The 461,373-nt window shown below is 43.0% G+C and carries 429 protein-coding genes, 7 tRNA genes, 9 pseudogenes and 2 riboswitches (2 of these 447 only partly in view); of the genes and pseudogenes, 195 read left to right on the top strand and 250 right to left on the bottom strand.

Annotated features, from left to right (window positions below; all coding sequences use genetic code 11):
• On the bottom strand, positions 1 to 1,317 hold the 5' portion of the coding sequence (locus DIU38_RS26680) for a transglycosylase domain-containing protein (protein WP_112653123.1). 936 nt of this gene lie to the left of the window's left edge; the window shows 1,317 of its 2,253 coding nt (coding positions 1-1,317); the start codon lies at positions 1,315 to 1,317; the stop codon falls past the left edge of the window.
• A gap of 115 nt (positions 1,318 to 1,432) precedes the next feature.
• Here DIU38_RS26680 and DIU38_RS26675 point away from each other — a divergent pair, with 115 nt between their 5' ends.
• The 3 genes from DIU38_RS26675 to DIU38_RS26665 all read left to right on the top strand — a co-directional run bounded on the left by DIU38_RS26675 (position 1,433) and on the right by DIU38_RS26665 (position 3,581).
• Positions 1,433 to 2,521 (top strand): Mrp/NBP35 family ATP-binding protein, encoded by a 1,089-nt coding sequence (locus tag DIU38_RS26675; RefSeq protein WP_090532765.1) that lies wholly within the window; start codon positions 1,433 to 1,435, stop codon positions 2,519 to 2,521.
• 31 nt (positions 2,522 to 2,552) lie between these two features.
• Positions 2,553 to 2,831, top strand: coding sequence for a NifU family protein (locus DIU38_RS26670; protein WP_090532767.1), 279 nt, complete (start codon positions 2,553 to 2,555; stop codon positions 2,829 to 2,831).
• Positions 2,832 to 2,951: 120 nt separating this feature from the next.
• A complete protein-coding gene (locus tag DIU38_RS26665; protein ID WP_091174856.1) occupies positions 2,952 to 3,581 on the top strand; it encodes a hypothetical protein in 630 nt (209 codons plus the stop codon).
• 320 nt (positions 3,582 to 3,901) lie between these two features.
• On the opposite strand, the pseudogene DIU38_RS26660 reads toward DIU38_RS26665, so the two are convergent.
• From DIU38_RS26660 to modA, 3 genes and pseudogenes are all read right to left on the bottom strand, one after another.
• A pseudogene (locus DIU38_RS26660) lies at positions 3,902 to 4,391 on the bottom strand (ATP-binding cassette domain-containing protein); the annotation flags it as partial.
• Positions 4,388 to 5,059 carry a molybdate ABC transporter permease subunit gene (gene modB, locus DIU38_RS26655; protein ID WP_112653121.1) on the bottom strand — a complete coding sequence of 224 codons (672 nt, stop codon included), beginning with the start codon at positions 5,057 to 5,059 and terminating at the stop codon, positions 4,388 to 4,390. The gene modB and the pseudogene DIU38_RS26660, both read right to left, overlap by 4 nt.
• A 15-nt stretch (positions 5,060 to 5,074) precedes the next feature.
• The gene (gene modA / locus DIU38_RS26650; RefSeq protein ID WP_112653178.1) at positions 5,075 to 5,851 is read right to left on the bottom strand and encodes a molybdate ABC transporter substrate-binding protein; all 777 of its coding nucleotides are present in this window, start codon (positions 5,849 to 5,851) and stop codon (positions 5,075 to 5,077) included.
• A 522-nt stretch (positions 5,852 to 6,373) separates the two neighbouring features.
• Between modA and DIU38_RS26645 the strand changes: the two genes are divergently transcribed.
• On the top strand, positions 6,374 to 8,275 hold the full coding sequence (locus DIU38_RS26645) for a 7TM diverse intracellular signaling domain-containing protein (RefSeq protein WP_112653120.1): 1,902 nt from the start codon (positions 6,374 to 6,376) through the stop codon (positions 8,273 to 8,275).
• A gap of 10 nt (positions 8,276 to 8,285) precedes the next feature.
• Here DIU38_RS26645 and DIU38_RS26640 read toward each other — a convergent pair whose 3' ends face one another.
• Positions 8,286 to 9,296 carry a LacI family DNA-binding transcriptional regulator gene (locus DIU38_RS26640; RefSeq protein WP_112653119.1) on the bottom strand — a complete coding sequence of 337 codons (1,011 nt, stop codon included), beginning with the start codon at positions 9,294 to 9,296 and terminating at the stop codon, positions 8,286 to 8,288.
• A 208-nt stretch (positions 9,297 to 9,504) separates the two neighbouring features.
• Here DIU38_RS26640 and DIU38_RS26635 point away from each other — a divergent pair, with 208 nt between their 5' ends.
• Positions 9,505 to 9,870, top strand: coding sequence for a response regulator (locus tag DIU38_RS26635; protein ID WP_112653118.1), 366 nt, complete (start codon positions 9,505 to 9,507; stop codon positions 9,868 to 9,870).
• 120 nt (positions 9,871 to 9,990) lie between these two features.
• Positions 9,991 to 10,221 (top strand): hypothetical protein, encoded by a 231-nt coding sequence (locus DIU38_RS26630; RefSeq protein ID WP_112653177.1) that lies wholly within the window; start codon positions 9,991 to 9,993, stop codon positions 10,219 to 10,221.
• Positions 10,222 to 10,413: 192 nt separating this feature from the next.
• On the opposite strand, the gene DIU38_RS26625 is transcribed toward DIU38_RS26630, so the two are convergent.
• The 9 genes from DIU38_RS26625 to DIU38_RS26585 form a co-directional block, all read right to left on the bottom strand.
• Positions 10,414 to 11,148 carry a heavy metal translocating P-type ATPase gene (locus DIU38_RS26625; protein WP_112653117.1) on the bottom strand — a complete coding sequence of 245 codons (735 nt, stop codon included), beginning with the start codon at positions 11,146 to 11,148 and terminating at the stop codon, positions 10,414 to 10,416.
• Between the two features lie 163 nt (positions 11,149 to 11,311).
• On the bottom strand, positions 11,312 to 11,872 hold the full coding sequence (locus DIU38_RS26620; protein WP_112653116.1) for a helix-turn-helix domain-containing protein: 561 nt from the start codon (positions 11,870 to 11,872) through the stop codon (positions 11,312 to 11,314).
• A 13-nt stretch (positions 11,873 to 11,885) separates the two neighbouring features.
• Positions 11,886 to 12,956 carry a serine hydrolase domain-containing protein gene (locus DIU38_RS26615; RefSeq protein WP_112653115.1) on the bottom strand — a complete coding sequence of 357 codons (1,071 nt, stop codon included), beginning with the start codon at positions 12,954 to 12,956 and terminating at the stop codon, positions 11,886 to 11,888.
• Positions 12,957 to 13,011: 55 nt separating this feature from the next.
• Positions 13,012 to 13,398, bottom strand: coding sequence for a hypothetical protein (locus DIU38_RS26610; RefSeq protein ID WP_146750312.1), 387 nt, complete (start codon positions 13,396 to 13,398; stop codon positions 13,012 to 13,014).
• Positions 13,399 to 13,403: 5 nt separating this feature from the next.
• Complete coding sequence (locus DIU38_RS26605) at positions 13,404 to 14,138, bottom strand: hypothetical protein (protein WP_112653113.1); 735 nt, start codon at positions 14,136 to 14,138, stop codon at positions 13,404 to 13,406.
• Positions 14,139 to 14,182: 44 nt separating this feature from the next.
• Positions 14,183 to 14,380, bottom strand: coding sequence for a hypothetical protein (locus DIU38_RS26600; protein ID WP_112653112.1), 198 nt, complete (start codon positions 14,378 to 14,380; stop codon positions 14,183 to 14,185).
• Between the two features lie 59 nt (positions 14,381 to 14,439).
• Positions 14,440 to 15,255: a sterol desaturase family protein gene (locus DIU38_RS26595; protein ID WP_112653111.1), complete on the bottom strand. Its 816-nt coding sequence runs from the start codon at positions 15,253 to 15,255 to the stop codon at positions 14,440 to 14,442.
• A 163-nt stretch (positions 15,256 to 15,418) separates the two neighbouring features.
• Entirely contained in the window at positions 15,419 to 16,198 is a 780-nt protein-coding gene (locus tag DIU38_RS26590; protein ID WP_112653110.1) for a LytR/AlgR family response regulator transcription factor, read from the bottom strand.
• Positions 16,195 to 17,217, bottom strand: coding sequence for a sensor histidine kinase (locus DIU38_RS26585; protein ID WP_112653109.1), 1,023 nt, complete (start codon positions 17,215 to 17,217; stop codon positions 16,195 to 16,197). The genes DIU38_RS26590 and DIU38_RS26585 overlap by 4 nt, the downstream gene beginning before the upstream one ends.
• 204 nt (positions 17,218 to 17,421) lie before the next feature.
• On the opposite strand from DIU38_RS26585, the gene DIU38_RS26580 reads away from it, so the two are divergent.
• Positions 17,422 to 18,384: a heme-binding domain-containing protein gene (locus DIU38_RS26580; RefSeq protein ID WP_112653108.1), complete on the top strand. Its 963-nt coding sequence runs from the start codon at positions 17,422 to 17,424 to the stop codon at positions 18,382 to 18,384.
• 4 nt (positions 18,385 to 18,388) lie between these two features.
• Positions 18,389 to 18,865: a hypothetical protein gene (locus tag DIU38_RS26575; RefSeq protein ID WP_112653107.1), complete on the top strand. Its 477-nt coding sequence runs from the start codon at positions 18,389 to 18,391 to the stop codon at positions 18,863 to 18,865.
• Positions 18,866 to 19,046: 181 nt separating this feature from the next.
• On the opposite strand, the gene DIU38_RS26570 is transcribed toward DIU38_RS26575, so the two are convergent.
• A complete protein-coding gene (locus DIU38_RS26570; protein WP_091174899.1) occupies positions 19,047 to 20,540 on the bottom strand; it encodes a nicotinate-nucleotide adenylyltransferase in 1,494 nt (497 codons plus the stop codon).
• A gap of 274 nt (positions 20,541 to 20,814) precedes the next feature.
• On the opposite strand from DIU38_RS26570, the gene DIU38_RS26565 reads away from it, so the two are divergent.
• The 5 genes from DIU38_RS26565 to DIU38_RS26545 all read left to right on the top strand — a co-directional run bounded on the left by DIU38_RS26565 (position 20,815) and on the right by DIU38_RS26545 (position 23,339).
• The gene (locus DIU38_RS26565; RefSeq protein WP_110584255.1) at positions 20,815 to 21,135 is read left to right on the top strand and encodes an ArsR/SmtB family transcription factor; all 321 of its coding nucleotides are present in this window, start codon (positions 20,815 to 20,817) and stop codon (positions 21,133 to 21,135) included.
• 1 nt (position 21,136) lies between these two features.
• A complete protein-coding gene (locus DIU38_RS26560) occupies positions 21,137 to 21,604 on the top strand; it encodes an SRPBCC family protein (protein ID WP_112653106.1) in 468 nt (155 codons plus the stop codon).
• 8 nt (positions 21,605 to 21,612) lie between these two features.
• Positions 21,613 to 22,002, top strand: a complete 390-nt coding sequence (locus DIU38_RS26555) for a DoxX family protein (RefSeq protein ID WP_243770652.1) — start codon at positions 21,613 to 21,615, stop codon at positions 22,000 to 22,002.
• Positions 22,003 to 22,011: 9 nt separating this feature from the next.
• Entirely contained in the window at positions 22,012 to 22,593 is a 582-nt protein-coding gene (locus DIU38_RS26550; RefSeq protein WP_208057699.1) for a YdeI/OmpD-associated family protein, read from the top strand.
• A 194-nt stretch (positions 22,594 to 22,787) separates the two neighbouring features.
• Positions 22,788 to 23,339, top strand: coding sequence for a DUF4256 domain-containing protein (locus tag DIU38_RS26545; RefSeq protein WP_112653103.1), 552 nt, complete (start codon positions 22,788 to 22,790; stop codon positions 23,337 to 23,339).
• Positions 23,340 to 23,395: 56 nt separating this feature from the next.
• On the opposite strand, the gene DIU38_RS26540 is transcribed toward DIU38_RS26545, so the two are convergent.
• Together DIU38_RS26540 and DIU38_RS26535 are read right to left on the bottom strand one after the other, a co-directional pair.
• On the bottom strand, positions 23,396 to 23,905 hold the full coding sequence (locus DIU38_RS26540; protein WP_112653102.1) for a DUF695 domain-containing protein: 510 nt from the start codon (positions 23,903 to 23,905) through the stop codon (positions 23,396 to 23,398).
• A 288-nt stretch (positions 23,906 to 24,193) separates the two neighbouring features.
• Entirely contained in the window at positions 24,194 to 24,637 is a 444-nt protein-coding gene (locus DIU38_RS26535; RefSeq protein WP_112653101.1) for a hypothetical protein, read from the bottom strand.
• Positions 24,638 to 24,972: 335 nt separating this feature from the next.
• Between DIU38_RS26535 and DIU38_RS26530 the strand changes: the two genes are divergently transcribed.
• The gene (locus DIU38_RS26530; RefSeq protein ID WP_112653100.1) at positions 24,973 to 26,061 is read left to right on the top strand and encodes an acyltransferase family protein; all 1,089 of its coding nucleotides are present in this window, start codon (positions 24,973 to 24,975) and stop codon (positions 26,059 to 26,061) included.
• A gap of 509 nt (positions 26,062 to 26,570) precedes the next feature.
• Positions 26,571 to 27,569: a transposase gene (locus DIU38_RS26525; RefSeq protein WP_112657431.1), complete on the top strand. Its 999-nt coding sequence runs from the start codon at positions 26,571 to 26,573 to the stop codon at positions 27,567 to 27,569.
• A 410-nt stretch (positions 27,570 to 27,979) separates the two neighbouring features.
• Here the strand turns inward: DIU38_RS26525 and DIU38_RS26520 are convergent, their stop codons facing one another.
• The gene (locus DIU38_RS26520; RefSeq protein ID WP_167516289.1) at positions 27,980 to 30,403 is read right to left on the bottom strand and encodes a TonB-dependent receptor; all 2,424 of its coding nucleotides are present in this window, start codon (positions 30,401 to 30,403) and stop codon (positions 27,980 to 27,982) included.
• A 1,201-nt stretch (positions 30,404 to 31,604) separates the two neighbouring features.
• Here DIU38_RS26520 and DIU38_RS26515 point away from each other — a divergent pair.
• Positions 31,605 to 32,339, top strand: coding sequence for a polysaccharide deacetylase family protein (locus DIU38_RS26515; protein ID WP_112653297.1), 735 nt, complete (start codon positions 31,605 to 31,607; stop codon positions 32,337 to 32,339).
• 376 nt (positions 32,340 to 32,715) lie between these two features.
• On the opposite strand, the gene DIU38_RS26510 is transcribed toward DIU38_RS26515, so the two are convergent.
• Positions 32,716 to 32,789 (bottom strand) — tRNA-Pro (locus tag DIU38_RS26510).
• Between the two features lie 373 nt (positions 32,790 to 33,162).
• On the opposite strand from DIU38_RS26510, the gene DIU38_RS26505 reads away from it, so the two are divergent.
• Both DIU38_RS26505 and DIU38_RS26500 read left to right on the top strand, forming a co-directional pair.
• The gene (locus DIU38_RS26505) at positions 33,163 to 34,896 is read left to right on the top strand and encodes a hypothetical protein (protein ID WP_146750461.1); all 1,734 of its coding nucleotides are present in this window, start codon (positions 33,163 to 33,165) and stop codon (positions 34,894 to 34,896) included.
• Positions 34,897 to 34,903: 7 nt separating this feature from the next.
• On the top strand, positions 34,904 to 35,383 hold the full coding sequence (locus DIU38_RS26500) for a hypothetical protein (protein WP_146750462.1): 480 nt from the start codon (positions 34,904 to 34,906) through the stop codon (positions 35,381 to 35,383).
• Between the two features lie 408 nt (positions 35,384 to 35,791).
• Here DIU38_RS26500 and DIU38_RS26495 read toward each other — a convergent pair whose 3' ends face one another.
• Positions 35,792 to 36,505, bottom strand: coding sequence for a hypothetical protein (locus DIU38_RS26495; RefSeq protein ID WP_112653294.1), 714 nt, complete (start codon positions 36,503 to 36,505; stop codon positions 35,792 to 35,794).
• Between the two features lie 490 nt (positions 36,506 to 36,995).
• Between DIU38_RS26495 and DIU38_RS26490 the strand changes: the two genes are divergently transcribed.
• From DIU38_RS26490 to DIU38_RS26470, 5 genes are all read left to right on the top strand, one after another.
• Positions 36,996 to 37,433: a hypothetical protein gene (locus DIU38_RS26490; protein ID WP_112653293.1), complete on the top strand. Its 438-nt coding sequence runs from the start codon at positions 36,996 to 36,998 to the stop codon at positions 37,431 to 37,433.
• Between the two features lie 201 nt (positions 37,434 to 37,634).
• Complete coding sequence (locus DIU38_RS26485) at positions 37,635 to 40,964, top strand: DUF4175 family protein (RefSeq protein ID WP_112653292.1); 3,330 nt, start codon at positions 37,635 to 37,637, stop codon at positions 40,962 to 40,964.
• Position 40,965: 1 nt separating this feature from the next.
• Positions 40,966 to 41,388, top strand: a complete 423-nt coding sequence (locus DIU38_RS26480; RefSeq protein WP_091174936.1) for an ATP-binding protein — start codon at positions 40,966 to 40,968, stop codon at positions 41,386 to 41,388.
• Entirely contained in the window at positions 41,388 to 41,813 is a 426-nt protein-coding gene (gene ybeY, locus DIU38_RS26475) for an rRNA maturation RNase YbeY (RefSeq protein ID WP_091210257.1), read from the top strand. The genes DIU38_RS26480 and ybeY overlap by 1 nt, the downstream gene beginning before the upstream one ends.
• A 43-nt stretch (positions 41,814 to 41,856) precedes the next feature.
• Positions 41,857 to 42,372, top strand: coding sequence for a glutathione peroxidase (locus DIU38_RS26470; protein ID WP_091174940.1), 516 nt, complete (start codon positions 41,857 to 41,859; stop codon positions 42,370 to 42,372).
• Between the two features lie 397 nt (positions 42,373 to 42,769).
• Here DIU38_RS26470 and DIU38_RS26465 read toward each other — a convergent pair whose 3' ends face one another.
• From DIU38_RS26465 to DIU38_RS26455, 3 genes are all read right to left on the bottom strand, one after another.
• Entirely contained in the window at positions 42,770 to 43,567 is a 798-nt protein-coding gene (locus DIU38_RS26465; protein ID WP_149354183.1) for a sensor histidine kinase, read from the bottom strand.
• Between the two features lie 5 nt (positions 43,568 to 43,572).
• Positions 43,573 to 45,138 (bottom strand): PH domain-containing protein, encoded by a 1,566-nt coding sequence (locus DIU38_RS26460; RefSeq protein ID WP_167516288.1) that lies wholly within the window; start codon positions 45,136 to 45,138, stop codon positions 43,573 to 43,575.
• 122 nt (positions 45,139 to 45,260) lie between these two features.
• Positions 45,261 to 45,635, bottom strand: a complete 375-nt coding sequence (locus tag DIU38_RS26455) for a two-component regulator propeller domain-containing protein (protein ID WP_149354181.1) — start codon at positions 45,633 to 45,635, stop codon at positions 45,261 to 45,263.
• Positions 45,636 to 46,238: 603 nt separating this feature from the next.
• On the opposite strand from DIU38_RS26455, the gene DIU38_RS26450 reads away from it, so the two are divergent.
• The gene (locus DIU38_RS26450; protein WP_112656371.1) at positions 46,239 to 47,120 is read left to right on the top strand and encodes a DMT family transporter; all 882 of its coding nucleotides are present in this window, start codon (positions 46,239 to 46,241) and stop codon (positions 47,118 to 47,120) included.
• Positions 47,121 to 47,182: 62 nt separating this feature from the next.
• On the opposite strand, the gene DIU38_RS26445 is transcribed toward DIU38_RS26450, so the two are convergent.
• Entirely contained in the window at positions 47,183 to 47,623 is a 441-nt protein-coding gene (locus DIU38_RS26445) for a nuclear transport factor 2 family protein (protein WP_112656373.1), read from the bottom strand.
• Between the two features lie 125 nt (positions 47,624 to 47,748).
• Between DIU38_RS26445 and epsC the strand changes: the two genes are divergently transcribed.
• Genes epsC through DIU38_RS26430 form a run of 3 tightly spaced genes read left to right on the top strand, consistent with a single transcriptional unit; the run spans position 47,749 to position 49,680 of the window.
• Positions 47,749 to 48,579 carry a serine O-acetyltransferase EpsC gene (epsC, locus tag DIU38_RS26440; RefSeq protein WP_090533421.1) on the top strand — a complete coding sequence of 277 codons (831 nt, stop codon included), beginning with the start codon at positions 47,749 to 47,751 and terminating at the stop codon, positions 48,577 to 48,579.
• Between the two features lie 24 nt (positions 48,580 to 48,603).
• Positions 48,604 to 49,476 carry a cysteine synthase CysM gene (gene cysM / locus DIU38_RS26435; protein WP_112656375.1) on the top strand — a complete coding sequence of 291 codons (873 nt, stop codon included), beginning with the start codon at positions 48,604 to 48,606 and terminating at the stop codon, positions 49,474 to 49,476.
• A gap of 6 nt (positions 49,477 to 49,482) precedes the next feature.
• Positions 49,483 to 49,680, top strand: a complete 198-nt coding sequence (locus DIU38_RS26430) for a DUF5808 domain-containing protein (RefSeq protein ID WP_112656377.1) — start codon at positions 49,483 to 49,485, stop codon at positions 49,678 to 49,680.
• A 149-nt stretch (positions 49,681 to 49,829) separates the two neighbouring features.
• Here the strand turns inward: DIU38_RS26430 and DIU38_RS26425 are convergent, their stop codons facing one another.
• The 5 genes and pseudogenes from DIU38_RS26425 to thrA all read right to left on the bottom strand — a co-directional run bounded on the left by DIU38_RS26425 (position 49,830) and on the right by thrA (position 55,950).
• On the bottom strand, positions 49,830 to 50,435 hold the full coding sequence (locus DIU38_RS26425; RefSeq protein WP_112656379.1) for an HAD family hydrolase: 606 nt from the start codon (positions 50,433 to 50,435) through the stop codon (positions 49,830 to 49,832).
• Positions 50,432 to 50,788 (bottom strand): hypothetical protein, encoded by a 357-nt coding sequence (locus tag DIU38_RS26420; protein WP_112656381.1) that lies wholly within the window; start codon positions 50,786 to 50,788, stop codon positions 50,432 to 50,434. Before DIU38_RS26420 ends, DIU38_RS26425 begins: the two co-directional genes overlap by 4 nt.
• 148 nt (positions 50,789 to 50,936) lie before the next feature.
• Positions 50,937 to 52,247, bottom strand: a complete 1,311-nt coding sequence (gene thrC / locus DIU38_RS26415; protein ID WP_112656383.1) for a threonine synthase — start codon at positions 52,245 to 52,247, stop codon at positions 50,937 to 50,939.
• Positions 52,248 to 52,424: 177 nt separating this feature from the next.
• A complete protein-coding gene (locus DIU38_RS26410) occupies positions 52,425 to 53,420 on the bottom strand; it encodes a homoserine kinase (protein ID WP_112656385.1) in 996 nt (331 codons plus the stop codon).
• Positions 53,421 to 53,500: 80 nt separating this feature from the next.
• Positions 53,501 to 55,950 (bottom strand): annotated as a pseudogene (gene thrA, locus DIU38_RS26405) (bifunctional aspartate kinase/homoserine dehydrogenase I).
• Positions 55,951 to 56,625: 675 nt separating this feature from the next.
• On the opposite strand from thrA, the gene rsgA reads away from it, so the two are divergent.
• Positions 56,626 to 57,546, top strand: coding sequence for a ribosome small subunit-dependent GTPase A (gene rsgA / locus DIU38_RS26400; protein ID WP_112656389.1), 921 nt, complete (start codon positions 56,626 to 56,628; stop codon positions 57,544 to 57,546).
• 280 nt (positions 57,547 to 57,826) lie between these two features.
• Here rsgA and DIU38_RS26395 read toward each other — a convergent pair whose 3' ends face one another.
• Together DIU38_RS26395 and DIU38_RS26390 are read right to left on the bottom strand one after the other, a co-directional pair.
• Positions 57,827 to 59,020 carry a serine hydrolase domain-containing protein gene (locus tag DIU38_RS26395; RefSeq protein WP_112656393.1) on the bottom strand — a complete coding sequence of 398 codons (1,194 nt, stop codon included), beginning with the start codon at positions 59,018 to 59,020 and terminating at the stop codon, positions 57,827 to 57,829.
• A gap of 134 nt (positions 59,021 to 59,154) precedes the next feature.
• The gene (locus tag DIU38_RS26390; protein ID WP_112656395.1) at positions 59,155 to 60,393 is read right to left on the bottom strand and encodes a cystathionine gamma-synthase family protein; all 1,239 of its coding nucleotides are present in this window, start codon (positions 60,391 to 60,393) and stop codon (positions 59,155 to 59,157) included.
• Positions 60,394 to 60,623: 230 nt separating this feature from the next.
• On the opposite strand from DIU38_RS26390, the gene dtd reads away from it, so the two are divergent.
• Positions 60,624 to 61,082, top strand: coding sequence for a D-aminoacyl-tRNA deacylase (dtd, locus tag DIU38_RS26385; RefSeq protein WP_112656397.1), 459 nt, complete (start codon positions 60,624 to 60,626; stop codon positions 61,080 to 61,082).
• Between the two features lie 279 nt (positions 61,083 to 61,361).
• The gene (locus DIU38_RS26380; RefSeq protein ID WP_208057701.1) at positions 61,362 to 61,667 is read left to right on the top strand and encodes a GxxExxY protein; all 306 of its coding nucleotides are present in this window, start codon (positions 61,362 to 61,364) and stop codon (positions 61,665 to 61,667) included.
• A gap of 80 nt (positions 61,668 to 61,747) precedes the next feature.
• On the opposite strand, the gene DIU38_RS26375 is transcribed toward DIU38_RS26380, so the two are convergent.
• Positions 61,748 to 62,023: a hypothetical protein gene (locus DIU38_RS26375; protein WP_112656399.1), complete on the bottom strand. Its 276-nt coding sequence runs from the start codon at positions 62,021 to 62,023 to the stop codon at positions 61,748 to 61,750.
• A gap of 7 nt (positions 62,024 to 62,030) precedes the next feature.
• Positions 62,031 to 62,606: a sigma-70 family RNA polymerase sigma factor gene (locus tag DIU38_RS26370; RefSeq protein WP_090533446.1), complete on the bottom strand. Its 576-nt coding sequence runs from the start codon at positions 62,604 to 62,606 to the stop codon at positions 62,031 to 62,033.
• 247 nt (positions 62,607 to 62,853) lie between these two features.
• Here DIU38_RS26370 and DIU38_RS26365 point away from each other — a divergent pair, with 247 nt between their 5' ends.
• From DIU38_RS26365 to DIU38_RS26350, 4 genes are read left to right on the top strand one after another with little or no spacing between them, the layout of a single operon-like run.
• Positions 62,854 to 63,687 (top strand): DUF1223 domain-containing protein, encoded by an 834-nt coding sequence (locus tag DIU38_RS26365; RefSeq protein WP_112656401.1) that lies wholly within the window; start codon positions 62,854 to 62,856, stop codon positions 63,685 to 63,687.
• 29 nt (positions 63,688 to 63,716) lie between these two features.
• A complete protein-coding gene (locus DIU38_RS26360) occupies positions 63,717 to 64,424 on the top strand; it encodes a cytochrome b/b6 domain-containing protein (RefSeq protein ID WP_167516287.1) in 708 nt (235 codons plus the stop codon).
• Positions 64,399 to 65,208: a molybdopterin-dependent oxidoreductase gene (locus DIU38_RS26355; protein WP_112656403.1), complete on the top strand. Its 810-nt coding sequence runs from the start codon at positions 64,399 to 64,401 to the stop codon at positions 65,206 to 65,208. The genes DIU38_RS26360 and DIU38_RS26355 overlap by 26 nt, the downstream gene beginning before the upstream one ends.
• A gap of 54 nt (positions 65,209 to 65,262) precedes the next feature.
• A complete protein-coding gene (locus DIU38_RS26350; RefSeq protein WP_112656405.1) occupies positions 65,263 to 66,630 on the top strand; it encodes an MFS transporter in 1,368 nt (455 codons plus the stop codon).
• Positions 66,631 to 66,650: 20 nt separating this feature from the next.
• Here the strand turns inward: DIU38_RS26350 and DIU38_RS34530 are convergent, their stop codons facing one another.
• The 4 genes from DIU38_RS34530 to DIU38_RS26335 all read right to left on the bottom strand — a co-directional run bounded on the left by DIU38_RS34530 (position 66,651) and on the right by DIU38_RS26335 (position 69,786).
• Positions 66,651 to 66,779 carry a hypothetical protein gene (locus tag DIU38_RS34530; protein WP_262714272.1) on the bottom strand — a complete coding sequence of 43 codons (129 nt, stop codon included), beginning with the start codon at positions 66,777 to 66,779 and terminating at the stop codon, positions 66,651 to 66,653.
• Between the two features lie 108 nt (positions 66,780 to 66,887).
• Entirely contained in the window at positions 66,888 to 67,772 is an 885-nt protein-coding gene (locus DIU38_RS26345) for a sugar phosphate isomerase/epimerase family protein (RefSeq protein WP_090533817.1), read from the bottom strand.
• Between the two features lie 194 nt (positions 67,773 to 67,966).
• Positions 67,967 to 68,539 carry a peptide deformylase gene (gene def / locus DIU38_RS26340; protein ID WP_112568308.1) on the bottom strand — a complete coding sequence of 191 codons (573 nt, stop codon included), beginning with the start codon at positions 68,537 to 68,539 and terminating at the stop codon, positions 67,967 to 67,969.
• Between the two features lie 17 nt (positions 68,540 to 68,556).
• Complete coding sequence (locus DIU38_RS26335) at positions 68,557 to 69,786, bottom strand: M16 family metallopeptidase (protein WP_208057851.1); 1,230 nt, start codon at positions 69,784 to 69,786, stop codon at positions 68,557 to 68,559.
• Positions 69,787 to 69,936: 150 nt separating this feature from the next.
• Between DIU38_RS26335 and hpt the strand changes: the two genes are divergently transcribed.
• The 4 genes from hpt to DIU38_RS26315 all read left to right on the top strand — a co-directional run bounded on the left by hpt (position 69,937) and on the right by DIU38_RS26315 (position 72,409).
• Positions 69,937 to 70,476 (top strand): hypoxanthine phosphoribosyltransferase, encoded by a 540-nt coding sequence (hpt, locus tag DIU38_RS26330; RefSeq protein WP_112656409.1) that lies wholly within the window; start codon positions 69,937 to 69,939, stop codon positions 70,474 to 70,476.
• Between the two features lie 115 nt (positions 70,477 to 70,591).
• Complete coding sequence (locus DIU38_RS26325; protein WP_112656411.1) at positions 70,592 to 71,092, top strand: hypothetical protein; 501 nt, start codon at positions 70,592 to 70,594, stop codon at positions 71,090 to 71,092.
• 96 nt (positions 71,093 to 71,188) lie between these two features.
• Positions 71,189 to 71,689 (top strand): hypothetical protein, encoded by a 501-nt coding sequence (locus tag DIU38_RS26320; RefSeq protein ID WP_112656413.1) that lies wholly within the window; start codon positions 71,189 to 71,191, stop codon positions 71,687 to 71,689.
• A 198-nt stretch (positions 71,690 to 71,887) separates the two neighbouring features.
• Positions 71,888 to 72,409: a transposase gene (locus tag DIU38_RS26315; RefSeq protein WP_112656415.1), complete on the top strand. Its 522-nt coding sequence runs from the start codon at positions 71,888 to 71,890 to the stop codon at positions 72,407 to 72,409.
• Between the two features lie 245 nt (positions 72,410 to 72,654).
• Here DIU38_RS26315 and mfd read toward each other — a convergent pair whose 3' ends face one another.
• Positions 72,655 to 76,002 carry a transcription-repair coupling factor gene (gene mfd, locus DIU38_RS26310; protein WP_112656417.1) on the bottom strand — a complete coding sequence of 1,116 codons (3,348 nt, stop codon included), beginning with the start codon at positions 76,000 to 76,002 and terminating at the stop codon, positions 72,655 to 72,657.
• 156 nt (positions 76,003 to 76,158) lie between these two features.
• Between mfd and DIU38_RS26305 the strand changes: the two genes are divergently transcribed.
• From DIU38_RS26305 to DIU38_RS26290, 4 genes are all read left to right on the top strand, one after another.
• Positions 76,159 to 76,569, top strand: a complete 411-nt coding sequence (locus tag DIU38_RS26305; RefSeq protein WP_112656419.1) for a DUF4199 domain-containing protein — start codon at positions 76,159 to 76,161, stop codon at positions 76,567 to 76,569.
• Positions 76,562 to 76,870: a DUF2752 domain-containing protein gene (locus DIU38_RS26300; RefSeq protein WP_243770653.1), complete on the top strand. Its 309-nt coding sequence runs from the start codon at positions 76,562 to 76,564 to the stop codon at positions 76,868 to 76,870. The genes DIU38_RS26305 and DIU38_RS26300 overlap by 8 nt, the downstream gene beginning before the upstream one ends.
• A 68-nt stretch (positions 76,871 to 76,938) precedes the next feature.
• Positions 76,939 to 77,748 carry a helix-turn-helix domain-containing protein gene (locus DIU38_RS26295; RefSeq protein ID WP_112656421.1) on the top strand — a complete coding sequence of 270 codons (810 nt, stop codon included), beginning with the start codon at positions 76,939 to 76,941 and terminating at the stop codon, positions 77,746 to 77,748.
• 71 nt (positions 77,749 to 77,819) lie between these two features.
• On the top strand, positions 77,820 to 78,761 hold the full coding sequence (locus DIU38_RS26290; protein ID WP_112656534.1) for a nitrilase family protein: 942 nt from the start codon (positions 77,820 to 77,822) through the stop codon (positions 78,759 to 78,761).
• An 86-nt stretch (positions 78,762 to 78,847) separates the two neighbouring features.
• Here DIU38_RS26290 and serS read toward each other — a convergent pair whose 3' ends face one another.
• Entirely contained in the window at positions 78,848 to 80,119 is a 1,272-nt protein-coding gene (serS, locus tag DIU38_RS26285) for a serine--tRNA ligase (RefSeq protein ID WP_090533497.1), read from the bottom strand.
• Between the two features lie 119 nt (positions 80,120 to 80,238).
• On the opposite strand from serS, the gene rsmI reads away from it, so the two are divergent.
• Positions 80,239 to 80,967, top strand: a complete 729-nt coding sequence (rsmI, locus tag DIU38_RS26280) for a 16S rRNA (cytidine(1402)-2'-O)-methyltransferase (protein ID WP_112656423.1) — start codon at positions 80,239 to 80,241, stop codon at positions 80,965 to 80,967.
• Positions 80,968 to 81,119: 152 nt separating this feature from the next.
• The gene (lnt, locus tag DIU38_RS26275; protein ID WP_112656425.1) at positions 81,120 to 82,754 is read left to right on the top strand and encodes an apolipoprotein N-acyltransferase; all 1,635 of its coding nucleotides are present in this window, start codon (positions 81,120 to 81,122) and stop codon (positions 82,752 to 82,754) included.
• Positions 82,755 to 82,773: 19 nt separating this feature from the next.
• Here the strand turns inward: lnt and DIU38_RS26270 are convergent, their stop codons facing one another.
• The 8 genes from DIU38_RS26270 to DIU38_RS26235 form a co-directional block, all read right to left on the bottom strand.
• On the bottom strand, positions 82,774 to 83,355 hold the full coding sequence (locus DIU38_RS26270; protein ID WP_112656427.1) for a TetR/AcrR family transcriptional regulator: 582 nt from the start codon (positions 83,353 to 83,355) through the stop codon (positions 82,774 to 82,776).
• Between the two features lie 100 nt (positions 83,356 to 83,455).
• On the bottom strand, positions 83,456 to 84,205 hold the full coding sequence (locus tag DIU38_RS26265; RefSeq protein ID WP_112656429.1) for an SDR family NAD(P)-dependent oxidoreductase: 750 nt from the start codon (positions 84,203 to 84,205) through the stop codon (positions 83,456 to 83,458).
• Between the two features lie 367 nt (positions 84,206 to 84,572).
• On the bottom strand, positions 84,573 to 85,439 hold the full coding sequence (locus DIU38_RS26260) for an N-acetylglucosamine kinase (protein ID WP_112656431.1): 867 nt from the start codon (positions 85,437 to 85,439) through the stop codon (positions 84,573 to 84,575).
• Positions 85,436 to 85,816 (bottom strand): response regulator, encoded by a 381-nt coding sequence (locus tag DIU38_RS26255; protein ID WP_091176071.1) that lies wholly within the window; start codon positions 85,814 to 85,816, stop codon positions 85,436 to 85,438. The genes DIU38_RS26260 and DIU38_RS26255 overlap by 4 nt, the downstream gene beginning before the upstream one ends.
• 41 nt (positions 85,817 to 85,857) lie before the next feature.
• Positions 85,858 to 87,180, bottom strand: coding sequence for a TolC family protein (locus DIU38_RS26250; RefSeq protein WP_243770655.1), 1,323 nt, complete (start codon positions 87,178 to 87,180; stop codon positions 85,858 to 85,860).
• A gap of 6 nt (positions 87,181 to 87,186) precedes the next feature.
• Positions 87,187 to 90,345: an efflux RND transporter permease subunit gene (locus DIU38_RS26245; protein WP_112656433.1), complete on the bottom strand. Its 3,159-nt coding sequence runs from the start codon at positions 90,343 to 90,345 to the stop codon at positions 87,187 to 87,189.
• A gap of 6 nt (positions 90,346 to 90,351) precedes the next feature.
• Complete coding sequence (locus tag DIU38_RS26240) at positions 90,352 to 91,434, bottom strand: efflux RND transporter periplasmic adaptor subunit (RefSeq protein ID WP_112656435.1); 1,083 nt, start codon at positions 91,432 to 91,434, stop codon at positions 90,352 to 90,354.
• A 7-nt stretch (positions 91,435 to 91,441) separates the two neighbouring features.
• Positions 91,442 to 91,909: a MarR family winged helix-turn-helix transcriptional regulator gene (locus DIU38_RS26235; RefSeq protein WP_112656437.1), complete on the bottom strand. Its 468-nt coding sequence runs from the start codon at positions 91,907 to 91,909 to the stop codon at positions 91,442 to 91,444.
• Between the two features lie 183 nt (positions 91,910 to 92,092).
• Here DIU38_RS26235 and DIU38_RS26230 point away from each other — a divergent pair, with 183 nt between their 5' ends.
• The 5 genes from DIU38_RS26230 (at position 92,093) to DIU38_RS26210 (ending at position 97,763) form a co-directional block, all read left to right on the top strand.
• On the top strand, positions 92,093 to 93,847 hold the full coding sequence (locus DIU38_RS26230) for a M61 family metallopeptidase (protein WP_112656538.1): 1,755 nt from the start codon (positions 92,093 to 92,095) through the stop codon (positions 93,845 to 93,847).
• A 137-nt stretch (positions 93,848 to 93,984) separates the two neighbouring features.
• Positions 93,985 to 94,188 carry a DUF2683 family protein gene (locus DIU38_RS26225; RefSeq protein WP_112656439.1) on the top strand — a complete coding sequence of 68 codons (204 nt, stop codon included), beginning with the start codon at positions 93,985 to 93,987 and terminating at the stop codon, positions 94,186 to 94,188.
• Complete coding sequence (locus tag DIU38_RS26220) at positions 94,179 to 94,439, top strand: Txe/YoeB family addiction module toxin (protein WP_112656441.1); 261 nt, start codon at positions 94,179 to 94,181, stop codon at positions 94,437 to 94,439. The genes DIU38_RS26225 and DIU38_RS26220 overlap by 10 nt, the downstream gene beginning before the upstream one ends.
• A 232-nt stretch (positions 94,440 to 94,671) precedes the next feature.
• Positions 94,672 to 95,994, top strand: coding sequence for an APC family permease (locus DIU38_RS26215; RefSeq protein WP_112656443.1), 1,323 nt, complete (start codon positions 94,672 to 94,674; stop codon positions 95,992 to 95,994).
• Positions 95,995 to 96,116: 122 nt separating this feature from the next.
• Entirely contained in the window at positions 96,117 to 97,763 is a 1,647-nt protein-coding gene (locus DIU38_RS26210) for a M28 family metallopeptidase (RefSeq protein WP_112656445.1), read from the top strand.
• A gap of 153 nt (positions 97,764 to 97,916) precedes the next feature.
• Here the strand turns inward: DIU38_RS26210 and DIU38_RS26205 are convergent, their stop codons facing one another.
• The 3 genes from DIU38_RS26205 to DIU38_RS26195 all read right to left on the bottom strand — a co-directional run bounded on the left by DIU38_RS26205 (position 97,917) and on the right by DIU38_RS26195 (position 99,998).
• Positions 97,917 to 98,279 (bottom strand): TM2 domain-containing protein, encoded by a 363-nt coding sequence (locus tag DIU38_RS26205; protein WP_091210286.1) that lies wholly within the window; start codon positions 98,277 to 98,279, stop codon positions 97,917 to 97,919.
• Between the two features lie 555 nt (positions 98,280 to 98,834).
• Positions 98,835 to 99,635 carry an N-acetylmuramoyl-L-alanine amidase gene (locus DIU38_RS26200; RefSeq protein ID WP_112656447.1) on the bottom strand — a complete coding sequence of 267 codons (801 nt, stop codon included), beginning with the start codon at positions 99,633 to 99,635 and terminating at the stop codon, positions 98,835 to 98,837.
• 207 nt (positions 99,636 to 99,842) lie between these two features.
• Positions 99,843 to 99,998 (bottom strand): lmo0937 family membrane protein, encoded by a 156-nt coding sequence (locus DIU38_RS26195; protein ID WP_112656449.1) that lies wholly within the window; start codon positions 99,996 to 99,998, stop codon positions 99,843 to 99,845.
• A gap of 165 nt (positions 99,999 to 100,163) precedes the next feature.
• Here DIU38_RS26195 and DIU38_RS26190 point away from each other — a divergent pair, with 165 nt between their 5' ends.
• Positions 100,164 to 101,330, top strand: coding sequence for a hypothetical protein (locus DIU38_RS26190; RefSeq protein WP_112656451.1), 1,167 nt, complete (start codon positions 100,164 to 100,166; stop codon positions 101,328 to 101,330).
• 8 nt (positions 101,331 to 101,338) lie between these two features.
• Here the strand turns inward: DIU38_RS26190 and DIU38_RS26185 are convergent, their stop codons facing one another.
• The 3 genes from DIU38_RS26185 to ku all read right to left on the bottom strand — a co-directional run bounded on the left by DIU38_RS26185 (position 101,339) and on the right by ku (position 104,526).
• Positions 101,339 to 102,733: a hypothetical protein gene (locus DIU38_RS26185; RefSeq protein ID WP_112656453.1), complete on the bottom strand. Its 1,395-nt coding sequence runs from the start codon at positions 102,731 to 102,733 to the stop codon at positions 101,339 to 101,341.
• Positions 102,734 to 102,967: 234 nt separating this feature from the next.
• Complete coding sequence (locus DIU38_RS26180; RefSeq protein WP_091173178.1) at positions 102,968 to 103,513, bottom strand: YciE/YciF ferroxidase family protein; 546 nt, start codon at positions 103,511 to 103,513, stop codon at positions 102,968 to 102,970.
• Positions 103,514 to 103,755: 242 nt separating this feature from the next.
• On the bottom strand, positions 103,756 to 104,526 hold the full coding sequence (gene ku, locus DIU38_RS26175; RefSeq protein ID WP_112656457.1) for a non-homologous end joining protein Ku: 771 nt from the start codon (positions 104,524 to 104,526) through the stop codon (positions 103,756 to 103,758).
• Positions 104,527 to 104,871: 345 nt separating this feature from the next.
• Here ku and DIU38_RS26170 point away from each other — a divergent pair, with 345 nt between their 5' ends.
• Positions 104,872 to 105,570 carry an SIMPL domain-containing protein gene (locus tag DIU38_RS26170; RefSeq protein WP_112656459.1) on the top strand — a complete coding sequence of 233 codons (699 nt, stop codon included), beginning with the start codon at positions 104,872 to 104,874 and terminating at the stop codon, positions 105,568 to 105,570.
• A gap of 116 nt (positions 105,571 to 105,686) precedes the next feature.
• Positions 105,687 to 106,538, top strand: a complete 852-nt coding sequence (gene ypfJ, locus DIU38_RS26165) for a KPN_02809 family neutral zinc metallopeptidase (RefSeq protein WP_112656461.1) — start codon at positions 105,687 to 105,689, stop codon at positions 106,536 to 106,538.
• Between the two features lie 878 nt (positions 106,539 to 107,416).
• Here the strand turns inward: ypfJ and DIU38_RS26160 are convergent.
• A complete protein-coding gene (locus tag DIU38_RS26160; protein ID WP_112656465.1) occupies positions 107,417 to 108,358 on the bottom strand; it encodes an NADP-dependent oxidoreductase in 942 nt (313 codons plus the stop codon).
• Between the two features lie 300 nt (positions 108,359 to 108,658).
• Between DIU38_RS26160 and DIU38_RS26155 the strand changes: the two genes are divergently transcribed.
• Positions 108,659 to 109,042, top strand: coding sequence for a (deoxy)nucleoside triphosphate pyrophosphohydrolase (locus DIU38_RS26155; protein WP_112656467.1), 384 nt, complete (start codon positions 108,659 to 108,661; stop codon positions 109,040 to 109,042).
• Positions 109,043 to 109,187: 145 nt separating this feature from the next.
• Here DIU38_RS26155 and DIU38_RS26150 read toward each other — a convergent pair whose 3' ends face one another.
• The gene (locus DIU38_RS26150; protein ID WP_112656540.1) at positions 109,188 to 109,646 is read right to left on the bottom strand and encodes a very short patch repair endonuclease; all 459 of its coding nucleotides are present in this window, start codon (positions 109,644 to 109,646) and stop codon (positions 109,188 to 109,190) included.
• Positions 109,647 to 109,686: 40 nt separating this feature from the next.
• Here DIU38_RS26150 and DIU38_RS26145 point away from each other — a divergent pair, with 40 nt between their 5' ends.
• On the top strand, positions 109,687 to 110,370 hold the full coding sequence (locus DIU38_RS26145) for an NgoBV family restriction endonuclease (RefSeq protein ID WP_112656469.1): 684 nt from the start codon (positions 109,687 to 109,689) through the stop codon (positions 110,368 to 110,370).
• On the opposite strand, the gene dcm is transcribed toward DIU38_RS26145, so the two are convergent.
• Both dcm and DIU38_RS26135 read right to left on the bottom strand, forming a co-directional pair.
• Positions 110,331 to 111,671, bottom strand: coding sequence for a DNA (cytosine-5-)-methyltransferase (dcm, locus tag DIU38_RS26140; RefSeq protein ID WP_112656471.1), 1,341 nt, complete (start codon positions 111,669 to 111,671; stop codon positions 110,331 to 110,333). The genes DIU38_RS26145 and dcm overlap by 40 nt on opposite strands.
• The gene (locus DIU38_RS26135; RefSeq protein ID WP_208057702.1) at positions 111,658 to 111,960 is read right to left on the bottom strand and encodes a DUF6471 domain-containing protein; all 303 of its coding nucleotides are present in this window, start codon (positions 111,958 to 111,960) and stop codon (positions 111,658 to 111,660) included. The genes dcm and DIU38_RS26135 overlap by 14 nt, the downstream gene beginning before the upstream one ends.
• A gap of 171 nt (positions 111,961 to 112,131) precedes the next feature.
• On the opposite strand from DIU38_RS26135, the gene DIU38_RS26130 reads away from it, so the two are divergent.
• The 5 genes from DIU38_RS26130 (at position 112,132) to DIU38_RS26110 (ending at position 117,253) form a co-directional block, all read left to right on the top strand.
• Complete coding sequence (locus DIU38_RS26130) at positions 112,132 to 112,446, top strand: hypothetical protein (protein ID WP_112656479.1); 315 nt, start codon at positions 112,132 to 112,134, stop codon at positions 112,444 to 112,446.
• Between the two features lie 548 nt (positions 112,447 to 112,994).
• Positions 112,995 to 113,675 (top strand): DUF6134 family protein, encoded by a 681-nt coding sequence (locus DIU38_RS26125; RefSeq protein WP_112656481.1) that lies wholly within the window; start codon positions 112,995 to 112,997, stop codon positions 113,673 to 113,675.
• Positions 113,676 to 113,698: 23 nt separating this feature from the next.
• Positions 113,699 to 114,337, top strand: a complete 639-nt coding sequence (locus DIU38_RS26120) for an RNA polymerase sigma-70 factor (protein ID WP_112656483.1) — start codon at positions 113,699 to 113,701, stop codon at positions 114,335 to 114,337.
• The gene (locus DIU38_RS26115; RefSeq protein ID WP_112656485.1) at positions 114,334 to 115,326 is read left to right on the top strand and encodes a FecR domain-containing protein; all 993 of its coding nucleotides are present in this window, start codon (positions 114,334 to 114,336) and stop codon (positions 115,324 to 115,326) included. The genes DIU38_RS26120 and DIU38_RS26115 overlap by 4 nt, the downstream gene beginning before the upstream one ends.
• A gap of 172 nt (positions 115,327 to 115,498) precedes the next feature.
• A complete protein-coding gene (locus DIU38_RS26110) occupies positions 115,499 to 117,253 on the top strand; it encodes a carboxypeptidase-like regulatory domain-containing protein (protein WP_112656487.1) in 1,755 nt (584 codons plus the stop codon).
• A gap of 110 nt (positions 117,254 to 117,363) precedes the next feature.
• Here the strand turns inward: DIU38_RS26110 and DIU38_RS26105 are convergent, their stop codons facing one another.
• Positions 117,364 to 118,893 (bottom strand): Do family serine endopeptidase, encoded by a 1,530-nt coding sequence (locus tag DIU38_RS26105; protein WP_112656489.1) that lies wholly within the window; start codon positions 118,891 to 118,893, stop codon positions 117,364 to 117,366.
• A gap of 191 nt (positions 118,894 to 119,084) precedes the next feature.
• Here DIU38_RS26105 and dapF point away from each other — a divergent pair, with 191 nt between their 5' ends.
• Positions 119,085 to 119,870, top strand: coding sequence for a diaminopimelate epimerase (dapF, locus tag DIU38_RS26100; protein ID WP_208057703.1), 786 nt, complete (start codon positions 119,085 to 119,087; stop codon positions 119,868 to 119,870).
• Positions 119,871 to 119,963: 93 nt separating this feature from the next.
• Here dapF and DIU38_RS26095 read toward each other — a convergent pair whose 3' ends face one another.
• The 3 genes and pseudogenes from DIU38_RS26095 to DIU38_RS26080 all read right to left on the bottom strand — a co-directional run bounded on the left by DIU38_RS26095 (position 119,964) and on the right by DIU38_RS26080 (position 121,874).
• On the bottom strand, positions 119,964 to 120,377 hold the full coding sequence (locus DIU38_RS26095; RefSeq protein ID WP_112656491.1) for a hypothetical protein: 414 nt from the start codon (positions 120,375 to 120,377) through the stop codon (positions 119,964 to 119,966).
• A gap of 169 nt (positions 120,378 to 120,546) precedes the next feature.
• Positions 120,547 to 121,302, bottom strand: a pseudogene (locus DIU38_RS34240) (DUF4349 domain-containing protein).
• A 245-nt stretch (positions 121,303 to 121,547) separates the two neighbouring features.
• Positions 121,548 to 121,874, bottom strand: a complete 327-nt coding sequence (locus tag DIU38_RS26080) for a nucleotide pyrophosphohydrolase (protein WP_091173240.1) — start codon at positions 121,872 to 121,874, stop codon at positions 121,548 to 121,550.
• A gap of 140 nt (positions 121,875 to 122,014) precedes the next feature.
• Here DIU38_RS26080 and DIU38_RS26075 point away from each other — a divergent pair, with 140 nt between their 5' ends.
• Complete coding sequence (locus tag DIU38_RS26075) at positions 122,015 to 122,383, top strand: hypothetical protein (RefSeq protein WP_112656497.1); 369 nt, start codon at positions 122,015 to 122,017, stop codon at positions 122,381 to 122,383.
• 56 nt (positions 122,384 to 122,439) lie between these two features.
• On the opposite strand, the gene DIU38_RS26070 is transcribed toward DIU38_RS26075, so the two are convergent.
• A complete protein-coding gene (locus DIU38_RS26070; protein WP_112656499.1) occupies positions 122,440 to 124,863 on the bottom strand; it encodes a TonB-dependent receptor domain-containing protein in 2,424 nt (807 codons plus the stop codon).
• A gap of 112 nt (positions 124,864 to 124,975) precedes the next feature.
• Positions 124,976 to 125,149, bottom strand: coding sequence for a hypothetical protein (locus tag DIU38_RS33240; RefSeq protein WP_167516286.1), 174 nt, complete (start codon positions 125,147 to 125,149; stop codon positions 124,976 to 124,978).
• Between the two features lie 166 nt (positions 125,150 to 125,315).
• Between DIU38_RS33240 and DIU38_RS26065 the strand changes: the two genes are divergently transcribed.
• Together DIU38_RS26065 and DIU38_RS26060 are read left to right on the top strand one after the other, a co-directional pair.
• On the top strand, positions 125,316 to 125,912 hold the full coding sequence (locus tag DIU38_RS26065) for a Crp/Fnr family transcriptional regulator (protein ID WP_112656501.1): 597 nt from the start codon (positions 125,316 to 125,318) through the stop codon (positions 125,910 to 125,912).
• A 111-nt stretch (positions 125,913 to 126,023) separates the two neighbouring features.
• Entirely contained in the window at positions 126,024 to 126,611 is a 588-nt protein-coding gene (locus tag DIU38_RS26060) for a DUF308 domain-containing protein (RefSeq protein ID WP_112656503.1), read from the top strand.
• 153 nt (positions 126,612 to 126,764) lie between these two features.
• Here DIU38_RS26060 and DIU38_RS26055 read toward each other — a convergent pair whose 3' ends face one another.
• The 16 genes from DIU38_RS26055 to DIU38_RS25980 all read right to left on the bottom strand — a co-directional run bounded on the left by DIU38_RS26055 (position 126,765) and on the right by DIU38_RS25980 (position 139,116).
• Complete coding sequence (locus DIU38_RS26055; RefSeq protein ID WP_112656505.1) at positions 126,765 to 127,124, bottom strand: 3-hydroxyacyl-ACP dehydratase; 360 nt, start codon at positions 127,122 to 127,124, stop codon at positions 126,765 to 126,767.
• Complete coding sequence (locus DIU38_RS26050) at positions 127,125 to 127,760, bottom strand: hypothetical protein (protein WP_208057704.1); 636 nt, start codon at positions 127,758 to 127,760, stop codon at positions 127,125 to 127,127.
• A complete protein-coding gene (locus DIU38_RS26045; protein WP_208057708.1) occupies positions 127,723 to 128,352 on the bottom strand; it encodes a LolA family protein in 630 nt (209 codons plus the stop codon). Before DIU38_RS26045 ends, DIU38_RS26050 begins: the two co-directional genes overlap by 38 nt.
• Positions 128,353 to 128,503: 151 nt before the next feature.
• Positions 128,504 to 129,277: a polysaccharide deacetylase family protein gene (locus tag DIU38_RS26040; protein ID WP_112656508.1), complete on the bottom strand. Its 774-nt coding sequence runs from the start codon at positions 129,275 to 129,277 to the stop codon at positions 128,504 to 128,506.
• Positions 129,271 to 130,320, bottom strand: a complete 1,050-nt coding sequence (locus DIU38_RS26035) for a beta-ketoacyl synthase chain length factor (RefSeq protein WP_112656510.1) — start codon at positions 130,318 to 130,320, stop codon at positions 129,271 to 129,273. Before DIU38_RS26035 ends, DIU38_RS26040 begins: the two co-directional genes overlap by 7 nt.
• 3 nt (positions 130,321 to 130,323) lie before the next feature.
• Positions 130,324 to 131,523 carry a beta-ketoacyl-[acyl-carrier-protein] synthase family protein gene (locus tag DIU38_RS26030; RefSeq protein WP_112656512.1) on the bottom strand — a complete coding sequence of 400 codons (1,200 nt, stop codon included), beginning with the start codon at positions 131,521 to 131,523 and terminating at the stop codon, positions 130,324 to 130,326.
• Positions 131,524 to 131,526: 3 nt separating this feature from the next.
• On the bottom strand, positions 131,527 to 131,790 hold the full coding sequence (locus DIU38_RS26025) for a phosphopantetheine-binding protein (protein ID WP_112656514.1): 264 nt from the start codon (positions 131,788 to 131,790) through the stop codon (positions 131,527 to 131,529).
• Positions 131,791 to 132,014: 224 nt separating this feature from the next.
• Positions 132,015 to 132,653 carry a 3-oxoacyl-ACP synthase gene (locus tag DIU38_RS26020; RefSeq protein ID WP_112656516.1) on the bottom strand — a complete coding sequence of 213 codons (639 nt, stop codon included), beginning with the start codon at positions 132,651 to 132,653 and terminating at the stop codon, positions 132,015 to 132,017.
• A gap of 178 nt (positions 132,654 to 132,831) precedes the next feature.
• A complete protein-coding gene (locus DIU38_RS26015; RefSeq protein ID WP_112656518.1) occupies positions 132,832 to 134,082 on the bottom strand; it encodes an NAD(P)/FAD-dependent oxidoreductase in 1,251 nt (416 codons plus the stop codon).
• 1 nt (position 134,083) lies between these two features.
• Positions 134,084 to 135,223, bottom strand: a complete 1,140-nt coding sequence (locus DIU38_RS26010) for a beta-ketoacyl synthase N-terminal-like domain-containing protein (RefSeq protein WP_112656520.1) — start codon at positions 135,221 to 135,223, stop codon at positions 134,084 to 134,086.
• Positions 135,224 to 135,235: 12 nt separating this feature from the next.
• The gene (locus tag DIU38_RS26005) at positions 135,236 to 135,661 is read right to left on the bottom strand and encodes an acyl-CoA thioesterase (RefSeq protein WP_208057709.1); all 426 of its coding nucleotides are present in this window, start codon (positions 135,659 to 135,661) and stop codon (positions 135,236 to 135,238) included.
• A 12-nt stretch (positions 135,662 to 135,673) separates the two neighbouring features.
• Complete coding sequence (locus tag DIU38_RS26000; RefSeq protein ID WP_112656522.1) at positions 135,674 to 136,318, bottom strand: hypothetical protein; 645 nt, start codon at positions 136,316 to 136,318, stop codon at positions 135,674 to 135,676.
• Positions 136,319 to 136,326: 8 nt separating this feature from the next.
• Positions 136,327 to 136,752 carry a 3-hydroxyacyl-ACP dehydratase gene (locus tag DIU38_RS25995; protein ID WP_112656524.1) on the bottom strand — a complete coding sequence of 142 codons (426 nt, stop codon included), beginning with the start codon at positions 136,750 to 136,752 and terminating at the stop codon, positions 136,327 to 136,329.
• Positions 136,749 to 137,627 carry an LpxL/LpxP family acyltransferase gene (locus tag DIU38_RS25990; protein ID WP_112656526.1) on the bottom strand — a complete coding sequence of 293 codons (879 nt, stop codon included), beginning with the start codon at positions 137,625 to 137,627 and terminating at the stop codon, positions 136,749 to 136,751. The genes DIU38_RS25995 and DIU38_RS25990 overlap by 4 nt, the downstream gene beginning before the upstream one ends.
• Positions 137,627 to 137,884, bottom strand: coding sequence for an acyl carrier protein (locus DIU38_RS25985; RefSeq protein ID WP_091222634.1), 258 nt, complete (start codon positions 137,882 to 137,884; stop codon positions 137,627 to 137,629). The genes DIU38_RS25990 and DIU38_RS25985 overlap by 1 nt, the downstream gene beginning before the upstream one ends.
• Before the next feature lie 11 nt (positions 137,885 to 137,895).
• On the bottom strand, positions 137,896 to 139,116 hold the full coding sequence (locus DIU38_RS25980; RefSeq protein ID WP_112656528.1) for a beta-ketoacyl-[acyl-carrier-protein] synthase family protein: 1,221 nt from the start codon (positions 139,114 to 139,116) through the stop codon (positions 137,896 to 137,898).
• A gap of 618 nt (positions 139,117 to 139,734) precedes the next feature.
• Here DIU38_RS25980 and DIU38_RS25975 point away from each other — a divergent pair.
• On the top strand, positions 139,735 to 141,102 hold the full coding sequence (locus DIU38_RS25975) for an IS110 family RNA-guided transposase (protein ID WP_243770656.1): 1,368 nt from the start codon (positions 139,735 to 139,737) through the stop codon (positions 141,100 to 141,102).
• A 130-nt stretch (positions 141,103 to 141,232) separates the two neighbouring features.
• On the opposite strand, the gene fabG is transcribed toward DIU38_RS25975, so the two are convergent.
• A complete protein-coding gene (gene fabG, locus DIU38_RS25970; RefSeq protein ID WP_112655886.1) occupies positions 141,233 to 141,961 on the bottom strand; it encodes a 3-oxoacyl-ACP reductase FabG in 729 nt (242 codons plus the stop codon).
• A 33-nt stretch (positions 141,962 to 141,994) separates the two neighbouring features.
• Positions 141,995 to 143,578 carry an HAL/PAL/TAL family ammonia-lyase gene (locus DIU38_RS25965; protein WP_243770657.1) on the bottom strand — a complete coding sequence of 528 codons (1,584 nt, stop codon included), beginning with the start codon at positions 143,576 to 143,578 and terminating at the stop codon, positions 141,995 to 141,997.
• A 168-nt stretch (positions 143,579 to 143,746) separates the two neighbouring features.
• On the opposite strand from DIU38_RS25965, the gene DIU38_RS25960 reads away from it, so the two are divergent.
• The 8 genes from DIU38_RS25960 to DIU38_RS25925 all read left to right on the top strand — a co-directional run bounded on the left by DIU38_RS25960 (position 143,747) and on the right by DIU38_RS25925 (position 155,664).
• The gene (locus DIU38_RS25960) at positions 143,747 to 144,277 is read left to right on the top strand and encodes a hypothetical protein (protein WP_112655888.1); all 531 of its coding nucleotides are present in this window, start codon (positions 143,747 to 143,749) and stop codon (positions 144,275 to 144,277) included.
• Between the two features lie 183 nt (positions 144,278 to 144,460).
• A complete protein-coding gene (locus DIU38_RS25955; RefSeq protein ID WP_112655890.1) occupies positions 144,461 to 145,657 on the top strand; it encodes a DUF2062 domain-containing protein in 1,197 nt (398 codons plus the stop codon).
• 3 nt (positions 145,658 to 145,660) lie between these two features.
• Positions 145,661 to 149,515, top strand: coding sequence for a 1-acyl-sn-glycerol-3-phosphate acyltransferase (locus DIU38_RS25950; protein WP_112655892.1), 3,855 nt, complete (start codon positions 145,661 to 145,663; stop codon positions 149,513 to 149,515).
• On the top strand, positions 149,516 to 151,030 hold the full coding sequence (locus DIU38_RS25945) for a phytoene desaturase family protein (protein ID WP_112655894.1): 1,515 nt from the start codon (positions 149,516 to 149,518) through the stop codon (positions 151,028 to 151,030).
• Entirely contained in the window at positions 151,023 to 152,705 is a 1,683-nt protein-coding gene (locus tag DIU38_RS25940) for a C45 family autoproteolytic acyltransferase/hydolase (protein ID WP_112655896.1), read from the top strand. The genes DIU38_RS25945 and DIU38_RS25940 overlap by 8 nt, the downstream gene beginning before the upstream one ends.
• Positions 152,702 to 153,079: a holo-ACP synthase gene (gene acpS, locus DIU38_RS25935; RefSeq protein WP_112655898.1), complete on the top strand. Its 378-nt coding sequence runs from the start codon at positions 152,702 to 152,704 to the stop codon at positions 153,077 to 153,079. Before DIU38_RS25940 ends, acpS begins: the two co-directional genes overlap by 4 nt.
• Entirely contained in the window at positions 153,076 to 154,377 is a 1,302-nt protein-coding gene (locus tag DIU38_RS25930) for a phenylacetate--CoA ligase family protein (protein ID WP_243770658.1), read from the top strand. Before acpS ends, DIU38_RS25930 begins: the two co-directional genes overlap by 4 nt.
• Positions 154,378 to 154,401: 24 nt before the next feature.
• Positions 154,402 to 155,664: a cation:proton antiporter gene (locus DIU38_RS25925; protein ID WP_112655900.1), complete on the top strand. Its 1,263-nt coding sequence runs from the start codon at positions 154,402 to 154,404 to the stop codon at positions 155,662 to 155,664.
• A 13-nt stretch (positions 155,665 to 155,677) separates the two neighbouring features.
• Here DIU38_RS25925 and DIU38_RS25920 read toward each other — a convergent pair whose 3' ends face one another.
• The 7 genes and pseudogenes from DIU38_RS25920 to DIU38_RS25890 form a co-directional block, all read right to left on the bottom strand.
• Positions 155,678 to 156,427, bottom strand: a complete 750-nt coding sequence (locus DIU38_RS25920) for an MBL fold metallo-hydrolase (protein WP_112655902.1) — start codon at positions 156,425 to 156,427, stop codon at positions 155,678 to 155,680.
• Positions 156,424 to 157,499 (bottom strand): annotated as a pseudogene (locus tag DIU38_RS34235) (NAD(P)H-dependent flavin oxidoreductase). Before DIU38_RS34235 ends, DIU38_RS25920 begins: the two are co-directional and overlap by 4 nt.
• A gap of 114 nt (positions 157,500 to 157,613) precedes the next feature.
• Positions 157,614 to 157,991 carry a nuclear transport factor 2 family protein gene (locus DIU38_RS25910; protein ID WP_208057710.1) on the bottom strand — a complete coding sequence of 126 codons (378 nt, stop codon included), beginning with the start codon at positions 157,989 to 157,991 and terminating at the stop codon, positions 157,614 to 157,616.
• Positions 157,992 to 158,063: 72 nt separating this feature from the next.
• Positions 158,064 to 158,798 (bottom strand): SDR family NAD(P)-dependent oxidoreductase, encoded by a 735-nt coding sequence (locus DIU38_RS25905; protein WP_112655908.1) that lies wholly within the window; start codon positions 158,796 to 158,798, stop codon positions 158,064 to 158,066.
• Between the two features lie 4 nt (positions 158,799 to 158,802).
• On the bottom strand, positions 158,803 to 159,021 hold the full coding sequence (locus tag DIU38_RS25900) for a tautomerase family protein (protein ID WP_090533605.1): 219 nt from the start codon (positions 159,019 to 159,021) through the stop codon (positions 158,803 to 158,805).
• A gap of 27 nt (positions 159,022 to 159,048) precedes the next feature.
• Entirely contained in the window at positions 159,049 to 159,582 is a 534-nt protein-coding gene (locus tag DIU38_RS25895) for a YceI family protein (protein ID WP_112655910.1), read from the bottom strand.
• A gap of 109 nt (positions 159,583 to 159,691) precedes the next feature.
• Entirely contained in the window at positions 159,692 to 160,264 is a 573-nt protein-coding gene (locus DIU38_RS25890) for a Crp/Fnr family transcriptional regulator (RefSeq protein ID WP_112655912.1), read from the bottom strand.
• Positions 160,265 to 160,421: 157 nt separating this feature from the next.
• On the opposite strand from DIU38_RS25890, the gene DIU38_RS25885 reads away from it, so the two are divergent.
• The 3 genes from DIU38_RS25885 (at position 160,422) to DIU38_RS25875 (ending at position 162,425) form a co-directional block, all read left to right on the top strand.
• On the top strand, positions 160,422 to 160,907 hold the full coding sequence (locus DIU38_RS25885) for a peptide deformylase (protein ID WP_112655914.1): 486 nt from the start codon (positions 160,422 to 160,424) through the stop codon (positions 160,905 to 160,907).
• Between the two features lie 8 nt (positions 160,908 to 160,915).
• Positions 160,916 to 161,299: a VOC family protein gene (locus DIU38_RS25880; RefSeq protein ID WP_112655916.1), complete on the top strand. Its 384-nt coding sequence runs from the start codon at positions 160,916 to 160,918 to the stop codon at positions 161,297 to 161,299.
• A gap of 85 nt (positions 161,300 to 161,384) precedes the next feature.
• Positions 161,385 to 162,425, top strand: coding sequence for a DUF4097 family beta strand repeat-containing protein (locus tag DIU38_RS25875; protein ID WP_112655918.1), 1,041 nt, complete (start codon positions 161,385 to 161,387; stop codon positions 162,423 to 162,425).
• A 64-nt stretch (positions 162,426 to 162,489) separates the two neighbouring features.
• Here DIU38_RS25875 and DIU38_RS25870 read toward each other — a convergent pair whose 3' ends face one another.
• The gene (locus DIU38_RS25870; RefSeq protein WP_112655920.1) at positions 162,490 to 163,662 is read right to left on the bottom strand and encodes an MFS transporter; all 1,173 of its coding nucleotides are present in this window, start codon (positions 163,660 to 163,662) and stop codon (positions 162,490 to 162,492) included.
• Positions 163,663 to 164,032: 370 nt separating this feature from the next.
• Here DIU38_RS25870 and DIU38_RS25865 point away from each other — a divergent pair, with 370 nt between their 5' ends.
• From DIU38_RS25865 to DIU38_RS25850, 4 genes are all read left to right on the top strand, one after another.
• A complete protein-coding gene (locus DIU38_RS25865) occupies positions 164,033 to 164,653 on the top strand; it encodes a hypothetical protein (protein WP_146752296.1) in 621 nt (206 codons plus the stop codon).
• 332 nt (positions 164,654 to 164,985) lie between these two features.
• The gene (locus DIU38_RS25860; protein ID WP_091173302.1) at positions 164,986 to 167,979 is read left to right on the top strand and encodes a SusC/RagA family TonB-linked outer membrane protein; all 2,994 of its coding nucleotides are present in this window, start codon (positions 164,986 to 164,988) and stop codon (positions 167,977 to 167,979) included.
• A gap of 21 nt (positions 167,980 to 168,000) precedes the next feature.
• Positions 168,001 to 169,617 carry a RagB/SusD family nutrient uptake outer membrane protein gene (locus DIU38_RS25855; protein WP_112655924.1) on the top strand — a complete coding sequence of 539 codons (1,617 nt, stop codon included), beginning with the start codon at positions 168,001 to 168,003 and terminating at the stop codon, positions 169,615 to 169,617.
• A gap of 78 nt (positions 169,618 to 169,695) precedes the next feature.
• Positions 169,696 to 170,790 carry a phosphatidylinositol-specific phospholipase C1-like protein gene (locus tag DIU38_RS25850; protein ID WP_112655926.1) on the top strand — a complete coding sequence of 365 codons (1,095 nt, stop codon included), beginning with the start codon at positions 169,696 to 169,698 and terminating at the stop codon, positions 170,788 to 170,790.
• 74 nt (positions 170,791 to 170,864) lie between these two features.
• Here DIU38_RS25850 and DIU38_RS25845 read toward each other — a convergent pair whose 3' ends face one another.
• Positions 170,865 to 171,146 (bottom strand): DUF4242 domain-containing protein, encoded by a 282-nt coding sequence (locus tag DIU38_RS25845; RefSeq protein ID WP_091173310.1) that lies wholly within the window; start codon positions 171,144 to 171,146, stop codon positions 170,865 to 170,867.
• A gap of 257 nt (positions 171,147 to 171,403) precedes the next feature.
• Complete coding sequence (locus tag DIU38_RS25840; RefSeq protein ID WP_112655928.1) at positions 171,404 to 173,260, bottom strand: chloride channel protein; 1,857 nt, start codon at positions 173,258 to 173,260, stop codon at positions 171,404 to 171,406.
• 167 nt (positions 173,261 to 173,427) lie between these two features.
• On the opposite strand from DIU38_RS25840, the gene DIU38_RS25835 reads away from it, so the two are divergent.
• Positions 173,428 to 173,661, top strand: a complete 234-nt coding sequence (locus DIU38_RS25835; protein ID WP_090533632.1) for a hypothetical protein — start codon at positions 173,428 to 173,430, stop codon at positions 173,659 to 173,661.
• Between the two features lie 49 nt (positions 173,662 to 173,710).
• On the top strand, positions 173,711 to 174,412 hold the full coding sequence (locus DIU38_RS25830; RefSeq protein ID WP_112655930.1) for a Crp/Fnr family transcriptional regulator: 702 nt from the start codon (positions 173,711 to 173,713) through the stop codon (positions 174,410 to 174,412).
• A gap of 25 nt (positions 174,413 to 174,437) precedes the next feature.
• Here DIU38_RS25830 and DIU38_RS25825 read toward each other — a convergent pair whose 3' ends face one another.
• Entirely contained in the window at positions 174,438 to 177,113 is a 2,676-nt protein-coding gene (locus tag DIU38_RS25825; RefSeq protein ID WP_112655932.1) for a TonB-dependent receptor, read from the bottom strand.
• Entirely contained in the window at positions 177,110 to 178,036 is a 927-nt protein-coding gene (locus tag DIU38_RS25820; protein ID WP_167516285.1) for a GLPGLI family protein, read from the bottom strand. Before DIU38_RS25820 ends, DIU38_RS25825 begins: the two co-directional genes overlap by 4 nt.
• Positions 178,037 to 178,268: 232 nt before the next feature.
• Between DIU38_RS25820 and DIU38_RS25815 the strand changes: the two genes are divergently transcribed.
• The 3 genes from DIU38_RS25815 (at position 178,269) to DIU38_RS25805 (ending at position 180,103) form a co-directional block, all read left to right on the top strand.
• On the top strand, positions 178,269 to 179,417 hold the full coding sequence (locus DIU38_RS25815; RefSeq protein ID WP_112655936.1) for a sensor histidine kinase: 1,149 nt from the start codon (positions 178,269 to 178,271) through the stop codon (positions 179,415 to 179,417).
• Between the two features lie 136 nt (positions 179,418 to 179,553).
• Positions 179,554 to 179,742: a LytR/AlgR family response regulator transcription factor gene (locus DIU38_RS25810; RefSeq protein WP_149354180.1), complete on the top strand. Its 189-nt coding sequence runs from the start codon at positions 179,554 to 179,556 to the stop codon at positions 179,740 to 179,742.
• Positions 179,743 to 179,851: 109 nt separating this feature from the next.
• Positions 179,852 to 180,103, top strand: a complete 252-nt coding sequence (locus DIU38_RS25805; RefSeq protein WP_167516283.1) for a LytR/AlgR family response regulator transcription factor — start codon at positions 179,852 to 179,854, stop codon at positions 180,101 to 180,103.
• Between the two features lie 146 nt (positions 180,104 to 180,249).
• Here the strand turns inward: DIU38_RS25805 and DIU38_RS25800 are convergent, their stop codons facing one another.
• The 8 genes from DIU38_RS25800 to DIU38_RS25765 form a co-directional block, all read right to left on the bottom strand.
• The gene (locus DIU38_RS25800) at positions 180,250 to 180,783 is read right to left on the bottom strand and encodes an ABC transporter permease (protein ID WP_149354178.1); all 534 of its coding nucleotides are present in this window, start codon (positions 180,781 to 180,783) and stop codon (positions 180,250 to 180,252) included.
• 106 nt (positions 180,784 to 180,889) lie between these two features.
• The gene (locus tag DIU38_RS25795; RefSeq protein ID WP_149354177.1) at positions 180,890 to 182,698 is read right to left on the bottom strand and encodes an ABC transporter permease; all 1,809 of its coding nucleotides are present in this window, start codon (positions 182,696 to 182,698) and stop codon (positions 180,890 to 180,892) included.
• 241 nt (positions 182,699 to 182,939) lie between these two features.
• A complete protein-coding gene (locus tag DIU38_RS33610; RefSeq protein WP_208809199.1) occupies positions 182,940 to 183,605 on the bottom strand; it encodes an ABC transporter permease in 666 nt (221 codons plus the stop codon).
• On the bottom strand, positions 183,602 to 186,610 hold the full coding sequence (locus tag DIU38_RS33605; RefSeq protein WP_208809198.1) for an ABC transporter permease: 3,009 nt from the start codon (positions 186,608 to 186,610) through the stop codon (positions 183,602 to 183,604). The genes DIU38_RS33610 and DIU38_RS33605 overlap by 4 nt, the downstream gene beginning before the upstream one ends.
• 306 nt (positions 186,611 to 186,916) lie before the next feature.
• The gene (locus DIU38_RS25780; protein WP_149354176.1) at positions 186,917 to 187,225 is read right to left on the bottom strand and encodes a hypothetical protein; all 309 of its coding nucleotides are present in this window, start codon (positions 187,223 to 187,225) and stop codon (positions 186,917 to 186,919) included.
• Between the two features lie 96 nt (positions 187,226 to 187,321).
• A complete protein-coding gene (gene map, locus DIU38_RS25775) occupies positions 187,322 to 188,086 on the bottom strand; it encodes a type I methionyl aminopeptidase (protein ID WP_112655946.1) in 765 nt (254 codons plus the stop codon).
• 174 nt (positions 188,087 to 188,260) lie between these two features.
• Positions 188,261 to 188,830: a dihydrofolate reductase family protein gene (locus DIU38_RS25770; protein WP_112655948.1), complete on the bottom strand. Its 570-nt coding sequence runs from the start codon at positions 188,828 to 188,830 to the stop codon at positions 188,261 to 188,263.
• Between the two features lie 81 nt (positions 188,831 to 188,911).
• Positions 188,912 to 189,784, bottom strand: a complete 873-nt coding sequence (locus tag DIU38_RS25765; protein WP_112655950.1) for an alpha/beta fold hydrolase — start codon at positions 189,782 to 189,784, stop codon at positions 188,912 to 188,914.
• Positions 189,785 to 190,179: 395 nt separating this feature from the next.
• Between DIU38_RS25765 and DIU38_RS25760 the strand changes: the two genes are divergently transcribed.
• The 6 genes from DIU38_RS25760 (at position 190,180) to DIU38_RS25740 (ending at position 193,154) form a co-directional block, all read left to right on the top strand.
• Entirely contained in the window at positions 190,180 to 190,428 is a 249-nt protein-coding gene (locus DIU38_RS25760; RefSeq protein WP_112655952.1) for an FUSC family protein, read from the top strand.
• A gap of 350 nt (positions 190,429 to 190,778) precedes the next feature.
• Positions 190,779 to 191,099 carry an ArsR/SmtB family transcription factor gene (locus DIU38_RS25755; protein ID WP_091173358.1) on the top strand — a complete coding sequence of 107 codons (321 nt, stop codon included), beginning with the start codon at positions 190,779 to 190,781 and terminating at the stop codon, positions 191,097 to 191,099.
• Entirely contained in the window at positions 191,096 to 191,461 is a 366-nt protein-coding gene (locus tag DIU38_RS25750) for an SRPBCC family protein (RefSeq protein ID WP_208809197.1), read from the top strand. The genes DIU38_RS25755 and DIU38_RS25750 overlap by 4 nt, the downstream gene beginning before the upstream one ends.
• Before the next feature lie 5 nt (positions 191,462 to 191,466).
• Positions 191,467 to 191,595, top strand: a complete 129-nt coding sequence (locus DIU38_RS34525; protein ID WP_262714341.1) for a hypothetical protein — start codon at positions 191,467 to 191,469, stop codon at positions 191,593 to 191,595.
• Between the two features lie 65 nt (positions 191,596 to 191,660).
• On the top strand, positions 191,661 to 192,095 hold the full coding sequence (locus DIU38_RS25745; protein WP_112655956.1) for a VOC family protein: 435 nt from the start codon (positions 191,661 to 191,663) through the stop codon (positions 192,093 to 192,095).
• A gap of 132 nt (positions 192,096 to 192,227) precedes the next feature.
• Positions 192,228 to 193,154 carry a hypothetical protein gene (locus DIU38_RS25740; protein WP_112655958.1) on the top strand — a complete coding sequence of 309 codons (927 nt, stop codon included), beginning with the start codon at positions 192,228 to 192,230 and terminating at the stop codon, positions 193,152 to 193,154.
• A gap of 980 nt (positions 193,155 to 194,134) precedes the next feature.
• Here the strand turns inward: DIU38_RS25740 and DIU38_RS25730 are convergent.
• Positions 194,135 to 194,386, bottom strand: coding sequence for a hypothetical protein (locus DIU38_RS25730; protein WP_112655960.1), 252 nt, complete (start codon positions 194,384 to 194,386; stop codon positions 194,135 to 194,137).
• 78 nt (positions 194,387 to 194,464) lie between these two features.
• On the opposite strand from DIU38_RS25730, the pseudogene DIU38_RS25725 reads away from it, so the two are divergent.
• From DIU38_RS25725 to DIU38_RS25710, 4 genes and pseudogenes are all read left to right on the top strand, one after another.
• Positions 194,465 to 195,099: pseudogene (locus DIU38_RS25725) on the top strand (TOTE conflict system archaeo-eukaryotic primase domain-containing protein); the annotation flags it as partial.
• 126 nt (positions 195,100 to 195,225) lie between these two features.
• Positions 195,226 to 197,448, top strand: coding sequence for a DEAD/DEAH box helicase family protein (locus DIU38_RS25720; RefSeq protein WP_407716487.1), 2,223 nt, complete (start codon positions 195,226 to 195,228; stop codon positions 197,446 to 197,448).
• 84 nt (positions 197,449 to 197,532) lie between these two features.
• Complete coding sequence (locus DIU38_RS34230) at positions 197,533 to 197,793, top strand: DUF1016 N-terminal domain-containing protein (RefSeq protein WP_112655964.1); 261 nt, start codon at positions 197,533 to 197,535, stop codon at positions 197,791 to 197,793.
• Entirely contained in the window at positions 197,777 to 198,604 is an 828-nt protein-coding gene (locus tag DIU38_RS25710; RefSeq protein ID WP_112655966.1) for a PDDEXK nuclease domain-containing protein, read from the top strand. The genes DIU38_RS34230 and DIU38_RS25710 overlap by 17 nt, the downstream gene beginning before the upstream one ends.
• Before the next feature lie 155 nt (positions 198,605 to 198,759).
• Here DIU38_RS25710 and DIU38_RS25705 read toward each other — a convergent pair whose 3' ends face one another.
• The 8 genes from DIU38_RS25705 to DIU38_RS25670 form a co-directional block, all read right to left on the bottom strand.
• Complete coding sequence (locus DIU38_RS25705) at positions 198,760 to 199,908, bottom strand: carboxymuconolactone decarboxylase family protein (RefSeq protein ID WP_112655968.1); 1,149 nt, start codon at positions 199,906 to 199,908, stop codon at positions 198,760 to 198,762.
• A gap of 139 nt (positions 199,909 to 200,047) precedes the next feature.
• Positions 200,048 to 200,692, bottom strand: a complete 645-nt coding sequence (locus DIU38_RS25700) for an NAD(P)H-binding protein (protein ID WP_112655970.1) — start codon at positions 200,690 to 200,692, stop codon at positions 200,048 to 200,050.
• Between the two features lie 9 nt (positions 200,693 to 200,701).
• Positions 200,702 to 201,256, bottom strand: a complete 555-nt coding sequence (locus DIU38_RS25695; RefSeq protein WP_243770900.1) for a flavodoxin family protein — start codon at positions 201,254 to 201,256, stop codon at positions 200,702 to 200,704.
• A gap of 55 nt (positions 201,257 to 201,311) precedes the next feature.
• Positions 201,312 to 202,439, bottom strand: a complete 1,128-nt coding sequence (locus DIU38_RS25690) for an aldo/keto reductase (protein ID WP_112655972.1) — start codon at positions 202,437 to 202,439, stop codon at positions 201,312 to 201,314.
• Positions 202,440 to 202,457: 18 nt separating this feature from the next.
• Complete coding sequence (locus tag DIU38_RS25685; RefSeq protein ID WP_112655974.1) at positions 202,458 to 202,964, bottom strand: nuclear transport factor 2 family protein; 507 nt, start codon at positions 202,962 to 202,964, stop codon at positions 202,458 to 202,460.
• Between the two features lie 97 nt (positions 202,965 to 203,061).
• Positions 203,062 to 204,048: an aldo/keto reductase gene (locus tag DIU38_RS25680; protein WP_112655976.1), complete on the bottom strand. Its 987-nt coding sequence runs from the start codon at positions 204,046 to 204,048 to the stop codon at positions 203,062 to 203,064.
• 19 nt (positions 204,049 to 204,067) lie between these two features.
• Positions 204,068 to 204,919, bottom strand: a complete 852-nt coding sequence (locus DIU38_RS25675) for an aldo/keto reductase (RefSeq protein WP_112655978.1) — start codon at positions 204,917 to 204,919, stop codon at positions 204,068 to 204,070.
• A gap of 89 nt (positions 204,920 to 205,008) precedes the next feature.
• Positions 205,009 to 206,622 (bottom strand): carboxylesterase/lipase family protein, encoded by a 1,614-nt coding sequence (locus DIU38_RS25670; RefSeq protein WP_112655980.1) that lies wholly within the window; start codon positions 206,620 to 206,622, stop codon positions 205,009 to 205,011.
• A 200-nt stretch (positions 206,623 to 206,822) separates the two neighbouring features.
• Between DIU38_RS25670 and DIU38_RS25665 the strand changes: the two genes are divergently transcribed.
• The 5 genes from DIU38_RS25665 to DIU38_RS25645 all read left to right on the top strand — a co-directional run bounded on the left by DIU38_RS25665 (position 206,823) and on the right by DIU38_RS25645 (position 212,375).
• Positions 206,823 to 207,719 (top strand): helix-turn-helix domain-containing protein, encoded by an 897-nt coding sequence (locus DIU38_RS25665; protein ID WP_112655982.1) that lies wholly within the window; start codon positions 206,823 to 206,825, stop codon positions 207,717 to 207,719.
• 78 nt (positions 207,720 to 207,797) lie between these two features.
• Positions 207,798 to 210,059, top strand: a complete 2,262-nt coding sequence (locus DIU38_RS25660) for a xanthine dehydrogenase family protein molybdopterin-binding subunit (protein WP_112655984.1) — start codon at positions 207,798 to 207,800, stop codon at positions 210,057 to 210,059.
• A gap of 31 nt (positions 210,060 to 210,090) precedes the next feature.
• On the top strand, positions 210,091 to 210,564 hold the full coding sequence (locus DIU38_RS25655; protein WP_112655986.1) for a (2Fe-2S)-binding protein: 474 nt from the start codon (positions 210,091 to 210,093) through the stop codon (positions 210,562 to 210,564).
• Positions 210,561 to 211,211, top strand: a complete 651-nt coding sequence (locus DIU38_RS25650) for a hypothetical protein (RefSeq protein WP_112655988.1) — start codon at positions 210,561 to 210,563, stop codon at positions 211,209 to 211,211. The genes DIU38_RS25655 and DIU38_RS25650 overlap by 4 nt, the downstream gene beginning before the upstream one ends.
• A 54-nt stretch (positions 211,212 to 211,265) precedes the next feature.
• Entirely contained in the window at positions 211,266 to 212,375 is a 1,110-nt protein-coding gene (locus tag DIU38_RS25645; protein WP_112655990.1) for an XdhC family protein, read from the top strand.
• A gap of 679 nt (positions 212,376 to 213,054) precedes the next feature.
• Here the strand turns inward: DIU38_RS25645 and DIU38_RS25640 are convergent.
• Positions 213,055 to 213,124, bottom strand: a tRNA-Glu gene (locus DIU38_RS25640).
• 599 nt (positions 213,125 to 213,723) lie between these two features.
• Between DIU38_RS25640 and DIU38_RS25635 the strand changes: the two genes are divergently transcribed.
• Positions 213,724 to 214,239, top strand: a complete 516-nt coding sequence (locus DIU38_RS25635) for an IS110 family transposase (RefSeq protein ID WP_149354220.1) — start codon at positions 213,724 to 213,726, stop codon at positions 214,237 to 214,239.
• Positions 214,170 to 214,715: a transposase gene (locus DIU38_RS25630; RefSeq protein ID WP_149354043.1), complete on the top strand. Its 546-nt coding sequence runs from the start codon at positions 214,170 to 214,172 to the stop codon at positions 214,713 to 214,715. Before DIU38_RS25635 ends, DIU38_RS25630 begins: the two co-directional genes overlap by 70 nt.
• Before the next feature lie 464 nt (positions 214,716 to 215,179).
• On the opposite strand, the gene DIU38_RS25625 is transcribed toward DIU38_RS25630, so the two are convergent.
• Positions 215,180 to 215,458 (bottom strand): hypothetical protein, encoded by a 279-nt coding sequence (locus DIU38_RS25625; protein WP_112659076.1) that lies wholly within the window; start codon positions 215,456 to 215,458, stop codon positions 215,180 to 215,182.
• 129 nt (positions 215,459 to 215,587) lie between these two features.
• Positions 215,588 to 217,030 carry a HEPN domain-containing protein gene (locus tag DIU38_RS25620; protein ID WP_167516282.1) on the bottom strand — a complete coding sequence of 481 codons (1,443 nt, stop codon included), beginning with the start codon at positions 217,028 to 217,030 and terminating at the stop codon, positions 215,588 to 215,590.
• Between the two features lie 139 nt (positions 217,031 to 217,169).
• On the opposite strand from DIU38_RS25620, the gene DIU38_RS25615 reads away from it, so the two are divergent.
• On the top strand, positions 217,170 to 217,559 hold the full coding sequence (locus DIU38_RS25615; protein ID WP_112659080.1) for a helix-turn-helix domain-containing protein: 390 nt from the start codon (positions 217,170 to 217,172) through the stop codon (positions 217,557 to 217,559).
• Positions 217,560 to 217,717: 158 nt separating this feature from the next.
• On the opposite strand, the gene merF is transcribed toward DIU38_RS25615, so the two are convergent.
• The 6 genes from merF to DIU38_RS25585 form a co-directional block, all read right to left on the bottom strand.
• Positions 217,718 to 217,942 (bottom strand): mercury resistance system transport protein MerF, encoded by a 225-nt coding sequence (gene merF / locus DIU38_RS34970; RefSeq protein WP_112659082.1) that lies wholly within the window; start codon positions 217,940 to 217,942, stop codon positions 217,718 to 217,720.
• A 75-nt stretch (positions 217,943 to 218,017) separates the two neighbouring features.
• On the bottom strand, positions 218,018 to 219,733 hold the full coding sequence (gene merA, locus DIU38_RS25605; protein WP_243770660.1) for a mercury(II) reductase: 1,716 nt from the start codon (positions 219,731 to 219,733) through the stop codon (positions 218,018 to 218,020).
• 11 nt (positions 219,734 to 219,744) lie between these two features.
• Complete coding sequence (locus DIU38_RS25600) at positions 219,745 to 220,575, bottom strand: hypothetical protein (RefSeq protein ID WP_146752308.1); 831 nt, start codon at positions 220,573 to 220,575, stop codon at positions 219,745 to 219,747.
• Between the two features lie 172 nt (positions 220,576 to 220,747).
• The gene (locus DIU38_RS25595) at positions 220,748 to 221,098 is read right to left on the bottom strand and encodes a heavy-metal-associated domain-containing protein (protein WP_167516281.1); all 351 of its coding nucleotides are present in this window, start codon (positions 221,096 to 221,098) and stop codon (positions 220,748 to 220,750) included.
• A 28-nt stretch (positions 221,099 to 221,126) separates the two neighbouring features.
• Positions 221,127 to 221,795, bottom strand: coding sequence for a mercuric transport protein MerTP (merTP, locus tag DIU38_RS25590; RefSeq protein ID WP_112659088.1), 669 nt, complete (start codon positions 221,793 to 221,795; stop codon positions 221,127 to 221,129).
• On the bottom strand, positions 221,792 to 222,169 hold the full coding sequence (locus DIU38_RS25585; protein ID WP_112659090.1) for an ArsR/SmtB family transcription factor: 378 nt from the start codon (positions 222,167 to 222,169) through the stop codon (positions 221,792 to 221,794). Before DIU38_RS25585 ends, merTP begins: the two co-directional genes overlap by 4 nt.
• Positions 222,170 to 222,300: 131 nt before the next feature.
• Here DIU38_RS25585 and DIU38_RS25580 point away from each other — a divergent pair, with 131 nt between their 5' ends.
• On the top strand, positions 222,301 to 223,647 hold the full coding sequence (locus DIU38_RS25580) for a dihydrolipoyl dehydrogenase family protein (RefSeq protein WP_112659092.1): 1,347 nt from the start codon (positions 222,301 to 222,303) through the stop codon (positions 223,645 to 223,647).
• Between the two features lie 33 nt (positions 223,648 to 223,680).
• Here DIU38_RS25580 and DIU38_RS25575 read toward each other — a convergent pair whose 3' ends face one another.
• The 3 genes from DIU38_RS25575 to DIU38_RS25565 are packed head-to-tail and all read right to left on the bottom strand — an operon-like array spanning position 223,681 to position 225,660.
• A complete protein-coding gene (locus DIU38_RS25575; protein WP_112659094.1) occupies positions 223,681 to 224,301 on the bottom strand; it encodes a hypothetical protein in 621 nt (206 codons plus the stop codon).
• The gene (locus DIU38_RS25570; RefSeq protein WP_112659096.1) at positions 224,298 to 225,281 is read right to left on the bottom strand and encodes a relaxase/mobilization nuclease domain-containing protein; all 984 of its coding nucleotides are present in this window, start codon (positions 225,279 to 225,281) and stop codon (positions 224,298 to 224,300) included. Before DIU38_RS25570 ends, DIU38_RS25575 begins: the two co-directional genes overlap by 4 nt.
• Complete coding sequence (locus tag DIU38_RS25565; RefSeq protein ID WP_112659098.1) at positions 225,256 to 225,660, bottom strand: plasmid mobilization protein; 405 nt, start codon at positions 225,658 to 225,660, stop codon at positions 225,256 to 225,258. The genes DIU38_RS25570 and DIU38_RS25565 overlap by 26 nt, the downstream gene beginning before the upstream one ends.
• 658 nt (positions 225,661 to 226,318) lie before the next feature.
• On the opposite strand from DIU38_RS25565, the gene DIU38_RS25560 reads away from it, so the two are divergent.
• Positions 226,319 to 227,329 carry an IS110 family RNA-guided transposase gene (locus tag DIU38_RS25560; RefSeq protein WP_112659106.1) on the top strand — a complete coding sequence of 337 codons (1,011 nt, stop codon included), beginning with the start codon at positions 226,319 to 226,321 and terminating at the stop codon, positions 227,327 to 227,329.
• Between the two features lie 143 nt (positions 227,330 to 227,472).
• Here the strand turns inward: DIU38_RS25560 and DIU38_RS25555 are convergent, their stop codons facing one another.
• The 11 genes and pseudogenes from DIU38_RS25555 to DIU38_RS25515 all read right to left on the bottom strand — a co-directional run bounded on the left by DIU38_RS25555 (position 227,473) and on the right by DIU38_RS25515 (position 233,472).
• A complete protein-coding gene (locus DIU38_RS25555; RefSeq protein WP_112659104.1) occupies positions 227,473 to 228,447 on the bottom strand; it encodes a DUF5712 family protein in 975 nt (324 codons plus the stop codon).
• A 27-nt stretch (positions 228,448 to 228,474) separates the two neighbouring features.
• A complete protein-coding gene (locus tag DIU38_RS25550) occupies positions 228,475 to 229,026 on the bottom strand; it encodes a BfmA/BtgA family mobilization protein (RefSeq protein ID WP_112659102.1) in 552 nt (183 codons plus the stop codon).
• 225 nt (positions 229,027 to 229,251) lie between these two features.
• The gene (locus tag DIU38_RS33235; protein ID WP_167516280.1) at positions 229,252 to 229,401 is read right to left on the bottom strand and encodes a hypothetical protein; all 150 of its coding nucleotides are present in this window, start codon (positions 229,399 to 229,401) and stop codon (positions 229,252 to 229,254) included.
• A gap of 85 nt (positions 229,402 to 229,486) precedes the next feature.
• On the bottom strand, positions 229,487 to 229,801 hold the full coding sequence (locus DIU38_RS25545; RefSeq protein WP_112656132.1) for a hypothetical protein: 315 nt from the start codon (positions 229,799 to 229,801) through the stop codon (positions 229,487 to 229,489).
• Positions 229,798 to 230,058 carry a helix-turn-helix domain-containing protein gene (locus tag DIU38_RS25540; RefSeq protein WP_112656134.1) on the bottom strand — a complete coding sequence of 87 codons (261 nt, stop codon included), beginning with the start codon at positions 230,056 to 230,058 and terminating at the stop codon, positions 229,798 to 229,800. Before DIU38_RS25540 ends, DIU38_RS25545 begins: the two co-directional genes overlap by 4 nt.
• Before the next feature lie 14 nt (positions 230,059 to 230,072).
• A complete protein-coding gene (locus tag DIU38_RS25535) occupies positions 230,073 to 230,342 on the bottom strand; it encodes a helix-turn-helix domain-containing protein (RefSeq protein ID WP_112656136.1) in 270 nt (89 codons plus the stop codon).
• Between the two features lie 175 nt (positions 230,343 to 230,517).
• Entirely contained in the window at positions 230,518 to 231,276 is a 759-nt protein-coding gene (locus tag DIU38_RS25530; protein ID WP_112656138.1) for a hypothetical protein, read from the bottom strand.
• 59 nt (positions 231,277 to 231,335) lie between these two features.
• On the bottom strand, positions 231,336 to 231,866 hold the full coding sequence (locus tag DIU38_RS25525) for an ORF6N domain-containing protein (protein ID WP_112656140.1): 531 nt from the start codon (positions 231,864 to 231,866) through the stop codon (positions 231,336 to 231,338).
• A gap of 67 nt (positions 231,867 to 231,933) precedes the next feature.
• Positions 231,934 to 232,869 (bottom strand): site-specific integrase, encoded by a 936-nt coding sequence (locus tag DIU38_RS25520; RefSeq protein ID WP_317132453.1) that lies wholly within the window; start codon positions 232,867 to 232,869, stop codon positions 231,934 to 231,936.
• Between the two features lie 60 nt (positions 232,870 to 232,929).
• A pseudogene (locus DIU38_RS34755) lies at positions 232,930 to 233,076 on the bottom strand (Arm DNA-binding domain-containing protein); the annotation flags it as partial.
• A gap of 324 nt (positions 233,077 to 233,400) precedes the next feature.
• Positions 233,401 to 233,472 (bottom strand) — tRNA-Glu (locus tag DIU38_RS25515).
• A 194-nt stretch (positions 233,473 to 233,666) separates the two neighbouring features.
• Between DIU38_RS25515 and DIU38_RS25510 the strand changes: the two genes are divergently transcribed.
• The 7 genes from DIU38_RS25510 (at position 233,667) to DIU38_RS25485 (ending at position 240,047) form a co-directional block, all read left to right on the top strand.
• Complete coding sequence (locus tag DIU38_RS25510; RefSeq protein WP_090533667.1) at positions 233,667 to 233,948, top strand: DUF427 domain-containing protein; 282 nt, start codon at positions 233,667 to 233,669, stop codon at positions 233,946 to 233,948.
• 4 nt (positions 233,949 to 233,952) lie between these two features.
• Positions 233,953 to 234,933, top strand: coding sequence for an FAD-dependent oxidoreductase (locus tag DIU38_RS25505; protein ID WP_244311237.1), 981 nt, complete (start codon positions 233,953 to 233,955; stop codon positions 234,931 to 234,933).
• Between the two features lie 69 nt (positions 234,934 to 235,002).
• A complete protein-coding gene (locus tag DIU38_RS34225) occupies positions 235,003 to 235,338 on the top strand; it encodes a hypothetical protein (RefSeq protein ID WP_243770664.1) in 336 nt (111 codons plus the stop codon).
• 10 nt (positions 235,339 to 235,348) lie between these two features.
• On the top strand, positions 235,349 to 236,311 hold the full coding sequence (locus DIU38_RS25500) for an ABC transporter ATP-binding protein (RefSeq protein ID WP_112656144.1): 963 nt from the start codon (positions 235,349 to 235,351) through the stop codon (positions 236,309 to 236,311).
• Entirely contained in the window at positions 236,304 to 237,875 is a 1,572-nt protein-coding gene (locus DIU38_RS25495; protein ID WP_112656146.1) for an ABC transporter permease/substrate-binding protein, read from the top strand. The genes DIU38_RS25500 and DIU38_RS25495 overlap by 8 nt, the downstream gene beginning before the upstream one ends.
• A 5-nt stretch (positions 237,876 to 237,880) precedes the next feature.
• The gene (egtB, locus tag DIU38_RS25490; RefSeq protein ID WP_112656148.1) at positions 237,881 to 239,032 is read left to right on the top strand and encodes an ergothioneine biosynthesis protein EgtB; all 1,152 of its coding nucleotides are present in this window, start codon (positions 237,881 to 237,883) and stop codon (positions 239,030 to 239,032) included.
• A 25-nt stretch (positions 239,033 to 239,057) separates the two neighbouring features.
• Positions 239,058 to 240,047 carry an L-histidine N(alpha)-methyltransferase gene (locus tag DIU38_RS25485; RefSeq protein WP_112656335.1) on the top strand — a complete coding sequence of 330 codons (990 nt, stop codon included), beginning with the start codon at positions 239,058 to 239,060 and terminating at the stop codon, positions 240,045 to 240,047.
• An 80-nt stretch (positions 240,048 to 240,127) separates the two neighbouring features.
• Here the strand turns inward: DIU38_RS25485 and DIU38_RS25480 are convergent, their stop codons facing one another.
• Positions 240,128 to 240,949: a phytanoyl-CoA dioxygenase family protein gene (locus DIU38_RS25480; RefSeq protein ID WP_112656150.1), complete on the bottom strand. Its 822-nt coding sequence runs from the start codon at positions 240,947 to 240,949 to the stop codon at positions 240,128 to 240,130.
• Positions 240,950 to 241,073: 124 nt separating this feature from the next.
• Between DIU38_RS25480 and DIU38_RS25475 the strand changes: the two genes are divergently transcribed.
• A complete protein-coding gene (locus DIU38_RS25475; protein ID WP_090533677.1) occupies positions 241,074 to 241,967 on the top strand; it encodes an AraC family transcriptional regulator in 894 nt (297 codons plus the stop codon).
• A 70-nt stretch (positions 241,968 to 242,037) separates the two neighbouring features.
• Here DIU38_RS25475 and DIU38_RS25470 read toward each other — a convergent pair whose 3' ends face one another.
• The 4 genes from DIU38_RS25470 to DIU38_RS25455 are packed head-to-tail and all read right to left on the bottom strand — an operon-like array spanning position 242,038 to position 244,721.
• A complete protein-coding gene (locus tag DIU38_RS25470; protein ID WP_112656152.1) occupies positions 242,038 to 242,694 on the bottom strand; it encodes a response regulator transcription factor in 657 nt (218 codons plus the stop codon).
• A gap of 51 nt (positions 242,695 to 242,745) precedes the next feature.
• Entirely contained in the window at positions 242,746 to 243,591 is an 846-nt protein-coding gene (locus DIU38_RS25465) for a sensor histidine kinase (protein ID WP_112656154.1), read from the bottom strand.
• Entirely contained in the window at positions 243,567 to 244,214 is a 648-nt protein-coding gene (locus DIU38_RS25460) for a hypothetical protein (RefSeq protein ID WP_112656156.1), read from the bottom strand. Before DIU38_RS25460 ends, DIU38_RS25465 begins: the two co-directional genes overlap by 25 nt.
• A gap of 18 nt (positions 244,215 to 244,232) precedes the next feature.
• Positions 244,233 to 244,721 (bottom strand): hypothetical protein, encoded by a 489-nt coding sequence (locus tag DIU38_RS25455; protein ID WP_112656158.1) that lies wholly within the window; start codon positions 244,719 to 244,721, stop codon positions 244,233 to 244,235.
• 354 nt (positions 244,722 to 245,075) lie between these two features.
• Between DIU38_RS25455 and DIU38_RS25450 the strand changes: the two genes are divergently transcribed.
• Positions 245,076 to 246,011, top strand: a complete 936-nt coding sequence (locus DIU38_RS25450; protein ID WP_112656160.1) for a hypothetical protein — start codon at positions 245,076 to 245,078, stop codon at positions 246,009 to 246,011.
• Positions 246,012 to 246,296: 285 nt separating this feature from the next.
• Positions 246,297 to 248,135 carry a hypothetical protein gene (locus DIU38_RS25445; RefSeq protein ID WP_112656162.1) on the top strand — a complete coding sequence of 613 codons (1,839 nt, stop codon included), beginning with the start codon at positions 246,297 to 246,299 and terminating at the stop codon, positions 248,133 to 248,135.
• A gap of 60 nt (positions 248,136 to 248,195) precedes the next feature.
• On the opposite strand, the gene DIU38_RS25440 is transcribed toward DIU38_RS25445, so the two are convergent.
• From DIU38_RS25440 to murQ, 6 genes are all read right to left on the bottom strand, one after another.
• The gene (locus DIU38_RS25440) at positions 248,196 to 248,753 is read right to left on the bottom strand and encodes a hypothetical protein (protein WP_112656164.1); all 558 of its coding nucleotides are present in this window, start codon (positions 248,751 to 248,753) and stop codon (positions 248,196 to 248,198) included.
• A 314-nt stretch (positions 248,754 to 249,067) separates the two neighbouring features.
• Positions 249,068 to 250,024, bottom strand: a complete 957-nt coding sequence (locus DIU38_RS25435; RefSeq protein WP_112656168.1) for a methylenetetrahydrofolate reductase — start codon at positions 250,022 to 250,024, stop codon at positions 249,068 to 249,070.
• Positions 250,025 to 250,364: 340 nt separating this feature from the next.
• Complete coding sequence (gene metH, locus DIU38_RS25430) at positions 250,365 to 254,069, bottom strand: methionine synthase (RefSeq protein WP_112656170.1); 3,705 nt, start codon at positions 254,067 to 254,069, stop codon at positions 250,365 to 250,367.
• 200 nt (positions 254,070 to 254,269) lie between these two features.
• Positions 254,270 to 254,379, bottom strand: a riboswitch (SAM riboswitch).
• 133 nt (positions 254,380 to 254,512) lie between these two features.
• Positions 254,513 to 255,244, bottom strand: a complete 732-nt coding sequence (locus DIU38_RS25425; protein WP_112656172.1) for a Bax inhibitor-1/YccA family protein — start codon at positions 255,242 to 255,244, stop codon at positions 254,513 to 254,515.
• A 169-nt stretch (positions 255,245 to 255,413) separates the two neighbouring features.
• Positions 255,414 to 255,980 (bottom strand): hypothetical protein, encoded by a 567-nt coding sequence (locus tag DIU38_RS25420; RefSeq protein ID WP_112656174.1) that lies wholly within the window; start codon positions 255,978 to 255,980, stop codon positions 255,414 to 255,416.
• A gap of 102 nt (positions 255,981 to 256,082) precedes the next feature.
• The gene (murQ, locus tag DIU38_RS25415; protein ID WP_112656176.1) at positions 256,083 to 256,892 is read right to left on the bottom strand and encodes an N-acetylmuramic acid 6-phosphate etherase; all 810 of its coding nucleotides are present in this window, start codon (positions 256,890 to 256,892) and stop codon (positions 256,083 to 256,085) included.
• A gap of 108 nt (positions 256,893 to 257,000) precedes the next feature.
• Here murQ and DIU38_RS25410 point away from each other — a divergent pair, with 108 nt between their 5' ends.
• Both DIU38_RS25410 and DIU38_RS25405 read left to right on the top strand, forming a co-directional pair.
• Complete coding sequence (locus DIU38_RS25410; protein ID WP_112656178.1) at positions 257,001 to 258,587, top strand: S41 family peptidase; 1,587 nt, start codon at positions 257,001 to 257,003, stop codon at positions 258,585 to 258,587.
• A 113-nt stretch (positions 258,588 to 258,700) separates the two neighbouring features.
• Positions 258,701 to 258,937: a DUF7660 family protein gene (locus tag DIU38_RS25405; RefSeq protein WP_112656180.1), complete on the top strand. Its 237-nt coding sequence runs from the start codon at positions 258,701 to 258,703 to the stop codon at positions 258,935 to 258,937.
• 104 nt (positions 258,938 to 259,041) lie between these two features.
• Here the strand turns inward: DIU38_RS25405 and DIU38_RS25400 are convergent, their stop codons facing one another.
• The 4 genes from DIU38_RS25400 to era form a co-directional block, all read right to left on the bottom strand.
• Positions 259,042 to 259,956 (bottom strand): NAD(P)/FAD-dependent oxidoreductase, encoded by a 915-nt coding sequence (locus tag DIU38_RS25400; RefSeq protein ID WP_112656337.1) that lies wholly within the window; start codon positions 259,954 to 259,956, stop codon positions 259,042 to 259,044.
• Positions 259,957 to 260,087: 131 nt separating this feature from the next.
• Positions 260,088 to 260,759, bottom strand: a complete 672-nt coding sequence (locus DIU38_RS25395; protein WP_112656182.1) for a hypothetical protein — start codon at positions 260,757 to 260,759, stop codon at positions 260,088 to 260,090.
• Between the two features lie 246 nt (positions 260,760 to 261,005).
• Positions 261,006 to 262,307 carry a ribosome biogenesis GTPase Der gene (gene der / locus DIU38_RS25390; RefSeq protein ID WP_091173447.1) on the bottom strand — a complete coding sequence of 434 codons (1,302 nt, stop codon included), beginning with the start codon at positions 262,305 to 262,307 and terminating at the stop codon, positions 261,006 to 261,008.
• Between the two features lie 199 nt (positions 262,308 to 262,506).
• The gene (gene era, locus DIU38_RS25385) at positions 262,507 to 263,385 is read right to left on the bottom strand and encodes a GTPase Era (RefSeq protein WP_112656184.1); all 879 of its coding nucleotides are present in this window, start codon (positions 263,383 to 263,385) and stop codon (positions 262,507 to 262,509) included.
• Between the two features lie 149 nt (positions 263,386 to 263,534).
• Here era and DIU38_RS25380 point away from each other — a divergent pair.
• The 3 genes from DIU38_RS25380 to DIU38_RS25370 all read left to right on the top strand — a co-directional run bounded on the left by DIU38_RS25380 (position 263,535) and on the right by DIU38_RS25370 (position 266,028).
• Positions 263,535 to 263,607, top strand: a tRNA-Met gene (locus tag DIU38_RS25380).
• Positions 263,608 to 264,089: 482 nt separating this feature from the next.
• Positions 264,090 to 264,779 (top strand): response regulator transcription factor, encoded by a 690-nt coding sequence (locus DIU38_RS25375; protein ID WP_112656186.1) that lies wholly within the window; start codon positions 264,090 to 264,092, stop codon positions 264,777 to 264,779.
• Positions 264,763 to 266,028 carry a sensor histidine kinase gene (locus DIU38_RS25370; RefSeq protein ID WP_112656188.1) on the top strand — a complete coding sequence of 422 codons (1,266 nt, stop codon included), beginning with the start codon at positions 264,763 to 264,765 and terminating at the stop codon, positions 266,026 to 266,028. The genes DIU38_RS25375 and DIU38_RS25370 overlap by 17 nt, the downstream gene beginning before the upstream one ends.
• Before the next feature lie 52 nt (positions 266,029 to 266,080).
• Here DIU38_RS25370 and DIU38_RS25365 read toward each other — a convergent pair whose 3' ends face one another.
• The gene (locus DIU38_RS25365; protein WP_112656190.1) at positions 266,081 to 266,515 is read right to left on the bottom strand and encodes a PepSY-like domain-containing protein; all 435 of its coding nucleotides are present in this window, start codon (positions 266,513 to 266,515) and stop codon (positions 266,081 to 266,083) included.
• Between the two features lie 211 nt (positions 266,516 to 266,726).
• Here DIU38_RS25365 and DIU38_RS25360 point away from each other — a divergent pair, with 211 nt between their 5' ends.
• The gene (locus DIU38_RS25360; protein WP_317131810.1) at positions 266,727 to 267,329 is read left to right on the top strand and encodes a VTT domain-containing protein; all 603 of its coding nucleotides are present in this window, start codon (positions 266,727 to 266,729) and stop codon (positions 267,327 to 267,329) included.
• Between the two features lie 14 nt (positions 267,330 to 267,343).
• On the opposite strand, the gene DIU38_RS25355 is transcribed toward DIU38_RS25360, so the two are convergent.
• Complete coding sequence (locus tag DIU38_RS25355) at positions 267,344 to 267,928, bottom strand: cation transporter (RefSeq protein WP_112656192.1); 585 nt, start codon at positions 267,926 to 267,928, stop codon at positions 267,344 to 267,346.
• 167 nt (positions 267,929 to 268,095) lie between these two features.
• Between DIU38_RS25355 and DIU38_RS25350 the strand changes: the two genes are divergently transcribed.
• The 8 genes from DIU38_RS25350 to DIU38_RS25315 all read left to right on the top strand — a co-directional run bounded on the left by DIU38_RS25350 (position 268,096) and on the right by DIU38_RS25315 (position 277,095).
• Positions 268,096 to 269,100 (top strand): YncE family protein, encoded by a 1,005-nt coding sequence (locus tag DIU38_RS25350; RefSeq protein WP_112656194.1) that lies wholly within the window; start codon positions 268,096 to 268,098, stop codon positions 269,098 to 269,100.
• Positions 269,097 to 270,386, top strand: coding sequence for a TolC family protein (locus tag DIU38_RS25345; protein ID WP_112656196.1), 1,290 nt, complete (start codon positions 269,097 to 269,099; stop codon positions 270,384 to 270,386). The genes DIU38_RS25350 and DIU38_RS25345 overlap by 4 nt, the downstream gene beginning before the upstream one ends.
• 4 nt (positions 270,387 to 270,390) lie before the next feature.
• Complete coding sequence (locus DIU38_RS25340) at positions 270,391 to 271,302, top strand: efflux RND transporter periplasmic adaptor subunit (RefSeq protein ID WP_112656198.1); 912 nt, start codon at positions 270,391 to 270,393, stop codon at positions 271,300 to 271,302.
• Positions 271,303 to 271,309: 7 nt separating this feature from the next.
• Complete coding sequence (locus tag DIU38_RS25335) at positions 271,310 to 274,429, top strand: efflux RND transporter permease subunit (protein ID WP_112656200.1); 3,120 nt, start codon at positions 271,310 to 271,312, stop codon at positions 274,427 to 274,429.
• 197 nt (positions 274,430 to 274,626) lie between these two features.
• Positions 274,627 to 275,085, top strand: coding sequence for a phosphatase PAP2 family protein (locus tag DIU38_RS25330; RefSeq protein ID WP_208057723.1), 459 nt, complete (start codon positions 274,627 to 274,629; stop codon positions 275,083 to 275,085).
• 16 nt (positions 275,086 to 275,101) lie between these two features.
• Positions 275,102 to 275,983 carry a hypothetical protein gene (locus DIU38_RS25325; RefSeq protein ID WP_146750345.1) on the top strand — a complete coding sequence of 294 codons (882 nt, stop codon included), beginning with the start codon at positions 275,102 to 275,104 and terminating at the stop codon, positions 275,981 to 275,983.
• Between the two features lie 61 nt (positions 275,984 to 276,044).
• Positions 276,045 to 276,458 (top strand): EamA family transporter, encoded by a 414-nt coding sequence (locus DIU38_RS25320; protein ID WP_112656206.1) that lies wholly within the window; start codon positions 276,045 to 276,047, stop codon positions 276,456 to 276,458.
• Between the two features lies 1 nt (position 276,459).
• Complete coding sequence (locus DIU38_RS25315; RefSeq protein WP_112656208.1) at positions 276,460 to 277,095, top strand: phosphatase PAP2 family protein; 636 nt, start codon at positions 276,460 to 276,462, stop codon at positions 277,093 to 277,095.
• 72 nt (positions 277,096 to 277,167) lie between these two features.
• Here DIU38_RS25315 and DIU38_RS25310 read toward each other — a convergent pair whose 3' ends face one another.
• The 10 genes from DIU38_RS25310 to DIU38_RS25265 form a co-directional block, all read right to left on the bottom strand.
• Positions 277,168 to 277,608: a universal stress protein gene (locus DIU38_RS25310; protein ID WP_112656210.1), complete on the bottom strand. Its 441-nt coding sequence runs from the start codon at positions 277,606 to 277,608 to the stop codon at positions 277,168 to 277,170.
• 11 nt (positions 277,609 to 277,619) lie between these two features.
• Complete coding sequence (gene crcB / locus DIU38_RS25305) at positions 277,620 to 277,994, bottom strand: fluoride efflux transporter CrcB (protein WP_112656212.1); 375 nt, start codon at positions 277,992 to 277,994, stop codon at positions 277,620 to 277,622.
• A 7-nt stretch (positions 277,995 to 278,001) separates the two neighbouring features.
• On the bottom strand, positions 278,002 to 278,367 hold the full coding sequence (locus DIU38_RS25300; RefSeq protein ID WP_167516279.1) for a DUF190 domain-containing protein: 366 nt from the start codon (positions 278,365 to 278,367) through the stop codon (positions 278,002 to 278,004).
• On the bottom strand, positions 278,360 to 279,760 hold the full coding sequence (locus DIU38_RS25295) for a voltage-gated chloride channel family protein (protein ID WP_112656216.1): 1,401 nt from the start codon (positions 279,758 to 279,760) through the stop codon (positions 278,360 to 278,362). The genes DIU38_RS25300 and DIU38_RS25295 overlap by 8 nt, the downstream gene beginning before the upstream one ends.
• Before the next feature lie 34 nt (positions 279,761 to 279,794).
• Positions 279,795 to 281,078 carry a phosphopyruvate hydratase gene (gene eno / locus DIU38_RS25290; RefSeq protein WP_112656218.1) on the bottom strand — a complete coding sequence of 428 codons (1,284 nt, stop codon included), beginning with the start codon at positions 281,076 to 281,078 and terminating at the stop codon, positions 279,795 to 279,797.
• Positions 281,079 to 281,105: 27 nt separating this feature from the next.
• Positions 281,106 to 281,534, bottom strand: coding sequence for a hypothetical protein (locus tag DIU38_RS25285; RefSeq protein ID WP_112656220.1), 429 nt, complete (start codon positions 281,532 to 281,534; stop codon positions 281,106 to 281,108).
• Entirely contained in the window at positions 281,535 to 282,281 is a 747-nt protein-coding gene (locus DIU38_RS25280) for a metallophosphoesterase family protein (protein ID WP_112656222.1), read from the bottom strand.
• Positions 282,278 to 283,006, bottom strand: a complete 729-nt coding sequence (locus DIU38_RS25275; protein WP_112656224.1) for a phosphatase PAP2 family protein — start codon at positions 283,004 to 283,006, stop codon at positions 282,278 to 282,280. The genes DIU38_RS25280 and DIU38_RS25275 overlap by 4 nt, the downstream gene beginning before the upstream one ends.
• A 225-nt stretch (positions 283,007 to 283,231) precedes the next feature.
• Positions 283,232 to 283,297, bottom strand: a riboswitch (Fluoride riboswitch).
• Between the two features lie 200 nt (positions 283,298 to 283,497).
• Positions 283,498 to 284,466: a cation:proton antiporter gene (locus tag DIU38_RS25270; protein WP_208057725.1), complete on the bottom strand. Its 969-nt coding sequence runs from the start codon at positions 284,464 to 284,466 to the stop codon at positions 283,498 to 283,500.
• 391 nt (positions 284,467 to 284,857) lie between these two features.
• Positions 284,858 to 285,868 (bottom strand): AI-2E family transporter, encoded by a 1,011-nt coding sequence (locus tag DIU38_RS25265; protein WP_112656226.1) that lies wholly within the window; start codon positions 285,866 to 285,868, stop codon positions 284,858 to 284,860.
• 784 nt (positions 285,869 to 286,652) lie between these two features.
• On the opposite strand from DIU38_RS25265, the pseudogene DIU38_RS25255 reads away from it, so the two are divergent.
• Positions 286,653 to 288,196, top strand: a pseudogene (locus DIU38_RS25255) (SulP family inorganic anion transporter).
• A gap of 963 nt (positions 288,197 to 289,159) precedes the next feature.
• On the opposite strand, the gene DIU38_RS25250 reads toward DIU38_RS25255, so the two are convergent.
• The 13 genes from DIU38_RS25250 to DIU38_RS34965 form a co-directional block, all read right to left on the bottom strand.
• The gene (locus tag DIU38_RS25250; RefSeq protein ID WP_112656230.1) at positions 289,160 to 290,551 is read right to left on the bottom strand and encodes a zeta toxin family protein; all 1,392 of its coding nucleotides are present in this window, start codon (positions 290,549 to 290,551) and stop codon (positions 289,160 to 289,162) included.
• A gap of 41 nt (positions 290,552 to 290,592) precedes the next feature.
• Entirely contained in the window at positions 290,593 to 290,985 is a 393-nt protein-coding gene (locus DIU38_RS25245) for a hypothetical protein (protein ID WP_091171724.1), read from the bottom strand.
• A 104-nt stretch (positions 290,986 to 291,089) separates the two neighbouring features.
• Positions 291,090 to 291,575, bottom strand: a complete 486-nt coding sequence (locus DIU38_RS25240; RefSeq protein WP_112656233.1) for a hypothetical protein — start codon at positions 291,573 to 291,575, stop codon at positions 291,090 to 291,092.
• A gap of 35 nt (positions 291,576 to 291,610) precedes the next feature.
• Positions 291,611 to 292,675: a relaxase/mobilization nuclease domain-containing protein gene (locus DIU38_RS25235; protein WP_112656235.1), complete on the bottom strand. Its 1,065-nt coding sequence runs from the start codon at positions 292,673 to 292,675 to the stop codon at positions 291,611 to 291,613.
• Positions 292,672 to 293,052, bottom strand: a complete 381-nt coding sequence (locus tag DIU38_RS25230) for a plasmid mobilization protein (RefSeq protein WP_112656237.1) — start codon at positions 293,050 to 293,052, stop codon at positions 292,672 to 292,674. Before DIU38_RS25230 ends, DIU38_RS25235 begins: the two co-directional genes overlap by 4 nt.
• Before the next feature lie 179 nt (positions 293,053 to 293,231).
• Positions 293,232 to 293,525 (bottom strand): toprim domain-containing protein, encoded by a 294-nt coding sequence (locus DIU38_RS25225; RefSeq protein WP_112656239.1) that lies wholly within the window; start codon positions 293,523 to 293,525, stop codon positions 293,232 to 293,234.
• Positions 293,492 to 294,190 carry a CHC2 zinc finger domain-containing protein gene (locus DIU38_RS25220; RefSeq protein WP_112656241.1) on the bottom strand — a complete coding sequence of 233 codons (699 nt, stop codon included), beginning with the start codon at positions 294,188 to 294,190 and terminating at the stop codon, positions 293,492 to 293,494. The genes DIU38_RS25225 and DIU38_RS25220 overlap by 34 nt, the downstream gene beginning before the upstream one ends.
• Positions 294,191 to 294,245: 55 nt before the next feature.
• Positions 294,246 to 294,548, bottom strand: coding sequence for a helix-turn-helix transcriptional regulator (locus tag DIU38_RS25215; RefSeq protein ID WP_112656243.1), 303 nt, complete (start codon positions 294,546 to 294,548; stop codon positions 294,246 to 294,248).
• Between the two features lie 112 nt (positions 294,549 to 294,660).
• On the bottom strand, positions 294,661 to 295,731 hold the full coding sequence (locus tag DIU38_RS25210; RefSeq protein WP_112656245.1) for a hypothetical protein: 1,071 nt from the start codon (positions 295,729 to 295,731) through the stop codon (positions 294,661 to 294,663).
• A gap of 239 nt (positions 295,732 to 295,970) precedes the next feature.
• Positions 295,971 to 296,144, bottom strand: coding sequence for a hypothetical protein (locus tag DIU38_RS33230; protein ID WP_167516048.1), 174 nt, complete (start codon positions 296,142 to 296,144; stop codon positions 295,971 to 295,973).
• Positions 296,145 to 296,180: 36 nt separating this feature from the next.
• The gene (locus DIU38_RS25205; protein WP_112656247.1) at positions 296,181 to 296,624 is read right to left on the bottom strand and encodes a DUF6934 family protein; all 444 of its coding nucleotides are present in this window, start codon (positions 296,622 to 296,624) and stop codon (positions 296,181 to 296,183) included.
• A gap of 24 nt (positions 296,625 to 296,648) precedes the next feature.
• Positions 296,649 to 297,956, bottom strand: a complete 1,308-nt coding sequence (locus DIU38_RS25200) for a site-specific integrase (RefSeq protein ID WP_112656249.1) — start codon at positions 297,954 to 297,956, stop codon at positions 296,649 to 296,651.
• Positions 297,957 to 298,334: 378 nt separating this feature from the next.
• Complete coding sequence (locus tag DIU38_RS34965; protein ID WP_407716486.1) at positions 298,335 to 298,493, bottom strand: DUF4986 domain-containing protein; 159 nt, start codon at positions 298,491 to 298,493, stop codon at positions 298,335 to 298,337.
• Between the two features lie 230 nt (positions 298,494 to 298,723).
• On the opposite strand from DIU38_RS34965, the gene DIU38_RS25190 reads away from it, so the two are divergent.
• The gene (locus DIU38_RS25190; RefSeq protein ID WP_167516278.1) at positions 298,724 to 299,314 is read left to right on the top strand and encodes a C40 family peptidase; all 591 of its coding nucleotides are present in this window, start codon (positions 298,724 to 298,726) and stop codon (positions 299,312 to 299,314) included.
• A 201-nt stretch (positions 299,315 to 299,515) separates the two neighbouring features.
• Here DIU38_RS25190 and DIU38_RS25185 read toward each other — a convergent pair whose 3' ends face one another.
• Positions 299,516 to 299,929, bottom strand: coding sequence for a hypothetical protein (locus tag DIU38_RS25185; protein ID WP_112656253.1), 414 nt, complete (start codon positions 299,927 to 299,929; stop codon positions 299,516 to 299,518).
• Positions 299,926 to 300,483 carry an RNA polymerase sigma factor gene (locus DIU38_RS25180; protein WP_112656255.1) on the bottom strand — a complete coding sequence of 186 codons (558 nt, stop codon included), beginning with the start codon at positions 300,481 to 300,483 and terminating at the stop codon, positions 299,926 to 299,928. The genes DIU38_RS25185 and DIU38_RS25180 overlap by 4 nt, the downstream gene beginning before the upstream one ends.
• Before the next feature lie 123 nt (positions 300,484 to 300,606).
• Between DIU38_RS25180 and DIU38_RS25175 the strand changes: the two genes are divergently transcribed.
• Together DIU38_RS25175 and DIU38_RS25170 are read left to right on the top strand one after the other, a co-directional pair.
• Positions 300,607 to 300,939 (top strand): DUF6249 domain-containing protein, encoded by a 333-nt coding sequence (locus tag DIU38_RS25175; protein ID WP_112656257.1) that lies wholly within the window; start codon positions 300,607 to 300,609, stop codon positions 300,937 to 300,939.
• 131 nt (positions 300,940 to 301,070) lie between these two features.
• Complete coding sequence (locus tag DIU38_RS25170; protein WP_112656259.1) at positions 301,071 to 303,494, top strand: TonB-dependent receptor domain-containing protein; 2,424 nt, start codon at positions 301,071 to 301,073, stop codon at positions 303,492 to 303,494.
• Between the two features lie 168 nt (positions 303,495 to 303,662).
• Here DIU38_RS25170 and DIU38_RS25165 read toward each other — a convergent pair whose 3' ends face one another.
• Entirely contained in the window at positions 303,663 to 304,076 is a 414-nt protein-coding gene (locus DIU38_RS25165; RefSeq protein ID WP_112656261.1) for a nuclear transport factor 2 family protein, read from the bottom strand.
• A gap of 221 nt (positions 304,077 to 304,297) precedes the next feature.
• Between DIU38_RS25165 and DIU38_RS25160 the strand changes: the two genes are divergently transcribed.
• Positions 304,298 to 304,370, top strand: a tRNA-Met gene (locus DIU38_RS25160).
• A gap of 75 nt (positions 304,371 to 304,445) precedes the next feature.
• Here DIU38_RS25160 and DIU38_RS25155 read toward each other — a convergent pair.
• The 4 genes from DIU38_RS25155 to DIU38_RS25140 form a co-directional block, all read right to left on the bottom strand.
• Positions 304,446 to 304,922, bottom strand: a complete 477-nt coding sequence (locus DIU38_RS25155) for a DUF2214 family protein (RefSeq protein ID WP_112656263.1) — start codon at positions 304,920 to 304,922, stop codon at positions 304,446 to 304,448.
• 8 nt (positions 304,923 to 304,930) lie between these two features.
• Positions 304,931 to 305,335, bottom strand: a complete 405-nt coding sequence (locus tag DIU38_RS25150; protein ID WP_112656265.1) for a DUF4267 domain-containing protein — start codon at positions 305,333 to 305,335, stop codon at positions 304,931 to 304,933.
• A 65-nt stretch (positions 305,336 to 305,400) separates the two neighbouring features.
• On the bottom strand, positions 305,401 to 305,976 hold the full coding sequence (locus DIU38_RS25145; RefSeq protein WP_112656267.1) for a Crp/Fnr family transcriptional regulator: 576 nt from the start codon (positions 305,974 to 305,976) through the stop codon (positions 305,401 to 305,403).
• A 427-nt stretch (positions 305,977 to 306,403) separates the two neighbouring features.
• Positions 306,404 to 308,854 carry an outer membrane beta-barrel protein gene (locus DIU38_RS25140; protein WP_112656269.1) on the bottom strand — a complete coding sequence of 817 codons (2,451 nt, stop codon included), beginning with the start codon at positions 308,852 to 308,854 and terminating at the stop codon, positions 306,404 to 306,406.
• A 164-nt stretch (positions 308,855 to 309,018) separates the two neighbouring features.
• Here DIU38_RS25140 and DIU38_RS25135 point away from each other — a divergent pair, with 164 nt between their 5' ends.
• The 6 genes from DIU38_RS25135 (at position 309,019) to DIU38_RS25110 (ending at position 315,925) form a co-directional block, all read left to right on the top strand.
• Positions 309,019 to 310,203 carry a DUF1624 domain-containing protein gene (locus DIU38_RS25135; protein ID WP_112656271.1) on the top strand — a complete coding sequence of 395 codons (1,185 nt, stop codon included), beginning with the start codon at positions 309,019 to 309,021 and terminating at the stop codon, positions 310,201 to 310,203.
• 10 nt (positions 310,204 to 310,213) lie between these two features.
• Entirely contained in the window at positions 310,214 to 310,672 is a 459-nt protein-coding gene (locus DIU38_RS25130) for a putative quinol monooxygenase (protein WP_112656273.1), read from the top strand.
• Between the two features lie 179 nt (positions 310,673 to 310,851).
• Positions 310,852 to 311,982 carry an acyltransferase family protein gene (locus tag DIU38_RS25125; protein WP_112656275.1) on the top strand — a complete coding sequence of 377 codons (1,131 nt, stop codon included), beginning with the start codon at positions 310,852 to 310,854 and terminating at the stop codon, positions 311,980 to 311,982.
• A 536-nt stretch (positions 311,983 to 312,518) separates the two neighbouring features.
• Positions 312,519 to 313,067, top strand: a complete 549-nt coding sequence (locus DIU38_RS25120; RefSeq protein WP_112656277.1) for a hypothetical protein — start codon at positions 312,519 to 312,521, stop codon at positions 313,065 to 313,067.
• A gap of 144 nt (positions 313,068 to 313,211) precedes the next feature.
• On the top strand, positions 313,212 to 315,455 hold the full coding sequence (locus tag DIU38_RS25115; RefSeq protein ID WP_112656279.1) for a CRTAC1 family protein: 2,244 nt from the start codon (positions 313,212 to 313,214) through the stop codon (positions 315,453 to 315,455).
• 89 nt (positions 315,456 to 315,544) lie between these two features.
• Positions 315,545 to 315,925 carry a hypothetical protein gene (locus DIU38_RS25110; RefSeq protein ID WP_146750346.1) on the top strand — a complete coding sequence of 127 codons (381 nt, stop codon included), beginning with the start codon at positions 315,545 to 315,547 and terminating at the stop codon, positions 315,923 to 315,925.
• A gap of 129 nt (positions 315,926 to 316,054) precedes the next feature.
• Here DIU38_RS25110 and DIU38_RS25105 read toward each other — a convergent pair whose 3' ends face one another.
• Both DIU38_RS25105 and DIU38_RS25100 read right to left on the bottom strand, forming a co-directional pair.
• Positions 316,055 to 316,861, bottom strand: coding sequence for a hypothetical protein (locus tag DIU38_RS25105; RefSeq protein ID WP_112656283.1), 807 nt, complete (start codon positions 316,859 to 316,861; stop codon positions 316,055 to 316,057).
• Between the two features lie 27 nt (positions 316,862 to 316,888).
• On the bottom strand, positions 316,889 to 317,635 hold the full coding sequence (locus tag DIU38_RS25100; RefSeq protein WP_112656285.1) for a hypothetical protein: 747 nt from the start codon (positions 317,633 to 317,635) through the stop codon (positions 316,889 to 316,891).
• Positions 317,636 to 317,894: 259 nt separating this feature from the next.
• On the opposite strand from DIU38_RS25100, the gene DIU38_RS25095 reads away from it, so the two are divergent.
• The gene (locus tag DIU38_RS25095) at positions 317,895 to 318,518 is read left to right on the top strand and encodes a hypothetical protein (protein ID WP_112656287.1); all 624 of its coding nucleotides are present in this window, start codon (positions 317,895 to 317,897) and stop codon (positions 318,516 to 318,518) included.
• Between the two features lie 63 nt (positions 318,519 to 318,581).
• Here DIU38_RS25095 and DIU38_RS25090 read toward each other — a convergent pair whose 3' ends face one another.
• Complete coding sequence (locus tag DIU38_RS25090; RefSeq protein ID WP_243770665.1) at positions 318,582 to 319,928, bottom strand: BamA/TamA family outer membrane protein; 1,347 nt, start codon at positions 319,926 to 319,928, stop codon at positions 318,582 to 318,584.
• 239 nt (positions 319,929 to 320,167) lie between these two features.
• Between DIU38_RS25090 and DIU38_RS25085 the strand changes: the two genes are divergently transcribed.
• The gene (locus DIU38_RS25085; RefSeq protein ID WP_112656289.1) at positions 320,168 to 321,901 is read left to right on the top strand and encodes a glycoside hydrolase family 13 protein; all 1,734 of its coding nucleotides are present in this window, start codon (positions 320,168 to 320,170) and stop codon (positions 321,899 to 321,901) included.
• Between the two features lie 122 nt (positions 321,902 to 322,023).
• On the opposite strand, the gene DIU38_RS25080 is transcribed toward DIU38_RS25085, so the two are convergent.
• The 3 genes from DIU38_RS25080 to DIU38_RS25070 all read right to left on the bottom strand — a co-directional run bounded on the left by DIU38_RS25080 (position 322,024) and on the right by DIU38_RS25070 (position 325,771).
• On the bottom strand, positions 322,024 to 323,655 hold the full coding sequence (locus tag DIU38_RS25080) for a GH35 family beta-galactosidase (RefSeq protein WP_208057727.1): 1,632 nt from the start codon (positions 323,653 to 323,655) through the stop codon (positions 322,024 to 322,026).
• A gap of 100 nt (positions 323,656 to 323,755) precedes the next feature.
• A complete protein-coding gene (locus tag DIU38_RS25075) occupies positions 323,756 to 324,775 on the bottom strand; it encodes a nucleoside hydrolase (RefSeq protein ID WP_112656291.1) in 1,020 nt (339 codons plus the stop codon).
• Positions 324,776 to 325,072: 297 nt separating this feature from the next.
• Positions 325,073 to 325,771: an SMUG2 DNA glycosylase family protein gene (locus DIU38_RS25070; protein ID WP_112656293.1), complete on the bottom strand. Its 699-nt coding sequence runs from the start codon at positions 325,769 to 325,771 to the stop codon at positions 325,073 to 325,075.
• A gap of 112 nt (positions 325,772 to 325,883) precedes the next feature.
• On the opposite strand from DIU38_RS25070, the gene DIU38_RS25065 reads away from it, so the two are divergent.
• The 5 genes from DIU38_RS25065 (at position 325,884) to DIU38_RS25045 (ending at position 330,841) form a co-directional block, all read left to right on the top strand.
• The gene (locus tag DIU38_RS25065) at positions 325,884 to 326,627 is read left to right on the top strand and encodes an SDR family oxidoreductase (protein WP_112656295.1); all 744 of its coding nucleotides are present in this window, start codon (positions 325,884 to 325,886) and stop codon (positions 326,625 to 326,627) included.
• Between the two features lie 73 nt (positions 326,628 to 326,700).
• Positions 326,701 to 327,588: a glutamate--tRNA ligase family protein gene (locus DIU38_RS25060; RefSeq protein ID WP_167516277.1), complete on the top strand. Its 888-nt coding sequence runs from the start codon at positions 326,701 to 326,703 to the stop codon at positions 327,586 to 327,588.
• Positions 327,589 to 327,786: 198 nt separating this feature from the next.
• Complete coding sequence (locus tag DIU38_RS25055; RefSeq protein ID WP_112656299.1) at positions 327,787 to 328,635, top strand: phosphatidylinositol-specific phospholipase C/glycerophosphodiester phosphodiesterase family protein; 849 nt, start codon at positions 327,787 to 327,789, stop codon at positions 328,633 to 328,635.
• 22 nt (positions 328,636 to 328,657) lie between these two features.
• Positions 328,658 to 329,821: a glycosyltransferase family 4 protein gene (locus DIU38_RS25050; RefSeq protein WP_112656301.1), complete on the top strand. Its 1,164-nt coding sequence runs from the start codon at positions 328,658 to 328,660 to the stop codon at positions 329,819 to 329,821.
• 132 nt (positions 329,822 to 329,953) lie between these two features.
• Positions 329,954 to 330,841: a PfkB family carbohydrate kinase gene (locus DIU38_RS25045; protein WP_112656303.1), complete on the top strand. Its 888-nt coding sequence runs from the start codon at positions 329,954 to 329,956 to the stop codon at positions 330,839 to 330,841.
• A gap of 252 nt (positions 330,842 to 331,093) precedes the next feature.
• Here DIU38_RS25045 and DIU38_RS25040 read toward each other — a convergent pair whose 3' ends face one another.
• From DIU38_RS25040 to DIU38_RS25005, 8 genes are all read right to left on the bottom strand, one after another.
• Positions 331,094 to 331,852 (bottom strand): tetratricopeptide repeat protein, encoded by a 759-nt coding sequence (locus DIU38_RS25040; protein WP_112656345.1) that lies wholly within the window; start codon positions 331,850 to 331,852, stop codon positions 331,094 to 331,096.
• Positions 331,853 to 331,856: 4 nt separating this feature from the next.
• Positions 331,857 to 333,674 (bottom strand): BatD family protein, encoded by a 1,818-nt coding sequence (locus tag DIU38_RS25035; protein ID WP_112656305.1) that lies wholly within the window; start codon positions 333,672 to 333,674, stop codon positions 331,857 to 331,859.
• 24 nt (positions 333,675 to 333,698) lie between these two features.
• Complete coding sequence (locus DIU38_RS25030) at positions 333,699 to 334,454, bottom strand: tetratricopeptide repeat protein (protein ID WP_112656307.1); 756 nt, start codon at positions 334,452 to 334,454, stop codon at positions 333,699 to 333,701.
• Positions 334,451 to 335,491 carry a vWA domain-containing protein gene (locus DIU38_RS25025; protein WP_112656309.1) on the bottom strand — a complete coding sequence of 347 codons (1,041 nt, stop codon included), beginning with the start codon at positions 335,489 to 335,491 and terminating at the stop codon, positions 334,451 to 334,453. Before DIU38_RS25025 ends, DIU38_RS25030 begins: the two co-directional genes overlap by 4 nt.
• Before the next feature lie 4 nt (positions 335,492 to 335,495).
• Complete coding sequence (locus DIU38_RS25020) at positions 335,496 to 336,500, bottom strand: vWA domain-containing protein (RefSeq protein WP_208057728.1); 1,005 nt, start codon at positions 336,498 to 336,500, stop codon at positions 335,496 to 335,498.
• On the bottom strand, positions 336,497 to 337,453 hold the full coding sequence (locus tag DIU38_RS25015; protein WP_244311236.1) for a BatD family protein: 957 nt from the start codon (positions 337,451 to 337,453) through the stop codon (positions 336,497 to 336,499). The genes DIU38_RS25020 and DIU38_RS25015 overlap by 4 nt, the downstream gene beginning before the upstream one ends.
• A gap of 17 nt (positions 337,454 to 337,470) precedes the next feature.
• The gene (locus tag DIU38_RS25010) at positions 337,471 to 338,346 is read right to left on the bottom strand and encodes a DUF58 domain-containing protein (RefSeq protein ID WP_112656313.1); all 876 of its coding nucleotides are present in this window, start codon (positions 338,344 to 338,346) and stop codon (positions 337,471 to 337,473) included.
• A gap of 107 nt (positions 338,347 to 338,453) precedes the next feature.
• Complete coding sequence (locus DIU38_RS25005) at positions 338,454 to 339,509, bottom strand: AAA family ATPase (RefSeq protein WP_090533796.1); 1,056 nt, start codon at positions 339,507 to 339,509, stop codon at positions 338,454 to 338,456.
• Between the two features lie 419 nt (positions 339,510 to 339,928).
• Between DIU38_RS25005 and DIU38_RS25000 the strand changes: the two genes are divergently transcribed.
• Positions 339,929 to 340,960 (top strand): hypothetical protein, encoded by a 1,032-nt coding sequence (locus DIU38_RS25000; RefSeq protein WP_112656315.1) that lies wholly within the window; start codon positions 339,929 to 339,931, stop codon positions 340,958 to 340,960.
• Positions 340,961 to 341,146: 186 nt separating this feature from the next.
• On the opposite strand, the gene DIU38_RS24995 is transcribed toward DIU38_RS25000, so the two are convergent.
• From DIU38_RS24995 to ileS, 3 genes are read right to left on the bottom strand one after another with little or no spacing between them, the layout of a single operon-like run.
• Complete coding sequence (locus tag DIU38_RS24995) at positions 341,147 to 341,752, bottom strand: lipoprotein signal peptidase (protein ID WP_112656317.1); 606 nt, start codon at positions 341,750 to 341,752, stop codon at positions 341,147 to 341,149.
• Positions 341,753 to 342,136, bottom strand: a complete 384-nt coding sequence (locus tag DIU38_RS24990) for a TraR/DksA family transcriptional regulator (protein WP_090533802.1) — start codon at positions 342,134 to 342,136, stop codon at positions 341,753 to 341,755. It abuts the gene before it with no gap.
• Positions 342,136 to 345,519 carry an isoleucine--tRNA ligase gene (ileS, locus tag DIU38_RS24985; protein ID WP_112656319.1) on the bottom strand — a complete coding sequence of 1,128 codons (3,384 nt, stop codon included), beginning with the start codon at positions 345,517 to 345,519 and terminating at the stop codon, positions 342,136 to 342,138. The genes DIU38_RS24990 and ileS overlap by 1 nt, the downstream gene beginning before the upstream one ends.
• 72 nt (positions 345,520 to 345,591) lie before the next feature.
• On the opposite strand from ileS, the gene DIU38_RS24980 reads away from it, so the two are divergent.
• Positions 345,592 to 345,786 (top strand): hypothetical protein, encoded by a 195-nt coding sequence (locus DIU38_RS24980; RefSeq protein ID WP_091173572.1) that lies wholly within the window; start codon positions 345,592 to 345,594, stop codon positions 345,784 to 345,786.
• A gap of 597 nt (positions 345,787 to 346,383) precedes the next feature.
• Here DIU38_RS24980 and DIU38_RS24975 read toward each other — a convergent pair.
• A complete protein-coding gene (locus DIU38_RS24975; protein ID WP_112656323.1) occupies positions 346,384 to 347,685 on the bottom strand; it encodes a leucine-rich repeat-containing protein kinase family protein in 1,302 nt (433 codons plus the stop codon).
• A 201-nt stretch (positions 347,686 to 347,886) separates the two neighbouring features.
• Between DIU38_RS24975 and DIU38_RS24970 the strand changes: the two genes are divergently transcribed.
• Positions 347,887 to 348,660, top strand: coding sequence for a M17 family peptidase N-terminal domain-containing protein (locus DIU38_RS24970; RefSeq protein ID WP_243770667.1), 774 nt, complete (start codon positions 347,887 to 347,889; stop codon positions 348,658 to 348,660).
• A 92-nt stretch (positions 348,661 to 348,752) separates the two neighbouring features.
• Here DIU38_RS24970 and DIU38_RS24965 read toward each other — a convergent pair.
• The 3 genes from DIU38_RS24965 to DIU38_RS24955 form a co-directional block, all read right to left on the bottom strand.
• Positions 348,753 to 348,827, bottom strand: a tRNA-Val gene (locus DIU38_RS24965).
• A 141-nt stretch (positions 348,828 to 348,968) separates the two neighbouring features.
• Positions 348,969 to 349,043: transfer RNA gene (locus tag DIU38_RS24960), tRNA-Val, on the bottom strand.
• A 102-nt stretch (positions 349,044 to 349,145) separates the two neighbouring features.
• Positions 349,146 to 349,463, bottom strand: a complete 318-nt coding sequence (locus DIU38_RS24955; protein WP_090535036.1) for a hypothetical protein — start codon at positions 349,461 to 349,463, stop codon at positions 349,146 to 349,148.
• 1,296 nt (positions 349,464 to 350,759) lie between these two features.
• Here DIU38_RS24955 and DIU38_RS24950 point away from each other — a divergent pair.
• Together DIU38_RS24950 and DIU38_RS24945 are read left to right on the top strand one after the other, a co-directional pair.
• The gene (locus DIU38_RS24950; protein ID WP_112656325.1) at positions 350,760 to 351,452 is read left to right on the top strand and encodes a ferritin-like domain-containing protein; all 693 of its coding nucleotides are present in this window, start codon (positions 350,760 to 350,762) and stop codon (positions 351,450 to 351,452) included.
• A gap of 12 nt (positions 351,453 to 351,464) precedes the next feature.
• A complete protein-coding gene (locus DIU38_RS24945) occupies positions 351,465 to 352,310 on the top strand; it encodes a ferritin-like domain-containing protein (RefSeq protein ID WP_112656327.1) in 846 nt (281 codons plus the stop codon).
• Between the two features lie 74 nt (positions 352,311 to 352,384).
• Here the strand turns inward: DIU38_RS24945 and DIU38_RS24940 are convergent, their stop codons facing one another.
• Together DIU38_RS24940 and DIU38_RS24935 are read right to left on the bottom strand one after the other, a co-directional pair.
• Positions 352,385 to 352,831 (bottom strand): thioredoxin family protein, encoded by a 447-nt coding sequence (locus DIU38_RS24940; protein ID WP_091173590.1) that lies wholly within the window; start codon positions 352,829 to 352,831, stop codon positions 352,385 to 352,387.
• Positions 352,832 to 352,915: 84 nt separating this feature from the next.
• On the bottom strand, positions 352,916 to 354,643 hold the full coding sequence (locus DIU38_RS24935) for a DUF6600 domain-containing protein (protein ID WP_146752299.1): 1,728 nt from the start codon (positions 354,641 to 354,643) through the stop codon (positions 352,916 to 352,918).
• A gap of 204 nt (positions 354,644 to 354,847) precedes the next feature.
• On the opposite strand from DIU38_RS24935, the gene DIU38_RS24930 reads away from it, so the two are divergent.
• Together DIU38_RS24930 and DIU38_RS24925 are read left to right on the top strand one after the other, a co-directional pair.
• The gene (locus DIU38_RS24930; RefSeq protein ID WP_112656333.1) at positions 354,848 to 355,810 is read left to right on the top strand and encodes an isopenicillin N synthase family dioxygenase; all 963 of its coding nucleotides are present in this window, start codon (positions 354,848 to 354,850) and stop codon (positions 355,808 to 355,810) included.
• 517 nt (positions 355,811 to 356,327) lie between these two features.
• Positions 356,328 to 357,866: an IS1182 family transposase gene (locus DIU38_RS24925; RefSeq protein ID WP_112658366.1), complete on the top strand. Its 1,539-nt coding sequence runs from the start codon at positions 356,328 to 356,330 to the stop codon at positions 357,864 to 357,866.
• Between the two features lie 66 nt (positions 357,867 to 357,932).
• Here DIU38_RS24925 and DIU38_RS24920 read toward each other — a convergent pair whose 3' ends face one another.
• Positions 357,933 to 359,171, bottom strand: a complete 1,239-nt coding sequence (locus DIU38_RS24920) for an MFS transporter (RefSeq protein ID WP_208057729.1) — start codon at positions 359,169 to 359,171, stop codon at positions 357,933 to 357,935.
• A 143-nt stretch (positions 359,172 to 359,314) separates the two neighbouring features.
• Between DIU38_RS24920 and DIU38_RS24915 the strand changes: the two genes are divergently transcribed.
• The 3 genes from DIU38_RS24915 (at position 359,315) to DIU38_RS33600 (ending at position 361,296) form a co-directional block, all read left to right on the top strand.
• The gene (locus DIU38_RS24915) at positions 359,315 to 360,196 is read left to right on the top strand and encodes a LysR substrate-binding domain-containing protein (protein WP_112656997.1); all 882 of its coding nucleotides are present in this window, start codon (positions 359,315 to 359,317) and stop codon (positions 360,194 to 360,196) included.
• Positions 360,197 to 360,278: 82 nt separating this feature from the next.
• On the top strand, positions 360,279 to 361,058 hold the full coding sequence (locus DIU38_RS24910; RefSeq protein ID WP_112656999.1) for a hypothetical protein: 780 nt from the start codon (positions 360,279 to 360,281) through the stop codon (positions 361,056 to 361,058).
• Positions 361,048 to 361,296: a PIN domain-containing protein gene (locus DIU38_RS33600; RefSeq protein ID WP_208057730.1), complete on the top strand. Its 249-nt coding sequence runs from the start codon at positions 361,048 to 361,050 to the stop codon at positions 361,294 to 361,296. The genes DIU38_RS24910 and DIU38_RS33600 overlap by 11 nt, the downstream gene beginning before the upstream one ends.
• Before the next feature lie 304 nt (positions 361,297 to 361,600).
• Here DIU38_RS33600 and DIU38_RS24900 read toward each other — a convergent pair whose 3' ends face one another.
• Positions 361,601 to 362,083, bottom strand: coding sequence for a hypothetical protein (locus DIU38_RS24900; RefSeq protein WP_112657001.1), 483 nt, complete (start codon positions 362,081 to 362,083; stop codon positions 361,601 to 361,603).
• On the bottom strand, positions 362,080 to 363,417 hold the full coding sequence (gene tilS, locus DIU38_RS24895; protein WP_112657003.1) for a tRNA lysidine(34) synthetase TilS: 1,338 nt from the start codon (positions 363,415 to 363,417) through the stop codon (positions 362,080 to 362,082). The genes DIU38_RS24900 and tilS overlap by 4 nt, the downstream gene beginning before the upstream one ends.
• Positions 363,418 to 363,519: 102 nt before the next feature.
• Here tilS and DIU38_RS24890 point away from each other — a divergent pair, with 102 nt between their 5' ends.
• The 6 genes from DIU38_RS24890 to DIU38_RS24865 all read left to right on the top strand — a co-directional run bounded on the left by DIU38_RS24890 (position 363,520) and on the right by DIU38_RS24865 (position 371,539).
• Complete coding sequence (locus DIU38_RS24890; protein WP_243770668.1) at positions 363,520 to 366,045, top strand: OstA-like protein; 2,526 nt, start codon at positions 363,520 to 363,522, stop codon at positions 366,043 to 366,045.
• Positions 366,046 to 366,317: 272 nt separating this feature from the next.
• A complete protein-coding gene (locus DIU38_RS24885; RefSeq protein WP_091216455.1) occupies positions 366,318 to 366,563 on the top strand; it encodes a hypothetical protein in 246 nt (81 codons plus the stop codon).
• 539 nt (positions 366,564 to 367,102) lie between these two features.
• Entirely contained in the window at positions 367,103 to 368,188 is a 1,086-nt protein-coding gene (locus tag DIU38_RS24880) for a Gfo/Idh/MocA family protein (protein WP_112657009.1), read from the top strand.
• A gap of 3 nt (positions 368,189 to 368,191) precedes the next feature.
• The gene (locus DIU38_RS24875; protein WP_112657011.1) at positions 368,192 to 368,920 is read left to right on the top strand and encodes a 6-phosphogluconolactonase; all 729 of its coding nucleotides are present in this window, start codon (positions 368,192 to 368,194) and stop codon (positions 368,918 to 368,920) included.
• 119 nt (positions 368,921 to 369,039) lie between these two features.
• On the top strand, positions 369,040 to 370,755 hold the full coding sequence (locus DIU38_RS24870) for a GMC oxidoreductase (protein ID WP_112657013.1): 1,716 nt from the start codon (positions 369,040 to 369,042) through the stop codon (positions 370,753 to 370,755).
• A 25-nt stretch (positions 370,756 to 370,780) separates the two neighbouring features.
• Positions 370,781 to 371,539 (top strand): 3-keto-disaccharide hydrolase, encoded by a 759-nt coding sequence (locus DIU38_RS24865; RefSeq protein WP_112657015.1) that lies wholly within the window; start codon positions 370,781 to 370,783, stop codon positions 371,537 to 371,539.
• Positions 371,540 to 371,810: 271 nt separating this feature from the next.
• Here DIU38_RS24865 and DIU38_RS24860 read toward each other — a convergent pair whose 3' ends face one another.
• Positions 371,811 to 372,296 (bottom strand): hypothetical protein, encoded by a 486-nt coding sequence (locus DIU38_RS24860; protein ID WP_112657017.1) that lies wholly within the window; start codon positions 372,294 to 372,296, stop codon positions 371,811 to 371,813.
• Positions 372,297 to 372,359: 63 nt separating this feature from the next.
• Positions 372,360 to 374,696 carry an efflux RND transporter permease subunit gene (locus DIU38_RS24855; RefSeq protein WP_112657019.1) on the bottom strand — a complete coding sequence of 779 codons (2,337 nt, stop codon included), beginning with the start codon at positions 374,694 to 374,696 and terminating at the stop codon, positions 372,360 to 372,362.
• A gap of 415 nt (positions 374,697 to 375,111) precedes the next feature.
• On the opposite strand from DIU38_RS24855, the gene DIU38_RS24850 reads away from it, so the two are divergent.
• The 7 genes from DIU38_RS24850 (at position 375,112) to DIU38_RS24820 (ending at position 383,625) form a co-directional block, all read left to right on the top strand.
• A complete protein-coding gene (locus tag DIU38_RS24850; protein WP_112657021.1) occupies positions 375,112 to 375,480 on the top strand; it encodes a diacylglycerol kinase family protein in 369 nt (122 codons plus the stop codon).
• Positions 375,470 to 376,195, top strand: a complete 726-nt coding sequence (gene recO / locus DIU38_RS24845; RefSeq protein WP_112657023.1) for a DNA repair protein RecO — start codon at positions 375,470 to 375,472, stop codon at positions 376,193 to 376,195. The genes DIU38_RS24850 and recO overlap by 11 nt, the downstream gene beginning before the upstream one ends.
• Positions 376,196 to 377,008: 813 nt before the next feature.
• Positions 377,009 to 377,314 carry a toxin-antitoxin system YwqK family antitoxin gene (locus tag DIU38_RS24840; protein WP_112657027.1) on the top strand — a complete coding sequence of 102 codons (306 nt, stop codon included), beginning with the start codon at positions 377,009 to 377,011 and terminating at the stop codon, positions 377,312 to 377,314.
• A 93-nt stretch (positions 377,315 to 377,407) separates the two neighbouring features.
• On the top strand, positions 377,408 to 377,713 hold the full coding sequence (locus tag DIU38_RS24835; RefSeq protein ID WP_112657029.1) for a toxin-antitoxin system YwqK family antitoxin: 306 nt from the start codon (positions 377,408 to 377,410) through the stop codon (positions 377,711 to 377,713).
• Positions 377,714 to 377,839: 126 nt separating this feature from the next.
• A complete protein-coding gene (locus tag DIU38_RS24830; protein WP_112657031.1) occupies positions 377,840 to 378,340 on the top strand; it encodes an endonuclease V in 501 nt (166 codons plus the stop codon).
• Between the two features lie 493 nt (positions 378,341 to 378,833).
• On the top strand, positions 378,834 to 381,218 hold the full coding sequence (locus DIU38_RS24825; RefSeq protein WP_112657033.1) for a glycoside hydrolase family 3 C-terminal domain-containing protein: 2,385 nt from the start codon (positions 378,834 to 378,836) through the stop codon (positions 381,216 to 381,218).
• A 67-nt stretch (positions 381,219 to 381,285) separates the two neighbouring features.
• Complete coding sequence (locus DIU38_RS24820; protein ID WP_112657059.1) at positions 381,286 to 383,625, top strand: glycoside hydrolase family 3 protein; 2,340 nt, start codon at positions 381,286 to 381,288, stop codon at positions 383,623 to 383,625.
• Between the two features lie 902 nt (positions 383,626 to 384,527).
• On the opposite strand, the gene ruvC is transcribed toward DIU38_RS24820, so the two are convergent.
• The 4 genes from ruvC to DIU38_RS24800 are packed head-to-tail and all read right to left on the bottom strand — an operon-like array spanning position 384,528 to position 389,713.
• A complete protein-coding gene (ruvC, locus tag DIU38_RS24815) occupies positions 384,528 to 385,118 on the bottom strand; it encodes a crossover junction endodeoxyribonuclease RuvC (RefSeq protein WP_112657035.1) in 591 nt (196 codons plus the stop codon).
• A gap of 19 nt (positions 385,119 to 385,137) precedes the next feature.
• Entirely contained in the window at positions 385,138 to 385,776 is a 639-nt protein-coding gene (gene aat, locus DIU38_RS24810; protein ID WP_112657037.1) for a leucyl/phenylalanyl-tRNA--protein transferase, read from the bottom strand.
• An 11-nt stretch (positions 385,777 to 385,787) separates the two neighbouring features.
• A complete protein-coding gene (locus tag DIU38_RS24805; RefSeq protein ID WP_112657039.1) occupies positions 385,788 to 387,722 on the bottom strand; it encodes a DUF3857 domain-containing protein in 1,935 nt (644 codons plus the stop codon).
• An 8-nt stretch (positions 387,723 to 387,730) separates the two neighbouring features.
• Complete coding sequence (locus DIU38_RS24800) at positions 387,731 to 389,713, bottom strand: DUF3857 domain-containing protein (RefSeq protein ID WP_112657041.1); 1,983 nt, start codon at positions 389,711 to 389,713, stop codon at positions 387,731 to 387,733.
• Between the two features lie 205 nt (positions 389,714 to 389,918).
• Between DIU38_RS24800 and hflX the strand changes: the two genes are divergently transcribed.
• Complete coding sequence (gene hflX / locus DIU38_RS24795) at positions 389,919 to 391,103, top strand: GTPase HflX (RefSeq protein WP_112657043.1); 1,185 nt, start codon at positions 389,919 to 389,921, stop codon at positions 391,101 to 391,103.
• Between the two features lie 82 nt (positions 391,104 to 391,185).
• Here hflX and DIU38_RS24790 read toward each other — a convergent pair whose 3' ends face one another.
• Positions 391,186 to 392,088 carry a menaquinone biosynthesis family protein gene (locus DIU38_RS24790; RefSeq protein WP_112657045.1) on the bottom strand — a complete coding sequence of 301 codons (903 nt, stop codon included), beginning with the start codon at positions 392,086 to 392,088 and terminating at the stop codon, positions 391,186 to 391,188.
• 10 nt (positions 392,089 to 392,098) lie between these two features.
• Positions 392,099 to 392,719: a futalosine hydrolase gene (gene mqnB, locus DIU38_RS24785; protein WP_112657047.1), complete on the bottom strand. Its 621-nt coding sequence runs from the start codon at positions 392,717 to 392,719 to the stop codon at positions 392,099 to 392,101.
• 76 nt (positions 392,720 to 392,795) lie between these two features.
• Between mqnB and DIU38_RS24780 the strand changes: the two genes are divergently transcribed.
• From DIU38_RS24780 to DIU38_RS24750, 7 genes are all read left to right on the top strand, one after another.
• A complete protein-coding gene (locus DIU38_RS24780) occupies positions 392,796 to 393,212 on the top strand; it encodes a 6-pyruvoyl trahydropterin synthase family protein (protein WP_090534603.1) in 417 nt (138 codons plus the stop codon).
• A gap of 9 nt (positions 393,213 to 393,221) precedes the next feature.
• Positions 393,222 to 393,863 (top strand): GTP cyclohydrolase I FolE, encoded by a 642-nt coding sequence (folE, locus tag DIU38_RS24775; protein WP_112657049.1) that lies wholly within the window; start codon positions 393,222 to 393,224, stop codon positions 393,861 to 393,863.
• 119 nt (positions 393,864 to 393,982) lie between these two features.
• Positions 393,983 to 394,870 carry an ACP S-malonyltransferase gene (gene fabD / locus DIU38_RS24770; RefSeq protein ID WP_112657051.1) on the top strand — a complete coding sequence of 296 codons (888 nt, stop codon included), beginning with the start codon at positions 393,983 to 393,985 and terminating at the stop codon, positions 394,868 to 394,870.
• Positions 394,871 to 394,953: 83 nt separating this feature from the next.
• Positions 394,954 to 398,688, top strand: coding sequence for an ATP-binding protein (locus tag DIU38_RS24765; protein ID WP_146750298.1), 3,735 nt, complete (start codon positions 394,954 to 394,956; stop codon positions 398,686 to 398,688).
• A 70-nt stretch (positions 398,689 to 398,758) separates the two neighbouring features.
• Entirely contained in the window at positions 398,759 to 399,514 is a 756-nt protein-coding gene (locus tag DIU38_RS24760; protein ID WP_112657061.1) for a helix-turn-helix domain-containing protein, read from the top strand.
• Positions 399,515 to 399,544: 30 nt separating this feature from the next.
• Complete coding sequence (locus DIU38_RS24755) at positions 399,545 to 400,702, top strand: FAD-dependent oxidoreductase (RefSeq protein WP_112657055.1); 1,158 nt, start codon at positions 399,545 to 399,547, stop codon at positions 400,700 to 400,702.
• A gap of 591 nt (positions 400,703 to 401,293) precedes the next feature.
• Positions 401,294 to 401,794 (top strand): hypothetical protein, encoded by a 501-nt coding sequence (locus DIU38_RS24750; RefSeq protein ID WP_149354175.1) that lies wholly within the window; start codon positions 401,294 to 401,296, stop codon positions 401,792 to 401,794.
• 291 nt (positions 401,795 to 402,085) lie between these two features.
• Here DIU38_RS24750 and DIU38_RS24745 read toward each other — a convergent pair whose 3' ends face one another.
• On the bottom strand, positions 402,086 to 402,952 hold the full coding sequence (locus DIU38_RS24745) for an NmrA family NAD(P)-binding protein (RefSeq protein WP_167516276.1): 867 nt from the start codon (positions 402,950 to 402,952) through the stop codon (positions 402,086 to 402,088).
• A gap of 174 nt (positions 402,953 to 403,126) precedes the next feature.
• Between DIU38_RS24745 and DIU38_RS24740 the strand changes: the two genes are divergently transcribed.
• The 10 genes from DIU38_RS24740 (at position 403,127) to DIU38_RS24695 (ending at position 423,903) form a co-directional block, all read left to right on the top strand.
• Positions 403,127 to 403,600, top strand: a complete 474-nt coding sequence (locus tag DIU38_RS24740; RefSeq protein WP_167516275.1) for an SgcJ/EcaC family oxidoreductase — start codon at positions 403,127 to 403,129, stop codon at positions 403,598 to 403,600.
• A 112-nt stretch (positions 403,601 to 403,712) separates the two neighbouring features.
• Positions 403,713 to 406,634 carry a response regulator gene (locus DIU38_RS24735; RefSeq protein ID WP_112653014.1) on the top strand — a complete coding sequence of 974 codons (2,922 nt, stop codon included), beginning with the start codon at positions 403,713 to 403,715 and terminating at the stop codon, positions 406,632 to 406,634.
• 574 nt (positions 406,635 to 407,208) lie between these two features.
• Positions 407,209 to 408,900, top strand: a complete 1,692-nt coding sequence (locus tag DIU38_RS24730) for a serine hydrolase domain-containing protein (RefSeq protein WP_112653013.1) — start codon at positions 407,209 to 407,211, stop codon at positions 408,898 to 408,900.
• A 656-nt stretch (positions 408,901 to 409,556) separates the two neighbouring features.
• Positions 409,557 to 410,759: a hypothetical protein gene (locus DIU38_RS24725; protein WP_112653012.1), complete on the top strand. Its 1,203-nt coding sequence runs from the start codon at positions 409,557 to 409,559 to the stop codon at positions 410,757 to 410,759.
• On the top strand, positions 410,756 to 413,071 hold the full coding sequence (locus tag DIU38_RS24720) for a hypothetical protein (protein WP_112653011.1): 2,316 nt from the start codon (positions 410,756 to 410,758) through the stop codon (positions 413,069 to 413,071). The genes DIU38_RS24725 and DIU38_RS24720 overlap by 4 nt, the downstream gene beginning before the upstream one ends.
• A gap of 280 nt (positions 413,072 to 413,351) precedes the next feature.
• Complete coding sequence (locus tag DIU38_RS24715; protein ID WP_112653010.1) at positions 413,352 to 415,265, top strand: ATP-dependent nuclease; 1,914 nt, start codon at positions 413,352 to 413,354, stop codon at positions 415,263 to 415,265.
• Entirely contained in the window at positions 415,265 to 416,986 is a 1,722-nt protein-coding gene (locus tag DIU38_RS24710) for a UvrD-helicase domain-containing protein (RefSeq protein WP_112653009.1), read from the top strand. The genes DIU38_RS24715 and DIU38_RS24710 overlap by 1 nt, the downstream gene beginning before the upstream one ends.
• Positions 416,987 to 417,198: 212 nt before the next feature.
• A complete protein-coding gene (locus DIU38_RS24705; protein ID WP_112653008.1) occupies positions 417,199 to 421,161 on the top strand; it encodes a P-loop NTPase in 3,963 nt (1,320 codons plus the stop codon).
• Positions 421,162 to 421,216: 55 nt separating this feature from the next.
• Positions 421,217 to 422,296: a hypothetical protein gene (locus tag DIU38_RS24700; RefSeq protein WP_112653007.1), complete on the top strand. Its 1,080-nt coding sequence runs from the start codon at positions 421,217 to 421,219 to the stop codon at positions 422,294 to 422,296.
• Between the two features lie 221 nt (positions 422,297 to 422,517).
• Entirely contained in the window at positions 422,518 to 423,903 is a 1,386-nt protein-coding gene (locus tag DIU38_RS24695) for a recombinase family protein (protein WP_208057733.1), read from the top strand.
• Positions 423,904 to 424,752: 849 nt separating this feature from the next.
• Here the strand turns inward: DIU38_RS24695 and DIU38_RS24685 are convergent.
• The 7 genes and pseudogenes from DIU38_RS24685 to DIU38_RS24660 all read right to left on the bottom strand — a co-directional run bounded on the left by DIU38_RS24685 (position 424,753) and on the right by DIU38_RS24660 (position 431,901).
• Complete coding sequence (locus DIU38_RS24685) at positions 424,753 to 426,051, bottom strand: HlyD family secretion protein (protein WP_112653005.1); 1,299 nt, start codon at positions 426,049 to 426,051, stop codon at positions 424,753 to 424,755.
• Between the two features lie 9 nt (positions 426,052 to 426,060).
• Entirely contained in the window at positions 426,061 to 427,737 is a 1,677-nt protein-coding gene (locus DIU38_RS24680) for a peptidase domain-containing ABC transporter (RefSeq protein ID WP_317131852.1), read from the bottom strand.
• Positions 427,738 to 427,938: 201 nt separating this feature from the next.
• A pseudogene (locus DIU38_RS34750) lies at positions 427,939 to 428,178 on the bottom strand (cysteine peptidase family C39 domain-containing protein); the annotation flags it as partial.
• 152 nt (positions 428,179 to 428,330) lie between these two features.
• Positions 428,331 to 428,525: a hypothetical protein gene (locus tag DIU38_RS24675; RefSeq protein WP_146750288.1), complete on the bottom strand. Its 195-nt coding sequence runs from the start codon at positions 428,523 to 428,525 to the stop codon at positions 428,331 to 428,333.
• Between the two features lie 119 nt (positions 428,526 to 428,644).
• Positions 428,645 to 429,181: a TlpA family protein disulfide reductase gene (locus tag DIU38_RS24670; RefSeq protein WP_167516274.1), complete on the bottom strand. Its 537-nt coding sequence runs from the start codon at positions 429,179 to 429,181 to the stop codon at positions 428,645 to 428,647.
• A gap of 67 nt (positions 429,182 to 429,248) precedes the next feature.
• The gene (locus tag DIU38_RS24665; RefSeq protein WP_149354173.1) at positions 429,249 to 429,950 is read right to left on the bottom strand and encodes a hypothetical protein; all 702 of its coding nucleotides are present in this window, start codon (positions 429,948 to 429,950) and stop codon (positions 429,249 to 429,251) included.
• A 367-nt stretch (positions 429,951 to 430,317) separates the two neighbouring features.
• Positions 430,318 to 431,901: a vitamin K epoxide reductase family protein gene (locus DIU38_RS24660; protein ID WP_112653001.1), complete on the bottom strand. Its 1,584-nt coding sequence runs from the start codon at positions 431,899 to 431,901 to the stop codon at positions 430,318 to 430,320.
• A gap of 1,240 nt (positions 431,902 to 433,141) precedes the next feature.
• On the opposite strand from DIU38_RS24660, the gene DIU38_RS24655 reads away from it, so the two are divergent.
• From DIU38_RS24655 to DIU38_RS34960, 4 genes are read left to right on the top strand one after another with little or no spacing between them, the layout of a single operon-like run.
• A complete protein-coding gene (locus tag DIU38_RS24655; protein ID WP_112652999.1) occupies positions 433,142 to 433,429 on the top strand; it encodes a hypothetical protein in 288 nt (95 codons plus the stop codon).
• A 10-nt stretch (positions 433,430 to 433,439) separates the two neighbouring features.
• On the top strand, positions 433,440 to 433,748 hold the full coding sequence (locus DIU38_RS24650; RefSeq protein WP_112652998.1) for a hypothetical protein: 309 nt from the start codon (positions 433,440 to 433,442) through the stop codon (positions 433,746 to 433,748).
• Positions 433,749 to 433,778: 30 nt separating this feature from the next.
• Positions 433,779 to 433,931 carry a hypothetical protein gene (locus DIU38_RS33225; RefSeq protein ID WP_167516273.1) on the top strand — a complete coding sequence of 51 codons (153 nt, stop codon included), beginning with the start codon at positions 433,779 to 433,781 and terminating at the stop codon, positions 433,929 to 433,931.
• A complete protein-coding gene (locus DIU38_RS34960; RefSeq protein ID WP_407716472.1) occupies positions 433,879 to 434,259 on the top strand; it encodes a hypothetical protein in 381 nt (126 codons plus the stop codon). Before DIU38_RS33225 ends, DIU38_RS34960 begins: the two co-directional genes overlap by 53 nt.
• A 154-nt stretch (positions 434,260 to 434,413) precedes the next feature.
• Here DIU38_RS34960 and DIU38_RS24640 read toward each other — a convergent pair whose 3' ends face one another.
• From DIU38_RS24640 to DIU38_RS24545, 20 genes and pseudogenes are all read right to left on the bottom strand, one after another.
• The gene (locus tag DIU38_RS24640; RefSeq protein WP_149354017.1) at positions 434,414 to 435,799 is read right to left on the bottom strand and encodes an IS1182 family transposase; all 1,386 of its coding nucleotides are present in this window, start codon (positions 435,797 to 435,799) and stop codon (positions 434,414 to 434,416) included.
• The gene (locus DIU38_RS24635) at positions 435,790 to 435,993 is read right to left on the bottom strand and encodes a hypothetical protein (protein ID WP_149354172.1); all 204 of its coding nucleotides are present in this window, start codon (positions 435,991 to 435,993) and stop codon (positions 435,790 to 435,792) included. The genes DIU38_RS24640 and DIU38_RS24635 overlap by 10 nt, the downstream gene beginning before the upstream one ends.
• A 181-nt stretch (positions 435,994 to 436,174) precedes the next feature.
• Complete coding sequence (locus tag DIU38_RS24630; RefSeq protein ID WP_112653468.1) at positions 436,175 to 437,221, bottom strand: MBL fold metallo-hydrolase; 1,047 nt, start codon at positions 437,219 to 437,221, stop codon at positions 436,175 to 436,177.
• A 268-nt stretch (positions 437,222 to 437,489) separates the two neighbouring features.
• Positions 437,490 to 438,143: a LytR/AlgR family response regulator transcription factor gene (locus tag DIU38_RS24625; RefSeq protein WP_112653467.1), complete on the bottom strand. Its 654-nt coding sequence runs from the start codon at positions 438,141 to 438,143 to the stop codon at positions 437,490 to 437,492.
• Positions 438,144 to 438,350: 207 nt separating this feature from the next.
• A complete protein-coding gene (locus DIU38_RS24620; RefSeq protein WP_112653466.1) occupies positions 438,351 to 439,235 on the bottom strand; it encodes a sensor histidine kinase in 885 nt (294 codons plus the stop codon).
• Between the two features lie 6 nt (positions 439,236 to 439,241).
• Complete coding sequence (locus DIU38_RS24615) at positions 439,242 to 439,616, bottom strand: hypothetical protein (protein ID WP_112653465.1); 375 nt, start codon at positions 439,614 to 439,616, stop codon at positions 439,242 to 439,244.
• Between the two features lie 776 nt (positions 439,617 to 440,392).
• A complete protein-coding gene (locus DIU38_RS24610; protein WP_244311235.1) occupies positions 440,393 to 441,265 on the bottom strand; it encodes a LysR substrate-binding domain-containing protein in 873 nt (290 codons plus the stop codon).
• 1 nt (position 441,266) lies between these two features.
• Positions 441,267 to 441,665 (bottom strand): hypothetical protein, encoded by a 399-nt coding sequence (locus DIU38_RS24605; RefSeq protein WP_149354171.1) that lies wholly within the window; start codon positions 441,663 to 441,665, stop codon positions 441,267 to 441,269.
• The gene (locus DIU38_RS24600; protein WP_149354170.1) at positions 441,662 to 441,958 is read right to left on the bottom strand and encodes a hypothetical protein; all 297 of its coding nucleotides are present in this window, start codon (positions 441,956 to 441,958) and stop codon (positions 441,662 to 441,664) included. Before DIU38_RS24600 ends, DIU38_RS24605 begins: the two co-directional genes overlap by 4 nt.
• 2 nt (positions 441,959 to 441,960) lie before the next feature.
• Complete coding sequence (locus DIU38_RS24595) at positions 441,961 to 442,701, bottom strand: substrate-binding domain-containing protein (RefSeq protein ID WP_112653462.1); 741 nt, start codon at positions 442,699 to 442,701, stop codon at positions 441,961 to 441,963.
• Positions 442,698 to 443,339, bottom strand: a pseudogene (locus DIU38_RS24590) (peroxiredoxin). The gene DIU38_RS24595 and the pseudogene DIU38_RS24590 overlap by 4 nt, the downstream one beginning before the upstream one ends.
• Before the next feature lie 22 nt (positions 443,340 to 443,361).
• Positions 443,362 to 444,225, bottom strand: coding sequence for a substrate-binding domain-containing protein (locus DIU38_RS24585; protein ID WP_244311234.1), 864 nt, complete (start codon positions 444,223 to 444,225; stop codon positions 443,362 to 443,364).
• A 99-nt stretch (positions 444,226 to 444,324) separates the two neighbouring features.
• The gene (locus tag DIU38_RS24580) at positions 444,325 to 444,786 is read right to left on the bottom strand and encodes a DsrE family protein (protein ID WP_112653460.1); all 462 of its coding nucleotides are present in this window, start codon (positions 444,784 to 444,786) and stop codon (positions 444,325 to 444,327) included.
• A gap of 27 nt (positions 444,787 to 444,813) precedes the next feature.
• Entirely contained in the window at positions 444,814 to 445,944 is a 1,131-nt protein-coding gene (locus DIU38_RS24575) for a c-type cytochrome (protein WP_243770670.1), read from the bottom strand.
• A gap of 717 nt (positions 445,945 to 446,661) precedes the next feature.
• A complete protein-coding gene (locus tag DIU38_RS24570) occupies positions 446,662 to 446,967 on the bottom strand; it encodes a hypothetical protein (RefSeq protein ID WP_112653458.1) in 306 nt (101 codons plus the stop codon).
• 278 nt (positions 446,968 to 447,245) lie between these two features.
• Entirely contained in the window at positions 447,246 to 447,992 is a 747-nt protein-coding gene (locus DIU38_RS24565) for an SDR family oxidoreductase (RefSeq protein WP_112653457.1), read from the bottom strand.
• 45 nt (positions 447,993 to 448,037) lie between these two features.
• Positions 448,038 to 448,946, bottom strand: coding sequence for an SDR family oxidoreductase (locus DIU38_RS24560; protein ID WP_112653456.1), 909 nt, complete (start codon positions 448,944 to 448,946; stop codon positions 448,038 to 448,040).
• Positions 448,947 to 448,948: 2 nt separating this feature from the next.
• On the bottom strand, positions 448,949 to 449,971 hold the full coding sequence (locus tag DIU38_RS24555) for a zinc-dependent alcohol dehydrogenase family protein (RefSeq protein ID WP_112653455.1): 1,023 nt from the start codon (positions 449,969 to 449,971) through the stop codon (positions 448,949 to 448,951).
• Between the two features lie 4 nt (positions 449,972 to 449,975).
• Positions 449,976 to 450,272 carry a putative quinol monooxygenase gene (locus tag DIU38_RS24550; protein ID WP_167516272.1) on the bottom strand — a complete coding sequence of 99 codons (297 nt, stop codon included), beginning with the start codon at positions 450,270 to 450,272 and terminating at the stop codon, positions 449,976 to 449,978.
• Positions 450,273 to 450,282: 10 nt separating this feature from the next.
• On the bottom strand, positions 450,283 to 450,912 hold the full coding sequence (locus DIU38_RS24545; protein ID WP_112653453.1) for a nitroreductase family protein: 630 nt from the start codon (positions 450,910 to 450,912) through the stop codon (positions 450,283 to 450,285).
• Positions 450,913 to 451,025: 113 nt separating this feature from the next.
• On the opposite strand from DIU38_RS24545, the gene DIU38_RS24540 reads away from it, so the two are divergent.
• Together DIU38_RS24540 and DIU38_RS33220 are read left to right on the top strand one after the other, a co-directional pair.
• Positions 451,026 to 451,451: a winged helix-turn-helix transcriptional regulator gene (locus tag DIU38_RS24540; protein ID WP_112653452.1), complete on the top strand. Its 426-nt coding sequence runs from the start codon at positions 451,026 to 451,028 to the stop codon at positions 451,449 to 451,451.
• Between the two features lie 14 nt (positions 451,452 to 451,465).
• On the top strand, positions 451,466 to 451,612 hold the full coding sequence (locus DIU38_RS33220) for a hypothetical protein (RefSeq protein ID WP_167516271.1): 147 nt from the start codon (positions 451,466 to 451,468) through the stop codon (positions 451,610 to 451,612).
• A 34-nt stretch (positions 451,613 to 451,646) separates the two neighbouring features.
• Here DIU38_RS33220 and DIU38_RS24535 read toward each other — a convergent pair whose 3' ends face one another.
• On the bottom strand, positions 451,647 to 453,668 hold the full coding sequence (locus DIU38_RS24535; RefSeq protein ID WP_112653451.1) for a hypothetical protein: 2,022 nt from the start codon (positions 453,666 to 453,668) through the stop codon (positions 451,647 to 451,649).
• Between the two features lie 213 nt (positions 453,669 to 453,881).
• On the opposite strand from DIU38_RS24535, the gene DIU38_RS24530 reads away from it, so the two are divergent.
• Entirely contained in the window at positions 453,882 to 454,613 is a 732-nt protein-coding gene (locus tag DIU38_RS24530) for a hypothetical protein (protein ID WP_146750391.1), read from the top strand.
• 746 nt (positions 454,614 to 455,359) lie between these two features.
• Here DIU38_RS24530 and DIU38_RS24525 read toward each other — a convergent pair.
• From DIU38_RS24525 to DIU38_RS24495, 7 genes are all read right to left on the bottom strand, one after another.
• On the bottom strand, positions 455,360 to 456,430 hold the full coding sequence (locus DIU38_RS24525; RefSeq protein WP_112653449.1) for a serine hydrolase domain-containing protein: 1,071 nt from the start codon (positions 456,428 to 456,430) through the stop codon (positions 455,360 to 455,362).
• Positions 456,431 to 456,439: 9 nt separating this feature from the next.
• Entirely contained in the window at positions 456,440 to 456,826 is a 387-nt protein-coding gene (locus DIU38_RS24520) for a hypothetical protein (RefSeq protein WP_112653448.1), read from the bottom strand.
• Positions 456,827 to 456,836: 10 nt separating this feature from the next.
• Positions 456,837 to 457,559 carry a hypothetical protein gene (locus DIU38_RS24515; RefSeq protein WP_112653447.1) on the bottom strand — a complete coding sequence of 241 codons (723 nt, stop codon included), beginning with the start codon at positions 457,557 to 457,559 and terminating at the stop codon, positions 456,837 to 456,839.
• Between the two features lie 60 nt (positions 457,560 to 457,619).
• Positions 457,620 to 457,853, bottom strand: a complete 234-nt coding sequence (locus DIU38_RS24510) for a hypothetical protein (protein WP_146750392.1) — start codon at positions 457,851 to 457,853, stop codon at positions 457,620 to 457,622.
• A 56-nt stretch (positions 457,854 to 457,909) separates the two neighbouring features.
• Positions 457,910 to 458,725, bottom strand: coding sequence for a sterol desaturase family protein (locus DIU38_RS24505; RefSeq protein ID WP_112653446.1), 816 nt, complete (start codon positions 458,723 to 458,725; stop codon positions 457,910 to 457,912).
• A 95-nt stretch (positions 458,726 to 458,820) separates the two neighbouring features.
• A complete protein-coding gene (locus DIU38_RS24500; protein WP_112653445.1) occupies positions 458,821 to 459,600 on the bottom strand; it encodes a LytR/AlgR family response regulator transcription factor in 780 nt (259 codons plus the stop codon).
• The gene (locus tag DIU38_RS24495; protein WP_112653444.1) at positions 459,597 to 460,619 is read right to left on the bottom strand and encodes a sensor histidine kinase; all 1,023 of its coding nucleotides are present in this window, start codon (positions 460,617 to 460,619) and stop codon (positions 459,597 to 459,599) included. The genes DIU38_RS24500 and DIU38_RS24495 overlap by 4 nt, the downstream gene beginning before the upstream one ends.
• A 499-nt stretch (positions 460,620 to 461,118) precedes the next feature.
• Here DIU38_RS24495 and DIU38_RS24490 point away from each other — a divergent pair, with 499 nt between their 5' ends.
• Positions 461,119 to 461,373 carry the 5' portion of a MarR family winged helix-turn-helix transcriptional regulator gene (locus DIU38_RS24490; RefSeq protein ID WP_112653443.1) on the top strand. 186 nt of this gene lie beyond the right edge of the window, so 255 of the gene's 441 nt are visible here — the first part of the coding sequence; it begins with the start codon at positions 461,119 to 461,121; the stop codon falls past the right edge of the window.

Genomic DNA, 461,373 nt, shown 5'->3' with positions numbered 1-461,373 from the left:
CGGCGTAAACTCCGGGTTTTCGGGACCTATCAGGTGTGGGGCCATTGGTTTGCCCTTTTCATACGGTGTATATACAAAGGGGCTGTTAAGCTTGGTTAAATCGGTGCGTCCAAATTTCAGGATCCGGAAGTTATCTTTATCCATGCCCGAATCAAATATTAAATCGTCGGGTTTTGATGAATCCATGTAAAAATTCATGTGATAATTCAGCTTGCCCGCAACCTGGATGCCGTCAAGGGCGTCAAACATCCCCGTAGGAAACGAATCGAAAATATCAGCCGCATTAAGCCAGCCGGTATTGAGCTTCAGCTCATAAATTTTTACCGGGTTAAGCGTATACTTAATGTATGGGTGCGCCGTTAATTTTTTAATATGGATAAGCGAAGTACTATCGATGGATATGTAATTAGTGCCCACTTTAACATCAGCATCAATAGCCGCTTCCGGGAATACAATATCAGTAGACGAAATGCCCGGATGACGGATAAGCAGGTTTTTAACCGACCATGAACCCGAGATCCTGGTTTCACCGCTGCTGTGGTCTTCCTCGGTCAGTTTTGTTTGCAGTGTATCAAAATTAAGCTTCAGGTTAAATTTCTTTTCGATGATAGGCAGCTCTACTTTTTTGCCATCGGCATAAAGCATTACGTCGATATCCTTATCCGAAGGGTGCATTTTGCCGGCGAAATGCCAGGTGGCTTCCCCGTCATTAACCTTTATGGTTGAGCTAAGCTGCCCGTCTTTGATCAGTGCTGTTTGCGCTAAAAGTTTAAGCTGATCACTGTCGCTCTTAAAACTGATCCTGAAATTATGGAGCGATAAGTTATCCGGGATCTTATAAAGCAACTGGTTGATCAGGTTATCGGCAAGATGGCTCAAATCGGCTTTGGTGTCTGTAGCCGTTGAGTCCTTTTTCTTTTTGAAAAGAAAATCGAAATTCTTAACGCCGTTTTTATTAACAAGGCTAATGAAGCCATCCTGTAATACCACATCTGATAGTTTTACCTCACCAAGCACCAGTGGCATTATCCGTACGCTTACCACAAAGTTTTTGATGTTCAATAAGCTATCGCGACCATCCGGTACGATGCTGATATCCGAGAAAGAAACGGTGCTGAGGCCGGTAAACTTAGCCGATCCTATTTTTACATCTAAATTATAATCCCTCTTTGCTTTTAATTTAGCTTTGTCAATGGCTTTTTCGAGCAGGGCTCCACGTTTTGAGTAGGCAACATATCCGCCGATAAGCAGAATAAGAATTAAGGGAACGAGAATGTATGCGGCTATGCGTATATATTTAGGATTAAGGCGCTTCATTTGTTAATTTTATCCAAAACTAAACTAAATCTTATCCCCTGCAAACGGTTGTTTTTGCAAATTGTTTCCTGATAAACTTAATCAACCACCTGTTTTCATAAATTTGCCTCATATTATGACAATTACTAAAGAACAAGTTTTACAGGCACTGGGCAACGTTGAAGAGCCGGATCTGAAAAAAGACCTGGTAACGCTCAATATGATCCAGGATATTCATATTGATGGCAACAACGTTAGCTTTTCGGTGATCCTGACTACGCCGGCCTGCCCGCTTAAAGCCATGATTGAGAATGCCTGCCGTAATGCTATCCTGCATTTTGTAAGCAAAGAGGCTGTTATCAATATCAATATGACCTCGCGTGTAACTACTCAAAAAAACACCGGGGTTCCGGGTGTAAAAAATATTATTGCCGTAGCTTCGGGCAAAGGTGGCGTTGGCAAATCAACGGTTGCGGCAAACCTTGCTTTGGGTTTGGCGAAATCGGGCGCAAAGGTGGGGATGATCGATGCAGACATTTACGGCCCATCGGTACCCATTATGTTTGGCCTGGAGGGCGCCCGCCCAATGGCCAGCCAGGTTGATGGCAAAACCCGAATTGAGCCGATTGAAAAATACGGCATTAAATTGCTGTCGATAGGTTTCTTTACCGATCCTAATCAGCCGGTGCCATGGCGCGGACCGATGGTATCCACCGCTGTAAAACAACTGTTCAATGATGCCGACTGGGGCGAGCTGGATTACCTGGTGATCGACCTGCCTCCGGGTACGGGCGATATTCACATCACGGTAACGCAAAGCTTCCCGGTAACAGGCGCTGTAATTGTTACCACGCCGCAAAACGTAGCCCTTGCCGATGCTAAAAAAGGTATTGGTATGTTTATGATGCCAGCTATTAATGTGCCTATACTGGGAGTGGTTGAAAACATGTCGTACTTTACACCTGCCGAACTGCCCGAAAACAAGTATTATATATTTGGTAAAGGCGGAGGACAAAAACTGGCGGCACAGCTTGATGTTCCGTTCCTGGGCGAGATCCCGCTGATTAAAGGCATCAGTGATTCGGGCGATGCCGGTAAGCCGACAGTGCTTGAAGAAGACGGCCCGATGACCGCTGCTTTTGTGAAAATGGCCGAGCGTGTTGCCCAGCAGGTGGCCATATCAAATGCCAAAGCATTGAGTGCAGAAAATATTGTAAATAATTAATAACTTTACATAACGTTATAAATTAATAAAAATGAGTTTATTAAATCAGGTTGAAGCAGCTTTAGATACTATCCGTCCGTATTTGGAGGCTGATGGGGGGAATGTTTCTGTTGAGGAGATAACTCCTGAAAATGTTGTTAAATTAAAGTTGTTGGGTTCATGCGGATCATGCCCAATGAGTATCATGACCCTTAAAGCAGGTATTGAGCAGGCTATTAAAAAAGCTGTGCCCGAAATTACTGCCATTGAGGCCATAAACCTAACGGACATTGATGATCCCAATGCCGTGCTTCCCGAAAATTTAAGGTAGTTGTTAAGATTTGTTAAATCCCCGGTTCAATTGGGGGATATGACTTATTTTTGATGAAGTTTAAAAACTATTTTGGTGCTCGCAGCGTAATATATGTTGAGCTAAGTAGTTAATGGTTTTATGAAATATTTATTTGGTTTACTGCTGTTATTTGTTTCAATGGGCGCTTTTGCACAAAGCAAAGACCGCCCCGTTGTGCAGTTTACCGGTATTACTCATAATGCCGATAGCGTAAAGATCACTATCCCTTATGTAACCATTACCAATACTTCGGCACATAATATCATTAACGTATCTAACTATAAGGGATACTTTTCATTTGTTGTACATGAGCGCGATACACTTCGCTTCACCTGCGTTGGCTATGCCCCGGTTACCGTGGTTATCCCGTCCAATCTGCCAAACGAAAGTTATACAACCCAGGTATCCCTGAAAGCGCAGATCATCAACCTGCCTACATTTCACGTGTTTCCATGGGCCACCACCGATGAGTTTAAAAAAGATTTCCTGGCTATAAAACTTGCCGATGACGATTTGGAGATTGCCCGCAAAAATATCAGCAAGGCAACCTTATCGGCCCTGTACAATACTTTGCCCCGCGATGCCCAGGAAATACAATCGGCCAATGCGCAGGCTATGCACACCAGCATCCTGAATTCGCACTCGCTTACTCCTAATCCGCTGTTAAACCCGCTGGCATGGGGTAGCCTCATCAAGTCGATATCTGACGGAGATAAGAGTAGTAAGTAATCAAGATTTAAACGCCACCGCTCGGCTCCGGCCGAATGGTAGTTATCGCGACGGCCTCCGGCTGCTGTGGCTAAAGTTCAACCAGTTTCTATTAACTTAAGTATATCAACTTCGGCGGCCAGAGGCCGTTTAATAGTTGCCATTCGGCTGAAACCGGGGGCGGTGGAATGCTTATAAAAAGGGTTAAACCAATCCCTCAAAATCCATCACCTCACCATCAAATATTTCCAACTCCTGCAAATTATGACTTACAATAATTGTTGTGGCTCCCAATTGCTTAATTAGCGGCTTAAGTTCTTCCATCAGCAAAGTTTTCATCTTGCTATCCAATGCCGAAAACGGTTCATCCATTAAAAGCAGCTTTGGTTTGGTAGCCAATGCCCTCAAAATCGCCAGCCGCTGTTGTTGCCCGCCGGATAAGTGATCGGGCTTGTGAGTGGTAAAGTTACCCAGTTGTCCTAATTGCAGCAGGCGCTTTATCCAGCCGGTATCATTGCTGGCATACTCCAGGTGTTGCTGCACCGTCATGTTTGGGAACAGGGCGTAGTTTTGAAATACGAAGCCGATATGCCTTTTTTGCGGCGATAAATTGATCGGTTGTTCATGATCAAACCAGGTAATTTCGTCCGCTATGATCTTCCCTTTTCGGGGCGATGACAGACCGGCTATCATTTTAAGCAATGTAGTTTTTCCGGACCCCGAAGGCCCCCAAATTTTGGTAACGCTCCCGGAAACAAACTGCCGTTTTACTTTCAGCAATTGCCCGCCATGATAGGCTTTCAGTTTTATTTCAATATCTACGCTGATCATGCTAAAGGGCCTTTCGCTTGGTATTTATTGAATATAAAAACAGCTATCACCAAAATAAACGTAATGGAGAATAAAATCAACGAATAATTATTGGCCGAGACATAGTCCATCTTCTCTACCGAATCATATACCGCAATAGAAGCTACACGGGTAACACCGGGGATATTGCCGCCAATCATCAGCACAACACCAAACTCGCCCAGCGTATGGGCAAAGGTTAAAACTGCGGCGGTTAATAATGATGGTTTGATGTTGGGCAGCAGTACATACCTAAACGTTTGCCATTCGGTTTTACCTAATGTGTATGACGCTTCTGTCAGCGAACCGGGTAACTGTTGCAAGGCCGATTTTACCGGCCCAACCATAAAAGGCACGCTGTAAATTACCGATGCCAGGATCAACCCCGGAAAGGAAAAAACCAGTTGTACATCAAAAGTATCATGCAGCCATTTCCCTAAACCATGCTGCGGACTAAAAGCCAGCAGCAGATAAAAGCCCAGTACCGATGGCGGCAACACCAAAGGCATAGTAATAATTGCTTCGGCAACGATTTTGATAAAAGACCGCCCTCTTGAAAGCCACCAGGCGAATGGCAGCCCGATAAGCAGTAGCAAAAGCGTGGTGATGCCTGCTAATTTTAATGTGAGCCATATGGGCGATAGGTCCATCGATAAAAATACAAATTATTGTACCCTATAACCATACGCTTTAAAAATACTTTTAGCCGCCGGGCTTAAAATGTACCGGTAAAATTTTCCGACCGCAGGATTAACCGCTCCGTGTTTCAGGATCACGATGCCCTGCAGTATGGGGTCGTAAGTTTTGGGATCGACGACCGTATAAAACAGCGGTGTTTTATTTCCCAGTTCCTTTACCAGCGATTGGGTAGTGAAACCGATATCGGCCACGCCTGTGGTAATGTAAGTATTTACCTGCGATATGCTTTCTCCATAAACGGCCTTCGATTTGGCATCATCCAAAATCCCCTTATCCCTGAGCGATTGCTCGGCAGCTTTACCATAAGGCGCTATAGCCGGATTTGCTATGGCGATTTTTTTTATCCTTGCCGAAAGCAGCAGGCGTTCCCAGTTTTCAAAACCAATGTTTTGCGTACTGCAAATGATCAGGCTGCCCGAGGCGTACACTACCGGTTTTTCTTTTGCAAAACCATTTTTAAACAGTGTTTCGGGAAAGGTCATATCTGCCGATAAAAACACATCAAACGGCGCGCCGTTACTGATCTGAGCTACCAGCTTACCCGATGAACCGATAACTACATCAATAGTAATTCCTGTTTTTTGCTTAAAATCTTTTTGTAAAACCGCCATTACCGGCTGCAGGTTAGCAGCTGCCGCAACCCGGATATTTTGGGCGTTTACGGTTAAGCTTGCTGTAAATAGCAGGGCGAATAAAAAAAGAATGCTTTTTTTTAGCCCGGTATTGTAATGTTCGCTTTGCATCGGTTTTATAGTTTTTAGCTTGCAGGCAACAGTTTTCGTTTTGGTAATGAAGCACATCGTGATTTTTGAAAAGCGATATTTTGATGCCCCTAACACTACAAATATACGCTTGTTATAACCAATAGCGGTTCATATATTAGTCATGTTAAGTTATCTGATAAATCAAATTTTCACAATGATAAAACGGTCAGGCGCCGCGTGCGCCGGCTTTAAAAATACGCCTGATGAGAAATGCCATTGCTGTTTTTTAGGCGTAGCCCTTTAATATGAAATAGATGGAAAACCGCTTCGAACACTTTAATAAATGGGCTTATAACTATTTATGTATGGTAATTCCCGGATATTAACAACAAATAGCTAAAAATTAACATTTTAAATAACTGTTTAATGTACTTTTAATAGGAATAGAAAAATAAAAATATTATAATTGTATCCGGCCTGACGCTAACCAAACAACCATTTTTTTCGCGCCTGTAGTGAAACCACCATTACAGGTGCGGAATACATCCATTTCCCAAGCCTATGTTTAAACTTTTACTGAGATCTTTTATCGGTATTATATTGTTTTGCTTATGCTTTTCAACAGGCATAGCTCAAACCACGGTTCAAATAAGCGACAAAGTAAACCAGCACATTTTTGAATATAAGCAGATTGTTTATTTTGAGGACACAACCGGAAAACTCGGCCTCGACGGTATTCGCGAGGCTTACTTAGCAGGCAAATTCGCAGTTAACCATGAACCTACCCCGGTTACCCATCACAACAATTCGGCTTACTGGTACCGCATAAAAATTGGCAAGGCCAATGCCACCGGCAACAACTGGATCCTGGAGTTTTTTGATCAAACTATCGATAGTATTACCGTTTATTCGCCCGTTAAAAATACTTACCGGGCAACGTCGCTTGGCAGTAGCCGTCCTTTTGCCGCGCGCTTTTACAAACACAAAAACTTTAGCTTTAATATCAACAGCAGCCAGGGGCCCGATGATGTTTATTATATCCGCATCCGTTCGGGGCACTCGGTTAATGTGATCATGGTATTGCGTACGGTAAGCCGCTTTATTGGTTACGCGCTCGACGAATATTTTTTCTTTGGTGTTTTTTACGGTATGATCCTGGTTTTTGGCCTGTACAATTTCATGATGTTCATAGCCATGCGCCAGGTACAATACCTGTATTACATCATTTATAACTTAAGTATTGGCCTTTATGAAATGTGTGCCGATGGCATAGCTTACCAGTACATCTGGCCAAACTATCCCGGCTGGAACAATTATGCGTATGGTATCGCCCTGTTCTCGGCCAGTATTTTTGCGATCCTTTTTGCCCAAAGCCTGCTCAATTTAAAAGTTAATGCCCCGCGATTAAATAAAGTGATCAAGTGGGTGATCATTTTCAGGTGCATTTATTTCCTGGCTTGCATTGCCATTAATATGGCCTGGTTTAACTATAAGATTATCGAGTTTTTGCCGCTGTGCATTTCTTTTTATGCGGGCTGTTATGTGTTGATAAAAGGGTACAAACCGGCGCGGTTCTTTGTTATCGGGTATACGTTTTTACTTACCGGCTTTGTTATTAAAAGCTGTATAGCACTAAATATTTGGTGGCTGCCTGTTACCGAGTTTGATTACTACAGTCTTAGTATTTGTTTTATTATGGAGATGCTGTTCATCTCTTTTGCTATAGGAGATAAAGTGCGGATCCTTAAAAAAGAAAAGGATGTTGCCCAGCAGGATATTATAGCCCAGATGAAGCAAAACGAAGAGCTGAAAGATACCCTGAACCGCAGTCTTGAAGCCCAGGTGCAGGAACGCACCCGCGAGCTGGTTGAAAAGTCATCAATGATAGCGGAACAAAATGAGGAGCTAAAATCAGTTAATGAGCTGCTGCAACAACAGGCCGAAGAGATCTCGCGCATGAATGTGCTCCTCGAAAAAGACAACATTATCCTTCATAATGACATTGAAAAAGTAACACACGATAGGGTAATGCTCACCGAAGTTGACTTTGAAGAGTTTAGCCGTATTTATCCCGATAGGGAAACCTGTTTTAAATTCCTGTCCGACTTGAAATGGGAGCACGGTTATGCCTGCCGCAAATGCAGCAATACGCATTATGGCAGCGGGCACCTGCCTTACAGTCGCCGGTGTTCAAAATGTGGTTATGAAGAGTCGGTAATAGCTTACACCATATTGCAAAACACCCGGATCCCTATCAATAAAGCTTTTTATATGATCTTCCTGATGTATTCGACCAAGGGTAAGATCTCGTCACATAAACTTTCCGAAATTCTTTCCATCCGCCAAAGCACCTGTTGGGCTTACAGCTCGCGTATTAAAAAAGTAATGGAGCAGCGTAAAAAAGAGATCAAAAACGCGGGGAATAAAGGGTGGAGTAAATTAGTGATCGACATGAATGCATAGCAATGATGAACTATGAACCCGACGACGACTTCCTAATAAACAGTTTTGATTTCAATACATGTTGCTTTTTAGGAGCCAGGCCGTTGTTTTCGAGCACATCAAACAATAAAGTTGCAGCCTTTACGCCCATTTCGTAAGCGGGTTGCGTTATGGTTGAAAGAGGGGGAGAAAGGAGCGGGGCTACCCTGAGGCTTGAAAAGCTAATTACTTTCAGATCGTTAGGTATAGAAATGCCAAGGTCATTACAAACGTAGTAGGTGGCAAAGGCCAAACGTTCAACCGAACTGAAAATACCATCAGGCTTGATTACCTGTAAGGCCTTTTTCAAAATCTTATAATTTTCCTTTTCATCGTTGCTGCAATCAATAACAAGGGTATCATCAAACGCGATCTTGTGCTTAGCCAGTGCATCCATATAGCCCTGCATCCGCACCTTACCTATCGAAATACTTTTGTTAACCACCAGGTAAGCTATTTTTTTGCACCCGGTTTTAATAAGGTGTTCGGTTGCTGCAAAACTGGCGTCATAGTCGTTAGTAGTTACTTTGGCGGCCTCAATATCCTCATAAACACGGTCGAAAAAAACAACAGGTACATGTTTTTTTTCCAGCTGGCGCAGATAGTTGTGGTCGCTTGCCTCGCCGGATACCGACATGATAATGCCATCGGCTTTACCATTGTTAAGGTAATTTACAAACGATACTTCCTTTTCAAAAACGTCGTCGGTGCGGTAAAGCAAAATGTAGAACCCTTTTTTACGGGCAACCTCTTCAATGCCATTGATAGCCTGCGAAAAAAAGTCGTTGGCTATTTCGGGAACAATAACAGCCAGGGTGTTGGTCTTTTTATCGCGGAGGTTACTGGCATAATGGTTGGGCAAATAGTTATGTTGTTTGGCGTATGCTAAGATCCGCTCTTTAGTGTCTTTATTAATATCAGTGTTTCCATTAAAGGCCCTCGAGATGGTTGATGTGGAGATATTGAGTTCCTTTGCCAGTTTCTTGATATTGATATTGTCCATTTTCGCTCGCTAAATCTATTTCCTATAGGCCAAATGTAATAAAACAGATCAATTGTGTTTAAACATTAAGGCTATAATTGTCAAAATATCATTACAAAAGATAGCTTTATCAGGAATGGCTCCCGGACTGTACGGCAAGTGGTTAACTGTAAGTTAATCAGTGGCATGCGGTTTGCATAATATTAGTACAGAAAGCAGGGCAGGGTTTATGGCAAAACGAATTTTGATAGTTGATGATAACGAGCTGATGATAGAGGTAATGACATACATCTTGCTCGGCAAAGGTTACGAAGTAGCCTCATCAACCCATGTCCATGAAATTTTCAGGACTATAAAAGCATGCCACCCCGACCTGGTAATCCTGGATATTGTTAATAAAAGTATGGATGGCCGCGAGCTGTGCCGGCTCATTAAATTGAACCGGGCCACTGAAAATCTTCGTATAATTGTTTGTTCAGAAAACGAAGAAACCGAAGCACAGGAACCGCAAAAAGGGGCGCCGGATGATGTTTTGCACAAGCCATTTGGCATGAACAGCCTGATCCATAAGGTTCAGTTACTGCTGGCGGCCTGATTAATTGTGTAAAATAATGATCTGTAAATTAGTCTGTTAAATTAGAATTTAGGATTGTCAGCCACCCTGTTGTTGCTTTTGTAACATGGGATACGTATGTTTACCGTAGAGAAGATAAAGATGGGATTGCCACTAAGAATAACTTTTAACGATACCGACCACGTGTATCAAATTAATACCTCGCCAATTACCCCAACCACCGGCGAACTTGAGATCCTGTTAAATGGCGAGAAAATAATCCTTCAAAAAGACGCCCGCCGTGTATGGGTACAAAAAGGCGAAGGCCCGGTAATTGACCCCGAGTTTGCGCAGGCATTAGGACGGTCGGTTGCTTTGCGGTTTAGGATGTAAGAGCTTAATAATTTCTTATTAAAGTTGTCATTTCGACGAACAGGCGGGGAATTGTAATGGGAGAGAGGAGAAATCCTATACACCCAGCTTGCAAACTTTTATAGCGAACTTTCACAGCGTATAAGATTTCTCTTTCGCCCCGGTGCTTATGCCTCTTCCGCTCAATCGAAATGACACCCTGTTGAAGGTCTTTTACATTAACCCCAGCATCACTAAACCCATTACAATCATCAATCCATCTTCAATAATGGTAACTGTGCTCATGGGCAAATTAAATACTGCGCCAAGGCATGCACAACGGATCTGCCTTTTGCTGAAAACACTTTGCAGCACACCAATCAGGCTTATCGTCATTACACCAACCATAATGGCGTTAACCGTTACCGGCGCAATATTAAGCGCAAAGGCAAGACCTAAACCCAGTTCAACAAAAACATACACGTAGCCCCATCCGCGCCAGCGTTTGGCCACCACATCATACATGGCATAGCTATCGGCAAAGCCCGCGATATCCAGTAGTTTAAAAAAGGAGAATACCAGGAAAAAGCCGCTCATGAAAACGCGCATGACCGTGGTGATGTTAAATCCGCCTGTATGGCTTCCGGCAATTATTGCTGCTGCTAAAATATAACCAAAAATGAGCAGGATCGGCTTGTAGGTTTGCAGCCAGGTGCGGTTTTCAGCAGCATCTGTCGTGCTCATATGGTGATGATGTACCTCTGCTTCGCTAAGCTGGTATTTAGGATAAGCAGCAAGTGCCTGTTTAAGATCGGTAGTGGGCACGTGCTTTTTCATCGTGATGTCGGCAGTACCTTCGGCTAAAGAGATCTCAACTTTTTCAATGTTGGGAACCTGCTGTAACAGGCCCTGCACTTTAGCCAGGCAACCGGTGCAGGTCATGCCGGTGATATTATATGTATGTGTCATGATAATTTGTATTTACTGATACAAAATTACCATGAGCCGGTAGGGAAGGTATTACGGTATTATGGGTATGATTTATAAGATTTACGGTTCGACACGAAATGCTCAGCAAGCCGGCCACAATTTGATCGGGGTACACGAACCATTGCAGAATAAAATTTGTGCTTTATATATCTTCCAGGTTTGTGCGTTTACTACCCTGAAGGGCTTTAAAGGCAGATGGTGTCATCCCGGTTATCTGTTTAAACTGGCTGGATAGGTAGGCAACGCTGCTATAGCTTAATTGAAATGCGATTTCGGAAAGACTAAGTTCATTATAAACCAGGAGTTCCTTCACTTTTTCAATACGCTGGGCTATGTAGTATTTTTCGATGGTTGAGCCTTCTACAGCCGAAAACAGGTTGCTCAGGTACCCATAATCATAATTAAGTTTTGAAGTAAGCAGCGCCGAAAGCTTTAAGGGCGATTGTGTTTCGGCGTAGTGCACATGCTCAATGATGAGGGTTTTGATCTGTTCAATAATACGGCTCTTTTGATCGTCGATGAGCTCAAACCCAAGGGCATTTAACGATGTCTCCAATCGTTTAAGCTGAGCCGGGGTAGGGGCTTCTTTAATCTCTACCTCACCAAGATCAACGGAAACAGGCTGCAGCCCGGCTTTTTCCAGCTCGGTTTTCACCATTATTTTGCAGCGGCTGCAAACCATGTTTTTTATGTACAGCTTCATGGCTGCAAAACTACTATTTTACTGCTTCATCCACCAGTTGTTTCAGTTCGCGATAACGCTGTTGCCTGCCATCGCTTTTAATATAAAAAGTCATCATAAAGGCCGCATACTTTTTATCCTTGTCTATCCACGGAAAGCTCCCGAACAACCCGGGACTGCTTACGGTATGGGCATCAAACACCCACTCGCCGTAACCGTAACCTAAACCTCCAGCCTCGGCAGGAGAATAGGCGATCTTAACGTCAGCGGTGATCCTGTTTTCCTGCATCCGGGCTATACTATTTTCGCTCAGGATGCGCTTTCCGTTAAAAACGCCCCGGTTCATGATCATGGTTAAAAAGCTCAGGTAATCCTCGGAAGTACTGTAGGCCCCACCCGCGGGCAGGGCTACTTTGGCATTTCCAAAATCAGTATGCTGCATATTAAGCGGCCGGGCAATACGTTCGGCAAATAAGGTTTCAAAGTTTTTGCCGCTGATTTTTTCGATGATAGCCCCGGCAATTTGCAGGCCGGCATTGCTGTAGTGAAAAGCCCTGCCGGGTGTACCTTCCATCGGTAAGGCTGCTATATCGGCTATTGCGTCATCCATCGAGTTGTCCTGGCGCATATCTTCTAAACTTTCTTTTAATGGCGGCGTCTTGATCCCGGTTTGGTGCGACAGGCATTGACCAATGGTGATGCCCCCCTTGCCATGTTGCGATAGTACAGGCAAGTATTTGCCGACGGTATCGGTCAATTTTAGCTTTCCCTCATCAACAAAGGTCATCACCAAAGCGGCACTAAGCCATTTGTTGCAGCTGGCAATAGCCACCTTTGAGGTAGACGTATAATCATCCAGATCAGCCTTTTTGCCTTGTTTGCGGGCTATCATGCGGCCAACAAATTTTTGCCTCATGTTCATATCATTAACTGCGTGGTTGTAAACCACCCTGCCATCTTTATAAACAACAAGCACCACCCGGCCACCCATTTCGGATGCGTGGTCATTTAGCCAGTTATCAACTTTGGTAAAATTGTATTGAGCACTGGCCGGGATAGCGCAAAGGCTGATAAGCGTTAGAAGTAGGAAAAGTCTCGGTTTCATTTTTGGATGATTTTTAAGGTGCGTTAGGAAAAAATTGCGTCCTGCCTTTTAAACCTTACTGTTTTGCTTCTTTTTTCTCCTTCATCTTATCCCGCATCTCTGCTTCAAAGTCCTGGTACTGTTTAAACTGGTCGGCGGTGAACACGCCTTTTAGTTCGGTATCCTTTTCCTTTAACAATGCTTTCGCCTGCTTAAATTTAGAGAACCGCCCGGCATCGCTTTTAATGATCGGATCCATTTTTTGTGCGTATTTTAAATTGATGGCCTGCACTTTGGAGGTTTGATCGGGATTAAGCTCGAGCTTAGTCGTCATCATCTCGGTTTGAAACTGTGCACGCTGTTCGGGTGTTTTATTTTTCAGATCGGCACCGGTTTGCGCAAAGGCGGAACCAATAAAAAGTGTGAAGGTTAAAACCGTTATTAAACTGAAGAGCTTTTTCATATTGTTTACCATTGAATGTTGTAGGATGCACCACTGTTTAATAACAGTGTTGCTTTGTTATTGCCATTAAACGTAATAGTACCATTAAAGTTAAAGCTTTTGCCTGATGATGAAGCGCCGCTAATGGTAACCGTCGCTGTACCGGATAAAATTTTGAGACTGGTTTTATCAACCGTGATATCTGACGATTTGATAATTAATTTGCTGCTGAAAGAATAATTGCGGCCGATCTTCGATACCTGGCTACCGTCGCGGGTATAGGTAGTGTTAAGCACGTAAGCCGAGGCTGTTGGGGCCAGTCCTGTTAATACAAAACCTCCGGAACTGCTATCCTCTGATGACATACGTGGCCCGTCATATTTGCTGCTGCCGGTAAAGTTGAAGGTAAGATCGTTAGGAACAACGCCCGAACAGTTGAGCAGGTAATTCCAGCTCAACGCATAATTATATGATGGGCTTACTCCTGTTGCACTTGATTTGGTAATAGATGAGTCTTTTGCAATGCCGCAGCTTAGCTTTACGGTTTTATAAACGGTTACTGAGCTGTTTACCTGTACCGCAAAGCCACCGCTTGATGGCACAATGGCATTTGTAGTCAGCTCGGCTGCATCGGCCTCGGTGACTGTTGTATTTGCTGTGGTTGATGCGTTATCCTTTTTACATGATGATATGATCACGGCCAGGCCGGCAGTTACTGCCAGGCTAAATAATATTGTTCTTGCTTTTAAAGAGGTTTTCATAACGTTATTTTTTTGTATGGTTTATGATTTGATTTTATACTGATTTAATGGTGTGCCACCACCCGGCGGCGGGTTACAACAACCGGGCGGGCAACAACAACACGCCTTACGGGTCTAACAATAACTGTATGTGCCGGTGTTACCACCACCCGGCGTACCGGGCGCCTTACAATTACCGTTTGAGCATTTGCATTGGTGATGCCTGCGACAGCGAGACAAAGGATTAAAATGATCTTTTTCATGATTTCAATGATTTAAATTTGATTTTTACAGGTATGACTATTGGGTCGGTAACGGGTTTTTACTTTTGGGGTGAAGCCTCCAAAGGCAGCGTTGAACTTTCTTTTACCGCGGATGAACTTGCTGGTTTAAACCAAATGACAAAACCCTGCAAAACCAGTTTAAATGGGTTATGGCTCAAAAAACCGGTCGTTAAGCCGTACTTTACAGGTTCGGTTTCGGGCTGATAAGTGTTAAACAACCTGTCCCAGATGATAAATACTCCCCCAAAGTTTTTATCGATATAGATTGGATTACTACCATGATGTACCCGATGCGACGAAGGCGTATCCATTATCCGCTCAATAATGCCGAGCGTGCCTACAGCTTCGGTATGTAAAAAGAACTGATAGGCCAGGTTCAGCACGTAGGAGATCACGATGAAATCGGTAGGTAAGCCAAGCAAAGCAGCAGGTATAAAAAACAAGGGACTGATAATTGCCGAAAACCAGTTGAGCCGGTAAGCTGCCGTTAAGTTCATGTGCATAGCCGAGTGGTGGATAAGATGAAATGCCCAAAGCGGTTTCCAAACATGCGAGATGCGGTGGAACCAATAATAAATAAAGTCGACTGTGATGAAGGTTAATGAAAATATCCAAACGTTATGCGGCATTTTTAGAGGTGAAAGGCCGGCGAAAAATCCTAATACAGCTAACTGGTAACCGGCAAAAAGATATTTGGAAAACTGGAAGCCGGCAAATACAGCCAGGTTGGCAAACGTTTCTTTAACCTCGTAAGCGCCCCGGTCTTTTTTCCAGCTCCAGATAATTTCGATCGTAACCAGCATCAACAGAAACAGCAGGATGTAAATTCGGTATGGGCCAATTTGATGTTTCATTTTTTAATGTTTTAAAGTTTGTGTGAGACACGTAAACAGTGACTTGACTATTTTGATATCCGCCGACACAGATCTACCCGCGTCGGCATTACAAAAGTGGAAGGAAAAATGGGGGAGGGCACGGCAAATCCAGGTGAAGCTGCAAAAGCAGGGGGCGAAGTGCTTAGCGGTTCATCCAGCTTTTAAATTCGGGAACGCGGGCCTTGCTGATAAGTATTCTTTCGGCCGGTTCCGGCTTTACTTTGATAGAGAATCGGCCGTTGAAATAGAAATCTACCTCGGTTATAGCATCGCGATTAATAATAAATTGGCGGTTGGCGCGGAAAAACTGCCGCGGATCAAGCTGCAGTTCCAACTGTTCCATGGTGAACTCCATAATGTATTGACGGGCATCTGAAGTATGCGCATAAACAATTTCGTTAGTGGTATAAAACCAGGCTATTTTAAGAGCTTCAACCGGGATCAGTTTTTCACGAAAATGGATGAGGAACGATTTTTTATAGGAACGAGTAAGATGGCTAATCTGCTGAAGCAGTGCTTCAACTGCCCAAGCAGGAGCTTCATCCCGGTTCGATGCAAAGAAATCATTATGTTTTTGCAATGCGCGGGCTATTTCCTGCTCATCAAATGGCTTTAGGATATAATCGATGCCGTTGTTTTTAAACGCAGGAAGCGCATAGTCATTATAAGCAGTAACAAAAATTACAGGTTTGGTAATAGCCACCTGCTTAAAAATATCGAAAGATATGCCGTCGGCCAGGCGGATATCCATAAATATGAGGTCATAACTATTTGCCTGATCACTGAACCAGGTCACACTTTCTGCTACTGATGGGAGTGTGGTAGCTATCGCTATTTTATCATTTATTGCAGTTAATAAACGGGCGAGGTTGCGGGCTGTTGCCGCTTCGTCTTCAACTATAACTACACGTAGAGGTCTCATACTTTCAAGGGCAATTTAACAATAAACCGGCCGGCCGTTTTTATGATCTCTATCTCCCGGCCTGTCATGATCCTGAAACGTTCGTTCAGGTTGGCCAGCCCTATGCCGTTACTGTTTTCGGGCGAGGAGACCTCTTGTAAATTATTACTGATAACGAGCAGGTCGCCATCCATATTAATGCTAACTGTTAGTGGTTTTGTAACGGTTGCCGCATTATGTTTTACGGCGTTTTCAAGCAGGGGTTGCAAGGAGAGGTGAGGGAGTTCATTATTGAGCCGGGCACTATCAACATTGATATCAAGCTTAAAGGCATTTTCCAGGCGCAGGGTTATAAGCTGTGCAAATGACCGGAGCATTGTCAACTCATCCTGCAGCGTTACGAGGTTTGTTTTTCCCTTAATAAGCGCATAACGAAAAACGGTGGATAATTCTTTTACATATTGCTGTGCTAATGCCGGGTTTTCGCCAATTACTCCCGATAAGCTACTTAATGAATTGAACAGGAAATGCGGGTTCATTTGTTCTTTAAGCAGTTCAAGTTCGGCCTGCATCCGCGCGTTTTTTAGCAGTTGGTTTTCTGTTTCCCTCATCCTTGCTTCGCGCAGCAATAAAATTATTTTTATAACGATGCTAATCAGTATGATGCTTAGGGCAAAGCGGGTAAAATACCCAAGTGCAAGGCCGCCCGGAACACTTTGATAAACAAATAAAACGCGTTGTAAAATGACCCCGACGACAATGGATGGCACCACAATAATAATATTGGCCAGCACATACATTACATGCTTTTTTTGATTGCGGTATACAGAAAGCGCACCACCTTCCTTTAAATTCAAATAAAACATCAAAAAACAGAAAACGATGTTATACAGAAGCTGGAAGCTCCATTCGCCCAGGTTGAAATGCCAGTAGCGGGCTATGATGCCGTTTTCGCGCAGGGCCAGCAGTTTGCCCGAATTCATCATGAGTCCGACGAGCAGCGAGCTATACCAGCAAATGCGTTTTTCGGTTTTATCCATCAGGCAAAGCTAATTTAATATTTATTGGTGATACTCATATAGCAGGGCGAAGCTGAAATATCAGGAGGTGAAGCATCAAAACGACATGTTTTGTAGTCTCAACTTCCTTTTTTTCTAATTCAACGATTATTTGCACCCGCCCAACTAATTGTTACATTTATTATAAAGGATTGTAGTTTTCTTTGCATTGCAAACCGAATGGCTATGAAAACTAACAGAAAACCCTTGTATCAACGAAAAGCGTTCCTTATCATCCTGATTTTATTTGCAGGCTTTTTGTGCATCCAGTTTGTGCGCCCGGATGTTCCTAACCCGCCGGTAACGGGCGACCTGCAAGCCCCGGCAGATGTTAAGGCTATTATTCAACGTGCCTGTTATGATTGCCATTCAAACAACACCAATTTACGCTGGTACGATAAAATAGTTCCCATTTACTGGGGGGTGGCATCCCATATCAAACAGGGCAGGGCCGACCTTAATTTTTCCGAATGGAATAGGCTCGCGCCGGCAGATCAGAAAGGCAAACTCTGGGAGTCGGTAAATCAAATAATAGCCGGAGCAATGCCTTTGCCGGGTTATACCGCTGTTCATACCGGCGCAAAAGTATCTGCAGCCGATCTTGCTGTTTTGAAGAACTATCTTGCTTCAATGGTTCACAGCAAGCCTGCCGATACGGCGGTTATCAATGCCGCCGACAGGCAATATCAGTATTGGCAAAAAAACAGAACAGCAGTAAGCAAATTGCCAATAGCGGCCAACGGCATCTCATACATCCCCGATTATAAAAACTGGCAGCCCATCAGTACAACTGAACGATTTGATAATAACACCCTTCGCGTAATCTTCGGTAATGATATTGCCGTGAAAGCTATCAAAGAAAACAAGATCCACCCATGGCCAAACGGCACCATATTTGCCAAAGTGGCTTGGGCACAACTACAGGATAAAGATGGGACCACTCATACCGGCGAGTTTAAACAAGTGGAGTACATGATAAAAGACGATAAAAAATATGCATCTACCTATGGCTGGGGATGGGCGAGGTTTAAGACCCCGAAGATGGTGCCGTACGGCGGTTCAAATGTCATGTTTACCACAGAATGTATGAATTGCCACAAGCCGATGGCTGCCGAAGATTTTGTATTTACCCAACCAATTAAACACTAAACCCATGAAAGCATTATATAGTTTATTCGCTGTATGCAGCTTAACATTTGCGGCCTGCTCCGATAACAAACCGGTTGAATTGTACAACACCAAAGCTGCGTTGCCATCATCCCCGAAATATAACCTCGATGGTTTGAAGGTAATCACTTCATTTGTTAATAAGACCAAAGGAACAGCCTCAACACTTTACGGGAATGACCTGGCTTTGAAATCGGCAATTGATGGAAACAAAACAGTTGGCGCTAATGAAGTATTTACATTAGTAACCTGGAAGCAACAGGATGACGATCATTGGTTTGGCGCAAAGATCCCATCAAATGTTGAATCGGTGGAAGTGATTAAAACTACATCGTCTGGTAATAGCGTCGCTGTTAATTATCAACAACTTAATGGCAAGTCTCTCGACTTAAAAGCAGATACTTCGGGCCAGTCTGAAAGGATTAAATATATCCTTGGGCAAAAGCCTTCTGTTTTGCCGTAGCAATAGAATGAGCTTTTTACAGTTTTGGGGCCGTGCGATTCCCCTCTTGAGAGGAGTGGAGGGAGTGTGTTTCTGTTTTGATAAGTCTATCGCAAAGACACACCCCTGCTACCGCTCATCCCCTCCGCGCTCCCTCTCAAAAGGGGATTTAAAAAAAGCCTTGAGCCTTATGCTTTTAGCTTTAAGCTATATCTATTTCTGTACGATCACCATCCACCGGAGGCACATCAAGTGTTTTTACCGGTTCTAACCCGGAGGCATATCCAAACAGGCGGCGTTCTTTGATTATGGTAGCAACTTCGGGCGGCACAAACTCTTCCCAGCCATCGGCGCCCAGTTTTATCAGCTCAAGCACATTGTCGGTTTCAACGTTGAGGTTGTTTTCGTTATAATGCCTGATGTCTTCTATCTTATTGTTGGCTATCAGGTAGCGGTACAGGTCAATCAGGTGTGGCGGCAGGTAAAAACGCAGGCAATTCCAGATCACGCCATCGCGCAGGGTAGGGTATATAAACAATTTTACCTTACGACTGAACAACGTGGCGAACGATTCCAAGATGCCACCCGGCAAATCTTTATAATGTTCTTCCGAGAAAATGTACTCCAGGTTAGGGAAACCAAGGACCACGCCCATTTTAAGTTTGGTGATCTTTGAAAGATAGGCCACCAGTTTATAATACTCGTGAAAATTAGAGATCATCACCGTTTGGCCCAGTGAGCCGAGGATGTCTACCCGATCGAGAAAGTCCTTCTCGTCTATATCGGCATTGATATCGGCGTTACGTTCTTTCAGGGCCTGGAGGGTAAGCTCGGTAACAACAACAACGTTTTCCTTATCAACATCCGATTCCTGTAAAAACTGTTTAACACCGGTGTTCAGCATATCCATATGCACGTTGATAACCGGGCGAAAACGGCCGCGCACCATTACGATATGCTTTTTGTATAAAACTTCAGATGGTTGCAGGTTTTTACCGTCGGGCCCAAATAGCGCCGCATCCGAAAAGCCGTATTTTACCAGGTGAAGGCTCATGAGCCGGTTATCAACTTTGGTAAAGTTTGGTCCTTCAAAGCGGATCATGTCTATCTGGATCCTGTCGCGCGAGAGGTTATCCATCAGCGAAAGCAGGAATACCGGTGGAATCTCATTATAATAAAAGCAGGCATACATCAGGTTTACACCCAATATCCCCACAGCCTGCTGTTGCAGGTTATTATCGTTATCCAGCAGCTTAACATGGATCACCACATCATTGTACTGCCCGTTCGGCTCCAGCTGAAAGCGTACGCCCATCCAACCGTGGCCTTCATTTGTTTTGTTGTAATTGAGGGCCGATATGGTATCCGCGAAAGCAAAAAAAGTTGAAGTGTCACCACGCTGCGTACCAAGGCGTTCAATGATCAGGCCATATTCATGACCAAGCATGGCCATCAGCCGCGGTTCGCTTACATAACGGCGGGTTTGTTGTACCCCATAAATGGCATCTGAAAAAAGCATGTCATAGGCCGACATGGTTTTGGCTATGGTGCCGGATGATGCCCCGGCTTTAAAAAAGTTTGCTGCTACGTCCTGTCCGGCACCTATTTCGGCAAATGAGCCATAAATTTCGGGGTTAAGATTAATGGCCAGCGCTTTTTGTTTGGTCCCAATATCTTTATTGTGAATGGCATTCATACCCATTAAATTATTATAGTTTACTGTTACCAGTAGTATAACCTTGCTAAGAAGGTCTAAAATTACACTTTTTTAAGCGAAGGCGTGTTAAGAATGTATTACAAAATAAGCAATCGGCCCGTTTTATTACGTTCAGAAAATAAATTAATGTGTTTTTGACAGATATTTTGGCTTGATACTGAGGGCCATCAGGTAAAGGTTCCAGTAAAAAATAAAACAAAAAACTTGCGTAGTTAAATGGCTACATTTATATTTGTAGTCAAATAACTACACGATGAATTTAAGACGAGATGTATTTCAAGCCATAGCCGACCCAACCCGAAGGGCCATCCTTTTACTGGTTGCCACACAAGCGATGACCGCTGGTGTAATTGCGTCAAACTTTGACACCGCCCGGCCCACTGTTTCCAAACACCTGCAAATACTTACCGAGTGCGAGTTGCTTAAACAGGAGCAAAACGGCAGGGAGATTTATTATCATATCAATGCAGAAAAAATGAAAGATGTGGCCGATTTTATTGAACCGTTCCGCGCAATGTGGGAAGAGCGTTTCAACAAGTTAGAAGACATTATGAAAAACTACAAAGGCAAATAACATGGAAAAGAAAACAAAAATTGATGCCGAAAACGGCAAACAGGACTTAACCATAACAAGAGTATTTGAACTGCCTGTCGAACTGCTTTTTAAAGCCTATATAGAGCCCGAAATTGTTGAGCAATGGATGGGAACAAAGGTTTTGAAGCTGGAAAACAAAAAGCACGGCAGCTGGCAGTTTGAAACAAAAGACCCGCATGGCAATGTAGTTTTCAAAGCCAACGGAACTATTCATGAGTTTATTCCTGGTCAAAAGATCACCCGTACGTTTGAAATGGATAACGCGCCTTTTGATGTGCAACTCGAGTTCCTGGAGTTTGAAAAACTTACCGACGATACCAGCAAGCTCAATATGCATGTGGTTTACCGAACACCCGAACTGAGGGACCAAATGCTTAAGCTGCCTTTTGCCTATGGTATAAATATGGCCCATAACCGCCTGCAGGAAGCAGTAAACAAATTGAAATAGCACATATCATGAAACGGAATAAAATTATCTATTGGATAGCTACCATCTGGCTTGCTTTAGGGATGATATCAACAGGAATGGTACAGTTATTAAAAGTGAAGGCCGGGGCAGGAGGGGCCGACAGTTTGGCGCATTTAGGCTATCCGGGTTATGTTTTGACTATATTGGGCATTTGGAAAGTTTTGGGCGTTATAGCAGTATTGATTCCTAAATTTCCGGTGGTAAAGGAATGGGCGTACGCGGGTTTTTTCTTTGCTATGTCGGGCGCGATTTTTTCGCATATTGCAGCGGGGAATGCTATAGCTGAGATATTTCCCGCGCTGCTATTACTGGTACTTACTGTAATATCATGGTATTTCAGACCCGCCGAAAGAAAAGTAATTTCGGGAAACCAATAAATGAACGATATGAACCCCAAAGTTGATTTTTATTTTAATAAAGCCGGGAAGTGGCAGGAAGAAGTAGAGCAATTGAGATCGGTTGTTCTTGATTGCGGATTGACCGAAGAATTAAAATGGGGCTGTCCCTGTTATACCTTTCGGGAAAGCAACATCGTTTTGATCCATGTATTTAAAGAATATTGCGCGCTTTTATTTTTCAAGGGAGCTTTATTAAGTGATACCCATAACATCCTTATTCAGCAAACCGAAAACGTACAAGCCGCGCGGCAAATCAGGTTTACCAATGCCGAGGAAATAGCCGGGCAAAGGAGTATCCTGAAAGCCTATATTTATGAAGCCATTGAGGTGGAAAAGGCAGGACTAAAAGTAAATTTAAAGCAGACGGAAGATTTTGCCGTCGCTCACGAGTTTCAACAAAAATTAAATACCATACCCGCCCTTAAAACCGCGTTTGAAGCATTAACACCCGGACGGCAAAAAGCATATCTCCTTCATTTTTCCCAACCTAAACAGGCCTCAACCCGCGAGGCAAGAGTTGAAAAATGGATGCCACAAATCCTTAACGGTAAAGGATTGAATGATTTGTAATGCAGCCCGTTTTGAAGAATAAAAAGCGGAGGGCCTGTGCGATTCCCCTCTTGAGAGGGTGTGGAGGGGGGCTCTGCTTTTGATAAATCCGCCGCATAAACACACCCCTGCTATCACTCACTCCATCGCGCCCCCTCTCAAGAGGGGAATTGAAAAATTACCTAAAAACCAATAAACCATAACCTGCAATAAATATGAAGCTATCACCAGAACAACAGAAAGAACTTATCGGCATACTAAAAACCCGTTTTGAGAAAAACATGAACCGTCACACCGGCATAGAATGGGCCGGGGTACAGGCCAAGCTGGAAGCCGATACCGAAAAACTATCGTCACTTAATGAAATGGAAATAACCGGCGGAGAACCCGATGTTGTTGCTTACGATAAAAATACGGGCGAATATATTTTTTTCGACTGTGCTGCAGAAAGTCCCAAAGGCCGCAGAAGTGTTTGCTACGATCATGAAGCGCTGGAAGCCAGAAAAGAACACAAGCCCGGAAACAGCGCTGTTGAAATGGCGAAGGATATGGGCATTGAACTTTTAAATGAAGAACAATACCGCGAATTGCAAAAGCTTGGAAGGTTTGATACTAAAACCTCAAGCTGGATCAAAACACCGGCCGATATCAGGAAGCTCGGCGGGGCCATCTTCGCCGATTTTCGTTATGGTACCATATTTATTTACCACAATGGGGCGGAGTCATATTATGCTGCCAGAGGGTTTAGGGGGGCGTTGAGGATTTGAGTTTTTCTTTTGTACAGTCGCTTGAGTTGGGAAGTTAAATATAAGAGGTCATGTACTTACTCTAAAAACGGTTTAACCTCTACCCATTCTTTATCCTGTTTTATTTCAAATGAAAACCCACGCTTTACATCGGGCGCTTTTGTTTTTTTCTGAAGATATTCGTTTGCTTTCTCGGGATGATCAATATAAGCATAAACATCTAAGAAGGAATCGTTATAGACATGACCAATGTAATGCAAGGTTACTACTTTACCCGTTTCATTGATTAATTCGTCCTCAAGCGTATTAGCAACGTCTATTTCTGACTCAAGCGGTAGTCCATTTTTCATAACACTATCATGCTTAAGCGCAACGTGAATTTGCAGGCACCACGGATAGCTTTTCTTTTGGCCGTAATTTTTATAGGCAGTGTTAACAGATCCAATAACAGGCCTCCCGTCTGGTAATTTTGCTTCAATAACCGAAAAACTTTCGGGAGGGAAAATGGCATGCTTGTTCTGGGCCTTACAACCCAATATTAGCAATTGTAGCAAAACAACTATGATAAGGCGCAAGAAATGTAGCATGGATAAGGTTAGTATTATGCGATGCTAAAATAGATATTCAATGTGGCTAAAACAAGTGGTATTGGGTTCCCGACGCATTATATGGTTTAAGTTCACTGGTTGACTTTATGGTATAGGGAGGCTTTATTTTTATCTGGCGGAGTCTCCGTGTAATGCTTCAGATTTCAAGCAGGATGCTTGCTTTATTGGGGGAACGAAGTTACGCTGGCGCTAAACTTCGACCAGTAGGGGGGCTTTGAGGGCATTAGCTATAATGGATGCCGGCGAGATCTAAATGATTGGCCTTATCTATATCTTATATCTTAATCTTCCGGTGTTAAAATCAGGGGGGCGGGTAGGTGTAAATAAAGTAAATGGCCGTGATTTAACATTTGGATTAAAAAGATTTTCGCCCAGGCTTTTTACGTCTTGTTCTGTAAGCATATTGGGTTTGCCTTCCCATTGCCAGCAACGCCGGTTTTTAAAATCAATATGAAAGCTACCCAAATAATAGTTTTCAAAATTCTGCCCCAGGTTAAGTATGTAATCATCTGTTTTAAACAGGTGCCTCATCGGCTCAAGAGCCAAAGTTGCTTTATAAGCATCGTCATTTAAATCTTTATAAAAATAAAGTTTCTCAATAGTTCCAGACTTAAGATTGGGCGGCTCTTTGGATTGCAATAAAAAAGGACTTATATAAATTTCTTGTTCCCCTGTTTCTGTTTCAATAGTGATAGTTGAAGAATTGAGCATTTAGTCAGATGTTAATAGGTCAATCCTAATATAACAGTTTTGATGAGTACAATCAATGCGATGCTGTTTACAATAACATTGCCGGCGACATGGGCAAGGTTAATCGAAATTATTAAGGAGTTTTAGTTTGAAGGGTTAATGTGAATCGGTGCGAGATTTCCAGCACCCGCACATTTTTTAATTAAAATTTACTTAAGCCAAACAAAACGGGAAACAAATTGTAGTATGCTGAAATTGAATTAAACTCTGAGGCATTTATTTAATTAAAACGCGGTTCTTGCTGACAGTTGGTTAAAAAGTTGTCTCGTTGTTCAGCTTAACATATTCTGCCTTATATGAAATTAAACCAACTTACTTTTACCAGGTTTCTTGCAGCGGTCGCTATTGTTGTATATCACGCCAAGAGTGATATTTGGCCATTTAATTTGCCGGTTTTACATAATGTTTTCAGCAAGGCAAATGTTGGCGTGAGTTACTTTTTTATATTATCCGGATTTGTAATGATCATTGCCTATGGCCAGCAAAAAGCCGTTAAAGTTAAGCCGGGGAATTATTATTTGAACAGAATAGCCAGGATATATCCGGTATATCTTTTTGCGCTTATATTGGCAGCGCTCAGGTTATTGATCATTGATACGCTACCTGTGAAGGAATTTATATTACAGCTGTTTGCTATTCAATCATGGTTCCCTGGTTATATCAGTAAGGTTAACGCCCCGGGCTGGTCATTATCCGTTGAGGCTTTGTTTTATGTAGCGTTTCCATTGCTTTTCAATTATTACTATAGTAGATTCTCGTTTAAGTCTGTCGCCATATTGGTTTCGTGTTTATGGCTTACAACTCAGGTGCTACTAAACTTTCTTTACCGGTCACCATATTATGCAGCTCCGCCATCTACCATTCATGACCTATTATTCTATTTTCCATTAATGCATATTAATGAATTTATGATTGGCAATATTCTCGGGTTTGTTTATTTAAAGTCGGCAAAAAGACAGGCGAACTATGACTTGCACATTACATTTATTGTTATTGCTTTATTAGTCGTATTATCCGTTAATAATTACTTAAGCTTTCATGATGGGTTAATGGCCGTATTGTTTGCTCCCCTCATTTTATTATTGGCCTTAAATAACGGAAAAATCACAAAGGTTTTCTCAAACAAATACTTGATACTGTTGGGCGAAGCAAGCTATAGTATGTACATCCTTCAACATCCAATAAAATCTTTCCTTAGCTTTTTCTTCAAAAAAATACGGGTTGTAAATCCCGAACTACAATTTTATACCTTTTTGGTTGCGCTTATTTGTATTTCTATTGCCTGTTATTTTTTCATTGAAATTCCAGCAAAAGACTGGATAAAAGGCTGGAAAGACCGGAAGCGTTTAAAATTACAAGCAGTAGATGATTCTGTAAATTTCTAATTATCAATTACGGCATATAAGCATTTGTTAAATAAAAAAAAGCATATCCAATCTGTAAGACTACTGTGCAGATATGCTTTTTTTGTTGTTTTCAAGTCGGGATTAGGAGACGATTACCCCGGCATTTATATCTATAATATTCAGGACGGGAGCCGTATAGGGCACATATATTGTGCTTCTGTTTAATGGCCTTTGATACTTATTTATGCTATAGTTGATAATCAATGAACTTGTTATAAAACATAATGAATGTCTGTTACAACCATGTAAGCAACCGAAAGCGCGACCCGGGGAAAAGCCAAGGCCCTTTAGATTTGCTTTGTGATTATTATTGAAAGTATCTTGCTGACAAAGAATAGGGTGAACCAAGTCAAGGCCCAGGCTAAAGACCTATGGCCCGTATTAGTCCCTGTTTCGAGTCACAAGTCGATGTCAATGACAAGTTAGAATTTTAGACACCAGGTCTTATAAAGGTTTTAGTCTGAGTACATCACATTAATTTATTTAGTATGAAATACAAAGTATTTATCGGCATCGATGTATCAAAGCTTACTATTGATGTCCACCTGCACGGAATCGGTGCCTCCAAAACATTCAGTAACGAGGAAAAAGGATTTGCTTTATTTTTAAGTTGGGTAAAAAAGCATAGTAAACAATCGGAACCGGCGGAGATGATCATATGCTTCGAGCATACCGGTATGTATTCAATTAAACTTGCCACTTATCTAAATGATATTGGAATCCCATTCGCCATGCTTCCTGCGCTTCAGATTAAACAATCTATAGGGATCAGAAGAGGAAAGAATGACCAGATCGATGCACAAAGAATCGCTGAATATGCTTGGCTACACCGCGAAACCATTCAGGCAACTCTATTACCAGCTAAAAGTATTCTCAAACTTCAGTCGCTGCTTACATTACGAAATCGCTTGGTATGTGATCGTGGAGGGTATGAAGCCACATGGAAAGAACAGAAAAAGGCATTGGAAGGAAAAGAGCACAAGGGGATATTTCAAGTTTATAAAAGCCTGATAATGAACCTAACGGTTCAAGTTAAAAAGATTGAAGAACAAATAAAGGCGGTTATAGAAAGTGATGAAGCAGTTAAATTAAACTATCAATTACTGACCAGTATTAAGTGTGTAGGACCTGTACTGGCCGCAAATATGATTGCTTATACGCACAACTTTACCCGTTTTGCTACCTGGCGAAAGTTCGCCTGCTATGTGGGAACTGCTCCTTTTGAACACCAATCTGGCACGAGTATAAAAGGAAGAACACGAGTCAGTAGTTTATCCAACAAGCAACTAAAAAAATTAATCCACATGGTGGCTATATGTGCTTGCGCATATAATCCAGAGATGAAAAGCTATTATAAAAGAAGAGTGAGCGAGGGGAAAAATAAGATGAGTACACTAAATGTTATACGCAACAAGATCATTTCCAGAATGTTTGCTGTTGTCAATCGCGGCTCGGGCTATGTAGATCTGATGAAATATGCAGCTTAGGGCTTATCATCTTAACTCTTAAACAACTCCCCTTATTTTGGACGGGTTCTGTCAAGGGCAGCGAAGGGCGGGCTTGTGCGGCTGCGCTGTTTATGTACCCTTGACGGGTTCCGGCCAAAATGAGAATTTTGTTGTCGAGTTAAGATGAAGAAATATTATTTGGAAAAGTCTTAGAATACGGGCGGGGCCGCTGAAGACGAACAAATCCGCCCGCTTGTATAGCCTTTATTTTTTATCCCGGCGGTGGGCTAAACTCGCGGAATTGGTGAATAGGGAAAGAACAATGGCGCCCTGCCGGTCTAAACTATGTGGTTCGCATTTTAGCAATCTTGCAAGCAGGCAGGCGAACTATTAGTCGGCGGAAATAGGTTGAACAGCCATTGTGCAAAAACAGGATTGATATCCTGCTGTCAGAATTTAGCACCCAATGTAACATAACATGATCTTCCGTCGCCGGGTAATATACCATTGCCAAGGTAAACGAGCGTTTCTGTTCGGCGGGTAAAGTATTTATTATCTGTCAGGTTATTGATACCGATCCTGATGTTGTACTTGTCGGAAAACTTATAGCCCAGGGCAAAATCGGCCACGCGATATCGTGGGACATAACCTATATTGGGACTTGTTTTGGTAGCAGCTGTATTATTCGCATCCGACCATGATCCGCCAACATATGAATAATAAAAGGTAGCGGAGAGGTTATGTACAGAGCCATTTATGCCCGAGCGGCTAACAAATTGAGGAACGTCTTCCAACGTTTTTCCAGTCAGATCAACCACGCCTGTTTTGCCATTCAAATACCTGGCGTGATTATAAGCGTAAGAAGAAAATATGGAAAGATCATTGTTAGTGTCCTCGGTATTGAAATTAAGCAGGTGAACCTCAACAAAAGCTTCCACTCCCCTGGTGAGCGCATTGCCTGCATTGGTAGTGTAGGTGTACGGTTTTCCGTTGCCATCAGTCAGCGTTATATTTCCTATCCTGTTGTTATACTTCAGTTCAAATGCGCTTAGATCAAAGTTCAATATCTTTTTAACCTTTCCCCTAATGCCAATATCTGCATTATGGCCGCTCGCGTCTTTCAAATTCGGGTCGATCACCGCTGTGCTCGATCCGATGATAAGATTTGCATAAAGAATAGGTCTGTATGCCTGCGAGTAATTGCCATAAATATTAATGCTTTCAGTGATCTTATACTGCGCACCGATTCCACCCAGCACGATGTTCCTGGAGGTTGAAAGCGATACGGGGTTAAAATTTTTATATACTTTATATTCCGTTCCGTTTAAAGTTGATTTGAGGTTATCATACCTGATGCCGGGGGTAACGGATAGCCTATCGGTGATGCGGAAAAGGTTTTCAAGAAACGCCCCGTAGTTTATTGTTTTAAAGAGCAGGGCGATACCGTAATTGCCGGTTTGAGTAAGGTCAAAATTAGTTCCTGTACTTCCTTCCCCGTTTTGTTTTCTGTTGGTAGCAGCGTTGGAATATTTTAAGCCGCCCGATAGGGCACTCTCATGGCCGAACAGATCGTACTTTTTTATCATTCTTGCATCAACAGTATAGCTGTTGTAAAAGTCCCGGTTTATCTCTCTTGGCGCGTAGGAGCCTGTAGTTTTGCTGATGGTATCTGCATTGGTGGCTAAACTCGGGCTGGCAATAACCATGTTCCTTTGCCCGAACAAGGTATAGGCTTTTATATTCAATAATGTTTTACTATTGATGGCGTAATTAAAAAGCAAAGCGGGCAGGTTAAGTATCGGGTTAAAATAATTTCTGCTCCTGGTTGACTGGCGCGGATTGGCAGCAAACATCGCGTCGGTAAGCCCGCCAGCAAATTTCTGCACATAGTTTTCTCTTGAATATTCGAGACCAATATCCATTTTATCTGTTAGCTTATAGTGCAAACTTGCGTAAGCATTCAGGAAATTATAGTCGGAGTTAAGGCGCCATCCATCGCTGCTACGGTAATTAAAGAAAGCATAATAAGTGAACTTGCCTTTTTTCCCACCTACCGAAACAAAGGAATTCGAGGTATTGAACGAGCCATACGTTTGTTCGGTTTCAATGCTTAATAACTTCGTGGTATCGGGTTGTTTAATTACATAATTGAGCATTCCTCCAAATTGAGGGCCATATTGAAGAGCGGCTGATCCCCTGATGATCTCAATTTGCTGTACGGCTTCCAATGGCGGGTTATACATCGCCTCGGGATAACCATACAGATCGTTGTTAACATTGTAGCCATTCTGGTTCACATTGAACTCCCATGATCTGTGCGGACTTAATCCTCTTGCCGCTACACTGGTTTGGGTGCCCGAACCATCCAACTCCCACGACGTGATACCCGGTACTTTTGCAAACATATCGCGGGCTTTATTTTGTGCGATATCCGCATTGACGCTGTCAACCAAAACAACTTCATTTTTTTTGCCCGAATAAATATTTGTTCCGCCGATCTCGGGTAACGCTTTGATGCTTCCTACGCCTCTTTCGCCTTGTACTTCAACAGCAGATATCTTAATAACGCCGGCCTGAAGCGTATAGGAAAATTCAGTAGTGTCATTGTTTTTTACGAGTATATGTTGTTTAACAGATTTATAGCCGATGTGCGAAATAATGACCTGGTAGTTTCCGGCAGGAATATTATTGATGCTGTATTGGCCTTTATTATTTGTGGTGGCGCTGAAATTTGTTTTGTAAAGAATAATATTCACCAGCTCCAACGGGGCTTTTGAATTGTCGGTGATGCTACCTTTAATATTACCGGTTGATTGGGAAAAAGCCTGGGTAAGCATTAAGAAAAGGAGAAAGGTAAGGAAAGCTTTTTTCATAGAATGATCGTGTTTTTGACATGTCGGTTTGTTTCCGACCCTTCGTTGTGTTTTTAAAAACATAACGCTAAGCTATAAAAAAGATCGTTTTTTATTTTTATTTAAATAAAACATGCCTGATTCAATTGCTCATAAAAGAATAGCATTTAGGAAATTTCGCCCCGGTGTGCGGCTTCATCTATAAAATGCATCCGTCCTGAAAATAATTCCCAAAGGTTTTGTTTAAACTTAGTTGCAGGAACATTCAGGAGAAAATGTTGTATATCTAATATAAAATTGTTTCTGATTTCGGTAAATCAAAGCTAATCGATAAGTGAATAATAAGTATATGGCAAAGTCAATTTGATCTCAAGTAATAATATCTACAGTGCGTACTGGTCTGAATTTGCTTGAATTGATATAACAAGTATCAACAATTATTGATGCTAGTTATCAAACTGACTTACGAGCTTTTCTAATATAAAATACGACCCCAATAAGTGTGCATATTACTATAAGTGTTTGCATAATCATTGTAATTAATTAATATTTTTTGAAATATTTCTTTCCTGTTATTACGGTAAAGATTTTTACCTATTTTAAAGGTGATATATGTAATAATCATGTATAAAGGAAATAACAGATAAAAGCCCTTTTTATAGGTAATTACGACTAATAATGTGGAGGCAAGGTAGCCGAGAAATGAAGTATTACCTTTCATTTGGAAATATGACCCAACTTTAATTGGAAAAAGTGTTGACCATATTAGGAAAAAGCTCATTAAAATAGATAGAGATGTTAGGTAAAAGACGATACAGAAGATGATATTGTTCGAGTTGCTTAAAATAACAATCGGCATCGTAACCACCAAATCCAACGCAATTGGGATAGAGATTACCCGAATCATAGTTTTTATTAAGTTAGAATATTCACCAGTTTGAATATCGTAATTTATAAGTACACCTTTCCAAAATTCTCAAGAATTATTGAATATATAGGTGAAAATTATTAATGGTGATACGAATAGCCAGTAGACTACCGGTATTTCAATTAATACTCTTCCTTTGAAGTTAACAAAGTAGAAGTTTATTGAAACGACTATTGTTTTAAGTACGACACCTACAATCAATGGTATAAGAGCTTTTTTGTTGTTTAAAATTAACTTAAGCTCTAACCATAATTAACTTTTGCATCCGTCAAAACGAAGTTTATTTTTACATTCTTGAAAAAATTAAGCGCCCTACTTTCCCTATTAGTATGCTGCCTTTGCGGATTTGCCCAAAGACAAATCCCTATCCTTTGTTATCACCAGATCCGGGATTTTAAAGCTAAAGACAGCCGGACGGATAAGCAGTACATTATCCCGCCTGCCGTTTTTAAAGCGCAAATGAAAATGCTGGCGGACAGTGGTTATCAGACGGTTTTACCGGATGGGCTATTATCTGGTAAGCTGCTGCCTGCCAAACCCATTATGCTGACTTTTGATGATACCAATGCTGACCAGTTCAAAAACGGATTGCCGGTGCTGGAATCTTACGGCTTTAAGGGGGTATTCTTTATCATTACCGGGAAGATCGGCACGCATCCCTGGTTCATGAATGCCGCGCAGATTAAACAGCTTTCAGCTGAAGGGCATGTAATCGGCTGCCATACCCAAAGCCATACGGACTTCAGGCATTTGAAGCCTGTGGAATTTGAGCCGCAGATCGCAGCTTCGAAAAAAAAATTGGAAGACATAACCGGAAAAGTTGTGGATTATTTCGCTTTTCCTTTCGGTTACTGGAACAGTAAAGGCTTGCCCGAGCTAAAAAAGATAGGGTTTAAAGCGGCTTTTCAGCTGGATGCGCCACGTGACAAAACTTATCCGAACCTGACTATGCGGCGGATCATTGCCAGTGGATTATGGACATCTCGCGATCTTTTTAGAAATATAAAAAGCGGCTTTACGGGCCGCTAAGTTTTACTATAGGACATAAATCAGATAGTTAGGAAAGTTAATTTTGGCTGTCTTTCGCATCTTTCTTTCCTTTACCCGTCTCACCAGTTTTTGCAACAGTCGTTTTTCTTCACTACATCCCCTACTGGTCGAAGTTTAGCGAAAGCATAACTTCGTCCTAAAATAAAGCAAGCATCATGCTTGTGAAGCATTACAATCCCGGACGAAACGATCATCGGGATTTTTGTGTAAACGGGCAGGCAAACCTATTTCATAACATAATCTGTTATGGCAGTAATACTAATATCAAGGTTTATAAGAAGGTCAACAATCAAAAAAGAGCATATTCAATCAGTAAAAAACTGCTCAAATATGCTCTTTAAAGCTTGTGTTCAAGTCGGGATGGCGGGATTCGAACCCACGACCTCCAGCACCCCATGCTGGCGCGATACCGGGCTACGCTACATCCCGAAATAAATGTATGGCCGGGCTGCAAATATAATTGTTGCAGGGATAATTCAAAATGGAAATGTGGCTTTTAAGGCTATCTTGGCGACAACTGCGGATTTAAAGGTTTTCTGTCTTAATAAGATTATGGTTTCAGGAGAAAAAAGTCCAATAAGATCATTTCATTTTAAGGAGTCCCGCTATTATTTAATAAGCGCTATCTGATTCGCTGTTACATTCACGGATCCACGCTAATTGACTTTCTAAAATCTCGGGTTCAGTTATTTTTCCTTAGGTTTATAAATGAAATATTTTATAGTAATAGGTAATATTTTCTTTACATACTATAAACTTTAAATATAATTTCAATATTTGTTCAAAACCTGAACCGCGTAATATGAAATACCCTAAACTTAAATCTTTTCCTAAAGTCTTGTACCCAATCGCTATTGTTTCTGCGATTATTCTATCCGTAAATAGTTGTAAAAAAGACCGCCATGGAGATTCCACCGTTCAAATAAGCGACCCGACGATTGTTCAGGCTAAGGCCTGGTATGAAAATGCATTCCCGGCGAATAGCAAAATGGGAGTTCAGTCAATACAAGATAGTGCGGACATTAGTCAGCTAATAAGACCAGTATGGCAGAATGGGAGTACGTACCTGCGTGCAGGGCAGCGAGTCCTCGAAATCCCGATTGATCCGAGTGTACAGTACCATGCTGAACTAAAAAACATGAATTCCGGAAAGGCCACCGAACAGTTCCAAAGCCACAGCTCCTTCTTATTATTAAAAAACGGAGAAAGCTACGATGCTTATGTGATGACTGTGATCGCAGACCCTGCTTATTTAAAGAATGACCTGAGCAAACTTGACAGGAACAGATATAACAAGCGCGACAGTGATTTTTCCGGAACAGTTTTATACAGTACCCCAAAAGGTAAATTTATAAGCGGCTGGTTTTATAAGAATGGCCGAATCCTCAAAGCGATGTCAACCACTTCTGGTCCATTATCTCAAAAGGGTAGCCAGGTTGTTCAAAGCGTACAAACTAATAAATTACAACAGGATTGTACCGATTGGTATCAGATATCGGAGGTAAACGGAGAGGTCGTAGACGTTAAATATTTAGGAGCGACTTGTGATTGGGTAGATGGTGGCGGGGATGGGGGGGCACCATCAGGTTCCACAGGAAGTGGTAGCGGTGGTGGCAGCAATCCACCAAGCCAGCCTTGCCCAGGAACGAATGCTACCAAATTACAAGTGCAATCGACAGGTGATCGTTTAATCCTTGATAAAAATGTACAGCAGCCTCCAGGCGATGGCGATGGAACTTTCCCCCCGCCAACATATCCCCCGGATCCACCGGCTTCGCCATGTGTAGTACCACCGCCACCGGTGCTTTTTACAGTGAGAACTGACAGCCTTGCGAAGTATTTCCCATGTGCTACTAAATTGATTATTGATCAACTGGCAAGTATCGGTGTATATACCAATCTGGTGTCTCCATTTATAAAATCGCAAAGACCTGATCTGGTTTGGCAAAACGCTAACCTTGACTGGGCCGTTTCTAAGCCCAATAGCACTGGGTTAACCTATAAGCTTGGGCAAACCCAGCCTCAGTCTTCCGGTATCGGTCAAAGCGCGACCATCACATTAAATACAAAGATGCTTCAAAATAGTTCGAGGTTATTGATTGCTGCAACAATTATACATGAAACTATGCATGCTTATATCAACTACGGACTATCGACTGCCCAGGATAATGCGTCCCAGGGATATACCGATTTCACAAACAACAACTGGCTTTTATCTATAGATCAATGGTGTACGCTGGATGGTTTGCCTGCCAATTACAGCAACCATCTGGTCATGCTGACCAACTATTTTGACCAGGCGGTCGGCGCCTTGAAAACATGGGATAAATCGGCCCATACGGACGCAGAATATGCCAGCGCAATGTTATATGGATTAAATACTTCCGATCCATCAGCAACGGCGACGGAAACAGCTACTTTACAACAGGCGTATAATGCTATTAAAACAAAATACTCGCTAACAGATGCGCAGTTAAATAGTTTTTATAACAGTTCTTTGAACTCAAATGATAAATTACCTGGAAATTGCAACTAATTGGTTTATGAAATACTTTTTGATCGTAATACTTTGGCTTAACATTTATAGCGCTTCGGCTCAAAAGGTAGCCAACAATATCGACACGGTTTATTATTTGCTGGATACTGCTAATACAATGCCGAAAGATAGGATGTGGGATGTCGGGATGGAATCGCAGTACAAATACTTTACCGTAAAATGCCCATGTCTCAAATACAATAGCGAACCAACCTTTGTATATAATTCAAAGGATTCAGGCCAGAGTGTTAGTAATGCTTCACTATCAAAGATCAGGATGGTCAGTCTTCCCACGCTGATCAATTTTGCGAAAAAAACAACAGATCTCACTGCTCAAACGCTATATGTATTCTATATAATAGAGATAGGGAAGGACCATGAGTACATTGTGCACAAAACAAGATTGTTAACTCCGCGAAAAAGAGAGGCCAGTGTAGATTTTGAAAATGTAACACCAACGCCGGATAAAAAACGCAGAAATAAATAATGATGTTTTAGTGATAATGACATGAAGCTGCAAATTATAACTACAGCGGTTAAAAGAATTAATAAGGCGCTGAACAACATTCAAAAGGCTTAGCGCTTTAAACGGATAGAAGTGTAAGTGCCAGGCTGATTAAGCCGGTTACTTAACAGGCACTATTACCCCAATAAACTGACAGGATCTTGTCAGTGTTCAATTTTTAAAAACCGGGTGTTCAATGTTTGGAAATGAAAATTTGTAAGTTGTTGATTATCAAGGTCGGGTTGTTCAAGTAGGCTTTTAAAGCAATTTGGCCTAAATACAAGTTGCTGATAGTCAGAGATGTTTTTTCATGAAAACAAGGCGGGCGTTCACACTTTTAAAAATTGAACACTTGCAGATCCGCCCGGAAACGGAACCTGTAAAGCACAATCACCTCTTCATCAGTGGCTCGGTATGGGTAATTGAAAATTTTCCGGATAGTTTTAGGGGTGTTTCGTACTCGTTATAATAAACCCTGCCCGCTGCCTTTATTTCTTTTGGCTGGCCGCCATTTAATGGATGAACGAGGCAGGTGATTGAGAAGTCGGCACCGGTTTTAAATGATTTTTCAACAGCATCCATAAGTGCCGCCTGGTGCCGGGGTTCAACAATATGGATGGCCTCATTTAAAACGGGCTTTGTATTTTCCGGAAAGCCGAAGAGCTTTAAACCATATTCGGAAAGCGTAATCTCTTTGCTGCTGAAATCCAGCGACCAATCCCAAAGGGTATGATCGTAGACCATTGTTAATTCAACACTATCCAATATCTCTGATAACTGACCATTAAGTCTTTCCGATTTCATGTACGAAAGCTCCAATTTTTCGCCCAGAGCCAAAAGCTCGTTTCTTAGTGTAGCTATTTCATTATTTAAAGCGGCGTTTGTTTTGAGCCCGGTGCTATCTGCCGTCGTCAGCGCAGACTCGTCTTTTTCGTCAGGTAAGTCCCCAACAGGCTGCAGCTTATAACTTTTCTTTCGACGGGTTAACAAAATGTTAATATATAAAAGGCAAAGTATAGTGGCGTAAAATAAAATATTTTGCCAAACGCCACCTACACTAAAGTAGTCCAATATGGATTTATTGAGTTGGATCGGAATGGTCATGATAGGGCTGTGGCTAAATTGATGCAAGGTAATAATTAACTATACGCTTAACAATCCGTGAAAACACCCTTTTTTATGGTAATTTATATTGCGGCAATTAACCCGGGGTTAATTTAATGTAGAAATTTAAAATAAATAATCGTACTTGTTATTTGTGGCCCAAACCCTGCGTTTTCTCCCCGAAAGTCGAAATTTTTGTTCCGCTATTTTAGGAGAGGGTTTTCTGCTGTTGCAGATATAATTTTTGGATAAAAAAAAAGTTCTATATTTTTAATGTAAACCTTTTAAATTAAATGGCGTGGCCCTTAAATCAGCGTTATTTTCAAATCTGCAAGTATGGAAGCGCAACGGCCGTATGTAAAAAAGCATTTTCCGGGTTATCACGATTATAATTGCTGTGTTAAATAATAACCCGTATACCGTTTACGAACCCGGGTAGCCTTGTTATTTTATTGACTGCTATGTATCTTGTTAGCGCGCTTAATAAATTATGAACAGGTCATTTATATATAGTTTAAAAGTTTGGTTGCTGATGGTGATCATAGCACCATTGCTCCACCTTGTGCTGTCATGGTTTATTATCGAGAACCCTGAAATAAGCCTTATTGCAGAGATCCAAAAAGACTATATCATTTTTGCAGATATGGTTCTGCTGCTTACTATTCCTTTCGCCTTTGTATTTTGGGTGGCAGTATACTCTTTATCAAAAAAGAGAGAGCCGTTTTATGTAAAACAGGTTTTAACTATAGCTATATTGATAATTACTATGCTCCCGTTTTTTGAATTACTTTTTGAGAAAAAGGTTTCGGCTGTATCTTCTATAGCAGTAATTATATTTCCATATTCAATTACGGGGATAGCCGGTATTTGGCTGCATAAGCTGGAATCCCCGGAGCCTGAGGAAGAAACAGTTGAGGAGCAGGAATAAGATTTTCCCAATTTTGCCTATTATCATTGTTTAAAATCTGTATTTCCCAATAAAGAGGGGGATTCAATTTTAATTGTCATAAACAATTAACATTTTATTATTATTGCTTTAATTTTTAACTTAAACCAACGCGTGTTATATATAATACATGGCTTTTGCGTTTAATAAAGCGTGTGTATTTAACGTTTTTCTACATGTAGTATGGCCTCGACAGAAAATTATGAACTTTTGCTTGGCAAAATCAATACTTTCACCCGGAAGTATTATTTCAATAATTTTTTGCGTGGATTAATATTTTTAGGTGCCGGCCTTTTCTCAGCTTATGTAGTAATTACCCTAAGCGAATATTTCGGCAATTTCAGTATCCTGCTGCGTACCATTCTTTTTTACTTTTTTATCCTGCTTAATACAGTGCTTGTTTGCTGGCTGATTTTACCATCATTGCTGGCCTGGCTTAAGCTGGGCAAAACTTTAACGCATGATGAAGCTGCCGAAATTATTGGCAGGCATTTTAACGATGTTCATGATAAGCTGCTCAATACCCTGCAGCTAAAAAAGCTCGCTGCCGAAGATGAAGGCCACCGTGCACTCATCGAGGCCAGTATCGACCAAAAGATAGAAGCGCTTAAACCGGTAAGCTTTCCATCGGCTATCAACCTTAAAGAAAATACCAAATATTTAAAGTGGGCGCTTGGTCCGTTGGGGGTAATTATCATTATTGCATTGGCGGCGCCTTCTGTATTAACCGAAAGTACTAAAAGACTGATCAGGCATAACGAATATTTTGTTCCTGCTGCTCCGTTCAGGTTTATTGTATTGAACAAAACACTTTCAGTTGTGCAGGGGAGTGATTTAAAGCTCGACCTTAAACTGGAAGGCGATAAGCTGCCCGCAGATGTTTATGTTGAAACAGGGGAGAATACATTTAAATTGGATAAAGATAACATCAGCCGTTTTCATTACCAGTTCAGCAACCTGCAGCAAAATACCCGTTTTAAGTTTTCTGGCAATGGCTTTAGTTCGGCTGTTTACGAAATCAAGGTAAATCAAAAGCCTGCACTGTTACACTTTAACGTTGACCTAAATTATCCGGCCTACCTCCATAAAAAAAATGAAAGGCTGCTAAATGCCGGCGATTTGACTATTCCTGCCGGTACAATTGTGAACTGGCAATTGCATACCCAGTATGCCAGTACATTGATGTTTGACATAAATGGGCAAAGCCATGTTACGGTACAAAATGGGCCAGACCTGTTTGAACACCGCGAGCGGATATTGAAAACTTCGGTTTACAAACTTTTACCGGTTAATGCCCAGGTGAACCAAAGTGATTCGGCTACATATCGCATCAACGTTGTTACTGACGAAGCGCCATCCATTACTATTGATGAAAAGCCGGATTCGGTAAGCATGAAAGCATTTTATTTTAATGGCAAGATTCAGGACGATCATGGTTTTTCATCGCTCATGTTTCATTATACCATCGAGGCTACTGGCAACAGCAAGGAAAGGGAATTTACCAAAAAGGTTAATGCAGATCTGTCTCAAACACAGGCCGACTTTTTTTACTACTGGAACCTCAAGGACATGGGCATTAATCCCGGTGACCATGTAAGTTACTTTTTTGAGGTTGCCGATAACGATGAAGTGACCGGCCACAAAACAGCGCGTACAGCAAAACATACAATAAATGTCCCTGACAACAAGGAGATTAACCAGCAGTTAAATGCAGGCTCAAAAGCAATAAAAGAAAAAATGGCTTCGGCTATAAAGTTGGCCGGGCAGGTTGAGCGCGACGCACAAAAGCTAAATCAAAACCTGCTGAACAAAAACACGCTCTCTTTTGATGAGAAAAAGCAGATAGAAGACCTGATGCAAAAGCGTAAAGACCTGGAAGATTTGGTAAAAGATATCCAGGCCGATAACAAAAAGAATTTATACAATCGCCAGGAAAACCAGCAGCAAACCGAAGAGATCAGAGCAAAGCAAAAGCAAATTGAAGATTTGTTTAATAACGTGCTTGATCAAAAAACAAAGGAATTGCTTCAAAACTTGCAGCAAATGCTAAACGAGCAACAAAAGGATGCTACCCGCGATGAACTATCCAAAATGCAAATGGATAATAAATCGTTAAAAAAGGAGCTCGACCGGGTGCTGGAACTTTACAAAAAGCTGGAGTTTGAGCAAAAGCTCAATCAAAACCTCGATCAGTTGAATAAGCTGGCCGACGAGCAGCAAAAACTATCTGATCAAACCAAACAGCCCGGTGCCGACCAAAAGAACCTGCAGCAGCAACAGGATAAACTGAAGCAGGATTTTCAGGATGTGAAGAAAGGGTTTGATGAGTTACAGAAAGCCAATGACCAGGCCGAACGTAAATCAGATTATCAAAATCCCGAGAAGGAAACCAAAGATATTGAACAGCAGATGGATCAAAGCGCCGGCGATCTGCAAAAAAAAGATAATGCAAAGGCTTCAAAATCGCAGCAGCAGGCAGCAAAGCAAATGAAGGAGCTTGCTGCAAAAATGCAAAAAGATAGCGACGAAGGCGAATCAAAAGAGAATGCTGTTGATGCCCAGCAGTTGAGGGAATTGTTAAAAAGCTTGGTTAATAGTTCGTTTAATCAGGAAAAGCTGATGCAAACGCTTAAAAATACCAATCCTACAGATCCGTCATATGTTACGCTGTCGCAAAATCAAAAGGATATAAAAGACAACTTGAAAACGGCCGAAGACAGCCTGTATGCTATCAGCAGGAGGGTGCCGCAGATTCAGTCGACAGTGAGTAAGGAAATTACCAGTATCAACGAGCATATTGATCAGGCACTCGAGTTTTTGGGCGACAGGCGTACGCTTGAGGCAAACCGCAACCAGCAATACGCTATGACATCCATGAACAACCTTGCCTTGATGCTGAGCGAAGCGCTTGAGCAAATGCAAAAAATGATGAATAAGGGCGGCAAAGGAGGCAAGGGAAAGCAACAATCCATATCGCAATTGGCAAAAATGCAGCAACAGCTTAATCAAAATATGCAAAAGGCCCGCGAGCAGATGCAGCAACAAGGCAACCAGGGTAAAGGTCAGCAGGGCAATAGTGGTAATATGAGCGAGCATTTTGCTAAAATGGCACGTCAGCAGCAGATGATACGGCAGGCTTTGCAACAAATTGACAGGGACGAAAATAAAGACGGGACAGGCGGATTGGGCAATTTGGATAAAATTTCGAAAGAAATGGAACAAACCGAACGTGATCTCGTAAACAGGAAGATTACAGATGACGCGCTAAAAAGGCAGCAGCAAATTCAAACCCGGTTATTAGAGGCCGAAAAGGCCGAGCAGCAACGAGATCAGGATCAGCAAAGAGAGAGCAATGCAGGTAAGGAATTGCCACCGGGATACATAAAGGCACTGCAGGGGTACCAGCAACAAAAAGCAAAGCAAACGGAGCAGATCAGAACGGTATCTCCGGCACTTAATTTGTATTATAAACAAAAAATAAAATCTTACTTTGATCAACTTAATGCCAAATAATATGGAAGAGGCAAATGTTCAAACCAGCGAGCTATATACGTTGCAGCTGCCGTCAAAACCGGAGAGCATAACGTTGCTTGAGCAGCTGATAGAAGAAATTGCTGATAAATATCATGTTGAGGAGGATACCTTCGCCAATATGATGACCTGCCTTAATGAAGCGGTTATTAATGCCATTATGCATGGTAACAAACAGGACGAAACAAAAAAAGTGATTGTTAATGCCGAAGTGGAACCGAAGCGTATCATCTGGACTGTTACAGATGAAGGCCCGGGCTTTGACTATAATAACCTTGCCGATCCCACAGCTCCCGAAAACCTCGAGAACCTCACCGGCCGCGGTGTGTTTATCATTAAACACCTTGCCGACCAATGTATTTTTAATGCCTCAGGTAATGAAATTGAACTTCACTTTAAGATCTGATGCCCGCGATTAATTTTTTTGAAGAAGACACAACCTTTAAGCCGAAACAAAAAGCGCAATTAAGACAATGGATAAAGGAAACGGTAATTGCCGAGGGCTTTAAACTGAAAGAGCTTAACTACATTTTTTGCTCAGACGCATACCTGCTGCAAATAAACCAGCAATATCTTGATCATGATACTTTTACCGACATTGTAACTTTTGATAATTCGGAAGTTGAGGGGGATATTGTTGGCGATATCTTTATTTCGATAGACCGCATCCGTGAAAACGGAGATAAATTTAAAACCGGCGAAACTAATGAACTGCACCGTGTTATCATTCACGGCGCCCTGCACCTGTTGGGTTACACGGATAAAAGTGTTGTTACAAAACAAAAAATGACACAAAAAGAAGATGAGTACTTAGCTAAAAGAAATTTTTAGCCTTACTTTTATAGTGGATTATTAAAAATCAATTGTAAAAACCATGAAAACACTGGCACTCATCATCGCCTTATTATTTGCTACCGCACCATCTTCAGTATATGATTTTAAACTGAAAACCATTGATGGCAAAGATTTTAGCCTGGCTAAATACAAAGGCAAAAAAGTATTGATCGTAAATACAGCTTCAAAATGCGGCTTCACCAAACAATACGCCGACCTGGAAAAACTATCTGAGCAATACAAAGGCAAACTGGTAGTAGTAGGTTTCCCGGCCAATAACTTTGGCGGCCAGGAGCCGGGCACTAACCAGGACATTAAAACCTTTTGCAAAGAAAACTTTAACGTAAAATTCCCGATGAGCGGTAAAGTAAGCGTTTTAGGTTTGGATATCGATCCGTTGTTTCAATACTTAACAACCGCTCCAAACCCTGATTTTACCGGAGACATCAAATGGAATTTCGAAAAATTCCTCATAGACGAAAACGGTAAACTGATCCACCGTTTCAGATCGCAAACTACCCCGCTATCTGAGGATATCACGAAATATCTGAACTAAGAATTTGCCTTTAAGGCACAGGCTGCCGGCGGTAGTTCCGGTTGCGCAGGATAGGCTTGAACAAAGTACAGGGGCAAATGACCAATTGGTTGTTTGTCCCTTTTCTGTTAACGCGGGATTGATCTTTTAGGCTGGTGATTATAATTGTGCAAAGGTGAATAACAAGCGCTCGCGAAGCCGGGCGGCAACTAATTATGGTAACGATAAGGTTAGGTTTTAAAGATCACTAACAGGGAAGTTAATTTTAACAAGGCCTTTTAATGTCTTCTGTTCCAGCCCACGCCGGTAGTGTAAATTATCCTCTAACAAAATTATCTGGAGCATGCTTTGCGGTAAATATAAAATGCTAATTTCCTAAATTATCCCGGGTTTCTTAATACCTATTATGGGGTATACGCTAAAGGTTTAGTTTAAGGCTGATGGATGTGCCTTTACCGTGGGCGGTATCAATTTTGAGTTCGGCGTTCAATCTTTTTGCCCGGGCGTAAATATTCCGGATGCCCATGGTTTCGTGTTTGCGCACATCAGGGTCAAATCCGCGCCCGTCATCACGGATGCTGATCTGCAGCCGGTTTTTGTAAAGGTTGATTTCCAGAAACGCGTTTTTCGCTTCCGAATGTTTGACAATATTGTTTAATACTTCCTTAACAAGGAGGTATACCTGTCGCCTTTTTTCGCCGCTGATGGTAACCGGGGTTTCGCTAACGGAGGTATTTACATGAAGGTCAATATTGCTGTATTCAAATATTTTAATGGCTTGTTTATGAATAAAGCCGGCCAGGTTGCTTACTTCGTCGTTTTCGGCATCAAGGCTCCAGATAATTAACCTTACCTGGGTAGATATATCGGTGATGGCTTCATGAATAGCGTCTATCTCCTTAAAAGCGGGTTGATCGGCCGTTTTGCGGCTGAGCAATTCGGTCCTGAGCTTAATGCCGGAGATGCTTGCCCCTAAATCATCATGCACCTCGCTGCTGATCCGCTGTCGTTCGCGCTGCAGGGCAAGGGCATTTTCATAGTCCTTTTTTTGTAAGCCGATGATGGATTGATAATATTTCCGTACCAGCAGGAAAGCGATGATTATGGCACTTAATACAGCCACCACCTGTAGCCATAACTGTTGGTACCATAAAGGCATAACGTCAAATTTAAAAATGAGCGGCTGGCTTAACTGGTTAAAACGGTCGGCAGCCACGGCTTCTAACTCATAGTTTCCGGGGGCAGCAGGTCGAACCGTTTTTCGCCGGAAGGCGCGACGCTCCAATTTTTATCAACCCCCTTAAGCCTGAAGCGGTATTGTATTTTACCCATGCTTTTGTAGGATAAGGCAACGCAGTTAAAAACAACAGGCCTGCCGTAAGTAAAGCTGCTTTGAGTTCCGGGTATCCCGTCGTTAATCAACACCGGTTTAGGCAGGCTCGTATTCCCTAAATTTTGAGTGACGGCTATGCCCTGATCGGTGGCTATATAATAATCATGCCCGTTCTGCACTACATCGGCAACGTTATCAGAGGGGAGCCCGTTACTGGTATTGAGCAAACTTATGCGGTAATTTTGATAATGATTATAGAAACTGATAATGCTTACACCGTTTGCGGTACAGACCCATAAAGTATTGTCATCTGTCCATACCAGTTTACGGATATCGCCTGAAAAAATAGCAGGAGATCTAAATTGAACAATTTTTTCGCCGGCCAGCAAAAATAACCCCTGAGCTTCGGTGCCTATCGCACAAACATCATTATTTGATGCCAGGCTCTTAACAACATTTATTCCTTTATCGGCCAATATTCGAATAGAGGAAAACTTGCCGGCGCTCCCGAAAGGGACAAACTGGTATAACCCGTAAAGTGAGCCTACGAGCGTCTTACTCTTATACCATGTTACGGATGTCATACGTATGGGCTTAAAATTGTACCCCAATTGATGTTTAAACTTATCTGTCAAAACGCCAACTGCATTTTGTGTAAGGAAATACACTGTGTCGGATCGTGCAGCAATTCCTTTTATCGGACCGTAAAAAATTTTTACAGAATGCCATGACAACGGGTTCTTATTGGAAATATCTAATCTGAATATACCATTATCGGTACCTATAACGAGAGTGTTGCCCGGGATTGTAAGCAGATTGGTTATCCGGTTAAAGTCAGACCGGTTTTGATTTATAGTTATGGTGCCTATCGTCGGCGTTTGATTTGCGCCAAGTTTCATATAACTCAGTGTGCTTAAAACATGCCCGGCAAACAAGTAACCTCCTGCAATACCCAGTTTTAAAATATCTTCATTGGCCAGCCCGCTTTCTTTGTTAATGATTTTTATTTCGGGATTGGTACATAGAAAAAAGCCTTTGTCATAGCTGCCAAACCATAAATTATTTTCCCGGTCAATAACCGTAGCGGTAGTGATGTTATTATTAAGGTAATTTTTCCGTTCGCCGGTAAGATAGTTAATAATGTAGGTGCCCTGTTTTACCGTTGTAACGGCAAACGTATTTTTGCCGGTAAGGTACACTGAAGTTACGTTGCCGGTAAAAAAGATTTTACTGAGCGGGATGATCCCGGTTTTTTGATACCGATAAACATGTACCCAGTCTTTAGTTATCAATAATAAATAATTTTGATGTAAAGCCAACCGGTAAGGTTTGATATTGTTATTGGCGGTTTGAAAACTTAACTGGCCGGCCTTAAGCTCTTCTTCGAGGATGTCAAGGTCGTTTTCAGATAGGATGATCTCTTCTCCGTCAGAACCATAAATGTACCCGTTCAAATACCGGATGGCATGTCTTTCCGATTTTAACTCTTCAAAATGATAAACTTTGGTACTAAGCCTGTAATTTACACAGAGCTCATTATAGCGGTTAAAAAAGAAATTGGCGAAGGGTAAAACGATTACTTTTTGAGATGAGTTAAGCTTATGTATAAGTCCGTTTTCATAGTAACAAACCGGTAGTTATTACAGTAAAAAAAAATCCGGTGATAATTATCCTCGGCAATCCGGAAACACTCATTGTTTTCCAGCCCATCGGCCGATGTGAAGTTTTTAAAGTGCTGGCCGTCAAACCTACTCACGCCTTTATCGGTGGCCAGCCAGATAAAACCCCTGCTGTCCTGCATTAAATAGTTAATCCTTGAACTGGGCAGGCCATCAGGCGCGCTATAATTTTTCAGGTAAACTAACTGATATGGAATGTCGGCATATACCCGGCCCGGGAACAGAAACAGTGTTAATATTAAAAGTTTAAAAAAGGGGCTTTTTAGCGGCATTCTATAATTTGTATCAATTTAACATTGCTGCTTTTATCAATATGCAATGATACGGTGTATCGCTTTGTTTTGTTGTATCACCGATAAATTTAAAAAGAAATGATATGTAGTTATATCCATCTAAATAATAAGCAGCTCGCCTGTAAACATTTATTATATAAGTGTCCCGGCTCGTACACACAGGGTATGTGTGTGTCCCGGCCGTTCGGCTTGTGGGACGCACCGATCTCTGCTTAAGCTACCTGCGGTAGAAGTTATCTCTGTGAACCAAAACGGCCTTCAATTTTATGGTAATAGCCAAAGTGACAAGACAATCACAAATCTTTAGTTAAAACAAAACTTTCCCTATTTTTGACTCATCAACAAATGACAACAGCAAACATTAAAAATGGAACCGCAGGGGCTTCGAAATCCCTTATTCGCAATATCCTTGCGTCGGAGCCATTTTTCAATGATTCACCACCCGCTCTTTTTTGCTAACGGATATCGATAATCTCTATCGGATCTGAATTTTTTCAACACTATTTTCAAAACAATTTATTCAATGCGGGCAATTGCAGGTATTGTTATGCTTTGCCCAACCGATTCTTAATTTAGCAAAAAATGAAAAAGACATTTGTTCTATTGCATATAGCCGTAATACTGGCGGGCTTTACCGGGGTATTCGGGAAACTTATTTCTTTAAATGAATACCTGCTTACCTGTTACCGTACCCTGTTTTCTTTTTTATTCCTGGTGATTATTGTGTGGGGCAAAAAACCACAATTTAAATATTCATGGAGCAACATAACGGAAATGGGTAAGGCTGGATTACTAATTGCCTTTCACTGGGTGTTTTTTTATGCCAGCATCAAATATTCGAACGTTTCGGTAGGCGTAGTTTGCTATTGCCTCACCAGTTTTTTTACTGCATTTCTGTCTCCGCTTATCAACAAAAAACCTTTCAATATTACTGAACTGCTGCTAAGTATGCTTACACTTGCCGGTATCGGTTTGATATTTCATTTTGATACCTCATTCAGAACCGGGATCATCCTTGGCGTAATTTCATCCTTCCTGGCATCCCTTTATACCATATTGAACGAGCGTCTGGTTAAAAAGTATGATTCAACCGTTATGAACTTGTATCAGATGCTGGCCGGATCTGTCGCGCTGATACTGGCCTCGCCGCTATATCTTTATTTCTTCCCTTCAAAAACGATAATACCAGGCACATTGGATATCATTTATTTGCTGCTTTTATCGCTTTTTTGCACGGTTGGCCTTTATGTTATGGTGGCCGAGGTTTTGAGGAAAATGTCTGCCTTTACGGTTAACTTAACCTTTAACCTGGAGCCTGTTTACAGTATTTTACTGGCAATGATTTTATTCAATGAATCCCGGCAGCTCAATTTATCCTTTTATGCAGGCCTGTTGATCATCATCATATCCGTAATCTTACAGGCGGGACTAAGCCGGAGAAAAAGGGCAGAGGCAGATTTGTAATGAGTTACATAATCCCAGAGTTACGAAGTTTTAAAAACTTTGTAACTCTTCAAGGTCTTTTATTAACCCCGTTCAGATACCCGGGCGGCTGCCTGTACCGGTAAGTCCATATTACCATCCTGCTTAATTAGGTTAAGCTTATGTTTGGTGATGATCCATTTGCCATCAGTTTCAGTGAGCTCGGTATCATAAGTGCCCTCAACAATCCATAGGTCGTCACCAATAAAATGATCGGCTTTGCCATAATAATGAACAAGCGCTACCGACCCGTTTTGCATGACATAAAAATCGGCCAGCTGATGATTGGTTTTGTCAAAGCCGGGCAAAAAGCCACGCCACGCCGTAATAATACCTTCTGCAGGTACAATACTTGCCGGGTTGCCGGTCATGGAACTATAATCAAGCTCTACATTTTCGGCAAAGGTGTTTTTAATTTTATCCCAGTCCCGCTCGTCGGCTCCGGCAAACAGCCTTGTTACCGTTTCAATTATCTGCTCTTTCATGGTTTTGCATAGGTTAAATTCGCTCAAATATCAATTATCCGGTTCATTTTACATATTAACAACAATCTTTTATATAAACTTGTACTGTTATTGGTTGTTTTCCCAAAACAGCCCCACCATAAAACATGAGTCAGGATTTTTATCAACATATTTTTGCTAAACAGCAAAAGCTGGAGGCTGTGCCTTCAAACAGGGAGATTACTGCCTGGGCACTAAAAGTGATCCATTTGCTGTACCCCGAACAAACCGGGCAACAGTATGCTTCGGTTGAGGAGCTGAAGGACGAGTTTTTAAGGCTTGAGAATGAACTTTGTGACATTATGCATGCCACCAAAGCCTGCAGTAACTGTGATACCTCAAAGCTGGCCAAAAAGTTTTTTGAGGGCCTTCCCGAGTTATTCCGCATTCTGAATACCGATATCCAGGCTATTTTTAACGGCGATCCGGCCGCTCGCAGCGAATTTGAAGTGATCCGTACTTATCCGGGCTTTTATGCCATTTCGCTTTACAGGGTGGCGCACAGCCTTTATATCGATGATATTCCTCTGTTGCCAAGGATCCTTACAGAATATGCGCATTCTAAAACAGGGATAGATATTCATCCTGCTGCCCAGATAGACGAGTATTTCTATATAGATCATGGTACCGGTATTGTTATTGGCGAAAGCTGTAAAATAGGTAAGCATGTAAAGCTGTACCAGGGCGTTACTTTAGGTGCTTTAAGTGTGGATAAAAGTATGGCCAATACCAAGCGGCACCCAACGGTGGAGGATAATGTGGTGATTTACTCGGGGGCCACCATTTTAGGCGGCGAAACCATCATCGGCCATAACAGTGTGGTAGGAGGAAACGTTTGGCTCACCAAGAGTTTGCCGCCAAATTCAAGGGTATACCACACACCTAACCACAGGGTACTGAAAAGATTGAGCATTAAATTGTTCGGCCACAAGAAATAGAACATTTACCATAAAAAATATATAATGGCTTCATTGATAGACCTGATAGGCAACACGCCTATGGTAGAAATTAAAAAGCTGAACCCAAATCCAAAAGTGCGGATCTTCGCCAAGCTGGAAGGCAATAATCCGGGCGGCAGCGTAAAAGACCGTGCGTCGCTCAACATGATCAGGAGTGCTATTGAGCGCGGCGATATTAAGCCCGGCACAAAGTTGATTGAAGCTACCAGCGGCAATACAGGGATAGCATTGGCTATGATTGCAAGGTTGTTTGATCTGGAGATAGAGCTGGTGATGCCATCCAACTCCACCCGCGAACGTACGCTTACCATGGAGGCCTTTGGTGCTAAAGTTACGTTGCTTGAAGGGATAGAGCTTTGTCGCGATTATGCTGAAGAAAAAGCCGCTACCGGTGAGTACTTTCTGTTGAACCAGTTTGCCAACCCGGATAACTACATGGCACACGTAAAAACGACAGGCCCCGAAATTTGGCACGATACCGAAGGCAAAATCACCCACTTTGTAAGTGCTATGGGAACTACAGGTACCATCATGGGCTGTTCAAGATATTTGAAAGAGCAAAACGCCAACGTACAGATAGTAGGTTGCCAACCGGTTGAAGGCTCTTCCATCCCTGGCATACGCAGGTGGCCCGAAGAATACCTGCCCAAGATTTTTGATGCCAAACGGGTTGACAGGGTAATGGATATTTCGCAGGAAGAAGCGACTCAAATGGCCCGCCAAATGGCTAAGGTTGAAGGCGTATTTGCAGGCATGAGCAGCGGCGGTGCACTATCTGCGGCTGTAAGGCTTGCTCAAGAACTGGAAGAGGGGCTAATCGTTTTTATTTGCTGTGACCGGGGCGACAGGTATTTGAGCAGCGAGTTATTTGGATAAGTACCGATGGAACCTACTGAGGATAGTAATAATTATAAATACGGCGTATTTTATTACAACAAAGATGATAGCCGGATCATTGTGCCCAAAAGAATTAAGTACATGGGATGGACAGTGAATTTTGCCCACCCGTTAAGTTATTTGATTATGGGCGGGATACTGGCTATGGTAATTGTAGCATGGATAGTTGCCCCGCAGAAATAAATACGTGTTGTTCATAAACTAGCGCCCGTTTGTAACGGGTGCTTAATATGTTATGGCGTTTGTATCGCAATTACCGGCGCTTACGTTAGAAATATAGGCCCATTTTAAAAACTTCATCACAGATGTTCTCGCGGCCGATTTGCAAGATTTTACAACACCTCTAACTCCTTCAGCTTAATCTCTAAAGCTTCCGCCGATGTAAAATGGATACATTCAATTCCCATTTTTTCCGCCGCTAAAATATTACGATAGTTATCATCAATAAATAAAGCCTCATCTGCATTTACATGGTAACGATCAAGCAGGGTTTGATAAAAGGCAGGGGTGGGTTTACGCATTTTTTCGGCGCCGGATACAACAATGCCATCAAACCATGCTAAAAAATCGAAACGCTCCTGGGCCATCGGAAAAGTTTCGGCCGACCAGTTGGTCAATGCGTAGATTTTGTATTTGCCGCTTTCTTTTAATTGTTTGAAGATCTCTACCGTATCGTGAAAAGGATCGCCAAGCATCTCTATCCAGCGGGAATAAAAAGCACGGATATTGGCTTCGTGTTCTGGAAATTGGGCAACAAGCAAATCTGTACCTTCTTGTAAGGACCGGCCGGCATCCTGCTCCTCATTCCAGTCGGAGGTACAAATATTAGCCAAAAAGTCTATCATTTCCTGTTCATCAGTAAACAGGGTGCGGTACATATAATGCGGGTTCCAATCGATTAGAACGGCCCCCAGATCGAATATTATGGTGTTGATCATTTTTTCTTTGCGTGGGTTTCATGAACCTCGGCCTTTGTAACAACCGAATCTTTCAAAAAAACAACAAGCGTTTGAGTATAAATCAATTTGCCTTTGCTGTATTCTCGGTCAAGGTCGTATACCATGCTGTCTTTACTGCTTAATTGAGGGCGGTGGAGCAAATGGATCACCTGTTGATATTTAAGATTATTAAGCTGTTTACTTTCAATCAGGTCATTAACCATACCCGGGCGATAAGCGAACGTAAGGCCATCTCCATCATCCCATTTATCACGGTCGAACTTTTGCTTACGGCTGCAGGCACTTAGGCAAACTGCCAAAAGGCAAGTGAATATCAGGGTTTTGTTAAGCATTTTTTATTTCGGTATTGAAGCCAATCACCGTCATTGCGAGGTACGAAGCAATCGCGAACTATACAGGGCGGAACTGCAAATCGGGGATTGCTTCGTACCTCGCAATGACGGCAGAAAATGATTTTTCCAGCAGCTAAAAATACTGAAATTAATTAACCCCTAAAAGATAGCCTTTAAAATCAGCAAAATCTTTACTGATGGCTACTGCGAGCTTGGTTTTTGCTTCCAGTTCTTTTACCTGTTCCGGTACTTCAATTTTAGCAGCAACCTCATCGCTAAATACGTCAGGGAATTTACAAGGATGTGCGGTTGAAAGGAATACACCGGCGGTGTCAACAGCGGCATGGTCCTGTTTATAATCGGTTAAAGCCTGCCATGCGATAGCAGTGTGTGGGCAAACCACATAATTATAGTTATCAAATACCCAGTTGATGGCTTTTACAGTTTCCTCGTCATCGTACTTAAAGCCAACAACCAATTCTTTAAGCGCTTCGGTATCGTTTTTAAACAGATCGGCAATACGTACCCAGTTGCTTGGGTTGCCTACGTCCATTGCGTTAGATAAAGTTGCTACCGATGGTTTGGGTTGATAAACGCCGGTTTTTAGAAACTCAGGCACAGTATCATTGACATTGGTAGCCGCAATAAATTTTTCGACAGGTAAGCCCATTTTCCAGGCTAACAAACCTGCGCCTATATTGCCGAAGTTGCCGCTTGGCACGGAGAAAACTACTTTTTTAATGCCTTGCCTTAATAGCTGTGCATAAGCATTGAAGTAGTAAAAAGTTTGCGGAACCAAACGTGCAATATTGATGGAATTGGCGGATGTAAGGCGGAATTTTTCGTTTAGCTCATCATCAACAAATGCCTGTTTCACCAGGGCCTGGCAATCGTCGAAAGTACCATCGACCTCCAATGCGCGGATGTTTTGACCATTGGTAGTTAGTTGCTGCTCCTGCACGCCGCTCACTTTACCTTTTGGATAAAGGATGGTAACCCGGGTGTTAGGAACACCTAAAAAACCAAGGGCTACAGCACCGCCGGTATCGCCGCTTGTAGCAACCAGTACGTCAAGCTGTTTTTCGCCGGGCTCAAGGAAATAGCTCATTACGCGGCTCATAAAGCGAGCACCAAAATCTTTAAATGCCAGTGATGGTCCGTGGAAAAGCTCGAGGACATATACATTGTCTTCCAGCTTTACAATAGGAGCTGGGAAGTTAATGGCATCATCAATTAAGGCTTTCAAATCGGCCTCCGGAATGGAGTCGCCAAGCAGGTTTTGTGCTACTTTAAAAGCAATTTCGGGCAAGGAGTATTTATCAAGGTTGTTGATGAAATCAGCATCCAAACGGGGGATGCTGTAAGGCATATACAAGCCTTTATCCTGCGGCATGCTGTTAAAAACCGCGTCTTTGAACGATACTTCAGATAGGGTATTATTGGTACTGTAGAGTTTCATTTTTGATTTCGGAATTCGGATGTTCGATTTCGGATTTAATTAGGTTTATTAGAGCTCATCCTACCATGTCATTGCGAGGTACGAAGCAATCGCATGCTATACAGGGCGGACCTGCTTCCGTGCGATTGCTTCGTACCTCGCAATGACATAGTGGTTTGTATTGCGAAGGATTTAAGGCTATCCCAAAACCTTCGGCCCCGCGTCATTTATAGTTGATACATAACTGTTTGAACCGATCTTTAAACCGGTTAAATGCTGCTGTAATTTTTGGGTGATGGCACGGGCGGTTGCTTCATCTTTAGTAAAGGCAAACACCGACGGGCCAGAGCCGGAGATACCAAAGCTTACCGCACCAAGTTCCATCGCCATTTCACGCATTTTGTAAAAGTCAGGAATCAGCATAGAGCGTACAGGTTCAACCAGCACATCTTTCATACTGCGGCCAATGAGGTCGATATCCTGCATAAATAAACCGCTTACTAAGCCCGCAATATTGCCCCATTGGGTTACGGCATCCTTCATCTGGATGTTTTTACGAATGATTTGCCTTGCTTCACGGGTGGGTACATCCACATCCGGGAATACGATGGCGCACCACAGGTTTTTAGGATGCGGCAGCCTTACCACATCAAGCGGCTCATAACTGCGGATGAGCACAAAGCCACCAAACAGGGCAGGAGCAACGTTGTCCGCATGGCCATGACCGCAAGCCATCTCTTCGCCTTTCATAGCAAAAGGAAGTAGTTTTATCGGGTCGGAATCATCACCTAATAATGTTTTAATAGCAAACAAACCTGCAACCGTACTGGCCGAGCTTGAACCTAAACCACTGCCAATGGGCATTTTTTTGTGCAGCTCGATATCTAAACCAATATCGGTACGGCCAATACTTTGTAAATAATGCTGAACGCTCACGCTTACGGTATTCTTTGCCGGATCAAGCGGCAGCCTGCCGTCATCGCCGGTAATCTTGCTGAGGGTGATGCCAGGTTTGCCTGTGACGCGCATGATCACCTCGTCACCGGGCTCATCAACCGCAAAGCCCAACACATCAAAACCGCAAACCACATTGGCAACTGTAGCCGGGGCGAAAACGCGGATGCTACCCCCCCCGCCCCCTGAAGGGGGTGCTACCTGTGGGGCGACTTTAACTTCTTCTAAATTATTTTCCATATTAAAATTATCAAACTGTTCCTCCCCCTTTAGTGGGGCGGGGGTAAACTATAGTTCCCCCTTTAGGGGGTTAGGGGCAATTAATTAGCGCCCACATTTATTAAATCAGCAAATACGCCTGCGGCGGTTACTTCGGCGCCTGCGCCGGGGCCTTTTACTACCAGCGGACGCTCACGGTACCTGTCGGTAGTGAAGGATATGATGTTATCACTGCCGACAGCATGTAGAACGGATGGTTTTCATCAACCATTTGCAGGGTGATAGTTACTTTGCCGTCTTCCAGTTTACCGATGTAGCGTAAAACTTTGCCGTCTTTTTCGGCTGCATCTTTTAGTTTGGCAAAATGTGCGTCTTCGGTTTTTAATGTCGCGTAAAAATCTTCTACGGTTTTGGCTTCAAGGCTTGCTTTTGGCAATACGCTTTCTATTTCAACATCGGCTTCTTCCATCGCATACCCGGCATCGCGGGCGAGGATGAGCATTTTGCGCATAAAGTCCTTGCCGCTCAGATCGTCACGCGGGTCTGGTTCGGTATAGCCTTTGTCCTGGGCTTCTTTTACCACATCGTGGAAATTGGCATCGCCCTTAAAGTTATTAAAGATGAACGATATAGTGCCCGAAAGTATTGCTTCGATACGTTGCACCCTGTCGCCGCTGTTCATCAGGTTTTTAAGGGTATTAATGATCGGCAAGCCAGCACCAACGTTGGTTTCGTAAAAGAAATCAACGCCATGAGCGCGCGCGGTATCTTTAAACGTGCGGTACTGCTTATAACTGCCCGAGTTACCTATTTTATTACAGGTGATTACCGAGATATTGGCTTTAAAGATCTCCTCGTAAAAACCGATAGGAACGGGACTTGCAGTGTTGTCAATAAATACACAGTTTGGCAGGTTCATTTCTTTCATCCGGTTGATGAACGATTGCAGATCGGCTTCATAAGGCGACGATTGCAGGTCATTTTGCCAGGTATCTAAAGAGATGCCATCACTATTGAACGTCATTTTGCGGGTATTGCTGATACCGGCTATTTTAACCTGGATGCCGTTGTTATCTTTCAGGTATTCGCTATGGGCGTTCAATTGATTAAACAATGTTTTGCCAATGTTGCCGGTACCCAGGCAAAATGCATGCAGGGTTTTGGTCAACTGTACAAAGAAGGCGTCGTGCACGGCGTTCAAGGCTTTTGACAGATCGTTCGCCGAGATGATCACCGAGATGTTATATTCAGATGAGCCTTGTGCTATAGCCCTTACGTTAACACCGTTACGGCCCAGCGCATGGAACAACTTGCCCGACATGCCCGGAGTTTGTTTCATGTTTTCTCCAACAATGGCGAGGATGGCCAGATTCTTTTCGATAACCAGATGCTCCAATTTTTTGGCGGCAAGCTCCAGTTCAAACTCCTGTTCGATAACCTGTTTTGCCCTGTCTGTATCTTGCGGTTGCACCGCAAAGGTGATGCTATGTTCAGATGATGATTGAGTGATTAGGATCACGTTGATCTGCTCACGGGCAAGCAAGGAGAACAAACGGCCGCTAAAGCCTGATTTGCCCACCATGCCGCTACCCTCTAAATTGAGGATACTGATATTGTTGATAGATGAGATCCCTTTGATTGGCAGGGTAGAGGCCTTGCAATCATGACGGATCACGGTACCTTCAAACTCTGGCTCAAAGGTATTTTTAATTACGATAGGTATCTTCTTTAAAAATGCCGGGATCATGGTTGGCGGATAGATCACCTTGGCGCCGAAGTAGGAAAGCTCCATAGCTTCGGTATAAGTAAGCTCGGTTAAGGAGAACGCTTTTTTCACCATGCGGGGATCGGCAGTCATCATGCCGTTAACATCCGTCCAGATCTGAACCTCCTGAGCATTTAACGCTGCGCCGAATATGGCTGCAGTATAATCAGATCCACCGCGACCTAATGTTGTAGTTTGCCCTGCATCGTTTGAGGCGATGAAACCGGTAACGATCAATGTTTTGCCTTTGTTTTCGGTATACAGGCCTTGTACCAGTCTTTCGGTAAGTTCGGTGTTTACCTTGGCATTGCCGAAAGCGCTGTCGGTTTTGATCACATCGGCGGCGTCAACAAAAAGTACATCGCCAAAATGCTGGGCTGCAACCTTGCTCACCATCAGGGTTGAGCAACGTTCGCCGAAGGCCAGTACCTGGTCGCGGGTTTTCGGGGTAAGTTCGCGAAGGGTAAGCACGCCCTGTAAAAGTTCTTCCAGTTGGTTGAAGTGAATTTTTAAACGGGTAAGCGCCGGGTTTTGGTTTTGTACATCCAAAAGGGCTTTAACCGTATCAAAGTGACGTTTCTCCAATTCGGCTAAGCCTGCGGTAAACTCTTTGCCGTTTGCCGCATCTTCGGCCATGGCCGAAAGCAGGTTGGTTACACCGCCCATGGCAGATAATACCACCACCGGCTTTTCTTCATTTTTTACTTCATCCTTCAGGATGCTTAACAGGGTTTGGATGCTGCTTACAGATCCAACGGAAGTACCTCCGAATTTTAAAACTTTCATTTATGGGTTAGTAATCGTTCTGTAACAAAAAAACCTTCCTCTTTGCGGAGGAAGGTTTTTCTTTTGGCTTTCATTTTATGTTTTACACCATACGATTATCTTCCTCCGAGGTTTATACCGGTGGTAATAATAATTGTAGAAATGGTGTTGTTAATTGTCATATATAATGTCTGTAAAGTAAGTAGATTATTTTCTGATTTGCAAGGAATTTTTAACAATTTATGATTTTCGTAATAATTGTTAGGCAATTGAGGGGGTGATTGATGGATTTGATAATGAGGGTGATAGGTAAAAGGTTTTATCTGTCATTGCGGATTATTGTAAGTGTACAGGGAAACGACTGCGGATCCTATATGCAGTTAAATATTTTGATTGTTTAGCAAGAATGCTTGCAGGGCGTCAATAATTTATGCGAATTACGCGAACTATTTCAACCTAATGCTGAGCAAGGGGTATGATTCGATCGAATGACCCTAATTACGGCTCGGAAAGGCAGTTTGTGTAATTCGCTAATTCGAATAAATTCGTGGAGAGATTTTTACCACGAATGCCAGCATGCCATTCACAATTAACCGAATTACACAAATTATGACGTAGAATGGCAATTCGTGTAATTCGCTCAAATTCGAAAAAATTAGTGTCAAAATTAATTTGCTACTTTTGAGGCTCGATAATATGCAGGGACTAATTACAAAATCAACCGGAAGCTGGTACCAGGTACAAACCCCCGATGGGCAAAAGATAGATTGCCGCATCAAAGGTAAGTTCCGTATAAAAGGTATTACCACAACCAACCCTATTGCCGTTGGCGATGTGGTTGATTTTGAAATGGAGCCCGACAGGGAAGATGGCGTGATCACCAACCTGCATCAACGAAAAAACTACATCATCCGCAAGGCTATTAACCTGAGCAAACAGGCACAGATCATTGCTGCCAATCTCGACCAGGCTATTTTGGTAGTTACGCTGGCTTCTCCGCGTACTTCTCTGGGTTTTATAGATCGCTTTTTGGTAACTGCCGAGGCTTACGATATCCCTGCAAGACTGGTGTTCAATAAGCTCGATCTGTTTAGCGATGAAGGCCTGGAGGTTTTGGCCGATTATAAAGCTATTTATGAAGATATTGGCTACCCCTGTTTTGAAGTTTCGGCTATTGAAGGTACTAATATCAGCCAGGTGCAGGATTTGTTGAAGGATAAGGTCACCTTGTTTTCCGGCCACTCGGGCGTGGGTAAATCAAGCCTGATCAACGCGTTGCTACCCGAGTTGGACCTGCGCACACACATGGTATCCGACTGGAGCGATAAGGGGATGCACACCACCACCTTTGCCGAAATGTTTGAGCTGCCGCAGGGTGGTTTTATTATTGATACCCCCGGCATCCGCGAACTGGGTGTTATCGACATAGAAAAACAAGAGCTTGGCCATTTCTTCCCCGAAATGCGCGAACGGATGAACCAATGCCGTTTTAACAATTGCCGCCACATCAATGAACCCGGCTGCGCCGTACTCGAAGCTTTGGAAGAAGGAGAGATAACCCTATCGCGCTATGAGAGTTACCTGAGTATTTATCATGGTAACGATACAAGAGCTTAGGGAGAGAATCAAGACTTTTAGAGTCAGGAGGCAGGAGAAAAGAGTCGGGACTCTTAGAATCAGGAAGCAGGAAAAAACAAGCATAAAATTTAAGCCTTTTACAAAAGATGTCATTGCGAGAAGCGGCAGGGGCAAAAGTGCGTGGCGCGACGTGGCAATCGCATGCTATACAGGGCGGCTGTGCTTCCGTGCGATTGCCGCGCTGCGCTCGCAATGACATGGTTTTTTTATTGCTTAGGGGTAAAGTGTATGTATTAGCTTGTGGCCGAATTTATCACCCTTACCTCCCCGCTGCTTCCTTCACCAGCACATCAACAATAGCCTGTTTGTTCGGCAAATACTTATTGCACAAAAACAATCCTCCTTTACCTGTCGAGGTATTAAAGAACAAATAAGTGCCTACGCCGGGATCATCTCCGTCATGGCCTATGGTGCCGTTGGTGTATAAATTCCAGAATATGCCTTTGTTGCGGTAGGTTAAGTTGATATTTTTAGGCGGATGCTCCTTGTTGAACTGCGCGGTGAACATGGTTTGATAAGATGCCTCAGTAAGCAGCTTTTTATCGTGCCTGGCAATTGCCACTAAATATTTGCTCAAATCTTCGGGCGAAGTTTTTAGCCCTCCATCCGGATACGTAACCAGGTCATATAACGGGAAACGGCTCTTTTGATCGAGGTATAAATAGGCGTGGTTTTTTAAATCCACATCTTGAATATGCCAGCCTGAATGATCCATTTTTAGGGGCTTCAGGATATACTTTTGGGTAAACTGTGCATAAGAAAGGCCCGATTTAAGTTCAATGAGATATGCCGCCAGTGCCGAGCCGATGTTAGAATATGAGGAAACGCTTCCTGCCGGACCTTCCCCGAAATTGGCCTTGCTGTAGTACTCTCCCTGTGGGGATAAATAGTTGTAAAAGAACTGGGCTAAAGTTGTATCCTTTAATTTATCACCAAAGCCCATTTGGTTAAGGGTTTTAATCGAAACACTGTCATAAGCCCTTAGTTTAGGATAAAAATGATAGCAGTAATGATATACTTCAGGATTATCAACAATCCCTGATGTATGGTTGGTTAACTGCCTGATGGTTATTTTTCCGTTTGGGTCATTAGGATTGGTTACCTTAAAAGGTAGCACATCGTTGATATCTGTTTCCAGCGTAAAATACTTTAATTCGATAGCTTTCATCAACGCTACGGCAATAACAGTTTTACTCACCGAGCCAATGTTTTGAATTGTATTGGCCAAATAGGGGACTTGGTTGGCTTCATCTGCATAGCCAAAACTATGGGAGTAGCTAACTTTATTACCATCGGTCATGATCACATACATGCCGGGCAGGCTTTCATGCGTAAAAGCCTGTTGTAATTTGATGGTTAAAGAGTCTGGTTGGGTTTGCGCCTGGATGCCGCTGGTTATAAGTGCAAGGGTTAGCACACAAAGAAGTGTTTTCAAGGTTTTATAGGTTTTCATACGTCTATATTACAACAAACAGCATATAAACCCCTATCGATCAATGAAAATTATTTTATGTTCTGCTATGATAGTCGCGAACAGGTAAAGGTATTCAACAAAAAAGGCCTTGTGAACAACACAAGGCCCAATATTTATTCGCCTAAAGCGGTTTTGAAATCTTCGAGCAAATCGTCGAGGTCTTCAATACCTACCGAGAGGCGGATCATGCTTTCAGGAATGCCCATTTCTGCGCGGCGCTCGGCACCAAGCTCAAAGAAAATGGTTTGTGCAACCGGTATGGCCAGGGTACGTGTATCACCAAGGTTGCTTGATTTTACAACCAGTTTCAGTTTATTTAAAAATGCCAGGCAGTTGATACTTTCATCAAGCTCAATGCTCATCAAGCCGCCATAGCGTGTAAATAACTCACCGGCCAATTCATGCTGCGGGTGCGATTCAACGCCCGGGTAAAATACCTTTTTAACTTTTGGGTGATTATCGAAATACTTAGCCAGTGCCAAAGCGTTGCTGCAGGCGCGGTCAAGGCGCAGGGCCAGGGTTTCGGCGCCGACAGATATTGTATGTGCAGCTTCGGGTGATAAAGTGCCACCGGCGTCACGTAACCCTTTCTTACGGATCTGGGTCATGCCCAGGTTTTCCGGTTTTACCACAGCCTTGAAGCCCGGGAAAATGTTTGGATAGTTTGCCCAGTCAAACAAGCCGGTATTCGTAACCGCGCCACCGAGGGCGTTGCCATGGCCGCCAATGTATTTGGTAAGTGAATTAATCACTAAACTTGCTTTAACATTAATTGGGTTAAACAGATATGGCGAGGTCATGGTGTTATCAACCACGTACATAATGCCTTTTTCCTCGCACAGGTCGCCAATGTTTTTAAGGTCGGCAATTTGAGTAGCCGGGTTGGCAATAGTTTCAACAAACACCATGCGGGTATTTGCTTTTACTGCCGCGCGTACATTATCAACCGAGGTAGCATCAACAAAATCAATACTGATACCCATATCAATAAAGGTTTGGAAAATACTGCGGCTGTTCCCAAACAGGAATGAGCTGGCTACAATATGATCAGTACCTTTAATAAGGGCCATTATTGTTGCCGAAATTGCCGCCATACCAGTTGAGAAAGCGACACTTGATACCCCGCGTTCCATTTGGGTTACCTTTTGCTCCAGGGCGGTAACAGTAGGGTTACCCTGGCGCGAATAAGCGTAACCACTTTTTTTATTCTGGAAAATATCAACCAGGTCCTGCACATCCTCGTGCCCGTAGGTTACAGAGGTGTGGATAGGTTTATGTAATGAACCATGCTCGGGTTTACCAAGCCGGTCGGCATGTAATATGGTGGTAGTGAAGCCTTTTTTTGTACTCATTTTAAATCCTATTAATTAGATATACATAATAGCGGTTGCGAACTTAATTAATTACGCACTAATTACACGAATGGAATCGACACTAATTGTACTAATGATAACGAATTGACACAAATACTTATAAGGCGTTTGCAATTTGATCGAATTACACGAATTACTTATCTATAGCGAATAAGATTAATGAAATTCGCCTAAATTGTGACCAACATAAATTAATTCGTGTAAAAATTATGAGAGCTGTACTACAACGCGTTACCCGGGCAAGCTGCACAGTAGATGGAGAGATAACTGGTGAAATAGCCGCCGGATTTTTGGTGTTATTAGGAATTGAAGATGCCGATACCGCCGAAGACCTGCAATGGCTGGCCAATAAAATTACAGGCATGCGTGTTTTTGGTGATGAGAACGGCCTCATGAATAAAGCCCTTGCCGATGTTAACGGTGATATATTACTGATATCGCAGTTTACACTTTTTGCCCAAACCAAAAAAGGTAACCGTCCGTCGTTTTTAAGAGCGGCCAAACCTGATAAGGCGATCCCAATGTATGAACAAATGGTCCAAACGCTTGAAACGTTGACCGGCAAAAAGGTAGCTACGGGGATCTTTGGGGCCGATATGAAAATCAACCTGCTTAATGATGGCCCGGTAACAATAGTGATGGATACGAAGGATAGAGACAACCACTAAAACCGGCAGGCGTAGAAGTTTCTTCACAAATGCTGAATTAGGAATATATGATTAGGCAGATTCTACAAATTTTTGAAGCAAAAGTTAATTAGTGAAATTCGCTTAATTCGCCTGTAATTGGTGTGAAAATTTCTCCACGAATTCTTTGTAGTATTTACACAATTAAACGAGCTACACAAATTTTTTTATTGATACTAATTTTTAATTATCATGGCTGATATTTTATTTTAAAGAAGAATCTTACCGCATCATTGGGATTTGTTTTGAGGTGCTTAAATATTGGGACACGGTTTTATTAAAGCGGTTTATAAGGATGCCCTTGAAATAGAATTTGCAAAACTTGGGATACCATTCACCCGTGAAAAACCATATGTTATACGTTACAAAGAGCAAATACTAAAACATAGCTTTATTGCCGATTTTATTGTTTATGATGGCATTATACTCGAGGTAAAAACAAGTAAGAACATTATTGATCCACATGTTAAACAGACGCTGAATTATCTCAAAGCTTCAGGACTTAAGTTAGGGCTCGTACTTAATTTTGGCAAACCATCTTTTGAATCTCAACGTGTAATATTTTAAATGCTGCAGCCTGATTAGTGCAATTTGATTAATTGTGTACTATTCGCAAATAATTCGTGGAGGAATTCTTTTTAATTAGCTTAATTATTCCTCAATCCTTCTTCAATCCTTGCCTGCAAATCTGCTTTAAACGCATCACCAAGTTTCAGCTCATTTTTTAGCGAATCATGAAATAGCTGCTGCACCATATCATTAATAACGCGGCTTTGTTTATTGTATAATACGCACATGCCGCAACCGGCCAGGTGAATGCGAAGTTCCATTTCCTCGCGGAAGCTAAGCCGTTTAAGCTGTTTTTTTTCGATGAGGAAAGTAGCTTGTTTACAGTTGTATATAATTTTTTTTAAATAGCTCATTTCAGTTTTAATTCCAGTTTTTTTGAAGGCATGCCCTCAGGTTAACTTTTGCCCGGTGAATGATAACCCAGAAGTTGGCCTGGCTAACATGCAGTTCGGTACAAATGTTTTCGGTAGCCGCATCGTCTATGTGTTTCATGGTAAATACTGCGTTCCAAAGGGCAGGTAATTTTTGCAGGCATTTTTGCAGGATGCCGTTCAACTCTTTTTTTAACAAAGGATCCTGATCATCCATTGCCGCGATGGGCTGTGGAGCATATTCAGCTTTCCAGTGCCCATTGTCTTCCTCAAAAAAATCATCCTGCTCCTGGGCTGCTTTATTAGCCGAAGCTATAGCCAAACCAGATGACTTTTTGCGGTATACATCAATAATCTTATTCTTAAGGATAGCGGTAAGCCACGTTCGTTCGGTGCTTTTGCCCTCAAACCGGTCTACTTTTTCAAGGGCTGCCAAAAAAGTTTCCTGTACAAGGTCTTTGGCCGTATCCTCATCGTTGATGCGCACAATGGCGTACATATACAGGTAATCGGCATAGGCGGCAACCCATTTATGTGGGTTTAATACATTAGTTTCGGTTAACATGAAATGCGGTAATGCTAATACAATTACAGGCTTAGTCGGGCGCCGGGCTTAATCCTTACAAAATAAGTTTAAATTTATTTTATTTTAATCCAGGACATTCCTGATGATTGCTAAGTTACGCTACATGCCTTGATTTGAGCTTATTATGTCGATATTTATATCAGTAAAAAAAGTTAAAAATTATTGTAAGGTTATCCCCATGAACCCGACAAAGCAGTAAAAAACGTATATCATTTATTCAGATAAGATGAGAAAGATCAAAATATTTGCATTTGTGCCGTTTGTTATAGGTGCAGCAATCGTTTCCGTTGCATTTATAAATTGCAAAAGCGGAGCTAAAACAAGCCACAGCGATAATTTAAAGTTTGATGGTAAAGGTTTTGCCCTTGTTGAACTGTTTACTTCCGAAGGCTGTTCAAGCTGCCCCCCAGCCGACGAACTGGTTGCCAAAGTTCAAAAAGAGGTTGGCGATAAGCCCGTTTATATTTTAGCCTACCATGTTGATTACTGGAACCGCCTTGGCTGGAAAGACATTTTTAGCAGTGCCGATTATTCCAAACGTCAAAATGAATATGCGCGTTGGTTAAACCTGTCGCAGGTTTACACGCCGCAAATTGTGGTTAATGGTAAAACGGAGTTTGTGGGTTCACAGGAGGAGCGTTTACGCAACGCTATTAAAAGCAGTTTGCAGGGGAGCGACAGTGTTCAATTGAACTTAAGTGTTACTATTAGTGCAAATAATACAGCTTCGGTACAATACAAAGTTGAGGGAAATGCCGAAAACGCACGCAGTGTGATATCATTGGCATTGGTTCAAAAACAAGCTGTTGTAAAAGTTGAGCGTGGTGAAAACGGCGGCCGAACATTGGCCCACGCTCAAATTGTACGAAACCTGCAAACCATGCCTTTAAACAAAAACAATGGCAGCGCAACTATTGCTTTACCTGCCCGGGTTGAGGCCCGGGAATGGGAAGTAATAGGTTTTGTACAAAAAACAAGCAACGGCGCTGTTTTGGCAGCATCGAAAAGCCTGGTTAAAGTATCGGCGGATGTTGGGCAACAAGATAAAAACGTACAATAGTTGTGTTGAATGGCATTAAGAGCATTTAGATGAAGATAATTAAAGAGAAACACCCGCTGTTAATGCGCTGGACGCATTGGGTAAACTTTCCCATCCTTACCATCATGATTTGGAGCGGGCTGCTCATTTACTGGGCCAATGATACTTACACTTTCACGCTCTTCGGTGTTACATTTATTCGCTTTTTTCCGCAGGGCTTTTATGACGCGCTGCACATTCCCCGGCGGCTGGCCGAGGGTATGGCTTTCCATTTTTTGTTTATGTGGTTTTTTGCGCTTAACGGCTTGTTGTATGTGTCATATACCATAATATCGGGCCAGTGGCGCGAGCTTGTGCCTAACCGGCATTCATTTAAAGAAGCCTGGCTGGTGGTTTTGCACGACCTGCATATCCGCAAAATGGCCCCGCCTCAAAATAAATACAACGCAGCCCAGCGCATTGCCTATACGGCTATTATTGTTATGGGGTTTGGCTCGCTGATAACAGGACTGGCTATTTATAAGCCTGTGCAATTTAATTACCTGGCCTGGATTTGCGGAGGGTACCATTTAGCCCGCATCTGGCATTTTGTGCTCACCATTGCTTATGTATTGTTTTTCCTGGTGCATGTTGTTCAGGTAGTACTTGCCGGCTGGAATAATTTCAGGTCGGTTATTTCGGGGTTTGAAGTGATTGATGAAAAACCACTGCCCGCTATTCAAATTCAAAACGATGAAACTAACGAAAAAACTGAATAAGATTTTCAGCAAAAATAAAGGCTCCAAAAAGGAGCTTACCGTTGAGCAAAAGATCAGCCGTCGCAATTTTATCTCCTTCGGCAGCTTCCTGGTATTGGGCGGTGCCGCATATGGCGGCTGGCGCTGGTTGTATAATTCACCCAATGAGGCGCCGGGTATCACCGGAGAGGCCCACAAACCATTGCGTGCGGTACTTAATGCCAACGAAAAGGTGGTACGCCAGTTATACAGCAATAAAAACCTGGTAAAAACCTATCCAAAAGAAATGGCGGCGAAGGTGGTGCGCCACAATAGTGATATAGGCTCGGAGGGATTGATTGACGTAGATGCATGGAAACTTTCGGTCAAAAGACAGAGCGGCGAGATGTTAAGCATCGGTATCGACGAGCTAAAGAAACTTCCTAAAACCGAGATCATTTATGATTTTAAGTGCGTAGAGGGCTGGGACCAGATTTCGCACTGGGGCGGTGTAAAATTTAGCGATTTTATAGCTCACTTTAAGCTTGATGCCGAAACCCGGTTTGAGTATGTAGGCATGGAAACGCCCGACAAGGAATATTACGTGGGCGTTGACATGCCAAGCGCTATGCACCCGCAAACCCTGCTGGCCTATGAGGTTAACGAAAAACCCTTGCCTCCAAAGCATGGCGCACCGCTAAGGCTCATTATCCCTGTAAAATATGGCATCAAAAACCTGAAACGGATAGGCAGCATAACCTTCAGCAATAGCCGCCCCCGCGATTACTGGGCCGAACAGGGTTATGATTATTACGCAGGGTTGTAAAAGACCAGTTAAACCGCCATTATATATTGATGTAATATTTGCATATTGCATTAAATGCCGGCCAATAAACTACCACTTTCCAAACAGCTTGCTTATGCCTGCGGAATGATAGGATGGAGCATCATGACCAATATTATCATTGTGATGCTGCCTTACTTTTACCTGCCGCCAAACAATGCCGGACTTACTACGCTGGTACCTCAATTGTTGCTTTTTGGCCTGTTCAATATCATGTCTGTGATTACAGCTTCCGGGCGGTTGGTGGATGCTTTTTTTGATCCTTTTATTGCCTCGCTAAGTGATAAAAGCGAAAACCGGCGTGGGCGGCGCATTCCTTTTATGCAATGGGCTATTTTACCTGCCGCTTTATTTTGCGGATTAACCTTTTACCCCATGGTAAAGGGCGAAAGTATCCATAACGCTTACTGGCTTACCTTTACGCTTATTTGTTTTTTTATGGGCGCTACAGCCTATATTATCCCGTACAACGCCCTGCTGCCCGAGCTTACCCGCACAGGCAGCGAAAGGGTTAAGCTTTCATCATTACAGCAGGTGGGTTTTGTAATTGGGATTATCCTATCGGCCATGGTCAATAACTTCGCCGACTGGGTACAACGCTTTGCCGGTACCCCCAATCGTGATACCGCAGTACAGTACACCATTTGGGGGCTGGCCGTATTTGCCGGGCTGGTAATGCTCGTACCTGTATTCGCCATTGACGAAAAACGGTATTCAAACGGTCACCCCTCGCACTTATCGCTGCTGCCGGCTATTCAAAAAACCTTTCAAAACCGGAATTTCAAATATTACCTGATATCCGATTTTTCGTACTATATGGCATTAAGCATCATATCAAGCGGCTTACTGTTTTTTTTAAAATCGTTATTAAATCTGCCCGAATCTATGGGCGGAGAGCTTATGGCTACGATGGTATTGGTGTCACTGCTGTTTTATCCGCTGGTTAATTACCTGTCGCAAAAAATTGGCAAAAAACCTATCGTGCTTTTTTCGTTCGGGTTACTGAGTTTAATTTTTGTAGCGATATTTTTCCTGGGCAAACTTCCATTTACACCGCAGGTGCAAATCTATACGCTGGTTATCAGTGCATCGTTTCCGCTGGCCTCACTGGGTATTTTGCCCAATGCAATACTTGCCGAAATAGCACAGAACGAGGCTAAACGTACCGGCGAGAATCGCGAGGGAATGTTTTTTGCGGTTAAATACCTGTTTGTAAAACTGGGCCAAACACTGGGTATTGCATTGTTCGCGTTTTTAACCATTTACGGAAAAGACCCGGGCAACGATTATGGCCTGCGCCTGAATGGTGTTTGCGGTTGTGTGCTTTGTTTGCTGGCTTTTGTTTTCTTTAACCGGTTCAGGGAGCGTAGGAACAGAGGCAAAAAGAGAACCGCTCATCATTGAGCTTCAGGTCCTGCCAGACCTTAAAGGCAGGTAACATGTTGCTGTGTGATCTGAAGCGGCTGTTTATCGGTTTGCGCTTCAGCAACACAGGCAAAAAGAAGCGAAGCCATCAAAATGACTATGAGGTATTTGATTATGGTTGCGCTCATTTTCCTTTGCCGTTAAATGTGTTATAAAACAATTTGCCATTGTAGAATAAAAAAGGCCTGCCATTTGTTTTAAATGCAAGCCTTCAGGATATCAGTGTAAAAGCAATATTACACCAGGTTCTTTTTAATATAGCTGATACTTTGTGCAATGCTCACAAATGGATCGCCCGGGCAAACATCCTGCTCAACAAAGAAATATTTGAGGCCCGATTTTTTAGCCTGGGTAAAGATCTTTTTAAAGTCGATAACCCCGTTTCCAACTTCAGTAAATTTCTTTTCAGGGGTTTTGTCCATATCCTTAACATGCCACAGCGGGAAACGGCCCGGGTGTTTATCAATAAGGGCGATTGGATCCTGGTTTGCTTTATTAACCCAATACAGGTCCATTTCCATTTTTACCAGGTCTTTATCGGTGTTCTCCAAAAGGATCTCATATGGGTATTTACCGTTTTCCTGTATAAATTCAAAGTCATGGTTGTGATAGCAAAGTTGGATACCCGCGCCTTTACAGGTTTCGCCGGCTATATCAAGCATATTGGCCACGTTTTTATAATGGTCAAGATTGCCGCGCTCAGATTGTGAAAGATATGCGCAAACCATGTATTGCACACCGGCTTCGGCGGCGTCATCAACGGCTTTTTTCCAGTCGTTCATGATGGTTCCTTTTTGTTGTTCGCCGTTAACCAGCTCCTCGCCTAAGCGATAATGCGCGCTCGGCATAATGAGGCCGTTTTGTTTTAAAACATTTGCAAAATCGCCGGGGCGCATGCCATAAAACAATTCGGTACCGGTATAAGTTGCACCTTCAACAGATGTGAAACCTGTTTTGGCAACTTTTGCCAATGCAGCAACAGGGTCGGCAGCCATAGCATCACGCACAGTATATAATTGTAAGCCTATATATTTTTTATCATATGCAAACAAATTAGGAGCTGCCAACAGGCCTGCTGAAAGTAGCGCCGAAGTTTTTAGGAAAGATCGTCTGGTAGTCATTGGTTTATGATTTTTATGATTGGTTGTGTAAATATAACGCATTAAAAATGCCAAAACAAAGACCGAAATTACGCCGATTGGTTTAATGCAATGGTATAGTATTGTAATTTTTACAGGTGTAGTTAATATTTATAAAAATATACAAAAGGAAAAAGCCGCTGTATGGCGGCTTTTCATATACTTTGGGTAAGGTATTATCTTCCTTTTTTAACGTTGGGAAACTTCATTTTATAATCCACATCAACCATTCCTTTTGAAATATCGTTAAGTTTCTTTTCAATAAGCCGTTTACGCAGCGGGCTTAGCTTATCGGTAAACAGTTTGCCTTCAATATGGTCATATTCATGCTGGATAACGCGAGCGGCCATGCCCTTAAAAGTTTCTTCATGGTGTTTCCAGTCTGCATCATAATATGACATGCGTACAACCGGCTTGCGGTATACATCTTCACGAATATCCGGAATGCTCAGGCAGCCTTCGTTAAAACCCCATTCCTCACCGGTTTCTTCCAGTATGGTAGCATTGATGAACGCTTTTTTGAAGTCTTTCAGTTCCGGTTCGTCATCATCAAAGGGGGTGGCATCCACCACAAATAAACGCATTGACATGCCTACCTGCGGCGCTGCCAGGCCAACACCACGGGCCGCGTACATGGTTTCAAACATATTTTCAACCAGTTCTTTTATATGCGGATACTCGTCGGGCTCAATGGCTGTTGCTTTCTTTCTTAAAACAGGATCACCGTAGGCAATGATAGGATACTTCATCTTGCAAAAATAAAGGATTATTGCTTAGGCTCAAATAGCAAAGTGATCAAGCGGTTATTATCAAAAATTTCATTGCTGATGGTCAGCAATTGCTCGGCACTTACCAGGTTAATTTTTGCAAAGATCTCTTCGAGAGTATCAACACGGTTAAAATCAATCATGCTTTTGGCCATGGCTATAATGAGGCTCATGCGGTTTTCTTCCGCTAATGCTATTTGCCCGATAAACTTTTGCCGGGCCTGGTGCAATTGCAAACTGCCCAGCTTTTGTTCACGCAGTTTTTTCAGCTCCTTATGAATCAGTTTTGAAGCTTTGTTCGCTTTTTCGGTATCCGTACCAAAGTAAATAGAAAAGATGCCGGTGTCAGTTAAAGGAGTGTAATTTGATTCGACAGTATAGGCTATACCATGTTTTTCCCTGATTTCGAGGTTGAGCCTGCTGCTCATGCCCACCCCGCCCAGGAGGTTGTTAAGCAATAATAAGCCCCATTTGTGCTCATGCGAGGAAGAATAAGCCTGTGTGCCTATAATACAGTGCGTTTGTGAGATAGGTTTGTTAACGATATGGATACTACCCGTACCTTGTACGGGCTTTACCCGGTTTTTTTTAAGCTCATTTAAAGGCACATGGCCGAAATACTTTTCAGACATGGCCGCCAGTTTCCTGAACTCATAATTGCCGTGTACAGCAAAGATCATTTCGGTTGTATTATAGTTTGCCGCTATAAACCCCCGGATGTCATCCCCGTTAAGCCTGCCAACGGTTTCGGGCGTACCTAAAATGTTTTGCCCGATGGGGTGCTCCTTAAACAGCAGCTCTTCAAAATCATCCTGTATGGCTTCTTCCGGTTGGTCAAGATAGGAAGCTATTTCATCTAAAATGACACCGCGCTCTTTCTCCTGTTCATCATCCGGGAACGTGGAATGAAATAATATATCCTCAAAAAGATCCATAGTGCGGTCAAGGTGCTGGTTAAGCAACGACGCGTGGATGCAGGTATATTCTTTAGTGGTATAAGCGTTAAGATCGGCGCCAACAAGCTCAAGCCTGTTGAGGATCTGGCTGGTGTTACGGCGTTCGGTTTCTTTAAACAGCAGGTGCTCAATAAAATGGGCAAGGCCTCCCTGTCCCGGAGCTTCATCGCGCGATCCCGCGTTTACAATAAAGCAGCAATGTGTAATTGCCGATGGCCAGTGCTTATACAGTATGCGGATACCATTAGGTAAAGTATAAAGTTGATAGTCAATCATTCGGCTGCAAAGATAAGCTTATATGTCACAATTATTTTTCACGCTATTGTAAGTGATTAATAGTATTTTAGGCGCTTAAAATCAAATTTCGCCGGGATTAATGTAAACGGCGGAACTATACTGCCTTTAAAAAACAAACTAAACCCAATGACAAAACAAATAGCCGATCTGGAATTTGAGATACTACTAACTGCCGATAAGATTGAAGAACGTGTGAAAGCCATTGGCGCACAATTAAATGAGGATTATAATAATAGCGTACCGGTTTTTATAGGGGTACTCAACGGCAGCTTTCTTTTTATAGCCGACCTGATTAAACAAGTGAGCATTCCCTGCGAAATTAACTTCACCAAATTAGCATCATACTATGGCGGCACCTCCAGCACGCTAAAAATACGGGAAGATATTGATTTAACGGTTGATATTAAGGGACGCGATGTGCTTATTATTGAAGATATTGTTGATACAGGTAATACAGCTCACTATCTAATCCAGAAACTGAAGGAAAGAGAGCCGGCCTCATTAAGGTTATGCTCATTATTATTAAAGCCGGCCGCTCTTCAAAAAAAGATAGAGGAGCTTAAGTATGTAGGCTTTGAAATAGAAAACGAATTTGTAGTGGGTTATGGCCTTGATTACAAGGAAATGGGGCGTAATTTAAAGGATATTTATAAAAAAGTAGGATAAGAATAAACAGATCTTAACAGAAAATGTGGCGGTTGCTATTGAGGGATAGCACATTACGGGCAATTTTTTTAACAACTGATTAAAACAATAGCTCCCTTGTTTCGTTTTAGGGTTTATGAAATATACATCTTTACTTTTATCAGGCTGCATAGCAGCATCGTTTTTGTTTTCTTCATGTGATAAAAAAGGGCCGGCTACTTCAACTGTTGCTATTACCATAACCGATGGCCAGACCGGCGCTGCATCGGTAGGTGCAACAGTAAAATTGTATGATGATGTAAATAAACCCAATACCGGGGAAGCGCCCTCATACACACTTACTACGGATGCGTCAGGAAAAGCGACTGCAGTAGTTGCCTATATAGGAGAGTATTACATTGTTGCTGAAAAAGGAACCCAAAAAAGCTATTACAATGGACTGATTCCGATAGGCATTTTTAAAACCCAGGCCGATATTGACAGCAGCCCTAAACAAACACCTGCAGCGATAATTGGCTCAGTGAAATTTAAAGATACCAATAACGATGGCGTTATCAACGATTCGGATAAAGCAAAAGCGCCGAATTTGTTTTTGCAGGAAGGACAAACGCTTAATTACAGCTTAGCGGTTTATTAATTTACAGAAAGGCTTATTTTATAGTAAAGCTACCGGTGAAAATCGGTAGCTTTATTGTTATAGGTTGAACATTAATATTTAGGCAGCCTATATTCGATGAAAAGAATATTTATTGCTTTCAGTGTTTTACTGCTTATAATAGCTGTCGGCATGTCATTAACCGGCTACACCCTTGCCATTCCGTTATCTCAAATCAATAGCGATAGGCTTAACACCCCACTACCAAAAGCCAGGTCCGACCAAAATTTACAACCGCTTTCGGATTGTGATTTTTCAAAAGGTAATTGGACCGCCTATATTGTAATATCGACCGACGATTTTAATGATCTTAATCCCCTTATCGGAAAACGGGTTTGCTGGAAAACAAACAGTAAAGCATTGTTAATGAAGATGAAAAAAGACTGGGTTTTTAAATATCGTGAAAATAGTGATATGGGCACGGTAAACAGTTCTTTTTATCTTGTGCAGGACGGGGTTATGGTTTTTGAATCGGGAATAGTATTGGATAAAAATAACCAGGGCTTGCAAAACTCAAAGTATGGCTGGATGCAACCGGTAAATGGAATGGCTTTTTGTAAATATTTGCAAGGGCTTTAAAAAAGTATACTGGCCGGTTGTGTTTTTTTAATTCGGATAAGATTGTTTAACCTATTGGGACACGGCAACAGGAGGGCGGAGATTTGCTTGGCTACCCGGTTGTCGTGTCCTCACGACAACTTTTTTAGCAACGTTTAATCCAAAACATATGTTCTGCCTGAAATACAATTATTCCCTAATTCTTGTTAAGTTTATTTAATGGAATTTGATGAGATCTATTTTTATACCGCGACAATCAACAAGTGGATTCCGCTGCTTCAATCCGATAAATTTAAACACATTGTTTTAAATAGCCTGATTCATCTCGTTAAGCAAAGGAAAATAGAAATTTATGGCTTTGTAATCATGCCAAATCACATCCACTTGATTTGGTCCGGATCGGAGATGAATGGCAAAGAAAAGCCATTTGCCAGCTTTATAAAGTTTACGGGGCATCAGTTTTTGGATGAGTTGCGAGCGACAGATAACCCTTTACTGGTAAAGTTTAAGACAGATTTAAAAAACAGAAACTACCTGTTTTGGCAAACCAACTCGTTGCCCATAAGGGTGTTTGATCGGAAAATGTTAGAGCAAAAGCTGGATTACATTCACCTCAACCCATTACAGGCACATTGGAATTTAACCGATGATCCAAATAACTATTACTTTTCATCATGTTCGTTTTATGAGCAGGAGGATAAAAAGTTTGATTGGTTAATACATTATATGGATGTGATGTAAGTTGCTTTGCATACCTGTTGCCGTGGGGACATGGCAACTTTTTTTACCGAGGTTATCCAAAGTATATGTTCAACGCGGGGGAAGAAAGGTAGATGTTGCCGTGGGGACACGGCAACTGGGTAGAACTTTCCATGCCTTTTCCCCCTCCCCGGTTGTCGTGTCCTCACGACAACTTTATCACAATTGTTGGAGCCCCAATGCATAGAAAGACATTATGTTGCGTGGGGGCACGACAACAGGGGGGATTATATTATCCCCGCCACTTCGCTCAGCATCCTCAGCGCCTCGTCAACACTATCAATTCCCTCAATGCCCAAACGGAGCGTGTTTTTAACTTCCTTCAAATTGGTGCGCCTTGGGTTATTCTTCACAAAGTCGAGCACATTACGGAAGGCCTCGGTTTCAAAGTAACTTGATTGCTGGTTAGTAATAAAATAACCACGCAAAACGTTTTTCTTGAGCGAGATTTTTTCAAAACCGATGGCCTTGCCCAGCCATTGCAGGCGTAGGGTATTGAGTAAACCGTCGACCTGGGCCGGTACCGGGCCAAAACGGTCGTGCAATTTTTGTTGAAATGCCTGTAGTTCTACCTCATTTTCCAGTTTGGAAAGCTCGGTATACAGGTTGTATCGCTCGGAGAGATTGGTTACATATTCATCGGGGATGAGGATCTCCAGGTCGGTATCAATTTGGGTAAAAGAAATATAGGGGCGGGGCTTATCCTCGGGGAATACACCTTTAAACTCATCTTCCTTAAGTTCCTGTATGGCTTCGTCGAGGATCTTGTGGTACATTTCAAAGCCTATTTCAGCAATGAAGCCGCTTTGTTCGGCACCAAGCAAGTTACCGCTGCCACGGATGTCCAAATCCCTCATAGCCACGTTGAAGCCGCTGCCCAGGTCGCTGAACTCTTCAATGGCGCTCAGGCGCTTGCGCGCCTCGCTGGTCAACGTTGACAACGGCGGACTTAACAGGTAACAGTACGCCTTTTTATTACTCCTGCCCACACGGCCACGCATCTGGTGCAGATCGCTCAAGCCAAACATGTGGGCGTAGTTGATGATGATGGTATTGGCATTGGGAATATCCAACCCGGCTTCGATAATGGTTGTGGCCACTAATACATCATATTCGTGGTTCACAAATTTGAGCATTACATCTTCCAGGTCGTCACCTTCCAATTGGCCGTGAGCTATGCCGATACGTGCTTTAGGAACAAGCTTACGGATCATGCCGCCGAGTTGAGGCAGATCGGCAACACGATTGTGGATAAAGAACACCTGCCCGCCGCGGTCAATCTCAAATTCAACCGCTTCTTTAATGAGTTTATCATTAAACACATGCAGCTCGGTAACAACCGGCTGGCGGTTTGGTGGCGGAGTTGATATGATAGAAAGGTCACGTGCACCCATTAACGAAAAATGAAGCGTTCGCGGAATGGGCGTTGCTGTTAAGGTAAGCGTATCCACATTGGCGCGCATCTGTTTCAGCTTCTCTTTGGTCGATACGCCAAACTTCTGCTCCTCGTCAATGATCATCAGGCCAAGGTCTTTGAATTTCACATCCTTGCTTACCAAACGATGTGTGCCTATGATAATATCTACTTTACCTTCTTTTAGTTTCTCCAGGGTATCCTTGATCTGCCGGGTTGATTTAAAGCGGTTAACATAATCAATATTGGCAGGAAAACCTTTGAGCCTGTCGGTAAAAGTTTTGTAGTGCTGTGCGGCTAAAATAGTAGTTGGTACAAGGATGGCCACCTGCTTGCTATCGGCAACAGCTTTAAATGCTGCGCGAACAGCCACTTCGGTTTTGCCAAAGCCTACGTCACCGCAAATGAGGCGATCCATAGGGTGGGGCGACTCCATATCTTTTTTGAAATCTGCCGTGGCTTTTTCCTGGTCGGGAGTGTCCTCGTACAAGAATGATGCCTCCAGCTCAGTTTGCAGGTAGCTATCGGGCGAAAAGGCATTGCCATGCTGGGCTTTACGAAGGGCGTAAAGCTTGATCAGGTCACGGGCTATGTCCTTAACTTTTTTTTTTGTTGTTTTCTTCAAACGTTCCCAGGTGTCGGTACCCAATTTGTTCATTTTGGGAACGGAACCTTCTTTGCCGCTAAATTTGGAAATGCGGTTAAGTGAGTTGATGTTCACATACAGCAGGTCGTTATCAGCATAAATCAGGCGGATCATTTCCTGTTGTTTGCCGTTCACGTCAACCTTTTCCAAACCAGCATATTTGCCTATGCCGTGGTCGATATGCGTAACATAATCGCCAGGTTTAAGGTCGCGGAGCTCTTTTAGTGTAATAGCTTGGGAACGCTGATAGCCCTTGCGGGTTTTGTATTTATAGTAACGGTCAAAGATCTGGTGATCGGTATAGCAGGCTATCTTTTGCTCGTGGTCAATGAAGCCTTCGCGTATGGAGATGCTTACCGGCGTAAATTTTACCGTTTTGTCCAGGTCGTCCAAAATGGCGTATAAACGCTCAACCTGTTTGGCCGAATCGGTAAAGATGAAGTTCTCTATTTTGTCGGCCTCATTGTTTTTAAAATTGTGAATGAGCAGCGTAAAATCTTTATTAAACGATGGCTGCGGGCGCATATCAAAATTGATAGCGGTAGCATCATGGTAAAAGAACTGCTTGCCAAACTCTATCACAGGGAAATCATGCAATTGATCGCCTATTAGCTTTTCGTCGGTAAAACCAAATTTGGGATCTATCCAATCAGGGTTTTGTGCTTTTTCATCCGCAGAGAGGGCTTTCCAAAGATTTACAGCCTTTTTATAACCGGTTTGGATAATGTCTAGCGTAAACTGAACGTCTTTGATCCAAACCTGTGTACCTGCTTCAACATATTCAAGCAGGGAGATATTATTCTCCGTTAGAAATTTAGATTGTACGTTGGGAACAATGGTAATGCTTTTAACATGCTCAACCGACAGCTGGCTCTCGATTTCAAACGTACGGATCGACTCAATGAAATCACCAAAAAACTCAACCCGGTAGGGGAGCATATGCGAAAAAGAGAAGATGTCAACAATGCCGCCACGGATAGAAAATTGCCCCGGCTCATATACAAAATCAACCCGTTCAAAATCATACTCTATCAAAAACTCGTTGATGAAATCAATACTAAGCTTATTGCTAACGGCTATTTCGAGGGTGTTTTTTTCAAGCGATGAACGATCGATCACTTTTTCGGCCAAAGCCTCGGGATAAGTTACAATGAGCTGGCCATATTCTGAACTGTGGTTAAGCTCATTCAATACCTCGGCACGGGCCAGTACATTACTGCTATCGGGCTGGGTAAATTCAAAAGGCTTGCGGTATGATGAAGGGAACAGCAGGGCTTCTTTACCGGTAAGGTTTTCCAGGTCGGCCTGGAAATAACCTGCTTCTTCGCGGTCGGGCAGTACAAATACCATGTGTTTGTGCTGCAAAAAATACAATGCTACCGCCATGGCCGAATCACTTGATCCCACCAAACCACGTAGCTGTACCCTTGGATTTTTTGATGCGTTAAGCGCAGTGGCCAACGTTTTTATCCGGTCATCAGCCTTATATCTGTCTAATATATCACGGATGTTCAAACCGCGGCAAAGATAAACAAAAAAGGAAAGCCAAAATAAAAAAGCGTTGGGCTAAAAATTAATGCAAACAATATGACGGCTTATTTACTTTTTAATGATAAATTTATGTATGTAAACGCGCATACCGATTTATAAATCAATCTTAATTATATAATTATGAAGAATGCAGTGTTATCAGGGGGTATCATCGGCGTACTAAGTATTATCTGGATCTTTGCTATGCCACGGCTTGGCGTTATGCCGCAAAAAGACGTTGTGGCCCCAGTCGAATACTTTTCATTTATTATACCGGCTATCGGGCTTTTTTTCGGTATTATGAGTTATCGAAAAAACGAGTGTAATGGCCAGATGGGCTTTTTGGAAGCTCTTTTTCAAAGTTTTAAAATATTAATTGTAGGCGGCATCATCGCCGTTTTCGGCTCAATACTTTATATCAGCTACGTATCGTCATCCGAGGCTAACATAAAGGATTTTTCTGAACGGATTTTTGGTGCATTGATAGTTGGGGTGCTGCTCGCCTTCGCGGTATCATTATTATTCACCAACAAAGCAAACAAACTTGATTAAGCGTTATTTTTCAAAATATTTTGAACTCTTGTTCTGGACAGCCGCGATGCTTTCATTGGCGATGACCTCGCCAACGGAAGCATCACACTTTACCTTGTGCCCTCTTAAGCTAATGGGCATAGGCTGGTGCCCCGGCTGTGGCTTAGGGCATAGTATTATTTATCTTTTTCATGGCGATATCAGCAATTCTTTCCGTGCCCACTGGCTTGGCATTCCTGCCGTAGCCGTGATCTTTAACCGGATTTATGTACTTACCAAAGCGAGGCTGCTGGAAAGGAATCAGTTTAAGAGCCTTACCTAAATTTTATAACCTTTACAGTAATAACATTTTTTATATTTTTAAGTATTGAGGTCGATAGCAACATTACCATGCAAATAGCGCCGCATCCATTGCTTTCGGATATTGTTAAGCACTATTTAATCATAGCGCATGATCAGCGTGTTGCACTGAATTACCGTCTGTTTTCTGACGGTAATCCAGGGATGGTGTTTCATTTAAAAGCTCCGCTACTCCAATACAATCAACAACATACCGTTGCCAGCAAACAACCTGGCAGCTTTGTATACGGGCAAATAACTAATTATAACGATATTGTTTCGGTTGGTGAGCTGGCTATGCTGATTGTGGTTTTGCAGCCTAATACCTTGCTCTCCTTACTTGGTGTGGCGGCCTGTGAGTTAAATAACAATACGGTACCATTAAAAGATCTTTTCGGGCAGGAAACCTTTGATCTTGAAGACCAAATCGCAAACGCGGCCAACCTCCCGGCGGCCACGGTAATTACCGAGCAATTTTTATTGAACAAAATGGCTTCGAAAAGAAAGCGTGCAGACATTACGGATCGGGCCATAAACATCATTCACGCAAACAAGGGTATTATTAACGTTAAAAATTTACTTGATGTGATGCCTGTAACCGAACGGCAGCTTGAGCGTAAGTTCGACGAAGAGGTAGGTATTTCCCCTAAAAAGTATATTGACGTCGTTAAATTTCAAAACTATCTTAAACAACTTCAAAAACTATCTTCAATAAAAGAGCTAAGCTCATTGAGTTATGCCTGCGGATATTATGACCAGGCGCATCTTAATAATTTTTTCCGGAAGCATACAGGCCTTACTCCCCTTCAATACAAAGCCAATCATCATCTGTTGGCTATAAATTTTATGCCGCTCGTTTAAGTTGCGCTTGTCGGTTTTTTACAATGCTTTTTGGTATTGCCCTGGTAGTTTTGAAAAAAGATGATCAGCGTATGGAAAACCTAACAATCGCCACTGCTCAATTTGAAAACAGAAGCGGTGATAAAGCCTATAATTTATCAGTTATTGAAAAAATGACAGCGGATGCCGCGGCACAAGGTGCCCAAGCAATAGCTTTTCATGAATGTTCCATAACAGGTTATACGTTTGCCCGGAAACTTGATAAAGCACAAATGCTTGAACTTGCCGAAGAGATCCCCTGCGGACCGAGTATCGCTGCGTTAACAGAATACGCCCGACGATACGATATTGCCATACTGGCCGGTTTGTTTGAAAAGGACAAAGATGATAACTTGTTCAAGGCATATCTATGCGCTGACAAAACCGGGATCGTTGCCAAACATCGTAAGCTGCACCCTTTTATCAACCCGCATCTTTTACCCGGCACAGCGTATACCGTATTTGATTTGTATGGATGGAAATGCGGCATACTGATTTGTTATGATAATAATATAATTGAAAATGTACGGGCAACTACCCTGCTTGGCGCACAGATTATTTTTATGCCGCACGTCACTATGTGTACACCATCAACCCGACCGGGTGCTGGTTTTGTTGACCCGGAATTATGGAAAGACAAAGAAGCAAATGCAGTGTTACTTCGCCAGGAATTTGACAGTCTTAAAGGCAGGCAATGGTTAATGAAATGGTTACCTGCCCGGGCATATGATAACGCAATTTATGCAGTATTCGCCAACCCAATAGGCATGGATGATGACCAGCTAAAAAATGGCTGCTCCATGATCCTCGATCCTTACGGCGATATTATAGCCGAATGCAGATCATTAAACAATGAATTAGTTTTGGCCGAGCTGACCGCCGATAAACTAACCAAAGCGGGCGGCTATCGTTACATCCAGGCCAGGAAGCCCGAACTATACCGGGATATTATCGGCCGTGAACATGAAAGCTTTCAAAAAGTGGTTTGGCTGTGAATTGGCGGGGCGGCAGCCATATTATTAAAAACGTCATTGCGAGGTACCTCGCAATGACGCGTGTATTATTGGCGAATTAAGAAAATTTAATCAATCCACTCAAACTTAGTATAAGGCACAAGTACTTCCGGCACTTTAATACCTTTTTCAGTCTGGTTATTCTCTAACAAAGTAGCAACAATCCGCGGCAGGGCCAGCGCGCTGCCGTTTAGCGTATGTGCTAACTGTGTTTTACCATCGGCATTCCGGAAACGCAGCTTAAGCCTATTACTCTGGAAAGTTTCAAAGTTTGATACTGATGAAACTTCCAGCCAGCGTTGTTGTGCCGCGCTCCAGGTTTCCATATCATAAGTTAAGGCAGAACCAAAACCCATATCGCCACCGCAAAGGCGTAATACACGGTATGGTAAGCCTAATTTTTGTAACAGGCCCTGTACATGGCTGCTCATCAGCTCCAATATTTCGTATGATTTATCGGGATGGGCAATGGTTACTATCTCTACTTTATCAAACTGGTGCAGGCGGTTCAGTCCGCGAACGTGCGCACCATATGAACCTGCCTCACGACGGAAACATGGCGTATGCCCGCAGTTACGCACCGGTAACTGATCTTCTTTCAATATCACTTCACGGTACAGGTTAGTAATAGGCACCTCGGCGGTAGGGATCAGGTACAGGTTATCTACACCTACATGGTACATCTGTCCCTCTTTATCCGGCAGTTGTGACGTGCCGAAACCCGAAGCTTCATTCACCATCAGCGGCACGCTTACTTCGCTGTAGCCTGCTTTTTCGGCTTCGTCAATAAAGTAATTGATCAGGGCGCGTTGCAGTTTAGCGCCTTTGTTTTTATATACAGGGAAACCGGCTCCGGTTATTTTAACGCCGAGTTCAAAATCAATCAGGTTGTATTTTGCAGCGAGCTCCCAGTGTGGTAAAGCATCGGCAGGTAATTCGGGCCTGGTACCGTTTTCCAATACCACCTCATTGTCTTCAGGAGTTAAGCCTTTGGGTACTGAACTATGTGGCAGGTTGGGCAGCAATACCAGTTTCTGGTAAAGTTCCTCTTCGGTAATGGTAAGCAGGTCGCCGAGCTTTTTGATCTCTTCTTTCCATGCGCCGGTTTTGCCCTTAAGGCCTTCAGCTTCTTCTTTTTTACCGGCACGCATCAGCTCGCCTATTTGTTTTGCAGCTGCATTGGCCTCGGCCGAAACATTATCCATGCTGGTTTGAGTGGAGCGACGTTTGTCGTCCAGTTCAATTATTTCATCAACCAGTTGGGGCTGTTTAAAATTTTTTACAGCTAAACGTTCCAAAACCTGTTCCCGGTTATCACGGATATAACTAACTTGCAGCATTATTTTATTTTTTAGGCAAAGATATTTTTTAAGTAGCAGTTTTAAGTAGCAGCGGCAGTTTTTTTTAAAACATGACCAGATAACTGCAACTGCCTGCTGCAACTGCCACTAAAAACAACATGAACAATCCCATAGGCAAACTATATTTAGTCCCCACCCCGATAGGTAATTTGGAGGATATGACCTTCAGGGCTATCCGCGTGTTGAAAGAGGTTGATCTGATACTGGCAGAGGATACCCGTACCTCCGCCCCGATGTTGAAACACTTCGAGATTCATCAAAAGGTATTTGCTCATCATCAGCATAACGAACATCAATCAAGCAACGAGATCATTAAGTTTTTACTGCAGGGGAAAAATATCGCGCTCATTTCGGATGCAGGCACACCGGCTATTTCCGATCCGGGCTTTTTTCTGGTACGCGAGGCTTTAAAATTTAATATCGCTGTGGAATGTCTGCCAGGCGCTACCGCATTTGTGCCGGCCCTGGTAAATTCGGGCTTTCCTACCGACAAGTTTTGTTTCGAGGGATTTTTGCCATTAAAAAAAGGCCGTCAAACCCGGTACAAGTTTCTGGCCGAAGAGGAGCGGACCATCATACTATATGAGTCGCCCCACCGTTTGTTAAAAACACTGGATGAAATGGCCACCTATTTTGGGGCCGACAGGCAGATCTCGGTATCCCGCGAGCTTACCAAAATGTTTGAAGAAACCGTACGTGGCACTGTAGTTGAAGTAAAACAATACTTTGAAACGCACCCCATGAAAGGCGAGTTTGTGATGTGCGTGGCCGGCGCAGCGGCTAAACCGGCAAAAGGGAAATATGAAAGGGATGAGGAAGAAGATTAAAACTTCAACTCTCCCGCATGTCATTGCCAGGCACGAAGCAATCGCATGCTATCCAGAATTGCTTTGCTTCCGTGCGATTGCCACGCTACGCTCGCAATGACATTTTACAATTTTAAATATAAGCGACAACAGCATAATTCTTGTCACTCTACATGAAAAAAAATCTACCATTAGCCATACTATCTGGCTTGTTTTTATGGATAGCCTGGCCACCTACTCCTTATACTACGTTTTTACTTTTCATTGGCTTTGTGCCTATGCTGCTGGCCATTGAAAACATTATTAATGATGATAAGCCTAAAAAAGGCAAACGGGTATTTAATGTAACTTTTATCGGCTTTTTTATCTGGAACTCATTATCTGTTTACTGGGTTTATAATGCACTTAAAATAGTGGGGGAGATTGTGGCCATACCCATTACCCTTATCCCCTATTCGCTTGGGCCGTTGTTGATGGCGACGGCTATCTGGCTGTATTACCGGTTTAGACTGGTTGCCCCTCGCTGGGTTGCGCTAATTGGTTTAGTTTGCTTCTGGATCGGGTATGAATACCTGCACCAAAGCTGGGACCTCTACTTTCCGTGGATGACGCTTGGTAACGGTTTTGCCGTATCGCATCAATGGGTTCAATGGTATGAATATACCGGCGTATACGGCGGCACTTTATGGATCTGGGTTGTAAATATCCTGGCTTTTTTAATTTATACAAGCCTTCGCGAAGGTCAGACCAAACGCCACAGAATGGCATTGATCATGGCGATTGTAATTGTTGTAACAGTGCCTCTTGGCTATTCATTATCGGTTTATCATAACTATGTTGAAGAAGTAAACCCATCAAACATCGTCATTGCCCAGCCCAATATAGATCCGTACGAGAAAGATGGTACCATTCCCCCTGCTTCACAACTTGATATCCTGATCCAGCTTTCAAGACAGGTGGCCCAACCCAATACCGAATTTTTTATATGGCCCGAAACAGCTATCCCCGCGCCTGTTTATATCAACGAGGAACAGATAGGCCAAAATGATTTTATTAAGCAGGCCCAGATTTTTTTACGGAAATATCCTAATGGCAACCTGGTTACTGGGGCCGAAACATACAGGCTATATAACAACAGGGCAACACCAACAGCAATTCCCTCACCATGGGGCGGCGACCAGTTCGCAGACTTTTACAGCACAGCTCTCAATATTGAAAATGGCGACAGGATTCAAACTTACCATAAGTCACGGTTAGTCCCCGGGGCCGAATCACTGCCTTTTGGCGATGCGCTCTCATTCCTGAAACCTGTATTTGAACATTTAGGCGGCGCTACCGGTAACTACGCTCCTGAAAAGGATGCAAAAGTACTTTATTCGCAAAGCGGTATCGGGGTCGATCCGGTTATTTGCTATGAATCCATATGGGGAGGTTACATTGCCCGCTCAGTTAAAAAAGGGGCTCAGTTCATCGCCATTATTACTAACGATGGCTGGTGGGAAAACACCTCGGGCAAGGACCAGCATTTAGATTATGCCAAACTTCGGGCTATCGAAACCCGCCGCTGGGTTTGTCAGTCGGCCAATACCGGTATTTCCGGGTTTATCAACCAGCGCGGCGATGTGGTTAAACATACAGAATGGTGGACTAAAACCTCGATCAAGCAAGATATCAACCTTAATAGTGAGCTCACCTTTTATGTTAAACACGGCGATTATATCCCGCAGGCCGGCAGTATATTTGCAGGCATTGGCATATTATTTTTACTGGGGATGAGATTGAGGAAGAAGCAAACCTTAACGGTTTGAAAACTCAACCCCTAAATGGCTAATCAAGTACAGACAGGGTGGTTTTTATAATATCATCAAAAAAAGCCTTGTCGGCTGTGGCTTTGGCAGAAACCTGCATGCCTCTTACCGCATTCATGATGAACCGGGCCAGCGCAAGGGAATCCTGGGAGTTACGAACCTCACCGCTTGCCTGTCCTTTTTTTATGGCCTGAAGAATGGCATCTTCAAACTGCTGCTCATTTCGGCATACTACATTCTTAACTTCAACATCATGTGGTGCCAGTTCAATCTCGGCATTTACCATGAAACAACCTTTACGTTGCTCGTCGTTCAGCAAATCGCGCATGGTAAGCTCTAAAAGCTTTTGTATAGCCTCTTTGGCCGATGCTGAATTATTGATAATATCACACATCTGGTTTCCACCTGCCTTTTGATAGCTATCCAAAGCTTTAATGTATAAAGCGTGCTTATCACCAAAAGTATCATACAGGCTCGAGCGACTTATGCCAAGGCCGTCAACCAAATCCTGCATAGACGTGCCATTGTAGCCCTTATGCCAAAAAATGCAAACGGCCTTGCTCAATACCTCGGCTTCATCAAAATCTTTACTTCGTGCCATAACAGAAAAGCTTTACCCGTTTTGCAGGCAAAGCTATTCATTTTTAATTAATTGTTTAGTCTTATACCCCGTTTGTGCTTAACGGGCTTTACCGGCATAATTATCTTACCCCACCACTTGCAAGGATAATTTCGCCGGTTAACCAGCGTGAATCATCAGATGCCAGGAATACGGCAACAGGTGCAATATCATCCGGCTGACCGATACGGCCAAGCGGCGTGGTGCTTTCAATTTGTGCTTGAAAATCACTGCCGATAAACCCTGCAGTATGTGTACCCTCTGTTTCAACCATGCCCGGGTTAATAGCGTTTACGCGGATCTTTTTAGGACCAAGCTCTTTTGACAAAACCTGTGTAATAGAATCAACCGCACCTTTAGTACCTGTATAAATAGCACTTTGCGGAGGAGTAATACGGGTTACAGTTGAACTTATGTTGATTATGCTGCCGCCTTTATCACCAAAGCTATTTACCGCTCCCTGGGTAGCAAGTAATAAGCCAAGTACGTTTATATCAAACTGGCGGTGAAATTCTTCTTCGGTAACTGCCTCTATCGGTGTAAACTGGTATACACCTGCGTTGTTAACCAAAACATCAACACCGCCAAAAGCTTCTTTGGTTTCGGCAAAAAGACGGTCAACATCGGCCTTCTTTGCCACGCTGCCTTGTACGGCGATAGCTTTGCCGCCTTCGGCGGTAATTTCGGCAACCACTTTATCAGCACCGTTTTTATCTGATGCATAATTTACTACTACTGCTGCACCTGCTGAAGCCAGGCTTTTAGCTATACCTGCGCCAATACCTTTTGAAGCTCCTGTTACTACTGCAACCTTGTTTTCTAATTTTTTCATTTTCTGGAAGATTAATTTAATTTGGATCAATCGTTCCACAAATATAAACTCATTTTGGAACAATCATTCCCGAATTAATTTTTATTAGGCTGGGATGACAAATGAAGGGGGGTAAATACGCTGGCGGGCGTAATACAGATTTGTCAATCCAACAATACAATTGTCCATCATAGCTAAAAATTGGTGTCATCCCGAACTTGTTTCGGGAACCCACAGGACAAGCCGCATGAAGTATACTTAGCAAATGAGGTGCTGAAACAAGTTCAGCATGACGGATGGTGGAGACGTCATTTTACCTTCAGAGTTCGCCGGATTTAATTACTCAGAATGACAGGTGCTTTTTAATCTTGTATGGGTATAATTCAAATTACTCCTCCGTTGCCATTTCATTCCTTTTCAGGATAAAGGCCATCAGGTCATTGATGGGGTGTTTGATGATCTTGCCGGTTTTTACGCCGTGCAGGTGACAGAGAGAGACAAGCTCTTCAGAAAATGAATAAGCTATGGAGCCAACAAAGTGGCATTTATATTTATGATACTCGGGGTACGATTTAATATTGGTTTCAATAAACTCCACCAACCCATCAACCAGCATGGAATGCCCGTATTCTGTGGCCTTTATTTCGCTTACAAACTTACTGAATGATGCCAGGTAAGTATTGGCATTCGGCTTTTGATACACATTTTTGATCACGATCTCCTTGTTCAGGTGGTAGGCCTTATCAAATTGCTGGCTGATATCATACGGCATATTACCATATAAAAAATCAGTGATCAGCTTTTTGCCAAACCAGGTGCCTGAGCCTTCATCGCCCAAAACAAAACCAAGGCCATGCTGTCCATCGTAAATGTCTTCACCATCAAAAAAAGAGATGTTACTGCCGGTTCCCAGCACACAACAAATGCCTTTTTCATGACCACAGGTTGCATAAGCGCATCCAAGCAAATCGCTGTCAACACTGATATAGGCTTTATTAAAATGCGTGCTCAGGGCATTTGATACAATTTCGTGCCGGTCGGGGCTGCTGCACCCGGCACCAAAAAAATATATCTCAGAGATCTCTGCGGCAAGCGCAACCATATCCGGGGCCTGTTCAAGGATGATACGGGCTATCTCTTTTTCGGTTAAAAAATACGGGTTTAGCCCGGCAGTAAGGAACGAACGGGTTTCCTGGTCTGAAACGGTCAGCAGCCAATCGGTTTTTGATGATCCGCTATCTGCAACTAAGATCATTGACAAATTTCTTCAAGCGCTTTAACAGTAAGTGGCTTATGGATAAACTGTGTAATATGCTTATTATCTTCCGAGTCCCTGATATCGGTAGGATCAAGTGATGACGATAACATATATATTTTTATTCCTTTTTTAGCGATATCCAAACCGGCAAATTCGTGCAGAAACTCAAAACCCGTCATTATTGGCATCCTGATATCTAAAAAAATAACGTCGGGGTTTACCGATCCGCTTTTTAACGACTCAATGGCCTCCATTGGCGATTGACGCACAATAATATTTTCGGCAAAGTTGCTGCTTTCCAAAACCCGGCGCGTTATAAAGCTATCAATGTAGTTATCATCAATAAGCATACAGGTTTTGAAAGGCGCGGTCATGATTCAAAAATAAGTTTTTAAACTTACTATTAAAATATTTTTTATTTGATGTTAATACTGTTTGTTATCTGTTTTAACATGATCTCGGCCTGTTTGCTTTGATATTGCGCGGCAAAGAATTTTGATTGCGCGTCAAGATAGTTACGCTGTGCTTCCCTTACCTCAAGCGGGGTAATGTTACCTAACTTATATTTATCAAGCGTAATATCCAGGTTTTTTTTGTTAAGGTTTACATTGGCTTCTTCCAGTTTTACCAGGTCAAGGCCCGAAAGGTATGCCACAAACAAGCTGTTGATCTGGCTTTCAATATCCAGTTTGGTTTGTTTGGCAGCAATGCCGGCATTGTCAATCTGGATTTTCGCATTTTTTTCGCGCCTGTTTTGGTTAAAGCCGTTAAAAATATTGATGCTTGCAGTGAGGCCGTAATTAAAGCCATGTACATTTTGCGACAAGGTAAACCCTGCCGGTGTTTTGCTGTTGGTAAAGGTATAGCCCGATGTTAGCCCCACCTGCGGATACCGTGTAGCCCGCACCTGTTTAAGGTTGATCTCGGCCAGGCGCTGGTTTATTTGTGCCGATAGTATTGCCGGGTTTTGAAGCTGCGCGTTGTTGAGCACATCGGCCAGTGCCAGTTTTTCATCAACTATAATAGTATCGGCAACAGAAAAATCGGTTTGCAGATCGCGGATCAGTAACTGATTAAGTTGTATTTTGGTTGTCTTGAATTGCTGGTACTGGATCACCAGGTTGCCGGTATCCGTATTCAGGTTTACCTGGGCATTCAACACTTCCAATCGCGAAGCCCTTCCTACTGCAAACTTATCATTGGCAATGCGTAACTGCGTGCGGGAAATATCAATAGCTCCTTTCAATGCCTTGATCTGTTCGTTCTGGCTGATCAAATTATAATAAGTATCGATAACGCTGGCCACTGTTCTTTGTACGGTATCCTGTAATTGCAGCACACCCAGTTTATCCATCTGCTTTAGCTGGTCATAATTTGCAAACATGGCAAAGCCATCAAAAATTGTCCAGTTAAGGTTTACCCCATAATTGTTATTGGAGTTTTTGGCATTGCGGATATTGTTAACCGTACCATCATTGCGGGTTTGCTTGGTTGTTTGGCGACTGTTATTGTCATTAAAGTCGCCGGTAACCACCGGCAAGATCCCGGCATTACCAAGTGTAACATTATTTGATGCTATGGTTGAATTGTTTTGCGACAACTTGATATTGTAGTTGTTTTTCAGTGCTATTTCAACCGCATCTTTTAAAGTAAGTAAGGGCGCATCCTGCTGGGCTAAGGCCATGGTTGATATCATAGCGAAACAACAAACCAGGCAGGCTATTTTCTTGATCATCATATTACGTTACAAGTTTTCGATCAGTTTAGGTTCTTGAGGGTGCGGGTGACGGGCAGCTTCGGCTATTTCAGCTTCGGCAGCCAGGTCCTCAGGGTTATGGTCATGGTCTTTACGGGTCTTAGCAGCCAGCAACAGGTACATCATCGGGATAATATAAAGCGTTAACACCAACGAAAACAGCATCCCGCCCATAATCACAATACCTAATGAAACACGGCTTTTTGCACCGGCGCCCAGCGCAAACGCAATAGGCACGGCACCAAGCACCACGGCCAGGCTGGTCATTAATATTGGGCGTAAACGCGCCGTTGCCGCTTCAATAACTGCCTCGTATTTGGCTACGCCCTGTTCCATCCGTTGGTTTGCAAACTCCACGATAAGAATACCGTTTTTAGTTACCAGCCCTACAAGGGTGATGATCCCGATCTCGCTGAAAATATTAAGGGTTTGATTAAACAGCCACAGCGACAAAAACGCGCCCGAAATAGCCAGCGGCACAGTGAGCATCACGATAAGCGGGTCCATAAAGCTTTCAAACTGGGCCGCCAGTACCAGGTAGATCAGCAGCAAGGCAAAGCCAAAAGCAAAAAGAATGTTTGACGAACCTTCGGCATAGTCACGTGAGGGGCCGCTTAGCGCGGTACTAAAAGTATCGTCAAGTAAGCTTTTGGAGATCCTGTCCATTTCCTTGATACCATCGCCTACGGTATAACCCGGAGCAAGCCCGGCCGAAAGTGTTGCCGATTTATAACGGTTAAAATGATAGATGGCCGGAGGCGTGGCGCCCTCAGAGGTTTTAACTACGTTATCCAGTTGAACCAAAGTTCCTTTTGAGCTGCGCACATAAATTGATTTCAGATCAAGCGGCTGATCGCGGTTAGCGCGGTCAACCTGTGCTATTACCTGGTATTGCTTACCGTTTATCAGGAAGTAGTCGAGCCGGCCGGCGCTATAATACAGTTGCAACGTTTGGGCAATATCATCAACCGAAACACCTAAGTCACGGGCACGTTCACGGTCGGTAACCACGCGTAACTCGGGTTTGGTAAATTTCAGGTTAACGTCCGTTCCCTGGAAAACCGGGCTTTTGGATACCTCGGCAAAAAACGTTGGCAGCACCTTGCGGATCTTTTCAAAATCCTGGTTCTGGATAACATACTGTACAGGTAATGATGTTTTTGATCCGGAACCACCGCCACTGATAGTTTGCTCCTGCACCACAATGGCACGCGCATCGGGCATTTTGCGTAATTTACCATTCAGCCAGTCGGCAAGTTCCTGCTGGGTCCGTTTTCGTTCATCCGGACCAACAAGCCCTACCCTTCCAAAGCCTGTATTTGAAGCACCGCCGCCGCCAAATGATGGCGAAACAATTTCAAGGTTAACATTAGCCTCCGGAATTGAATCTGCAACCAGGTTAGATACCTTATCCATATACCGGGTCATGTACTCATAGGTTGCGCCTTCCGAACCAGTAACGCTGTAACGGAGCAAACTACGATCATCAAGCGGGGCAAGCTCGGATGGAATAACTTTTACCAGGATGCCGATAATAACCAAAGATGCCCCAAGAATGGTAAATGATACCCATTTGCGCTTCATGAACTTAATGAGCGATTCGGTATATGAAGTGGTCATATTAATGAAGAACGGCTCCGTTCTTTCATAAAACCTTGATTTCTTTTGGCTTTTGCGAATCAGCTTTACGTTAAGCATCGGTGTTAATGACAGGGACACGAATGCCGATATCAACACAGCGCCGGCCACTACTACCGCAAACTCGCGGAACAAACGGCCGGTGAAACCCTGTAAAAACACGATAGGTAAAAACACGGCTGCCAGCGTAACCGATGTGGATACTACCGCGAAAAAGATCTCGGCCGAACCTTCAAATGCCGCTTTACGGATCGCCATGCCCGCCTCTACCTTCTTATAGATATTTTCTGTTACCACAATACCGTCATCCACCACCAGGCCCGTTGCCAGTACTATCCCCAAAAGGGTTAAGATATTAATAGAAAACCCGAAGATGTACATAATAAAGAAAGCACCGATCAATGATACCGGGATATCTATCAGCGGGCGGAAAGCTATCAGCCAATCGCGAAAGAAAAGGTAGATGATAATTACCACCAGTACAAAGGCTACGATCAGCGTTTCCTGCACCTCAGATATCGACTGGTTAATGAACCTCGTATTATCCAAAGCCACTTTCACCGAAATATCGGGCGGAAGATCTTTTTTAATTTGTTCTAAACGTGTATAAAAATCCTTGGCTATCTGTACATAATTAGCTCCCGGCTGCGGCACCAGTGCCAGACCAACCATCGGCACCCCCGACTCTTTAAATATGGTTTCCTCGTTTGCCGAGCCCAACACAGCATAGCCAATATCACTCAGCCTGATCACCCTGTTGCTATCGGCACGGATAATGAGGTTGTTAAAATCTTTTTCAGTTGCCAGTTTGCCCAAAGCCCTGATGGTAACTTCGGTATTATTACCCTCAATTTTACCGGCAGGCAACTCTACGTTTTCTTTAGCTAAAGCCGCACCAATGTCGGTAGCAGTAACGCCAAGTGCCGATAGCTTGGTAGGGTCTATCCATAGGCGCATAGCATACTGGCGCTGTCCCTGTACGTTAATGGTACTTACACCAGGGATGGTTTGCAAGCCTTCCAGCAGCACATTTTCTGCATAATCATCCAGCTGGTTGATGTTACGGGTGTCACTGCTAACGGTAAGGGTAATGATTTGGTCGGCGCTGGCATCGGCTTTGGTTACTACCGGCGGGGCGTTAATATCCTGCGGTAGCTGGCGCTGTGCCTGGCCCACTTTATCGCGCACGTCGTTTGCAGCGGTTTCCAGGTCGGCATCAAGGTCAAACTCAACAGTGATATTGCTTTGCCCAACCGAACTGGTTGACGATATGTTACGGATGCCAGGCACACCGTTGATAGATTTTTCAAGCGGCTCTGTGATCTGCGATTCAATTACATCGGCATTGGCACCGGAGTAACTGGTTGATACCGAGATAATGGGAGGGTCGACCGAAGGAAAATCCCTCACGCCCAAAAACTTATAGCCGATAATACCAAATACAACAATAACCACAGACATTACTGTTGCCAATACCGGCCGCTTAATACTTACTGAGGATAAACTCATATTGGTTTATTTAATAACTTTTAAAATTTTCAAAGGCACTTTTGGCCGCATTTGGATCAGTCCCGATACTACCACACTGTCGCCAGGCTTTAAGCCTTCAATGACCTGGATCTTTGTATCAGTACGCAGATCTGTTTTTACCGGTTTTGACATGGCTTTACCATTGTGGTAGATCCAAACCAGGCTGCTTTTCAAATCTGGAATAACCGCCTCTGTTGGCAGCAAAATGGTTTTAGGAATTTGATCAAGCGTTAAATTGATCTTGGCAAAGCTGCCCGCGGTAAGGATCCCTTTAGGATTGGGTGCCTTAGCGCGCACGGTAATAGTGCGTGAGCTTGCATCAATTGAAGGGTCAATAGCATATACCGTACCCACGAAACTCTCCATCGAGCTTTCTGTTTTGAACCTGATCTTACTGCCGGGGCCAAGTATAGAAAGGTACCTTTCAGGCACAGCAAAAGTTACTTTTGCCGGATCGATATTAACCAGATCGGCAATAGGCGATGATGGCGAGAGGTAACTGCCCGGGCTGACATTCCTTAAACCGATAGTCCCTGAAAACGGCGCCCGGATCTCGGTACGGGCAATCTGCGCCTTAATTACATTTGCGGCAGCTTTTAACGAGTTTAATGAAGTTAATGAAGTATCATATTCCTCCTGGCTAATGGCTTCTTTTTGAAGCAACTGACGGTTGCGGCTTTCCTGTTGTTTTGCCAATGCCACCTGGTACTGGTTTTGCTGCAATGAGGCTTCCAAGTCCTGGTTGTACACTTTAACCAGCAACTGGCCCTTTGTTACTTTAGTGCCTTCATTAAAATAGATCCCGGTAATATTACCTGCTGTTTGGCTTATCAGGCTTACCTTTTCATTGGCATCAATGGTGCCGGTAATATCAATAATATTGTTTACGGCAGTATCTTTAACTATCATTACTTTAACACCTACCGGGGCACCACCTTTTTTCTTATCGCCCTTACCCGAAGCCATAGCCGCGGCCGATTTCTTTGCCCCTTCGCTAAAAAATTTATTGTAAATTAAATAGGCAACCAGCAGGGCCAGCGCCGTGTAAATAATATATTTCGTTTTCATACTTTGTTTAATCCGTGTGTGATTTAGCTTGTAGGGTTGTTTCGGGTGATATCAATGGTTTTAAATTTTTATGCATGCGGGTAAGTACGCTTTCAAATACCTGCATATCGGCTTCGGATATGCCTTCGGTAATATCCGCGTTGATGGCTTCAAACGTTTCAATGATCTGCGGAACGGCCAGTTTTGCCTTATCGGTAACGTGGAGCAATTGCTGCCGCCTGTCGTTCGGGTTGTTTTCGCGGTAAACAAAGCCTTTTGCGGTAAGCAGGTTAATGATGCTTACCATGGCCGATTTATCCTTGCCCAGCAGGTTTGCCAGCGCGTTTTGGGTAAGTTGCCCGTCATGAAAGTAAATGAGCGAAAGTATGTAATGATACCGGGTAACATCCAGGTGAACGGTATGCTTTACCAGTACATTAAGGTACAGTTTACCTAAGCGTATCAGCTTGCGCGAAATAGGTTCAATCAGTTCCATTTATTTAAAAATCGGTGTAAAACTAATAGCATAATATCAACAATAGTTGTATGTATCAACCATTTTACAACGGTGTTTAGGGCACTGTAACGCCACATACATAACTGATTATATAATATTTTATAAATTGCGGCCATGAAACTGACCAACCTACGCACGCTATTTTTTTTAACGCTTTTTATTATGAGTACTACCATCAGCAAGGCCGCCGCCAACGCTCAGATTACCTACAATGTTTCGTTTCCTGAAGCCCAGGCCCATTATGCTGATATTGAAATGCATATTACCAGCCTTCAGCAAAACACCCTTGAGCTTAAAATGCCGGTATGGACACCTGGTTCATACCTGGTACGCGAGTTCGCAAAAAACGTCGAGTCATTAACTGCTGAAGCTAACGGCAAACCCATTGCAGCACCCAAAATCAATAAGAATACCTGGCAAATTGTTACAAAAGGAATTTCGTCGGTAACGGTAAAATACAGGGTTTACGCTTTTGAGCTTTCAGTTCGCACCAGTTTTATCGATGCATCACACGGCTTCCTTTCAACCACCGGTATTTTCATCTATCCGGCCAATATGCTGCACTCGCCGGCTGTTATACATATCAAACCCTACAAAAACTGGGATAAAGTTTCAACAAGCCTCGATATGGTAAATAATGATCCTTTTACCCGTTTATCACCAAGCTTCGATATCCTGTTCGATTCGCCAATTGAAGTAGGCAACCAGGATGTTTTTGGATTTGATGCATCTGGTGTTCATTATGAAATTTGCATGTACGGCGGCGGCAATTATGATAAGGAAAAATTAAAAGCCGATATCCACAAAATTGTAGACCAGGAAGCGGCCGTTTTTGGCGAAAACCCTAATAAACACTATGTATTTATTGTACATAACCGCCAACGTAATGGTGGTGGTTTGGAGCACCTGAGCTCGACAGTTTTAGGAGCATCTCGCGACAACTACACCAACGATAAAGGATATCAAAGCTTTTTAGGCCTTGTTGCCCACGAGCATTTTCACTTATGGAACGTGAAACGCCTGCGCCCGATTGTGTTAGGCCCTTTTGATTATGACAATGAAAACTATACTACCAATTTGTGGATAGCCGAAGGTTTTACCGAGTACTACCAGGGTATCATTGTACGCCGTACGCAACTGTTCCCGGTTCAGAATTATTTTGATGTTTTGGAGGGCGAGTTCAATGTTTTGGAAAACCTACCCGGAAAAAATGTACAAACCGTTGCCGAATCAAGCTTTGATGCCTGGATCAAAGCTTACCGCCCTAACGAAAACTCTAACAATACTACTATTTCATACTACAACAAAGGGGCAATCATTGGTATGATGCTCGATCTGGAGATCATCAACGACAGCAAAGGCAAATACTCGTTAGATGATGCCATGAAGTACATGTACACCCAGTATTATAAAATCAAAAAGCGCGGTTATACCGATGCTGAGTTTAAAGCAGCCTTTGAAAAATTTGCAGGTAAAAAACTGGATGATTTTTATGCCAAATACATCAACGGTCTAACCCCTATCGATTATAATAAATACTTAGGTTATGCCGGTTATAAGGTAGAGGATGAACTGGCCGATAAAAACGATGCTGCCTTAGGTATCACTACCACAACAACCGCAGCTAAAAAAATTATTGTTACCGGTGTGCAACGCGGTACTGCCGCTTATATTGATGGCATTAACGTAAACGACGAAATCACCGCCATCGATGGCACCCCGGTTACTGATGCCGCAACCCTCATCAATGGTAAAAACCCAGGAGATAAAATTGAAGTTACAGTAACCCGCGACGGACAAGCTATGACCTTACCGGTTACCCTGCTGAAAAGCAACCGCGTTAAATACAATATTGTTACTGTTGATAGCCCCACCGAACAGCAAATGGTTGTTAGGAAAAAGTGGTTAAGCATATAACATTGCTTTTTCATAGAGAAGGCCGGCTGAGAAGCTGGCCTTCTTTGTTTAACGCCCGTCTCCAATCGTCATCCCGAACATTCTACTTTTGGCTTTGGTATAACGCCAATTATCTATTTTATTAATTAAATTTGTATATGGAAACATTCATTGTACATCCTGAAAACAAAGAACAATCGGCAGCTATCAAAGCTTTTTTAAAGGCACTCAAGATCAATTTTGAGAAGCATGATAAAGGTTCATATAATACCGAATTTGTTAAACAAGTATTGGCGGGCGAAGCAGCACGAAAAGCTGGTAAAAAAGGCGTTAGGGTAAACACCGACGACCTATGGAAATAGACTTATACGAAAAAGCTATCAGAGATTTTGAGTATTGGAAAAAATCCGGAAACAAGGTCGTCCAAAAAAAGATCTCACAAATATTTAGCGATATGAAAGCCCATCCTTTTGAAGGAATAGGGAAACCAGAGCCCCTCAAATATAGATTAACAGGAAAATGGTTGAGGCGCATCAATTCCGAACATCGTATTATCTATGATGTGGTTGATGAAACCATTAATGTTTACTCTTTACGGGGACATTATGAATGATAACATCAATGAGGGCCTTCTGCAACGCTGCCCTTTTTGTTAGCCCCTCTTATTGTCATCCCGAACTTGTTTCGGGAACCCACAGGACAAGCCGCCGATTGCCTGGCAAACGTGCTACTTAGCGTGTGGGGTGCTGAAACAAGTTAGCATGACGGTGAAAGGTTAGCATTTTAGAATATCCCCGTCAACAAAAAATTAAAATATTAACACATAAGTTATATTTTTATAGCTTATGCCCGCTGCAACCTCCTTAAAAAAAATACGCCCGATACAGCTTGTCGCTGTTATTTTTTTTACTGTATCCGGTGGCCCTTACGGCCTTGAGCCGCTATTAAGTTATGCAGGCGATCATGGCGCGTTAATCATCCTGCTCATAACCCCGTTAATGTGGGATGTGCCTGCCATATTTACCGTGCTTGAGCTTAACAGCATGATGCCTGTTACCGGCGGCTATTACAAATGGGTAAAATATGCACTTGGCACACATTGGGGTTTTATTGAGGGCTGGTGGACCTGGCTCTATACTTTTGTCGACCTTGCCATTTACCCGGTGCTTTTTGTGCAATACGCCGGTTTCTTTTTCCCCGAATTGCTAAATTTTCAGATTCCGGTTTGTTTGGTCATCATCTGGGCATCCGCCGGGTTAAATATTTTAGGCATTATGCCGGTGGGTAGGGTATCGCTGTTTTTAAGTGCTGCTGTACTTGCGCCTATTATTTTAATGATAGCATTAGGTATTTATCACCACAGTGGGTCAATGCATATCCCCGCAACATCATTAAAAGGGCTCAGCTTTCCGTCGTTTGGCATGGCTTTGTATACGGTAATGTGGAACTGCCTGGGCTGGGATAATGTAACCACCTATGCCGAAGAAGTTGAAAAACCCGTACGCTCCTACCTTATTTCAATTTTTGCAGCTTTCGCGCTGGTAATGGTGGTATACTTTTTTGCCATTTGGGTTGCCCAGCAATCGGGCATTAAGCATGATACCTTAACCGAAAATGGGTTTCCTGCATTAGGAGTATTGATTGGCGGGCACTGGCTGGGCATAGTAGTAGCAGCGGGCGGGATGGCCAGTACCCTCGGCATCTATACCGCTGTATTGTTATCGGTATCACGAGTACCGCAGGTGATGTCTGAAGATAATTTACTTCCAAAAGGTGTTAACAAACTGCACTCCCGTTTTAAAACACCTTTTGTTTCCATCATCATTTGCTCCATAGTTGTAAGTTTTATGGTATTGTGGACCTTTGCCGATCTGCTCATCATTGATGTAACCGTTTACGGCGCAGGGCTTTCTTTAGAGTATATCGCCCTCGTAAAACTCCGCGTCAAGGAGCCGATGAAAGAGCGGCCTTTCCGGATCCCGCTTGGCGTTACCGGCCTGTGCCTGGTTTTGCTGCTGCCATTTATTGTTTACAGCGTAGCGCTGGGCGGGGCATTAAGCTCGACACCAAAAGCACTTTCGGCGGCTATATTTGCTTTGGTAGCGTTATCAAGCGCGGAGGTAGCATGGCAGATTATCCGGCTAAGCAGACCGGAACTGAAGCAATAATTATACACGAATTGCTACCCCTCCCATAAAATTCGTGGCGATAATGTCTTCAACGCTTCAATGATTGGAATAATTGTCGGGGATTTATGTAAATTCGATCCTTTCCCGAAAACTCATATCATATGAAAATCAAACACCGATACCTGATGCTTATTGGTGGCCTTGCTATTTTTGCAGGCTGCCAGAATAATAAAAGCGTGCCGGCCGAAAAAGCTATTACCGCCGCCGAAATAAAGAAATACATTTCGGCTTTAGCCAATGATTCCATGATGGGCCGCAAACCTTTCACCACCGGCGAAGACAAGGCGATTAAATACATTTCGGAGCAGTTTAAACTGGCCGGGCTCGAACCGGGTAACAATGGCAGCTATTTCCAGGATGTGCCCATGGTGCAGATCACCAGTACGCCATCTCCTGTAATGGAAATAACCGGCGGTAAAACGCCGCTCAGTCTGCATGCTACTACAGATTTCGTAACCTTTAGCCGCCGCGAGGTTGATTCGGTAACGCTTAAAAACTCACCGCTGGTTTTTGCCGGGTATGGTGTTGTTGCTCCCGAATATCACTGGAATGATTATGCCGGACTTGATGTTAAAGGCAAAACGGTTGTGGTACTGGTGAACGATCCGGGATTTAAAAACGGCGATCCTACATTTTTCAAAGGCGATACCATGACCTACTACGGCCGGTGGACTTACAAGTATGAAGAAGCCGCGCGCCAGGGTGCTGCAGGGGTACTTATCATCCACCAAAAAGAACCTGCAAGTTATGGATGGGAAGTGGTATCCAACAGTAACACAGGCGCCAAACTTTACCTGCAGCAAAAAGACAAGCATATGAACCGCTGCAAGGTTGAAGGCTGGATCACCGAAGATATGGGTAAAAAACTTTTAGCTGAAGTGGGCATAACCGGCGATTTCCGCGCCCTGGCCCGTAAAAAAGATTTTAAAGCCATTCCGCTTAAGCAATCAGTTACTTTAACCATCAACAACCAGTTAAAGTATTCCACATCGCACAATGTGATCGGCACACTTAAAGGCAGTTCACAGCCGGGCGAATATGTATTATACACCGCCCATTGGGACCACCTGGGCGTAGGTAAGCCTAACGCCAAAGGTGATAGCATTTACAATGGCGCTGTTGATAATGCCGATGGTGTGGCTGCTATTATCAGTGTGGCTAAAGCATTTAACAAGGCCAAAGAAAAGCCCAAGCGCTCTATTGTATTTTTAGCTGTTACAGCCGAAGAGCAGGGTTTACTGGGTTCGGAATATTATGCCACCCATCCAATTTACCCGGTTAACAAAACAGTTGCCGACCTCAACATGGATGCCCTTGGCGATTACGGCGAAACCAAAGACATAGCTGTAACTGGCAAAGGCCAAAACGATTTGGAAGACTATGTTGACGAAATAGCAAAAGCACAAGGGCTTAGCACCGTTGGCGACAGGCACCCCGGCTCTGGCAGCTACTACCGGTCGGACCATTTTAACTTTGCCAAGGTTGGTGTACCGGCCCTTGATATTAATAATGGCAGCATCAGCGCAGTACACGACGGCAGTTACGGCGAAGCCAAACAAAAAGATTATGGCGACAACCGCTATCACCAACAGGCCGATAATTATACCGATACCATGGATGCCACAGGCATGGCACAGATAGCTAATATCCTTTATGAAGTTGGTACTAAGCTGGGTAACGAAACAACCTTCCCCGGCTGGAAAAACGGTTCGGAGTTTAAGGCGATAAGGGAGAAATCGATGAAGTAAAGCCCCTCTAAATCTCCCCCTGAAGGGGAGACTTGAAAATAGCCTTCTTAAACCCTCTCCCTTGGAGAGGGTTTGGGTGAGGTTAAAAAAAATCCACCCCGTAACAGAAGGTGGATTTTTTATTATATAGTGAAACTATACCCTTAAAGGGATTTAGTTGCTCATTTTAGCTATGTTGAAGCTTTCGTAAGCCATTTGCCTGTTGTAATCGTTGGCGATGGTTTTGTAGTTGATCAGGTCGACAATGGTACCGATGAAACAAAAACCAGCTGTGAAAAAATAAAGGATACCCATACCGATCTGATCAGTCATGAAACGCTGTACACCTGACACACCAAGGAAACCTGCAAGCGTTGCGAACATGATATCCTGCGGATTACGCCTTTTGCTGGCATAAAATGACATAAAAGTGCGGGCTTGATCTTCTGTTAATGAGGCAGTAGCCTGTTGCAGAAATGTATATTCTTCGGGAGTAATACCGTCGAAAGACATATATGGATTTTGATAAGCGTTCATTTCAGTAAGTTTTAAAGTTTGCGATTGTTTTATGATATAAAGGTACAGTGGTGCTCATAAAACGCCTAAGGGAGATAGGTTAGCGGAGATAAGTAGTCGGTGAAATGATAGGTTTTAACGGTGAAAAGTAGCGTGGAAATTTTACCGATGATAGGAGTAGCTATAAAATGTCATTGCTGTAAGAAACCACCTGAGAAATCCCCGAAAAACCGTGATGGCGTACAAAGTATATTTTGGTGATAGTGCGCTGGGGCCGCGTTAGTGATAGGAGCGGATACTAAGGCCTGCGCAGTATGAGCGGATAGCACGGGCCGCAGGCAACGCCTCAATTTATAATATCGATCAAAAACGCACCTAATAATCAAAAACTTACAATCACATCATTACACAGAACGAAGCAATCGCACGGAAGCATGGCCAACCTGTATAGCATGCGCTTGCCACGTCGCGCCCTGCTCATGACCCTCCTGCTCCTCGCAATTGTAAAGGTTATATAATTCGGTAACAGAATTATATAACCTTTACAGCAATGACATTTTAGGAAAAGGTTGTGGGTTAATATTTCCTGTAAACGTTATAAAGAATATTCAAATCCAGCTGGGTCATTACCGGTGTTTCATCCGTTTGTACAAAGTGACGCTTAAAGGCAACAATGGCTACCGGAAGATTGCTGATATCATAGCCAATCAGCTTAAGTGCTGTAGCATAATCAAAATTATCGGGCGGAAGTTCAAGCAGTTCTTCTCTCCAAAAGCCAAAGCCTTTTTGTGCTAACAATTTCCAGGGGAACAATGGCCCCGGATCGGGTTTGCGCAATGGCGCTATATCCTGGTGCCCGATAAAATTGGCTTGCGGAATGTTGTAAGTCTTCTTCAATTGCGCCAATAAAGCCAGCAGGCTTTTTACCTGTACATCATTAAAAGGCTCGTGCCCATTGTTGTCGATTTCGATGCCGATGGAACAGCTGTTCATATCGGTAATGCTACCCCATTTGCTGATGCCGGCATGCCAGGCCCGCAGGTAATCATTCAGCATGTGGTAAACCTTGCCGTCTTTACTTACAACATAGTGCGCGCTTACCTGCGGCTTTACCAGGGTAAAAGTGTTGAGGGTTTGTTTAACCGAATCCTGGGCAGTATAGTGAATGATAACGTAGTTGGGTTTGCGCAGGTTGAAATTCACGGTGCCAACCCACTCCGAAGGAATGGCGCCTCCCGCACTGTCAACCAGCATGGCCGGCTGCTCGCGGCTAATTACCTCTACCAATGAATCGGTTTGATTGTGGTATACTTTATTAGTGGCCGCGAACGGTTGTACTTTAGGCGAGCACGCGCTGATGGTGGCTACAACTGCCATAAATAATAAAATGTATATATTTTTCAAACCTTGATTCTCCTGATTAAAGATTCCTCCCTAATGATTTAAACAAGTATACAAAAAACCTTGATCCATTTGATTTAAAGACTTTCTGATTTTATCAGGTAATCCACAAATCAATTAAATCAAGGTCCGGATAGTTTACCTCTTTGGAGATAGCCTGTCAGTTTTATATTTTCAGCAGCGTTATATAGCTGTCGACCGCCTTATTACGCCTAACAAAATCGCGATAATAGCGATCACCAGCAAAATGTGAATCAGGCTGCCTACTGTTGTGAAAAATACGCCGATTGCCCATCCTATTATAAGGATGACTGCAATTATATACAGGAGTGAGTTCATAATAATTTGTTTTAATTAATGATTTTCATAGATATTAATATAATAACTATGATGACTGAAAAGTTTTAAATTTTGTGTTTTTTAGGGGAGATACAGCTCATTTAACGTTGTGTTTTGTAAAGATTTATTCCCTGCGTACCTTTAGGCACCTTACCTATAAAAACGATGAAATATTTTCTGCTGCTTATCTGCCTGCTGCCCGCCGGGCTTGTGTTTGGTCAGTCGAAACTGCCGGTAATCAAAGCCACTTCTAAAAAAGTAGCCATCAATGACGGTGGATTTTTGGATAAAAATGCATGGTCGCTTTCGCCAAAAACACGACCGGACGTTTATACTGCCGATAGGACCCGGGCGACAAAGTGGGTAACTTTTTATACCGACATCGATTCGATAAGGGTAAAGGTTAAGCCCGGTACAAGGTATAACTTCGTTATCCTGCTTAACGGTAAGGATTCATGTTATACACAAATTGCAAGCGCTATACCGCCGGCGGCCAAACATGAAGCCCGAACCAGCAAAATCGATACTATTCCGTTTAAACTTACAGCCTACAACGCCATCGCGGTAAAGGCCGTGATGAATGATACCGACACGTTAAACCTGCATTTTGACCTGAGCTCATTTGACTTTCATTTAACAAGGGATGCCATATTAAATAAAACGAAACTGCTGCCTAACCAGGCTGATGTTTTGGCCGGTAAAGCAAAGCCAAATTTTAATGAAATTAGCAAAGCTTTGAAGCTGCAAATCGGCACATCAGTTTGGCACAACCTGGAAATGTTGCCCACAAACATAAGCTCGACTGGAATGGATGGCCGTTTTGGCTGGAACCTGTTTGAGGGTAAACAGGTAGAGGTTGATTATGATAACAACCGTATCATCATCCGCGATAAAATGCCTAAAAACTTAAAAGGTTATGAACGCTCGAAGATTGGGTTTATCCATTCGTTCCCATATGTTACCGGTACGTTTGAAATAGACGGCAAAAAATACACCGGCAATTTTTCTATGGATACCGGATCCGAACAGTCATTGATACTGGATAGTGAATGGGCTGTTAAAAATAATTTCCCCAGGGATCTTAAACTCATCAAGTCATCCACCATCAGCGATCCGCGCGGGGTAAAATATGAAATGAAGATTGTAGAAACACCATTGTTCAAGCTCAATGGATTCCCTGTTAGTAATGTGTTGGCCATTATGCTGAACAATAAAAACCCAATGGGTTTTGAAATCAACTATTTGGGCAATGGCGTTTTAAAACGGTTCAATATGATCCTCGATTTTAAGAATGATTACCTGTACCTGAAGCTAAATAAATTATCTACCTGAAATAGAATTTAGTTTCCGGCAGGTACCGCCCAGCTTTGCCCGTCTAAAACCGGGTTCACATCCATGCTCTCGTATTGAATATTGAGCTTTTGCTGGCCGCTTGTTGTAGCCTCACGATACGGAATGGTAATACCCTGTACCGGCCGAAGATCTGACAGCATAGCGAACAGGGTTTTGTCGCCTACCTTATAGCCGTAAGCCATTAGTTGGTTTTGATTATTTATAGCAAACACGTATTCATTGCCATTTAACCTGCATTGAACCGTATACATATCATTATCGGGGATTTTTTGTGTATTAATGACCTGCATTTGATCAAGCGATGACTTACGTAACCCAATAACCCCGGTGTATAAGGCGGTTTTTATCTCGGCAACGTTATTGGCCGGAAGATCGGACTTGTTGCCGCTGCTCCATTGCCATCCGTTACTGCCTTCGGTTTGTTGCACCGAAACCGGTTTGCCGTTTTTCCATATTTCAACGCGTACCTTGCTGTTGGGAATATCAATCAGCTCAACAACTTTTAACCCCGAAACAGAACCCGTTAACCGGGCAGTTTTCAATGCATTCAGTTTATCGCCTCCATGGGCGGCATTGGCTTTTAAAAGCAGGGTTTTTCCATTTGGCACGGCGGCATTGCTTGCATTTGTGGCGGAGTTTTCGGAAGTTTTTTTAGCCGCGGTTGATGATTTGGTATTGTTAGCGGTGGTATTGTCATCATTGTCTACAAAAAATACCCGCCCATCAACTACAGCCATACGGGTTTTACCGCCCATATCACAAAAAAAGCTGTGTAGTTCGGTATGGCCATCGGTATAGGTAAGTGTAAGCACCCCCTTATTTATTTTGTAGGTTCCGCTGCCGTTCCGGCTGCTTGAGCTGCCTCCGCCAACATTTTCGCCGGCTACCACTGAGCCCGAATAGCGCGAATTGCTAAAATGCCCGTTGCCGTCAAAATTTAATCCCTGTGTGCTTAAAGCGCCTACATAAGTTGTACCATAGGCCGCGCCGCCACCGCCCATAGCGCTGATGAATGAGTAATAGCCCGGAGGTATAATGTTCCCCTGAAGTTTAAACAGTTCATGGGCATAATTGGAAAGGCTTCCATATTTGGTTATGCCATAAACAGACGAGCTTTTAGTATATTTAAGTGTTACCTCTCCTTTGCTTATGGTGTAATGCCCGCTTACGTTGGTTTGCCAGTCGGCACTGTTAAGCGAAGAATTGAAAGTACCATCAGGTCTGAATAATATAGCTACGTCAGTTCTGTTCATACCTCCGCCAAATATCGGACTTGGCGAAAACTCGCATCCGGCATAAACGCCATCTAACTTATCCTGGGCAAAAACATTATCGTAAAAGCAAAATAAAAAGGCGGATAGCACCAGCAGGAATTGTTTCATAGGGCGTCGGTTTTTTTGTTGGTAAACCGTGTTTGCTGCTTATTGTTTGTGGTAATGTTTTAATTAATATGTAATTAATGTTGGTGCTGCTTAATATAACGTGAAATGTCATTTCGACGATGAACGAGGAAAAATCTTATGCGCTAAGTTCATCGATTAGCAACAACACGCTTAAATAAAAAACGGCCGCGAGGAATAATTCCCCCACGACCGCTCTTAAAAAACTAATAAACGTTAAGCTTTTTCGGCTTTTGACGCCTGGTTGATACCGGCTTCGGCAATTTGAGTGAGCAGGCTGTCGCAGGTTTTTTCTTCCTGCAGGGTTGAATCAAGCAGTTCGGCCGCATGGTCATAGCCCAGCACACCGGCCAGCGTGCGGAGGGTGCCATACGATGCTATTTCGTAGTGCTCAATTTTTTGAGCTGCAGAAATAATACCGGCATCGCGGGTAATACTGCCTTTTTCGGTTTCTGATATAATTTCTTCGCCTTCTTTGATGAGGCCGGCCATCGCTTCACATTTTACAGCCACAGCTTTTTGACCGATTGAAGCAAATGCATCTTCTAAACGAATCACCTGCCGCTCGGTTTCGGCCAGGTGGCTTTCGATAGCCGAGCGTAATTCATCGGATGTTGCCGCTTTAGCCATTTTAGGCAGTGCTTTTGTAAGATGTTTTTCGGCCCAGTAAATGTCTTTTAATTCATCAATAAATAATTCATTCAGTGCCGATTCCTGCACATCATTAGTTTGTTCGGGTGTTTTTACTTTAGTAGTTGCCATGATAGATGTTTTAATGTTTTTGTGAGATAACATCTACAAACAAGAAGCCAAGTTTTATTATTTCAATAAATAAATTAATTATTAGGATAATTTAGGAGAGTTTGAACCTGAAGTTTATCATGGCAAAAGGAATAAGCGTTGGCAATGCTTCAACCAAAAGTTCTAAAAAGCATACAGCATGCCCGATTTTAGCGAATCGATATGCCGACTTAAAACTTTCTGCTTAAGACTTCTGACTTTACCTAAGCCCCTTTCTTGCTTTTTAAACTGGCCATCAGCTGGTCGTACAAATCGTCACTGCCTGTTTTACGGGGTTTAAGCTTTTTAACTTTGGCGCGTTTACCTTTTGATTTGGCCTCGATGATCCTGAGCAGCTCATCATTATACTCGTCTTTAAATTTAGACACATCAAAATCTTCGGCGTATTGATTTATAAGGGTGAGGCCCATATCCAGTTCCTTTTTACTTACCTCAATCTTATCGGGCAGGTTAAGATCTTCCGTGTCACGAATTTCCTGTCCAAAACGGATGCGGGTTACTACCAGTACATTTTTAAGCGGGTGAACGATGCAAAGGCTTTCGGTACTGCGCAGCACAAAACGGGCCAGGCCGGCTTTTTTTGATTGCGTAAGTGCCTGGATAAGCAGGGCATAAGCTTTATTGTTTTTAGTATCGGGCTCGGTATAGTATGATGTTTCGTAAAACATGGGGTTTACATCGGCAATGTCTACAAAGCTTTCAATTTCAATCACCTTGCTTTTTTCGGGGGCTGCATCCTCAAAGTCTTGTTCGTCCATGATCACGTAATCTTCATCAAGCTTATAGCCTTTTACAATTTTATCGTAGGGGACTTCCTTATGGGTATTTTCGTTTACCCGCTGAAAACGGATGCGTGCATGATCACGGCTATCCAGCATATCAAAATCAAGCGAACTGGTTTGTACCGCCGAATACAATTTAACAGGGATGCTCACCAGCCCAAAACCTATCGAACCTTTCCATATCGATCTCATAACCAAATAAATTAATGCGTTGTAGTATAACTATTAAAAGGGGCAAAGGGTTTGGGTGTTGAAGAGATATAAAAAGGAGGGGCGCGTGCGGTTCCTTCCCTGGGGAAGGTGTAGGAAGGGGTTTCTTTAGAATGTTTTTATTAACGGATAGCGCAGAAACCCCTCCCCGCAACCGCGCATTTCAACGCGCCTCCCCAGGGAGGGAATTAACTCCAGCCCCTCAAACAAAACCGTCCGCCGGTTTATTTACAAGCATACCAGTGGCTTAGCAATTAATTGTAGCCTTACTGTTACACATTAAACTAAACATACGTTACCTTAGTCATAACATCAAATAATATACACATGAAAAAGCTATTTATCCTTGCCGCACTATTAGCAACTACCATTGGCGCATTTGCCCAAAACGTTGACCTTAGGCGTAAAATTGAAGTTACCGGCATTGCCGAGCAGGAGGTTACTCCTGATATTATAAACGTGACCATATCACTACAGGAATACATGGACGGCAAAAAGCATATTGCCATTAACGACCTGGAAGCTCAGTTGGAAAAAGCCGTTAAAGACGCCGGCATTCCATCGTCGGATTTTACGGTGAACAACGTATCAGCCTGGAACAATACCTATCAAAAGAAAAAAGCACCCGACTTTTTGGCCAGCAAACAATATGGCCTGCGTGTGCGCGACCTGAACAAGTTTAACCAGATCATGTCGAAAATTGATCCTAAAGGTATCCAGTCAACTAATATTGAAAGCTACGACTATTCAAAAATGGCCGATTTAAAGCGTGATCTTAAAATAAAAGCCTTGTTGGCTGCACGCGATAAAGCAACTTACCTGTTGGCTGCCCTTGGCGAAAAATTGGGCGGCGCTATCAATATTACCGAAAGCGATAACAGCAGCTTCCCGCAACCAAGGATGTATGCAGCCAATATGATGACATTCAAAGCTTCGGCAGATAGCAATGTTGGTGATTCGGATATCAGTTTCAAGAACATCAAACTAAGTTTCCAAATCCAGGCGGTGTTTGAGATTGTGAAATAATCTCGTCCCCCGTCCCCCTAAAGGGGGAGTAAAAAACTTTAGGTCTCGTTCAAACAAACGAGGCCTTTTTTTATTATTGTGCTTAGGGGCTCCCCCTTTAGGGGGCCGGGGGGCATATGCAATGGTTTGGCAGACGCGAAAGCGATAACGTAGATGATGAACGCGGTGGTGGCGGCGGCAGGTTAGCCATTGGCGGTGGCGTACTTGGTATTATAGCGGCCGCTATTTATTTTTTTACCGGGGTCGATCCTTCGGCGCTGTTTAACCAGGTAGCAACCAACCAGCCGGCACGGCAGGAGCAAACCGTCAATAACGGCCCCGAAGATGAGGGCAAGAAATTTGTGCGCGTGGTTTTGGCCGATACCGAAGATATTTGGACGAAGCTGTTTAACGACATGGGCCGTACTTATGAAAAGCCGCGTTTAACCTTATTTAGCAATTATGTACAGTCGGCTTGCGGTAATGCCAGCTCGGCAAGCGGGCCGTTTTATTGCCCCGGCGATTCGCGGGTATATATCGATCTTTCCTTTTACGATGAGTTGAAGAACCGTTTCGGTGCCGCCGGCGATTTTGCGCAGGCCTATGTGATAGCGCATGAGGTTGGCCATCACGTACAAAACCTTTTGGGGATCTCACAAAAAATGGATCAGGCACGGTCGCGTTTGAGTGAGCGGGCATATAACAAGCTTTCGGTAAAGCTGGAGCTGCAGGCCGACTTTTATGCCGGCGTTTGGGCGCATTACGAAAAAACTATGAAAAACGTGCTCGACAAAGGCGACATAGAAGAAGCCCTGAACGCGGCCAACGCCATAGGTGATGACCGATTACAAAAACAAGCACAGGGCCATGTAGAGCCCGATAGTTTTACCCATGGCACCAGCGCCCAGCGGATGTACTGGTTTAAAAAAGGTTTCGACACCGGGGATATTAACCAGGGAGATACTTTTGGCAATGGGGATTTGGATTGATTTGTTTATTGGTTCATTTGTTCAATAGTTCATTTGTTCATTGGTGGGAGGGCGTTGAGGTTAGGAGAGAGTTTTTGTAATTTGTTTTAAACAGCCTTTGGGCAGGAAAGACTTTTGTGGTAATTAACTTACATCGTCCGCTCTTGGCCGCGGAGGCCAGTTACTTTACCTTAGATGCAAAGTAACCAAACATCAAGACAAAAAAATGCTTCCCCCCGCGGGCCATACTCCCAGGCCCGCTTTTTTGTCGGCCCGATGCGCTTTTGTTTTGGGGTTAATAAAATCATGTCATTGCGAGGAGCAGCAAGGGAATAGTGTGTTGGGGCGACGCGGCAATCGCATGCTATACAGGGCGGCCATGCTTCCGTGCGATTGCCACGCTCCGCAATGACATGATGTTGTGTATGATGGCGTCCTTAATTTCTTGTCTCTTGATTCTAACAGTCTTGCTTCTTTTCCCCAAACCCGTCGGCAGGTAAGCTTCGGGCGAAAGCGGGCAGAACGATGGTGGGTGGTGCGGCTGCAGGGGCATAGCAAGTTTTTGCAGAAGCCAGGGCAATGAGCGGGCGAAGCAGGGCAAAATAATTGCAGCCCGTGGTTCTGCCCGGTTTGCAGGGCAAAGGCCTTGAGCGCAAAGAAGCCTCCCTGCCGACTTGAGTTACTCACTATTATTTTGTTTTTATGGCGTTCGTTATCTCGCTATCGCTCGGTCTTGGTTCTTTTTGTCAAGAAAAAGAACAAAGCCCTCCCGCGGCGATTGAGCGGGCCGATGTTAGTTAAATACAACTAAGGTCTATTAAAGAGCAATAGCGGACTTGGCGCCCGGCTCTGTACAGCATGCGATTGCCACGCTATCGCTCGCAATGACATATTTTTATTTAAAACACCAGCACCACTTTACCAACCGTCCTCCCACTTTCTAACTGCAAGTGTGCATCGGCCATTTGCTCAAACGGAAACACTTTAGATACGTGCGATTTAATGATCCCTTTTTGCAATAATCCCGCAATGGTGCTCATGTTTTCGGCATTGGGTTTTACCCGGGTGTTGTGGCCATTAATGCCCAGCGCGTTGGCTTTGGGGGTAACGGTTTCGTTCATGCCGGAAACGATGCTTATAATGGTGCCGCCTTTTTTCATCACCTGCAGCGAGCGGTCAATATATTCGCCGCCAATGGTGTCAAGCACAAAATCGATATTGCCGGTAGCGGTTTCAAAGGGCTGCGCTTTATAGTCGATATGCTCATCGGCACCCAGGCCCAACACAAAATCGCGGTTGGCAGCCGAGGAAGTGGCGATAACATAGGCATTTAAATATTTAGCTATTTGCACAGCATAATGACCAACCCCGCCGGATGCGGCGTGGATCAGTACCCGGTCGCCGGGTTTAACAGGCGCGTTGGTGTGGAAAGCCTGCCAGGCGGTAAGCGCGGCAAGTGTAGCTGCCGCAGCCTCCTCATGACTGACGCCGGCAGGTTTCAGCGCAAGTTCATAAGCTTTAGCCTTAACATATTCGGCATAGGCTTTACCGGTTTTGGGGAAATCTATCATGGCAAAAACCTCGTCGCCGGGTTTAAAGCCGGTAACATCCGCGCCCACTTCGGTGATCTCACCCGAAATATCCCAGCCCAAAATAATCGGCGACTCTTCCTTAATAAGCCCGGCAACGCCTTTCCCCGAGCGGGTTTTAACATCCACAGGGTTTATGCTGATGGCTTTCAGTTTTACCAGCACTTCATCGGCAGCTATGGTTGGTACAGGTATTTCGGCAGGCACCAGGTTTTCAACCCCGCCAAAGTCTTTTAAAATTATTGCTTTCATGGTTCGATGTATTCATTTGATATACCAAAGGTAGCCACGGTAAATAAAATACATTTATAAACGGGGAATATAATTCAGTGTTTCGGGGCATACACCATAAACTCCAAATTTTAGCTCTGGTTTTGTGGGATGGGAAAGGAGTGGGGGTGGATGAGCCTACAGCGTCACAAGTCAGCCACCCCACAGTCCTGCACTCAAGACTTGCGCCAAAAGAGAATTAGGCTGTTTATAATCACATTTTTAAAGTCCCTCTCTCCCGGAGAGGGATTTAGGGTGAGGCTAATTTCATATCTTAGAAACGTGATCAAAGTAACATGCGCTATCATTGTTAATGCCGGCGGACTGGTTTTGGTCGCTCAGCGGAGCGAAACCATGAGCCTGCCCTTAAAATGGGAGTTCCCCGGCGGTAAAATTGAACCCGGCGAAACCGCCGAAGCCTGCCTCATCCGCGAGATTAAGGAAGAGCTTCATGTGGATGTGGAAATTGTTTCTTCTTTGCCGCCTAATACGCATAAATACCCTAATGTTACTATCCAGTTGATCCCCTTTGTTTGTAGAATTACTTCGGCGCAGGTTTTGTTAAAAGAACACCGGGATTTTAAGTGGCTGCCTAAAGATGAATTATTAGCTTTGGATTGGGCAGAGGCGGATGTGCCTATTGTTAAACATTATATAGAAACCTAAATGCCAGCAATTGAATTAGGCTTGTACGAACAGCTGTTCTTAAACAAATCATAGTCAGTCAATACACTCCATTTATTTGTTAATTTTGAGTGTGCGAACATATAGAACTAAATTATTTAAATTCAGACATATCAAAAATTAACTATCATAATGTTTTTAAATTTATATGATTCAATATAATATTAGTGCAGCCTTCTAAATCTTTTTTTACTTGATGCTCCCAAAATCTTATTACTTTAAAACCTAACGAACTTAACAAATTGTTTATTTCTTGATCTCTCTGCATATTTCTTTCAATTTTGGGTATCCAGAACTCTCTATTGGCTTTTATCCTCAATTTTTTTTGATCCCAATTATGTCCATGCCAAAATTCACCATCTATAAAAACAATTAATTTGCTCTTATTTATTAAAATATCAGGGCAGCCTGGCAGCTTTTTATAATTCTTTCTATACCGAACCCCTTGATTCCACAAAGATTTCCTCAATGCCTTTTCTGCTTTGTTTTCCTTACTGCGGATTTTACTCATTAAGACAGATCGCTTGTTGTCTGTTTCAAAACCTAAAGTTTTTTTGAATCGAGGAACATTTATTTTATTATTCATAAAAATGTTATAGCTTTCGGCTATAATAATCAATTATTAAATGCAAGTTACAAGTCAAGACCTTTTTGAAAAACTAATGGAATACGGTATTGTTGGGCAGAAGGGGGAAATTAATTTTACTTTAAAAGACTTATCAATAAAGATTACCTCCAGGGATACTGTAGGCAACCTAATACAAGATTGGCTACAGCAATGGATGATGCAGCAAAAAATTGAGTTTGAAGTAAATGATAATTCGCAGGTTTTTCCAGATATTTATCTTGATAAACATAATAAAAAACAAGGGCTATTAGAAGTTAAGACTTTCGATTTTGATCGAGGCCCTGGTTTTGACATTGCAAATTTTGATTCTTATTGCAATTCTTTACTTACAAGTGCCTATAGATTAGATTCAGATTATCTAATAGTTGGATATAAGATGATTGGACATGAAATTACGATTGCTGGTGTTTGGTTGAAGAAAATTTGGGAAATGGCTGCGCCAAGTTCCACCTACCCCCTTAAAGTTCAAGAAAAGAAAAAGATCATTTATAATATAAGACCAATAAAATGGTACTCTGTAAAAACAAAATTTAAGCCTTTTGCTGTTAAAGAGGATTTTCTAAGGGCTTTAAATGAAACAAGGTATCAATATCCACAAACAAGGTTCGCAAACGGGCATTGGTTAAAAGAAGTTAAGACAAATTATGCTGAACATACGGGCATGGAACTAATAATTGATTGACTTTCTAAATAAAGCTCTGCGACACGCTGGGCCACACGATTGACAACATTTACAGCAACAGTATTTCCCAATAAATCAAATCCTTCCTCGGTCGAGACAGGCATTTCAAACCATTCCGGAAACCCAAAAAGCCGAAGACCTTCTCTTAAAGTCATGCTCCTAAGTCCATTTCCATCCGGGACCACCAATCTGGCCATATCTGTTGCAACCAATGTTGGAGCTATTCCATTAGGATCTAAAATTTTGTTTATTGCATAGCTCAATTTACCAGAAACAATATTGTATCCTGGTTTTAAACTTTTATTTTCTCTTCTATATGTTTTATCACCCAATAAGGTATGCTCTGTGACAAGGCTTTTAGGATATTCAAATTTCAAATACTTCTTCTTAACTAAATCACTTAACATCTCTTCAAGGTTAGGGGCGTCGTAAAAAGTTCTTATTTGAGCCAATGTTAAGGGCATCCCATCCATCCACTTAATACCAATTTGTTCTGCCCATTGTTTTTTTCTCCTTTGCTTAAACAAAAGATTTAATAAAGTCGCTTGTTCTTTTGACACGGCTCCTTTTAATTCAATATCCCAACTATGAATATTGTTTTCTCCCCCTCTTTTGTCCTTTATCGATTTACCAAACAATTGATCTATTGTGAAATGACTTAATAATAAATTAACAAACTTGGAATCCATTGTAGGCAATCCCTTTTCAAGAATATTTTTTATTGATGCAATTTGAATCTCAAAGTCGGACATAGGCACATATTCATCTAATGTACCCACAATAAATATTCTTTTACGCGATTGAGGTAGCCCAAAATCAGCAGCATTTAAAACCTTGGTGGATACTTTGTAGCCCAAACTTGCAAGTCTTGACAATATAGTTTTAAGTGTACGCCCAAATTCGTCTTTTTTATTCTCCAAATCGTGTTTCACTAAGCCTTCAACATTTTCCAATATAAATCCATAGGGTTTTTTGTCTTCCAATATTCTCTCTATTTCAAAAAACAGGGTACCCCTCGTGTCAACAAAACCTTGTCTTTTCCCTCCCGCGCTAAATGGCTGACACGGAAATCCGCCCAACAAGAAATCAAAATCAGGAATTTCGTGGTTTTTTACTTTGGTAATGTCTCCAACAAAATAATCATGCGAAAAGTTATGATGCAGAACTTTTAAAGCGTGCGGCTTTATTTCGGAAGTCATTACACACTTTGTGTCAAAGCCGACTTTCTTAAAGGCTTCTTCAAAACCCAAACGTAACCCTCCTATACCTGCAAACAAATCGATAAATTTAACCTCTCTCATAATTTTTTTTTGTTTTCTTAGTATTATAAAAAACAATAGGTTCTTGTAGCGTTAATGGCGATGAATCTATATCAGGAGAAAAATTCCTACAACCAATTGCATTAAGGCATTGAATTAAAAAAGCCGCACTGAAAGTCCCTCGGCTTATTTTACTGTCAATACTTCCTTTAGTTTCTTGAACTCCAATCCTGTCAAGAAGCCCGACCAATTGCTCAGAGGTAATGCCCCTTTTTAGCAATTCAGACTTTAAAAGTCTCTTAGATTTTTCGTGCCAATCAACGGAATTCATTTACGCAAATGTGTTTTTAAATTATCATATATGCAAATTTTTAGATAAAAATTATTAATAAATATTATTTATGAAAAAAAGCGAGCATTTATAAAAATAAACAAGCAAATATGGCATAAAAGTTCACTTATCTCCGATTGACAAACACCAGCGCGAGGTTTACCTTGCCGGATGTCCAATATCAAAATCAACTACTTCTACCGCGATGCTGGTAATTATAAAAATTTCGGCAGCATCATATTTATCAATCCGCAAAATATTGAGTTATCGGCGTTGGAAGATTTAATCCGCTCCAAACTCATATCCCACCATTGGTTTTACGCAGATCAGTGGCAAGTGCCCGACCTTCATTTCGGCACCTGGGATAATAAACTTGATCATTCCTTTCATGAATTTGAAAGTGTAGAATATACAGATGAGCCGGCCGATGCCTGGGCAGATATAGCCTTGTTTATAAATATCCTTAAAAACGCACCACCCTTGTAACCCCAATCATTTTCGTGACACCACGGAAAATGATTAAAAAATAGCTCTTAAACCTCGCCCAAATGGTGGCGCTATATTGTCAGCCCCCCAACCAACCCACATCGCCTAAAGCCATTTTCGTTAAAAAACATCAAAAAATTACCAAAAAAATCCCTCTGTCGGTGCTGCCTCAATTAAGGCTATATTTTACTCTTAAAAGTTTTAGTAATTGACTGTCAGTGTTTTATCATTGTTTCGGTCGAAATATTAATTATTTGACTATCAGTATGTTTCATAAAAAAGGCGTTCCGCGTTTTCACTCTCAAAAAATGGAACATGCTTATTTTCGCAAAAAAGGACAGCGAGCTATTTCCAATTTTTTGTGGGGAATCAAAAAATTGGGACACCCGTTTTTTTACATATATTTGAAATTATATAATACATATAGGCATAGTAGTAATTTAATCAATCGAACAAAATAATGCAAAGGCATAGGGGTAAAAGTTTAGAGTGTTGTAATAAAGTAAACGCGTTGAAAGCTTTATTCAATCACTTTAAAATCACAACCCATGATACCCGCTTTAATAATTTGGTTATTTAAAAAATATATCCGGCCGGCCCTCCAAAACAAAACTTTACCATCGGTAAATATATTCGGTCCGCTGAGGTGGGCGGCTATGGTGGCTGCTTTATTATGCCTTGCTTCCGGCGCTGTGGCGCAGGAGCAAACGGTTAAGTACAATGTGCTGCACAGCGGCAAAGTTGTTGGCCACATGAACCTGTACCAAAAACGCCAGGGCGATGAGCTGTACCTCAAAATGATCTCCGAAGTTAAAATGCGCTTTATTTTCAGCGTTAAGGTGGAGATTCAGGAGGAGAGCACTTTTAACAATGGCAAGCTCATGAGTTCGCAGGTGTGCCGTAACGTTAATGGCAAGGAAAAGTGCAACCGCCAAACCAAAGCTGTTGCCTCGGGCTACCAAACCATCGCCGAAGGCAAATGTGGTAAGGTTGATCAAAAGCAAATTGCCGCCAACCTGATGCTGCTATACTGCCATGAACCGGCCGACCAGGCACAGGTGTACTCCGATAACTTTCAGCAGTTTTTACTGGTTAAGCAGGTGAGCCCACATGTATACCGCATTGACCTGCCCGATGGCAATTACAATTTCTACAGTTATGCCAATGGTGTGTGCAGCAGGGTTGATATTCATCATTCGTTATACACTATCCAGATCCAGCTGGCCTGATTGATTTTTAACATTTCGGTACTATGAATTTAACGGCCAAACAAGCTATCTTTAGCGCTAACATCTACACCTTAAAAGTGGAATACAGCGATAGCACGGCCATTGGTTTAATTAAACAGGGAAGCCAGAAGGCTTTTGAGCGGCTTTTTAAAGATAACTTTAAAAGTTTGCACACCTATGCCTACACTTTTTTAAAAGATGATGAAATGGCCGAAGAAGTAGTACAAAACGTATTTTGCCGCATTTGGGAAAAACGCGATCAGCTTAAAACCGACGGCAGTATCAAGGCTTACCTGTACCGCTCGGTACATAACGAAAGTTTGAACTACTTAAAGCATCAGAAGGTGCGCGCCAACTTTGGCGTTTATTATGCTGATGAGATGGACCAGGTTGGTAATGATGATTCGGCCTCAAAAAAACTGCTCACCGCCGAACTGCAAAAGCACATTGAAAAAGCTCTGAGCGAACTGCCCGAGCAGTGCCGCATTATTTTTCAGCTGAGCAGGTTTGAGCAGTTAAAATACCAGCAAATTGCCGATCAGATGGGCCTCTCGATCAAAACCATCGAAAACCAGATGGGCAAAGCGCTGCGGGTAATGCGCCAAAAGCTGGCCGAGTTTTTACCCATTATTTTATTGTTATTTATTAATTGGTTTGTATGAGCTATACCGGTATGCCTATAGATGATGATTTGCTGGTGAAATACCTGGTTGGCGAAGCTACGCCCGCCGAGGTGGAAGCTATACAGAACTGGATTGCCGCTTCGCCCGCTAACAGGCAGGAGTATGATAATTTTAAACTGATCTGGGATGAGAGCCGGCAAATTGCTTCAACTAAGACTTTGGATGAAGATGCGGCCTATCTCCGGCTGCAAAAAAGGATCAGCAATACAGGCACAACGCCAACCCAACCTGTACGGGTTCGCAAAATGAAAACCAGTTGGTGGATAGGCATAGCGGCATCGCTGCTGTTAGTTTGTACGGTGACCTGGCTAACCATCAGCCACTATTATGATAACCGGAATATTGCTTTCGTCAGGATAAACAGCGAAGGGAAAGCCCGAGCGCAAACCCTGCCCGATGGTTCGGTAGTTACGCTGAACAGTCACAGCACGCTTATTTACCCCGAAAAATTTACCGGCAAAATCCGCCCGGTGACCATGCTGGGCGAGGCTTTTTTTAAGGTAACGCCCGATAAAACAAAACCTTTTATAATTAGGGTGAACGGTGTAACGGTTAGGGTGGTTGGCACGTCGTTCAATGTAAAGAGCCGCAACGGCAAAACACAGGTTATTGTTGAAACGGGCATAGTTAACGTAAGCGAAAAGAAAAAAAGCGTAAACCTTAACCCCGGCGAAAAGGTGTCGGTTACCGGCAAAGATGGCCTGCAGGCTAAAGAAAGTATCAAAGGGCGTTTATATAACTACTATGCAACCCATGAACTGGTTTGCGATGAAACCCCGCTAAATGAGCTGGTAGGTTCATTAAACGAAGTGTACGGGGCGCACATTGTTATCGGCAATAAAGCCATTGCCAACCTGCCTATTACTACGGTGTTTAAAGATCAGTCGTTAGATCAGGTGCTGCTGGTGATCTCCGAAACGTTCAAGATCAAAGTGGAGCGCGGCAAAAAGGGGATTGTGTTGAGGTAAGAATAATAATCCCTATACCATGTCATTGCGAGGAGCACGCAGGGACTGTGTATGGCGCTACGTGGCAATCTCGTAGCTATGCATAAACGATTTGCTTGTTCGATAGGCATGGCTACGGGATTGCCACGCTTCACTCGCAATGACATAACTTAATATACACGTTAGATTTTTTATGTTGTATAAACTACATCGTTACCTAAACTATACCATCTGCCTGCTGCTTCTCTCGGCCTTAACTGCTCATGCCGATTCCATCCTCTCCAAAAACATATCCGTCCATGTAACCGAAATGCGACTGGGCACGGTGCTTAAAACCATCGAACAAAAAGGCAACTTCTACTTTTCGTACAACAGCAACATTGTAAAAACCGACAGTCTGGTTACCATCAATGCTGATAACTGGACGATTAAAGAAGTGCTTGACCACATGCTTCGCTACCGCTTTGAGTACCGTGAAACAAAGAATTTTATTATCCTGAGATATGCGCCCTTACAACTCACCATAGTAACAGACAAGGCTGCTACAGATGGCGACAACTACAACATCAGCGGTACCGTAACCGACGAGCGAACCGGTAATAACCTGCCTAATGCCAGTGTATACTCGCACGAACAATTGCAATCGGTATTGACCGACAAGGAAGGCCATTTTGATATGACCGTCCGCAACGAAGGCCAGCCGATCACCTTAACAATAAGCAAAGAGTTTTATAAGGATACTACGGTTACTTTTTTAGCAGATGTTAACGTAAGAAGCACCGACACCACCCTGAAGAAAAAACGCAGCCTGCTGGGGTATATCCTTAGTGACGATTATTCGGGTGTCGAAAATACTTCGCTGGGCAGGTTGTTCCTTTCCACCAAACAACAGATCCAGGCGGCCAATCTCGGCGGGCTGATTGCCCAGGCCCCCTTTCAGGCTTCGGCCATACCGGGCGTAAGTACCCACGGCAACTTCAGCGGACAGGTAGTGAACGTGGTTTCCCTCAATGCTGTGGGCGGCTATAATGCCGGGGTTGATGGCTTTGAAATGGGCATTATTTTCAATTTAGATAAAGGTGACGTTGGCGCGGTACAAATAGCGGGGATTTTTAACGTTGTTGGCGGTTCGGTCAATGGCATTCAGCTTGGCGGCTTGTACAATAACGTGCTGGGCAACGTGCGGGGTATTCAGCTGGCCCTGCTCCACAACAGCGTAAAACAAAACATGAATGGTTTGCAGTTGTCAGCCCTTTACAATCATACCCGCGGATCAGTCAGGGGCATTCAGTTAGGTGCGATAGGCAATATCGCAGGCAAAAATTCCGATGCTTTACAGCTGGGAGGTATCGGTAACATCGCACAGCAAAAATTTGGTGGTTTACAGGTTGCGGGCTTGTTTAACTATGCCAAACACCTTACCGGGGTGCAATTGGCGCTGGTGAACATCGCCGATACTTCTTCGGGATTTAGTATCGGGCTGCTGAATATTATCAACAGCGGGTATCACAAGCTGACTATCTCTACCAATGAAACTCAAAACATTAACCTTGCTTTCAAAAACGGCAACAGCAAACTATACACCATTTGGCAGGGCGGTATGCGGGTTAATGGTAACAGTAAATTATACTCGTTCGGTTTGGGGTTCGGACGCGAGTTTGGACTGGGGCAGCATTTGGCTATCAACACCGAAATTGGTTCAAGTTACCTGTACCAGGGTACCTGGTCAAAAAACAATCAGCTTAACAAGTTCAACCTTGATTTCACTTATAAGGTAAGCCGGAAGTTTTCCGTTTTCGCAGGGCCGTCGTTAAATTTTCTTTATTCAGATCAGCGTACGCCTGTTGATGGTTATGCTTATGTGCGGAACCTGCATCATTCTTTTATCCGTGATAACAGGAACTGGAGCGGTTGGGTTGGATGGAGTTTTGGGGTTAATTTGTTTTAAGGTGTGCGTGGGCCGGTAACTGGTCTTAGTTGTATTTGACCCCACATAAAAAGAAAGCCCCAATCTCAAAAGAGACTGGAGCTTCCGTATGTAAAATCACTTAAAAAAGCTTATTGAGCCGGGAACGCGCTGCTGAAGTGCGAACCATCAGGATAGATCCCGGCAATGATGATATTGCCCTGGATAGGTTTTACAATTGCCTTGTCAATATCTTCGATACTGCTGATCGGCAGTTTGTTAATACTGGTGATCACAACGCCTTCAGGTATTTCGGCAGCGTCAAATAAACCGCCTTCACGTACCTGGGTTACCAGTACACCGGCGTTAACATGCAGCTTGTTCTTTTCGGCAGGAGTTAAAGCGTGGAAGCTTGCCCCCAGTTTGTTAAACAGCTCCTCGGCCGATTTAGACGCCGCGATACGGTTTGAAGGTGCTACGGCATCGCCTTTAAGCGTTACTGCGAAATCTTTTTCTTTGCCATCGCGCAGTACAGTAATATTGATCTTATCGCCGGGTTGTAAACGGCCTACGCGTTCCTGCAGATCAGATGATTCATAAACCGGCTGCCCTTCAACCTTAACAATGATATCGCCTTTGCGTAAACCTGCCTGTTCGGCACCGCCGCCCGGTACAAGGTCGTTCACGTATAAACCGTTGGTGGTTGTTACGTCGAGTTTTTGGGCATTGTCGGGGTTAAGCTCGGTGAATGTTACACCTACAAAACCACGTTTCACTGTACCAAATTTCTTGATATCGTTCAGTACTTTTTTAGCCAGGTTAACCGGGATGGCAAAGCCGTAGCCTTCGTATGAACCGGTGTGCGAAGCGATAGCGGCGTTGATACCAATCAGTTCGCCACGGGTGTTTACCAGGGCACCGCCGCTGTTGCCAGGGTTAATGGCCGCATCGGTTTGGATGAACGACTCGATAGCTTTGTTCAGCTTAGGAGTCGACTGGTTGCGGGTACGGCCAAACGGGTTGTCGTCATCACTGTTTTCGCTGCCGATGATACCAATATTACGGCCTTTGGCGCTGATGATACCGGCTGTAACGGTTGATGTTAAGTTAAAAGGGTTACCTACGGCTAAAACCCATTCGCCAACTTTAGCGTCATCGCTGTTGCCTAATTTTACAATTGGCAGGTTGTTAGCGCTAACTTTAATGAGGGCAAGATCTGTACTTGGGTCGGTGCCGATAACTTTGGCGCTGAAAGTACGGTGGTCATTAGAGTAAACGGTAATTTTATCGGCCTTTTCAACCACGTGGTTGTTGGTTACAATGTAACCATCAGGCGAAATGATAACGCCTGAACCCGATGCCATCTGCGGCCCTTGCGGACGCACCCGCTGACCAAACATATCGCCAAACATCTGCTCCAGTTGATCCTGTCCACCGCTGCCTTTGTTAGTGTAGGTTGTGCGGATGTAAACCACCGCCGGGGTTGCTGCAGCCGCTGCCTGAGTAAAATCAAGGTCGCCGGTTGATGAAACCGGAGCTGAGGGGTTGCTTGTAAAATACACCTTTTGCTTGTCTTCGAAGCTCAGGTTGTCGGAGTACTTGTTTTCGATAACCTTGTATACTCCTAAGGCCATCGCACCTCCAACAAAAGCGGTTAATAGTGTTAAACCAATCTTTTTCATTTATTATTTGCCTTTCTTATTATTAAGTTTACTTATTTTACAGATCAAATTTAATACCATATAGACGAGATAATCAATGATTAGTTATCCCGTTTTTTGTTAAAATTTGTTAAATAGATAAACATCGGCTATTTTAATTGTTAGCACGAGTTTTGTTGAAGACTAAAGAGGCTGATATTAACAGGATAATTGTGAAGATACATTTTTATAAATACCAGGGCGCTGGCAACGATTTTATTTTGATTGATAACCGCGATAACAGCGTTGATCATCATAATCCTAAGCTGATTTCGGGCCTGTGCGACCGCCGTTTTGGTATCGGAGGCGATGGCTTGATGCTGTTGCAAAATAAAGACGGATACGATTTTGAGATGATTTATTACAATGCCGACGGCCAGCCGAGCAGCATGTGTGGCAACGGCGGGCGCTGTATTGTGGCCTTTGCCAAATTTTTAGGCGTTATTGAATCGGAAACTGAATTTTTGGCGGTAGATGGCCCGCATTATGCCAAAATTTCAGACGAGGGCGATTGGGTAAGCCTGCAAATGATTGATGTAAACGAAGTTAATACTGATGCCGACGCTTACGTACTCAACACCGGCTCTCCACACTATGTAAAGCTGGTTGATGGGCTTGAACAGCGCAATGTTTACCAGGAAGGCCACGCTATCCGCAATAATGCCACTTACCGCAAAAATGGCATTAATGTAAATTTTGTTGAACCAATGGAGGAGGGCTACTTTGTTCGCACGTTTGAGCGCGGGGTAGAGGATGAAACCTTTGCATGCGGAACAGGAGTAACTGCCGTTGCCCTGGCCATGGCGCAGCACAAACAGCAAACCGGGCATATCACTACTCCGATAAAAGTATTAGGGGGCAACCTCAACATTCGTTTTGATTATGATGGCAAAGCTTTTACAGACATCTTTTTAGAAGGCCCTGCTGAAAGGGTTTTTGAAGGGGATGTTGTTATTTAGCACGAAAGCCAGAACCAAGATAAAAGAATATAAAACTGTGACATTGTCGCGCTGCGTTCGCAATGAAGTGAGAAATTATCCGCTCCCGGGCGCTTAATGTACCGGTTTCAATAAGCTAAAAAATGTACCGTCCATAATAACATTGCCGATAGAGTCAAACACGGTTTTTCTGCTGGCCTCGGCTTTCATATCTTCTGCATAAAAAATATGGTCAACCCCCAGTGTTTTCAGGAATGGATCAACTTTGGAGTGCCATTTGTTTTTATAGCAGCAAATTTTAATGCCTTTGTATGATGGGTTTGTGCTTAAACGGCGAAGAATTTTTTCGATATCCTGAACAAGATAATCGTAATCAAGTATAAGCAGGTTGGGTTTGATCTCGTGTATTACCGGAAAGATGGCCGCGGTGATTGAAATATGCTTAAAAACCTTGTTATTAGGTAATACCTCAAGGCCAACTACATGGGGGGCAACCAACAGTACAACTTTAGACCGTACACGGATCATGATCAATCAATTAGGTGCTTAAAAGTAGTTCTTAAATTTCTACTTGTCAAGCATTTATTAATTAATTTAATAAAAACTATGCTCTTAAAATTAAATCTTCATAAGGTGATACCTTTTATTACTTTCGGTTTTTATAATCTTAACACTAAATTAATTTTTGCGATAATTTTTATGCCTCACTTATAATATTGGCTTTTCTACGCCTTTTCCAACGCCTGATTAATAGCAGAAAGATGATAGCGCCTATCATTAAAGGCCATAACGCTATAAGTGCGAAAAAGAGGTTTTGTAAAACTTCCCAGCCTTCGCCAATTGCGGTTTTAAATTTATAGGCGAAACCGTTACCTGTGTTTACTTCGCCCGGGTGCCGGGTATAAAAGCTGATATCAAGCGAACTGTAACTAACCTGGCTGCTCAGATAATTAAGTTGCCCCTGGGCCGAATCGATCGTTGTACGGATGCTGGCCAGCTTATCTTCTATTGCCAGCAGATCGGTCATTTTGGTGGCTTTAGCAGCCAGTTGCAGGTAACGTTGTTCTAATTGTTTGTTATTGCTGATTTCGGCGCGAACATCGATAAACTATGTGGTTACGTCCCTGATATGAATGTTTTTTGATTCGATATGATCGGTGCTGGAAGTTAAGCTATTTAAAAAAGCATCAAAATTTTTGGAGGGTATCCTGATTTTGAGGCTATACTCTTTCTGATTTGTTTCGCCGCTGTTGGTTTCATTTTCTTCTGCGAGGTAACCGCCTAACTTTTTTAGAGACGAAACAATGTTTTGTCTTGCCGCCTTAGGATTGTCGGTTTCAAAGCGGATATCGCCTTCCTTGATGATCTTTTTGGCAGTGTCGGTAATGGGTGGGTTTGAAGCGGTCGGTTTATTAGCAGTACCGGCATCTTCCAGTTGATCGGCAGCTGCCATGCTTTTTTCCCCGGCGGGTGGAGGAGGTACTAACTCAACGTTGGCTACATTTACTTTTTGTTCCGTTTCATGCTTGCATGACATAAGTACAAGCAAAAAGCTTATCGACAGGAAAAAATAGGTTTTCATAATAAGGCTGTTTAATTGTTTTAGATTAAACGATTTTTGCCTTATTAAATTGCGTTTAATTTAATATTTAAAGAATTTAATTTTGTATTTGTGTTTAATTTGAAATTAAATTTTATTTATTTCAGTTTTTCGTTGTTTTTATGACGTTCGGCATCCCGGATGCTTTTCTTTTCCATATTCTTTTCCAGGGCTTCGGTTAGGTCGATGCCGGTTTGATTGGCAAGGCAAATAAGTACAAAAAGAACGTCGGCCATTTCGTCGGCCAGGTTAACTTCTGTATCTGATTTTTTGAATGATTGCTCGCCGTATTTTCTGGCCATAATGCGGGCCACTTCGCCAACTTCTTCCATTAAAATGGCGGTGTTGGTAAGCTCGTTAAAATACCGGATGCCCGTTGTTTTAATCCAGTTATCTACCAGTTGTTGTGCTTCGCTTATCTCCATAAAATAGTTTTAGTGCGGCCGAATTTCATTAAATTTTTTGGAATAAGGCGAATAGGTATATGCCGAAAACAAAATGAAAATACCTTGTAAGGTTTCGTTGCCCCGTGCGACTAAGAGGCAAACAACTTAAAAAATCAAACATGAAAACCAGATCAATCATTTCAGGCGCCCTTATCGCCATTTTTGCAGTTGCCGGCCTTTCTTTTAATGTACAGGCAAAAACATCGGCTCCTTTACATAATATCGTTGCCCTTAGTGATACCGGCAAAATGAAAAAGGATAAGATGAGTAAAGACAAAATGAGCCATGATAAAATGGCTTCGGATAAAATGGGTAAGGACAAGATGGGTTCAGACAAGATGAGCCACGATAAAATGGCATCAGACAAAATGGGCTCTGATAAAATGTCAAAAGACAAGATGGGTTCAGACAAAATGAGCCACGATAAAATGTCTAAAAGTAAAATGAGTAAAGGTAAAATGGGCAAAGACAGCTCAGGCAAAATGTAACCTTGCTTTTGTTTCGTGATTGTTTAAAGGGAGCCCGCATGAGCTCCCTTTTGCTTTTAATGGATCCGGCCTTTCTCGTCCTGGTTGCCGGTATCTTGCTTCTCTGCTTTAGCCTGACTATTCCCAAAACGATAGCTGATACCCACCAGGGCATACCTGTTGATCTGGAAGTTGGTATACTTTTGCCTTACCCCGTTTACGATTGTGGTAACTGCCGATGCACTGCTCCTGAAAACATCATTCATCACCAATGAAATAGCTATTTTCTTTTTAAAAGCGGAGGCCTTAATGCCGAGGTCGAGTTTATAATAAGCATCGCTTCTGCCTATATGATCAATCTCCGGGAACTGGTACCAGAAATTTATCGCTCCTGAAAAGCTTTTATCCGCATTAAAATAAATGTTATTGTTGGTAGCGATATAAGCTCCAAACCCGCTAATGCCTTTTACTGCAGCCAATGCCGATTTTGCATCGGTATGATAAAAAGTGAACTGGTTATTATTATCAAGCCAGCTAAGCAATTGCATCGAATAATTTTCGGAAATGCCCGCCCGGTAAGTTTTAATAAAATTGAGCGGCGTGGTATAAACCAGGTTGGTATCTGCCCGGGCAATGGTCACATTGTTGAAACCATTGTTGGTAACGTTTAAAAATATGGCCGATGTAAGCCTGTTTTTGTAGGTATGCGAAAGCTCAAAATTGGTATTATATTCTGGTTGAAGATAGGGGTTGCCTTCGCCATAGCTATAAGCTGTAAACAGGCTCTTGAATGGGTTAAGATTCCAGAAAGTTGGCCGGTTAACCCGCCTGCCAAAGTTTAGTGATAAGCTGTGATTAACAGCTGCCTGGTAACTCACCGTTGCCGATGGAAACAACCTTGTGTAATTATTAATGGTAGTTTGGTTAAGCGTGTGCGAGTAGCCTTTGGTTTCGGTGCGCTCTGCCCGCAAGCCGGCCTGGTACTTCCATTTACCATCCTCGCGGTTTATGCTGCCATAAACAGATTGGGTATTTTCGGTATAGGTAAACTCGTTGCTCAGGTTATCGTCATAACGCAGTGAATCATTAACGGTTTTTTTATAATAGAATGCATTGCTGTAATTATTGATAAAGCTCAGTTTGCCGCCAAAAGCAAAGCGCGCATATTTGGTAGGTAAAAGAGCATCGGCCTTAAAAGTAAAAATGTTAATATCCTGTTTATTTGTATCATGATAACGGTTACGGCCGGCAGCATTCAGTGAGCCATCGTTCAAGTAAGTGTTGCTCGCAAAGTCCGATCTGTCGGTGCGGTAATAGTTAAAATAGTCGGCATTAAGTACCAGTTTAGCACCTGATGTATCCAGGCTGATAGTGCTATGCAGGTTACCCGCATTGCTGATAGCCACCGGGTGATAGGTGGCATAGGTTCTTAATGTTGAATCGATAGCACCGGTAGTGTTGTTAATGATGGGGTTATTCACATGGTCAGATCCATCATAAGTGTTTTTACCGCCCTGGTAATTTACGCCGATAGTAACCCTCGGACTAAACCGGTAATCGGCACCGGCAATGACGTTTAAATTATGATAGCGATAGTTGCCGGTATCGGTTTGCAGCCAGGTTTGTTTGAGGTAATAAATATCGGTTTCAAAGCCTTCCAATTCGTGGTCGTGATCAACGTTTACGCTGGCATATGCGGAGAGTTTGGCCGAATTGTAGTTAATATCGCCGCCGGCATTTAACCACCAGTAATTGCTGGTACCATAAACCGAGGCGGGGCCATGCAACCATTGCTTATCATTGATCTGTACACTGCCCGCATAGCCATGTTTTTTGCTATGTTTGAGCGTGATGTTGATCAATCCGGCGTTGCCCTCAGCATCATAAGCGGCCCCCGGGTTTTTAATTACGTCAATACTGCCCACCTGGCTTGCAGATAATGAGCGCAGGTAACGGAGCAGATCGGTTCCAGCCAGTTGAACCAATCTTTCGTTCACCATAACTTTAACGCTGCCTTTACCAACAATGCTCAGGTCATTATCACCAACTTTTATACCCGGCACGCGGCCAATAACCGTAAGCGCATCAGCTCCTGCCGATGTGGCACTGGTGGATACATTATAAATCAGCTTATCGCCCTTGTTTTCAACAGAGGTTTTGCCTGCTGTTACGGTTACTTCGTTCAACTGTGTGGTATTATCAGGGAGGGTAATAGATACCGAGGTATCTTGTTGCAAGTTTAATTTAAGTATGGTTTTTTGATAGCCGGTGAAGGTGATAGTTAAATGATAGGTCCCTTTATCAACGTCAGTAAAACTAAATAGCCCGACGGAATCGGTTTGCACTACCCTTGTTTGCTCTGAATTTTGTTGTTGCAGGTTAACCACAGCAAAAGCCACAGGAACTTTAGAATTGTCGACAATTTTACCGCTAACTTTTACCTGGGCAAACAGGCTGCTATAAAATAAACTAAAAAATAAAAAGCTGTAGATATGTTTCAAACCGGGACGGGGTTGAGGTTTATAATTCCGTAAATTAAATGAAAAACCGCCGCAAATTGTTTAGCGGCGGTTCTGTTTTATTTAAAGCGGTATCCCGTGAAGAGGGTTGATGTTATGTATCACTTCTTACATGTTCCAATTTTCCGTTTTCGGTAATGTGGTATTCGGAACGCAGAAGGGCATCCGTGTTGATGTTATTGTCTTTCTTTTTTCTTTTCCGGGGACCTGAAACGGCCAATATAATAACCGCCAGGAACAGGGTGATCTCTATCAAACTCACTAACATGGGGAGTTGTATTTATATGCTTCATTGTGTTGATTGATTTAATGATTGTTTTTATTCAATTTAGTTTGATTGTAAAATAAGAAAATAAAATCAGTTGTTTTTAACCCAGGTGAAAATTAGTATGATTTTTTGTGCCGATATTTAACCTTATTGCACTTTGTTAATTATGGCCGATAAGCAACAGGTATTAAACGAACTGCTTGGCAATTTTGCCGGTATGTCTGAAAACGATGTGGCGGTTAGCTTGCCGTATTGGCGCACCCGTAAAATTGAGAAAGGCGATTTTTTTAACATGCAGAACATTGTATGTACCGATCTTGCGCTTATTAACAAAGGTTTGTTCCGGATCTACTACGTACACCCCGAAACGCAGGAAGAAAAGAACATCTACTTTTTTTCGGAAAGGCAGTTCCTGGTATCATTCCGCAGTTTTATCAATCAATACCCTTGCGCATATTATATCCAGGCGATGGAGGATGCCGAGATCATCTCCATCAACTATAATGATCTTCAATATCTTTACTCCACGCCAACCGGCTGGCAACGCTTCGGTCGCCTGATTGCCGAATTATTCTTTAACCAATCGCAAGCCCGTACCGAAGAGTTTTTATTTAATACAGCCGAAGAGCGTTATTTGAAAATGATAACGCAGCATCCCAATATCGTAAGCCGCATTCCCGCATATCATATTTCATCTTATTTGGGTATTAAAAACCCATCTCTTACCCGCATCAAGAAGCGATTATCACAGCAAAAGCCTTAAAAACGAAACTCTGCTGACAAATGCCCCTCCCGGTTTTCACCTAAGTGAAAATTGCCGCCACGTTTTGTCCCCAACTTTGCATCAAACAAAACGAAATAAAAATTGAAAGCCATGTCAGCAAATAAAACATTGATCATAGAAACTTCAGCCGCGGCTAATACAGCCCGCGAGTTGCGTAAGCTTTATTTTACAAGGGTAGCATTTTCAGTTACCTGGGTAATATTGGTATCGTTATTAGCTAAAACTTCATTTACCGCAGCTACCATACTACTCGTGATCTATCCGTTATGGGATGTTGTAGGTACATTCCTTGATATCCGTGCTAATCAAGGCAACGGAACATCGGTAACACCTCAATATGTAAATGCAGCTATTAGCATCGTTACAACCCTGGCGGTAGGTTTTGCTATAACCAAAGGAGTGCCTGCCGCGTTAATTGTATTTGGCGGATGGGCTTTGTTAACAGGATTAATCCAATTGGTATTGGGCTTAAAAAGACGTAAAGAGTTTGGCGGCCAATGGCCAATGATATTAAGCGGGGGACAATCTATGCTTGCTGGTGTATCATTTATAGCAATGGCGCACTCGCCTAATATGGGGATTGCGAATTTGGCAGGGTATTCGGCTTTTGGTGCTTTTTATTATTTATTAGCTGCAATAAGGTTAGGTAAAAGCGCAAAGGCGGTTGCTGGGAATTGATATTCGCCTGTTAATATAAAACTAGGTCATTGCGAGCGAAGCGTGGCAATTTCGTCGAAAGCAGAGCGAACCTGCAATGTATTTATGCATAGCTACGAGATTGCCACGTCGCGTCCAACGCTCGTCCCCAGCGGCTCCTCGCAATGACATTTTTTATTTAAACACTCCCTTAAACTTCAAAAACACAATCCCCTCATTTACCAGTTGCGCATCTGCCTTAACCTGCTCATCAACGGTATTCATCTTTATCTCCAATCCAACCTGGGGGTATTCATTAGGGTTGATGAACGACAGAAACTTGATATTATCAGCCTTAACAAGTCTTAACTTTTTGCCGAGCTGATTTTCCAGAGTCTCTTTGACCATCTGCATCATGCACACACCTGGCACAATGGGATTGCCTGGGAAATGCCCTTTAAAAATATCATGCGCAGGGTTAAGGCTGATGGTTGTTTTGAGCAAGTCGCCATCAGTTGTGGGAGTGGTAAAACTGAAAAAAGTATTGTTGAGCATCTATCTTTCCAAACGTTTAAGACCGATATTAAATTTAAAGTTTTTATGGCTGATGCCAATGGTATCAGGAATGCCGTTGTGAAAGCCATGCATAATGGCCTGTACCACGGGTTTCCTGTCGGATGAGCGTTCCATGCGGATTAGCTCTGTTCCGGTTTTATTGGTGATGTAATAGTTGGCACCTTTTTCCTGCGGGAAAACATAATACAGATAGTTATCATCTTTGCGCATATAACCTGTTTCGGGGTTTTGCTTACGCATCATTACCAGTTCAAAATCCTTTTGCAGGGTGATGATCACCGGGCGCTTGTCCATTTGTTTGATGATATAATACACCTTAAAGCCGCCATCCGGGTTAAATTCAAAATCAAAAAATTTAAAGCCCATCTCATTGCTGAATACCAAGCGTACGCTTTTATCGGGCAGGGTTTTAATAAGCAGCAAGCCACTTAAATGGTGACCACCAATTACGTCTACTTCGGTTTTATAAAGCACGTTGGTAAAATCGGGGGCAAATTTTTTGATCTCGCGTACGTCACCTTCGGCCGGTTTCAGGTTTTTGTAAACCGAAGAACAGCCTGCCAGGATCAGCAGGCAGCTACTTAATAGCAAAAAGCGCATCCGGGATATTGGCATTGATCTCTTTATTAGTAAAATGCAGGGTAGTGCTATCGCCCGATCCTTCCAGCATTTCGATGGTGTTTACCGAGTAATCTTTTTTATCAACGGTAATCTCAATGGTCTTAAAAAAATCGCTCAGTTGCTTATTGACAGGGGAAAGTAAAACCAGATATGTCCCCTTGTTTTCATAAATTGCCGACTTGAAATCACCGCTGCTGAGCGCCGTTCCCTGGATACAATCGACAACAATTTTGTTGATCTGCTTAAATACTTTGTTGGATCGGGTGGATACCTTGTTTTCCTTTTGGCCGTCTTTAATGTACACATTATCCTTGTTCAGGATCATGAGGTAGCTGAAGGGTTGAGTATACTCCATCCGCAGCATATTAGGCTTGCGGTACCAGAATTTGCCCTTGGATGTGATCTTTTCCGATAGCATGCTCAGGCTTTTCTCCTGGGTAAAGTCGCTTTTAATGCTATTGGTTTTTGCAGCAACATCGGCAAATTGCTGTTTAAATTTGGTGAGATCGCTGAGTTGAGTATAGCCTGAGTGTTGGGCTTGGGCAATAGCCGTAAAGCAGAAGAAAGCCAGAAAAAATATTGCCAATTTTAAAAGCAAGGGCCAGCGCGCTTCCCCTCTCGAGAGGGGCGGAGGGGTGTGTTTCTGCTTTAATAAGTCATTCGCAGAAACACACCCCTGCCAACGCTCATTGCCTTTGCACCCCCTCTCAAGAGGGGAGTTTAGCATCGTTATTTCTTTACGCATAAGCCTGTAAATTTAGTATTTTATCCAGCCGTACTATTTCGTATCCCTGTGCTTTGGCCTGTTCAATAAACAGGGGCAATACCGAAATTGTTGCAGCTCCCGTATCATGAAACAGGAAAATAGCGCCGGGGTTTAAGCGGCGCGTTATCTTATTTAATAGTTTTTGAGGATTGTTGATTACCGTGTCCATCGAGCGCACGCTCCAGCCTATGGGTATCATCCTGCTTTGTAAAATAGCTTTTTTGAGGTTTGGATTGATCACCCCGTAAGGGGGGCGGAACAACAGTGGACTTAAGTTAATCGTCTGCCTTACTGATTGATTGGTCTGAAGCATATCATCCAGCATTTTGGCGGAAGAAAACAGATCGAACCAGAAATGGTGCGAAAAACTATGATTACCGATGATGTGGCCCTGCTCGTGAATTTGTTTCAGGATAACTTCATTGCCGGGTATCCTGTTGCCAATGCAAAAAAAAGCGGCAGGAATATTTTGTTGTTTTAGGGTATTTAAAATCTGTGGTGTGGCGGTAGCATCAGGTCCATCGTCAAATGTTATAGCGATGATCTTTTTGTTGGTTTTGAGCGAGCACATCACCCGCATAAAAAAGTTGGAGCCGATGTAATAGCACCCGTAAAATAAGATCAACGAGTAAATAAAGATCAGCACCGGGTAACTCCACCATGACACCCCTTCGGTAATATGCTGCCAGATAATTAGCCCAAGCAGCCCGGCAAAAAGGATATTGGTATTCCTGAAGTTTAGCATGCTGAAAGCAGTATTAGTGAGTGGTGGATATTTTGATAGTGATTGTAGATCAATACTTTTCTTAACGGGGTTTGGTCGATATCTGATACAAATGAACAAGCACCGTTTTTGATTTGATGGGCCGCCAGCCACGTTGCGAATGCAGAGGAAGTTGGGTATTCGCCACAGAGGGCTTTGTAATTGATGGCAGGAATATTGGCAAAATCGTACCTTAATAATTGCTCATAAACTGCATCATTTTTTAAGTCACCGTTATTACCTGTTAATACCAGGTCAATCTCATGGATATTGGTGTTCTGGCTTTGCAGAAAAATGCTGATCTGCTGCTTTATTTCGGCAGTATTGCGCGGTTTATAAAAGCTGGATACACCATCAATTTTAGCCCAACCATTACCTAAGGCTTCCCTGCTCAACATGAAAAACGCGGATCCTTCACCGGCCATTGTTCCCTTACCGGGAGTGTTTAACAGTTCAAAGTTCGATGCCGGATGTTGACGATAAAGCCCCATTCGCTTTAAAATAGCACGGCTGTTGGCCATAATTTCATCAATACCGCCCACCAGTATGTTAGCTGCTTCGCCCTCATACAACAGCATCGTGGCATCAAGCAGCGCATTTTCAAATGAAGCGCCACCGTTCACAAATGTATTGTTGTACTGATGGCATTGAAGTAACAGGGCAATCTGCGCACTGATGGTATTATGGGTGGATTGGATAAACGCGGTAGGGGAAAGCGCTTCCTCGTTTTGCTGCACCATTTTACTCAGGAATGTATTGGTATCCTCCATACAGCCGTAAGCAGTTCCGGTAATAATGGCATCGGGTGCGTTGATCCCCGCCTGGTGCAGGCAATCCATACCGGCAGCAACACCCATTTTAATGATGCGGCTCATGCGGCGGATGAGTTTTGGATCGATCAGCGATTTATAGTCTGGTTCAATACAAGCCAGCTTGTCACCAGTGTATTCAACCAGTTCCGAAAGGAACGGCTGCGTGCCGAATGTGTTTTGTGGCGATATATTGCTTGCTGCCCTGATGTACATCGCCTATGGTTTTGAAAATATTAATGATGAACAATTGCCGCCAAACCCGAACGAATTGGAGAGTACATGCTTTATCTCCGGTTGTTTTGAAAAGCGGGTTTCAGGCGTAAAAGGCAGGCCTTCCATCGGCGTTTCAAACCTTAGATTAGGATATACTAACCCACGCTGTACCGCCAATACCGAAAATACAGCTTCAATGCCGCCGCTTGCTCCGAGCGTGTGCCCCGTGAATGCTTTAGTAGAGCTCATTTTTGGAGAATGTCCTGCAAATAGCTTGTTGATTGCCGCCCCCTCCGAGCTGTCATTATTTTGTGTGCCCGTGCCGTGCAGGTTAATGTAGCCGATATCGGCAGGCTGTAAGCCACTTTTTTTAAGCGCGCCTTCCATGGCCAATAATGATCCAGTTCCTTCGGGCGATGATGCCGTTTGATGATAGGCGTCGTTTGCGTTATGGTAGCCGCTTAATGTACAATATAAATCCTTTTTTAGCGATGATGCTATCCGCTCAGATACCAACCCTACATAACCAGAACCTTCGCCAAGGTTAAGGCCACGGCGGTTGGCATCAAAAGGTTGGCAGGGCTGTTTATCCAATATCATGAGGGTATTAAAGCCATTGAGCGTAAAGCGGGTAAGTGCATCGGTACCCCCGGCGATAACAACATCGAGCATGTTGTTTTTAATAAGCCTTGCCCCATACATAATGGCATTGGCAGATGAAGAACAAGCTGTACTAATAGTACTTACATAATGCCTTATGCCCAGCTGATCGGCAACTAAATTAGTTATAGCGCCGCATTCGTGGTTAACTACATCGCGTAAACGACCTTTGGTGTTATCGGCTAAGAAATCACGAAAAAAATTTTCGGTTTTATCCATGCCGCCAACGGTATTGGCGGAGATAAAGCCTGTTCTTAAACCTGCAAGATTGGAAATTCCGGTATCTGTTAATGCTTCTTTGGCGGCAATTGAACTCAGCATAGCCGTGCGGCTGATGCCGGGTTTAAATCCCGATAATTCGGCGAGCTCTTGATTGCTTAGTTTAACCTCACCAACCGGAAACTCATCCCGGTGTTCAGTATCCAGGTATTGGATAGGGGCAATACCCGTTTTTTCCTGTTCAAGCAACAGCAGGTTTTGGGCCACAGTATTACCTATGGCAGAAATTACCCCAAGGCCGGCTATAAAAACAGGGTGCTCCATTGTTTAAGCGTTCGGAATCCTGGTGCTTTCAATAAATTCGGCAATGGTGCGTACTGAGCGGAAGATCTTCGGGCCGTCCTCTGCGTTGGAAAGCTTTACTTTATATTTTTGCTGTAGCAGCACAATCAGTTCCAGCGCGTCTATTGAATCCAGCCCCAGGCCATCACCAAAAAGCGCCTGATCGTCGCCTATTTCCTCCGGCTTCACATCCTGTAAGTTCAACTGCTCAATGATCTGCTCTTTCAGATCGGCCATTAATTTATCCATATGGTAAGTTTTATAATTACCCCCCCTCTAAATCTCTCTCAATAGGGGAGACTTTGAAAGACATCTTTTTTAATATTTTCTGTTATGAAGTTCTTTAAACTCCATCTGTACTATTATCTGTAATTTCTTTCATTGCCGTTGGCTTTAGCCAACGGAATACTCATCCGTAACCAAGGGCTTTAGCCAAAATGCCGCTTTTAGATTGTGGCTAAAGCCGGCATCCGTTAACCCTTTTTACCGTTGGTTAAAACCAACGGCAATGAATCATATACCATTTTGACTGTTTCGGTAGAAAAATGTATTGCCCCTGCTTTCTCTATCAAAAACAAAACGGCTTTATAGCCGGTGGCTGTCATTTCTGTCCAACCGCATATACAGGCTTGCAGTTGTTCTGTCTCCAGTAAATTGGAAACGTAGCTGCTGATGAAATCCGCATTAAAATGCTCAAAAATATAAAAAGCGTTTTCGCCTTTAAAATGATGACGGATGCAGATCTCGCCGATAACAATATTGGGCAGCGTATACACAAACAAAGCCGGGCTTGCTATCTCCTGTACCGAATCGTAATATCGCTTATCGGCATCAATGCTCGAACTCGCATTGATCAACACCACGCCGATGTCAGTCGGTTGATATTTCTCCTTGTCGAAATCTTTCAGCAAAACCTCTGCAGCAAGCCATCCCAGTTTTGCCAGGTTATCCATTTTATAAAACTTAGGGTATTTTGCCCCGATAAGTTGGTAAGCGGATAACAGGAAACCGGGAACATCAGTATATTCTGCTTCAAACAGCAGCGTACCATTATAGTGTACAGCATTGCTGCTGATGGTACAATGAGATGATATATAATACTGGTTGTTCAATTTATAGTTTTACTAATCTAATACTGAAAAATTTCTACACAAATGCTTTGCAAGCTTTCCACAATTAATCGAATCTTAACTTGATTCAATTCGTGTAATTCGATTAATACGTAAAAATTAGTGTGAAAAATTTTCATTTATTGTTTTTCAATTCGTACGTGGTTTAATGATCCTGCGTTTAGCTCTTATCAGTGGCTACCATATCTCTTAATGTAATAGTACGGGCCAGTTTATGTAATGCTGTTTCGTGGTTTTTAACGTAAGGATTATCCATGTCCCAAACGTAACCTGCCAATACCGAGCAGATCTGGCTTTTCACAAGTGGATCCTGGTTATCGGCAAAAAATATGGTATCCAAAACACCCTCGTACCATGAGGTAACATACGAGCGGAAGGTGTTTACACCCTGCATCATGTGCTGCATGTATTCTTTGTCCCAATCTACGGCTTCGCCGTTAAGCTTGCGGATCACCAGTTTGGCTGCCGTTTGGCTCGATACCGTTGCCAGTGTTACGCCCGATGAAAATATGGGATCTAAAAACTCGGTCACGTTGCCGGTAAGCACAAAGCCATCGCCATAAAACTTATCTGTAGTGGCCGACCATGACTCCAACACCCTTGGTGTAAAGGCAAACTCCACATTCTCAAAACGCTCTGCAAAATAAGACTGTGAGGCAATCAAGCCACGCAAAATCTCTTCGTCTGATCCTTCGTATTGCTTAAAAAACTCCGGGTTGCCCACAAAACCTAAGGAGGTAATACCATTGGCAAAAGGAATGATCCAGATCCAAACGCCGGGCTGGTGTACTACGATGGTAATGCGGTTGGGCTCATCGGCCATGGAGCGCTTTTTATCAACAGTATGCACAAACAGGGCTTTACGCGGAATCTGTGTCGATGGTCTGTCGAGGTTAAATAGTTTGGGGATCACCCTGCCATAACCGCTGCCATCGATGATAAAACGGGCTGAAATTTCTGTTTGATTACCATCTTTATCTTCTACCGTAATAACCGAGTTTTGACCGTTGAAAACAATGTTGGTAACCGTGGTTTCGTAATGAACAGGAACGCCCATTTTTTCGACGGTATCGGCTAAAGTTTTGTCGAAATCGGCACGCGGCACTTGCCAGGTCCAGTTCCAGCCGGGGGTGAACTGATCTGCAAATTGATAATCACAGATCTTGCCGTCTTTCACAAATTTGGCGCCTGCTTTTTGCTGAAAGCCTTTTTCGCTTATGGCATCCATAAAACCGGCTTCGGTTAGCGCTTCCATGCATCGTGGCAGCAAGCTTTCGCCAATCACAAACCGCGGGAAAAGCTGTTTCTCTACAATTTCTACCTTAAAGCCTGCCTGGTGTACGATAGAAGCTGCCACCGTGCCCGCCGGACCGGCACCTATCACCAATACATCTACCTGTTCTGTGTTCATGTTATGAAATATCCTGTTGTGATTTGGTTAAAATGATAGCCGCATTACATCCCCCAAAGCCAGAGGCTATTTTGAGGCAACTGTTAAGCGGCGTTGATATCAATTGGCTGCAAACGTTTACCGGGTTAGCACCGCCCTGTTTGCTAAAGCCTTTGGTAGGAATGATGGTATTTTGCTTTAATGATTGAGCAGAAACGATGGCCTCTATCAATCCCGAAGCGCCCAAAGTATGCCCGTAAAAACCTTTCAGGCTATTGAGCGGAACATGCTGCAAACCGGCCAGCGTTACGGCTTTTGCTTCCATTTCGTCGTTATAAACGGTCGCTGTACCATGGGCAGATATAAAATCAATATCCTCAGGCTTTAAGCCGGCAGCATCCATCGCTTTATTGATGGCGTAATATAATTCTTCGCCGGTGCGTGAAGGGCCTGAAATATGGTTGGCATCATTGCTTATTGCACCCGAAACTAATTCAATAGCTTCTCCGGTTGGTTTGTCTGTAGATAGAATAACCGTAGCCGCGCCCTCGCCCAAATTGATACCATCACGATCTGCATCAAATGGTTTGCATAAGCCTGGACTAACAGCCTGAAAGGATTGAAAACCAGATAATACAAATTTTGAGATCACATCGGCCCCGGCAATAACTACATGATCATACTGGCCGGACTGGATCAGCCGCATCCCGGTGATCATGGCAACCAAGCCGGAAATACAAGCATGTGAAACTATTATTGGCTCATTAACAAAGCCGAAATATTTGGCTATCTTTTTGGCGGAAGTATGCAGAGCTATGCGCTCATCCAATTCGGGACTTGATTCTTCGGTTTCCAACAGGCTGATATTGCCTTTGGTGCTGGAAATGATCAGAACAGTTTTTTTATCCGATATTTTTTTATCGACACCATGCAAGGTTTCGGTTAACGAAGCGATGAGAAGATGCTCGAATTTGGTAAAGCGTTCATCGATTTGAAAATATACTTTTTCAAATAGCGATGCAAAAAAAGGATCTTCGGACAGGGCTTTATCATCGTGTTGCCTCACGCCTGAAACGCCGTTAACCAGGTGCTCAAAATTTTGAGTGGTGGTAGCCCCTAACGGCGAGTAAACATTATCGGCAACAAGGTAAACCTTCTTCATCACGGCATTCTGTTATATCAATCCCTGTTTTTGCTTCCAATCCAGAAAAAAATCCGGATTGGTGAGTTGCAATTCAAAATTATCACGGCGTACAAAAACCTGTGTTGTCGATCCTTTAACGATAAGTTCGCCGGTTTGGGCGTTGAGTAACCTGTAAGTAAAATTGATCTTCGCCGACTCGGTAGGGGTGTAGGTGGTTTCGATGATCACCTTATCCTCGTACCGCAAAAAGCGTTTGTAATCACAGTTCACGTTAACTATCGGTACGACATAGCCTGCATTATAAACATCCATATAACCCAAGCCGTATTGTTTACCGAATGCCTCGCGACCATCTTCAAAATAGCGGACATAATTGCCATGCCAAACCACGCCCAGCATATCCACATCGCTGAATTTGACTTCAATCTCAATAGTATTTATTAGCGATTGCTGCAAAACCTTAGGGGCTTAGTATTTTTTGAAAAGATCGAAATCAGCGCCAAAATCGTCCAGGATTACCGGCCATGGGTGTGCCCAGTAATTTCTAAAACCAAATCCACGGCTGTTGCCAGTGCGGAAAACGGTATATAAAACCGTTTTATTATCCATATCAACAAAAGTTACCCAGGCGCCCCCTTGCGCCCGCCCTTTATCCATGCCTTCAACAATCAGCAACATGCCGATGCCTTTATTACCTAAAAAATCATAGTTTTTAATCAATGCATCAATATCTTTTTCGGTCAGCGTTTTGAAATGACCGGGATCAGTATCAAAGAAGTTTTTGGTAAGCGCGTTGTTAACTTTTTCGGTAACATTCATTGCAAAATGAACGGTATCGCGGTGAACCGCCCTGGCTGGGTTATATTTTTTAGGTTCTTTTAGAAAGAAATTTTCCCATAGGGGGATGTATTTGCCAACAAATTCGGCATTGATCACCTCCCGTCTGTAAGCTTCTTCCGAACCGATAAATTTCATTTGTGAAAAGTCCAGTCCCAACCATGTTATCGGTGTTTTTTTGTCAAATACCTCGGCTTTGGTTTGGGCAGATGCGGGCTTCAGGGAAGTGCTTAATAAAGCTATTAGTAAACTCAGTTTAATTGCGGTTTTTTTCATGGTTGATATTATTGTTGGGGTTGTATAAATATTTTCATTTCGCATTGGGCCAATGTTTCGCCCTTGCAGGTAATTTTTCCTTTAATGATGGTAACATCGAAAACCTGGTTTTCAATTTTTACTTCCGTTACAACGGTGTCACCAACCTTTGGCAAAGCAAATACTTCCAGGTTTTTTACTGCACCAATAAAACCCGGCTGCACTGGTTTGCTCAGTTGCTGAGCGGCGTATCCGGCGCCCGCGGCGGCGGTTTGGGCAATGTTCTCTGTTAGGCCGGCCTCGCTTAGTTCTCCATCATTTACCAATACATTATCAGCTTGTACCAGAAGCGTAGTAACTGTAGTATCATCTGATGCTGATAACAGCGTATCAACCATTACAAACGGCGGGCGCTGGGGTATCAATGCTAAAATATCCTGTGTTGGTAAGGTCATTGCCAAAAATTATAATAGTTGTACCACTGCTCCGGATACGTTTTTACCTTGTTTTCAAAGCTGATGATAAAGTCACCGATCAATTGCTCCATGCCTTTGCCTCTGCCCAGATCTGAATAATCCTTTATCGGGCTGGCGAAAAAGTGATAATGCAATGCGCTTTCCTTTAAAGCGTAAACAAAAGTTACCGGGACTTTAAATTTTTCGGCCATGACGAAAGGCCCTGCCGGGAATTTCGCATCCTCACCTAAAAACTCCCTTGTTATAGTTTTATTGCCTTCGATATACCTGTCGGCATGCATACAAACCAGCTCATTGTTCTGGAACGCCGCGTTTATTTTAAATATGTGCGACAGGTCGTTTTTGATGACAATGATGTTTATTTTCCGCTCGCCGGTCACCGAGTCCATGTACTGCTTAATTTGCCTGTCCTCGCCATCAAACATTACAATGTTAATGTGGGTGTTTATATGGTCAAGCAGTTCACCTGCTATTTCCCAGCTGCCGATATGCGAGCTAAGCAGTAATCCGCCCTTGTTCATGGCCGCAATCTGCCTCAGGTTATCTATCCCATCAAAATTAAAAGTGAACTTGTTGGGGATGCCCGACATGATCACCACCTTATCAATAATGCTTTGCCCAAACAGGTAATAGTTGCGGTAAAGCTTTAATATTGATTTTACTTTGCTGAAACCAAGTCGCTTATGGAAATAGTAGTATGTTCCTTTTGATGTTTGCCACGAAAACAGGAAATAGTAAAGCGCCACAAACCTCAGCATAAAATAAGCGGGCATTACGCCAGCTGTTTTTAAAACACTTACAAAAATGCGGTAGCCAAGGGTATTTCCTTTAGATTTTCCCTGCCAGGCGGGCATTATGCAAGCTCCTTAGGTTGTACGCGTGATAGTACGTAATCGTAAAAATCCTGGAAGGTAACAATACCCGTAAAATCCTCAGGTTTTACTTTGAACCCAAAGTTGCTTTCAATTACTACAACAAGGTCTATATAATCAAGACTGTCAAGGTCGAGGGTTTCTTTCAGATTTGCTGTGGGCACCATTTTATCTGCATCAACCTCAAATTCTTCGGCAAGGAAGCTGTTGATTTTTTCTATGATCTCTTCAATTTGCATAATGGCTTAGTTTAAATATATTTTTTAATAATCAGGGACGAATTGGTGCCGCCAAACCCAAACGAGTTTGACAGGAATGTATCTATATTTTTTTCGACGGTTTCGGTTGCGATATTAAGCTTCGCCGAATCTTCATCGGGGTTTTCAAAGTTAATGTTGGGTGCCACAAACGAGTTTTGCATCATCAGCATGGAATAAACAATTTCGCTTGCGCCAGCCATCCAGCACTCATGACCGGTCATGGATTTGGTTGAGCTTACCAGCGGTTTGTAGTCGCCGAACACCTCATCTATGGCTTTGGCTTCGCTGGCATCACCGGCAGGGGTAGAGGTGGCATGAGCATTGATATAGTCAATTTCAGATGCCTGTATACCGGCATCTTTTAATGCCATATTCAACGAGCGTACCGGCCCTTCAACCGTTGGGTTTGAAATATGCCCGCCGTTTGATGAAAAGCCGTAACCAACAATCTCGCCCAAAATGGTAGCGCCTCGTTTCAGGGCCGATTCCAGGCTTTCCAAAATCACAGTAGCTGCTCCGCCGCTTGGAACCAGGCCGTCGCGGTCACGATCGAACGGGCGGGAGGCTTTAGCAGGGTCGGCCTCGTGTACAGAAAATGCCGAAAGTGCATCAAAACTGCCCATTGAATAATGACTGAGTTCCTGTGCGCCGCCGCAAATAATGCAGTCCTGCATACCACTTTTGATGAGGTGGTAACCCATCCCTATAGAGTGCGAACCGCTGGCACAGGCCGCGCTGATGGTAAAGTTAACCCCGCGCAGCTTGAAGATAGTAGCCAGGTTCATGGTAACGGTGGAGTTCATGGTTTGAAAAACCGCCCCCGAACCAATAAGCATGGTGTCTTTTTTTTCGCGGATGATATCTGTGGTTTCGATAACTGCTTTTGCCGTACTGTCGTTGCCGTATAAAATGCCCACATCGGTTTGGGCGATGTAATCGGCATCGATACCCGCTTGCTGTAATGCTTCGGTGGTGGCTATATATGCATATTCGCCTTGCTCGGGCAACATGATACGCGCCCGGCGATCAAGCGTACCTTTAAGGTTGGGCTTTTCAACCGCGCCGGTAAGGCCCGAGCGATAACCAAAATCTTTACGGATAGCATCATAAACAATGCCCGACCTGCCGGTATAAAGGGATTCCTTAACTTCATCAAGATTTTTCCCAATACACGAATAGATACCCATCCCTGTTATCACAACCCTATTCATATTTGAGCAAAAACTGATAGTACATAGTCAACAAAATGTGATAAAAATACAAAAAAATAGAACTTAATCTGTTTTTGTATATGTAGCGCCTGTTTAATGTTTCAAAATTCGGCTATTAAAATACCTGTATCTTAATAGCTTATAATTAAGTTTATATTAAGAGTTAATTACGCTTGTGTTTGTTACTGTTGAGCGGAGGACAGTGCGATTCCCCTCTTGAGAGAGGTGGAGGGGTGTGTTTCTGCTCTTTGCTTTTCGCTTGCATAACACACCCCTGCTTTCGCGCATTCCTCCGCGCCCACTCTCAAGAGGGGAGTTTCTTTTTTTCTTGCGCCTCTAAAGCAAAATATGTCATTGCGAGTAACCATCAGGGGAGCCCTGAAAAAAAATGAAATGACATGCATTGCGATGAGAAGTAAGATATTTGTCTTGAACATCGGGCAAACTACACACCCCGTATAACCCTTGGGGCCTTTAAGAGCCCGCTTGCGAGTTTGGGACTGTCGCTTTTTGCAAAAAACATTATAGGGAACCACCAGTTCTGACCAACTGGTGGTTTACCGCGCTTTTAAGCTTAGACTTTTTAAAGCGGCAGAGTTTGCCCTGTTTTTTAAAAATATGGGCAAAGCTAAACAAAACAAAAAGAAGAAGGGGGCAGGAACTCCTGCAGGTTCAAAAAAGATGGAACGATTTGGGATTCTTTACCCCAGATCAGCCGGGATCGATGTAGGGAGTATGCTCATGGTCGTATCTTACACTGATTCCAGGGATCAGATCCACCTGAAACAGTTTGACAGTTTTACCTCCAGTCTTAATAAACTGGCCGACTTGCTACAGGGGGAAAAGGTGGAGATCGTAACGATGGAATCAACCGCCAACTATTGGATGCCCCTGCATAGTATCCTTGAGTCCCGGGGCATAAAGGTGGTGATGATCAACCCAAGCCATTATCGGAATGTATCGGCACGAAAAACGGATATTAATGATGCGCAGTGGTTGCATAAGCTGCTTACCCATGGCCTTTTACGCGAATCACATATTGCGCCGGCCTTTTACCAGGACCTGCGGCAATATATCCATGAAAGGCAGATCTGCCAGGACCAGAAAAGCGATACACTCAACCGTATCCAAAACACCCTGACCAAAATGAATATCAAGTTCCAGCACCTGATCAGCGATATTGAAGGTGTATGCGGTATGAAGCTTTTGCGGATGATCTGCTCAGGGATCTCAGATCCCGAAAAACTGCTTTGTAGCATCGATCATAAACGGCTAAAAGCAAGTCAGCAGGAATTGCTCCATTCTCTTGAAGGAGACTACCGGGACAGCCGGGTCAATACACTCAGGGGCAGCCTAAAGGCATACGACTTTTTTAAAGAGCAGATGCTTTATTATGAGCAGCACATCGAACAAACGCTTAAACTATTGGCACCGGAGATAAAAAGCTCAAAGAAGCAGAGCATGGTCCGCAAGAATCAATATCATATCAACTTAAAAGATTACCTAATAGCCATATTAGGCGTAGACCTGACAGCAGTGGAAGGCCTGGATGAGATCGGCCTGCTAACGATACTGGCAGTAACAGGGCCCGATATGAGCAAATGGCCTACCGCAGGCCATTTTACAAGCTGGTTAAACCTGTCACCCCGTCCTAAAATAACAGGAGGCAAGCTGGTAGGCTATGAAAAACGGATCACACACAACCCGGCTACCCAGGCTTTCAGGCTTGCGGCAAACTGCCTATGGCAAAGCAAGGGCCCGTTAGGACAGCAATACCGAAAATTAGCTGCAACCAAAGGAAAGGCTAAAGCTATTAAAGCAGTGGCCAGGAAAATAGCCGTGATATTCTATAATATGATACTCAAACAACAGGCTTACGATAGCAGTAAAGTTCAACAGGATATCGAATTACAAAAGGCAAGAAAGATCAGCCGTCTGCAAAAAGAAGCTCAAAAACTTGGTCTTACTCTCCAAAATGCAGCTTGATTATGAATGTCTTACAGGCACGTCATTATAAGGAGGAACGACGAAGCAATCGCATGCTATACAGGGCGGATACGCCTCCGTGCGGTTGCCACGCTTCGCTCGCAATGACATGGTTTATTACTTTCTTGCCTTACGAATAAAGCCCACCATTTATCGAAAGCACCTCTGCCGTAATGTAAGCCGCTTCCGGCGACGCCAAAAAGCCTACAGCATGGGCAACCTCTTCCGGAGTGCCAAACCTTTTTAACGGCACCATCGCTTTCAATTCCTTTTCATCAAGCCCGGCAGTCATATCAGTTGCAATAAAACCCGGAGCTACGGCATTTACGGTGATCCCCCTGCGGCCAACCTCTTGCGCCAATGCCTTGGTTGCACCGATAACACCTGCTTTGGCTGCCGAATAATTCACTTGTCCCGGCAAGCCTTTTAACCCTGAAAGCGAAACCACGTTCACAATCCGGCCGTATTTTTTAACCAGCATTCCGTTAAGGACTAAACGCGTAACGTAAAAGAAGCCACTTAGGCTCGTATTTATTACGCCATCCCATTGCTGGTCTGTCATCCACATCATCAGGCCATCGTCTTTAACGCCGGCATTGTTTATTAAAACTTCAATGTACTTTTCGGTATTGGTTTCTATCCAGCCGCCTAATTTTTGCTGGATATCGTTCTTGTCGGCCACATTAAATTGAAGCAATTCGCCATCGCCGCCGTTCTCCCTGATTTGGGCGAGGGTGTTGTTGGCTTCATCGATATTGCCTTTATAATTAACCAGTACATAATAACCCATAGCGGCCATTTTGTAGCAAATGGCCCTGCCAATTCCTCTTGAGCCGCCGGTTACTAATGCACAATTCATATGATATTTTTGGTGTTAAAAGGTTTAATAATTTCAGGAAATAAGTTCGGCCATTTCAAAATAGGCTTTCACTTGTTGCAGATCCTGGTATTTGGGTTTATCCTCAATAAATGTAGGAAATATAGCCCTTAAGTCTGTATAAACTTTGTTGGTTTGGGTAGATAGGCTGTTTGCGCAATCAAGATAGTCGACAGCCTGTAGCAGGGTCATGGCCTGAATAGCCAGCACCTCGAAACTGTTATCGATCACTTTTTTTGTTAACAATGCCGCGTTACAACCCATGCTTACAATGTCCTGGTTGTCATTATTATTCGGGATACTGTGTACGTACATCGGGTACGAAAGGGTTTGGTTTTCGGCAACGGTTGAGGTAGCCGTGAATTGCATACCCTGCATCCCGAAGTTGAAGCCTAACACACCTAAATTTAAGAACGGCGGAAACTTCTGGTTCAGCTTATCATTGAGCAAATAATTCAGCTGCCTTTCGGATAACATGGATATGCGGGTAATGGCAATTTTGAGCTTATCCATTTCCAGAGATACATAATCGCCGTGAAAATTGCCGCCGTGGAAAATGTTATGGTTTTCATGATCGATAACCGGGTTGTCATTCACGGAATTAAGCTCATCAACAACCACATGCTCTGCCTGTGCAATGGTATCATACACCGGACCGAGAATTTGCGTTACACAACGAAGCGAGTAGTATTCCTGAACTTTATCCTCAAAAACCTCCTGATCGATATTTTCGGGATTATATAAATGCTCAGAGCGGCTACGGGTCATTTGGCTATCCTTCAGGATTTCCCTCAATTGCGTGGCAATAGCATTTTGCCCTTTGTGATGTTTAACCCTGTTTAGCTCGTGCGAGTAATGGTCATCAAAAGCGCCCACAACCTCGTTGATCATGGCTGACAACATTACCGACCAGCCCAGCAGTTTTTTAGCACGAATAATATTCAATAAACCAATCCCCGTCATGGCCGAAGTACCGTTGATAATGGCCAGACCCTCGCGGATATGGATCTGAAGTGGCTTGATGTCCAGTTGTTCAAAAACGGAAGCAGTTGGTTGTACCTCTCCGTTATAAATCACCTCGCCTTCGCCAATTAAAACCAGTGCAAGGTGAGCCAACTGTACCAGGTCACCGCTGGCGCCTACGCCGCCGTGTTCAAATATGCAGGGGCTTACGTTTTTATTGATAAGTTCGGCAAGGAGGTTTATCAGTTCGGGGCGTACGCCCGAGTGTGCCTGCATAAAGCTGTTAAGCCGGGCAAGCATGAGGGCTTTTACCAACTGGGGCTGCATCAAACTGCCGCCGCCCGAAGCATGGCTGCGGATGAGATTATACTGTAATTGCAAACGGTTTTCATCACTTACCTTATATTGCGCCATTGGGCCAAAGCCGGTGTTAATGCCGTAAATGAGCTTGTTGGATGAAAAATTGCCGAGAAAAGTAAAGCTTGCTTCTACCTTTTGCAGTGCCTGTTCGTTGGGGGCAATTGCAGTGTTATTAAAAATTACCTGGTAAAAATCATCCAGTGTAAGGGTTTTTCCTCCAACCTGTAGTATGGGCACAGTAGTTTTATTTAATAAGGTTTGATTACTCTTTTTCACAAAATCAGGGCGAAAATAAGGTAAATGTTCGGATTTGAAAATAACACCGCCGCCGCTCGCCTCTGGCGAGTGGAACTATTAAACGGCCTCTGGCCGACGGGTATTGCGAGAGAGACAAGTAAATATAAGTATCGAAATGGTACCTTTGATAAGGCACCTTATTGTTAAATGAAAAGAGTTCAAGCACAGAAGCCATTTATTTACTACGAAACACTTAAACAGTGGGAGATTATTACCGTTGTGATTTATGCTTTAATAACGGTGGTTATAATACTCTCTCCATTTGTTTTTGACATTGAAACAAGGCAGAACTCCGTTATTTTTTATGCGATACTAACTCAATTGTCTTTGCTCTTTTTGCTATACGTGTCATTAAGAAATTTTAGATCATATCTTATTTGGTTGGGTTTCGGAATAATACATTTTATGCTTTTTTTATGGTTTCAGAACGACACTGAATTGGATGCCGGAATGGCAAATCCATCGGTCGCTCTCGCCAATACACTTCCTTTACTGTTGCTTTTTCAACTGTTAAGGTTCTTTAGTATAAATACACAGCAGAAGGAGTTCGGTGTGCCGTCAAAAGGGGGAAGAACAGATTGGATTGAAGACAAGAAAATAACAGGGATAGATTGCTTAGCTGGCATAATTTATTTCGGTGCGTGGTTGGGACTTTCTTTGTGGCGTTTTGGCCGTTAATGGCCATTACTTCTATATCAGGAAAGGTATTTTGCTGCTCTGTCCCTTAATGATATATCTCCACACAAAAATTTAACGTTTAATTTAACCTGAAACGATAACTTTGTAAAGCATTAAACGTAAACCCACAAAACTCATTGATAAAAACCTGGACTGAAGCCGGTACGTGCGATTGAATGATATATGACGGATAATTTAGAACTTATACAGGCAAAGTTTAAACAATTACAGGTATGCGTTATTATACCCACCTATAATAACCAGGGTACGCTGGCCGCTGTTATTACCGATGTTTTAGCTTATACCGATCAGGTTATTGTGGTAAATGATGGCTCGACCGATAGTACTCCTGCCATTATCCAGTCATTTCCGCAGATTCAATCAGTTAGTTATACCCAAAACGTAGGTAAAGGCTGGGCGTTAAGAAAAGCTTTTGAGTTTGCTACGGAACAAGGTTATCAACATGCTATCACTATTGATTCGGACGGACAGCATTTTGCCGCAAACCTGCCTGCCTTTATCGAAAAGCTGGAACAGGAGCCAGATTCGCTGATCATAGGTTCGCGTAATATGGAGCAATCGTCGGTGCCGGGTAAAAGCAGTTTCGGGCATAAATTTTCTAACTTTTGGTTTTGGGTGGAGACAGGCATTAAATGCCCGGATACGCAATCGGGTTATCGTTTATATCCGATTCACCTGCTAAAAAACAGCAATTTCATCACCCGTAAATACGAGTTTGAAATTGAGGTAATAGTTCGTGCTGCCTGGAAAAACATTAAGATAGATTGGGTTCCCGTAAAGGTTTACTACGCCCCAAAGGAAACACGGGTATCACATTTTCGCCCCTTTCAGGATTTTTCACGCATCAGTGTGTTGAACACCATACTGGTGATCATCACTTTTGCTTATATCAAACCGCGCGATTTTTTCAGGATGCTTTTTGATAAAAAAAAAGCCACGCAAATGCTGAAAAATCTGTTCTTTAACCCCGAGCATTCGCCGCAGCTTAAAGCTAAATCCGTAGCCTTTGGCGTTTTTATGGGGATTGTGCCCATTTGGGGTTTTCAGTTGCTGGTGGCTATTTCGCTGGCCTTTCTGTTCAGGCTCAATAAGGCCATTGTGGTTACGGCGGCGCATATCAGCGTTGCGCCTATGATCCCGGTTATCATTTTTCTGAGTTATAAAACCGGTAGCCTATGGATGGGCGGCAAGGATGTGGATATCCCTTTGGATAAAATTTCGCTTAAATCCATTGGCGAACATTTGGAACAATATCTTTATGGCAGCATTTCGCTGGCAATTTTTGCGGGTATTATAGCGGGATTCCTCACTTTTGCGTTACTAAAGCTGTTTAAGCGGAGGCCTGTCCCCGCTCTGTAATTCATGGAAAAAATCCTGGTAGGCATCTATAATTATTTCAATATCCGCAAGCCACTGTTTTATACTGTGTTTGCGTTAAGCTTTGTGCTTATCGGTTTTTTTGCTTCGCGGATAAGGTTTGAGGAAGATATTTCCAAAATACTGCCGAAGGATAAAAAGATAGAGAAGCTCAACTATATTTTTCAAAACTCCAAGTTTGTTGATAAGCTGGTGGTGATGGTATCGTTAAAAGATTCCACGCAACAGCAGCCCGATAGCCTTATTGCTTTTGCTGATAACTTTACCGAAACCGTTCAGCAGAAACTTTCCCGGTATATCAGCAAGATCAACGCAAAGGTAGATGATGGGCTTGTGCTGGCGCTTTTTGGCACTATCAATAAAAGCCTGCCTATTTACCTAAATGAGCGCGATTATTTAAATATCGATACGTTGATCCGGCCCGATCAGATAAAAGAAACCCTTGCCCGCGATTTGCGCACACTAACTTCGCCTGCCGGGTTGGCATTGAAAAGCATGATCAGTTCAGACCCGGTTGGCATCTCATACCTGGGCCTCAAAAAATTACAGCAACTGCAATACGACGAAAATTTTGAACTGTACGATAGCTACGTGATGACCAAAGATCACAAAAACCTGTTGCTGTTTATCACACCGAAATACTCACCCAATAACACCGGCGAGAACGCGATAATGCTTAAAGGCATCGACAAGGTTATCGATAGTTTACAAACTAAAAACTATAAAACGGTTAACTGTAGCTACTTCGGTACTACGGCTGTATCGGTAGGCAACGCCCTGCAATTGCGCAGGGATTCTATGTTTACGCAGAGTATTACCGTAGTTTTCCTGATCGTGTTCCTGGGTTTTTATTTTAGGAAGAAGCGCGCCCCTGTTGTGATTTTGGTGCCAGTTTTGTTTGGTGCATTGTTTTCGCTGGCTGTGGTTTACTTTGTAAAAGGTAGTATCTCGGTAATAGCATTGGGTACGGGTTCGGTGGTGTTGGGGATTGCGGTTAACTATTCGCTGCACGTGTTTAATCACTATCGCCATACCCGCAGTATTGAACAGGTGATCCGCGATCTGGCCATGCCGCTTACCGTGGGCAGCTTTACCACTATCGGCGGGTTTTTTTGCCTGGAATTTGTAGAGTCGGAAATGCTGAAGGACCTTGGTTTGTTCGCGGCATTTAGTTTGATTGGCGCTTCATTTTGCTCGCTGGTATTCCTGCCGCATTTTATCGCCTCCAAAAAAGAACAGGATCAGCATACAGCGCAACTTTCGTGGATAGACAGATTATCGGCCTATAACCCCGAATACAATAAATTCATTGTTTCGGCTATTGTAATTCTCACCGTAGTATTCAGCTATACAGCCCGGAACGTGAGTTTTGAAACGGACATGAACCGCATGAATTTCATGACCGATAAACTCAAAGCATCCGAAGCTAAACTGAATGCAATTAATAAATACGCCCTGCAATCGGTTTATTTCCTGGCCGAAGGCAAAACATTAGATGATGCGCTACGGACTAACGAAAAGCTCTCTGCACAGATAGAATTACTGAAAGAAAAGAACATTGTCAAAAAATACTCCGGCGTATCATCGCTTATCATTTCGGACTCCTTACAAAAAGCCCGCATTGCCCGTTGGAATAATTATTGGACAGCCGAAAAGAAACAGAGGTTAATGGCCGTAGTGCTTAAAGAAGGTGCTGCCTTAGGTTTCAAACCATCTGCTTTTGATCATTTTTACGAACTCATCAATAAAAACTTTAAACCAGTTGGCCAGGATGAAATGGCCGGCATCCGCAAAAGTTTGTTGGATGAATACATAACCGAGCGACCGGGCAGAGCGGGTGTAATTACATTGGTTAAGATCTCACAAGCTGATAAAGCCAAATTGTACAACCTGTTCGAAAATTCGCCAAATGTTACCGTTGTCGATAAGCAATACTTAACAAACCGTTTTGTTGGTATCATCAGCAATGATTTTACCAGTATCGCGGTGATGTCGTCATTGCTGGTGTTTACGGTGCTGCTGCTTACTTACGGGCGTATTGAGCTTACGCTGGTTTCTTTTATCCCGATGTTTATTTCCTGGATCTGGATTTTGGGATTGATGGGCTTGCTGGGTATTCAATTCAATATCGTGAACATTATTATATCGGCCCTGATATTCGGTTTGGGTGATGACTATAGCTTGTTTATTATGGATGGGTTGTTACAGGAATACAAAACCGGCAAAAAGAATTTATCGTCATACAAGTCGTCCATCTTTCTATCAGCCATTACTACGGTTGTGGGTTTGGGGGTGCTGATCTTTGCCAAACACCCGGCCTTGCGTTCTATCGCGTTGATCTCCATCATCGGCATAGTTTGCGTAGTGATAATGGCTCAGATCCTGATCCCGTTTTTGTTTAACGTCCTTATAAGAAACCGGGTGCGAAAAAAACAATTTCCCTGGACTTTGAGTGGCTTCGTAATCTCGGTTTTTGCCTTCACTTACTTCGTAAGCGGATGTTTGTTATCAAGCTTGATCGGCTTGTTCCTTATCAAGCTCAACCCGTTTAAAGGGCCAAGGAGCAAATATGTTTATCATGCTATCCTGTCTAAGTTTTGCTGGTCGATGATGTACATTATGCCTAACCTGCGTAAGCGTGTGGTGGATAAGGACAAGTTTGAGAAGCCAGCCGTGGTGATCAGTAATCACCAATCGTTTTTAGATATTTTGGTGCTGATCATGCAGCATCCTAAACTGATCCTGTTTACCAATCATTGGGTCTGGAGTTCGCCGGTTTTTGGGGCTGTGGTGCGGATGGCTGGTTATTTCCCGGTGGCCGAAGGCGTGGAGCAGAATATTGATGAACTGGCCGAAAAAGTGAAGCAAGGCTATTCGATGGTGATTTTTCCTGAAGGCAGCCGCTCGCCCGATGGCAAAATGAAGCGTTTTCATAAAGGGGCTTTCTTTTTAGCCGAACAATTAGGTATGGATATCCTGCCCATCATGTTGCACGGAACCGGCTACAACATGACCAAAGGCGATTTCCTGCTGAAGAATGGCACAATAACCATAAAATACCTGCCTCGTATTGCTGCCGGTGATGCTTCATTCGGTACAGGCTACGCCGAACGCACCAAAAATATCAGCCGTTATTTTAAAGAGGAATATCAAAAGTTAAGCACCGAAATTGAGCAACCAGCTTATTTTAAAGAGCAACTGTTTTATAACTACCTGTATAAAGGCCCGGTGCTGGAATGGTATATGCGCATTAAAGTACGGTTGGAAAAAAATTACCAGGTGTTTCATGATCTGCTGCCTAAACAGGGCAAAATGCTTGATCTGGGCTGCGGGTATGGCTTTATGCCCTACATACTGCATTTTGCAGCGCCGGGGCGCAGGTTTACAGGGGTTGATTATGATGAGGAAAAGATAGAAGTAGCCAACAATTGTTTCAGCAAAACGGCTGAGATCAATTTTGTTTATGCCGATGCGCTTGCTTTTGAAATGCAGCGATACGATGTCATTATCATGGCTGATATGCTGCATTATTTACAGCCTGCTGAGCAAAAGCAACTGATAGAAAAATGTATTGCCAATTTAAATCCCGGCGGCAAGCTCATCATCAGGGACGGTAATAAAGATATGGAGGAAAGGCATAAGGGAACTGAGCTCACTGAAACTTTTTCGACCAAGTTGCTTGGCTTTAATAAAACGGGAGTAAATGGTCTTTCGTTCCTTTCGGGGAAAATGCTGCGGGATATAGCCGCAGTGCATAATCTTTCAGTCGCCGAGATTGACAACACGAAATACACCTCAAATATTATTTTTGTGATTAAAAAGGAAGGGCAGCCGGTTTAAATGGACGATAAGTTTGATGTACTGATCATTGGCAGTGGCATGGGCGGTTTGGTTTGCGCCGATATACTCGGTCGTGAAGGTTACCGGGTTTGTGTAGTTGAAAAAAACAAGCAGCTTGGCGGCTCGCTGCAAACCTACGTACGCGACAGGGTGATCTTTGATTCGGGGGTGCATTATCTCGGCGGGCTCGATAAGGGGCAAAATCTATATCAGATCTTTAAGTATATCGATATTATTGATAACTTGAAACTGGAAAAGCAAAACCCCGATGCCTTTGATAAGATCATGATCGATCATGATCCGGTTGAGTATCCGCAGGCTCAGGGCTATGATAATTTCATCAAACAACTGCTGGTTTATTTCCCGAACGAAGAGCCTGCTTTGCGCGCCTATTGCGATAAGCTGAAAGAGGTTTGCGACAAGTTCCCGCTGTATAATTTGCGCTCGTCGGATGATTTTTATGAAAAGGCCGATGTGCTGGAGGTGGACACGGAGGCTTTCCTGGCATCTATCACCAATAACAAAAAACTGCAGCAGGTATTGGCCGGTAACAATTCTTTATATGCCGGGCAGGCCGATAAAACACCGCTCTACGTTCATGCGCTTATCCTTAACAGCTACATTGAAAGCTCCTGGAAATGTATTGACGGCGGCTCGCAGATTGCTAAACTCATTGCCCGCAATATCCGCAACAGGGGCGGCGTTATCATCCGTAATAAAACCGTGAAAAAACTGGTAGAACAGGATGGTAAAATAGCGTATGTTGAACTGCAGCATGGCGAAAAGCTGTATGCCGGTCATTTTATATCCAACATTCATCCGGTGAAAACATTGGAGATGACGGACTCGCAGATAATCAAGAACGTGTACCGTAACCGTTTGAAAAGCCTGGAAAACTCCGTATCGTCGTTTACCATTAACATCGTATTTAAAAAAGATACGTTCAAATACTTTAGCCATAATGTTTATAGTTTTAAGGACGGACAGGTATGGCACATGGCCGATTATACACAGCAAAACTGGCCGCTGGGCTATGCCGTGTTCATGACGCCATCTTCAAAAAATAAAGAATATGCCGATGGCATGACCATATTGGCCTATATGCGTTATGAGGAAGTGAAGCCATGGGAAGATACTTTCAATACGGTATCAGACGAAGCTTATCGCGGAGAAACTTATGAACAATTTAAAAAGCGCAAAGCCGAAGTTTTACTGGATGATGTGGAACTGAAATTTCCGGGTTTACGGGAAAAGATCTATTCGTACTACACCGCCACGCCACTTTCATACCGTGATTATATTGGCAATGATGATGGTTCGCTTTATGGCATTGCCAAGGATTATAAACACCCGCTGAAAACGTTCATTTCGCCGCGTACCAAACTGCCTAATTTGTACTTCACTGGGCAAAACCTTAATTTACATGGAATTTTAGGCGCCGCCATGAGCGGGATTGTAACCTGTTGCGCTTTGTTAGGCAATGATGATCTGATAGATAAAATAAGAAATGCGTAACAGGAAATTTAGCTGGAAGCGGTTTGGGAAAAGGTTACTGTACACAGGCCTTGTGTTTGTGGGCTTGCTGCTCATTGGCTTTATTTACCTGTACTGCGTAGCGATAGATTACCCACCCAAACCAGCCGATCTGAGTAGTTTGCAATTACAACGAAAGCAACCTTCGCCGGGGTTTTATACCATTAATAACAACTGGTTCCGGAAAAGTAAGAGTGGTTTGTTTGAAATGTATGTAGAGGGTAAGCCTTTTGAGCGCGGGGTCATCAACGGTAAGCTGAGCAAAGAGCTGGTAGTAAACCAGGAGGTTTATTTTACCGACCAGATCAATAAGATCATCCCTTCAAAATCCTACCTGTCATTCCTGAAATATTTTATAGCCTGGTTTAACCGCGATTTGGCTAAGAACGTAAGCGAAGAATATAAGGAGGAGATCTACGGCATCTCCAAATCCGCATCGGATAAGTACCAGTACATCGGCTCCAATTATCAGCGCATCCTGAATTACCACGCCGCGCATGATATCGGTCACGCGCTGCAAAGTATGGCCTTGGTGGGTTGTACCTCGTTCGGCACCTGGAATGATCGCTCGGCCGATGGTACCATGATAGTAGGTCGCAACTTTGATTTTTATGTAGGCGATAATTTTGCGCATGATAAAATAGTGGCATTCTTCAGTCCAAGCGAAGGACATAAATTCATGACCATAACCTGGGGCGGCTTCGTCGGCGCGGTATCCGGCATGAACGAAAAAGGACTGAGCGTTACCATCAATGCCGACAAAACCAATATCCCATCAGGTTCGGCTACGCCGGTATCTTTAGTGGCCCGTGAGATCTTGCAGTACGCCAAAAACATCAAAGAGGCCATCACAATAGCCAAAAAGCGCAAAATGTTTGTGTCCGAATCATTCCTGGTAGCTTCGGCCGAAGATAACAAGGCCGTAGTAATCGAGAAAACACCCGATACGCTGGATGTGTATGATCCTCGCCAAAACTATATTGTTTGCGCCAACCACTTTCAAAGCAAAGGACTGGCACACTCTAAAGAAAACCTGGTGCAACTAAGCAATAGCGCTTCGCCCTATCGTTACCAGCGTTTAATGGAACTGCTGAATGCCGAAGGCAAGAACACCGTGCAAAAAACAGTTGATATTTTACGTAACCGCCATGGCCTGCATGGTGAAGACATCGGCATGGGTAATGAAAAAGCGCTGAACCAGCTGATAGCGCACCATTCTGTAGTGTTTGAACCACAAAAGCTGCTGGTTTGGGTATCAACCTCGCCATGGCAGTTAGGGCAGTTTGTGGCTTATGATTTGAAAAAGATCTTCGCCATGAAAGGCATGCAAACTGATCGTGAAATTATGGATACCGCGCTTACCATTAAGCCCGATACGTTTTTGAACACCCGGGCTTATCGTAATTTTATAACCTATCGTACGCTGAAACAAAAAGCTTTTGACGGTGAAGAGATTAACCCCGATAGCGTGGTGGCCAGCAATCCGCAATTTTACCACGCGTATGTGATTGCCGGCGATTATTCGTTTAAACATAACGAGTATAAAAAAGCCCTCGGGTATTACAAAACGGCTTTAACCAAAGTAATTGCCACCGTAAACGAGGAAAACTATATCAAAAAGCAGGTTGAAAAATGTACTAAAAAGGTAAGCTCATGACAGTTTTAGGTGTAGGTATTGATATGATAGAGGTGGAGCGCGTGCAAAGCAGTATTGCTAAAGAACAGGGTTTTCGTGAGCTGGTATTTTCGGCAAAAGAGATAGCCTATTGCGAGGGTAAGACCAATAAGTATCAGCATTATGCCGCCCGCTTTGCCGCCAAAGAGGCTTTTTTTAAAGCATTAGGTACGGGCTGGCTAAAAGATACCGCTTTTAGCGAAATTGAGATCAGCAATGATGAAAACGGCAAGCCCATTTTAGAACCTACCGGCGAAAGCGCGGGAGTGATTAACCGTAACGGGCCGTTAAAAATTTCCGTATCATTAACCCATTTGAAAACAATGGCATCGGCCGTGGTAATTATTGAACAGTGATAACACAACACCCTAAACCATTAGCACACCAACCCCAACACGAGGTTGTAAAATACCAGGAGCAAAAGCTGCAAGAGTTGCTGACTTACCTCAGCCAAAATTCGCCTTTTTATAAAGACCTTTTCGCAGCACATCAGATCGATATCAACCAGGTCAAAACGCTTGATGACCTGCGCTTGATCCCGACAACCACTAAAGAAGACCTGCAAAAACGTAATGATGATTTTTTATGTGTGGATAAGGGGAGGATCATTGAGTACAGTTCCACTTCCGGCACTTTAGGCAGCCCGGTAACTATTGCCCTTACTGAAAATGATCTTGAGCGTTTAGCTTATAACGAGTACAATTCTTTTACCTGTGCCGATGGTTCGGCGGCTGACCTGTACCAACTTATGCTCACGCTCGACAGGCAGTTTATGGCCGGAATGGCCTATTATTCGGGCATCCGCAAAATAGGGGCGGGGATTATCCGTTTAGGACCGGGTGTGCCATCGTTACAATGGGAAACCATTTTACGGCTGAAACCTACAGCAATCGTAGCCGTGCCATCGTTCATTTTAAAGCTGATCCAGTTTGCACAGGAGCATCATATCGATATCAATGCATCATCGGTAAAAAAAGCGGTTTGTATTGGCGAGAATATCCGTAATACCGATTTCAGCCTGAATATCTTAGGCCAAAAGATCACCGAAGCCTGGGATATCAAGTTGTATTCAACCTATGCCTCTACGGAAATGCAAACTGCCTTTACAGAATGCGGCGAGGGCAGGGGCGGCCATCATCAACCGGAGCTATTGATTGTTGAGGTATTGGATGAGCACAACAACCCCGTTGCTCCGGGTGAATCGGGGGAGGTTACCATTACCACGCTTGGCGTTGAGGGTATGCCGTTATTACGATATAAAACCGGGGATATCTGCCATTATTTTGATGAGTCCTGCGCCTGTGGGCGTACCAGTATCAGGCTATCTTCCATAGTAGGCCGTAAAAAGCAGATGATCAAGTTTAAAGGCACCACGCTTTACCCGCCGGCTTTATTTGATTTGCTCAATGGCATGGAAGAGATCAAAGATTTTGTAGCCGAAGTGTATCCTAATGAGATAGGCATGGATGAAGTGCTGCTGCACTTGCTGCCCATTAATTATACCGATGAATGCGATCGCAAGATCCGCGCTAATTTGCAGGCCCGCTTAAGGGTAAGCCCGCATATCACTTATCTTAAAGCCGACGAAATGCAGAAACTACAATTCCCTGAAGCGGTACGTAAGCCGGTTAAATTTATCGACCGAAGAAAATAAGCGATTATGTGTTAAATTTGCGGCATGCATAATGCCGATATCCTGGGCCGGTTAACACAACAGCTTGAGCTGCCGTTTAGTAACCCGGTACTTGTTTTTTCGCTGATATTGTTGATCATATTACTTGCTCCAATCATCATGGGCAAGTTCAAAATTCCGGGTATTGTGGGTTTTATTATGGCTGGCATAGCGGTTGGTCCGCATGGGTTAAACCTGCTTACCAAAAACTCGGCGGTTGAGCTGTTCTCTACCATTGGGCTGCTCTATATTATGTTCATTGCCGGCATCGAGCTTGATCTGAACGAGTTTAAGCAGAAGAAACATAAAAGCTTTGTGTTTGGCTTTTTTACTTTCTGCATCCCAATACTGATCGGTTTTCCTGTTTGTTATTATGCGCTCGGTTATTCGTTAATAACATCGGCCTTAACGGCCAGTATGTTTGCCACGCATACACTGGTGGCCTATCCCATAGTGAGCAAATATGGCGTCGCAAAAAATGAGGCCGTCGCCATAAGTGTAGGGGGCACCATATTGACCGATACCGCCGTACTGATTTTGCTGCCTGTAATTATGGGCGCTAAGGATGGGGGGCTGGGTTTCGGCTTCTGGCTGCAGCTGATGATTTCGCTTTCGATATTCGCGTTCATCATGTTTGTGCTGATCCCGCCGTTGGCAAACTGGTTTTTTAACCGCTATCGCGATAGTAAAACACTGCCATATGTGTTTGTGCTTTTTATTGTGTTTGTGTCGGCCTTTTTATCCCAGCTGGCAGGGGTTGAACCCATTATAGGGGCCTTTGTGGCGGGGCTTGCTTTAAATAAAGCAGTACAGCAGTCATCAACCCTAATGAGCAGGATCGATTTTGTGGGTAATGCCATATTTATTCCATTCTTCCTGATCAGTGTAGGTATGCTGGTTGATTTGCGTGTGCTGGGCCGCGGACCGCAGGCTACCATTGTGGCAGTGAGCTTAACGCTTGGAGCCTTGCTGGGTAAATGGCTGGCGGCATTATCTACCCAAAAAATATTCAAATATTCGGGCATACAGCGTAACCTCATTTTCGGTTTAAGCAGTGCACATGCCGCGGCTACCCTTGCCATTATTTTAGTGGGATACAAGGCGCAGATTATTGACGACAACATCCTGAACGGCACCATTATATTGATACTGGTTACCTGCGTGGTAGCATCATTTGCTACAGAGCGCGCCGCTAAAAAGGTGGTTGCACCAATTGAAGATCCCGAAATTTTATCAGAACCCCAAATTACCGGCCACGAGCGGGAATGATACCAGTAATTGCTTATAAATTTGTTTTTACGCCCGGTTCCAAAATCCTGAGCTGGCCGCCAATACCCAGCGCGTTAAATGACTGCTGCAGCATCTCGCCCGTTTCGGTATAATGCGACCAGCCCTCAAAATGCACCGGAATAATGGTAGCATCAGGAAAGGCAAAGGCGGTATCAATAGCATCATTAGTACCCATAGTTACGTTGAACGGGCCGCGGGGTTTGGCTGCCCCGGCAAAAATGAATACATATTGAGGTTTAAATTTTTCTGCAACCTCCTTTACGCCATCGTAAAACACAGTATCTCCCGTGATATAGATCTGGAGCCCGGCGATAGTTATAATAAAACCCGTTACATCACCGGTAAGTTTTTCGCTGCCAGCAGGGCCATGCCTTGCAGGTGTACCGGTTATAACCACTTCGTCGTTAAGCGCTATACTTTCCCATGGTGCCAGGCCAAGGGCATTGCCGCCTAATCTTTCGGCGCCTATTTTGGTGGTTAATGTTTTATCAACCTGTTTAAGCAGCTCCCGGCCGGCGTGGTCAAGATTATCGCCGTGCTGGTCATGACTTAGTAAAACCACATCTATTTTACCGATGTCGGTAGTAGCCGGGCCTTCGGTTTTATGGTAGGCAGGCTTATCGTTGATCATGAATTGCTCACCCGCGGGGTCAAGCGTAGGGTCGGTCATGAGCCTTAAGCCGCCGATCTCCAAAATGATGGTTGGTCCACCCAGGTAGGTTACATTAACTTCGCTTTTCATGGGTTCATAATTTTAGTAGTGTCTTCAATTATTGATTGCATCAGCACGGCTGCTTTGGTGTGTTTCAATATTGGCGCTATTTGCCCGCCCCAAAACAAAATCATATCCCATTTTTGCTGCTCAAGCGCGGCTTTTCTCAAAGGCGACATAAAAGTTGTTTGCAGGGGAAAGGGTAAAAATTCGGCTTCCTTTCCGGCCAGGTCTTTAGCAACCCTGCTGGTAATACCCCGGCCAAGCCTGCCGGTAAACGCGCGGGATAAGGTAGTATATTTTGCCGCATCCGAAAAAAGCATTTGCCTGTGGATAGGAAGCGCACCCGATTCATCAACGGCCAAAAACGCTGTACCTATCTGCACGGCATCGGCACCCAGTGTTAAGGCTCCGGCTACCCCCGGCCATTAGCAATGCCCCCGGCGGCAATAACGGGCACTTTTACTTTCTCCTTAATTAATTGAAGTAACACAAAAGTACCGGTGGTTGATGATTCGGCGGGGGCAAGGAATGATGGCCTGTGACCGCCCGCTTCAAAGCCCGAGGCTATGATCAGGGCCACCCCGCTTGCCTCCAATGCTATAGCCTCATCCAGCGTGGTAGCTGCGCCTACAGTAACGATGCCTAACTTACGGCACTGCTCCATCACATCGGCAGGCAACGTGCCAAACATAAAGCTGAATACTTTTGGGCGTAGGTCAAGGATCACCTGTAACTGGTTTTCGAACCGTAATTTAAAAGGATCGGGCTTGGGCGGCAATGGGATCCTGGCTTCATCAAAATAGGGTTTAAACAATTGTGTTGCATGTTCATACTGCGCATCGGTAGCTGCACCGTCAGGTGCATCAGTTTCCGAAACCCATATGTTAATGTTGTACGGTTTATTGGTTGCTGCTTTGATCTGTTTATCTACTGCTGCAATTTCGGGCGCGCTCAGGGTGTAAGCCCCGTAGCCGCCCAGCCCGCCGGCATTTGATACCGCGGCTACCAATTCAACCGACGATAAATTACCGCCAAAAGGCCCCTGCAAAATAGGGTAATCAATACCTAATAGTTCCGTTGCTTTTGTGTTATACCACATGGTTTTAGTATTAAATCGATAGTACAAAGTCTGAAGTCGCAAGTCTGATTTTCTCTTTTCTCCACTTAGAACTTATGCCTTTAGACTAAAGGTCAATTTATCACTGAAACGAAATTAATTCGTATCGCTGATCATTTTATTTACAATGAGCCACTTGCCGCCGAGTTTATGGAATGATAAAAACTCATGATAGTTAAAATCGTACATTTTTACCTGTACTTCGGCAACTGCAATTGAATTTACTGCTTTAACAGAAATGATTTTCCCGTTAAATGGTTTGCCCGAACCCTTAGGGCTTACCCTGTTTTTTACCCCATCCAGATAAATATCCAATGTTTTGGCATAAGGCTGTCCTTTTACATCGCCAAAAAGCAGGGTGCCGGCATTCATTACCTGGTTTAACAAATCCAAATTACCTTCATAAATCCCTTTGAAGTAGTAATTTTCAAGCGCCTGTTCAATGGCAGCTTTGCTTTGATCGTTAGTTTCCATTTTTATTGATAAATTAAACATTATGCCTGCCGCTAAGCAAGGCATAATGCAATTGCTAAAAGAATTTTACACTCAATTTAAATTATGGCCTGCCGCCATGCCTCCATCAACATTGATAATGGCCCCGCTGATGAAATTGTTTTTGGCAACGGCGTACACCATTTGGGCTACATCTTCAACTTCGCCCACCCGGTTCAGCAGGTGTAATCCTGCGCTTTGGTCGGCATCATCACCGTGCATTGGGGTACGGATAGTACCGGGCGCAATGGTATTTACCCGGATATTATCTTTACCAAACTCGCCGGCCAGTTGTATAGTAAGCGCGTGGATTGCACCTTTTGATGCCATTTGTGCTGTAATGGGAACTCCGCCAAGAGCATGGTTAACCAATGGTGTACCTATATTGATCACCACACCATCATGCTGTTTAAGCATTTGCGGAATCGCAGCCTGGGTGGTGAAGTAAGTACCTTTAAGGTTGGTGTTTAAAAAACGGTCGAGGTAGGCTTCATCAACTTCAAGAAACGGCCTGGTTTCAAAAATACCGGCGTTGTTGATCAGCACGTCTACGCTTCCAAATTTATCAAGGGCTGTTTGGGCCAGCTTTTCGCCTGTGGCTTTATCGCTTACGTTTCCAGCAACCATGGCCAGGTTATCGCCAGCGCCCAACTCCTGGTAAACAGCTTCCAGTTTATCGGCGGTTGTTGAGTTGATGACTACGTTATCGCCCTTTTCTAAAAAATAACGGGCTATTTCTTTACCGATACCGGATGATGCTCCGGTAACGATTATTGTTTGCTTTTTCATTGTTTTACTTCTTGTCGGCAGTGATGCCTCTTTCTCTTAATACTGATGTCTGTTCGCCGGCATATCCCCAATCGTCCAGCTCAATTTCGCTAATCACTACATGGGTTAAATGCGGGTCTTTGTTCAGGGTATCGGTAATCAAATCGGTTACACCCTTTATCAGGATTTGTTTCTGCTCGCGGGTAACACCTTCGCGGGTCAGTTCAATTTTTACGTATGGCATGGCTTTAGTTTTTAAGCAAAAGCTGTTTTAAACAGCTTTTGCGGTTATGTTTACATTCAGGTCAAAATCGTTGTAGATAAGTGTATCGCCCAGGTCTTTAAAAAAGTTTCCGGAACGAAACCTCATACCATATTTGGTACGGTCCACCACAACTTTACCGGTTGCGCTTACCGTATCGGCAGCGCGGCTAACTTGTGCATCAAAACCTACAGCATGGGTAATACCTTTTATGGTCAGGTCGCCGGTGATCCGATAAGTGCCGTTGCTGCCTTTGTTGATCGCAGTAACCACAAATTGAGCTTCGGGATAATTTTCTGAATTAAAAAAGTCGTCGGAAGCAAGGTGGCCTGCAAACTGGGCGTTGGTAGCCGGGTCAGTTATGTCAAGAATTTTAATAGAGGTGGTGTCGATATCGAATTTACCGCCGGTTAATTGCCCATCTGCAAAAGTTAAAGAGCCTTCTTTTATAGCGATGGTACCATTGTGTGCGCCTGTAACTTTACGACCAATCCAGTCGATGTTACTTTTAGCGCTGATGATTTCAAATTTTTGAGTTTCCATTTTGTTATGTCTTTAATGACAATACAAAGTTGGGGACTAATGGCCTCGAAACTGTGTGACCTACATCACAATTGAAACACCGTTTTATTTATGTGATGTACGTCACATTTTAAGAATGGTATAAACGGCTCAATGTTTCCCTTGAAACGCCTAAATATGAGGCTATTAATTGTTTAGGAACCACATTGTACAAAGTAGGGTACTGCGCCAGTAACTCTTCATAACGACGTTTTGCGTTGTTATTCATAAATGATAGCAGCCTTTTTTGAGCAGCTACATAGCCCTTGTTGGTACGCCAGCGAAAAAAATGCTCGCTTGCGTGAATTTCATTACAAAGCTTTTCGCGGTCTTGGCCGGTGAGGCAAAGTACTTCGGCATCGGTAATACAATCCAGGCTAATTGTAGCGCGTTCACCACTGTAAAGCGCGTTATAATCTGAAGCCCACCAGGTAGGCATGGCAAACTGCAGGATGAACATTTTCATGTCGTCGTTAATAAAAAATGACTTCAGATAGCCCGAAAGTACAAAATACTCACAGTCTACTTTATCACCTTCCCCGATTATAGTTTGCCCTTTTTTAAATGTTTTGTAGGTAAAATGCGAAAAGAAATAATCAAACTGCTCGTCGGTCAGCGAGGCGGTTTTGCCTACGTGCTCTTTTAAAATTTCTTTTGGCTGCATGGGATATAAATTAACTGCAAAAAAACTTTATTTGGATAAGAAAGTCAATGTTTAGCTTTCCCGCATTTCCGCTTATTTTGATCTTAGTATAAAGTTAAAGCAATTCATGAGGGATTAATATGATTCCGGAAGTAATAAATTTACGTTTTACTATGGAATGAAAAAATTGAACGATATTTTGTTGCTTGGCGACGAGCGCCTTTACCAGGTTTGCCCGCCGGTATTACCAGACGAATTGCCGCTGGTAAGCGGTTGGGTTGAGGACTTGCACCATGTAATGCAGGAGGTCAGGCTAAAATACAACTTTGGCCGGGCTATCGCTGCTCCCCAACTGGGCATTATGAAGCGCCTCGTTTACATGAATATTGATAAACCGATAGTTTTTATCAACCCCGAAATACAGGCCGCCAGTGATGAACTTTTTGAACTTTGGGACGATTGCATGAGCTTTCCTAACCTGCTGGTAAAAGTTAAAAGACACAAAACTATCACGGTAAATTATCTCGACGAAAACTGGCAGCAACAACAGTGGATCATGACCGATGCACTGTCTGAATTGATGCAGCACGAGCATGATCATTTAAATGGTATTTTATGTACCATGCGGGCTATTGACAGCATGTCGTTTAAATGGCGGTTATAATCTGATTCATGAAACAATTTATAGCACATATTACGGTAGTTGTAGGTAACTACGACGAAGCAATTCAATTTTACACGGAGAAATTGAATTTCGACTTAATTGAAGATACCCTGATCAATGAAAATAAAAGATGGGTGTTGGTAAGGCCAAAGGGTTCATTCGAATGTAGCTTGCTGTTAGCAAAGGCTGTAGGGACAGAACAAGAACTAATGATAGGACGGCAAACAGGTGGCCGTGTATTCCTTTTTTTAAGGACCGATGATTTTTGGCGGGACTACCATGCGATGAAGAACGAGAACATAGAATTCGTTCGTGAACCCCAGGTTGAATCATATGGCACAGTTGCCGTTTTTAAAGATCCCTTTGGTAATTTATGGGATTTGCTGGGTTGAAGAACTGCCTAAATAAAAATTAAAACACCTGTAACGTATAGGGGTAAAGTGTGGTCATAGTTGTATCACCATTAAAACCCCATTTATGAAAAAATATATTGTACTCCTTCTGCTTGCCGGGCAAACTGCTGTGGCGGCAGCGCAGAATGGCGATAGCCGTTCATTATACCTCACCAGGTCATTAGCCAATGATGCTATTACCAGTGCTGTAGTACGGACATCAGCCGGTGGTATTGTTGTTAGCGGGCAAGCCGGACAGGCTCCGCGTGTTGAAGTTTACATCAAAGGCAATAATAACAGTGAGCTTTCAAAAGAAGAGATCAAAAAACGCCTTGATAAGGATTATACCCTCGATATTTCTGTTAGCGGGCATGAAGTTAGGGCCATTGCCAAAAGCAAGCGTCAAAACTTTTTTAACTGGAGAAGCTCATTGAGCATCTCATTCCGCATTTATGTACCGCAGCAATGCTCAACCGACCTGGAAACCAGTGGCGGCGGTATTGGTCTTGATAATTTAAAAGGCAACGAAAAGTTTAGCACCAGCGGCGGCGGTTTAACTATCGACAGGCTTTACGGTACCATCCGCGGTAATACTTCGGGCGGCGGCATTCATGTTTCCAATTCGGGCGATGACATCTCGCTCGAAACCAGCGGCGGCGGTATCGAAGCCAAAAACTGTAACGGCAGGATCAGGCTTGAAACCAGTGGCGGCGGTATAACTTTAGAAAACTTAAAGGGAAATATTAACGCCGAAACCAGTGGTGGCGGTGTTAACGGCAATAATATCAGCGGTGAGCTCATCACCAGTACTTCCGGCGGGAGCATTGATCTTAAACGCATGGCAGGGAGTATTAGCGCGCAAACCAGCGGCGGCGGTCTGTACGCCCAAATGCTAAAAGTTGGCAAATATCTTAAACTGGAATCAAGCGCCGGTAATGTTGATATCGAACTTCCGCAAAACCAGGGCTATGACCTCGATCTGCGGGGTGAAGGTGTATCTCCATCATCGGTTGCCAAATTTAGCGGGCAATGGGAAAAAGAACGGGTTAGCGGCAAATACAATGGCGGCGGCATCCCGGTTAGCGCAGAGGCATCTGGAGGGAGTGTTAATATTAAATTCAGGTAAGCATTTAATAATTAAGCAATAAAAAGAAAAGCTCCGGGTTTGTGATCCGGAGCTTTTCTTTTTTCTATCCCTTGTTGGTGTTCCGCCCGTTTATCAATGCCATTAATCCCCAAACCGGCCCTATGGCCAGTAGCATATAAATATATCGCGCGTTTTCGGCCGTTCGTAAAGCCGCGATCAGTTGAATACTTATAATAGTAATGGCAAAGCCTATGCAATTAACAATAGTTAGCGCGGTACCTTTTAATTGCTGATCGGCATTTTGAGCAACCAGAGTCGAAAATAACGGCGAATCGGCGATTGCAGCCGTACTCCAAACCAATAAAAACCCGATCATTGCCCCAGCCGAACCTGCAAACAAAAATAGCGGCGATACCAAACAGCAAGTACACGAAATTGTTAATGCCAGTACCGCCACATTTTTTACACCCTTGTATTTAGATATAATGCCGCTGGCCGCACAGGCCAGCGCCCCAGCCCCAATAATCAGAAACGATAACAACGGAACATTTAAATCGGCAGCTATGAACCTGGCGTTGTAAGTTGTTAACATTACCGGCACAAAAGCCCAAAAAGCATAAAGCTCCCACATATGACCAAAGTAGCCGAAGGCAGCAGCCCTGAACTGTCGGTTGCCAAAACTTTGTATAAACGCGGCTGGGTTCAGCGCCCGTGTGGGTTTTCTTGCCGCGCCATCCGGTACAAGCAATACCATAGCACATCCACCCAAAGCGGCTAATGCCGAAGTTGACAATATAACATAGCGCCATGGCAATGCCCCCATTAAACTTTTAAGCAGGTGCGGAAATGATGTGCCTAATACCAAAGCCCCAACCAAAAATCCCAACGCTTTGCCTAATCCCTGCGGATAATGATCTGAGGCTATTTTCATTCCTACCGGATAAATCCCGGCCAGGAAAAAACCTGTGGAATATCTTAGTATCAGTATTGTAGCAGCACCTGTACCCGACAGGCACGCCAATGCGTTGATAAAAGCAGCAATAAGCGCGCAGATAAAAAACACCCGCACCGGCGAAAATCTGTCGGCAATGCTAAGGATAGCAAAAACGAGAGTGCCGGTAATAAAGCCAAGCTGAACCGCGCTTGTTAAGTAAGCCAGATAAGACGGTTCAAGCTGCAATTGTTTGGCCATATCGCTCATAACAGCATTGCCTGCAAACCACAATGAAGTGCAAAAAAACTGGGAAAATACAATTACCGGGAGTATACGTTTCATTTGATTTGGAAATACCCTTATAATGGAGGATATTAAAAGCCCACAATAATAGTTATAAACCGTGTTTTTAGAAATATAAGAACTGTTTTTGTCAGGGGGCGTTTAATCATCGACACATGGCACCTGCAGAGCCAATATATTTTGATTTGACCTGTCGATAAACACGATGCTCCTATGGAGTAAATAGCCGAGGCTGTAAAACACCGGAGGAGTATCGTGTTTATAGCAAAATCATCTTAAACAACTAAAGGCTCCGTAGATGCCTCGTATTTAAATGTGATATGATTTCCATTTTTATTTTACGTTATGTTGCTTTTAGAAAAATATGTATCTTGAATTTCAAACCTACCCTAACCTTTCGCCACTATCAATGGATAAACAACAAATTACCGAGCAGATAAAATGGATGATAGCTGATGGTAATACCGACCATGAAATTGAGGCTTTGTTGATTGGAGAGGGTGTTACACGTGCCGAAGCAAAGCGTGCTCTTGCTATAATCAAACATGAATTGTTTCCAGACGAATGCCCTGAATTTATTGAGCCCGATAAACGTCGTAATTATTGGTGGTCTGTTTTATTAACCCTTGCTGCTATCTTTACGCTGGGTACTTTATACTACCATCATCAGCATGAATTAAACACCGCCGAAAGAGAAATAACCCCAGCCGATATGATCCTGCTTATAAAAGCAGGGCCGGGCGTTTATACTACCGAACTCAATAAAATCAACAGCGGATGGGTTTTTGACCAGGATAAAGACAGATGGGAAAATAAGAAACGAAAAACAGCCCTTGCCATCAGGATGGAACAACTCCTGTACATGTGTCCTGTGTTGCACGATCATTCATTCCAGGACTATCTTGAAAGTCACGACTTCAGGGACATAATTTATGGAAAACCCGGAAGCAAGATTTACCAAAACAACGAGTTTATGTTTACTATTCAAACCAATGGAGCCTACACAATGATCTCGCTGGCCAACCGGTAAATTGCGCCATTGCTTCTAAACGTATCTTTTTTGATCGATTGTAAAAAGTCAAATTTTTTAGCTGGCGCTTCATAACACCCTTTTTACAAAACGCCCAAATTTAAACCTTGTTAATCCCCGGTTAACAAGGTCTGCTTGTTTGTCAATAGCAAAAAGCTGAAAACCAGCTAAAAGCAGCGTAAATAAGAAAAACAATATTGATTTTAATTAATAGATAAGTTAACCCTATATTTATTTCCTGATAATAAAACAACCGTTGCTTTGCACCAATTATCGCCCTACTATCTCAACTTGGGCATCTATTAAAACAGGGTTTGTCATTAATTAAAACTATGAAAAAAAACTACAGATTTATTTTAAGGCTCTTTTTTGAAAAAAGTAAAACGATTTGTCTTTTCCTGCTGATGTTTATAGCCTCGTCAGCGGTTTTTGCACAGGACGGCACCATAAAAGGTACCGTTACCGATGAAAGTAATCTTCCTTTACCCGGTGTAGTGGTAACCGTAAAAAGTTCGGGAAGATCAACTTCAACCAACGCTAACGGTGGCTATACCGTAAAAACAAGCGGCGCCGGCGATGTCCTTAAATTTACCTTTTTAGGCTCGGTACCAAAGGAGGTTACTATTGGCGAAAAGAACACGGTGAATGTTACTATGGTTACCGATACCAAACAACTTAAAGATGTTGTAGTTATCGGTTATGGTACCGCAAGCCGCAAGGATGTAACAGGCGCTATTACTTCGGTTAAAGCCGAAGATTTTAATGCCGGTGTATTAACCACTCCTGCCGAACTATTGCAGGGTAAGGTAGCCGGTTTAAATATTACCAAAAGCGGTGACCCTAACAAACAGCCTGCTACCATTTTAAGGGGGCCCTCAACTTTACGTGAAGGTGCAGCTCAGCAACCTTTTTATGTAATTGATGGGGTGCCGGGTGCTTCTATCGATCTTTTGGCCCCCGCCGATATCGAAAGCATCGACGTGCTGAAAGACGCATCGTCGACAGCTATTTACGGTTCACGTGCTGCCAACGGTGTAATCATTGTTACTACCCGCAGGGCCAAAGCCGGTCAAACAAGGTTAACTTACAGTGCTTATGGCGCCGTTGAGAACGTGTCAAAAAACATTGATGTACTTACCGGCGACGAGCTGCGTAAATATTTAACAGACAACGGTGTGCCTAAATTAAGCGCTGCTGATGACGATGGTTCAAATACCAATTGGCAAAAACTGGCCGAGCGTACGGGTTATTCACAAAACCATAATCTTTCATATGGCGGCGCCGGCACCAATTCGGAGTATGGTGCAAGCGTAAACTACATGAAAAACAATGGTATATTGAGAAATACCAGCCTGGAACGTACTATTTATAAAGGTTATATCAACCAGCGGTTTTTTAATGATCGTTTAAAATTGGGTATCACACTTACCAACAGTGCTACCAAAAACAACGATATCTTCCAAAGCCAGGTGTTATCGGGTATTTTATTCTACCTGCCAACGGTTAGTCCTTTTAACCCGGATGGTACCTATAAAGAAAATTATACCCGTACAGGTAGCGGTCCTTTGAACCCGTTATCATTAATAAATAACAACTTTACCAAAACAGAGAACAACAAAACATTGATCAATGGTTTTGCCTCTGTTGACATCCTGAAAGGTTTAAAATTTACCATATCGGGATCAACCCAAAAAGAACAGAATAACGTTAATACCTATTCTACCAGCCAATCTGGTATCTATGTTAATCAAAATGGAGTGGCCGTACGCAGTGCTTACACCAATACCAGCAACGTAGTTGAGGCCTATTTTAACTACGATCGCGTATTCGGTAAGCATTCATTGAAATTGTTAGGTGGTTACTCTTATCAGCAAGACCGTAATAACGATGGTTTTGGTGTGCAAACACAAAACTTTTCAAATGATGCTTTAACATACAACTACCTGGCGCTGTCAAACCCAACGCAGCTTTCGCAAATTGTGTTCAACCCTAACTATATTTCTACGTTGAGGTTCGTATCGTTCTATGCCCGTGGCCAGTATGAATTTTCGGATAAATACTTGTTACAGGCTTCGTTAAGGGAAGACGGTTCATCGGCATTTGGTATTAACCAGCGCCATGGTTACTTCCCGGCGGCTTCTGCGGGTTGGAAAATCATTAACGAAGATTTCATGAAATCGGTTCCGGTTATCAGCGACCTGAAATTAAGGGCTGGTTACGGTGTATCTGGTAACAGCTTAGGTTTTGATGCCTTTACTGCAAGGTTAATTTACGGTGTGCCGCCGGGCGGCGGTAAATTCCTGAGCAATGGTAACATTATTAATCCCATTGGCCCGGTACGTAATGATAACCCTGATTTGAAATGGGAAAGTACTGCTACCACCAACATCGGTTTGGACTTTGGTTTGTTCAACAACCGCTTAACCGGCTCGGTAGATTATTATATCAAAAAAACATCCGACCTGATCTATACCTACCCGGTATCAACCACGCTTTACTTCTATCCGTTTTACACTGCTAACGTAGGTAAAATCAAAAACAGCGGTATCGAGGTTGTTTTAAATGCGGTACCTGTAAAATCACAGGCTTTTACATGGCGTACTTCATTCAACGTTTCGCATAATAAAAACGTTGTACAAAGCTTATCGAACAGCCAGTTCGGTCTTAACTTTATACAAACCGCGCAGTTAGGCGGTAAAGGCCAGTCGGGCAATTATAGTCAGATCATACAACCTGGTTATGCTATCGGCACATTTGACCTGTGGCACTATATGGGTAAAAACGCCAATGGTGTAAGTACCTATCAAAAAGCCGACGGATCGGTAATAGCAACCCAGCCTTTAACTTCTGATCAGTTTATTAAATATGATGCGCAGCCTAAATTGGTTTACGGCTGGAGCAACAGTTTCTTTTATAAAGGCTTCGACTTAAACTTCCTGGTGCGTGGTGTTTATGGTAACAAGATCCTTAACGCCACCCTTGCTTCATTGAATAACCCTGCGGATTCAAAACTGCAGAACATCCCAAGGTTTACCTTGGGCGAATCATTTAAGGATGTCAATGCCTACCTGATCTCTGACCGTTTCCTTGAAAGCGGCTCATACCTGCGTTTGGATAACGCTACTTTGGGTTATACCGTTAAGCCACACATCCAGGCCATAAAAAGCCTGCGTTTTTATGCATCGGGCAATAATATTTTTATCATCACCAAATACCGTGGTGTTGATCCCGAAGTTAATATCGGCGGCTTAACCCCGGGTATCGATAACCGCGATTTCTATCCTAAAACACGCACGTTCAGCTTAGGTATAACCGCATCATTCTAAAAAACCTCAGAAAGACAAAAGATGAAAAAGACATTTTTTATATGTGCCGCTATTGCTGTGATCATGAGCACATATTCATGTACAAAATTAGATGTACCTGTTGAATCACAATATGTAAAGTCAAATTTCCCTGTTACTGATGCTGATTATACGGCATTACTGGGTACCATTTATTCAAACCTGTCGTCAAGTTACGCAGTACCATACTGGCGCATGCAGGATATGTCAACCGATGAGGCTATCCTGCCTGCCCGAGATGGCAACTTTGACGATGGCGGGCAGTACCGTCAGTTGCACTACCACACCTGGACCTTTGACCACCCTAATGTCATAGGCGTATGGCAATGGGGCTTTGGCGGTATCAATACCTGTAATCGTATTATCAGCGTTATAAATAACTCACCATCGTCAGCAACAAAAAAAGCGTCGTCAACTGCCGAGGTTAAAGCAATGCGCGCCTTATACCTTTATTTCATGATGGACCTGTATGGAAACGTTCCTATCATCACCGACTTCCCTGTGACTACGCAACCTACCAATCAGCCACGCGCTAAAGTGTATGAGTTTATTGAAAGCGAATTAAAATCCGTTTTACCGTTATTACCCGCAAAAAGCAGCAACGGCCCAACAAACGTAGCACAATACGGCCGTCCAACAAAGGGTATGGTGTTTGCCTTGCTCGCAAAAATGTACCTAAACTCGGGTGTATACACGGGTACCACCCGTTACCAGGAAACCGTTGCCATGTGCGATAGCGTGCAGGCCAACACCAATTATTTCCTGGATGCAAAATACCGCGATATATTTTTGCCAACCAACGGCGCTCAAGTCAATGAAACTATTTTCGCTGTTCCTTATGATCAGCAAATTCCGGGCAACCAGTTTACCCGTTTTGGTTTCTTTTATTACCTGGCGCAAGCATACGGCTTTAACGTAGGCTTAAGTATTGCCATGAGCACCACACCTGAGTTCTATAACCGCTTTAACATTCCCGGCGATGACCGTACCAAAACATGGCTTGCGGGACCGCAATATTATCCTGATGGCAATGGCGGCTTCACCAATCAACCTGTCTATTACCCGGCTCCGAATGCAACCAAACAAATTAACATTATCCCAACACTAACCCTTACCGGCTTAAAACCAATGGATTTGGGTAATGATGTGACAACCTCGCAATCGGAAGGTGTACGTTCAATTAAATACTATCCTGATGTTAACATCATCCAGGCTACCCGTTTAAACAGTAACGATGTACCGGTATTCCGTTTGGCCGATATTTACCTGATGAAAGCTGAAGCCATATTACGTGGTGCTGCCCCTACTACCATAAATGGTGACGCACAAACTCCGCTTACTTTGGTAAACAAACTACGCAGCCGTGCCCACGCGGAGCTTGCTACATCAATTGATTTGGATGGTTTGCTGGATGAGCGCGCGCGTGAGCTTTCATGGGAAGCATGGCGCCGTAATGACCTGATCCGTTATGGCTTATTCGAGAAAGAATATCCACTACCGGTTATGGGCGGCAAAACGGACGACCTGAAAATGAACACCGATCCGACCCGTAGGTTATATCCGATTCCATCAACCGAATTAAAAACCAACCCTAACCTGAAACAGAACCCGGGTTATTAATTAGTAACATTTTTTATACAAGCGCAAAAGGCAGGCCTTTTGCGCTTGTTTTGTTAAACCAATAATATATTTACCAAAATGAAACTTACAGGCGGATTAATTGGGGGCATTATTCTTTCAGCATCTGCGCTATTGAGCAATCCAGGCGACCAGAAAATGAACCATTTCCAGGTAATAGGCTCGCACAATAGCTATAAACAAGCCATCAACCCTAAGCTGTTCCGTTTTTTGCAACAGCGCGATTCGGTTGGTATGAGCAAGATCGATTATGAGCACATCAGTCTTACCGACCAGCTTAATTTAGGTTTAAACGCTTTGGAAATTGACGTTTATGCTGATACCAAAGGGGGCAAATATGCGCACCCTAAAGGGTTGGATTGGGTACCGGGCCAGCCAGCTTTTGACACAAAAGGTGTAATGAAGGAGCCCGGCTTTAAAGTATTCCACATTGAGGATATTGACTTCCGCAGCAATTGCGCAACTTTTAAGCTTTGCCTGCAGGAGTTGAAGAAATGGAGTGATGAACATCCTGATCATAATCCCATTTACATTACCATGAATGCTAAAGACGAGCCGTCAAAAAAACCGGGCTTTACTGTTCCTGAAAAATTTACAGCTAAAACCTTCAATAACCTGGACAAAGAAATTTTAGACAACCTCGGCAAGCAATATCTAATTATCCCTGATGATGTACGCGGTACTTACAAAACCCTTGAAGCTGCCGTATTGCATAATAACTGGCCAACGCTAAAAGCAGCCAAAGGGAAGTTCATTTTTATTCTTGATGAAAAAGGCGAAAAAAGAGCCGCCTATATCGCCGGTCACCCGTCGTTAAAAGGCCGTGTATTGTTTGCCGATGCATTGCCAGGCACACCTGAAGCCGCCATTCACATTATGAATGATGCTAAAAAGGACCTGGCAGCCATTCAAAAACTGGTTAAGAAAGGTTACATTATCCGTACCCGTGCCGACTCGGATACAGAAGAAGCCCGCGCAAATGATATGAGCTCGTTTATAGCAGCGCAAAAATCAGGTGCACAGATCATCAGCACCGATTATTATAAAAAAAGTACCCATTTTAAATCTGATTATGTGATCAGTTTTGCAGGCGGCAATTATTTTAAACCCGATCCGCTGTTTAAAACCAACGCTTCTGTTTCGGTGGGTAACTAAAACACATCACTATAAAATAATAGAGGCCGGTATTAAAACTACGGGCCTCTTTTTGTTACCAGCCGGCATTGATATTAAACTGTGGCGGTGCTTGTTGTTGGGTCAATGATGGCTTTAACTTCGGCAATGCTGGTTACCGGAAAGCCTCCTTTCATGGCATGTTCGCGAATAACATCTTCACTTTCGGCAATGTGGATGCAATAGATCTTATCAGCCGTAACAAACGATTGGATCCAATGGTATGGCTTTCCCAATTCATTTACAACCGAACACGATGCCTGTGAAATAGCCTGTAATTCCTCGGCCGATAGGTTACCGGCGCCGGGCAGCTCCCTTTCAATTACAAATTTTTTCATAAAATATGATTTAATAAAGGTTAAATATTACGTTCAACAGCAACGCTAAATCAACAGGTGTAATTGGCAGAAATGGAAAATAAAACGCTGCTAAACAAGTAGCAACATTTTATAAATCAAAGCTATAGAATAAATAAGCAATAACACAGTTTCGGCGTATTTAATTTTTTACGAGGTAGGAGTGTTCAGAAAAAAAAGGAACCCCGCCTGATCTTACGTCACGCGGGGTTCCTTTTTAATTCAAACGCTTTTTATTTTTAAGATTTAGCCTTGCTGCGGCCACGGGCAGCGATTTTAAGCCTACGCCGTTTAAGGGAGATCTGTGTGTTTTGCTTCCTGTTTTCGGCAACGTACTGATAGTAGGTGTTTAAGATCTCTTTATAGGAGATTTGCCCGGCTATGGTATTTCCAGTGGCAATAACGGGAAGCACCTCTACCGATTCTTCGGCCATGATCTCCACAACGCGTTTCAGCGGATCATTGCTCTTCACGGCCTGTTTACTTGCCTTGGTTATATTACTTATGGTGAGTTCGGCAGAAATACTATGGTTATAAATGTCGGTCAGGCTAACCATGCCTGCATAGCTTCCATCATTATTAATCACTATAAAAAAACTTTGGGTAATATTATTTCCGGTAAGCCAGGCCCTGGTTTCGGCTATGGTACTATCGCTTTTTAAGGTTTCACCAACTTCATTATTAACGTCGGCAACAGTCAATACCTGTAACAAATCAGGTTCGTATGAATCAGGGGTGTATACCCCACGGCGGGCAATTTTTTCGGTCATGATGGTATTTTCCATCAGGAAGAATGAAACCAGGAATGATGCTGTACAGGCACCAAGCAAAGGCAGTAATGCATGCGATTGCATAGTGGCCTCCAGCGCGAAGGTGATACTGGTTAAATAAGCCCTTGAAGCGCCTGCAAACATAGCGGCCATACCAATAAGCGCAGCTATTGGAACACTTATGCCCGCATCAGGAAATACCAGGTGTACCAGTGTGCCAAAAGCTGCACCTGCCGCGCCGCCAATGGTTAACAAAGGAGCCAGCGTACCGCCCGAAGTACCGCTGCCCAGGGCTATAGCCCATGAAAGAAATTTGAATAAACACAAACGCACAATTAGCATCAATGATAATGTGCCCGAAAGAATAGTGATAATATTATCATATCCTACACCAAGGGTGTGCGGCGCAAAATAACCTATCAGGCCTACCGCCAGGCCACCAATTGCAGGCCACCACATCCAATGGATAGGCAGTTTTTCAAAGCTATCTTCAATAAAATAAACTATTTTGGTAAGCCCCAATGATATAAAGCCAATGACCAGGCCAATGATACTGTAAATAGCCTGGGCCGTATTTGAAGGTGTATCTACATCAGGCATCGGGAATACAGGCCCGGCTTCAAATAACAGATGATGCCCGGCTGCTCCGGTGATACAAGCTAATGCCACCGGTAATATGGCCCGGGGCGAAAACTCGAACAGCAACAGCTCAATAGCTAAAAACACCGCTGCTATGGGTGTGCCAAATATGGCCGACATACCCGCTGTTGCTCCTGCTGCCAAAATAATTTTACGCTCGTTGGGCGATATTTTGAATAACTGGCCAAAGGTTGAACCAAGTGCCCCGCCGGTTGCAATAATAGGCCCCTCGGCGCCAAATGGCCCGCCGGTACCTATGGCTATGGCCGATGATACGGGTTTCAGAAAAGTTATAATCGGTTTTATTTTGCTTTTATTTACCAGGATCTGCTCCATTGCCTCAGGTATGCCATGCCCCCTGATCGCCTTGGAGCCATACAGGGCCATAATGCCTACTATAATGCCGCCTATAGCCGGTATAACAATTACCCATAAACCCAAATGGTTATTGGCCGGGCTGTGAAAGCCGGCATCCAGCGTTCCGTAAAATGAGATATTGGTAACGATATTAATAAGATAGATAAGGCCTTTGGCTATTACGCTGATAAGGCCGGCAATAAGTATACAAAGTGCCGATATAAAGATCAGCCTTGTTTTCATTTGTCGGGCGCCTTTTAAACCGGATTTAAAATTGTAAAGATCATTTAATGAAGGTGAAACCGGGATAGCGTTCTGTTTTGTTTCCATGTTTTGATTAGTCCCGTTCCGTTTTAGGGGACTGTATTATTTTTCTTGCAAAGGTAATACTTAAAGCAGCATAAATAAATTTTATTTTCAATTTTATATTGCACATGCAATGTTTTTATTTAACATTTGCTTAGTTTTTAATAAAAATCATTGCACAAACAATAGTTATGAAAATTACCAGTATTATTCTTTCTGTTTTAGGTGCTGCAAGCATCATTGCCGGATTGTTGCTATTCAGGAACCTGAATACCGTTAACCCTTTCGATTCCCATCCATGGAGCATTAACATCAATGGCATCCGCTCATTTCCATGGCCTGTTTTTGGCGGTGCGGTATTGTTAAGTTTGGGAGTTATTTTTAACATGGCTACCTGGGAACAGCCAAAAGGCCGCCGCTTTTAATAAATTAGCATGTTTTTATAACAGTACCGGCTTAAATACACATCAATAAATGGCGAAAAACAAAGATAAATGCGATTTGGGGACTTGCTTTTTATGTACACACTGCCTGCCCGACTGGATCCCGGCAATCAGCGCCGCCAGGAAAAATATCGTTGTAAAAAAGGGGCAGCAGATCTTTAAAGAAGGTGATCCCGTTACCGGCATTTACTTTGTTTATTCGGGCACGGTAAAGGTTCATAAAAAGTGGGATAAGGAAAAAGAGCTCATTCTCCGTTTTGCCCGCGAAGGCGATATTGTTGGGCACCTCGGGTTGGGTAACACAGAGTTTTACCCGGTTTCGGCCACAGCCATTGAGGCAGGTATAATTTGCTATATCGAAATGCCCTTTTTTGAAAGTACACTGCAGGTTAATAATAACTTTGTTATTAAGCTGATGCGCTTCTTTGCCAACGAATTGCAGGAATCCGAAAAACGGATGCGCAACCTGGCACACATGCCGGTTAAAGGCCGCGTAGCCCAGGCTTTTATTTCGCTCAAAAACAAATTCGGACTTAACGAAGATGGTTTTATCAATATTGAACTTACCCGGCAGGACCTGGCCTCATTTACAGGCGCAGCTTATGAATCACTCTTTCGCACCATTAATGATTTTATCGATGAGGAGATCATCGAAATATCAGGCAAAAGCATCCGCATAAAAAATGAAGCCACATTGCTGAAACTGACGGAAGAGGAGCAGCAGGCCGGATAGGCTGTCTGAAAAAACCTGACACCACTCAAATATGGAACATTATTTTGAGCAATATAATCCTTCCCGGTAAGGTGTACGAACTGGCAGTTAATGTATTGGCTGATAAGTAAAGCGTGTTATAAGTTTTTACGTTCAGAAAATTAGCAGCGCTCAGCTCCAGGTCGGTCTTCCATTTTTCGACCCTGAATTTTGCCGAAGCATCTGCAAAAAAGTATTTGAGATCAGGATTGCCCTGCTGGCGGGTAAAGTAATGCTCGCCTGATAATTTGAACTGCAAATAGGTTACAGGGTTATAGTTTACCGATGCTTGCTGAAGCAACTGGTTAATATGATAAGCCGATGCCTCCACAGCAGAATGACTTTGGATTTGAGTAAATATAACTTTATAGCTAAAGTTTACCTGCTCATTCACTTTGGTATCAGCACCGGCATTTATAGTTCTGGAAATGGTATTGAAAGGCAGCAGCGCGTTATTCTGGATCTGCACCGACTTATTACTTTGCCATTGCACGCCGCCGCTGAAAGTGGTTTTTAATGCAAAGGAATATTTGCTGACAGTGCCGTTCACCGTCCATGAATCGGTACTGTTGGAATATGGCAACACTACACGCTGCCGCAGGGTGTTGGTGATTACTTCCGAAGCGATATTATTGGAAGCGATATGGTTATAAAGCATGTTCAGGCTCGCGAAAAACAAGGTTAGCGCCTTGCGGTAGTTAAACCCAAGGGCCACCAGTTGGTTTTGCCGTTCGGTAAGGCCGGCGTTATTGGCATAAAGTGTCCGGTAATCCTTCAGGATATAGCCCTGGTACATATCTTCTATGGTACCCGCCTCGTTGCGGTAGCTGTAAAGCAAATTCAGGTAGTTCTCCATCCCGGTTTGATATTTTACCTTTAGCTGCGGATTGAAATATAACCTGGTTAAACCCTTACGCAGGGCATACAGGCTATCCGAATAATTGATCTGCTGCAGGCTTAACGGCAAGGTAAGGTTCACTTTGAGGATGCTGCCCGGGAGATCGTAAGCCGCTTCGGCATACAGTTTTTTCCTGGCCCAGTTTAAATGGTTGATGGAACTTTCTGATTCAAGGTTAACCGTGTTATCTGCCCGTACAACTTTTAGATCGGAGTTTAACTTTTGTGATTGAACGCTGAACCCTGTTCTGAAACTTTGCGTGATAAGGTTCGACGGTATTTTGAAAGAGATATAGTTATTGGTATACCACGCAGGTACATTTACATTTTGCACCAACTGTGCATAGGGGACATTATTGTTAAATATTGAATTGTTATAGTCAGGCCCAATTGTCCTGCTCTCGGGCTCAGTCGAATGACTGATATAGGAGTAAGCCTGGATAATGTTGTTTGATCTTAAGGATTTGATCAGGTTAAATTCATTAGAAAAATTCAGCGCGTTATCTTTAAATACCTGGTTTACCATGCCGCCGTTTGTATTCAGGTCTGAGTAATTGGTGGACCGGTTGTTATCCATCAGCAACACATCGTTCAGGTAATATTTATCCTGGTTAATGTTCAGCGTAAACTGGGTATGCAATATGTCGGGGCGGAAGCGGTTACGTTGAGTTTCATTATAGCGTACCGTATCGCCGGGTAAAAAGATGGTGGTGTGCTGGCTGTAGTCCTGCCGCCGGGCATCGCGCAAATAGTAAGCATTGATCTTCATCTGCACATTCTTTTTAAAATTGACCAGGTTATTGAGATTGAGGATCCCCGAGCGATTGAATAAATACCGGTTACGTGATAAAGCCGGGTCATTCACCGAACCAAGCGATAACATGGTGGCCGGCACATCGTTATCGATCCGCTGCATATAATCGGCAAAATTGTGCGATACCAGGTCCTGTTGCAGGTCGTTACCTGTGTTATTGCCTTTAAGGTAATTAATGGCCTTGTACTTATCCTTAAACATCATGGCGTTCAAATCCACATCATAATTGCCAGGAAGGCCAGCGCCGATGCTCTCCTGCCCAACCATCTGTAATTTAGCGCCTTTTTTGAAGCTGAGGTTTAGCGCCACATCATCGCTCACTACTTTATTTTGGAGCACTTTAACGGGCTGGTGGTTCTGGATCACCTGCACCTGGTCTACCACCTCCTGGGGAATGGTAGTGGTAGCGATATTATATTTATCGTCCAGCAGGTTATCACCACCGATGTACAGGTTGGAGATCGGCTTATTATTATAGCTGATCCTGCCATCAGCGGCAACCGTTATACCCGGCAGTTTTTTGATCACATCGCCAATAACCCTGTCCTGCCCACTGCTGAAATCAGATACTTTATAGCTTAGGGTATCACCGTTTGTCCGCAACACCGGCCGGCTGCTTTTAATCACTACGGCCTGTAATTGGTTGATGGAAACAGACAAAGTGAAATCAACGGGGGCCTGCAAATCCGTAATGCCCCTGCTTTGGTTTTTATAGCCAATGCAGCGTACCTCGACCAGCAGGCCGCTCACGGGCGTATCTGCCGGGACCGGCAAAATGTAGGCGCCTTTGGTATCGGTAATGGTATAGTTTATAATGTTATTAGTGGCCGCGTTTTTGAGGTTAATGGTGGCATAAGGCACCGGTTTCCCGGTGCTGTCTTTCACTGTGCCCTTAATACTTTGACCAAAGCCGTAAGCCGAAAATAGTAACCCTATAACCAGCAACCATACTGACTTTATAATCCAGCTCATTTCTTTTCAGGCAATTCTATCGGGTTATTGATCACCGGCTGCGGCCCGATCCTAATATCGATTTTTGGGGCTGGCCTGCCCTGACTTGCCGCCTGCGCAGCCGCCATTGACTGGGCAAAGGCATTCGGATCTTTACGCATGGCCTCCTGCAATTTGGAAAACTCTTTTTCAGTAGTTTTGATGGCATTGGTAGGGAGTTGGATGATATTAGGATCGCCAACCTGGTCGTCCATGCCTATTATCACGGCCATCCGTCCCTGGTTATCCGGGGCCGGGCCGGTTGGCTGATCACTTTTTTGCGGAGAGATGACCGCTTTTTCAATCCCGTCAAACTTAAAATAGACTTCTTTTTTGGTATCATAAGCTTCCACAATCACTCCCGGCAGTCCATTAAGTTTCCAGGGGCCTATATGCAGCAGAAAATCAGGATTGAACCAGGCCGTATAGTCCCTTCCCTTAAAATGGCCTGTTGCTTTTTGGCAATGCAAGCCTCCAAACGTTGCTGTATCTCCGCTTATTTTCCACTCGATGGCGGGCATGGCATCTGTTATGAGATAGCTATTGAACAGCAGCGGTTCTTTCCTTGCCAGTTTTTTACCATTCGGAAACTGGTAATAGTCTGTACCCGAGCCTGATGACCTTCGTTGGATATTTACATGTCCGTCGGGTGAGTTGGCTGCCTGTTCCTGCACCTGTTTTTTGAATAGCGCATCCTGCAACTGCTTGTCATAACTTTTGTAAACCCCGGCATTTTTACCCACAATCAAAACCATGTTCTCGGTGTAGGGGTGCTCCCGGTTGGTGGTATCCCTGATGTGGGAAAACTTGTAGTGTACCAGCACTTGTGCGGTATCCGGTTTTTGTGCCCGGGCCATAATGGTGCATGATAAAAGGGCTGTGCACAATAGAAATCGCTTTTTCATAATTTGGATATTTTTAAGCAATAGTACTTTGCCCTTTAAATCCACCAAAAACTTTGGTATGAACAGCGTCTTCATTTCGGCGTAAAATGGATATTTGTTATTTGAGCTTCTGGTGAAAACAAATTGCCGGCGGCCTTAAGCCCGGATTTCAAAAATTGCCCGTTTAGCCGGCAATTCGCTATATTAACATCAATAATTTATGAATAAGCCGGGCTTAATATACTTTTGAAGAATGCACCGTATCAAGGTCAAACATATCATCGAGATACTGATCCACCTGGCGTTCTGGATAGGGGTTTACTATACCCTGAATTCGCTAACCAGCTCAACGGTCAAGATCCGGGTAAACCACAACGGAAAGATCATGGAAAGAAGTGAGGTAGACACCATTTTTCCGTATTCCCGCTTTACACTCGCGTTTTTGGCCCTGCTGTTTTACGGCAATATATTTTGGATCTTTAAAAAGGCGCTTCGGTATAAAAGCTTATTTGCAGGCATCGCTACTGCGGCAGGCTGGTTTATACTGGTCTTTTTGGCCAATTATATTTTGGTTGGCTCTAAATTGAGCAATAATCTGCCCATTGGGCCCCCGCCCCCTGGTTTTGAAGCAGGCAAGGATGGCCTTAATCACCTGGTACCAAATCATAACGCCTTTTTTGCAATAGGGAACTGGGTGCACATGCAGCTCACCATGCTACTTATTTTTTTAACTGCGGCCGGGCTTTCAATAGCCTATTTCTTTTTGAAAGAATGGGCCCGAACTGAACTGGTACGCAATCAGCTGGAGGCTTATCAACTGAGTACCGAGATCAAATTCCTTAAATCGCAGATCAATCCGCATTTCCTGTTTAATACACTCAATAACCTGTTTTCGATGGCACAGGAAAAGGGGAATGATGAGCTTGCCGACGGGATTTCCAAACTTTCGGGCATGATGCGCTACATGATCTATGACAGCAATGCAGGCGGCGTGCCGCTAAACAAAGAAATAGCATACCTGGAAGACTGCATTACCCTGAATAAGCTGCGTTATGCAGATGATGAGGTAAAAGTGATATTTGATCACCCTGCGCAGACGGGAACTGTCGTCGTCGCTCCGATGCTATTTATCCCTTTTGTTGAAAATGCCTTTAAGCACGGCGTTTCTATTGGGCAAACATCCGGGATAGATATTGCCATTGTGCTTGCAGACCATAAGCTGATCTTTACCTGTGTCAATACCAAATATAGCGCCATCAAAAAAATGGAGGATGAAAAAAGCGGCATCGGGCTCGAAAATGTAAAGCGGCGGCTCGATCTTTTGTACCCTGGCAAACATAACCTGCAGATCAATGAAGACCAGGGGAAATATATTGTTAAACTCGAAATTGACCTGGAATGATAACCTGCATTGCCATTGATGATGAGCCTAAGGCGCTTGAAGTGATAGAGCGCTATTGTCTTAAAACCAGCCTGGTTGATTTGAAAGCCACCTTTCGCGAACCGGTGAAGGCGATTGAATTCCTGAACCGTGAAAGGTGGACCTCATTTTTCTCGATATTAATATGCCTGATATCAGCGGAATGCAGTTGGTGCAAACCTTGTCGCCCAGGCCAATGATCATTTTTACTACCGCTTATAGTCACTATGCGGTAGAAAGCTACGACCTGAACGCCCTCGATTACCTGTTGAAACTATCACTTTTGAGCGCTTTCTTGCAGCCATAAATAAAACCGTGGCAGCGCTATCTTCAAAAAATGGAGTAAGCAAAGAGGATGAGCCACCGTTTTTATCAAAAGCGGTCCGCAAACTTACCAGGTTAAAGTAGATGAGATCTTGTATCTGGAAAAAGACGGTAATTATATCACCATTCACCTTAAAGACAGAAATATCCTGGTGCGTGAAAATATGGGGGATATTTTTGACCTCGTGCCCGCAGCGGATTTTTTACGGGTGCATAAATCGTATGTGGTAGCTATTAAACATATTACCATGATCGAAGTACATCAGCTTATTATTAACGGCGAAAAAATCCCGATAGGCAGCACTTACCGGGATCTTCTGCGGAGCAGACTGGGGTTGAAATAATGTCTCTACTGTAAAATACGACGGCATTTACTTCAGGGGATATAAGGTTTAATGTTTAGAAATTTCTGACTTTAATAGTTGCTTGACACCACTAAATACAAACTGGTTTTTGAAAGAATAATGAAGAATGTTTTACAAACGGCATTTTAATCGTTTCTTAAACTTTTTACCGGATTTGAGGAAGCCGCCCTGATTGTTTGAAAAGCTGATGTTAAAAATGCGGCAAACAACATTCCAATTCCACTAAGAACAAATATCCACCAGCTTATTGGCGTACGGTCCGCATAGCTTTGTAACCATTTATTCATTGCGAACCAGGCAAATGGCATAACCAACATAAAAGATAAAATAATTAATCTGGCTATCTCTGACGACAATAGCTTTACTATTTGTGTTACCGACGCGCCAAGTACTTTTCTGATACCAATTTCCCGTGTGCGCCTGTTGGTATTAAAAATGGTTAGGCCGAGTAAGCCCAAACAACTGATTAATATAGACAGTCCGGTTGCCCAGCCAAGTAATTTCGATGTGCGCTGTTCGCTATCATAAAAACGGGCTACCTCTTCATCAAAAAAATGATAATCAAATTCAATATCTGGATAAACCTCCGTCCAGGCTTTTCTCATTCTGCCGATGGCATTGCTCCAATCATTATTTCCGGTAGTTTGAGGCTTTAGCAAGATATGGAAAAACCGATCATTAAACCGGTAATGCGGGTTTGTATAGACATGGGCATGATTGGGTCCCGGAGTGATTTCTGATAAAAATCAGCAACTACGCCAACTATCATTCTCTTATTGCCTTCATAATCAAAAGATGCCCCAACAGCATCCGCGGGTTCTGAAAACCTATCATATGGGTATACTTTTCATTTACCAGTACGGCAGTCAGTGAATCTGCCGGTTGCAGGTTACGGCCGGCTAATAATTTTATGCGATAAACTTTAAGGTAATTCTCGTCGCCGTTTCGTTGTTGCAGCGTTGCTTTAACTTCTTTTTTTCCGTCGTTATAAGTTACTTCCCATACTCCGATCTTTTCATCAGCAGGCGGCTCGCTTCCGATACTCATTAAGTCGATCTGGGGGATCTGACTTATTTTATCTTTAAATAACTGTTGTTTGTTAGTATTTATCGTATTGAGAGGAGTACTTATGTTGATGATCCCATCTTTACTGAAGCCCATATCTTTATGCAGCGCATAAAAAACCTGTTTATTAACCAGTAACGTTATCATGATGAAAAATTGGGCGATTATAAACTGCGTAACTGACAGCGATTTTCGGAGCAACGTTCCGCTGCTCTTGCCTGTATCTTTGTTTGGCAGGTTGTGCAATACAGATACCGGCCGGTACCCGGAAAGGATAATTGCGGGGTACAATCCGGCCAGTAGGGTTACTGTTATCAGGAGTGTGAATAAAAACAGCAACAGGTTGCTATCAAAATAATTAACAGATACGCCCGGAGGCATAAAATCTGCAAAGAATTTCAGTATCACCGGTGTCAGTACCATGGCTATGCAGATGGCAACAAGCGTGATAACCAAAGTTTCGCTCAAAAACTGTACAATTAGCTGCCATCTGCTGCTGCCCATAGTTTTACGGATCCCAATTTCCCTGGCCCGCTGTGCCGCCTGCGCTGTTGAAAGATTAATAAAATTAATGGATCCGAGCAATAACAGAAATCCGGCAACAATGAGTAAACTATATAGCGTAGTCTTGTTTGCCCGCCTCCCTTTTTCAAAATTGGCATATACCGGGTCGAAATGCAGGTCGCGGAATGATTGCAAATGTTCAGTCTGGTCGTCTCCGGGCCTTAGTTCCTTATTGTATTTTTTCAGCAACCCATTGATCCGCGCTTCGATGTCGGTGGCATTTGCATGTTTATCAATCTTAATGAATAATTGCCACACCACACCCGGCCACTCGGTTAAACGGGTCATGTTTTTCAAATTGGCATTATGCAGGCAGGTTGGATAGGAGATAAAATCCTTAAAATAAAAATCGGTATTTTGAGCGGGAGTTTGAACTATGCCCGAAACGGTTGTTTTGATGCTGTCATATATGATCGTTTTGCCCAGCAATTGGTTGTAAGGAGCATTGGGGAAATATTTCCTGGCCTGAGCAGAGGTAAGTACCACCTGGTAGGGCTCTCGAAGTGCCGTAGTTGGCGAGCCTGCCAACCATTTGTAATTAAACAGGTTAAAGTATTCATCATCAGCCAGCACAATACTGCTTTCACCTCTGAATTTAACCGGACTTGATGTTTCATCGGGGACTTGCACATCAGTGTTTTTCATTTCTAAAAAGCGGGTAGCAGTTTTTATACCAGTTACCTCTGCTTTTACTACCGCGGGAAGCGGGCCATTTACCATGCCCAATTTGGCTACTACCTTATCCATGTATGAAAAATCCGTTACGACCCGGTAAATCCTGTTATTATCGTTGTGAAACCTATCGAAACTGAGATCAAAACTTACGATTACATAAATAGCCAGGGCCGCACTTACACCAATAGCCAATCCCACTATATTTACGAAAGTAAAAAAACGGTGCGCCCGGAAATTGCGAAGCGCTGCTTTGAAATAGTTTTTGATCATGGCTGTAGTATTGATATGTGAGGTTGATGTTAAGGTTTAGCGGCGGCATTCCGCATAGGTTTAATTAGATTCTTTATATGGTCAATGTAAAGAATTTTGTTAAAAATAAATAATTCAACCTATTATATTTATCCCAATTCATTTAATATCAAAGGCCATGGTCATAGGAAGACACTCAGATTAAATGCCCTTATTTTTAACAATGACTTTGTTTGTTTGCCTGCCAAACTGAACCACTTAATCATTCACTCCTCAAACTCTTCACCGGATTAGCTTTTGCCGCTTTTATTGCCTGGAAACTTATGGTTGCAAGTGCAATAACTATTGCTGCCATTCCGCCTGCAGCAAATAACCACCAACTGATATTGATGCGGTAAACATAAGCTTGCAGCCATTGGTGCATGTAATACCACGCAATGGGGGTGGCGATGGCAAAGGCTATAGCAATGAGTATGATAAACTCTTTCGAAAACAAATAAACGATGCTGCCTGAAGTAGCGCCAAGTACTTTGCGGATGCCAACCTCCTTTATCCGCTGCACGGCCATAAACGAGGCTAAGCCATACAAACCCAGGCAGCTTAGAAGTATCGCGATAGCTGCAAAAATTTTATACAACTGGGCTAACTGATTTTCCTGTTTGTAAAAACTTGCAATCTTATCATCTAAAAACCGGTATTCATACACAAAGTTGGGAAATGTTTTTTCAAATACTTGTTTAACAGATTGCATTGTCGAAAAAACATTCGTGGTTTTAAGCTTTATACCGGCCTGGTTATACATGGTGATGTTTGTGGCGATAAGCAATGGTGCGAGGCTGTGCCGGAAAGACCTGTCATTAAAATCTTTTAATACGCCAACAACCGGGCATTTTATTACACCATCCCATATGCTGATTTCTTTGTTCAATATATCCCGGGGTTTTTAAGCCCTAAGCTTTTTACAAGCGATTCGTTTACCAAAAACTCCCTGGTAAAGGGGGATGGCTGAAGGTTTCGTCCGGCTATCAACTTTAATTTGTAGGTTGGTACATAGCCTTCGTCGGCAAATTTGGTAATCGCCTTGAAACCTGTTTCTTTTGTTGCGTGGTCAAACCTGACCGCGCTCCACGTATCATTACCGTTTTCAATCGGGGTGTTCGAACTGTAGCATACCGCCTGCACGCCGTTTATGGATAATAACTGGTTGCGCAGATAGTTCAGCCGGCTCATTCGAAGGCTATCTACCCGGAACGGAATATTAACAATTGTCTCTTTATCGAAGCCTAAAGGCTGATCCATAAAATAGTCCATTTGCTTTACAATGACGAGCGTTCCAATGATCAGTGCCTGCGCAATGATGAATTGAAACACCACCAGGCCCCTTCTTAATGAAATTCCCCTTGCCGGATCTGTTGTGAGTTTACTTTTTAAAGCATTAACAGGATTGAAACGCGATAAAACAATAGAAGGATAAAAACCCGCCAAGGCGGTTACAACAACTGCCACAGCCAGGAGGAATAAAATAATTGAAGGATTGCTGAATATGTTGAATGAAAGCGACAACTCTAAAAGCCGGTTTATATAAGGTAATGCAAGCATGGTAATAGCAACTGCAAGTAATACAGCGCTTGCCACGATCAAAAATGTTTCGACAATGAACTGGAGTTGCAATTGCGATTTATTGCTTCCCAAAACCTTTCTGACACCAACCTCTTTTGCCCGGTTAACGGCCTGCGCGGTAGAAAGGTTAATAAAGTTTACACAAGCAATGAGCAGGATGAACGCGGCAATTAACCACAATACATTGAGCAACTGATGGCTGGCTGTTTGATTACTGTAGTTACCTGTTTGGGAATCATAATGAACGGCATTTAACGCTTGAATAATATGGCTGTCCTTATTATCAGAAGATTGTACCTTTTGTGAATATGCTCTCAGCTGTTGATTAAAATTGTCGGCAGTAAGGCTCTGAGGTAACAAAATATAGCAGCCAAAATCAGTTACGGTTCTGTTCCAATCTGTGGATTTTGCTAAATAGTCTCCTGTAAACCCTGTCCCAAAGCTAACAACAAGTTTGAGCTGAAAGTCGGAATTTGGAGGAATGGTAGCCAAGATCCCCGACACTTTTAATACGTCCGTGCCATGCTCAAACATAAAGCCGCCCATTTGCAATTTAATGGTTTTACCCATTGCCGATTTCCAGTCGCCAAAATACTTTTCAGCAACCTCTTTGGTAAGCAGTACGTTGTCAGGGTCTTTTAATGAAGCGTACGAGCCGGCAAGCAGCGGGAAGTTGAAAATCTTAAAGAATGAAGGGTTGGTATAAAACAGGCCCCTTTGTTCCTTAAACATTTTTATCGTAGCCCCGTTTTCGTCAGGAATAATCAACTGGTCATTCTGGCTTGCAAAAATTGGGGCAACTTGTTCTATTTGGGGGAAAGCCGTTTTTAATCCTAAAGGCAACGGAAAGGGGATATCTTTGCCATAGGTAATATCGCCAGTTTCTGCGTGATGGTATTCGGTTAGCACACGATAGGCACGATCTTTCTTAGGGTGAAAACTATCAAAGCTTGTTTGAAACTGTATAATGATAAAGATCACCATACAAACAGCAATACCTACAGCCAGGCCGGTAATGTTAATGGCGGCATAGCTTTTATTGCGTGTTAAATTACGCCAGGCGATTTTGAAATAATTTTTAAACATAAAGTTGCGGTTTGTTTTATCATGAGACCATTTAGGTGCGGTTTCATGATTCAAAACTACCGGCGCAAATTGGGTATCGCTTCTCAACTTATAATATGGGTACTCTTTTTTTAAGTTGTTTTTATATTCCTGCGGGCTTTTCCCCGTCACTTGCTTGAAAATGCGGCTAAAGGTACTTTGGGAGTTAAATCCCGATTCAAACGCGATCCCTAAGAGGGTGATATGATCATTAGCGGGGTCCTGCATTTTCCGCGCAGCTGCCTGTACCCGGTATTCGTTAATAAAATCATTGAAGCTTTTTTTGAGCACGGTATTGATGATCCGTGATAATTCATGGGTATGCATGCCGAGCTTTTCGGCCAAAGAACTTAAACTCAACTCCGGATCCTGGTAGTAATTATTTTCTTTAACAACCCGCTTTAACCAAACGCCTTTTTGCTTCAGCTCCGCAGGTAGTAATGGTTTTAAAACCGGTAAGCTATCTGCCTGTGCACTAATTTCCGGCCTTAAAAATGCTCTTGCCGCCATCCAAATAAGCATGGACATTAGCAGGAAATACAAAGGGTAGTAGGCCTGTATGCCCAATTGGTAATCATGATAAAAATAGTCGGCAGCTATAAAAGGGATCCACAACAGCCATAACAACCCGAAGCCTGTCAGTAAGTTATTTATCCATTTTAACTCGTGCCGGTACCGGTCGCCTCCGTTAAATTTTAGCTCCTGGTAAAAGTTTTCGATCAGCATGCGGCACCGGTATAGATAAATAATGACCGAGATAAATGCTAATAGCAGTAATACAGGGTTTATTCGTTGAAATATCAGCGTATCATAAGTTGCCCGGCCTGTTTTTATACTTTCCAGGACTTCTAAGGCCCAGGCGCTTAGTTCGACTAACAAAGGGCTGAAATGCAGCAGGTCCCTGCGGGTGAATTTATACTCCGGCCGGGTTATTTTAAGTACATAAAAGAAAATGAGCGGGCCAATTGCCAGCGAAAACTGCAGCGGCAGCCGGCCCCAGTTGGTAATATAGGTTGACAGCCCGATATCGGTGCCCAGGATCCGGACTATCCACAAAGCAGCAATAGCCAGTATCGTCGCCAACAACCGATTTGTCGGCTGGTTTGTTTTCCTGGCGAACCATAAAAGCAGGCTAAAAGTGAGGCCGATAAACAGCATCCCAAAAAACGCGGCGTCATAAAGGGTGATATGGAATGTATACGGCTTCAACTAAATGAGGTTTATAACTACTCCAAATTAATAAAATACTAATGGATAATAGGTTAACGGATAAATTAAAGCAGATGGTATATCAACGGAACGAAGTAGTATCCGGTTTGGGAAGAGCAAGCCGGCAGTTTAATCTATTTTCTTAAAAAGCATAACCATATGCTAAATCCGGATCATCAAAGGTAACCATCAGTCCATAGGGTTTCTTTTTACCCGTAAAACTAATATTTGTCAAACTTTCATCAATAGATGTTAATGTGATTCCCCAGTTTGATTTTGGATGCCCCCAACCATTATCCACTGCTCCTATTGTTTCGATTTTCCAGCTGCCTTTAGCTGAAATATACTTGTGGTTTTCGGCGTTTGGCCGCCAAAAACATTTGGTATGTTATTGGCCTGATATGTACCGTCTGATTTTAAAGTAATTGTTGCCCTTTGGCTGCGTTTATCAATTTGAATTTGAGATATAGTTTGCTCTTTAAATTGATAAACTCCTATAACGTCTTCTCTTTTGGGTTGCTCTGTGGTTAAATCTCCTGCGTATGGATCAAACTGGCAACTTGTGATCAACGCAAGATATATCAGCAGGAAAATATTGGGGATAAGATTTTTCACCCATTAAAAATAAAGCCTTTGGGTGTCCATCCAAAGGCTTGCACAATAATTTTTTTAAATTAATTCATTTCGCGGTGCCATCTGTCCCAAAAAGAATTAATCCCAAATACCGTTCTGCGCGGTGAATATCACGGCCTCACCGCCGGTTACCATAATGGTGTGCTCGTGCTGTGCAACAAAACCGCCTTTATTACCAATTAATGTCCAGCCATCGGCTTGAGTATCGGCAATTGTCGACCGTGTTGAAATGAATGTCTCTATCGCCACCACCGAATTCTTTTTAAAGCGCGCAGTGTTATACCTGTCGCAGAAGTTGGCAACTTCATGCGGCTCTTCGTGCAAGCTGCGGCCAACACCATGCCCGGTCAGGTTTTTTATTACCGTGTAGCCGGCTTTTTTGGCTTCAGTTTCAATTAACCTGCCGATCTCCGAAATCCGGACACCGCCTTTAATGTTTTTGATCGCTTTTTTTAAGATCTCTTTCGAGGTATCCACCAGTTTGCCATAGCCATGGATATCCTGCCCTAAAACGAAGGAGCCGCCGTTATCAGCCCAGTAACCATTTAGCTCTGCCGATACGTCAATATTTACGAGGTCGCCTTCCTTAAGGATTTTATCGGCCGAAGGTATGCCGTGCGCTGCTTCCTCATTCACGCTTATACAAGTATGTCCCGGGAAATTGTAGGTTAACAAAGGCGCAGATCTTGCACCCAGTTGTGCCAGTAATTCGCCGCCGTATTCGTCAAGCTCTTTTGTAGAGATACCCGGTTTGGCGTACTCCCGCATCCTCCTGAGCGTAATGGCTACAGCATCACTTGCCTGCTGCATCCCAATTTTTTCGTCTTCGGTAGTTATCGACATTCTTAAATTTTTATCTGTTGCAAAATTAACAATTAAAAGCAGTTGGCACGGTTTATCAAATGTCAGTTTGTAAGGGTAGGTACAGTGCTCTCCGAAGTAATTAAAAAAGCCACTCTACTTTCGTAAAAAGGCTTTGTAGCGTGTTTGGGAAATTCTTCCCTCCGGGGCGAAAAGTTATTTTTTCAACGGGCCGACGTGCCGGTAAGTGTTGATGAGCAAACCTGTGGGCGTACTCTTCGAGTCGACAAAAGCAAGTTCCCGGGCGTCAATAGTGTCAGACAATAAGCGTTTACCCCGGCCAAGCAACACCGGGTAGGTGATGAGCACAACCTCGTCAGCCAGTCGCTGGTCAAGCAACACAGAAGTTAACGTTGAACTTCCAACGACGATCAGGTCGGGGCCGTCGGTTGATTTGAGATCGCGAATAGACGCTATAATATCCTCGCCCAAACCCTTTACCGGTCCCCATTCCAGGCTGTCGGGCCTGTGGGTTACTATGTATTTTGTTGCGGCATTTATAGCATTTGCCATTGGGAAATCACCGGCAGTAGGCCAAAAGCCGCTAAATATATCGTAAGTGTGGCGGGCAAGCAGCAGGTCGAAGTTAGGCCCGTATGCCTCCAGCAGGGTTGCCGCCCCGGCAGGACTGCGATAGGGTGTTGTCCATGCGCCATAGGTATAGTCTCCGTCATGTTCTATCACGCCATCCAGCGAGATATGTTCAAAAATTCTGATTTTTCTCATTTGTTTATAAGTAGTTTATAGGTAAATAAAATTTCTTTTTCCCTGCGGTGGTATTTTCAGATTGTATTATAGCGGGCTTTGTTATTGTAAAAAGCCATTCAGAAGATCCAAGATAGTTTTGGTCTGCTGCATTAAGCTTACATGTCCCTGCGCAGGAACAATGGCCAGATGCGATTTTGGCATAGGTGCCAAATCTGCAGCTACGCCACCTCCCAGAAACTGATAGGTTTTTGCCAACTCCACTTTATCCAGGCCATCATTATCGCCCGAGATCAGCAATACCGGCGAAGTAATTTTTGCAATATTGGCATCGCCAACGTCAAAGGGTACCCCGGCAAAAACAATCATTTGTTCTATAAACTTTCTCCATTTTGTTTTGTCGGGTGCTACCGCATCATATGCGGTTTTCAAAGGAGTATTGTCAAAAAATTCAGGCTTAAAACCTTTAAACCCACCATTAACCACAGGCAGCCAGCCATTAGTTTTGTAGGTAGATGAAATAATCACCAATTTTCTTACCCGTTTAGGGTATTTTACCGCAAGCTGGTAAGCTATAGAACCTCCCATGCTATATCCTGCAACATCAGCACTATCAATTTTTAAAAAATTCATTACTCCTTCCACATCACTTGCCAGGGTAGCAATGTCTAATTTTCTGTCCGAATATGGCGTGTGCCCGTGCCCCTGCATTTCAAGGGCAATTACCTTTCTTGTTTTTGATAGTTCGGGGATTAACTGCGCCCAGTTTAACTCAATGGTATAAAAAGCGCCATGCAGCAAAACGATGGGCTTACCCTCGCCATAAACTTCGTAATAAACTTTGATGCCATTAACCGGTGCATAGCCACTGGCGGCAGGCTTAAGCTGTTGCCCTTTACATTGAAATATTGTAAAAAGAAACATAGCAATTAATACCGGTTGGATGACATTAGATCCTTTAAATACTCTTTTCATGGAATGTTAGTTTAATTGTTTCGATTTGATTGACAATACAAAGATGGCAGGTATTTTAGGCTTGTGTACTGTGTGAAAACGACAAATTGCGGGGTGGATCGCGACACAAAGATATTGCCGGTGAGTTTTCTTTATATTTAAGCCGATATCAACCGAATGCCGCGGCGCTAAAAGATCCAATTAAAACCGCTTTACTTTTCACTTTCGTAAAGTCTTTTCCTGGTTGTAGGGGAATTATCCCGAACCTATTGTGCGGCAGTGAGTATGCGGCGCAGGGATGCGGAGTAAAATACTCGTGACTTCTCAGGTAGTTTCCTTTATTTAGTAACTTGTAATCGAAATAGTAGCCTGCAATTTCAACTACTAAAATTTAACCGTTAACAGATATCACATCAATGAAACAAAAAGAACTAGCCGAATTAACAAACGACGAATTATTACAGGAAGCAAGGAAGATCAAGTCTGGTAAGCTTATGGATGCCGTGATCTTTGGTTTTTTAATTGGAGTGTCCGTTTATAGCGTTGTCAGAAATGGGTTTGGATTGTTGACCTTTCTTCCATTGGTTTATATTCCGATAGCGACGAGGAATAGGGTCAGGAATAAGGAAATAGAGAGATTGGTAACCGAGAGGGGCTTGAAATAGATCCTATCCGGCCTGAGTATGCATCGCCGGGATCCAGCGTAGAGTGCCCGTGGCTTCTTAGTTTTGATAAGTCACGGGTACGCCCACTCGCTGGATTTTGTGTCGCATCCTCATGCCAGCGAGGAGAAGGAGCTTTAAGCTGTTTATAATATTTTGAATATTAAACTGTTGTTCAACATTCGGCGATCCCCGGAAAATCAATCCCCTTGTTTCAGTGATGAAACTTTCTTTTCTTAACTAATATCCAAACCTTTAAGCTTTCGCCCCACTCAAAAGATAATCGCAAATAAATTTGCGCAACTCAAAAGTTGCATATATATTTACGCAACTTAAAAGTTGCGCGTTTTAAAATGAAACAAGATCTATTCCAGGCCATAGCCGATCCGACACGCAGGGCGATTTTAACTTTAATTGCTATCAAGGCGTTAACGCCTAATGCAATGGCCGAAAAATTTGATATGACCCGGCAGGCAGTATCTAAACATATTAAAGTACTGCATGAATGTGAACTGATTAAACCTGAGCACTCGGGCAGGGAAATTTATTATCACTTTAATGCAAAGAAAATGCAGGAGTTTGATAATTGGTTGGCCCAATTCAGGCAAAGCTGGGAAACGCAGTTTAATCAGCTCGACAAAGTATTATCAACAATTAAACAACAAAAAATATGAACAACGATTTGCTATTTGATTTTACCGTTGATAAAGCAGCGCAAAAGGTATTTATAACCCGCGAGTTTGATGCCGGGCTTGACCTGGTATGGGATGCTTTTACCAAACAGGCAATACTTGACCAATGGGCCGCACCCGCGCCAATGCGCTCCAAAACCAAATACATGAATTTTGAAGTTGGGGGGCGAAGATTTTACGCCATGGTAAGCCCCGACGGGCAAGAACGCTGGCTGCTGCAGAAATACACCTCTATTACGCCCAAAACCAATTTTCAATTATACAATTCTTTTGCCGACAAAGATGAAAACCCGAATTACCGGGCTCCGAATGGGATTATAATTTCAGCGAACAAGAAGGCATAACCACAGTGAATATTTCCATTTATAATGAATCGCTTGAACGCATGGAGCGCTTAACCGATGGTTTCACCAAAGGAATGATGCTGATGTTGAAAAATCTGGACGATCTGTTTTCAACCTTATCGCAAAAATCATAAGGTGAAATGAATATTAATAACCGAAGAGATAAACAAAAAACATAACAATTTAAAAACTAAAAATTATGAGAGCAATTAATCCCTGGATCAACTTCAATGGCAACGCCCAGGAAGCATTCAATTTTTACAGATCAGTTTTTGGCGGAGAGTTCACCCGGATCATTCGTTTTAAAGATTTGGCAGGCCCTGAGTTTCAGGTGGCAAAAAGTGAAGAAAACAAAATAATGTACATCGGTTTACCCCTCGGTAAAAACAATGTATTGATAGCCAATGACGTTCCTGAATTTATGGGGCGGGTAAGCGAAAACGAAAACAGGTCTAAAATATATGTGAGCGCTGAAAGCCGCGAAGAAGCCGACAAAACATTTAATGGATTATCAGCAGGCGGAGAGGTCGAAGGGCCAATCGGCGATAGTCCGTGGGGTACATACGCCGGTATGTTCAGGGACAAATATGGGATAGAATGGATTGTGGAGTTTGATCCGGGTTATGAAGGGTAAGTTTAAGGGAAAGGAAAGTGTGCGCGTTCCGAACTCAAGCAAAAGGCCGATTAACGAACGTTTTAATCGGCCTTTTCGTTGGATGTAGTTGCTGGTTTGATGATATAGGCTTATAGTGCTAACTTAGATATTATGAGTTACCATATCATCATAAATAAGAATCAGAGTGTTACATATGGGCAACTGCTTAACAATAGCTTTGTGCCAAATAATGTTTCCATTAATAGAAAAGTTGAAACTAACGATGCCATTATCGGCTACAATAAGTTCTATTTAGAGAATGAATCATCGCGCGGGGTGGCACTTACTGTTAGTGATACCGTATATGATGTGGAATTGAATATTTGCGCAAGCACAGGCGATTACATGCTGGCGGCTAAACTTGCTTTGGCAATTGCCCAAATCAATAACTCAATAATTTCGCCTGAATTTGATGACGAACTTTCTTTAGATGAATTTGAAGTCCAATACAATTCGGCTTGGGCGCATTTATCTCGTTTAAATGGTGTTGATACATTAAGGTTTCTTTTGGAAAAGAGCGACGAAGTTATGTTGTCGGGCTGTGTACGGCCGTTTTATTTCGGGAACTACGTTCTTAATAAACTTTCACAAGACCAGCCCGATGAAGGGCAATTTGCCGACCGTGTAATAGATGAAATTAGAAAAATACAATTTATTGATCAAGCTACTGAAGATTTAGAAGTGCCAACCCTTATGGACGCAAATTTTCCAGAAGGTGTGCAGACGGTTCAGATTATATTGCCGGAGTATAAATTGCTACTTCAAAAATCGGATCTGATTATCTTAAGAATGGGTAGCGAAATATTAAAAGTAGATAGGCAACGATTTATTCAACACCCATCCCTGGTGCTGGAAAGGCTTGACGAAGTGCAGTATATACTTCAACCGATTGAGAAAGACACTTATTTAAAAATTATGAGATACTTTTCTTCAATTGATGATCAACCAGAGCAGGTTAAGAGAGTCGAACCGGCGCCTTTAGAGACAGAAGCACCAACAAAAGTTATTGAGGGTAAATGGTGGCAATTTTGGAGGTAATAAGCTCAAAACATAGTAAACAAAAAAGCCGCCTTTGTTTCCTAAAGCGGCTTTCCATGTAGCCCGTAGGGGAATCGAATCAGATTCTTAACCAATTGGCTTACAATATTTTATATGGTTTAAAATTGGCTACGCACCGAATTACCAACCATTTTTTGATGCAGATTATTTTTATTTGCAAATCTTACTTTACGAAGATACAAAATATTGAAAAACCTAACAATTGTAATGTGTCAAAAAGACTGTATTATGCTATATTTAAAACAACGCACCACGTGAACCCATTGGTATTAAATTTACAGGTAAAGACAGATAGTTGTTATTTTTTATAACTGCATTAACTTGTTGTTCACAGGCAAACTTACAATTTACATAGCATAAACTTTCAATTTGCATGGCTTTAATTGGCAATATACATGAAAACAAAAAACCTCTGTAGATAATCTAAGGGATGCAGGTATCTCGGAAAAAGTATTTAATGGAATGATGGAATTAATGGTTTCACAATCAGACGCTGTTGAGCGGTTCACATTTTACTCGTTCTTAGAAGAAACCACAAAACAGCACTACGGGCAATCCTATCAAGGCCGGCTCAAACAATTGTAAAAGAAATAGGAAAATACTAAAGAAGAGAAAGCAATTAAGTATAGGGGCACTGCAGCATCAAGACGACGCAAATCTATGCTAAGGTAATGGATCATAAGATCAGTTCCGACATGCAGCAATTAAGAAAAAAGTTAGCAGTAGGTTGAGTTTATAAGTCACCCACCGAGTTTTGCTCGGTGGGTAATTCTGTTGTTGAGAAAATCGCTGATTCGAGCCCATTCTCTGGAGCTATAGGCCTTAGCATACCCGCTAAGGCCTATTTTATTTTAATAGAAATTTCGGTCTTCGTTTAAATCAAATAGAGGCACATTTGGGTTCAAACCCATTCTCCCACGGACACTGGGTAAAGTTTTCAATTTCATTTTTTAGCTCGTCTAACTCGTTGTTTTATAGTTGTTTGTTTGCTTTTTAAGCCTGAAATATGGTTCGAGCTTTTCGGATTCGTCCGGTGTCTCGTTTTTGGAGGAAATAAAGTTTTGTTTAACTACTTGCTTAGCCAAAAAATACAATAGATTAAGATATCTTTCAGCATCCGATTTAGATAATTCAACACCTCTTTTCTTAAAGTGAGTAATTATTTGAGAGGTGCTAATAGATCGTTTTAAGTCTTCGTTTATTGTTTTCATGATTTATAAATTATAGTTTGTAAACACTAAAATAAACTGATATTTGAATAGCTTGATGTAATGAGTTCAGAGTGGTAAATGAAAGATGATCGACTAAACTTATATAAATCCCTATTCAAAGGCAGAGAAGATGTGTTTGCTTTAAGGTGGGAGAAAGGTGGCAAAAGCAGCTATATGCCCGCTTATAGTTTCGATCCCAACCGATATCGGCTCCATCAAATGAAAGGCGGTACTTTTCAAACGTTTACAGATAAAACTTACCTGGTGCTAACGGACGACCATTTAATCAAACACCTCAAAGGCGAACAGGTTGTAGGATTGTATCCATTGCTACAGGACAATACCTCCTGGTTTATCGCGGCTGATTTTGATGAAGCCGATTGGATTGAAGAATGCAGGACATTTATAAAGGTTTGTGAGGAGTATGACATACCAGCCTACTTAGAACGGTCTCGTTCTGGCAAAGGGGGCACGTGTGGATATTTTTTGAAGAGCCCTTTGAAGCATTCAGAAGTAGAAAAATAATGATGTCCCTGCTACAGAAGGCAGGTTTAATTTCGGTGTTCGATAAAAACTCAAGTTTCGACCGGCTTTTTCCTAATCAGGATTATCATTCAAAAAAAGGTTTGGGGAACCTCATTGCTTTGCCTTTAAATAAAACTAGTTTAAATAACGGTAATAGCTGTTTTATTGACCCTGAATCGTTACAGCCCTTTGATGATCAGTGGGCATTTCTAAAAACAATCAACAGAATCACAATAAGCCAGCTCAATTATATCTACAAAGAGCAAACTAATAAAGAGGACCTTTCTACCGGTCTATTTCAAAAAGAACAGCCTATGACTGGTAAGTTGGCGATTGTATTAAATAACGTAATTCATATTAGTCGTATAGGCTTGCCTGCTTCACTTGTTGGTTTTCTAAAGGAAGAACTAAACTTTGCCAACAATGAATATCAGGTAAAAAAGAACATCAATAAAAATACATTCGGCATAAAACGTTACTTTAAGCTACTGAACGAAACATCAGAATCCATTTCAATTCCCCGTGGTTTCATCGGTAGGCTATTGCGTTTTTGTAAAGAGCAACAAATCGAATATACCCTCGAAGATCAAAGAAAGAAAATAGAACCGGTCAGATTTAAAGGCGCTATTACTTTAAGGGAATATCAAATACCCACACAGGAAGCTGCTGCTAAAAAAGATTTTGGAATTATAGTCGCTCCGGCTGGTTCGGGTAAAACGGTATTGAGTTTGGCTATTATAAAAGATAAACAGCAACCGGCGCTCATTTTAGTCCATCGTAAGCAGTTGGCAGATCAGTGGATGGAACGCATTGAATCCTTCCTGGGTATTCCGAAAAAAGAGATTGGACGTATTGGTCAAGGAAAGAACAAACCCGGTAAACACATTACTGTCGCCATGATACCAAGTATGGGAAAAGCGCTGAACTCATCAGAATCCTCAGAACTAATGTATGCTTTTGGCACCGTTATCATTGACGAATGCCATCACATACCGGCAGAAACCTATCAGCGGGTTGTCGGGAAGCTGAATAGTTACTATATGTACGGGCTTACGGCTACACCATTTAGGAAGTACAATGATGGCAAATTGATATTTATTCATTTAGGTGAGATCATCCACGAAGTTAAAGCGCCGGAGGTGAAAAATCAATCAGGTACGCAGATCATCATTAGGGAAACGGACTTATTTGTTCCGTTTAATATCAAAACTGACAAATTCGAAACGCTCTTTAAAATTTTGATACATGATTCAGCCCGGAACCAGCTCATTTTAAATGATGTGGCTTCGCAGTTAAATGCTGGTAAGAAAGCCGTTATTATTACAGAGAGGAAAGAGCACATTACTTCTATTCAACAATATTTAAAGCAGCATTATGATACCATTGCATTAAGTGGCGAAGATGCTGACTTAAATAAAAAATCAAAATGGGATGCCATAAACAAAGGAGACTTTCAGGCACTGATTACAACAGGCCAATATTTTGGCGAAGGAACCGACATTCAAAATATAGAATGCTTGTTTTTAGTTTACCCATTCGCTTTTGAAGGTAAGCTGATTCAATATATTGGCAGGGTACAACGATCTGAAATATCACCCGTTATCTATGATTATCGCGATCACAAGATCAGCTACTTGGAAAGACTTTTTCAAAAAAGAAACCTCTACTATAAAAAGCTCGATCAAAGTGGCTTAACAATCCCTGTAGATGATAGCGAAATAGTTAGCGGTCAAATCAACGAAAAAATTGAAGTGCCAATCGAACAACTGGAGTTCAGGTTTGGCAGCATTGCTTTTAAACATAACATTGCCGATTTTAGTGGAAGAGAAGTGGAGTTTGAAATAGAAAACCTGAATATCAGGCCAGAATTTACGGTACTTAAACCATACTTCATCCGATTTCTAAAAAGTACAACGGTATTGATTAACGTCCGGGCAACATTTCAACATAACAGGTTGGTGTTTAAATCTGCGTCCTCCAATGATCTTGATAAAATAAACCGCGAGGTTATTGAAAGTGTAAAGTTCCGTTTTTTGAATAAAGAAATCATTAAAGGAGTGCCGACAGGTGAAGAAAATCTCTTGGATCCCGGGCAATTGCAAAGAGGCGGCGAACAACTGATTTATGCAAATGAAGATGACTTATTGGAAAACATACTGGCGCTTAAACAATATAAGCACCATCGCCACCTTCGATATCTTTCTCATAAACATGAACGAGCGATATTGAAACTTCGTTTTGTATTGGAGCCCTTCTCATTTGTTTTTTTGCTTTCCGGTAATAATCAATATCATTTAGTTTGGGAAACATTAGATACTGAGGAAGCGACCTATATATGGCACATCGGAAAATCAATTTATGAACTTGAACAAAGTGTAAAGAAGATAGATAGGTTGCTTGGACAAATAAGAATAAAAGGGCGGCAACAATATCTTGAAACTAACCCCGAACAATTTAGCCGTATTGTACATGATTATTCTGATGATATTAAAGGCTTGATTATTTGGAAAGACCTTTTAGAGGAAAGCCTATTTTAAGTTGATTATCGTAATCTTCTACTTCTAATTTGGTGTCTTGCTTATCATTCTTTAAGTTTATCACTAAATCATTTCCGGGTTATTATGGATATTAAAGATTATCAATCTTTGTTAACAGACATAAAGGTAAGAATTCGCAACGCGCAAACTAAAGCGGCTCTTGCGGTAAATGCGGAGTTGATTATGCTTTATTGGGATATCGGTAAAACTGTAAAGCAACTTCAAAGCGAACAAGGCTGGGGAGCTATGGTTGTCGCACGATTAGCCAATGATATTAAAAATGAGCTGCCGGAGGTAAAGGGTTTTTCTGAAACGAAATCTTTTATTTATGGTTCAATTTTATAAGGAATATGATACCGAAGATCTAATTGTGAAACGGCCTGTTTCACAATTAGAAAATTCTAATCACGCTAAGATTGAATTTATGAAACAAGTTGTTTCACAAATTCCCTGGGGGCATAATATTCTGCTAATCCAAAAGGTTAAGGAAAAAAACATACGTCTTTGGTATGTGCAACAAACGCTTTTAAATGGCTGGAGTAGAGATGTTCTTTCACTAATGATAAAGAGTGATCTTCATCTTCGACAGGGAGAAGCAATTAATAATTTTTCAAAAACCTTGCCCAATCCACAATCTGATTTGGTAAAGGAAACGCTAAAAGACCCATACATATTTGACTTTATTACAATTGCACAGTCTTTTACGGAACGAGAGTTGGAAACTGAACTGGTAAAACATGTAGAAAAGTTTCTATTAGAATTAGGTGCCGGCTTTGCTTTTGTCGGTAGGCAATACAAATTAGTTGTTGGCGGTCAGGATTTCTATTTAGACCTCCTATTCTATCATCTTAAAATGAGATGTTTTGTTGTAGTTGACTTAAAAAGAGGCGACTTTAAGCCCGAATATGCGGGCAAAATGAATTTCTATTGTTCCGCAGTGGATGACCTAATAAAACATCCGACGGATAAACCTACCATTGGTCTTATTCTTTGCCAAACAAAAAATAAAGTTATGGCAGAATATGCTTTACGGGACATGAATAAACCCATTGGAATTTCGGAATTTGAATTAACAAGATCATTGCCGAAAAACCTGCGGTCAAGTTTACCAACTATTGAGGAAATAGAAAATGAATTAAAAAATGGCAGCGACTAACTGAGCTCAATCGTCCGTTACTACTTTGTCAATATTTACTTTCAAAAAGCAATAGATCATATAGGGCTCTCGCCCAAATTTCCAATTCTTTTTAAATTTTCGATAAATTGGTTCAAAAAAACGCCACTGTCTGGAACCAAATCAGATTTTCTTTTTCACTTTAGCATGTATTCTTCATCTGTAACGCTCCCTAACCATTCTACCCGGCCCTTGCCGTTATCAAATCCGAGTGTGATATGCGACATAGAGCTATCTGGTGTTGCACCATGCCAATGAGCAATATTAGGAGGACAATTTACGACATCACCTTTTCGGATCAAGCGAACGGCCTGGCCTTTTTCCTGGTAATAACCTATTCCGTCTGTAACAAGCAATATTTGACCTGATGGGTGTCTGTGCCATTTAGTACGCGATTTTGGAGCGAAGGTAACATTGCCAACTGAAGTGTTGGCAATGGTCATATTTATGGTGGCCAAACTATTGACCCATACATCACCGCTAAAGTTACCTCCTGATACTTTATCGCCCTTAGGAAAGGTGGGGGCAATTGAAGGCGTTTGGTCGGCAGTGAGATCTGTGGGACTATGGACGCGACTAAACATGATATCTATAATTTTTGTAGCAGAATTGCCCGCTTCATTACCAACGCCTGCCGACAATTTATTAGCTATTTCCCTCAATTGTAACTCAGTAAGGCCTGTATTTCTGCCTACACCCAGATGACTGCGAAGCTGACTTTCGGCATTGCCTATGCTGGCCAGAATTGAAATAGTGGCTATTTCCCGACTTTGAAAATCAAGGTTATCTCTTCCGAAGATATCAGCAAATAGGTGTTCCTTTAAAAATGTATCAATCGCGGGAACAAAATCCTGGGTAGAATTCGCTGATCTTCCAGTTAGTTTTGCCTGAACATCTTTACCAAACTGATATTTATTGCTACTAAAGTTGACCTTTCCTGGTTTTCTGCCTTCAATAGATGCTACGTTTTTATTTTTTCTGGTATTTATAACTGTTTGAAAAGTAGTGATAGCATTCAAACTTCTCGGAAAACCAGCATAAGCATATAACTGGACTAAGATTTCTTTGATTTCGTTTACCGTCAAACCTGCTTCCAAGCCCTGGTCTAAAGCATTTTTTAAATTGTCCTGATCTCCCTTAGCGGCGAATGCTGCGATAGGTACGATGGCTATTTGCCGGGCAGATAGCGGTAACTCGCCTGTATTCTTTTGTTGGCCGTAAACTGATAAACTCATGGCTAATGAAAGGCAGAGATATATAGCTAATTTTTGAAGATTTTTCATCATTTAAGCATTTTTATTCTTTTAAAACATGCCTTTGCTTGTCGGATTTACATATTATCCGTCTTTTCGATAATAGGAGCTACTATGTTTTTCATGTTAATTCTAATTCATATCTGCTATTAACTTTAGCGGATTCTTTATATTAATAAAAGGAAGGTTTATCCCATTGTGTGCCGGGTTCACCTATCCCAAAACTTTGCCTGATATATTTGTCGTCAGGCGACGTAATGATGTCTGTTATCGCCTGCGCAACGGCTTGCCGTGAGATCTGGGTTTCCTTAAAAGGCTCTCCTTTAGGCACCAGCATGTATTTGTTATTACCCCGCTGGTTATAAAGCCATGTGAGCCGTAACAAAGTATAGTCCAGATCTGATTCTTCCAATTTCTGAGCGGACTTGACCTGCTTTTGCATCCGCTGACCGCTGCCAACCATCATCTTATTCCACCGGCCGAAAGCGCCCGGAACTTCATCATAGATTCCAAGAACAGAGGCTGCGATCACCCGTTTTATCTTATGTTTATCCATAGCTTGGATTATGGATTGAGTTGACTGATCATCACCCATATCATTAATATAAACGATATCGATGTTTTCCATTGCCTTAAGCAATGTTTGGTTATCATTAAAATCTCCGGCTACAATCTTTTTACGCTCAGGATTGCTTCCGCTCAATCTTCTGTCTGCGTTTTTTGCGTATAAAACAAGGTTATATTCTGTCCGGGCAAGTAGTTCATCGGTAAGCAATTGTCCGATCTGTCCCGCCGCCCCTAATATTAGTATGTTCATTCAGCTCATTTATTTAATCAAACCTATCTTTTTCAGCCACTCTTGCACTTCAGCGTTTACCTGTCTTTCTTTATCATCTTTCATAACAAATAAGATCCCATCCCTTTCTATTCCACCCTTTGTTGAATAACCTTCCAGTACTTTACTCTTGGGACACAATTCCTTTACTGTTTCAAAGCCGCTGCCTACGCCATAACCGGCATTGGTATTAAATGGAACGACTGTCTTACCGCTCAAATCATATTGCTTCAGAAATGTCTTGATTGGCGGCGGTATTTTCATGTCCCAGGTGGGAAAGCCTACAAATACGATGTCGAATTTGCCAATGCTGTCGATCTTTGTTTTGAGCGGTGGTAAGAAATTATCCTGGTTTTCCTGAACCATCTGCGCCACATGGGCACGATAATCCGCAGGATAAGGATTAACCAATTCAAGGGCTACCAACTTTCCTCCAATGTCTTTTTGGATCATCCGGGCTACGGCTTCTGTATTTTTGGTGCGTGTGAGGTAAACGATCAGGATCTTTTTTGCTGTCGTTGTCTGCGCCTTAGAACATGATGTCATGGTACACAAACAGATAAGAAGACAGTAAACAATGACCTTTTTCATAAACATCAATTTATTTTTTTGCAACCGCTTCTACGCCCGATAACGCGAGTACAAATGGCGGCAGCCGCTCACCTTCCACTTTAATTGCTGCCAATTCTGTATTAAACTGGGTTAGCTCCGCATTACTGAAATGAATTTGCGCGGCACCCACGTTTTCGAGCATGTGTGCCATTTGAGTTGTTCCGGGGATCGGCACGATCCATGGCTTTTGCGCCGAAAGCCATGCCAGTGATACCTGGCCGGGAGTGGCATTTTTTTGCATCGCCCATTTCTTAAGCAATTCCACAAGCGGCATATTCTTACCGATATTCTCTCTTGAAAAACGGGTTTCCATGCCACGGATATCACCAGGTGCAAAACCCGTATTTCCATCAATAGCACCGGTTAAAAAACCGACGCCAAGCGGGCTCCAGCAAACAAAGCCAATACCCAGTTCCTGACAAAGGGGGATAATTGTTTGTTCAGGACCGCGCCATAGCAGCGAATATTCATTTTGAATCGCCGTAACCGGATGGACGGCGTGTGCCCGCCTTACTGTTTCGGGACCTGGTTCTGAAAGCCCATAATGCAAAATTTTTCCTTGTTGAATAAGATCTTTAAGTGTGCCCGCTACATCTTCGATAGGCACATTAGGATCAACCCGGTGCTGATATACCAGGTCAATATGGTCAGTCCGTAACCGTTTCAGCATTCCCTCAATAGCCGTTTTAATATGTTCAGGTTTGCTGTTTAAGCCACCGCGCATCCGGCCGGTTTCCGGGTCAATATCCCAGCCAAACTTAGTTTCGATGACGATCTTGTTCCGGAACGAGGCAACAGCTTCACCCAGGATCTTTTCGCATTCAAAAGGCCCGTAAGCTTCTGCCGTATCAAATAAGGTTATGCCATTATCATAAGCTTTTCGAATGATGTCAATCATCTGAGGCCTCGATGGTATGGTGGTTTGATAGGTCCGGCTCATGTTCTGTACGCCGAGTCCTATATTTGACACCTCCAGTTTACCACCAAGTTTGCGCTTACCGGGGGCAGCGATTGGCGCAACCGCTTCGGAAACGATGGTACCGGCAACGGCATTTGAGGCCAGCAAAGAGCCACCGGCAATGGCCAGACCTGATTTTAAAAGGTTACGACGGTTCATAGTTTGTTGAGATAAATGTTAATGTTGTTGTGGTGGCGTAGCGGGTGCGCCGGCCATTTTAACGGGCCTGATCAACGTGGAGAACGTAAGTGAGCCCATTTTCCATTTACCGTCCTCTTTGAGATAAACCTCTGTGACCATAAAAGCATGAACTACTTCATTGCCGCCAACTACTGCCAGCAAGTCGATGTCATTTAAAAGTATAGCTGTATTACCGAAAATATTTACCGATGCCCCGTAAACCTCCGCTTTTTTATACCAGATGAAACCACCTTTAATGGTATTCAATTCCTGGTCTTTGCCCCAGCTCCCTCCCATATGTACAAAAACACATTTTTCGGTAAACAGATCTTTCAGGGCATCAACCTTTTTATCGGCCATCCACGTCCATTTGGTTTTAGAAAGGTCGAGTAATTCCTGTTCTTCCTTTGTCGGGGTTTTGGCCACGCTTGGCAGATTGGCCTGTGCCTGGCATAGTTGTATTCCTGAGGTTAGCAAGATTAAAGCAAAGATTAATTTTTTCATGTGTCTCATTTTTTGGTTTGTCAATTGGTGTTAATTATTGTGTTTCGGTTCCATTTAAATAAAAGATGGGTGAAGCAGGTATTCATCCTTCTTTCTATTATTTGCGTCCCAATAGTTTTTGCGCATCAGCTGAGTAACGATGGCCTTGAACCTCGATGTCATTCAATGCAGCTTTGATCACATTCAGGTCGCTATCTGTGAGTGTTATATCCGCGCCTCCAAGGTTTTCTTCCAAACGGTGAAGCTTAGTTGTCCCCGGAATTGGAACGATCCATGATTTCTGTGCCAACAGCCAAGCTAAAGCGATTTGAGCCGGGGTGGCATTTTTATCATTGGCAATTTGTGTGAGCTTATCAACCAGGGCCTGGTTTGCCTTTCGGTTTTCTTCCGAAAAACGAGGTACTGTATTGCGAAAATCTGTTTTATCAAAGGATGTTCTATCATTGATCGTACCTGTTAAAAAACCTTTACCCAAGGGACTGAACGGTACGAAGCCAATGCCAAGTTCTTCAAGAAGCGGCAGGATTTCTTCTTCAGGTTCCCTCCACCATAATGAATATTCACTTTGCAAAGCAGTGACGGGCTGTACCGCATGTGCCAGACGAATGGAATCAACGCCAGCCTCAGAAAGGCCGAAATACTTTACTTTACCTTCAGTGATCAAATCCTTTACGGTTCCAGCCACATCTTCCATTGGGATGTTGGGGTCAACACGATGCTGGTACAGCAGGTCAATATGATCCGTTCGCAATCGCTTTAAAGCAGCCTCCGTTACTTCACGGATACGCTCAGGCCGGCTGTCAGTACCCAAACCGGGCTTGCCTTCTTTAAAACCGAATTTAGTTGCAATGACCAATTGGTCGCGATGTGGTGCTAAGGCTTCGCCTAACAATTCTTCATTCTTAAATGGCCCGTAAGCTTCGGCTGTATCAAAAAAGGTTACACCGCGTTCTACCGCAGCATGTAATAATTTGACAGCTTCTTTATGATCCGTAGCGGGACCGTAGCCGAAACTTAAACCCATACAGCCAAATCCAAGGGCTGAAACTTCTAACCCGCTGTTACCTAATTTTCTTGTTTTCATTTGGTATTTGGTTTAATATCTAATCTTTCAATTCACGTTCACCAAGCCATTTTACCATTTTAGGATCACGATGATCAAAGAACAGGCTGGCGTTAGTATCAAGCGTTTTTATCTGTTCCATTTCATCAGATGTCAGCCTAAAATCCAAACTGTTCAGATTTTCGGCCATGCGTTCTTTTTTAACCGATTTCGGAATAGCAACAACGCCTCTTTGGGTAAGCCAACGAAGGATCACCTGGGCAATAGACTTATCGTATTTTTCACCGATACCCTTCAAGAGTTCATTCTTGAAAATATCGTTTTTGCCTTCTGCAAACGGGCCCCAGCTCTCGATTTGCACGTTATTGTCGATCATGAATTGTTGGGTGTCAATCTGTTGGTGAAAGGGGTGCGTTTCAACCTGGTTGACAGCCGGTACGATTTCGTTATGGATGATCAGGTCTATTAATCTGTCCGGCTGAAAATTACTGACCCCAATAGCCCGGACTTTGCCCTCTTTATACAATTCCTCCAATGCCCGCCACTCGCCATACACATCTCCGTACGGCTGATGGATCAAATATAAATCCAGGTAATCCAGTTGTAATTTTTTCAGGGATGTTTCAAAAGCCTTTTTTGTTCCTTCGTAGCCGTTTGATTGTATCCAAAGTTTGGTTGTAATAAATAATTCCTCCCTTGCAACACCGCTGCGTTTGATTGCTTTACCAACCGCTTCTTCGTTCATATAGGACTGTGCAGTATCAATTAGGCGATAACCGGTTTCAATTGCATCTACTACGCTTCTTTCACATTCGTCCAGATCTGTTACCTGGAATACGCCAAATCCCAGGATCGGCATTTCAACGCCGTTATTTAATTTTACTGTTTCCATTTTTAGTTTTTATTCAATTGTACAAAGGTCATACCTCGTTTTTATAAAAACAGGATATAGATTACGGGGATATCTACCATTATTACTGATTAATGCAGATTGCCCGATGTAACAGCTTTTTCGATCACGTCTAACCTTGCCTTTTTTGGATCAGGCTTGCCCATAGCCGTACCATCTGATTGAAATTCAATTAACTCATTCCGTATTGGGTTATAAACCGGCCATTTTGGAAGATCTTCACCATTGGGGTTCCCTGTTTTAGCAAAATTTGTCCAGTAGGTATTCATGACCTTGGCAACCTCTTTGTCTTTGGGCGCTATAGTCGCACCGTTCCTGCTAACCAGGTTATCAAATGCGTATGCGATCTCCGATGCGTGTCCCGCACCATAGCGCATCCACTGTTGCATGGAAGGCGACACATAGGCGAACAGGTAAATGTATGCCGGCGCGCCTTTAGCGGTAATGGCCCTGGCGGTAAATCTTGCCGGCTCTGCCCATACTTTATCTGTATTGACGAACGAAAGCATTTTTGGAAATTCTGTTGCCCCGTCGGGATCGTAAACAGCTTTGGCTTCGTCTTTCATATTGCCGAATAAATTAAGCAAGGAATCTTTTGATCTGGCGTTAACGAACCCGGCAGGAACCTCCGCACTATTAGAACCGATCATTAACGGGATTTTTGGTGCACGGCCACCATTATAGGCGCTTTGAGCTGTTTCGGTAACTAATTTCCCGTCAAGTATAGGGCCCGAATATATGGGTGCGCCACCCTGACCATCAGTTTCCTGCCCGCCATCAACGATCTCTGAGACGCTTAATGAGCGGAGTTTTTCCAATGCGGCGGCATCCGTTCCCTGGATGGCATGCTTTTTCGCAAAGTTAATTCCGATGGTTTCCGCTGACACAGGATAGTAAGTGTCGGCATTTTCCTTATTAATGGGGCGGCCGGTTAATACACCGTCGCGGCCACCGCCTGATTCCACAATTGCCTTTTGAAACAAACCCCTCGCACTTGGTATAGTTAAAAGCGATTGAACCGATACCCCTCCGGCAGACTCTCCGAATATGGTAACATTTTTAGGATCACCACCGAATACAGCAATGTTTTTGTTAATCCATTTAAGTGCTGCGATCTGATCCATATAAGCGTAATTGCCTTTGGCTTCCTCGGGATGCTCTTTACTTAACGCAGGAAAGGCAAAGAAACCAAGCCGCCCTAAGCGGTAATTGACAGTTACCAGCAACACACCTTTGTCAGTAAATGATGTGCCGTTAAAATCGCCCTGATTTCCGCTGCCTGCAACAAAGCCACCGCCATGTATCCAGACCATTACAGGAAGATGGGCACCAACTTTAGCATTTGCCGGTTTCCACACATTTAGAAAAAGACAATCTTCAGAAGATGTTTTTGAGATCTCCGTGCCGTTACGCGGCCAGCCCATTTGTGCGCAGTCTGCTCCATATTTAGTGGCATCGCGTTCGCCTTGCCAGGCTGGAAATGGCTGCGGGGCACGCCAGCGCAAAGGGCCGACAGGGGCAGCTGCAAAAGGAATGCCTTTAAAACTGGAAACGTTTCCTTCTGTTATACCTTTTAACGTACCCGAGGCAACATGCACCAAAGGCCCGGATGTTGGACTTGTATTATTTTGCGCCTGGGCAGAAAGGGCGAACAGGAAAATAAGCCCTGATAAAATTTTATTCATGGTGATCGGTTTTACAATTTAAAAGTGTTTCGTAGGAAGACAAACGCCGGTTCTCCAGACTGAACCTATACAAAATTGTAACCTTTTATCCGTGTTGATATGATACATATTACGGATGTTTCTACCATTATTACTGATTTCGAGTAATTGAGCATCAGTACGTTAATAATTACCGTAAATTCGGATATAAAGAAATAGCTATGGAAAAGATGCGACGCTTTGAATCAATTTACGATTATAACGTCTTTAATAATAATGAGACGAAACATCCATTGGTAACGGTGGTTGACCTATCCAAAGCTGATCCGAGAAGTTTATCCAAAATGTATTTCGGCTTTTACATCGTTTTCTTAAAAGATGTAAAATGCGGTGACCTCGTGTATGGCCGCGATACCTATGACTACCAGGAAGGTACTTTAGTATTTCTTGCACCGGGTCAGGTAGCAGGCTCTAATGACAATGATGATATTTATCAGCCTAAAGGCCATGCCCTGGCATTTCATGCTGACCTTATACATGGTACATCCCTGGGCAAACGTATCCAGGAATATACGTTTTTTGGTTACCAATCTAATGAAGCGCTTCACCTTTCTGAGCGGGAAAGAAACCTGGTTCTGGATTGCTTTTCCAAAATAGATTACGAACTGGAGCGTGGCGTAGATAAGCACAGTAAGCGGCTGATCGTCGCCAATATCGAATTGTTCCTGGATTATAGCGTACGTTTTTATGACCGCCAGTTTATAACCCGAGACAATGTACACCAGGGTTTGCTGGAACGTTTTGAAAACCTGCTGAACGAATATTTTGAATCAGATAAGCCGGAGATTTTAGGCTTGCCCTCGGTTACCTGGTGCGCAGAACAATTGAATTTATCGTCTAATTATTTTGGCGACCTGGTAAAAAAAGAGACCGGTAAAACGGCTCAGGAATATATCCAGTCAAAACTGATCGATGTGGCCAAAGAAAAGATTTTTGACGGTAACAAAACCATTAATCAGATCGCCGGAGAACTGGGATTTAAGTATCCGCAGCACTTTGCACGCGTATTTAAAAAGCGGGTAGGACATACACCAAATGAATACCGGTCAATGAATTAGTAATAATTGGATCAACTTATGATATAAATAACTGCCCCTGTTATTTGAACCAATCAGCAACACCTAATTTCAACTATCATGGAAAAAACAAACACTGATTTTACCAGGCGCACTTTTCTCAAAGCCTCTGCCATCGCTGGTGGTGGCTTATTGCTCCACTTTAGTGGCCTTGCCAAGTCCTTGCTCGCGGAACGAGGTATTGATTCGGTAGCCCCGGAATGGAATGAACTGACCGGCTACATCAAGATCACTTCAGATAATATCATTAAAATTATTTGCCCTAATCCTGAGTTCGGGCAAAACGTGATGACATCTCTGCCGATGGTGGTAGCCGAGGAGCTGGACGTAGACTGGAAGAAAGTGATCGTTGAAATGGGCCCGCATGATAATACTAAACTTGGCCCGCAGTTTACCGGTGGAAGTAATTCCATGCGGATGTACTGGAAGCCTTTACGGCAGGCGGGGGCCGCTGCAAGGCATATGCTGATGCAGGCCGCGGCCCTGAGTTGGGCGGTTCCTGTCGAAGAAATAACAACCAAAGCCGGTGAAGTCTATCACACCAAAAGTGGCAGGAAAGGCGTTTATGGTGATTTTGCCGCTAAGGCGTCAGGCATCCCTGTACCTAAAGATGTAAATCCTAAAAACGTAAAAGACTTTAACATCGTAAGACATTCGCAAAAGAATGTGGAAGGTGCCAAGATCGTATCCGGGAAACCGCTTTTTGGCCTGGATTATAAACACGAGGGTATGCTGATCGCCATGCCGGTACATCCGCCTGCTTTTGGTTTAAAACTCAAATCTTTTGATGCGTCGCAGACATTAAAAATGCCGGGCATTAAAGATGTTTTCACCATTAAATTATATGAGGACGGCTTTGAACAGGGCGGTTTCGATACACGCACTTTTAACGTAATTCTTGCGGTGGTTGGCAAAACGACCTGGGAAGTGATGCAGGCCCGTAAAAAACTCGTTGTTGAATGGGAACCTGCCGGCGACGTTACCAATACCATGCAGGGCCGGGGCGGCGGAAAGCGAGAAGTTATTTATCCGGGAGAGCTTGAAAGTACCGAGAAGCAAATGGAGAAAATGCGTGAGTACGCCAGCAAACCTGCCCAGCAATTGAGGAAAGACGGTGATCCGGAAACAGCTTTTAAAAATGCGGCCCAAATCCTTGAACGGACTTACAACGCACCCTTCCTGGCACATAACTGCATGGAGCCGATGAATTTCTTTGCCCATGTTACCGATGAAAAAGCACTATTGGTAGGCCCTTTGCAAGCACCAGGGTGGACGCAGCCCACACTGGCAAAAGTGTTAAAACTCCCGGCCGATAAGATCGAGATACAAATGACGCGGATGGGCGGAGGGTTTGGTCGCCGGGCATACGGACATTATTTGATCGAAGCAGCCCTGATTTCCAGGCAAGCGAAAGCTCCGGTTAAACTGATCTACAGCCGGGAAGATGATACGACTTATGGTATTTACCGCCCGATGTATACCGCTACTTACCGCGCCGCTTTAGACGAGCATAAGAACCTGATCGCTTTTCATGTCAAAGGCGGTGGTATACCGGAGCATGCAATTGCTGCGAACCGGTTTCCGGCAGGAGCCGTTGACCATTACCTGGCCGAAGGCTGGGAAATTCCTTCCAATATTACGATAGGTGCTTTCCGGGCACCAAGATCTAATTTTAATGCAGCGGCAGAACAGTCATTCCTGGATGAGTTGGCAGAAGTAATGGGCAAAGATCCCATTGAGATGAGATTGGAACTGTTAAAGAGGGCAAAAGAGAACCCTGTCGGCAAAAACAACGAGTATGATGCCGACCGCTATGCGGGGGTATTGAAATTGGTTAAAGAAAAATCGGGATGGAACGGTGCGGAGCATAAAAAATACAGCCGTGGCGTTGCCGCCTATTTTTGCCATAACTCTTACGCGGCTCATGTGGTAGATATTACCATTAGGGACGGACAGCCCTACGTAGAAAGGGTAACCAGCGCCATCGACTGTGGTATTGTAATCAATCCGGATGCCGCAACCAACATGGTGCAGGGGGCGGTGATAGACGGGATCGGCAATTCCCTTTATGGAGGATTAACGCATAAGGATGGTGTGGTTGCGCAAAATAATTTTCATTCCTATCGGATCATTCGTATGCATGAAGCACCTAAAAGCGTAGATGTCCACTTCGTTCAAAATGATATCGATCCAACAGGTTTGGGTGAGCCGCCATTTCCTCCTGTTTTTGGCGCGGTGGCCGGCGCGCTGTACAAGGCAACCGGGAAACGCTATTACCAACAGCCCTTCACCTCGCCTCAACCGGTAATCCCGACAGTTTGATTAATAGATTTTTAACCGTAATTATCATGTTATGATTGCACTAAATATTAACAAGAAGACATACCATATTGATGCAGACCTGGAAACGCCTTTGCTTTGGGTACTTCGTGATCATGTGGGCCTCGTTGGAACCAAGTTCGGCTGCGGGGTAGCGCAGTGTGGTGCCTGCGTAGTACATTTGAATGGTGAAGCGGTACGTTCATGTGTCACCAAGCTCAGCCGCGCTGTAGGCAAAAAGGTAGTAACAATAGAAGGCTTGTCTGAAAAGAACGACCATCCATTGCAAAAAGCATGGCTGGAGCTGGATGTTTCACAATGCGGTTATTGCCAGGCGGGGCAGATCATGTCGGCCGCCGTGCTGCTTAAAGAAAACAAGAATCCCACAGATCAGGATATCAATGATGCTATGGCTGGCAATATTTGCCGGTGCGGCACTTATCTGCGTATTCGTGAGGCTATTCATTTAGCTTCTGAATTGCAAAGGAAAGGAAGTGGTAACTCATGAACACACGGATATCAAACCGGCGGAATTACAGCAGTAATTTCCGGTTAATGATCGTGATAGGCCTGTTGTGCGGCGTGATAGGCATAACGGCATTTACAATGAATAATGACAAAGGTTTAAAAGTCGCAGAAGAAACGTTATTGCCATCAGTCAAAAAGGACAGTGTTGCTTCTGTAAAAGCCTTCCAGCAGGTATACACCGTTTTAATGAGTGCACGCTGTATGAATTGTCATCCATCGGGCAACGTCCCGTTGCAGGGAGATGATAACCATTTGCACACGATGTTGCCACAACGTGGTATTGATGGAAAAGGTGTTTACGCCATGAAATGCGCCAATTGTCATCAGCCTACCAATACAGCTGGTTTACATACACCGCCCGGTAACCCTAACTGGCATTTACCGCCTGCCAACATGCGAATGGTTTTCCAGGGGAGGAGTCCGAGGCAACTGGCTCAACAATTGATCGACCCGAAACAGAATGGCCACAAGGATTTGAAAAAATTGATTGCTCATGCGGACGACGGCCTGGTGCTTGCAGGCTGGAACCCAGGCGAAGGCCGTACATTGCCGCCAATGAGCCATGCTGCTTTCAAAAAAGCCTGGCTGACATGGTTAAATACAGGCGCATACGCGCCCGCTAAATAAGATATATCAGAAGGGTTAATCATTTAATTGAATTATATCGATTTGGTGTAAGGCATGAAAGAACTTATAGATATTGTTGCTGCGTACGAAAGAGCTGTTAAGGAAAATAAGAAAACGGCTTTGGCTACCGTGGTGCTCGTGGAAGGTTCTGCTTACCGCAGAGCCGGTGCAAGGATGCTGATCACCGAAGATGGACAATTGACCGGTGCTATAAGCGGCGGTTGCCTGGAAGGAGATGCTTTGCGAAAAGCCCGGATGGTGATTATGCAACAGCAACCGATGTTGGTTACCTATGACACAATGGATGATGATGAAGCCAAACTTGGTGTCGGTCTGGGCTGTAATGGCATTATCCATATCCTGATAGAGCCAATAAGGGATGGTCATGCCAACCCTATTGCTTTGCTTAAGGCTGCTATCAATTCTACAGGATATTCAGTGTTAGTTACTTTGTTCTCTACCGAAAACCGGAAAGCTCCGCAACCAGGTTCCATTTTGTTTTTTTCGGATCGGCAAATGATTTCAAACGGTTTTGAATCTATTCCTTATAAAAATGAATTGTTGGCGGATGTAGAGGACGCTTTAGTGCGTCAGCAGTCAATCGTAAGTGGTTACCGGGGTTATACGGCCTTCATTGAGTGCGTTAAGCCGTTAATTTCCCTTGTCATCCTTGGAGCAGGGAACGATGCGATACCATTAACGAAAATGGCAGCTATTTTAGGTTGGAATACCAGCATTGTAGATGGTCGGCCGAATTATGCTACTTCAGATCGTTTCCCTTTAGTAAATAAGATCATCGTTGCTAAGCCGGAAAAAGTTTTAGAAAGCGTAGAATTTAACGAATGGACTGCATTTGTTTTGATGACGCACAACTACAACTATGAATTAGCTTTTCTTCAAAATATTTTACCATTGCATCCATTATATATCGGCGTTTTAGGCCCGAAGAAAAAATTGGAACGGATGCTGAGTGAACTGGCGGATGCAGGGATTTTCATAACTGAAAGGGACCTGGAGGCGATCTACGGTCCGATAGGGTTGGACATCGGTTCAGAAACTTCTGAGGAAATTGCCTTAGCTATAGTGGCTGAGATCAAAGCCTTTTTTTCTGACAGGAACGGGCAGCCATTAAAATACAAAAATTCAGTTATTCATAGTGCATAGCGTGGGGTTGATTTACTTGCTGTTGGGCATCAGGCCTTTTAGGCTTTCCCTAAGCTAAATCTTCTGTACAAAGTAAGAACTTTGATCGAGCCTGCTATTGAACGTGCTTTAAATTGAAATGAGCATCCGGCAAGAAATGTTTTAGATAGCGTTGCTGACAGAGTACTGAAGGGATTCAATATTATATGGTGTATATTATTATTATGAATCCTGAGTGGCTTGAATGCATGGAGGCTATTTATGCCGGAGTTTTTAACGCGCCGATCAATTGTCCGTGTGCAGTATTATAGAAGATGAATCATCAGGTAATCTCATATACTAAAGTAGGTAAAAATGTATATAATTTAATTGATAACCGTTACATAGGGCCGCCTTTGTAGTTTTTTTGCTTTCTCAGGTAAAAAAGCAGGTGGAAATTACTTTTCATAATTACAAGCTTAAAAGTGAAACAAAAGTAAGTTTGTAGCCTGCTATTATCAAGATGTTTAATGATTGAACATCTTGATAGTTAATTAATTATGAGAAATTCGGTGCGTGGCATTCTTCCATTTAGGTACGCACCGAATTTGCGTCTTTTCTGTTGCAATTTGGTGCATAAAATGGTATTTTGATACAAACAAAAAAAAACCTGCAATCACTTGATTTGCAGGCTTTTAGCATCTTTCGATATTGTTTTAAGTAGCCCGTAGGGAATCGAACCCCTGTTTGAAGAATGAAAATCTCCTGTCCTAACCCTAGACGAACGGGCCTTTTTTATTTTGTTTCCTGTAACTTGCATTACACAATCCCGGAAAGCGCTGGATTGATAACGTATTAAAAAACCCAGATCTTTCGATTTGAGGTTTCGTGTCTTGTGGTAGCCCGTAGGGGAATCGAACATGATTAAAACCCATTGACTTACAATACTTTATATGATTATCGATGTACTACGCACCGAATTACTAACCAATTTTTTGATGCAGATTAATACAAATCTTACACCATAAAGATACAAAATATATAGCAAAATTCACCAATTTTATTTACAATTAAATGCTTAAAAACTCCCTTTTTATTATCCAATGAAAAGGAGATGAACACACCATTCCATTTTCACCATGTAAGCAACCAAAAGCGAGAGCCGGGTAAAAAGTCAAGGCCCTTTAGATTTGCTTTGTGATTATTATTGAAAGTATCTTGCTGACAAAGAATAGGGTGAACCAAGTCAAGGCCCAGGCTAAAGACCTATGGCCCGTATTAGTCCCTGTTTCGAGTCACAAGTCGATGTCAATGACAAGTTAGAATTTTAGACACCAGGTCTTATAAAGGTTTTAGTCTGAGTACATCACATTAATTTATTTAGTATGAAATACAAAGTATTTATCGCATCGATGTATCAAAGCTTACTATTGATGTCCACCTGCACGGAATCGGTGCCTCCAAAACATTCAGTAACGAGGAAAAAGGATTTGCTTTATTTTTAAGTTGGGTAAAAAAGCATAGTAAACAATCGGAACCGGCGGAGATGATCATATGCTTCGAGCATACCGGTATGTATTCAATTAAACTTGCCACTTATCTAAATGATATTGGAATCCCATTCGCCATGCTTCCTGCGCTTCAGATTAAACAATCTATAGGGATCAGAAGAGGAAAGAATGACCAGATCGATGCACAAAGAATCGCTGAATATGCTTGGCTACACCGCGAAACCATTCAGGCAACTCTATTACCAGCTAAAAGTATTCTCAAACTTCAGTCGCTGCTTACATTACGAAATCGCTTGGTATGTGATCGTGGAGGGTATGAAGCCACATGGAAAGAACAGAAAAAGGCATTGGAAGGAAAAGAGCACAAGGGATATTTCAAGTTTATAAAAGCCTGATAATGAACCTAACGGTTCAAGTTAAAAAGATTGAAGAACAAATAAAGGCGGTTATAGAAAGTGATGAAGCAGTTAAATTAAACTATCAATTACTGACCAGTATTAAGTGTGTAGGACCTGTACTGGCCGCAAATATGATTGCTTATACGCACAACTTTACCCGTTTTGCTACCTGGCGAAAGTTCGCCTGCTATGTGGGAACTGCTCCTTTTGAACACCAATCTGGCACGAGTATAAAAGGAAGAACACGAGTCAGTAGTTTATCCAACAAGCAACTAAAAAAATTAATCCACATGGTGGCTATATGTGCTTGCGCATATAATCCAGAGATGAAAAGCTATTATAAAAGAAGAGTGAGCGAGGGGAAAAATAAGATGAGTACACTAAATGTTATACGCAACAAGATCATTTCCAGAATGTTTGCTGTTGTCAATCGCGGCTCGGGCTATGTAGATCTGATGAAATATGCAGCTTAGGGCTTATCATCTTAACTCTTAAACAACTCCCCTTATTTTGGACGGGTTCTGTCAAGGGCAGCGAAGGCGGGCTTGTGCGGCTGCGCTGTTTATGTACCCTTGACGGGTTCCGGCCAAAATGAGAATTTTGTTGTCGAGTTAAGATGAAGAAATATTATTTGGAAAAGTCTTAGAATACGGGCAAGCCGCTAAAAAACAAAACACAACTGCCCGCTTGTATAGCCTTGACTTTTTATCCCGACGGTGGCTATATTTGCTGTACTGGTGAATGAGGAATGTAACAGTCAAGGGGTGGCCATAAGCAAATCTGTTATGAGCATAGCGAATTTCAGTTTTGCTGTGCGGCGGTGAGATAGTGGGCGGCATGAAACCCGGAGCGAAGCGTGTGGTGTAATGCAGCCCACTATCTCACCGCATGGGTGATAATTAGCGGAGATATATTTATCTATTTGTACGCAATAGTATTAATCTTTTTTTAATACCGTTCGGCTAAGGTATTGGCAATAATCGTTTACGTCTTTCATGAATTCAAGTATTGTTTCATAGAACAATAACATATCTTTTATTTCTTCCCCCTCTACGATCTCTGCTGAATTAAATACCCACGCCCGGTATAACTCCCATATTATGTCTTTGAGGTCTTCTTGTGAATAATTGATAAAAAAGTATCGCATAGATAATTGCAAGTCTCTTACATCGCTTGTTGATAGTTCTTCAATTTTTTTTTCGTTATCATTTTCCATGTGTAATAAGGTTGTTCGGGCGATCCGCCCGACATGCCACTTAAGGTATTTAGCGGTTCTATCGCTAATGCTATACAATTTTCAGAAGTAAGGCGGGGCGAACAAATGCCGCCGCCATTACTGAGGGTGTCAAACATTTATATCTTCAATATATTGGTGGTAAACTTTTTCTGCCACCCGGTTGAACTTTGTTACTTGTTTCGATAGTATTCTTACTGAATCTGCATCGGGATCAAATAAACTGTTATATCTTGATTGTGAGTAGGCGTTTTGCAGCAATGTATATAGTTGTGCCCCCTCTGTAGTATTAAGTTCAAAGGCCCCTTTTAATTCATCGGTAAACAGCAAGGTAAGCCTTAGCAACCTTGATAAATTATGCATCTGCACCCGGTAACCAATGACGGCCTGGATAATGGCTTTTAAAACACTTTCAACGGATTGATGCAAAAGAAATGCTGCAAGCCTGAAATTATTATCTGCCCTGTATAGTTCTGCGCCTCTTAAAAACTGCGCTCCTTGTACTCCCCATCTATCCCAATTGAATTTCGCTCTTTCTAATAAAACCTCTTTGGTTATTTCCTGATGCTTCGGCAATATTAATTCAGGGGATTGATACAAAATAAATCCCTTTTCCATAACACTTGTCCAAAATCGCCTGCCGATATTGAGGGCTTCTTTTGCGCTGTTTGCCTTATGAACTATGGCATGTACATGAGCAAGGTACTGGCAATTGTCCTCAATCTTATTGCTTATTTCATGCTCCGGTGTTTTTTCATCATCGCTTATCAGGATAAGCAGGTAAAATGTAAACGGCTTGGGATGAGTTCCCAAATAAATAATCATTTGAACCTGCGGGCAACGTTTTACAATCAGATTTTTGATTTCTTCCAGTGCCAGCTTTTCGGCTGCCGTTGGTTCGGGGTTTATGGTTCTTAGCGCAATTGGTTCGGTGGATGTTTCGGTTAAGCTATTTTCAAGCTTGCTCCGCTTTAGATGTGGACGACCACCCTCTCGCTGGCAGATTAGCCATGCTGCCGAATAGAGTTTAATTAAGTTTTCATAAACGGTAATAACCTCACCTGCATATAAAGCCTCTACATCCGCATTATTGTAAAGGGCTACATGTGACCACTCGTGAAGCTGATCCCTGTATTCCTGCGGCTTAATTTTCTTAAAGACTTTCTTAACTGCCTTATAGGGTTCAAGTTGTTCTTTTAGAGATAAGTTTTTAGGATAGTATTCCCATTGTTCCTTTTCTTCTTCTAATTGCTCCTCCGTAAGCTGTTTCCGCTGGTAAGAGAAGTTCTTGTAATTGACCAACAGCAGGTACATAGCTTCCAAAATCCTCAAATTGAGGTCGTATATAAAAAGCAATGTGCCGGGGCCATGCCGTTTTTCATCGTAATGCTCGTCATTAACTACATAATAACGCCATTCCTTTAATCGCTTGCCGTGGCCCTTTACTGAATCAGCACTAAAAAAATCGACTATTACAGACATTGGGTTTTCAACTTCGTAATGGCGAAGTGTCTTAGGGTAATGTTCCCAGGGGGCATAAGTTCCGTTGTACATGATGCTCTGTTTACACCGGCCTCCATTAACCGGCAAAACAAAAGAATAGCGAAACATCACCGTACCGAACCATAACCAATTGTACTTTACAATAAAGCCGTTGTTTTGTACATTTACATTTTAACAATACATTTGACTTATGGCAGAACCAACCTTACATATTGGCAGAAAAATCAGCAAGATTCGTGAATTGAAAGGAATGAAGCAGGAAACTCTTGCGTATGAATTGGGGATAAGTCAACAAGCTGTTTCCAAAATCGAACAAAGTGCAGATGTTGATGGCGAAGTTTTAGAAAAAATTGCAAAAATTTTAGGGCTGTCTTCTGAAGCCATTAAGGCTTTTACCGAGGAAGCGGTCTTCAATATTATTTCAAATACCTTTCATAATACCAGTAGTGATAACTCGACTTTAATCGCCAGTTCTTTGAACTATCAACCAACGTTTAATACCGTTGAAAAAATAGTTGAATTATATGAAAGGTTATTACAGGCTGAAAAAGAGAAAAACGAACTTTTAAAGGGTAAATAATCCCATTTCATTTTCTATACTCAAAATACTTGACCTGCTAAAATCTAAAGGACTGTAGGAGCGTTTCTATGAAAATTTGATTTAAATTTTAGGTTAATACCCACTTGCAATTTATATAGAAATGTGTATTTCGGAACCAATTAGGTATTGTAATAACTCTAAGCTGACTTTTTATATCTATTGTATGAAAGCCATGCTATAACAACTAATATTACCAAAGCTGGCATAAGTATGTAATCAAGATATGGGGTAAAGGCGCTCAAGCCAATTGCCCCTAAAGTAATTACGAGAACGGGCGTAAAGCAACAGAGCGCTACAAGGACAATTCCTGCAATGGCCGCGTAAAAGCCTCTTTTCGAAGGTTTGCTATTTATCGTGTTCATAATTAAAAGGTTAGTTTATTTGTGTCTATTATTACTCAAAGAAGAATTAACTTTTCCCTAAAAAGGAACTTCATTTTAACTTGCGCAACAACTCAGTTTTGCAACATCTTTCCCAAATGTCAAAGCAGCCAATTTTATACCCTCGCCTAATGTCAGGTAGGGATGGAAACTTTGAGCCAAATCGGTAACGGTAATACCATACTTAATGGCTAAGCTCAATTCCATAATTAATTCACCGCCTTCCGGTGCAACTATTCTTGCCCCGATTAGTTTGTCTGTTTCAGGGTTACGGATTAATTTGATAAATCCTCTTATATCATTTGCCGCAAGAGAACGCGGGATATTATCCAACGTAAGTTTGGATACTTCAAAAGGGATGTTTTGGGCTGCTGCCTGCACTTCATCCAAGCCTGCACCTGCTATTTGCGGATCAGTAAAAACTACCCAGGGCAAAGAAGAATAATCGGCTTTATTTTCACTTCCGGTGAACGCATTTTCTACAGCGATTTTCCCTTCATAGGCTGCTGTGTAAACATACGCCGGGGTGTTAGCCACATCACCAACAGCATAAATATTTTGAAGATTGGTTTCCATTAACTCATTCACCTGTATATGTCCGCTTTTAGTGAGCTGCAAACCCATATTATTCAATCCAAGCTTTTCGGTATTTGCTTTCGTACCGGTTGCCACTACTATTTTGCCCGGTTCGATTATTTTAGAAAATGAACCATCAGGGCATTTACAATGAATAATGGTGTCGTTTCCTGATTTTTCGAACTTAACCGCACGATGGTTGGGCAATATTTCTATTCCCTCTCTTTTCATGTGCATTTCTATTTCTTCGCTTATATCGGGCGTTTGCGACCGCAATACACGGTCCGTAAATTCAATGATACGAACATTCGTGCCCAGGCGGTTGTAAGCCATTGCAACTTCCAACCCGATATATCCTGCACCCATGATTGTGACGCTTGCGGGTTGTTCTTCCAAATCAAATAATGTTACATTAGTGAGATAGCCAATTTCCTTCAGTCCCTCAATATCGGGGATATTTGTAGTGGAACCGGTGGCAATAATAAATTTCAAAGCGGTATATCTATCCTTACGATTTACTAAAATGGTTTTCTCATCGATAAACTCCGCCCACCCTTCTAATAATTGTAAGTTTTCAAAATCACTTACAACATCTATGTATTTTTTTTGCTGGAGGGTTTTTACCAATTGTTTTTTTTGTTTTATCACCTGCGCAAAATCAATATCGGCCCCTTTAGGTTTTATGCCCGCAAAGTTCGAATGGGTAGCATGGTATGCGGTTTCAGCAGCACGTATAAGCGTTTTGGAAGGCACGCACCCAACGTTTACACAAGTACCGCCAAAGTCAAGTCCGCCATTTACCATTAGGGTGGTTAAACCCAATTCATTGGCTTTAATGGCAGCAGAAAATGCGGCAGAACCGCCACCGATAATAATTAAATCAAAATGGGCAGTATTTAAATTGTTATTACTAATACCATTTGTTTCTTTCGCCCGGTAATTGGGTGTGTTATTGATCGTGCCAATGATTTCGTCTTTTGAAATTGCAGCTGGATTGAAAGTTATGTCCGCTTCGCCTGATGCATAACTTACTTTTTTAGAAACGATACCTTTCTTTTGTTCAAGCAAACGTTCAATGCTAACCACACAATGGTCACAAGTCATGCCTGTAATTTCAACTGATAGTTTTTCTTCTTTCAGCGCCGATCCATTTTTTTGCACGGTTTCCTTGTTTAATATATTTTTTAGAAAATTCATTTTTCGTTTTTTTAGTTCGCTGATGTTTTTGAACAACATCCTTTTTTCTCGTCCTTATCGGGCTCACACTTTTGTTTGGTATCATCAGATTTACTGCAACAGCCGTCTTTTGCATAACCGGTTTCTCCTTCAGCGGGTTGTAAACCTAATGTTATCGCTGCCTGTAAGGCATTCATTTGGCCGGCGTCTAAATATTTTTTACCAATCGATAACAAATCATGCTCTGTTTGCTGCCTGAATGTGTCAATTAAATTGGGATCTTTGTTAACATCAGTCGTGTCCATTTTGATGAACCATCTTTTGAAAAGAGTTTCAAAATCGGTTTTCAGTGAAGATGATGTTTCATTGCTTAGTGGGGTTTTTGCATTTACCCTGGCAACGATCCGTGATCCAATTTCCCCTGCTTCAATCATACTCAGCTTGTCCACCTCCGCATAGCGCAGCCAGTTCTTTTTATCAATAAAATCGTTGAGCATTGCGTCGTATTCTTTTCCGGTAACCATCTGCACATCCAGATTCTGTCCTTTGAAAACGGCCATAGTATTCTTTTCGCCGACAGCCCTATTATTATTCGCCTTCCAAACTACTGCAATCACTGTCCCCGTATGATTAAGCCAGGCTTCGGCCACACTGCTGTTTTTTTCTAACTGCTTTAAAACAGGTTTCGCCTTACTGCCGCAACCAATTTCAGGGGCTGCACTGCACACTAATGGCACTTTGTAAAAAGTTACCGTACTTTCCCCTTTACCACCTGGTTTTGCTTTAAACGACATCAGACAAAAAGCGCAGCATACCGAACCGACTAAAACGGTAAACGTGATGATTACAGTCATTGACTTCATAATTAAATATTTTTTAAAATGATTCTAAATTCCTATGATATTAATTCACCTTTATTTCCCCTTATTGAAAAGTTTGAATCCAAATAAGATGATGATAAACAGGAGTATTGCACCGCAACAAGCATATTGAACCCACATAATTCAGATTTATAAGCGACCGTCATTGACCTTATTATTTGACTTTATCTTTTAAAATCTCTGCCTTATAACCTGCGTTTTCAATCACAGCTATGATTTGTTTTTCTGAAATTTTAGATGCATCATATTTAACGGTTGCTATATCGCCTGGGTATTTAACATCGTCACTTATTATTCCTATAGTCTTGGATAGGGCAGTATGAATATGATTAGAACATCCTGCACACGATATGCCCGTAATTTTTAATGTTACCTCTTGGGGTTCATTTATAGAAGCAGTTTTGAAAGAAATTGTATGTGCTGATGCTTGACAAACCCCGCAGCCACACACTTGTGCCGCACCAAAAAGTGCTACAAAAGAAAAGCCTAAAATTAAATTTTTCATAATCGTTCTATTTAATTTGAATTGATTGTTATTTACACCCATTAGGGCCACAGTGTTCAGGTTTAATAAGCGAACTGGAACTTAATGATCGCACTTCCCCTGTTACGTTGTACCCTGTAGCATCAATGGCCTTTATGATCGAATTTTTATCGGTTTTTGACTGGTCGTATTTAACATTTGCGATACCTGTTTTATAGTCTGCTTTTGTTTCTAATATGCCGGGTAATTTATTTACTGAATATTTGATGTGCTCTTCACAACTTGCACAGTCCATACCCTTTAATTTGAAGTTAGCCTGTTTAATATTGTCGGCAGATACAACAACCACATTTTTGTTCTCCTTTGGATAAAATGCTTGTCCGTAGTAAGGAAAAGCCAGCATTATGATTGCAAAGACGGTGATGATGCCCAAAAACAGTTTTGACCGAAAAAAAGATGGCTTTTCCTCATCTTCACAGGCACATGCTATCTCTTCGGCAGTCTTGGGTTTTAATTTCTGATACCAGGCAAAACCAAGAACGCCTAAAGTGATAGCTATTAAATAAGGCCTGAATGGTTCCATCCATGAAAAAGAGGATGCTATGCCGGATGCGCCTGATATAAGCGCGAGAACCGGTGTAATGCAGCATAGCGAGGCCCCTATAGCGGTAATTACTCCGGCACCTAACCATGTTTGAGATGATTTTGAATTGTTCATACAGTTTGTTTTTTAATGTCTTTATGACTTATATGGTCAAATAATGGTTTTATGATATGTAAATGCTCTTGTTTCATCGAATAAAAAATAGTCTGACCTGATTTCCGAAACTTAATTACATTAGCATCTTTCAATTTTCTCAAATGCTGCGATACAGCGGGGATACTCATACCCAGAATATCGCTTATATCACAAACACATAATTCAATTTCTTCTTCTAACAGGTATAAGATTTTTAACCTGACTTCATTTCCCGCCAAACTTAAAACCTGGGCTAACTGGGTAAATGATACTTCAGCGGTCAACAACTTGTTACGGCAATTCTTTATTTGAACCTCATCCGCAAAGATTCTGATACAGCTATTTTGTTCCATTACAATAAATTTGAAACAAATATAATGCTAAATTTATTATTTAAGCAAATACTTAAATAAATTAATACCTTTGGATGACATTCAACTCGTCTTTGAAAAGGTATTATTAGCAGATTTTAGAAACTAAATTTATGAAAACTGAAACTTATGATGTGATAGTAATCGGCACAGGTTCAGGAGCATCGGTCGCCCATAAATGTGCAAAGGCAGGAAAAAAAGTAGCCATTATTGATTGTAATCCTTATGGAGGTACGTGTCAGTTACGCGGATGTGACCCTAAAAAGGTCCTGGTTGGTATTTCGCAGGCATTGGATATGTCAAATCGCTTACTTCATAAGGGTGTTACGGAACCGGCTAAATTATCGTGGAAAGATATGATGCAGTTTAAGCATACATTCACCGACCCGACCCCATCAAAAAACGATCAAAGTTTAATAGAAGCCGGAGTTAAAACCTTTCATGGACGCGCCGCCTTTCAATCAGAAAATATATTAAAAGTAAATAGCAAATTACTAAAAGCTGATAAATTCGTTTTAGCAAATGGTGCAAAGCCTGCTAAACTATCTATACCAGGCGAAGAATTTTTAATTGACAGTACCGCATTCTTAAGTTTAAATACGCTTCCTGATGAACTTTTGTTGGTAGGGGGAGGATATATCGCCTTTGAGTTTGGACATTTAGCGGCAAGGATGGGTGTCAAAGTAAAAATCATTCATCGGGGGAAAATGCCATTGGAAAATTTCGATCAGGATATGGTTACAAACCTTCTGACAGCTACCAGGCTACTCGGAATCGAATTAATTTTAGATACAGAAGTCAAAGCTATAGTTAAAGAAAATGACAGGTTAGTTGTTCATGCGGAGGCCAAAGACAAAGAAATCAGTTTCATGACCTCATTAGCCGTCCATGCTGCAGGCAGAACGGCAGATATTGATGATATGCAATTGGAGAAAGCCAATGTTGCTTACGGCAAAAAAGGCGTGGAGGTGAACGATTACCTGCAAAGTGTTTCAAATCCAAACGTCTATGCCTGTGGTGATGTAAATAATAAGGGCTTGCCTTTAACTCCTGTGGGGGCGAAGGAAGCTATTATTGTTGCTTCCAATTTATTAAAGGGAAACCATACCGAGATTGATTACGGACATATCCCGTCTAATGTATTTACAATTCCAGCTCTTGCTATGGTAGGGTTAACTGAACAATTGGCTAAAAGCCAGGGGCTGAATTACAAAGTAAATTATGAAGAAACTACCGGTTGGTTCGCTTCAAAAAGGCTAAATGAACCAATTTCGGCTTATAAAATTCTTTTAGATAAAGATACGAACCAAGTTTTAGGCGCTCACTTATTAGGGCCACACGCTGAGGATGTAATTAATGTTTTTGCAGTAGCGATGAACGGGAATATAACAGGGGATCAGTTAAAAAAAATGATTTTTTCATATCCGACAAACGCTTCAGATATTGTATATATGCTTTGAAAATATTGAGGACAATTTAATTGAGATAGTTTTTTACCTAAGTCGTTTTTTGGACTCTTTTCTCCGCTTGCTAATTTTTATTTTGCTGGGTTTATCTTTTGTAACTTTTTCGTTTTCCATCCTAATAACTGTTTTCTCGGCTTCATCAGGATTGCTTGTATAAATGCTATCAGCCCATCTTGTAGAACTTGTGTCAACTTGCTGTAGCAAACGATACTTTACATCAACAGCCTGTAAACGATTGTTCTCTATCCATAAATGGCCGCATAACCCTGTACTAATAGACGTTACAATAAGCAATATCATCCCGGCAATAATCCAGCCCTTAGTTTTGTAATCAAACTGGTGTTTAACTTTTACGGGTAATGCTTTTCGTATGGCCTCCAATATACCCTTTGATTCAGCGATAGTATTTTTGATTTGCTCTGCCGGGTAGTTGATATTTAGCTGCCCAATAACCGCCTTTAATGCTTCACTCTCCTTGTTGTATTTAAACAAAAAGGCTTCAAAAATCTGTTTTAATGCTTCAAAATGAGGTGTATAATCGGTAATTTTTATTTCCCGTTTATCAATTTCGGTTACTTTTTTAACAATGCTATCCATTAATTCGTCTGCCCCGTCCATCCTTTCGGTAAGTTCATTTAATTCTTTCATCTTGATATTCCTCTGCTTTGTTCATGTTCCTGTTTCTTTTTTCTTTTTCTTTCCGGTGTATCATCCTCCTCCGGCATATTTTCAAGCAGGCCACCTAACAATTGAGTTCCTGTTGATAGTACTTGCTTTAAGTAATGGGTTTCCGGCTCCCGCTTTAGATAAGTGGTTTGCTCGGGCTTTTGCGTAATGCTCTTTTCCTGTTCGGCGTTTTTGATGGCTTGCCTTAATTGATCTGCTAAGTTCTTTTCCGGTTGGTTCTGCTGTTCTATTGCCTGGCTAAGCTTTGCATAACTCAAACTGCGGTCAATTTCTGACCCTTTAAATTTATATTCACCCTTGCTGAAACTAATACCTTGTATCTCGTTAGTGCCGCTTTTGTATTTGTAGAGCATACTAATTCCTTGTTTTGCCAATACCTGTTTAAGTTCATTAAGAGTTTTTACTTTCTTGCTGGCCGACTTAATGGCATCGAATAATTCATATTTTATCTTATCCTGACCTTTAAGCTGCTGCCGCTTAACCTGTTCTTTTCCCTGTGACAAATAAAGGCCATGCTTTAAAGTCATATCCTTGCAGACATTTACATTTCGTTGCTTTTGAAAATTATCGGGTATGGTTTTACCATCGTTGTTAACCCTATTGTAAACGATGTGTAGATGAGGATGCTCTTTGTCCTGGTGCCTTACAATCAAATATTGGGTATCCTGTATCTTCATTTTTTGCAAGTATTCTTTAGCCATTTTCACCATTACTTCATCATCAAGTTTAGCCAGATCATTAACGCTCCAATTCAAAGCAATGTGGCCAACTGCCTTCCCCAGGTTTGGGTTGTACTTTCTTTGCAGGTTGAAATCATTGATGATTTGGTTTACGTCCTGAATTCTTACACCTGCTGCATCCAGTATTACAGCATCATGTTTTTGCACTACATAGCGGAGACACCCGCCAAAGCTTTTACCCGTCATCACTTTCCCTATCATCGCTATTAAGATGTTTTAAAGTATTGTCAATTTGTTTCAAGACTTCGTGACATTGACGGGCTACCGTTAAAAGGCCAAGCTGGTGCGCCAGTTTGGTTAACTGGTTAAGATTATTGGCAAGCTCCGCAAGCATCCAAAGAATGCGCCGCTCATCGGCGGTTAACCGGGGAACGACCTTTGCGCTTTTAGCTGCTGCCCTTATCCAACTGCTTGATCGCATGCCTGCGTCTTTCGCCTTAGTGTCGATTTGGAAGCGTTCGGTCGCTGTCATTCTTACCCGGATTATTAATTCACGCCTAACCCTCTTTTTAGGCGCACCGCCTTTGTTTTTTTGCTGGGTTACCAGTTGTTTATTAGTCGTCTTTCCTGTTGCTACCATCGGTTAATTCCTTATTCTTTCTTCAATTTTCCCTTTTGCAACCATCGGGCGCAAAAGGCAAGTTTGCCCGGTGCCGTAGGCATCCGGGATGTTTTTGTGGCAACAAAAACACAAACTCATACTTTAGTAGCCGTAATCCAGGAGATAGATTAATGAGTAACTAACACAAACGTGCAGCATGATTTATATGAATGTATAGCAAGATCTTACCATACCTATCAGAAGATTATAAAGGCAGAGACAAGAGTACCGAACATTAACATGCAACAACTTACAGGATGTATGCATAGCGAGATAATACCTTGTTTTTGTAACGCAAACAGGAATACCGGCCCGAGAGTACCTAACATAGCTTTGCAGCAGAATAGATGCATGCTTAGCCAGATAATGCCTCCCCGGTCTCCTGTTTCGTTTATTTGTAATTAGTTAGTAAACAATAAGATATTGATATAGAGAGGGGACGGCAAAAGAGCATCCACATAGCTTGCAACATCATAAGTAATGATGTATGCCTGAGCAAGACCTTACCATTGCCGGGTTCTTATCCATGAGTCTCAATAGTATTTTAAGCCGGGGGACAGCTCCCTGAGCCTGTGTAGAATATGAGTATAGACTGTGGGATATATCTCTCTGTTTCGATTTCTGTAACAATTCAATTATGAGCAAAAAAGTAACATTGAAACAGTGCCTGGGTATTGACGTATCCATGAAAAAGATTGATTGCTGCCTGTCCTTCTACACAGAAGACCTGAAGATCAAGGTAGTGGCAACAAGCGGATATGAAAATAACCCTGACGGATTTGTAAAGCTCCGGGAGTGGTTAAACAGGAAACAGGATAATAGCCTTGCCTTGCATGTCAATATGGAGGCGACCGGCACCTACCATGAAGAAGCCGCCTATTTTCTTGCCGGGGTCGGTTACCGGTTGAGCGTTATTCAGCCCACTAAAGGCAAACAGTATGCCAAGAGCCTGGATGAGAAGAATAAAACAGATAAGATCGATGCCGGTATGCTGGCCCGTATGGGACTGGAACGGGACCTTATGCCCTGGAGCCGGCCCAATGAGCAGCTGCGCCGCCTCAAAAGAATGAGCAGGGAACGCATCGGTTTGATCCGGGACAGAAACGCCTTAACCAATCAGTTACATGCCCTGAACCATTCTTTCGATGCTTTCAGGGATAGTGTAGAGCGCCTGAAAGAACGTATCGCTTTAGCAACCAAACAGCTTGGTGAGATAGAAACACAAATGCGGGAACTGACAGATAGTGACCCTGAACTCTCCAAGCGAACCAAACACGTCATTACCATTCCGGGGGTCAACTTTGTTACAGCTATTACAGTTATTGCTGAAACCGATGGTTTTGCCAATGTCGGTAACCGGCGGCAGCTGGTCAGCTATGTGGGTTTGGATGTGGTTATGAAAGAGTCAGGCACCCTTTCATGGCGGCCCCATATATCCAAACGGGGAAATGCCTACATTAGGGCGGGGCTGTATATGGCTGCTGTCAGTTCTATTATTCACAACAAAACCTTAAAGACTTATTTTAACCGGCTTAAAGATAATGGCAAACCGGGAAAGACGGGTATCGTTGCCCTGGAAAGAAAACTGCTCGTCCTGATCTATACCCTGTATAAAAACGGTCAGGATTATAGCCCGGATCACCGGTAGCCTAATATCTGGTACTGCTTTTTTTAAAAAGAATAGCCCGCATAAACGGGCTATAGTAGATGGTCTTTGCCCTAAAGTAGGGCATAACCTCTGGTACTGTAAAGATAAGCATTATTCTGTATTTAGGATACCATGGCATAGTTTCAACGCGTGATCTGCTGACCCTGCGATCTTTTCTTTCTTTTTTTCTTTTGCTCGGCTTCGCTCTCCGGGACGATATTAGCACCTGCTGTATACATCGGTTCCAGCATTACTTCCAGGAAACTCGCCGCTGTTTTGCCTGCTGCTGCCAGCATACCGACTGTGGTCGTAAACAAGCCTTCTGCAACGCCCTGGGCAAGTTCATTAGCTACCGATCTGCTCTGGTAATTCTGCGAAGCGCCCTCGGCCAGTACGCCCAGCTGTTCCCGCTGCGCCAGTTTGCCGTTCTTCTGAACATTAGCGTAGGCCAGTGTATCTTTAAGTTGCCTGTCAAATTCGAACAAGCTGTCAAAAAGATTTTCCCCGCTTTGCTTGAAAGCCACCCTGTCAAACTGCCCCATCTTTTTAGAGTGCTCCGCATTCTTGCCCCGCGAGGTGTTCATCGGGCTAAGCTTGATCTTGTTAGTCGCATCCTTACGGCTGACAATGACCTGCACATGCATCTGCTCGCCGTCCTTGCGGTCGCCGCGCTTTTTAAGTCTCTGTTTGACCTCCGGGTCTTTGTGGCTATAGTAACGGTGATTTTCCAGCTTGGCGAACCATACCAGGTCTTCATGGCTGTGAATACCGTCTTTTTTAAAGTTCTGTGCGTAAGCATCCATTACCCTGACGGCGAACCCTTTCATTTGCTCTTTTGCGCCATCTTCGCCGTATTGCTCTTTTAGAAACGCGATCTCTTTCTGGCTGGGGCTGATATTGACCAGAAAGAATTTGGCATCCTCCTTACTCAGCTTAGCGATATTGTTATTTATTGTCCGCATTACCTTATACGGTTCGATCCTAGTCTGCTGGCCGTTAAACCAGTACTCCGGTTGTTGTTTATGATCGAGCCGGTTTTCTTTTTCAAGATAATGCACCAGCCCTGCGCTGCTTCCTTTGTTCGCCGCTTCTTTACTGTCTGTAATATTAATAAACATACCCCCCTAACATTCTTGATTTATTACTTATAATAAACTGATCTGCGATTTGGTAACCGCAATCAGCTCTTCTTTTTCCCTGCCCGATGTCATCATGCCAAACGCATCTCTGGACCGGATATACCCATCCAGGATATGAAGGAACTGCGACTTGAGCGCTTCCTTGCTTTTAAGCCCTTTCTGCATCGTGTCCATGATTATCCCGATGGCGTTTAGCTTCCCGTCCTGGGTATGTTGATTATTCAGCAGGTCTGTATTGGCCTTGAGTATTTGAGTATTAAAGCGTTCAATGATCTGGCCTTGCGATACAGATACCCTGTCCATTTCCGTTTTCATGGGTATGAGCAGCATGTTTTCCTGGCTTTTGATAAAACCGATATACTGCTGGTGGTTCTTCATCAGGGCATTCTTTAACAACTCATCATTCAGATCTATCGGATCCTTCTTGCTTTTATAAAAATAGTCTACCATCTGGATAAAGACCTGGCGCTTTGTCCGCCCCAGTTTAAGGGCGATCTTTTCAAACTTCTGGTCAACCAATATGGGGTATCTTACTGATCTTACATTAATATCTTCCATCGTTCATTCGTTTTACCAGCACAATCCTGTATATCGGAATATGCCTTTATCTGTTTATACAGGATACCCCTAAGTATCCTGTTTTCTTTTATTTCACCGGCAAAAACGCCCTAAAGTATCCCCGGAGGATACGTAAAACCCCCGTAGCGATAGCGTAGGGCAAGCAAAGTAGGGCTCCGCCCAACTTCCGCTTGCTCCTTATGCTTTTCGCATAAGGACAAGACTTTATCCCGGTACAAAGTCCCCGGGTACAAATCCTCGTGGCACAAACTCCCCTGGTACAAAATCTCCCGGTATAAAATCTCCCGGTATAAAATAAAGCACGCGTTTCGTAAAGGCTGCCATCAAAAAATTACTTAAAAATTTGCTTTTCATAATAGTATCTTGCTCCTTACAAGCGGATAAAAACCGCTATCCCCGCAAGCGGGAATAGTCAGCATATCTATCTATCTCAAACCGCCTAAAAGCCTGTGGCTTTTAGGCCATCCGGCCAATAAATCAAGCTGCCTTTTGCGGGGTGAAAAGATGGCTGATAACGGACATAGCCGTACTCGTCCAGTTCCCTGATGCACTTGTGATAAGTGGCAATAGATGCAATTTTTGAAAACGCCATTACCCTCTTTCGGGTGATAGCAAAAGGGCTAACAAAGCCATCCCGCTGCCAAAAAATAAATAGAGCAGTGAATAGGCTAACGTGCGTGGCCAGTACCCGCTTATCAGTTCCCATTCGCTTAACAAGGTTGCTGTAGCTATTTAATTCTTTTGTGATAATCATTGCCCGTTCTCCTCCAAAATCTTGTTGATGTCCTCTAATTTATAGTATATGATGCTGCCCATTTTGGTAAAGCGTAACGTGCCGTTGATCCGTAGGTTCTGTAAGGTGCCTGGTGATATATTCAGCATCTTTCTAACCTCGCTGCTCTTTAGCCATTTTTTAGGCTGGCTCTGTCCCGGCTGAACAATCTGTTTGATCTCGTTCAATAAGTTTTCCAACCGCCTCAAATCCTCTTTTGTGATTAATTCCACATTCATCTGTCGTCCTCCTTTTAATCTTGTGTAGTTTGTTGCATGGCATTGAGCACTTCGCTTTTTTTGAAATACACCCTTTTATGCAGGCGCAAATAGGGTAAGCCTTTTTTCATCCAGTCGGTAAGCGTTACCAGCGACACGCCGAGTTCGGCGGCAAGCTCCTGCTTGGATAATAATTTTTCTGAATTTGGCGGCTGGCTGCCGCCTGTTTTAAAGTGTTCCTGTAGTTCTGCCCTGACTGCCTCGCGTATGCACTGGCTTAGGGCTTCGGTGCTGATAATTTCCATAGCCTTTGATTTTGGATCAAAAGAATGGCAAAAACGCTATTTTTCGTTACCATGCAGAAACGCATGGTTAAATTGGAGTGGTTTGAATTAAGTTAAAATGCTAAGCAATTAGCTCATTATCAATAAAATGCATATTGGTAACATACAGCTGGCTATGGTAAGACTGAAAGATAACTCAACTGCGTTTTTTGGCCTCAACAATTTGAAAAAGTTGTGATTTAGCCGGAATGCGCGCTGATCTGCGGCTCGGTTCATTGGGGTTAGCAGGAAAATAGCGGCGTATGGTATCAAATTTAATCTCTTTATTACCTTGCCGGAAATGTTTGCAGATCATCTTTACCCATACGGTTTGGGTTTGGGAAAATACAAGTTCTCTATCGTCAATTTCTAACTTCTGCAATTTTAGGAATAAGTCGCAAACGGTAAGTACTTGTCCATCATGAATATTAATAAAGTCTTCGGTATCTAACTTTCTTGCGGCCTTCAGGTCTTCTTTAAGTTCTGCCAATTGTTCTTTCAGGCTTCTTATCTCACCCTCCTTGTCCGCAATTATCTCGTCTTTGGTTCTACCGGTGTCCCATTGGTCAATAGTTTTGAGATAGCCTAAAAAGCTCTTTAGATGCTGCTTGTTCCTGAACTCCATTGCATGCCTGGAAGTGTAGCGGTTTTTTACTTTTAGTTCGGCGGTGGTATCATCAATAATTTCCCAAACGTGTGTGAAAAATTCTTTTTCCTCTGCATCAGGATAGAGCTTTAGAAAATTGTCAAGGTGGTGGTTATAAAAAGCAGGAAATTGAGTTTCCTGCTTATCATATAGCCTGTATAAAAAATGATTGTCTTCGTTCTCTTTTGGCCAAAACAAGGGGCGGCCTATATCGTTAATGTCTTTTGAAAAATCAGCCCAATGACGGTGTTTGAAATATTGTGCTCTCATAAACTTGTTTCTTAGGTAGATAACAAATTTACAATAAAGCTTTGTTTTAAAATGGTTCTTCAAAAGCCATCAGGTTTAAAACCAATTGTTTTACGTGGTGGCTGATTTTCTTTTTTATTAATTAGTTCATCAAGATAGCGGAATACGATTTCCATGTTTTTATCTTGATTATCAAGCTTAGATTTGATCTTTTCAATAACTAACCAAACTTCTGTTTGTTCGGCATAGACCTCCCTTAGTCTGACAAATACATCTATAATCCGAATGCTTACCTGTACTGCGCTTTCGCTTTTAAGTACATTAGACAACATTAAGATGCCATGTTCAGTAAAAACAAATGGTAGGTATTTGGAATGTTCCCCTTTCTTTAAGGTCGCATTTTGCGACCTTAGAAGTTCATTTTCTTCTTTTGTAAGTTCAAACATATAGTGGCTTGGGAATCTATTGAGATTTCTGTTAACCTGTTGCTTAAGCTTTTTGGTTTCTGTACCATACAATTCTGCCAAATCTTTATCAAGCATTACTTTTTGTCCTCTGATATAGAATATCTTAGTCATGATAACTTCATCAGGTATAATTTGATTTTCCATTTTAAAATTTATTGGGTGATTAATGAAAATCTCTAAGGTCACATTTTGTGACCTTAGAGATTTAAAACTAAATTCCTGCGTATTTCTGTTTGAGGGCGGCCATATCATGGCTAACCTTTAAATCCAATATTTTAGCATAGTGCTGTGTTGTCTTAATATTGGTATGGCCTAACATTTTACTGACGGTTTCAATCGGTACATTATTGGATAAAGTAACTGTTGTTGCGAAAGTATGTCTTGCCAAATGAAATGTTAAATGCTTCACTACATCGGATAAGTCCGCTATTTCTTTTAAGTAGGCATTCATTTTTTGATTACTCAATACTGGCAGTAACAAGCCCTTATTTTCACATTGCGGGTGATCCTGATAGCGGTTTAATATGGTTAAGGCTACTGGTAAAAGCGGTATCCTTGAAGATGTATCTGTTTTTTGCCTACTTGTGAATATCCACTTATCACCGTCCATACCAATACCTATCTCGTTTCTCCTTAGTTTTTTAACATCGGCATAAGATAATCCGGTATAGCAACAAAAGACAAAAACATCCCGCACCTGTACTAAACGTTCAACAACAAATTTTTTATTGGTGATAGCGTCCAGTTCTTGTTGTGTTAAATAAGTACGTTCTTTTGCTTTTGCAGAAGATTTGAAATTGATAAAAGGGTTCTGCTTTAGCCAATTATTGGCAATACAGTGATTAACAATTTTTTTCAAGTGCTTAATGTATTTGGCTGCCGATACTCCACTAATTTTACACTCTGCTTTCAGGTAAAATTCAAAGCCTGTGATAAAAGCATGGTTCAATTGGCTAATTTCAATATCGGTTTTGCTATATTCATTTTGCAAATAACCTGTAAGGTGTTTTTCAGAAGTGTTGTACCCCTTTAATGTATTCGCCTCAAATCCATTGCCGATCAATGCCTTTACTTTTGCATTATGCTCGGTAAACAGTTGCATAAGGTAACGGCTCTTTTGAGTTTTACCTGTAAATTGGTTCAGCAAACTTTCGGTTGTTATGGTTTGGTTTGCATCAATCAACGCCTGGTGCGCATCCCTTACTTTGCTTTGCAGGCTGTCCAGGTAATTGTTAAGGGACTTGATTTCTTCTTTTGTACCGATGGCACGCCCTGCGTGGCTGTTCCATTTGACGGGTTCGCATTCACGCCCGGCAGACATATCCGCACGTTTGCCGCTAACGGTAATACGCATGTAGATAGGCATTGCACCGCCTTTGTAGTTTTTTTGCTTTCTGATGTAAAAAAGCAGATGGAAATTACTTTTCATAATTACAAGCTTAAAAGTGAAACAAAAGTAAGTTTGTAATCTGCTTTTATCAAGATGTTCACTCGCTGAACAGGTTGATAATCAATTAATTAAAAGCAATTCGGTGCGTAGTGTTTTGCCATTAGGTACGCACCGAATTACGCTCATTTTTGTTGCGTTTTGGTGCATAATATGGTGTTTTGATGCCAACAAAAAACCCTGCAAATGTTTGATTTGCAGGGTTTTAGCATCTTTTGGTATTGTTTTCCGTAGCCCGTAGGGGAATCGAACCCCTGTTTGAAGAATGAAAATCTCCTGTCCTAACCCCTAGACGAACGGGCCTTTTTTATTATTTCCCTTGATTTGGGATTGCAAAGATAGAGTTTAAATAATAAAATTAAAATAAACAATAAAAAAAATCCAAATTGTTGATGAAAGTTGTTGTATATCAACTAAATAAAATAAAAAATTAAGATGGGGCTTGCAAACTTTGCCGGGTTAAAGCTATCTTTATTCCATAAATCAATCATCTTTTTATGAAAGCTATCTGGAATAACCAGGTCATTGCCGAAAGCAATGACACTATTGTTGTTGAAAATAATCATTATTTCCCTAAAGAAAGTGTTAAGGCCGAGTATCTTAAACCGTCCGACGTGCATACAACCTGCCCCTGGAAGGGGCTGGCATCATACTATTCCCTCGAAGTAGACGGCAAAGAAAACCAGGATGCCGCCTGGTTTTATCCCGAACCAAAAGATGCTGCAAAAAACATTACCAACTATGTAGCGTTTTGGAAGGGTGTGAAGATTACCGAATAAAACTATGAAAACTTACGATGCCATTGTTATAGGCGCCGGTCAGGCCGGCGCCCCATTAGCCAAAAAATTGGCTAATGCCGGGAAAAAGACCGTTATAATTGAGAAGCGATTTTATGGCGGCACCTGCGTTAACGATGGCTGTACGCCTACTAAAACCATGGTTGCTTCGGCAAAGGCGGCTTACATGGCCGGTAAAAGTCATGAACTGGGCGTGCCGGTAAAAAAGTTCTCGGTTGATCTTGCTGCCAAAAAAAAACGTAAGGATGATATCGTATTACGCTCACGTAATGGGGGACTAAAATCTGCCGAAAAAACACAAAACCTCGATGTGGTGTTGGGCGAGGCGACTTTTACCGGCGAAAAAACGGTTGAGGTTAAGCTTAACAGCGGTAAAAAGCAAACGATTACTGCCGATCTTATCTTTTTAAACCCCGGCGCGCTGCCTTTGATTCCCCAAATTGAGGGATTGGATGAGATAAAATATCTCAACTCAACCACCATACTTGATTTGGAAGAAGTACCGGGGCATCTGCTTGTGCTTGGCGGAAATTACATTGGACTGGAGTTTGGGCAGATGTTTCGGCGGTTTGGCAGCAAGGTTACTATTTTAGAAAAGTCGGAGCGGATAGTATCGCATGAGGATCTGGATATTTCTGAAGAGATGCAAAAGATCCTCGAACTGGAGAAAATCGAGGTCCTCAATAATGCCCAGGCCATTAAGTTTAAACAAAAGGCCGGCGGCAAAATAACAGCGACGATAGCTCAAAAAGGGGAGGAGCGCAAAATTAAATGTACCCATGTATTGATGGCCATCGGCCGTAAACCTCAAACGGAGGCTTTGAATTTGCCCATCGCCGGGATTGAAACGGATGAGCATGGTAATATCAGGGTGAACGATAAGCTGGAAACCTCAGCCGCTGGTGTTTATGCACTTGGTGACGCAAAGGGTGGCCCGGCGTTTACACACATTTCCTATAACGATTAAACCATTGTTTACCGTAACCTTTTTGAAAAAACGGATTATAACATCCAGGACCGTCCGGTGCCTTATTGCATGTTTACCGATCCGCAACTGGGCAGGATCGGCTTGGATGAAACGGGGGCAAAAAAGCTGGATATTAAATATAAAGTAGCAAAGCTGCCCATGGCCCATGTGGCGCGTGCTATTGAAACCGGCGATACACGTGGTTTTATGAAAGCCATTGTTGATCCGGATACAAAAAAGATCTTAGGTGCTACCGTACTTGGCCCCGAGGGCGGAGAAATCATGACTGTGCTGCAAATGGCTATGGAAGGTGGGATCACTTACGATAGGATCCGCTATTGTGTTTTTGCCCACCCGTTGTATTCCGAATCACTGAATAACCTTTTCATGACCCTTGGGGATTAAACCAGCGCGCATGATCAAGTTTGATAAGGTAAGCAAACATTTTGGCGGAGTTAAAGCGGTTGATGGGGTATCTTTCGAGGTAGAGGAGCAGGAGAACCTCATTTTGTTGGGCACCAGCGGCTGCGGTAAAACCACCACGCTAAAAATGATCAACCGGCTTCTTGAGCCAACCAAAGGCAGTATTTACATTGATGGTAAAAACATCATGGAGCAGCAGCCTGAAAACCTGCGCCGCGGAATTGGCTACGTATTGCAAAATAACGGCTTGTTTCCTCATTATACGGTTGCTCAAAATATAGCGGTTGTTCCTAACTTGTTAAAATGGGATAAGCAGAAAACTGAAAAGCGCACGGCCGAGCTAATGGAAAAACTCCACCTCGATGCTTCGTATCTGAATATTTACCCTAACGAACTGAGCGGTGGCCAGCAGCAGCGCATTGGTTTGGCAAGGGCATTGGTGTCGAATCCGCCGGTGTTGCTGATGGACGAGCCTTTTGGCGCACTGGATAACGTTACCCGCTCGAAGATCCACGCCGAATTTAAAGCACTTGACGAGCTGAAGCGCAAAACCATCATCATGGTAACGCATGATGTGCAGGAAGCTTTTGAACTGGGTGACAGGATCTGCCTGATGGATAAAGGGAAAATTGTACAGTCGGGCACACCTGCTCAATTGCTTTTTAATCCTGTAAATGATTTTGTAAAGGATTTTCTGAAACATCAGCGCCTGCAACTGGAATTTAAGGCCATTAAGCTGATTGATCTTTGGGAATTATTACCTGAATTAAATAAAGAAGCGAAAGCTTCATCTTTTGATGCTGGTACTAACCTGTGGGAAGCCCTGGAGAGTTTTAAATTTAATAACGGCGAAACCATTAATATCAGCAAAGATCAAAACCAGGTTAAAACTGTAAGCTTTGAACAACTGATGACGGCCTTTTATCAATATAAAAACCATAAGGCCCATGAATGAGCAGCAACAAACTTTATGGCAGTTTATGCAGCAGCAGGCCGGCAAGTTGCAGGAGCAAACACTGCAGCATATCGGGCTTACTTTTATTTCGTTGTGCATAGCTGTATTGGTTGGCTTGCCGCTGGGCATTCTTATCGTTCGGAAAAAGCAGTTGGCCGGTGCGGTTTTGGGGATTGCTGGAGTATTACAAACAATCCCCAGCATCGCGTTGCTTGGTTTCATGATCCCGCTTTTGGGGATTGGTCCTAAGCCAGCCATTGTTGCATTATTGCTATATGCACTTTTACCCATTATCCGCAACACCTACACGGGCATTTTAGGGGTTGATGCGTCGGTTAAAGAAGCTGCTGTTGCTATGGGGATGAGCAAATGGCAAATACTGTTTAAGGTAGAATTGCCCCTGGCTATGCCGGTAATATTTGCCGGCATCCGCACGGCTACGGTGATCAACGTAGGGGTTGCAACGCTGGCCTCGCTCATTGCAGCCGGTGGTTTGGGAGAGTTTATTTTCGGTGGGATCTCACTTAACAATACCAACATGATCCTGGCGGGAGCAATTCCTTCGGCGCTGCTGGCAGTTGTTTTTGATTTATTACTGTCGATGGTGCAGAAGGTCAGCTTTAAAAAGCTTAAACGGGTGGTATATGTTTTTCCGGTATTGCTGGTAGTATTCTGCCTGTTCTATATCATCCCGGCAAAATCAGAAGGAAAGCTTACCGCGGGTTTTACGCCCGAATTTATGGGCAGGCAGGACGGCGACCTCGGCCTCCGGAGCAAATACGGCTTAAAGATCCATACCATCGTGATCAGCGATGCTGTAATGTATAAGGCTGTATTTGAAAAGCATCTCGACGTGATCAGCGGATACTCAACCGATGGCAGGCTAAAAGCATACGATTTGGTTGTACTGGATGATGATAAGGACATTTTTCCGCCATACTATGCGGCGCCAATTGTTCGCGATGATGCCCTGAAAAAATTTCCTGACCTTGAGCCGACATTAAATCTGCTCGCGGGCAAAATAAATGATTCCGTCATGACGGTTTTAAATTACCGTACCGACTATCTTCACCAAAGCCCTGAGCGTGTTGCAAAGGATTTTTTGGTCGACAATAAATTGTGGCGACCCGAGCGGGGCGGGAGCGATGGCGTAGTTCGGATAGGTTCAAAGATATTTGGTGAACAATACATCCTGGCTAATATGTACAGCATACTGATAAAAGGTTATACAGATCATGACGTATCGACAAAAACAGGCCTTGGCGGCACCAAAATTTGTTTTGACGCGCTAACCAATAACCAGATAGATTTTTACCCCGAATACACGGGGACGGGTTTGCTGGCTATTTTACAGGCATCGCCAAAAACGGTTAATGAGGTAACCGTAAACAGGGATAGCACATACAATTATGTACAACACCAGTTTGAAAGCAGGTATCAGATAAAATGGCTTAAACCCATTGGTTTTAATAATGCCTATGCTTTAATGATGCGGCAGCAACAGGCAAAACAATTGGGTATTAAAACAATTTCAAACCTAAAGCAGTTTTTGAATAGTAAATAATTTAGATGGATTTAATAGCCCGGTACAAAGAGGTACGCCAGCGTACAGAAAAAATTTGTTTCTATTTGCAAACGGAAGACTATGTAGTGCAGCCTGTGGTGGACGTTAGTCCGCCTAAATGGCACATCGGGCATGTTACCTGGTTTTTTGAAACGTTTATCCTCAAGCCCTACTTTATGGGCTACCAGGAATATAACCCTGATTACAATTACGTTTTTAACAGCTACTACGAAACTGTTGGTGCACGTGTAATCCGTACCGACCGTGGTAACCTGAGCCGCCCAACGGTTGTTGAAATTTACAGTTACCGTAAATATGTTGACGAGGCCATGGAGGGCTTTTTATGCGGCGAAGTAAGCGACGATATTAAAGAACTATTGATCCTCGGTTTTAACCACGAAGAGCAGCACCAGGAGCTTTTAATGACCGATATTAAATTTATACTGGGGCATAATCCGCTGTTTCCAGCCTATAATAAAAATTACACTGCCCCTCGTATTGATGAAGGGGAGGATGATGCTTTTATCAACATGGCTGAGGGTATTTATGAAATAGGCTTTAACGGCGATGGATTTTGTTTTGATAATGAACTCAACCGGCATAAAGTATACCTTAACGCCTATGAAATAAGTCCCAAACTGGTAAACAATGCCGAATACCTGGAATTTATTAACAGCGGCGGTTATCATGATTTCCGGCACTGGCATGCCGAAGGCTGGGATTGGGTGAAAACCAATAAAGTAGAAGCGCCTTTGTATTGGCATTTGATAGATAATGAATGGCATAACTATACCTATCACGGTTTAGAGCCATTGCATTTGAAAGGTCCCGTTACACATATCAGCTATTTTGAAGCTTATGCTTATGCATCGTGGAAAGGCTTGCGTTTGCCGACCGAATTTGAGTGGGAAGCTGCTTCTTCAAAATTTAACTGGGGTCGCCGCTGGGAGTGGACAGAAAGTTCATACCTGCCATATCCGGGCTTTGCCAAAGCGCCGGGTGCCATAGGCGAATACAATGGCAAGTTTATGGTTAATCAGAAAGTGCTGCGCGGCGCGTCAGAAGTTACACCTCCGGGTCATAGTCGTGCAACTTATCGCAATTTTTTTCAGACAAATTTACGATGGCAATTTACTGGCATAAGACTTGCAAGGTAAATTGACACAAAACACCACCACATCTATGAACCAAGCCTTTACACCCACAGCCGTAAATTGTGACATAAGCGCCGAAAACAGGCAGTTTTATGCCGACGTTGTAGCAGGGCTGCAGGCAGAGCCAAAGCACCTCAATTCAAAATATTTTTATGATGCCAATGGCGATAAGCTGTTCCAGGAGCTCATGAACTGCCCTGAATATTATCCAACCAATTGCGAGCTGGAGATATTTTCACAAAAAACTGCCGAAATCTGCGATGCATTGATTGCCGATGGAGATGCTTTTGACCTGATAGAACTTGGTGCTGGTGATGCCACAAAATCCTCTTACCTGCTTAAATATCTGCTGGATAAAAAGGCTGATTTTACCTATTTGCCTATTGATATCTCAGATAATGTAATATCATACCTCAATATAACCCTGCCCGTAACTTTGCCCGGCTTAAAGATCACCGGACTAAATGGCGAATATTTTGAGATGCTGAAAAAGGCCGCCGCTATTTCACCAAGGCGTAAAGTGGTGCTGTTTTTAGGTTCAAACATTGGCAATATGCCACTTGATGGGGCCATAGAGTTTTGCCGTGAGCTAAGGAATAACCTATCAGAAGGGGATATGGTGTTAATTGGTATGGATCTGAAGAAAGACCCCAGGGTTATCCTTGCGGCTTATAATGACAAAGATGGTATTACCCGCGAGTTTAATCTCAACCTGTTACGCCGCATTAACCGCGAGCTGCATGCTAATTTTGATATAAGCAAGTTTGAACATTATCCAACCTATGATCCTGAAACCGGGGCCTGCAAAAGTTATCTCATCAGTTTACAGGATCAGCAGGTAACGATAGGAAGCGAAAAAATAGATTTCAAGAAAGATGAATACATCTACATGGAGATCTCCCAGAAATTCACCCTTATGCAAACCGATCAGATAGCCATCAACACAGGCTTTCAGCCGGTGGGGCAGTTTTTCGATACTAAAAAATGGTTTATTGATGCGGTTTGGGTGGCGGCGTGACCTCACCCAACCCTCTCCAAAGGAGAGGGCTTTTAACAGCTATTTTGAAGTCTCCCCCTTTGGGGGAGATTTAGAGGGGGTCAGAGCACCTTCGGGTTCAATTCCGAATCAATCAGATCCCCGATTGGTTTACCCATCAGCCATTTATGGTGATCATTTTTTTGCCATTCGTTTTTGTAAGGGGTGACGCGGGCACCATCGGCTACATAAATAATGGTCATGATCTCGCGCATTTTGTCTGAGTTATTGCCGGGAGCATTGTGAATAGTGAAGCCCCGGTGCCAGGTAGCATCGCCGGCCTTCATGGTTTGGGCGCGGGTTATTTCAAATCCTTTTTCTTTCACATACTCGTCAAATGCTGATTCCGATTCATCAGAAATTTCATGGTTAAATACAGCGCCATTAACGTATGAACCGGAGGCAAAGGTTAGCATACCCATGTTTACGTCAATATCAACCAGGGGCATCCAAAGGGTTACCGTGTTGTTGGTATCGATGGGCCAGTAATACTGGTCCTGGTGCCATGGGGTAGGGCCACCGCCGGGCTCTTTAAAGAGTGCCTGGTCGTGATAGATACGTACATTTTCAACCCCCATCAGGTCGGCGGCAATTTTGGCCAGGCGTTTGGCCATTACAAACGTTTTAACATCTTCATCAACCTGCCAAAGGTTCATGATCTGCAAAAAGGCTTTACCATAAGTGTCGCGCTCTTCCAGTTTGCGCTTTTCGGTGTTGTACCTGTCGGCCGCGCCAACAATTACGGGGCGATAGGCAGCAATTTCATCTTTTGTAAGCACTTCGTGTACAAGGGTATGGCCTTTTTCACGAAATTCATTAATATTGTGGTTGGATAGTTTTATAAAATTATCAAGTGACGGTAAATGAGCGATCTGTGTATCCATAGTTTTTAGGTTTATATTTCAAAGTAAGGTTAACTTTAGTTGAAAAAAAATGAAATGAATGGTACATTTATGGATGATTTTATCCGTAATTTGAATTAGAATTTTATTTACGTTAAAATATGCAATGATAAAAGCGTCGTACGAAGTTCTTCAACCTACAAATACGCAGTCGTTTCTGGTACGGAAATTTGATAAGCTGGCATTTGATGCCCCTTATCATTTTCATGAAGAATATGAATTAACGTGTATCATCAGCGGCACCGGCAAACGCTATGTTGGCAGCCACATGGAAGATTTTGCGTCCGGCGATCTGGTGTTGCTTGGTTCTAACCTGCCGCATTGCTGGAAACTTGAACCCAATGAAACAGTGCTTCGCGAGGCAAGCGCGGTGGTGATCCAGTTTAATGATGCTTTTTTGGGCGAAGAGTTTTTTAACAAATTTGAGCTTCAGCTCATCAAAAAACTTTTTCAGCAAAGCGGCTGCGGAGTGTCATTTTATGGCGAAACGCGTGCCGAGGTTAACAAACTGCTGCTTAGCCTCGTTGAAGAGAAAAGCAATTTCAGGATGCTGATAGGTTTGCTCGAGATCCTGCACCGTATGGCTTCGTCAGAAGAGTACGTGCTGCTCGATCAGAACCGCATTATTGGCGAGCGCTCAAATACCGAGCGTGAGCGCATTAACCCTGTATTCGCTTACCTGGTTGAAAATTTCAGAAAACATGTATCATTAGATAAAGCGGCCGGTATTGCCAATATGACCCCGAATGCTTTTTGCAAATACTTTAAAAAAGTTACCCGCAAAACATTCATGGAAACAATAATTGAGTATCGCCTTAATTATGCCATACAGCAACTGGTGCAAACAGATAAGCCTATCTCAGAGATCTCCTATGAGAGTGGCTTTGGCGATGTATCGCACTTTTATAAAATGTTTAAAGCCAAAATGAACCTGAGCCCGCTTAACTACCGCAAAAGGTTTATGCGCAACCTGGCAGGGGATAAAAAGCTATCAGCGTAGTTGTTACTAAGTCCAACGTCGGAAGTCCGAAAGTCGGAAAGTTCCCTTTCCTATAGCTTCGTACCAATGGTTACGTGACGTTAATAATACCACGTTTAATGGCATAAATAACCAATCCTACTAAATTTTTCGATCCGGTTTTTTCAAACAGCCTTGCGCGGTAACCTTCAACAGTGCGCACACTCAGGAAAATTTTATCTGCTATCTCCTGGTTGGAGCACTCCTGGCAAACCAGTTTAAGCACTTCAATTTCGCGCTCGTTAAGGTCGGTTTTGTTATTAGGGATATTATCGGCGTGGTCGTTACCTACCAGCTGTTTGATGAGCGTTATAGAAAGATGCTCGTTAAAATAAAAGCCTTTGTTATAAACGGTTGATACAGCCTCAATGATCTCTTCCGGTTCGGCATTTTTAAGCAGATAGCCCGATGCGCCGGCCTTCATCATATCCACAATGTATTTGTCTTCATTAAACATGGATAACGCCAGGATCTTAATGTCCTTAAAATGCTGATGGACATAGGAGGCGGTTTGGATGCCGTCCATTTCGGGCATTTTAATATCCATCAATATAACATCGGGGGTTTTGTCGGTCAATAAGCCTATCAGCTCTTTGCCGTTCGAAGCCTCGAGTACCAGCTCAAAACCTCCGCAATCTTCAAGGGTAGCTTTTAAACCATTTCTGAAAATTTTATGGTCGTCTACTATACCTAATTTAATTGGGCCCATAGGTTGTTAACAAGATTCAAATTATCAATAAATATAAACTATTGATTTTAACTATGCTACTTTTAATTTAATGATACTGATGGCCCCGCTAAGCGGTTTGCTGTACGTATTTATTTCGCCATTAATGAGTTGCACGCGGCTTTGTAAATTTTTAAGACCAAAGCCCTGCTTAACATCGCCCATATTAAAGCCTTTGCCATTATCCTTAAACTCCATAATGAGATAACCGGCTTGTAAGGCCATATTAAGGTTTATCACCGTAGCTTCCGAGTGTTTAATGGCATTACCAAACAACTCCTGGGCTATGCGGTACAATGCCAGTTCAATTTCATTAGAGAAGCGTTTATCGGCAAAATTTTTAGTGAAATTAACTTTGATATGGGTGTTGTTTTCCACCTTGGTGCACAGCGCCTCGACAGCAATCAGCAGTCCATAGTCGGTAAGTATAGGAGGCAGCACATTTTGTATAATGTTCCTGATCTCCTGGATGCACTCATCGGCCAGTTTGCGGGTGTCTATCAGCAGGGGCTGACTTACCTCACTCACGCAATTTTTGTCCAGCCGGTGCAGGTTAAGCTTTATAGCCGAAAGCACCTGGCCAACACTATCATGCAGGTCTTCGGCCAGGCGTCTGCGCTCGCTTTCCTGGGTTTCAAAAACGGCGTTCATGAGGTCGGTTTGACGTGCATCATGCATGGCGCGTAACTCTGCCTGGTTTTTTAGCATCCTACGCTGATAAATAATTACGAAGAAAAACAAAAAGCCAATCAATATAACAACTACGAGTGTCCCGATGATGAGTACCGGGATTAAGCCATTTTGGGTTATCTCTAAAATAGGGCTGTTATACATGATCATAATGTGCAAACCTGCTATGCCTTTTTTTGTGGCTTGCAAAGTAATGCAACAGAGTATATTAGATTCGTAATAATATTAGTTATGCTAAAGATAACATAATAATCTGCTTTATCCTTGTCTGGTATTCTGTTAAAAACCATAAATAAAAAAATATTGACTGCCGAATAAAATAGCACACCTGAATTAAACCAAAACGGCCCCTGCTTTTCGATATGAATAAAGGTTTGTGGATTTAAAAGTTGATAGAAGTATATAAGCGATAGTACTATTAGTAAAAGACTTGATGCTGTATTTGAAACCGATGGATAATCGAAAGGATGCCTCGCATAATACAATACAATACTAATTGTCGAAGCTGCTAATATTAATGTTATTATTTTCAGTATCGAATTTCTAAACAAATTATAGTAGATAAGACCAAAGAAAATAATGCTAATTGTAACATAAACATGAAGTAATGGATTGGTGTTTAATGGATGTCCTGTATATGGTTTGAAAGCGAAAGCCAACCATTGACCAAAATCAAAAAGACTTGATATTAGCAAAAATAGTGACAATGTTTTCATTAGTCTATCCAGCCCCTTGTAATTATAGGCAGCGGCCAATAGCGGGACAACGCCAGAAATTACTGATATTTTAGATAATAATAGGGCGACATCCATGGTGTTTAGGATAGATATCTAATCGTTTGTAAGTATATTTTGTGGGCATCCGGATGTTCCAGGGCATGGCATAGCCTGTTCACCAACAATATTGTCATTTTCGGCTGTCATGAGTGCGAAGGTTTGAACACCTTTGGCAGACTCTTTAGCCGCTGCTGATTTATTGCCTGGAAGTTGATCCTCTCCATCAGCCGTTACCCCAGTGATTATGAAATGCTGCTGCCCGCTAACATTGGCGATAACAGATAAAAGGAAATTGCTTACAGAAACCCAAAACTTTTGCCAGCTATTAAGTTTTTGATCGTTGGCATAATAGATACGGATGCCCATGCAGCCATCTTGCTTTAATATGGTGTTTAATATTTCCTGTCCGAAAAATTGTGATATGATATCTTTTGGATTACGATGCCTGTGATTCTTTGTCCATTCGGCGGCCAGGTTGATATCAATCGGTGCGCCTTCTTTTCCGGTGATAGGTGATGATGGTCTTCTTTCTTGTGTTTCCATAAAAATAATAGCGTGTAGGGATTTTTTTGTATAAAACTAATACTAATAAGTATCTCTCTCAATGAGATGCCCCGGCCATATAGGTTATGATAGGTTTTTGATTTGGTTTTATGTTGTTGGTTATTAATGAATTACAAATTATATGCGTTTTATTACCCGCGTATTATACGTATTTTTACGTATCAGAAACTGTAATCTTACGTGGCATGAAATGGCTGGTTATATAGGTCTTTTGCGCTTAAATAATCCTGTTTTTCAGGATGCAAAAAAGTTTTTAATATAATATCTAAATATGGATATTGTTTATTAAATTGCTTTTGATAATAATATCACAAAAACCTTAACCTCAATTTTATGAAACAAGAAATGCTAATTACACAGATCAGCCCTGATCAGGTAGGCGAGTTCATCAGCGAAAGCTTTTATCAAGAGTTGACCGAAAATTTTCAGCAAAAATTCCCAACAGAAGTTAAGTCGGTAATGCTTAGCCGCACAGCTGTTGAAACTGTATTGAATGGTGAAAACATATCCGGTATCAAGTTTATGAACGGCCTTGAAGATGCCAATGATCCTTCATCAAGAATGTTGGTACTGATCCCCTGTAATTACACAGTAACTGCCAGTTTACCTAATTCCATCATTAATCAACACGGTTTTATGACTAATACCGGCGAAGTTATTTCATTGGAGAGAACATGGCAGGTGCTGTTTAACCACGTATTGAATTTTAAGAAGCTTGATCCGGCTATGAGTTATACCCAAATTAACCGTGGATCGTTCATGGGAAGAGAAATATTAACCGAACTCGTATGTAGCACAAAAGTAAATAACTTGGTCTATCACTTCGGGCACAGTATTGATGCTGACTACTCTTATAAAGCAATTATACACCCTGAAAGCAATATGTTTTTAATAGGAGATCAATCATATCCGTGTCCAGGTTCAACAGGTTGCCCAACTACAGGCAAAGACCCATGCGCCCTTACCCGTATTACAACTACCATGTTAGGCACAGAAACCGAAGGCCAGTTAAATACACTGCGCGCGTTCCGCGATAAAATACTAACTGATAAGTTTAGTGGTGTGGAAGTTGAGAAATATTACACCATTTCTGCATCGCTGCTGGAAGCTCTTGACAAAACACCAAACCAAGAGGCGATATTTAAAGGCCTGTACGATAAATATATTGCTACATCGCTTAACGCGATAAACCAAAATGATGAGGAAACTGCTTTCGTCCTGTTTCAGGAAGCTATGCAACACCTCACCGAAACATATCTGTATCAATAACAACCTAAAATGTGATTGCAAAGCGTCTTTCCTGCCCGGAAAGGCGCTTTCTTTTTTATACCGAATTTCCCTTAAAACGTAATTCTACGTTTGGTTCATGTTGATGATACGCTTTTATATCACGTACAAGCACAGGCTATAATAGCGTACTGGCAACGTTGATTGCGCAGCCGTTTTACCCAAACTTTGACACAGCAAATGAGCTGAGCATCAGACTGTTTGCGATGGAGTATGCTGAAAATCCAGTTTAAAGAGTAAGCCGGTACAAATACTAATCAAAAACTTATGAACTACATTATTAAAGGGAACCTGCGCGGTTTATTATGTTCAGACTGCGAACTGCCCGTTGCGGGTACATCGGTAAAAGTTTATCGCCCGTCCGATCAGCAAAATGAAACCCGGCTTGCTGTAGCCGATCCCAAACAAACCTTTCACCAGGTAAATGATGATGAACTGAAAGCCAAGGAACGGCTGTTCATTACTCAGGCCGATGTACAGGAAAATGGTGATTTTACTATCGAAATAGACGGCGGTAAATCCGGCTATGAAGGTGGGAGCATTGATGTGGACTGGTATTGCGGCAACGTACCTTTCAAAATTCCGTTACCTAAAAAAGACCCGGTATTACAGTTTCATATCACTACGCTGCAGCCCCTGTATAAAAGCAACCAGGAAAATGCCCAATACGCAAGATTTGATTATAAAATAGATTCCAAGTGGTTTTGCCGAATCCTTACCCTGCTGGATATTTGGGTAGTTTGCGGTTATGTAAACGATTGTGAAACCCAAAAGCCAATTCCCGGTGTTAAGGTTTTTGCTTATGATGTCGACCTGCTGCAAGACGACTATCTGGGCAACGCCTACACCGATAACAACGGCAAGTTCACTATCGTATACCCTGGCGACAATTTTAGGAAAACCTTATTGCCATGGCTTAATGTAGAATGGCCTGCCGGACCTGATTATTATTTCAGGGTTGAAAGCTCATCGGGCACCGTACTACTGGCCGAAGACCGCACCCGCGGCCGCCAAAACGACAGGCACAACGCTAATAACTGTTTCTGCGTAAAGCTGTGTATTAAAGGCGGCGGCATTATTACCAGCGATACCCCATGGTTTACTTCGGTAGGGAATTTCAGCATTACATCTGATATCGACGGCAGCGGTAAAAACCTCATCAGCAAATTTGGAGCGGGTGGCACAGGTTACGGTTTCTTTGGTTCGGTTAAGCTGGGGGGGTACGCCACCAAGAAAGTGCCCACCGCGCCGGCCAGCCCGCTTTATTACCGCTTTTTGTTTTCTACCGATAACGTGAACTTCAGCCCGGTAACCACCGCCCAGATGGAAACTACAGCCTTAAAAGTCGCCACCCGGCAAATCACGTGGAATGGTACCACCGCATTTCAGGATGTAGTGATCGACATCAATCAAGCTGCTTCTGTGCCCGATAGCGTTCCGGCAGATAATTATCCTAACCCGATCCCGGATCATGTGCTGCACCCGGATGTTAACGGCTGGGTACGGGTTGACCAACCCGCGCTTGATAATGGCTTCTATGGTTCGCTGTTTTACCTTAACACAACTACCATCATCGGCGGCGGCGATGCCAGCGCCGGGTTAACGCCAGGTTTAGCTGTGCCTGTGGCAGATCAGAAAAACGGCAGAATGTTATATATTCAATTTCAAACTACTGATGATCCGGCTAATACCGCTTCGCCAAACCTGAATACCCAATCGCTTATCGGTAAGATCTATGTGAATAACTGGAACGAAGTAAGCCTGCTAAAACTGGAAGAACTTTTTGCCGGCGGAGGCAGCGGCTGTACTCCGGTAAGCGGAACCGCCCATGCCGATTACACAGTTGATCATGAACTGATTGCCAGCTGGTCGCTGGGTGTATGGTCAAACGCTACGGGTACGGTCAGCGGTCTGCCCAGCGGCACAACTCCGCGCGGAGACGCTAAGAAATTTGACATGGCCTCGCCGTCACCATTTGTTTTAACTCCTCCTTTTAGCGCATGGCCCTCATGCGCCTATAGCCTAACCCTGACAACCTATCGCAAATTAACCACAGGCGAAAGTAACGACTGGGGAAAAACAAACCAGGTTATCTTTTGCAAGTAACCTGCATGTAAACGGGGGAAGAGGGTGCCGTTGCATGTCGGCGCCCTCTTATTTTAACCGTTAAAATAATCTCAGGATGTACGAAGCCTCGTACAAAAGAAACACGATAACCAATGCCGCGTGAAAGTTGCGGTTCTCTACCTTAATGGCTATCATACATAATATAAAGTGACTGACATTGCGGATCGGGTATTCGATATTGTAATGATGTACATAAGTTGGCCCCTTTATTTCGGTATCTATGATATCAAGCAGATAGCTGGCCCCCAAAATGCTGAAGATCCATTTCCGGCGTGAGTAAAAGTAGTCTTTGTAGTCCTGATAGTCTTTTAAATCATCAGGATAGAGCAATGCACAGACGCTGTAATAAGTAACAATGTAAATAATGATGAAAAAGTACTCGGCAAAAAGCCAGTGCTTTATTTCGTGCAGGCTAATCTCCCACCACCAAAAGTGTAATAGCAATATAAACACGTAAAGCGCCCACAGGTTATGCACCCAATAAGGTTTATCCCGGCCGGGATGCTGAATTTGCTTGGCCGCTCCTTTAAGCAGGTGGGTAATGCTAAGTCCCAGTGTTATGCTGATAACAGCCTTGATGTGACTAAAAGTATCCATAGGCAGGCGTTGGATTGATAATTAAAAGTAAATATTTTAATTTATCATTCACAATGGGCCAACGGTTTAGGTATTAAAAGCAGGTCATTGCTGCGAGGGGAGGGCGTGGCCATGTGTTGGAAAGCGACGCGGCAATCACAAACTATACAGGGCGGCTCTGTACAGCTACTGAATTTCCTATTGCATAATAAAATTAAGGTCATGCTGAACTTGTTTCAGCACCTCACCCGCAAAGCAGCCATGCTAAGCAAAGCGGCTATCTGTCCTGTGGGGTGCCGAAATAAATTCGGCATGACGATGGGGCTGTGTATTGCCTAAAATATTGCTTCGGCAATACGTTTGGTTGGCCCCGCGTTGCTCATGGTATAAAAATGCAGTACCGGTGCGCCAAAAGCAATCAATTCTTTACACTGGTTAATCATCCATTCAATACCTACCTCTTTTACGTCCTTTTCGGTGGCACAGGCGTGGATAGCATCGCTCAGATCTTCCGGAATATCAATATGGAATGTTTTTGACAGCGTAACCAGTTGTTTTGATGATGTGATCGGCTTCAAGCCTGGAATAATAGGCACATTGATGCCATTGGCCCGGCAACCGTTTACAAACTCCTTGTATTTACCAATATCAAAAAACATCTGGGTTACAATGAACTGTGCACCCATTTCTACCTTTTGTTTCAGGTATTTAAAGTCGGTTTTAAGGTTCGGAGCTTCAAAATGCTTTTCGGGATAACCGGCTACGCCAATACAAAAGTTTGTTTTGGCTGTATTGCCATGGTCCTCATGCAAATAAATACCGTTGTTAAGGTTTACTACCTGTTGCAGTAACTCGGTAGCATAACAATGACCGTTAGGGGTAGGTACAAATGATGAATCACCAAGGCGAGCATCGCCGCGCAACACCAGTACGTTTTCGATACCTAAAAACTCTAATTCTATAAGAGCATTCTCGGTTTCGTCTTTGGTAAAGCCGCCACAAAGCAGGTGAGGCACGGTATCAACCTTATACCTGTTCATGATGGCCGCACAAATGGCAATAGTGCCCGGACGCTTACGGTATGATAGCTTCTCGAGCAGACCGCTTGGATGCTGCTTATAAATAAAGTCCTCGCGCAGGGTAGTAACATCAATAAACGGAGGTTTAAACTCCATCAGCGGATCAATTGCGTTATAAATGCCCTGGATACTCTGCCCCTTTAAAGGCGGGATCAGTTCAAAAGAAAAAAGTGTTTTGCCGTTGGCGTTTGCTATATGTTCAGGTATTTTCATGGCCGTATTAGGTGCGTAATGTTATCTCGTATCCGTCATTGCGAGGAACGAAGCAATCGCTAACTGTACAGGGCGACTTGCATAGCGCCCTGCCTCTTGGGGATTGCTTCGTTCCTCGCAATGACGTGGTTTATATCATCTCGGTTTAATAATTAATATCCTGCGCCGCCGCTCGGCTCCAGCCAAGTGGCGATTATCCCAAGGCCTCGGGCCTGCTGCTCCGACTTCGGCGGCCAGAGGCCGCTTAATAGTTGCCACTCGGCTGGAGCCGAGCGGCGGCGTATTTTTTTGCTTGTTATAATTAAAGTTTCATTCTTGCTCCCCTTTAGGGGCAGGGGGGCTAATAATTAATATTCGGCCCCAGCCATCTCTCAATATCTTCCAGCGGCATATTCTTCCTTACCGCATAGTCCTCCACCTGATCTTTACTGATTTTCCCTAATCCAAAATATCTTGCCTGCGGATGTGCGAAGTAGAAACCGCTTACTGAAGCGGCCGGCAGCATGGCCAGGCTTTCGGTTAGGTGCATGTTTGCGTTGTCTTCTGCTTTTAGTAATTCAAACAAAGTAGTTTTTTCGGTATGGTCCGGACAGGCCGGATAACCCGGTGCCGGACGGATGCCCTGGTACTCTTCCTTGATCAGGTCGGCATTGCTTAGCTGTTCGCCTTTGGCATAGCCCCAGTATTCCTTACGTACAAGTTCGTGCATTTTTTCGGCGAAGGCTTCGGCAAGGCGGTCGGCAAGGGCTTTGGCCATAATGCTGTTATAGTCGTCATGGTCGGCCTCAAACTCAGCAACCAATTCATCACAACCTAAACCGGTTGTTACCGCAAAGCCGCCGAAATAATCAGGTACGCCGCTTTCTTTTGGTGCGATAAAATCTGACAAGGCATAATACGGATCATTCTTCACCTTTTCGGCCTGCTGGCGTAAGGTATGGATGCGATTTAAAACTGTTGTGCGACTTTCATCGGTATATAATTCAATATCATCACCTACGGCATTGGCCGGCCAGAAGCCAATTACACCTTTCGCGGTGAACAGTTTCTGGTCAACAATACGTTTCATCAATACCTGTGCATCATCAAATAGTTTTTTGGCTTCAACACCTACAAACTTATCGTCAAAGATCTTCGGATAGCTGCCGCGAAGTTCCCAGGTGTGGAAAAATGGCGTCCAGTCGATATAAGGCAGTAACTCTTCCAGCGGGAAATTCTCAAATACTTTGGTGCCTGTAAATGCGGGTTTCGGTACCACATCACCATCAAGGCTAATCTGGAATTTACCTGCACGTGCCTCTTCGATGGTTACAAAGCGCTTATCCGATTTTTTGTTGGCATGTGCCTCGCGGGCTTTGGCGTATTCATCCTTAATGCCCTGGATATAGGCATCCCGGTTCTCCTTGCTCATTAGATTGCTGCAAACGGTAACGCTGCGCGAAGCATCCAAAACGTGAATGGCAGCCCCGGAGTATTGCGGCGCCACTTTTACGGCTGCGTGAATGCGCGACGTTGTAGCGCCACCAATAATTAGCGGAATGGTAAAACCTTCGCGTTCCATTTCCTTAGCGAAATGCACCATTTCATCAAGTGATGGGGTGATTAAACCGCTGAGCCCAATGATATCAACGTTTTGCTTTTTAGCCTCTTCAATAATGCGTTGCGCGGGCACCATCACCCCAAGGTCAATCACCTCAAAGTTGTTACAAGCCAGCACCACGCCAACTATATTTTTGCCGATATCATGTACATCGCCTTTTACGGTGGCCATTAACACCTTGCCGGCGTTGGCGCGCTGATCGGCATTTACGTTGTTCTTTTTTTCTTCCTCAATAAAAGGCAGCAGGCAGGCCACGGCTTTTTTCATCACACGGGCCGATTTTACCACTTGTGGTAAAAACATTTTACCGGCACCAAACAAGTCGCCTACGATATTCATACCGTCCATCAACGGACCTTCAATAACCTCAAGTGGTTTGCTGTAGGCCTGGCGGGCTTCCTCCACATCGTCGTCAAGGTATTCAACAATGCCTTTTACCAGCGAGTGGGAGAGGCGCTCCTGAACGGTGCCTTTGCGCCATTCTTCGTCGCGTACAACTTCTTTTCCTTTGCTTTTGATGGTGTCGGCAAATTCCACCAGGCGCTCGGTAGCGTCCGGGCGGCGGTTAAGGAGTACATCTTCTACCAGTTCCAAAAGGTTTTTCGGGATCTCCTCGTAAACCTCCAGCATCCCGGCGTTAACAATACCCATATCCATACCCGCTTTAATGGCATGGTACAGGAATGCCGAGTGCATGGCCTCGCGCACGGTATTATTACCTCTGAATGAGAACGAAATATTACTTACGCCACCGCTCACTTTAGCGTGCGGCAGGTTTTGCTTGATCCAGCGGGTAGCTTCAATAAAATCAACCGCGTAATTATTATGTTCTTCCAGGCCGGTAGCAACTGTTAAGATGTTTGGGTCGAAAATAATATCCTGCGGCGGGAATCCTACTTCGTTCACCAGTATATCGTATGACCGTTTACAGATCTCGATCCGGCGCTCCAGTGAATCGGCCTGACCGGTTTCGTCAAAGGCCATTACAACGGTGGCAGCACCATAGCTTAAGATTTTCCGGGCCTGTTCCTTAAATTTTTCTTCGCCCTCTTTAAGGGAGATAGAGTTCACGATACCTTTTCCCTGTACGCATTTTAAACCAGCCTCAATCACCGTCCATTTGGATGAGTCGATCATAATAGGCAGTTTGGCAATATCCGGTTCAGAAGCAACCAGGTTCAGGAATTTTACCATCACAGCCTCCGAATCAATCATGCCCTCATCCATGTTAATATCGATGACCTGCGCGCCGCCTTCAACTTGCTGCAAGGCAACAGATAAAGCGGCCTCATAATCTTCGGCAAGGATCAACTTAGAAAACTTTGGTGAACCGGTGATATTGGTGCGCTCACCCACATTAACAAAAATGCTTTCGGGTTTTATGGTAACGGATTCCAAACCGCTCAGGCGCATGTCCGGCTCAATTTCCGGAATGGGACGGGGCGGATATTTGGCAGCCTTATCGGCAATACATTTAATATGCTCGGGCGTGGTACCGCAGCACCCACCAACTATATTAACCAGGCCGGCTTTGATAAAATCGTCAACCTGGTGAGCGGTTTCATGCGGAGTTTCATCGTATTGACCAAACTCGTTGGGTAAGCCGGCGTTTGGATAGGCCGAAATAAATACACCTGCTTTTTCAGAAAGCTCGGCAAGGTGCGGGCGCATTTCCCGGGCACCCAAAGCGCAGTTTAGGCCTACTGATAGCAGGTTGGCATGGCTTATCGAGTTCCAGAAAGCTTCGACAGTTTGCCCTGAAAGGGTACGGCCTGAAGCATCGGTAATGGTTCCTGAGATCATGATACCGCCCGAATCCCTGAAAGCAGGAAAATCCTTACCTGCAGCTTTACATTCCAGCTCATAACGTTTTATGGCAAAGAGGGCTGCTTTTGCATTCAGTGTATCAAAGATAGTTTCAACCAATAATAAATGCGAGCCGCCATCAACCAAGCCTCGAACCTGGTCGTAATAGGCTTCGGCCAGATCATCAAAGGTAACGGCGCGATATCCGGGGTCGTTAACGTCTGGCGATAAGGAAGCAGTACGGTTGGTTGGGCCGATGGCACCGGCAACAAAGCGCGGCTTTTCGGGGGCGCGCCGGGTATATTCGTCGGCTACTTCGCGGGCAATGCGTGCACCCTCGTAGCTTAGTTCATAGGCCAGTTCTTCCAGGTGATAATCGGCAAGGGAAATTACCTGTGTGCTGAAAGTGTTAGTTTCAATGATATCCGCACCGGCATCCAGGTATTCGGCATGGATGGCTTTGATAATATCAGGGCGCGTGATATTGAGCAGGTCGTTATTGCCCTGCAGGTCGCTATGATGATCGCGAAAACGCTCGCCACGAAAATCCTTCTCGGTAAGCTGGTACCTTTGAATCATGGTACCCATTGCTCCGTCAATCACCAGGATGCGTTTCTGTAATTCTTTTCTAATGTCCATTTTTTGATTTCACCGATTTTTTATTGATGATTTCACCGATTGGTTTGATTTAAATGATTTTTCTGATTTACCGGCGATTAGCTTGGTTAGCGAAATGTTTATACGGCAATATCCAGATCAATCAGTGTAATCAAAAAAATCACTCTAATCATCAATAAATAAAAAGCTTATCTCGAAAAGTCGGGTGTTGTTATGACTTTCGCTTATCTGTCCGGGCGCGTAATTGCCGCCTGGTAGAATGTAGCACCTTGTGAAGCACAGGTTGCTAAGACATCGCAGGGTCTAATCCCTCCGTCTTTCTCCATAAGCACTGCAAAGTTGCGCAATAAAGTTATCATTTGCAAGTGTATAACGTACGCTAAATATCATAGCTAAGCCACATTGTTAAACAAAAAAAGCCGCCTTTTGCGGAGGCAGCTTTATGATTGAATTTCTTAATGAGATTATCTTCTTCTGCCGAATAAACGGAGGAGCATAAAAAACAGGTTGATCAGTGTGATGTACAATGTTAGCGCACCCATCAGGGCCAGTTTTTTCGAGCTTGCATCACCGTATTCAATGCCTGCTCCAATGCGTTTTAACATTTGCATATAGTAGGCAGTTAAACCAGTAAATACAGCTATGCCTACGTAGCTGATGATGTAACTCATTTGTTCGCTGTGCATAAAGAAGTTAGCTAATGAAGCTACAAAAATCCCAATGAACAGGATGTACATGATTGAACCAAACTTGGTTAAATCCATCTGGGTAGTATAACCTGCAATGCCCATAATACCGAAAGTTACTGATGCGGTAATGAAAACACCCAATATTGATGCAGATGTGTAGATCAGAAATATCAAACTTAAGCTGATGCCAATAAGCGTTGCATAAGCTACGAAAAGCAGCACCAATACCGGATAAGAGATTCGGTTATAGCCAAATTGCATTACCAATGAAAACGCCAGTGGCGAAAACAGCGCAAAATAGCCAAAACCTGTAAGACCGCCTGTTGGTGCAACGATCAGGCTGATCAGGCCCATATTTAAAAACAGATAAACTGTTATTGCTGATACGCCAAGCGCAACAAACATCCAGCTGAAAACGCCGGCCATAAACCTGCGTGAAGCAACTTCTGATTGATCCCTAACTTCGATTACATTATCGAAGTTGTATTTAGATTCTTTAAATTCCATTTTGTGTTAAAAATTATAGTACGAATATATAAATAAAAGGTGAATGCAACATGAAGAAGCAAGACTGCAAGAATCAAGAGTCAAGAAACAGGAAAGTTTTCCGAAATGTCTTGTCTCTTGATTCTTGCAGTCTTGATTTCTGTTCTTCCTGCTTCCTGACTCTGTACCCCTAATTCAATCTCCTCATCAACTGCTCTTCAACCTTTTTGAAAACCTGTATGGGTTTCAGGGTACGCCAGCCAAGGCTATCGAGTTCGCCGCCAAAATTGATATAATAGTCGATATTGCTGTGTTTAAATTCGTCTATCACGTGTTCGCGGAAGTTGATGCCTGCTATCCAGCCGTCTTCCACGTCCTGAAACCACTCTTCGTAATAGCAATCGTCGCTTGAATGAAAGTTGAGTACGTTTTCGCCGATCAGGATAAAATGACTGACACCATTATCTATCATCAGGTCGAGCAGCTCACGCTTCAGCAGCATAATGTCGTTATTGATGGCATCATTCCATTCGCCTATCAGCTCAATGATGGTATAGCCTTTATCATAATCGGCAAAAAGCACTTTTAAATAAAGGGTATTGGAGCCGAATGAGTCCCATTGCGGGTGCAGCAGGTAATTGTATACCTGCTTGTCAAATTCAAACTCGCTGTATTCTGTTGCATAAAAAGGCGAAAACTCATCTTCCGATGCCACGTAATCGTCTCTCCAGCGGTAATATGGTTCAATATCGTGCATGTTTTTGATTTCAAATTGTCTGAACCCGAATTTTTTGAATTTGAGAATTTATCGAATAGAAGCATCTTCAAATTTCCAAATCAACACATCTTCAAATTCAGTTTATTTTTTTAAATAATGATCAACAGCGCTTCGTACGCTGCCGTATTGTTTCAGTAACCCGGCTGCTTCTTCTTCGTTCAGCCCGGTTTCGTCCATTACCATGCGGGTGCCCCTGTTCACCAATTTGTGGTTGCTCAATTGCATATCAACCATCCTGTTCCCTTTTACGCGGCCAAGCTGAATCATGACACTTGTGCTCAGCATATTTAAAACTAATTTTTGCGCAGTACCGGCCTTCATGCGGGTTGACCCGGTTAAAAACTCAGGGCCTGTTACTACTTCAACCGGGTATTGTGCCACTGCCGCCACCGGGCTGCCGCTGTTACAAACAATACAGCCGGTAACTAAATTATGCTCATTAGCTGTTTTTAAGCCACCGATCACATATGGCGTAGTGCCCGAAGCGGCTATGCCAACAACTACGTCTTTATCATTAATGTCAAAGGCCTCTAAATCTTTCCAGGCCTGTACAGCATCGTCTTCTGCAAATTCTACCGCTTTGCGGATCGCACCATCGCCGCCGGCTATTAGCCCAACAACCATATCAAACGGAACACCGAACGTTGGCGGGCATTCCGATGCATCAACCACACCTAAACGGCCACTGGTACCCGCACCTATATAAAATAACCGTCCGCCGTTTTTCATCCTTTCAGCAGTGATTGTAGCCAATGCTTCTATCTGCGGCAAGGCCTTTTCCACAGCAAAGGGAACAGTTTTATCCTCGTTATTAATGTTTTCTAAAATTTCCCTTACGGTCTGTTTTTCGAGGTTTTTATAGTGCGATTCCCTTTCGGTGGTGGTATCCATAGCCTATTTTCAAATAATTTATAACAAAATTCGGTAAAAATCATCAAATGCAAGGGTGCGGGTAAAAATTATTGACCCTGCAATTATTAACTTTGTGTGTAATAAGTTATGAAGAGGACCGCGGGTGTAATTTTCCGGACAATAATCCTGCTGCTGGTAGGGGTGATGATAGGCCAGGTGCTTAACAAGGATTTTGCCGCGCGTAACCTTGGCTTCTCCTTTGTGAGCAATAGTAAAATAGCAAAGGTGCTGCAACTGGTTGACCGTAACTATGTTGACAGCGTTAATATCGATAGTATTGAAGGTGTATCGGTAAATAACCTGCTTCAAAACCTTGATCCACATTCGCTTTATTTACCGCAGCAGCAGGCGCAATCCATTAATGAACGGTTAGACGGTGGTTTTAACGGTATCGGTATCGAATACCAGTTACTGCGTGATACGCTGATCATTACCCAGGTTTATGCCGGTGGCCCGGCCGAAAAAGCGGGCTTACTGGTGGGCAGCAAGGTGATCAATGTTGATGATAAAAAGTTTTCGGGCAGTAAGCTAACGGCCACCCGGATAAATAGCGTTTTCAGGGGTGAAAAGGATGCTGAAATAAAACTGAGTGTTGTGCCTCCGCTGAGCAAAGATTTAAAAATACTTACCGTAAAACGGGGGCACGTTGACCTGAGCAGTGTTGATGCTGCCTATATGGCCGATGCTAAAACCGGATATATCAAGATCAGTAAATTTTCGGCCACTACCGATCTCGATTTCAGAAAAGCGTTGACGGCCCTGAAAGTTGACGGTATGAATAAATTGTTGCTTGATTTGAGAGGCAATGGAGGTGGCTACCTTAACGCTGCCACTTCATTGGCCGATGAGTTTTTAACTGATGGAAAGCTGATAGTTTATACCAAAGGTATCCACGAGCCCCGGACTGATTATTTTGCCACCGATTCGGGCATGTTTCAGAAAGGGAAACTTACCGTGCTTATTGATGAATATTCGGCCTCGGCCAGTGAGATTTTAGCAGGGGCCCTGCAGGACCTTGACAGGGCTACTATTGTTGGCCGGCGATCATTTGGTAAAGGCCTGGTGCAGCAGCAATTTGCTTTTGACGATGGTTCGGCTGTGAATTTAACAGTGGCCAGGTACTATACCCCTTCGGGCCGCTCTATCCAGAAATCATACAAAAACGGGGTTGACAGTTACCGCAATGAACTTGCCCAGCGCATGCAAAAAGGCGAACTTTTTTCAGAACAAAGCAACCTTAATGATAGTGTTTTTAAAGGTAGCCCATCATTCCATACCTCAAGCGGCCGCAAAGTTTTTAGCGGCGGAGGTATTATGCCCGATGTTTTTGTGCCGGCAGATACCAGCAAATTTACCCCGCTTATCCAGGACCTGAGCCAGCAGCAATTATTTACCGCTTACGTTGTTGACCGCCAGCAGCAATTGCTTAAAAAATACCCGACTGAAGCTGAGTTTTTAACTCAATATGCTGTTAGTAATGACGAGGTAGATAAATTTATACTGTATGCCTCGCAAACCATTAAAGAAATGGATTCGCACGAAGTACAGATCTCAAGGGAGCCGATAAAAACAATCCTGAAAGCCCAGGCGGCCCGCTTTAAATGGGGTGATAACGCCTACTTTAAAGTGATCAACACCGATGATGTAACCTTTAAAAAAGGGTTGGAGCAGTAGATGATTTAAGCTCAAATAAAAAACGTTTCAATAGTGCAGGGAATAAGTAGGGTGAGGATAAAGAAAAATCGTCCATGCCTGCAAACAAACCAACTATCTTCAAGACCTGATTTATGAAAAATTTAAACTCGAAAGATGATTTTGTACAATTCATGTCTTCATTGATCAATGACTTGAAAGATAATCCTGATAAATGGGAAAACAAGTCTTTGTTAGATTACCTTGAGGGAATCCAAAGTTGGACCGATGACATGGAAGGCTATTATTTGAATAACAACCTCCCAGTTCCCGGAAATGTAAATTGGGGCGTTATTGCCGACATCCTCACTGCCGCGAGAGTTTACGAATAAGTATTTATTGGGTTGAAGTGCCCTAAAACGGGTGCTGGAAATTTCTTGTTGCGATCAATATACAGCGCTTTGCTTATTCGTGGGAATGACAATCGCTTTTAATTTTATTCTTTTCCCGGCAGGAAAACCTCATTAATCAATTCCAAATTTGCCATAACGCCTGCCATTGTGCCGCTATTAACCGCATTGGCTATGGCGCGAATGCCCGAAGCGCTGTCGCCGGCGGCATAAACGCCGGGTACCGTTGTTTTTTGCTGTGCATCAACCTGGATGTGGCCCTGATCGGTAAATGAGCAGCCTAATTGTAATGCAATATCACTGTGTTGCACAAATGGGAGCCTCGCATATAATGCCTTAAGTTTTATTTCGGAGCCGTTTTGCAAATGGATGGTAGTTATCTGGCCGTCATGATGATCAAACGCTGCTATTTCCCCCTCAATGATTTGTATATTATTATGACTGATAATCGATTGCTGACCTTCGGTTAAAGTTGATTTTCCGTTAGTGAACAGAATGAGATCTTTGGTCCAGTTTGAAATAAGTTTAGCCAGCTCAAAAGCCATTTCGCCATTAGCAAATATGCCTGTAGGCTGATAGCCGTATTCGTAACCATGGCAATAGGGGCAATGAATAATCGATATTCCCCAGCATTCGGCGAAACCGGGAATATCGGGCATTTGGTCTTTAATACCGGCAGCAAGGATAATTTTCTTTGCGCTGAATGTTTCACTGGATATTGTACTAACCTCAAAGCCCTTAGTTATTGGTGTACATTGAGTAGCCTCACTATGGAGCAGCGTGATAGTTGGGTATTTTAAAGTTTGTTCACGGGCAATAGTCAAAATCTCGTGCGGGGTTTGACCATCGCGGGTAAAAAAGTTGTGTGAGTGTGGCGTTTGGCGGTTGCAGGGCATGCCACTATCAATAATTAATACTTTACGCATGGCACGGCCCAAAGCCATGCCTGCAGATAAACCGGCGCTGCTGCCGCCGATAATGATCACATCAAACTCCTTCATATGAATTGCGGTTAAATATGGATAAAGGTAAATGACAAAAACACAAAATGCAACCATGTTGCATTTTGTGTTTTTGAACTGACAAAGTAGAATGGCCGGCTGGCTAAAGAAATGCCAATTGCGCCGGTATTTTATTTTTTATTGGTTTTGTTCAGTGTTAATAATCCGTTGAAATAGGATAATAGTTTTCGGTTATCATCCTGAATGTAGGCCACCGGATAATCATAATTCATAAAAGTAACCTTCCATACTTTGGCAAAATGAGGCTGATCAGGCGTATCCGGAGTTAGGTTGTAATACCCGAACTCCGCATTAAGGCATGATGATTCATTAACGCGGTTATCAATGGTATAGCCATCTTTTTTAAAAGCATCAATAAAAATTTTACGTATTTGGGGCAGCGGAGCCGTTGCTGTAGTATTCAGGCTAAGTGTGCCATAGCGCCGGCCAATGATAGTTGAAAAAGCCTCGTTCCTGAAATGATAGCCTATTCCCGAATTAAAGATGGGCAAACCTTTGCTTTCTTCATAAGCTATAACATGCTGGTAGATATTAAGCGGTCCATTATTGCTTATGCTATCGTTTAAAATAACTCTATATATTACCAGGCCGTTAACCGGGATATTATTTTTTTGCAGGAGCGTAATAGCCGCTGCCAGTTCAACTTTATTGCTGTCGCTATAATCACGTTTAACACGACTGATGCAGCCATTATCTTCTCCGCCGGCCGATGATAGCTCACCTTTTTTGCATGCCGTAAAAGCAGCCAGTACTATTAGTACTAAACAGTAAAACTTTTTCATGAAGTGTAAAGTATTGAGGTTTAGTGGTATTACGGGGGAAAGCAAAAAAACGCAACAACGACCTTGATTTTTAGGATTCAAGGATTGCCTGATTGCGTTGATACGATAGGGTTGAGGCTTACGTTATGGATAAAGAAAACCCAGAGTTACGAAGTTTTGAAAACTTCGTAACTCTGGGAATATCATAAGTCTGGATTTTATAAGGTAAATCTCAAGGTAATCCTCAAAGCCTAAAAATCAAGGTTCTTACTTCTGCCTGAACCATACCTGCACCGGGGCGCCCGAAAAATCAAAATTTTCGCGGAGTTTATTTTCGATAAACCGATAGTATGGCTCCTTTACGTATTGCGGCAAATTGCAGAAAAACGCAAACATTGGCGAGGTGCCGGCAATTTGGGTAATGTATTTTATTTTAACGTATTTACCTTTAATTGATGGTGGCGGGTAGTTTTCGATAATTGGCAGCATTACCTCGTTCAGTTTTGAAGTAGGGATCTTACGGGCGCGGTTCTGGTAAACCTGGTTGGCTACATCAATCACCTTTAATACCCTTTGCTTTTCGGTAACTGAGGTAAATACAATAGGCACATCGGTAAAGGGGGCTATCTTATCGCGGATCTGCTCTTCAAAAACCTTGATGGTTTTGCTGTTCTTCTCAATCAAATCCCATTTATTCACCACAATTACTACGCCTTTTTTGTTCTTTTCGGCCAGGTGAAAGATATTAATGTCCTGCGATTCAAAGCCTTCAACCGCATCAATCATTAGGATAATTACATCGGCTTCTTCCAAAGCTTTGATGGTACGCATTACCGAGTAAAACTCAATGTTTTCCTTAACCTTGGTTTTTTTACGCATCCCGGCAGTATCTATCAGCATAAAATCATGACCATACTGGTTATAATGGATATGGATAGAGTCGCGGGTGGTACCGGCAATAGGGGTAACTATGTTACGGTCTTTACCGATAAGCGCGTTAATGATAGATGATTTACCCACGTTAGGGCGACCGACAATGGCATATTTAGGGCGGGTGTTTTCTTCAAGTACTTCGTCTTCAAAGTGTTTTACCACTTCGTCGAGCAGTTCGCCGGTACCTGAGCCGGTCATTGATGAAATGCTGTAGATTTCGCCAAGGCCGAAGCTGTAAAACACCATAGCATCGGCAACCTGGTTGTTATTGTCCAGCTTATTCACTACCACAAAAACAGGTTTATTGCTTTTGCGCAGGCGGTTGGCAATCTCATCGTCCAGATCAGTAATACCAGTTGTAACATCAACAACAAAAAGGATTACCGAAGCTTCTTCAATGGCAATATCAACCTGCTCGCGAATGGCGGTTTCAAAAACATCGTCGGAATTAGCTACATAGCCGCCTGTATCAATAACGGTAAAATTGTGGTTAAGCCATTCGGCAACGCCGTAATGCCTGTCGCGCGTGACACCGCTAAAGTCATCAACAATGGCCTTGCGACTTTCGGTTAAACGGTTATATAATGTTGATTTGCCTACGTTGGGCCTGCCCACAATGGCTACTATGTTACTCATTTTGTTTGGATTTGAGATGTGAGATTTGAGATATGAGACCGGGTTTCATATTCATCCAAAATCAACATCAAAATTAATGCTTTATAAACAGAGCGAAAGATTTTATCTTAAATCTCTCGTCCTAATTTCAATATCTTAAGTTAGCTTTAAAAACAGAGAGCAGATTTTGTCTCAAATCTCACATCTCAATTCTCATATCTTAGCCCTCGTACCCGAATTGTTTGAGGTAATTCTTTTTGGTACGCCAGTCGGGGATCACTTTTACAAACATTTCCAGGAAAACTTTTTGCTGAAAAAAATCTTCCATGGCGCGCCGCGCATAGGTGCCGGTAATTTTTAACATTTCGCCGCCCTTGCCTATGATGATGTTCTTTTGCGATTCGCGCTCTACAATAATTTCTGCGCTGATACGGTAAAGCTTTTCGCCCTCAATAAAGGCGGTTACAATAACCTCGGTGCTGTACGGAATTTCTTTTTTGTATTGTTTAAACACCTGTTCGCGGATCATCTCCGAGGCGAAGAAGCGGTCGTTACGGTCGGTTAGCGCATCTTTTTCGTAATAAGCGGCATGCTCCGGCAGGTTTTCGATCACGAAATCCATAATGGCCTTAATGTTGTGCCCATGCAATGCCGATATTGCGAAGATGGCTTTAGGGTTTAATTTCTCCTGCCAAAATTCGACTTTCTTTTTTACGGTTTCTTCATCGCTTTGGTCAATTTTGTTGATGAGTACGGCAAGAGGCGCTGATGAACGCTCCAATTTTTTAAGAACGTCTGCTTCATCATATTCCTCATAAATGTCGGTAACCAGCAAAATAAGGTCGGCATCAACAATAGAGCCGTCAACCTGGTGCATCATGCTTTCGTGCAGGGCGTAGTGCGGTTTGATAACACCAGGGGTGTCCGAAAACACGATCTGGTAGTTTTCGTCATTCACAATACCCAAAATGCGGTGGCGTGTAGTTTGCGCTTTAGGGGTGATGATGGACATTTTTTCGCCCACCAGCGCGTTCATAAGGGTTGATTTCCCTGCGTTGGGTTTACCTATTATACTTACAAAACCTGCCTGATGAGCCATAAAAAAATAATTAAAAATATATTTGGACTGCAAAGAAACGAATTATATCTTTGCAGTCCAATTAAAACGGAGTGCAAATTTGCATTTTGATAATTGGAAGCACCTTTCCGGGGTTATGGCCGGATCTCAAATATATAGCACAAATACAGTGCGGGATGGAGCAGTTGGTAGCTCGTCGGGCTCATAACCCGAAGGTCGTAGGTTCGAGTCCTGCTCCCGCTACCTCAAATCCTCATAATAAATTGACAATCAGTTTATTATGAGGATTTTTTATTTTTGACCGGTGCAATATGCGGTGCAATTTCATTGTTACTGGCAAGCCCTTGAGAGGCATCTATTGTCCAATAGGAACTTATTTAGACGGCTCAATTCAATTAACAGATCGGTATGCAATGGTATTACTATATGAGTGATTTACTATCCAAATAATACTTCTTCCCGAGCCTGATTGCTGTTTCAACAACTTCATTGGTATGCTGCCAGTTGTGAATCAAGTTCTCGGGCAACTATTCGAGAAAGCATTTTACAAATTCTTCGGTCTCTGCCAATTGAATCAAATTCCCCATCTATCCAATTTAGGGTAAATAACGGGTTCAATTCTGAAAGGAATTAGCAATTGAGCAATAATCCAGATTTCAGATTGCGTTCAGAATTTAATGTGAACATTGCCTGAAGATCTAAATAATGAAAACTAACTTCGTAAGATGAAGATTCTGATCGTAGAAGATGAGCCGGAATTATCGGGCAGCATCGCTTCTTACCTTCTTAAAGAAACTTACCGTTGCGAAATAGCAGCAGATTTCGCGCAGGCAGAAGATATGATCGTTGATTTCCAATATGATTGTGTGATCGTGGATATCGGCCTGCCTGGCGGAAGCGGCCTGGAACTGATTAAACTTATTAAGAGCATGAAAAGGAACGACGGCATTATTGTGATCTCGGCCAACAGTGCGCTAAACGACAAACTGACAGGTCTAAACCTCGGTGCGGACGATTACCTGGCGAAGCCATTCCATTTATCTGAGCTGAGCGCACGGCTAAACTCCGTAATCAGAAGGCGAAATTTTCAAGGCTCAAGTAGTTTTGTGTTTAAAGAATTACAAGTGAATGTGGATGATAAAAGTGTCCTTGTACACGGCAAACCGTTGACCCTGAATAAAAAAGAACTTGATTTGTTATTGTTCCTGGTGGCTAATAAAAACCGGATTGTTTCAAAATCTGCAATCGCCGAGCACTTGTCACAGAATGAATCCGGTTATTACCGGGGGCAGGATGTCGTTTACGCTCATATGAAAAACCTGAAGAAGAAACTGACCGAGGCCGGCAGCAAAGATTATATCAAAACGATTTATGGCGTAGGCTACAAATTTGAATGCTATGAAGCTGCTGACTAAAACCTCCCGCAATTTATTAGGTTATGCATGTGTGGTGCTGTTGATCAGTATACCCGTCTTTTATTTCATCATCGAACAACTTTATTACCAGGATGTCGATGATGCCTTACGGCTAAAGAAAAAGGAGCTGATCATCCGCACACGCAGGTTAAGAAACGAACATGATATCCGTTTATGGCTGGGCATGGACCCGGAAGTAAGGATGTCTCCCTTACCCGCATCCGGCGTAATCAAAGATACCATCTACCCGAAACTATATGTTGATACTTTAGACCAGGAATTAGAACCCTATCGGGAACTCCGAACTACACTTGCTATTAATAATCAAACTTACCTGGTGATTATCCGTCGTTCGCTTGTCGAAAGTGAGGATCTCATTGTCGGCATTGCGGAAGCCCAGGCTATCCTGCTCATTTTATTATTTGGCGGCTGGATCATCATCAATCGCCGGACCTCCAAAAAAATATGGCAACCCTTTGAACAGATCATTGCATGGCTCAAAAAATATGAAATGGGAAAAGATACCCTAACCGGTATCCCTTCATCGGGAATAGACGAATTTGATACATTAAATGGAGTGGTAAGTGATTTAATTGAAAAGAATCACGGAATATTCATTCAGCAGAAAAATTTCATCGAGAATGCATCTCATGAAATGCAGACACCGTTGGCTATACTGCAATCCAAGCTTGATCTGCTTGTGGTTTCCGAAGGGCTGACCGCTGAACAAGCCCGTTATCTTCAGTCACAGTATGAAGCTATTGAACGGCTAAACCACCTCAACAGTAGCCTGCTGCTGCTTTCGCAGATTGAAAACCATCAGTTCGATGAAATATCGGCCGTATCTGTCGATCTCCTGATAAAAAAGATTTTAAGCCATTTGGAAGAAGTAATTAAGGAAAAAGCGATAAATGTTAACACGACCTTTCACACAAATAAAGTGTTAAATGGAAACCCAATGCTGCTAGAAATCTGTTTCTCCAATTTAATAAGCAACGCGATAAATCATGTGCCGGAAAACGGGATTATTGAAATCTTTCTTGATGATTCGATGCTTCAGATCAGAAATTCAGGTGCTCCGCTTGGCTTTAGCGAAGAAAAATTGTTCACCCGTTTCGGAAAAAACAAGGCCAGTAAATATGGGGTCGGATTGGGCCTGGCTATCGTCCGTCAGATTACTGATCTGATGAAGATGACCGTAGCATATGCCTACGCTGACGGGGCGCATCAATTTACCGTACGATTTTGATCAGCTAAATATTTACAAGACCCAAAACAGGGGCCTTGTAAATATTCGGTCATCAGTCGATCTTTATAAATGCACCTTGGTTGTCGAACACCAGGTCCTTGCCTTTAACTTCGGCTTCGTACATGGTTTTCCCGGCACCATCAGTTACCCTGCCGGCTTCAGCTATCTTGGCCCCTTTATAGTTGGCAGCAACATATTTAGTGACGCTGGACGGCAAAGCACCTACCGGTATCGCTTCGACCTGCTCAATAAAAGCACCATTAGGACTAAAGATCACCGACATATCTTCGCCTGATTTACCACCCCAGTTAGCTTCGAAATTTCCCTTTTCTTTTTCCCAGGTTACCTTAGTGGCAGTCGGGTATTTTTTCAAAAGTGCCGAGTTGGCTGCTGCCGGTACCTGACTGCTTTTTACTTTTTGTGCCAATGTTGCACCGCCGAACAGGATACAACCTGCCATTACGGTTAATAAGAATGTCTTTTTCATAATTTTAATTTTCACAAGTCTAAAGGCTGATTCTGATTAGATTCTGAAACCTTTTTGGAGAAAACCTGGATAAGTCGGAAAATATCTAAGGTTGGTCATGTATTGATAAATGATTGCTTATTATTCAATTCAGAATCTTTTCAGCATTCGCTGGTTTATTTGGAATGATAGTCATCTTCCTTTCAAATTAAATTTATGGATTTTTTGCTTCATGTCGATATATCTGGCCGGCCTGATCAGCCATTACCACAGCTCCACGTATCTTATTTTGTTCGGAATGATCTTTATAGAAACAGGGATTGTTGTTGTTCCATTTATACCTGGCGATTCTTTACTCTTTGCTACAGGCGCATTGGTAGCGGGCGGAAATACCGGATTGAACATTTACCTGTTAGCCCTTTTATTGATCCTGGCTGCATTTGCAGGTGACGTGCTTAATTATAAGCTTGGTGGTTATTTCGGCCCCAGGGTATTTAAAAAAGACAACAAGATATTAAGGCTTGAATATTATCAACGTGCTAAATCTTTTTTCGACCAATACGGAGGTAAATCTATCGCTTTTGGTAGATTCATCCCGATGATCCGCACTTTTGCGCCTTTTGTGGCTGGGGTCAGCCGAATGCCCATCGTACGCTTTTTAAGTTTCAACATCGCCGGAGGAAGCGTATGGGTCATTCTCTTTTTAGCAATAGGCTATTTCTTTGGGAATATTCCGCTGATCAAAGATCATTTCAGTTTATTCGTCATCGCTATTGTGGTTATCTCACTGATTCCTGTAGGATTAGCTGCTTTCAGGAATGAAAAGCATTCCTGACTATCCGAATAGTTTCACTTTGCTTTAGACTTGAATGAATGGAATGCCTCTCGAAATCCGTAGAGTGCGATAATTACGGTGGAAGCCATATCCATCCACGACCAACCCAAATATTTGATAAATAACAAACCAGTCAGAACTGAAACTGCCAGGAGTCCATCTATTACCGTAACTTTTGATTCTGCTATCAATACCGGGTTTTCAAGCAAGCGTCCAAAGTGTTGCTTTCCGGCTGCCAAAGCAAACATTACCAAAGCTGTCAGTATCAGCCAAAAGATAGTGATTAATGAGGGCTGTGGAGCTAGCTGCCGATGCAGACCGAAAAAGGTTTGAACAATCAAATAGGTGGAAAGCAATAAAAAGGAAACGCCTATTATTTTAATAGCTAACTGCTCATTGTGTTTTGATACTGCTTTTAACTGCCAGATGACCACTACAGAGGCAAGGACTTCTATAAGTGAATCAATTCCAAATCCGAAAAGTGAAAGCGAATTTTGCGCTTGGGACAGCATAATCATCGGAATGAAACTGATCAAATTCCACGCTAAGGTAGCATACTCCAGTTTGAGACCTGCCTGACGAAATCTTTCTTTTTCCATGTCAATTTCCAAATGCTGAATTATTCAATTAGTTGTGAAAGATACTGCTGAAATCTGAAAGGACTCTGAAATATGCCATTTATAGCGTTTTGTCCATCCGTTTCAGAAACTTTTCAGAATGTTCCGGCAGCTTTGTCCCGGTAGCATAAAACACCTGCCCAAAAACTGTGTATCCTTTAAAAAAACTCCCTATTTGCATTTTTCTTGGTATAGGACTGCTCTGGCTGGCAAACAATGGAAATGCGCAAACTAAAGTACAGGCATTAATCCCACGGGACGAGATTGTGCTCCCTGATGTCAAAGGGGGCTTTGACCTGATGGCTTACGATTTTCTCCATCAGCGGCTTTTCTTATCCGCACAGGACAACCATTCAATCGAAGTAATCGACCTTAAATACAATAAACCGATTAAAAGCCTTGCTGGGTTTAACGAACCAAAATGGGTTTTTTATCACCCGGAAACCAATGTGCTATATGTAGCTACCGGCAGGGACGGCAAAGTGACGGCTGTGGATGCAGCCACGTATCAGAAGATAAAAACCTATGTTTTTAAGGAGGCATGTAATAACCTCCGTTATGACAAGCTGACAAACCAGCTATTTGTAGGGATCGGACATACTTTCGGGGCAATTGGCATCATCGACCTGAATACGCATAAAATTTCCCGTCAGATTCCATTGGCTGGTTTTCCTAAACAGTTTGAGTTAACTCCCGACCGAATCTATGTTAATGAGCCCAGCAAGAGCCTTATTGAGGTAATCGACCGTAAAACAAACAAAATAATAGCTTCATGGCCGGTAAAAAGTGATAAAGATAATGTGCCAATGGCTATTGACAGGGCAAAGCAGCGCTTGTACATCGGCTGCGCCGGGGGGCGGTTGCTCGTTTTCTCAATGACCAGCGGAAAAGAGCTGAGCAGAATCGCAATTCCCAAGGATGTAGATGGGATTTATCTGGACAGTAAACGTAGCCGTTTATACGTTTCCTGCGGGGAGGGTTTTTTAGATGTGTTCAGTATTCAAAAGGATGAGCTATCACTTGTACAGCAAATGCGTACCAGAAGAGGCGCGGGTACCGGCCTGTTCATACCCATTGCCAACCTCTACGTACTGGCTGAACCACAAAATGAGATCCTTCCAGCAGCCCTTAGAATTTTTCAGCCGGCATTATGAAAAGAAAATATTTAATTACATCGCTGACTATATTCATCCTGTCCGTCAGCGGCCTGCGTGCTCAATCTAACCTGCCTGACTTTCTAAACGTGGCTTATACCAACAGCCCGCTGATCAACGACAATAAAAATCAGCAGATCAACAACCAGGCGGAAGCCGAACGGATCAGGGCGATGACGACCAAACTCCAGCTGAGCCTAAACGCCTATTACCTGTTCGCTCCCGTTTATGTGACCGATGCCGGTCACAAGGGATTCAATCTCAATTCCACCGGCGCAACCAATTACTACGGTTTTGACCTGGGCACAACCAACGGTGGCAGTATGCAGGGCTTGGTGACCGCTAACCAACCTTTGTTTGCAGGTAAACGCGCTGCTATCCTGGCTGAACAATCACGTGTAGGTGCACAGGTTAACGCAAATATGATCAAGCTTACCCGGCATGACCTGGAAAAGTCCATTACAGATCAATATATTTTGTGCCTTTTGGATAAAAAACAGATCAGCAACGCTTCGGAAAATATGAAGATCATCGACCAGCAACGCGTTATTGTCAAGAAACTGGTCAACGCCAGCTTACTCAAAAATTCCGACCTGATCCTGCTAAACATCGAATATGAAAGCAACCAAAACGTTTCCCTGACCTATCAGGCGGCTTATCATAAGGATTTGCTCGAACTGCGGATTATGAGCGGAAGCCGGGATACCGCGGCAATCGAACTGGACACGCTTAATCTGCAACTGAAAGGCTCCGTGCAACAATCCGCCTACCTCGAAAAATTCCGGCTGGACAGCCTTAACCTGGTGGCGACCCAAAAAGCTTTTGAAACAAGGTACCGGCCGCAGCTAAGCGCTTTTGGCAACACGGGAGTTAATGCCACACATTTTAATACCCTGCAAGACCGTTTTGGCCTGAGCGCAGGCCTGAATCTGAGCTGGAGTATTCTTGACGGGCACCAAAAGGAAATTACCCGAAGAAAGACCGAGGTGCAATTACAAACGGTGGCTTTCAGCAAAAGCAATGCGCAATTTCAGAATGAGTTGCGCAAAACGCAGGTACTGGACGAACTCAGATCATATGATGTCCGCGTGCGGAACCAGCAAAAACAATTAAACGAATATCGATCACTTTTAAATAGCTACCGCACACAGGTGATACAGGCGCAATTATCTGTTATCGATTTTATCAATGTGCTCAAAAACCGAACGACTGCCCAGCGGGATCTTCTTCAATTGGAAACTAACCGAAATTTATTAATCAACGCTTACAACTACTGGAACTGGTAAATTCATGAAAATATTACACATAGCATTATTCGGGTTGCTTTTGTTAAGCGCCTGCCAGAGCAATACGCCACCTGTTAATGAGCCGAAGCCGCGAACCAATGTGCAGATCACCGAAATAAAATCGGGTGAAATTAGCGACAATCTCGTGCTTTCCGGCACTTCAGTTTATCTGAAAAGGAATATGGTTACTTCTTCCATCGCGGCCTTCATAACCAATGTTTATGTTAAACTCGGTGACCATGTTCGTAAAGGACAGCCGCTTTATTTACTTGAATCAAAAGAGCGAAAAGCCTTGGGTAGCGATATTACCAAAGTTGATCCTTCTTTGAAAGGCTTTGGATTAATAACGGTTAACGCCCCGGCCTCCGGTATCATAACTACTTTTGATAAACAGCAAACGGGAGAGTATGTGCTTGAAGGCTCGCAGCTTTGCACGATAGCTGCCAGCAATGACCTGGCCTTCCAGGTCAATGTACCTTTTGAATATACGGACTTGGTTAAGCCGGGCAAGAAATGTTTGATCACGCTGCCCGACGGTTCGCAGCACAAAGCAACTATAACAACGCCGCTGGCTACGATGAATGTTACTGAGCAAACACAGGTATTGCTTGCTCGGCCGGATCAAACTCTTTTCCTTCCTGAAAATTTACTGGGTAAAGTACAGTTTAATCGCTCTACCTACGGTAATCAGCAAGTTTTGCCAAAAACTTGTGTACTAAGTGACGAATTACTTAAAGATTTCTGGGTGATGAAACTGATTAATGATAGTACAGCCATAAAGGTGGCCGTTAAAACAGGCACTAAAAACAATCAGGACATTGAGATACTCTCGCCTAAATTTCAGCCGGGCGATAAGATTCTGGTCAGCGGCAATTACGGACTGGCGGATACCGCTTTGGTAACAGTAGACAAATAACAGGGCCATGGAAGAAAAAAAGAATTATTTCCAAAAGTTTTCCCGGCCGATCCTGTTTGTCGGTGCGATCCTACTGGCCGTGGGTGCATATTTCTACACCCATATGCAAACCAACTTGTTCCCGGAAGTCCTGTTTCCGCGTGTCGCCATCATTGCCGATGCCGGGCAGTTACCCATAGACCGCATGATGCTCACCGTAACAAAGCCACTCGAAAGCGCGGTGAAAAAAGTGCGGGGCGTGACCATTGTAAAAAGCAGCACCAGCCGGGGTAGCGTGACCATTGACGTGTATTTTGATTGGGGGCTGGATACTTACGCGCAGAAAACACAGATTGAAAGCCGGGTCAACGAGATCAAAAACTTCCTTCCGGCTGGCATAAATATGTCCATAGAGGCGATGAACCAATCGCTATTCCCCGTTTACGGCTACACGTTGAGCAGTAAAACACATGGGCAGGTAGCCTTAAAAGATCAAGCTTACCTTACGCTGCGCCCGATATTTTCCAGAGTTAAGGGTATCGCCAATGTGGTAACTCGGGGCGGCCGTTCTAAAGAGTTCGTCATTATTCCTGATCCGGTTAAAATGTCAACGCTGGGAATCTCACCGGCAGCTGTTAAAGCAGCTTTTGCGAACAATAACTTTGTATTATCCAATGGCAACCTGGCTGATTTTAACCGGCTATACCTGACGCTGACTGATACGCGTGTGTTGGATGTGGATGCCCTTTCTAACCTGACCATCCGTAATGATGGTTCCCGGTTGATCAAACTGCGGGACTTTGCAACAGTTGATTTACAGGAACAGCAGGAATTTGTGGTCGTAAATGCCAATGGCAAGAATGCGGTTCAGATCGACCTCGTAAAACAGCCGGGAGTTAACCTGATCGATTTTGCCAAAGACGCTGCGGCCAAAGCCGAAGAGGTTAGAAAAGCTTTGCCGGATGATTATGAACTAACGCCTTATTATGACCAGAGTGCCTTTGTGGGCGACAGTATCCACAGTGTGATTAAGACGATCTATGAAGGACTGATCCTGGCCATTATCGTCATGATATTTTTCCTGAAGTCGTGGCGTTCGAGCCTGGCGGTCATGCTATCTATACCTGTCACATTAGGCTTTACCATTACCGTCCTTTACCTGGCAGGTATTACCATCAATATTATGTCCCTTGGTGCTATTGCTGCCTCAGTCGGCCTGATCATTGACGACGCCATCGTGATCATTGAGCAGATCCACCGGGAACATGAAGAGTTTCCTCAAAAGCATATTTATGATGTGGTGATCGATGCGATTAAGGCTTTATTTCCGGCAATGGTCGGTTCCTCACTGGCTACTATTGTCATCTTTTTCCCGTTCCGACTGATGAGCGGACTGGCGGGCAGTTTTTTTAAAGAGTTGTCCGATACGATGCAAATAACGCTGGTGTGTTCCTTTTTGGTTACCTGGTTGTTGTTGCCCGTGCTGCATATATTAGTCGGCTATCGCCCGCATAAAGGAAGCGGGCATAAACATAACGATTTTACCACCAATAAGCTTTCCTGGCTGACCTGGACCTTTAAAAAGCCGGTCTTTGCGCTATTGTTTGTCGCTATTCTTGGCGTATCTGCATATTTCGTTTCCGGCAAACTGGAAACCGGTTTTTTACCTAACCTGGATGAGGGGACTATCGTGCTTGATTATTTCTCGCCGTCCGGTACCTCCATCGAGGAAACTGATCGCCTTTGTAAGCAAATGGAAAAGATCGTTACCGCCCAGCCGGAAGTAGAAACCTATTCCCGCCGTACCGGTGTGAAAATGGCCTTTAGAACTACCCAGCCCAATTTCGGTGATTACTCTATACAATTAAAAAAAGACCGTAAAAAAACCACCGATGAAGTGATCAGTGATTTACGGGATAAAATCTCTGCTCATGTTCCGGTGATGCATATTTCCTTCGGCCAGCGGATATCTGATCTGCTTGGTGACCTGATGAGCACGCCCGCGCCGATAGAGATTAAAATATTTGGTGACGATTACGCTAAACTTCAGGATTATGATAAACAAGCCACCGCAATCCTTAAAAAAATCCAAGGCATCGCTGACCTTAATGATGGTTTAATTGCTGCCGGTCCCTCCATAGAATTTGTTCCGGATCAGGATAAATTGAGTTTATACAATATTTCTTTGACGGATTTTCAGATGCAACTGGCGGCTTATACTGGCGGCGTTCCATTGGGCATGAACTCGTCCGTCGCTGAGCCGTCCGCTTCACAGGCAGCGCTTACCGGCGGTATCCAGATCGGCGAATTACAGGATGGGCAGCAGATGCGCAAGATCCTGCTTCGCTTTACAAACTTTAAAGACAATGACCTGGAGCATATTAAAAAGCAATTGATCTTTTTGCCTAACGGACAAACAAGGCCTTTATCTTTTTTTTGCGGGGTAAATGTTCTTCCTGGTGAGATCGAACAGACAAGGGAAGACCTCAAGTCCAATATCATCTTATCAGCTCGCTTGGATAACCGTGACCTCGGAAGTGCGATCTCTGAGATCCAGCAAAAATTAAACGGCGGATTAAAATTACCGAAGGGTTATTTTATCAGCTATGGCGGCGCTTATTCCGAACAACAGCAGTCATTCAAAGAACTGCTCTTAATACTCGGGTTGGCGGTCGTATTGGTATTTGCTGTACTGCTTTTTCTGTTCCGGGACTGGCTGCTGGCCTGTCTGGTTATCCTGATCTCGGTGTTGGGTATCGGCGGCAGTATCCTGGCGCTGTTTATTTGCAATATTCCGCTTAATGTGAGTAGCTACACCGGCATTATCATGATCGTGGGCATCATTGCGGAGAACGCAATATTCACACTGAACCAGTTTCGCTTTAACCTGGTAGATACCGGCGATGTAGATACCTCCATTAATTATGCTATTGCCTTGCGCATTCGTCCGAAGCTTATGACCGCCATCGGTGCAATACTGGCACTCATGCCGCTGGCATTGGGCATCGGTCTGGGGGCTCAGATGCAGCAGCCTTTAGCTGTGGCTGTTATCGGTGGTTTTATTGCTGCGCTACCTCTTTTACTTTTTGTATTCCCATCGCTCATTCGCCTGGGTTACCGTAAACACATGAAAACCCATAAGATTTAAAGGCAGAATTGAAATTACCTCATTAAAATAACGATATGAAAAACCTGATTAAACTGTTGCTTTTAATTTCACTGCTGACTGGTTCCGTCTCTGTCAAAGCCCAAAGCCTTGACTTGCGCCTACTGCAGAGTATCAATGGCCCCGTCAATCCGGGTCCTGATTCCAGGTGGCGTTTTGTAAGCAATAGCATGGCACCTATGGCATTGGCTGAACCTTTGGGATTATTAATAGCTGGGCAACTTGGCCATAATGACTACCTTAAACAGCAGGCACTGGTTGGCCTGGTCGCTATCGGCGGTTCCGTCGTAGTGAGCACGGCGTTAAAGGTGGTCACTCACCGGGAAAGGCCATATTTAGCTTATCCTGACCTGATAACAGGTAAGCAAGGGCCTACCGACTACAGTTTTCCATCTGGCCACGCAAGCGTGGCTTTCGCCACCGCTACATCACTGAGCCTGGCTATTCCTAAATGGTATGTCATCGTTCCTTCCTATACTTATGCAGCTACCGTCGGCTATTCACGTATGTACTTAGGCGTGCATTATCCCAGTGATGTGCTGGGCGGGGCCATCCTCGGGTCTGGTACCGCCTATTTGACCTATAAAGCCAATCAATGGCTGCGCAAAAAATATAAACATCAACCAAAAGGCTATTAATCCTCCAAATTCCACCATGCGGAAAATAAAACTGATAATAATCTTTGTCCTACTTGGTTCAGGCTTTGTTCATGCTCAGGAACGTCTGTTGCACGAGGTGGCTGATCTACCTGACCCGCTTCGGGAAAATTCTTCTCTCGTCTTTACAAAAGCGGGTTTATGGACGATGAATGACGGACCGGCTACCAACCTGTATCGAATAGATGAAAGAACCGGAAAAATACTTCAGGAGGTGCGGCTTAGTGGCTGCCAAACAATGGACACCGAAGCGTTGACAGCTGATGCGAATTACCTTTACATCGGTGATTTCGGAAACAACCACGAACCCAGAACCAACTTCCATATCCTGCGTATAAAATTGTCTGAGATCACTAAAGCGGCAAAACAGGACATTCAGGCGGAACTGATATCGTACACTTATGAAGACTTTGGTGTGGTTGATTTAAATAGCTCAACCGATCATTTCGATTGTGAGGCGATGCTTTCGCTGAATGACAAAATCTACCTATTTACCAAAAGGCGGGGCGACCACCGGACAATTCTTTATGAACTATCCAATACACCGGGGAAACAGCTGGCAAAAAAGTTGCAAGTATTTAACAGCGACGGGTTAATTACCGATGCTGCTATTAATAAAAGCGGCACGGAAATCGCCTTGATCGGTTACCTCAAAGGGCATAAAAATTCGTTCGTGTGGCTACTGAATAACTTCAAAGGGAATCAGTTTTTCTCCGGCAAACAACAACGTATTGAAATCGCAAAGGATGTGAAAAGCTGGCAGACCGAGGGAATTGCCTATAAATCTGATAATCACCTATTTATTTCCTGTGAACAGACCAATGATGTCAACTGCCGCCTTTATAAGGTCAGTCGTCAACAATTGATAACGAACAAATGACCGGTAAACATGATTGGAATGGTTCAATTTATAATTTATTAACTTCTTAAGCCTAATAACTATGTGGTGGATTTATGCTTTATTATCTGCGTTCTTTGCTTCGTTAACCGCCATTTTTGCCAAAATCGGAGTTAAAGATGTTAATTCTGATCTGGCGACTGCCATCCGCACGGTGGTGATCCTTGTCGTCGCCTGGGGGATCGCTATTGGGCGGGGAGAATTAAAAGGCATCAGTGAACTTTCTAAAAATACCTGGATTTTTCTTGGCCTTTCAGGTCTTGCGACAGGGCTATCCTGGATCTTTTATTATCGGGCCTTACAACTGGGTAAAGTGTCGCAAGTAGCGCCGGTCGATAAATTGAGCGTTGCCCTAACCATCATCCTGTCTGTAGTGTTTTTAAAAGAAGCGGTATCGTTAAAAGCGGCCATAGGTGCGGTTTTGATAATCGGCGGAACATTGGTTCTCATCTTTTGATATGGCTACCAGTCCCATTTCTTACCCGAAGACCGGATTGCTTTTGCTTTTCCTGCTGAGTTCATCGACCATGCTCGCAACGATCTTTTATCCCTATGACAAAGCAATCGTCATTCATTTGAATCAGCAACGCAATTATTTTTGGGATACCATTTTCCTGAATATTACCAACAGTGCAGGTGTAATAGCTTATGGTACAGTTATCGTTTTGCTTCTTTCGTCTTTCTTTATCAGGCAGCGCAAAGTTAAAACTGAGTTTTATACCTTAGCCCTGGCCGGTATTTTTTCAGGGTTGATGGTCTTGACAGTCAAATTCGCCATAAAGCGTATCCGGCCATTCCATCTATTTTCCGCAATTCATTCGCTGGGTCCGGGAGGAGGCTGGTCCTATCCTTCGGGCCATACTTCCGACGCGTTTTTCCTGGCAACCATTTTATGGCTGCTTTATCCATCACGCCGGTTATTGGTAAGCCTGGCTTACTCTTGGGCATCGCTCGTGGGCATTTCGCGAATTTACCTAGGTGTACATTACCTGTCGGATGTTCTTGCGGCTATAGCCATCAGCAGCGCCTGTTCGCTGGCCGCATTTGTTCTGATCCAGTGGGTCACGAAAAGGAAATCACCTGCCGCGCTTTAGGGAATGATAACCGGACAGTTTACGTTAAAGCATTACAACTTATTTTAATCTCCACTATGAAAAGCCGACATATCATTTTTTATCCATCGGAACGATAAATACCGGAACTTCAGAATCCCTTAAAATTCCTTCCGCCATGCTTCCCATCAACAGGCGGTTAAGTCCTTTACGGCCATGCGTACCTGCGACGATCAGCTGCGCATCCCATTCTTTCGCCATCTGTAAACAAACCTCTTTTACATCGCCTTCAGGCGTAAATATTTCGGTGTCGACGTCATCGGCATAATCCTTCTCCACACCCTGCAAAAACTTTTTCATGTTTTTTCTAAGGTCATGCAGGGCCTGTTCCGGAAAGATCCCCGCATCAACATTACCTTCGGCCATCGTGCGGTCTAATACCCCGAGCAGCGCAACCTTTGCATGAAGCTGCTTTGCCAGGTCATAACCGTATCTGGCAGCCTTAAGTGAGGAAGGACTGTCATCGGCCACTATCAGAATTCTTTTATATTTCATAACAGTATAATTTAGATGTTACGTGCTAATAGGATGCCCATATACGTTGCCAGAAAGCCAAGCACAATGCTGCCTATAGTGTATAAGATCATCGTAAATACCTGCTGGTTGCTCATCAGCTGGATGTTTTCAAATGAAAAAGAGGAAAAGGTGGTGTACCCCCCGCAAAACCCGGTAACCAGGAACAAACGCCAGTTAAGCGAGTTGGGGCCCATGCGTTCGGTGAAAAAAACTAAAAACCCAATCAGGAAACAACCGGTAATATTGACCAGGAATGTCCCATATGGAAAAACGGAGGTAACCACGCTGGTTACCCAACGGTTTGCCAGGAATCTGCCCAGGCTGCCAAATCCCCCTCCAAAAAATATGATCAACAGGATACGCATCGTTTACTTATTTAATTTCCCAAAATTCAACCGCTTTAAACACGATCATTTTACCTCTCAGCAGTTCCGCGTGCTTGATGCAAAACGCTTCCAGTTTCTCTTTTTCATCGATCAGTTCAACACATAATGATAGGTCCTGGTTACCCAGTTCCACATTTGAAGTTTCAATTTTACCGTGCATAGAATACCCATGGTGTGTCTGGTAGACCGAGGCATTCATCAGGCGGTCATCCTTGGCATATTTTACCAGTTCCCGGTATAGCTGTCTTGACCGCAGGCTGTGCAGCAGTCCGGTGGCCTGGATCTTCTCCTTCGGCTTCACATAGATCTGAATCTTTCCTAAGGAGCGTTCGATGATAGGCTGATCATTCATTTTCTTTCTTTTTAAATGGTAACCGGTATTTGTTAAATTTCTGATGGATATAGCCCCGCCGTTTATTGGCTTCCGCAAGCGAAGCCTCGTCCGCGTAAAACTCATCGAAGATCTTAGGAACGGCGATCTTCTGAGAACTGTAAATGCCCGAATGCCCGCTAAAGAAATAAGCGGTAAAGCAGGCCACCGCGAACAGCAGGGCATGTTCCCCCCCAAACAGCTCAATACCCATAAAAGTACAAGCCAGTGGCGTATTGGTAGCCCCGGCAAACACGGCAATAAATCCCAAAGCTGCAAATAAACCTACAGGTGCATTTAATACGCCGGAAAGTGTATTGCCTAATGTCGCCCCGATATAGAACAAAGGGGTAACCTCGCCGCCCTTAAAGCCCGTACCTAAAGTAACCGTGGTATAGATGGTTTTCCATAACCAGCTCCAGGTATCCGAACCGCCGGCATGAAAGGCCGAGGGAATGGTGACAGCGCCGGCATGTTCTGCGTCTACGCCGAGGCTCAGGTAATCCGGTTTGCCTAAAAGCAGGGTAAGCCCGATAATGATCAACCCGCCAAGGACCGGGATCATCCATTTAAACCTAAACACTTTAAGGCATATGGTTTTGATCTCGTGCACCATTCCTGCAAAAAGGAAACTCGCCAGGCCGAAAAGAGCCGATGCCACGATGACCTTGCCCAGCAGCAGAACATCGGTATGCAGAAAGCCCGACAGCGCAAATGGTGCCTGCGTAAAATGGTCGATATGATAATGCACGTGCTGAACGTTCCAGGCGGCTACGGTAACATCCCCGATAATTGCCGCGATCAGAGCGGGCAGTAAAGCATCATACTGTATGCGGCCAATGGTCAGTACTTCCATGGCGAAAATAGCCCCGGTAAGCGGTGTGCCGAACACCGCGCCGAAACCGGCAGCCACACCTGCCGTCAGGATCATCCGCATGTCTATCCCTTTCAGCTTAAACCAGCCCCCAAACATCGCAGCGATGCTCCCGCCGATCTGCACGGCTGTCCCTTCACGACCGGCTGAACCGCCGAACAAATGGGTGATGACCGTGGTAATCAGGATGATCGGCGCCATACGTTTGGGAACGCCGCCGCCCTCCTCATGGATCTGTTCCATGATAAGGTTATTTCCCTTCTCGGATGACCGTCCGACCGATTGGTAGATAAAATGGATCACTACACCGGCCAATGGCAACAGGAATAATAACCAATAATGATTAAATCGGAAATGGATGGCGGCACCCAGCAACCAAAGGAAGAAAGCGACGATACTGCCGATCACGACCGCGATGGGTAGTACCAGTAGTGTCCACCTGATCAGATGTTTCAGGATCCCGTAATGTTCTTTTAAAGTAAGTTGGTTATTCGTGTCCATTTGCAATATTGATATGAAAGGTTTGATCTAATAACTATAAAAAGCCTTTAAAGGTACTTTTTCCTGCAAAAACGCTGTTTGCCCCCAATTCTTCCTCGATCCGTAATAACTGGTTAAACTTGGAGATTCGTTCAGACCGGCAACCGCTTCCTGTTTTGATATGGCCGGCATTGGTGGCCACAACCAGGTCCGCAATGGTCGTATCTTCCGTTTCGCCGCTCCGGTGGGAGATGAAACAATGGTAATTGTTCTTTTGCGCCAGTTCAACCGCCTGAAGTGTTTCCCAAATCGTTCCGATCTGGTTGAGCTTGATCAGTACGCTGTTGCCGATCCCGGCATCGATACCCCGTTGAATGATCTCCGGGTTCGTACAAAAAATGTCATCACCTACCAGCTCAGCTTTGCTGCCCAAACGATCGGTCATTCTTTTCCAGCCTTCCCAGTCGTTCTCACCCAGGCCGTCTTCCAGCAGAACGATTGGATATTTATTGATCCATTCTTCCCACAGGTCGATCAGCTGATCTGACGTGTAATTTTGTTTAGTGCTTTTAAAAAGGCTGTATTTCCCATCCTTCCACATCTCGCTGGTCGCCGGATCAAGGCAGATGGAAATATCTTCACCGGGTTTGTACCCCGCTTTCGTAATCGCCTCCATGATAACCTCAACAGCCTCTTCATTAGATTTCAGATTAGGCGCAAAACCACCTTCATCACCGACACCAGTTGAATAACCTTTACCGGAAAGGAGTGATTTCAGGGTATGGAACACTTCCTCGCCCATGCGGATGCTCTCTTTAAAAGACGGGGCGTTGTGCGGCGCGATCATAAATTCCTGGAAGTCTACGTTATTATCCGCATGGCGGCCACCGTTGATGACGTTCATACAAGGTACAGGCATCAGGTATTTATCCCTTTGAACCAACTGGCGGTAAAGCGGGATCTTTTTTGAAACGGAAGAAACGCGCGCGTAGGCGATAGAGGCGGCCAGCATAGCATTGGCACCCAGGCGCGATTTATTGGCCGTGCCATCCAGTTCGATCAGTTGTTTGTCAAAGGCTTCCTGGCTGTCAAATTCCCGTCCGGAGATTGCGCCGTTGACTTCTTTATTTAACCCTGACACTGCTATCTCTACACCTTTACCCTGGTAACGCGATTTATCGCCATCGCGCAGTTCTACCGCTTCCTTTTCGCCGGTACTGGCACCGGAAGGGGATATGCCACGGGCTGTGGAACCGTCTGCTAACTGGATCTCTGCCTCTACGGTTGGGTTTCCCCTTGAATCGAGTACTTCTCTTGCTTTGATTGCTGTAATTTTCATATGTTATAGATAAATGTAAATACTATTTTATTTTGCTTTAAAACTGATGTTCATGATACCGTCAACCGATTGCGTTAGATCGTTTAACAGTGTTTCATATTCCCCCCGGAGCGATTCGTCGATATCCCCATGGCCTTTGAGCCGGTCAAAACCGGCACCGGATACGTCCTCCCAGATAAATGCCGCTTTGGTGCTGATCAGGTGTTTCAGGCTCACACTTTCCTGCTCCAGGCCGTAGGTTTGGACGATCCTGGACAATACTTCCTTTATCTCCCGGGCTCTTTGCTGGAACATTTGCAATTCTTTGGAGGTGAAATCGTGCTCCAGGGTGACCTGCACACCTTTTTCCCGGTGCTGAAGCGTAAAGTAAACCAAAGCTTCCATATCGCGGAGCTTTTCTTCTACGACATGTACCGTGGACTGGATCGATCTTGTTTGACTTTCTGATAAGTTCATTTATGCTTTGCTTAAAAGGGTTGCGTAAATATCCGGTACCCGGCTTTCCCTGATGGCCTGCTCTACCTGCTGCACGGGGTAAGGTACTCTTTTGATCCCGATGTCCAGCCCCGCTCCTTTAGCCGTTGTTAACATCAGGTATGCCGCCCTGGCATCACCATCTTTGGGCTTGCCAACCGAGCCGGCGTTGATGGCCCATTTATAGCTGCCCGCCTGCTTGTCGAACAACTTACGGTAATAGGGCCGGTGGGTATGTCCCATGATCAGGATATCCGTCACATATTCATCCATGATCCTGACCAGCGTGCCTTCCGGGAAATCTTCAAATACATATTCACCGACACTTCGCGGACTGCCATGGGTAAGCAGTACCTGTGCCTTCCCTGCAGGAAGTTCCGGCTCTAATCGCAGAAACTTGGGCAATGACCTGAGATAGATCCGGTTACTATCTGTTAAAACCGCATTGGTATAGGCAATAGCTTTTAAACCGGCTTCCCTTTCTTCAGGCGTTTGGTAGGAAAACGCAAAATCGCTTTGGTTCAGCCCGATAGCCAGGTCATGGTTGCCGCATAGCGTAGGGATTTGATGTGCCCGCAAAAGATCGATCACTTCATTTGGCCAGGGTGCGAAATTGACCAGGTCGCCAAGGCAATAAACCTGGTCGGGCTTATGTTTTCCGATGTCAGCTAAAACGGCCTCCAAAGCTGGAAGGTTAGCATGGATATCACTGATGACGGCTATCTTCATAATACCGCGTATTTAAGGTTAACCAATAGGGTGCAGATAGCCGCAGCCCTTAAAATTGCAACGAGCATTTTTTGCCACCATTCATTTCGCCTTTCGTACCAGGTTTGCGTTTTGGGGAGGAACCAGGTGATCATAGGTATGCTGATGAATATCCCCAGGATGCTGCCGGAAAGCATATCGCCAAGGAAAGCCCAGCCTGCATAGATGCGGGTATAGATCAAGACCATAGCAGTGATCGCAGCCAGGATCATGGCTGCACGGGCGTGCCGGTGAAGCCAGGCGATAAATAAAAACAACCCTGTAATGACCGCCGCCTGCGATGACGGGAAATTAAGTTCGGGCTGAACCTGTTGGCTGCCCAGCACATGGATACTGCTGTCACCGAACACTACTGCCGGGTTTTTCCAGTCAGCAAAATGATTGTATTTGACTGTGATGGTAGCATACCATATAACAAAAACAAGAATCGCGGCAAAGAGCGCTTCAGCGGGCCTTGAACGCGCATATATGAGTACAAAGATTGAAATAATGATATATCCGCCGCTGATCTCCGTCAGCCATAATACCGGGTGGTCAAAAACCTTACGATGAAAGGCATTAAACAATAAAAAGCTGTTCCTTTCGCCATATTGTTTTAGATAAAGGCCAGCACTCAGCCAAAAGATCGCAAACGGTAAAAGATACCAGCCCGTGTTACACAAAAATGTGGTCAGCTTATTTTTCATAGGATGACCTTGGTTTAAGGGTGATCAAATCAAAAGCGTTTCGCAGCAAATGCGGATTTGAGCAACAGGAATATAACTCCGGAACGATGATTACCGGGAATGTTGCGAAGGAATAAAAATGATTAAAGTTGATGACCGTTGATACGGAAACTTTACGTTGATATGTCTGATTTTTTACGATCACCTACAAATATTTTAAGGGCGAGCGAAATAGCCCGTCCGGTTCATTTTGTAGGAGTCATCAGCACGAGGCGGTTATTTTAAACGGAAGACACCATTTCCGTTGGTTGATTCAAATATACAATTTTTACAGATCAATATCTAAAATGTTTTTTTATTTAACTGTCAGGTCACGATATCCCATTAAGGTATCAACAAAAAAATGCAAATTGCTTTATTGTAAATTTTGTTATTCGAAACCAAAGGTATACTGACCTTTACGGTCTAAATCAAAACAAGCACAATTACTACCTGTTTATCAAACTTATTTATTAGGCTTCTTCGGTTTTTTTGGGCAAGAATGAAGGACGGTTGTTTAACAACGAACCAATCATCAGAACGATAGAAGTCATGAGGATAACTTGGATTATCATCGACCGGCTAATAAGGGGTATCTGATAGGGCTCTTTTATTGCTAAGAAAAGCAGAATGGTTATTAGCCCTCTCGGAGCAATAAAAAAAAGTGATTGACGAAATCTCCCCAAAAAACGAAGCGTAAGTGCACGGATTACGAATATTCCAGCAGTAATACCAAACGACCACATCAAGGGCTCGATGTCTGCTAATTCCCGGGTCCTTATGGAATATCCAAATACAATAAAAAACAGCGATCTTATTAAAAATGTCCCTTCGATCGTGATCTCTTTAAATCTTTGTACTTCCGTTCTTAGCAGTTTAGGCCGCAGAAATGCTATCCAACGCGTGGTCTTGATCGCATTTAGGTTATTAAGAAAGAGCCCAAATACGAGTATAAACACAAGAGAAGGTAAATTAAAAACCTTGGATGTTTCATAAATTAAAAGAACGAGAAAAATTATCGGAACAAACTTAATATGATGATCGATCCTGCCCAATAAAAAAGACAATCCCGCGGTGGCGACAAAGGAAATTATGATAATGATAATTAACTGAAGAAAAAAAGATCCAAATGCCAGAAATCCATAACTGGTATGAAGCAAAACAAAATTGAAAAAGATAACCCCGATAATGTCGGATATGCTGCTTTCATAAATAACAAACTCTTTATCATCAGCGTTATAATTTCTAACAGATGGAATTGCTATGGAACTGCTTATAATCGATAATGGAATAGCGTTTGCCAGACAACTCTTAAAAGAATAACCTTCAATGAGATATATGGCCAGCGCCAGGCCAAATGAAAAAATAAATACAGGCAGGCAGGCAACCAGCGCAGACTTCTTTATTAAAGGCAGTTTTGTTTTGTTAAGTTGAAGCTCCAAAGAACCTCCAGTACAATTAATACAAGCCCTATGCTTCCCAAAACCGGCAGTATAGTCTGCAAATTTATAAGGTTAATACCAAAAAAGTTACAAAGTTGCCGAACTATATACCCCAGGAAAAGCAAAAGCATAACCGATGGGATTTTGGTTTTTGCAGATGTGAAGTCAAAAATATAGGCCAGCAAAACCAGAATGCAAAGCGTTAATATTATCCCTATGGTCATATTTTTTTTAATTGTGCAGATTAAACATAACGATAATTTTTATAAATTAAAACTGATGCCTCCACTAATGCTTCTGACATTGTTACAATGCTGTATCAAAAGATTAAAAGTTATGAGTTGTAAAATAACTGACCACTCACAAGGGTAAATGTGTGACTTATTGCTTTTTAAGTGCTACGTTGGGCCTGCGGTTTATAAAGCTCCTTAATAAAAACAATGATAACCGCCAAAAGAGGCGTTGCAAGAAAAAGCCCGAGTGAACCCAGGAACATCCCTAATAATATTTGCCAGAAAAGAGTTAAAGCCGGTGGCAAGGATACCGACTTTTTATTAATAAACGGGGTAATAAAATAACTTTCGATTACCTGAATGCCGGTAAATAGTATGGCAACGTGCAAAGCTCGTTCCGGACTGTCTAATAGTCCGATCAGTATTGCGGGGCCTAAAGCGATTAAAGGGCCTACATTCGGAATAAACGTAAATACCATAGCAATAAAGGCCAGCACCACGGGTATAGGAAAGTTTAATATAATCAACCCAACGTAAGTTAGAATGCCAATCACAAACATGCCAATGAATTTACCCTTTAACCAGTTAATCAGCGTTTCACCTCCCTTTAAAAAAACAGGTTTGAGTCTTTTTGATACTTTATCCGGAAAAAGAAAAAGTAAACCGTTTAAATAAGTCTCCGGCTCAGTTGCCAAAAATATACCACTGATCAATATGAGGAAAAGATTAACGACACTGCTTAGCACAGAGGAAAATATACCGGTTGTTTTTGAAACAATATCTTCTTTATGATTATCAATGAAATCATTCGAATCACCTAATTGGTCAACGATGTCTTTCCCTATTGAAGTTTTCGAGATTTCAGACTTTAAGTTTTCAATGGCGGTAGGAATTTCCTTCTTAAACTCAGCAAACTGATCGGATAAAGAAGGTGCCATCAGCCAATATAAACCCCCTATAAATAGCAGGAGTATCGTGCAAGTGATAGCCAACGCGGGATGGTATTTTATCCGAAGAAGAGTTTTGATCTTGTTGGCTACTGAAACGAGCAACGAAGCAAACAGTATGGCAGCAAATGCTAATAAAAAAACATTTGCAGCGAATCCAAGTGTTAGTGCAAGAAGAATGACACCTGTAACTATAAAAGTTTTTTTAATAAAATCATTCATGCTCTGGATTTTAAAGAGAAGGTACCAAAAACGGTGCCCGTTTTTAGTGAGGGAACTTTAAAGCCTTGAATTAGATCAAGATCGAGTGAAAAAATATACCAACAGAGAGAATTTGCGTCGCTATTTGTAAACGACTTTACAAAATAATCTTTGATCTGGAGAGAAAACTATTGGTCAAATGGATGTAACGTTGGACTATCTTAAGATAACTATAAAACTGGTTTTCTTTTTCTGTCCCTGCGGCCATGCTTATTTGGAGCATATAACATTGTAAAAGGTTATTTTCAGAATCTGCGCAATTTCAAAAGTGACGAAGCTAAATTTAAATCTATCATGGACGGCACAGCCAAACAACGGGCGCAAACCGCCTTCAATCTCTACCGTGATTTTGCGGTGCAAGGTGGCGAAGCACTGATTTCCAATTAACTTTCAAAAAGGGGAGTAATTCCCCTTAATTTTAAAAATGCGCTTAGGTTATCCTAAATCCGTTCTCAGCAGCTATGAATATCTGTGCACCCTTGTTAGATTCAACCTAAAGCTTTCTCCCTCGCCTGATTTTGCTACCTTTGCGTCAATAATGAAAAAAACTATTTATAATAGTCCAGTTACACCACCCTGAGTTATCTGCTGATAATCTCGTGTAAACAGCTTTTGGTTTAAGCCAATTGCTGAACCATTGTTAATTCCCAATCATTCGTTTTGCGTAGTTCATCGGCATTGCTGTTGATTTTGCGTATTGATTTGGACTTGCCAAGTTCATTTTTAATTCTTATATACTTATAGCATGACAAATTCGTACTTAAGGTTTTTTGACTTCTCACAAAAAGTCAATTATAAAACCGAAATCTTAGCCGGCCTTACCGTTGCATTAGCACTGGTGCCTGAAGCAGTAGCATTTTCAATTATTGCAGGGTTGCCTCCATTGGTAGGCTTATATGCTGCCTTTATGATGGGCTTAATAACTTCTATACTTGGCGGTAGGCGGGGAATGATCAGCGGTGCCACCGGCGCAGTTGCCGTGGTGTTGGTTGCATTAGCTAAATCGCACGGCATCGAATACATTTTTGCGACCGTGGTATTAGCTGGTGTAATTCAGATTATAGTTGGTTTATTAAAACTGGGAAAACTGATCCGTTTGGTTCCCCATCCGGTTATGTTTGGCTTTGTTAATGGCTTAGCCATCATCATATTTATGGCACAACTTGTCCAGTTTAGACCAATGTTAACGGTCATCTGGAATGGATGCAGGGAGCACAATTGTATACGATGCTTGGATTAGTTGGCCTTACCATAGCGATTATGGTGTTTCTGCCAAAAATCACTAAAGCAGTGCCCGCAGCCTTAACAGCTATTGTTGTGGTTTTCTTAGTTGTAACAGGCTTTGGCATCCACACTAAAACCGTGGGTGATATCGCTTCTATTCGTGGTGGTTTCCCACCATTCCATATCGCAAACGTACCTTTTACCTTTGATACTTTGAAGGTTATCTTTCCTTATGCCGCAATCATGGCAGGTGTTGCGTTAATCGAAAGCCTTTTAACCCTTAACCTGATTGATGAGATAACCGAAACACGGGGCCGGGGCAATAAAGAATGTATTGCGCAGGGAACTGCTAATATTCTTTCAGGTTTATTCACAGGTATGGGAGGCTGCGCTATGATCGGCCAAAGCCTGATCAACATATCAGCGGGCGCAAGGGCACGTCTTTCAGGGATAGTTGCAGCGGTGATGTTGCTGGTATTCATTATGTTTGGCGCACCATTGATCGAAAAAGTTCCTATGGCCGCATTAACAGGGGTTATGGTGATGGTCGCTGTCGGTACTTTCGAGTGGGTTAGTTTTAAGATGATCGGTAAAATACCGAGACATGACTTGATCGTAGGTGTCCTTGTTGCTGCTATTACTGTTTTCTTTGATAACCTTGCATTAGCGGTATTAGTCGGCGTTATCATCTCAGCGCTCGTATTTGCCTGGGAAAGTGCCAAACGTATCAGGGCAAGAAAATATATAGACCATGCCGGAGTAAAGCACTATGAAATTTATGGACCGCTTTTTTTCGGTTTGATTACGGCATTTAACGAAAAGTTTGATGTGCTGAACGATCCGGACGAAGTAATTATCGACTTCAAGGAAAGCCGTGTCGCGGATGCGTCCGGCATTGAAGCACTCAATAAGCTAACCGAACGCTACCATAAAATCGGTAAAAAGCTCCACTTAAGACATTTGAGTGAGGATTGCCGGGTGCTGTTAAAAGACGCCGATGAATTGATCGAGGTTAACATCTTGGAAGACCCAACTTATCACATCGCTGCAAACAAATTAAGCTGACAAGAAAGTTCATAGTAGGCCGCCGGAGTTAAGGTGCTGATGTATAATCGGGCCTTTTCCGCTTGGTCTTTATCTTTCACAAAAGCTGTACAACATAAGTTTCCTCTGCGTTCTCATGGAACAAGCCTGGGCGCTATCTACAGATTTGGCATGTATCGTCCTAAAAAAAGTTTACAGGTTTTTGAATAATCCTGTTATGTGTTTAACAAGCAGCTAAAAAAATTAATCCACATGGTGGCTATATGTGCTTGCGCATATAATCCAGAGATGAAAAGCTATTATAAAAGAAGAGTGAGCGAGGGGAAAAATAAGATGAGTACGCTAGATGTTATACGCAATAAGATCATTTCCAGAATGTTTGCTGTTGTCAATCGCGGCTCGGGCTATGTAGATCTGATGAAATATGCAGCTTAGGGCTTATCATCTAAACTCTTAAACAACTCCCCTTATTTTGGACGGGTTCTGTCAAGGGCAGCGAAGGGTGGGCCTGTGCGGCTGCGCTGTTTATATACCCTTGAAAGGTTCCGGCCAAAATGAGAATTTTGTTGTCGAGTTAAGATGAAGAAATATTATTTGGAAAAGTCTTAGAATACGGGCGGAGCCGCTGACAGCGAACAACTCCCGCCCGCTTGTATAGCTTTACTTTTTATCCCGGCGGTGGGCTACCTTTGCGTTTCTGGTGAATATGGGTGTTGTTTCTTTTCACCAGCAAAAGAAAAGGTGATGAGCGAAGCGATTTTTCAATTTGCTCTGTAGTCGAGTGGTGGTCGGCGGGAAGCCCCCCTGCCGTTTTGCGTGGCGCAATGCGGCCGGCAGCCGCCGCGGATAAATTTATTATGCGAATGTCGTTAAGATGTTATGCAAATATCCCTATCTAATTAACAATCTTGCGAAAGCTATTGCAAACGTGAAATGAAAGGGCGGGTTTATTAAATTACCGCCCTTCCATAAATGCTTAAGCACTCAACGCCCTATGCGCGGTCCCTGGTTAAAAAATTGATCTAAGTCCTCCCCATTGTCCCGGCCACGTTGTGACCTTAGTTGCTCATCCTTTCTTAAGTTTTGTTGAATTAATTCAGGCAGGCGGGTCTGCGAAAGCGGCTTTACTACAGCCGTTAGCTCGTTTTGAAGCTGATTAGATTTGACAAATTCTTTAATATCAACGCCAAGTATTTCTGCCGTAGCTACCGGATCGAGCTTTGCTTCAACGGGGATTTCGACTACAACAACATTTTTCGGCAGTGATTTGATATTGGCCGGGGGTTCGTAAACGGTATGTTTTTGCGTATGATAGAAAAAGAGATAGGCTTCGCCTGCACGCCCGGCCTGCATCTGGTGCAATTTGATGCTGTTTCCCGGTGCTTTTGTTTCACGTAACTCGCCCAACCGCAGGTCTATTGTAAAATCTGTTCCATTAATATTAATATGTGGCAATTCACCCGCCAGGCGCTTATTAAGCTGCTCAGCAAATTCCTGTTCCTTTATTTGTTGCTCCATTTGCAACTGCAATTGTTTTTGGGTGGGATATTCACTCTGCATGTCTTTCAGGAAACCTTTAATCTCCTGTTCAGCGGCATTCCTGGCCTGCATTAAATGAACCGCATGTTGAACACCCTGGTTAAAACTTGCTGAAAGCTCCGGCGACCATTTCCGGTCAATTTCATCCTGGAACAACTGCAAGGGATTAGGCGGATTGGCAGCGATCAGATAAACCCCTAACTTAAAGGAACCTTCAACGGGTTCAACGCTACGGCCATACATTTGCAGTTTGTTGTACAATGCGGCAGCTTGTACAGTATAAAGGGTGGGCGCAACCATCTCATATTTTTGGTCATGCACTTCCTTGCCGACCATTCTGCCACCTTTCTCCTGGGACTTCATGTCCTCAAAGCGCAGGTGGGTGCCCAACAAACTCAGCCGGGGATGAATAGCCAGCAGCTTAATCTCTACACGGTAGCCCTTTTGTTGAAGTTCATCGATGGTCTTATTCATCTCTGGGCCGGACGAAAACGTTGTTTCCAGTATATAGTTAAGCCGGTTGTCTTCGCAGTAAGCCCTCAAACCATTATTCCAATCCTGGGCGTATTTGGCAGTAAGTGAAGGATAGTAGGATTCAAAGCGGGATTTGATCTCATGTGCGTCAGGGTGATAATCCCTGAACAAGTCTGCATTACAATTAATAATATTACCGCCCAATTCGGCCCTGGCGATTCTTTCTAACTCTGTTTTGCCCGCACCAGGCTGGGCACCTAAGATAATGACCACTGGGCTATCGGATGGTTTAGCAATAGCCGTGTTATCTTCAATAATGATCTGTTGAATTTTGTCAAACCGTTGTTCAGAGAGCGTGTACAAGTTCTTTAAGGACTCGGTTCGGTCTACTCCATGTTCTGAACTTAAATCGGGATTTTTTTTTTCTCAGCTAATAAAATAGGACCGTATTTTTCAATGACCTGATCCATCCGCTCCAGGCTGGAAAAATTATCATTGTTGTTTACCGCCTCAATAGCCTCTTTGCGTAAAGCCAGCAATTCCTCGATGCGCTGCTGATCGGGATTGGCCTTTTCAGATTCTTTCATTTTTTCCCGCGAGGCCAGTGCTACCAATCCGTTTAATATAGAGTTAGCGCTTTCAGTTCTGGTATACCAGTCGAGCGGATTGCGCGCCTGTACGGTTTTAGCAGGGGGTAACGGTAGGTTTAATTGCCGGTACATTTCAACGTAGGTTTGGTAATCCATCACGACTCTTGTCGGTTCACCGCTTTCGTCTGTCAAAATTTGTGTTTCCATACTCTTATCCATTGTTAATCAAATTTACTAATTTTTTTGGTTGTTTGATAGGGCAGCCGCCAAAACCGCTGCCCTATATTTAATGGGTTCATGGCAGAATTGAATTAACGGACGTGGGTTAAATTCATATAGTGCCAGATCAGCATAATGGTGCCGACCGATGTTACCAGCCCAATCAATCCAAAGACAATCCATGAAAGTACCGCTTTGTATTGCTCAGGCGTTTTTGAATCTGAGAATAGCTGAAGTTTCCGTGTGATCGGGGCCGGGCCTCTGTTGATCGTCTCTCTGATGGCAACAAAGTCTGTAGCCATGCTTTTAGTGATGCCTGCAAGGCCGGCAGTAATTGCTTCCTTTACCACAGACAGATCAGGAGCTGGCGCAGTCACTTTCATATTGGCCAGCTTGGTTGCAAATTCTTCTTTTTGCTTCTTGCTTTCAGTGAACAATCGTTCGATCATGGTGTCTTTTTCCTTAATCACTACTGCCTGGGTTTCCATGTATTTCTGCATTTTTTCTTCATGCTCGAAAATATTTTTGAGCATATCCGTCATAGTCACTTCATCGATTGCTGTTGCTTCATTCTTCATATTATCATTAATTAATGGTTTACAATTCAATTTCCCTACCGGCTTATGTGGTAGCTTTGATTCTCGCCTAACTTTTTCTTCTTCTTTTTGCTTGGCGTTTCCGGTTCTTCTTCCGGCATATTTTGAAGCAGGCCAGCAAACAATTCGCCGCCAGCTGCCAGGGCTGCCCTTAAATAATGCGTTTCCGGTTCCTTCTTCAAATAGGTTTTCTGCTCTTTTTGCTCATTCTCGCTAATCACTTCCCGTAACTGATCGGCCAGACTTTTGGGTTGTTCCTGCCCATACGCTTGACGTTGATCGCGGGCCTGGTTTTTAGCCTGCATTTGCTGTTCCTGCCGCTGTGTCTGCTCCTGCCGAATTTTCTTTTCAATGTCGGCCAGACTGTAGCCTACCTGGCTGCCTTTGAACCTGACATGCTGCTGATCGATGAAAGCGATACCTCGCCCAAGTTCCACCTGATAGCCTTTCTGCTCCATAAAGCTTTTGACTTCCTTTACGCTCTTAAACTGGGTAACCGCCTTAGCCAAATGTTTCTTTAACAGTTCCTTGCGTTGGTCTACCCGCTGGCTTTGCGCTACCCGCTGCTCTGGTTTCAGGAATTTGTTAGGGCTCAGCACTTTTGTCAAATTGTACGCCTGTTCCATTCGCCTGCAATATTCAGCCATGCGCCGATAACTGTTACTGTCGCCCGCGGTCGGCCCCTCTAAACCGATCCGGTTGGCAACAATATGCAGGTGTTCATGCTTGGTATCGGCATGGGTAATCACTACGTATTGTCTATCTGCAAAATCAAACTCTTTGGCTAGTCCCTCGGCAATATCGATCTTATCCTGTATGCTGAGTTTACCATTGTCGGCCAGGTCAAAACTGATACTGGCGTGGAACACCGGCTTGCTGACATTTGGGTTCAACTGCGCTACCTCTACAAATTGCCGGATCAATTCTTTCTTGTTGCCAAAGCACTGGTTGTAATAAATGACCTCCGCCTGCTTCTTTTCCATTTCCAGCTTTTGCAGTTCCTCATTCTCCTGCAACCGGCCTTCATGCAGGTAACTCATGCAGCCGCGAAAACTTTTACCAGTGGTGATTTTCCCGATCATGCCAAATAATTTTTAACCTCTTTCACGATACTTTGCAAGCCTCTGACTTCCTGGTTCAGTAATGCTCTGTCGAGCGTATTTAAATCTTCACCCTTGTTCCGCTTCCTGGCGATCTGATTTAAATTGGCGGCCATGTGATTTAAGGTGCTGGTAAACTGCAACACTTCCTTCGGCAAAGTCTTCACCGTAATCCGGCCATTTAACCCTACTTGACGGAGATAATTTGATACGTTTGTCCTGGCGCGTCTGGCATTGGCCTGTATCATCTTTTTCTCTATGATATTACACATCACCGTCAACTGGCAATCTCTTTTTATTTGCGCCTTCGGGCGGCCACCCTTGTTTACTACTCTTACTTTCTGTGTCTCCTTCTCCATTTGACTTACTTTAAAATCAAGGCCGATAAAGCATCAATCTGTCTTAATAAATTCTTCCCTATCCCCCAAATGCGATAGCATGAAGGGGGGCCAGCGAGTTTCGGCAGGGCCGAAACATAGCTGGCTCCGCAAAAAGCGGATATATACAGCTATTCCCATAGCTGTTTGTGTGCGGGTCTTCATCGGTGTAAACCATGTCCCGGTCTTTCATGTGTTTGTGATTTAATTTCCTGCCTCGGAACCTGTTGTTTTGTTGCCAGCAAAAAAGCATTGATGTCGTTATACTGTTGGTAAAAGCCGCTGGCATCAATCGTTTGGATGCCCGCCTCTTTCAGTTTTTCAGCAGCGGAATAACCGGCCTTATCGTGGTTTAGGTATTGGTAAACGTCCTGGTATTTGTTGAGCAATTCGATGCTTCTGCCAATGAGGGAAACCGAATTTAACACAATGATGTCGGTGGGCACATCTGGCATCCTTCGCAATCGCTGCAAGGAAAGAAATCCATAAACCCTTCGATCAGGCATACGGCCTGCGCATTGTCATGGGTGCTGATTACCGTAATGTCTTTTGGCGATGATGATCCTTTGAACCATTGATTGCGCAGCTCATGGCCGCCGGATCGGTTCTCAAAACCGACAGCGGTGTAGGTCTTATCTTTAATGCTGAATTTGATCTCTCGGCAATACCAGCGCGCGGTAGTGAGATCGATACCCCTGCTATTAATGTAGGTGATCAGATCAGGACTTTGCAATGGCGAAACGTCCAGTACGGTGATTCGTGGTTCTTCCGTATCATGAGCGTTGCGAACAAGTTTCGTGGTAACAAGTTCCCCCGGAACCTTAGAAAGCGGGTAAAAAGAAAGAGCGTTATTGTCCGCAGACAGACGCGCCAGTAGTTCTTCGACCGAGCAATGGTGCAGCCGGATGCCCAGGTCGATGAAGTTACCACCCTCGCCCACGCCATGATCAAACCATAAGTTCTTATGACTGTCCACTTTAAAAGAGGCGTGCTTTTCGTCCCGCAGAGGGGATAGGTACCAATGGTTATTGCCTCTCACATGAACGGGATTGATCCCGCATTTTGCCAGATAATCAACGATTGATAATTTTCTGGCTTCTTCACAATTAAGTTTACTCATAATAAAATTGATTAAAAAATTCAAAACAGTTTGCCACTTTATAAATGAAGTTTTATTATCTGTTGGCGTAGACGGATGCTTCTACCCGCTTTATATCTTCTTCCAGTTCCGACAGATAAAACACTTTACGCCGTGGGCCGAGGTCATGCCTGCGGATTAATCCGATCCGCACATACCTGCGTAGAGTGGGTAGAGAAACTTTTAGGGCTGCACAAGCCTGTTGTGGTGTAATTGGCGGTTCGGCCTCTTTGCCTTTCTGCTTTAAATCATGCTCCTCTATACACCTGTTGACAATGTTTCTTACAAAGCGCTCGGCCTCTTGATAACTAAATCCAATAAATTGCACTTGTTGCTCCATATCATTATTTTTTGAGCAAAGAAATGGCGAAGCCCTGCCAGTAATTGGTCGATTAATGGAAAATGGCAGAAAAAATGGAAAAAACTTTTACGTTTATATTCGACTGTTTGTCTTAATTAGGAAGGTACTCGGGGAGTTGATCAAGCAGTGGCTTAAGCAGGGTTGCTACGTGCTTTCTTTTATTGTATGGAATTTTGTCCTCGCTGAGCTGATAAACGGATTTTATAATATCCCCCTTTTTATTATGGACGACAATCTTTTTAGAAACAACATCCCAACTGGCCGATATAATTCTGTCTTTTAAGCAGCGCAGCAGCCAATGTATTTTTTGGGCATCAAGGTGATTAGGGGATGGTTTAGAAACATTTAGCGACACTGCGGTGCTTTGTTCCTGATAGAATATAGCTTCGAAGTTTTTGAAGGAAATCTCTTTGTAAAACAAATCTTTAAACAGGTCGTACAGAAAATTGATAACCATTTGTTGTTGCTCTGTATTCAAATAGTCATTTAATCGTAGATACCCGTATAATGACGGTTCGTATTTTGTAGGGCCGCTAAAGTCCGGCTCAGTCATTTGGACTTCCTCATCAACCGGCAAATCTAACAGGTGACTATCGATATCGACAGCCATATCAGACGCAAATTCCTCTTCTTGTATTTGTTCTCTAAGGCTTTCCAGCGTTTCAGCAAATAAAAGCCTGAAATGTTGATCGCGCTCTATGAAAGGTGTAACGCTTCCTTTCTCGTCCATGTTTTGACGCTTCATAAGTGCGAATTTTGCCTTGCCCTGGTATTTGTTAAGCGAAAACTGATAAGGCTCCTTATCGTTGACCAGGATTTCAAGCAGCATATTGATCTCCTGCACACTTAAGTCCTTTTCTCTGAGCTTATTTAAAATATCAAACTGTATTTTGGTATCAGAAAAATTAAAATACATGAATTGGCAAAACCAGCCAAATTGATTAAGTAAGGAATCAAAATTAAATTTAAACGGGCATTCAATCAGGGTTATACAATAATGATCGTGCAAGGCTTGGGCGAGTATATCATCCACATCGGCAAACAGGTGTGTTTTTACCGGCTGCTGATCGTCATAGGCCACACGATGAATATACCGGTGTACGGAAGCAATTTTGTTTTTTAAATGTACATCAAAGAAATCGCGTACCTTATATCTCCCCATAGACATTTGACGGCCTGTTATTTATTGGTTAAAATAATTTAACCAAAATTATATAAAAATTAAGATAACGGGAAGCATCCTATTGCTGGAGGTGTTTGGTTTGATAGTTTGTTTGCCATCCTTTAAAAATGGTGAAAACGTAAAAAGCCGGAAACTTCCGGCTTTTATGTCTCTATCTCTTTAGATCAATAGATCTCTATCTCTTTAGATCTTTAGATAACCATATCTCCTGGCCCATCTTATTTAGCGGCCATTTTTGTTAAATGGTCTGGCAACCCATTCTTACGTAAAAAAGATTTAGCTGCTTCGACTTTTTTTACTACAAAAGGATCGTTAGAGTGATCCCTATCCGTATCATTGATAGCCGCCTTTCCGTAACCTTTTACAATAGTCTCTTTCTTTAACGTTGGCATATTACATCCTTTCTCTTTATAATCAAATATACTACTTTATTTTTTTTCTACCAAAAAAGCCTCGTAATTGACATTCCGCTGAAACAGTTCCCAATTGTTATTTCTAAACCCCCTGACGGTAAAACCTTCGTTTATTTCGTCTAATAAATGAGCTATGCTTAGTTGGTATAACCTCGTTCGGGATAGCGTACTACCCTGCGCATAAATAGGGATGTTGCCATAAGTACTCATAAAATCAATAACGGTAGACGCCACTGTCGCTAAAACTTTATCCCTGTCATGGTTATTACTTTTAACCGTATCACTAATCATGCCTGTTTTGGGGTCTTCGTCACCAAAGGCCAGATTGTAGACAAGCGGGTCGTCCCATAAAATTGAGTAAATAACAGTTTTTTTTATTCTACCATTTGGCCCCTCGCTGTAAAAGTAATAGTTCTTAAAATTTTTGCTGGGGGCATAAGGGTAATGGTCTAAATTCATTCTTGTTTATATTATATCAAAAAATCAGGCCGAAAATGCTTTAAGGGTTTCAAAATGTCGAACGTTATCGAGGATTGTTACATACTCCATAGTCTGCGATAATTTAGAATGGCCTAAGTTACGTTGTAATACTTCGGGACGCATACCGTTTTCCAAACTTAAGATCGCATAGGTATGCCGGGCAGAGTGACAGGAGATAATTTCAAATTTCTTCTTGATCTCGGTTTGCACTTCACTGCCAAATTGTGCGGTGATCTCTATCTCGGTGTTGAGTTTGGCGTTTTCGCAAAGCTCCTTAAGATAATCATTAAATTTTTGGTTGGTTGGCACCGGCAACAGTTTTTTAAATTTTTGCTTGTCCCAATATTTATCTATAATGGCAACTGCTTTGGGTGGTAATGCGATTTCGTGGGTTTTCCGGGTCTTTTTGATGACGAACCGTAAAACATGATATTGCTCCCCCTTGTCAGTTTTTTTATGGTAGTGTGCCTGGTGAACTTGTTGAAGATCGCTATAACGCAAGCCGGTATAACACCCAAATAAAAATGCATCCTTCAGTTTTACCAGCCTGTCAGTTTCAGGAGTATGCTTTTCTAACGACGCTAATTCCCTTTTTTTCAAGAAAATGATGTCCGTAGCACTGCGTTTTATTTTCATTTCGTCTAAAGCGGTCGTGGTATTCAAAAGGCCTTGTTCTTGTGCCTCACGGAGAATTTGTTGCAGCATAGATATCTTTTTCTCAACAGTGGTATTATTGTTTTTCTTCACGTTGGTTAGATAACTTACAAAGCTTTCCATAAAATCTTTATTGATATTGGCCAGCAATGGGGGGCGCTTATCTGCAAAATCTTTTAAGGAAGATACCATTGTGCTAATATTCTTTTTGGTGCTTTCTTGCCCTGGCTTGTTATACCTCAAAAGGTAATTCTCGCAGAAAGACACAATACTTTCGTGGCTGGTAATGTGGTTTACAGTAATAAGTTTCTTTAATTCTGCAATATCCAGGGGTTGGAATTGCTCGTTTTTATTGCGGATATATTTAGAAACCTTATCAATGATCGTGGTAATGTATGCGTTAACATCATCCGCGCCCCTGTAGCCCCTTGCCGTTTGCTGCCGGGTATCCCAACAGGCATAGTTTAATACCTTCCTGTTGGCCAGCTTTTTGCCTGGAACGCGCATACCAGTATAGTGCCGTAGCCTGTTTCTTTTATATTTGCCATCAGTATCTCTCAACCCCCTGTTGGTAAATTCAAAAATAAGGGGAAGGCAACCCTGAACATCAGGTTTTGTGTCCAGATAAAAACGTCCGTATTTTCTTTTAACTCCCATAAAGTGCGGTGCAATGTGCGGTGCAATTTCTTTCTTTCAAGTTCATTTATGAGAAAATAGGTGAAAGGAAATTTTCTCATTATCTTTTGATTATCAGTTGTTTATAATCAAAAACAAACATAAACATATTTTACTAAAAAGCAAAATATAGTTCTGCTCCCGCTACGAAGAATGAAAGCCTTGAATCGAAAGATTTGAGGCTTTTTGTTTGAATTATACCGTCTTCACGGTTGGAGCGATAGAAAACGGACACTTTTCTCCAATGAAAAATTTGTTGAACAGGCAATAGCGAAGCTCGAGGGGCATAATTTATAATCTGTAGGCCCGGGTCGGGCTCTAATATTTTTAATTCGCCATATCTTTCAAATCTCCCTGGTGCTAATAGGTCATATACCGGGCATCATGTAATTTGTAAAAAGGGATCAGTTTCATGTTTTTAAACTTAGCCGGACTGATTAGTTCCGGTGCAAGAAAGATTTGAGGCTTTCCGGCTACAGGTTTCAGGTATTTTTCAGGATCAGACTGGTTACTTACCAGTATAGGTGTCTTATTTAACGGATATGTTTTACCACGGGGCCGCCGTAATTTTCAATGGCTGTTATTTTAACACCCATTTTACTTTTTGATGAAGTAAATGAAATAATAGTATTAGCCCCCTGCCATCTTTTTTTACATTTTGATTACTATCCGTGGGAATTTTTACCTATCATTACAACATGCATGTTGTAATTGGTTCCAAACTCCTCCTTGTAGCTTGTTTATCACTTATGAAGCCGGCAAAGCCTGCCGTACTTCACGCATCAAAAAAACATAAAGCAAATAAAACGGTAAAATCGCATAGCCATGCGAGGTTAAGGCATCATTATGCCGAAGTTGAGGCCAATTATGAAACTGGCGAAACCACACCCGATGAACTGGTTGAGTTTGCCCAAACCCTGAAAGGCATCAGGTATTGTTATGGATCAAGTAACCCGGAAAAAGGCTTTGATTGCTCGGGCTTTGTTAATTATGTTTTTACTCATTTCGGCATCTCTATCCCCCGCAGTTCATCGGATTTTGCGCCGGTTAAGGGGATTGATATTAAAGACGCCAAATTTGGCGATCTGATTTTATTTACCGGCACCCGCAGCCATAATTATCATAGTGCAGGGCATATTGGTATAGTTATATCACAACCCGGCGAGCCGTTGGTATTTATCCATTCTACATCGGGTGATGAGAATGGTGTTACAGAAACAGCTATGAATGATCGTTATCAGCGCAGGTATATTAAAACCATTCGTGTGTTTAAGGAAGAGCCGCAAGCACAGGAAGAGGACGAAGAAGCTGTTCCTGATACGTTAGAAGAAGCCCGTTAATCTTAATGTAGAGACGCATCACATGTGTCTCCCGTTTGCAGGTTGCAAAACATGTAAGCCCGCTCTGCGCATTGTGAGATGTGTAACCCCTATTGTGTTTTATTTAATTGATTATCAGTTGCTTGATGGTTTGTTTCTGAATTTGTGTTAACCCTGTTAACCCCCATCCCCCAATGATGCATCTCTACATTTCCCTGCTCTTTAAAAACTTCTCTTTACCAATCTCTGATCAATAAAAAGATAGCCTACAAACCCTGCAACCAGTGTTAATAATATCCATTTGAAGCTGATAATAGCATTTAAAAACATATCGCCGCTTTCGGGGCTAAATAAGGAAAGCATGCCATAAGCCAGTGTTAAACCACCGGCAAATATCCCAAGTGCCAGCAAGTTAAAACGCAAATCACTTTTTCGGTTAGCTTGTTCCAGTAGTTTGCGACGGACGTTTGCCGCGAAGCTCATGGGCAAGCCTTCTGCTGGTTCAGTGCTTAGCGCGGCAAATAAGTTTTGATAAGCGAGCAGATTGTTCTTATCTTCTTCCGAAAGTGTTTTGTTATCGGGAACTAAACCGTTGTTCAATAATTCCTGTAATTCGTCGTCATCCAGCTCTTTCATATATTTTCTTTCTTAAGGTCTTTTTCAATCTTCTCCTTCAATAATTTTCGTGCCCTGAAAAGATAGCTTTTCACTGTTCCTTCCGGGATGGCCGTGATCTCTTCGATCTCAGCACATGAAAACTCATTTAGGTGGTACAGCGTTAACACTGTTTTATATTGATGCGGCATTTGCTCAATAAGCAGGTTAACATAAGCTGCGGTATTCTTTTTTATCAGCTCCTGTTCGGGGTTTTCATCTGTAAAATGATAATTATCAATATTTTCGGGATATTCGGTAGGGGAATTGTTCTTGTTCTTTTTTAAATAGTTTACAGCGGTTAAGTAGGCAATACGGGCTATCCAGGTTGATAACTTCGACTGAAACTCAAACCTATGCAAGCTTTGGTGAACTTTAATGAAAACTTCCTGGCAAATATCCTCTTTGCTTTGCTGGTCTTGCACCAACCGGTTTATCACAAAGAAAACCAGCTTCTCGTACTGCTTTACCAGCAGTTCAAAAGCCCGGAGATCTTTATTTAATATCCTGGATACAACCTCGTGTTCATTAAACATATTATAGTAGTCAATATATAAGGTTTAGCGGTTGCAAAAAAGAATAAAAAATATTTTAAAATAATTGCAACCGCGGTACTGCATGTGTTGACTACTGTAGCAAATACTTAAACAAACAATATCATGAAACAGTTAATGCCATTCATCGTCATCATCATATTCTTTATACTGATCGCCATATTCATACTCGCCCTTTATAACTACATGCTGAAAAAACGTATCATTAAAGCTGGCCCGCTGGATGAGAACAGCGTTAAATTTCTGGCCCAATTAAATTCAGGCAACGAAGCCTTAAAATGGGGACTGATCCTACTTTGTGCCGGCATCGGTTTTATAGTAATGCAATTCATCCCCTACAGTGCCGAAGATTCGCCCGTTCCTTACGGAGTTGAAATGATCTTTATCTCAGCCGGCTTTCTAATCTATTACCTGCTGCTTCGCCGCCGTAAGGATTAAATAATTAGCCTGATTTATTGTATTGAGCAGGCTGTTTAGCCGCCTGCATTATCAAATTTTAACGAGAGAAATTTCTCTCCGGGAATCCTTTTGCCTAAAAAAATCAACCAAAATCTAACACCCTCACAAATATGAAAACTAAACAAATAGCAATACGGTTCATCATGATGATAGCTGTGTTAATCATTTATAACCTCAATAGTTATAGCCAAACCCCGGTGCAGGTAAAAGGAGATATTGCTGATTCGGTAACCAAAGTGCCTTTGCCATTGATAACCGTACGGCTAAAGAATGCTGCCAATGAAACCATTATGGTTGCTGTTACTAAAGACGATGGCTCCTTCAGTTTTGCATCGGTGCAACCGTCAAACTATTCGCTGTCGATTAACGCCATTGGCTACAGTTCAAAAACAATAGCCCTTGATCTTACACATCAGCAGCAAACACTGGTGCTAAAACCGGTTTATTTAAGTGATGTAATGACCAACCTGAAAGAGGTTGCCATAACCGCCGAAAGACCGATCATCAGGCAAAAGGCCGACAGGATAATTTACGACCTGAAGGCGGATCCTGAAAGTAAGGGAAATAATGTACTAAGCATGATGAGGAAAATTCCTTACCTGTCATTAGATGGGGATGATAATTTACTGCTTAAAGGAAATTCAAGCTTTAAAGTGCTTATTAATGGTAAGCCCTCCGGCAGTTTGGAAAGCAACCTTAAAGCGGTTTTAAAAAGCATCCCGGCATCAACCATTGAGCGGATTGAGGTGATCACCACACCGCCATCAAAATATGATGCCGAAGGTTTGGCGGGCATCATTAACATCATCACCAGCAAAAAAATCAACGATGGTATCAATGGTTCTGTAAATATCAATGAAAGCTTGCCTACAGGTGGCCCCGGTATCGGAGGTTCTGTTACGGCTAAAAAAGGCAAGTTTGGTGTTTCTGCTTTTGGCGGTGGCAGCATCAACAATTCGCCGCAAACCTATAATACCAACAAACGTGTTGATACCGCCGGTACAACACTGGCGCAAAACGGTTATCAGCGTTCAAATAATAAAACCGCTTATTTCGGCACCGAATTAAGCCTGCAGATAGATACACTGAATTTGTTAACCGCCCAGTTCAACTACAACGGCAGCCGCATAACCGATCATAACGGGCAGTCGTCCCTGCTAACCGGCGATAGTCAGCCTGAAACATACCGCTTTCAAAACAATAATAAGGCTACCAGCCATGGCATTGATGCAGGGATCAATTATGAATTGGGCTTTAAGGGGGTTAAAAACAGGCTGCTTACATTTTCATACATGTACAGCGGCAACACAAATAACAAAAATGGCGACGTTCAGTTTTTTGACAGGGTAAATTTCCCGGGCCCCAATTTTCAACAAAGCGATAAACAAAAATTTAAAGAACACACTGTACAAGTTGATTTTGTTACCCCGGTAAATAAAATGACCATTGATGCCGGTATTAAAGCTATATTCAGAAATAACAGCAGCGATTTTAGCTATAGCTCATTAAATGAAACAACCGGTTTATATGAGCATGACGCAGCGCAGTCAAACGCGTTTACCAATACCCAAAATGTGTTTAGCGCTTATAACTCCTATCAACTGGCTTTAAACAGTTGGAACATCAATGCCGGCGTTCGGGTTGAGGAAACCGTGATCCGGGCTGATTTCATGAGCACGGGATCTGCGGCCGATCAAAACTATTTTAACGTTGTTCCTTCTGTTTCGGTAAGTAAAAGATTTAAAGACCAAAGCAGTATCAACTTCGGTTTTTCGCAAAGGATCAGGAGGCCGGGAATCAACAGGCTTAACCCTTATGTTGACCGCTCAAACCCTAATTATGAAGTTACCGGTAACCCAAACCTGAGACCTGTTTTATTGAACGATATCCAGCTTGGGTATGGCAGCAATAAAAAACTATCAGTAAACATCGGGCTCGACTATTCGTTCATGAACAACCTCGATTTGCAGGTAGTTAATTTTGACCGGGCTACCCAGGTTACACAAGTTACGTATGCTAATACAGGCAAGGCCAGCAGTGCGGGCGTTAATTTTAACCTTAGTTACCCTGTGACTAAAATTTACAACGTAAGCCTCAATGGTAATATGATGTACTTGTGGCTGCAAGGCCAGGCCGGTGGAAAATTAGTGAACAATAACCCGCTGATGTACGGAGCCACGCTATCAAATGTAGTACGCCTGAACCGTGGCTGGGCCCTGAATGCCGATTTGGGTATAAATAGCCGCAACCCTACAGGTTTACAGGGGTACACCAACGGCTTTTTTTACAGCGCGTTCAATTTCAACAAGGATATTGTAAAAAATAAGTTCAGTATCTCTGGGGGGATCAGAAATCCGTTTACCAAATACCGCAGCATTGTAAGCAAAACATTTGGTCCGCAGTTTAATCAAACCTACCAAAGCATGAACTATTACAGGTCATTCAGCATCAGCCTGAACTACAATTTTGGAGGCTTAAAAGACAGGATCAATAAAAACAGGACAAGGATCGAAAATAATGATGTGGCTAATTGATGATAGCCTATCTGATTATTGCAAAGGCCTCAACAATTTTAGTTAAGGCCTTTGTACGTTGATTGAAGCATTTTTGAGGCAATGAATCTAAGAAAAACAGGTTTGTGCAACAAAGAAAGGTATGGTTAATTGTAATTTTTATAAAAGGGCCCAGGCTCGTAAGTAGCTTTAAGCTAAGTGTGCCAGCCCGTCAGGAAACATTCCTTTGGCCACTACAACCATATCCAGCGCTTCGCGGATCAGCTTGATCTTACCATTTTCGGCAACCACGCGTCCCATATAGGTTTGCGGATAAACCCGGCCTGTTGAATTAACTATAGCGTTCACATCATATTCGCCAAAGGCCTGGTCAGGTGTATCAATATGGATCCTGATGTTTTGAAATTTAAAGTTGCCGAATGTTTTGGGTAGGTTTTTAAGGAAATTATATATTACGTCCCGGCCTTTCCATTGCCAGGGTAAACCTAAACTTGCAAGGTAGGGAAGCTCGAACACTGCGTCGTCGGCAAAAAGTTCAATAGCTGTATCGGGGTTATTGACATGCTCAAGATAGCTGAGCAATAATTCTTTAGCGGTTTTCATTTTTTCGAAATTTTATCATCCTGTCCGTTCATCGGTCGGGGTATCACAAAGGTGCAAAGTACCCAAACGCCGCACATTGACTTATAGTAAGAAAGAAATTGACTTATATCAATGAAATTAATAAGTTAGGTGATAGCATGTTATGTAATTATTAACAGTATACCCCCCATTTGTGACAAACAGATGTGATAACTTATTGTACATTTGCACTATCAAAACAGTGCGGGATGGAGCAGTTGGTAGCTCGTCGGGCTCATAACCCGAAGGTCATAGGTTCGAGTCCTGTTCCCGCTACCTCAGAAAAAGTCAAAAGCCTCAATTCGAAAGATTTGAGGCTTTTGTTTTTGCATGAAGGCGCAGTTATCCAACTTATTTAAACTTAAAAACGGCCATTAGCACCACAATAAAGAAGATGCAAAGCTGTATAAAATGAAACCTGATCATAGTACGGATAGCATCTTCAACCTGCCGGGCTTTCACATTGTTGCCTGTTGTCAAACTTTGTTTAAGCCGGTTTCCGCTCTTTTGCCCCATTAGCATGCCGTTAAGCACAAGCCCAAGTACAAATATCATCTTAATTTTAAACCATAGCTGATTGCCGAAGGCATTATGCGTAATAATCAGGAAACCTATTCCTGAAAGTACTAATAATATACCGCCGATAAGTAGTAAAACGGAAAATCTGGATAGTATACCAATTTGGTGTACTGCTGCATCTTTATTAGTTTGATAGGTTTTTAAAATGCTTCTGAACGCAACAAACTCAACAATATCGGTTCCCGCCATTAGCGTGAGACCGGTAAGGTGCGTAAAGAGGCATATTTGTAAAAGCGTGTAGGAATTCATAAAATTAATTACGATTTAAATAATAAAAAACTGGTGATAGCCATATAGGCTGCGGTTAACCCATGGATCATTAAGTGAGAAATATCCGATGGGCCGTTGGTTGAAAGCACAATGAGGAAGTCGGCTGCCGGAACAGTTATTGCTGATGTAAATACGCAGGCTGTTGCCCTGCGCATACGCAACAATAAAAGGGGTAGCAGCACCACTCCCGAAAAAATGTCGCGGATACCTTTTATTCTTCCAAATGGTAAATCCTCTTTACTAATGATGGGAATACCGTAGCCTATAGCGCCGGCGGCAGGGTTTATTATAAAGCGGAGACCAATAAAAATGATGCCCACTGCAATGAACAGGGTCATCCAAAAGGATGCTGATCGGATGCCCCATTGTTGTGTTTCGTGTATTGTTTTCATGTACTGTTATTTTTAACAGTACAAAACTGGGTAATGGAAATCTTCCATCCATTCACCCAGGTTAATTAATGCTTATCCCAGATCCGTTTACGGATACGGCTTAACGATTGTGGTTTAATACCTACATAGGAGGCTATATAGTATTGAGGAATACGCTGTGCAATATCGGCATAATCACTTAAGAACTTCGCGTACCTGGTTTCGGGCGAATCGGTATATAAAGAACCTATCTGGCTGATTACACTTACAAATACCTGTTCTATTGCCAGGCGGCCAAATCTTTCGCCTACTGTTACTTCTTTATAAAATTGCTGCATACCTGTGTAACTGATCATCCAAATAGTGGTATCCTCCAGTGCCTGTATATTAACGGACGAGGGAGTGTGGGGCAGGAAACTCATATAGTCACATACAAACTCGTTTTCTTTGTTAAAGTAATTGGTTTGTTCTACTCCATCATTGTTAATATAATATCTCACAAGCCCGGTTTCGATAAAAACAACGTAACGGCAAACATCGCCTGCTTTTAGCAGATGCTCGCCCTTTTTAAGAGTTTTCTTGTGAAATAAAGTACGCGCTATGCCTTCGTCATCAAAAGAGAGAGGTACGTAACTTTTAATTTTTTCTATTAACAACTCCATTGAGCTAAATTAAATTACAGTATCGTTAAACTCAAACTTCAAGAACAACGTTTGTTATGCTCTTCCTCGTTTCTACATTTGCTTTTCAATTGATCACTAATGCTCTTTCTTTATCGGAAGTGAGGCTCTTTCCTGGGAATGGCGAGTCTTTCCTGGGAACAGGATCAGAAACAGGCTGGAGGAATGTGGTCTCCACAATTTTGTTACCTATTAAAGTTGTTTTGATAGGCCCCCTGATACCTTTATTAACTTTTTAAGGCAAGAGCCGGATACGCCACCCCCGTTTTTTCTTATCGGGTTCGCATTGTACTATGCTTGCCCTGGCTCTTTATTATCTCTTCGGTAAAATAAAACGCTCTGCAAACAAGCGTGATTTTTAAGGGGATCAGAATATGCTGCGCTTGTTAATTTCCGGGCAGTATTGAAATTAATGCGCCCTGTTTTGTTCACTATCGGCACCGCCGGTATCACGCTTTTTAGGAACGTTTGTTAATTTGCCGAAACTATAGTTAAAGGCAAGGGTTACCACCCGGGTATCTAAAAAATTATGGAAGGCTGCATGTGCTCCCTCAATATTGGTAATGGTACCACTTGGGCGAAATGAGTGAAAAATATCCCGTGCATTTAATTTGATTGAACCTTTGTTATTCAATATTTTTTTCTGAATAGCGGCATTGAGCATGCCTTTGGGTATCGTAACAAACTGGCCGTAAGTGCCGCCGCTATCATAAAAGCCGCTTAATTCGGCACTCCAGGTTTTTGATAAGGTGAATTGGTTATTGCCATTGCCGCTAAATGTGCTTTGAGACTGATGGAGGTAGCCAGAGTAAAACATGCCCTGGTAGGTGTTATTATATACCTCGGCATATAAATTAACCGACCACCATTTGGCCGGCTGAAGATTGGTATTGACAGAAAAATCCAGTGTTTTCCGTTGCCCTATGTTACCGGTGGTGCTGATGAATACGTTGCCATTTTTATGAATGGTTTCATTTTGAACATCGGTGGTATAATTGTATGCAACCGCAACGGTAAACAGGCTTTTGAAACTATAAGCCAGTTTATAATTATCGGTAAACTGTGGTTTCAGGAAGGGGTTGCCTGAAAAATAGGTAAACTTGTCTACAAAAAAGGTAAAGGGGTTTAAACTCCCATAATTCGGCCGGCCTATCCGGCGGCCGTAAGAAATAACGAATACTTTATGCCCTGCTGTATCGAGATTATAGGAAAAATACGCGGTTGGAAATAGGTTTGTATAATGATTAGCAAAAGACGAGTCGGCCCTTTGAACATTACCTAATTGATGCCCCTTGCCATTGGTGTTCTCTAACCGCAAGCCGGTTTGTAATGCGAAGCGGCCTAATTTTTTATTGAAATTAACATAGGCGGCATTTATATTCTCTTTATATAAAAAACGGTTAGTGTTGTTATAATCAATCGTGCTTACGTTATTAATTACATTAAAGTAATTGGCGGCATTATCCGTATTTACATAGCTGCTCTTAACGCCGGCCTCCAGCTTTGCCTTGCCTTTTAGTGGATGGGAATAATCAGCTTTTGCAGAGTAGATATTGATAGTAGCAGGTAAATTATCGCTCAGCGTGGTTGAGTTTGTTAAAGTGCCATCGGGCAAAAAGGTATTATTTACAAACAACTGGTTACTGCCCGATACATCTCGGATATAATCCAGGTCGAATGTGAGCGCCCTGCCGGCACTATCAAATTTATGGGTGTAATTTAAGTTGACGCCTCCGCTTTTAAAGCTGTTTCTGGAAGTATTGAGGGTATTAATGGTTGAATCTAATTCACCGTTTTTGCCATATAATAAACTGTTTACAGGGCTGCTGTCATGGTCGTGCGATAAGGTGCCGGTAAATACCACCCCCCAGGTTGTTTTCGGCGATGCATAATAATCCATCCCGGTTTTAATATTGGTATTGTTGCTTGCCGGCCTGAAATAGGAAATATCTTTTAGCGAGGAGGTTTGGTCTCCGTTCATATCAAAATAATCGCGGTCAATTTCAAGCCTCCGGTAGGTTCTTTGTTTATTATAAGCAAGGTTAGCAAACAGGTTAACTTTGTCGAAACGGTAATTAAGGTTGATGCTTTCATTATTGCGGTAATAAAAACCCAGCGCGTAATCGGCAGACACTACCGCATTAAATCCCCTGGTGGTGTTTTTCTTAGTTTTGATATTGATTACGCCCGCGTTACCTGCCGCATCATACTTAGCCGGCGGATTATCCATCAGCTCTATCTGGTCCAAAGATGAAGATGGTAAAGAACGCAGGTACGTGGCCAGGTTTGCAGCCGAAAGATAAGTTGGTTTATCATCAATCATTACCAGCACCCCGCTTTTCCCCTTAAAGGTAATATTGCCATCGGCATCTATTTGCACACCGGGCGTTTTTGACAGCACTTCTAAAGCATTGGCGCCGGTATTGGATATCAATGCGCCTACATTAACTATTGTGCGGTCGATTTTTTGCTGAACATAAGATTTTTTACCCGTTATAGCTACTTCATTCAATGTTTTGCCTGCTAAGGGTAAAATGAATGCCGGTAAATTAACCGGTTGCTGCTGGTTAAGAACTACGGGGCCGCTTCGGTAATTTCTATAGCCCATATAGGTTGCCTTAACTAGGTAAGTATCACCTTTTAAATTTTGAAAGGCAAAACTGCCATCCGGACGGGTAAGCAGCGTACTTACAACCGTCGAATCTTTTGCGATAAGTAAGGTTACGGTTGCACCGTCGAGCGGTTTTTTAGCGTCATCTAAAACCATCCCCGAAATTTTACCGCCTCCGGTTTGCGCATCGGAAACGGCGGATAGAAAAAACGTGAATAAGGTTAAAAAGAATGCCTGAAGTAGTTTCATAACTACAAGACATCATTTTAGGTAAAATAGTTACATGAAAATGGTAACTGGAAAAATACATCATGCATCGAAAAATGGATTGTGCTCTTTAATGTCAATGTCAAGAAATACGCATTCGTTAAAATCTATCTATATAAATAGTACCTTCATCTTCAAAAACCTGAATGAGCGCAATTATAAAAAACCGGATAACCTCTATTGACTTTCTACGAGGTACTATCATGATTATTATGGCCCTTGACCATGTGAGGGACTATTTATACTCCGGATCATTTTTTTTTGATCCGCTTGACCTTACAAAAACAAGCGGCATATTATTTTTCACCCGGTGGATCACTCATTTTTGTGCCCCGATATTTATGCTGCTTGCCGGAACATCGGCATACCTCATCGGGCAAAAGAAAACTAAAAGAGAGTTATCCATATTCCTGGTAAAACGGGGATTGTGGCTTATATTTCTCGAAATGTTCGTGGTTAACTTCGGCTGGAACTTCAATATCACGTTTCCTATGTTTTTCTTTATCACCATATGGGCATTGGGTTTAAGCATGATCATACTGGCGGCATTGATTCATCTGCCTAAAAAATTGATCTTGGGCATTAGCGTTATAATCATATTGGGGCATAATCTTTTAGACGGCGTTCATGTGCCGGGCAGCACTTTGCCGGCTTTTGGCTGGTCGCTGCTTCATGACCAGCAGTTTTTTACCTGGCATAAGGAAATTTTATTGGTAGGGTATCCCATTGTACCCCTAATGGCGGTTATGTCATTAGGTTATTGTTTAGGCGGATGGTATACGGCGGGCTATGAGGTTGGCAAAAGGCAAAGAAACTTATGGATAGCCGGTGCCACTTGTATTGCTTTGTTTATTGTATTACGTTATACCAACCTATATGGAGATCCGGTGAAATGGAGCGTACAGAAAAATACATTATTTACCATCCTGTCATTTATTAAGGTAAATAAATATCCGCCATCGTTGTTGTACCTCCTGTTGACGCTGGGTGCGGCCTTTCTGTTCCTGTCATTTACCGAAAAATCAAAAGGAGCTGTTGTAAAAGTAGTTTCGGTATATGGCAGGGTGCCCATGTTCTACTACCTTATTCATATTTATATAATACACCTGATAGCAATTATCGCATCAGCGCTTACGCCCGGGCAGGACTGGAAGATCTGGTTCCTGAAACAACCTATCTGGTTTACAACAAACCTGAAGGGCTACGGGTTTTCATTGCCTGTTGCGTATCTTGTTTGGATTGGAATAGTAATGGCCTTATATCCTTTATGCAAGCGCTATGATGATTACAAGCAGGCCAACAAAGGAAAATGGTGGTTGAGTTATTTATAAAATTTAAAAAATGGAAGTTATAAATGAAATTTCAGGACCAACAGGAAAACATACCCGCACAGCATGGATACCGGCTTTTGGCAGCGGGTTGTTATCAGTTTTAATAATTTTTATGTTATCGATATTTTCGCCACATAGTGCCGCCGCCCAGGATAAAAATAATGTGGTACGCATAGCCAAACTTGTAATTGATTCTGCTCAATTGCAGAATTATATGGCTGCACTTAAAGAGCATGCCGAAACCGCCGTACGCGTTGAGCCGGGAGTTTTAACCCTATACGCAGTAGCCGAAAAGAATAACCCCACCCACATAACAGTTTTTGAAATTTATGCCGATGCCGCCGCATACCAGGCCCATTTGCAAACGGCTCATTTTAAAAAATACAAAAGCTCCACAAAAGATATGGTTAAATCGCTTGAGCTTGTGGAAACTGTTCCGATAGCGCTTGCCGCTAAACCGCGCTTATAGCTATAGCGCGTTACGTCGTAAATCTTGTTCAGGCTGCGGGAGCGCTTTTCCTTTTCTCAGCTTCGGGTTTTGACTTGCCGATAAATTAAAGCATATTTAGCCATTGTATTGCGCCCGGTTCGCATCGCGCATTATTGAAGCTGAGTTAACCAATTTATCATACTTGTTTTTTCCTGCAGATGAGTAAAAACCCTACGTACCTTGAATCAAAAGGTCATTATCAAATTCTTGACGGATTGCGCGGTGTGGCTTCCCTTTTTGTAGTGGCTTTCCATGTTTTTGAAACCTATGCTGATGGTAACCGCTTTAAGCAAATCATAAATCACGGATACCTGGCAGTCGATTTCTTTTTTGTGCTCTCGGGTTTCGTAGTTGCCTACGCCTATGACGACCGCTGGGGTAAAATGACACAATGGGATTTTTATAAACGCCGTCTTATTCGTCTGCAGCCAATGGTTATTGTCGGATCGATTATTGGTGCGCTGTTCTTCTACTCGCAAAGCGGCACAGCCTTTCCGCTTATTCATGATACGCCGGTTTGGAAAATGCTGGTGGTAATGTTGGTTGGTTGCACGCTGATACCCATACTGCCTTCTATGGATATTCGCGGCTGGCAGGAAATGCACCCCTTAAATGGGCCGGCCTGGTCGCTATTTTTTGAATATATCGCTAATATCCTGTACGCGCTGGTGGTCCGTAAATTCTCCAAAACTTTGCTTGCTATATTGGTGTTTTTATCGGCCTGTTTGCTGATCCATTACACGGTAATGGGACCGCAGGGCGATGTAATTGGCGGCTGGTCGGTTAATAAAACACAACTCTATATTGGCTTTACCCGCTTGCTTTATCCATTTTTTGCCGGGATGCTGCTTTGCCGCATGGGCAAACTCATCCATATTAAAGGCGCATTTGCTGTATGCAGCCTCCTGATCATTGCTATATTGTGTGTGCCGAGGATAGGGGGCAGCGAGCATTTATGGTTGAACGGTTTGTATGAATCGTTCTGCATTATCATTCTTTTCCCCCTGATTGTTGCCATTGGCGCGGGCGGGAGTTTAAAAAGTAAAAGCTCGATCAGGATTTGTAAATTTATGGGGGATATTTCTTACCCGCTTTACATTACGCATTATCCTTTAATATATTTTCATGTAGCCTGGGTTACAAACAATAAGATCCCCATGGCGCAGGGCCTGCTCGGCGGATTGGGAATTTTTGTAGTCAGTATCGCTATTGCCTACGGCTGCCTCAAATTGTATGATGAGCCTGTCAGAGATTGGTTAAAGAAACGTTTCCTGCTGAAAAAGGCATAATATTGATTGTATACATTAAACGCAGGTATTGACTCATCCTGACATCGCTGTGCTGGTAGGGGTTGTATCATAAATCAAATTGACCGCCCTTGGTGTGGTGCTACCTGTGAGTTAAAATTTAGCCGATAATATTTATACAAAAGGGGGTTAACATATTTTTGAAAAATAACATTCAATTGGTTGATTGATAATTATTTAAGAGAATGTCAACCCTGAATTGTGTTAAACCTGTTAACCCCTCTTTTTGTTAATCGGGCAAACCAACCCCAAACTATATATCGCTTAAGTATCTGAATAAATTAAAGAAAAGCTGATCATGATTTTTGATACAGCCTTTGTCTGTTTTTTATTTTCCCTACTCGCTATGCGGCGAAGTCATAGAGAGGGTGGTCCGGTTGAGCGCAGACCAGGGGAGTCAATTATGCGCCTGGTATTATATATTTTAAATCCCGTTAAATAATATTAATTGCATAATAATATAGATAAAGCTTGAAAATATCGTTTATAAACCTCATCTTTAGATTACTATAAACCATTTGAAAAAGATCGTTGCCTTAATATTGCTGAATATTTACCTGCTTAACATTGGCGGGCAGCTGGCCTTGCACCAATACTTGGTTTATAAATCGGACCGGTTTTTTAATGAACAGGTTGGGAAAGGCTTATATAATGTAAATGACCTTACCGAAGTCTCTATCCCGGTTAATTTACCTGCTATTCATGATTGGCGAACTTTTGAAAATATATCGGGGCATATTACATTTGGAAACGCCACCTACAATTACGTAAAAATGCGATTGACGAGGAATGCCCTTCACCTGATGTGCATTCCTAATTATAAAACTACCCGCTTTGCCGATAGCAATGTGCTTGATGCAAAAGGAATAAAGGGTGCCCCTGTTTCTCCAAAAGAACATGTGCCCTTTGGCAAAATGGTTTTAAAGGATAATGTAAACCTTTCATTTGTACAATTTGAATTTTACTGCCCTGTAACGGCATTACCTGAAAACGTTGTACAGCCTGTGCAATCGTTAGTAAGTTCTCATCAGGATATTCCTGAACAACCACCCAAAGCAACCTGCTGATTTTCTCCATTTAGTTCATTTACGACCGGCATTTGTTTTAATGCCCCTGGTCGTGTTGTCCGAAATTTCTATTAATAATTTAATACCACATCTATCGCGGGGTAAAGGCTTTGGCATTTATCCGCGAGGGTATATAAAAATCCTATGATAAAGAAAAAAATTACCGCCGCGCTTGTGCTGCTGTGCGGCTTTACCATAATAGCGTCATGCCAAAACTCATCTAATGAGGAGATGGTCCAGGTGCTGAAGCAGATAAATAAAAAGAATAACACCATTTCAAACCCGTTTAACCCCGAAATGAAGCTGGCTTATTGCGATTCGCTGCTTAACATTAAACGGCTTGCCAAAAGCCAGGAAATTTTATTTTCAAAGGCCTCGCTGTTGTTGAAGGCCGGGCAGGAGCAGCAATCTGTAAACATTTATAAGTACCTGATGGATAATATCGACTTTATGTCGACCGATGAGATGCTCTCAGAACAGGCCATAGCTTACATGCGTTTGGGTGAACGGAGCAATTGTATGCTTAACCATACCGGCTCATCATGTATTTTCCCGATTAAAGATGATGGGGTGCACAAGATCCAAACAGGTTCAAGAAAAGCAATTGAAGTGTATAAAGCATTGTTAAAGCTTCGTCCCGATGATTATGAGTCGCGCTGGTTGATCAACATAGCCTATATGACGCTTGGCGAGTATCCGCAAAAAGTGCCTAAGAATGCCTTAATCCCCGGCCTTAATGCCGACCCGGATACTGCAGCACAGGTTAAACCCTTTGTTGATGTGGCTGGTAGCCTTGGTCTTAACATCAACGGCCGGGCAGGCGGGGTTATTGTTGATGATTTTAATAACGACGGCTACCTTGATATCATGACATCGGGCTGGGACCTGAGCGATCCCATGCATTATTTTCAAAATAACCAGGACGGTACGTTTAGCGACCGTACGGAAACCGCCGGTTTAACCGGCATTACCGGCGGACTTAATATCCAGCAAACGGATTATAACAATGATGGTAAACTGGATGTTTTTGTTTTGCGGGGCGCCTGGCTCACCCGGGGTTTCGGTAACCAGCCAAGTTCGTTATTGCGTAATAATGGCGACGGTACTTTTACCGATGTAACTGCCATAAGCGGGTTGTTTATGCTTCATCCCACGCAAACTGCAACCTGGGCCGATTTTAATAATGATGGCTGGCTGGATGTATTTGTAGGTAATGAAAATTCAGAATCAATGTATAATGTTGATGAATCAACCTGCCAGTTATACATGAATAACCGTAATGGCACATTCAGCAATATAACCACCGCTGCCCATTGCGGAATTAAAGCTTTTGTAAAAGGGGTAACGTCTGCCGATTATGATAACGACGGCTGTGCCGACATATTTATTTCAACCATGGACGGACGCAAATACCTGCTTAGAAATAAAGGCAAAACCCAAGCCGGGGTTGATTTTGAAGATGTGACCGTACAATCGGGCCTTGACCAGATCAAACAACGGACTTTTACTACCTGGTTTTATGATTATAATAACGATGGCTGGCCCGATTTAATGGTTGCCAACTATCACTTTGATCGTACTTTGGGGTATTACAGTGCCGCTGCTGCCCTGGGCAAAGCCGTGCCGGAAGCCGGCAACATCTATCTATACAAAAACAATCATAACGGCACTTTTACTAACGTAACCAAAGAAGCAGGCTTGGATAAGGTAGTTTACAGCATGGGCGCTAACTTTGGCGATATTGATAATGATGGTTATCCTGATATGTATTTTGGTACAGGGAACCCCGATTTTAAATCGCTGGTGCCCAATAAGTTTTTCAGGAACATTGCCGGGAAAAGATTTGCCGATATCACTTCATCATCACGTATGGGGAATTTGCAAAAAGGGCATGGCGTTGCATTTGCCGATTTACGTAACAACGGCCATCAGGATATTTTTGCCCAAATGGGCGGGGCTTACATCGGCGACTCATATACCAGTTCACTATACATGAACCCCGGTGTAAGTAATAATAACTGGATTAGCCTGAAATTGAACGGCACAAAAGCCAATAATGCAGCCATAGGAAGCCATATCAAACTTACTTTTACCGAAAATGGGGTTAAACGTTCTGTTTATAAAGATGTTAACTCGGGCGGGAGCTTTGGGTCATCGCCATTGCAGCAGGAGATAGGCGTTGGCCAGGCCAAGATAATTGATGAAATTGAGATCAAGTGGGCAGGAAGCGGCGCTGTGCAGCACTTAAAAAATGTTGCCCCTAACCAATTTTTAAACATTACCGAGGGTAATGCACAATACAAAACCCTCCAATTAACAAAATTGATTTTCCGCAGCAAAAACATGCCGGGTTGTATGCCTATGCAAATGGCAGCCAAAACAAATTAAATTATGTTTCTGTAATAGAAAATATTAGCTCTGGTTTTATACCAAAATAGTTACATTTATATCAACAACAATTAAAATAAATCTTAACCATGAGAAAACTCTTATTACTATGCTGCATGTTCATTGGATTGGCTGCAGCAGGCAACGCGCAAACCAAGCCCGGTGCCAAACCTGTTGAAAAATCAAAAGACCTGCAAAAGCAATTAAAGCTCACTGATAAACAAACCGAAAAAATTGCGGTGATATACCAGGAATCATCCGATAAGTTTGAAAAGATCAAAGCCGCTGATAAAGGTGATAACACGAAAATGATGGTTGATATTAAGCCATTACGGGAAGCTACCATCTCAAAAATCAAAGCTGTTTTAACTAAAGAACAAACAGTAAAATATGATAAGCTTTTGAAAGGCAGCAAAGCAGCAGGCGGCAGTGGCTGGGGCGATGGCTGGAGCGCTACAAGCGGTCAATAACCAGTTTTGCAGTAACAAAATAACAGGCCGCTTTTTCTTCTGATCAGAGCGGCCTGTTTATTTATAAAATTTGTTTAACCCGGTATACGGTGTTATGGCAGATAGTGCATATCGTACCTTAACTGATTCCTAATCCAGGATCTCTATCGGCCGGTTAAGTACTTCTTGCAGCGGAATCTTTTGAATGCGCTTATCTTTTTTGATATAATTTAAACTAACCGGGAGAAGTATTGGCCCGGCGGTAACAGACCATCCCGGCGGATCGCCGCCTTCTGTTAGTCTTAAAAAACCGTTACTGATGTAAAGGGGCATGAGCAAGGCCTCTCCGGTATCCATCGGGCCAAGATCTATTTGCAGGGAATTAGAATGGAAAGATTTAGCTGTACGTTCCGGATCTGTAAATTTATTGATATCGGTAGGGTCAAACATTTCACTTACTTCATCAAGTTTTAAACGGTTGATGTCGAGCTTTACAGATTCTGCTTTGCCTTTTCCAACTTGTTTAATAATTAAGCAGGCTACTGCCGTGCCCATTGGCTTCAGCTTTTTTTGCCTGTATAGAGTTGTAAACTCCTCCAGGTAGGTGGACGAAATTCCATAGTCGGGGTGATAGCTTCCTGCAGCAATGAGATTATCTATTTCGTTCTTCATTACCGGGTAAACCAAAGAGCTGTGATCTTTTTGGCCGGCAGCTATTTTCATCTTATTGTATGAGGCTATGCTCATTTCGCCATAACCAATTTCAAATTTCGCGTTAGCGGTGTCCAACTGTTTAGTAAGGCTATCCAATTGTTGCCTTTTTATAGTATTGCGCTTTTGCCGGGCAACATAAAAATACAGGTTGCCAATGATCAAAATACAGCCAGCTACTATCAGGATAAGGGCGAGGCTGTTTTTAGGTTGTTTGGCCGGTATTGGGTTTTCGTTATTTTCCATTCTTATGAATATCTGATCATTGTCGAACTATCCGCGTCCCTGTACACCTTCGGCCAGCCTCACCGGGCTCAGCATTTTTCGTATTGTTAATGATTTCCGGGCGGTATCTGCCGGTTCTGTATAGCGGATATTATCCGGCAGAAAAATAGTTTTTGATTCAATTTTCCATAGCCTGTTTTTATTAACAGGGTTTGGTTTATCGTAAGTCACAAATAATGGGATTAAAATTCCCTGTCCGGTTGAAAGCCTTGAAGGTAGTTTTATAACTTGTTTCGTAGCGTTGCCTTTGGCCCTGATCTGGCTGTCATAATCATTTTTGCTTTGAGGGTCTTCAGTTACAGTAAGCGGCTGGTTAATATTGAGCTTGCTCATGTCAAGTTCAATGTCTGATGCATCGCCTTTGCCTTTGTTCTGGATCATGAGGCAGGTGATAAACAGGTCATAATCAATAGCTGTGGTGTCGTTAAAAACCTGGTCGGTTTTCTGAAGGTTTTTATCTGAAATTTCATTAGTGAGTATGGGATAATCAAGATAAAAGGCGTCCTTTTTCCGAACGGCACTATCACCTCCTGCCAGGGCATAAATATCATTGACCATGCTGATATAGGAAATTTCCAGGCTGGCCTTCAATTCGGGGTTAACCGGCGGTGGCAGATCTTTCTTAATCAGATTATACCCGGTAGTTAGTAAACCTAAAATAACAGTAATTACGCCCAGCTTTAATTGCAGGCTTTTCCATATGCTGTCTTTATCGGCTGTTTTCTTTTTGGCCATGCTTCCCGGTTATTGATATGGTTAGGAATATCATGTAGTTGTATTACATGATTGTTTTACAGGTGCTTGCAGTATAAAATTAAGAATAATAATTAACAGCACAGATATTTTATGTTGTATTTTTTTTCTTTAGTTAAACTCCTATCTTCACCTAAACTTAAATACTGTCATGAATAAATTTTTAATAACAAAGTTGTCTTTTGTTGCGATACTTCTGTTTTTCACCCCGGCTCTGCTATTGGCCAACACACATAACAGAATGACAAGAAATATAGACATCGCCGGTCTCGTTGTTGATTCAAAAACCTTATTGCCAATTGAAGGAGCTGATATTTTCGGGGCTGATGAAAATCTGCTTGGAAAAACGGATGTGCGGGGCTATTTTAAGATCTCACTTAGTTTTATGGCCGATGGGGAGATGAGGTTTAAGTTAAAGATCATTAAAAAAGGCTATAATAACATTATGCAAAGCGAGCATTGGGGCAGTTTGCCGGGCAATACAAAAGCGCTGATGTATTTTGGGTTAGATAAAGGATCAGGATCAAACTCTTTTTCAAAACTGGTAAACAAGGCGATTGGCGATCTGGATTATCATAATACGCTGGAACATTTTGATCAGGTAAAAATCGCCCGAACGTTTGATAATAAACTATCTGCAGCAAAAGCTGGCAATCAGGATGTGTTGATTAAGGTTGATAATAAGTTTTATATGGTGGATGAAACAGGATGGATCGCGATATCTTCCGATAAGGACTCGATATTGATAAACAAGAAACAATTGGTAATTGCAGATCAACTAAACGGCACGATCAAAAGAAAAGATATTAAATGGATGACACCGCTCAATGCTAAAAATACAAAGTTCGCTGTTTATACTAAGTAAGCTATACAGAACTATCGTAGTCGATTTAACGAAACGGCCTTCGTGATTAACATAGAGGCCGTTTTAAAATGCTTCATTCAAGCCCAAAAAGAACCCCTTTGAACCATACCGGCCAAAGGCATAGTCAAGACAGAGATTGGTACGGGTTTCTTTATTAAATAGTACCCGCAAACCGCCGCCATAACCCGGTTGCCATACCTGGAATATTTTGGTGCCCGATTCATCATTGCTTGTTTGCAGATTGGCAAATGCCACGCCGCTTACAAATTTATTCCGCAGTATCGGGAAACGGTATTCTACTTCCGAGTAGTTGTATTGCGTACCCTTAAAATATTGTACTACATAACCCCTGCCGCTCCGGAAGCCCGGGTCTTTGCCGGTGCCGGGTAGTTCAAGGTAGGGGATGCTGCCACTGATCAAATATGATCCCCAGTTCCAGAAAGCAACAACATGTTCGGGGTTAGTTTCAGACAGGCTGAAATACTTTCTGAAATCGGTAGTGAACTGTACCGCGTTTTTGGAGCTCCCCATCCAGCTTTGATTAATGCGGAAGCCGGCATCAACGTAAATCCCTCTGTAGGCTCGGTTTTGATTATCGCGGGTAGTGTATTGCAGGTTAAAAAGCAAGCCGTTAGCAGCATAATGGTCGCGGGCAAATCCATGTCGGTCGCTATAGATATTGTATGGGGTAAGATCAGTTGTTGATTTGGTATCCTCAATTTTTCGCCTGATATCAAAAGAAGCGCCCGCACCTAAAAATAACCCCTTATCAATTTCTTTGTATACCTTCTCGCGGATATTATAAAATTGCGAATGCAGCGCCCTGCCTTTACGCTCGGGGTTGGCCAGCACCTGGTCAGCTTCGCTGCCGCTTGATGCCTGGCCAATTCCCAAACCATAATCGGGAGATACCGTTTTGGCTGCAACCAAACTGCCCTGAAAATTCCATTTATTACCGGGTGTGTATACGTTGTGGTTAATATAAAAGTAAATGATACCCTTAGTGGTAATGGACGCCGAAGTAGCTGCTACCGATAACAGGGTATTAGGATCGTTTCCTAATTTTTTACCAGCTACAGCCTTGATACCAATTTGCGACCCGATAGTTGGATTAGATGCCACGTTGGGTATGATGGTAATTCCCGATGACTTTTTATTGGCGGCCGCAGCCGGTCGGCCGGGATGAAGTATGTTACGCACCAGGTCGCCAAAGTCATATTGTTTATATAGAGTATCAGTCGGTTTGGCCGCTTGTACTACTTTTTCTTTAATGCGCAATGAATCGGCTTTTACCGAATCGGCAGGTACAGGTACCTGGCCGAAGGCATGTACCGATATGCCTGTAAATAGTATGAATAAAACTGTTTTTAAAAGCAGGGTAGAAATTTTATGTGGTGGTTTGTGATGCACGCTAACGGATATAAATATTTAAAATTCAATTTATTGACTGTGTAATTGTGATGGGTGTTAGCTCATTTCTAAACCCCGAAATGTGCATAATGTTTGAATTTTAAATTTGTACGGGCGCTAAGGCAACGGATTTAGTTGCATTATTTTTTGTTCCGCTTAAATATTGCTACCTTAATATTCTCTTGTTATAAACCGCAGAAAGGCGGTTTTGTCCTGCAGAAACTTAACCAATTATAATCATGAACGTACCTTACATTCGTTTTGTGGCCCTCATTGTTTTTATGCTTGTTGCTTTTTCAGGGGCTGCGCAAAACAATCAAGGCAGAGCAGACACTATTGACCGCAAATGGTGGAAGGAAGCTGTAGTTTACCAGGTTTATCCGCGCAGCTTTAAGGATAATGACGGGGATGGCGTCGGTGACCTGAAAGGCATTATCTCCAAGCTTGATTATATCAAAAGCCTCGGCATTGATGTTGTTTGGCTTAACCCCATTTATAGTTCGCCAAATGATGATAATGGGTATGATGTAAGCGACTACCGCAACATCATGAAAGATTTTGGAACGATGGAGGATTTTGATGCATTATTGAAAGGTATGCATACCCGCGGCATCAAACTGGTGATGGATCTGGTAGCAAACCATAGCAGCGATGAGCACGAATGGTTTAAACAAAGCCGGAGCTCGCGTAATAATCCTTACCGTGAATATTATCACTGGTGGAATGCCGAAAAAGGCAAGCCGCCTTATCGATATAGTTTATTTGATGTTAATCATGATGCCTGGCGGTATGATTCGCTCACTAATGCCTATTACCTGCATTATTTTTCGCGTAAGCAGCCTGATCTTAACTGGGAAAATCCCAAGCTGAGGAATGAGGTATACGGTATTATGAAGTTTTGGGCTGATAAAGGGATTGACGGCTTTAGGTTAGATGCCTTCCAGTTTGCGGCGAAGGATACCACATTCCCTGCCTTTCCAAAAGGGTTTGAAAAAAACTTTACTCAATATTATGGGGTACAGGGCAACTTGCATGGTTACCTGCAGGAAATGAACCGGGAGGTGCTCAGCAAATACAATGTAATGAGCGTGGCCGAAGGTGCAGGCAATACATTTGAAGACGGGCATAATTTAGTTGATGCCGACAGAAATGAATTAAACATGGCCTATGCTTTTGAAGGTGTAGATATTGCTAAGCCCGAAGGCTACAGTGTTATTCATTTAAAACAGGTATTTACCAAATGGGATAGTGCCTTTGCAGCAAAAGGCTGGCTATCTATATTTTTAGCCAATCATGACCAGGCCAGGCTGGTAAGCAGGTTCGGTAATGACAGCCCGGAATTTAGGGCCGTATCGTCAAAAATGCTGACTACCTTTTTAATGACCATGCGCGGTACACCATATTATTACAACGGCGACGAGCTGGGCATGACCAATGCTGGTTTCAGCACAATTGATGATTACCGCGACGTGCAAACCTTGAATGAATATCAGCGACAAAAAAATATCGGTGCCGATTTGCCTGCGTATTTAAAGCGAATAGCCTTTGAAAGCCGGGATAACGGTCGCACCCCATTTCAGTGGAACAGCACAGCTCATGCCGGTTTTACAACAGGTACACCCTGGATAAAGGTAAATCCTAATTATAAAAGCATCAACGCCGCTGCGCAGGAAAAAGATGCCAATAGCACGTTGAATTATTTCAGACGGATAGTAAAACTGCGGAAGGATAACCTGATACTGGTGTACGGAAAATATACGTTGCTCGATGCACAGAACCCAGATACTTATGCCTATACAAGGGAATTGAATGGCAGGAAGCTGTTGGTGCTTTTGAATTTTACCGGTAAAGCAGCTTCGGCACAAACGGGTTTGGATTTGAGCAACGCAACGGTTTTGATAGGCAATTATCAAAAGTCATCAAAAAATGGCGCGCTTATGCCGTATGAGGCCGTGGTTTATGAGTTGAAATAGGAGGGGTTTAATGTAGAGACGCATAATTGCGTCTCCTAATGTACAGAGCCTCATTTAATTGAAAATTGCATGCGTGACCTGCCTGCGAGAGACGCAATTATGCGTCTCTACATTAATTAAGTTTATCTCACCACCAACGAGATCTGCAACACCCTCGGCTTATCTCCAATTGCCGGGCCACCCCAGTCTGTTTCATCACCATTAAGGATCCGGAGCGATTTAAATACGCCGTTTTCATACCAGCCTTCCTCAACCTTGAGGTATTGCCATGCCTTGTCGGTATTGCTGCCCAACGGACGAAAGGTGACACGACAATTTGTTCCGGTCATGATAAATTTATTTTTGTCGAGGCTAACAATCATGGCTTTGCCGTTATGGTCAGTATTGGGTTTTAGTTCTCCACCCCGGCCGCTGCCAAATTTTATAACAGCGTCCCAGGCACCAAGTTTAATGCTTTGCTCAGCGCCATCTTCGTGCTCAACAACGGCTTTGATCTTATCGTCAAATGCCCATTGCGCCAGCTCCCGCATCATTGGTGCTGCCATTGTATATTCATCTGCAAAAGGAGCAAGGCGTTCGGCAAGGTGATCGTCGTTTGAACTATCGCCATTATCATCTATCCCAAACGGCGAAAAGCCAATTCCGCCATGGGCCAGTACTTCATAAAAATATTTGGCATTATCGGCAACTAAGCCAGCTTCGGGCACAAAGAGGGTATTATCTGCCCGGGTGTAGAGGTCAATCACTTTCAATATTCTTTCGCTGCCCGACAGGTAAATATCGGGAGCAAGCAGGTCAATAGATGGTGCGGCAGCCTTCCAAATGGGAATTACATTATCCGTTGCGCCCCCGCTTTCATAATGGGTTGCCGGTGGATTGGTAAGCGGATCACGAAGTGCCACGTTTACATATAGTGGCAGCGGATACTCAGCTTTTCCTGCTGCTGCCACTTGTTCAATAAACCGGGCTATTGACCAGGCTTGGAAATATTCATCAGCTCTTTCACCAAAAACTTTGGCCCATGTACCTTTTGAGTTCTCGGGTATATTCAGTGCTTTTAGTATAGCTGGTTTTAACAGTTCCGGAGGAACATCTGCTTCAAATAGTTTTTGCGCCCTGGCTGAGTAATCGCGAACGGTGTCCCATGAGCCAGGCTCATTTTCAACCTGTACCATGATAACGGTATGCTGTGTATCTGCCTGCTTGAGATAATGCATAACTGCCGAAAACGCTTTGATATCAGCATCTAAAGTGGCTTTTGAATGAGGTGAAGGCGAGTCAATGGGCTTGCCTGTTTTACCCGTAATGTTTGGGTATTTCTCGGCGTCGCGTTTCATCCATTCGGGCATATAATGGTTACTGCCATTTTTCCAGGTACCAAACCATAATAACACTAAATGCACGTTGTGCTGCCTGGCTTGTGTAAGTAAGGTATCCACCAATGAAAAATCGAACTTTCCGGCTTGGGGTTCTATCTGTTCCCAGTAAAGGGGCACCTCAAGCGTATTAAGGTGCATCGCCTCAACCGATTTCCATACCCCCGGCATTAAAGCGGGCCATGCACTTGAGTTATGAGCCTGGCCTCCCAGCATCAAAAAAGGTTTGCCATCAACTAAAAACGCATGCCTGCTATTTTTTTCGATAAGCTTGGGTAGCGATGTATCATTAGTTTGGGCAAATGTATTGGCTCCTGCAAATAACAATGAAGTAAGCAGGAACATATTTTGAGCTTTTTTGCCAATTAGTTTACGCATGATATCAAAGGTTTATGATCAGGCCAAAATAATTACAAAACAGCGCTTAAGGTAATACTAAATAAACCGTTTATGGTTAAAAATATACCAGTTGCAGCCTTTACTTATTCAGTTCCAGCTTGGCAAAAAAATCATTGAACATGAGGTTAATATCTAACCTGCGATAAACACGGATGTTACGGCCATGCGCATTATAATCATATCCCCCCTGTGTATTAATAAGCGGACAGGGTTTTAACACATATTCGCTCGATGAGGGATCGGCCTCAAACGACGATTGTAAGGCGGTAAGCAACACCAGCGGACTATCGCCTATGATATAGGTTTCGCCCAGATTAAGGTGATATTGCTGGATGAGCTTCATAACGTTTTCAAGTGCGCCAGCCAGATATTTACCTGTTTCGCCTTGTGGCTTTACTTTAAGCAGCAATTCTGAGTAGGAAAGTATGGCCTGGCGATACCCATCCCGCGGAATTTGCCAAAGCTTTAATTGCGAATGGTTGAATACAGCCCTTACTGCATTGATATCGATATTGAGGTTGTACTCGGGGCTACTGTAATTGGGTGGGGGTAGGGCAAGGTCAGTGTATTCCGGGCCGCCTATCCATACCAGGGTTAATTTATCGGCAATTTTAGGTTCGGTTAGCACCGCAGATGCAATTTCGGTAAGTCCGGCGCCACAAAGGATGTAAAGAGGTAAGGAGGTGTCTGTACGGGATGCTTCTTTAATGATCAGATCGACAGCTTTACTTTTTACCGGGGTACTGTCGTTTACCATCGCGGTGTTAGAGCCTGCTATTACCGGGAATTGATCTTTAATCTTTAAAACAGCTAACAGGTCTGCAGCCTTTTTTGCCGCGTTCTCCGCCTGGGTTTTAGATCTGTCGAACCCATCGTTGGCATTCAGGTGCGAACCAATGATCCCCCTAACGTCAACCGATGGTGATAATACCAAATGTGCAAGCGCAAACAAACCATCCGGGTCACCGCTAAAATCATTGTCCATGATCACCCTGATGCGGGGCGAAATGAGTTTATTGGCAGCCGTTGATTGTCCTTTTGAAATGATCGGGAAAATAAACAACAGCAGCAGGAATGATAAAAGCTTGCTTTTGGTCATGGCTTACAGGCTAATTGATTGGTGCACACAATATAAGTGTTTTAGCCTGAAACAAGAGGATGTTTATTGCTTTAGATTAACTAAGAGTGCAGGATTAACAATTCCCTCCCTTGGGAGGGGTGTGTTAGGATTGCGCATTGGCAGGGAGGGGTTATGCGCCATTGCAACGACCAAACATCTTGCAGAAACCCCTCCTACACCCTCCCCAGGGGAGGGAATCGCACAGCCCACTCACTATCTTTTGATGGATTACTCTCAAGAGAGGAGTTTAGAAGTCTTTTGCTTGACGATGATTATTTATCCCGCTATACTTCCAAAAGCTTCAAGATATTTATCAATATAAAATTGCTTACTTGCCGTTTTGTATTGCATAATAAAGCGCGGATGTTCCAAAGCTATGATCTCGCCAAAAAAATGATATTCATCGTTCAGTTTGCGCAAAAATGTTTCATTCTTGCCTGTGCCAAAGCAAAAACATTTATCAGTATTAATGCCCAGGTCAATCTGCTTGCGGATGTTTTCAATCATGAACTGATAAACGGCTTTGGTTAACTCCTTGCTGTCGTAGTAATTGTAATTCTTTTCCTTACCGTTGGTATCAACACTTGTAAAACCAAGCGGACAGGGCGAATTAATATAGATTTGCTTATAAAAAGCTTCCGGTCCGCCAAAGGCATTGATCACCTCGTAAACAAATACCGATGATGGCTCGTGCGACATTTTGCCTTCATAGTTGATATGGCATTCGGAGATTAACCGTTTTGGGTCGGTAAATGGTATTCCGGTTAAGCCGCCGCCAAACCTGCCGGGGTTGATTCCCAAAACGATGTGGCGCCGCTGATTATCGTTGTAATATTTATGATAAAACTCATCAACAATACGCATAGTTTGCGGATGTTCCTTAAAAGGGTTCATGATACGGATGCCTTTGGGTAAAGGATCGCCGGTATAGGTTAGCTGCTCATTGAATTGGATAACCCTGTCTGCAAATGTCATAAACAAATTTAGCATTTTATAAATTCTGAAGGCTAATCGCTTTTTACCAAATGGTAAGTGGAACCGGTTTTTTACGGGGGAACTTCGTGGTGTCTAAAAAAGAATAAACATCATGAATAGTCAAATTAAAAGCAGATTGTCATTGAATGGCAAAAGGGTAATTATATTGGGAGGTAGTACTGGTATAGGCTTCGCGACAGCAAAAGCTGCCGCTGCCGAAGGTGCCAAAGTTGTCATAGTTTCAGGTAATCAAAGCAAAATCAATAACGCACTAAGTCAATTGCCTGAAGATGCTGAAGGCTACGCCGTGGATCTATCGCACGAAGAAAATATAAAATCGTTTTTTGAGCAAGCCGGCAATTTTGACCACCTGGTTTATACTGCTGCCGAAAATCTTAATCTGAATAATATCGACCAAACAGATATCGAGGCTGCGCGTAAGTTTTTTAATCTGCGTTACTGGGGAGCTTATGCTGCTGTTAAATATGGCATCCCGTTCATTAATGAGGGCGGCTCCGTAAACCTAACTGGTGGCACGGCGGGAACAAGACCGGCAGCCGGCTGGTCGATGGCTAGCAGTATTTGCGGTGCTATTGAAGGTTTGGTAAGGGCGCTTGCTGTTGAGCTTGCTCCAATACGCGTAAACGCAGTGGTGCCCGGTGTAATTGATACTAACCTTTGGGACAGCCTGCCTGCCGAAAATAAAGAGGGCCTTTATAATTGGGCAAAAGATACATTACTGCTCGGCCGTGTTGGTCATGCCGATGACGTTGCCCTTGCATTTGTTTATCTTATGAAGCAAAGTTTTGGCACCGGGTTGAATTTAGTTGTTGATGGTGGTACATTGCTGGTTTAATCCCTGATATAACACTATTGGTTGATGCCGGCCGCTTTTGTATCTTGTGGCGTTCATCAAGCATAAAAAGCAATTGACAAGCATACCAACACATTTTAATAAAACCCGCATAGCACCAACGCCAAGCGGGTTTTTGCATGTGGGTAATATCTTGTCGTTTGCTGTTACTGCGGGACTGGCCCGCAAACACGGGGCAAAAATATTATTGCGGATTGATGATCTTGACCGGGCGAGGGTTAATCGCGAATATTTAACCGATATTTTTGATACGCTCCGCTTTTTAGAAATCCCCTGGGATGAAGGCCCGCAGGATGCCGATGATTTTGAAACCCGGTTTTCACAAATTCACCGGATGCATCTGTACAACGAAGCTCTTGATCAATTAGCCGCAGGTGGTTTTGTATTTGCCTGTACCTGCTCGCGCAAGCAAATGAGTGAAATTGGAAGCTGTACCTGCTCAGATAAGCAGATCCCTTTAAATAACCCTGAAGCGAGCTGGCGCTTATGTACAAATAACGCTGCTACATTGCAGGTGAAAAGTTATAACGGTAAAATTATCCGAACTCAACTACCTGCCGAAATGGAAAATTTTGTGGTCAAAAAAAAAGATGGTTTCCCGGCTTATCAGCTTACCTCAGTTATTGACGATCTGTTTTATGGCGTTGACCTGATTGTGAGGGGCGAAGATCTGTGGGCGTCAACATTGGCTCAGATCCAGTTGGCGGCTGTGTTGGATAAGCAGGATTCTAATGATATCGTATTTTATCATCATCCGCTGTTGCTTGAAAAAGACGGTAAAAAGCTATCCAAATCGGCCGGCTCAACGTCGATTAGATATCTAAGGCAGGAAGGCAAAAGTGCGGAAGATGTATTTATGCTTATCTCAGATCTTTGTTCACTTCCCGAAAAAGCTGGTAACTGGCAGGAGCTCGGTGCATCAATTCTTCGCAAGTTGTCATAGCATATTAACACTTCTTTATAAAATGCATATTTAATGTGACTCCAGTTTAATCGAACGATGTCAATTTGTATATTTTAATGTGATGAAAATGTTAAGCCATTTACAATAAATTAAAGCAGTTTGTGCTTTTACTTTACCATGACATAACTGCCTGTACATATCGGAAGGGTAAATTTGTAGCAACAAATACAAATTACGATGCAAGCAGCATTTTGCCACAAGCACCTGAAATTTCTGTTTTTTGTTATCCTTACTTTCAGAGCCATTACCTGCCAGGCTCAAAACAGCCCCCTCTCCAAAGGTTTCGCGCACAATGACTACTGGCATACCCGGCCTCTGTACGATGCTTTGGATAACGGTTTTCAAAACGTAGAGGCTGATATTTACCTGCGTGATGACGAATTGCTGGTGGCACATATGCTGCCTGCTTTTCAAAAAAAGCGCACCCTGGAGCAGCTTTATTTACAGCCATTGTTTAACTGTTATGAGGGTAAAAACAGGGAGGTGGTATACCCGCTTGCTCCTGTTACGCTGATGATCGATATTAAATCAGACGCTGAAAAGACCTATGCAAAGCTGGCAGAAGTATTAAAGCGCTATGCGCCCATGCTGTCGAGTTATAATGATGGCGAAATAACAGAAGGCAGTGTAACCATCGTTATAACCGGCAATAAGCCATATAAGATGCTTCAGGCACAAAGGCAACGCTATGCTTTTATTGATGAAGACCTGATGCAGGTGCATACCGATACGCTTTCAAACACCGTTTATAAAACTGCCAGCTGCAAATATTCGCGCCTCATCAGCTGGACCGGCAAAGGCCCGATGCCCGAAGATCAGAGACAATTGCTTCGCGATTATGTAGCCGCGGCACATCACTATAAAAAGAGGGTGCGCCTGTGGGCATCCCCAGAAAATAAAGAAGTATGGAAAGCTTTGCTTGAATGTGAGGTAGACCTGATCAACACTGATAAATTAACCGAATTAAGAGAGTTCCTGATGACGGGGCCGGAGCCTGTAAGATACGCGAAGGTGAACACCAGGTAATAACCACTAATCACTCAATAAGATGAAAAAGATTAGAGTAGCATTTTTCGCCGAGATACTTATTGAAGATTTCGATGGCGCAATACGCACCATGTATCAGCTCATTAAACGTATTGACCGGAATATTTTTGAATTTCTGTTTGTTTATGGTGCCGGTCCCGACAGTATAGCCGGATTTGAATCATTAAAAGTTCCGGCTTTAACATTACCAATTAACACCGGTTACACCATGGCAATACCTGGCTTGGTGATGAGCGAGCTAAAAGAAGAGATAGATAACTTTTCGCCAGATGTTGTACACATTGCTACGCCGTCGCTTTTAGGTAGTTTCGCCTTAAAATATGCTACCCAGCAGGGCTTGCCTGTTATCAGTATCTATCACACACATTTTATTTCATATATCGATTACTACCTGAAACATACCCCATTCCTGATTAATAAGGTTAAACAGATGATGTCGGAAAGTCACAAGGCTTTTTATAATCAGTGCGATCAGGTTTATGTGCCTTCAATTACTATGAAGGAAGAGTTGATTGATATGGGGGTTGATACCTACCGTATGAAACTATGGCAGAGAGGAATAGATACCAGCCTGTTTTCGCCACGGCATAAAAAAAGTCTGCGGTCGTTGACTGGAAATGGTAATCCCACCATTTTGTTTGCCAGCCGCCTGGTTTGGGAAAAAAATCTGGAGACCCTGTTTGAGATCTATAGCATGATGCAGGATCGCCTCCCCGAAGTTAACTTCATAATTGCCGGTGACGGAGTTGCGCGTAAGGCCTGTGAAGCAAAAATGCCCAACGCAGTATTTACCGGTAAGATAGATCATAAAATGCTTTCGGTTTTATATGCGTCATCAACCTTGTTCCTGTTTCCTTCGGTATCTGAAGCTTACGGTAACGTAGTACTTGAGGCCATGGCATCAGGCTTGCCTTGTGTTATAGCAGATGGCGGTGGTTCAAAAGATTTCATAGAACAGGGCATTAACGGTTTTAAATGCGAACCATATAATGCCGGCTGCTATGTCGAACGGATTGAGTTACTGCTTAAAAGCAATAGCCTGAGAGAACAATTTATTGAAGAGGGACTTCAATACAGCAGCCGGTTAAGCTGGGAGCACCTGGCATCAGTATATTTTGATGATCTGGCTGAAATGGCTGGTGCTGATGTATTGAGCATCGCATAAATTTTAAGCAATTGTTAAAGTGATTTCCCTGTCACAAAACAGATAACTTCTTGTACTCAAAATCCTATTTCTTACATTTGCCGTTTGTTTTAATAATAGGGGCTGAGTATCAATTCATAATAAGGGAATTTCATGTACGATATTTGTTGTGTAGGGCATATTACGTTAGATAAAGTAGTGACACCACAAGCGGTGAAGCATATGGCTGGCGGTACTTCTTTTTATTTTTCAAACGCCATCCGTAATATGGACGTGAGTTATACCCTGGTTACCTCGCTTGCTTTGAGCGAAATGCCTGTGGTTGAAAAACTCCGTAACAAGGGTATCGAAGTACATGCCACTACCGGCGGCGAAACGGTTTACTTTGAAAATATTTACTCTGTTAACCAGGATCACCGTACCCAGCGTGTGCTGCAAAAAGCTGATCCTTTCACTATCGAACAACTTGACGAAATTCAGTCTAACGTTTATCATTTAGGTCCTTTACTGGCCGATGATATCTCCGTAGAATTTATAAAGGACCTCGCTCAACGCGGCAAGCTTTCTCTTGATGCACAGGGCTACCTGCGTAAAGTGGAAGATAAAAACGTGGTGGCTATCGACTGGCCCGAAAAGCGTGAAGCCCTGCAGCATATCCACATCCTGAAAGTGAACGAGCACGAAATGGAAGTACTCACTGGTATTACTGACATTCATGAAGGTGCTAAAGTCTTGAACGAATGGGGCGTTAAAGAAGTGGTTGTAACCCTGGGCAGCATGGGTTCGGTTATTTACAACGACGGTGTTTATTACCAGATTCCGGCATATAAACCGGTTGAAGTAGTTGATGCTACCGGTTGCGGCGATACTTACATGGCCGGTTATTTATACCAACGCGCCAAAGGGAAAGGCTTCCAGGAAGCCGGCGAGTTTGCCGCTGCCATGGCGAGCTTCAAGATCGAATCATCTGGGCCTTTTACCGGAACTGAAGAGGATGTATTGGAGTTGTTAGCGAAACACAGCTTAAAGCCGAAAGCTTAAGGTTTAAAGCATTTTTATTTTTTTGTCATTTCGATAGAGCGGTGGAGGGTAAGAGCTATAGGGCGAAAGAGAAATCTTATACGCTCTGTACTAACGCTTTCATGGTCGCTAAGTAGGGCGTATACGATTTCTCCTCACAGCCTTCCGCACAAGCCGCCCTTTGTTCGTCGAAATGACATCGTGGTGAATTAAATTCTATCAGGACTGCAACCTTTCGCCTTTAACCTTTATCCTTTCACCTCCCCAAAAAAACTATATTTCCTTAGCGTCCGAAGCATTGATCCAGCCCTCGTTGCCGCTGGCCAGCCTGATCTTCATCCAGCCGTTATTATCTTCTAAAATTTCAACCTTGGTGCCGTCATGGATCAGGAACAGGTTTTTGGCATTGGGCGTTGGCGCGCTTTTTACATTGACAGATGTGCTGAATATAATAGCGCCATGATGGGCATCAAAGTATTGATCCTGGCGACTTGCAACAAACATGCTCGCAAATCCGAAAATCAATATCACTAAAGCCAAATAAAACGACCATTTTTTAATGCTTACCGAATTAGTAAACCTGTACACTGTCAGCAACACACATCCTGCAATAAAGAACAAAATCGTCATCACCGCCAACGTTGTTAATGAAAAGCGGAGAATAAACGAGTGCCACCATTTGGTAATGAAAAACTCGGTACCAGCCTCTACCTTATCTGTTGTTTTTTGATTGGCAAACTGGATATTGAAATTGATATCCTCATCACCCGGCGAAAGTTTGTGTGCCTTTTCATAATACAACAGGGCAGATGGCACATCCTCATTTTTAAAATAAGCGTTGCCCAAGTTATAATAAACCAATGCCGACTGGTGCCCATCGTCCACAATTTTTTGGTATGTGGTTATGGCTTCTTTGTACTGGCCTTTGGCATATTGGTCGTTTCCTTTTTTTAACAGGATGTTAGCTTCATCGTTAGCTAATGCACATATTGGCATAACGATGATGAGCAGTAAGTATATAATGCGCTTCATCATGTTATATTTTATTTTCAATGTTGTTGATCATGTTCTGGGCCTTATCAAACACCTGTTGCTCGGTAATGCCCGATACAGGGGCATAGCGTGCCATTTCGCAGAGGTCGAGGGTATCAAGCATCTCGTTAATGAGGCTTTCATCAAGTGAACGGGCTTTTAGCTCCGATGCAATCTTTTCGCGGTTCAGATCAGCGTAAGGAATATTAAGCTTATCACTCAAATAACCGTACAGACCGCGGAACAGGTTTTCATAAAATGCTTTTTTATCGTTTAACTGCAGTTTGGCACTGGCAAGGTGTTTGGCTGCCACTTTACCTGCCTTACGGCTTTTCAGGCCTACCACATCAGCATTGTTTTTATCGCGCCATTTGCCGTAAACCAAGGCTCCAAGAAAACCTGCGGGACCTAAGATCAGCAGGAAATAATATAGCCCCGAACCATAAAAATCACTACCTACCTCGTTTAACTCGCTGCCGGTTTTTATGTAACGGATGTCATTGCTCAGCACCTTAACATCCTGCTTGCCCGCGTTTGAAAAGGCGGTAACGTTACTGCCATCACCGGAGCCTTTAGCTACTTTAATATGGAATGCCTGGGTAGTTAAAGTAACATACCTGCCTGTAGCCGGATTAAAGTAGGCAAACTTAACCGGGTCGATAGTAAAATCGCCCTGATGCCTTGGGATCAGCAGATAAGTGTATTTTCTGCTGCCTGATGACCCGCCGGCATTTATGGTAATGGTATCGGTGATCTTGGGCTCATACTTCTCAAAGTCGGCTGGGAAAGTTGGCGTTATCGGTTTCAACAACTTCAGGTTGCCTGCGCCGCTTACCTTTACCTGGTAGTTGATTGCGTCATTGGCTTTAACATCATTTTTATCGAGCGATGCCTCAATATTAAATTTACCCACAGCACCGGTAAACTCGGCAGGTTTGCCTGCCTGCGGCAATGGTTTTACGTGGATAACAACCGGTGCGCTTTTTACTTTATACTTCACATCCTCGTATCCGCCAAAAAACGCATCGAAGGGGTCGCCTGATGATGAAGCGGCCTGCTGCCTCACTATAAAGTTCATGATGGAAGGCTCAATGGTGATATTACCCTCATGCTCGGGGAATAGCACCGTTTGTTTAATATCGGTTACGTTGTACCGTACACCATTTAAAATTTCGGTGCGCCATTGAGCGTTAGGATTATTGTTTTTGATCTCCTGGCTGTAAAATCCGTTCAGATCAGGGATTTTTTCCGGCTCGCCGTTGGCGATGTTAACCCGGGTATAAAGGCGCAGGTTCATCATGATCTGCTGACCCATGTAGGCCGTTGTTTTATCTACCTCGGCACGTAAAAACAATGATTTGGAGATATCGCTTACACGTCCTTTTTGAATGTTGCGGCTATCGGGGCCGTTACTTTGTTGTTGCTGAGCCTGCTGGTTAGCCTGCCCGCCCTGGCCTTTTACCACTTTAATTTTAATCGGGGATGTACTGTAAGACCGTCCACCCGATATAATTGTAGCCGGGCCAATAGTAAATTCGCCTTCGCGGGTAGGCACCAGGTCATATCCGTAAGCAATGCTTGATGAAGTAACCCCATTGATCATGGACATACTGTTGGATACATTGGGTCCGCCCACTACCTGGAAGCCGCCAAAAGCCGGCGGCGCAAAACGATCGCCATTGGCATTGATGGAAAAGGTTACTTCAAGTACTTCGCCTGTGCCTATGGTGGTTTTATTTACCGATGCTGTGAACTTTACCTGCGCAAAAATCAGGCTTGAGCAACACAGCAGCAGCGTTAATATGGAAAGTTTAATTTTCATTAGTATCTACAAAACAACAAGATTTTACCAATCTTTTGAAATAGGCACCTTAGCACCTTTTAATTTTTTATTCTTAAGCTTATCCTGGGTTTGCTTTTCATCATTGTTAAGGGCATCAAGCATTCGTTGGGCGTCATCTTTTGACAGCTGGTTAGGTTGCTGTCCCTGTTGATCTTTCTGATCCTGGTTTTGCTTATCCTGATCTTTCTTGTCCTGGTCCTGCTTGTTTTTATCCTGGTCTTTTTTGTCTTTATCCTTGTCCTTATTGTCTTTGTTATCTTTATTCTTATCCTTGTTTTTGTCCTTGTCCTTATTATTCTTGTTGCCCCCGCCGCCTTTATTCTTATCCTGCTGGTTTTTCAGCATTTTTTGAGCATAGGCAAGGTTATACCGGGTTTCCTCATCTTTAGGGTTATTAACGAGGGCCTTTTTATAAGCATCGATACTTTCCTGGTATTTCTTTTCGGTCAAAAATGAATTGCCGATGTTGTGATAGGCACCTGCTTTTACATTTTTATCAATGGATGCCGTTGCCAGCTTATTGAACTGCGCCGCTGCATCATCATATTTCTTTTGCTTGAACATGGCATCGCCAAGGTTAAAATTACCCTCCAGGGTTTTTTCCTTTTTGCTCATGGCCTGGCGGTAAGCCGCTTCAGCTTCTTTAAACTTTTTTTGCTGATAAAGCTCGTTACCCTGCTTCAGGTATTTTTTTTCCTGCTGGGCAAAAAGAAATGAAGCCTGCAGCACTAATAAAATGGCTATGATATATTGCTTCATGTGTTTTTTACTTCAAATAATTTGATCTTGCTTAGGCGCATGTTTTTACGGATGGAAATAAAGAACTCGGCCAATAACAATACAAAGGCAATGGCCAGGAAAAACTGGAACCTGTCTTCAAAATCCTTAAACTGTTTGGTATCCGTCATTTTGCGCTGCACCTTAGCTATTTGGTCCATTACAATGTTGAGGCCACTGTTGGCATTGTTGGCACGTACATAAACACCGTTTCCTGCTTCGGCAATTTCCTTGCCCATTTGCTCATTCAGCTTGCTTACTACGGGGTGGCCGGTACTGTCATTGTGGAAACCAGTTTGTTTGCCGTTTTGATAAATGGGGATTGGTGCACCTTCTTCCGAACCTACTCCAACCACATTTACCGTAACATTTCTTGCTAAAGCGGCTTTGGCTGCCGATACGGCATCGTCCTCATGGTTCTCACCGTCGGTAATAATAATAATGGACTTGCCGGTTCCGTTCTTGAAATCAAACGATTGCATACCTAAATTAATTGCAGCGCCAATAGCTGTGCCCTGTGTTGGTACCATTTCGGTATTAATGGTATTGAGGAACAATTTAGCCGCCGCATAATCCGTAGTTACCGGAAGCTGTACATAAGCCTGGCCCGCAAATACAACGATGCCGATACGGTCGTCGTGCAGTTTATCAATAAGTTGAGATAGCGCACGTTTGGCATTTTCCAGCCGGTTAGGGGCCAAATCCTGTGCCAGCATACTGTTTGATACGTCCAGCAGGATCATCAGGTCGGCACCTTTGCGTTTTACCTCTTCGGTTTTTGAACCCAATTGCGGATCGGCTATGCCAATAATAACAAGGGCATAGGCTAAAATGAAAAAGATGAACTTGATCCAGGGGCGTGAAAAGGATACCTGTGGCATCAGCTGCATCACCACCTCCTTATTACCCAGCGAGGCAATTGCTTTACGTTTCCACCAGTTTACCCTCAAAAAAATAAAGAGCAGCAGCGGAATAGCAAGCAATCCCCATAAAAATTCTGTATTTGCAAAACGTAGCATGCTGTTATGTTATAGCTCCCTTAAGCAGGGTGTTTCTTGTTAAAAATTCTAACGATAAAAGCGCCAGCGCAATAATGGCGAAAGGCAAAAAACGTTCTGTTTTTTTGCGGTATTGGGTAACATCAATCTTGGCCTTTTCCAATTTGTCAATCTGCTCGTAAATATCCTTCAAAGCATTATTGTTGGTTGCCCTGAAGTATTTACCGCCGGTAATTGTGGCGATCTTGCTCAATGTACCCTCATCAATATCAACCTTCATGCGCTGATATTGGATGCCCATTGGAGTTTGAACCGGGTAAGGTGCAAAGCCGTTAGTGCCGATGCCTACTGTATAAACCCTAACACCAAATTGTTTGGCAATTTCGGCAGCGGTAACCGGGGGGATAGAGCCCGAGTTGTTTGAACCATCGGTAAGCAGGATCACTACTTTACTTTTGGCCTCACTATCTTTTAAACGGTTTACAGCCGTAGCCAAGCCCATCCCGATGGCGGTACCATCTTCAATCATCCCGTTTTTGATGTCGGCATAAAGGTTTACCAATACCGAGTGATCGATGGTGAGCGGACATTGTGTAAAACTTTCACCACTGAAAACTACCAGGCCAATCCTGTCATTAGGGCGGTTCTGGATAAAATCGATGGCGATGTTTTTGCCGGCCTCAAGCCTGTTGGGCTTAAAATCTTCGGCAAGCATACTGCCCGAGATATCTGATGCAATAACGATATCAATACCTTCGGTAGTGGTATCTTGCCAGCTTAACGACGATTGCGGTCTTGCGAGCGCAACAATTAGCGCAGCCATAGCTAACGAACGCAATATGATGTTTAAATGCCTGAAACGGGGCAGCATGCTTTTGGTGATCATGGCGAAGCCCCTTACGGTAGGCATGGCCAGGTTACCCTGCAGTTGCTTTTGTTTCCAGATGTACCAGCCCACCATAAGCGGAATGCTGATGAACAGCCAGAAAAAGCCCGGATGAGCAAATTCTATTCCTTTAAACCAAATCATTTTGCCTCATCTCCCTTCACATTTACATCGGTTGGTCTGGCACGGGGTTGCGTATCTTTAATAAAAGTAACGGCGTTTTCCATGCTCTTTTCATTTTCATTGGCCGCGGGTTTCTCTTTGGCAAACTTTACCATATCGGCAAGTATGAGCAATTGCCTTAACAGGTTCCTGTCTTCGCTGGCTATGTCCATGTGCCTTAAGCTGGCAAAGATCTCTTCGGATGTTTGCTCCAGAGCTTGGATGTTGTACCGTTTTTCAAGGTACTCGCGCACCACGTCGCTCAGTTCAATATAATATTGTTTAACCTGGTCATGCTGCCAAAGCTGCTTGTTTTTGATTTCTTCGAGTTTTTGAAGGGCCTGGATATGCAACGGGATATCGGGCTTAACTTCTTCAACGATCACTTCTTTTTTAGGCCGTTTTAACAGATAATAAACCACGGCGCCAATAACGATCAAGCCAAGCAATATACCTGTAACCAGCTTCCAGTTATCACGCAGCCAGTCCCAAAAAGTGTATTTAACAGCCAGCGGCTGTTTAATGTCATAGAAAGCTTTAGTTGTATCAACGGCCACTGTTCTGACATCAAGATTCAATGTGTCCGTTAGTAAATCGCCTACCGGCGATTTAAACACGTATGACGGGATGATATAAGTACCGCTGTCGAAAGCGGTAATGGTATAATGCCTGTTGATGGTTTCGATGGATTGATCGCCCTTGTCAAAAGCAGTATCTGCCTTAAAGTTTACAATCCGGATCTTGCCGATGCTGTCGGCCAGTTTAGGAAATCCTATACTGTCCTTAGCGTGAAAACGAATACTTAAGTTGAGCTGTGTTTGTTCGCCTATCAGGATCGATTTTTTATCCAGTGTAGCTTTAGCCCCAAAGTTTTGCGCCCTGCCTGTTTGGTAAAAGCCTGCAAGCAATACCAACATAGCCAGGGTGTATTTCATGTACCTGTTCATATATTTTACCGCCGGCCTTCCCGCTTTTTAAATAATGTCATTAATGGTTTAACGTATGATTCATGTGTGCCAATGGTAGTATAATCAACCCCCGAGCGACGAAAAGCATCCTGCAGGGCGGCGTTGCGTTTCACTGCATCCCATTTAAAAGCGTCGCGAACAGCTTTGTCGCCGGTATTTACCCACATGATGTGCCCGCTTTCTTCGTCCTTAACCGGGATCAGTCCCAGGTTAGGGAACTCTTCCTCGTGTTTGTCGTAGAGCTTTAAAGCGATGATATCGTGCTTTTTATTGGCGATCTTAAGCTCGTTTTCAAATTCGGGGGTAATAAAGTCAGAGATCACAAAGGCCGTGCATTTCTTTTTGATAACGCTTGTGAAGTATTTCAATGCTTCGGCCACGTTAGTGCCTTTGTTTTCGGGCTGAAAAGCAATCAGTTCGCGGATGATCATCAGGATATGGCTACGGCCTTTTTTTGGCGGAATAAACTTCTCGATCTTATCGCTGAAAAAGATCACGCCCACCTTGTCATTGTTCTGTATGGCCGAAAATGCCAGTACCGCGCAGAGTTCGGTTGCCAGATCCTGCTTTTGCTGATTTTGCGTGCCGAAGTTTTCAGAACCACTCACATCCATCAGCACCATAACGGTAAGCTCGCGCTCCTCATCAAACACTTTTACATACGGATGGTTAAAACGGGCGGTAACGTTCCAGTCGATGGTACGGATTTCGTCGCCGATCTGGTATTCGCGCACCTCGCTAAAGGCCATACCACGCCCCTTGAAAGCCGAGTGATACTCGCCCGAAAATAAGTGGTTACTTAAGCCACGGGTTTTGATCTCTATCTTCCTTACCTTTTTTAGCAGATCCTTGGTGTCCATAGGCCCCCTCTAAATCTCCCCCGGTAGGGGAGACTTTTGAATGTTTTAGTTAATTAATAATACCTTGCTTCTAAAGCCCTCCCTTCCGGGGAGGGTTTGGGTGGGGCTTACGGTACCTCAACCACGTTTAGGATGCCGGTAATGATATCCTCACTGGTGATGTTTTCGGCCTCGGCCTCATAGCTTAAGCCAACACGGTGCCTTAATACATCATGACAAACTGCACGTACATCTTCAGGGATCACATAACCGCGGCGTTTAATAAAGGCGTATGCTTTTGCTGCCAGTGCCAAACTGATGCTTGCCCTTGGCGATGCACCAAAGGTGATCAGCGTTTTGTATTTGGCAAGCTTAAACTGATCGGGGAAACGGGTTGCAAAAACAATGTCGATGATGTATTGCTCTATCTTTTCGTCCATATAAACCTCGCGCACAATTTTGCGGGCTTTGATGATCTCATCTGGCTTGATGATGGCGTTTGGCTTATTCATGCCTGAAGGCGAGATATTGGCGCGCATGATCTTTTTCTCATCCTCTTTGTTAGGATATTTGATCACCACTTTTAACATAAAACGGTCAACCTGTGCTTCGGGCAGGGGATAGGTACCTTCCTGCTCAATAGGGTTTTGGGTTGCCAATACCAGGAACGGATCGGGCAGTTTGTAAGTGGTATCGCCAATAGTTACCTGACGTTCCTGCATGGCCTCAAGCAGCGCACTTTGCACTTTGGCCGGTGCACGGTTAATCTCATCGGCCAAAACAAAGTTTGAGAAGATAGGGCCTTTGCGCACAATGAACTCTTCTTTCTTTTGGTTGTAAATCATGGTACCCAATACGTCGGCAGGGAGTAGATCAGGTGTAAACTGGATCCTGCTGAAATCGGCCTGGATGGCTCTCGACAGTGTATTGATGGCAAGTGTTTTCGCCAGTCCCGGTACACCTTCCAATAGAATGTGCCCATTAGCCAGTAAACCGATGAGCAAGCGCTCAACCATATAACGCTGACCAACTATCACTTTATCCATCTCCATAAGCAGCAGGTCGATAAACGCGCTTTCCCTTTGTATCATTTCATTCAGCGCCCTGATATCGGTTGAATACGATGTTGGAGCTGCCGGAGCTGCTGATGAAACATTTCCTGTGTAACTATTTTGTTCTTCCATTAATTTTTTCGTTTCGGTAGGCAAACTTAAACACCCGCTCAATTTTTCGCCAACTAAAATCCATGCATAAATGTTAAAAAGTGTTAAATCGTTATATATCGCGGCAGATATATCTGTTTAACACTCACAATGTTTGGTAATAATTGTTAAATCCGGCCCTGTTAAGTCCCAATATACACTATTTAGTTGCTTGTGGTAATTTATAACGTGTTAAAGTGGGTTTTATTGATTGGCGTAGGGGTTACATTTATAAATGCTAACTCGCGCTGGTTTGCAAACGGGTGTGTATCCTGGGTGTGTTTGTAACGCTAATGGCAATGCGGCCGCAAACTATATTAAGCACTCGTTTACAAACGGGAGCAAGGTTTAAATTTTTTTCGACTTTATTATCTACTTTTAATCAACATTATCCGGGTGATATGAAAAAGAGAAGGCTGTTATTTATGCTGGTTATAACCGTTCTTTCGGCAATGGCTGCAGGGGCACAAAATGTGTATAAAAACATCCCGCTGCCAAAAGCCATTAACAGTGTGAACGAAGAATTTTCGGGTATGACCATTTATGGCCGCCGTCTTTACCTCGAACCGCAATACGGCGATCATAAAGAAACAAAATTGGATGGCACATTTAACCTGTATAGCATCCTTGCAGATAGCATCAACAGGGTTATAGATGGACAGGATACAGCATTATCAGCCTTTAAAACCATCAGCGTAAAAAATTTGAACTTGCTCCCCGATTCTGTAAAAGCAAACTATGAAGGCTTTGAAGCTATCAGCATCGCTAATCATACGGTATTCCTTTCTATCGAAACGGACGATAAATACGCTTACTGTTTTGTGCTGAAGGGCAAATTAGATACTGTTAAAGGTGAAGTGATAATTGACCCGGAGCATTTTATTTCCCTGCGAAGATATCCATACATCAGCAATGCCGGGTTTGAAAGTGTTACCTATCTCCCTAAAGAAAACAAATTGCTGGCTTATTATGAGTTTAATGCCATGCCTAAAGGTGGCCGCGGCTATTTGATAGACACTTCGTTTAGTAAAGCGCCTCAGCAAATTACAATGCCATTGCTGTATTTCAGGATCACGGATATTGCGGCAGCCGGTGACGGGAAGATCTACGGTGTAAATTATTTCTGGAACGGTGATTACGATGCCTATCTAAATAACGATTGGGTGAAAAAGCCTGAAGCGGCTATAGGTAAACTAATACCGGAGCTTGGTAGTAGGTTGAGCGCTGATCCTGACTATCTGCACAATAACCCCTACGCTGCAATAGTAATGCTGGATACCCGTAAAAGTAAGCAGTGGAGATATGTGCGCTCATTTGATGGTGTTAAAAATAACTGGGAAGGTATAGCCCTGCTTAAGAAGGGGGCATTGATTGTTACCGATGCCAACAGGAGCAGCAAGCAGGTTTGCAGGTTGGTTTATGTGGATTTTTGAGGAACGAACACCTTCCGTCATCCCGAACTTGTTTCAGGACCCCATGTAATTAGTCTGCATTATACATGATACATGCTGGTGCTTAGCGAGTGGGGTGCTGAAACAAGTCCAGCATGACTTCTGATTATCGGGTTAAAGCAAAAAAGCCGCTCATCGCGGCTTTAATATATTAAGTATTTAATAATTCTATTCTTCAACCATTTCGCTGTTGGGGCTGGCTATTTCTGGTTTTTCGTGTTTAAAATAGCGCTTCTGGTACAGGAGAATCATAATTACGCCTACACAGATAGAGGCATCGGCCAGATTAAAAACCGGCCTGAAAAACTCGAACGACTCGCCTGCCCAAAACGGGAACCACGACGGATAGGTGCCACGCAATAGCGGGAAGTAAAACATATCAACCACACGGCCATGAAATAGGGGCGCATATTTATACATTATACCATAAAAGGTTGAATCGATAATATTGCCCATGGCGCCGGCTAAAATGAGCGCTACGTTCATGATGAGCCCGCGATGGTATTTGTGTTTAATTAAATAAATAAGAGTGTAAATTATACCACAAACCGCAACTATGCGAAACAGCGTTAAGGCCAGTTTGCCCGCATCGCCGCCCCATTCCATACCAAATGCCATACCGTTATTTTCGGTGTAGTGCAGCATTCCCCTGCTTCCCAGGAAGCGAATTTCGTCCTGGAGCTGCATGTGTGCACGTACCCAGGTCTTGATGATCTGGTCGGCAAGGATGATGAAGGCAGCAGTTAAAAAAGGTTTGGTATAAGCAGCCTTCATTTATTGCTTTAATTTAGCTTCCATAGAGAGGGTTGTGTGCGGAACAGCACGTAAACGCTCTTTCGGGATCAGCTTGCCTGTTTCGCGGCAAACACCGTAAGTTTTATTTTCGATACGTACAAGCGCGGCTTCAAGCTGCTCAATAAATTTTTTCTGACGTGCGGCCAACTGGTTTATCTGCTCTTTTTCAAGCGTGGCCGAACCATCTTCTAATGTTTTGTAAGTACCGGCAGTATCATCGGTGCCGTTGGCATTAGGCGAACTCAATGAGGTAGCCAATGAGTTTAATTCCTCGCGGGCTATGCGCATTTTATCCAGGATAATCCCTTTAAATTCCTGCAGGTCAGCTTCAGAATATCTGGTTTTTTCTTGTTCTTGTTTCATTATACTTTACTAATAGCAATCAATATTTCTTGTTCGTCAATTGTAACAGGCTCGCCCCCGGTAAGGTTATCCACAAACGTAATGCTGTCGGCCAAAATTTCGGCGCAAATGTAGGATAGATTGTTTTCCACGGCCTCTCTGATCGCCGGGGTGCTGCTTACCTGCACGTTTATCCTGTCAGTTACTTCAAATCCTTTGGTCTTACGTATATTCTGCACACGGTTGATAAACTCGCGCGAGATACCTTCCTGTTTTAATTCGTTGGTTATGGTAACATCTAAAGCCACGGTTAGTTTTCCCAAATTTGCTACCTGCCATCCGGGTACATCTTCGGCTATGATCTCTACGTCGGTAGCCAATACTTCGTATTTGCCATCAAGAACCGGGATGTTGCCATTGGCTTCTAAAGCGGCTATATCATCCTGGGAGAAATTTGTGATGGCTTCGGCTACAACTTTCATATCCTTACCCACTTTTTGGCCTAAGGCCTTGAAGTTTGGCTTTATTTTCTTTTTAATGAAACCTGCGGTATCGATAATATACTCGATATCCTTAATGTTGGTTTCAGACAAAATCAGGTCTTTAACCTGCTCAACGTGTAATTTAAAGCTTTTATCCAGTATTGGCAATAAAATTTTGCTCAATGGCTGGCGTACGTTGATATTCACCTTTTTACGTAACGAAAGCGTTAATGACGAAACATCCTGTGCAAGTTGCATACGCTCTTCCAGTTCGGCATCAACCAGTGCGCTGTTGTATTCGGGAAAGTAAGCAAGGTGTACCGATTCAAACTCTTCCTTGCGGGTAACAGCGTTCAGGTCACAATATAACCTATCGGCAAAGAATGGTGCAATTGGAGACATCAGTTTGCTGATAGAAATTAAACAGGTATATAAAGTTTGATAAGCCGAAAGTTTATCTTCCGTATTATCAGATTTCCAGAAACGGCGACGGCTCAAACGGATAAACCAGTTACTGAAATGCACGTCAACAAATTCCTGGATAGCACGGGCCGCCTTGGTTGGCTCAAAATCGGCATAATAACCGTCAACTTCTTTGCTTAAAGTGTTTAACAGGGATATGATCCAACGGTCTATCTCCGGGCGTTTGCGGTTCTCTATCTCTGGTTCACTGTATGTGAACTTATCAATATTGGCATATAATGTAAAGAACGAGTAGGTATTGTACAGCGTGCCAAAAAACTTACGCCTAACTTCATCTATCCCCTCTTCATTAAATTTAAGGTTATCCCAAGGCGATGCATTGCTGATCATATACCAGCGGGCGGCATCAGCGCCATATTTTTCGATGGTTTCGAACGGATCAGCGGCATTGCCTAATCGTTTAGACATTTTGTTGCCGTTTTTATCCAGCACCAAACCATTGGATACCACGTTTTTAAAGGCGATGCCTTTATTACCTACCTGCTCATTGATGGCTTTCACCTCATCACTTGCTTCGCTTAGCATTACCGCTATGGCATGCAAGGTGAAGAACCAGCCGCGGGTTTGGTCAACGCCCTCGGCAATGAAATCTGCCGGGTAAGCATTCTTAAATTCCTCCTGGCCTTCAAATGGGAAATGCCATTGTGCGTAAGGCATAGCGCCCGAATCAAACCAAACGTCGATCAGGTCGGGCTCGCGCAGCATTTTATTGCCGGTTGATGATACTAAAACAACATCATCAACATAAGGGCGGTGCATGTCTTCCAGCACAAAACCTTCGGGCATGAAACCTGCTTTGATCGATTTCGCGATCTCTGCATTTAACTCGGCAATTGAACCAATGCAGATCTCTTCTGTACCGTTTTCTTCGCGCCAGATAGGCAGCGGGGTGCCCCAGTAGCGTGAACGCGATAGGTTCCAGTCCACCAAATTTTCCAGCCAGTTACCAAAACGGCCTGTACCGGTTGATTCCGGTTTCCAGTTGATGGTTTTGTTCAGCTCTACCATTTTATCCTTCACCGCTGTGGTGCGGATAAACCAGCTATCGAGCGGATAATATAGTATCGGCTCGTCACTGCGCCATGAGTGCGGGTAGCTGTGCTCGTATTTTTTAACGTCGAACGCGCGGTTCTCGGTTTTTAATTTGATAGAGATGAGCACGTCGGTTGGTTTAAAACCTTCTTCGGCACGCTCGGCGTCGGTATAATATTCTTCCTTAACGTAACGGCCGGCGTAATCGGTAACCTCATCAACAAAACGGCCTTGTTTGTTCACCAACGGAACATCTTTGCCGGTTTCGTCTTTCACCATTACTGATGGAACATTGTTTTCTTTACATGCTCTGAAGTCATCAGCACCAAAAACAGATGCGGTATGTACTATACCGGTACCGTCTTCCGTGGTAACAAAGTCGGCAGGAATAACGCGGAACGCATTTTTCTCCAGATCCTCGTTGGTTACATAAGGCATCAACTGCTCGTAGTGGATGCCCACCAGTTGACTGCCTTTTACTTCTGCCTCGATTTTCCATGGGATGATCTTATCGCCACCTTTGTAATCAGCGAACGAAGCGTTCTCACCTTCAGCTTTAAAGTATTTCTTAATCAGGTCTTTAGCCAAAACTACACAAACCGGAAGGTAAGTGTAAGGGTTGAAGGTGCTGATCTTAGCATAAGTGATTTCTTCGCCAACAGCAAGGGCACAGTTTGAAGGCAATGTCCACGGGGTAGTTGTCCAGGCCAGAATAAATATATCGGTATCTATTCCGTTGAACAAAAACTCCGAATCACTGTCGCGTTTAACTTTAAACTGGGCGGTGATGGTGGTATCCTTCACCATTTTGTAGGTGCCCGGCTGGTTAAGCTCGTGTGAGCTAAGGCCGGTACCTGATTTTGGAGAGTATGGCTGTACGGTGTAACCTTTATACAGCAGATCTTTATTGTGCAGCTGTTTAAGGATCCACCAAAGGCTTTCAATGTATTCGTTTTTGTAAGTGATGTACGGATCGTTCAGGTCGACCCAGTAACCCATTTTCTCGGTCAGGTCGTTCCAAACGTCGGTATAGCGCATTACCTCCTTACGGCAGGCATCGTTATAATCTTTTACGCTTATTTTTTTGCCGATATCATCTTTAGTGATGCCCAGGGCCTTTTCAACGGCAAGCTCAATAGGCAAACCGTGGGTATCCCAGCCGCCTTTACGTTTTACCTGGTAGCCTTTAAGGGTTTTGTAGCGGCAAAAAATATCTTTAATTGAGCGCGACATTACGTGGTGAATCCCGGGCATACCATTAGCGCTCGGTGGCCCTTCATAAAAAGTATAAGGGCTACCCGCCGGACGGCTGGTAATGCTTTTTTCGAAAATGTTTTTCTGTTTCCAGAAGTCCAGTATCTCTTTGCCGGTTTGCGATAAGTTTAACTGCTTATATTCCTTGTACATCTATAATTTCACCTCGTTTTTAAGAGGTTGCAAAAATACAGAATTTAAAAATGATTTTTTTAATTTACGCCGATGAAAAATAAAGCAAAACGCTCTGTTTATCTTTTATTAATCGGGATAATCCTGTTTTCGGCAGGGATGGCCATTCCCAGCGGCCCCAACGAAAAATGGGATGATTATGCGCGCGGGGCCGGAGCGGGTTTATTTATTGCCGGCTTTATCGGCCTGGTGACCTGGCTTATTGACGTGGTGAAGGAAAATAAGTAAGCCTTAGGTACTGAGTTGTTGGTCGTAAGTCTTAAGTTCAAAGTTGGATAGGCAGTGCAGCATTGCTCAACCGGAACCGCCACCGTATTTTAATCATAAATCGCTGATCTCACGGTTGGTTGGCTCTTGCCGATGTTGGTATTGTTACCAACGTCTTTACGCCATGCTTGTGGCGTAGTTCTCCATTAAAAAGACAAATGGACAAAGATGTTTTTGACAACACCAACATCGGTGCTAAATACTTTCGACTCAGGACTTTTTTATATACTAAAATTTTAGTTGATGCGTTATGGATAAGGGTAAAAAATAAAAGCCTCCTTGCACTCGCTGCTTGGAGGCTTTAAACCTAAACCTTATCACAAATCAAGGTGGTAACCTTGTATTGAAATAGTTACAAATCTACTATAAGAATTATTAAAATCAAAAAAAAACCGACGAATAGATTAAATGAATCGACGGATTATCAAAAACTATCGTTTTTTGTTTAAATTTTTCTAAAAAATTAAAAATATTGCGGGCAGGTAACTCGTTTTTCCAAAATAAAACAGGTCGTCAGGGAAATGAAATTAGCTGTAGCGTTTCGGATGAATAGGCTGGCTATTTTAATCCGGAAAATTTTGCGTTTAAATATTGAAATGTGGGTCTGTTTGTTAATTGTTCGCTAAGGCAGCTTTCTTTCAAAACTGATAACTTTTTAAGATCAGGATGTTCTGTATCATTGCATAGCCTTGCCAGGTCGTCTAATAAATAACCAAAAGCCCTTACTTCAAGCCGTTCAAGTTTGTCGGCTATTATTGTATTGGCTGTATCATAAAAACATGCGGCCCCAAAATCGCTGAACAGTGTGTTGGCTTCATCATCAATCAAAATATTGTGTGCATACAGGTCGCTGTGCATAATTCCCTTGCGGTGCAGATGCTCCGCCACGGATGCAATGGTGCCTGCAATTTTTAGTACCTGTTCGGGTGTCCGAGTCAGATCAGGCTTAAAAACATCACGTGTGCAGCTAACAAGGCTGGGAGGCAGGCCGAGATTGTAAAAACTCCCAGGTATGAGTTTCATCACCAGGCCTTTTTTATTTTCGGGATGATTGGCGATTTGGCCTATTAATTCTACCAATCCTTCATGGTTGCCTGCTGTAATACAGGCGTTCATCTCATCTTCGGGCAGGCCATCGCTGGTAATTGCTCCTTTGAATATTTTAACCGCTACCTCGGTGGTTTCACCGGCATGCCGCCAGGTAGCTTTGGAGATAACACCGGATGCGCCTTCGCCGAGCAATTGGTTAATTTCCAATTCGCTGCTATCAATTGCCGTAAGTGAATTTACGCTTGGTTTATAGCTGAAAGGATTGCCCGAAAACGCCAGCCACGATAGTTTGGGCATAGATAAGAGCCATTCGGGAAATTCACTTAGCTGATTGGCGGAAATCCGGAGCAACTCCAGGTTACGGCAGTCAGCAAGTGTAGCCGGCAGTTTTGTTAGTCTGTTACCCGCAAGCATTAGTTTCTGCATCCTGCTGCAGTTGCCTATATGAGCGGGTAGCTCGGTAATCCTGTTGTTGGTAAGGATGAGCCAGCGAAGATTAGGATTAAGCGATGCCGGCGGTACGGTTTTTATCTGGTTTGATTTAAAGCCAACAATATCCAACAACGGACAATCGGACAATACTTCCGGCAAAACAGTGAATTGGTTTTCTGAGCAGAAAAAGATCTTCAGTTTTTTGAGCCGGCCAAAATCTGACGGTAATGCGTTCAGTTTATTGAATGAAAGATCAAGATATTCCAGTGTATCTGCCAGTTCAAAAATTTCAACAGGAAAGTGGGAAAGATTTTCTGATAGTTTAAGCGATACTGCTCCTTTTAATTCTCCGTTTTTTAACTGTTTTAACGTTTGCATAGGCTAAAGCAAAAGAACAAAAAATGCTTAACATTTCGGTTGTGCCTCATATGTGATATGGTGGAATCGCGTTTAGATTTATTTAGCTTTTAAGATGATTTTTTATTTCTTAATCTACGTCATCTTTTTGTTTTTCAATTTCCTCCACTTTTGATGTATTAGTAAGAGAGATAAATAATATCAATTTAAACATCGTCATCCATGGAACACAATATTACAATAATCAAGAAAGCAGCTATAAAATCGCATACGGGCTTGTTAAAGCTGATGTTTGCAATGGCAATCATCAGCTTAGTAGGCTTTACAAAAGGTTGGGCACAAACACAAGCGTCAACTTTACCCGCTCCCGGTACATCGGCAACAATTGGCCAAATAGAGGGTGTAACAATATCAACTGCCGTTCAATCACCCTCTAATCAGCAAACGCCACTTCAGGTAATTTGTGTTTTTGAATACACAGAGGGCGATATTTTTAATTCGCCGCCCGCATTGCCACGTAATCTTAACGGCCTTGTACATGTAGATGAGGCCTTAAAAGGGATACTCACCGAATTGCGTAAAAGCGGCCGGTTTGAAGGCAGGGCCCTGGAAACAATGCTCATTACACCGTCAGTTGGCAGCTTGCCTGCCGAAAAGCTGCTGATCATAGGCCTTGGCGACCGAAAGTCCTTTAATCCCGAACTAATGATCAGCGTTGGCCGTGTGGAAATGCGCGAAGCTTTAAGGCTGGGGGTAAGCAGTTACTCGCATGCCAGCGATTTAAAGGATGCTGGTATTGATTCACCTACAGGCGTTGTTGCTGTCAATGTTATTAAAGGAGCTATAAGCGCCTATGAAACCGAGTCTTTTTTGAAAAACCATTCGCTGAGTTCCGCTAAGCCTGTTACTCAAATAACGCTGCTTGCAGGGCCGGCGTTCTTTCAAACCACGGCAGATGCGGTTAAAGCTTTTGTGGATAGTTTCAAGGGGGATTAACTCAAAGCGATTTGCGATAATAATGAGTTTGAAAGACTTTAAAGGCTGATTTTAAATAAAAAAGCCCTGCGATTTGCAGGGCTTTTTTATTGTGGGAACTACTGGGTTCGAACCAGTGACCCTCTGCTTGTAAGGCAGATGCTCTGAACCAGCTGAGCTAAGCTCCCTTTGTTTTTAATTTTACCATCGTTTTGGCAAAACCGAGCGGCGAAGTTAAATCACTTTGCCATATAATGCAAATACTTTTGTGAAGTATTTAGCGAAGAGTGCAAGTATAAAAAAGCCCAACATTGCTGTCAGGCTTTTAGTGGGAGCTACTGGGTTCGAACCAGTGACCCTCTGCTTGTAAGGCAGATGCTCTGAACCAGCTGAGCTAAGCTCCCTTGCTTTTGGGACTGCAAATATAGGGCTTGATGTTTATTCTTCAAAAAATATTTTGCATTTTTTGTATCTGGTTGATTTTTAATGAGATGTTTTTTAATAATTTACTTCACATCCCTGTACTGGGCACGCGGGCGTGGGTCTTCCGGAAGAATTTCCATTTCCGGAAATTCGATGTAGTGGGCATACCATTGTATGGCGCCTACCAAATCCAGCGCGTCTTCGGCAGCTACGCTAACCGTTTCAAAAGCGTAAAGCTTCTGGTCGGCGTAGCCGTAAAGCTGAATTTCGTTGTCATCCGGACTAAATTGTTCTTCATCAAGGCAGTAAACTTTTACCTTGAGGCGTGTATCCCTGGAGTGGATCACATCCCTGCAGGGGTTTTGAGGATCGGTTGCCAGTAAATATACATTATAGTCCATAATCGGTTTAACAAAGTTTATATGGGATGGTTTCCTGATTAAGCATTTATGTTAAAAATTGTTTGACTTTTTAATCGTTCCCCTGGGTGTGGAAATAGCACCCTCGTTTGGGGAAAAAATCTACAGTTTAATATTTAAGTAATATTAAAAACCTGTTTTTAAGGCATATAGGTGCATGTTTATTAATTGGCATTTCGTTTGAATAAATGTTATTACCCTTCTCAAAGGGTTGTTTTTCATAGGTAGATGTAGGGTCGAAATACTGCGAGAGTATTTCGACCTTTTTTATTATCAATGTTTGGTGCCGGTTCCCTCTCCAAAGCAGGTTTATATAACTGGATATGTCATCCAGGCATGTGATGACAGGCAAGGTAGTTTAGCCGGTCAAGTTTTAACTTTTGGGAAAATTATACCACTATTCCCGGAAAGTATTTACACACTTTATATTCATTAGGCCTTTGAAAGTGCGTTTAGAATACTGGAAAGGCGTTTTGGTATTTGGCACCCGGTTTGAATTAAAGTTAATACCCTTACTAAAAAGGGTTGTTTTTCATAGGTAGATGTAGGGCCGGATTAACTGCGAGAGTTGTCCGGCCTTTTTTATTACGGCGTTATGTTGCCTGATGATTAAAATGCAGCCTGCCGAAATTAACCAATGGGAAATTAATTCCCGGTTTTGGGTGTCATTTCTACACATTGAGAAGTGTTTGTGTTTTAAAAAGCTGCCAATTAGGCATTTAAAGCCATTTTTAAACATTGGCATCAGGTTTGAATATAGTTTAATACCCTTCTCAAAGGGTTGTTTTTCATAGGTAGATGTAGGGCCGGAATAACTGCGAGAGTTGTCCGGCCTTTTTTATTTAACGTGAATTTCAATCTCTCTCTCTGATCTGATTGCTTTTTAATTAAGAATGGTTAATGATAGTAGCTTATAATTCCCGATTTTGGGATTGCTTTCCACACGGGGATATCTGTTAGCTTCAAAAGCTTATTTATAGAAGTTTAAAAGCGGTTTTAGGATTTGGCACCAGGTTTGGATAAGTATTAATACCCTTCTCAAAGGGTTGTTTTCATAGGTAGATGTAGGGCCGAAAAACTGCGAGAGCGTTTCGGCCTTTTTTATTATTCCGAATTTTGGGGAGGTCTTTTTAGCTGTAAATAGAGCGATAGGTTTTACCCGCAGTTAAACACTCCAATTAAGAGTAGCTTAATTATCGCAAATTGAAATCCGGCGGGTTATTACGGGCGTATATCCATCTACAAGATAACTAATTATAGTATTAAAAATCGAACTCTATGAAAACATCTGAACAGGAAAGCATAGGCGGAGCAAATATGGCCAGGAGGTCATTTTTACGCTATGCGGGGTTAGGCGTGGCATCAGCCGGACTCTTAGCTACAGCAGCTTGTCACAAAGACCACAAGGTAATTGTTGGCGGGGGCATTGATATCGGTGCCAAAGGCGATCTTGCAATCCTTAACTACGCTTACGCGCTTGAGCAACTGGAAGCCGCATTTTATATCCAGGTAATTACCACGCCATATTCGGGCATGACTGCCGATGAAAAAGCGCTTTTCACAAGTATCCGTGATCATGAGGTGCTACACCGCGAATTTTTCAAAGCTGCTTTGGGCGGTAACGCAATCCCGGCGCTTACTGTTGATTTCAGCACTATCGATTTTACCAAAAAATCTGCAGTGCTTGGTGCAGCCAAAGCATTTGAAGATACCGGCGTTAAAGCTTATGATGGTGCAGGTTACCTGATTAAGGATGCCGGCTATTTAACCATTGCGGGTAAAATAGTATCTGTTGAGGCAAGGCACGCTGCATTGATTAGCAATATGCTGGTTGCTGGCTCATTTGCTGCCGATGACCAGGTTGACAGCAACGGTTTGAATAAATCAGCTACCATTGCCGAGGTATTGCCTATCGCAAACACCTACCTCAAAACTAAAGTGAGTGCATCCAATTATAGTTACACAGCTTAATCCCACATCGCCATGAATTTATTTAATATAATAGACGAGATAGAAAAATTTGATCCCGAACTGAACGACAGGCTTAATCCGCGTCGTGCAGCTATCAAAAATATAACCAGCTTCGGTTCAAAAGTGGCTATGGCCGCTGTGCCGTTCGCTATGGGCACTATGTTAAAAAGGGCATACGGTGCTGCTGCTGCACCAACCGTGGTTGAGGTTTTAAATTATGCGTTAACGCTTGAATACCTTGAGTCGTCATTTTATAACACGGGAGCTGCTTCGGCGGGCTTGATCCCTGCAGCGGGTGCTTCTTATATCAATACAGTAAAAGATGACGAAAACCAGCACGTAGCTTTCCTTAAGACAGCTATTACAGCTTCGGGCGGTACGCCGGTTACTTCGCCCAAGTTTGATTTTACAGCAGGCGGCGGCACAGGTGAGGGGCCCTTTAAAGGTTTGTTCGGCAATTACAACTTGTTTTTGAAGGTGGCGCTGGCTTTTGAAGATACAGGTGTACGTGCTTATAAAGGCCAGGCGCCTAACTTGTTGGGCAATAAAGATATTTTGACAGCGGCTTTATCAATCCATGCGGTTGAAGCCCGTCACGCATCGGCTATCCGGCAGTTGCTTGGCGTTTCCCCGTGGATCACCAGTACCGCTACTTTAGGCAACGATACCGGTGTACCGCAGGTTAACGGAAATTACGATGGCGAACAAAACGTTACCCAGGGCGGTGTCAATCTCACCACATTGCCGGGTGTATCAGGCACATCTACTTCAGTAGCCGTTGCTACCGCTGCTTTTGACGAGCCATTATCTATGGACCAGGTGTTGGCTTTATTAGTAGGTACTTTTATCTACACCTAAATAAAGTTGTTAATTGAGTTAAAAAAAAGACCGGTTGCTTATAGCGCCGGTCTTTTTTTATAGGTTCAATTGAACTATTTATTCAATGCCTGCCTGCCAAATTTAATGAGGTCATTTGCCCTGATATAGCCTACGGTTCCTGATACGGGTTTGCCTTTGCTGGTAAATATAATCATGGTAGGGTAGGCCTGCAGTCCCCATTCGGCAGCCAGGGCAGGGCCTTGTCCTTTTTCCATGTCGATAGCTACATTTACAAAATTATCGTTGTAAAAATCGGCTACTTTGTTGTTTTTAAATGTGGTAGCCTTGAGCATTTTGCAGGGACCACACCAAGTGGCATAAGCATCAACAAAAATATATTTGTTTTGACGGGCAGCCTGTTTTAGAGCTTCGGTCCAGGAGTTTTCAATAAAGTTGATTTGGGTTGATGACTTGCTTACGTTTTCCTGTGCCCTGACGGTGGAACTGAGTACGATAACAAGTGCGATGATAAAATAATTAATATGCAGGAATTTCTTCATTGTTAATAATAGCGATTATAAATAAAAACAGCACGTATATAATGCTTTATGCGTGCTGTTTATTGTAGCGGTTATAAATTTATTTTACCGGTTTGCAGGTCGCCTTTCCTGCTGCTGGCGTTGTTGTTGCTGCTGTTGCTGACGCTGTTGTTGTTGCTGGCGTTGCTGCTCCTGCTGCTGACGTTGAGCCTGCATTTGTTGCTGGCGTTGCTGTTCCTGTTGCTGACGTTGAGCCTGCATTTGTTGCTGGCGCTGTTGTTCCTGTTGCTGACGTTGAGCCTGCATTTGTTGCTGGCGCTGTTGTTCCTGCTGCTGACGTTGGGCCTGCATTTGTTGCTGGCGCTGTTGTTCCTGCTGCTGACGTTGGGCCTGCATTTGTTGCTGACGTTGCTGTTCCTGCTGCTGACGTTGAGCCTGCATTTGTTGCTGGCGCTGTTGTTCCTGTTGCTGGCGTTGGGCCTGCATTTGTTGCTGACGTTGTTGTTGCTGCTGCTGTTGACGTTGAGCCTGCTGCTGTTCCTGCTGCTGGCGCTGTTGTAGCTGCTGCTCTCTTTGAGCTTGCTGTTGCTGCTGTCTTTGCTGTACTTGTTGTTGCCTTTGGGCTTGCTGTTCCTGCTGGGGCTGCGGACGGTTCTGCTGCTCGCTTTTTACCCGTTGATCTTGCTGCCTTTGCTGTAATTGTTGTTGACGCTGGGCTTGTTGTTGCTGCTGGCGTTGGGTTTGATTATTTTGTCTTTGATCAAGCTGTTGTTGCCTTTGTGCTTGTTGCTGTTGCAGGCGTTGTTGAGCCTGTTGCTGACGCTGAGCTTGATTGTCTCCTGGCCTTGCATTTGGCTGATTTGGGCGAGCTCCATTTTCCGGGTTAGGCCGGGATGCCGGGCCTGGATGGTTAACCTGTACTATTTTGTTATCAGGTCTTTCGTTACGGGCAATTTGACGCAGACGGGCCGCATTATTGGGGTTGATAGTAGCGTTACCGCCGCGCCTGTTGGCGATGCCATCATTAGGGTTTTGCTGCCTGTAAGCCGCAGCGTTTACCACCCTTGCAGGTCGTGCATCGGGTGCTTTTCTTACTTCCGGACGGTAAATGTTTACTGTATTATTAACTACCCTGCCGCCGCCGTTTGGCCGGTTAACGTTGTTAATGTTGTAAACACGCACGTTACGGTTGTTGGTAACCTGCCTGATCTCGTTAATTCTTGGGCCGGCTATGTAGGTACGGTTATTATTAACATAGGTGTTGTTAATAATTGTTGTTTGATGAATAATGTTAACTACCCGTGTTTGCGGCACATAATAATTATAGATATTTGGCCTGGTGATGTATGCCTGTGGTGCGCAAACCCAGTAGTTGTCGGGCACATTATAACTATTGCCAAAAGAGATATTGATACTTATACCTGGTTGTAAAGGCGCCCAGCCGTAATAACCGCCGCCGTGCCTCCAGCTTACCCATGCCGGAGCCCATTCATGGCCTGGAATCCATTCCCATCCATAATAATCATCATAGCGCCAACGGCCATAATGAAACGGAGCCCAGCCCCATTCATAATCGGATACCCAGGTATTGCCATAGTCGGTTACTACCCAGTGGCCCCGGGTAGCATATGGCCTGAAATTGTCACCGGCGTCCGGGATCCAAACGTTACCGTATTGCGGGTCGTTAACCCAGGTACCGTATGGATCAAGTTCGTCGTAAAACTCCTGGTCGGATACATAGCCTCCTTCCTGGGCTTTACTCATGTTTGGTGCGGCAAGCATTATTAAAAATGCTATTAAGCTAATACCGCATATTTTATTAATAAATTTCATAATAATGTATGTTTAAGATGGCCTGTCACATTGGTGTTGCTGAATGTATGACAAGCAGAAGTATAAAACGTTTAAAGCAAAAATTGTTTTAAAGAGTTAATGAGAACAGGGTCAGCGTAATTATGGGGATAAAATTTTATCACTATCTTGTATTCCTCGCTTAAAAATTAAATAATTTTGCTACCTGTTTTATAAACGATAACTATGAGCACAGTAAACATTCTACGCCTGGACCTGAATACCTATATAAACGGCAGTGCCGATGAACGCAAGCAATTTTCGAACGATATTGGCAAGGCTTTTAACGAAACAGGATTTGTTATCATTACTAATCACGGTCTCAGTAAAGAATTGATAGATAGGCTTTACGATCAGGTTAAAACGCTGTTTGCCCTGCCCGATGCAGTAAAACAGCGATATGAAATCCCAGGCTTAGCAGGCCAGCGCGGGTACACCGGTAAAGGCAAGGAAACGGCAAAAGGTTTTAAAACCCCCGACTTGAAAGAATTTTGGCAAATTGGCCAAACCGTAACTGATGACGAGGTACTGAAAGCACAGTACCCGGATAATGTAACCGTTAATGAACTGCCCGAATTTAACCCAACCACCATCGAAGTTTACAAAAAACTGGAAGCAGCTGGTAAACATTTACTCCGCGCAATTGCCGTTTACCTCGAATTGCCCGAAAACTATTTTGATGATAAAGTTCATAACGGTAATTCAATACTTCGCACCCTGCATTATTTCCCTATAACCGATCCTGATTCGGTGCCCGATGATGCTGTACGTGCCGGAGCCCACGAAGATATTAACCTGATCACCCTGTTAATAGGAGCCAGCGCCGACGGTCTTGAACTGTTAACCCGCGATAATACCTGGTTCCCGGTTAAAGCTTATGGCGAAGATTTGGTAGTTAACGTTGGCGATATGCTGCAGCGTTTAACCAACAACAAGTTAAAATCAACAACCCACCGCGTAGTAAACCCACCGCGTGAGCTGATGAAGTTCTCCCGTTTTTCGGTGCCGTTTTTCCTGCACCCAAAATCGAACATGGATCTGACCAGTCTTGATTCGTGCATTGATGAACAGCATCCTAAATTATATACTGATATCACTGCCGGTGAGTATCTGGATGAACGCTTGAGGGAGATTGGTTTGAAGATGTAAAATATAAAGGAGGTCAAAAAAAAGCGTCATTGTGAATAACCACCAGGAAAACCCTGAAAAAAAATTAAATGACCTCTCCGATTTGATATATTTAAGCTATGGTGTGTAGGCCGCGTTAGGGATAGTAGCGGAAAGCCCACAGCGTGCGGAGGCCTTGTGTGTGGGCAAGGCGAGGACTTGTAGCGAATAGCCCGGGCCGGAGGCAACGCCCACATTATAATTAAAAACAAAAATTTACCTTTAATAGTCAATGATTTACAATCACGTCATTATAAGATACAAAGCAATCGTACGGAAGCATGGTCGCCCTGTATAGCATGCGATTGCCACGTCGCGTCTAAGCTCATTCCTGTTCCGCTCTTCGCAATGATTTTTTATTACAACAAAGCCCTTCCAAAACTGTGGCCGTTGCGCAACTAAACTGAGGTTTTCAACTAACCCAGTCGAATAAAGTTCGATTGGGTTAGTTTTTTTATAAACATTTGACAATCAGATATTTGTTTTGTATATTAAGGATATGCAAGGCAAAAAAGATTATCAGGAAAAGCTCTTTATCCGGTTTCAGCTTTCAGACTACGTTCCAGCAGATAACTTCTACAGGCGTTTGAAAAGTATACTCGATCTGAACTTTGTTTATGATACGACCAGCAAATATTATGGTACAGAGGGTCAAAAGAGCATTGACCCGGTTGTGTTTTTCAAACTAATGCTTGTTGGTTATTTAGAGAACCTGAATAGCGATAGGCGCATTATTGCTACCTCACGTATGCGCATGGATATCCTCTATTTTATAGGATATGATCTGGATGAAGAACTTCCCTGGCATTCGACATTAAGCCGCACACGCCAGCTTTACGGAGAAGAGGAGTTTACAGCTGTCTTTAAACAGGTTCTGAAAAAGTGTATTGATGCAGGTTTGGTAGCAGGTAAAAGACAGGCTATCGATAGCGCATTTGTCAAAGCCAATGCAGCTATGTCAAGTTTGGTAGAACGCGAGATCATGAATGATGCGGCAACTTATGGCAAGCAATTGGACGATCATAATGATGAAGCCCCGGCTGGGGACATACCGGATGAAAACACTAAGCCTAAGCCGAGAAAGAATGCTAAAGTTGATAAGAAAGCGAACAGCAAGCGTTACAGCCCATCAGACCCTGATGCCCGGTTATCGGTGAAACCCGGAAAAACAACACGGCTGAACTATTCGGCTCATGTAAGCGTAGATACACAAAACCACGTTATTACACACATCCAGGCCTTCCATGCAGATAAAGGAGATGCACCATGCCTACCTGAGATCCTTACCCATGTCGCCGGAAACCTTAAAGATAATGGCATGGAAATAGAAGATGTGCTTGCCGATACAGGTTATAGCGGTGAAGCGGCGCTTCTGTTTTTAGCTGGTAATCATATTAAAGGCTTCATACCTAACAGGCCAGGATGTCAAAGCAGGGAAAGCCGGCAGGGCTTCAGTTATGACGGGGAGCAAGACCGGTATGTTTGTCCTGAAGGCAAATACCTTACTTTTCACAACTTCAAAAAAGCAGAGAACGATAATACCCATAAGATATATCGTACCAGTGTTAAAGATTGCAGGGACTGTCCGCTTAAAAGCACCTGCGCTAATCTGCAAGGCTTTAAAGTGTTTAAGGATTCCGTAGCTAAAGACCTTTATATAGAAATGCATGAACGCATGCAAACCCGACAAGGGAGCAAGGCCAGGAAAGTAAGACAAAGTACGGTAGAACCGGTACTGGGCACCCTGATCAATTTTACAGGCATGAAACAGGTAAACACAAAAGGGCTCGAATTGGCCAATAAATGTATGATCATGGCCGCCATTGCATATAACCTTAAAAAACTTGTCAATGGTATACCTGCAAAAATCAGAAGAAGAAAAAGAAAGCTACCGGGAAACCATTCTGATGCCGTAATCAATACATTATCGGCCTGTTTATTGAAGATAGCAAACATACTAACTGCTTTCAGCATTGACTATAAAAGCAAATGGCCGAATAATCATTTGCTTTGCAATTTAATTATTCAGCCATTTTAAGCCCTGTTGCGCAACGGCCACAAACTTGAAAGGGCTTCTTTATTTAAACAGGTAGATGAAATAGATTTACTTAACAAACATCGCATTGCCTTCAACTGCTTCACCTGCTGCCTGTCTTCTTTTATATAATACAAACAATGCAGTGGCCAATACCCCAATAATTCCCTCGATACAAACAGCCCTGCGCGGCCCAAGTTCATTGGCTAACCAACCGGCCATCAAACTGCCTACCGGGATCATGCCCTGGTAAGCCATCACATAATAGCTGATAGCCCTTGCCCGCATAGCCGGGATAGCATGGGTTTGGATATAGGTGTTGATGGCCGATGTTTGCGCCATCATACCAACCCCGGTAAATACCATAAATATTAAAGCAAAAGGTAGTTTGCCTGCATAGGCCACCATCAGCACGCTTGTACCAAAAATGAGACTTGCTATCGACATGATCTTTACAAGATTTTTATTACTCTTCAGGTTAGCCAGATAAACAGCACTAATTACCGAGCCTAAACCAGCTGCGCTCTCAAACCAGCTGAAGGTTTTTGCATCGCCATTAAAAAGATCTTTGGCGAAGATGGGCATCAGTGTATTAAATGGTATCACAAACAGGCTGCTTGCGGTAAGCATCAGGATCATGCTGCTCAGGTCGCTGTCGCCGGATACGTATCTGAAACCTTCCTGTAATTCTGTCCAGATGCTTTTTTCTGAACGGACAGGCACTATGGTGTTTAGCTTCATCATAAATAAACAGGTGAGCACAGGGATATAGCTCAAAAAGTTGCCGAAGAAACAAACATCCTCACCAAAAGCACTTAATACGATACCTGCAATTGCCGGGCCTGCAATACGTGCCAGGTTGGTCATGGTTGAGTTTAAGGCGATGGCATTAGGCAAATCGGCCTTGTCATCAACCATATCAACCATTAGTGATTGACGGCAGGTAACGTCAAAGGCATTGACAATACCCTGTAACAGGCTCAAACCAATGATAGCGGGAATATTATAGATTTTGAAAAAGATCATGAAAGCAAAAGCGCCTGCCTGCAGCATGGATACTACCTGTGTAATAACCAAAATGCGGTAACGGTTATGCCTGTCAACAATACTGCCCGCATAGGGTGCCAATATTAATGACGGGATCAGGCTCACAAAACTTACAATCCCTAATAAGAGGGCCGAACCGGTGAGGCGGTAAACCAACCAGCTTACGGCTGTTTTTTGCATCCATGTGCCAATGAGGGATATTGACTGACCGTAAAAAAACAGCTTGAAATTACGGTATTTTAAAGAGCGAAACACATTCATTTGTTCAATTCATAACAAAAGCAAATTCAGGGGAGTACTTAATGCAAGACTATTGAATTGTTTTATGCTGCAAATATCGCCCATATCAATACATTTGTAAAATAGATTGTTTTAATAGGATTGATAGATAAAAACGATTGATTATGGAATTGCGTCAACTGCAATACTTTGTTAAGGCTGCCGAAACCATGAACTTTACCGAGGCTGCTGCTGCGGTATTCATTACACAAAGCACGCTATCGCAACAAATAAAGCAGCTTGAAGAGGAGCTGGGCATGCTTTTGTTCGACAGGATAGGCAAGCATGTACGGATCACTGAGGCTGGTCATATATTTTTAACCCATGCCCGCAAAATCCTTAACGATGTGCAGCGGAGCAAGCAGGCCATCAGTGAGTTGCAGAATGCTACCATCGGCGAGCTTAACCTTGGCGTTTCGTACGCTTTTACTTCTTTGCTGTTACCTGCATTGGCACCCTTCAGTACTAAATATCCCGGTATCAAGATCTTTATCACTTATGGCAGCCCCGAAGAATTGGAAAAGAAACTGCGCCTTGCCGAGCTGGATATGATCCTCGCTTTCCACAATGAAAGTGATGATGAAGATCTGGAAATGCAGGAATTGTTTAGTTCGAGCGTGGTAATGGTGGTATCTAAAAATAATCCGCTGGCCCAACTCAAGAAAGTAAGCCCGGAAGAGCTTGCCAAACTCGATCTCATCTTGCCGGGAAAAGGCTTCAGCTCGCGCGATTTTATTAATGATTTGTTTAACCGCAAAAAGATAGTACCTAATATAAAAATCGAACTCAATGATGTGCATTCATTATTAGCCCTGGTTGAGAACGGCCATTGGGCAACTATCCTGAATGAAAAAGCCATTATTGGCTGGAACAAAGTCACCGCTATACCTATTGAATCAAAAGATATCAAACGGCAATCATATATCCTGTGGCAAAAAGGGGTTTACCGTAAACGTGCGGCTATTTTATTTATAGAGGAGTTGATGAAGGTGATGGACAGTGAGTAGATGATAAAAAATGTTATTGATTTGATAAACTGTTTTAGAGTGTTAATCGTATAATTTAGATCAAATTAATAGATTTGTAATTGTGGAAAAGATAGGCTATTTAGAAATTCGAATAACTGGAACCAAAGGAAATCTGGAATTAAAACCAGATACTCTTGACATACGCGAATTAATGAGCGTACTGGAACAGTCTGAGAATTTATTATTCCCTAACGAAAAGAAAGACCGACCAATAATAAGCTACCAATTAGAAGAGGGGTCGGTTAAGCATATCTTTAAAACAAGCATCCAAGCTATTATTGGTTTTAATGCTGTAATTGCACAAATTGATACTACAAAAAATATCGATTTTCTTAATTTGAACACGGCAAAAGCAATAGAGTCTTTTCAGGATACAGCATTGAAAAAAAACTTTAAATTTAACATCAGCACGTCACTTGAGGAAACAACCGATTTAATCATCGATAGAAGTACTCGCTTTATTCGTTCCGAAGCGCTGTGGGCCGATGCCGAATTTTATTTTTATGGAAAGATAACAGATGCGGGCGGGAAGGATAAGGCAAATATTCATCTTCTAACAGAAGATTATGGTACGTTGACGGTAGATACCTCTAAAGACATTCTTGAACAGCTTGAAGGTAACATACTTTACAAATCTTTTGGTATACGAGCTATTGGCAAACAACATTCAGAAACCGGAGAGATTGATAAAAAAAGTCTCAAATTTGTTGAAATGGTTGATTACAGTCCTAAGTATGATCAGGACTATTTAAAGAGCCTGAGAACAAAGGCAAAGGGTTGGCTTAGTCAGATTAATGCTGACGATTGGTTAAATGATATCCGGGGAGGCTATGATACGTAGAGCAGTACTCCTTGATACAAGTTTCTTTCTGCGTTTCCTGAATGAAAATGATCCGTTATTTAAAAATAACGATGGCTATTTCCGTTATTTTTTAGAGAAGGAATTCGTACTTGTAATTTCTACCGTAAGCATTGCAGAATATTGCGTAGGAGGATCTATTGAACAATTACCGTTAAAAAATCTAAAAATATTACCATTTAACTTAGATCATGCAAAACGTACTGGAGAATTCGCTTGAATACTATATACAGAGCGTAGAGCAGGCAACGTTAATTTTAAAGAGAGAACATTAATTATAAATGATTCTAAACTTTTTGGGCAAGCCGACACAGATATTTCAATTGAATATTTTGTAACGTCAGATTCTGAAAGTTTAAATGCTTATAATATTTTGAGAAAACATACAAATCCACATTTTAGAATTTTGGATATACGTATCAGCCATTTTGCCGCTTTTGGTTTATTGGAATTTTAATTTGTTTTACTATGGATTTGATATTCTTTGAGGCAAAGAACCGCAATTCAATTATTCTCAAGATTCCTTACTTCTTCATCTCTTCCCTTATCGCCCTCAAAAATTCATTAGGGTGTTTGGAGCCGATGATGTAAAGCAGGCCGTCACGATCTGTAAGGTGGATCGCTTCATTGCCTGATGTGAAAAAGCGAATAGTGCCTTTGGTATGCAGATTATAAACCGGATTGTTGAACATATAGCGGCTGTAGGTGCCTTTTTCGGCTTTAACAATGCTGTTCAAATCTATTTTTACCAGCTTGGTTGTCCACAAACCGTCAAGCATAACGCTTTTGTTTTCAACACGGGTGCGGAAATGCAGCAGGAACCCCAGGATAATGGAAATAATGATGATGGAAAAGCCCACAACAACCAGCAAATCGCCGTTACGCTCACGTTCGTCGGTAAAAAAGTAGGCTGCAAAACAAAACATGGCTAAAACCAGGCGTATGGTTAGCGGTATAAATTCCCGGCCAAGGTATTGTTTTTCAGTAAAAACGGATTTATCGCTCATGTTAGTTTAAACAGTTCGAAGATAGTAACTTTTTTAGTGTTATCACTCACTTTATACCTTTCGTCGGGGCGATAGCCGCCAATCCACATAATTTCACCGTTGCCATTTACCAGGATTGGGATTTCTTCCTTTTGGTGCAGCGGCACTTTCTGGTTTATGAAAAAATCGCTCAGCTTCTTTTTGCCCTTCATCCCCAGAGGAAAAAAATGATCGCCCTCGTACCATGTACGTATTTTTAACGGGTAAACCAACTTATCAGCATCAATAGATACTGCCAGCGGATTGTTCTTTATGATCAGCGCGCTATCATCGTGCAACAGGTTAAGCTTATAAACGCCAAAATTTGCCTCATGGTCTGTAGCGTTGATAATAACTTCGGCAGGTAGCACAGTAGTTTTTGGCTTAAGGATAATATTATCGCGGTCGAGCAATAAGGTATGTGTTCCAGATTCAAATATCCGGCCGGAATGTTTATCGAGGGAAGCAATGAGATCATCTATAGTAGCTTCATTAAAACAGTATTCATTTAGTAGTTTAAAGAGAAGCAGCCGTTTAGGATTGAGCTTTCTTACCCCGGTAATGGACAGGTAAATGATACCATCATATATTTGCAACAGGGTTTGCCTTAACTCATCAAGCCTGATCTCAAGCAATAGTTCCAGGTCGCGGAAATGGAGCAGGTTGCTTTCAAAAGTCTTTTCCAGCGAAGGGTTGAGTTCCTTTAGCTTAGGTACTACCTCCAGCCTGATTTTATTGCGGGCATATTTTGCTGATGCGTTGGAGCTGTCTTCAACAAAACTTAAACCTTCGGCACTAACCATGGTCTGTATTTCCACACGGCCGAGGAACATCAGGGGCCGCACCAACTTGCCGTTTTTTGGTAAAATGCCGTGTAAACCGGCGATTCCAGTACCTCGTGTAAGGTTTAACAATATTGTTTCGATAGTATCGTTTTGGTGGTGAGCAAGCGCAACAACCTCATAACCTGATTGCTGACTGATGGTTTCAAACCATTGATAACGTAAATCGCGGGCTGCCATTTGTATGGATACCTTGTTGTCTGCGGCGTATTGCTCCGTATCAAAATTAACAGTATGAAAGGGTACACCAAGAGTTGTGGCGAGGTCACGGCAAAAGGCCTGATCGCGCAGGGCTTCATCACCACGCAGTTGAAAGTTACAATGGGCAATGCTAAAATCATAACCCGTGGCTTTAAGCAGGTGTACCATTAGAACCGAATCGATGCCGCCGCTTACAGCTGCCAGTATTTTGGCAGCAGGCGCAAATAAGCTGTTTTGCTCAATAAAATTAACAAACTGATTAACTGGCAGCATTCATCAAAATTATTAATTTAATAACCCCAACAAAAAACTAATTTTGCCATTGTGAGGAAATATGTTTTATGCTTTTTGTTTTTGGCGATGGCAACTTTAGCCATGGCCCAAAAAAAATCAATTGTAAACCTGATACAATCTGAACGAAGCACCGGCGGAAAAACGGCCAGCGGCAAACAGCTGATTAAGGTATATAAAGGTGTGTTTAAGCAGGATTACTCTATCCTCCGGTCGGATAGTGCTTACTTTTATCCCAGCGATAATGCTTTTGATGCTTTTGGTAATGTAAACATAAACCAGGGCGATACGCTGAACATATTTTCGGATAAACTGAACTATAATGGCAACACCAAAACAGCCATCCTCACCGATAACGTTAAAATGGTTGACCGTGATGCCACGCTAACCACCAATTATCTTACCTATAATACGGCCAGCCGTATAGGTACTTATACAGGCGGCGGAAAACTGGTGAATAAGGATAATGTGCTTACCAGTAAAAATGGCTATTATTTTGCTTTCAGCCGCGACTCTTACTTTCGGTACGATGTAGTGCTTACCACGCCCGACGCATTGATCAAAAACGATACCCTTAAGTATAATACAGGTACGCGTATTGCCTATTTTTTCGGTCCAACCAATATTTACGGTACTAAGGACAAGGATACCCTGTATACCGAAAACGGGTTGTATAATACCGTTACTGAGCAAGCGTATTTTGGTAAAAAAAACTCATACAGACAGGGTACCAAATCATTAAAAGGTGACAGCCTTTTTTACGACAAGCTAAAAGGATATGGCCGCGCGGTAAAGAACATCACCTTCGAAGACAAGGAACAAAAAGTAACCATTAAAGGCGACCTGGGTACTTATTACAGGGCCGAAGAAAAAACTGTTGTTACCGAAAATGCTTATGTGGTACTGATCTCCGAGCAAAAGGACACCAGTAAAACCGATACCACGGCTAAGCAATTGCCTGCTGCAAATAAGAATGCTAAAGCGGCTGCCAAAAAAGTAACTGACCTTACTAAAATTGCCAATGCTATAAAGCCTGACAGCAGCCATAAAGCCCCGGCTAACACCATGCCTGTTAAGCAACCATTTACTATAGGTAAAAAGGATAGTGCCAATGTTGGTATGGCGGCTACGCTGGTACAGGGTGCTTTGAAAAATAATAGAGATGCCAATGCTGATGCTTTGATTAAAGCTACAACGCAGGCTAAAAAAGGGAACGAAAAGCTGATCGATTCGGCACTGAAGGCAGCGGCCCCGGCATTAAAAAACAATAAGGATAAAGCGAATATAAAAAACATAGGCAGCCTGGCTGGGGTGGCCGATGCTATTAAGCCTGGGGTTGCTAAAGTAGCAGGAAAGCTTGTCCCAATAAAAACAACTGTGGCGCCAAAAGATACCAGCCACATCAAACGCGATTCGATATACATGACTGCCGATACCATTGAAACGCAGATCATGACCTATAAAAACCAGAAAATTTACCAGGAACGCCAGCGGACCTTACGTGATACTACACTGAAACAGCGTAAACTGGCAGCGGATAAAAAATCGTCAAAGTTCCTCACTGCTTATTATATAAGGGTGCCTAAAGATACAAGTTATCTTCACCGCGATTTTTTTGGAAAGCCTAAACCGGTAAATGATTCATTACAAAGGAAAAAGGATGCGCTCGCTGCCGCCAAAAAAGCAAAGCAGGATAGTATATACCGTGAACAAATGCAACGCGACCCGGTTTTTAAACAATACCCGGTTAATTTGAAAGATACGGCACGCGTGCGGATGCTTATTGGCCATCACCACGTTAAGATCTTTAAATCAGATCTGCAGGCTAAATCCGATTCGGTATTTTATAGCAACAGCGATTCTACCATGCGCATGTATGTAAACCCGATTATCTGGACACAGGGTTCGCAGTTGAGCGGGGATACCGTATATATGCAAATGCGCCATAAAAAGCTGGATAATATTGAACTTTTCCCCTCGGCATTTATCGTAAATATTGAAAAGGATGACTCAACGCATTTTAACCAGGTATCGGGAAAAAAGATGCGGGGATATTTTAAGGATGACAAGCTTGACCAGATGTATACGTTTGGCAATGCCGAAACCATTTATTTTCAGCGCGACAGCGGCAAGGTTTCGGGTATGCAGCGGTCATTAAGCAGCCGGATCCGTACCGTTTTTAAAAAGAACCAGGCTACAGATATTTACTTTTTAACCAAGCCCGAAAATCGTTATATCCCTATCGAAAAAGTTAAAGAGGATGATAAGATATTGAAAGGCTTTTTATGGAAACCTAAAGAGCGTCCGGCATCGAAAGAAGACATTATTAAAAAGCGTAGTAAAAAAGCACCGGCGACTAAATCTCCAGGGAAAAATGCTTCTGCTAAACCCGGAACTGCTAAGCCGGGGGTAAGCCTCAAAACGGATAGCCTGAAGAGCCCCGGAATAAAAAACATCCCGGATAGTACCCTAAAAGTTGATACTGGGAAGAATAATGCGATAAAATTTAAAAAGGATACGATAATCAGAAATTTTGCGCCAAAACTACCCGGAAATGGGCAGAAAAAGGATAGTATTGTTAACAAAACGCCATCTGTTAAGAAAAACTGACCCAAAATGAAAAAAAAGTAACATTTTTTATCAAAAAAATTAGTCTACTAATTCTATAGTGCTTATATTTGACTAATTGTTATTATCGTTCTAACCAATTAGTTCTTTATGATAAATAATGAGGTCAGTCAACTTAAATTTAAAAAAGAGAAAGCCGGCGGGCTATCTCTTTTTTTTCTGCCTCATTTTAAAACATGTTTAAACAGCTGTTTTATTTGTCAATAAAGTAAACATCATCAATCGTGGTATGTTATCTCAATAAACAAACTGCCATGATCGATCAAAAAGACACCACTCCGGCCGCGAAAGACGGGAAATATGAGTTCCTGATCAACTACTCAGAACGTGAGCTTACCTGCCGTGTTGAAAAAGAGCAAAATAAGCTGCATGTTTTTATTGATAACAACATCAATGCCGAGCTGGAACTGCAGCCCGACGGCAGCCTTACACAGGCCAGCGGCAATGCCCTGCCCGAATCAACCATCGAGTTTATTAAAAAACACATTATGGAGGGGTAGGAGAATAAAACTGTTGCTTTAAACTTGGAGATGGTATTTATAAAGGCTCTCGTTAAATTCCCGTAACATATTTGAAGCCGCTTCTGTCAGCAGGTAAGCTTCGGGCGAAAGCGGGCAGAACAATGATGGCCAAGAGCGCCGGAAAGGGCATAGCAAGTTTTTGCAGAAGCGGGAGCCTGTGAAGGCAGGCCAAAATAATTGCAGCCCGTGGTTCTGCCCGGTTTGCAGGGCAAGGCCTTGCGCGCAAAGAAGCCTATCTGCTGACTTGAGTTACTCACTATTGTTTTTGTTATGGTGTTCGTTATCTCGCTATCGCTCGGTCTTGGTTCTTTTTATCAAGAAAAAGAACCAAGCCAATCCGCGGCGATTGAGCGGGCCAATGTAACTTGGATACCACAGCAGCCCTTACATGCTTCCAACAAGCATCTTCCAAAAATTTTCGGTTTTAAAATATTATTCGTTAATCTTGAACGGTATTCTTAACCAGGCAAATCCTGTGCGCTGTTCCAATTATCGGCGTTTTATTATATATACATTTTATGAACAAAACTAAAGTAGCCATACTGGGTGCCGGTTTTATCACCGATATTCACATGGAATCATACCATCGTTTCATTCCCGAAGCTGATGTTGTTGCCTGCTATGCCCGCAAGCCCGAAAAAGCTAAAGCCTTTGCCGAAAAATATCACATAGCCCAATGGTTTGATGATATTGATAAACTGCTTGCCGAATCGGGCTGCGAGGTTGTAGATATCTGCTTACCAAACTACCTTCATGCCGAAGCTACCATCAAAGCCGCGAAAGCAGGCAAGCATGTTATTATTGAAAAACCGCTTGCCGTTACGCTTGAGGAGGCCGACGAAATGATTGCCGTATGCAAGGCCAACAACGTAAAAATGATGTATGCCGAAGAACTTTGCTTCGCGCCAAAATATGAACGGGCAAGGCATTTGGTAAAGGAAGGAGCTGTTGGCGAGATCTATATGCTGAAGCAGGGCGAAAAACATTCCGGTCCGCATTCGGATTGGTTTTATGATATCAATTTTTCGGGTGGCGGCGTGATCATGGACATGGGCTGCCATGCGTTAGGCTGGTTTAGGTGGATGCTGGGCAACGCTAAACCCAAAAGTGTTTACGCCAGCATGAGCACGGTGCTGCATAAAGGCCGTACTAAAGGCGAAGATAATTCGGTAATTATTGTTGAGTTTGAAAACGGGGTAACCGCCGTTGCCGAAAATAGCTGGGCCAAACATGGTGGCATGGATGACAGGTGTGAGATTCACGGTCTTGGGGGTGTTATATACGCCGATTTATTTATGGGTAACGCGGCAGTAACTTACAGCAGGGACGGATACGGTTATGCCATGGAAAAATCAGATACCACAAAGGGCTGGAGTTTCACCATTTTTGAAGAGGCTTTTAACCAGGGTTATCCGCATGAGCTCAAACATTTTATTGATTGTGTACAGAACAACAAAACCCCGCTTGTAACCGGGGAAGACGGCAGAGCTGTGCTCGAACTTATCTACGCAGCTTATGCCTCGGCAGGTGCCGGCAAAAAAATTGAGCTGCCATTTTCGGCAAAGATTGATAAACCTGTAAATCTTTGGCTCGGTAATAAATAGAAAATGAAACTACATACATATCCTGATTATAATACCATGTCGAAAGCAGTGGCCGACCTGGTAGTTACCCTGATTAACCAAAAGCCCGATTCACTGATCTGTTTCCCTTCAGGCGATTCGCCAACCGGTATGTTCAGTTACCTGGTTCAGTATGCAAATAACGGACAGGTCGATTTTAGCCAAACCAACTTTGTGGGACTGGATGAATGGGTTGGCCTCGACCGTACTAATGATGGCAGCTGCACTTATTTCCTCGAAAAGCACTTTTTTACGCCGCTTAATATTTCGCCCGGTAAAGTAAAGTTCTTTAACGCTGTTGCTGATGACCTGGATGCCGAATGCCAGGCCATGAATAAACATATTGATAACCATGGCGGATTGGATATGATGGTGGTTGGAGTAGGGCTTAATGGTCATATCGGCCTTAATGAACCCGGCGCCGATTTTCATTCTTATGCGCATCATTCGCCTTTAGCAGCTATTACTGTAGAAGTTGCTCAAAAATACTTTACCACCGATACAGTTTTAACCGAGGGTATTACCCTTGGCTTACGGCATTTAGCCGAAGCTGCTGTACAGGTGCTGATAGCCAGCGGAAGTAAAAAAGCACCAATTATTGCTGAGGCATTGCAAGGATGTGTTACCAACGATGTACCGGCATCAATATTTAAAACGCTGCAAAATGCGCAGATATTTATGGATGATGCCGCGGCCGCACAACTGGAAGCTTAAAGCTAAAGATTGAAAGCCGAAGGCAAAAATTTAAAGCTTTAAGCTTTCGGCCTTCTGCTTTCAGCTTTATAAAACCTATTGACAATTAAACAGTTTATTAATCATAACCAATTGTAACTATGCCTCAAGAACCCCAAAATGCTAAAGATCAGTTTACCTATGATGCTATAGTGATAGGCTCAGGCATTAGCGGTGGATGGGCAGCGAAGGAGCTTTGCGAGCAGGGCTTAAAAACCCTTGTACTTGAACGGGGCCGGGATGTGCAGCATATCAAGGATTATCCAACAGCAACGATGGATCCCTGGGAGTTTAAACATCGCGGGGCTATGACGAAAGCTTTCCTCGACGAAAATCCGTTGATAAGCCGTGCTGCCGGTTATGGTGAGGACGATGCCCATTTTTTTGTGAAGGATAAAGATCATCCTTACATACAGGAAAAACCGTTCGACTGGATCCGAGGTTATCAGGTTGGTGGTAAGTCGCTTACCTGGGGGAGGGCTTGCCAGCGATGGAGCAAGTTTGAGTTTGAAAACCCGGCCCGTTTTGGTTACGGCATTGAATGGCCTATTGGTTACGATGATGTAGCGCCATGGTACTCACATGTAGAAAAATTCATAGGCGTTTGCGGTAATAAAGACGGCATTGAGGCTATGCCCGACGGGGAGTTTTTGCCTCCCTTTGATATGAACGCGGTGCAGGAACATATCAGCAATAAAATAAAAGAAAACTATCCCGACAGGCACCTGGTACATGCCCGCTGGGCGCACATCACAAAACCGGAGCAAATTCATATAGATCAGGGCCGGGTTAAATGTATGGCGCGCAACCTGTGTATGCGCGGCTGCCCCTTCGGTGGTTATTTTAGTTCGGTAAGTTCAACGCTGCCCTGGGCCAAAAAAACGGGTAACCTCACTATACGTCCCTTTTCGGTAGTGCATTCAATTATTTATGACGAAAAGCTTGGCAAAGCTACTGGGGTAAAAGTTATCGATACCAATACCAAAGCGGAGTTCGTGTATAAGGCCCGGATCATTTTCATGAATGCTTCGGCATTGAATACTAACCTCATCCTGCTCAATTCAAAATCAGAAAGGTTCCCGAACGGGCTTGGCAATGATAATGGCCTACTGGGTAAATACATCGCTTTTCAAAATTACCGGGCATCGGTAACGGCAGATATGGATGGTTTTTTAGATCGATATTATTTTGGCCGTAACCCAACCGAGCTGATCCTGGCCAATTATCGTAACCTGCACAAACAGGAAACCGATTATAAAGGTGGCTTCACCACGTTTATGGGTGCATACCGTAACCGGGGACCAAAAGAAACTGGCGAAGGCGAGGTTGGCGGCGCTTACAAAGATTCGCTTACTGAACCTGGTGGATGGAGTGCGTATATGTACCTGCAGGGCGAAACCATACCCAAGGTCAGCAATCATGTACGCTTGAGTCCGGATAAAAAAGACCAATGGGGTATTCCGCTGCTGATTACCTCGGTTGAGTACGATGAGAATGATGAACGGATGATACAAGACTTTTTAACCCAGACTGCTGCCATGTTTGAAAAAGCAGGCTGCACTAATATCCAAAAGCATGAAAACAAACAAGCACCGGGCCTCGATATCCATGAAATGGGAGGGGTGCGTATGGGGAAAGATCCAAAGACATCGCTGCTTAACCAATGGAACCAACTCCACTTGTGCAAAAACGTGTTTGTGACCGATGGCGCTTGTATGGCGACTACCGGAAACCAAAGTCCTTCAATTTTGTATATGGCTTTAACGGCCCGTGCTGCTACTTATGCGGTGGGCGAATTTAAAAAGGGAAATCTTTAAAACTTACTAATTAAACATAACACCAATGAACAAGGTATTTTTAATAGCATTAACAGCCATCGCCATAAGCGGCTGCCATTCATCCACCCCAAAAAACTATAATAATGACAGCTCCGTTGTTGCCGATACCAACAAAAAAACGGCGGTCACAGCTACTGGATTTGAGCCATTATTTGATGGTAAAACTACCGACGGCTGGCATGCGTATGGTAAACCGGCACCGGGTTTGGCCTGGAAAGCAGAAGATGGTGTACTGCATCTTGACGCATCGCAAAAAGGCGACTGGCAAAGCAAAAACGGCGGCGACATGGTTAGCAATGGTGAATATGAAAATTTTGACCTGAAGCTGGAGTGGAAAATTTCCAAAGGCGGTAACAGCGGGATCCTGTTTCATGTTAAGGAAGATACCACTAAATATAAATACAGCTATTTTACCGGCCCCGAATGCCAGGTAGTTGATAACAAAGAAAATGAAGACGGCAAACTCATCAAACACCGTGCGGGCGACCTGTACGATCTGATCTCCATATCAAAAGAAGTAGTTAAACCAGCCGGCGAATGGAACCAGGTAGAGATAGTTTGTAACAACAGCAAGCTTGATTTTACTATCAATGGCGAGCATGTATTGTCAACTACGCTATGGGATGATAACTGGAAAAAACTGGTAGCGGGTAGTAAGTTTAAAGAATGGCCCGATTTCGGCACCTTTAAAACCGGCCACATCGTATTGCAGGATCATGGCGCTGATGTGTGGTACAGGAATATTGAGATCAAGAAGTTATAAGGCTTGTCCATGACTAAATCGTCATTATTGTGAGTTGGAAAATTTGACTTGTGAAGACTTACGAAGTTTCTGAAACTTCGTAAGTCTGGATTCTACAACTTGACGATATATGATGTATTCCTACCTCTTGTTTCCTGGCGTCTTGTGTGTTCCCCCAACTTTAGCGCAAGTCTTGAGCGGAAACGTGCTGGAAAACATCTATATTATAAAACAAAAGCCAGGAACGTTGTAGCCTGTAAAAGCCTTGACAGATTTGTAAACTTTAAGCGGGTCACTTCTTAGGGACTTTAAGTTTCTTCTCGCGCTTATTATCAGATATCATTTTTACAAGGGTTTTACCCTGTGTTAGTTGTTTGGCATCTTTAACTTTTGCCAGTGAATTTTGCCAGGCTTCTTCTACCAACTTTCTTATTTCCCGCTGCGGAAAAGCTTCAATATCGTTCACCAGCAAATAGCGGTACTGCTTGCCTTCGCCAATAAGTATTTTGTGCGGATCGGAAAGTTCGGAGCCCCAGTAAAAGCCGAAATGGGTATTGTAATTACCCCCACGGTACAGGGCAAACGAGCAAAAGATATGGCTCATTTTTTCGGTAGGCGACCAGCCCACGGCCAAAGCATTATAATTGTCATAAATAAGTTCATTGGCCTGAGGGTACAGATCCCATATAAAATCGCGCAGCCATAAGGCACGTTCCCGCACTTCGGATGGGAAGGTTCTCAAAAAGAAAAGCAGATCGGTAACCTCTTCTTTCGGCATAATATAAATGTACAAAGAACTCGCCTGAACCAGGATGGCAGACAGAAAAATTAATTTCTAATTCTATTCATCAATATCCGGCCCCTTGATCTTGTTACGATCAACACCACCTTCAAGTGATAACAAAAACGCAGGAAGCAACGTAAGGTTACTGATCATAGCCACCAGCAGGGTTATAGATAATAGTACGCCCAGGGCAACGGTGCCGCCAAAATTTGATATCGCGAAAATACCGAACCCAAAAAACAGCACCGTAGCAATGAAGATCATGCTGACCCCGGTTTCACGGATGGTATCTGAGACTATTTGCGAGATGCTCTTTTTGCTGCGGCGTAATTCATGACGGTAACGGGTTATGAAATAAATGGTCTGGTCGGACGAGATGCCCATGGCAATACTGAAAATCAATATGGTTGACGGCTTAAGAGGGATGCCAAAAAAGCCCATAATACCTGCCGTGATAATAAGAGGAATAAGGTTAGGCACCAGCGATATGGCAATCATTCTTATACCCCGGAAAAGGATCCACATTACGCCCGCGATAAGTACAATAGCCCAGGCCAGGCTTTCATATAGGTTTTTCAACAGATAGTTAGTACCCTTTATAAATATTATGCTCGAGCCGGTTAATTCAACATGAAACTTCTTCGGATTGAAAATAGAATCGATGCGTGGTTGCAATTCGGCCAGTACGGTATTCATTTTTTTTGAACCGGCATCAACCATTTCAAAGGTAACACGGGTAACGCGGTGGGTGCTGTCGAGATAGGTTTTTAGCAAACCGCTTGTACCTTTGCCTGAGTTGCCCGCATAGTTGAGGATAAAATTTTGCTCCAATCCGTCGGGCAGGCGGTAATACTCAGGCCTGCCCCCATAAAACGCCTGTGTGCTGAATTTCAATACCTGGATCAATGATACCGAACGGCTGAATTCAGGGTAGGAGGAAATCAGTTTTTCCAGTTTCTCTACCTTGCGGATAGTGGCTAAGTTCATTACGCCGTTTTTGTGTTTGGTATCGATACTAACCTCTAAAGGAAGCACCCCGTTAAAATTCGATTCGAAAAATTTAAGATCGTGCAGGGTGTTATTGCTTTGGGGCAGGTCGTCAACCACATATCCATTGATATTAATCCTAACCATACCAACAATGGCAATGATGACCAATACTGCGGTGGTTAAATAAATGGTTTTACGTTTGGTATGCACCAGCTTATCTAAACTGGCCAGCAGCCCATCCATCAATTTACTGTCTTTAATCCCGGTTTGGCTTGCTTTTGGTGCAGGCAGAAAACTGAATATAATAGGAACCAAAATAAGGCTCAAGGCAAAAGTTCCCATGATACCAATTGAGGCTATCAAACCAAATTGGGTAAGCAATTCGCTATTGGTAAAGCATAACACACCAAAGCCAATAGCCGTAGTAACGTTGGCTATAAAGGTGGTGATACCTGCTCGCTCAACGGCAACCTCCAAAGCAGCCATTTTATTGCCGCTGATGCCGTACTCATGAAAATACTTATTGAGGATAAATACACAGTTAGGGATACCGATAACCACAATAAGCGGAGGGATGATACCGGTTAAAAGTGTCATTTCGTAGTGCATCATTTGCAATACGCCGAGGCTGAATATTACACCCAATATCACGATCAGCACCGGAAAAATAACCGGGAATACCGAACGGAAAAACAGTAACAGGATCAGCGCAGTAATAACAACCGACAGGCTTAGGAATAATGAAAATTCATGAGCTACCAGGTCGCCTACTACGGTGCGGATAAGCGGTAAACCCGAATAATGTACTTTGATATTGTGCTTGTTTTCAAATGCCTGCCCAAGCTGGTTGATCTTTTTAATAATAGGTACGCGGAATGGCGTGTTAATGATCTTGTCATCAAAAGTAATAGCCATGAGGGTGCTTTGGCCGTCGTTGCTTATTACCAGCCCTTTGTAAAAAGGCATGGAAGCAAGCTGTTGTTTTACGCTGTCGACAGCCTCGGCGGTTTGCAGCGGACCGGAAACTAAAGGCTTCAATACAAATTTATGCTGCAGGGTGTCCTTTTGCAGGTTGTAGATATTAGCCGCCGAGATCACAGCTTTGATCCCTTTTATTTTCTTTAACTGTTCGCCAATCTGGTACCAGTCGTTAAAAACATCTTTATCAAAAATATTGGGCGATTTAATGCCAATAACCATTGATGAAGCGTCCTGCCCGAAGGTTTTCTTAAACTCGGCGTAGCGGATAAACGCCGAATCAGTAACCGGAAGCACTTTGCCGCCATTGAAGGTGATTTTTACTTTCGACGCCTCGTAGCCCATAAAGGCACTCAGCGCTAAAACGCAAATAAAAATTATCAGCCTGTTTTTAAGAATTGCAGAAGCTATATGTTTCCAGAACATTATTAACAATATATAAGAGAGAGGCGCAAAACTACAAAAAATGCGTTATCTGCCTATTAATGATAGTGATAATGTGACAATGAGTTAACGGGTAACGGGTTATATGCCATTAGTTGATTTATTTGCAGCGTTTAGTGTTCAACTTTTTTAGGGCTGAACACTTGCCGTTGTTTTATAAAATATTGGCTTTGATAATCAGTGAGTTATGTTTTGTTAGATTGACTGTTTTTGAGTATTTGAACAACTTAGTGTTGATAATCAGGTTTTTGTGTTTTGGTAAAAGAAAAAGTTGAACACCGGTTTTTTTAAAAGTTGAACACTTGTATTATGCCCTTTGCTATTGATGCCGTTACCTATGGCAGGAGCGCTGTAAATGCGCTATCCGCATTTGTGCCTAAACTTTGTATTTTTGAACATGAAAAGGTTGGTACGCAGTTTTGGTTTTGCGTTTAAGGGTTTGGGGTATGCTGCTAAAACCCAGCCTAACTTCAGGTTTCATTTGGTGGCCGGAACGATTGCAGTAATCCTGGGCTTACTTTTTCAGATCTCAACTGCCGAGTGGCTTTGGCTCTTGGCCTGCATTGCCGTAGTGCTTATCACCGAATTACTCAATACTTCGCTCGAAACACTGACCGACCTGGTTTCGCCTACTTATAACGAAAAAGCGGGGCACGTAAAAGATATAGCTGCCGGCGCTGTTGTTGTGGCTGCATTGTTCGCGCTGATAACCGGGATAGTTATTTTTTTACCGAAAATCATTTTATTGATAAGGCATGCTGCATAAAACCCGGGGTATTATATTCAGGGCTACTGATTACGGCGAAAGCAGTGTGATCGTACAAATCTTTACCGAGAAATTTGGTCTGCAATCGTACATCATTAATAGTGCTAAAAAGCCCAAGGCTAAGATAGGCAGGAACATGCTGCAACCCCTGCATTTGTTAGATCTGGTGGTTTATCACAAAAATACAGGCAGCGTGCAGCGCATTTCCGAATTAAAGAATGCGCCGGTATTGCTCAGTATCCCTTACGATGTGATTAAGAGCTGTATAGCCATATTTTTGAACGAAGTGTTGTACAAAGCGATAAAGCAGCAATCGCCGGATGAGAACCTGTTCGACTTTATTTTCAGCGCTATTGAATGGCTCGATCACCAAACTGAAAGCGTGGCCAACTTTCATTTGATATTTTTAACCCGGCTTACCCGTTATCTTGGCTTTTACCCCGACCGTTACATGGCGGGTGAAGCTGATTATTTCGATATAAAAAACGGACAGTTTACCCGCTATAAGCCCGAAAGCATTTCATACCTTTCACCTCCGCATACCGATAATTTTCGATTAGTATTGCAAACCAGTTTTGAAGATATGCACCTGCTTAAACTAAGCAATGATGAACGTCGCTACTTGGTGCAAAAGCTGCTGGAATATTACGCTATGCATATCGAGGGCTTTGGCAATATCAAATCGGCCGATGTATTGGAAGAGGTGTTGGCGTAGGGGAGACTTCGCTGAGTGTTAAACAAGCGTCATTTAGGAACGAAGGATCTAATATTCTTACCCTGCATACTCGCGTCAGAAATGAGAGTGGAATGTTTCGGTCGAAAAGTATTTGATTTACCTACTCTGTTGCATAGTGTAGATTCGGAGATAAATTTGCTATTTAAATAACAGCAGTTTTATAGTGTTGTACCAATTGTCAAAGATATTTACTCGCATTGATGGATTTTGCACTCAAAGATGGGAAGCAGATTTTAATAAAATTACTGAGGTCCCGGTGTGACAGCCATGGTTAATGTAAAAAGCTAAAATAGGTTATGGAAATAAAATATATGACATTGCTGAACGATAATCGCTCGGCAACAGCAGTGAATTCTGGTATAAGAAAGATTGCACGTGGTATTTCAATAGAAGAAATATCGCGTTGGAAAATTCATATAACGGAGGAAATCAGTTTCCCGCAGCGCTTCGCGAGCTTTTGTTCTTAGCAGGCGGATATTGTTACGTTCTTGATTACGGATTAAACGATAGTCAGGATGAAATGCAACTAACTTCGAGGGAATATTTGACATTTCTCGGGCGCAATAGGACTATTTCGAGACCATTTTACGTAATTGATGTATGCAACGCCGGTGATCAATTCCTTTTTGTATACTTGGACGAAGGAAAAGATGATCCTACTCTTTACGAAGCATTCCTTGACGGAGATCTTTATAATAGAGATAACTGGATTAATGCTGTTAAATCACCATTGACTGCTTTGATAAACAGCCGTATAAAGAGATTTTTAAGTAGCGGTAACTCGTTTTGATAATGGAATTAAGAGTAGCATATGACGATTTGCAAACAGCTGGTTTTGACAGCGGCGGTGGTGAAATCTTGCACTATAAGGGAAAAGCTTTTACAGGAATGGTGCTGGAGCTCGCCAGCGATGGAACGTTGATCCGCGAAGAGGAATTCAAGAATGGTCACAGGGATGGCGTCGAACGCTCATTCTTTCCCAATGGTCAGAAACAACTGGAAGGTTTTATTCGATTCAATAACCCTTATGGTCTTTATCGGGAATGGGATATAAACGGAAATCTAATTAATCAATATGACTGGGGCCCGGAACCGTGAGATCATCCAAGCCTTAGTTCTGACTGGTATTTTATTGAACCGTCGGCGAAAATATGATCAAATCTCCTGGCTGATTTTTTTAAGTTAAAAACTATGGCGTTAAGAGTAGAATATGACGATTTACAAAATGAAGGTTTTGATAGCGGCGGCGGAGAGATTTTGTTTTATCTGGGGCTCCCTTTCACAGGGACAATTGTGGAATATAATAACAATGCAGTGCTCATTTATGAAGAGGAATTTAAAAACGGACACAGAGACGGTGTAAGGCGGACCTATTTTGCAAATGGCCAGAAAGAAAGGGAATACTTTCAAAGATTTAATAAACTTTACGGAATGCAACGCGAATGGGATACAAGTGGAAACCTTGTCTATCAACATAACTGGGATGCAGAACCATAAGAAGATACACGGTTTTCGGCCTTTTTTATTTATCCGCGGAGACAGCTGATACCGGATTTTATCAAATGGTAATTGCACCATTTATTGATAGTAACCAGAAACTTTAACACAGAAATTATTCAACCTATGATTTTGGCCATAGATGTTCACTATAAAGGTGCATTAGCAAAGGTGGTTGGTGCTTTTTTCGAACCTAAAGCGGCCAAGGCGGTCCAATATATTACAACCAACATTAATGGTGTTGACGAGTATGTTCCTGGCGAATTTTATAAGCGTGAATTGCCTTGTATTCTTAAACTTTTAGAGAAAGTTGAATTAGGAAAGCTCGATGCCATTATCATTGACGGAAATGTTTTCATTAATAATAATGGCGATTTTGGCTTAGGAGGCAGATTGTGGGAAAGCATCGATCATAAGGTAGCTGTGATAGGTGTCGCAAAATCATTGTTTAAAAATACCGAAGATAAGGTCATTGAGATCCAACGGGGTAAGAGTGAAAAGCATTTGTTTGTTTCGTCAATCGGCATTGATCTCGCGGCAGCAGCGTCCTTAATCCATAATATGCATGGAGAATATAGGCTGCCCTCAATTTTAAAGGAAGTTGACCGCCTAACCAAGGAAGCCTAACAGCTTTATAATTTAAAAAACGTAAACCCCTATTAACAATGCGGTATCACTTAATGACTGATACCGATTACTACATTGCACATTTAGTTACCATAATATGACGAGCACTCTGTGAAACTTGTTATGCCCCTGCAGTTGCACATTCCCTGCATCTTCCGCCCGTTTTCGCCCGAAGCTTACCTGCTGACGAAGAACGCCTTTTTTAACATGTCATGGGTAGGAACGAAGTATCCTTCTTCACCCTGTATAGCGGCTCTGTATCTTGAAAATATTCTTCGTTATCGTTCAGAATAACAGGTAGTTTAAAAATTTATCATTATCCCATTTTATCGTCTCATTCCTTCCTTCCCATGCGTATTCTTCATCTATTCATCGATAAAACTTGCTATTGTAAAACTTAATTTTTACTATTGTGTAATAATGACACAAAGAGTATATTTTCCTTGCTGTTATTACCGCCAATTAGCCCCTTTAACCTATTTAATTAAAAAAAATGAGAACGAGCTACAAACTACACGTTGCTTTAGCATGCGTTTTATTTGCCGGTGGTATTCACCAGGCAGTACAAGCCCAAAGCAAAAGCCCTGCCCCACAATTAAGCGCAACAAACGTAAAGCAGATTGTTGCTGCCATGACACTCGAAGAAAAATCGAAGCTTGTTGTGGGAATGGGTTTTAAGATGCCGGGCGTACCGCCGCCGGTAAAGGGCAAAAAACCTGAGGCAATTGATATAGGCGGTTTTAAATTGCCTCCGTCTGATCCGGATGCTTATAATATCCCCGAAAAAGTACCCGGAGCTGCCGGTCGCACGCATGCTATTCCACGTTTAGGTATCCCGTCTATCACGGTATCTGATGGTCCGGCAGGGCTGAGGATCGAGCCTATCCGCAATGGCGATAAATCAAAAACCTATTATGCTACGGCGTTCCCGGTTGCCACCCTGCTGGCCTCAACCTGGGATACCCAACTGGTAAATAAAGTAGGCGTTGCCTTTGGTAACGAAGTGCGCGAATACGGTGTGGATATTTTGCTGGCGCCGGGCCTCAACATTCACCGCAACCCGCTGGGCGGCCGTAATTTTGAATATTATTCTGAAGATCCTTTAGTGGCCGGCAGTATGACCGCGGCCATTGTTAACGGTATCGAATCAAACGGGGTAGGTACTTCTATTAAACATTACGCTGCCAATAACCAGGAAACCAACCGTAACTCCATCAACACCATAGTAAGCGAGCGTGCCATGCGTGAGTTGTACCTGCGCGGTTTTGAGATTGCGGTAAAAAAAGCACAACCCTGGACAGTGATGTCGTCATATAACAAACTGAACGGCACTTTTACATCCGAAAGGCGCGACCTGCTCACTACAATCCTTAAAAAGGAGTGGGGCTTTAAAGGTTTTGTCATGACCGATTGGTTTGGCGGTAAAGATGCCGTAGCACAGATGAAAGCAGGCAACGACCTGCTGATGCCGGGTAACCCAACCCAATCCGATGACATAGTGGCTGCTGTAAAAAGCGGGAAGCTTAGCGCTCAGCAACTTGATGCCAACGTTGAGCGCATCCTGAATGTGATAGTTCAATCGCCTACGTTTAAAAAATATAAATATTCTGATGCCCCTGATCTGGCCGGTCATGCTGCTGTAGCCCGTGAGGCAGCCGCGCAGGGTATGGTGCTTTTAAAAAATGATGACCATGCGCTGCCATTTGGTACAGGTAAAAGGATTGCTGTTTTCGGCAATACCTCATATGATATTATTGCAGGCGGTACCGGCAGTGGCGATGTAAACAAAGCATATACTATTTCATTGATGCAAGGTTTGGCCAATGCCAATTTTAAGCTGCAGGAAACGCTTTCCAATAATTATAAAGCGTACCTCACAGATATGAAGGCCAAACAGCCAAAACCTAAAAACTTTTTTGACCATCCCGCACCAATCCCCGAAATGGATGTAAACGCTATCGTAGGCGAAGAAGCTAACGGTGCTGATGAAGCGCTGATTACGATAGGCCGTAACGCAGGTGAAGGTGCTGACCGAAAATTGGAAAGCGATTATTATTTAAACGATGCCGAAAAAGGATTGATCAATGGTGTTGCCAGCGCGTTTCATGCTAAAGGTAAAAAGGTAATAGTTGTACTTAACGTAGGTGGTGTTGTTGATGTTACCGCCTGGCGCGATAAGGTTGACGGGATTTTATTAGCCTGGCAGCCAGGCCTGGAAGCCGGTAACGCCATTGCCGATGTGTTAAGCGGTAAAGTAAACCCATCGGGCAAACTGGCAACTACTTTCCCTGCCGACTATAAAGATGTGCCATCGGCTAATAACTTCCCCGGTACGCCCGAAGGTAAACCAACACAGGTTATCTATGAGGAAGGTATTTACGTGGGATACCGTTATTACGATGCCGCTAAAGTTACCCCGGCCTATGAGTTTGGCTACGGATTGTCATACACCAACTTTAAATTCAGCAATCTGAAATTAAGTTCGAAGGTTTTCAAAAACATGATCACTGCCTCGGTTACTGTTAAAAATACCGGCGATGTAGCAGGTAAAGAGGTGGTTCAGCTATATCTCGCGGCTCCTAAAAAGGACCTGGATAAACCGGAAGATGAACTGAAGGCTTTTGGTAAAACCAGACTGCTGGCACCGGGCCAATCTCAAACCTTAACGCTTACTATCAAAGCGGCCGACCTGGCTTCGTTTTATACCGACAGGCAGGCCTGGATAGCTGATGAAGGAGACTATAAAGTGAAAATAGGTTCATCATCGCGCAAAATAGAGGAAACGGCATCTTTCAGCCTCGCCAAAGATATCACTGTTGAAAAAGTAAACAAGGCGCTGCTGCCTCAACAAACCATAAACGAACTAAAACTAAAGTAAAACCAACCCCGGCCTCTGCAATATTTTTTGCAGGGGCTTTTTTCTTTAACCGGAATCATGAATGATTATGGCCAAACCAATTAAACTGATAACCCTGCTGGCCCTGCTGCCGGCAACCGCTGTTATAGCGCAAAACAAATGGACAGAAAGAAAAGCGGGTGATATTGCTTTTATCACTAATACCGGAGGGCAAAACCTGGGATATTCCAGTACATCTGGCGTGAAAATATTAACTGTCGATGGCTTCGCTTTTAAAGACCTGAACAAGAATGGCAAACTGGATAAGTACGAAGACTGGCGCCTGCCGGTTGATGAGCGGGCTAAAGATCTTGCCTCAAAAATGAGCGTTGAGCAAATTGCCGGGCTGATGTTGTACAGCCGTCACCAGCCTATTCCAGCGGCAGCAGGCGGTCCGTTTGCGGGAACTTATAACAATAAGGTTTTTGCAGAAAGCGGAGCCAAGCCATCAGACCTGTCTGATCAGCAGAAGCAGTTTTTGGCTAAGGATAATGTAAGGCATGTGCTGGTAACATCAGTACAAAGTCCTGAAATAGCCGCGCAATGGAATAATAACGCGCAGGCTTTTGTGGAAGGCCTGGGTTTAGGCATCCCAAATAATAACAGTTCCGATCCCCGCCATGGCACCGTGGCAACAGCCGAATACAATGCCGGGGCTGGAGGGGCTATTTCCATGTGGCCGGGATCGCTTGGGCTGGCTGCTACCTTTGATCCTGAAGTGGTGAAAAACTTTGGGCATATAGCTGCGCAGGAATATCGGGCTTTGGGTATTTCAACGGCGCTTTCGCCGCAGGTAGATATCGCTACCGATCCGCGATGGGCGCGTGTGAGCGGTACTTTTGGCGAAGACCCTCAATTAGCTGCCGATATGGCCCGTGCGTATATCGATGGCTTCCAGACCTCAGCTGCCGAAAAGGAAATTAAAAATGGCTGGGGTTATAACAGCGTGAACGCTATGGTTAAACACTGGCCCGGGGGTGGAGCAGGAGAGGGTGGCAGGGATGCGCATTATGCTTATGGCAAGTATGCGGTTTATCCGGGCAATAATTTTAAGCAGCATTTGATCCCTTTTACCGAGGGCGCGTTTAAGCTGCAAGGTAAAACAGGCATGGCTGCGGCCGTGATGCCTTATTACACCATCTCATACAACCAGGATATCAAAAACCACGAAAACGTGGCCAACAACTATAACTCTTACATTATTAACGACCTCCTCCGTAAAAAATACAAATACGATGGCGTAGTTTGTACCGACTGGCTGGTTACCGGCGATGAAACTACGGTTGATTCCTTCCTTTCGGGCAAATCATGGGGCGTAGAAGGCCTTTCTATAGCGCAGCGCCATTACAAGGTGCTGATGGCGGGTGTTGATCAGTTTGGCGGCAATAACGAGGTTGCCCCGGTTGTTGAAGCATACCAGATAGGCATAAAAGAACATGGCGAAGCGTTTATGCGGGCAAGGTTTGAGCAATCGGCAGTGAGGTTATTGCGCAATATTTTCAGGACTGGCTTGTTTGAAAACCCTTACCTGGAACCTGAAGTTTCCAAACAAGTTGTTGGCAAGCCTGAGTTTATGGATGCAGGTTACCAGGCCCAGCTTAAATCCATAGTAATGCTGAAAAACAAGGCTAACATTTTGCCTTTGCAAAGCGGCAAAACGGTATATGTACCTAAAAAATTTACTCCGGCAGGCAGGAATTTTTTGGGAATGGAGACACCTGAAAAATTGGAATATCCTGTAAATATGGAAACTGTTAAAAAGTATTTTAAAGTAACCGATAACCCTGAGGAGGCCGATTATGCCCTGGTATTCATAGCCAGCCCTAACAGCGGTGGCGGTTATAACAGCGCCGATGCCAAAAGCGGCGGAACGGGTTATGTACCGGTTAACCTACAATACGGTGCCTATACTGCTACCGATGCCCGCGCAACCAGTATAGCAGGCGGAGATCCGCTGGAAAAATTTACCAATCGTACTTACAAGGGCAAATCAAGCACTGCTATTAATGTTACCGATTTGGCTATGGTTACCGATACTTATGCCAAAATGAAAGGGAAGCCGGTTATTGTATCTGTTAATATGAGCAATCCGATGGTATTTGCCGAATTTGAAAAGGATGCCAATGCTATCATTGTTGATTTCGGCGTGCAAGGCCAGGCTTCTCTTGATATCATGACCGGTAAAGCCGAGCCATCTGCATTATTGCCGCTGCAAATGCCGGTTGATATGAAAGCCGTTGAAGCTCAGTTTGAGGATATGCCACACGATATGAAGTGCTATGTTGATGAGCAGGGCAATAAGTATGATTTCGGCTTCGGCTTAAACTGGAAAGGGGTGATTAAAGACGGGCGTGTGGATAAGTATGTGAAGAGTGTGGTGAAGCCGTAAAGGCGCGTCTCCACTGCGTCATGGGTAGGAGTTAAAATACGGGTCTCTGAAGGAGAAATAACATGCTCCATCGTCATGCCGAATTTATTTCGGCATCCCACAGGACAGGTAGTCGCTTTGCTTAGCATGGCTGCTTAGCGAGTGGGGTGCTGAAACAAGTTACCCATGACAAAAATAAAAAATGGGTCATGCTGAGTGTTTAAATCCGGGGGCCTCTGAAGGTAAAATGACATTTGCGTCACATTATTGCTGTAAGGAATGAAGCAACCCCCGACAGGCTGGTAACGGGCTTCATTAGTATTTGACTTACATCGTCGCGCTCTTGGCCGCGCGGGGCCAGTTACTTTTGTCGCCACAAAAGTAACCAAAAAGGCTTGCAGCAGAGAGGCTTCTTTGCGCACAACCTGGCCCCATAGCCATCGGCGCGGCCTTCACCCTGCAAAACGAACAGAACCACGGGCTGCAATTATTTTGCCCCGATTCGCACGCAATGCCTCCGCTTCTGCAAAAACTTGCTATGCCCCCTGCAGCCGCACCGCCCAGCATCGTTCTGCTCGTTTTCACCCGAAGCTGATCAAAAACACATTTTTTATCTTGTCATGGGTAGCCCGTCGAAGCATAGGGGGCAGGCCTCTGCGCGCGAGTCTTCGACAGGCTGCCATTGACAAGTTTGCAACATGCTGATTATCAGGCGCAAAAAAATGTCATCTGCAATGCGATCATTTGTGAACAAATAAACCCCTACTCAGACTGACAGGCCGTCTTTTGTCACCTTCAGAGTCCACGGGTTTAAACACTCAGCATGACAAATGTTCGTTATAATTCAGACTTACGAAGTTTTCAAAACTTCTTAAGTCTTCTGCTTTTTATTTGGAATAATAAGGTGGAAAAATCAGATGGTCTCACTTCACAATCCGCTTGGCATTGTCTTTCACAAAAGTATCCCAACCTGAATATGATTTTTTAGAGCCCGATTTTCCAGAACCCGAACTTGTGGGGAGCCGCTGAAATGAATGACAAACAGCTACAGCCAAACCATCGGTAGCATCCAAAAAATCGGGGGTTTCTTTAAATTTTAACAGGCTTTGCAGCATGGCGGCTACCTGCTCCTTGGTTGCATTACCATTGCCCGTTATGGATTGTTTTATTTTACGGGGGGCATATTCGGTGATGTCTACATTGCGCGATAATGCGGCGGCTATGGCCATCCCCTGTGCGCGACCGAGTTTCAGCATCACCTGTATATTTTTCCCGTAAAAAGGAGCTTCAATAGCCAGGCAATCGGGGTGATAGTTATCAATAAGGGCAACGGTTTTTTCGAAGATGCGCTGCAGCTTAAGCATATGATCGTCGGTAACGGGCATTTTTACTACGCCCATAGCAAGCAGCTCAATTTTAGGGCCGGTTTCCTTTAGCAGTCCGTAACCCATAACGGCTGTGCCGGGGTCGATACCCAAAATAATCCTTTCCTTTAAATTTATCGCCTGCTGCATATGGCCCAAAGGTAATTAATCAAACTAAATTATTTAGCAATACATCCATATATTGCTCCCGGCTTATCATCCTTGCTCCAAGCGATTCGAGATGACCCGTATGTACCTGGCAATCGATAAGCTTGTAAATCCCTGTATTGCAAAGATAGATGAGCGCTGTTTTTGAAGCGTTGCTGACGCGGCTAAACATACTCTCACCACAAAAAACATCTCCTACGTGTACACCGTAAAGGCCACCGACCAGCTTGTCATCCTGCCACACCTCAACAGAGTGGGCATAGCCTTCCAAATGCAGGCGATTGTATGCAGTTATCATATCGGGCACAATCCAGGTGCCATCCTGCCCTTCACGCGGAGCGGTTGAACAGGCTGTTATGACATCGTTAAAGCAGGTATCAACAGTAACCTTCAGTTTGCCGGAACGTAATACCTGCCGCATGGATTTGGATACTTTCAACTCATCAGGAAATAAAACAAACCGCTCGTGCGGCGAATACCACAGGATTGGCGTATCATCACTATACCAGGGGAAAATGCCGTTTTGATAGGCCAGCAACAAACGGTCTGTGCTCAGATCACCGCCAACAGCCAAAAGCCCGTCTGGTTCGGCCAGATCGGGCTTTGGGAATATTAAACGTTCGTCGAGCCTGAATATCATCAGGCGCAAATTTATGCTTTACGGCGGATCACCAGCTTTTTATTTTGGGCTTTGGCTATAGCATCCAGATAAACCTGCAATTCGGTATATTTGGCGGCGGGGATAACATGGTTTTTTAAATTGAATTTGGTTGTGCTTACTACTTGATTTTTAGCTGCATCATAAACATACTTAACATCATAAGTACCGTAAGTAAATTTAAGGCTTTGATCGGTTGGCAGGGCGTCAATTTCAAAGCCGGCAGGCAGATCGATAGTAGTAACGCATGTTTTTAACATGGGGATTTCAAAGAAGAAATCGCTTTTTCGTTTTTCAAGTATGGGTACGGTTGTTTTCCACAGATCAAAAACACGGGGTTTGTAAAACTGCTTGTTGCCCGCCGATACATCGCAAAATTTATCGTACTCCAGCTCAATGTCCAGTTCTTTTATGCCGTCTTTATCTGTTGATGGCTTGAACTCAAAAAGTGATGGCTGCTTCATGTTCAGCATCTTAATCAGTACTTGTTTTTGCTCGTCGGTTTTTAAGGCGGCTATACCCAGGTAATCATCGCGGTATTCACCTGTGCTTAAAATTTTAAGTGTTGCCTTTGCGCCGCCATCCGCGTCAAGTACCACATGTGCTTCGCTATTAAATTGGTTATCAATATCTGTACTGCGCGGCGTTTTAACCAGTTTGCCTCCATCTTCAGTTACCAGCAGGGCGTACCTGTTTTCGGTAAACGGCCCGAGCTTGCCAAAAGGCTTTTGCATATTGGTACACTCAAGCCAGGTAGTATCACCTTTAAAAGGTACACATAAAATAATGTGATTAAAGGGATCGCTTGGAAATGCAGGATCAGCGGGCTCTTCGTTTGAGCCTGCGTTTATTATGGCATAATACGATGGAATATCAGCTGCCTTTAATAAGGCATACATGTAGTTTGATAAGGCCTTGCAATCGCCATACTTTTTCTGGTCGACAAATGTAGCCGGGAATGGCTTTAAACCCCCAATGCCGAGCTGGATACTTACATAACGCATGTTTTGCTGCATGTATTGGTATAAAAACCGGGCTTTTTCTTTGCCTGTTTTAAAGTCGGCCGTCATTTTTTTAACCTCGGCTATCCGCTCCGGACTAAGCGAGCATACGTCTGCATTGAGGGCCTGCAGCCATTTACCAAAATTTTGCCAGGTGCTGATATCGCCGGGAATACCACCAAACTGGAATGAGTTTGCTGCAAACATGATCCGCGGCATAACCTGCCATGATTCGGCGTCGTCTTCGGGCTTTATAGCTTTTAAATTTTTTACATGCCAGGTGTACTTTTCAAACTCTCCGGCGGGTGTTTTTTCGGGCTTGATGGTGGTATTCTTATTCATGTACCTGAAGCCTACCGAAGGATTGACCAGGACAGTATACTCCGCGTTTTGGACTGCCCGCTCGGGCCGTTGAATTTCCCATTCGCCCAAATCGAGATAGCTGTTCATGTCCTCCTCAAAAATTACCTCAATAGTAGTTGGATATGCAGATATCGGATGTTTCATGGCCAGCATCCGGTCGTCCGTTACAATCGAGATCCCATCGGTAGCGGCGTAATCATAAAAATCGCTCTTGTGATATTTTTTTATCATTGTTCCATCAGCGTTGTAAACCAGCATTTGCACGTTATCAACACTGCTGAATTTTTTATCGTAACCCAGGCCAAGTTGAGCAGCGGCATCACCTTTTTCATTTAAAACAGTAATGATGGCGTGATGCTTTAGCGTCATTTTACCAGCTGCTTTTACGGTAACCTCGTCTGAAGAATACCGCACAACCGAATTTGCTTCTCCCTTTAATGAATCGGGGATGGTTGATGCTATATAAAATTCTTTCGGGAGATTTTTATCCTGTCCATAGCTCTTGATTGATAAAATGACAATGCCTGCAATAGTTAGCAGCCTGTAAAAGTATATAGTGCTCATGTTATCGATCAGGCTTTTTTAAGTACTATCTGCTCAGTAAGCATATCCTGCATTTGTTTGTAGAACTCTCTCAGCTCAGGATAACTTTCTTTTTCGTAAAAAGCCTTTTCGTATGATATAACATATCGCACTACAATCATTCCGTCCTGTTCGGCAATAAAACGTTTAAGGCTTATGCTTTGATCGGGCATAACCATGCGGATGCTTTTAGGCAGTGCATCAATTTTATAACCTGCCGGAATTTTGTAGGTGCCGTTTATCTCATACCTGTTACGGTGCCCAAAGTCAATATCAGTAGCGCGCTTTTCGCTTAGGAACGGGTTGGTACGTATGGGGGTAAAAAGGTTGGGGTTAAAATAAATATATGTTCCGTCGGAACCGGTGAGCTCCAGGTCAAAAGCTATATTTTGTACCAGTGGCAGGGTATCTGACTCCATATCCCTCATTTTTAATGATGATATTTTAAGGTTGTTGTCGTTGGCCTTTATATAGTCGATATATTTTTTTTCACCATCGGTTTTATAACGTTCAACACTGCTTATTTTGTGGTAGCTGAAGCTGCTGATATCTGCAGTTCCGGTCATTTTGCTGTCCGCCTTAATGTCGGCATTGATCATAACCACCTGCCTGGCCGGGCTTTCTTTTGTAATATAAAGCATATCATAAGTGTTGGCCTGCTTATCAATATACAAACCCGATGAATTCAGTAATATATCGGGTGTTTCATTATATAAATTGTATTTGTTTGTAGCATCAAGTATATACTCTTTTGTGCTATCAACAGGAATGTAAACCACTGCACGGTTAAACTGCGAAAGCGAAGTATTGAAGCGGTTCACTTTTCCGTGTTCGCGGGTGCTCACGATCATAGGGTAGATTTCCTTAATGCCCGATTGTTTAAGCAGGTGGTATAAAATAATATTAACCTCGGCCGAGTTGCCGGTTTTCTTTTCCCATGCCCGGTAAGTACCATCATTGGTATACCAGCGGTCAACACCATCCCATTTCATGAGGTTTTTTACCTGGTTAAAAACGTAAGCTATTTTTTCATCATCAGTTTTAAAGGTTTTGGCTTTGGTGATAATAGGCTCTTCATCTTTTAACTTGCGTTTTAACTGGCCGCCAAAATCGTCATCATCAGCAATAATGCCGCCCACCTTAGCCCAGGTATCTGAATATGATTTATAAAAACCATAACTTGATTTTACAGAAGTAAGGTTAAACTGTAACGACATGATATTGTCTGTATAAGAGCGCATGTAAGGCTCATCATGCAGCGAAGGGATGTTTTCCATAACCCTAAAATCTTTTTCATCATTATATGATAAAGGATTTGTGCCGGGCATGGTGCGGGCTTCTGAATCATGGGTTGCTTTTGAATAAGGCATCCAAACGTGGTTCACCGTGCGGAAATACAAAAGATCGGGAATAGATGTATCCAACTCGCTGTACCGCACCGGTATTTTTTGCTGAAAATCCCACGACGGGAAATTGCTTATCGAAACAGTATGATATTTATACTTGTATTCAATTACCGACCCCGCTTTAACATTGGGCATTGAAAATACAATGGCATTGCGTACCTTATCAATGGTTTGGGTATAGATAAGTTTTTTATCCAGTTTGGTTATTTCGGGCTTTCCGTTAACCAGGTTAATGGTTTCAGCTTGCACATCGGTAATATATTCCAGCCGGTTACCGCCATAATATTCAATACGGATGTTGGCTTCATCTTTACCATTATCGTTAAAAATCTTGATCCTTTTGTGATACTCGCCGCTAATGTCAAACGAACTATCGTAATAAACATCGCCTTTGTTAAAAAGGACTTCGGCATTGGCATCGGGCTCAAAATCGCATTTGGTCATCTCAAGGTCGGCAATTTCAATTTTGCCAAAGGGTAAAACTTTAGAAGGGGTCTCGGTTTTTTTTTGAGCGTTTACCGGTAACGCAAATAGGGCTGCTCCAAGCAGCAGTAAGAGCCTGTTCATCGTGATGAGGTTTAATCAAATCAAAAATAACAATTGTCGGAATATTTAAAAGCAAATTTTTTTAGTCATTTTAATTTAATTTTTTAATGAAAGCTCGTGTCATGAATTTATTCCCGCTTATGTTATTTTGACATTAAAATTTTATTTCATAGCCCCGTTTACGTACATTTATTTAATTGGCACTTTGATTGATATACTGTAATTAATGAAGCAAAAATTTTATGATACTGCTGTGAAGCAGGAAAAAGCGGTACTTGTGGGTGTAATAACCCCCAACGAAACCGACGAGATTGAGAAGGAACACCTGGAAGAGCTCGAGTTTTTGGCCAGCACCGCGGGAGCGTTAACGGTGAGCCATTTCACTCAAAAACTACAGCGCCCGGACAGGGCAACTTTTGTTGGCTCAGGTAAGCTGGAAGATATTAAAGCCTACGTTAAAGAAGAAGAAATTGATATAGTTATTTTTGATGATGGCCTTTCGCCATCGCAATTGCGTAATATTGAGAACGAACTGCAGGTAAAGATCCTGGACAGGAATAACCTGATCCTGGATATTTTTGCAAGCCGTGCCCAAACAGCGCAGGCCAAAACCCAGGTTGAACTGGCGCAATTGCAATACCTGCTGCCCCGCCTTACCCGCCTCTGGACCCACCTGGAGCGCCAGAAGGGTGGTATTGGTATGCGCGGCCCGGGTGAGTCGCAAATTGAAACCGACCGTCGTTTGATCCTGAATAAAATCTCCTTACTAAAGGATAAGCTAAGGCAGATAGATAAACAGAACGAAACACAACGCAAAAACCGCCATCAGCTGGTGCGTACCGCACTGGTGGGATACACCAACGTAGGTAAATCAACTATCATGAATATGATAGCCAAATCGGAAGTGTTTGCGGAGAATAAGCTGTTTGCCACACTGGATACTACCGTAAGGAAAGTCGTGATTGAGAACCTGCCCTTCCTGATGTCGGACACGGTAGGGTTTATCCGTAAGTTACCGCACCATCTGGTTGAATGTTTTAAATCGACGCTTGACGAAACCCGCGAAGCCGATATCCTGATCCATGTAGTGGATATTTCGCACCCCAATTTTGAAGATCAGATCCGTACGGTTAATGAAACCCTCAAAGATATCGGCGCTATTGATAAACGCATTATTACTGTATTTAACAAAATAGATGCCTTTAAACCCGAAGATCACCAGGTGCCGCAACAGGAAGAACCATTGACACTGGAAGACTTTAAACAAAGCTGGATGGCCAAAAACAATGCTCCTGCCATATTTATCTCCGCAACTAAAAAGGAAAATGTGGAGGAGTTTAGGGCCTTACTTTATAAAGAAGTGAAGGCTATACATACTGAAAGGTATCCGTATGACGCTTTGTTGTATTGATAACTGATTGAAAATAATATAAACAAAAGAGGGACGCATTTTGGTGAGTCCCTCTTTTGTTTTTGGAAGCAATGCAGTTAGACTAATCAGTCAAAAATATCCCCTGCTTCACCTCCGGTATAATACCCTTCTCCAAAGCAGTATCAAACATCAGGTTAATCGCTTTTCGGCCTTCCTCGCCTAACTCAACTGAGTATCGATTTACATAAAGTTCAATGTGCTTATACATCACCTCTTCGCTCATTTCCTGTGCATGCTTACGGATGAACTCTAAGCCAGATTTGGGATTGGCAAAAGCAAACTCCACTGATTTACGCAGCACCCGGTTAATTTTATGCTGAACATCAAGGGGTAAATTACGGTTGGCTACAATGCCCCCAAGCGGTATAGCGCAACCTGTACGTTTTTCCCAGTAATCGCCAAGGTCGATTAATTTAGCCAGTCCCCTGTCCTTATAAGTAAACCTGTTTTCGTGGATGATCAATCCAAAATCAATGGTTCCGTTTAGTACAGAATTTTCTATTTCAGAAAAAACAATTTCTGTTTTGTTATTCGCTTCCGGAAACGCGAGGCTTAGTAAGAAATTGGCGGTTGTATATTTTCCAGGGATCCCAATTTTGGATTTAGAAACAATAGGCACTAAATCAACTTTTTCACTTGTGCCCGATTCTCCCTTAAATATTTCTTTATCCTCATCATTTACAAAGCGCGTTATCGGTGGGTTGAAAATAAGCATAGGCCCAACCCCAAAACCCAGCGCGCTGCCCGAGTCAAGCAGTACATACTTGTCAGTTACATAGGCAAAAGCATGGTAACTTAACTTGGTAATGTCCAATTCGCCACGAAAAGCTTTTTGGTTAAGCGTTTCCACATCATCATAAAATACTTCAAACTCCAGGCCTTCGGTGTCAATTTTATGATGGATGAGGGCATCAAAAATAAATGTATCGTTAGGGCAGGGCGAAAATCCGAGCGTTAGTTTCATGCGGGTAGTATTAACTGTTAATGATCTGGTTCACCAGGTCGATGGCAAATGTATTCAGATTTTTAATGGCCAGCCCAATGTTCCAGGCCTCACGATTACGTTTCTCAACATAATTTGACACTGCCCTGATTTGCATGCCAGGTACGTTCATCTGCCGGCAGGCGTAAAAAAAAGCCGCGCCTTCCATGCTTTCCAATTGCGGGTGTAACCGTTGCTGTAATTTTTGGATGGATGGTTCGTGGCCGTGCACCGTATTAACGGTTATAGCCTTTGCCTTTTTCAAAAAAAAGTTTGGATAAACCTGCTCAAGCGATGTTGTGGGCAAAAAAACGCTCTCGCCAAAGCCAAGCGTATCAATGGGGATAAAAGCTTCGTCATCCTGTGCGCCAAGCTCAGCAAAGGTATCTTCGGTTATTTCCAGCACATCGCCTAAATGGAAATTACGGTCGAAGCTGCCTGCTATGCCCAAATTAAGCACGAGGTCGTAAGTATGGTTGGCTAATTGCCGGGCCATGCCAAAGGCTGTTGGTACCATGCCTGCACCGGTTATCAGTACATCAACCTTATTGCCCAATTGATTTACGAGGGGGGCAACCTCAAATTTGGTAGCTGCAACAATGAGTATAAGCATATTGCATTATTTTGACGGCTAATATAAAACAACTACCCTGTTTTTGTTTTGTATATTTGCACCCACTTTTGTTATGATGATACATATAACGCGCAAGGAACATTTTAATGCCGCTCACCGGATGTACCGTGAGGAATGGAGCGCTGAAAAAAACTTTGAGGTGTTTGGCAAATGCGCCAACCCCAACTGGCATGGTCACAATTACAACCTGTTTGTAACTGTAAAGGGCGAAGTCACGCACGCTACCGGTTATCTTATCGATTTAAAAGAGCTTAAAATTATAATCAACGAGTATGTTATTGAAAAACTTGACCATAAAAACATCAACAAGGATGTTGATTTTATGGCGGGCAAAATGGCATCGACCGAGTTGCTCTGCATTGAGATCTTTAACCAGTTAAAAGGACCTATAGAAGCTTATGAGGGTGTGTTTTTACATTCGGTTAAGCTTTACGAAACTGAAAATAATTCTGCCGAGTATTTTGGCGGTTAATTTTATAAAATGAGCGATTCACAATTTAGCCAGGATACCGACGATGACGACTTCGGCGGATACATCAAAATAGATCGTTATAACCAGGACCGGATTGATAGTTTGAAAGATAACTACCGTAACGTACTAAAGCAATTAGGCGAAGATGCTGCACGCGAGGGTTTGTTAAAAACCCCCGAACGCGTTGCCAAAGCCATGCTTTATTTAACCCACGGTTACGAGCTTAATGCCGAAGAGATCCTGAACTCGGCCAAATTCAGGGAAGATTACAGCCAGATGGTGGTAGTAAAAGACATTGAAGTTTATTCGATGTGCGAGCACCATATGCTGCCATTTTTTGGCAAGGCGCATGTGGCTTATATCCCTAACGGGCATGTAGTGGGCTTAAGCAAGATCCCACGTGTGGTTGATGTTTTTGCCCGCCGTTTGCAGGTGCAGGAACGTTTAACAAACGAAATCCGCGATTGTATTCAGCAAACACTGAACCCTGTAGGCGTTGGTGTGGTAATTGAATGCCGCCACCTGTGCATGAGCATGCGCGGCGTACAAAAACAAAACTCGGTAACCACCACGTCGGCCTTTACCGGCGAGTTCCTGAAAGAAAAAACCAGGACCGAGTTTTTGAATTTGATAAGTTCGAAATTGAGTTAAGCCCCGTTGGGGAGAGATTAGAGGTTGGAGATCAGAGATTAGTTTTTAAAAACCTAATCAGATTCCCGCCTTTAATCGTATACAACCAATCTCTAATTAACTAACCTCTAATCTCTAAAATGAAAGCATATATTTTCCCGGGCCAGGGCGCCCAGTTTCCGGGTATGGGCAAGGACCTCTACAATCAATCAGAAAAAGCACGTGAGCTGTTTGAAAAAGCCAACGAAATCCTGGGTTTCCGCATTACTGATGTAATGTTTGAAGGCACAGCCGATGACCTGGTGCAAACCAACGTTACCCAGCCTGCTATTTACTTACATTCAACCATTTTGGCCACAGTTTTGGGTGATGATTTTAAGCCCGAAATGGTTGCGGGCCACTCCTTGGGTGAATTTTCGGCCCTGGTAGCCGCAGGCGCTTTATCATTTGAAGATGGCTTGCGTTTGGTAGCAGCACGTGCCAACGCTATGCAAAAAGCTTGTGAAATACAACCATCAACCATGGCCGCTATTTTAGGCCTGGATGATTTTACTGTAGAAGATATTTGCCAGCGCATAAGCGAGGTTGTTGTGCCTGCAAATTACAACTGCCCTGGCCAGCTGGTGATATCGGGCTCCATTGCCGGTATTGACGAGGCTTGTATTAAGATGACCGAAGCCGGTGCAAAACGTGCCCTGAAGCTCAAAGTAGGCGGAGCGTTCCATTCGCCGTTAATGGAGGCCGCGAGGGTTGAACTGGAGGCCGCGATTGTGGCTACCGAGATCAAAGCCCCCATTTGCCCCATCTATCAAAACATAGATGCCAAGCCATATACCGATCCTGAACTGATTAAACACAACCTGATAGCTCAGCTTACCGGTGCCGTTAGGTGGACACAAACCGTAATGCATATGCTTGAAGATGGTGCTACTTCGTTTACCGAAGTAGGGCCGGGTAACGTACTGCAGGGCCTTGTTAAAAAGGTTGATAAAACCGTTGAAACTGCAAGCGCCGCGTTACCGCAATAATTTTTAAAAGCCACATACAACATGTGGCTTTTATTTTTGTTATAGGCTTGTATTAAACAAAAAATCCATAGTATAGCAACATCTTGACTACTTCCGGAAAAATACGCCTATTGCTTGCCCTTTTAGGGCTTAGTTTGCTGCTTACGGCCGTTATTGTTCAAAAAACATATACGCCCGTAAATAGCCTTGTGCAGTCTGCCCGGATACTGGAAGATAATCTCCATAACAAAGAAGCGTTTATAAATAAGCAGCTTAACGGCACCGAACGTTTTAAAAAGATGATGAACCTGCGCAATAATGAGCAGGACGCTATTAATGCTATTGAAAATTTCACCACCCAAAACAGCATTTGGTTTATAACCTTAACCAATAATAAATTAAGCTTTTGGAGTGGCATAAAAGTGTTGCCCGATAGTACCAATACCATTAAAGATGGTTATTCCTTTATTAAGCAACCCAATGGGTATTATGAAACGTTTCGGAAAACGGAAGGGAATTTTTCCGTTATCTTCTTTATTCCGGTTAAGATCAATTACGCGTTCCAGAACAAATACCTTCAAAACAAATTTGCCAGGGATCTGCTCGACGATGATAACATTGACATAGCCGATTTTACAGATGTCAACGTTTATGAAGTTCATAGCAGCGATAATGATTACCTGTTTTCGGTAAAGCTTAAAAATAATGATGCCAATAATGATTTTGTTTACTATGAACTTTCATTTTGGATCCTCACCGCCATTACGCTTTGTGTACTGATGCATAATATTTGCAATTACGTGGCATCAAAGGGGTATGTGGTATTATCTATCATATTCCTTGCTTTATATATTGTGCTGTTCAGGTTTGTTAATCTGCATTATAACCTGCCCGATTTTACTTATAAGCTTAGCATTTTCAATCCGGCATTTTATGGCTCAAGCCTGGTTTATCCTTCGCTGGGCGATTTTTGTATCAATATCCTGGTCATTTTTTGGTTTGTAGCCTTTGTGTACAGGCAGCGCCGCAGGTTTTTAACCAATGTGCAAAGCAAAACTGCCGGCTATGTTATTGTGGTTATTGCTATTTTAACGCTTATAGGGGTGTCAACATCATTATTGCGTTTGTTTCATGGCCTGGTTATCAACTCAAAAATCAACTTTGATGTAAACAATGTACTCAGCTTAACGGGGTTCAGCATATTGGGGGTATTAATGCTGTGTTTTAGCTTTTTGATATTTTACCTGCTCAATGAAATCATTTTAACTATATGCCTGAAGCTTAACGTACCCCGAACGCACCAGTTATTCCTGTTTTTGGCTGGAATTATCATAGCTACCGCCGTGTTTGCCTATTTTAATGAATTTACTTTGTTTTATATGTTATGGGCACTGTTGGTACTGATAAGAGCTTATAATTTTATTTACTATAAAGAACAGCTTTTTGCCACATCGTTTTTAGGTATCGTGTTTGTTTGTGCCCTGATAGCAGCCATTAAGCTTAATCATTTTGAAGATCAGAAAGAGCACGAAACCCGGAAGGCCCTGGTACAGAAACTGGAGATCCCGGATGATGCTACGGCCGATTATATTTTTAAAAGGATAGAAAATCAAATTATAACGGATACGGCCATAGTACGTTATTTTACTAACGGCCTGCACAACGGCGATTATCTTAAAACCCGTTTCCAAAAACTGTATTTTGATGGCTACCTGTCAAAGTACGAGTTTAAAGTTCATGAATTTGATGCCAATGACGAACCTACCTCGGCAGATAAAAACTACTCGCTGAGTGTGTTTAAAGACCTTGTACTATATAGTTCATTTAAGGTATCCGACTATTTTTACCGCGAAAACGAATCATTCGGATATCAGAATTACTTTGCCATACTGCCTGTAAATACCAGTAATAAACAATTGGGCACTATTGTAATTGAGCTTAAATCAAAACCTCTGCAATTATCAGGTGCTTTCCCCGAATTATTGATTGATGGCAACATAAGCCCTGAAAATGACTTTAAAGATTATTCATACGCCTTTTATAGCGATAACAAATTGCTGAGCCAGCGCGGCACCTATGTTTACTCGCTTGATAACAGGGAGTTTAAAGGCGACCTGAAAAAATACACCGAAAAAACCACGCAAAACCACAGCACTGCCTGGTACGAAAGCTTTACAACATACAATCACCTGATATACAGGCCCAGCGAAAGAAACCTGATTGTTGTTAGCAGGGAGGAAAACTCACTTTACTATGCGGTTACTTCGCTTACCTTCTTTTTGGTGGTTATACTGATATTCAGCGCGGTTATCATCACTTTAAAATGGTCATGGGCCCGCATCAAGATCTTTAACATAGCCGAAGACGGGCTGAAGATAAACTTCAGGATAAATTTTGATAAGGTATTGTATAAAACCCGCATCCAGATCTCGATGATACTGGCCGTAGTGGTTACCCTGGTGCTTGTTGGTTTTATTACTTTTTTATCCATCAGTAACCAGTACTATACCCAGCAGGAAAAAATGATCAGGGATAAGATAACCCGTATAGCATCGGCATTTGAAAACGGCCTTTTTACCCAGTATGTTGAGCATCTCAATGAGGAGAGCCAGGTTCATTTTAATGAATTGGCCAATACTTACGCAACCGATCTTACTTTGTTTGATACCAATGGAGTTCCCTTACTAACCACTCAGCCTAAAATTTATGAAAACGGCCTCGTGGCAAAACGGATGAACGCCCGTGCATTCATCTTTTTGAGCAAATTGCAAAAAACCGAGTTTGTAAACGACGAGAAAATTGGCGAACTGAGCTATAAAGCGGCCTATGCCCCGGTAACCCTTACTGCATCAAACAAAACGGTTGCCTATATCCAGCTGCCTTATTTTAGTAATGAAGCCGATTACCGCGAGCGAATAAGCTCATTGCTTAATGTGATGATAAACGTTTATGCCATTGTTTTTATAGCAATTGGCTTGTTTGCCATCATTATAGCAAGGCAGATAACCGCGCCCTTAAACTTTATACAACAAAGCCTCAGCAAAACCATCTACGGTAAAAAGAACGAACATATCAAATGGTCGCGCGATGACGAGATCGGCGCATTGGTTAAGGAGTATAACAAAATGATATCGGCCCTTGAAAACAGTGCCCAGCGGCTGGCACAATCCGAACGCGAAAGCGCCTGGCGCGAAATGGCCAAGCAGGTTGCGCATGAAATCAAAAACCCGTTAACGCCGCTAAAACTGGGCTTACAACTGCTTGATAAATCATGGAAGGACAAAGATCCCAGGTTTGATCAAAAATTTGAACGTTTCAGCAAGTCATTTGTAGAGCAGATTGAAAGCCTGTCGTCGATAGCGTCGGAGTTTTCGGCATTTGCCAAGATGCCGGATACCCGCATTGAGCAGATCAATATTTTTGATATGTTAAACCAGGCAGTTACCATTTTTAAACAGATGGATAACGTGCAGATCACCTATCTGCAACCAGAAAGTGCGTTCATTATCAATGCCGACCGCGACCAGCTATTGCGCTGTTTTAATAACCTGTTGAAAAATGCTATTGAAGCCACCCCTCAAGACAGGAAGTGCATCATAGATATCAATTACCTGGTAACCAGCAAAAATATCCTGCTTACCATCAAAGATAACGGTAACGGGATTCCGGAAGAGATGCGTGAAAAGATCTTTGAGCCAAACTTTACCACCAAAAGCTCCGGAACGGGTTTAGGCCTTGCATTCATCAAAAACTCTATTGAAAATGCCAACGGCAAAATTTGGTTTGAAACAACTATGGGCACAGGAACCACATTTTATTTAAGTTTACCTGCTGCTTAATAGTTAAACCGCCGGTAAATCAATGATAAACTGCGGATTTACAATACAACAAAGCAAATTAACAAAAGCTATGAGCAATAACCTGGAATACAGAATTGTTAGGCCCGGTAAACCACTTTCGGATTTTGTTGATAGCTTTTGGTTTTTACGTAACCTATCGGATGCCGATAAAGATACAACAGGGTTACCCGACGGACTTATTGATATATTGCTTTTTAAATCCGCTACACAGCCTTTTAGTATTGCACAGCTTGGAGGACTAACCCAGTTTGAACAGGCCAAAGTTTCGGCCAATAGCGTAATATTCTGCATTAGCTTCAAATTGCTTGCCGTTGAGTATATTTTTGGAGAGGCCATTGCCAATATAGTAAACGGTGGCAGATTTTTACCGGAAGGCTATTGGGGGTTTACAGAAAACGATTTGCTGGATTTTGACTGCTTTGTTGAAAAAGCAACGCAAAAGATCAAATCGCTCATACCGGAAGAAATAGATGAACGTAAACGGAAATTGTTTGAACTGATTTATCTAACGAAAGGGACGATCACGGTTAAAGAGCTTTCCGGAAAAGTGTTTTGGAGCAGCCGGCAGATAAATCGCTACTTTAATCAGCAATTCGGGATCTCACTTAAAGCCTATTGCAATATTCTTCGTTTCCGCGCCTCGTTGGAGCATATTGCAGACGGCCGGCTGTTTCCGGAGGAGAACTTTTTTGACCAGAACCACTTTATCAAAGAAGTGAAGAAGTTTTCGGGCGTTGTACCCAAAGAATTATCTAAAAACAAAAACGACCGATTTATACTATTATCGGCCATCAGGCAGAAATAATTTTGCATCGTAATTAAACGATGAAAAATTATGTTATTAGATAATAAACAGGTTGCCATAGTAGGTGGCGGACCAGCGGGGTTGGCCTTAGCAAGGCTTTTACAACTTAAAGGTGCAGATGTAAAAGTATATGAACGGGATATAGACAGAAATGTACGGGTGCAGGGCGCCACGCTCGACCTGCACGAAGGCACAGGACTGGAAGCGCTGAAACGGAGCGGTTTGCTGGATAAATTTTATAAATACCACCGTCCTGTAGCAAGTAAGATGCTGCTTGTAGACAGAATGCTCGATATTGCTTTTGATGACCACAACTTTGCGACTATTACCGCAGAAACCCGCCCCGAAATAGACCGTGCGCCTTTGCGGGATATTTTATTGAACTCATTGCGGCAGGATACCGTGGTATGGGACAGCCATTTCATTTCAATGCAAAGAGAAAGAAAAGGCTGGCGTTTGTTTTTTAAAAACGGATCGAATGCCTATGCCGATCTGGTAATTGCGGCTGACGGGGCCAATTCAAAAGTGCGGCCTTATTTAAGTGATGTTGAACCGGTTTACTCAGGTATCACGCTGATTGAAGGCAATATTTACAATGCTGAAAAATACACCCCAAAACTTTTTTCCTTTGCAAGAGGAGGTAAAGTAATGGCGTTTGATGACGGACAATTTGTAGGTTATGGCACAAAAGCCGATGGCTCAATTATGTTTGTGGTGAATTTTAAAACGCCCGAAAACTGGCTGGAACAAAGCGGCATTAATTTCAATAACAGAGAGGAAGTTTTTGAATGGTTTAAGAAAGATTTTGCCAGCTGGAGCGATGAATGGCATGAGTTTTTTACAAATGATGCAGTTTGTTTCATTCCCCGCCCGCAATATTATTTCCCATTAAATCAAAGCTGGGAAACGGATGAGAGCCTTACACTGATTGGGGATGCCGCGCACCGGATGCCACCATATGCAGGCGAAGGTGCTAATGTGGCATTGCAGGATTCGTTTGAACTGGCCGAATGCTTAACCGGGAATCAATTTACTGATATCAAAGAAGCGATTGCCCATTTTGAAAAAGAAATGGTTGAAAGAGGAGCTAAAGCCACAAAAGATACGCTGGAAAATTCTGAGAGAATGTTTTCAAAAACTGGTTTAGCGCAAATGACTGAATTTTTTAATCACGTGAAGAAACAATAAGCGAGAAAGAAGGTTCATTTGCCGGTGTTTATGGCTCCAGTTACCTTATTCTTTATCAAAAGGAATAATTTGCTGTTCTGATAATTGAACTATTCTTTTATTTTACTAAAGCCGCCATAGGTCTCCCAATGTCGGCTTTTTTACTAATTTTCGTTGAAAAGCCTGAGCAGAATCAAATCTACTATAGCGTTGCTATTTAAGTTTCCTGAGTATGGTCGTGCTGTTACTACAATTGAATCAAGTCCAATATAATTAGCTTTATTAAAATTTGATAAAGCCAATCCTCTAATGGATAAATCACAATATATTGACCCCTGTTGGCCGATTTAACTTTGACCACTTTCTATTATTGTAATCAAGTAGTTAGGATTGCAGCCGAAATTGACGAAGAGCGGTCAGTCAAAATGGTTTTTCCAGATTAGCGATTATCATCAAATATGACTAACCCTTTAATAGCTACATTAAATCCTTTATAAGAGACGCTTTTTATTTAATTGTAATACAGATGATTAGATATTATAGGCAGGGGGATCGTGGAGCGGTTATTGTACTGTACCTTATGCTGAATTACAGCAAATAATCAAAAAACAAATGATCAAATTCAACAAGGCAACAACCGCATTTTGCGTGTTCGCTATGACAACCTTAGGCTTTGCGGTTTCTGCCTCTGCCCAGAAATATAAAACCGCGGCCGATACAGTTAAGTTAAATAAAGAATACGGAGAAGTGACGTTAGAAATTTCCAAATTGAACAGCAAACTGATCGCCCAGCAAAATAAGACAGCCGGTTACCAATCCAAAAGCGCTTCTACGGCACAGGATGCGGTAACCTCTGCGCAGGGGAGTAAGGAAACGGCCAGCACGGCAACTAACGGCAATGTCGGTGATGCCAAAAAAGCAATGAAGCAGGCAAGAAAGGCGAACAACCAGGCCAATGATGCCAAAGATGCAATGGATAATCAGAAAGATAACGTTAAGGACATGAAAGACCTCAATGAAAAGATTGATAGGAAGAAGCAAAAATTAGCTGACCTTGATAAACAAAGGGCGGCGATCATGGCTTTAACAGCGCCTGTTGTTAAACAGCAATAATTGTTGTCATTTAGAAAAGCGCGCTAAGACAGCGCGCTTTTTTATTAAAATTAAATGAGACTGAGATCCATCTGATCAATTGAGATATTTCTGAATCTTCTCCAAAAGAAAATCCAGATTAAAAGGCTTGGCTGGAAAAACCATTTTGACTGCCCCCTCTTCACCAATTTTATTTACATTCTTAACTATTTGATTCTGATAATTAAAGATGGTCAAGACCAAATTGGCTACAGGGGTCAATATGCTGTGGTTTATCCCGCTGCGATAAAACACAAAAAAAGGTACAGTATTTTAAGCATTATTGAACTGCAATTGCTTTTTCAGGTAGTGAAACAAGGTCGTGGGCCCATGTTGGGCGGTTGGTATTTCCGATTGCTGGCTAATGGTAAGTTTCGTCATATTAGCGAAAGATTCCGCCGCTTTTTCGGAAAAGCCGCCTTTTATCATAAAGTCTTTCCAATCAGCTTCGGGGACAGTCACTACGTTTACCGTTTTGTGCAATAGCTTACCGAATGTTTCAGCCACATCCTGATTAGAATAGGTTTCAGGGCCTTCCAGGAAGAACAGCCCGGTCTGGTCGTCAAGCATTAATTTGGCTGCAAATGCACCGATATCTGCCGGCGCGACCATGGGCAACTTAAAGTCCGCCGGAAACAAAGTGGTCAATTCTCCCTTTTCCCGCACAGCTGGTATTGCCTGGTCAAAATTGCTCATGTAATAAGCGCTGCGGATCACTGCCAGCGGGATGTCTAATTTGGCTAAGCCCTGCTCTAATTCATACAGTGCACCGAGGTCAAAAATATGATCTCCGGGCTGTGCGCCATAGGTAGAAGCGGCGACGATCTTTTTCAGTTCGGCCCCTTCAAGCGCGTTTAGGATACTGCCGATCTGTTCCCTTTCCACCGCATCGATATCTTTATCGGGAGCCGCGTTCGGGTTCAGCACAAACAGGCGCTCCGCCTGTCCGAACAGTTCTTTTAAACGGGCTGTATCCCGGATGTCTGCAACCTCATAGGCTGCCCCCTTAACAGTCCATTCGGCAGCTTTAGCCGGATCGTGGCCAATGATCATGACCTTTTGTTGTTTTTGCAGCAAAGCGGTCGAAAGCGCGGCACCGATATGGCCGGTTCCTCCTAAAATAACGTGTGTGTATTTCATAACGCTGTTAATTTCAATATTCATGCCGTAAAAAATCGTTTCATGAATAGGGCAGGTTTAGCTTTATGTAACAAAAGATAAAGGATTTGTAACATAAACATAAGTAACATCATGAAGTATCACCTTTATTTGTAGTATCCGCTATGGATGTTTGTCCACCTGTATAAAATACCTATGAAAAAGATAACAAGCCTGATACTTCTGATATGGCTATGCAGTACCAGCGTACTGGCCCTGCAGCCTGACACAGCATCGAATAACGCTGCGATACGGCAGATGATCAAAAATTATGAAGATGCATGGAATAGCCATAGCCCCGAAAAACTGGCGGCCAACTACACCTCTGATGCTACCTGGGTAAACTGGTTTGGCGCCTACTATAAAGGTCGGGATGATATTTTTAGGCATTATAAGCAGGTTCATAATACTTATTTTAAAAACACCCGGTACTATACCCGGGCTGTTGAAGATATTACCTATCTGAATCAGGACCTTGCGGTTGTACATGTACGAACAGGTCTTGCCGGCGACGAACGATATCCGGGTCAAACGTTTGAGTTTCGCCGGATGATCGTCGTGGTAAAACGGGACGGTGAATGGAAGATATTTGCGGGTCAAAACGCCAGGCTGGAAAAAGGCATTAACTAATATTAAGGCCGCTCTGTTATGAATAAAGCCCTTCAGTATCTGTATATTATAATAAATATAATATATTTTTGATTATAAAATCCCGGCAGTTTTACGCAAACTTAATCTCAACATGCATCCAGCTAAATGTACCTTCGTCTTGTTGCTTTTGCTTTTGGCTTTGTACGGTACGGCCAATGCGCAAGACACGGTAATTCTGCATCACAAAGATTTCGGCGCCTACAATGAAATATCACTGCGTGATAAACACTGGTTCTTTCATGCTGAAATAAATAACGCAAATACACCGCCTGATGCCCGTTCCGGTGGCTGGGGGGCTGTACGGTATACGGCGTTTGGCGCAGACAAACTACCCGCCGGGTGGAAAGGTATTGGCTGGTTTAATATTTGGGTAAAAGCAGGTAAGGATGTGGCAGGCCAAAAATTTGGCCTGCGCATTAATCATGACGGCGCGTCAGAAATATTTATTGATGGTGAGCCAATAGGCGGCTATGGCAAAATAGGCCATCCGGTTGAAGCAACGGAAGCCAACCGGGCACCATTAGAGATGATACCCTTTTGGTTAAAGGACAATGCGCCGCATCTGGTAACTATTCACTACGCCAACCCTTTTGGTGTATACCGTAATTTTGTAGGCTTTGAAGTGTTACTTACCAATTACGATTTGTATAGCAAGCGGATAATGCGCGCCCGGACGCTATATAATTTTGTGCCAATGTGTGCCGCCGCTGCGTTCATTCTTGGCTTGCTGCACTTTTTGCTTTTTCTGTTTTATCCGAAGCAGAAGCTGAATTTTTATTACGCATTGTTTGTTATGCTAACAGGCATCACCAGCGCGGGTATATACCTTTTTTATTTAACCGCCCATCCGCAGCTGCAATATATTGCTCATTACATGACCTATAACCTGAAGGTGTTGCTATTGTGGTGGGGCCTCATTTTGCTGTATAAGTTAGATTATGGCCAGGTACATCGATGGCGCCAGGTTACCCTGGCGTGCGTATGCTCAGCCTATTTACTTTTTTACTTTTATAAATTTTATATTTTAAAAGAAACTGATTTTCCTGATTTTTTTTCGTTAGTGTTCCTTGTTTGCAATGTGGATGGCTTTATCTGTGTATATCACCTTATACGTAAAGGCAGGCGCAAGGCGTGGTTAGTTACAACGGGGGTAATGGCAGTTTTCCTGGTTTATATTTTTTGCTGGGATGATACGTTCGGCGTATGGCCTTACGGTTATAATTCAATGCGGGTATTTGTGATGAGCGCGGGCGAACTTGTTTTACCGGTGTGCCTCTCCCTTTATCTCGCGCTCGATTATGCCGGCACAAACCAGCAATTGGCCGCGCAATTGGCCGAGGTTGAAGCATTGTCGGCTTCTGCACTGTTAAAAGAAGCTGAAAGAACCGAACAGGTTGCGGCTGAAGCCAGGAAGTTAGAAGCTATTGTACAGCAACGCACAGCCGAACTAAAAGAAAAGGCAGATAAGCTGCGTGAACTGGACGCTGTTAAATCAAGGTTTTTCGGCAATATCGCGCACGAATTCCGGACGCCGTTAACGCTCATCCTCAATCCGGTTAAGGAGCTTGCCGGCCAGACCACCGATCCATCATTGCTGCGGGATTACCGGATGATCCTGAATAATGCCGAGCGCTTGCTGAGGCTCATTAACCAGTTGCTTGATCTGAGTAAACTGGAGCAGGGATTAATGGAATTGTTGTACGAACCGCTCGATTTAAACGCATTATTATTAGGCCATGTCCAAAGTTTCGAGCCGCTTGCATTGCAAAAGGGCATCACACTGCATTTTCGGTCAAGCTATCGCGAACTTTGGGTAATGGCAGACCGGGATAAATTGGACAAGGTCATGCTGAACGTTATCGGGAATGCGGTAAAATTCACGGCGATAGGCAGGGTGGAGATTTTTCTTTATCACGATGATGGGATGCCCGGGAATCAATATGTAGTTCGCGTTCGCGATACAGGTAAAGGGATACCCAGATCAAAGCTTCCCTATATTTTCAGCCGTTTTTACCAGGCCAATTCGCCGGGCAGCCAGGCTGCAGAAGGAAGCGGTATCGGTTTGGCACTTTGTAAAGAACTGATTGAGCTAATGGGCGGCAGTATCGCTGCAAATAGCTGGGAAGGGGCATTTACCGAAGTGGTGATCCAGTTGCCTTTAGACGAAGCGGCGGGCGCTCATGAGGGTGTAGTGGAGTTTAAGGCTATGAATGCAGCCGCTGAAAGCGAAGAAGCAAAACCTGATAAAACCGAGGCCGATATGGACTTGATTTTGCTGGTAGAGGATCACCGGGAGCTCCGTGACTTTATTGAACGTCAGCTTGCAGAGCAGTACCGGGTAGTTACCGCTCCGGACGGCAAGGCGGGAATCACCATGGGTATAGAACAAATCCCGGCACTCATTATTACCGATGTGATGATGCCCGATACAGATGGTTATGAGTTGTGCGGGATATTGAAGAAAGACGAACGGACAAGCCATATCCCGGTCATCATGCTGACAGCAAAGGCTGACGTAGATAGCCGTGTAAAAGGTATTCAAACAGGAGCTGATGCTTATCTTGCCAAACCTTTTGAAAAGCGCGAACTGCTGGCGCTGATCGGGAACCTGATCGGCATGCGCAATATTTTGAAACAACATATTGCAATGCACAAGAGATGGCTGATAGAGTTGCCCAATATGCCGACGATAGAGCAGGCTTTTTTAAATAAGATAAAAGCCGCGGTTGAAAATAACCTGGATGACAACAGCTATGGGACCGATCAAATGGCTGCGGATATTGGTATGAGCAGGATTCAGCTGCATCGAAAATTAAAGGCAATAACTGGCCGGGCCCCTGGCGAACTGGTGCGCGAAATACGGCTACAGCATGCACACGATCTCCTGGCGCGCCGCACAGCCACCATTGCTGAAGTAGCCTACCAGGTCGGTTTCAGCAGTCCGGCAAGCTTTTCAGCAAGTTTTTCACGACATTTCGGTTTTTCGCCCAAGCAGGTAAATTCAGTACGTTAACTCCACTTATTAAGGGGCATGAACACTGTATGATCAGAAAAAACGAAAGCAGCCACATTACTGTAGCTGCTTCATCTTCAAGTAGCCGAAGCTAAAAGATTTCCAAACCAATTTGTTGAAGATTTGGAACATTTAAGCCGAATTGATAAGTTTTGAATGATTTTGAAAATCTTTCGGTGCAGTTATATTTAAGTCAACACACGATGGAAATATAAGCCATATTGTGTTGTTGATTTTTAGTAAATACTGACAAAGAATACCTTTAAAGCTATTTCCTAAAAAATAACTATCAATTAGTCAAGGCTAAAAAAATTAAGGGGTGGATACAGATACAAAACCACACCGTTTTATTGAAAAATCGATCGAAATAGGCGGATTTGCAAAATTATTGAGCTATTTACCACGTGAATGTTTCCCTTAATTAACCACAATACACAAATTGTTGTAACTATTTCGCAGTGAGCAGTGTCTTTTAAATATAACCCCTAATAAAAGTATTTACAACTAATTTCATTAGGTAAAACAAATCTTTAGCCAAGATTTAGTCGTAAGTTGACATTGTTTTTTGATAATCATGAACCTCAAAAACACTAAGCCTGTACTTTCAATAATTCTGTTTATCGCATTACTAACTATGCAAAAAACGGTAATGGCGCAATTCTTACCGGATAGCATTACTGTAAAAATCGATCAACTTTTTGCAAAATGGAACAATAATTACGCCCCCGGATGTGTAGCGGGGATCGTACAGGGGGATAAACTGGTGTATGCCAAAGGATTCGGTTTGGCAAACCTGGAAAACGGCGTGCCTAATACACCCCAGAGCATTTTTTACATGTGTTCTGTATCGAAGCAATTCGCAGGTTACGCAATTTCGCTGCTGGCGGGTGAAGGAAAAATAAACATCGACAACGATATACATGTGTATCTTCCCTGGATGGCTAATTTCGGCGGAAGAAAGATCACTGTCAGGAATCTTTTAAATCACACCAGCGGTATACGGGATGACATTGGGCTGGCTGAATTCTTCGGCTTGAATGCTGACGGCATACTCACACAGCAACAGGCAGTTTACCTGCTCAAAAAGCAGCATACCCTTAACTTTACACCAGGCGAGAAATTTTCTTATTCCAACTCTAACTACATTCTGTTGGCAGAGATTGTCAAAAATGTGAGCGGCAAAAGCTTTAAAGCCTACACCGATTCCGCTATCTTCAAACCGTTGGGCATGAGTTCAAGCACTTTTATTGATGACTATAGCACGGTTATTAAAAACCGCGCTTCGTCTTATGGCAAAGACAATGATATTTATCACAATGCCGTTCAAAATGTTTATACCCTGGGCGATGGTGGTCTGTTCACCAATATTGAAGATATGGCCAAATGGGTCGCTAACTTCTACCAGCCTAAAGCCGGAACATTAAAGGACATCGCCTTGATGACCACACCGGGTAAACTCAATGACGGAAAAGCGATTACCTATGCAATGGGCATTAATTCCGGGCAAGACCGAGGACATCTGCGTTTCATTCACAATGGCGGACTGGCAGGCTACCGTACTATCATTACTGTATATCCCGAACTAAAAATAGGTTTCCTGATCTTTGGTAACGATGGGGATGCAGATGTGTATAACAAGGCCAACCAGCTATCTGAAATCTTGGTCCGGGATGGCTCGGTAAAAAACAACAAAACTATTACCCCTGAAAACGCTCCTGTAATAGTGATCAAAGATTCGTTGACATTAAAGAAATGGATCGGCAATTATGTTGCACCTAACGGCTACAAGGTCGCAGTTTCTTACAGGTCCGGAAAACTCTATATTAACGGGAATGCAGAATTAGCTCCCGAATCACCCGGTTTATTTCATATGGCCGTCCGGTCATCTGTGAAATACCAGTTCACTTTTAATTTGAAAACTAAAACGGCCCAAGCCCATCTCTCAAGCCCCGTTTTGACGAAACCGATTGAAATGACACGTGTAAGGGAGATTCAGGTATCCAAATCACTTTTGACTAATTATACAGGTGCATACTTTTCTGATGAGCTGGAGTGCTCTTTTAAGATTGAGCTAAAGGAAAATGAACTATGGATCAGTAATAAAAACCATGATCCGGTAAAAATCAGGTTACTTGGCCCCGATGATCTTTTTACGGGTTATGATTTTTTGAGCCATGTACGAATTCAACGGGATGCCAGGAGTAAAATCACCGGCTTTGAACTCAACAGCGGTGAAACATCCGGGTTATTTTTCAAAAAGATTTAAGGATTCAATATTTCAATTAACAGGTTGGTTAACCACAGTGAAAAGGTAATACCATACTCATCCTTTCAGAATAAATCAGAATCAAATACTGAAGCAGGATCGAACTGGATTATATTGACTTTGAGACGAATATAAAGCTGTAGAAAAAACAGAGGCCTTGAAATATGCATTTCAAGGCCTTTTCTATCTTGTAGAAGGAAGCGGCAAAAGTTCTAACTTTCATAGCGATATCGAGGCTATCGTAGATGCAAAGAAAATTATTGAGACTACTAACCATTTTAAATAAAGGTTTTATTTACGAAAGTGAATCAATGTTTCAATAAACTTCTAAAACAAGATGATGTTCAGTTATCCTTTGTTAATGGTTTAACATAACTCTATATTATCCTTTTCTTCCATTTATTCTGTTATCATATCTAATATAAAAATTACGCAATGGCGACTCTTTACGGACTCTAATGGCCAAGTTTGATCAATTCCGCTGACTCTGTAAGAAGTTCTTCGATTTTCCTGAGTTGGATATGATTTTTTCCTACTCAGGATATCTATGTAATTACAACGACCATCACAACATTCCTTAAGGACATAGCAAAGCTATAGCCTAAATATAATCATCAAATTTTTATTATGTTTATACTTTGAATACTTCGGATCAAATGCCAGTAATTAAAATTAAACAAACACTTCGGTTTTCAGACTTTGACCGGTATTACGAAGAACTTAACTCTTTCAACAATGCATCGGAAAAACTGGATTTAGAACTACCCACTCAGGTTAGCAAGAGTTTTTTTTCCATTACATCTAGCCTCATCCAGTTTGCTGCGAGCTGGTTGCGTACGGATTATTACGGGAAACTTTTAGTCGATCTAACAAACGAGCCGCTGGCGATTCAAAAGATGTATGAAGAGGAATTCTTTTTCCCTATCGTCGCGCTGGCGTGGAATGATATACAAATAGTTAATCTGGAAGGGTTGAATATGCGCCCTGTATTACGCGACTATCAAAACGATTTTATATTAAAAATGCGGCGCATCTTACCGCTCAAAGGCGAGAAACTATTGTTGGTCAACCTGGACCATTTTTCTAACAACAACGGTATCCTGCCATTTTTCGAAACAAAAAATCAATCACCGACCAGCGAGATCAGCTTGCTGGATAGCCTGCGGCTACCGGTCATAAATAGTGTCCTGAAATACAGTAACCAGAACAAGAATGAATTTCTAACAATATTCAATGATATCGCGGCCATTATATACGAGCTGATGAAGAATACATTCGAATGGGCTAAAACTGATGAGAACGGGCTGCCGCTATCGCCAAACGTACGGGGGCTGTATATTCGCTTTTACAAAAAAACGAGGGCGTTATTATTAAGCGACTATGAAAAGAATAAACCGATACACCAGTATTTCAGCGATGACACGACGCTTCAGACAAACGAAACGGGTCAAATTTACTTTATCGAAATATCTGTTTTTGACAGTGGTGTTGGTTTTGTCAGAAAGTTCAGGGATGATGATATTCAGCCGCTTAACGATATCGAGATCATAAAAAAATGTCTCATCAAAAATCAAACATCTGATACCGGGGTTTTCAAAGACAAAAAAGGGATAGGTCTCGACAGGATACTGCGTACGTTGGATAAAAAAGGTTTTTTAAGAATAAAAACTGACAAGTATTGCCTTTACCGGAATATGATCGAATCACCTTACCAGGAATTACAGAAACAGGATTTCCGAATGGTGGAGTTGAACGATTGGTACACTCAAAAACCTGACGAATTTACCACTACGCCATTTTCTTCCGGCAGTAACATCAGTATCCTGTACCCTTTGTCTATAAAACCTTATACCAAATGAAAAACTACTGCATTTTCAATTTAATGTATAAGTCCAGAGGAAGGCAGGTAAGCGCTACAGCCATATTTTGTCCGGGTTTACAGGTCGATGTATATGCATTACAAGAGGAACTGAAAGATTATTACCAGGCCTATTACCAGACTGAAAAGACAATCGTCATCGGGGGAAACTATATGGAGAACCTGGCCAGCGACATTTTTGCCAATAAGGAAGCGATCTTTCGCTATGTCCCGCAAATTGAAGAAGCATCATTTTATGATAACCTACATATACTGGCGTTTGATGGTAGGGGCAAGCTTAGTGAATTACAACATGAAGATGCGAAGCCTTATCCGGATTTAAGTGTATTCAGCAAACAATATATTCATAAGGGTCTGCAAGAGATTTTTGTTAAAAACGAGGGCCTGGTCACTGCCGCCGGGAAACACCATCATTTTGTTTTTCCCTCCGGAAAACATAGTGACCGGTTTTTACGGGTGGCGAACGTATTGATCTATAGTTCAGAAATTCTCTTCGTTGCGCACAGCCTCTTACCGTTCTTCGACCCGGATTTATATAAGACAATATATTGCGATACCTCCTCGATCAATTCCGTAGCGTTAGCCTTAAACGACCTGATCAACAGGTTCAGGGACGGTCAGGATCAAAAAGTCTATCCAATCGTTAGTTTTAGATCATATGAAGGTTTATATAACAACAAAAGCCTAACCCTCAAAGCAAATAACTTCATCATTATTTCCGCCTCAACATCCGGCGGCATGCTGGACTATTTCCTGCGGACACACGGCGAGATCAAAAAAGATAATTTGGTAATCCTCTATTTCCTGGAAAACAGAAAACCCAGTGAAGCCACGCTGGAACAAGTGGTCTGTAATTTGACACATAGTGACGCGAATCCAAATGGTATAGAAAAGTTTCACACCCCTGATGCTGAACAGTGCTCATTATGCAAGGAAAATTCATTTGCAGTTGAAGTTGCCGGAGATGTTTTCCTACTCGAAAAACCGAAGGTGAACAGTATACGTATCCGGGCGGAGGATATGGACTTGTCTACAATCGGCCCGTTTGTCAACCAGTTCATGTCTGTACAGGGGCAATCTTCATTTTTGAAAGTCAACTACAAGGAAACGGGAGATGAGTCATCCAAGAAATATGAGATTTACATCGATTACGGTCATGTGATTGACTGTATAACTGAGGAAAGATTAAAGAACTATAAAACCAGGTTAGATGCTTATATCCACCAATTTGTACCCAGTAACCTGAAATACATTCTTTATCTCAATGATACGTCGTCAAAAAAACTCGCGGGTTATATCTACAATGCCGTTATCGCCAATTATGCCAGTGATAAACAGCCTGAAATGATTAGCCAGAATGAGTTTAAAACTGTTAAGAAAAGTGCAAACGGCAGCATTGTTATTGTAGGCTCCTGCATTTCAAATGGAAAAAATTTACTTTATCTAAGCCGGGCGCTTCGTAATTACGATCTCCGTATCATCTATTTCATTGGTATAAACAGGAGCCCCACACCTGAGACTTATTCTTTTTTAAAAACCAATCTGAAATATGGCAGATATGGCAGTGAGAACAGTTCCTTCGTTGAAGTGGAAAAAATTCATTGCTCTAACCTTTCGCTGGAAAACGCGTGGCAGACAGAAGTGGAATTTTTAAAGGCGAAAATTGCTGAAGTGGATGACGAAGACATCCTGAAATTTCTCAGGTTGAGACTAAAGACGATCGAAAATGGTTATTCAGATGATATTCGCGGCATTCATAATGACATTTTTTTACCGCGGGTATTTCCAAGAAAAAGCACTGAGCCGCTCAAAATACGCCGTAATTCAGCATTTTTCAGCAAGCCTGACTATGCGAAAAATGTGAGCCAGTCGGATGTTTATTTTACCATCGCTTATGTCATAAACCGGCTCCGTTATATTAATGGCGGTCACACCTTGAAGCAATCCATGTTTGTACGGAACGTGATAGCGCCGGAGAATTTAAATCGTTTCAATGATGGTATTATCCAGGCCTCTATACTTAGGGGCGCGAAGAAAAACGAACTTAACTATGCGATCAGCGACGAACTTTCAGCACAAGTCAGGGAAATCATAGTCACGATTTTTAAATACTACGAACAGGAACAAGGGGAAGCCATCCTCGAATTCCTATTTGCGCTCGCTATAAAAAAACTTTTCTTGAAGAAAAGAGACCTTTTATTACTACTTCAAGAGCTTGAAACCATACCCAACAAAATTATTCAATTCTACACCCAACTGATTAAAACTAATCTTACATCCCAAGTGACATAACCTACCGGCTTACTATACAATCCTTAAAGATTTTCTCCACTTGCGTTCGCTAAATGACGAATATTGTTATATCTGATTATTAATAAACTTGGATAAACCACAATATATTGACTCCTGTTGGCCGATTTAACTTTGACCACTTTCGATTATTCTAACCAAGTAGTTAGGAATGCAGCCGAAATTGGCGAAGAGGGGTCAATCAAAATGGTTTTTCCATATATAAGTTATTATATATATTTTTTCATAAACTTGCATAAACAACCTAATCTATTGTCCGTCTGTGTATTTAGCATGCATTCAAATCAAAAACTATCGCGGTATTTCATCGCTGACGGTTCCTTTTGACCCCAACATAAGTATTATTATAGGTGAAAACGGATGCTGCAAGACAGGGGTCATCGACGCCATCAGATTACTATATAATCTCGGTAACCCACGAAAGGATATCTATCTCGCGAATGATGATTTTTATATCGACAGCAAAACCGGCAATCAAACCAGTCAGATCGTAATCAAATATATTTTTCGCGGGTTAACCGGCACAGAAAAAGGCGCTTTATATGAATATCTGGTGGTTGACCCGGTGGATTCAAAAAATGATTATGCGCAGATCACCTTGATTTACGAGCGCCGTTCGAAAGGATATCCAAAGTTTTCTTACTACACGGGTGCTACCGAGGAACAGAAAGCAGACAGCGGATCTTTTGAGATCTTCCAACATTATTATCTCGGCGCGTTACGCGACAGCACGACTGACCTGCTAAACATTAAAACCAATGTGCTGGGCTCAGTGATCAAGCGTTTGGTAGAGCGAGGCAAAACGGAGGCCGAGTTCCAGAAAATCATTAAAGACGCTAATACTGAACTTCTGAAAAGGCCCGAAGTATTGTCAACCAGAACAGGTGTAAACCTTCATCTTGACGATATTTTTAAAATTTCACAGGATAATCAAATTGGGCTCCGTATAGAGGAATCATCAAAAATCGAAAGTATCGTCAATGTCATCAAGCCTTATTTGCCACATGACAAAAAACTGTTGGAGAATGATGGTTTTCAGCTTTATCAAAACAGCCTTGGGTTTAATAACCTAATCTATATTGCGATCATCCTCGGCGACATCAAAGAGCGGCTGGCGGATAACGCCAACCAGCACTTTGTACTGCTGATTGAAGAACCGGAAGCACATTTGCATCCGCAGCTTCAGTTGAACCTCTATAACTTTCTTAAAAATGCCAGCGCACCGGCTAATTGCCAGTTGTTTATTACCACCCATTCACCAACGCTCACTTCGAAGTCACAGCTAGATAATATCATCGTGCTTAAGGGCTCGGCGGTAAACATCGGGGGATGCTTTAAGGATCGGGCGTCGGAAAATATCGTTGAACAGGTCACAAAAAAAATCACTTTAACAGATGCAGACTTTCTCAAGCGGAAAAAGCAACTTGAACGGTATCTCGATGTCACCAAAAGCCAGTTGTTTTATGCGCGGGGGATCTTATTTGTTGAAGGTATTTCTGAAAAATTACTCATCCGGGCTTTTGCCGACATCCTTGAATCAAAGGTGGATGACCACCGTTGCGAGATTGTGAGTGTCGACGGCCTTTCCTTTTATTCTTTTATCCATCTTTTCAATTCCATCAACCCGGATAAAAAGCTGATGCACAAAGGGTCGGTTATTACCGATGATGACCGGTTGGCGAAAGTGAAAAACACTTTCAAAAACCTAACCGCATCCAGTTACAAAAACCTGGACGGCTTTCATAAAAAGCTCTATGCGGCCGGTATTGGCAACCGCATGGGCAACCTCCGGTCAACGCTGCAGGCGCATACCACGGAAGTAAAATTATTCCCTGCGTTTAAAACCCTTGAATATGAAATCGCGCTTGCCAATATTCCAGCCGATAAAAAAGCTCTCGCAGATAACTTTTTCATCAAATATCTACGGACGATTGAGGGAAGGAAAATAGCGATAATCGACGGGTATGTTAATACCCTACCCAACCCCGGCCTGACCCTTCCCGAACGCCAGAAGATTGCGATCCTGGCATGGAAGGCGCTACCCGCAAAGGCGGAATTTGCTCAGAATTTCTCGCTTGCGTTAGATGAAGAGCTTATCAGGGCTGCGGCAGCCGGGGAAAAGGTCAATTTCGTTGTGCCTGACTATATCTGTAAAGCCGTAAAACATGCGATTTGATGATGGAGTTCGAGATCAACGATGATAACAGGCCTTACCTGGAAGCCAGGGGCAAAATAGTCCTTAATGCCTGTCCGGGCAGTGGTAAAACCACGGCGGTTGCCTATAAATTGACCGAATTGAGCAAAGAATGTGCCGCTGCCTACGGTGACTTTGCAGGTATAGCCTGTTTGTCTTTTACCAATGTCGCCAAAGAAGAAATTGCGGAGAAGTTTCACCGCTTGACCGGCAGCCACTTCGACTACCCTCATGAAGTGGCTACATTGGACAGCTTCGTCAACCAATATATCACTCTTCCTTTTTACTACCTCTTAGGAAAACCCACGCAACGCCCGATCATTATGAACGTGGTTTCATTTCTTGATGAGACGAACCTTGGCAATTTCAAGGCGGTATCAAAGCAGCCGCTTACCAAAATCCTCGCACCGTCCAAACTTAAAATCGAAATGGACGGCACGGTCACCTGGAAAGGTACGATACCCAAACCGCAAACGGTCGATACAACGACATTTATCCAGTACGGCAAAGCTTTTAAATCATGGCAGATAAACAATGGTTACCTAAACAACGACGACTCCACTTATATCGCTTATAAGCTTTTAAAAAAGCACCCGCAGATTGCCAAAAGCCTGATTGCGCGCTTTCCCTATATTATCATAGACGAAGCGCAGGATACCTCCGAAATACAATATGCTATATTGGATTTGTTAGCGTCCGCGGGTTTATCGAATATCGAGTATGTCGGCGATCCGTATCAAAGTCTTTATGAATTCCGTGAAGCCCGTCCAGATCTCTTTTTAGACCGGTTCCGGGATACCGCGAACTGGCAACCGTTCAGGCTTAAAGATTGCCGCCGCACTTCTCAAAAAATCATCGACACCTATAGCTTATTCCGCGATGCAGCTGAAACAAATATAGTATCGACCTGCAAGCATACCAGTGACCACCAGGTAAAAGTCCTGCGCTATGATCCGGCCGACCTTGATGACCTGATAGCCCGTTATGAAACGTTAATTGACCCGGAACTAAAAAATCATATCCTTGTCAGAGGGACTACTCACCTGGAGATGTTCGGTGCTAAGCCATCTTCGGAAGAACCCTGGAAAAACGGTGCGGCAAAAACATTGATAGAGGCTCAAACCTATTTCAACGCGGGCGAGACCAAAGGGGCAGTAGGCACCATCAGAATGTTCCTTGCTGAGATCCAAATCCCGGCTGGCACCCACCGCCAAAAGCGAGACCAGCGGGATCAGCTCAAAATTGATACAGGCTTAAATATCCTGCTATTTGATTTTTTGCGGGGCATGCCGTCGTTAAATAATACGTTAAAAGACTGGACTCAAAAGGTCACTGATCATGTTCTGGCTATATTCAAAATCAGCGTCAATTTAGGGCTTAAACAAAAAGGGCAGGCATTTTATCAGCAGAACCTTAAATCATTGCTATCACCCGCAGCCAATGTGCCTTATCCGGTCAGCACCATACATAAAGTAAAAGGCATGACTTTTCAATCGGTCTTATTGGTGCTGAGCGAGGATAGCACGGCTGCCCGATTGTCCTTAAAAGATTTCAGCAAACCCGTTGGTTTGCCAAGTGAAAAGCAACGGATGATTTATGTTGCTTTATCAAGGCCGGAATTACTGGCTTGTATAGCAGTACCTAATGTAATTACCGAAGACGAAATCATCACTGTTTTAGGTAATAATATCGATTTTGTTTAAGGGGAAAGCCTTCGATGATTGGTTGAAGAAGGCAGGACTAACTGAACTGAGTGAGAAGATAAAGTCCCTGCAATCCAAATAAGGGCAAAACAGACCTGCCATCAGCAGGTCTGTTTTGTTTTAAGATTGAAAGCCTATGTGCGCTACTTCAGATTATTTTTATGGCGCAAGTGTACTTATCTTTGTTAACACCGGATCCGGCTTAACCTAAAATGAGCAAAAAACAGCACAAAAAGAAACCTGCACAACCTGTCGCAGCTGCAACGAAACTGCCAATTGATAACCTGAACGCAATTGCCGATAAGCGTACCGGAGGTGCGATAAATATCAGCGGTATTACTTATCAAACCCTTTATGCCACCTATACCTTGCTCAAAGAATTTGCCGGGGAATATTCGGATGCGGGGGTTCGACTGGAAGGCCTGGAAGATATCGATCTCAACAAAGGCTGGTTAGATTTAAACGGCCAGGAACTCATACAACTAAAGTCTTCGATCAATTCGCTGGATGCGGCGGGTTTTGTAGAAATGGGTGTGCTCCGGAATTTCCTCGAGGTTTACAGGCTCGACAAAGCTTACAAGTTCAGGTTCGTTTACAATATGAACATTGCTGCCGGCAACCTGGAAAGCCTGGTGGCCCAGAAATTAAAGGGCAACTCCCTCGATTATTGGCAGCAAAAGATCGGTGCCCTTGCCAAAGATATCCCAGATTTCCGGTTGGAGGACTTCCTTGCCAGGGTTTCGTTTGAGAAAGTAACTGCGGAAATGCTGTTCACCCGCTCCGTCAGTTTGCTGCTGGATAAATACAAGGTTAACCCCGGCACAGAACTGCAATACCTGAAAAGCATTTTCTACCTCGCATTAGAATGGTCAAAGGACCGGTCAAGCGTTAATCACCGCATTTTCCGGCAGGCGATGCAACAAGTTACGGACGCTTTTTATAAGGGACCCATCAACCAGGCCGTCGTTAATGGGTGGATTGTCCCGGTAAAGTTCCTGCCCGATACCAACACCGATGCCGCTGCTTACTTTGATGGCAAGGCTGCTCGGCCGGAACACATTGCATCGCAACTCCCGGCCCGGCGTCCGGTGTGGGAACGGCATTTGCAGGAACAACTGGAAAGCGTTGATGTCGCTTTGATCAAGTCGTCCAGCGGCCAGGGCAAATCGACGCTGGCCTGGCAGACAGCGTTCAACCTGTCGCCAAAATATACAGTTTATCAGCTACTCCATGCTCAACTAGCAGAATATACCGAACCCATCGTGGACTTTATCAAAAGCCGGGTACAAATCGGCGAATCGCCGCTGATCGTTCTCGACGGCCTTGATCAGCAGTTACAGCACTGGACGGCGGTTGTCCTCCGATTAACGGCCTTTCCAGTAAAATTTCTGCTGACCGCAAGGGAAGAGGACTGGTATTCCTTCAGTAACGACCTGTCCAAAATAAATATCCAGATCACCAATATTGCACTGAAAGAAGACGAGGCGAAAAGCATTTATCAGCAGTTGAAGGAAAAGAAAAAAGTCCACGTGGGTAATAAAAATTGGCAAACTTCCTGGGAACAGATCAGGGAAAAAGGCTTACTCATCGAATTTACCTATTTGCTGACCAAGGGGGAAATGATTGCGGAACGACTAACCGCCCAGATCAAAAAACTGAACGCAGGGGAAAGGGACAGCGCGGCGAAAATAGAGCTGCTCCGGATGATCGGTTTTGCCGACATACTAGGCATCAGATTGAAAAGTAAAACTTTGCTGAAACATATCCAGGACACGACGGGCATTAGTGGTGACCGGGGCGAATTGTTGAAAGAACTTGAGCTCGAATACTTCGTCAAATTTGGTGAACAATATGTGGAAGGTCTGCACCCGGTGAGGTCTGCGCATTTGGTCAAACTATTACATGAATATGTAGCGGCTGAGGATAGCCTGATGAGCCTGCTCGGCATCATCGGGCCGGAATATTACGCCCAGTTCGCCGTCGGTGCTTTGGACCATGTGAGCGATAAGCAACAATTCCTAAAAAACACCGCTGAAATCATAGCATGCAAACGCCTGATCGATATGGTAGCGGTGATCGACGGACTGATGAAAAGAGAACCGCAGCTTTATTGGGAAAAAAATGAGGAAACATTTGATAAAGTATTTGAGAATGGCGGACTTGAAGTTTTTATAGCGGATACCTTACCTTTCATGCAGCTCAACATGATCGCCAGGCTGCTGGAAAGCTTTGGCGACGAGTACAAGAACCCATCGACGCTCCTGGATAACCTCAGGGCTTTGAGCAAATACAATTTCCAGAACAGTGACGTTGCTTCGTTCATCCGGCTGCTGGAAACCGCGCTGGGTAAAAAAGAGATCAGCGAACGCGAAGGCCTATCGAGATTGCTCAAGTGGATCGATAAAGTAGAACACAGTAACAAATTAAGCGTCAATATCACAGAAGTTGATCTGCTGAATGCCCTGGAAGGCATGGATCTGGCCGCGGCTGATGAACTGTTTTACTACTTTAGGGCAACACAGCCGGTGCGTTACAAAAGCTTTACGACCCTGCATAAAAATGCCATCTTCAGCTGGCTTAAAAGGGCCACGGACACCGTAAGCGTGGAAGAGCAGGGCAATAACCTGCATTTACAATACGTACATGATCCCGACAAGAATAAATTAAATGAACAAAGTGTCGTGAGGATCGAAGTTTTCCATTCCTTTTTTCCGGACTATGACGAATATCACACCGACTTGATTTATCTGCCCTTTCCAAACGAAGAAATATTTAAGGTCACCCGGACGGATGCGCATAAGGAGATGCCTGCAAAAAACCTTTTCGATCCATTTGAAGTGCAGATCAATCAGACCTGGTCAAGGACAATTCTCAAAAATTATGAAGCGGAATCGGTTTATGACTGGCAAAACGAATTTATCGCGCTGCGAAAAACATTACTGGAATTTACCAAGCGCTGTACGCAGTTCGTTGAGTTTTTAATCGAGAATAACGAGGCCAGGAAAAAGCCGGCAGTCCAGCATTTGATACAGGTCAGCAACGAGGCGCTGACCATGATCCGCATCCGGAAACGTTTTCCCGACCAGAGTAATCGCGAGGAAGATGCGTTGTTCAAAAAGCAATACAGAGAAATCGATGAATGGGTACTCGGTAGTCAGAATTTCATCAATCAGTTCTCCCTGCTGGTGTTGAAAGAACCCAACCAACATTTGACCCTCATCAATCTCAGAAAGATGGTATTGAAACTGGCGAATGCGCAGCGGGGTTTTCATGATATCTCCGGTGAAAACAATACTTATTTCACGCTGAACGAACTGGAAAATGAAGAAACAACCTGGTATTGGCGGCTCCGGGCTACCGTTGAATATTTTGAAAAATTCCGGGACACGTCCGTTAACGCTGCCAAAGCCGCGGTGAGCAGCTGGTGGGCAAATGATCAGACCGAAAGGCTGTTGATCTTGCAGGAGGGTTTAAGAATCATCGGCGAAAAAAGCCCTTACAACTTCCTGCCACCAAGCGCGATCAATGAGGACGAGTACGGCAGGACTGCGGCGATCGGCGTCATCGGCTTACCGGAAGATCCGGTGGAAATGGAAAATCAACTGTTCGAAATGATCTGGACACTGGTGCCCTTGTCGAGCCTGGATATCCTCACTTACGATCTGATCATCGTCAGGGAAGGGAAAGCCTCCGGAGGTGTCAGGGTACAGCAAACGTACCTCGAAAAATTGCTTAACCTGAATGATACCGGTGAATTTGAACCCAGCGAATTTGGTAATCCCATTCCTATAAATTTAGAACCGGAAACAGTCGCTCTGCTTCCCGGTGTATTCATGCCGGATATTTCCGGAATGAACCTTACGCAGGATTTTTCAAAAACGATCACCGCGTTATGGCAACTGCAGCAATACCGGACTTTTCTTGATCCGGCAAAACCGGTGGAACAACAATGGTTCGATGCATTAGAACAGGATTACCGGCATAAAGTTGACCGCTTGCTCAGCCAATTGGAAGAAACAGAAAAAGCCGATTGCGAAATCCTGGCTCCTTTATATGAGCAAATCTTTAACACTAAAGCGCAAGTGCCAACATCATTATTAGTGGATACGTTAATGAAAAAAGTGCTGGACATTAATGAACAAATATTTCAGCAAAATGGAACCAGCGGCAATTAGTATCGCAATAAATATTTAGTTAATTTTAAAAAAGCATTTTATCACACACCTTATCATGTTCGAGCGATTATTCAACCAAAACCGTCCCACCACATTAGTAACCTTTTTTAACTCCATCAATAACGAGCCCTGGGACTATTTGTCCGTGCTGCAGATCAAAGCGCACCAGCTTCACCGGGCAACGCAGCAACAGATTTTAGATAATCCGGGCGATGTCGCCATCGGGGTCAACCAGGTCGAAGTCGTATTGGGGCATACTTTTTTTAATTTGTTCGGCAGCCTCGTTATTAAACATCACGACGACGGTGAATTAAGGCTGATGTTTAACCAAACTTCTTTCGACGCCGATCAGGTGGCGGCTTTATACCGGGAACTCAAAACTCATTTTGGCCAGGGCATACACCATCAGCCCAATTTTTCATCGTTCGAGGACCTGCAAAAGATCCGATCGATCGCCCAAAAAAAATATGACGGGCCGAACGATGAAATCTGGCATTACTGGTCTGCCGGACGTTTTGGGTTTGTGCTCAATTACAAGATCGAGCCATTGGGGCAACTGCTGTTTAGCGTAACCAACAGGCCCGAAAAAGTGGCGGATGTCAAAATCCGTGACAAAGGCACCTTACTGCAATTACTCCAACACAATATCACCGAGCTTTTCGGGACAGAAGAAAACTTTTCGATACCCATTATCGAAAACGGCGAGGTTAAATTCACCGATTACGTTTTCCATGTTGACCCACCCGAATTACGGATTTTTAACACCGTTAAAATCAGGGTACTGGGAACCGAGCGTTCCTTAACCAACGTAAAGTCTTTACTCGTCAACTATCAAACCGACAATACCTGGGAAATCAGGGATGTCATCCTCCTCGTTGACGCCCTGTTAAAAATCTACGGGCCGGATGATACCGGTTACGAGGAATTACAACCTCATGAGATCGACAATATCGAACAAGAAAGCTATTGGACCGGGCGCAGCTGGTTGATCAACCAGGATCATGGCCTGCAGGATTTAGGGGACACCTCACAGCAAACCCTTTATTGGATCAATCTAAACATGAATCCGGAGGACGGCCTGAATCTGAGCATTCTCGGCTTCGACCACATGGAGGCTTATCAAAATATCTACTAAGTCAGTTCCTGTTTTTTTATCAATTTCAGCGGAATATCCACCCTCAACACGTACGTTGTGCTGCGCAAATTTTGATAACGTATCTGCCGGCCCCTGCGGCCAGCTGCATCAAATATAACATTTTCAAGGGTGCATGCAGGCTATTGTAGATATCACGGTTCCTTCCATACTTTTGATACCCATACGTTTCTTTTTTCGTTAGATATTGAAAAAATAAGTTTATGAAATCAGCTTATTTATATGTTCGTGTAAGCACTGACGAACAAAAAAGAAGAGGCTATTCATTGCCCGAACAGGAAGATCGATTGATCAAATATTGTCAATCGAATAATATCTATGTTAAGGGTATCTATCGAGAGGACTTCTCTGCAAAAGACTTTAACCGGCCAGAATGGAAGAGGCTAGTGTCCGAACTGAGAAAAGGCAGGGCCAGGGAAGAAAACAACATTCTATTCATCAAATGGGACAGGTTCAGCCGTAATATCCAGTATGCATACGAAATGCTGGGCATCCTCAGAAAGCTCAATGTGTCGGCAATGGCCATTGATCAGCAGATAGACCTTTCCGTTCCCGAGAGCTCTGTGATGTTAGCCATCTACCTCTCTGTTCCAGAGGCGGAAAACACGAGGCGTGCCATGAATACCTTGAATGGAATCAGAAAAGCCAAAGAGATGGGCAGGTATCCCAATAAGGCTCCCGTAGGGTATGTGAACATGTCGTCATTGGATGGCCGTAAGATTATAGTGCCAAAACAGCCCGAAGGCGGGATTATAAGATGGGTGTTTCGTCAGCTTGCTAAGAATGTGTATAAGATCGGGGACTTATGCGAGATGGCGGTGAATAAAGGACTAAGAAGTACACGCTCAAATTTCTCCAAACTTATCCGTAACCCTGTTTACTGTGGTCTGATACCACTGAAGCTCGGAAATGGGGAAACAGTGATGATAAAAGGAATACACGAGCCGCTAATACCGGAAACCCTTTTCTATGAGGTACAGGATGTCATTAATACCAAAAGAAAGGTTAGTACTATAAGGGGCGATTTCAGGTCAGCTTTTTTTCTTGCTGGTTTCCTAGTCTGTCCGCTATGCCGCAAAAAGCTTACCGGGAGTTTTTCTCAGGGGAATACACGAAAGTATGCCTATTATCACTGTCGGAAAGGGTGTAGAGCAAGAGTTAGAGCGGATAAACTAAACTACAGTTATAGGGACCAGCCCCAGAAATTGGAACTGTCGGAAAGGGTAAATGATCTGTTCAGTATCATTCTTGCAGACTGGAATGTGGATGCACATAAGTTGGAGGTTCTTTATGAAAGGCAGGCGCTTCGACGCCAATTAGGCGAGCAGGAGACATTGCTCTCCAGAGCGAGGAAACTGTTTGTTGAGAACATATTGAAACATGACGACTACAGCGAAATGAAAAGTGAATTTCGGAGGATTACTGACGGCATAAAGAGAGAACTTTGTAACGTTGCCACCAAACTTAGAACCATCGAAGAACAACGAAAGCTTGATCTCAGATCCTCGATCGACATATTTAGAGGCTTTGATAGTCTTGATACGGCCGATAAAAGCAATTGGTCAGTTTTTTTCCTCCTGTGGACATAGACCTTAAGAAAAGTGAGGTCTCTATTGGCCTTAATGTTGCGCTTTCGAGGATATTGGTTGCAAACAGAATAATGTGAAAAGTAAATGGACTTTACAGATAAGAAGATTTCCAATAGAAAGGCAATTGCGTTGCTTGCTAGAAACGGCATAGAGGTTAATGACGAAGAGGCTACGGTAATAGTGAGTTTTTTATATCTCATGGCCAAGATTCATAACAGAAAAATGGTTTTGAATGATACCGAGATCCTTAAGGAAAAGTCGAACAGGTCGAATAATTCTTTAGCGTTACATTGATAGGCTTTTTAGACCTAAATTTGTTTTGGTATACCTTAACTGGTTGGAAAATGTCGAACTGGTAATGGGAGAGATGCAACTGATTGAAATGCAGTTTTTTATGGGTATAAAAAAAGGAAACAACAAAGATATGCTGTTTCCTTATGGTAGGGAATCGGCCAAAGTTCTGACTTTCATAATGATATAGAGGCTATTGTCGCTGCAAATAAAATTATTGAAACTACGAACCATTTTAAATAAAGGTTTGATTTTCCAACTGTGAATCAATGTTTCAATAAAGCTTTCAATTAAACATGATAATGTTCAGTTATCCTTTATTGATAGCAGAAAAGGCATGGCTTGATAGCCCAAGGATATTCAATCATTTTTTTAATTATTGAATCAGTTGACTACTTAATATTTGATTCGAGCCCAGTTTGGGGACTTAGATAGATATGGTCGCCAAGCTTTTTCTATGTCTAAAATGGATTCTCGGACACTATTTCAGACGATTTTTGAAACTGCAATTGATTCAATTGCCTTATTAGTCTGTTATTTTAAAATGAAATGTGACGGTTACTTGCTATTTACTGCCTTGGAGATGTTTCTAAGTAGTCTCTCCATTATGGTTGCGTCTTCCGTAATTATTTCAGCATTTGCAAGCATCCCCTCTTTAAGATGAACCTTTTTTTTCATATCAGACATTTTTGAAAAGAATTGAACTTTAGAAATGAACACGCTGTCTTTATACGGAACATCAGAAATATAACTTATTCTCCCTTGCATCATTCCATATTCCTCAAAGGGATATCCCTTGAGTTTTACTAATACCCGTTGGCCTTCTTTTACTTTTCCTAAATTATCCTGCGGGATATTCATGTCTCCAAAGAAATTCTCGTTACCCGCATTGATATAGAACACATCCTGGCCAGAAATAATTACCTGATTGCGTTGAAGAAAACCAGCGAAAGTTACACGTCCACCTTGGGAAGCTGATATAATATACCTGGAAGCCCAATCCTCAGACTGACTTAGAAGACTGTTTAGTGCTTGCCCAAATTTGGATTTTTCATCCTGTATTTGATTGTCCAGCTCCATGATTTCCTTTTGCTTTGATAACATATTCGTATTTGCTGTTATCAGGGATCCATCCGTTTGCAACATTGGTGATTTACGGGATAAGTATTTACTTTCAGCCTGCCGTAATTCTGAAATTGTTTCGACCTTTTCTTGCGCCAGTTTCTTGTGCATATCATATTCCTCTTGGGCTAAGTTAAAATCACGTTCTTGCAACTCACGCTGTGCTTTCAATTGGTTTGTTTGTTCTCTGAGCGATTCAATATCCTTTTCAAGATAGGCGCGTTTTCTTATCAAAAAACCATCATTCACTGCAGTGTTGTATGTAATAAAGGATTGTGCAAACGTTTGATATGCAGACTGTAATTCACCCAGTTCACCGCTGTTGTTTAACGTAAATAAACCGGCGTTTATAGTGCTTTCGTTATTTAATTGTCTTTGCACCTCCCGAAGTTTTGACAAAAGTGTTAACACAGCGCGATGATCGGCGGTGCTTTCAATAAAGGCCAGGGGTTGCCTGTCATGGACAATTTGATTATTAACCACTAATATCGAGACCAACTTTCCTGAAATTTTAGCCACTAACTGTTTAGGTTTATCTGGAGTCGTTATTTTGAGTTGGGCCTTTACTACATCCGGATATCTGATAAACACCGACAGGCATAAAGCTAAAACGAGTACGCCAAAAAATACAGTAATTCCCCAGCGTAATAACCATGGCGGCACGGCAGTGATGATGTCCTGCATGTCATCCGAATGCCTGACTTCCTCACTTTTTAATTTGTTCAACAATGGCATAAATAGTTTTTAGGTGCCTAATTCTAATTGATTTTTTACAAGATGATAATATTCACCTTTTAGTTTAGTCAGTTCGCGATGGTTGCCCTGTTCGGCGATTTGGCCGTTTCTAAGCAAAATGATGTTATCTGCATTGCTTACTGTACTCAATCTATGCGCAACTATGACAACAGTGCGGCCATCAAAAAATTCTTTCAGATTATGCATAATCACCCGCTCATTATTAGCATCGAGCGCATTCGTCGCTTCATCGAAAAAAATGTATTGAGGGTTTTTATACACAGCACGGGCTATAAGCAATCGTTGCCGTTGCCCTTGACTAATACCGTTCCCCTCTGCGCCAATCTTCGTATTTAATCCTAACGGTAGACCATCTATAAGGTCTTGTATATTAGCAATTTTAATAGCGTTTCTTAGTTTTTGCTTGTCAGCAGTTTCGTCACCAACTGCTATATTGCGTTCAATGGTGTCGGAAAAAATAAACCCGTCTTGCATAACAGTTCCACAACTGCTTCGCCAGGTTTTAAAACTAATATTGCCGAGAGCCTGGTCACCAATTTTGATTTCGCCTTTCTGCGGCTCGTAAAACCTTAACAGCAATTTCAATATGGTCGTTTTGCCACTGCCGCTCATGCCAACAATAGCAGTTGTTTTGCCTTGAGGAATTTGAATATTTATATTTTGGAGCACGGGTTCGCTGCCGGCTCCTGGATATTTGAATGTAAGGTTATTGATGCTTACACTTAAATTATTGGGTAGCTCATGATTAAACTCTTTATCTATAGGTTCTTCATCGTCCAATTCATGTATTTCACTTAGTCGCTCCAAGCTTATCTTAGCATCCTGAAACCCCTGGATAAATGACAAAAACAGCTGAATTGGGCTGTTTAGCTGACCAACCATATACTGAACAGCTACCATTGATCCAAGGGTTAGATTTCCGTCAATTACCGCCTTCGCGCTCAGCAAAGTGATCAATAAATTTGTGGATTCATTAATAAATGTCGAACCGCCTTGTTGATATTGACTTAACGCGAGGTTTTTTACATTGAATTTGAAGAGCCGCGCTTGCAGGTGTTCCCATTCCCAACGCTTTTGCTGTTCGCAATTGTTTAGCTTTATTTCCTGCATGCCAGTGATTAACTGTACAATATTGCTTTGGTTTTTCGAGGATATCTCAAAACTTTTATAATTAATCTCGCGCCGGCGTTTCAGAAATACCAATATCCATCCCAGATATAAAATACTGCTCGTTAAAAAAACAAGAAAAATGGTAACGTTGTAATAGGCCAGTACGACTGAAAACACAACAAGGCTTAGCATGGAGAATATAGTGTTCAAGGTAGAACCGGTCAGGAAATTCTCAATTCGTTGTTGATCACTCATACGTTGCATGATATCCCCGGTCATTTTCGAATCAAAAAAGCTAATCGGCAGCTTCATCAGCTTGATCAAAAAGTCAGTAAGTATGGAAATATTAACCCTGCTACTGATGTGTAATAATATCCATGAACGGATGAAGTCAACGCTTACTCTGCCAATAATGAGCATTGCTTGTGCGATAATAACCAGGTAAATGAAATTCAGGTTTCTGTTATTGATTCCAATATCGACAATAGATTGCGTTAACAAAGGGGTAACTAACTGAAGTAGTGTTCCAATTGCCAGACCAAATATTAATTGCAATACCAATTTTCGATAGGTGACCAGGTAACGCAATAAAAAACTCCAGCTTACTGTTTTTTGGCTCCCAGAATCGTCTTCGTAAAAGTGGGGTGTTGGCGAAAGCAAAAGCGCAACGCCCTCGTTTTCATCTTTGTCAGAGACCCAGGCAGAAGTAATATCCTTTTCGTTTAGAGCTATCAGGCCTTTTGCCGGGTCGGCGATGTAATATTTATTTCTTTTTATCCGATACAAAACAATGAAATGGTTCTGCCGCCAATGCAATATACAGGGTAACTCGGCTTCCCTGAGATCGGACAGATTTAATTTGGCACCTAACGAACGAAATCCTATTTTTTCGGATGCGTCACTAATGCCTAATAGCGAAACGCCTTCGCGGTCAACTTCACATAACTTTCTTAATAATTGTATTTTAATATTCCGTCCGTAATGTTTGGCCACCATGCGTAAACAGGCTGGGCCACAGTCCATCGAGTCTGGTTGTTTAAAAAAGGGAAAAGGCATGGACTAATCAGGGAAAAGAAAATGTTTAGATTTATTTTTATGTAATCGGACAATACAGGCTGACCGCCTTAAATGCCAGCCAGCCTATAAGTTTAGATCCCGCTGTTTGAACATAGTCGCTCATAGCCTGAGCCATCGCTACCAACGATGAAGCATCCAATGTCATCTTCAGCTTCACAAGTACCCGGACCGGTACAAGTTACAGTCCAGCTGTAGCCCGTTTGACCGGGGCTCCACCAACAGGTGGCGGAACATCCGCTAACTGTTCCCCCTGAGATCGCTTTCATCTCAGAACGGCTTAATGCTTTGAAATTTTTCATTTCTATAGATTTTAAATTAATAATTCATCGACACAACGCTCCGATGCTAAGCGGTGCATTAAAGTTTGCACAACCGTTAGAAGATCTTATTTACTCGCCGAAAGCAACATCTTTATTTTTCGAAGTTCAGTTTCACTGTTACCGTCGATCAATAATTTGCCTTCCGGACTGTAGAGCCGGTAGGTGGGGTATAAAGAAACATTTAACCGTTTCATCAAACGAGCGTTTTTATTACGATCCACATAGTAACTATTCCAGTTGATGCCGTTTTTTTCTTCAAAATTCTTCACTTTATCAATGTCGAAATCGAAAGCAATACCAATTATAAATAGCTTGCTCTGATTTTCGTTATAAATCTCTTTTACTAAAGGAAGTTTTTCAATGCATGGAACACACCAGGTGCCCCAATAATCAACTAAAACATACTTACCTCTGTTTAAAAAAGCATGTAAAGGTTCTTGATTTTGTGTTTTTACACTTGGAAGTGCCAACTGAAAAGTTGTGTCTCCAAGTAGTTTTGGGGGACTATGATAAGTTATGGATAGGTTTACATTGCTATCGGGCAATGTGAACGCAGTATCTATGGTCAAAGAAAAGACCTTAGTTGCCCAGTAGTCTTTCAATTCAAGAGGAAATTTTGAAACACTGGTGTCCGACTTGATTTCGAATCTGAATTTGTTGGTTTCATTGCTAAAGGTCCGGGGCTCGGCAGAAAACAACACCGGCTTTCCCTTTATTTGGAATTGCCCTCCCAATGTTCATTCCTGAGTATGCCGAAACTGGTAAGGCTGTCTCGCTTACTCGGGAATGAGCTAAAATAAGGTACCGGCAGTATTTGAATATTAAAAGTTCGAATTTTGCCTCTATTACTTTTTTGAGTAAGGCAATGTTTTGCATGAGTTCTTTGGCATGAATGTTTTTTCTTAATGAGTCAGCAATTTCCCGGGTGTAGGTTATGATTTCTGACGGCTCAATTTTATTATCGCCGTTAGCGTCAATTAGAAATACCCTGTTTCCCGTAATATCTACGCCGGCGATAATATGTACTTTAAAAGAATCAAATTCTTTTATGCGTGATTCAAGCAGCGTTGTATCAACAGATTGAGACGTTACGCTTTTCATAACCTTATTGTACCGATCTTGAGTATACACACCATTTTTATATCGCCGATATACTTCTTCGGCGGTCCAGGGAAATGTGTAATAATATTTAAAATATGTAAACTTCATGCTGTCCGGAATAGATAGCGGAGTAGCGTCCTCCGGGCTTGGAGGAACCTGATAAGCACCACGTTTGTTGCCTACAACCCGTTTTAATATAATTTTTTGATTTTGAGCGACGACTTGGCTGAAATTGACGCAGAAAATAAGTAGTATGAGAAATTTTCGCATTTTTTAGGATTAAAAAGCTAAGCCGGTTGGCTTAGCTCACGTTTCACACCGGTGGATTACATTTTTTTGAATCTACCCCATTTGCACCATTTGCAGTACAACCATCTTCATCAGTGGCAATGCATTCGCTGCCATAACATGTAACGTCCCTCAATGGCGCCTGGCATGATGCAGTACAGGAGGCTACTGTTTGCGTTACCATACCTCCGGAACCTTTAATCAGCCTCATCTCATTTCTCGAAAGTGCTGTTAATTTTTTCATATGTTAAAACGGTAAAATGACGTTCTGAATTTTCGCATCAAAACTTGGCGGCATGTATACTAAAGGGGACATGCTCCTCTACTCTCTGAAGTGTCTCCATTTGCATTATTCAAGCATATATTTCAGGTCGTTTAAACGATAAGCAACTGGTATCCGATAACCATTTAAAAGCAGCGTGGGTGTTGATGTTATTTCAGCCATCCGACACCAATTTATCTGATTGTCAAGTTTTCGATTTTGGTCATTGTTTAAAATTACGGGGTATTTCTTTGCCCAACTTTCATAGTTTTTTTGCTTTTGTTTGTACCAATCGTGCAAAGCTTGTTTGATAATCGTTCTATCATGTAACTGGGCAAGAGCCATCAGGTGACGGACTACAGTAGTTTTAAGGTCGTTATCAATGTTTTCAGCAGCAAAAACGATACGTGCCTGGATATCTGGGTTTTTATCCAGCCAATCATCTAAAATCTCATGGGTTTGAGAACAAGGTTCGCAATAGGGGTTACTAACCATTGTAATAACATTAGATGCTTCGACGTTGCCTAAAGTTATACTCCAATCGTGATCCGGCTGCATATATTTAGGTTGGTTTTTGAGTGAGGCGTTAAATGTCTCAATGTTATATTTAAACCTTTGCAGCTGACTTTTTAGTGGCTTTAATTGTTGGGCCTTAATCAAAAGAGGTTTTAAAAACAGCCAAGTGGCTACCGGCAATAAAAGGCTAAGAAACATTATTAACAAATGACGACCGTCCGGCCAAGTCGCCGGTTCTTTTAACACCTTTGATAATAATATAAATTCCAGCCATAGTAAAGCTTGAACCGTGCAGCAGAAAACACACCACTGCTTCGCTACACGTGCCTGGTAATAAATTGAGTAAATCGTGTAGGGTAAGGAGCAAACATTTGCAAGGGCTAGTATATGAACCACCGCTTGGTTTGCGCCGCTCATAAGCAATGTTAGCCATGTTCCTGCAAAATAAAAGAAGCCAACCTCGCTCCAACTCAAGCCTTCAAAAACATTGGCTGCATCTGAAGATAGTATCGAATTACAATTCACTTTGCCCTTACCCTTACCAGAGCAAATTGCTTGTATAAGAGGATTTTTTTTATCGATACTTTGAATAAGCAACATTACGCTGACAGCCAGGCCACAGCTCTTCACTAAGATAGTCGCGATAACCCGCCAGATATTAAAAAGTTCCTTATTCAAAATTAAAAGACATATAAGAAGAATAATCAACACCGCTGCTGAAAACCATTGAGCTACATCATCGTACATTGAAGCATTCGCGTACTTAATGTTATTCACTTCTTCGGGTACCAATACGACACCATCAAGAATATTTTTGAATTCGACCAGAGGCATTTGAATGTCTTTTTTTGATATACCCGAGACAGTTACCGTATCAGCAGTTAATTTTTTGACTAAAAGAAACTCCTGTCCTTTTTTTGGAGAATGAGCGATAAACGGGCAGGGTACATCAAATAATTCATCGGGGGATATTCGGTAAGCAGCTGAATTGATCCCGTAATTATTGAGTACGTCATTCAATGCAAGAAGGCTCGGATAATCAGGATGAATATTGAGTTCATCAACTATTGAAGTTTGGGTAATGGCAGGGTTAATTGACCTGATTAGTTGAACCAATACGAGCTCAGCATTAGGTAATTTAGTTGTTAGTAACATATGCAGTTCTTTGCAATTGTTTTTTTATTGCCAAAATGACATTAATTGACATCGACTTGACGGCTATCTAATTTATCTAAGAGACGTCGATTGGAACATGTAGAGCTAAGAGTATATTAACAAAGCCACGACATCGGATATTATCAGTGGAGACTAATAGTTCCAGTGAAATTCTTTTGCTATACAGGAGCCAATAATTTACAATTTGAAACTGCGGAAATTTTCTGTTGTTTCTTTGTAGTTAATTTGGGACTTTCAATACTGGTTATAGTCATCGCTTTTCTGTTTAGGTGTACTTAACAAGTTTAAGTATTTAATATTTTTATTAAAAACAAATACTGTAACATGCTTGTTACCGATGGTTTGACAAATCGATTTAAATGGCTTTAACTGAGCTTGTAGTGGTTTGCAGTAATTAAATATGAGATATTATTTAAGCGGAATTCTGCTTTTTCTCATCAATAATATTGCATGTTTAATATCAGTTTTTTTATCTCAGAATTAATTTTTGCCGTTTTTTGTGCCGCGTTTCTCTGTGAATTTATACAAGGATTCTGTTTTGCAAATTGTTACTAGGAGCGCAAATTCTTGATTCATTCTTTTTATATTGGTTGGACTTTTCTGTTTTCAAAAAAAACATATATGCTCTTGAATGATATCAAATCTACTATTGATTTCGAACCATTAGCAAAAATTTCCTTAGCATTAGTCCCATTTCCCTTATTTTGAAATACTTGTTTATCGATAATTTTAAATCTGTTTGTCATTATATCCGAGCTGTGGTCCGAAAAACGCACCAAAGGGTCATAAAAACATACTAAATTGCTTAAAACGCACATTTGATTGGACAAAACAAAAGCACTGCCCCCTCTTCGCCAATTGGCTTTCTTTTCCTAAAATATTGACCATAAGGACTAAAGGTGGTCATTTTGAAATTGGCCAAACGGGGTCAATGGGGTGTGGTTTATCCAACCAGCTGCCGTTCGCCCTAATTATTAGGTTGCCGTATATATATTATATCGAATGGAATGTGCAGTCTGATCTTCGGAGCTAAAACCTCAACATTGATTTGTAACGTCGAATAATCGATTTCTTTTTCTCGAAATCTTTATCATACAAGAATTTAAAGCTGGATGAACGTCTAAACGTTTCGACCCCGGAATTTGCTGCCTCGCTGTATTTTGCAGAACTTCTTCCTGTTTTCTTAGTCTATTTTATATCATCATTAAAAACTAAGAAAATGAAACATCAAATAGGCCCTTACCCCATCCATATCTTAGCGATATTGCTGTTATGCATCACCGCAGGGATCATCCGGAGCTGGAAGAATGAGAAACACGCTTACGAACCCAGGGAAACACTTCCCAACCTAGCGATCTTTGCCGGGTTCCAGTTCCCCAAATCACTGTTCGCAGGCTACCAATTAGCCGTGCTGGGTTTGACTGTGAAACTGTCACTGTATAAACTGCCGCACAACGGGTGGTTTCGCGCTTACTTTGGTGACGTACAAAACAAGAAAACTATTTAATACATATATCATGAAAATCAATGTCGTAATCGCAGGTTTTTTTGTGGCCGGAATGGCCATGACCTCTGCAGTCAAAGCACAGCGTACACCCGTCATCAATCAACGTGAGCATCATCAGGTTGGCCGGATCAACCAGGGTGTTAGCAGCGGTGCACTTACCCATTCAGAAGCAGCGCATTTGCGGGCGCGCGAACAAAACATTCGTGCGGACAAGCGTATGGCAAAAGCAACCGGCACGATGACGCCCGCCAGACGGGCAAACCTGAACGCCCGTGAAAACCGCTTGAGCAGATCAATTTACCGCAAAAAACATAATTAATGGAGTTGTTAATTTAAATCAGAACTTGATATGTTAAAACCATTCAAATACGGCTTGCTGGTATTAATAACTCCAGCAAGCTTCAGCTCCTGTGTGGTTCATCGCACGGCAGTATGGGTACCCGGCCATTATGTGGTTGGTCCCTATGGTAACCGGTACTGGGTACGCGGCCATTATAATTAACCTATTGTTTAACTTTAATTTAGATAAAATGAATAAGATCACAAAAGTTCTATTGCTGGCGGGCTTGTTGTCGGCCGGTGCATTCACAACGAATGCTCAGATCGTTGTGCGGGTCAGACCAGCCAGGCCGGTAGCCGTCATCAGACGCCCGCCGCCGCCTTCGCCGCGCCACGTATGGGTGGAGGAAGACTGGGTTCTCAGTAGCGGCAGATACGTGTGGCACGGGGGGTACTGGGCAGCGCCGCCGCGTCCGAGAGCCTTCTATGTACCGGGCCACTGGCGTAACACACCGCGCGGTTCCGTATGGGTTCCCGGTCACTGGCGTTAGACAAAGTCAATCTCTAAGGGGCTGACCAAAAAGGAGGAATGTTATTAAGGCAGAATAATGAGAATCCTTAGCAATTGGTTCAAAATTAGGGAACTCAGTTTACTTGTTGAGTTCTTTTCGCTGCTAAAACAAAGAAAAGGGATAAAAAATGCTTTTAAGCAGCCTTTTTTATCCCTTTTAGATGAATTTTTCTCAGGTTATGTGCCATAGCTACAATAGAGATCTCTGTTTCGACTTTTTTGATTCCACGAAGGTGAAATCTTCTGAAGCCCATATTATGTTTGATATCCCCGAAACAGCTTTCAATTTCAATGCTTCTTTGCTTTCTGAGCAAAACTCCCCGTTCACTGTTGAGTGCCTCTCTGGCCTGCTGTTTATAAGCCTCTAACTTTTCGTTTACCTTGATCAGCCTGTTCTCTCCGGTAGTAGATTTGCAGCATTTGCTATAAAACGGACAGCCACTACAATCCTGGCACTGGTATTCTTTGATCGTAGATTGATACCCTGTTTTTTTATGGGTTTGCTGATAAACCCTTTGAAAAGTCAGCTGTTTTTTATTCGGACAGGTATAGCTATCCGATTCCGAATTATATCCAAAATTGTCTTTATTAAAGGGGTTCTGCTTATAACTTTTCTTTTGTTCAGCATGGAATGATGGGAACTTAAGATAACTGGTTACTGTTTCTTCCTTTTCCAGCAATTCATAATTTTGCTCGGTACCAAAGATGCTGTCTGCAATGATCGCTTTAGGCAGTTCGTGATTTTGTGTTTTTAGTTTTTGCAGGTGATCATTGAAGCAGGACCCATCATTCGTATTTTGATGGATGCTCACGCTGACAATAAACTGATCTTCACAACCTGCAAGTACATTATAAGCAGGCAACAGCTCTTTATTCTTCATCCGCATAGCTGAAGCATCTGTGTCTGTTTTGTTGTACCCGCTGCGTTCTGCCGCTATAGCGATCTGCTGTTCATAGCCCACGATCTTTGCCTGTTTCTCCCTCAGCTTTTTCTTCAGGCTGTTTGCTTTGCGCTGATGCTTTTTACCTGTACCTGATGCGATGATAGCATCCAGCTTTTCTACCTGTTCATCGATGCTTTCTGCCGTCACTTCCTGTGCTGACAGCCCTCGCTCTTCCAGATCTGAACCAGCGTACTGCTTGTTCTCGGCTGCGTTTAAGGTATCGATCTGTTTAAACAGTTCCCGGCACTTCTCCCCGGCCATGTCCTTAAACCGCTCAGCGTTCTTCTTCCATACTATTTTGTGTTTATTGCCATCTGCTGCCAGTGTGCTGCCATCACAAAAGTAGTTTTCCAGTTTAATATGCTCATGCTTTACCAAAAACAAAAGGACCTGTTCAAACAACGCTTCTATCACTTCCTTTGCCCTGGAACTCCTGAAGTTATTGATCGTCCGAAAATCCGGACGGCTCATACCAGAAAGCCACATGAAGTGGATATCCTGACGAAGGGCTTTTGCTATTCTCCTGCCTGTATAAACCTTTACGCTATATGCGTACAAAAGAATCTTTAACAGCATCCGGGATGATATGCCGTTGTGCCCCCACCTTTATATTGATTAATTAATCCGCTGACATCCATCGAATCCACTACCTGATTAACAACCCTAACCAAGTGATTAGGTTCTATTAACTCTTCAAGCGACGGTGGTAACAACAATATTTGTTGCTGACCGTAGTCTTTAAATTCTGCCGAACTTTGTATATTAGACATATTGTAAATTTCTTTCGCACTTAAATTTACTAAAAAGCCGATACTTGAAAAAGTATCGGCTTTGCTTTTTTTACCTTTTTAGTCAACCCCTGCTTTTGGTGACGTCCTGTTCCTATTCAGACTTAAGTAGGTGTTTGTGCCGCAGCGGAAAGATTGAACGGCAACTATGATCTTATCCTTTTCAGAAACGATCCAGGTCGTGAGCAACGACGATCTTGCCTTTGAAAAACTGCTGTGCCTGCCGGATGATAGTCGGAGCAATGACGTCGGTTTGCGCCAAAATCGCTAAATGGGTGAAAACCAGCTGTTGCACCTCTGCCGCCGCGGCCAATTTTGCAGCACTCTCCGGGCTCAGATGTTGGTAGACAAAATGAATATTTTCATATGGCTGCTGTGCTGTACCCTGCCGTTGTCCGGCAGCCTGAGCAGCGCCAGTAGCGGGACGCCTATTGAACCGCCCAGCATTACGGCTTGCTTCCCCCCGCATGGTGACTTCACTCATTAAGATATTTACTTTTTTTTCCAAAGCGATAACTGCATCGCTCGGGCCGGTATCACCAGTATACCCGATAGCATAATTTTGGTAATCAAACCGTAAGGATAGCGACTGCGTGCCGTTATCTTGAGGATGCCCGGGCGGGTTGTCAAAATGTGAGTTTTGCACGACCCTTACCCTCACGCTGTTGACCACCAGGTCAGCACCCGTTTTAAGGATAACAACTTTTACGGATGCAGCCATTTTCCATTTGTCCGGTTGCTCGGCTCGGGCAATTTCTTCCGTGGGGCTCAGAGCCTGCAAGATCCCCGCCACCAACTTGTCCGTGCCGGGCGGGCCATAAATAGTGAGGGGCACACTGCCCGCTGAGCCTTGGAACCAATGTAAGGCAATCAATCCCTGCAAGCCGCCAATATGGTCTACATGCAAATGGCTGATGATAACCGTCGTTGCCTGCGTCGGCGCAAAACCTGCCGCCGCAAAGCGCTCCATGGCTCCATCTCCGCAATCAATCATCATAGGCTTACCGCCTGCTACCAAAACGCTTGCAGGTTGCGAACGCCGAGCGTTGGGAGCCGGCCCACCTTGGGTACCCAGCGTAATCCAGGTCAGGGGAGCCTGCACCGGATTGGCAGCCTTGATTCTTTGAATTGTTGTAGAATCGGTTGATTTCTGGGCGAATGCGCCAGCGGTCAGCATCAGTCCCAAAGTTGAAAGTATAATCTTTTTCATTTTAGCTAATTGTTACTAAGAATTTGGGCGGTAAATCATTGATCTGTTCTCTTGTAAATGCAAGCATCTACTTTTTCGATAACTGCAAGAAAACTATCAAATGCTGGAATAAATATAATATCAAAGCAGCGAAGCGGAATAATCAGCGCCTCAAACAGTGACCCAGGATTTGAACTGCGGCACTTTCTCCCGGCTGATGATCACCATCTCCGATGGCTCGGGGCTAAGCCGGACTAATAGTTTTCCATTGAAGTAATGAACAACTTCCTTAAGCACGGCTGTTGATCAAAAACTGCCGGTTGGCGCGATAGAACTGGCGGGGATCAAGAAACTTCATTAGCTCATCCAGAGAGCGCTCTTCCAGCAAGTGGAACGTGCCGTCCAGCCTTGTGCCGCTGACCACTCCCTGCTGTATTTCGAACCAGGCGAAATCTTTTACCTGTACAGGCAGCAATTTGTCTTTATAAGGTATAAGGAAACTTTGCCTGTAAGAATTAGTACTTCCGGATAACAGATTTTGTAACTGGACGAGGTAACTCTCGTCTAATTTGCCCGACTGCCGTCCCGAATGATGCTGGTCAAATTTATCCAGGGCCTTACGCACCCTTTCTTCCGACATCGGTTTTAACAGGTAATCAAGACTGTTTACTTCAAACGCCTTAATAGCATATTGATCATAAGCCGTAGTAAAGACGACCGGACATGGCAAGTCAACACGCTCAAATAACTCAAAGGCATGGCCATCAGCGAGGTGAATATCCAGGAAAATCAGGTCAGGCGAATTTCCGTCTCCCAAATAGCTTACCGCATCCCGCAAGCTATCGATTACCGGGCCAAACCGGACCAGGGGCCTGCAAGCTGCTATCATTTCCTGCAACTGCCTGGCCGCATTCGGTTCATCTTCTATGATCAAAACATCCATGGTCCGCAATTTAAATAACTATACCTGTATATATTTGTCACCGGACAGCTTCAATAGCGGTAAATTAACAATAAAAACACCGTCTTTATTACTGACTGCTATCGCGCCACCGCACAAGTGCCGGTAGCGTTGATCCAGGTTCCACAAGCCGGTACCTGTAGAAGCTGATCTCAATTTCCTTTCATTCACTTTGTTGCTCACCACAATTCACCCATCCTGTTCCGAAATATTAATCTTAAGGGGATGGCTTACAGCTACCACGTTATGTTTAACTGCGTTCTCGATCAATACTTGTAAAGAGACCGGCGGCAAAAATAACGCGTTGCACGCTTCAGGTATGTTTAGATCGACCAATAAGCCCTTTGAATGTCGTTCCAGCAACATGTTGATATAGGCTGTAGTAAACTCCAATTCCTCGGCTAATGTAATGACCGGCCTGCCCGCACTGTTCAGGATATGCCGGTAAACCTGCGACATATTGGTCACAAATTTCTTGGCGGCGATAACATCTTTATCAATAACGGCATTGATGGTGTTCAGCGAGTTGAATAGGAAATGTGGGTTCACCTGGTTTTTCAGCACCTCGAACGTTGCTTCGGCGTTAGCTTTCAGCAGCATCTCGTTACGCAGCCGTTGTTCCTGATTATTCCGGAATAAGCGATAGATCTCCGCGACCAAAATACAGAGGCAGACTTCCAATACCAGGCTGATATTAAAAAGAAATACCGCGCCTTTTCTCTGCCTTAGCGCACTCTCTTCCGGGATGCCGGATATAATGAACAGCCATCTGACCAGCAGGAACAGCAAAATATTGATCACAAGGCGATGGCTGAATTTCGATGTTCTGATCGTCCTGAAGAAGGTAGCCATATTAATGTTGGCCGTGTTCAGCCATAGAATCAGCCATGCCACGAGGAATGCAAACAAAGATTTGCTCGCCAGATCCCCCCAGGTGATTGGGTTCATGCGCAGGCCCGGATTATTCCTTAAATAGGCCATAAACATTATCCGGGGCAGCGTCATAAACATCGTGACTGCAAGGGCGGTCAGTAGTATCAGTATACGGCTGTATTTCGTTTGCGTTAGCTGCATTTCATCTTATTGCGACCGCATCGATTTCAGTTCGTCCTTCATTTCCTTTTGATGAGCCTGAAATATCTTATACTGCTCAGCCGTCAATAGATCCTTCATCTTCTCATTCCTGCCCTTGGTCACTGCTTTTAATTTTCGGTATTTACTTAACCTGGAGCCATCATCTTGTTTCAATTTAGCCATTTCTTCAAAAAAATGTGCGTTGATCTCCTCAAATTTGGGCTGCTGTTCAGCCGTAAGTTTTAACTCGGTTTCCAGGGTGTCCATTCTGGCTTTCAATTTTTTCTTCTGGTCTCCTGTCGATTTGGTACCGGCAGTTTGTGCTGAAGCAGCAAATGACAAAGATAGGATTAGGACTGTACAAGCAATCAGATTTTTCATGTTAAAATATTTATTGGTGTTAAATGCAATTTTCAATTTACCGGTAGACGATCACGCGTCTGCGCGGCCTCACCGGAACAACGCTGACAACGGGAGCCGGCTTCACGAACACAACCCGCCTGGCCGGCAGTAATACAGGTGCTGGATTTAACACCACAACCCTGCGCGGGCGGTAAACTACTGGTCTTCTTACCACCACAACTTGGGCAGTACTTGTTTCGGACCACAGGCAAACTATGGTCAAAATAGCTATAAGCACTCTTGTTTTCATATGGTCTTGTTTTAAATAGTAAATAAATTACTGCAAAACAATCAAATCGAAGCCTTGGAAGAAGATAATAATCAGCGAAGCGGGAAAACAGAAAGTTAAAGCGGTAATAGAGCCATCGGACTCATGGGGCAGATTCAGATAATTGATCAATTGATTAGCATTAACTAGGGATACCGTCCTTTAATCCCTGTTTGGACAAAAAATCTCGTTGATCCCGGTCGGCCAATTTTAAATTGACCACTTTTAATGTTTAAGTTCAGGATTTTAGGAGAAGAAAGTAAATCAGCGAAGTGGGGTCAGTGCTATCGGTTCATCCAATCAAGCAGGGCATATTAGCGCCGCAAGAGAACTTTAAACCACGGCAGTTCTACCATTAAGGACATTGATTGCTGCAACAAAGGAGGTGCAACAATCAATGTCCTTTTTATACTGTAAATTTCCGGTTAACACGGGTGACGCGACGGTTTCCCCTAAGGTCACTTAATTTTATTAACGGCAAACCTCATCAGGAGTTCTGCAAGGGACGTAGGTTGACCATGCGCACGGATAAAGTAAAAGTAACGGTCGATCGACAAACCCTGACGTCGATGATGCGCAGCTCATTACTTTTTAGCTCCTTTAGAATGGAATGGACCGACAAAAAGGCAAGGCAATTGCTTTCCGATAAATACGACTTGATACTTTCCGTACTCCCCAGGTTCATCGCCACACTGAGGTCGCCCGCCCTGATACCATGCGGCTTTAAGGCATGTATGATAACATCGAGTGAACCGGAGCCATGCTCCCGCAGCAAAAGCGGGAACTTGGTAAGCTCATCCGGCCTGATGGTATCTTTTTTCAGCTGGCTGTTCGTAGAGGCCGTTACCAGTACCAGCTCATCCTTTAGGAATTCCTGGTAACTGATCTGGGGGTTACGATTGATCCCTTCAATAATCCCCAGGTCGATTTCCTTTTTGATCACCGCTTCCTCGATCTGCTCCGTATTACCGGTAACCATGCTGACCTTTACATCGCCGAAGCGGTTATGGAACCGGGCCAGCAGTTGCGGCAGCACATATTGACCGGCCGTATTACTGGCACCCACCCTCAGTTCACCGCGGTGTTCCTTCAGCAGGGCGTTCATATCAAATTCCAACTCTTTGTACACCAGATTCAGTTGTTCGGCGTGCTTAAGCAGCGTCTGTCCCGCCGGGGTAAGGCTTACCCTCCGGTTGCCGCTCCGTTCGATCAGTGCGATCCTGAAATGACCTTCCAGCTCACGGATATGCTTGGTCACGGCAGGCTGCGTAATAAACAGTTCTTCTGCTGCGCGGGTAAAATTGAGGCGCCTGGCAACCGCGTAAAAAACCTGTAAACGAAAGTCTATTATATTGGTCATGCTAATCTAAACCGTTAAGCGTTACGCGGGCGATCAGCAATAGCCATGGAAGGGCTGCCGCCGCCAGCGTAACTAATGTGATAAAAACTTTGAATATTGCCGCTTTGATATTTCTGGTATCGAAAGCTGGCAGGTAACCTGTAAATTTCTGAATTATTTTCATGACTTTCTTTGATGACAGACCAAAGTTCAGTCCTGAAACCCTGTTTTTTTTATCAGGAATGCTCATGCTGGATAACCTGCGCTTATCTATGCGCATCGTTCCAGCGTTCATATAAGCCCCCAGCAACATGCCAAAAACCAGGTTTGACACAAAAAAATATGCAATGCCTGAGATTGGCAGCACAAAGAGGCCTATCGGCCCCTGGCCGAGCAGCGGTAAGACGACAAAACTGTTCAATATCCAGGGAATATTGAAAACAGGCTTCCACGGACGATACCTGGCCGTGGAAGCCTGTTTCGAAACAAGAAGAAGTAACAGCCCGCCATCGCAAATCCAATCATATAATGGAAAAAGAACCAGAAAATGGCACTTTTTAGAAAAGCGGGACGGTGAATTGCAGAAGGAAGTGCAGAAAGCGCCAACTTGAGCAGGCCGCCACTTTCGGCCCGTACAGCGAGCATATTCGCTGCCTTCAGCAGGATCGTATTAACAGTAATGGCAATAAAGGCCGCCAAAACTGCTTTGCGCATATCTATTCCCATCCCCACCTCCTGAATATCTGGTGTCCCTCATTACCCTGCATATAATGAACGAAATCAAGTGCCTGTTTCCTGTGCATGCTTTTGGCGGTAATGGCTAATGGTGTACCGCGGTAGAGTACCTGATTTGATGGAAGCCGCACGATATCCGTCGCATCCCAGAGATTTTCATGCCAGGAAGCATAGGTGATCCAGACATCATAGGAGCTATTTTTTTTCCAGGCATCAATGCCCAGGGCAGTATCGGGAAAAGAACCGGCGATGTTTTTTTGAATGCCGGCGATCAGGTTATCCCTGCCCGCAAGATCCTCCCATAATCCGAGCTGCCCGGCACCGTTCACGTCCAGTACTTTGATTCCGGGTTTCGCCAAATCAGCCAGGCCTTTAATGTGTTTGGGGTTTCCGGGGCGGACGAGGATGGCTACAGCTCGTTTATACAACTCCGACCTCGTGGAAGGGTCAGTTATCCCTGGATGCTGTTGATCAAACAACGTCAGCATATATTCCGCCCCCTCAAAAATAATATCAGCATTCTGCTGTGCGCTGGTGATCCATTTCTCCTCAGGCCCGGCAACCACTTTTACCGGTATCCCCGTTTTGGTGGTAAACGCAACCGCACAGGCACTCACCGCGGAATAGGGACCGCCGGGGCCATATACGTGAAGGGTATCCGACTGCGCGAATCCGGCTTTCACGAAACCGGTGAACAGCATTAATATCAGGTACTTTCTCATGACTTTAAGTTTGGCTGCGGCGTATAGCGCAGGTATGGTTTTATAATCCGGTGACCGGACGGAAATTTCTCGGCTAGCTGTTCGGTGGGGATATTCAGCCCAATGATCACATCTTCTCCGGGTTCCCAGTTAGCAGGGGTAGCCACCTGATACTCCGCTGTCAGCTGCATCGAATCAATCACGCGCAAGATTTCATGAAAATTCCTACCGGTAGATGCTGGGTAAGTGATCATCAGTTTTATCTTTTTATCAGGTCCGATAATGAATACGGAACGTACCGTATGCGTTTTAGAAGCGTTGGGATGGATCATACCATAAAGCTCGCTAACTGCTTTATCCACATCTGCGATCAGCGGAAAGTCTACCTAGCACTGCTGGGTTTCATTGATGTCTTTTAACCAAAGTTCATGCTTGTATATAGGGTCGACACTGACCGCTAAAGCTTTGACATTTCTTTTTGCGAACTCTTCCTGTAATAATGCTGTTCTACCCAATTCGGTAGTGCAAACAGGAGTATAATCTGCAGGATGTGATAACAACACACCCCAGCTATTACCCAAATATTCATAAAAATTAATTTTTCCAATAGTGGTGTCCGCCGTAAAGTCGGGAGCCACATCTCCTAGTCTTAAATACATAAACTCTTGTTATTAATCGTGATTACTCGGTTATGAAACCGTATTTTTTGTAAATCTCTTTTGCCCGTGCGCTAACCAGGAAGGTCATAAAATCCTTAGCTGCCTGCTTGTGAGGCGCGGTTTTCAGCAAGCCCGCAACGTATTGCGCCTCGATATTTTCTTTCTCGGGAACCTCCACCAGCTCCACCGGATGGTTGATCATACGCTGGTAATAAGCTTCCGTGTACCATACAGGCGCGGCATCGCTCTGGTTATACAAAATCCGCATCGGCGTCTGCCGGTGATGGATCTGGGTTAGGAATGTCGTGCTGTCTCTTACCTTCGTTTGCATGATCGCCTGGTCCAGATCGTTGCCCCCCGCTTTCTTAAAGGCTTCCTCAATACGCTGGCCGACACCTTCCCATGCAGGATTCGGCATGCTCACCCGTACGTCACTGCGTCCCAGGTCTTTCAGGCCCCGGATATTTTTTGGATTACCTTTCCTCACCATGATGGCCAGGTGATTCTTGGCGTAAAGCTCGGTCCCGGTGAAATATTCAGGCATCTGGCTGATCTTGTTTTTACCCGCGGTATAAACGTCCGGCTTCAGCGTGATACGCATATTGCCGATCACGATGCTGCCATTGACGATCTGTTTGGCAAGTATTCCAGGAGGTAAAGTCTCGGCGAAGACCCGCTGGTACTGCGGATAGTTTTGTTTAAAAGCGGCAAGTAACTCGTCGATGCACATGAATTGGTTACCCGCAAAAAAGACCACCAGCTGCGGGTCATTGATATCTCCGAAAAGGTCGGGGACATTATCTACGCCGTACACGGTAAACTGGACCTTGCTTTCGGGCGGTGTGTTCCAGGGTGGGTCGAAGCGATGTTCCTGCGCTTCAGCCAAAGTAATACCCAAGGCAAAAGCAAGGTAAACAAAAATTTATTTTTTAATAGTGACATAGCTGTATAAATGAATGTGAGATAATCTGATTAAACCGGACAATTAATTGGGGTGCACAGTGGCCCAACCTTCATACTGACGTAGAATGATCTCTCCATTCCCGCTTGGCACATAAGAAATGAAATCGAAAAGCGTATTCTTGTCGATATTCCGCTCTTTTATGGTATTGCTGCATTGCGCCAGCACCACGCCTTTTGCCTGAAGGTCTTTTAAAGTTTGCTCAAACTGCCCCGACTTTTCGTAAACGGCAACGCCATCCCCAAACGCGATAAGTTCTACATGCAATTTCCCTTTGAGACGCGGGTCGTCCAAAGCGTTGTTGAGGTTGCGGAGGGTCGACTTGATCTTTTTCTCATCATTTGAATTGAGGATATACAGCGCATTATAATGCTTTAGTTTTGGCTGTGCGCCGGTAAAGGATGCAGGGTCAGACGTTTGTGCAAGGACAGGTTTGATCGTTAAAACTGCTATAAGGAGCAGGGCTGTTTGAATCAACTTTTTCATGGTTTTTGATTTTTATTTTATGATTAATTATGAATTTTTATACCTTTTTTTGTGTGAGGCCCTGATGGGGCCAAACGGTCCATATTTATGTTGCTTTTCGCTGAATCCGTCCGCATAAGGCCCAAAAGGAAAGTCAATCGGTTTTTTTGAGAAATCCTTCCAATCCAGGTGCTGGTCTTTATGCGGTCGTGGCTGTGAGTCGATAAAAGCAGCCACGTTCCAGGCCTCTTCATCGGTCAATTGCGTATTCTCATAGGTAGCCCCGAAAGGCATGTTATTTTTTACGAACCCGGCGAGGTTAGTCAGGCGATACATGCCTGCGCCATCATTATAACTGTTTTTTCCCCAGACCGGCGGGTATTGGTATGATTTTTTATCCGCGTTTAATTGTCCTTCACCATCAGCGCCATGGCAGCTTTCACATTTAGCCATATAAATGCCTTTGCCCGCAACCGGGTCCGCAGCATGGTCCAAAAAGGCCAGTTTTTCCGTTGCGCTGCCTACAACCTTTTGTCCTTTTTTGACATCTTTGCCTATCCACTTCATATAGGCCAGGATCGCTTTGACCTCCTTGCCGGTGGTGTCCGGCGCTTTGCCGGCCAAGCTGCGTTCAAAACACTCCACAATGCGTTCTGAGGCAGGTTCAATCTTTCCTGCACGTCCGCTCATTTTAGGGTAGCTAGCGATAAAGCTCCCGTAGTTATTTCCCAGATATCGCGTGCCGCCTTCAAGATGGCAATTCTGGCAGTTCATTCCATTGGTTATCTGTGCAATGGTGCCACGAGGACCAAAATAAAGTCCGGTATGGGCAATCAGTTCTTTGCCATACTTTATGGCTTCTCCCTCTTTATTATTCGGGATCAAATTTTCATCCGGCGCTTTCCAGGCATCAGCGGGGATCCGGCGAGCGCTGCCTGCGCCTGCATTTTCCTTAATGGCCGGATCACCGGCTGTTGGATTTGCCATAATTGTCTTTGCAGGCTGCTGCCCGGGTAGTAATATCACAATTAGAATGATGATACAGGCCACTGCGAGCATGGCCATGTAAACAGTGTAGCGTGTGATTTTGACAAGCACCCTGATGGTTTCTTTTTCCTGGTTTTGATCTTCCATTTGATGTATATCCTTTGAGGTTAACAGGTCAAATGTAGCTGCCAAGACAACAGTCTTTTTATCATAGGTACTGATCTTTGATAACCCGGGGTTATGACAGTACTTATGTTTAAAAGGTAGCACGAACGGTGTTGCTGGCGGATATTCTATTGGTTATTGCTATATTGATGAACTGATTTAGTCTTTAAATAAGTGATTTACAATATAATTGCGCCCGATCTCCAGTACACATAAATGATATTGGCTATCTGTTAGCTGACTTGCACTGCTTGCTGAACGTATGGATAAAACTAAGGAGTCCATTTGCGCTAATTGCTATTCAGATAATTGTATTTTCTGAATAGCAGACAGTTGTACCGGTATCTTGGATAAACCGCACCTGATTGACCCCGTTCGGCCAATTTTAAAATGACCGCCTTCACTGCTTAATTTCACGCTTTTAAGAAGAGAAAGCAAATTGGCGAAGAGGGGCCAATGCTATTGGTTTATCCAGATTAGCTGTAAAGCTTGAGACATTCCGGCGCCAATGATAACCCCGTTACGGAATAGCAAACAGTTAATTCCGTAACGCTTTGACCATATTAATTTATTGATGATTAATTGCGATTTTCTTAATTGCTTACACAACCCTGTGCTCCAAAGCGCACGAAATAGCCTGGTCAAGCCTCCCGGAATATCGACTCATGGGTCCTGAAATAGGCTAAAGTTACCCATTTATCCGAAAGATGATGGGCGGGTGATGTTTTTAGATAGCGACGAATGTCATTCCTTATGTTTTGCTTGAAAGCGCTTACTTAACATCAACGCCATTAAAGATACGCCAACGAAGCAGGTTATCTGCAAGGATAAAAATTGGGTGATGTGCACACTGACCGCCAGCAGCCATCCGACAGCCAAATTAAAAAGACTCCAAGAAACGTTTAAAGTAGACGATGATAGGCCAACTCCCCTTGGTGTGGCAAATGGGGTGGGAAATCTATTGCCTGATATACCGTGTACAAAGTGCGGGACCGTGTTGGCAAGAAAAGCTCCTGCAAAAAAAGCGGCAACATAATTATACCATTCCATATTCTGATTTTAAAATTTACGTAGTTAATCATCCATAAAAGGGAGCCCGGTTATCACGCCGGGCTCCCAAATCAACACAAACCAAAACAACACGACTCACACAAAGCGAACATCGTAACGGCCCGCAGATCTTCACCACGTTCGTCATATGAATTGACGTGCCGTCCTTCCACTGCTCAAATTGGTTTAATTGATATACTTTCATAGCATTAGGATCGGGCAACGCCGTTTCCCCTACATGGGGAACAGCGCCCCGTCACCTTTCAATTAAAAATGGATTAAAATAAACCATGATTGAAGTTTTCTACAGCGGCTACGGGGTTTGCGAAATAGTCGGCCCATTGTCTTCCGGTTTCACCCACATAGATCTCGAAACGGTCCTCTTCAATGCCTTTAAAAATATCTTCCGCAACCACTAACGGTGGTAAGCCATGTTGCTCGCCGCCCATTTCCTTGGTTGCATCGGTGTTAATCAGCGATGGCATCACTTCAAATAACTTAATGTTGGTTTCTTTGGAAAGTGTTAACCTCAGTGCTACGGTATGCGAATGTAGAGCGGCTTTAGTATCTGAATAGGTAGGCAACACGACTAACGGGTGAAAGCTTACGTTAGAAGTGATATTCACAATGGCCGCCTCCGGCTGCTTTTTCAGTAACGGCAGCAATGCTTCCGTAAGGCGAACCGGACCGAAATAATTTGTTTCAAACTCTTGTTTTGATTTTTCGAAAGCTCCCGCACCCTCGCCGAGCTTATATAAATTAGCTACACCTGCGTTGTTGATTAAAACGCTGAGATCGGCATATTTCGACTCCATTCTGTTAACCAGGCTGTTAACCGCAACCGCATCGGTTACATCACAGGCGATGTAATCCAGTCCCAACTCCTTGCCGGCTTTCTCTATTTTTTCCGCATTACGGCCTGAAATGATCACCTTATTGCCTTTTTCACTTAGATATTTTGCGGTTGCATAACCGATGCCTGAACCGCCACCTGTTACCAGGATTGTTTTGTTTGTAATGTTCATGATTTGTTATTGTTATGTTTCGTTTGTTAAAATTAATTGCTCTTCCTATCGCGCTCGATCAGGCAGGAAGAGGTTAAAATATTTTGTGAAGAATATTTTTAAGGTGATGGGATCCTTTCCGGTTACCTGCCTGACCAGATTATTACGCATATCAAAGTTTCCTGCCCGGGTATTCAGATCGGTCATCACCACTGTAGGCGTGAAAGCGGGCTGAACGCCGATCGATATCAGGTCTTCCGCTATCTCCGAGTCGTCAACGGGCACTACATCGATACGTTTTTCAAATACTTCGCTGGCTATCGCCGCGATTTCCTGAACGGTAAGTGACTCCGCGCCGGTGATATCCCAATAAGCTTTTCCCTGTGCCTTGAGTAAAGCTGCAGCTGTTACCTGCGCCACATCTTCACGAGAAACGTAGGCAATGCGGCCCTTTCCCGCTGCGGTGGGCCATTTAGCGGCAGCGATGATCTGCGGAAGAAAACCAAGCAGGTTTTCCGCATACCAGCTAACCCGCAGGCTGGTAAAATCAATACCGCTCGCTTTAAGCGCTTCCTCAGTGGCTACGTGATCTCGAGCAAATGGGATTTTTGTTGCATGCTCTGGCTTTGGCATGGAAGTATAAACAATATGTTTAATACCCGCTGCTTTCGCGGCGTTGATCGCGTTGATATGCTGACGGACACGTGCGCCGGGCGTGTGCAGCTCATCCGTCGAGATCAGCAGCAGGCGTTCAATGCCCTTAAAAGCTGACTGAAGACTTTTGGGCTCGTCAAAGTCCGCTCTTCTGATCTCGATACCTGCATCAGTAAACGCCTGTAACTTCGCGGGACTACGGCTTGCGCCAACAAAATTTGTATAACCAAGCTCCCTTAAGATTTCCAACACACGACGGCCCAGGTGCCCGCTGGCACCTGCAACCAAAATCTTTGGCTGACCATTTTGAATAGGTTCCATTATTACTGATTAAAGGTGAGAAAGTATTTGCCTGGCCGGCCGGGTTGTTTTGCGGCCTGAAAGGCTTCCTTATATTTCTCGATGGGGAAGGTCCCGCCAACAGTTGCGGAAAGCCTGCCTTCATCTACCAAGCCGGTCAAATGTTGGATCAGCCTGTCGATCTGCTCTTTGGGGGTTATCCTGAACCAGTCGATGACCCAAAATCCGTGGTAATGTAACCGGCGATAAAAAAGGTCGAGCGGACGGATAACGGGTGTTTGACCACTTTCACTGGAGTAACCTACAATAGAGCCCCGGCTTTTGAGAAAACCAGCTATTGTGCCAATGGTTGTACCGCCGACTGTATCCAGAACATGATCCAGTTGCTTACCATCCAGCGCTTTTTCTATCTGTGTCCCCAGGTTGTCACCGATGATGACGACTTCGTCTCCACCGATTGACCGGACGAATTCCGCTGATTCGGCTCTCCGGACAATATTTAATGTTTTCCAGCCATTGATCTTCGCCAGCCCGATCACGTATTGCCCAACAGCGGAGTTGGCTGCCGTTTGGCCGATCCAGTCACCTTGGTTTAACTCAGAATAGTCCAGGATCGTCAGAAAAGCGGTTACCGCATTAATAGTGAGCTGCGCAAGTTGCGTGGCGTCGATGCCCTCATCAACTATCACAATGTTCTTCAAGGGGGCCACGAGATAGGTAGCCCACGTTCCTTGCTCGTAGTAAGGTAGAATGATCACCCGTTTACCCTGGTAATCCTTAACATGGCCGGAGCCGACGTCTATAACCCGACCTATGCCTTCTGCACCTAAAGTAGCAGGAAGGGACGGCTTCACGCCGTAAATCCCGCCGACAAGCATAAAGTCGGATATATGGATCGGCGCGGCTTCCATTTCCACTAAAACCTCGTTAGGCCCGAGCGAAGTGATCACACCTTCGTGCAATTCGACTACATCTTCCGGCTGACCGTTACCGATTAGACGTAATTGTTTAATCGGCTGGTTGATAATCTTTTTATCTGTTGCCATAACCTTACAATTCACTTAAAATGGAGGATACAGGTTTGCCAGACACTTTGTCTTTAACAGCTGCGAAAAATTCTTTTGTATAATTAGCTGCCAGGTGCTCGTCCAGCGCTTGTTGAGATTTAAAGACTTCAAAGAACACCAGCGTATTGGGATCGTCATTCTTTACGGTCTGATAAAACATTTCTACACCTTCCTCTTGAAGTGTCGGGATGAGGGCTTTAGCGGAGATCGCTTTCACCTCTTGCAGGAATTCCGGTTTCACCGGGATCTCAGCGAGGACGATCACTTTTGAATTTGACATGTTCTTTGGATTAGATGGTTTTAAAAATTTCCTCTTTGGGTTTGCGCACTTTGGGGATCGCCGCAAATTCATCCTCTTCCGAGCGGTATCCGATCACGAATAATAAAGCAGAGGTTAGGTTTTTTTCTTTCAGACCGAGGATAGCATCTACAGCTGCGTTATCGAAACCTTCCATAGGAGATGCGTCGATTCCGGCTTCAGCAGCAGCACTCACAAAAACGCCGACAGCCAAAAACGCCTGCTTTTCTGCCCAGATGATACGTTGGTTATAATCAAGTTTACTCAAAACCGTATTCACGAATTGTTCACGTGGCTCCAGATTTTTACGCTCTGTTTGTCTTGCCGTCGCTGCTTTATCAATATAGCTGGCTACTGTTTTTTCGTCAATGTTAGTTTCTACTGCTAACACCATCACATGTGCGCCGGTAGTAATTTGTGGCTGCCCGTGTGCCGCTCTGCTGATTTCTTTCAGCTTTGACTTATCCTCGATGAGCAGAAATTTGTAAGGCTGAAGCCCGAACGATGAGGGCGCAAGGCGAACCGTCTCGGTAAGATCTTCGAGCACAGCCGGATCGATCTTTTTTGATGTATTATACTTTTTAGTAGCGTACCGCCATTCAAATGATGTAACTAATGACATAACTTCGATTTTTCGTTTAACTATTATTGTTTAAATTTGCTTGCTACAAGCAAGCAAACAAAGGTATGTCATTTTACTTGCTACGAGCAAGTAAAAATTAACATTTGAATGTCATGAAAGTAGTCGAGCATCGTTCCAACTGTCCTATAGCTTATTCCTTAAATTTTATCTCTGACAGATGGGTATTATTAATTTTACGAGATTTGGTGTTTACCGACAAATCGACTTATGGGGATTTTCTGGCGTCTGAAGAAAAGATAGCCACTAATGTTCTCGCAGACAGGCTTAACTTGCTGGAGGAGCACGGCTTTATTGAGTCGACTGTCTCTGAAGAAAAGAAGAACAAATTTATTTACAGCCTTACCGAGAAAGGTATTGATCTGATCCCTGCTATTGCTGAGCTCATGGTTTGGGGGTCGAAATACAATCCTCCGGGTGCCGTCGATATCGTCAAAGAATTATCAGACGATCGCGAAGGTGCTATCCAACGTTATAAAAACAAAGCAAGAGCCAGAATGAAACAGGCTGCACAAGCTTGATTAGTTTAAAACTTATGGAACATATATTAGATAACCCGGTTTTGTCAGAGCCGACAACCGGCAACTCTTCAATGGGCACTGGTACCGAAGCAGCGAAATATTACTTGCCGGTTGTATCACCTTTCGCTAGGGTACAGGATTACACCCCTGATAATTTCTGAGCCCTATTCGATATTACCCCAGATAGGCCAAAGTTTATTTCCCAAATAGCTTATCGAAGAACGGCATGTGTCTGTTCTTGGCATACTCCAGTAATTTTTCGAACGTCATTACCTCTATATGTAGGTTATTATTCGCCTCCATTTTGTAGAATGTACCAAAAGGGGTTTTCTGCCAACCTTTCCCGATATTATACTGCTCAAGCAACGGCGGCAAAACGTCAATAATTACGAATCCAAATTTGGGAGTTTCCTTTTTGACTATTACCTGTTTCCCTTTATAATTTTTCTTATCAGGGGAATACAAAAAATCCTCAAAATACGGTTCTATCAACTCAGAGAATTGCCAACGATAATTTCCTTTTGCTTTTTGATGAGCTACTTCGCCCGGTCGTTTAAACTCAAAAATCACCATCGAGTTTACTTCCCCATTACTTTTATCTCCAAAGCTAATGGGATTATCAAACATTTGGGGCTGTTCATCCAAGCAGATCAGATCCGGTTCTTTACTGCTTTTTTTCTGTGAATAAGACGTTATCGACTTATCTGAAGCTATGAATTTATAGCTTAGAAATCGTTCATCCAGCAACCACAAATTATGCATTTCATAACCAAGGTCTTCATTAGTAAAACCAAGAGGAAAAATTATATTGTGAATATCTTGTTCAAGCTTATACTTTCCCTCACTATCGGCTTCAAGAAATTTATCAAACAAATCAATGATAGCTTTTCTGCGCATCATGTAGTCTGCTAAACTGTCAACGTCATATGCCGTTTTTTCCTGGATATCTTTTTTAACCTTTTGGACAGTATCCTCACTGATTTGTTTATTGTCTATGAAATCTTGAAGTTTGCTTTCTACTATTTTCCTGGCATGATAGGATATTCTATAAAGATGTTCTTCTTTTTTGTCATCGGTCAAATTAGGAGGAATTGACTTAAGTAAATCGGGGTTGTTTCTTAAGCTCTTGTACCTTGGAGCTTTTTGATCAATGTAATTTTGAATTTCTGTTTGGCTTTTTTGCGATGCTTCCTTGATATGATCCTCATATTCTTCCTCAAGCACATTCACCAATGCTAATTCTATTTGATCAAATGACAGGCTATCTTCATTACTGAACAAACCCTCATCCTCTTGGGGAATGGCGAAACCGTTCCTTGTCTTGTAATTCTTCTTATTCAAGTAATCACTTATAACATAGATCTCCAAAAAATAAGGCTTCCCATCCTGTATAATTGGGTAGCTAAAAACACTGTTGATCTTGCCAATACTTTTTGGCTGTCCAACAACTCTTGAATTTGCGCAATAGAAAATGTAATGATTCTTCCTGTTGTTTTCTTTAGGAACTTTGGTTATGTACGCCATGAACGATTCATTACCAATTTGGAACGTTCTCTCATTCTCTTTTGAAACTTGTTGAAACAGATCGTTGATTACCTCGCCTTCAGAATTGTCAGCGTCAAATATCCTGATCAGAGGCATTTGACCACTTAAATAATAAATTAAACAGTGGTGCATGATCTCTGTGGAAATTTCCTCAATGCTAACAGCTGTCTTATCCTTTATTATTGGGTTGAAGCAATCAATGAGATCGATAGTCGTTTTTGGAATTTGAATATCAGATAATTCATGTTTAACGGGCGTTACTTCATTCTCTGAGTCACAAGTAAATTCACGATATTTCCAATTACCATTTTCTTCATAATTGCTTCTTACATGCAATTCATTAAAGGCAGCTAAAACTGTAAACCGCCCGATTCCTTTACAACCAAAATCTCTGTTTACTTTAGAAAACGGTGTTTCAAATGATTTGAAATTCTTTTCCGTAAAACCAACGCCATTATCAGTAATGGTTATGGACTTTATCGTGTTGACACCGTCAAACTGTAATTGAGATGGCGCGTCCCCTCTTCTTATTTTAATTTGAATTTCCTTATTTGTGACATTTGACTGCATTAAGCTAATTATAGAATTAACAACACATTCAAACAATGGAAGCAAAGCGTCCTTTGGTGTCAAGTCTACGGTTTCAACAATATTCTTTACAGGGACAAACATTACTTTTAATTATTCTATAAATATATAATAAATGAATTTCGGCCGCTAATATTCATTTTTTTAAATCTGTTTACTACTATTTCAAATGTACTATTTTATTGCTAAAAATTTTGGCATTTTCAATGCGGATTATTATTAAAGTTTAACTTAGAACCAAACTCGAACAATTCTCTGAATCAATCTATAGCTCTTACCGGGTTAGTGTTATATGATGTGAATGACAACAAAAGCCGTTTATTGTCTGTTGGAACAAGTTTAAAATTCGACTCAGCAACTACCTATGATCGGCTTCCTGATATTAAAATGCAATTGGGGAGTCTTGTTATTGGGAAAATGGAGAACAACAAGCTTTCCATTATAGATATGCCTCTTAAGGATGTTGATATACCGTATGATAAACCATCCATTTTGCAAGAATCAACCATTACAGAAAAGTCGGTTATTGCGAAACTAAAAGTGTCAATTCCAATATATGGAAGCATTGAATCTTCAATGTCTAATTCTGATCTTCACCAAGTTAAATGGGATATTTCCTATTATCCATTTCAAAGCAATGTCAGTTTCTCGAAACTGATAGGAGAGTTGAATAAGGTTAATAAGGCCGCTTTAGTTAGTAACCTGAAGCTTAATAATAGTAATCTGGACATTTATTTGATTCGCAACTTTGATATCATTGAGAGTGGCGTGTTTTCAGTAACCAGCGGTACAAAAATAAATACCGAAGGAAGTGCTGCATTTGCCTCTGTGTTTACGGCCAGTGCGGCATATGCTTTCAAATCAGAGGATTCTAAATTCATTTCAATCCCCAATAAAGCGTACAATATCAAATACGAAAAGTGGCAAACGGTAGGTGAGCTGATAAAAAAATTAGAAGATCAACTTGCTATCCCTTTAGATGGAACTACCCAGCCTGTCAGATTGACTCCATTGATGGCGAATCAATAATTTAATAATGCTAATATTGATTCACTAATATGAATTTGTATGGGCAAATTTAAACCGTTTTTTGATTAGGGAGGCAATTAGTAAGCCATCTTTCTGTAGCAGAAATTAACATCAGGAAAAAAGGTGAGGCATCTTAACTAGTTATGCAGCCCTTTTTTACTTTAAAATTCAACACGGCTAGTATTGTGTTTTTTAATAATTCTCAACTCCAAAGCTGTTAACAATTTCAGATAGGTTTCAGACTTAACGGTAAACTGGTTTTCGTCCCATCTGTTAACCGTTCCAGGGTCAACCGTTGTAAACCGTTGCCCCCCGGCATTTAGTAAGGGACAAAATTTTTAGTTCATTGAGGATTCGAATCCTTTTTATGGAACTTGTAGATCGTTTAAAAGCTTCAATCGCTCTGCTAAATGGTTCGAATTATGTGCAGTCTGGGTGCAAATGGCCTTAGCATCTCTGCTAGGCCATTTTTAATTTTATACCAATTTTAAATATACGATTGAAGTAAATAGAGGTACATTTTGGTTCGAATCCAGTAAGATCGCAGAGATTGGGTAACCTTTAAGAATGAAAAAAAATAACTTTATAAAAGTATAGCTATCAATTGCTTAGTGTAACATTTTGTCGATTTGACTTGTTCGAGCTCAATTTATGGAAATGGATCAGCGCAGTTTAATTAGCAGACTAATTTTTGTCCGAAGCTGCCCGGCTATCAGATAGTCAATGCCCCATATTGTCCTCCGGGGCTATTGAAGCGCCCTGTCAACCAGTTTTTTTAACTCCAGGTAGCGTTCCTGCCGACCGTCGCTTTTCAGGTAAAAGGTCATCAAGAAGGCTGCATATTTTTTATGCATGTCAACCCAGGGATAACTACCGAACAGGCCCGGACTGCTTACAGTTTGAGTTCCCATTATCCACTCACCATAGCCATATCCGAAATTGGCTGCTTCGGCAGGCGAATATGCTACTTTTACATCTGAAGTAATGCGGTTTGCCTCCATTTGGGTAATACTGGCTTCGCTCAGTATCCTTTTTCCATTAAAGGTGCCCTTGTTTAATATCATCACTAAAAAGTTCAGGTAATCCTGTGGTGTGCTGACCGCACCGCCTGCTGGAAGCGCTACTTTCCTTTTGCCAAAATCGGTGTTCTGCATACTCAATGGCCGGGCTATCCGTTCTGCGAATAAGGTTTCAAAGCTTTTACCGCTTATTTTTTCCAAAACGGCGCCGGCTATCTGCAAACCCGCATTACTGTAGTGAAAAACTTTCCCTGGCTCGCCCTCCATGGGCAATATCGCAATATCCTGAATGGCCTGGTCCATGGAACTGATATTTTTCATCTCCTGCAGGTTTTGTTTTAACGGCGCCGCCTTAATGGCTGTAAGATGCGACAGGCATTGGGCAATAGTGATACGGCCTTTGCCATGCTGCGAAAGCACGGGCAAATATTTGCCAACCGTATCGCTTAGCTTTAGCTTGCCCTCATCCACAAAAGTCATAACCAGGGCAGCGCTCAGCCATTTGCTGCAACTGGCGATGGCCTGCCGCGATGCCATGTTGTAATCATCCAGGTCAGCTGCTTTACCCTGCTTTTTGGCAACCATCCTTTGAACAAACTTTTGCTTCATGCTCATGTCATTTACACTATGGTTATAAATAACCTTACCATCCTTGTATACCAGTAAAATAGCCCTGCCGCCCATTTCATGCGTATGTTCACTTAGCCAGGCATCAATATTTTTAAACCCTTGTTGTGCCCGGGCCTTTCCGTAAGTAACGGAAAGGATGGTTGCCACGATGATTATTTTAATTTTCATGATGATTAATTAATTACCGGCCATTTTTTCTTTCAGCTTCTCTTTCATATCGGCCTCAAAGTCCTGGTATTGCTTATACTGACTGGCCGTGAATACCGTTTTTAGCTCCGCGTCTTTAGCCTTTTGTAAGGTTTTGGCCTGCCTGAAACGCGAGAACCGGCTGTCATCGCTTTTAAAAATGGGTTCAAATTTTTGTGCATACTTCAGGTTGATGACATGTACTTTTGAAACCTGGTCCGAATCGAGGTTCAGTTTGCTTTTCATCATCGAAGTTTGAAACGCAGCCCTTTGTTCGGGCGTTTTGTTTCTGAGGTCGGTAGCTTGTTGTGCGATAGCTGCCTGCGTAAAAAACAGAATGGCTATAGCCATCATCGTACTGCATTTTATCTTTTTCATAGTTTAAATTTTACCATTGAATAATGTGGGATGCCCCGCTGTTTAAAACCAGTGTAGCTTTGTTATCACCGTTAAATGTTAACGTACCATTAAAGTTAAAACTTTTGCCGGATGATGAAGACCCGCTTATGGTCACGGTCCCTGTTCCAGACAAGATTTTAAGGCTGTTTTTGTCGATAGTGATGTCTGTTGATTTAATAATAAGGTTGCTGTTGAATATATACCGACGGCCAATTTTTGATGTTTGACTGCCTGTACGGTTATACGTGGTATTTAATACATAGGCCGGTGAGGTGGAGGCAAGCCCTGCTAATACGAAGCCACCGGTACTTTTATCATCTGACGACATGCGTGGACCATCATATTTACTGCTGCCCGAAAAGTTAAAGGAAAGCTGGCTGGGGACAACTCCTGAACAATTTAACAAGTAGTTCCAGTTTAAAGCATAGCTATATGACGGACTGACCCCACTGACACTCGACCGCATTATCGCCGAGTCTTTTTCGATGCCGCATTGCAGGGTAACGGTTTTGTATAGGGTAACAGAACTGTTTACCTGCAGCGCAAGGCCGCCACTGGCCGGTACAATGGCATTTGTTGCCAGTTCGACAGCATCAGCCTCGGTTATGGTCGCATCGGTTTGGGTTGATGTGTTCTTTTTGCATGATGAGGTAAGGCCTGTCGCTATCATTAAACTAAATAAGATTGATCTGCTTTTTAATGTGTTTTTCATGATTGTAATTTTTATAGTTTGGTTATGTTTAATATTAATGGATTCTAAAAATGGATGAGCTTAACGATAAACAACAACACGTCGTTTTACCACGGGACGGGTCACGACCACCGCGGCCGGCCGTATTACAACTCTTCTTACGGGTGCTACAACTATCGGTCTTACAGGCACTACTACCGGCCTGCGGGTAACTACCACTCGGCGGGCTGGTGTACGGACAACTACTCTTGTTTGCGCACCGGCGTTCAGGATGCCTGCAAAGGACAGGCTTAGGATTAAGATGATCTTTTTCATATTCTTTGTTTTTAATTAACCGATGTAGCTTTGACAATAAGCAATAGGCAGAGTTTTTACTTTGGGGATGACGCTTCCAAATGCGGCGTTGAACTATCTTTGCTTAGGGGTGAACTTGCTGGCTTAAACCAATCTATAAACCCCTGAAATACCAGCTTAAAGGGGTTATGACTTAAAAAGCCCGTTGTTAATCCATAGTTCACCGGCTCTGTTTCGGGCTGATAGGTTTTGAACAACCTGTCCCAGATGATCAGTACGCCACCGAAGTTTTTATCAATATAAATAGGGTTGCTGCCATGGTGCACCCGGTGCGATGATGGGGTATCCATCACCTTTTCAATAATGCCAAGCGTGCCCACAGCTTCGGTATGCATAAAGAACTGGTAAGCCAGGTTAAGCACGTAAGAGATTACAAGAAAATCCGGAGGCATACCCAGTAACGCAGCCGGTATAAAAAACAAAGGGCTTACGATTGCCGAGAACCAGTTGAGCCGGTAAGCCGCAGTAAGGTTCATGTGCATGGCCGAGTGATGAATAAGATGGAAGGCCCACAGGGGTTTCCAGCTATGGGATATACGGTGAAACCAGTAATATATAAAATCGGCGGTGAAGAAGGTCAGTAAAAATATCCAGCCGTTACGCGGCAATTTCAGGGGGCTAAGGCCCGAAAAAAAGCCCAGTATGGCCAGTTGATAACCTGCAAACAGGTATTTGGAAAACTGAAAGCCCGCAAATACAGTTAAATTGGCAACGGTTTCTTTAAGCTCGTAAACCCCGCGTTCTTTTTTCCAGCTCCAGATGATCTCGGCGGTTACCAGTACCAGCAGGAACAATAATATGTAAATTCTGTAAGGACCAATTTGATGTTTCATTTCTTAGTTTTTAATCTCGATATAAAAGTGACTAAGAAAATGGGGGGAAGGCCGGCAAAACCCGGTGAAACTGGAAAAGTTAAGGCTGAACTGTATTAACTGTTCATCCAGCTCTTAAATTCGGGCACCCGCGCCTTGCTGATTAATATCCGCTCGGGTGGTTCTGGCTTAACTTTTATGGAAAGACGGCCGTTGAAATAAAAATCAACTTCAGCTATGGTGTAACGGTTAATAATAAATTGCCTGTTGGCCCTGAAAAATAGATGCGGGTCAAGCTGTTGCTCCAACTGTTCCATGGTATATTCCATAATATACTGCCGGTCGTCGGTTGTATGGCCATAAACGATTTCATTAGCGGTACAAAACCAGGCGATCTTAACCGTTTCAACAGGGACCAGTTTTTCCCGAAAATGTACCAGGAATGTTTTTTTGTATGACCGCGTAAGCTGGTTTATCTGTTCAAGCAGCAGCCCTATCTGTAAGGTGCCGGGAACTTTTTGTCCGGATAAAAAAAGGCTTTTGTATTTTTGCAGGGCCGTTTGTATCTCCTGCTCATCAAACGGTTTGAGTATATAATCTATGCCATTATTTTTAAAGGCCTGTATAGCGTAATCGTTATAGGCAGTTACAAATATGACCGGCCTCGAAATTACTGCCTTTTTAAATATATCAAACGACACACCATCAGCCAGGCGGATATCCATAAACAATAGGTCATACGCATCGGGATTCAGGTTAAACCAATTCACCGCATCGGTAACAGAGCTTAGTGCGGTTATTATAGTTATACCATCATCAGCACAGCGCAATAAATGCGCAAGATTGCGTGCGGTAGCTGCTTCATCCTCTACAATTACAATTCGCAGTGTATTCATGCTTTCAGGGGTAATTTAACAATAAACAGTTCACCGGTATTTATAATTTCAATTTCCTGCTGCATCATTATTTTAAAGCGCTCGTTCAGGTTTGCCAGTCCTATGCCATTGCTGCTCTCCGGATGCGGGATATGCCAAATGTTATTACTGATCACCAAACGCTCCTGTTGTATATCCATAACCACTTTTAATGGTTTCAAGAGGGTAGCTGCGTTATGTTTTACGGCATTTTCAAGCAGGGGCTGTAGGGACAGGTGAGGGAGTTTGTATAACAAATAGGGCTCACATACCTGTATGTCCAGTTGAAAGGCGCCTTCCAGCCGCAGATTGATTAGTTGTGCAAATGAACGCAGCATAGACAGTTCTGCTTCAACAGTCACCAGGTTAGCTTTTGGTTGAGTAATGGCGTATCTAAACACGTTGGATAATTCTCTTATGTATTTTTGGGCCATTTCAGGATCCTCTCTGATCACCCCCGAAAGACTGCTAAGAGAATTGAATAAAAAGTGTGGGTTCATTTGTTCTTTCAGCAATTCCAGTTCGGCAACCATATAGGCGCTCTTTAACTGCTGGTTCTCTAAGTCCTTTTTTTTACTCTCACGCATTAAGAGTATAATTTTAATGATGATGCCTGTTAGGACAGCGCTTAGCACAAAGCGTGCAAAATAACCACTTCCCAATATCCCCGGCGGTCCTTTGTAGCCAAAACAAACACGTTGTATTGCGCTGCCCGCAATGATGCATGTTAACACTATTGCGCTATTGTACAGGATATAGAGACCATGTTTTTTTTGATTGCGATATATAGTAAAGCGGCTTCTGTTATTCAGGTTAAGAAAAAAAAGCAGCCAGCAAAATGCCAGGTTAAATAATACCTGGAAACTCCATTCGCCTAAACTAAAGTGCCAGTAGCGGGCAATTATTCCATTTTCGCGCAAAGCCAATAACCTTGGCGAATTTATCATCAGGGCAATCAGAAGGGAACTATACCAGCAAATACGGTTTTCAGTTCTATCCATGGTATAAAGCTAATTTAATATTTATTCAATAATTAACCGTTGCCGGTGAAGCTGAAATATTGGTGGGTGAATTTTCTTTAATAAGAAAACGTTTTGATTAAATAAAAGGGTAAGCGATTTGTTGATAACCTGGAAAAGTTATCAAGCGGGCATATCATCATGGCTAATAATTCGCCTGTCTGCATGGCAACCATTATGTAAAAGAAAGGTAATTTACCGCATCTGTATTCAACTTAAGGTGAGCTTGTTATTGAATTTGCGCCAGTTAAGTTTCCTGTAAGTGATTCGGTAATTATTTTTAGAACATTATCTTCGTGATGTAAATTTATAATGAAGTCGCTTTCCATAAATCTTGTTTGATGCCTGGAGGTTTTCAGATAATGAAAATAATACAGCATCCGGCATCTTGCCGAATCGGATGAGGCTGAATGGCGGCGATGACATTCAGCAGGGCGATGTGATTGAATGATTCAAAAGTTAACAACAATTGTTAATACGTATGATTGCAAAAGATCTGAGACGTTTGAGCAAGCTTTATGTCAAGTTTCTTGCTCAGCAATTACCTCCGCCTCACACGGAATACATGGCAGAGGCCATGCTTTTTTTGGGGGCAAGTGAACAAAAGGTGACCCAAAAGCTGCTCGCTGAATTTATGGTGGTTGATAAACGCAGCCTCCTAGCAATGCTTGATGACCTGATTAAATTAAATTATGTGGTGATAGAAAAGGATCCGAGTACTTTAAGAGACTATTTA

It is taken from the genome of Mucilaginibacter metallidurans (assembly GCF_003286435.2).
In the GTDB taxonomy this organism is placed as follows: Bacteria; Bacteroidota; Bacteroidia; order Sphingobacteriales; family Sphingobacteriaceae; genus Mucilaginibacter; species Mucilaginibacter gossypii.
This window is presented reverse-complemented; position numbering and strand designations above follow the sequence as displayed.

Bases quoted from the DNA above. Each gene is read 5' to 3' on its own strand.
- DIU38_RS26560 (WP_112653106.1), top strand. From the start codon at position 21,137: ATGGAAAAGAAAACAAAAATTGATGCCGAAAACGGCAAACAGGACTTA.
- DIU38_RS25300 (WP_167516279.1), bottom strand. From the start codon at position 278,367: ATGAATGATCAGCCTATCATCGAACGCTCCTTAGGAAAGATTCAGATC.
- DIU38_RS24545 (WP_112653453.1), bottom strand. From the start codon at position 450,912: ATGTCATTAGTTACATCATTTGAATGGCGGTACGCTACTAAAAAGTAT.
- DIU38_RS26260 (WP_112656431.1), bottom strand. From the start codon at position 85,439: ATGATCTTAGTTGCAGATAGCGGATCATCAAAAACCGATTGGCTGCTG.
- DIU38_RS25705 (WP_112655968.1), bottom strand. From the start codon at position 199,908: ATGATGAAAAATCTTCAAAAATTAGCTATATATCTCTGCCTTTCATTA.
- DIU38_RS25310 (WP_112656210.1), bottom strand. From the start codon at position 277,608: ATGAAATATAAAAGAATTCTGATAGTGGCCGATGACAGTCCTTCCTCA.
- DIU38_RS26630 (WP_112653177.1), top strand. From the start codon at position 9,991: ATGGGATTGCCACTAAGAATAACTTTTAACGATACCGACCACGTGTAT.
- DIU38_RS24655 (WP_112652999.1), top strand. From the start codon at position 433,142: ATGAAACATCAAATAGGCCCTTACCCCATCCATATCTTAGCGATATTG.
- DIU38_RS26370 (WP_090533446.1), bottom strand. From the start codon at position 62,606: ATGTTAACCGAAACTAATGTATTAAACCCACATAAATGGGTTGCCGCC.
- DIU38_RS24925 (WP_112658366.1), top strand. From the start codon at position 356,328: ATGCAAGGCAAAAAAGATTATCAGGAAAAGCTCTTTATCCGGTTTCAG.
- DIU38_RS26575 (WP_112653107.1), top strand. From the start codon at position 18,389: ATGAAAGCATTATATAGTTTATTCGCTGTATGCAGCTTAACATTTGCG.
- DIU38_RS26110 (WP_112656487.1), top strand. From the start codon at position 115,499: ATGTTGTATAAACTACATCGTTACCTAAACTATACCATCTGCCTGCTG.
- DIU38_RS25750 (WP_208809197.1), top strand. From the start codon at position 191,096: ATGAACAACGATTTGCTATTTGATTTTACCGTTGATAAAGCAGCGCAA.
- DIU38_RS26525 (WP_112657431.1), top strand. From the start codon at position 26,571: ATGAAATACAAAGTATTTATCGGCATCGATGTATCAAAGCTTACTATT.
- DIU38_RS25185 (WP_112656253.1), bottom strand. From the start codon at position 299,929: ATGAAAGAGCTGGATGACGACGAATTACAGGAATTATTGAACAACGGT.
- DIU38_RS26220 (WP_112656441.1), top strand. From the start codon at position 94,179: ATGGAAATAGACTTATACGAAAAAGCTATCAGAGATTTTGAGTATTGG.
- DIU38_RS26250 (WP_243770655.1), bottom strand. From the start codon at position 87,180: ATGATGATCAAGAAAATAGCCTGCCTGGTTTGTTGTTTCGCTATGATA.
- DIU38_RS25030 (WP_112656307.1), bottom strand. From the start codon at position 334,454: ATGAAGCAATATATCATAGCCATTTTATTAGTGCTGCAGGCTTCATTT.
- DIU38_RS26640 (WP_112653119.1), bottom strand. From the start codon at position 9,296: ATGGACAATATCAATATCAAGAAACTGGCAAAGGAACTCAATATCTCC.
- DIU38_RS25210 (WP_112656245.1), bottom strand. From the start codon at position 295,731: ATGGGGAGATATAAGGTACGCGATTTCTTTGATGTACATTTAAAAAAC.
- DIU38_RS25700 (WP_112655970.1), bottom strand. From the start codon at position 200,692: ATGAACATACTAATATTAGGGGCGGCGGGACAGATCGGACAATTGCTT.
- DIU38_RS24930 (WP_112656333.1), top strand. From the start codon at position 354,848: ATGAGCACAGTAAACATTCTACGCCTGGACCTGAATACCTATATAAAC.
- DIU38_RS24610 (WP_244311235.1), bottom strand. From the start codon at position 441,265: ATGACCAATATAATAGACTTTCGTTTACAGGTTTTTTACGCGGTTGCC.
- DIU38_RS26130 (WP_112656479.1), top strand. From the start codon at position 112,132: ATGTCCAATATCAAAATCAACTACTTCTACCGCGATGCTGGTAATTAT.
- merA (WP_243770660.1), bottom strand. From the start codon at position 219,733: ATGAATTTTCTAAAAAATATATTAAACAAGGAAACCGTGCAAAAAAAT.
- DIU38_RS24900 (WP_112657001.1), bottom strand. From the start codon at position 362,083: ATGAGCGATAAATCCGTTTTTACTGAAAAACAATACCTTGGCCGGGAA.
- DIU38_RS25845 (WP_091173310.1), bottom strand. From the start codon at position 171,146: ATGAAAAAATTTGTAATTGAAAGGGAGCTGCCCGGCGCCGGTAACCTA.
- DIU38_RS26365 (WP_112656401.1), top strand. From the start codon at position 62,854: ATGAGAAAGATCAAAATATTTGCATTTGTGCCGTTTGTTATAGGTGCA.
- DIU38_RS25480 (WP_112656150.1), bottom strand. From the start codon at position 240,949: ATGGATACACAGATCGCTCATTTACCGTCACTTGATAATTTTATAAAA.
- DIU38_RS24945 (WP_112656327.1), top strand. From the start codon at position 351,465: ATGAATTTATTTAATATAATAGACGAGATAGAAAAATTTGATCCCGAA.
- DIU38_RS24500 (WP_112653445.1), bottom strand. From the start codon at position 459,600: ATGAATACACTGCGAATTGTAATTGTAGAGGATGAAGCAGCTACCGCA.
- DIU38_RS25100 (WP_112656285.1), bottom strand. From the start codon at position 317,635: ATGGCCAAAAAGAAAACAGCCGATAAAGACAGCATATGGAAAAGCCTG.
- DIU38_RS26315 (WP_112656415.1), top strand. From the start codon at position 71,888: ATGGAATTTGATGAGATCTATTTTTATACCGCGACAATCAACAAGTGG.
- DIU38_RS26015 (WP_112656518.1), bottom strand. From the start codon at position 134,082: ATGAACACAGAACAGGTAGATGTATTGGTGATAGGTGCCGGTCCGGCG.
- DIU38_RS26225 (WP_112656439.1), top strand. From the start codon at position 93,985: ATGGAAACATTCATTGTACATCCTGAAAACAAAGAACAATCGGCAGCT.
- DIU38_RS26185 (WP_112656453.1), bottom strand. From the start codon at position 102,733: ATGAAACAATTCCTGCTGGTGCTATCCGCCTTTTTATTTTGCTTTTAC.
- DIU38_RS25435 (WP_112656168.1), bottom strand. From the start codon at position 250,024: ATGAAAATACCTGAACATATAGCAAACGCCAACGGCAAAACACTTTTT.
- DIU38_RS24875 (WP_112657011.1), top strand. From the start codon at position 368,192: ATGAAACTACATACATATCCTGATTATAATACCATGTCGAAAGCAGTG.
- murQ (WP_112656176.1), bottom strand. From the start codon at position 256,892: ATGGATACCACCACCGAAAGGGAATCGCACTATAAAAACCTCGAAAAA.
- DIU38_RS25825 (WP_112655932.1), bottom strand. From the start codon at position 177,113: ATGAGCTGGATTATAAAGTCAGTATGGTTGCTGGTTATAGGGTTACTA.
- ybeY (WP_091210257.1), top strand. From the start codon at position 41,388: ATGCCCGCGATTAATTTTTTTGAAGAAGACACAACCTTTAAGCCGAAA.
- DIU38_RS26620 (WP_112653116.1), bottom strand. From the start codon at position 11,872: ATGAAGCTGTACATAAAAAACATGGTTTGCAGCCGCTGCAAAATAATG.
- DIU38_RS26445 (WP_112656373.1), bottom strand. From the start codon at position 47,623: ATGAAAGAGCAGATAATTGAAACGGTAACAAGGCTGTTTGCCGGAGCC.
- DIU38_RS25665 (WP_112655982.1), top strand. From the start codon at position 206,823: ATGGAAAAGATGCGACGCTTTGAATCAATTTACGATTATAACGTCTTT.
- dtd (WP_112656397.1), top strand. From the start codon at position 60,624: ATGAGAGCTGTACTACAACGCGTTACCCGGGCAAGCTGCACAGTAGAT.
- DIU38_RS26095 (WP_112656491.1), bottom strand. From the start codon at position 120,377: ATGATCCGTGTACGGTCTAAAGTTGTACTGTTGGTTGCCCCCCATGTA.
- DIU38_RS25960 (WP_112655888.1), top strand. From the start codon at position 143,747: ATGAAAAGAGTTCAAGCACAGAAGCCATTTATTTACTACGAAACACTT.
- DIU38_RS24640 (WP_149354017.1), bottom strand. From the start codon at position 435,799: ATGCTGTTAAAGATTCTTTTGTACGCATATAGCGTAAAGGTTTATACA.
- DIU38_RS25730 (WP_112655960.1), bottom strand. From the start codon at position 194,386: ATGAAAACAATAAACGAAGACTTAAAACGATCTATTAGCACCTCTCAA.
- DIU38_RS25125 (WP_112656275.1), top strand. From the start codon at position 310,852: ATGAGTAAAAACCCTACGTACCTTGAATCAAAAGGTCATTATCAAATT.
- ileS (WP_112656319.1), bottom strand. From the start codon at position 345,519: ATGTACAAGGAATATAAGCAGTTAAACTTATCGCAAACCGGCAAAGAG.
- DIU38_RS25675 (WP_112655978.1), bottom strand. From the start codon at position 204,919: ATGGAAACAGTAAAATTAAATAACGGCGTTGAAATGCCGATCCTGGGA.
- DIU38_RS25650 (WP_112655988.1), top strand. From the start codon at position 210,561: ATGAACACACGGATATCAAACCGGCGGAATTACAGCAGTAATTTCCGG.
- DIU38_RS25545 (WP_112656132.1), bottom strand. From the start codon at position 229,801: ATGATTATCACAAAAGAATTAAATAGCTACAGCAACCTTGTTAAGCGA.
- DIU38_RS24805 (WP_112657039.1), bottom strand. From the start codon at position 387,722: ATGAGCACTATATACTTTTACAGGCTGCTAACTATTGCAGGCATTGTC.
- DIU38_RS24860 (WP_112657017.1), bottom strand. From the start codon at position 372,296: ATGCCGAAAGAAGAGGTTACCGATCTGCTTTTCTTTTTGAGAACCTTC.
- DIU38_RS25150 (WP_112656265.1), bottom strand. From the start codon at position 305,335: ATGAAAACAATACACGAAACACAACAATGGGGCATCCGATCAGCATCC.
- DIU38_RS33600 (WP_208057730.1), top strand. From the start codon at position 361,048: ATGATACGTAGAGCAGTACTCCTTGATACAAGTTTCTTTCTGCGTTTC.
- DIU38_RS26665 (WP_091174856.1), top strand. From the start codon at position 2,952: ATGAAATATTTATTTGGTTTACTGCTGTTATTTGTTTCAATGGGCGCT.
- DIU38_RS26000 (WP_112656522.1), bottom strand. From the start codon at position 136,318: ATGAAAAAAACCGCAATTAAACTGAGTTTACTAATAGCTTTATTAAGC.
- DIU38_RS25425 (WP_112656172.1), bottom strand. From the start codon at position 255,244: ATGGAATTTAAAGAATCTAAATACAACTTCGATAATGTAATCGAAGTT.
- DIU38_RS25945 (WP_112655894.1), top strand. From the start codon at position 149,516: ATGGACGATAAGTTTGATGTACTGATCATTGGCAGTGGCATGGGCGGT.
- DIU38_RS25630 (WP_149354043.1), top strand. From the start codon at position 214,170: ATGGAAAGAACAGAAAAAGGCATTGGAAGGAAAAGAGCACAAGGGATA.
- modB (WP_112653121.1), bottom strand. From the start codon at position 5,059: ATGGACCTATCGCCCATATGGCTCACATTAAAATTAGCAGGCATCACC.
- DIU38_RS25755 (WP_091173358.1), top strand. From the start codon at position 190,779: ATGAAACAAGATCTATTCCAGGCCATAGCCGATCCGACACGCAGGGCG.
- DIU38_RS24835 (WP_112657029.1), top strand. From the start codon at position 377,408: ATGGCGTTAAGAGTAGAATATGACGATTTACAAAATGAAGGTTTTGAT.
- DIU38_RS25040 (WP_112656345.1), bottom strand. From the start codon at position 331,852: ATGAAGCGCATTATATACTTACTGCTCATCATCGTTATGCCAATATGT.
- DIU38_RS26450 (WP_112656371.1), top strand. From the start codon at position 46,239: ATGAAAAAGACATTTGTTCTATTGCATATAGCCGTAATACTGGCGGGC.
- DIU38_RS25685 (WP_112655974.1), bottom strand. From the start codon at position 202,964: ATGAAAAAATTAATCTTTGCTTTAATCTTGCTAACCTCAGGAATACAA.
- DIU38_RS25045 (WP_112656303.1), top strand. From the start codon at position 329,954: ATGTACGATATTTGTTGTGTAGGGCATATTACGTTAGATAAAGTAGTG.
- DIU38_RS25760 (WP_112655952.1), top strand. From the start codon at position 190,180: ATGAAACAAAAAGAACTAGCCGAATTAACAAACGACGAATTATTACAG.
- ku (WP_112656457.1), bottom strand. From the start codon at position 104,526: ATGAGATCGATATGGAAAGGTTCGATAGGTTTTGGGCTGGTGAGCATC.
- DIU38_RS26390 (WP_112656395.1), bottom strand. From the start codon at position 60,393: ATGAGTACAAAAAAAGGCTTCACTACCACCATATTACATGCCGACCGG.
- DIU38_RS26210 (WP_112656445.1), top strand. From the start codon at position 96,117: ATGAAAATCAAACACCGATACCTGATGCTTATTGGTGGCCTTGCTATT.
- DIU38_RS25265 (WP_112656226.1), bottom strand. From the start codon at position 285,868: ATGAATGATTTTATTAAAAAAACTTTTATAGTTACAGGTGTCATTCTT.
- DIU38_RS25505 (WP_244311237.1), top strand. From the start codon at position 233,953: ATGAAAACTTACGATGCCATTGTTATAGGCGCCGGTCAGGCCGGCGCC.
- DIU38_RS25565 (WP_112659098.1), bottom strand. From the start codon at position 225,660: ATGGTAGCAACAGGAAAGACGACTAATAAACAACTGGTAACCCAGCAA.
- DIU38_RS26540 (WP_112653102.1), bottom strand. From the start codon at position 23,905: ATGCTACATTTCTTGCGCCTTATCATAGTTGTTTTGCTACAATTGCTA.
- DIU38_RS25460 (WP_112656156.1), bottom strand. From the start codon at position 244,214: ATGGATGTCGCCCTATTATTATCTAAAATATCAGTAATTTCTGGCGTT.
- DIU38_RS25035 (WP_112656305.1), bottom strand. From the start codon at position 333,674: ATGAAAATTAAACTTTCCATATTAACGCTGCTGCTGTGTTGCTCAAGC.
- DIU38_RS25820 (WP_167516285.1), bottom strand. From the start codon at position 178,036: ATGAAAAAGCGATTTCTATTGTGCACAGCCCTTTTATCATGCACCATT.
- DIU38_RS24995 (WP_112656317.1), bottom strand. From the start codon at position 341,752: ATGAAGGCTGCTTATACCAAACCTTTTTTAACTGCTGCCTTCATCATC.
- DIU38_RS25215 (WP_112656243.1), bottom strand. From the start codon at position 294,548: ATGGAGCAACAAGTGCAATTTATTGGATTTAGTTATCAAGAGGCCGAG.
- DIU38_RS34230 (WP_112655964.1), top strand. From the start codon at position 197,533: ATGGATATTAAAGATTATCAATCTTTGTTAACAGACATAAAGGTAAGA.
- DIU38_RS24675 (WP_146750288.1), bottom strand. From the start codon at position 428,525: ATGAAAGCGATCTCAGGGGGAACAGTTAGCGGATGTTCCGCCACCTGT.
- DIU38_RS24750 (WP_149354175.1), top strand. From the start codon at position 401,294: ATGATCAAATTCAACAAGGCAACAACCGCATTTTGCGTGTTCGCTATG.
- DIU38_RS25995 (WP_112656524.1), bottom strand. From the start codon at position 136,752: ATGACCTTACCAACACAGGATATTTTAGCATTGATACCCCAGCGCCCG.
- DIU38_RS24915 (WP_112656997.1), top strand. From the start codon at position 359,315: ATGGAATTGCGTCAACTGCAATACTTTGTTAAGGCTGCCGAAACCATG.
- DIU38_RS26180 (WP_091173178.1), bottom strand. From the start codon at position 103,513: ATGGCAACTACTAAAGTAAAAACACCCGAACAAACTAATGATGTGCAG.
- DIU38_RS26615 (WP_112653115.1), bottom strand. From the start codon at position 12,956: ATGAAACCGAGACTTTTCCTACTTCTAACGCTTATCAGCCTTTGCGCT.
- DIU38_RS24980 (WP_091173572.1), top strand. From the start codon at position 345,592: ATGAAAAATAAAGCAAAACGCTCTGTTTATCTTTTATTAATCGGGATA.
- DIU38_RS25145 (WP_112656267.1), bottom strand. From the start codon at position 305,976: ATGGAGTTGTTAATAGAAAAAATTAAAAGTTACGTACCTCTCTCTTTT.
- DIU38_RS26270 (WP_112656427.1), bottom strand. From the start codon at position 83,355: ATGGCACGAAGTAAAGATTTTGATGAAGCCGAGGTATTGAGCAAGGCC.
- DIU38_RS25050 (WP_112656301.1), top strand. From the start codon at position 328,658: ATGAAAAAGATTAGAGTAGCATTTTTCGCCGAGATACTTATTGAAGAT.
- DIU38_RS24665 (WP_149354173.1), bottom strand. From the start codon at position 429,950: ATGCGAAAATTTCTCATACTACTTATTTTCTGCGTCAATTTCAGCCAA.
- DIU38_RS25540 (WP_112656134.1), bottom strand. From the start codon at position 230,058: ATGAATGTGGAATTAATCACAAAAGAGGATTTGAGGCGGTTGGAAAAC.
- DIU38_RS24855 (WP_112657019.1), bottom strand. From the start codon at position 374,696: ATGTTCTGGAAACATATAGCTTCTGCAATTCTTAAAAACAGGCTGATA.
- DIU38_RS26490 (WP_112653293.1), top strand. From the start codon at position 36,996: ATGAACAGGTCATTTATATATAGTTTAAAAGTTTGGTTGCTGATGGTG.
- fabD (WP_112657051.1), top strand. From the start codon at position 393,983: ATGAAAGCATATATTTTCCCGGGCCAGGGCGCCCAGTTTCCGGGTATG.
- DIU38_RS26420 (WP_112656381.1), bottom strand. From the start codon at position 50,788: ATGCTTAACAAAACCCTGATATTCACTTGCCTTTTGGCAGTTTGCCTA.
- folE (WP_112657049.1), top strand. From the start codon at position 393,222: ATGAGCGATTCACAATTTAGCCAGGATACCGACGATGACGACTTCGGC.
- merF (WP_112659082.1), bottom strand. From the start codon at position 217,942: ATGAACACGATAAATAGCAAACCTTCGAAAAGAGGCTTTTACGCGGCC.
- crcB (WP_112656212.1), bottom strand. From the start codon at position 277,994: ATGCGTATCCTGTTGATCATATTTTTTGGAGGGGGATTTGGCAGCCTG.
- DIU38_RS25110 (WP_146750346.1), top strand. From the start codon at position 315,545: ATGAGAAAACTCTTATTACTATGCTGCATGTTCATTGGATTGGCTGCA.
- DIU38_RS26190 (WP_112656451.1), top strand. From the start codon at position 100,164: ATGAAATATTTTCTGCTGCTTATCTGCCTGCTGCCCGCCGGGCTTGTG.
- DIU38_RS24890 (WP_243770668.1), top strand. From the start codon at position 363,520: ATGGCCCAAAAAAAATCAATTGTAAACCTGATACAATCTGAACGAAGC.
- DIU38_RS25285 (WP_112656220.1), bottom strand. From the start codon at position 281,534: ATGAACTTATCAGAAAGTCAAACAAGATCGATCCAGTCCACGGTACAT.
- DIU38_RS26160 (WP_112656465.1), bottom strand. From the start codon at position 108,358: ATGAAAGCAATAATTTTAAAAGACTTTGGCGGGGTTGAAAACCTGGTG.
- DIU38_RS25405 (WP_112656180.1), top strand. From the start codon at position 258,701: ATGAAAAATTTAAACTCGAAAGATGATTTTGTACAATTCATGTCTTCA.
- DIU38_RS25680 (WP_112655976.1), bottom strand. From the start codon at position 204,048: ATGAAAACAAGAAAATTAGGTAACAGCGGGTTAGAAGTTTCAGCCCTT.
- DIU38_RS26290 (WP_112656534.1), top strand. From the start codon at position 77,820: ATGGAAAACCTAACAATCGCCACTGCTCAATTTGAAAACAGAAGCGGT.
- DIU38_RS26235 (WP_112656437.1), bottom strand. From the start codon at position 91,909: ATGGAACTGATTGAACCTATTTCGCGCAAGCTGATACGCTTAGGTAAA.
- DIU38_RS25345 (WP_112656196.1), top strand. From the start codon at position 269,097: ATGAAAAGAAAATATTTAATTACATCGCTGACTATATTCATCCTGTCC.
- def (WP_112568308.1), bottom strand. From the start codon at position 68,539: ATGAAGTATCCTATCATTGCCTACGGTGATCCTGTTTTAAGAAAGAAA.
- DIU38_RS26565 (WP_110584255.1), top strand. From the start codon at position 20,815: ATGAATTTAAGACGAGATGTATTTCAAGCCATAGCCGACCCAACCCGA.
- DIU38_RS34960 (WP_407716472.1), top strand. From the start codon at position 433,879: ATGTGGTTGGTCCCTATGGTAACCGGTACTGGGTACGCGGCCATTATA.
- DIU38_RS26075 (WP_112656497.1), top strand. From the start codon at position 122,015: ATGAAAACCAGATCAATCATTTCAGGCGCCCTTATCGCCATTTTTGCA.
- DIU38_RS25655 (WP_112655986.1), top strand. From the start codon at position 210,091: ATGATTGCACTAAATATTAACAAGAAGACATACCATATTGATGCAGAC.
- DIU38_RS24880 (WP_112657009.1), top strand. From the start codon at position 367,103: ATGAACAAAACTAAAGTAGCCATACTGGGTGCCGGTTTTATCACCGAT.
- DIU38_RS25180 (WP_112656255.1), bottom strand. From the start codon at position 300,483: ATGTTTAATGAACACGAGGTTGTATCCAGGATATTAAATAAAGATCTC.
- DIU38_RS26545 (WP_112653103.1), top strand. From the start codon at position 22,788: ATGAAGCTATCACCAGAACAACAGAAAGAACTTATCGGCATACTAAAA.
- DIU38_RS25890 (WP_112655912.1), bottom strand. From the start codon at position 160,264: ATGCAGCCAAAAGAAATTTTAAAAGAGCACGTAGGCAAAACCGCCTCG.
- DIU38_RS26215 (WP_112656443.1), top strand. From the start codon at position 94,672: ATGCCCGCTGCAACCTCCTTAAAAAAAATACGCCCGATACAGCTTGTC.
- DIU38_RS25870 (WP_112655920.1), bottom strand. From the start codon at position 163,662: ATGAAACGTATACTCCCGGTAATTGTATTTTCCCAGTTTTTTTGCACT.
- DIU38_RS24505 (WP_112653446.1), bottom strand. From the start codon at position 458,725: ATGAAACATCAAATTGGTCCTTACAGAATTTACATATTATTGTTCCTG.
- DIU38_RS25575 (WP_112659094.1), bottom strand. From the start codon at position 224,301: ATGAAAGAATTAAATGAACTTACCGAAAGGATGGACGGGGCAGACGAA.
- DIU38_RS26670 (WP_090532767.1), top strand. From the start codon at position 2,553: ATGAGTTTATTAAATCAGGTTGAAGCAGCTTTAGATACTATCCGTCCG.
- DIU38_RS26050 (WP_208057704.1), bottom strand. From the start codon at position 127,760: ATGCCAATATCCCGGATGCGCTTTTTGCTATTAAGTAGCTGCCTGCTG.
- serS (WP_090533497.1), bottom strand. From the start codon at position 80,119: ATGCTGCAAGTTAGTTATATCCGTGATAACCGGGAACAGGTTTTGGAA.
- DIU38_RS25400 (WP_112656337.1), bottom strand. From the start codon at position 259,956: ATGAAGGAGTTTGATGTGATCATTATCGGCGGCAGCAGCGCCGGTTTA.
- DIU38_RS24525 (WP_112653449.1), bottom strand. From the start codon at position 456,430: ATGAAAATTAAAATAATCATCGTGGCAACCATCCTTTCCGTTACTTAC.
- DIU38_RS24800 (WP_112657041.1), bottom strand. From the start codon at position 389,713: ATGAACAGGCTCTTACTGCTGCTTGGAGCAGCCCTATTTGCGTTACCG.
- DIU38_RS25315 (WP_112656208.1), top strand. From the start codon at position 276,460: ATGGCTACCAGTCCCATTTCTTACCCGAAGACCGGATTGCTTTTGCTT.
- DIU38_RS26570 (WP_091174899.1), bottom strand. From the start codon at position 20,540: ATGAATGCCATTCACAATAAAGATATTGGGACCAAACAAAAAGCGCTG.
- DIU38_RS24710 (WP_112653009.1), top strand. From the start codon at position 415,265: ATGATGGAGTTCGAGATCAACGATGATAACAGGCCTTACCTGGAAGCC.
- DIU38_RS25365 (WP_112656190.1), bottom strand. From the start codon at position 266,515: ATGAAAAAGACATTCTTATTAACCGTAATGGCAGGTTGTATCCTGTTC.
- DIU38_RS26205 (WP_091210286.1), bottom strand. From the start codon at position 98,279: ATGAACGCTTATCAAAATCCATATATGTCTTTCGACGGTATTACTCCC.
- DIU38_RS25980 (WP_112656528.1), bottom strand. From the start codon at position 139,116: ATGAATAGGGTTGTGATAACAGGGATGGGTATCTATTCGTGTATTGGG.
- DIU38_RS24635 (WP_149354172.1), bottom strand. From the start codon at position 435,993: ATGTCTAATATACAAAGTTCGGCAGAATTTAAAGACTACGGTCAGCAA.
- DIU38_RS25875 (WP_112655918.1), top strand. From the start codon at position 161,385: ATGAAAAAATATATTGTACTCCTTCTGCTTGCCGGGCAAACTGCTGTG.
- DIU38_RS26325 (WP_112656411.1), top strand. From the start codon at position 70,592: ATGAAATATACATCTTTACTTTTATCAGGCTGCATAGCAGCATCGTTT.
- DIU38_RS25190 (WP_167516278.1), top strand. From the start codon at position 298,724: ATGAAGCCGGCAAAGCCTGCCGTACTTCACGCATCAAAAAAACATAAA.
- DIU38_RS26145 (WP_112656469.1), top strand. From the start codon at position 109,687: ATGCAAGTTACAAGTCAAGACCTTTTTGAAAAACTAATGGAATACGGT.
- DIU38_RS25070 (WP_112656293.1), bottom strand. From the start codon at position 325,771: ATGACATTTGCAGACAGGGTTATCCAATTCAATGAGCAGCTAACCTAT.
- DIU38_RS24720 (WP_112653011.1), top strand. From the start codon at position 410,756: ATGAAAAACTACTGCATTTTCAATTTAATGTATAAGTCCAGAGGAAGG.
- DIU38_RS25855 (WP_112655924.1), top strand. From the start codon at position 168,001: ATGAAAAAGACATTTTTTATATGTGCCGCTATTGCTGTGATCATGAGC.
- DIU38_RS26600 (WP_112653112.1), bottom strand. From the start codon at position 14,380: ATGAAAAAGATCATTTTAATCCTTTGTCTCGCTGTCGCAGGCATCACC.
- DIU38_RS25340 (WP_112656198.1), top strand. From the start codon at position 270,391: ATGAAAATATTACACATAGCATTATTCGGGTTGCTTTTGTTAAGCGCC.
- DIU38_RS24615 (WP_112653465.1), bottom strand. From the start codon at position 439,616: ATGAAAAATCTGATTGCTTGTACAGTCCTAATCCTATCTTTGTCATTT.
- DIU38_RS25615 (WP_112659080.1), top strand. From the start codon at position 217,170: ATGGCAGAACCAACCTTACATATTGGCAGAAAAATCAGCAAGATTCGT.
- DIU38_RS25625 (WP_112659076.1), bottom strand. From the start codon at position 215,458: ATGGAAAATGATAACGAAAAAAAAATTGAAGAACTATCAACAAGCGAT.
- DIU38_RS25440 (WP_112656164.1), bottom strand. From the start codon at position 248,753: ATGGATACTTTTAGTCACATCAAGGCTGTTATCAGCATAACACTGGGA.
- DIU38_RS25445 (WP_112656162.1), top strand. From the start codon at position 246,297: ATGAACTACATTATTAAAGGGAACCTGCGCGGTTTATTATGTTCAGAC.
- DIU38_RS25835 (WP_090533632.1), top strand. From the start codon at position 173,428: ATGAAAATTACCAGTATTATTCTTTCTGTTTTAGGTGCTGCAAGCATC.
- DIU38_RS25245 (WP_091171724.1), bottom strand. From the start codon at position 290,985: ATGGAAACACAAATTTTGACAGACGAAAGCGGTGAACCGACAAGAGTC.
- DIU38_RS24760 (WP_112657061.1), top strand. From the start codon at position 398,759: ATGAGCAATAACCTGGAATACAGAATTGTTAGGCCCGGTAAACCACTT.
- DIU38_RS25535 (WP_112656136.1), bottom strand. From the start codon at position 230,342: ATGGAAATTATCAGCACCGAAGCCCTAAGCCAGTGCATACGCGAGGCA.
- DIU38_RS25375 (WP_112656186.1), top strand. From the start codon at position 264,090: ATGAAGATTCTGATCGTAGAAGATGAGCCGGAATTATCGGGCAGCATC.
- tilS (WP_112657003.1), bottom strand. From the start codon at position 363,417: ATGCTGCCAGTTAATCAGTTTGTTAATTTTATTGAGCAAAACAGCTTA.
- DIU38_RS25170 (WP_112656259.1), top strand. From the start codon at position 301,071: ATGAAAACTAAACAAATAGCAATACGGTTCATCATGATGATAGCTGTG.
- DIU38_RS26360 (WP_167516287.1), top strand. From the start codon at position 63,717: ATGAAGATAATTAAAGAGAAACACCCGCTGTTAATGCGCTGGACGCAT.
- DIU38_RS24515 (WP_112653447.1), bottom strand. From the start codon at position 457,559: ATGAAAAACACATTAAAAAGCAGATCAATCTTATTTAGTTTAATGATA.
- DIU38_RS26200 (WP_112656447.1), bottom strand. From the start codon at position 99,635: ATGGCAGTTGTAGCCACCATCAGCGCGTGCTCGCCTAAAGTACAACCG.
- DIU38_RS25395 (WP_112656182.1), bottom strand. From the start codon at position 260,759: ATGAAAAAGTTTTACTGTTTAGTACTAATAGTACTGGCTGCTTTTACG.
- DIU38_RS26675 (WP_090532765.1), top strand. From the start codon at position 1,433: ATGACAATTACTAAAGAACAAGTTTTACAGGCACTGGGCAACGTTGAA.
- modA (WP_112653178.1), bottom strand. From the start codon at position 5,851: ATGCAAAGCGAACATTACAATACCGGGCTAAAAAAAAGCATTCTTTTT.
- DIU38_RS24740 (WP_167516275.1), top strand. From the start codon at position 403,127: ATGAAAAAGATAACAAGCCTGATACTTCTGATATGGCTATGCAGTACC.
- DIU38_RS25745 (WP_112655956.1), top strand. From the start codon at position 191,661: ATGAGAGCAATTAATCCCTGGATCAACTTCAATGGCAACGCCCAGGAA.
- DIU38_RS26455 (WP_149354181.1), bottom strand. From the start codon at position 45,635: ATGCCGCTAAAAAGCCCCTTTTTTAAACTTTTAATATTAACACTGTTT.
- DIU38_RS25420 (WP_112656174.1), bottom strand. From the start codon at position 255,980: ATGCACGATATTGAACCATATTACCGCTGGAGAGACGATTACGTGGCA.
- DIU38_RS26610 (WP_146750312.1), bottom strand. From the start codon at position 13,398: ATGAAAAAGCTCTTCAGTTTAATAACGGTTTTAACCTTCACACTTTTT.
- DIU38_RS25335 (WP_112656200.1), top strand. From the start codon at position 271,310: ATGGAAGAAAAAAAGAATTATTTCCAAAAGTTTTCCCGGCCGATCCTG.
- DIU38_RS24540 (WP_112653452.1), top strand. From the start codon at position 451,026: ATGAAAGTAGTCGAGCATCGTTCCAACTGTCCTATAGCTTATTCCTTA.
- DIU38_RS26395 (WP_112656393.1), bottom strand. From the start codon at position 59,020: ATGAAAACCTATAAAACCTTGAAAACACTTCTTTGTGTGCTAACCCTT.
- DIU38_RS26115 (WP_112656485.1), top strand. From the start codon at position 114,334: ATGAGCTATACCGGTATGCCTATAGATGATGATTTGCTGGTGAAATAC.
- DIU38_RS25015 (WP_244311236.1), bottom strand. From the start codon at position 337,453: ATGAAATACACCCTGGCTATGTTGGTATTGCTTGCAGGCTTTTACCAA.
- DIU38_RS24725 (WP_112653012.1), top strand. From the start codon at position 409,557: ATGCCAGTAATTAAAATTAAACAAACACTTCGGTTTTCAGACTTTGAC.
- DIU38_RS25940 (WP_112655896.1), top strand. From the start codon at position 151,023: ATGCGTAACAGGAAATTTAGCTGGAAGCGGTTTGGGAAAAGGTTACTG.
- DIU38_RS25200 (WP_112656249.1), bottom strand. From the start codon at position 297,956: ATGGGAGTTAAAAGAAAATACGGACGTTTTTATCTGGACACAAAACCT.
- DIU38_RS34530 (WP_262714272.1), bottom strand. From the start codon at position 66,779: ATGAGCGCAACCATAATCAAATACCTCATAGTCATTTTGATGGCTTCG.
- DIU38_RS26555 (WP_243770652.1), top strand. From the start codon at position 21,613: ATGAAACGGAATAAAATTATCTATTGGATAGCTACCATCTGGCTTGCT.
- DIU38_RS26645 (WP_112653120.1), top strand. From the start codon at position 6,374: ATGTTTAAACTTTTACTGAGATCTTTTATCGGTATTATATTGTTTTGC.
- DIU38_RS25470 (WP_112656152.1), bottom strand. From the start codon at position 242,694: ATGGGCCCAATTAAATTAGGTATAGTAGACGACCATAAAATTTTCAGA.
- der (WP_091173447.1), bottom strand. From the start codon at position 262,307: ATGAGTAACATAGTAGCCATTGTGGGCAGGCCCAACGTAGGCAAATCA.
- DIU38_RS33225 (WP_167516273.1), top strand. From the start codon at position 433,779: ATGTTAAAACCATTCAAATACGGCTTGCTGGTATTAATAACTCCAGCA.
- DIU38_RS25880 (WP_112655916.1), top strand. From the start codon at position 160,916: ATGAAACAATTTATAGCACATATTACGGTAGTTGTAGGTAACTACGAC.
- thrC (WP_112656383.1), bottom strand. From the start codon at position 52,247: ATGAAACTCTACAGTACCAATAATACCCTATCTGAAGTATCGTTCAAA.
- DIU38_RS25095 (WP_112656287.1), top strand. From the start codon at position 317,895: ATGACAAGAAATATAGACATCGCCGGTCTCGTTGTTGATTCAAAAACC.
- DIU38_RS26135 (WP_208057702.1), bottom strand. From the start codon at position 111,960: ATGAATTCCGTTGATTGGCACGAAAAATCTAAGAGACTTTTAAAGTCT.
- DIU38_RS26245 (WP_112656433.1), bottom strand. From the start codon at position 90,345: ATGAGTTTATCCTCAGTAAGTATTAAGCGGCCGGTATTGGCAACAGTA.
- DIU38_RS25155 (WP_112656263.1), bottom strand. From the start codon at position 304,922: ATGAATTCCTACACGCTTTTACAAATATGCCTCTTTACGCACCTTACC.
- DIU38_RS26170 (WP_112656459.1), top strand. From the start codon at position 104,872: ATGAAAAAGCTATTTATCCTTGCCGCACTATTAGCAACTACCATTGGC.
- DIU38_RS26240 (WP_112656435.1), bottom strand. From the start codon at position 91,434: ATGAAAACGAAATATATTATTTACACGGCGCTGGCCCTGCTGGTTGCC.
- DIU38_RS25020 (WP_208057728.1), bottom strand. From the start codon at position 336,500: ATGATTTGGTTTAAAGGAATAGAATTTGCTCATCCGGGCTTTTTCTGG.
- DIU38_RS26010 (WP_112656520.1), bottom strand. From the start codon at position 135,223: ATGAAGAAGGTTTACCTTGTTGCCGATAATGTTTACTCGCCGTTAGGG.
- DIU38_RS24840 (WP_112657027.1), top strand. From the start codon at position 377,009: ATGGAATTAAGAGTAGCATATGACGATTTGCAAACAGCTGGTTTTGAC.
- DIU38_RS24885 (WP_091216455.1), top strand. From the start codon at position 366,318: ATGATCGATCAAAAAGACACCACTCCGGCCGCGAAAGACGGGAAATAT.
- DIU38_RS34225 (WP_243770664.1), top strand. From the start codon at position 235,003: ATGTTTACCGATCCGCAACTGGGCAGGATCGGCTTGGATGAAACGGGG.
- DIU38_RS24620 (WP_112653466.1), bottom strand. From the start codon at position 439,235: ATGCAGCTAACGCAAACGAAATACAGCCGTATACTGATACTACTGACC.
- DIU38_RS24870 (WP_112657013.1), top strand. From the start codon at position 369,040: ATGCCTCAAGAACCCCAAAATGCTAAAGATCAGTTTACCTATGATGCT.
- DIU38_RS24955 (WP_090535036.1), bottom strand. From the start codon at position 349,463: ATGGACTATAATGTATATTTACTGGCAACCGATCCTCAAAACCCCTGC.
- DIU38_RS24570 (WP_112653458.1), bottom strand. From the start codon at position 446,967: ATGGAATGGTATAATTATGTTGCCGCTTTTTTTGCAGGAGCTTTTCTT.
- DIU38_RS26425 (WP_112656379.1), bottom strand. From the start codon at position 50,435: ATGATCAACACCATAATATTCGATCTGGGGGCCGTTCTAATCGATTGG.
- DIU38_RS25530 (WP_112656138.1), bottom strand. From the start codon at position 231,276: ATGAGAGCACAATATTTCAAACACCGTCATTGGGCTGATTTTTCAAAA.
- lnt (WP_112656425.1), top strand. From the start codon at position 81,120: ATGAAAAAAAATCTACCATTAGCCATACTATCTGGCTTGTTTTTATGG.
- DIU38_RS25950 (WP_112655892.1), top strand. From the start codon at position 145,661: ATGGAAAAAATCCTGGTAGGCATCTATAATTATTTCAATATCCGCAAG.
- ruvC (WP_112657035.1), bottom strand. From the start codon at position 385,118: ATGCAGCAGGCGATAAATTTAAAGGAAAGGATTATTTTGGGTATCGAC.
- DIU38_RS26495 (WP_112653294.1), bottom strand. From the start codon at position 36,505: ATGACCATTCCGATCCAACTCAATAAATCCATATTGGACTACTTTAGT.
- DIU38_RS24780 (WP_090534603.1), top strand. From the start codon at position 392,796: ATGATACATATAACGCGCAAGGAACATTTTAATGCCGCTCACCGGATG.
- DIU38_RS26305 (WP_112656419.1), top strand. From the start codon at position 76,159: ATGAAGAATGCAGTGTTATCAGGGGGTATCATCGGCGTACTAAGTATT.
- DIU38_RS24650 (WP_112652998.1), top strand. From the start codon at position 433,440: ATGAAAATCAATGTCGTAATCGCAGGTTTTTTTGTGGCCGGAATGGCC.
- DIU38_RS24510 (WP_146750392.1), bottom strand. From the start codon at position 457,853: ATGAAAAAGATCATCTTAATCCTAAGCCTGTCCTTTGCAGGCATCCTG.
- DIU38_RS24565 (WP_112653457.1), bottom strand. From the start codon at position 447,992: ATGAACATTACAAACAAAACAATCCTGGTAACAGGTGGCGGTTCAGGC.
- DIU38_RS25560 (WP_112659106.1), top strand. From the start codon at position 226,319: ATGAGCAAAAAAGTAACATTGAAACAGTGCCTGGGTATTGACGTATCC.
- DIU38_RS26355 (WP_112656403.1), top strand. From the start codon at position 64,399: ATGAAACTAACGAAAAAACTGAATAAGATTTTCAGCAAAAATAAAGGC.
- DIU38_RS26480 (WP_091174936.1), top strand. From the start codon at position 40,966: ATGGAAGAGGCAAATGTTCAAACCAGCGAGCTATATACGTTGCAGCTG.
- DIU38_RS24685 (WP_112653005.1), bottom strand. From the start codon at position 426,051: ATGCCATTGTTGAACAAATTAAAAAGTGAGGAAGTCAGGCATTCGGAT.
- DIU38_RS25450 (WP_112656160.1), top strand. From the start codon at position 245,076: ATGAAACAAGAAATGCTAATTACACAGATCAGCCCTGATCAGGTAGGC.
- DIU38_RS26410 (WP_112656385.1), bottom strand. From the start codon at position 53,420: ATGGAAAATAATTTAGAAGAAGTTAAAGTCGCCCCACAGGTAGCACCC.
- cysM (WP_112656375.1), top strand. From the start codon at position 48,604: ATGGCTTCATTGATAGACCTGATAGGCAACACGCCTATGGTAGAAATT.
- rsgA (WP_112656389.1), top strand. From the start codon at position 56,626: ATGCAGGGACTAATTACAAAATCAACCGGAAGCTGGTACCAGGTACAA.
- DIU38_RS24825 (WP_112657033.1), top strand. From the start codon at position 378,834: ATGAGAACGAGCTACAAACTACACGTTGCTTTAGCATGCGTTTTATTT.
- dcm (WP_112656471.1), bottom strand. From the start codon at position 111,671: ATGAGAGAGGTTAAATTTATCGATTTGTTTGCAGGTATAGGAGGGTTA.
- DIU38_RS25975 (WP_243770656.1), top strand. From the start codon at position 139,735: ATGGGCAAAGCTAAACAAAACAAAAAGAAGAAGGGGGCAGGAACTCCT.
- DIU38_RS26025 (WP_112656514.1), bottom strand. From the start codon at position 131,790: ATGGATAAATTAATGGCCGATCTGAAAGAGCAGATCATTGAGCAGTTG.
- DIU38_RS25295 (WP_112656216.1), bottom strand. From the start codon at position 279,760: ATGGACACGAATAACCAACTTACTTTAAAAGAACATTACGGGATCCTG.
- DIU38_RS26635 (WP_112653118.1), top strand. From the start codon at position 9,505: ATGGCAAAACGAATTTTGATAGTTGATGATAACGAGCTGATGATAGAG.
- DIU38_RS25135 (WP_112656271.1), top strand. From the start codon at position 309,019: ATGAGCGCAATTATAAAAAACCGGATAACCTCTATTGACTTTCTACGA.
- DIU38_RS25005 (WP_090533796.1), bottom strand. From the start codon at position 339,509: ATGGAAGAACAAAATAGTTACACAGGAAATGTTTCATCAGCAGCTCCG.
- ypfJ (WP_112656461.1), top strand. From the start codon at position 105,687: ATGCAATGGTTTGGCAGACGCGAAAGCGATAACGTAGATGATGAACGC.
- DIU38_RS26580 (WP_112653108.1), top strand. From the start codon at position 17,422: ATGAAAACTAACAGAAAACCCTTGTATCAACGAAAAGCGTTCCTTATC.
- DIU38_RS25905 (WP_112655908.1), bottom strand. From the start codon at position 158,798: ATGAAAAAGCAAACAATAATCGTTACCGGAGCATCATCCGGTATCGGT.
- DIU38_RS25570 (WP_112659096.1), bottom strand. From the start codon at position 225,281: ATGATAGGGAAAGTGATGACGGGTAAAAGCTTTGGCGGGTGTCTCCGC.
- DIU38_RS26605 (WP_112653113.1), bottom strand. From the start codon at position 14,138: ATGAAAACCTCTTTAAAAGCAAGAACAATATTATTTAGCCTGGCAGTA.
- acpS (WP_112655898.1), top strand. From the start codon at position 152,702: ATGACAGTTTTAGGTGTAGGTATTGATATGATAGAGGTGGAGCGCGTG.
- aat (WP_112657037.1), bottom strand. From the start codon at position 385,776: ATGATATTCAGGCTCGACGAACGTTTAATATTCCCAAAGCCCGATCTG.
- DIU38_RS25325 (WP_146750345.1), top strand. From the start codon at position 275,102: ATGCGGAAAATAAAACTGATAATAATCTTTGTCCTACTTGGTTCAGGC.
- DIU38_RS24920 (WP_208057729.1), bottom strand. From the start codon at position 359,171: ATGAATGTGTTTCGCTCTTTAAAATACCGTAATTTCAAGCTGTTTTTT.
- DIU38_RS24735 (WP_112653014.1), top strand. From the start codon at position 403,713: ATGCATCCAGCTAAATGTACCTTCGTCTTGTTGCTTTTGCTTTTGGCT.
- DIU38_RS25895 (WP_112655910.1), bottom strand. From the start codon at position 159,582: ATGGAAACTCAAAAATTTGAAATCATCAGCGCTAAAAGTAACATCGAC.
- DIU38_RS25410 (WP_112656178.1), top strand. From the start codon at position 257,001: ATGAAGAGGACCGCGGGTGTAATTTTCCGGACAATAATCCTGCTGCTG.
- DIU38_RS24755 (WP_112657055.1), top strand. From the start codon at position 399,545: ATGTTATTAGATAATAAACAGGTTGCCATAGTAGGTGGCGGACCAGCG.
- mqnB (WP_112657047.1), bottom strand. From the start codon at position 392,719: ATGCTTATACTCATTGTTGCAGCTACCAAATTTGAGGTTGCCCCCCTC.
- DIU38_RS24520 (WP_112653448.1), bottom strand. From the start codon at position 456,826: ATGAAAAAGATAAAATGCAGTACGATGATGGCTATAGCCATTCTGTTT.
- DIU38_RS25620 (WP_167516282.1), bottom strand. From the start codon at position 217,030: ATGTACAACGGAACTTATGCCCCCTGGGAACATTACCCTAAGACACTT.
- recO (WP_112657023.1), top strand. From the start codon at position 375,470: ATGCTGCATAAAACCCGGGGTATTATATTCAGGGCTACTGATTACGGC.
- DIU38_RS26345 (WP_090533817.1), bottom strand. From the start codon at position 67,772: ATGACTACCAGACGATCTTTCCTAAAAACTTCGGCGCTACTTTCAGCA.
- DIU38_RS25555 (WP_112659104.1), bottom strand. From the start codon at position 228,447: ATGTTTATTAATATTACAGACAGTAAAGAAGCGGCGAACAAAGGAAGC.
- DIU38_RS25275 (WP_112656224.1), bottom strand. From the start codon at position 283,006: ATGAAAAATAAGCTGACCACATTTTTGTGTAACACGGGCTGGTATCTT.
- DIU38_RS26055 (WP_112656505.1), bottom strand. From the start codon at position 127,124: ATGCTCAACAATACTTTTTTCAGTTTTACCACTCCCACAACTGATGGC.
- DIU38_RS25720 (WP_407716487.1), top strand. From the start codon at position 195,226: ATGACTGGTAAGTTGGCGATTGTATTAAATAACGTAATTCATATTAGT.
- DIU38_RS26505 (WP_146750461.1), top strand. From the start codon at position 33,163: ATGAAATACCCTAAACTTAAATCTTTTCCTAAAGTCTTGTACCCAATC.
- DIU38_RS25330 (WP_208057723.1), top strand. From the start codon at position 274,627: ATGGCATTGGCTGAACCTTTGGGATTATTAATAGCTGGGCAACTTGGC.
- DIU38_RS26150 (WP_112656540.1), bottom strand. From the start codon at position 109,646: ATGAATAATAAAATAAATGTTCCTCGATTCAAAAAAACTTTAGGTTTT.
- DIU38_RS25585 (WP_112659090.1), bottom strand. From the start codon at position 222,169: ATGGAACAAAATAGCTGTATCAGAATCTTTGCGGATGAGGTTCAAATA.
- DIU38_RS25240 (WP_112656233.1), bottom strand. From the start codon at position 291,575: ATGAAGAATGAAGCAACAGCAATCGATGAAGTGACTATGACGGATATG.
- DIU38_RS25360 (WP_317131810.1), top strand. From the start codon at position 266,727: ATGTCGATATATCTGGCCGGCCTGATCAGCCATTACCACAGCTCCACG.
- DIU38_RS24625 (WP_112653467.1), bottom strand. From the start codon at position 438,143: ATGGATGTTTTGATCATAGAAGATGAACCGAATGCGGCCAGGCAGTTG.
- DIU38_RS24580 (WP_112653460.1), bottom strand. From the start codon at position 444,786: ATGAAAAAGTTGATTCAAACAGCCCTGCTCCTTATAGCAGTTTTAACG.
- DIU38_RS25840 (WP_112655928.1), bottom strand. From the start codon at position 173,260: ATGGAAACAAAACAGAACGCTATCCCGGTTTCACCTTCATTAAATGAT.
- DIU38_RS24865 (WP_112657015.1), top strand. From the start codon at position 370,781: ATGAACAAGGTATTTTTAATAGCATTAACAGCCATCGCCATAAGCGGC.
- DIU38_RS26535 (WP_112653101.1), bottom strand. From the start codon at position 24,637: ATGCTCAATTCTTCAACTATCACTATTGAAACAGAAACAGGGGAACAA.
- DIU38_RS25550 (WP_112659102.1), bottom strand. From the start codon at position 229,026: ATGGAAGATATTAATGTAAGATCAGTAAGATACCCCATATTGGTTGAC.
- DIU38_RS25990 (WP_112656526.1), bottom strand. From the start codon at position 137,627: ATGCCCGCCTGGCAGGGAAAATCTAAAGGAAATACCCTTGGCTACCGC.
- DIU38_RS24550 (WP_167516272.1), bottom strand. From the start codon at position 450,272: ATGTCAAATTCAAAAGTGATCGTCCTCGCTGAGATCCCGGTGAAACCG.
- epsC (WP_090533421.1), top strand. From the start codon at position 47,749: ATGAGTCAGGATTTTTATCAACATATTTTTGCTAAACAGCAAAAGCTG.
- DIU38_RS26320 (WP_112656413.1), top strand. From the start codon at position 71,189: ATGAAAAGAATATTTATTGCTTTCAGTGTTTTACTGCTTATAATAGCT.
- DIU38_RS25500 (WP_112656144.1), top strand. From the start codon at position 235,349: ATGATCAAGTTTGATAAGGTAAGCAAACATTTTGGCGGAGTTAAAGCG.
- DIU38_RS25025 (WP_112656309.1), bottom strand. From the start codon at position 335,491: ATGCTACGTTTTGCAAATACAGAATTTTTATGGGGATTGCTTGCTATT.
- DIU38_RS25065 (WP_112656295.1), top strand. From the start codon at position 325,884: ATGAATAGTCAAATTAAAAGCAGATTGTCATTGAATGGCAAAAGGGTA.
- DIU38_RS24560 (WP_112653456.1), bottom strand. From the start codon at position 448,946: ATGGAACCTATTCAAAATGGTCAGCCAAAGATTTTGGTTGCAGGTGCC.
- DIU38_RS25920 (WP_112655902.1), bottom strand. From the start codon at position 156,427: ATGAAAAGCGAAGTTAATGTAACCTACCTGGGTGGACCAACCATCATT.
- DIU38_RS24595 (WP_112653462.1), bottom strand. From the start codon at position 442,701: ATGAGAAAGTACCTGATATTAATGCTGTTCACCGGTTTCGTGAAAGCC.
- DIU38_RS24935 (WP_146752299.1), bottom strand. From the start codon at position 354,643: ATGAAATTTATTAATAAAATATGCGGTATTAGCTTAATAGCATTTTTA.
- DIU38_RS33220 (WP_167516271.1), top strand. From the start codon at position 451,466: ATGGAACATATATTAGATAACCCGGTTTTGTCAGAGCCGACAACCGGC.
- DIU38_RS25660 (WP_112655984.1), top strand. From the start codon at position 207,798: ATGGAAAAAACAAACACTGATTTTACCAGGCGCACTTTTCTCAAAGCC.
- DIU38_RS25230 (WP_112656237.1), bottom strand. From the start codon at position 293,052: ATGGAGAAGGAGACACAGAAAGTAAGAGTAGTAAACAAGGGTGGCCGC.
- eno (WP_112656218.1), bottom strand. From the start codon at position 281,078: ATGAAAATTACAGCAATCAAAGCAAGAGAAGTACTCGATTCAAGGGGA.
- DIU38_RS25320 (WP_112656206.1), top strand. From the start codon at position 276,045: ATGTGGTGGATTTATGCTTTATTATCTGCGTTCTTTGCTTCGTTAACC.
- DIU38_RS26550 (WP_208057699.1), top strand. From the start codon at position 22,012: ATGAACCCCAAAGTTGATTTTTATTTTAATAAAGCCGGGAAGTGGCAG.
- DIU38_RS26030 (WP_112656512.1), bottom strand. From the start codon at position 131,523: ATGGAGCACCCTGTTTTTATAGCCGGCCTTGGGGTAATTTCTGCCATA.
- DIU38_RS25220 (WP_112656241.1), bottom strand. From the start codon at position 294,190: ATGAGTAAACTTAATTGTGAAGAAGCCAGAAAATTATCAATCGTTGAT.
- DIU38_RS26105 (WP_112656489.1), bottom strand. From the start codon at position 118,893: ATGAAAAAGATTGGTTTAACACTATTAACCGCTTTTGTTGGAGGTGCG.
- DIU38_RS26255 (WP_091176071.1), bottom strand. From the start codon at position 85,816: ATGACCGCGCCTTTCAAAACCTGTATGCTTATTGATGATAACTACATT.
- DIU38_RS25670 (WP_112655980.1), bottom strand. From the start codon at position 206,622: ATGAATAAAATTTTATCAGGGCTTATTTTCCTGTTCGCCCTTTCTGCC.
- DIU38_RS25865 (WP_146752296.1), top strand. From the start codon at position 164,033: ATGGATAAACAACAAATTACCGAGCAGATAAAATGGATGATAGCTGAT.
- DIU38_RS25205 (WP_112656247.1), bottom strand. From the start codon at position 296,624: ATGAATTTAGACCATTACCCTTATGCCCCCAGCAAAAATTTTAAGAAC.
- DIU38_RS25955 (WP_112655890.1), top strand. From the start codon at position 144,461: ATGACGGATAATTTAGAACTTATACAGGCAAAGTTTAAACAATTACAG.
- DIU38_RS25000 (WP_112656315.1), top strand. From the start codon at position 339,929: ATGAAAAAGAGAAGGCTGTTATTTATGCTGGTTATAACCGTTCTTTCG.
- DIU38_RS24950 (WP_112656325.1), top strand. From the start codon at position 350,760: ATGAAAACATCTGAACAGGAAAGCATAGGCGGAGCAAATATGGCCAGG.
- DIU38_RS25355 (WP_112656192.1), bottom strand. From the start codon at position 267,928: ATGGAAAAAGAAAGATTTCGTCAGGCAGGTCTCAAACTGGAGTATGCT.
- DIU38_RS25925 (WP_112655900.1), top strand. From the start codon at position 154,402: ATGCATAATGCCGATATCCTGGGCCGGTTAACACAACAGCTTGAGCTG.
- DIU38_RS25225 (WP_112656239.1), bottom strand. From the start codon at position 293,525: ATGCCAGATGTGCCCACCGACATCATTGTGTTAAATTCGGTTTCCCTC.
- DIU38_RS25740 (WP_112655958.1), top strand. From the start codon at position 192,228: ATGAGTTACCATATCATCATAAATAAGAATCAGAGTGTTACATATGGG.
- DIU38_RS24820 (WP_112657059.1), top strand. From the start codon at position 381,286: ATGGCCAAACCAATTAAACTGATAACCCTGCTGGCCCTGCTGCCGGCA.
- DIU38_RS24555 (WP_112653455.1), bottom strand. From the start codon at position 449,971: ATGGCAACAGATAAAAAGATTATCAACCAGCCGATTAAACAATTACGT.
- DIU38_RS26065 (WP_112656501.1), top strand. From the start codon at position 125,316: ATGGCCGATAAGCAACAGGTATTAAACGAACTGCTTGGCAATTTTGCC.
- DIU38_RS26625 (WP_112653117.1), bottom strand. From the start codon at position 11,148: ATGACACATACATATAATATCACCGGCATGACCTGCACCGGTTGCCTG.
- DIU38_RS24535 (WP_112653451.1), bottom strand. From the start codon at position 453,668: ATGTTTGTCCCTGTAAAGAATATTGTTGAAACCGTAGACTTGACACCA.
- DIU38_RS24790 (WP_112657045.1), bottom strand. From the start codon at position 392,088: ATGAAACTAACGCTCGGATTTTCGCCCTGCCCTAACGATACATTTATT.
- DIU38_RS24630 (WP_112653468.1), bottom strand. From the start codon at position 437,221: ATGAAAAAGATTATACTTTCAACTTTGGGACTGATGCTGACCGCTGGC.
- DIU38_RS25595 (WP_167516281.1), bottom strand. From the start codon at position 221,098: ATGAAAAATTTAATTTTAGGCTTTTCTTTTGTAGCACTTTTTGGTGCG.
- DIU38_RS25690 (WP_112655972.1), bottom strand. From the start codon at position 202,439: ATGAACCGTCGTAACCTTTTAAAATCAGGTCTGGCCATTGCCGGTGGC.
- DIU38_RS26530 (WP_112653100.1), top strand. From the start codon at position 24,973: ATGAAATTAAACCAACTTACTTTTACCAGGTTTCTTGCAGCGGTCGCT.
- DIU38_RS26585 (WP_112653109.1), bottom strand. From the start codon at position 17,217: ATGGATAAAACCGAAAAACGCATTTGCTGGTATAGCTCGCTGCTCGTC.
- DIU38_RS26060 (WP_112656503.1), top strand. From the start codon at position 126,024: ATGTCAGCAAATAAAACATTGATCATAGAAACTTCAGCCGCGGCTAAT.
- DIU38_RS25525 (WP_112656140.1), bottom strand. From the start codon at position 231,866: ATGGAAAATCAAATTATACCTGATGAAGTTATCATGACTAAGATATTC.
- DIU38_RS25075 (WP_112656291.1), bottom strand. From the start codon at position 324,775: ATGACCAAAAGCAAGCTTTTATCATTCCTGCTGCTGTTGTTTATTTTC.
- DIU38_RS24940 (WP_091173590.1), bottom strand. From the start codon at position 352,831: ATGAAGAAATTCCTGCATATTAATTATTTTATCATCGCACTTGTTATC.
- DIU38_RS25115 (WP_112656279.1), top strand. From the start codon at position 313,212: ATGATAAAGAAAAAAATTACCGCCGCGCTTGTGCTGCTGTGCGGCTTT.
- DIU38_RS25765 (WP_112655950.1), bottom strand. From the start codon at position 189,784: ATGAAAAGAGTATTTAAAGGATCTAATGTCATCCAACCGGTATTAATT.
- DIU38_RS24970 (WP_243770667.1), top strand. From the start codon at position 347,887: ATGGAACACAATATTACAATAATCAAGAAAGCAGCTATAAAATCGCAT.
- DIU38_RS25645 (WP_112655990.1), top strand. From the start codon at position 211,266: ATGAAAGAACTTATAGATATTGTTGCTGCGTACGAAAGAGCTGTTAAG.
- DIU38_RS24730 (WP_112653013.1), top strand. From the start codon at position 407,209: ATGAACCTCAAAAACACTAAGCCTGTACTTTCAATAATTCTGTTTATC.
- DIU38_RS25370 (WP_112656188.1), top strand. From the start codon at position 264,763: ATGAAGCTGCTGACTAAAACCTCCCGCAATTTATTAGGTTATGCATGT.
- merTP (WP_112659088.1), bottom strand. From the start codon at position 221,795: ATGAACAATTCAAAATCATCTCAAACATGGTTAGGTGCCGGAGTAATT.
- DIU38_RS25085 (WP_112656289.1), top strand. From the start codon at position 320,168: ATGAACGTACCTTACATTCGTTTTGTGGCCCTCATTGTTTTTATGCTT.
- DIU38_RS25495 (WP_112656146.1), top strand. From the start codon at position 236,304: ATGAATGAGCAGCAACAAACTTTATGGCAGTTTATGCAGCAGCAGGCC.
- DIU38_RS26350 (WP_112656405.1), top strand. From the start codon at position 65,263: ATGCCGGCCAATAAACTACCACTTTCCAAACAGCTTGCTTATGCCTGC.
- DIU38_RS25900 (WP_090533605.1), bottom strand. From the start codon at position 159,021: ATGCCATACGTAAAAATTGAACTGACCCGCGAAGGTGTTACCCGCGAG.
- DIU38_RS25710 (WP_112655966.1), top strand. From the start codon at position 197,777: ATGGTTCAATTTTATAAGGAATATGATACCGAAGATCTAATTGTGAAA.
- DIU38_RS26375 (WP_112656399.1), bottom strand. From the start codon at position 62,023: ATGAGCTATTTAAAAAAAATTATATACAACTGTAAACAAGCTACTTTC.
- DIU38_RS26520 (WP_167516289.1), bottom strand. From the start codon at position 30,403: ATGAAAAAAGCTTTCCTTACCTTTCTCCTTTTCTTAATGCTTACCCAG.
- egtB (WP_112656148.1), top strand. From the start codon at position 237,881: ATGGATTTAATAGCCCGGTACAAAGAGGTACGCCAGCGTACAGAAAAA.
- DIU38_RS25985 (WP_091222634.1), bottom strand. From the start codon at position 137,884: ATGCAAATTGAAGAGATCATAGAAAAAATCAACAGCTTCCTTGCCGAA.
- DIU38_RS26485 (WP_112653292.1), top strand. From the start codon at position 37,635: ATGGCCTCGACAGAAAATTATGAACTTTTGCTTGGCAAAATCAATACT.
- DIU38_RS24700 (WP_112653007.1), top strand. From the start codon at position 421,217: ATGTTCGAGCGATTATTCAACCAAAACCGTCCCACCACATTAGTAACC.
- DIU38_RS24990 (WP_090533802.1), bottom strand. From the start codon at position 342,136: ATGAAACAAGAACAAGAAAAAACCAGATATTCTGAAGCTGACCTGCAG.
- DIU38_RS25580 (WP_112659092.1), top strand. From the start codon at position 222,301: ATGAAAACTGAAACTTATGATGTGATAGTAATCGGCACAGGTTCAGGA.
- DIU38_RS26035 (WP_112656510.1), bottom strand. From the start codon at position 130,320: ATGTACATCAGGGCAGCAAGCAATATATCGCCACAAAACACATTCGGC.
- DIU38_RS26265 (WP_112656429.1), bottom strand. From the start codon at position 84,205: ATGAAAAAATTAGAAAACAAGGTTGCAGTAGTAACAGGAGCTTCAAAA.
- DIU38_RS25510 (WP_090533667.1), top strand. From the start codon at position 233,667: ATGAAAGCTATCTGGAATAACCAGGTCATTGCCGAAAGCAATGACACT.
- hflX (WP_112657043.1), top strand. From the start codon at position 389,919: ATGAAGCAAAAATTTTATGATACTGCTGTGAAGCAGGAAAAAGCGGTA.
- DIU38_RS26230 (WP_112656538.1), top strand. From the start codon at position 92,093: ATGAGTACTACCATCAGCAAGGCCGCCGCCAACGCTCAGATTACCTAC.
- DIU38_RS24705 (WP_112653008.1), top strand. From the start codon at position 417,199: ATGAGCAAAAAACAGCACAAAAAGAAACCTGCACAACCTGTCGCAGCT.
- DIU38_RS26040 (WP_112656508.1), bottom strand. From the start codon at position 129,277: ATGCTAAACTTCAGGAATACCAATATCCTTTTTGCCGGGCTGCTTGGG.
- DIU38_RS25600 (WP_146752308.1), bottom strand. From the start codon at position 220,575: ATGAAGTCAATGACTGTAATCATCACGTTTACCGTTTTAGTCGGTTCG.
- DIU38_RS26125 (WP_112656481.1), top strand. From the start codon at position 112,995: ATGATACCCGCTTTAATAATTTGGTTATTTAAAAAATATATCCGGCCG.
- DIU38_RS26080 (WP_091173240.1), bottom strand. From the start codon at position 121,874: ATGGAGATAAGCGAAGCACAACAACTGGTAGATAACTGGATTAAAACA.
- DIU38_RS24975 (WP_112656323.1), bottom strand. From the start codon at position 347,685: ATGCAAACGTTAAAACAGTTAAAAAACGGAGAATTAAAAGGAGCAGTA.
- DIU38_RS24495 (WP_112653444.1), bottom strand. From the start codon at position 460,619: ATGGATAGAACTGAAAACCGTATTTGCTGGTATAGTTCCCTTCTGATT.
- DIU38_RS24745 (WP_167516276.1), bottom strand. From the start codon at position 402,952: ATGAAATACACACACGTTATTTTAGGAGGAACCGGCCATATCGGTGCC.
- DIU38_RS33240 (WP_167516286.1), bottom strand. From the start codon at position 125,149: ATGTTAGTGAGTTTGATAGAGATCACCCTGTTCCTGGCGGTTATTATA.
- DIU38_RS25885 (WP_112655914.1), top strand. From the start codon at position 160,422: ATGAAAAAATTGAACGATATTTTGTTGCTTGGCGACGAGCGCCTTTAC.
- DIU38_RS26595 (WP_112653111.1), bottom strand. From the start codon at position 15,255: ATGAAACATCAAATTGGCCCATACCGAATTTACATCCTGCTGTTTCTG.
- DIU38_RS24850 (WP_112657021.1), top strand. From the start codon at position 375,112: ATGAAAAGGTTGGTACGCAGTTTTGGTTTTGCGTTTAAGGGTTTGGGG.
- DIU38_RS25455 (WP_112656158.1), bottom strand. From the start codon at position 244,721: ATGGAAACACAAGAAAGAAGACCATCATCACCTATCACCGGAAAAGAA.
- DIU38_RS25795 (WP_149354177.1), bottom strand. From the start codon at position 182,698: ATGATCAAAAACTATTTCAAAGCAGCGCTTCGCAATTTCCGGGCGCAC.
- DIU38_RS25130 (WP_112656273.1), top strand. From the start codon at position 310,214: ATGGAAGTTATAAATGAAATTTCAGGACCAACAGGAAAACATACCCGC.
- map (WP_112655946.1), bottom strand. From the start codon at position 188,086: ATGTCGATAACTACCGAAGACGAAAAAATTGGGATGCAGCAGGCAAGT.
- fabG (WP_112655886.1), bottom strand. From the start codon at position 141,961: ATGAATTGTGCATTAGTAACCGGCGGCTCAAGAGGAATTGGCAGGGCC.
- DIU38_RS25055 (WP_112656299.1), top strand. From the start codon at position 327,787: ATGCAAGCAGCATTTTGCCACAAGCACCTGAAATTTCTGTTTTTTGTT.
- DIU38_RS25910 (WP_208057710.1), bottom strand. From the start codon at position 157,991: ATGGAAACTAACGATCAAAGCAAAGCTGCCATTGAACAGGCGCTTGAA.
- DIU38_RS25770 (WP_112655948.1), bottom strand. From the start codon at position 188,830: ATGAGAAAAATCAGAATTTTTGAACATATCTCGCTGGATGGCGTGATA.
- DIU38_RS25695 (WP_243770900.1), bottom strand. From the start codon at position 201,256: ATGACATCATGTTCTAAGGCGCAGACAACGACAGCAAAAAAGATCCTG.
- DIU38_RS25175 (WP_112656257.1), top strand. From the start codon at position 300,607: ATGAAACAGTTAATGCCATTCATCGTCATCATCATATTCTTTATACTG.
- DIU38_RS25165 (WP_112656261.1), bottom strand. From the start codon at position 304,076: ATGAAAACCGCTAAAGAATTATTGCTCAGCTATCTTGAGCATGTCAAT.
- DIU38_RS25475 (WP_090533677.1), top strand. From the start codon at position 241,074: ATGATAAAAGCGTCGTACGAAGTTCTTCAACCTACAAATACGCAGTCG.
- DIU38_RS25010 (WP_112656313.1), bottom strand. From the start codon at position 338,346: ATGGACACCAAGGATCTGCTAAAAAAGGTAAGGAAGATAGAGATCAAA.
- DIU38_RS33235 (WP_167516280.1), bottom strand. From the start codon at position 229,401: ATGAAAAGCAAATTTTTAAGTAATTTTTTGATGGCAGCCTTTACGAAA.
- DIU38_RS26430 (WP_112656377.1), top strand. From the start codon at position 49,483: ATGGAACCTACTGAGGATAGTAATAATTATAAATACGGCGTATTTTAT.
- DIU38_RS26120 (WP_112656483.1), top strand. From the start codon at position 113,699: ATGAATTTAACGGCCAAACAAGCTATCTTTAGCGCTAACATCTACACC.
- DIU38_RS25105 (WP_112656283.1), bottom strand. From the start codon at position 316,861: ATGGAAAATAACGAAAACCCAATACCGGCCAAACAACCTAAAAACAGC.
- DIU38_RS25280 (WP_112656222.1), bottom strand. From the start codon at position 282,281: ATGAAGATAGCCGTCATCAGTGATATCCATGCTAACCTTCCAGCTTTG.
- hpt (WP_112656409.1), top strand. From the start codon at position 69,937: ATGACAAAACAAATAGCCGATCTGGAATTTGAGATACTACTAACTGCC.
- DIU38_RS25830 (WP_112655930.1), top strand. From the start codon at position 173,711: ATGGCGAAAAACAAAGATAAATGCGATTTGGGGACTTGCTTTTTATGT.
- rsmI (WP_112656423.1), top strand. From the start codon at position 80,239: ATGAACAATCCCATAGGCAAACTATATTTAGTCCCCACCCCGATAGGT.
- DIU38_RS24695 (WP_208057733.1), top strand. From the start codon at position 422,518: ATGAAATCAGCTTATTTATATGTTCGTGTAAGCACTGACGAACAAAAA.
- DIU38_RS26295 (WP_112656421.1), top strand. From the start codon at position 76,939: ATGCAAATAGCGCCGCATCCATTGCTTTCGGATATTGTTAAGCACTAT.
- DIU38_RS24660 (WP_112653001.1), bottom strand. From the start codon at position 431,901: ATGTTACTAACAACTAAATTACCTAATGCTGAGCTCGTATTGGTTCAA.
- DIU38_RS25850 (WP_112655926.1), top strand. From the start codon at position 169,696: ATGAAACTTACAGGCGGATTAATTGGGGGCATTATTCTTTCAGCATCT.
- DIU38_RS25235 (WP_112656235.1), bottom strand. From the start codon at position 292,675: ATGATCGGGAAAATCACCACTGGTAAAAGTTTTCGCGGCTGCATGAGT.
- era (WP_112656184.1), bottom strand. From the start codon at position 263,385: ATGGCTCATCAGGCAGGTTTTGTAAGTATAATAGGTAAACCCAACGCA.
- DIU38_RS25140 (WP_112656269.1), bottom strand. From the start codon at position 308,854: ATGAAACTACTTCAGGCATTCTTTTTAACCTTATTCACGTTTTTTCTA.
- DIU38_RS24830 (WP_112657031.1), top strand. From the start codon at position 377,840: ATGATTTTGGCCATAGATGTTCACTATAAAGGTGCATTAGCAAAGGTG.
- DIU38_RS26470 (WP_091174940.1), top strand. From the start codon at position 41,857: ATGAAAACACTGGCACTCATCATCGCCTTATTATTTGCTACCGCACCA.
- DIU38_RS25815 (WP_112655936.1), top strand. From the start codon at position 178,269: ATGCACCGTATCAAGGTCAAACATATCATCGAGATACTGATCCACCTG.
- DIU38_RS25080 (WP_208057727.1), bottom strand. From the start codon at position 323,655: ATGCGTAAACTAATTGGCAAAAAAGCTCAAAATATGTTCCTGCTTACT.
- DIU38_RS26590 (WP_112653110.1), bottom strand. From the start codon at position 16,198: ATGAGACCTCTACGTGTAGTTATAGTTGAAGACGAAGCGGCAACAGCC.
- DIU38_RS26195 (WP_112656449.1), bottom strand. From the start codon at position 99,998: ATGAACTCACTCCTGTATATAATTGCAGTCATCCTTATAATAGGATGG.
- DIU38_RS25860 (WP_091173302.1), top strand. From the start codon at position 164,986: ATGAAAAAAAACTACAGATTTATTTTAAGGCTCTTTTTTGAAAAAAGT.
- DIU38_RS33230 (WP_167516048.1), bottom strand. From the start codon at position 296,144: ATGCCAACGTTAAAGAAAGAGACTATTGTAAAAGGTTACGGAAAGGCG.
- DIU38_RS25485 (WP_112656335.1), top strand. From the start codon at position 239,058: ATGAACCAAGCCTTTACACCCACAGCCGTAAATTGTGACATAAGCGCC.
- DIU38_RS24600 (WP_149354170.1), bottom strand. From the start codon at position 441,958: ATGCGCAAAGCAGTTTTGGCGGCCTTTATTGCCATTACTGTTAATACG.
- DIU38_RS26500 (WP_146750462.1), top strand. From the start codon at position 34,904: ATGAAATACTTTTTGATCGTAATACTTTGGCTTAACATTTATAGCGCT.
- metH (WP_112656170.1), bottom strand. From the start codon at position 254,069: ATGGACATTAGAAAAGAATTACAGAAACGCATCCTGGTGATTGACGGA.